Annotated in this window: 377 protein-coding genes, 2 tRNA genes and 9 pseudogenes (2 of these 388 running past the window's edge); 219 read left to right on the forward strand and 169 right to left on the reverse strand. The window is 68.6% G+C overall.

Annotated features, from left to right (window positions below):
- The 5 genes from BTH_RS03035 to BTH_RS03055 form a co-directional block, all read right to left on the reverse strand.
- Positions 1-188, reverse strand: partial view of a thiamine phosphate synthase gene (locus BTH_RS03035; RefSeq protein ID WP_011400953.1) — the 5' portion only. It extends 403 nt beyond the left edge of the window; only the first 188 of its 591 coding nucleotides appear in the window; it begins with the start codon at positions 186-188; its stop codon lies beyond the left edge, outside the window.
- A 35-nt stretch (positions 189-223) separates the two neighbouring features.
- Positions 224-1,564: a hemolysin family protein gene (locus tag BTH_RS03040; protein ID WP_009895675.1), complete on the reverse strand. Its 1,341-nt coding sequence runs from the start codon at positions 1,562-1,564 to the stop codon at positions 224-226.
- An 85-nt stretch (positions 1,565-1,649) separates the two neighbouring features.
- Positions 1,650-2,429: a sensor histidine kinase gene (locus tag BTH_RS03045; protein WP_009895677.1), complete on the reverse strand. Its 780-nt coding sequence runs from the start codon at positions 2,427-2,429 to the stop codon at positions 1,650-1,652.
- Between the two features lie 79 nt (positions 2,430-2,508).
- Positions 2,509-3,432 carry a DMT family transporter gene (locus tag BTH_RS03050; protein WP_009895679.1) on the reverse strand — a complete coding sequence of 308 codons (924 nt, stop codon included), beginning with the start codon at positions 3,430-3,432 and terminating at the stop codon, positions 2,509-2,511.
- Positions 3,433-3,499: 67 nt separating this feature from the next.
- Complete coding sequence (locus BTH_RS03055; RefSeq protein ID WP_009895680.1) at positions 3,500-4,375, reverse strand: LysR family transcriptional regulator; 876 nt, start codon at positions 4,373-4,375, stop codon at positions 3,500-3,502.
- Between the two features lie 97 nt (positions 4,376-4,472).
- Between BTH_RS03055 and BTH_RS03060 the strand changes: the two genes are divergently transcribed.
- From BTH_RS03060 to BTH_RS03070, 3 genes are all read left to right on the forward strand, one after another.
- Complete coding sequence (locus tag BTH_RS03060) at positions 4,473-4,856, forward strand: tautomerase family protein (protein WP_009895682.1); 384 nt, start codon at positions 4,473-4,475, stop codon at positions 4,854-4,856.
- Between the two features lie 206 nt (positions 4,857-5,062).
- Positions 5,063-6,796, forward strand: coding sequence for a CHAD domain-containing protein (locus BTH_RS03065; protein WP_009895683.1), 1,734 nt, complete (start codon positions 5,063-5,065; stop codon positions 6,794-6,796).
- A gap of 34 nt (positions 6,797-6,830) precedes the next feature.
- Positions 6,831-7,679, forward strand: a complete 849-nt coding sequence (locus BTH_RS03070) for a TOBE domain-containing protein (protein WP_009895684.1) — start codon at positions 6,831-6,833, stop codon at positions 7,677-7,679.
- A 333-nt stretch (positions 7,680-8,012) separates the two neighbouring features.
- Here BTH_RS03070 and BTH_RS03075 read toward each other — a convergent pair whose 3' ends face one another.
- From BTH_RS03075 to BTH_RS03090, 4 genes are all read right to left on the reverse strand, one after another.
- Positions 8,013-8,714 (reverse strand): ATP-binding cassette domain-containing protein, encoded by a 702-nt coding sequence (locus BTH_RS03075; RefSeq protein WP_009895685.1) that lies wholly within the window; start codon positions 8,712-8,714, stop codon positions 8,013-8,015.
- 1 nt (position 8,715) lies between these two features.
- Positions 8,716-9,390 (reverse strand): molybdate ABC transporter permease subunit, encoded by a 675-nt coding sequence (gene modB / locus BTH_RS03080; protein WP_009895687.1) that lies wholly within the window; start codon positions 9,388-9,390, stop codon positions 8,716-8,718.
- A gap of 12 nt (positions 9,391-9,402) precedes the next feature.
- Complete coding sequence (gene modA / locus BTH_RS03085; RefSeq protein ID WP_009895689.1) at positions 9,403-10,212, reverse strand: molybdate ABC transporter substrate-binding protein; 810 nt, start codon at positions 10,210-10,212, stop codon at positions 9,403-9,405.
- Between the two features lie 303 nt (positions 10,213-10,515).
- Positions 10,516-11,214: a phosphatase PAP2 family protein gene (locus tag BTH_RS03090; RefSeq protein WP_009895691.1), complete on the reverse strand. Its 699-nt coding sequence runs from the start codon at positions 11,212-11,214 to the stop codon at positions 10,516-10,518.
- Positions 11,215-11,462: 248 nt separating this feature from the next.
- Between BTH_RS03090 and BTH_RS03095 the strand changes: the two genes are divergently transcribed.
- On the forward strand, positions 11,463-12,602 hold the full coding sequence (locus BTH_RS03095) for an extracellular catalytic domain type 1 short-chain-length polyhydroxyalkanoate depolymerase (protein WP_009895692.1): 1,140 nt from the start codon (positions 11,463-11,465) through the stop codon (positions 12,600-12,602).
- 96 nt (positions 12,603-12,698) lie between these two features.
- Entirely contained in the window at positions 12,699-12,857 is a 159-nt protein-coding gene (locus tag BTH_RS03100; protein WP_004190391.1) for a DUF3563 family protein, read from the forward strand.
- Between the two features lie 113 nt (positions 12,858-12,970).
- Here the strand turns inward: BTH_RS03100 and BTH_RS03105 are convergent, their stop codons facing one another.
- From BTH_RS03105 to BTH_RS03125, 6 genes are all read right to left on the reverse strand, one after another.
- A complete protein-coding gene (locus BTH_RS03105) occupies positions 12,971-13,390 on the reverse strand; it encodes an organic hydroperoxide resistance protein (RefSeq protein ID WP_009895704.1) in 420 nt (139 codons plus the stop codon).
- A 138-nt stretch (positions 13,391-13,528) separates the two neighbouring features.
- On the reverse strand, positions 13,529-13,981 hold the full coding sequence (locus BTH_RS03110; protein WP_009895706.1) for a MarR family winged helix-turn-helix transcriptional regulator: 453 nt from the start codon (positions 13,979-13,981) through the stop codon (positions 13,529-13,531).
- A gap of 85 nt (positions 13,982-14,066) precedes the next feature.
- On the reverse strand, positions 14,067-14,213 hold the full coding sequence (locus BTH_RS34245) for a hypothetical protein (protein WP_154660024.1): 147 nt from the start codon (positions 14,211-14,213) through the stop codon (positions 14,067-14,069).
- Between the two features lie 253 nt (positions 14,214-14,466).
- Entirely contained in the window at positions 14,467-15,279 is an 813-nt protein-coding gene (locus BTH_RS03115; protein WP_009895708.1) for a BPSS1780 family membrane protein, read from the reverse strand.
- Positions 15,270-16,265 (reverse strand): homoserine kinase, encoded by a 996-nt coding sequence (locus tag BTH_RS03120; RefSeq protein ID WP_009895710.1) that lies wholly within the window; start codon positions 16,263-16,265, stop codon positions 15,270-15,272. Before BTH_RS03120 ends, BTH_RS03115 begins: the two co-directional genes overlap by 10 nt.
- A gap of 94 nt (positions 16,266-16,359) precedes the next feature.
- Positions 16,360-16,758 (reverse strand): hypothetical protein, encoded by a 399-nt coding sequence (locus BTH_RS03125; protein WP_009895711.1) that lies wholly within the window; start codon positions 16,756-16,758, stop codon positions 16,360-16,362.
- Between the two features lie 155 nt (positions 16,759-16,913).
- Between BTH_RS03125 and BTH_RS03130 the strand changes: the two genes are divergently transcribed.
- Positions 16,914-18,440, forward strand: a complete 1,527-nt coding sequence (locus BTH_RS03130; RefSeq protein ID WP_011400957.1) for an AMP nucleosidase — start codon at positions 16,914-16,916, stop codon at positions 18,438-18,440.
- Between the two features lie 126 nt (positions 18,441-18,566).
- Here BTH_RS03130 and BTH_RS03135 read toward each other — a convergent pair whose 3' ends face one another.
- Positions 18,567-18,821: a hypothetical protein gene (locus BTH_RS03135; protein ID WP_009895716.1), complete on the reverse strand. Its 255-nt coding sequence runs from the start codon at positions 18,819-18,821 to the stop codon at positions 18,567-18,569.
- Here BTH_RS03135 and BTH_RS34250 point away from each other — a divergent pair.
- Positions 18,820-19,248, forward strand: coding sequence for a hypothetical protein (locus BTH_RS34250; RefSeq protein ID WP_154660025.1), 429 nt, complete (start codon positions 18,820-18,822; stop codon positions 19,246-19,248). The genes BTH_RS03135 and BTH_RS34250 overlap by 2 nt on opposite strands.
- Here the strand turns inward: BTH_RS34250 and BTH_RS03140 are convergent.
- Positions 19,239-19,988: a TIGR00730 family Rossman fold protein gene (locus BTH_RS03140; RefSeq protein ID WP_009895718.1), complete on the reverse strand. Its 750-nt coding sequence runs from the start codon at positions 19,986-19,988 to the stop codon at positions 19,239-19,241. The genes BTH_RS34250 and BTH_RS03140 overlap by 10 nt on opposite strands.
- A 1-nt stretch (position 19,989) precedes the next feature.
- Here BTH_RS03140 and polA point away from each other — a divergent pair, with 1 nt between their 5' ends.
- Both polA and BTH_RS03150 read left to right on the forward strand, forming a co-directional pair.
- On the forward strand, positions 19,990-22,770 hold the full coding sequence (polA, locus tag BTH_RS03145) for a DNA polymerase I (protein WP_009895720.1): 2,781 nt from the start codon (positions 19,990-19,992) through the stop codon (positions 22,768-22,770).
- 316 nt (positions 22,771-23,086) lie between these two features.
- Positions 23,087-24,469 (forward strand): NAD(P)/FAD-dependent oxidoreductase, encoded by a 1,383-nt coding sequence (locus BTH_RS03150; RefSeq protein WP_009895722.1) that lies wholly within the window; start codon positions 23,087-23,089, stop codon positions 24,467-24,469.
- A 312-nt stretch (positions 24,470-24,781) separates the two neighbouring features.
- On the opposite strand, the gene BTH_RS03160 is transcribed toward BTH_RS03150, so the two are convergent.
- Positions 24,782-26,578 (reverse strand): TadG family pilus assembly protein, encoded by a 1,797-nt coding sequence (locus tag BTH_RS03160; protein ID WP_009895724.1) that lies wholly within the window; start codon positions 26,576-26,578, stop codon positions 24,782-24,784.
- Positions 26,579-27,342: 764 nt separating this feature from the next.
- Between BTH_RS03160 and BTH_RS03165 the strand changes: the two genes are divergently transcribed.
- Complete coding sequence (locus BTH_RS03165; RefSeq protein ID WP_009895729.1) at positions 27,343-28,215, forward strand: dienelactone hydrolase family protein; 873 nt, start codon at positions 27,343-27,345, stop codon at positions 28,213-28,215.
- Between the two features lie 41 nt (positions 28,216-28,256).
- Here the strand turns inward: BTH_RS03165 and BTH_RS03170 are convergent, their stop codons facing one another.
- A complete protein-coding gene (locus tag BTH_RS03170) occupies positions 28,257-29,126 on the reverse strand; it encodes a sulfurtransferase (RefSeq protein ID WP_009895732.1) in 870 nt (289 codons plus the stop codon).
- Between the two features lie 147 nt (positions 29,127-29,273).
- A complete protein-coding gene (locus BTH_RS03175) occupies positions 29,274-30,380 on the reverse strand; it encodes an aromatic ring-hydroxylating oxygenase subunit alpha (protein WP_009895734.1) in 1,107 nt (368 codons plus the stop codon).
- A 269-nt stretch (positions 30,381-30,649) separates the two neighbouring features.
- On the opposite strand from BTH_RS03175, the gene BTH_RS03180 reads away from it, so the two are divergent.
- The 4 genes from BTH_RS03180 to folE2 all read left to right on the forward strand — a co-directional run bounded on the left by BTH_RS03180 (position 30,650) and on the right by folE2 (position 34,762).
- Positions 30,650-30,943 (forward strand): exodeoxyribonuclease VII small subunit, encoded by a 294-nt coding sequence (locus tag BTH_RS03180; protein ID WP_006027817.1) that lies wholly within the window; start codon positions 30,650-30,652, stop codon positions 30,941-30,943.
- Positions 30,940-31,824: a polyprenyl synthetase family protein gene (locus tag BTH_RS03185; RefSeq protein WP_009895736.1), complete on the forward strand. Its 885-nt coding sequence runs from the start codon at positions 30,940-30,942 to the stop codon at positions 31,822-31,824. Before BTH_RS03180 ends, BTH_RS03185 begins: the two co-directional genes overlap by 4 nt.
- Before the next feature lie 84 nt (positions 31,825-31,908).
- Entirely contained in the window at positions 31,909-33,813 is a 1,905-nt protein-coding gene (dxs, locus tag BTH_RS03190; RefSeq protein ID WP_009895737.1) for a 1-deoxy-D-xylulose-5-phosphate synthase, read from the forward strand.
- 139 nt (positions 33,814-33,952) lie between these two features.
- A complete protein-coding gene (folE2, locus tag BTH_RS03195) occupies positions 33,953-34,762 on the forward strand; it encodes a GTP cyclohydrolase FolE2 (RefSeq protein ID WP_009895738.1) in 810 nt (269 codons plus the stop codon).
- Positions 34,763-35,176: 414 nt separating this feature from the next.
- Here folE2 and tsaD read toward each other — a convergent pair whose 3' ends face one another.
- Positions 35,177-36,217, reverse strand: a complete 1,041-nt coding sequence (gene tsaD / locus BTH_RS03200) for a tRNA (adenosine(37)-N6)-threonylcarbamoyltransferase complex transferase subunit TsaD (protein WP_009895739.1) — start codon at positions 36,215-36,217, stop codon at positions 35,177-35,179.
- 130 nt (positions 36,218-36,347) lie between these two features.
- On the opposite strand from tsaD, the gene BTH_RS03205 reads away from it, so the two are divergent.
- The 4 genes from BTH_RS03205 to dnaG all read left to right on the forward strand — a co-directional run bounded on the left by BTH_RS03205 (position 36,348) and on the right by dnaG (position 40,450).
- The gene (locus BTH_RS03205; RefSeq protein WP_009895740.1) at positions 36,348-37,571 is read left to right on the forward strand and encodes an NAD(P)/FAD-dependent oxidoreductase; all 1,224 of its coding nucleotides are present in this window, start codon (positions 36,348-36,350) and stop codon (positions 37,569-37,571) included.
- 79 nt (positions 37,572-37,650) lie between these two features.
- Positions 37,651-37,863, forward strand: coding sequence for a 30S ribosomal protein S21 (gene rpsU / locus BTH_RS03210; RefSeq protein ID WP_009895742.1), 213 nt, complete (start codon positions 37,651-37,653; stop codon positions 37,861-37,863).
- Positions 37,864-38,029: 166 nt separating this feature from the next.
- Entirely contained in the window at positions 38,030-38,476 is a 447-nt protein-coding gene (locus BTH_RS03215) for a GatB/YqeY domain-containing protein (RefSeq protein ID WP_009895744.1), read from the forward strand.
- Positions 38,477-38,572: 96 nt separating this feature from the next.
- The gene (gene dnaG / locus BTH_RS03220; protein WP_009895746.1) at positions 38,573-40,450 is read left to right on the forward strand and encodes a DNA primase; all 1,878 of its coding nucleotides are present in this window, start codon (positions 38,573-38,575) and stop codon (positions 40,448-40,450) included.
- Between the two features lie 46 nt (positions 40,451-40,496).
- Here the strand turns inward: dnaG and BTH_RS35815 are convergent, their stop codons facing one another.
- Complete coding sequence (locus BTH_RS35815; protein WP_009895748.1) at positions 40,497-40,835, reverse strand: hypothetical protein; 339 nt, start codon at positions 40,833-40,835, stop codon at positions 40,497-40,499.
- Here BTH_RS35815 and rpoD point away from each other — a divergent pair.
- Entirely contained in the window at positions 40,726-42,936 is a 2,211-nt protein-coding gene (gene rpoD / locus BTH_RS03230; RefSeq protein WP_373365257.1) for an RNA polymerase sigma factor RpoD, read from the forward strand. The two genes, BTH_RS35815 and rpoD, sit on opposite strands and share 110 nt — an antisense overlap.
- A 124-nt stretch (positions 42,937-43,060) precedes the next feature.
- Positions 43,061-43,136: transfer RNA gene (locus tag BTH_RS03235), tRNA-Ile, on the forward strand.
- 25 nt (positions 43,137-43,161) lie between these two features.
- Here the strand turns inward: BTH_RS03235 and BTH_RS29645 are convergent.
- Positions 43,162-44,232 carry a tyrosine-type recombinase/integrase gene (locus BTH_RS29645; protein WP_011400962.1) on the reverse strand — a complete coding sequence of 357 codons (1,071 nt, stop codon included), beginning with the start codon at positions 44,230-44,232 and terminating at the stop codon, positions 43,162-43,164.
- A gap of 250 nt (positions 44,233-44,482) precedes the next feature.
- On the opposite strand from BTH_RS29645, the pseudogene istA reads away from it, so the two are divergent.
- Positions 44,483-45,703 (forward strand): annotated as a pseudogene (gene istA, locus BTH_RS29650) (IS21 family transposase); the annotation flags it as partial.
- Positions 45,693-46,343: pseudogene (locus tag BTH_RS33150) on the forward strand (IS256 family transposase); the annotation flags it as partial. The pseudogenes istA and BTH_RS33150, both read left to right, overlap by 11 nt.
- Positions 46,344-46,533: 190 nt before the next feature.
- On the opposite strand, the gene BTH_RS03255 reads toward BTH_RS33150, so the two are convergent.
- Both BTH_RS03255 and BTH_RS03260 read right to left on the reverse strand, forming a co-directional pair.
- Entirely contained in the window at positions 46,534-47,751 is a 1,218-nt protein-coding gene (locus tag BTH_RS03255) for an acyltransferase family protein (RefSeq protein ID WP_011400964.1), read from the reverse strand.
- Between the two features lie 16 nt (positions 47,752-47,767).
- The gene (locus BTH_RS03260; RefSeq protein ID WP_011400965.1) at positions 47,768-48,745 is read right to left on the reverse strand and encodes a class I SAM-dependent methyltransferase; all 978 of its coding nucleotides are present in this window, start codon (positions 48,743-48,745) and stop codon (positions 47,768-47,770) included.
- A gap of 519 nt (positions 48,746-49,264) precedes the next feature.
- On the opposite strand from BTH_RS03260, the gene BTH_RS03265 reads away from it, so the two are divergent.
- The 3 genes from BTH_RS03265 to BTH_RS03275 are packed head-to-tail and all read left to right on the forward strand — an operon-like array spanning position 49,265 to position 52,261.
- Positions 49,265-50,689, forward strand: a complete 1,425-nt coding sequence (locus BTH_RS03265) for a purine-cytosine permease family protein (RefSeq protein ID WP_009895758.1) — start codon at positions 49,265-49,267, stop codon at positions 50,687-50,689.
- A complete protein-coding gene (locus BTH_RS03270; RefSeq protein ID WP_009895760.1) occupies positions 50,686-51,621 on the forward strand; it encodes an NAD-dependent protein deacetylase in 936 nt (311 codons plus the stop codon). The genes BTH_RS03265 and BTH_RS03270 overlap by 4 nt, the downstream gene beginning before the upstream one ends.
- A complete protein-coding gene (locus BTH_RS03275; RefSeq protein ID WP_011400966.1) occupies positions 51,584-52,261 on the forward strand; it encodes a DUF938 domain-containing protein in 678 nt (225 codons plus the stop codon). The genes BTH_RS03270 and BTH_RS03275 overlap by 38 nt, the downstream gene beginning before the upstream one ends.
- A 322-nt stretch (positions 52,262-52,583) precedes the next feature.
- On the opposite strand, the gene BTH_RS29655 is transcribed toward BTH_RS03275, so the two are convergent.
- Positions 52,584-52,727 carry a hypothetical protein gene (locus tag BTH_RS29655; protein WP_009899263.1) on the reverse strand — a complete coding sequence of 48 codons (144 nt, stop codon included), beginning with the start codon at positions 52,725-52,727 and terminating at the stop codon, positions 52,584-52,586.
- Here BTH_RS29655 and gndA point away from each other — a divergent pair.
- From gndA to BTH_RS03300, 4 genes are all read left to right on the forward strand, one after another.
- Positions 52,716-54,131 (forward strand): NADP-dependent phosphogluconate dehydrogenase, encoded by a 1,416-nt coding sequence (gndA, locus tag BTH_RS03285; RefSeq protein ID WP_009895764.1) that lies wholly within the window; start codon positions 52,716-52,718, stop codon positions 54,129-54,131. The genes BTH_RS29655 and gndA overlap by 12 nt on opposite strands.
- Positions 54,132-54,329: 198 nt before the next feature.
- Positions 54,330-54,662, forward strand: coding sequence for a DUF4148 domain-containing protein (locus BTH_RS03290; protein ID WP_009895765.1), 333 nt, complete (start codon positions 54,330-54,332; stop codon positions 54,660-54,662).
- Between the two features lie 393 nt (positions 54,663-55,055).
- On the forward strand, positions 55,056-55,418 hold the full coding sequence (locus BTH_RS03295) for a cupin (protein ID WP_009895767.1): 363 nt from the start codon (positions 55,056-55,058) through the stop codon (positions 55,416-55,418).
- Positions 55,419-55,698: 280 nt separating this feature from the next.
- A complete protein-coding gene (locus BTH_RS03300) occupies positions 55,699-56,448 on the forward strand; it encodes a peptidoglycan DD-metalloendopeptidase family protein (protein ID WP_025370139.1) in 750 nt (249 codons plus the stop codon).
- A 115-nt stretch (positions 56,449-56,563) separates the two neighbouring features.
- Here the strand turns inward: BTH_RS03300 and BTH_RS03305 are convergent, their stop codons facing one another.
- Entirely contained in the window at positions 56,564-57,199 is a 636-nt protein-coding gene (locus BTH_RS03305; RefSeq protein ID WP_009895772.1) for a Pr6Pr family membrane protein, read from the reverse strand.
- Between the two features lie 254 nt (positions 57,200-57,453).
- Here BTH_RS03305 and BTH_RS03310 point away from each other — a divergent pair, with 254 nt between their 5' ends.
- The 5 genes from BTH_RS03310 to BTH_RS03330 all read left to right on the forward strand — a co-directional run bounded on the left by BTH_RS03310 (position 57,454) and on the right by BTH_RS03330 (position 63,353).
- Entirely contained in the window at positions 57,454-57,990 is a 537-nt protein-coding gene (locus tag BTH_RS03310; protein WP_009895774.1) for a cytochrome b, read from the forward strand.
- A gap of 160 nt (positions 57,991-58,150) precedes the next feature.
- A complete protein-coding gene (locus BTH_RS03315) occupies positions 58,151-58,546 on the forward strand; it encodes a DUF2946 domain-containing protein (protein ID WP_011400968.1) in 396 nt (131 codons plus the stop codon).
- 86 nt (positions 58,547-58,632) lie between these two features.
- Positions 58,633-60,894 (forward strand): TonB-dependent copper receptor, encoded by a 2,262-nt coding sequence (locus tag BTH_RS03320; protein ID WP_009895777.1) that lies wholly within the window; start codon positions 58,633-58,635, stop codon positions 60,892-60,894.
- Positions 60,895-61,220: 326 nt separating this feature from the next.
- Entirely contained in the window at positions 61,221-62,315 is a 1,095-nt protein-coding gene (locus tag BTH_RS03325; protein ID WP_011400969.1) for an esterase/lipase family protein, read from the forward strand.
- A gap of 3 nt (positions 62,316-62,318) precedes the next feature.
- Positions 62,319-63,353, forward strand: a complete 1,035-nt coding sequence (locus BTH_RS03330; protein WP_009895779.1) for a lipase secretion chaperone — start codon at positions 62,319-62,321, stop codon at positions 63,351-63,353.
- 81 nt (positions 63,354-63,434) lie between these two features.
- Here BTH_RS03330 and BTH_RS03335 read toward each other — a convergent pair whose 3' ends face one another.
- Positions 63,435-64,964 (reverse strand): PLP-dependent aminotransferase family protein, encoded by a 1,530-nt coding sequence (locus BTH_RS03335; RefSeq protein ID WP_009895781.1) that lies wholly within the window; start codon positions 64,962-64,964, stop codon positions 63,435-63,437.
- A 108-nt stretch (positions 64,965-65,072) separates the two neighbouring features.
- On the opposite strand from BTH_RS03335, the gene BTH_RS03340 reads away from it, so the two are divergent.
- From BTH_RS03340 to BTH_RS03355, 4 genes are all read left to right on the forward strand, one after another.
- On the forward strand, positions 65,073-66,185 hold the full coding sequence (locus tag BTH_RS03340) for an ABC transporter ATP-binding protein (protein ID WP_009895782.1): 1,113 nt from the start codon (positions 65,073-65,075) through the stop codon (positions 66,183-66,185).
- Positions 66,186-66,259: 74 nt separating this feature from the next.
- Positions 66,260-67,306 carry an ABC transporter substrate-binding protein gene (locus BTH_RS03345; RefSeq protein ID WP_009895783.1) on the forward strand — a complete coding sequence of 349 codons (1,047 nt, stop codon included), beginning with the start codon at positions 66,260-66,262 and terminating at the stop codon, positions 67,304-67,306.
- A 100-nt stretch (positions 67,307-67,406) separates the two neighbouring features.
- Entirely contained in the window at positions 67,407-68,666 is a 1,260-nt protein-coding gene (locus BTH_RS03350) for an ABC transporter permease (RefSeq protein WP_009895785.1), read from the forward strand.
- Between the two features lie 31 nt (positions 68,667-68,697).
- Positions 68,698-69,537, forward strand: coding sequence for an ABC transporter permease (locus tag BTH_RS03355; RefSeq protein WP_009895787.1), 840 nt, complete (start codon positions 68,698-68,700; stop codon positions 69,535-69,537).
- Positions 69,538-69,614: 77 nt separating this feature from the next.
- Here BTH_RS03355 and BTH_RS03360 read toward each other — a convergent pair whose 3' ends face one another.
- A complete protein-coding gene (locus BTH_RS03360; RefSeq protein WP_043288951.1) occupies positions 69,615-71,363 on the reverse strand; it encodes a S53 family peptidase in 1,749 nt (582 codons plus the stop codon).
- Between the two features lie 359 nt (positions 71,364-71,722).
- Entirely contained in the window at positions 71,723-71,998 is a 276-nt protein-coding gene (locus BTH_RS34255) for a hypothetical protein (RefSeq protein ID WP_011400972.1), read from the reverse strand.
- 821 nt (positions 71,999-72,819) lie between these two features.
- On the opposite strand from BTH_RS34255, the gene BTH_RS03370 reads away from it, so the two are divergent.
- The 6 genes and pseudogenes from BTH_RS03370 (at position 72,820) to BTH_RS03400 (ending at position 78,969) form a co-directional block, all read left to right on the forward strand.
- Positions 72,820-73,452, forward strand: a complete 633-nt coding sequence (locus BTH_RS03370; RefSeq protein ID WP_011400973.1) for a hypothetical protein — start codon at positions 72,820-72,822, stop codon at positions 73,450-73,452.
- Positions 73,439-73,681, forward strand: coding sequence for a hypothetical protein (locus tag BTH_RS03375; RefSeq protein WP_009895794.1), 243 nt, complete (start codon positions 73,439-73,441; stop codon positions 73,679-73,681). Before BTH_RS03370 ends, BTH_RS03375 begins: the two co-directional genes overlap by 14 nt.
- Before the next feature lie 51 nt (positions 73,682-73,732).
- Entirely contained in the window at positions 73,733-75,340 is a 1,608-nt protein-coding gene (locus BTH_RS03380; RefSeq protein ID WP_011400974.1) for a tyrosinase family protein, read from the forward strand.
- Between the two features lie 115 nt (positions 75,341-75,455).
- Positions 75,456-75,890: a hypothetical protein gene (locus tag BTH_RS03385; protein WP_011400975.1), complete on the forward strand. Its 435-nt coding sequence runs from the start codon at positions 75,456-75,458 to the stop codon at positions 75,888-75,890.
- 183 nt (positions 75,891-76,073) lie between these two features.
- A complete protein-coding gene (locus tag BTH_RS03390) occupies positions 76,074-76,448 on the forward strand; it encodes a DUF2784 domain-containing protein (protein WP_009895800.1) in 375 nt (124 codons plus the stop codon).
- Positions 76,449-76,804: 356 nt separating this feature from the next.
- Positions 76,805-78,969 (forward strand): annotated as a pseudogene (locus BTH_RS03400) (c-type cytochrome).
- 358 nt (positions 78,970-79,327) lie between these two features.
- On the opposite strand, the gene acnA reads toward BTH_RS03400, so the two are convergent.
- The 5 genes from acnA to BTH_RS03425 all read right to left on the reverse strand — a co-directional run bounded on the left by acnA (position 79,328) and on the right by BTH_RS03425 (position 86,489).
- Positions 79,328-82,045 carry an aconitate hydratase AcnA gene (gene acnA / locus BTH_RS03405; RefSeq protein WP_009895807.1) on the reverse strand — a complete coding sequence of 906 codons (2,718 nt, stop codon included), beginning with the start codon at positions 82,043-82,045 and terminating at the stop codon, positions 79,328-79,330.
- Between the two features lie 47 nt (positions 82,046-82,092).
- Positions 82,093-83,544 carry a bifunctional 2-methylcitrate dehydratase/aconitate hydratase gene (locus BTH_RS03410; RefSeq protein ID WP_009895809.1) on the reverse strand — a complete coding sequence of 484 codons (1,452 nt, stop codon included), beginning with the start codon at positions 83,542-83,544 and terminating at the stop codon, positions 82,093-82,095.
- 78 nt (positions 83,545-83,622) lie between these two features.
- Positions 83,623-84,132 carry a hypothetical protein gene (locus BTH_RS03415; protein WP_009895811.1) on the reverse strand — a complete coding sequence of 170 codons (510 nt, stop codon included), beginning with the start codon at positions 84,130-84,132 and terminating at the stop codon, positions 83,623-83,625.
- Between the two features lie 156 nt (positions 84,133-84,288).
- Positions 84,289-85,308, reverse strand: coding sequence for an HpcH/HpaI aldolase/citrate lyase family protein (locus BTH_RS03420; protein ID WP_009895813.1), 1,020 nt, complete (start codon positions 85,306-85,308; stop codon positions 84,289-84,291).
- A 197-nt stretch (positions 85,309-85,505) separates the two neighbouring features.
- Positions 85,506-86,489 (reverse strand): malate dehydrogenase, encoded by a 984-nt coding sequence (locus BTH_RS03425; RefSeq protein ID WP_009895814.1) that lies wholly within the window; start codon positions 86,487-86,489, stop codon positions 85,506-85,508.
- Positions 86,490-86,787: 298 nt separating this feature from the next.
- On the opposite strand from BTH_RS03425, the gene BTH_RS03430 reads away from it, so the two are divergent.
- From BTH_RS03430 to gltA, 7 genes are all read left to right on the forward strand, one after another.
- Positions 86,788-87,588: a GntR family transcriptional regulator gene (locus BTH_RS03430; RefSeq protein WP_009895816.1), complete on the forward strand. Its 801-nt coding sequence runs from the start codon at positions 86,788-86,790 to the stop codon at positions 87,586-87,588.
- Positions 87,589-87,786: 198 nt separating this feature from the next.
- On the forward strand, positions 87,787-88,203 hold the full coding sequence (sdhC, locus tag BTH_RS03435; RefSeq protein WP_009895818.1) for a succinate dehydrogenase, cytochrome b556 subunit: 417 nt from the start codon (positions 87,787-87,789) through the stop codon (positions 88,201-88,203).
- A 4-nt stretch (positions 88,204-88,207) separates the two neighbouring features.
- Positions 88,208-88,576 (forward strand): succinate dehydrogenase, hydrophobic membrane anchor protein, encoded by a 369-nt coding sequence (gene sdhD, locus BTH_RS03440; RefSeq protein ID WP_009895819.1) that lies wholly within the window; start codon positions 88,208-88,210, stop codon positions 88,574-88,576.
- Between the two features lie 3 nt (positions 88,577-88,579).
- A complete protein-coding gene (sdhA, locus tag BTH_RS03445; RefSeq protein WP_009895820.1) occupies positions 88,580-90,355 on the forward strand; it encodes a succinate dehydrogenase flavoprotein subunit in 1,776 nt (591 codons plus the stop codon).
- A 21-nt stretch (positions 90,356-90,376) separates the two neighbouring features.
- Entirely contained in the window at positions 90,377-91,078 is a 702-nt protein-coding gene (locus BTH_RS03450) for a succinate dehydrogenase iron-sulfur subunit (RefSeq protein ID WP_009895822.1), read from the forward strand.
- A gap of 1 nt (position 91,079) precedes the next feature.
- Positions 91,080-91,352: a succinate dehydrogenase assembly factor 2 gene (locus BTH_RS03455; RefSeq protein ID WP_004528990.1), complete on the forward strand. Its 273-nt coding sequence runs from the start codon at positions 91,080-91,082 to the stop codon at positions 91,350-91,352.
- A gap of 52 nt (positions 91,353-91,404) precedes the next feature.
- Positions 91,405-92,706, forward strand: a complete 1,302-nt coding sequence (gene gltA, locus BTH_RS03460; RefSeq protein WP_009895831.1) for a citrate synthase — start codon at positions 91,405-91,407, stop codon at positions 92,704-92,706.
- A gap of 110 nt (positions 92,707-92,816) precedes the next feature.
- On the opposite strand, the gene BTH_RS03465 is transcribed toward gltA, so the two are convergent.
- Positions 92,817-93,785: a helix-turn-helix domain-containing protein gene (locus BTH_RS03465; RefSeq protein WP_011400978.1), complete on the reverse strand. Its 969-nt coding sequence runs from the start codon at positions 93,783-93,785 to the stop codon at positions 92,817-92,819.
- A gap of 75 nt (positions 93,786-93,860) precedes the next feature.
- On the opposite strand from BTH_RS03465, the gene BTH_RS03470 reads away from it, so the two are divergent.
- The gene (locus tag BTH_RS03470) at positions 93,861-94,250 is read left to right on the forward strand and encodes a VOC family protein (RefSeq protein ID WP_009899333.1); all 390 of its coding nucleotides are present in this window, start codon (positions 93,861-93,863) and stop codon (positions 94,248-94,250) included.
- An 814-nt stretch (positions 94,251-95,064) separates the two neighbouring features.
- A complete protein-coding gene (locus BTH_RS03480) occupies positions 95,065-96,309 on the forward strand; it encodes a DUF1479 domain-containing protein (protein ID WP_009907322.1) in 1,245 nt (414 codons plus the stop codon).
- Between the two features lie 603 nt (positions 96,310-96,912).
- On the opposite strand, the gene mdeB is transcribed toward BTH_RS03480, so the two are convergent.
- Entirely contained in the window at positions 96,913-99,663 is a 2,751-nt protein-coding gene (mdeB, locus tag BTH_RS03485; RefSeq protein ID WP_011400980.1) for an alpha-ketoglutarate dehydrogenase, read from the reverse strand.
- 160 nt (positions 99,664-99,823) lie between these two features.
- On the opposite strand from mdeB, the gene BTH_RS03490 reads away from it, so the two are divergent.
- From BTH_RS03490 to BTH_RS03585, 20 genes are all read left to right on the forward strand, one after another.
- Positions 99,824-100,351, forward strand: a complete 528-nt coding sequence (locus tag BTH_RS03490) for an Lrp/AsnC family transcriptional regulator (protein ID WP_009895836.1) — start codon at positions 99,824-99,826, stop codon at positions 100,349-100,351.
- A gap of 193 nt (positions 100,352-100,544) precedes the next feature.
- Positions 100,545-101,954, forward strand: a complete 1,410-nt coding sequence (leuC, locus tag BTH_RS03495) for a 3-isopropylmalate dehydratase large subunit (protein WP_009895837.1) — start codon at positions 100,545-100,547, stop codon at positions 101,952-101,954.
- Positions 101,951-102,100, forward strand: coding sequence for an entericidin A/B family lipoprotein (locus tag BTH_RS03500; protein ID WP_009895839.1), 150 nt, complete (start codon positions 101,951-101,953; stop codon positions 102,098-102,100). Before leuC ends, BTH_RS03500 begins: the two co-directional genes overlap by 4 nt.
- 77 nt (positions 102,101-102,177) lie before the next feature.
- Positions 102,178-102,828, forward strand: a complete 651-nt coding sequence (gene leuD / locus BTH_RS03505) for a 3-isopropylmalate dehydratase small subunit (protein ID WP_009895841.1) — start codon at positions 102,178-102,180, stop codon at positions 102,826-102,828.
- 113 nt (positions 102,829-102,941) lie between these two features.
- On the forward strand, positions 102,942-104,009 hold the full coding sequence (gene leuB, locus BTH_RS03510; protein ID WP_009895843.1) for a 3-isopropylmalate dehydrogenase: 1,068 nt from the start codon (positions 102,942-102,944) through the stop codon (positions 104,007-104,009).
- Between the two features lie 161 nt (positions 104,010-104,170).
- Positions 104,171-104,296 (forward strand): hypothetical protein, encoded by a 126-nt coding sequence (locus tag BTH_RS34760; protein ID WP_009895844.1) that lies wholly within the window; start codon positions 104,171-104,173, stop codon positions 104,294-104,296.
- Positions 104,297-104,380: 84 nt separating this feature from the next.
- Positions 104,381-105,502: an aspartate-semialdehyde dehydrogenase gene (gene asd / locus BTH_RS03520; RefSeq protein ID WP_009895845.1), complete on the forward strand. Its 1,122-nt coding sequence runs from the start codon at positions 104,381-104,383 to the stop codon at positions 105,500-105,502.
- A gap of 135 nt (positions 105,503-105,637) precedes the next feature.
- Positions 105,638-108,172 carry a FimV/HubP family polar landmark protein gene (locus tag BTH_RS03525; RefSeq protein ID WP_011400982.1) on the forward strand — a complete coding sequence of 845 codons (2,535 nt, stop codon included), beginning with the start codon at positions 105,638-105,640 and terminating at the stop codon, positions 108,170-108,172.
- Entirely contained in the window at positions 108,172-108,984 is an 813-nt protein-coding gene (gene truA, locus BTH_RS03530) for a tRNA pseudouridine(38-40) synthase TruA (RefSeq protein WP_009895847.1), read from the forward strand. Before BTH_RS03525 ends, truA begins: the two co-directional genes overlap by 1 nt.
- Positions 108,984-109,724, forward strand: coding sequence for a phosphoribosylanthranilate isomerase (locus tag BTH_RS03535; protein WP_009895848.1), 741 nt, complete (start codon positions 108,984-108,986; stop codon positions 109,722-109,724). Before truA ends, BTH_RS03535 begins: the two co-directional genes overlap by 1 nt.
- 69 nt (positions 109,725-109,793) lie before the next feature.
- Entirely contained in the window at positions 109,794-110,987 is a 1,194-nt protein-coding gene (gene trpB / locus BTH_RS03540) for a tryptophan synthase subunit beta (RefSeq protein WP_009895850.1), read from the forward strand.
- Between the two features lie 10 nt (positions 110,988-110,997).
- Positions 110,998-111,855, forward strand: a complete 858-nt coding sequence (locus tag BTH_RS03545) for a DNA-methyltransferase (RefSeq protein WP_009895852.1) — start codon at positions 110,998-111,000, stop codon at positions 111,853-111,855.
- A gap of 42 nt (positions 111,856-111,897) precedes the next feature.
- Entirely contained in the window at positions 111,898-112,713 is an 816-nt protein-coding gene (trpA, locus tag BTH_RS03550) for a tryptophan synthase subunit alpha (RefSeq protein WP_009895853.1), read from the forward strand.
- Positions 112,714-112,792: 79 nt separating this feature from the next.
- On the forward strand, positions 112,793-113,665 hold the full coding sequence (gene accD / locus BTH_RS03555) for an acetyl-CoA carboxylase, carboxyltransferase subunit beta (protein ID WP_009899364.1): 873 nt from the start codon (positions 112,793-112,795) through the stop codon (positions 113,663-113,665).
- Between the two features lie 112 nt (positions 113,666-113,777).
- Positions 113,778-115,091 (forward strand): bifunctional tetrahydrofolate synthase/dihydrofolate synthase, encoded by a 1,314-nt coding sequence (folC, locus tag BTH_RS03560; protein WP_011400984.1) that lies wholly within the window; start codon positions 113,778-113,780, stop codon positions 115,089-115,091.
- A 119-nt stretch (positions 115,092-115,210) separates the two neighbouring features.
- Positions 115,211-115,936, forward strand: coding sequence for an SPOR domain-containing protein (locus BTH_RS03565; RefSeq protein ID WP_223297095.1), 726 nt, complete (start codon positions 115,211-115,213; stop codon positions 115,934-115,936).
- A 6-nt stretch (positions 115,937-115,942) separates the two neighbouring features.
- Entirely contained in the window at positions 115,943-116,437 is a 495-nt protein-coding gene (locus tag BTH_RS03570) for a CvpA family protein (RefSeq protein ID WP_009895859.1), read from the forward strand.
- A 52-nt stretch (positions 116,438-116,489) separates the two neighbouring features.
- Positions 116,490-118,025 carry an amidophosphoribosyltransferase gene (gene purF / locus BTH_RS03575; protein WP_009895861.1) on the forward strand — a complete coding sequence of 512 codons (1,536 nt, stop codon included), beginning with the start codon at positions 116,490-116,492 and terminating at the stop codon, positions 118,023-118,025.
- A 249-nt stretch (positions 118,026-118,274) separates the two neighbouring features.
- Positions 118,275-119,465 carry an O-succinylhomoserine sulfhydrylase gene (locus tag BTH_RS03580; RefSeq protein ID WP_009895863.1) on the forward strand — a complete coding sequence of 397 codons (1,191 nt, stop codon included), beginning with the start codon at positions 118,275-118,277 and terminating at the stop codon, positions 119,463-119,465.
- Positions 119,466-119,557: 92 nt separating this feature from the next.
- Positions 119,558-119,938: a cupin domain-containing protein gene (locus BTH_RS03585; protein ID WP_009895865.1), complete on the forward strand. Its 381-nt coding sequence runs from the start codon at positions 119,558-119,560 to the stop codon at positions 119,936-119,938.
- On the opposite strand, the gene BTH_RS03590 is transcribed toward BTH_RS03585, so the two are convergent.
- From BTH_RS03590 to BTH_RS34260, 4 genes are read right to left on the reverse strand one after another with little or no spacing between them, the layout of a single operon-like run.
- On the reverse strand, positions 119,923-120,891 hold the full coding sequence (locus BTH_RS03590; RefSeq protein ID WP_009895866.1) for an NAD-dependent epimerase/dehydratase family protein: 969 nt from the start codon (positions 120,889-120,891) through the stop codon (positions 119,923-119,925). The two genes, BTH_RS03585 and BTH_RS03590, sit on opposite strands and share 16 nt — an antisense overlap.
- Positions 120,878-121,921: a GDP-mannose 4,6-dehydratase gene (gmd, locus tag BTH_RS03595; protein ID WP_009895868.1), complete on the reverse strand. Its 1,044-nt coding sequence runs from the start codon at positions 121,919-121,921 to the stop codon at positions 120,878-120,880. The genes BTH_RS03590 and gmd overlap by 14 nt, the downstream gene beginning before the upstream one ends.
- A 35-nt stretch (positions 121,922-121,956) precedes the next feature.
- Positions 121,957-123,015, reverse strand: coding sequence for an acyltransferase family protein (locus tag BTH_RS03600; RefSeq protein WP_009895869.1), 1,059 nt, complete (start codon positions 123,013-123,015; stop codon positions 121,957-121,959).
- Complete coding sequence (locus BTH_RS34260; RefSeq protein ID WP_165981697.1) at positions 123,012-123,365, reverse strand: hypothetical protein; 354 nt, start codon at positions 123,363-123,365, stop codon at positions 123,012-123,014. The genes BTH_RS03600 and BTH_RS34260 overlap by 4 nt, the downstream gene beginning before the upstream one ends.
- Positions 123,366-123,584: 219 nt before the next feature.
- Here BTH_RS34260 and BTH_RS03610 point away from each other — a divergent pair, with 219 nt between their 5' ends.
- Genes BTH_RS03610 through BTH_RS03620 form a run of 3 tightly spaced genes read left to right on the forward strand, consistent with a single transcriptional unit; the run spans position 123,585 to position 129,730 of the window.
- Positions 123,585-125,750, forward strand: a complete 2,166-nt coding sequence (locus tag BTH_RS03610) for a hypothetical protein (protein WP_038708150.1) — start codon at positions 123,585-123,587, stop codon at positions 125,748-125,750.
- A gap of 51 nt (positions 125,751-125,801) precedes the next feature.
- Positions 125,802-127,268: an oligosaccharide flippase family protein gene (locus tag BTH_RS03615; RefSeq protein WP_009910723.1), complete on the forward strand. Its 1,467-nt coding sequence runs from the start codon at positions 125,802-125,804 to the stop codon at positions 127,266-127,268.
- On the forward strand, positions 127,265-129,730 hold the full coding sequence (locus tag BTH_RS03620; protein ID WP_009895880.1) for a glycosyltransferase: 2,466 nt from the start codon (positions 127,265-127,267) through the stop codon (positions 129,728-129,730). Before BTH_RS03615 ends, BTH_RS03620 begins: the two co-directional genes overlap by 4 nt.
- Positions 129,731-130,442: 712 nt before the next feature.
- On the opposite strand, the gene BTH_RS03625 is transcribed toward BTH_RS03620, so the two are convergent.
- A complete protein-coding gene (locus tag BTH_RS03625) occupies positions 130,443-131,615 on the reverse strand; it encodes an acyltransferase family protein (protein WP_009895882.1) in 1,173 nt (390 codons plus the stop codon).
- Positions 131,616-131,832: 217 nt separating this feature from the next.
- On the opposite strand from BTH_RS03625, the gene BTH_RS34265 reads away from it, so the two are divergent.
- Together BTH_RS34265 and galU are read left to right on the forward strand one after the other, a co-directional pair.
- A complete protein-coding gene (locus BTH_RS34265; protein WP_009895883.1) occupies positions 131,833-131,976 on the forward strand; it encodes a hypothetical protein in 144 nt (47 codons plus the stop codon).
- A gap of 274 nt (positions 131,977-132,250) precedes the next feature.
- Positions 132,251-133,138: a UTP--glucose-1-phosphate uridylyltransferase GalU gene (gene galU / locus BTH_RS03635; RefSeq protein WP_009895884.1), complete on the forward strand. Its 888-nt coding sequence runs from the start codon at positions 132,251-132,253 to the stop codon at positions 133,136-133,138.
- A gap of 399 nt (positions 133,139-133,537) precedes the next feature.
- On the opposite strand, the gene BTH_RS03640 is transcribed toward galU, so the two are convergent.
- On the reverse strand, positions 133,538-134,941 hold the full coding sequence (locus BTH_RS03640; RefSeq protein WP_043288954.1) for an acyltransferase family protein: 1,404 nt from the start codon (positions 134,939-134,941) through the stop codon (positions 133,538-133,540).
- Between BTH_RS03640 and BTH_RS03645 the strand changes: the two genes are divergently transcribed.
- Positions 134,940-135,383 (forward strand): HU family DNA-binding protein, encoded by a 444-nt coding sequence (locus BTH_RS03645; protein ID WP_011400993.1) that lies wholly within the window; start codon positions 134,940-134,942, stop codon positions 135,381-135,383. The genes BTH_RS03640 and BTH_RS03645 overlap by 2 nt on opposite strands.
- Positions 135,384-136,511: 1,128 nt before the next feature.
- Here the strand turns inward: BTH_RS03645 and BTH_RS03655 are convergent.
- The 3 genes from BTH_RS03655 to BTH_RS03665 form a co-directional block, all read right to left on the reverse strand.
- A complete protein-coding gene (locus BTH_RS03655; RefSeq protein WP_009895890.1) occupies positions 136,512-137,675 on the reverse strand; it encodes a porin in 1,164 nt (387 codons plus the stop codon).
- A gap of 456 nt (positions 137,676-138,131) precedes the next feature.
- Positions 138,132-139,055: a YihY/virulence factor BrkB family protein gene (locus BTH_RS03660; RefSeq protein WP_009895891.1), complete on the reverse strand. Its 924-nt coding sequence runs from the start codon at positions 139,053-139,055 to the stop codon at positions 138,132-138,134.
- Between the two features lie 242 nt (positions 139,056-139,297).
- Complete coding sequence (locus BTH_RS03665; RefSeq protein WP_009895892.1) at positions 139,298-139,531, reverse strand: DUF7661 family protein; 234 nt, start codon at positions 139,529-139,531, stop codon at positions 139,298-139,300.
- 582 nt (positions 139,532-140,113) lie between these two features.
- On the opposite strand from BTH_RS03665, the pseudogene BTH_RS32780 reads away from it, so the two are divergent.
- The 12 genes and pseudogenes from BTH_RS32780 to BTH_RS03730 form a co-directional block, all read left to right on the forward strand.
- A pseudogene (locus BTH_RS32780) lies at positions 140,114-140,532 on the forward strand (succinylglutamate desuccinylase/aspartoacylase family protein); the annotation flags it as partial.
- 314 nt (positions 140,533-140,846) lie between these two features.
- Positions 140,847-141,614, forward strand: coding sequence for a YdcF family protein (locus BTH_RS03675; RefSeq protein ID WP_009895895.1), 768 nt, complete (start codon positions 140,847-140,849; stop codon positions 141,612-141,614).
- A 100-nt stretch (positions 141,615-141,714) separates the two neighbouring features.
- Positions 141,715-141,951: a hypothetical protein gene (locus BTH_RS03680; protein ID WP_009907335.1), complete on the forward strand. Its 237-nt coding sequence runs from the start codon at positions 141,715-141,717 to the stop codon at positions 141,949-141,951.
- Between the two features lie 439 nt (positions 141,952-142,390).
- On the forward strand, positions 142,391-145,462 hold the full coding sequence (gene fdnG, locus BTH_RS03690) for a formate dehydrogenase-N subunit alpha (protein WP_011400996.1): 3,072 nt from the start codon (positions 142,391-142,393) through the stop codon (positions 145,460-145,462).
- 10 nt (positions 145,463-145,472) lie between these two features.
- Positions 145,473-146,387, forward strand: coding sequence for a formate dehydrogenase subunit beta (gene fdxH, locus BTH_RS03695; RefSeq protein ID WP_009895901.1), 915 nt, complete (start codon positions 145,473-145,475; stop codon positions 146,385-146,387).
- Complete coding sequence (locus BTH_RS03700; protein ID WP_009895902.1) at positions 146,384-147,010, forward strand: formate dehydrogenase subunit gamma; 627 nt, start codon at positions 146,384-146,386, stop codon at positions 147,008-147,010. Before fdxH ends, BTH_RS03700 begins: the two co-directional genes overlap by 4 nt.
- A 186-nt stretch (positions 147,011-147,196) precedes the next feature.
- The gene (gene fdhE, locus BTH_RS03705; protein WP_011400997.1) at positions 147,197-148,159 is read left to right on the forward strand and encodes a formate dehydrogenase accessory protein FdhE; all 963 of its coding nucleotides are present in this window, start codon (positions 147,197-147,199) and stop codon (positions 148,157-148,159) included.
- A complete protein-coding gene (gene selA / locus BTH_RS03710; protein ID WP_009895905.1) occupies positions 148,156-149,598 on the forward strand; it encodes an L-seryl-tRNA(Sec) selenium transferase in 1,443 nt (480 codons plus the stop codon). Before fdhE ends, selA begins: the two co-directional genes overlap by 4 nt.
- Positions 149,595-151,520: a selenocysteine-specific translation elongation factor gene (selB, locus tag BTH_RS03715; protein ID WP_011400999.1), complete on the forward strand. Its 1,926-nt coding sequence runs from the start codon at positions 149,595-149,597 to the stop codon at positions 151,518-151,520. Before selA ends, selB begins: the two co-directional genes overlap by 4 nt.
- A gap of 99 nt (positions 151,521-151,619) precedes the next feature.
- Positions 151,620-151,715 (forward strand) — tRNA-Sec (locus BTH_RS03720).
- 298 nt (positions 151,716-152,013) lie between these two features.
- Positions 152,014-152,130 carry a hypothetical protein gene (locus BTH_RS34925; protein ID WP_009895909.1) on the forward strand — a complete coding sequence of 39 codons (117 nt, stop codon included), beginning with the start codon at positions 152,014-152,016 and terminating at the stop codon, positions 152,128-152,130.
- Between the two features lie 30 nt (positions 152,131-152,160).
- On the forward strand, positions 152,161-152,343 hold the full coding sequence (locus BTH_RS03730) for a phage integrase central domain-containing protein (protein ID WP_009895912.1): 183 nt from the start codon (positions 152,161-152,163) through the stop codon (positions 152,341-152,343).
- Positions 152,344-152,900: 557 nt separating this feature from the next.
- Here BTH_RS03730 and BTH_RS03735 read toward each other — a convergent pair.
- Positions 152,901-154,085, reverse strand: coding sequence for an acyltransferase family protein (locus tag BTH_RS03735; protein WP_009895914.1), 1,185 nt, complete (start codon positions 154,083-154,085; stop codon positions 152,901-152,903).
- Positions 154,086-154,324: 239 nt separating this feature from the next.
- Between BTH_RS03735 and BTH_RS29720 the strand changes: the two are divergent.
- Positions 154,325-155,263, forward strand: a pseudogene (locus BTH_RS29720) (IS3 family transposase); the annotation flags it as partial.
- A 547-nt stretch (positions 155,264-155,810) separates the two neighbouring features.
- Here the strand turns inward: BTH_RS29720 and BTH_RS03745 are convergent.
- From BTH_RS03745 to BTH_RS03775, 8 genes are all read right to left on the reverse strand, one after another.
- The gene (locus BTH_RS03745) at positions 155,811-156,149 is read right to left on the reverse strand and encodes a hypothetical protein (protein WP_011401001.1); all 339 of its coding nucleotides are present in this window, start codon (positions 156,147-156,149) and stop codon (positions 155,811-155,813) included.
- Positions 156,107-156,439 (reverse strand): hypothetical protein, encoded by a 333-nt coding sequence (locus BTH_RS34930; RefSeq protein WP_146034667.1) that lies wholly within the window; start codon positions 156,437-156,439, stop codon positions 156,107-156,109. The genes BTH_RS03745 and BTH_RS34930 overlap by 43 nt, the downstream gene beginning before the upstream one ends.
- A gap of 635 nt (positions 156,440-157,074) precedes the next feature.
- Complete coding sequence (locus tag BTH_RS03750) at positions 157,075-157,542, reverse strand: avidin/streptavidin family protein (protein ID WP_009895923.1); 468 nt, start codon at positions 157,540-157,542, stop codon at positions 157,075-157,077.
- 808 nt (positions 157,543-158,350) lie between these two features.
- Complete coding sequence (locus tag BTH_RS03755; RefSeq protein ID WP_009895924.1) at positions 158,351-159,103, reverse strand: hypothetical protein; 753 nt, start codon at positions 159,101-159,103, stop codon at positions 158,351-158,353.
- Positions 159,104-159,906: 803 nt separating this feature from the next.
- Positions 159,907-161,298, reverse strand: coding sequence for an amidase (locus BTH_RS03760; RefSeq protein WP_025404165.1), 1,392 nt, complete (start codon positions 161,296-161,298; stop codon positions 159,907-159,909).
- 559 nt (positions 161,299-161,857) lie between these two features.
- The gene (locus tag BTH_RS03765) at positions 161,858-162,349 is read right to left on the reverse strand and encodes a hypothetical protein (RefSeq protein ID WP_009895928.1); all 492 of its coding nucleotides are present in this window, start codon (positions 162,347-162,349) and stop codon (positions 161,858-161,860) included.
- A 737-nt stretch (positions 162,350-163,086) separates the two neighbouring features.
- A complete protein-coding gene (locus tag BTH_RS03770) occupies positions 163,087-165,282 on the reverse strand; it encodes a beta-glucosidase family protein (RefSeq protein WP_009895931.1) in 2,196 nt (731 codons plus the stop codon).
- Between the two features lie 477 nt (positions 165,283-165,759).
- Entirely contained in the window at positions 165,760-166,680 is a 921-nt protein-coding gene (locus BTH_RS03775; RefSeq protein ID WP_009895933.1) for an IclR family transcriptional regulator, read from the reverse strand.
- 104 nt (positions 166,681-166,784) lie between these two features.
- On the opposite strand from BTH_RS03775, the gene BTH_RS03780 reads away from it, so the two are divergent.
- The 4 genes from BTH_RS03780 (at position 166,785) to BTH_RS03790 (ending at position 172,076) form a co-directional block, all read left to right on the forward strand.
- Positions 166,785-169,136 carry a cytochrome P450/oxidoreductase gene (locus BTH_RS03780; RefSeq protein ID WP_009907347.1) on the forward strand — a complete coding sequence of 784 codons (2,352 nt, stop codon included), beginning with the start codon at positions 166,785-166,787 and terminating at the stop codon, positions 169,134-169,136.
- Positions 169,137-169,197: 61 nt separating this feature from the next.
- Positions 169,198-170,565 (forward strand): MFS transporter, encoded by a 1,368-nt coding sequence (locus BTH_RS03785; RefSeq protein ID WP_009907348.1) that lies wholly within the window; start codon positions 169,198-169,200, stop codon positions 170,563-170,565.
- A 178-nt stretch (positions 170,566-170,743) separates the two neighbouring features.
- A complete protein-coding gene (locus tag BTH_RS34270; RefSeq protein ID WP_154660026.1) occupies positions 170,744-170,983 on the forward strand; it encodes a hypothetical protein in 240 nt (79 codons plus the stop codon).
- A 91-nt stretch (positions 170,984-171,074) separates the two neighbouring features.
- On the forward strand, positions 171,075-172,076 hold the full coding sequence (locus tag BTH_RS03790) for a patatin-like phospholipase family protein (RefSeq protein ID WP_009895937.1): 1,002 nt from the start codon (positions 171,075-171,077) through the stop codon (positions 172,074-172,076).
- A 73-nt stretch (positions 172,077-172,149) separates the two neighbouring features.
- Here the strand turns inward: BTH_RS03790 and BTH_RS03795 are convergent, their stop codons facing one another.
- The 3 genes from BTH_RS03795 to BTH_RS03805 are packed head-to-tail and all read right to left on the reverse strand — an operon-like array spanning position 172,150 to position 175,677.
- Positions 172,150-172,752, reverse strand: a complete 603-nt coding sequence (locus tag BTH_RS03795; protein ID WP_009907352.1) for an SCO family protein — start codon at positions 172,750-172,752, stop codon at positions 172,150-172,152.
- Positions 172,739-173,254, reverse strand: coding sequence for a hypothetical protein (locus BTH_RS03800; protein ID WP_011401004.1), 516 nt, complete (start codon positions 173,252-173,254; stop codon positions 172,739-172,741). The genes BTH_RS03795 and BTH_RS03800 overlap by 14 nt, the downstream gene beginning before the upstream one ends.
- 2 nt (positions 173,255-173,256) lie before the next feature.
- On the reverse strand, positions 173,257-175,677 hold the full coding sequence (locus BTH_RS03805) for an RICIN domain-containing protein (protein WP_009907354.1): 2,421 nt from the start codon (positions 175,675-175,677) through the stop codon (positions 173,257-173,259).
- Positions 175,678-176,104: 427 nt separating this feature from the next.
- On the opposite strand from BTH_RS03805, the gene BTH_RS03810 reads away from it, so the two are divergent.
- From BTH_RS03810 to BTH_RS03820, 3 genes are all read left to right on the forward strand, one after another.
- Positions 176,105-177,535: an HD domain-containing phosphohydrolase gene (locus BTH_RS03810; RefSeq protein ID WP_011401005.1), complete on the forward strand. Its 1,431-nt coding sequence runs from the start codon at positions 176,105-176,107 to the stop codon at positions 177,533-177,535.
- A gap of 90 nt (positions 177,536-177,625) precedes the next feature.
- A complete protein-coding gene (gene nosP, locus BTH_RS03815) occupies positions 177,626-178,786 on the forward strand; it encodes a nitric oxide-sensing protein NosP (protein ID WP_011401006.1) in 1,161 nt (386 codons plus the stop codon).
- A complete protein-coding gene (locus tag BTH_RS03820; RefSeq protein WP_009895958.1) occupies positions 178,779-179,948 on the forward strand; it encodes a histidine kinase in 1,170 nt (389 codons plus the stop codon). The genes nosP and BTH_RS03820 overlap by 8 nt, the downstream gene beginning before the upstream one ends.
- 152 nt (positions 179,949-180,100) lie before the next feature.
- On the opposite strand, the gene BTH_RS03825 is transcribed toward BTH_RS03820, so the two are convergent.
- Together BTH_RS03825 and BTH_RS03830 are read right to left on the reverse strand one after the other, a co-directional pair.
- Positions 180,101-180,499, reverse strand: coding sequence for a hypothetical protein (locus BTH_RS03825; protein WP_009895959.1), 399 nt, complete (start codon positions 180,497-180,499; stop codon positions 180,101-180,103).
- Entirely contained in the window at positions 180,496-181,893 is a 1,398-nt protein-coding gene (locus tag BTH_RS03830) for an MFS transporter (RefSeq protein WP_009895960.1), read from the reverse strand. The genes BTH_RS03825 and BTH_RS03830 overlap by 4 nt, the downstream gene beginning before the upstream one ends.
- A 108-nt stretch (positions 181,894-182,001) precedes the next feature.
- Here BTH_RS03830 and BTH_RS03835 point away from each other — a divergent pair, with 108 nt between their 5' ends.
- Positions 182,002-182,922, forward strand: coding sequence for a LysR family transcriptional regulator (locus BTH_RS03835; protein ID WP_009895961.1), 921 nt, complete (start codon positions 182,002-182,004; stop codon positions 182,920-182,922).
- A gap of 3 nt (positions 182,923-182,925) precedes the next feature.
- Positions 182,926-183,264 (forward strand): annotated as a pseudogene (locus tag BTH_RS33175) (TauD/TfdA family dioxygenase); the annotation flags it as partial.
- Positions 183,265-183,276: 12 nt separating this feature from the next.
- Here BTH_RS33175 and BTH_RS33180 read toward each other — a convergent pair.
- The 11 genes from BTH_RS33180 to BTH_RS03900 form a co-directional block, all read right to left on the reverse strand.
- Positions 183,277-184,034 (reverse strand): IS5 family transposase gene (locus BTH_RS33180; protein WP_099005207.1). Its coding sequence is split into 2 segments (ribosomal slippage): positions 183,277-183,719 and positions 183,719-184,034, totalling 759 coding nucleotides; the frame shifts between segments, so codons are not numbered across the junction.
- Between the two features lie 130 nt (positions 184,035-184,164).
- Positions 184,165-184,725, reverse strand: a complete 561-nt coding sequence (locus BTH_RS03850) for a hypothetical protein (protein ID WP_009895966.1) — start codon at positions 184,723-184,725, stop codon at positions 184,165-184,167.
- 345 nt (positions 184,726-185,070) lie between these two features.
- The gene (locus BTH_RS03855; protein ID WP_009895970.1) at positions 185,071-187,059 is read right to left on the reverse strand and encodes a hypothetical protein; all 1,989 of its coding nucleotides are present in this window, start codon (positions 187,057-187,059) and stop codon (positions 185,071-185,073) included.
- Between the two features lie 355 nt (positions 187,060-187,414).
- Positions 187,415-188,407, reverse strand: coding sequence for a type III secretion system export apparatus subunit SctT (gene sctT, locus BTH_RS03865; RefSeq protein WP_009895973.1), 993 nt, complete (start codon positions 188,405-188,407; stop codon positions 187,415-187,417).
- The gene (locus BTH_RS03870) at positions 188,404-188,922 is read right to left on the reverse strand and encodes a type III secretion protein HrpB7 (protein WP_009895976.1); all 519 of its coding nucleotides are present in this window, start codon (positions 188,920-188,922) and stop codon (positions 188,404-188,406) included. Before BTH_RS03870 ends, sctT (BTH_RS03865) begins: the two co-directional genes overlap by 4 nt.
- Positions 188,919-190,247, reverse strand: a complete 1,329-nt coding sequence (sctN, locus tag BTH_RS03875; protein ID WP_009895977.1) for a type III secretion system ATPase SctN — start codon at positions 190,245-190,247, stop codon at positions 188,919-188,921. The genes BTH_RS03870 and sctN overlap by 4 nt, the downstream gene beginning before the upstream one ends.
- A complete protein-coding gene (gene sctL / locus BTH_RS03880) occupies positions 190,244-190,960 on the reverse strand; it encodes a type III secretion system stator protein SctL (protein ID WP_009895979.1) in 717 nt (238 codons plus the stop codon). The genes sctN and sctL (BTH_RS03880) overlap by 4 nt, the downstream gene beginning before the upstream one ends.
- A complete protein-coding gene (locus BTH_RS03885; protein ID WP_009895981.1) occupies positions 190,945-191,637 on the reverse strand; it encodes a type III secretion protein HrpB4 in 693 nt (230 codons plus the stop codon). The genes sctL (BTH_RS03880) and BTH_RS03885 overlap by 16 nt, the downstream gene beginning before the upstream one ends.
- Complete coding sequence (gene sctJ / locus BTH_RS03890; protein ID WP_011401011.1) at positions 191,634-192,491, reverse strand: type III secretion system inner membrane ring lipoprotein SctJ; 858 nt, start codon at positions 192,489-192,491, stop codon at positions 191,634-191,636. The genes BTH_RS03885 and sctJ (BTH_RS03890) overlap by 4 nt, the downstream gene beginning before the upstream one ends.
- A gap of 2 nt (positions 192,492-192,493) precedes the next feature.
- Positions 192,494-192,910: a type III secretion protein HrpB2 gene (locus BTH_RS03895; RefSeq protein WP_009895985.1), complete on the reverse strand. Its 417-nt coding sequence runs from the start codon at positions 192,908-192,910 to the stop codon at positions 192,494-192,496.
- A 13-nt stretch (positions 192,911-192,923) separates the two neighbouring features.
- Entirely contained in the window at positions 192,924-193,478 is a 555-nt protein-coding gene (locus tag BTH_RS03900) for an HrpB1 family type III secretion system apparatus protein (RefSeq protein ID WP_009895987.1), read from the reverse strand.
- Positions 193,479-193,713: 235 nt separating this feature from the next.
- Here BTH_RS03900 and sctU point away from each other — a divergent pair, with 235 nt between their 5' ends.
- From sctU to BTH_RS03970, 12 genes are all read left to right on the forward strand, one after another.
- A complete protein-coding gene (gene sctU, locus BTH_RS03910; RefSeq protein WP_009895991.1) occupies positions 193,714-194,796 on the forward strand; it encodes a type III secretion system export apparatus subunit SctU in 1,083 nt (360 codons plus the stop codon).
- Positions 194,793-196,865 carry a type III secretion system export apparatus subunit SctV gene (sctV, locus tag BTH_RS03915; protein WP_009895993.1) on the forward strand — a complete coding sequence of 691 codons (2,073 nt, stop codon included), beginning with the start codon at positions 194,793-194,795 and terminating at the stop codon, positions 196,863-196,865. Before sctU ends, sctV begins: the two co-directional genes overlap by 4 nt.
- Positions 196,862-197,470, forward strand: coding sequence for a type III secretion system protein SctP (gene sctP / locus BTH_RS03920; RefSeq protein ID WP_009895994.1), 609 nt, complete (start codon positions 196,862-196,864; stop codon positions 197,468-197,470). The genes sctV and sctP overlap by 4 nt, the downstream gene beginning before the upstream one ends.
- Positions 197,471-197,504: 34 nt before the next feature.
- Positions 197,505-198,776 carry a type III secretion system cytoplasmic ring protein SctQ gene (sctQ, locus tag BTH_RS03925; RefSeq protein WP_009895996.1) on the forward strand — a complete coding sequence of 424 codons (1,272 nt, stop codon included), beginning with the start codon at positions 197,505-197,507 and terminating at the stop codon, positions 198,774-198,776.
- Positions 198,763-199,413, forward strand: a complete 651-nt coding sequence (gene sctR / locus BTH_RS03930; protein WP_009895997.1) for a type III secretion system export apparatus subunit SctR — start codon at positions 198,763-198,765, stop codon at positions 199,411-199,413. Before sctQ (BTH_RS03925) ends, sctR begins: the two co-directional genes overlap by 14 nt.
- 47 nt (positions 199,414-199,460) lie before the next feature.
- Complete coding sequence (sctS, locus tag BTH_RS03935; protein ID WP_009895999.1) at positions 199,461-199,724, forward strand: type III secretion system export apparatus subunit SctS; 264 nt, start codon at positions 199,461-199,463, stop codon at positions 199,722-199,724.
- Positions 199,721-200,614, forward strand: coding sequence for a hypothetical protein (locus tag BTH_RS03940; RefSeq protein ID WP_009896001.1), 894 nt, complete (start codon positions 199,721-199,723; stop codon positions 200,612-200,614). Before sctS ends, BTH_RS03940 begins: the two co-directional genes overlap by 4 nt.
- A gap of 193 nt (positions 200,615-200,807) precedes the next feature.
- Positions 200,808-201,815 (forward strand): HrpD5 family protein, encoded by a 1,008-nt coding sequence (gene hrpD5, locus BTH_RS03950; protein ID WP_009896003.1) that lies wholly within the window; start codon positions 200,808-200,810, stop codon positions 201,813-201,815.
- 28 nt (positions 201,816-201,843) lie between these two features.
- Complete coding sequence (locus BTH_RS03955) at positions 201,844-202,095, forward strand: hypothetical protein (RefSeq protein WP_009896004.1); 252 nt, start codon at positions 201,844-201,846, stop codon at positions 202,093-202,095.
- Between the two features lie 176 nt (positions 202,096-202,271).
- A complete protein-coding gene (locus tag BTH_RS03960; RefSeq protein WP_009896005.1) occupies positions 202,272-202,463 on the forward strand; it encodes a hypothetical protein in 192 nt (63 codons plus the stop codon).
- Between the two features lie 90 nt (positions 202,464-202,553).
- Positions 202,554-203,009 (forward strand): CesT family type III secretion system chaperone, encoded by a 456-nt coding sequence (locus BTH_RS03965; protein ID WP_009896006.1) that lies wholly within the window; start codon positions 202,554-202,556, stop codon positions 203,007-203,009.
- 303 nt (positions 203,010-203,312) lie between these two features.
- The gene (locus BTH_RS03970) at positions 203,313-204,749 is read left to right on the forward strand and encodes a helix-turn-helix transcriptional regulator (RefSeq protein ID WP_009896010.1); all 1,437 of its coding nucleotides are present in this window, start codon (positions 203,313-203,315) and stop codon (positions 204,747-204,749) included.
- A gap of 357 nt (positions 204,750-205,106) precedes the next feature.
- On the opposite strand, the gene BTH_RS03975 is transcribed toward BTH_RS03970, so the two are convergent.
- Positions 205,107-205,592 (reverse strand): HrpB1 family type III secretion system apparatus protein, encoded by a 486-nt coding sequence (locus BTH_RS03975; RefSeq protein WP_009896011.1) that lies wholly within the window; start codon positions 205,590-205,592, stop codon positions 205,107-205,109.
- Between the two features lie 284 nt (positions 205,593-205,876).
- Between BTH_RS03975 and BTH_RS03980 the strand changes: the two genes are divergently transcribed.
- From BTH_RS03980 to BTH_RS03995, 4 genes are all read left to right on the forward strand, one after another.
- Positions 205,877-206,425 carry a hypothetical protein gene (locus BTH_RS03980; protein ID WP_011401015.1) on the forward strand — a complete coding sequence of 183 codons (549 nt, stop codon included), beginning with the start codon at positions 205,877-205,879 and terminating at the stop codon, positions 206,423-206,425.
- A 128-nt stretch (positions 206,426-206,553) separates the two neighbouring features.
- On the forward strand, positions 206,554-207,648 hold the full coding sequence (locus BTH_RS03985) for a sensor histidine kinase (RefSeq protein WP_025370169.1): 1,095 nt from the start codon (positions 206,554-206,556) through the stop codon (positions 207,646-207,648).
- 42 nt (positions 207,649-207,690) lie between these two features.
- Positions 207,691-208,440: a response regulator transcription factor gene (locus BTH_RS03990; protein WP_011401017.1), complete on the forward strand. Its 750-nt coding sequence runs from the start codon at positions 207,691-207,693 to the stop codon at positions 208,438-208,440.
- The gene (locus BTH_RS03995; protein ID WP_009896019.1) at positions 208,437-210,236 is read left to right on the forward strand and encodes a secretin N-terminal domain-containing protein; all 1,800 of its coding nucleotides are present in this window, start codon (positions 208,437-208,439) and stop codon (positions 210,234-210,236) included. The genes BTH_RS03990 and BTH_RS03995 overlap by 4 nt, the downstream gene beginning before the upstream one ends.
- Positions 210,237-210,418: 182 nt before the next feature.
- Here the strand turns inward: BTH_RS03995 and BTH_RS04000 are convergent, their stop codons facing one another.
- The gene (locus BTH_RS04000) at positions 210,419-211,522 is read right to left on the reverse strand and encodes a type IV pilus twitching motility protein PilT (protein WP_009896020.1); all 1,104 of its coding nucleotides are present in this window, start codon (positions 211,520-211,522) and stop codon (positions 210,419-210,421) included.
- Positions 211,523-211,833: 311 nt separating this feature from the next.
- Between BTH_RS04000 and BTH_RS04005 the strand changes: the two genes are divergently transcribed.
- The 10 genes from BTH_RS04005 to sctC all read left to right on the forward strand — a co-directional run bounded on the left by BTH_RS04005 (position 211,834) and on the right by sctC (position 223,401).
- Positions 211,834-212,412 (forward strand): toxin co-regulated pilus biosynthesis Q family protein, encoded by a 579-nt coding sequence (locus BTH_RS04005; RefSeq protein ID WP_009896021.1) that lies wholly within the window; start codon positions 211,834-211,836, stop codon positions 212,410-212,412.
- Positions 212,412-214,172 (forward strand): PilN family type IVB pilus formation outer membrane protein, encoded by a 1,761-nt coding sequence (locus BTH_RS04010; RefSeq protein WP_009896022.1) that lies wholly within the window; start codon positions 212,412-212,414, stop codon positions 214,170-214,172. The genes BTH_RS04005 and BTH_RS04010 overlap by 1 nt, the downstream gene beginning before the upstream one ends.
- Before the next feature lie 11 nt (positions 214,173-214,183).
- Positions 214,184-215,473, forward strand: coding sequence for a type 4b pilus protein PilO2 (pilO2, locus tag BTH_RS04015; RefSeq protein WP_009896023.1), 1,290 nt, complete (start codon positions 214,184-214,186; stop codon positions 215,471-215,473).
- Between the two features lie 13 nt (positions 215,474-215,486).
- On the forward strand, positions 215,487-215,984 hold the full coding sequence (gene pilP, locus BTH_RS04020) for a type IV pilus biogenesis protein PilP (protein WP_009896026.1): 498 nt from the start codon (positions 215,487-215,489) through the stop codon (positions 215,982-215,984).
- Complete coding sequence (locus BTH_RS04025; protein ID WP_009896028.1) at positions 215,981-217,597, forward strand: GspE/PulE family protein; 1,617 nt, start codon at positions 215,981-215,983, stop codon at positions 217,595-217,597. Before pilP ends, BTH_RS04025 begins: the two co-directional genes overlap by 4 nt.
- Positions 217,587-218,663, forward strand: coding sequence for a type II secretion system F family protein (locus BTH_RS04030; protein WP_009896030.1), 1,077 nt, complete (start codon positions 217,587-217,589; stop codon positions 218,661-218,663). The genes BTH_RS04025 and BTH_RS04030 overlap by 11 nt, the downstream gene beginning before the upstream one ends.
- A 47-nt stretch (positions 218,664-218,710) precedes the next feature.
- Positions 218,711-219,262, forward strand: a complete 552-nt coding sequence (locus tag BTH_RS04035; protein WP_011401021.1) for a type 4 pilus major pilin — start codon at positions 218,711-218,713, stop codon at positions 219,260-219,262.
- Between the two features lie 39 nt (positions 219,263-219,301).
- A complete protein-coding gene (gene pilM / locus BTH_RS04040; protein ID WP_009896034.1) occupies positions 219,302-219,781 on the forward strand; it encodes a type IV pilus biogenesis protein PilM in 480 nt (159 codons plus the stop codon).
- Entirely contained in the window at positions 219,781-221,463 is a 1,683-nt protein-coding gene (gene pilV / locus BTH_RS04045) for a shufflon system plasmid conjugative transfer pilus tip adhesin PilV (RefSeq protein WP_009896036.1), read from the forward strand. The genes pilM and pilV overlap by 1 nt, the downstream gene beginning before the upstream one ends.
- Positions 221,464-221,583: 120 nt before the next feature.
- A complete protein-coding gene (gene sctC / locus BTH_RS04050; protein WP_011401022.1) occupies positions 221,584-223,401 on the forward strand; it encodes a type III secretion system outer membrane ring subunit SctC in 1,818 nt (605 codons plus the stop codon).
- 73 nt (positions 223,402-223,474) lie between these two features.
- Here the strand turns inward: sctC and BTH_RS04055 are convergent, their stop codons facing one another.
- From BTH_RS04055 to BTH_RS04065, 3 genes are all read right to left on the reverse strand, one after another.
- A complete protein-coding gene (locus tag BTH_RS04055) occupies positions 223,475-224,122 on the reverse strand; it encodes a hypothetical protein (protein ID WP_009896038.1) in 648 nt (215 codons plus the stop codon).
- A 365-nt stretch (positions 224,123-224,487) separates the two neighbouring features.
- Entirely contained in the window at positions 224,488-224,718 is a 231-nt protein-coding gene (locus tag BTH_RS04060) for a hypothetical protein (RefSeq protein WP_009896039.1), read from the reverse strand.
- Between the two features lie 278 nt (positions 224,719-224,996).
- Positions 224,997-225,797: a hypothetical protein gene (locus BTH_RS04065; protein WP_009896040.1), complete on the reverse strand. Its 801-nt coding sequence runs from the start codon at positions 225,795-225,797 to the stop codon at positions 224,997-224,999.
- Positions 225,798-225,876: 79 nt separating this feature from the next.
- On the opposite strand from BTH_RS04065, the gene BTH_RS34275 reads away from it, so the two are divergent.
- Complete coding sequence (locus BTH_RS34275; RefSeq protein ID WP_009896041.1) at positions 225,877-226,218, forward strand: hypothetical protein; 342 nt, start codon at positions 225,877-225,879, stop codon at positions 226,216-226,218.
- A 330-nt stretch (positions 226,219-226,548) separates the two neighbouring features.
- On the opposite strand, the gene BTH_RS04075 is transcribed toward BTH_RS34275, so the two are convergent.
- Both BTH_RS04075 and speB read right to left on the reverse strand, forming a co-directional pair.
- Complete coding sequence (locus BTH_RS04075; protein WP_009896042.1) at positions 226,549-227,958, reverse strand: hypothetical protein; 1,410 nt, start codon at positions 227,956-227,958, stop codon at positions 226,549-226,551.
- Between the two features lie 278 nt (positions 227,959-228,236).
- On the reverse strand, positions 228,237-229,190 hold the full coding sequence (gene speB, locus BTH_RS04080; RefSeq protein ID WP_009896044.1) for an agmatinase: 954 nt from the start codon (positions 229,188-229,190) through the stop codon (positions 228,237-228,239).
- Between the two features lie 153 nt (positions 229,191-229,343).
- Here speB and BTH_RS04085 point away from each other — a divergent pair, with 153 nt between their 5' ends.
- From BTH_RS04085 to BTH_RS04100, 4 genes are all read left to right on the forward strand, one after another.
- Positions 229,344-230,258, forward strand: a complete 915-nt coding sequence (locus BTH_RS04085; RefSeq protein ID WP_009896045.1) for a LysR family transcriptional regulator — start codon at positions 229,344-229,346, stop codon at positions 230,256-230,258.
- A gap of 284 nt (positions 230,259-230,542) precedes the next feature.
- Entirely contained in the window at positions 230,543-230,992 is a 450-nt protein-coding gene (locus BTH_RS04090) for a hypothetical protein (RefSeq protein WP_025370174.1), read from the forward strand.
- 208 nt (positions 230,993-231,200) lie between these two features.
- A complete protein-coding gene (locus tag BTH_RS04095; protein WP_009896048.1) occupies positions 231,201-233,663 on the forward strand; it encodes a Lon protease family protein in 2,463 nt (820 codons plus the stop codon).
- The gene (locus tag BTH_RS04100) at positions 233,656-234,192 is read left to right on the forward strand and encodes a hypothetical protein (RefSeq protein WP_009896049.1); all 537 of its coding nucleotides are present in this window, start codon (positions 233,656-233,658) and stop codon (positions 234,190-234,192) included. The genes BTH_RS04095 and BTH_RS04100 overlap by 8 nt, the downstream gene beginning before the upstream one ends.
- Before the next feature lie 97 nt (positions 234,193-234,289).
- Here BTH_RS04100 and BTH_RS04105 read toward each other — a convergent pair whose 3' ends face one another.
- Both BTH_RS04105 and BTH_RS34280 read right to left on the reverse strand, forming a co-directional pair.
- Positions 234,290-234,718, reverse strand: coding sequence for a helix-turn-helix domain-containing protein (locus BTH_RS04105; protein WP_009896050.1), 429 nt, complete (start codon positions 234,716-234,718; stop codon positions 234,290-234,292).
- Between the two features lie 92 nt (positions 234,719-234,810).
- On the reverse strand, positions 234,811-235,449 hold the full coding sequence (locus tag BTH_RS34280; protein ID WP_167316228.1) for a hypothetical protein: 639 nt from the start codon (positions 235,447-235,449) through the stop codon (positions 234,811-234,813).
- A 316-nt stretch (positions 235,450-235,765) separates the two neighbouring features.
- On the opposite strand from BTH_RS34280, the gene bcsB reads away from it, so the two are divergent.
- From bcsB to BTH_RS04155, 9 genes are read left to right on the forward strand one after another with little or no spacing between them, the layout of a single operon-like run.
- Complete coding sequence (gene bcsB / locus BTH_RS04115; protein ID WP_011401028.1) at positions 235,766-238,087, forward strand: cellulose biosynthesis cyclic di-GMP-binding regulatory protein BcsB; 2,322 nt, start codon at positions 235,766-235,768, stop codon at positions 238,085-238,087.
- Positions 238,088-238,091: 4 nt separating this feature from the next.
- Complete coding sequence (bcsZ, locus tag BTH_RS04120) at positions 238,092-239,573, forward strand: cellulose synthase complex periplasmic endoglucanase BcsZ (RefSeq protein ID WP_009896053.1); 1,482 nt, start codon at positions 238,092-238,094, stop codon at positions 239,571-239,573.
- Complete coding sequence (locus tag BTH_RS04125) at positions 239,540-243,955, forward strand: cellulose synthase subunit BcsC-related outer membrane protein (RefSeq protein WP_009896055.1); 4,416 nt, start codon at positions 239,540-239,542, stop codon at positions 243,953-243,955. Before bcsZ ends, BTH_RS04125 begins: the two co-directional genes overlap by 34 nt.
- 10 nt (positions 243,956-243,965) lie before the next feature.
- Positions 243,966-246,215, forward strand: coding sequence for a cellulose biosynthesis protein BcsE (gene bcsE / locus BTH_RS04130; RefSeq protein ID WP_009896057.1), 2,250 nt, complete (start codon positions 243,966-243,968; stop codon positions 246,213-246,215).
- Positions 246,212-246,424 carry a hypothetical protein gene (locus BTH_RS04135; RefSeq protein WP_009896059.1) on the forward strand — a complete coding sequence of 71 codons (213 nt, stop codon included), beginning with the start codon at positions 246,212-246,214 and terminating at the stop codon, positions 246,422-246,424. Before bcsE ends, BTH_RS04135 begins: the two co-directional genes overlap by 4 nt.
- Positions 246,421-247,206, forward strand: coding sequence for a cellulose biosynthesis protein BcsQ (gene bcsQ / locus BTH_RS04140; RefSeq protein WP_009896061.1), 786 nt, complete (start codon positions 246,421-246,423; stop codon positions 247,204-247,206). Before BTH_RS04135 ends, bcsQ begins: the two co-directional genes overlap by 4 nt.
- Positions 247,203-249,740 (forward strand): UDP-forming cellulose synthase catalytic subunit, encoded by a 2,538-nt coding sequence (bcsA, locus tag BTH_RS04145; RefSeq protein WP_011401030.1) that lies wholly within the window; start codon positions 247,203-247,205, stop codon positions 249,738-249,740. Before bcsQ ends, bcsA begins: the two co-directional genes overlap by 4 nt.
- 33 nt (positions 249,741-249,773) lie before the next feature.
- Complete coding sequence (gene bcsG, locus BTH_RS04150) at positions 249,774-251,339, forward strand: cellulose biosynthesis protein BcsG (protein ID WP_009896063.1); 1,566 nt, start codon at positions 249,774-249,776, stop codon at positions 251,337-251,339.
- Positions 251,336-251,539 (forward strand): hypothetical protein, encoded by a 204-nt coding sequence (locus tag BTH_RS04155; RefSeq protein ID WP_009896065.1) that lies wholly within the window; start codon positions 251,336-251,338, stop codon positions 251,537-251,539. The genes bcsG and BTH_RS04155 overlap by 4 nt, the downstream gene beginning before the upstream one ends.
- Positions 251,540-251,641: 102 nt before the next feature.
- Here the strand turns inward: BTH_RS04155 and tauD are convergent, their stop codons facing one another.
- Positions 251,642-252,475 (reverse strand): taurine dioxygenase, encoded by an 834-nt coding sequence (gene tauD, locus BTH_RS04160; RefSeq protein ID WP_011401031.1) that lies wholly within the window; start codon positions 252,473-252,475, stop codon positions 251,642-251,644.
- A gap of 303 nt (positions 252,476-252,778) precedes the next feature.
- Here tauD and tauA point away from each other — a divergent pair, with 303 nt between their 5' ends.
- The 3 genes from tauA to BTH_RS04175 are packed head-to-tail and all read left to right on the forward strand — an operon-like array spanning position 252,779 to position 255,446.
- Complete coding sequence (tauA, locus tag BTH_RS04165; protein WP_009896067.1) at positions 252,779-253,789, forward strand: taurine ABC transporter substrate-binding protein; 1,011 nt, start codon at positions 252,779-252,781, stop codon at positions 253,787-253,789.
- Positions 253,790-253,809: 20 nt separating this feature from the next.
- Positions 253,810-254,592, forward strand: a complete 783-nt coding sequence (locus BTH_RS04170; protein WP_009896069.1) for a taurine ABC transporter ATP-binding protein — start codon at positions 253,810-253,812, stop codon at positions 254,590-254,592.
- Positions 254,593-254,594: 2 nt separating this feature from the next.
- On the forward strand, positions 254,595-255,446 hold the full coding sequence (locus BTH_RS04175) for an ABC transporter permease subunit (protein ID WP_009896071.1): 852 nt from the start codon (positions 254,595-254,597) through the stop codon (positions 255,444-255,446).
- A 75-nt stretch (positions 255,447-255,521) separates the two neighbouring features.
- Here the strand turns inward: BTH_RS04175 and BTH_RS04180 are convergent, their stop codons facing one another.
- The 3 genes from BTH_RS04180 to bpsR3 all read right to left on the reverse strand — a co-directional run bounded on the left by BTH_RS04180 (position 255,522) and on the right by bpsR3 (position 258,814).
- A complete protein-coding gene (locus tag BTH_RS04180) occupies positions 255,522-256,847 on the reverse strand; it encodes an NADH:flavin oxidoreductase/NADH oxidase family protein (protein ID WP_009896072.1) in 1,326 nt (441 codons plus the stop codon).
- A gap of 354 nt (positions 256,848-257,201) precedes the next feature.
- Positions 257,202-257,810 (reverse strand): acyl-homoserine-lactone synthase, encoded by a 609-nt coding sequence (locus BTH_RS04185; protein ID WP_009896074.1) that lies wholly within the window; start codon positions 257,808-257,810, stop codon positions 257,202-257,204.
- A gap of 311 nt (positions 257,811-258,121) precedes the next feature.
- Complete coding sequence (gene bpsR3 / locus BTH_RS04190; protein ID WP_009896076.1) at positions 258,122-258,814, reverse strand: N-acyl-homoserine lactone dependent regulator BpsR3; 693 nt, start codon at positions 258,812-258,814, stop codon at positions 258,122-258,124.
- Between the two features lie 172 nt (positions 258,815-258,986).
- Here bpsR3 and BTH_RS35530 point away from each other — a divergent pair.
- A pseudogene (locus tag BTH_RS35530) lies at positions 258,987-259,257 on the forward strand (hypothetical protein).
- A gap of 211 nt (positions 259,258-259,468) precedes the next feature.
- Here BTH_RS35530 and BTH_RS04195 read toward each other — a convergent pair.
- The 4 genes and pseudogenes from BTH_RS04195 to BTH_RS04210 form a co-directional block, all read right to left on the reverse strand.
- Positions 259,469-260,239: a 2OG-Fe(II) oxygenase gene (locus tag BTH_RS04195; protein ID WP_009896078.1), complete on the reverse strand. Its 771-nt coding sequence runs from the start codon at positions 260,237-260,239 to the stop codon at positions 259,469-259,471.
- Positions 260,240-260,384: 145 nt separating this feature from the next.
- Positions 260,385-261,971 carry an inorganic phosphate transporter gene (locus BTH_RS04200; protein ID WP_009896079.1) on the reverse strand — a complete coding sequence of 529 codons (1,587 nt, stop codon included), beginning with the start codon at positions 261,969-261,971 and terminating at the stop codon, positions 260,385-260,387.
- A 128-nt stretch (positions 261,972-262,099) separates the two neighbouring features.
- A pseudogene (locus BTH_RS35535) lies at positions 262,100-262,535 on the reverse strand (SRPBCC domain-containing protein).
- A gap of 117 nt (positions 262,536-262,652) precedes the next feature.
- Positions 262,653-263,117 (reverse strand): Lrp/AsnC family transcriptional regulator, encoded by a 465-nt coding sequence (locus BTH_RS04210; RefSeq protein WP_009896082.1) that lies wholly within the window; start codon positions 263,115-263,117, stop codon positions 262,653-262,655.
- A gap of 134 nt (positions 263,118-263,251) precedes the next feature.
- On the opposite strand from BTH_RS04210, the gene BTH_RS04215 reads away from it, so the two are divergent.
- The 3 genes from BTH_RS04215 (at position 263,252) to BTH_RS04225 (ending at position 268,023) form a co-directional block, all read left to right on the forward strand.
- Entirely contained in the window at positions 263,252-263,878 is a 627-nt protein-coding gene (locus BTH_RS04215) for a LysE family translocator (protein ID WP_009896084.1), read from the forward strand.
- 384 nt (positions 263,879-264,262) lie between these two features.
- Positions 264,263-265,852, forward strand: a complete 1,590-nt coding sequence (locus tag BTH_RS04220) for a S53 family peptidase (protein WP_009896085.1) — start codon at positions 264,263-264,265, stop codon at positions 265,850-265,852.
- Positions 265,853-266,358: 506 nt separating this feature from the next.
- Positions 266,359-268,023 carry a S10 family peptidase gene (locus BTH_RS04225; RefSeq protein ID WP_011401037.1) on the forward strand — a complete coding sequence of 555 codons (1,665 nt, stop codon included), beginning with the start codon at positions 266,359-266,361 and terminating at the stop codon, positions 268,021-268,023.
- A gap of 119 nt (positions 268,024-268,142) precedes the next feature.
- Here BTH_RS04225 and BTH_RS04230 read toward each other — a convergent pair whose 3' ends face one another.
- Positions 268,143-269,366, reverse strand: coding sequence for an alpha-hydroxy acid oxidase (locus BTH_RS04230; RefSeq protein ID WP_009896087.1), 1,224 nt, complete (start codon positions 269,364-269,366; stop codon positions 268,143-268,145).
- Positions 269,367-269,468: 102 nt separating this feature from the next.
- On the opposite strand from BTH_RS04230, the gene BTH_RS04235 reads away from it, so the two are divergent.
- The gene (locus BTH_RS04235) at positions 269,469-270,356 is read left to right on the forward strand and encodes a LysR family transcriptional regulator (RefSeq protein WP_009896089.1); all 888 of its coding nucleotides are present in this window, start codon (positions 269,469-269,471) and stop codon (positions 270,354-270,356) included.
- Between the two features lie 322 nt (positions 270,357-270,678).
- On the opposite strand, the gene BTH_RS04240 is transcribed toward BTH_RS04235, so the two are convergent.
- The 13 genes from BTH_RS04240 to BTH_RS35540 all read right to left on the reverse strand — a co-directional run bounded on the left by BTH_RS04240 (position 270,679) and on the right by BTH_RS35540 (position 281,965).
- A complete protein-coding gene (locus BTH_RS04240; protein ID WP_009896091.1) occupies positions 270,679-271,998 on the reverse strand; it encodes an MFS transporter in 1,320 nt (439 codons plus the stop codon).
- A 510-nt stretch (positions 271,999-272,508) separates the two neighbouring features.
- The gene (locus tag BTH_RS04250) at positions 272,509-274,206 is read right to left on the reverse strand and encodes a M4 family metallopeptidase (RefSeq protein ID WP_009896094.1); all 1,698 of its coding nucleotides are present in this window, start codon (positions 274,204-274,206) and stop codon (positions 272,509-272,511) included.
- 469 nt (positions 274,207-274,675) lie between these two features.
- Positions 274,676-274,921, reverse strand: a complete 246-nt coding sequence (locus BTH_RS34285) for a hypothetical protein (RefSeq protein ID WP_025370181.1) — start codon at positions 274,919-274,921, stop codon at positions 274,676-274,678.
- A 276-nt stretch (positions 274,922-275,197) separates the two neighbouring features.
- Positions 275,198-275,635 carry a T3SS regulator BprQ gene (gene bprQ, locus BTH_RS04255; RefSeq protein ID WP_009896098.1) on the reverse strand — a complete coding sequence of 146 codons (438 nt, stop codon included), beginning with the start codon at positions 275,633-275,635 and terminating at the stop codon, positions 275,198-275,200.
- A 14-nt stretch (positions 275,636-275,649) separates the two neighbouring features.
- Positions 275,650-276,582 (reverse strand): winged helix-turn-helix domain-containing protein, encoded by a 933-nt coding sequence (locus BTH_RS04260; RefSeq protein WP_011401039.1) that lies wholly within the window; start codon positions 276,580-276,582, stop codon positions 275,650-275,652.
- An 846-nt stretch (positions 276,583-277,428) separates the two neighbouring features.
- Entirely contained in the window at positions 277,429-277,629 is a 201-nt protein-coding gene (locus BTH_RS04265) for a hypothetical protein (RefSeq protein WP_009896101.1), read from the reverse strand.
- Positions 277,592-278,377: a type III secretion system stator protein SctL gene (sctL, locus tag BTH_RS04270; protein ID WP_009896102.1), complete on the reverse strand. Its 786-nt coding sequence runs from the start codon at positions 278,375-278,377 to the stop codon at positions 277,592-277,594. Before sctL (BTH_RS04270) ends, BTH_RS04265 begins: the two co-directional genes overlap by 38 nt.
- The gene (locus tag BTH_RS04275; RefSeq protein ID WP_009907418.1) at positions 278,346-278,933 is read right to left on the reverse strand and encodes a type III secretion apparatus protein OrgA/MxiK; all 588 of its coding nucleotides are present in this window, start codon (positions 278,931-278,933) and stop codon (positions 278,346-278,348) included. The genes sctL (BTH_RS04270) and BTH_RS04275 overlap by 32 nt, the downstream gene beginning before the upstream one ends.
- Entirely contained in the window at positions 278,930-279,877 is a 948-nt protein-coding gene (sctJ, locus tag BTH_RS04280) for a type III secretion system inner membrane ring lipoprotein SctJ (protein WP_009896106.1), read from the reverse strand. The genes BTH_RS04275 and sctJ (BTH_RS04280) overlap by 4 nt, the downstream gene beginning before the upstream one ends.
- Before the next feature lie 4 nt (positions 279,878-279,881).
- On the reverse strand, positions 279,882-280,184 hold the full coding sequence (gene sctI / locus BTH_RS04285; protein ID WP_009896108.1) for a type III secretion system inner rod subunit SctI: 303 nt from the start codon (positions 280,182-280,184) through the stop codon (positions 279,882-279,884).
- A 29-nt stretch (positions 280,185-280,213) separates the two neighbouring features.
- On the reverse strand, positions 280,214-280,483 hold the full coding sequence (gene bsaL, locus BTH_RS04290; RefSeq protein WP_009896110.1) for a type III secretion system needle filament protein BsaL: 270 nt from the start codon (positions 280,481-280,483) through the stop codon (positions 280,214-280,216).
- The gene (locus BTH_RS04295; protein WP_009896111.1) at positions 280,480-281,766 is read right to left on the reverse strand and encodes a PrgH/EprH family type III secretion apparatus protein; all 1,287 of its coding nucleotides are present in this window, start codon (positions 281,764-281,766) and stop codon (positions 280,480-280,482) included. Before BTH_RS04295 ends, bsaL begins: the two co-directional genes overlap by 4 nt.
- Complete coding sequence (locus BTH_RS35540) at positions 281,759-281,965, reverse strand: hypothetical protein (RefSeq protein WP_080511269.1); 207 nt, start codon at positions 281,963-281,965, stop codon at positions 281,759-281,761. The genes BTH_RS04295 and BTH_RS35540 overlap by 8 nt, the downstream gene beginning before the upstream one ends.
- 310 nt (positions 281,966-282,275) lie before the next feature.
- Between BTH_RS35540 and bsaN the strand changes: the two genes are divergently transcribed.
- From bsaN to BTH_RS04400, 21 genes are all read left to right on the forward strand, one after another.
- On the forward strand, positions 282,276-282,917 hold the full coding sequence (gene bsaN / locus BTH_RS04300) for a T3SS3/T6SS1 transcriptional regulator BsaN (RefSeq protein ID WP_190275338.1): 642 nt from the start codon (positions 282,276-282,278) through the stop codon (positions 282,915-282,917).
- Between the two features lie 13 nt (positions 282,918-282,930).
- Positions 282,931-284,790, forward strand: a complete 1,860-nt coding sequence (gene bsaO, locus BTH_RS04305; RefSeq protein ID WP_011401042.1) for a SctC family type III secretion system outer membrane ring subunit BsaO — start codon at positions 282,931-282,933, stop codon at positions 284,788-284,790.
- Entirely contained in the window at positions 284,787-285,932 is a 1,146-nt protein-coding gene (sctW, locus tag BTH_RS04310; RefSeq protein ID WP_009896116.1) for a type III secretion system gatekeeper subunit SctW, read from the forward strand. Before bsaO ends, sctW begins: the two co-directional genes overlap by 4 nt.
- Positions 285,933-285,967: 35 nt before the next feature.
- A complete protein-coding gene (gene bsaQ, locus BTH_RS04315; RefSeq protein WP_009896117.1) occupies positions 285,968-288,040 on the forward strand; it encodes a SctV family type III secretion system export apparatus subunit BsaQ in 2,073 nt (690 codons plus the stop codon).
- Between the two features lie 11 nt (positions 288,041-288,051).
- Positions 288,052-288,459, forward strand: a complete 408-nt coding sequence (bsaR, locus tag BTH_RS04320; protein ID WP_009896118.1) for a type III secretion system protein BsaR — start codon at positions 288,052-288,054, stop codon at positions 288,457-288,459.
- Positions 288,456-289,766, forward strand: coding sequence for a SctN family type III secretion system ATPase BsaS (bsaS, locus tag BTH_RS04325; RefSeq protein ID WP_009896119.1), 1,311 nt, complete (start codon positions 288,456-288,458; stop codon positions 289,764-289,766). Before bsaR ends, bsaS begins: the two co-directional genes overlap by 4 nt.
- Positions 289,763-290,227 (forward strand): surface presentation of antigens protein, encoded by a 465-nt coding sequence (locus BTH_RS04330; protein ID WP_009896120.1) that lies wholly within the window; start codon positions 289,763-289,765, stop codon positions 290,225-290,227. The genes bsaS and BTH_RS04330 overlap by 4 nt, the downstream gene beginning before the upstream one ends.
- Positions 290,205-291,416, forward strand: coding sequence for a hypothetical protein (locus tag BTH_RS04335; RefSeq protein ID WP_011401045.1), 1,212 nt, complete (start codon positions 290,205-290,207; stop codon positions 291,414-291,416). The genes BTH_RS04330 and BTH_RS04335 overlap by 23 nt, the downstream gene beginning before the upstream one ends.
- Positions 291,413-292,375: a type III secretion system cytoplasmic ring protein SctQ gene (gene sctQ / locus BTH_RS04340; protein ID WP_009896123.1), complete on the forward strand. Its 963-nt coding sequence runs from the start codon at positions 291,413-291,415 to the stop codon at positions 292,373-292,375. Before BTH_RS04335 ends, sctQ (BTH_RS04340) begins: the two co-directional genes overlap by 4 nt.
- Positions 292,365-293,057 (forward strand): SctR family type III secretion system export apparatus subunit SpaP, encoded by a 693-nt coding sequence (gene spaP, locus BTH_RS04345; protein ID WP_009896125.1) that lies wholly within the window; start codon positions 292,365-292,367, stop codon positions 293,055-293,057. The genes sctQ (BTH_RS04340) and spaP overlap by 11 nt, the downstream gene beginning before the upstream one ends.
- Before the next feature lie 34 nt (positions 293,058-293,091).
- Positions 293,092-293,346, forward strand: coding sequence for a SctS family type III secretion system export apparatus subunit BsaX (gene bsaX, locus BTH_RS04350; protein WP_004187417.1), 255 nt, complete (start codon positions 293,092-293,094; stop codon positions 293,344-293,346).
- 23 nt (positions 293,347-293,369) lie between these two features.
- On the forward strand, positions 293,370-294,125 hold the full coding sequence (gene sctT, locus BTH_RS04355) for a type III secretion system export apparatus subunit SctT (RefSeq protein ID WP_011401046.1): 756 nt from the start codon (positions 293,370-293,372) through the stop codon (positions 294,123-294,125).
- A gap of 3 nt (positions 294,126-294,128) precedes the next feature.
- Entirely contained in the window at positions 294,129-295,274 is a 1,146-nt protein-coding gene (locus BTH_RS04360; protein WP_009896146.1) for an EscU/YscU/HrcU family type III secretion system export apparatus switch protein, read from the forward strand.
- 125 nt (positions 295,275-295,399) lie between these two features.
- Positions 295,400-295,915: a SycD/LcrH family type III secretion system chaperone BicA gene (gene bicA / locus BTH_RS04365; RefSeq protein ID WP_009896148.1), complete on the forward strand. Its 516-nt coding sequence runs from the start codon at positions 295,400-295,402 to the stop codon at positions 295,913-295,915.
- An 18-nt stretch (positions 295,916-295,933) separates the two neighbouring features.
- Positions 295,934-297,808: a type III secretion system translocon subunit BipB gene (bipB, locus tag BTH_RS04370; RefSeq protein WP_011401047.1), complete on the forward strand. Its 1,875-nt coding sequence runs from the start codon at positions 295,934-295,936 to the stop codon at positions 297,806-297,808.
- Between the two features lie 41 nt (positions 297,809-297,849).
- A complete protein-coding gene (locus BTH_RS04375; RefSeq protein ID WP_009896151.1) occupies positions 297,850-299,079 on the forward strand; it encodes an IpaC/SipC family type III secretion system effector in 1,230 nt (409 codons plus the stop codon).
- A 125-nt stretch (positions 299,080-299,204) separates the two neighbouring features.
- Positions 299,205-299,495, forward strand: a complete 291-nt coding sequence (locus BTH_RS04380; RefSeq protein ID WP_009896152.1) for an H-NS family nucleoid-associated regulatory protein — start codon at positions 299,205-299,207, stop codon at positions 299,493-299,495.
- Positions 299,496-299,555: 60 nt separating this feature from the next.
- Positions 299,556-300,488, forward strand: coding sequence for a type III secretion system needle tip protein SctA (sctA, locus tag BTH_RS04385; protein ID WP_025404166.1), 933 nt, complete (start codon positions 299,556-299,558; stop codon positions 300,486-300,488).
- A 100-nt stretch (positions 300,489-300,588) separates the two neighbouring features.
- On the forward strand, positions 300,589-303,192 hold the full coding sequence (locus BTH_RS04390) for a hypothetical protein (RefSeq protein WP_009896156.1): 2,604 nt from the start codon (positions 300,589-300,591) through the stop codon (positions 303,190-303,192).
- Positions 303,189-303,470, forward strand: coding sequence for a T3SS-associated acyl carrier protein BapB (gene bapB, locus BTH_RS04395; RefSeq protein ID WP_009896157.1), 282 nt, complete (start codon positions 303,189-303,191; stop codon positions 303,468-303,470). Before BTH_RS04390 ends, bapB begins: the two co-directional genes overlap by 4 nt.
- Positions 303,467-304,015 (forward strand): lytic transglycosylase domain-containing protein, encoded by a 549-nt coding sequence (locus tag BTH_RS04400; RefSeq protein WP_009896159.1) that lies wholly within the window; start codon positions 303,467-303,469, stop codon positions 304,013-304,015. Before bapB ends, BTH_RS04400 begins: the two co-directional genes overlap by 4 nt.
- A 496-nt stretch (positions 304,016-304,511) precedes the next feature.
- Here BTH_RS04400 and bopE read toward each other — a convergent pair whose 3' ends face one another.
- Positions 304,512-305,297 carry a type III secretion system effector BopE gene (bopE, locus tag BTH_RS04405; protein WP_009896161.1) on the reverse strand — a complete coding sequence of 262 codons (786 nt, stop codon included), beginning with the start codon at positions 305,295-305,297 and terminating at the stop codon, positions 304,512-304,514.
- Positions 305,298-305,929: 632 nt separating this feature from the next.
- On the opposite strand from bopE, the gene bopA reads away from it, so the two are divergent.
- The 5 genes from bopA to BTH_RS04430 all read left to right on the forward strand — a co-directional run bounded on the left by bopA (position 305,930) and on the right by BTH_RS04430 (position 310,975).
- Positions 305,930-307,468, forward strand: a complete 1,539-nt coding sequence (bopA, locus tag BTH_RS04410) for an autophagy evasion T3SS effector BopA (RefSeq protein WP_011401050.1) — start codon at positions 305,930-305,932, stop codon at positions 307,466-307,468.
- 181 nt (positions 307,469-307,649) lie between these two features.
- Positions 307,650-308,105, forward strand: a complete 456-nt coding sequence (gene sicP, locus BTH_RS04415) for a chaperone SicP (RefSeq protein WP_009896165.1) — start codon at positions 307,650-307,652, stop codon at positions 308,103-308,105.
- 234 nt (positions 308,106-308,339) lie between these two features.
- Positions 308,340-309,011, forward strand: coding sequence for a two-component system response regulator BprB (bprB, locus tag BTH_RS04420; protein WP_011401051.1), 672 nt, complete (start codon positions 308,340-308,342; stop codon positions 309,009-309,011).
- Positions 309,012-309,235: 224 nt separating this feature from the next.
- The gene (locus BTH_RS04425; RefSeq protein ID WP_009896167.1) at positions 309,236-309,679 is read left to right on the forward strand and encodes a hypothetical protein; all 444 of its coding nucleotides are present in this window, start codon (positions 309,236-309,238) and stop codon (positions 309,677-309,679) included.
- Between the two features lie 234 nt (positions 309,680-309,913).
- Positions 309,914-310,975: a helix-turn-helix domain-containing protein gene (locus BTH_RS04430; RefSeq protein ID WP_009896168.1), complete on the forward strand. Its 1,062-nt coding sequence runs from the start codon at positions 309,914-309,916 to the stop codon at positions 310,973-310,975.
- Here BTH_RS04430 and BTH_RS04435 read toward each other — a convergent pair.
- The 17 genes from BTH_RS04435 to tssB all read right to left on the reverse strand — a co-directional run bounded on the left by BTH_RS04435 (position 310,966) and on the right by tssB (position 335,975).
- Positions 310,966-312,285 carry an Ig-like domain-containing protein gene (locus BTH_RS04435; protein WP_009896170.1) on the reverse strand — a complete coding sequence of 440 codons (1,320 nt, stop codon included), beginning with the start codon at positions 312,283-312,285 and terminating at the stop codon, positions 310,966-310,968. The two genes, BTH_RS04430 and BTH_RS04435, sit on opposite strands and share 10 nt — an antisense overlap.
- 89 nt (positions 312,286-312,374) lie before the next feature.
- Entirely contained in the window at positions 312,375-316,265 is a 3,891-nt protein-coding gene (locus BTH_RS04440; RefSeq protein WP_009896173.1) for a type VI secretion protein IcmF/TssM N-terminal domain-containing protein, read from the reverse strand.
- Positions 316,262-316,939, reverse strand: a complete 678-nt coding sequence (locus BTH_RS04445; RefSeq protein WP_025370195.1) for a DotU family type IV/VI secretion system protein — start codon at positions 316,937-316,939, stop codon at positions 316,262-316,264. Before BTH_RS04445 ends, BTH_RS04440 begins: the two co-directional genes overlap by 4 nt.
- On the reverse strand, positions 316,939-318,333 hold the full coding sequence (tssK, locus tag BTH_RS04450; protein WP_009896176.1) for a type VI secretion system baseplate subunit TssK: 1,395 nt from the start codon (positions 318,331-318,333) through the stop codon (positions 316,939-316,941). Before tssK ends, BTH_RS04445 begins: the two co-directional genes overlap by 1 nt.
- A gap of 32 nt (positions 318,334-318,365) precedes the next feature.
- A complete protein-coding gene (gene tssJ, locus BTH_RS04455) occupies positions 318,366-319,172 on the reverse strand; it encodes a type VI secretion system lipoprotein TssJ (RefSeq protein ID WP_011401053.1) in 807 nt (268 codons plus the stop codon).
- A 9-nt stretch (positions 319,173-319,181) separates the two neighbouring features.
- A complete protein-coding gene (locus BTH_RS04460) occupies positions 319,182-319,574 on the reverse strand; it encodes a DUF4150 domain-containing protein (protein ID WP_009896180.1) in 393 nt (130 codons plus the stop codon).
- 28 nt (positions 319,575-319,602) lie between these two features.
- Positions 319,603-320,397 carry a DUF3540 domain-containing protein gene (locus BTH_RS04465; RefSeq protein ID WP_011401055.1) on the reverse strand — a complete coding sequence of 265 codons (795 nt, stop codon included), beginning with the start codon at positions 320,395-320,397 and terminating at the stop codon, positions 319,603-319,605.
- On the reverse strand, positions 320,376-321,440 hold the full coding sequence (tagB-5, locus tag BTH_RS04470) for a type VI secretion system accessory protein TagB-5 (protein WP_009896184.1): 1,065 nt from the start codon (positions 321,438-321,440) through the stop codon (positions 320,376-320,378). Before tagB-5 ends, BTH_RS04465 begins: the two co-directional genes overlap by 22 nt.
- A 17-nt stretch (positions 321,441-321,457) precedes the next feature.
- Positions 321,458-324,076 (reverse strand): type VI secretion system accessory protein TagAB-5, encoded by a 2,619-nt coding sequence (locus BTH_RS04475; RefSeq protein ID WP_009896186.1) that lies wholly within the window; start codon positions 324,074-324,076, stop codon positions 321,458-321,460.
- A 38-nt stretch (positions 324,077-324,114) separates the two neighbouring features.
- Positions 324,115-327,153, reverse strand: a complete 3,039-nt coding sequence (locus tag BTH_RS04480; protein ID WP_009896187.1) for a type VI secretion system Vgr family protein — start codon at positions 327,151-327,153, stop codon at positions 324,115-324,117.
- A gap of 25 nt (positions 327,154-327,178) precedes the next feature.
- Positions 327,179-330,055, reverse strand: coding sequence for a type VI secretion system ATPase TssH (tssH, locus tag BTH_RS04485; RefSeq protein ID WP_009896189.1), 2,877 nt, complete (start codon positions 330,053-330,055; stop codon positions 327,179-327,181).
- Positions 330,042-331,073, reverse strand: a complete 1,032-nt coding sequence (gene tssG / locus BTH_RS04490; RefSeq protein ID WP_009896191.1) for a type VI secretion system baseplate subunit TssG — start codon at positions 331,071-331,073, stop codon at positions 330,042-330,044. Before tssG ends, tssH begins: the two co-directional genes overlap by 14 nt.
- Complete coding sequence (tssF, locus tag BTH_RS04495) at positions 331,061-332,803, reverse strand: type VI secretion system baseplate subunit TssF (protein ID WP_009896193.1); 1,743 nt, start codon at positions 332,801-332,803, stop codon at positions 331,061-331,063. Before tssF ends, tssG begins: the two co-directional genes overlap by 13 nt.
- A gap of 28 nt (positions 332,804-332,831) precedes the next feature.
- Positions 332,832-333,308 (reverse strand): type VI secretion system baseplate subunit TssE, encoded by a 477-nt coding sequence (tssE, locus tag BTH_RS04500; RefSeq protein ID WP_009896194.1) that lies wholly within the window; start codon positions 333,306-333,308, stop codon positions 332,832-332,834.
- Positions 333,287-333,775: an Hcp family type VI secretion system effector gene (locus tag BTH_RS04505; protein ID WP_009896195.1), complete on the reverse strand. Its 489-nt coding sequence runs from the start codon at positions 333,773-333,775 to the stop codon at positions 333,287-333,289. The genes tssE and BTH_RS04505 overlap by 22 nt, the downstream gene beginning before the upstream one ends.
- A gap of 182 nt (positions 333,776-333,957) precedes the next feature.
- Positions 333,958-335,484 carry a type VI secretion system contractile sheath large subunit gene (tssC, locus tag BTH_RS04510; RefSeq protein ID WP_009896197.1) on the reverse strand — a complete coding sequence of 509 codons (1,527 nt, stop codon included), beginning with the start codon at positions 335,482-335,484 and terminating at the stop codon, positions 333,958-333,960.
- Positions 335,481-335,975 carry a type VI secretion system contractile sheath small subunit gene (tssB, locus tag BTH_RS04515; protein WP_009896198.1) on the reverse strand — a complete coding sequence of 165 codons (495 nt, stop codon included), beginning with the start codon at positions 335,973-335,975 and terminating at the stop codon, positions 335,481-335,483. The genes tssC and tssB overlap by 4 nt, the downstream gene beginning before the upstream one ends.
- 259 nt (positions 335,976-336,234) lie before the next feature.
- On the opposite strand from tssB, the gene BTH_RS04520 reads away from it, so the two are divergent.
- Genes BTH_RS04520 through tssA form a run of 3 tightly spaced genes read left to right on the forward strand, consistent with a single transcriptional unit; the run spans position 336,235 to position 340,576 of the window.
- The gene (locus BTH_RS04520) at positions 336,235-338,058 is read left to right on the forward strand and encodes an ATP-binding protein (protein WP_009896199.1); all 1,824 of its coding nucleotides are present in this window, start codon (positions 336,235-336,237) and stop codon (positions 338,056-338,058) included.
- Positions 338,055-338,789, forward strand: a complete 735-nt coding sequence (locus BTH_RS04525) for a response regulator transcription factor (RefSeq protein ID WP_009907461.1) — start codon at positions 338,055-338,057, stop codon at positions 338,787-338,789. The genes BTH_RS04520 and BTH_RS04525 overlap by 4 nt, the downstream gene beginning before the upstream one ends.
- Positions 338,780-340,576: a type VI secretion system protein TssA gene (gene tssA, locus BTH_RS04530; protein ID WP_009896202.1), complete on the forward strand. Its 1,797-nt coding sequence runs from the start codon at positions 338,780-338,782 to the stop codon at positions 340,574-340,576. Before BTH_RS04525 ends, tssA begins: the two co-directional genes overlap by 10 nt.
- A gap of 290 nt (positions 340,577-340,866) precedes the next feature.
- On the opposite strand, the gene bimD is transcribed toward tssA, so the two are convergent.
- Entirely contained in the window at positions 340,867-341,223 is a 357-nt protein-coding gene (bimD, locus tag BTH_RS04535; RefSeq protein ID WP_025370201.1) for a protein BimD, read from the reverse strand.
- Between the two features lie 50 nt (positions 341,224-341,273).
- The gene (locus tag BTH_RS35820) at positions 341,274-341,837 is read right to left on the reverse strand and encodes a YadA family autotransporter adhesin (protein WP_009896205.1); all 564 of its coding nucleotides are present in this window, start codon (positions 341,835-341,837) and stop codon (positions 341,274-341,276) included.
- Positions 341,838-342,102: 265 nt separating this feature from the next.
- On the opposite strand from BTH_RS35820, the gene BTH_RS35825 reads away from it, so the two are divergent.
- On the forward strand, positions 342,103-342,507 hold the full coding sequence (locus BTH_RS35825) for a hypothetical protein (RefSeq protein WP_009896206.1): 405 nt from the start codon (positions 342,103-342,105) through the stop codon (positions 342,505-342,507).
- Between the two features lie 506 nt (positions 342,508-343,013).
- On the opposite strand, the gene BTH_RS04545 is transcribed toward BTH_RS35825, so the two are convergent.
- Together BTH_RS04545 and BTH_RS04550 are read right to left on the reverse strand one after the other, a co-directional pair.
- Positions 343,014-344,339, reverse strand: a complete 1,326-nt coding sequence (locus BTH_RS04545) for an autotransporter strand-loop-strand O-heptosyltransferase (protein ID WP_025370202.1) — start codon at positions 344,337-344,339, stop codon at positions 343,014-343,016.
- Positions 344,340-344,495: 156 nt separating this feature from the next.
- Positions 344,496-345,521, reverse strand: coding sequence for an N-acetylmuramoyl-L-alanine amidase (locus BTH_RS04550; RefSeq protein WP_009896209.1), 1,026 nt, complete (start codon positions 345,519-345,521; stop codon positions 344,496-344,498).
- Here BTH_RS04550 and BTH_RS35830 point away from each other — a divergent pair.
- Positions 345,407-347,167 carry a YadA family autotransporter adhesin gene (locus BTH_RS35830; RefSeq protein ID WP_223297100.1) on the forward strand — a complete coding sequence of 587 codons (1,761 nt, stop codon included), beginning with the start codon at positions 345,407-345,409 and terminating at the stop codon, positions 347,165-347,167. The genes BTH_RS04550 and BTH_RS35830 overlap by 115 nt on opposite strands.
- Before the next feature lie 116 nt (positions 347,168-347,283).
- Here the strand turns inward: BTH_RS35830 and BTH_RS04560 are convergent, their stop codons facing one another.
- The 6 genes from BTH_RS04560 to BTH_RS04585 all read right to left on the reverse strand — a co-directional run bounded on the left by BTH_RS04560 (position 347,284) and on the right by BTH_RS04585 (position 353,278).
- Positions 347,284-347,913, reverse strand: coding sequence for an SCO family protein (locus BTH_RS04560; protein WP_009896211.1), 630 nt, complete (start codon positions 347,911-347,913; stop codon positions 347,284-347,286).
- Positions 347,914-347,915: 2 nt separating this feature from the next.
- Entirely contained in the window at positions 347,916-348,746 is an 831-nt protein-coding gene (locus tag BTH_RS04565; RefSeq protein WP_009896212.1) for a formylglycine-generating enzyme family protein, read from the reverse strand.
- Between the two features lie 24 nt (positions 348,747-348,770).
- Positions 348,771-350,321 carry a copper-containing nitrite reductase gene (gene nirK / locus BTH_RS04570; RefSeq protein WP_009896214.1) on the reverse strand — a complete coding sequence of 517 codons (1,551 nt, stop codon included), beginning with the start codon at positions 350,319-350,321 and terminating at the stop codon, positions 348,771-348,773.
- A 408-nt stretch (positions 350,322-350,729) separates the two neighbouring features.
- Entirely contained in the window at positions 350,730-351,170 is a 441-nt protein-coding gene (locus BTH_RS04575) for an SRPBCC family protein (protein ID WP_009896216.1), read from the reverse strand.
- Positions 351,171-351,215: 45 nt separating this feature from the next.
- Positions 351,216-352,058, reverse strand: a complete 843-nt coding sequence (locus BTH_RS04580; protein WP_011401062.1) for a phosphoenolpyruvate hydrolase family protein — start codon at positions 352,056-352,058, stop codon at positions 351,216-351,218.
- Positions 352,059-352,060: 2 nt separating this feature from the next.
- Positions 352,061-353,278 carry a Tm-1-like ATP-binding domain-containing protein gene (locus BTH_RS04585; RefSeq protein WP_009896220.1) on the reverse strand — a complete coding sequence of 406 codons (1,218 nt, stop codon included), beginning with the start codon at positions 353,276-353,278 and terminating at the stop codon, positions 352,061-352,063.
- 111 nt (positions 353,279-353,389) lie between these two features.
- On the opposite strand from BTH_RS04585, the gene BTH_RS04590 reads away from it, so the two are divergent.
- Complete coding sequence (locus tag BTH_RS04590; RefSeq protein ID WP_048901533.1) at positions 353,390-354,301, forward strand: TetR/AcrR family transcriptional regulator; 912 nt, start codon at positions 353,390-353,392, stop codon at positions 354,299-354,301.
- A 233-nt stretch (positions 354,302-354,534) separates the two neighbouring features.
- Here the strand turns inward: BTH_RS04590 and nadE are convergent, their stop codons facing one another.
- The 3 genes from nadE to BTH_RS04605 all read right to left on the reverse strand — a co-directional run bounded on the left by nadE (position 354,535) and on the right by BTH_RS04605 (position 356,688).
- Positions 354,535-355,389, reverse strand: coding sequence for an ammonia-dependent NAD(+) synthetase (gene nadE, locus BTH_RS04595; protein ID WP_009896223.1), 855 nt, complete (start codon positions 355,387-355,389; stop codon positions 354,535-354,537).
- A gap of 122 nt (positions 355,390-355,511) precedes the next feature.
- Positions 355,512-356,417 carry a DMT family transporter gene (locus BTH_RS04600; protein WP_009896224.1) on the reverse strand — a complete coding sequence of 302 codons (906 nt, stop codon included), beginning with the start codon at positions 356,415-356,417 and terminating at the stop codon, positions 355,512-355,514.
- Positions 356,418-356,502: 85 nt separating this feature from the next.
- Entirely contained in the window at positions 356,503-356,688 is a 186-nt protein-coding gene (locus tag BTH_RS04605; protein ID WP_009896225.1) for a hypothetical protein, read from the reverse strand.
- Positions 356,689-357,080: 392 nt separating this feature from the next.
- Between BTH_RS04605 and BTH_RS04610 the strand changes: the two genes are divergently transcribed.
- Together BTH_RS04610 and BTH_RS04615 are read left to right on the forward strand one after the other, a co-directional pair.
- Positions 357,081-357,839 carry a DeoR/GlpR family DNA-binding transcription regulator gene (locus BTH_RS04610; RefSeq protein WP_009896227.1) on the forward strand — a complete coding sequence of 253 codons (759 nt, stop codon included), beginning with the start codon at positions 357,081-357,083 and terminating at the stop codon, positions 357,837-357,839.
- Positions 357,840-358,392: 553 nt separating this feature from the next.
- Positions 358,393-360,195 carry a phospholipase D-like domain-containing protein gene (locus tag BTH_RS04615; protein ID WP_011401065.1) on the forward strand — a complete coding sequence of 601 codons (1,803 nt, stop codon included), beginning with the start codon at positions 358,393-358,395 and terminating at the stop codon, positions 360,193-360,195.
- Between the two features lie 423 nt (positions 360,196-360,618).
- Here BTH_RS04615 and BTH_RS04620 read toward each other — a convergent pair whose 3' ends face one another.
- The 4 genes from BTH_RS04620 to BTH_RS04635 all read right to left on the reverse strand — a co-directional run bounded on the left by BTH_RS04620 (position 360,619) and on the right by BTH_RS04635 (position 364,238).
- Positions 360,619-361,317, reverse strand: a complete 699-nt coding sequence (locus BTH_RS04620; protein WP_009896229.1) for a TetR/AcrR family transcriptional regulator — start codon at positions 361,315-361,317, stop codon at positions 360,619-360,621.
- A gap of 52 nt (positions 361,318-361,369) precedes the next feature.
- Positions 361,370-362,662, reverse strand: a complete 1,293-nt coding sequence (locus BTH_RS04625) for an NAD(P)/FAD-dependent oxidoreductase (RefSeq protein WP_009896230.1) — start codon at positions 362,660-362,662, stop codon at positions 361,370-361,372.
- A gap of 262 nt (positions 362,663-362,924) precedes the next feature.
- Entirely contained in the window at positions 362,925-363,269 is a 345-nt protein-coding gene (locus BTH_RS04630; protein WP_009896232.1) for a type II toxin-antitoxin system Phd/YefM family antitoxin, read from the reverse strand.
- Between the two features lie 60 nt (positions 363,270-363,329).
- Complete coding sequence (locus tag BTH_RS04635; protein ID WP_009907471.1) at positions 363,330-364,238, reverse strand: LysR substrate-binding domain-containing protein; 909 nt, start codon at positions 364,236-364,238, stop codon at positions 363,330-363,332.
- 176 nt (positions 364,239-364,414) lie between these two features.
- Between BTH_RS04635 and BTH_RS04640 the strand changes: the two genes are divergently transcribed.
- From BTH_RS04640 to BTH_RS04650, 3 genes are all read left to right on the forward strand, one after another.
- Entirely contained in the window at positions 364,415-365,434 is a 1,020-nt protein-coding gene (locus BTH_RS04640; protein WP_009896236.1) for a DUF1338 domain-containing protein, read from the forward strand.
- 55 nt (positions 365,435-365,489) lie between these two features.
- On the forward strand, positions 365,490-366,710 hold the full coding sequence (locus tag BTH_RS04645) for a PLP-dependent aminotransferase family protein (RefSeq protein WP_009896238.1): 1,221 nt from the start codon (positions 365,490-365,492) through the stop codon (positions 366,708-366,710).
- A 137-nt stretch (positions 366,711-366,847) separates the two neighbouring features.
- Positions 366,848-368,359, forward strand: coding sequence for an L-piperidine-6-carboxylate dehydrogenase (locus BTH_RS04650; protein WP_009896240.1), 1,512 nt, complete (start codon positions 366,848-366,850; stop codon positions 368,357-368,359).
- 31 nt (positions 368,360-368,390) lie between these two features.
- On the opposite strand, the gene BTH_RS04655 is transcribed toward BTH_RS04650, so the two are convergent.
- From BTH_RS04655 to BTH_RS04670, 4 genes are all read right to left on the reverse strand, one after another.
- Positions 368,391-369,488, reverse strand: a complete 1,098-nt coding sequence (locus BTH_RS04655) for an FAD:protein FMN transferase (protein ID WP_009896242.1) — start codon at positions 369,486-369,488, stop codon at positions 368,391-368,393.
- Entirely contained in the window at positions 369,469-371,739 is a 2,271-nt protein-coding gene (locus tag BTH_RS04660; RefSeq protein ID WP_009896244.1) for a PepSY domain-containing protein, read from the reverse strand. The genes BTH_RS04655 and BTH_RS04660 overlap by 20 nt, the downstream gene beginning before the upstream one ends.
- Before the next feature lie 21 nt (positions 371,740-371,760).
- Complete coding sequence (locus BTH_RS04665) at positions 371,761-372,228, reverse strand: DUF2271 domain-containing protein (protein WP_009896247.1); 468 nt, start codon at positions 372,226-372,228, stop codon at positions 371,761-371,763.
- A gap of 362 nt (positions 372,229-372,590) precedes the next feature.
- Positions 372,591-373,046 (reverse strand): PepSY domain-containing protein, encoded by a 456-nt coding sequence (locus tag BTH_RS04670; protein ID WP_009896248.1) that lies wholly within the window; start codon positions 373,044-373,046, stop codon positions 372,591-372,593.
- A gap of 144 nt (positions 373,047-373,190) precedes the next feature.
- Here BTH_RS04670 and BTH_RS04675 point away from each other — a divergent pair, with 144 nt between their 5' ends.
- Together BTH_RS04675 and BTH_RS04680 are read left to right on the forward strand one after the other, a co-directional pair.
- A complete protein-coding gene (locus BTH_RS04675) occupies positions 373,191-373,850 on the forward strand; it encodes a response regulator (RefSeq protein WP_009896250.1) in 660 nt (219 codons plus the stop codon).
- Between the two features lie 2 nt (positions 373,851-373,852).
- Entirely contained in the window at positions 373,853-375,217 is a 1,365-nt protein-coding gene (locus tag BTH_RS04680) for a sensor histidine kinase (RefSeq protein WP_009896252.1), read from the forward strand.
- 120 nt (positions 375,218-375,337) lie between these two features.
- Here BTH_RS04680 and BTH_RS04685 read toward each other — a convergent pair whose 3' ends face one another.
- Positions 375,338-376,339, reverse strand: coding sequence for a LacI family DNA-binding transcriptional regulator (locus tag BTH_RS04685; protein WP_009896254.1), 1,002 nt, complete (start codon positions 376,337-376,339; stop codon positions 375,338-375,340).
- A 226-nt stretch (positions 376,340-376,565) separates the two neighbouring features.
- Here BTH_RS04685 and ptsP point away from each other — a divergent pair, with 226 nt between their 5' ends.
- From ptsP to BTH_RS04710, 5 genes are all read left to right on the forward strand, one after another.
- Positions 376,566-379,112 carry a phosphoenolpyruvate--protein phosphotransferase gene (gene ptsP, locus BTH_RS04690; RefSeq protein WP_009896256.1) on the forward strand — a complete coding sequence of 849 codons (2,547 nt, stop codon included), beginning with the start codon at positions 376,566-376,568 and terminating at the stop codon, positions 379,110-379,112.
- Positions 379,109-380,158, forward strand: coding sequence for a 1-phosphofructokinase family hexose kinase (locus BTH_RS04695; RefSeq protein WP_009896257.1), 1,050 nt, complete (start codon positions 379,109-379,111; stop codon positions 380,156-380,158). Before ptsP ends, BTH_RS04695 begins: the two co-directional genes overlap by 4 nt.
- 22 nt (positions 380,159-380,180) lie before the next feature.
- Positions 380,181-381,968, forward strand: a complete 1,788-nt coding sequence (locus tag BTH_RS04700; RefSeq protein ID WP_011401072.1) for a PTS fructose-like transporter subunit IIB — start codon at positions 380,181-380,183, stop codon at positions 381,966-381,968.
- Between the two features lie 331 nt (positions 381,969-382,299).
- Complete coding sequence (locus tag BTH_RS04705; protein ID WP_009896261.1) at positions 382,300-383,034, forward strand: GNAT family N-acetyltransferase; 735 nt, start codon at positions 382,300-382,302, stop codon at positions 383,032-383,034.
- Between the two features lie 499 nt (positions 383,035-383,533).
- Complete coding sequence (locus tag BTH_RS04710; RefSeq protein WP_009896263.1) at positions 383,534-384,952, forward strand: MFS transporter; 1,419 nt, start codon at positions 383,534-383,536, stop codon at positions 384,950-384,952.
- 333 nt (positions 384,953-385,285) lie between these two features.
- Here the strand turns inward: BTH_RS04710 and BTH_RS04715 are convergent, their stop codons facing one another.
- The 3 genes from BTH_RS04715 to BTH_RS04725 form a co-directional block, all read right to left on the reverse strand.
- Complete coding sequence (locus BTH_RS04715) at positions 385,286-386,299, reverse strand: DUF2891 domain-containing protein (RefSeq protein ID WP_009896265.1); 1,014 nt, start codon at positions 386,297-386,299, stop codon at positions 385,286-385,288.
- Between the two features lie 117 nt (positions 386,300-386,416).
- Positions 386,417-387,055, reverse strand: a complete 639-nt coding sequence (locus BTH_RS04720; RefSeq protein WP_009896268.1) for a hypothetical protein — start codon at positions 387,053-387,055, stop codon at positions 386,417-386,419.
- A gap of 338 nt (positions 387,056-387,393) precedes the next feature.
- On the reverse strand, positions 387,394-388,059 hold the full coding sequence (locus BTH_RS04725; protein ID WP_009896270.1) for an O-methyltransferase: 666 nt from the start codon (positions 388,057-388,059) through the stop codon (positions 387,394-387,396).
- Between the two features lie 92 nt (positions 388,060-388,151).
- Between BTH_RS04725 and BTH_RS04730 the strand changes: the two genes are divergently transcribed.
- Complete coding sequence (locus BTH_RS04730; protein WP_009896272.1) at positions 388,152-388,784, forward strand: TetR family transcriptional regulator; 633 nt, start codon at positions 388,152-388,154, stop codon at positions 388,782-388,784.
- A gap of 345 nt (positions 388,785-389,129) precedes the next feature.
- On the opposite strand, the gene groL is transcribed toward BTH_RS04730, so the two are convergent.
- Complete coding sequence (groL, locus tag BTH_RS04735) at positions 389,130-390,764, reverse strand: chaperonin GroEL (protein WP_009896276.1); 1,635 nt, start codon at positions 390,762-390,764, stop codon at positions 389,130-389,132.
- Positions 390,765-391,187: 423 nt separating this feature from the next.
- Here groL and BTH_RS04745 point away from each other — a divergent pair, with 423 nt between their 5' ends.
- Positions 391,188-392,264 carry a hypothetical protein gene (locus BTH_RS04745; protein WP_009896279.1) on the forward strand — a complete coding sequence of 359 codons (1,077 nt, stop codon included), beginning with the start codon at positions 391,188-391,190 and terminating at the stop codon, positions 392,262-392,264.
- Here BTH_RS04745 and BTH_RS04750 read toward each other — a convergent pair.
- Both BTH_RS04750 and BTH_RS04755 read right to left on the reverse strand, forming a co-directional pair.
- A complete protein-coding gene (locus BTH_RS04750; protein ID WP_009896281.1) occupies positions 392,242-393,228 on the reverse strand; it encodes a ribose-phosphate diphosphokinase in 987 nt (328 codons plus the stop codon). The genes BTH_RS04745 and BTH_RS04750 overlap by 23 nt on opposite strands.
- Before the next feature lie 90 nt (positions 393,229-393,318).
- Positions 393,319-395,448 (reverse strand): NAD(+) synthase, encoded by a 2,130-nt coding sequence (locus BTH_RS04755; RefSeq protein ID WP_043037854.1) that lies wholly within the window; start codon positions 395,446-395,448, stop codon positions 393,319-393,321.
- 468 nt (positions 395,449-395,916) lie between these two features.
- On the opposite strand from BTH_RS04755, the gene BTH_RS04765 reads away from it, so the two are divergent.
- The 4 genes from BTH_RS04765 (at position 395,917) to BTH_RS04780 (ending at position 398,547) form a co-directional block, all read left to right on the forward strand.
- A complete protein-coding gene (locus BTH_RS04765) occupies positions 395,917-396,366 on the forward strand; it encodes a CBS domain-containing protein (protein ID WP_009896286.1) in 450 nt (149 codons plus the stop codon).
- 146 nt (positions 396,367-396,512) lie between these two features.
- The gene (locus BTH_RS04770) at positions 396,513-396,812 is read left to right on the forward strand and encodes a hypothetical protein (RefSeq protein ID WP_223297102.1); all 300 of its coding nucleotides are present in this window, start codon (positions 396,513-396,515) and stop codon (positions 396,810-396,812) included.
- The gene (ald, locus tag BTH_RS04775; protein WP_009896289.1) at positions 396,806-397,921 is read left to right on the forward strand and encodes an alanine dehydrogenase; all 1,116 of its coding nucleotides are present in this window, start codon (positions 396,806-396,808) and stop codon (positions 397,919-397,921) included. The genes BTH_RS04770 and ald overlap by 7 nt, the downstream gene beginning before the upstream one ends.
- Before the next feature lie 278 nt (positions 397,922-398,199).
- Positions 398,200-398,547 carry a hypothetical protein gene (locus tag BTH_RS04780; protein WP_009896291.1) on the forward strand — a complete coding sequence of 116 codons (348 nt, stop codon included), beginning with the start codon at positions 398,200-398,202 and terminating at the stop codon, positions 398,545-398,547.
- Positions 398,548-398,885: 338 nt separating this feature from the next.
- Here BTH_RS04780 and BTH_RS04785 read toward each other — a convergent pair whose 3' ends face one another.
- The 3 genes from BTH_RS04785 to BTH_RS04795 form a co-directional block, all read right to left on the reverse strand.
- Positions 398,886-399,428 (reverse strand): Hsp20/alpha crystallin family protein, encoded by a 543-nt coding sequence (locus tag BTH_RS04785; RefSeq protein ID WP_009899773.1) that lies wholly within the window; start codon positions 399,426-399,428, stop codon positions 398,886-398,888.
- A gap of 156 nt (positions 399,429-399,584) precedes the next feature.
- Entirely contained in the window at positions 399,585-401,957 is a 2,373-nt protein-coding gene (locus BTH_RS04790) for a serine hydrolase (protein ID WP_011401077.1), read from the reverse strand.
- The gene (locus BTH_RS04795) at positions 401,912-403,171 is read right to left on the reverse strand and encodes a putative glycoside hydrolase (protein WP_009896297.1); all 1,260 of its coding nucleotides are present in this window, start codon (positions 403,169-403,171) and stop codon (positions 401,912-401,914) included. Before BTH_RS04795 ends, BTH_RS04790 begins: the two co-directional genes overlap by 46 nt.
- A 555-nt stretch (positions 403,172-403,726) precedes the next feature.
- Between BTH_RS04795 and acsA the strand changes: the two genes are divergently transcribed.
- From acsA to BTH_RS04825, 5 genes are read left to right on the forward strand one after another with little or no spacing between them, the layout of a single operon-like run.
- Entirely contained in the window at positions 403,727-405,493 is a 1,767-nt protein-coding gene (acsA, locus tag BTH_RS04805) for an acetate--CoA ligase (protein ID WP_009896300.1), read from the forward strand.
- Complete coding sequence (gene pdhA, locus BTH_RS04810; protein WP_009896301.1) at positions 405,490-406,512, forward strand: pyruvate dehydrogenase (acetyl-transferring) E1 component subunit alpha; 1,023 nt, start codon at positions 405,490-405,492, stop codon at positions 406,510-406,512. Before acsA ends, pdhA begins: the two co-directional genes overlap by 4 nt.
- On the forward strand, positions 406,509-407,483 hold the full coding sequence (locus BTH_RS04815) for an alpha-ketoacid dehydrogenase subunit beta (RefSeq protein ID WP_009896302.1): 975 nt from the start codon (positions 406,509-406,511) through the stop codon (positions 407,481-407,483). The genes pdhA and BTH_RS04815 overlap by 4 nt, the downstream gene beginning before the upstream one ends.
- 28 nt (positions 407,484-407,511) lie before the next feature.
- Positions 407,512-408,651 (forward strand): dihydrolipoamide acetyltransferase family protein, encoded by a 1,140-nt coding sequence (locus tag BTH_RS04820; protein ID WP_009896306.1) that lies wholly within the window; start codon positions 407,512-407,514, stop codon positions 408,649-408,651.
- Complete coding sequence (locus tag BTH_RS04825; protein WP_009896307.1) at positions 408,648-408,896, forward strand: acyl carrier protein; 249 nt, start codon at positions 408,648-408,650, stop codon at positions 408,894-408,896. The genes BTH_RS04820 and BTH_RS04825 overlap by 4 nt, the downstream gene beginning before the upstream one ends.
- Here the strand turns inward: BTH_RS04825 and BTH_RS04830 are convergent.
- A complete protein-coding gene (locus BTH_RS04830; protein ID WP_009896308.1) occupies positions 408,893-409,327 on the reverse strand; it encodes a response regulator transcription factor in 435 nt (144 codons plus the stop codon). The two genes, BTH_RS04825 and BTH_RS04830, sit on opposite strands and share 4 nt — an antisense overlap.
- 595 nt (positions 409,328-409,922) lie before the next feature.
- Here BTH_RS04830 and BTH_RS04835 point away from each other — a divergent pair.
- From BTH_RS04835 to BTH_RS04850, 6 genes and pseudogenes are all read left to right on the forward strand, one after another.
- Positions 409,923-411,513, forward strand: a pseudogene (locus BTH_RS04835) (type VI secretion system Vgr family protein); the annotation flags it as partial.
- Between the two features lie 18 nt (positions 411,514-411,531).
- Positions 411,532-412,488 carry a DUF2345 domain-containing protein gene (locus BTH_RS35835; RefSeq protein WP_237705081.1) on the forward strand — a complete coding sequence of 319 codons (957 nt, stop codon included), beginning with the start codon at positions 411,532-411,534 and terminating at the stop codon, positions 412,486-412,488.
- Complete coding sequence (locus BTH_RS04840; protein WP_009896317.1) at positions 412,488-413,369, forward strand: DUF4123 domain-containing protein; 882 nt, start codon at positions 412,488-412,490, stop codon at positions 413,367-413,369. Before BTH_RS35835 ends, BTH_RS04840 begins: the two co-directional genes overlap by 1 nt.
- Positions 413,370-413,523: 154 nt before the next feature.
- Positions 413,524-414,024: a DUF3304 domain-containing protein gene (locus tag BTH_RS29830; RefSeq protein ID WP_227739554.1), complete on the forward strand. Its 501-nt coding sequence runs from the start codon at positions 413,524-413,526 to the stop codon at positions 414,022-414,024.
- Positions 413,942-414,657 (forward strand): IS5 family transposase gene (locus tag BTH_RS33200; RefSeq protein WP_230959315.1). Its coding sequence is split into 2 segments (ribosomal slippage): positions 413,942-414,215 and positions 414,215-414,657, totalling 717 coding nucleotides; the frame shifts between segments, so codons are not numbered across the junction. The genes BTH_RS29830 and BTH_RS33200 overlap by 83 nt, the downstream gene beginning before the upstream one ends.
- Positions 414,658-414,719: 62 nt before the next feature.
- Positions 414,720-416,312 (forward strand): T6SS phospholipase effector Tle1-like catalytic domain-containing protein, encoded by a 1,593-nt coding sequence (locus BTH_RS04850; protein WP_011401079.1) that lies wholly within the window; start codon positions 414,720-414,722, stop codon positions 416,310-416,312.
- Between the two features lie 192 nt (positions 416,313-416,504).
- On the opposite strand, the gene BTH_RS04855 is transcribed toward BTH_RS04850, so the two are convergent.
- The 3 genes from BTH_RS04855 to glgB form a co-directional block, all read right to left on the reverse strand.
- Positions 416,505-417,032, reverse strand: coding sequence for a hypothetical protein (locus tag BTH_RS04855; protein WP_009896320.1), 528 nt, complete (start codon positions 417,030-417,032; stop codon positions 416,505-416,507).
- Between the two features lie 362 nt (positions 417,033-417,394).
- Positions 417,395-421,423 (reverse strand): glycogen debranching protein GlgX, encoded by a 4,029-nt coding sequence (gene glgX, locus BTH_RS04860; protein ID WP_009896322.1) that lies wholly within the window; start codon positions 421,421-421,423, stop codon positions 417,395-417,397.
- 10 nt (positions 421,424-421,433) lie between these two features.
- Positions 421,434-423,938, reverse strand: a complete 2,505-nt coding sequence (gene glgB, locus BTH_RS04865; RefSeq protein WP_009896323.1) for a 1,4-alpha-glucan branching protein GlgB — start codon at positions 423,936-423,938, stop codon at positions 421,434-421,436.
- Between the two features lie 186 nt (positions 423,939-424,124).
- Between glgB and glgA the strand changes: the two genes are divergently transcribed.
- From glgA to BTH_RS04885, 4 genes are all read left to right on the forward strand, one after another.
- Positions 424,125-425,726 (forward strand): glycogen synthase GlgA, encoded by a 1,602-nt coding sequence (gene glgA, locus BTH_RS04870; protein WP_009896325.1) that lies wholly within the window; start codon positions 424,125-424,127, stop codon positions 425,724-425,726.
- A 39-nt stretch (positions 425,727-425,765) separates the two neighbouring features.
- Complete coding sequence (gene glgP, locus BTH_RS04875; RefSeq protein ID WP_009896327.1) at positions 425,766-428,267, forward strand: alpha-glucan family phosphorylase; 2,502 nt, start codon at positions 425,766-425,768, stop codon at positions 428,265-428,267.
- 343 nt (positions 428,268-428,610) lie between these two features.
- Positions 428,611-428,832 (forward strand): hypothetical protein, encoded by a 222-nt coding sequence (locus tag BTH_RS04880; protein ID WP_009896329.1) that lies wholly within the window; start codon positions 428,611-428,613, stop codon positions 428,830-428,832.
- Between the two features lie 44 nt (positions 428,833-428,876).
- A complete protein-coding gene (locus BTH_RS04885; RefSeq protein WP_009896330.1) occupies positions 428,877-431,984 on the forward strand; it encodes an AMP-binding protein in 3,108 nt (1,035 codons plus the stop codon).
- A 367-nt stretch (positions 431,985-432,351) separates the two neighbouring features.
- Here BTH_RS04885 and BTH_RS04890 read toward each other — a convergent pair whose 3' ends face one another.
- The 3 genes from BTH_RS04890 to BTH_RS04900 form a co-directional block, all read right to left on the reverse strand.
- Positions 432,352-433,815, reverse strand: a complete 1,464-nt coding sequence (locus tag BTH_RS04890) for a multicopper oxidase domain-containing protein (protein ID WP_011401081.1) — start codon at positions 433,813-433,815, stop codon at positions 432,352-432,354.
- Between the two features lie 186 nt (positions 433,816-434,001).
- Positions 434,002-436,323, reverse strand: coding sequence for a nitric-oxide reductase large subunit (locus tag BTH_RS04895; RefSeq protein WP_009896334.1), 2,322 nt, complete (start codon positions 436,321-436,323; stop codon positions 434,002-434,004).
- Between the two features lie 602 nt (positions 436,324-436,925).
- Positions 436,926-437,702 (reverse strand): TetR/AcrR family transcriptional regulator, encoded by a 777-nt coding sequence (locus BTH_RS04900; protein WP_009896336.1) that lies wholly within the window; start codon positions 437,700-437,702, stop codon positions 436,926-436,928.
- 204 nt (positions 437,703-437,906) lie between these two features.
- On the opposite strand from BTH_RS04900, the gene BTH_RS04905 reads away from it, so the two are divergent.
- The 5 genes from BTH_RS04905 (at position 437,907) to BTH_RS04925 (ending at position 444,919) form a co-directional block, all read left to right on the forward strand.
- The gene (locus tag BTH_RS04905; RefSeq protein WP_009896337.1) at positions 437,907-439,088 is read left to right on the forward strand and encodes an isovaleryl-CoA dehydrogenase; all 1,182 of its coding nucleotides are present in this window, start codon (positions 437,907-437,909) and stop codon (positions 439,086-439,088) included.
- Between the two features lie 22 nt (positions 439,089-439,110).
- Positions 439,111-440,718, forward strand: a complete 1,608-nt coding sequence (locus tag BTH_RS04910) for a carboxyl transferase domain-containing protein (RefSeq protein WP_009896339.1) — start codon at positions 439,111-439,113, stop codon at positions 440,716-440,718.
- 20 nt (positions 440,719-440,738) lie between these two features.
- Positions 440,739-441,524 carry an enoyl-CoA hydratase/isomerase family protein gene (locus BTH_RS04915; protein ID WP_009896341.1) on the forward strand — a complete coding sequence of 262 codons (786 nt, stop codon included), beginning with the start codon at positions 440,739-440,741 and terminating at the stop codon, positions 441,522-441,524.
- A gap of 123 nt (positions 441,525-441,647) precedes the next feature.
- Positions 441,648-443,648 carry an acetyl-CoA carboxylase biotin carboxylase subunit gene (locus BTH_RS04920; RefSeq protein WP_009896344.1) on the forward strand — a complete coding sequence of 667 codons (2,001 nt, stop codon included), beginning with the start codon at positions 441,648-441,650 and terminating at the stop codon, positions 443,646-443,648.
- 128 nt (positions 443,649-443,776) lie between these two features.
- A complete protein-coding gene (locus tag BTH_RS04925; protein ID WP_009896345.1) occupies positions 443,777-444,919 on the forward strand; it encodes a DUF2827 domain-containing protein in 1,143 nt (380 codons plus the stop codon).
- Positions 444,920-445,084: 165 nt separating this feature from the next.
- On the opposite strand, the gene BTH_RS04930 is transcribed toward BTH_RS04925, so the two are convergent.
- From BTH_RS04930 to BTH_RS05000, 11 genes are all read right to left on the reverse strand, one after another.
- The gene (locus BTH_RS04930) at positions 445,085-446,233 is read right to left on the reverse strand and encodes a DUF2827 domain-containing protein (protein ID WP_009896347.1); all 1,149 of its coding nucleotides are present in this window, start codon (positions 446,231-446,233) and stop codon (positions 445,085-445,087) included.
- A gap of 20 nt (positions 446,234-446,253) precedes the next feature.
- A complete protein-coding gene (locus BTH_RS04935) occupies positions 446,254-447,408 on the reverse strand; it encodes a DUF2827 domain-containing protein (RefSeq protein ID WP_009896349.1) in 1,155 nt (384 codons plus the stop codon).
- Positions 447,409-447,487: 79 nt separating this feature from the next.
- Positions 447,488-448,129 (reverse strand): hypothetical protein, encoded by a 642-nt coding sequence (locus BTH_RS34290; protein ID WP_009896351.1) that lies wholly within the window; start codon positions 448,127-448,129, stop codon positions 447,488-447,490.
- A 111-nt stretch (positions 448,130-448,240) separates the two neighbouring features.
- Complete coding sequence (locus tag BTH_RS04945) at positions 448,241-450,037, reverse strand: tetratricopeptide repeat protein (RefSeq protein ID WP_009896353.1); 1,797 nt, start codon at positions 450,035-450,037, stop codon at positions 448,241-448,243.
- Positions 450,038-450,474: 437 nt separating this feature from the next.
- A complete protein-coding gene (locus BTH_RS04950) occupies positions 450,475-450,795 on the reverse strand; it encodes a hypothetical protein (protein WP_009896354.1) in 321 nt (106 codons plus the stop codon).
- A gap of 152 nt (positions 450,796-450,947) precedes the next feature.
- Entirely contained in the window at positions 450,948-457,025 is a 6,078-nt protein-coding gene (locus BTH_RS33215; protein WP_011401085.1) for an ESPR-type extended signal peptide-containing protein, read from the reverse strand.
- 1,479 nt (positions 457,026-458,504) lie between these two features.
- The gene (gene arsB / locus BTH_RS04980) at positions 458,505-459,575 is read right to left on the reverse strand and encodes an ACR3 family arsenite efflux transporter (protein WP_009896368.1); all 1,071 of its coding nucleotides are present in this window, start codon (positions 459,573-459,575) and stop codon (positions 458,505-458,507) included.
- 76 nt (positions 459,576-459,651) lie between these two features.
- The gene (locus BTH_RS04985; RefSeq protein ID WP_009896370.1) at positions 459,652-460,146 is read right to left on the reverse strand and encodes an arsenate reductase ArsC; all 495 of its coding nucleotides are present in this window, start codon (positions 460,144-460,146) and stop codon (positions 459,652-459,654) included.
- A 34-nt stretch (positions 460,147-460,180) separates the two neighbouring features.
- Positions 460,181-460,660, reverse strand: coding sequence for an ArsI/CadI family heavy metal resistance metalloenzyme (locus tag BTH_RS04990; protein WP_009896373.1), 480 nt, complete (start codon positions 460,658-460,660; stop codon positions 460,181-460,183).
- Positions 460,657-460,992, reverse strand: a complete 336-nt coding sequence (locus tag BTH_RS04995; RefSeq protein WP_009896374.1) for an ArsR/SmtB family transcription factor — start codon at positions 460,990-460,992, stop codon at positions 460,657-460,659. The genes BTH_RS04990 and BTH_RS04995 overlap by 4 nt, the downstream gene beginning before the upstream one ends.
- A 345-nt stretch (positions 460,993-461,337) precedes the next feature.
- A protein-coding gene (locus BTH_RS05000; RefSeq protein WP_025370228.1) for an aminomethyltransferase crosses the window boundary here: on the reverse strand, positions 461,338-461,373 show its final stretch. Its footprint extends 864 nt past the window's final position; the window shows 36 of its 900 coding nt (coding positions 865-900); its start codon lies beyond the right edge, outside the window; it ends in the stop codon at positions 461,338-461,340.

Raw genomic sequence — 461,373 nt, forward strand, 5'->3', positions numbered from 1 at the left:
AGCGCGTCGGCGGCGAGCGCCGCGTAGGCGGGCGCGTCGAGCGTCTTCACGCGCAGTTGCACGAGCTTGAGCCCCGTTGCGAGCGCGGCCGACAGCCGGTCGAGAAACGCCGCGAGATCCGCGTCGGAACCCGAGTCCGGCTCCGGCGTGATCAGGTAGTGCGGCGGCAGGGCGAGCGCGTCGTTCATGCCGCCGTCCTGGGCGGGCGCCGTCCCGCGCGCGCTCACTCGTCCGCCTCCTTGAACGCCTTCGGATACACGCGCACGAGCACGATCCGCGGCCCGATCATCTTCTTCACGACGACGTCGAAGCGCTCGAACGATACGCGCTGGCCTTCCGTCGGAAGATCGTTGAGCGCCTGAATGACGAGCCCGCCGACCGATTCCGCGCGGCCTTCGTCGATGTCGATCCCGAGCGCCTGCTCGAGCGACACGACTGGCAGGCTGCCCTTGCCGATCAGCGTGCCGTCGTCGAGCCGGCTCCAGTCCGAATCGCCCTGCCGGAATTCGTCGTGGATCTGGCCGACGAGCGCGCCGAGCAGGTTGTCGAGCGTCAGGAAGCCGATCGGCTTTTCGCCCTTCTTGCCGACGAGCGCGAAGTGCGGCGCGCCCTTGCGAAAGCGCCGGAACAGATCGAGCGCGGGCGTGTCCGGCTTCACGTACTGCACCGGACGCACATAGTCGGACAGGTCGGCGAGCGCCGCGCCCGCGTGCCGCGCGAGCAGCAGATCCTTCAGGTGGATGAGGCCGTTCACGGTTTCGCGCGATTTGTCGTCGAACAGCGGATAGCGGCTGAAGCGATGGCGCGCGACCACTTCCATGTTGTCCGCGAGCGGCACGTCGCGGCGCAGGCCGACCATCTCGTGCGCGGGCCGCATCAGGTCCGATACGGTCATCGACGAAAAATCGAGCGAGTGCGCGAGCGTGTTCCATTCGTCGCTGCTGTATGCGTCCTTCGACGTTTTCGCGGCGTCGGCCGCGTTGCGGCGGCTGCGCAGGATCAGCTTCAGCTCGTCGGTTGAATAATGCGCGTCGCCGCCGTGATCGGCGGACAGCCCCGCGAGCCGCAGCACCGCGTTCGCGCTCGTGTTGAGCACCCAGATCGCCGGGTACATCGCCCAGTAGAACGCATAGAGCGGGAGCGCGACCCACAAGCCCGTCTTCTCGGCCTGGCGGATCGCCATCGATTTCGGCGCGAGCTCGCCGACGACGATATGCAGGAACGAGATCATCGAGAACGCGAACACGAGCGAGATCAGGTGCACGAGCTTTTCCGACTCGACACCCGCGAGCGCGAGGACTGGCGACAGCAGCTTGGCGAACGCCGGCTCGCCGATCCAGCCGAGGCCGAGCGACGCGAGCGTGATGCCGAGCTGGCAGGCGGACAGATACGCGTCGAGCCGCGCATGGACGATCCGCAGGATGCGCCCGCGCAGGCCGTGCTGGCGGGCGAGGGTCTTGACGCGCGTCGGGCGCAGTTTGACAAGACCGAACTCGGCGGCGACGAAAAAGCCGTTGAGGGCCACGAGGAGCAACGCGCCGACGAGCGCGAAGATCTGTATCAACGAAGGAACTCCGAAAATGAACGAAGCGACAGTATAAGGTTGGAAAGGAAAACGTAATATTTTGCGGCGCGATGCGTGCGGCCGATCACGCGCGAGCGGCTGGAATCGTCAGCGCGAGCGTGGCATGCGCGCCGTCCGCGAGCGGGCTCGGGGCCTGCGCGAACGCGCCGCCGTGCGCGCGCGCGACGCGCTGCGCGAGTGCGAACACCGATGCCGGGCGTTCGCCGTGGCGCTCGGCCAGCGCGTCGCGCCGCGCGAACGTTTCGAACACGTGCGGCAGCGCCGCGTCGGTCAGCGCCGACGGCTGCGCGCGGAACGTCACGTTCAAGCGCGTCGCGTCCGCCGAGCCGACGCAGCCGAGCGTGACCTCGCCGCCCGGCGCGCTCGCCTCGATCGCGAACGTCAGCATCGACCACAGCGCTTGCGCGACGCGCTCGCGGTCGCAATCGAGCGACGCGGTCCGCGCTTGCGGCGCGACCGTCACCGAGGTGCCGCGCGCGTCGCCGAGCGCGATGCGTGCGAGCGCCGCGCATTCGTCGGCGAGCGCATCGAGCGCGACGCCGGCGCGTGCGATCGGCAGCGTGCGCGTCTCGGCGCGCGGCGCGTCGACAACCGCCTCCAGCAGCTTCGTCTGCTGCTCGATGCCGATGCGAATCCCGTCGAGCGCGCGCGTGACGCTGTCGTCGCTCGCCGCGAGCCGGCGCTCGAGCACGTACGCCCAGCTTTGCATCGCGTTGAGCGGGCTGCGCAGATCGTGCGACGCGGCCGACAGCGCGTGGTCGCGGACGAACAGCGCCACCTCGGCGGCGTAGCGTGCGGCGCGTTCGCGCAGCAACGCGGCGGCCGGATCGGCGGACGGAGTCACAGTGTTTCCCTTGTGCGAAATCGTGATGATGGTCGAATCGACATTATAGGGACCGGACGCGCGCGGCGGCCGTCGCGCGTCATGCGGGAAGCGCGTCGTTGTCGTCCGCGCGCCGCGCGTGGCCGGGCAGCAACTGGCAGACGAGGAGCCCGGCGAGCATCAGCGCGCAGCCCGCGAGCGCGCGCAGCGACAGCGTTTCGCCGAGCGCGGCCCAGCCGGCGATCGCCGCGAACACGCCTTCCATGCTGAAGATCACGGCCGCGTGCGCGGGGGCGGCGTCGCGTTGCGCGACGACTTGCAGCGTGTAGCCGACGCCGACCGACAGCAGTCCGCCGTACAGCAGCGTCGGCAGCGCGCGCACGAGCGTCGAGCGGTCGATGGGCTCGATCGCGAGCCCGAGCGCGAGACACAGTGCGCCGCAGACGACGAACTGCATGAACGACAGCACGAGCGGATCGTGCCGGCGCACGAGATGCCCGACCGCGATCACGTGAGCCGCGATCACGATCGCGCCCGCGAGCTGGAACCAGTCGCCGTACAGCATCGAGAAGTGCTCGTCGACGCTGAGGAAATACAGGCCGATCGCCGCGAGCAGCGCGCCAAGCCATGTGCCGACGCCCGTGCGATGCCGGAAGAACACGCCGATGATCGGCACGAGCACCACGTAGAGCGAACTGATGAAGCCCGCGTTCGCGATCTTCGTGTATTGCAGCCCGATCTGCTGCAGCGAGATCGACACCGCGAGCAGCCCGCCCAGCGCGAGCCCCGGCAGCAGGCGCGCCCGGTCGCGCGCGACCGCCGCGCAATGCGCGCGCGCCGCGCCGTTCAGGCCCAGCAGCGGCGCGAGCACCGCCGCGCCGAGCAGGAAGCGCAGCCCGGTGAACAGGAACGGGCCGATCACGGCGAGGCTCAGCCGCTGCGCGACGAACGCCGATCCCCAGATCGCGGCGGCGGCGAGCATCAGCAGATTGGCGCGGAGATGTTTGCGGGCGTCGTGTTTCATGCGGCGGCGGAAAAGCGGGCGAAAGCCGCACGAAAGGCGGCGAATCGGCAGACGAAAACCCGACAGTTTACTCGCGTCCGGCCGATTGCGCCGGCCCGGCCAGGCTGTCGGCGAAGCGCCGCAGCGTGTCGAGCGAGCGCGCGTCGCGCACCCGCGAATACAGCGCGACTTGCGAATCGGGCAGCGCGGGCAGACCGAGGCGAGCCCCGACGTCGACGAGTGAGCGCGGCGCGACGCGCCGGGCCAGCGGACACACCGCAAGACCCGCGGCGGCGGCCGCCGCGACGGCCGCGACGCCGCCGCCCGTGAAGCGCTCGCGCCACCGCACGCCGGCGCGCTCGAGCGCGCGCAGCGCGGCCGCGCGTACGCCGCACGGGCCCGCCAGCACCGCGAGCGGCAGCGGCTCATCCGCGCGCGGCGCCCAGGCGGGCGCGGCAAGCCACGCAAGCGGCTCGGTGAAGAGCAGCGTCGCGTCGTCGCGCGGCGGGTCTTCGCCCGGCTCGTGGCGCACGAATGCCGCGTCGAGCCGGCGCTCGTCGTACTGCGCGAGCAGCCCGGCCGACATCCCGACGTGCATCTCGAGCACGAGCCCCGGATCGTGCCGGTTCAGTCCGGTGAGGACGGCGGGCAGATCCGGCACCGCGACGTGCTCGCTGACGCCGATCACGAGCCTGCGCTGCCCGGCCGACAGCGCGGCGAGCGCGCGCTCGTGCGCATCGAGCAGCTCGCGTGCGGCGGGCAGGAACGCGGCGCCGACGGCGGCGAGCGTCACGCGCCGCGGCGTGCGTTCGAGGAGCGGCTTGCCGAGCTGCGCTTCGAGCCGCTTGAGCTTCAGGCTGACGGCCGATTGCGTGGTGCCGAGCGCGTCGGCGGCGCGCGTGAAGCTCGCGAGGTCGGCGACGAGCACGAACGCGCGAACGGCGTCGAGATCGAGTGATTTCATTTCAAATGAAAATGAATGAAATATTCATTGATGTCTGTTTATTATAGATGGCGAGCCCTAAGCTGCATGCGTGTCCCAACCGTCAAGGAGAAACACGATGCCGTTCACCCGTATCGCATTGCGCGAAGGCAAGTCCGCCGAATACCGCCGGGCGCTGTCGGAGGGCGTTCATCGCGCGTTGCAGCGCGCGTTCGATGTGCCCGTCGACGATATTTTCATGACCGTGACCGAGCACAGCGCCGATAATTTCTTTTATGGTCGCGACTATCTCGGGATCGCGCGCAGCGACGATCTGGTGATGATCCAGATCACCGCGAACAACACGCGCACGCTCGAGCAGAAGCGCGAGCTGTACCGGCTGATCGCCGAGCATCTCGCCGAACGTCCGGGCGTGCGCCGCGAGGACGTTTTCATCAGCCTCGTCGAGGTGCTCAAGGAGGACTGGTCGTTCGGCAACGGCATCGCGCAGTATGTGAGCTGACACTCGGCGCGCTCGGGCCGCCCGGACGGCTGAAGGCTGACAAGCCGGCATGACGGGTTCAGACGCGGCGCGCGGGCGATTCGCTCGTTCGCGCGCGGCGTTCTGCCTCATTGGCTGTAAAAAGGGCCGTGTACTATGGAGAACGTCGGCGTCCGTCGACGCGCGCGGGGCGCGCGGCGGGCGGCCCGACCTACGCCGGAGCTTCCATGGCGCGCGTTCTGGAAATCGTATTGGACTTTCCGCTGCAGGGCTGGCAAGCCGGTCGCGGAGCGCGGGCGCGGGCGCGCGATCTCGGCGCGGAGCTCGCGCGGGCATGGCGGATCTGTCCGCCGGTGAAGATGCGGCGCGGGCACGAGCGCGTGACGATCGAGCCGTGCCGATTCGTCGAGGCCGAGCCTGACGACGGCGGTCGCTGGCAAACCTGGATCGAAACGACCGCGCAGGCACGGCGCGCGCTCGCGGTGCGTTGCCATCCGTTCGTGCCGGGCGTGATGGTGCGCGAGCGTCTCGACGACTATCGCGGCGACGTGCGCGTCGCGACGCCGGCGGCGGGTGCGTCCGTTGCATCGGACGCTTCCGGCGCAACCGATGCGGGCGGAGACTCACGACCTTCCGCATCCACTGCGGCTTCCGTTTTCGCCGAATCCGCGGCCCAGTCGGCCGATTCTGCCCCGATGCCCGGTTTCGCCGCCGGCCGCGCTGCGTTCCCCGAATCGCGATCCCCCTACGGGCCGGCGTACGGCTTCGTCGCCGATCGGCGGCGCGGACGCTGGCTCGACGCGGACGGCATCGATGTCGAGCTGACGCTCGACGACATCGCATTCGCGCCGGCCGCCGCTTCGTCCGAAGCCGCTCGCGCCGCCTCATCGCGCGTCTGCGAATTGCGTCTCGCGGTGGCCGACCCGGACGATTCCAGCGCGCGCGCCGCCGCGTTGCGCGCGCTCTTCAACGCGGCCCGCGAGCTGAGCGGCGCGTGGCCGGCATCGCTGGCGACGGCGAGCGTTCTCGACCGCGCGTGCATGGGCGACGCGCCGGACGCGGCCGGCTCGCCCGCCAAGGCGCAGCCGGTCGACTTGTCGACGATGCGCACGCAGCGCGCGGCGTTCTTCGCGCTCGGCTGCGGCGTGACCGCGCAGTGGCTCGGCAACGAAGCCGGCGCGCGCGACATGGCGGACCCGGAATTCGTCCATCAGATGCGCGTCGCGCTGCGCCGGCTGCGCACGCTCGTGCGACTTTTCCCGCGCTATGCCGATGAGGCCTGGAAGGACGCGTTCTCCGGCGATATCCGCTGGCTCGCTGGAATGCTCGGCGCGGTGCGCGACTGGGACGTGTGCGTGACGTCGACGCTGCCCGCTCTCGCCGCCGCCGACAGTGACGAGGCCGCGTGGGCGGGCACGCTCGATGCCGCGCGCGCGCAGGGCGACGCGGCGCGCGCCGAGTTGCGGCAGGCGCTCGGCACCGCGCGCTACACGCGGCTCGTGTTCGCGTGGCTCGAATGGCTGAGCCTGTTTTCGCTCGGGGAGGACGACCCGGCGCGCGGCAAGGCGCCGTCGCTCAAGCGGCATGCGGCGAAGCGCGTGAGCCGGCTGTTCGGCCATCTGTACGGCGCGGGGCGCCTGACGACGCTCGACGCGGCCGCGCGTCACCGCGTGCGGATCGACGCGAAGCGGCTGCGTTACGCGCTGGAGTTCTTCTCGTCGCTCGCGTCGCGCCGCACCCGCGAAGACACGGTGCGGCTGCTCGCGCGCTTGCAGAACGCGCTCGGCGACGCGAACGACGCGGCCGTTGCGTTGCGCTGCCTCGAGCGGCTCTCCGCGCCGCCATATCAGCTCGGTTTCGCGCGCGGCTACGGCGCGGCGGCGCAGCGCTACGCGGCGGAGGCGGGCGAGCAGATGCTGCGCGGGATGCGCGTGCCGAAGATCGGCGGCAGAAAGGCGTGACTATAATGGCCTCCCGTCTTGCTTCGCCGCGCCGATGACAGCCGATTCGTCTTCCTCCCGTTCCGATGCATGCGCCGCGCGTGAGCCGCTCGCGCTGCGCGGCGAGCTGTGGCTGCGCGCGGGCGGCGAGACGCTCGGCGGCGCGGCTCGCATCGCGCTGCTTGCCGCGATCGGCGAGACCGGATCGATCACGCGCGCGGCGAAGGCGGTCGGCCTCAGCTACAAGGGCGCGTGGGACGCAATCGACACGATGAACAACCTCGCGGGCGAGCCGCTCGTGCTGCGCTCGACGGGCGGCAAGGGCGGTGGCGGCACGGCGCTCACGCCGCGCGCGACCGCGCTGATCGCGGCGTTTCGCGCGATCGAGCGCGAGCATCGGCGCTTCATCGACGCGGCGAGCGCGGCGGTCGAGGGCTTCGAGGGCAATTGGGAACTTATCGGGAGAATCGGCATGAAGACGAGCGCACGCAACCAGTTGTTCGGCAAGGTTCTGGCGATCAAGCACGGCGCGGTGAACGACGAGGTGCTGCTCGCGCTGCCGGGCGAGCACACGATCACGGCCGTGGTGACGCACGAGAGCACGCAGGAGTTGGGGCTTGCGCCGGGCGTCGACGCATGCGCGCTCGTGAAGGCGTCGTGGGTCGTGCTCGCGGTCGAGGACGGCTCGCTGCTCAGGTTGTCGGCGCGCAATCAGTTGCACGGTGTCGTCGAGACAGTCACGCGCGGCGCCGTGAACAGCGAGGTATTGCTTGCGCTCGACGGCGGCATGACGCTCGCGGCGATCGTCACGAACGACAGCGTCGACGCGCTCGGGCTCGCGAAGGGCGTGAGCGCGGTGGCCGCGTTCAAGGCGTCGAGCGTGATTCTCGCGGTCAACGGATGATGCCTCGGCCGTGCCCGCCGGGCGGCGTTCGGCGCGGGCGCAGCGACGGCGTAGCGGAGCCGGCTCGATGCCGGCTTTTTCATCTTCGATTCGGGCATGGACGGTGCGTCGGCTCGCGTCGGCTTGCGCGCATGATCGGCAAATCGTGACGCGAGGCGCGGGCGGAACGAACGGCGCGGCGAATGGCGGCGGCGCGGCATGCGTGAGTCGGGGCCGTCGCGGCTTGCTGCCCGCCGGGTCGCGGATCATCGGCGGCGGCGCGCCCGCCACACCGGCTTGCCGCCGCCGGCCCCAAGGCCGCGAACCGATTCGACGCGACGAGCGTTGCGATCGTCACCGCACGGTCGTCATCCATTCGGCGACCGGCGTATCGGGCAGCACGCGCCCTTCTTGAAGCCGCACGACCTGATCGCCGAATGCGGCGACGTCGTCCGGATCGTGCGTGATCAACACCATCGGAATATCGAGCCGCATCTGCAAGTCGGTCAGCTCGCGGCGCATCCGCTGGCGCATCGCGACGTCGAGCGCCGAGAACGGCTCGTCGAGCAGCAGGATTCGCGGCTGCGCGATCAGTGCGCGCGCGAGCGCGACGCGCTGCTTCTGTCCGCCCGACAACTGCGCCGGATAGTGCCCCGCCAGCGCTTCGAGTTCGAACGCGCGCAACCAGTACGCGGCGTCGTCGGGCAACTCCTTCTCGCGCGGATTGCGCCAGCCGCGCTTCAGCCCGAATGCGAGGTTCTGCCGGACGTTCAGATGCGGAAACAGCGCGTAGTCCTGGAACAGGTAGGCGACGCGGCGGGCCTGCGTCGGCACGTCGATGCCGCGCGCATCGTCGAACAGCGCGTCGCCGCCGATCGAGATCGTGCCCCGGTCGGGCGTGAGCAGTCCGGCGATCGCCTGCAGCGTGAGGCTCTTGCCCGCGCCGGACGGCCCGAACAGCACGATGCGCTGCGCGTTCGACGCGAACGACACGTCGAGCGTGAAGTGCCGCTCGGGCGTGACGAGCGTCTTGCGGATGTCGACGACGAGGCTCATCTCATCTCGCTCCGACGAGCGCGCGCTGCGGCACGAGCCGCCCCGCGACGAGCAGGATCAGCACGCAGGTCGCGGACGTGACGAGCACGAGGAAGTTCGCGGTTGCGTCGTCGCCCGCCTGCACGGCCGCGTAGACCGCGACCGACAGCGTCTGCGTGCGTCCGGGCAGGTTGCCGGCGATCATCAGCGTCGCGCCGAATTCGCCGAGCGCGCGCGCGAACGCGAGCAGCGCGCCCGCGAGAATGCCGCGCGCGGCGAGCGGCAGCGTCACGCGAAAGAAAATGCCGGCTTCGCTGATGCCGAGCGTGCGCGCCGCGCGCTCGAGCTGCGGATCGACCGCCTCGAACGCGGCGCGCGCGGACTTCAGGATCAGCGGAAACGCGACGACCATCGACGCGATCACCGCGCCTTGCCACGTGAACACGAGCTGGATGCCGAGCTCGTCGAGCCGCGCGCCGAGCACGCCGCGCCGTCCGAGCAGCACGAGCAGGTAATAGCCGAGCACCGTCGGCGGCAGCACGAGCGGCAGCGTCAGCAGCGAATCGATCACGTCGCGCGCGCCCGAGCGCCAGCGCGCGAGCGCGTAGCCCGTCGCGACGCCGAGCACGAGATCGAGCGCCGTCGCCCAGCCGGCGACCTTCAACGACAGCAGCAGCGGAACCCAGGCGTCGTGCATCGCGTATTCCGATCAGTTCGCGGCGCTCGCGCCGTTCGCGGCCGGCCTGAAGCCGTACTTCGCGAGCACCGCCTGGCCGGCAGGCGACAGCACGAACGCGACGAAGCCCTGCGCGGCGGCCGCATGCCGGCTGTCCTTGACGACCGCGATCGGATAGGTGATCGGCGTTTGCGTGGGGACGGTCAGCGCGACCTTCACGCGCTCGGGCATCACGGCCGCGTCGGTGCCGAACACGAAGCCCGCTTCGACTTCGCCGCGCGCGACGTAGTCGAGGCTCTGGCGCACGTTCGCGGCAAGCACGCCCTTGGCGCTGACGTCGTTCCACACGCCGGCCGCCTTCAGCGCGCCCTCGGTGTAGCGGCCGACGGGCACCGACGCCGGATCGCCGAACGCGACGCGCTTCACGGCGGGCGCGCTCAGATCGCGCAGCGAGCCGAACGTCGCGCGGCTGTCGGCGGGCACGATCAGCACGAGCGAGTTCGCGGCGAAGTCACGGCGCGTGCCGTCGGCGATCACGCGTTCGGCGGCCGCGCGGTCCATCGCTTTCTGGTCGGCCGAAGCGAATACGTCGGCCGGCGCGCCTTTCGCGATTTGCTGCATCAGCACGTCGGACGCGCCGAAGTTGAACAGGATCTTCGTGCCCGGATGCTGCTTCTCGTATGCGTCGCCAACCGCCTTGAACGCGTTGGTCAGGCTCGCCGCGGCCGACACGACGAGTTCGTCGGCGGCATGCGCGGCCGGCGCGGCGAAGCCGACGACGAGCGCGGACAGCGTGGCGAGACGCAGGAACAGGCGGCGGGCGGAGCGGACGGGAGCGGGCATGGCGGGAAACAGTGACGTGGACGAAAGCCGTAATCGTAATATACGCGAGGTTATAACGGATCGGGTTTCGGAACTGTGCTGGTGCTGCATGACGCCGCAGCGAGGCGGGGGCGCGGGAGTTGGGCTCGAGAGGAGCGGGCAATGGGTTGGTGATTGGCGGATTGAAGGATCGAAGGATCGGAAAGGCGGAAAGGCGGAAAGGCGGGCCCTTGACTCGCTGAAATACCTAGCCCGCAGGCGTCGTGGAGCGCGCACGTCGGCGGCCCCTAGGGCCGGTGCGCCTCAGCAGGCTATCGGCCGCCCTTACGCGTGCTTGATGGCCGTGGGCAAGCCGAGTGTCTGCTGCTGAGCCGGCCGCGACGCGGGCCGGTAGTTCGGATTCGCCTTCCAGCGCGCCCGCACATACGGCCGTTCGTGACCGGAGAGCTGCAGTGCGACCGCGGTGACCCAGCGATGCGACGGCACGGTGACGCCGTGCAGCGCGATCGTGACGGCCACGAGACTCGTCGCGACGGCGGGCGCCGACCAGCGATGCGGCGTCGCCCGCCAGGAGCCGACTATGAACGACAGCGCGGCGAGCGCGCCGACCACGCAGCCCGTGACCGCCTCGGACGGCGAATGCGCATCGAGAGCGACGCGCGACAGCCCGACGGCCACCCCCGCAGCGAGCCCGACGACGATGCCCGCGATACGCACGGCCGGCTTCGCGCGGGCGAGCGCGAGGAACATCGCGACGGGATAGACCGACGTCGACAGCATCGCGTGGCCGCTGAAGCCTGTGAAATTCCATGCACGCACGCCGATGCCCCAACCGAGGAACGCGATTTTCGTGAGTGCGACGACGCCGATCGCGCCGCCAAGCACGGCGAGCCATGCGGCGGCGCGACGAGGCGAATAGCTGAGCGCGAGCCAGACGGCGATCGTGACGGCAAGCGGCAAGGTCAGGCCGGCACCGCCTAGGGCGGTGATCGAAATCCACAGACGGGGCGGCAAATCGAACATCGGGGCTGCGGGCAGTACGGGGAATGCGGGATACTTGCTTAACGCATGAGCCGGAAATAGCGACTACAACGAAGACAAGCGCGAGCGCCCAGTATACCGGTCGTCGCGTGCCGTGCTCGGATCGGAAGCCGGCGGGGAACTATCGAGTGTCAGGATGAATCCCAGAAACAGTGTTATTGTGCATTGCACAAATCAAGACGATCGCGCCCATCGAGGTGCCCCTAATCTCTGACTGCGAGCCCCGACCGATGACCAAAAGTCTGACGAAATTCTGGCTGGGCGGTGTGAAACGCATGCTGCACATGCCGAACGGGCGGACATCGAAGTCCGCCCTGAAAGCTGGCCAAAAGATGGCGGCCGACTGGCCGTTCGTTGAAACCCTGGCTGCGGCCGCCGCCGCTTCCGTCGCGACGCCGGCCGAGCCGGCTCCGTCCGTCGCGCGTGAATCGCGCGTGAGACCGCGCGCGGCCGCATGGGCGGGCGGCGAATGGATTCGTGCCGACCACCCGCTGCCGCCCGCGTTCGGGCGCTTCGTCAAGCATCTCGAATACGGGCTGTACGTGCCGTCCGGCGCGAAGATGGCCGGTCTGCCGCTCGTCGTGATGCTGCACGGCTGCAAGCAGGACATGGATCAGTTCTCGCAGGGCACGCGGATGAACCTGCTCGCGGACCGCTACGGCTTCGCCGTGCTCTATCCGGAGCAGTCGCTCAGCGCGCACGCGCACGGGTGCTGGCACTGGTACGAGGACACCACGCACGGCGGGCGAGGCGAAGCGCAGGCGGTCGTCGCGCTCGTCGACGCGCTCGTCGCCGAGCGCGGCTTCGACGCGTCGCGCGTCTATGCGGCAGGCCTGTCGGCGGGGGCGGGGCTCGTGTCGCTGCTCGCGCTGCACTTCCCTCAGCGCTTCGCGGCCGTGGCGCTTCATTCGGGGCCGGCATTCGGCGATGCGCATTCCGGGATCACCGCGATGGACGTGATGCGCCGCGGCCTGCACCGCAATCCGGCGGTTGTCGTCGATGCGCTCGTCGAGCCGGGCTCGCATCCGGGGATGCCGGCCCTCATCGTGCACGGCGACGACGATCGCGTCGTCGTGCCGAAGAACGCGGACGAGCTTGCCGTCCAGTTTCTGAGGCTGAACGGTTTCGCCGATGTCGACGGCAATCCCGCAGGCGTCGAGCGCTTCGAGACGCGTACCGCCGATGCGCGCACGATCGACTACCGTTGCGACGGGGAATCGGTCGTGCGCCTCTGCCGGGTGCGCGGCCTTGCGCACGCGTGGGCCGGCGGCGACGACAGTGTGCCGTTCCACTCGGCGTCCGGCCCGGACGCAAGTGAATTGATCTGGTCTTTCTTCGCGTCTCGCGCGCGAGCGACTGTCGCGTCGTAACGACGTCCGCTCGCGAACGGTTGGCATCGACCCAGGGTTTTCCCTATAATGCGGGTAAATACCTAAGAGAAAACCCTTGGATTGGAGTGACCGATCATGTACCTGCTGAGCCGCCTGTTCCTTTTTCTGACGAAGTCGCCCGAGCAACGCGCGAAGGAACGCGCCGATGCGTATCTCGCTGGCGCGTCCGATCTGTACGATCTCGAATTTCGCATGCGCAAGCTCGATCGCGAAGCCGCACTCGATCGTGCGTAATTTCGCGTTAAGCACATACTGAATTTATACGCATAAATTCATCAAATTGAAAAAGGGCGTGCCGACCGGAGTCGGCACGCCCTTTTTGTCATTGCGGCCCTTACGCGCTGCCGTTACGCAACGACGAGGCGCACCGCGACGTTGTTGCGTGTCGCATTCGAGTACGGGCACACCTGATGCGCGCGATCGACGAGCGCCTTTGCAGCCGTCGTGTCGAGCCCGGGAAGCGCAACGCGCAGTTCGACGTCGAGCGCAAATCCCCCTTCCTCGTTCGGGCCGATGCCCACTTCAGCGGTGACCGTCGTGTCCGCGGGCAGCGTCTGCTTGTTCTGGCCCGCGACGAACTTCATCGCACTCAGGAAGCACGCCGAATAGCCGGCGGCGAAGAGCTGCTCGGGGTTCGTGCCTTCGGTGCCCGCGCCGCCCAGTTCACGCGGCGCGGAGAGCTTCACGTCGAGCTTCTGATCGTGGGATGTCGCGCGGCCATCGCGGCCGCCGGTGCTCGTTGCCGCCGTCTTGTACAGAATGTTCATGCTGGACTCCTGTTATGTGAGAGGAATGGGCCTCGACGAATCACAATGCCCGGCCACGGTGGAAATATAGCGTGCCAATAATTAGTGTGCAAATTAATTTTCGCGGGCGCGATTCTTCGAATGAAGGACGAAGGTCGGTCAGGCGTGGTCGGCGTCGGTCAACGCTTGCCGTAACCGAGTCAGATCCTCGCGCAGCCGGATCAGGAAATCCGGCGTCTGACGCATCGCGCAAAACAGCTCGGCGGGCACGGACCGGGCTTTGTGCTTGAGCGCCGCGCCCTCGGCGGTGAGCCGGGCATGGACGACTCGCTCGTCGTTCGTGTCGCGCACACGCTCGATGTAGCCAAGCGCTTCCAGGCGTTTTAGAAGCGGCGTGACTGTCGCGGGATCGAGGCTGAGCCGCGCGGCGATGTCCTTGACGGCCATGTCGTCGGATTCCCACAGCACGAGCATCGCGAGGTACTGCGGATAGGTGAGCGCGAGCTTGTCGAGCAGCGGCTTGTACGCCTTCGTCATCGCGAGCGACGTCGAATAGAGCGCGAAGCAGAGTTGATCGTCGAGCGTGAGCGGGAAGGCCGGCGAGTCGTTCATGGCGAGATTTTCGGTAAGGCGCAAAAGATTCGTGTGCGAATGATTTTGCGCCTTGGCGAGTCGATTGGCGAGAGGCGGCGGACGATCAAGAAAGGGAGATCGACGAACCGGGGTGATCCGCCGCGGCGGCAGCGGTTTCGAGCCTGATCGCGGCGAGACCGGCGGCGCCGGTCCCGATGGACGACGCATGGCCGGGTGCGAATGCGCCGCAGCGGGCGGCGACGGAGCGCATGTCCGATCCGGGAGCGTGCGGAAACGATGGGAGACGACCCTGCGAAGATGCCACTTCATGCGGCGGAGTGCGTCCGTTGCAATGCGGGGACGCTGTCGGCGATTCGCCGATTTCCTCATTTGAGCGCCGCATTCGCGGCGCTTTCCTCGCTAACGCGTCCGTCGCAGCCTGCCGGCGATTCGGAGCCGCGCGATGACCTATGCGGGACGTCCTTGCTCTTGCGCGCCCGCCGCTGCGCTTCCCGCCGGTGCGCTCATCGATCGGAGGTGTTCGGCAGCTTCGGCGCTCCCGGCTCCTGCACGCCGAAACAGCCGCGATAGGTTGCGTAGAACGAGCAGTAAAGCATCGCGGTGATGACGATCGATGCCGGCATCATCACCATGAGCGCATACGCGCTGGCGCCGAGCGCCTGCATCAGCGCGGCGAGCCCGAACGACACGCCGAGCGCGAGCGCGAACCACAGCAGCCCGTAGACGGTGAACGCGCCCTTGTTGCGCCAGCAGCTCACGACGCTGAAGAATAGCGCTTTCACGGGCGGAACGTCGTGCCATGCGGTCAACACCGGCGCGAACCAGAACATCATCGCGACCGGCGCGTACAGCGCAGCCGCGATCAGCGCCGCGATCTTGAAGCCCGGCGATTCGAGCGCGTCCGGTCCGAGGTTCTCGGCGCCGAGGCCGAACATGATCTTCAGCAGCGTGCCGCCGTCGCCGAGCGCCGAGCACGCGAACACGGCCGCCATCGACACGATGTAGAGCCCGCCGAGCGTGAGCAACCGCTGCGTGACGATCGGGCCGTACGAGCGGAAGCCGTCGATCAGGATCGTCGGCAGCACCTGCTTGCCGGCGATCGTGTCGCGGCACGCCGCCATGAAGCCGACCGCGATGCCGGGAATGAGCAAGAGCGGCAGCGCCGCGCCGATCACGGGCACGAGCGACACCAGCATCATCGCGAGCAGGTACGTGAAGAACAGCGTGACGAACGCGAGCGGATTGCGCCGGAACAGCCAGATGCCCTGGCGGAACCACACGTAGCCGGTCTTGGCGGAGACTTCGATCAGTTGCATGCGTGGGTCTCGGGGAGCGCGCCCGCGTGCGCGATGCGTTCGCGCAGGATGCGTTCGAAATGGCCCGGGTCGTGCGGCTTGAGCATCTGCGCGGCGCGGGGGAGGTGGAAATCATACAGGCGCGATACCCAGAAACGGTACGCGCCCGCGCGCAGCATGTCGCCCCAGTGGCGGCGCTCGCCCGTGGTGAACGGGCGCACCGTCTGGTACGCGCGCAGCAGCGCGTCGGCGCGCCCGGCGTCGAGCGCGCCCGTCGACAGATCGACGCACCAGTCGTTGACCGTCACCGCGACGTCGAACAGCCATTTGTCGCAGCCGGCAAAGTAGAAATCGAAGAAGCCACCGAGCCGCACCGAGTGGCCGGTGTCCGGCGCCGCATGCGCGAAGAGCGCGTTGTCGCGGAACAGGTCGCAATGGCACGGGCCTTCCGGCAGCGCCGCGTAATCGTCCGATGCGAAGAACGCGGCCTGGTGCGCGAGCTCGCCTTCCAGCAGCGCGCGCTGCTCGCCCGTGATGAACGGCACGATCGCGGGCACCGCGTCGCGCCACCACGGCAGGCTGCGCAGGTTCGGCTGATGCTGCGGATAGTCGCGGCCCGCGAGGTGCATGCGCGCGAGCATCTGGCCGACTTCGACGCAGTGCTCGATGCCCGGCGCGAGCTCCGCCGCGCCTTCGAGCTTCGTGACGATTGCGGCCGGCTTGCCGTGCAGTTCGCCGAACAGCGTGCCGTCGTCGCGCGCGACGGGCGCGGGCACGGGCACGCCGTGCTTCGCGAGATGGCTCATCAGATCGATGTAGAACGGCAGTTGCCCGGCCGTCAGGTTCTCGAAGATCGTGAGCACGTATTCGCCGTGCGTCGTCGTCAGGAAGAAGTTGCTGTTCTCGATGCCGGACGGGATGCCGCGGAACGCGACAACGTCGCCGAGATCGTAGTGGCGCATCCAGAGTGCGAGGTCAGCGTCGGAAACTGCGGTGAAAACGGCCATGCAGGAAACGTCGGTTCAGGTTGGCGGGCCGGCGGCGCGCCGGTGTCGCAAAAAGGGCGGAAGGCTGCCGGCGCCGCGAGGCGCCGGCGGTGCGTCAATAGCGCAGGTTGACCGACGGAAGGCGGGTGACCGGCACGCCGGCGTCGTGTGGACGCGGCGACGTGTCGGGCGACGCGCTCATCTGATAGCGGGTGCCGAAGTTCGACTTCACGTTGATCTCGACCGGCTTGCCGCGATCCCGGAATTCGGTGACTTCGGTGCCGTTCTTGCTCTTTGCGTGAAAGCTCGGCGTGCGCTGCACGTCGTTGAATTCGACCTTCGACGTCACTTCTGCGCCGGGGCGGTTGATCTTCGTGAGATCGGGCAGCCCGGCTGCCTCGTTGGCCGCGGCCTGGGCCTTCGCGTCGGCGGCCGCCTGGGCGGCGTCGGCGGCGCGGGCGGTGCCGACGAGAGCGAATGCCGTCAGGGCGGCGGCGAAAAGGAGCGGCTTCATCGTGTTTCTCCCATTGAACCGTTCGATTTTAGCAAATACCGGCGTCATGCCGATGCCGTTCGGCGATGCGAGGGCGGCCTCGCCGCCGCGATGGGCATCGGCCGCGCGAGCGGGTTCCGTGATAATGTCGAAGCGATCAGAAGAGGCACAGCTCCATGAAGAACGATCCCAACCGCCGTTCCCGGATGCATACGCCGGGCAGTCCGTCCGTCGAAGCGTTCGACGACCCGATCGCCGCCGTCGAGCGGCTCTCCGAGATCTACGAGACGAACGCCGCGTTCCTGCGCGACGCGTTCGCGCGCTATCGACGCGACAATTCGTTCGACGAGCGCGTGCGCGCGTGCTATCCGTTCGTGCGCATCCGCACCGACGTCAACACGCACATCGATTCGCGCCGCTCATACGGCTTCGTCGCCGGCCCGGGCGTGTTCGAGACGACCGTCACGCGTCCGGACCTGTTCGCGAACTACTACCGCGAGCAATTGCGCCTGCTCGCGAAGAACCATCACGTGCGGATCGAAGTCGGCGTGTCGGCGCAGCCGATTCCGGTTCACTTCGCGTTCTCCGAAGGGATTCACCTCGAAGGCGACCTCGACCGCGACCGTCTCGTCGCGATGCGCGACGTGTTCGACACGCCGGATCTCGCATACCTCGACGACCGGATCGTCAACGGCACATACGAGCCCGCGCCGGGCGAGCCGCATCCGCTCGCGCTCTTCACGGCGGCGCGCGTCGATTTCTCGCTGCATCGGCTGCGCCACTACACGGCGACGCTGCCGACGCATTTCCAGAATTACGTGCTCTACACGAACTATCAGTTCTACATCGACGAATTCGTGAAGCTCGGCCGCACGATGATGTCGGCGAGCGCCGATCCCGAGGTGCGCGCGTACCGCAGCGAATACACGGCGTTCGTCGAGCCGGGCGACGTGATCACGTACAACGCGAACCTCGGCGACGAGGCGAGCGAGGGCACGCCGCCGCCGCGCGCGCCGCAGATGCCCGCGTATCACCTGAAGCGCGCGGACGGCAGCGGGATCACGATGGTCAACATCGGCGTCGGGCCGTCGAACGCGAAGACGATCACCGATCACATCGCGGTGCTGCGTCCGCATGCGTGGGTGATGCTCGGCCATTGCGCCGGGCTGCGCAACACGCAGCGCCTTGGCGACTACGTGCTCGCGCACGGCTATGTCCGCGAGGATCACGTGCTCGACGCGGATCTGCCGCTGTGGGTGCCGATTCCGGCGCTCGCCGAAGTGCAGGTCGCCCTCGAGCGCGCAGTCGCGCAGGTGACGCAGCTCGAGGGCGTCGAGCTCAAGCGCGTGATGCGCACGGGCACTGTCGCGAGCGTCGACAACCGCAACTGGGAACTGCGCGACCATCGCGAGCCGGTGCAGCGGCTGTCGCAGAGCCGCGCGATCGCGCTCGACATGGAAAGCGCGACGATCGCCGCAAACGGCTTTCGCTTCCGCGTGCCTTACGGCACGCTGCTGTGCGTATCGGACAAGCCGCTGCACGGCGAGCTGAAGCTGCCCGGGATGGCCGATCAGTTCTATCGTGGGCAAGTCGATCAGCATTTGCAGATCGGCGTGAAGGCGATGGAGATCCTCCGCACGAACGGTCTCGATCGGCTTCATAGCCGCAAGCTGCGCAGCTTTGCGGAAGTGGCGTTTCAATAGCGCTGCGCCGCTGCGCCGCTGCGCCGCTGCGCCGCTGCGGCGATCGAGCGAAGCGCGGAAAGCGGAAAGGCCGTCCATGATCCGATCATGGACGGCCTTTCTGTTTTACGATTCACTCGCGGCGCATCAGCACATCTTGCCCTTCTTCGCATGTCCCGGCGGGCAGGCGTTGCGGGAGCGATTGCGTTCGTCCCACTCACGGCGCTGCCAGTAGCGCTTGCCGTCCCAGTAGCGGTCGCCGTGCCATCCGACGACGGGAGCGGCCGCCGGTGCGGCGACGACAGGCGCGGGTCTGCCGATGTTGACGGTCACTGCGTGCGCCGCGCCCGACAGCGCGACACCGATACCGGTCAATGCAAAGGCGATCAACGAGCGTTTCATGTTCTTTTCCTCACGAGTTGAAATGTGCGCCCATTCCGACGTGCGCGGGGGCCGAGCCCCCGAACCCGCCGCGTCCGTTTCGACGGGCGCACTGCAGGACGAAGTGTGGCGGTGCGGCGGATTAATTGGCGTGTGGTTTTGTAACGGCGCGTTCGTGCGCGGTGGGCGAGAACGGGTGAGGGGAGCGCTTCGTTTGACAATCCGGTCGGCGCATGCGCCGCTTCGCGACGCGTCGCGCGCCGAATTTGACATTCGCGTCGCGACGGGTGAAATGAACGGTAATGCTCAGCGAGCGCCGCCGTGTCTCAACGTGGTTTTCGGCCATCGCGGCGCACGAGAAAAAACGGGCGGACGCCTCGTCGGCTCCGCCCGTGCGGTGATGTGCGGCGCGCCGCTGCGGCCGCCGCGCGCGTGCCGTTACAGATAGAACATCCGGTCCTCTTCGGGGCGCGGCGGATGCGATTCCTCGGTTTCCTCGCCGCGATCCTCGTAGAACGCGAGCACCGCTTCGAGCACCTGGTCCGGATCGTCGATCACCTTCATCAGGTTCATGTCGTCCGGATTGATGAGGCCCATCGGGATCATCTGGTCGCGGAACCACTGCAGCAGGCCGCTCCAGAACTCGCTGCCGACGAGCACGATCGGCACGAGGCGCGACTTCTTCGTCTGGATCAGCGTGAGCACTTCGGACAACTCGTCGAGCGTGCCGAAGCCGCCCGGCATCACGATCACCGCGTCCGAATTCTTCACGAACGTGACCTTGCGCGTGAAGAAATGGCGGAAGCGCAGCGAGATGTCCTGGAAGTGGTTGCCGGCCTGCTCGTGCGGCAGCTCGATGTTCAGGCCGACGGACGGCGCCTTGCCGGCGTGCGCGCCCTTGTTCGCCGCTTCCATGATGCCCGGGCCGCCGCCCGAGATCACGGCGAAGCCCGCGTCGGACAGCTTGCGCGCGATTTGCACGGCGAGCTTGTAGTGCGGCGAATCCGGCTTCAGGCGCGCGGAACCGTAGATGCTGACGGCAGGGCGGATCTCGGACAGGTACTCGGTCGCCTCGATAAACTCTGCCATAATCGTGAACATCTGCCACGAAGCGCGGGCCTTCTTCGCCGTCGCGCGTTCTTGATCTGCGAGCGAACGCAGACTCGGAATCACTTTTCTCTTATTCATAATGCCTGAAGAACGAAATCTGGAAGGTAAGACCCTGCTATTGGTTGACGGTTCAAGCTATCTGTATCGGGCTTACCATGCGATGCCTGATTTGCGCGGCCCTGGCGGGGAGCCGACCGGAGCGCTCTACGGAATCATCAATATGCTGCGCCGCATGCGCAAGGATGTCAGTGCAGAGTATAGCGCGTGCGTGTTCGACGCCAAGGGCAAAACTTTCCGCGATGATCTGTACGCCGATTACAAGGCGCACCGCCCGCCGATGCCGCCCGATCTCGCGCTGCAGATCGAGCCGATCCACTCGGCCGTGCGCGCGCTCGGCTGGCCGCTCCTGATGATCGAGGGCGTCGAGGCCGACGACGTGATCGGCACGCTCGCGAAGCGGGCCGAACAGCACGGCATGAACGTGATCGTATCGACGGGCGACAAGGACCTCGCGCAACTCGTCACCGATCGCGTCACGCTCATCAACACGATGACGAACGAGGCGCTCGATCGCGACGGCGTGCTTGCGAAGTTCGGCGTGCCGCCGGAGCGGATCGTCGATTACCTGTCGCTCATCGGCGACACCGTCGACAATGTGCCGGGCGTCGAGAAGTGCGGGCCGAAGACGGCCGTCAAGTGGCTGACGCAGTACGGCTCCCTCGACGGCGTCGTCGAGCATGCCGGCGAGATCAAGGGCGTCGTCGGCGACAACCTGCGCCGCGCGCTCGATTTCCTGCCGCTCGCTCGCAAGCTCGTAACGGTCGAGACGGCGTGCGAGCTCGCGCCGCACGTCGAATCGTTCGACGCGTCGCTCGCGACGGACGGCGAGGGCCGCGACGCGCTGCGCGAGATCTTCTCGACGTACGGCTTCAAGACGTGGCTGCGCGAGCTCGACAGCGAGCCCGCCGCGAACGGCGCGGCCGCCGCGGCCGCTATGGCCGGCGCGGCGCAAGACCCGGCGGGCGGCGCGCCGGCCGAGCTGCCGCTTGCGATGGCGCGCGATTACATGACCGTGCAGACGTGGGAGCAGTTCGACGCGTGGCTCGCGAAGATTTCCGCGGCCGAGCTGACCGCGTTCGATACCGAGACGACGTCGCTCGATCCGATGCTCGCGCAAATCGTCGGCCTGTCGTTCTCGGTGGAGCCGGGCCACGCCGCGTACGTGCCGGTCGCGCATCGCGGCCCCGACATGCCCGCGCAACTGCCGCGCGACGAGGTGCTCGCGAAGCTCACGCCGTGGCTCGAGGATGCGAGCAAGAAGAAGCTCGGCCAGCATCTGAAATACGATGCGCAGGTGCTCGCGAACTACGGGATCGCGCTGAACGGCATCGAGCACGACACGCTGCTCGAGTCGTACGTGCTCGAATCGCACCGCACGCACGACATGGACAGTCTCGCGCTGCGCCATCTCGGCGTGAGGACGATCAAGTACGAGGATGTCGCGGGCAAGGGCGCGCAGCAGATCGGCTTCGACGAGGTGCCGCTCGAGCAGGCGTCCGAATATGCGGCCGAGGACGCGGACATCACGCTGCAGCTGCATCACGCGCTGTATCCGCAGATCGCGCGCGAGCCGGGTCTCTCGCGCGTGTATCGCGACATCGAGATGCCGGTGTCGCTCGTGCTGCGCAAGATGGAGCGCACCGGCGTGCTGATCGACAGCGACCGGCTGGGCCGTCAGAGCAGCGAGATCGCGACGCGGCTCATCGAGCTCGAGCAGCAGGCGTACGGGCTTGCGGGCGGCGAATTCAATCTCGGCTCGCCGAAGCAGATCGGCCAGATCTTCTTCGAGCGGCTGCAACTGCCCGTCGTCAAGAAGACGCCGAGCGGCGCGCCGTCGACCGACGAAGAGGTGCTGCAAAAGCTAGCCGAGGACTATCCGCTGCCCAAGCTGCTGCTCGAGCATCGCGGCTTGTCGAAGCTGAAGTCGACCTACACCGACAAGCTGCCGCGAATGGTCAACCCGAACACGGGCCGCGTGCACACGAACTATGCGCAGGCGGTGGCGGTCACGGGGCGGCTCGCTTCGAATGATCCGAACCTGCAGAACATTCCGGTGCGCACGGCGGAAGGGCGGCGCATCCGCGAGGCGTTCATCGCGCCGCCGGGCAGCAAGATCGTGTCGGCCGACTATTCGCAGATCGAACTGCGCATCATGGCGCACATTTCCGAGGACGAGTCGCTGCTGCGCGCGTTCGCGCACGGCGAGGACATTCACCGCGCGACCGCGGCCGAGGTGTTCGGCGTGACGCCGCTCGAAGTGACGTCCGATCAGCGGCGCATCGCGAAGGTGATCAACTTCGGCCTGATCTATGGAATGAGCTCGTTCGGCCTCGCGTCTAATCTCGGCATCACGCGGGATGCGGCGAAGCTCTACATCGACCGCTACTTCCTTCGCTATCCGGGCGTTGCCCGCTACATGGAGGAAACGCGCGCGCGCGCGAAGGAGAAGGGCTACGTCGAGACGGTGTTCGGCCGCCGCCTGTGGCTGCCCGAGATCAACGGCGGCAACGGGCCGCGCCGGCAGGCCGCCGAGCGCGCGGCGATCAACGCGCCGATGCAGGGCACGGCCGCCGATCTGATCAAGCTGTCGATGATCGCGGTCGACGACTGGCTCGAACGCGGCGGCTTGCGCGCGCGGATGATCATGCAGGTGCACGACGAACTCGTGCTCGAGGTGCCGGAAAGCGAACTGTCGATCGTGCGCGAGAAGCTGCCCGAGATGATGTGCGGCGTCGCGAAACTGAAGGTGCCGCTCGTCGCCGAGGTCGGCGCGGGCGAGAACTGGGAAGAGGCGCACTGACGGGCCGCCCGCGCGGCTTTTGCGCCGCGGGTATGCGCCGTGGATCGTGCACGGTGCGTACCGTTTCCATCGTATCGCGCTTCGTCGCCGCTTCGCCGCTTTCTCGGTCGATCGAATATGAGCGCTTGCGGTCGTCACACAAACTCCGGGACAATGCAAAGACAGGCGTTGCCGTATCCGTCGAGTACGGATGCGTTCGGCGCCAAGGCGCTCGCGTGCCTAAAATGTCCGAACTAGTTAGGATGTCGATTGGCGGCGAACGCTGGCGCGCTCGCCGCCGTGACCGCAGGCAGTCTCGAATCGTAAGGGGAATCGGATGCATCGTTTCATCATCGTCGGCGGCGGAGCGGGCGGGCTCGAACTGGCGACCCGTCTCGGTGACCGCTATGGGGCGCGCGGCAATCGTCCCGCGCGCGCGCTCGTGACGCTCGTCGACCGTTACCCGACCCATATCTGGAAGCCCCTGCTGCACGAAGTGGCGGCGGGCAGCATGGACCCGTTCACGCAGGAGCTCGAATACGCGGCGCAGGCGCGCTGGCATGGTTTCGAATTCCACCAGGGCGAATTGATCTCGCTCGACCGCGCGTCGCGGCGCGTGACGCTCGCGCCCGTCGCGGACAACGACGGCGCCGAGTTGCTGCCGCAGCGCGAGCTCGAATACGACACGCTCGTCATCGCGATCGGCAGCACGACGCATTATTTCGGCGTGCAGGGCGCGCAGGAGCATTCGATCGCGCTCGACACGGTGGCGGAGGCGGAGCGGTTCCGCAAGCGCCTGATTGCCGCGTGCATGCGCGCCGAGCATCAGCCCGTGGAGCCCGCCGTGCAGCCCGCCGTTGCAGCCGGGCCGGCGGATGCGGCGGCGCCGTCGGCCTCGCCGGCCTTGGCCGGGCCACGCATTCAGGTCGCGATCGTCGGCGGAGGTGCGACGGGCGTCGAGCTGTCCGCCGAGCTGCGCAACACCGCGCAGGTGCTGTCGGCGTACGGGCTGCACAAGCTCGATCCGCGGCACGACGTCGGCATCGTGCTGATCGAGTCGGGGCCGCGTATCCTGCCGGCGTTGCAGGAGCGTGTGTCGACGGCGACCGCCGAGCTGCTCGAGAAGCTCGGCGTGCGCCTGATGCTCGGCGAGCGCGTGACCGAGGTCGCGCCGGGCGTCGTGCGCACGGCGAGCGGCAAGAGCGTGCGGGCCGACCTGACGGTGTGGGCGGCGGGCATCAAGGCCCCCTCGGTGCTCGCGAGGCTCGACGGCCTCGAAGTGAACAAGCTCGGTCAGTTGATCGTGCGCCGCACGCTGCAGACCGAAACCGACCCGAACGTATTCGCGCTCGGCGATTGCGCGGGCTGCGAGTGGCCGGGCCACGAGCGTAACGTGCCGCCGCGCGCGCAAGCCGCGCATCAGCAGGCGAGCTTCATGCTGCGCGCGCTCGCAAGCCGGCTCGAAGGCCGGCCGCTGCCCGAATTCACCTATCGCGATTTCGGCTCGCTGGTGTCGCTCGGGCACTTCAGCGCGGTCGGCAATCTGATGGGCGGGCTGATCGGCGGCAACATGCTGATCGAGGGGCTTTTCGCGCGCTTCATGTACATGTCGCTGTATCGGCTGCACGTCGCGGCGCTGCATGGTTATCCGCGGATGGTGCTCGACACGGTCGCGCATTGGCTGCGGCGTTCGACGCTGCCGCGCGTGAAGTTGCACTAGCGTCGGCGTGGCGCGGCCATGCCGACGTTCGACGTTCGACGTTCGACGTTCGACGTTCGACGTTCGACGTTCGACGTTCGACGTTCGACGTTCGACGTTCGACGTTCGACGTTCGACGTTCGACGTTCGACGTTCGACGTTCGACGTTCGACGCGACACACGATCCGTGTGCTTGGTTCGACGACTTCGTGCCGCACGGCCGGATCGATCGCGGACGCGCCCGCCGTCGCCATGCCTCGATGATCGGCGCGGAGTCGGCCCGAGTTCGCCGCTTCTCCGTCGCCAAGCGCTGCATCGCCCGTCGGCGCGGCGTCAATAGACGAGCTGCGACACCCCGCAGGTTAGCGACATGTCATGAATCGTGCTTTCGCCGATCTGCACGCCGAGCAACTGCAGCAGCGGCACGACCGCGGCGTCGAGTCCGGACAGCATCGGCGGCAGCACGGCGCCCAGGAACGAATCGAGCGCGGCCTGGATCGGGTCGAGCGGCAGGCTGATGCCGATCAGCGATATCTGAGTCTGTTGCAGCGATGTGCCGAGCCCCGACAGCGCGTTGCCAAGCACGCTGCCGACGCCGTTCGAGTTCGTGCTCTGATAGCCGCCCGTCGTGCCGTAGAACGTGAGCGTGGGCGTCTCGCTCGCAGGCACGTCGGCCGGGAGCGACGCAAGCGACTGGATCGTCACGAGGTTCGCGACGTTGACGAGCGTCGCGGGCGTCGAGCAGGTGAACGGCAGCGACGCGGACAGGTTGGCCGGCGTGTCGCCGACGCACAGATTCGCGATGCCCGTCTGCACGCCGATCGCCGACGCGCAAGTCGACGGCGACGCCGTGCAGTTCGCCGACTGCAGCCACGCTTGGCCCGGCGCGATCTGCATCGACAGCGGCAGGTTCACCTGCACCGGCACGAGCGCGCCGAGCAGGCCGAGCGGCAGGTTCGCCGTGCCGAGCCCGATGTTCAGATAGAGCCGCACCTGCGCGGTGCGCGCGATCGTGCGCCACGTTTTCGTGGCGGGATCGATGCCTGCTTCGCCGATGCCGAGCACGGGCGGCTGGATGATCTGCACTTGCAGGCTCGCGTTCAGCCCGCCGACGTTCAGCCCGTTCGCGAGCGAGAACGCCGTTTGCCCGGTTGCGATCTCGGCCGCGACGAGAAGCGCGTCGAACGGGCTGAACGTGGCGTCGAGCGCGGCTTGCGGGTCGGACAGGCCGACCGAGAAGATACCCGTCGAATTCGCGGTGCTGCCGATCGTGAAGGTTTGGCCGCCGGGGACGTTCGCGCTGACGATCGTCTGCAGCGCGCCGATGCTCGTCTGCAAGTCGGCGTTCGCGACCGACGTCTGCGACAGCGCCGTCAGCATCCAGTTCGCGAGCTGCGGGACGGTCGTCTGCGTGTTCAGCAGCGCGTTCACGGTGCCGACGTTCGCGGCGGCCATCAGGTCCTTGATCCGGATTCGCGCATTCGCGAGGCCCTGATACGACAGCACCGACAGGTTCAGATTCGCGCCGAGCAGCCCGTTGAGGAGCGCGTTCACGACGCCGCCTTGCAGTTGCGCGAGCGTCGTGCCGATCGAATAGGCGCCGACGTTGGTCGCCTGCGCGGTGCTGGTCGCCGAGACCGTGCGCTGCGCACCGAGGAAGTAGTACGGCACGACACGCGTGAGCGTCACCTGGACCGCATTGAGCTGTGCATCGCTGCCGGCCGCGGTGCCCGACGCCGAGCCTGCGAAGAAGCTGGGGCCTGCGTTGTCCTTCACGTCCCATCTGCCGCAGACGACCGTCATCGATTGTCCCGACGCGGCGCTGTCGAAGCCGTTGCCGAGCGCGGCCGATTGCGCGGTGGCGGCGGGCTGCGTGCAGCCGTCGTCCATCGTCTGCGCGGCCGCGAGCGCGGCCAGGTCGGCGACGCTTTGCAGCGCGCGGCGCTGATAGAACAGATTGCCGAGATCGACCGCGCCGAGCGCGGCGATCACGACACCGATCGCGATCGCCGCGATGACGGCGAGCGAGCCGCGCTGTCGCGCGGGCGAGCGGCGCGCGCGCCGCCGCCGATTCGGCTCGCGACGGTCGGAAAGATCACCGGTGGTCGGGCGGCGTGTCGGCTTGTTCATTCCAACCTCGTTGTGCTTCGTCGGCGTTGCATGTCGTTGTCGGCGCGATGCGCGGTCGAGTGGCGTCATCGAGCACGCTTCGGCGGCGGCGTTGCCTCCGCCGCGCGGACATCGCGCGATGCCGCGCGTCTTCTTGTCGCGGCGATTGCCGTATCGGCGGGAAGCCCGCCGGGTCGCGCGCGTTGCGCCAGCCAGTGCATCATGAGGTCAATCGCGGTTATTTTGCAATCCAATGTTTTCCCGGAATACGCGTATCGGAGAAGACTTATCTCGATATGCGAAGGGAAATGAAAAAACGGCGCGCGCAATTCGTAGGACTGTCAATGAGGCGGGTGCGCGCGATCCTGTTTCGGAACCGTCTGAAATCGGCATGCGAACCGCGTGCGAAGGGCGCGCGCCGTGACGGTCGCTTGTTTGAAGCGCATGCGCTCATGCGATGCGCGGCGCGGGCCGCCGAATGTGTCTCGCGAGCGGCGCGTGCGCATATCTTCGCTCGGCGTCATGCGGCGTTGCCGATGCGCCGGCGCAGCTGAGCGCATTGCGATGCGCCATGCGAAAAAGTCGGTCCGGCATCGCCGCCGCTTTTACTTCTGACGAAAGGTTGACGCATCCTTGCGTTTTTGGGCATCGTGTGCGGGTTCCGCTTCGGCGGGGCGGGCGGCGACCCGCGACGCGACTGCATCGCGCCGGCCGCCGCGGATCGAATTCATGTCGCCGTCGCGTGTGCCGCGCGTGCGCGACAAAGAGAGCAGAGGAGCGCATCCATGTTGAAACCCGAAGTCGACAGCCTAGTTCCGCACGTTCCGTTCAGCCGCCGCAAGTTCGTCAAGGCGGCGCTTGGCGGCACGTTCGCCGCGGCGGTGCTGCCCGTGTCCGCGCAGACGATCACGACCGATGCCGCGGGCCTCGATGTCGACACCGTCGAGATCCGCTCGGGCGACGCGAGCGTGCCGGCCTATCGCGCACAGCCGGACGGCAAGAGCAACCTGCCGGTGATCGTCGTGATCCACGAGGTGTTCGGCGTGCATGCGCACATCGCCGACATCTGCCGGCGCTTCGCGAAGCTCGGCTATCTGGCGATCGCGCCGGACCTGTATGCGCGCCAGGGCGATCCGTCGAAGTATCGGTCGATCCAGGAACTGATCGACCAGGTGGTCAGCAAGGTGCCTGATCGTCAGGTGATCGAGGATCTCGACGCGACGGTCCGGTGGGCGGGGAAGAACGGCGGCGACCTGTCGCGGCTTGGCGTGACGGGCTTCTGCTGGGGTGGCCGGCAGACGTGGCTTTTCGCCGAGCACAATCCGGACGTGCGTGCCGCAGTCGCGTGGTACGGCAAGGTGATCGGGGAGACGAACGAGATGATGCCGTTCAATCCCGTCGATCATGCGGCGCAGTTGAAAGCGCCGACGCTCGGCCTTTACGGCGGAAAGGACGACAGCATCCCGCAGAGCTCGCTCGCGCAGATGCGCGAGCGTCTCGCCGCCGGCGCGAAGGCGGCGCGCGATTCGGAGATCCTCGTGTACCCGGACGCGGGCCACGCGTTCTTTGCCGACTACCGCCCGAGCTACGTGAAGGCGGATGCCGAAGACGGCTGGAAGCGCGCCGTCGCGTGGTTCCGGCATCACGGCGTGATGTGATGACGCCGCGCGGGGCCGTGCGCGCGGCCCCGCTTGCGCGCTTACGGATTCGCGCCCGTCGCGACCGGGCGGGACGGGTCCGAGCTCCATTCGCTCCATGAGCCCGCGTACAGCGCCGGGTCGTGCAGGCCGGCGATCTCCATCGCGAGCGCATTGTGGCACGCGGTGACGCCGGAGCCGCATTGCAGGATCACCTTGTTCGGCGGCGTCGCGCCGAGCAGCGGATTGAACGCCTCGCGCAGTTCGTGACCGCTCTTGAAGCGCCCGTCGGTGGTCAGGTTGTCCTTGAAGAAACGATTGAGCGCGCCGGGGATATGCCCGCCGACGCGATCGATCGTCTCGTTCTCGCCGCGATAGCGGTCGGCGGCGCGCGCATCGATCACGAGCTGGCTTTTCGTCGTGAGATTCGCGAGCACCGCCTGCGTGTCGACGACCGTCGCAAGCGGCGCGCCCGCGCGGAAGTCGCCGGCCGACTTCGGCGGCGTGTCCTGCGACACCGCGTGCCCTGCCGATTGCCACGCCTGCAGGCCGCCGTCGAGCACCGCGACGGAATCGTGTCCGAGCCAGCGCAGCAGCCACCACAGGCGCGCGGCGTACATGCCGCCTTGCGCGTCGTACGCGACGACCTGCTGATTCTGCTTGAGTCCGTGGGCCTTCAGCGTGTCGGCGAGCGCATCGCGAGCGGGCAGCGGGTGACGACCGTTCGTGCCGGTTTTCGCGCCCGACAGGTCGCGGTCGAGATGCAGGTAATGCGCGCCCGGAATGTGCCCGGCCGCGTAAGTCTGCTCGCCGAGGGCGGTATCGGCGAGATCGAAGCGGCAATCGAACACGAGCACGCTGCCCGGCGCGGCCGCGAGACGTTCGGCGAGATTGTCCGCCGAGATGAGCGTGGTGTAGTGAGTGTGTGGCATGACGCCTCCGTTGGAGATACGGGCCAGATGCTCTAAGTCTAAACAAAAAAAGACGGGCCGCAGCCCGTCTTTTCCGTGCATGCCCGGCGCGAGCCCGGATCGAACAAGTTTTCGGCGAATGCCGCGCGAAGCGCGCCGAAGCTGAGCTCAGAGCGCGCCGAGCTGCCGGCGCAGGAACTCGTGGAAGTGTTGCATGCCGTCTTCCATCGGGCTCTGATAGGGGCCGACCTGCGATTCGCCGCGCTCCATCAGCGCGCGGCGGCCTGCGTCCATGCGCAGCGCGATCTCGTCGTCCTCGATCGCGGTTTCCATGTACGCGGCGCGTTCCGCCTCGACGAACTCGCGCTCGAACAGCGCGATTTCCTCGGGGTAGTAGAACTCGACGATGTTCGTCGTCTTCTGCGGGCCGCGCGGAATCAGCCACGACACGACGAGCACGTGCGGATACCACTCGATCATGAGGCCCGGGTAATAGACCATCCAGATCGCGCCGAACTCGGGCGGCACGCCGTTGCGATAGCGCAGGACCTGATCGTGCCACTTCTGGTACGTCGGGCTGCCCGGCTTCGCGAGCGCGTTGTGCACGCCGACCGTCTGCACGCTGTACCAGTCGCCGAACTCCCACTTCAGGTCGTCGCACGACACGAAACTGCCGAGGCCCGGATGGAACGGCACCACGTGGTAATCCTCGAGATAGACCTCGATGAAGGTCTTCCAGTTGTAGTCGCACTCGTGGATCTCGACGTGATCGAACAGGTAGTCCGAAAAGTCGAAGTGATGCTTCGTGCCGAGCGTCGCGAGATCGTGCGCGACGTCGCGGCCCTCGGCTTCGAACAACAGTCCCTGCCAGTTCTGCAGCGGCGTCGCGTGCAGGTTCAGGCAGGGCTTGTCCGGAAAATGCGGCGCGCCGAGCAACTGGCCTTCGAGATCGTAGGTCCAGCGATGCAGCGGGCAGACGATATTCTGCGCGTGCCCGCGACCGTTCAGCATGATCGCCTGGCGGTGGCGGCACACGTTCGAGAGCAGTTCGATCTGCGAAGCCTGGTTGCGCACCAGCACGCGGCCTTCGTTTTCGGAAGGCAGCGCAAAATAGTCTCCTGCTTCGGGCACCATCAATTCGTGCCCGATGTAGCGAGGTCCTTTCTTGAAAAGGGTTTCGATTTCGCGCGCGAGGAGCGCCTCATCGAAATATGCGGTGACGGGAAGCTGGCTATGTGCCGACTTCAATTGCAGAGCGTCGCTCAGATTGGACATTCCCACTCCCGGTGAAAGCGTGAAAGCAGTGAACAACCCAACCATCGAAAATTCGATTTAGGGGAACCGGAGATTATACCCGGATCGACTTCCTTGGGGTGGGATAAGTGACTGATTTGTGTCAAATTTTTCCATGAATATGGACGCGTTTCGTGCGGATTGCACACGCTGCACGCCGCGTGCAGGCGCCGCGAAGCCAAGTCGGCAGGTCGGAAAATTCTCTTTTGCCGTAGAATGTCCGACTTGTTTTGAATTTTGACATCCCGTCCATGGCGAAAACCGCAACCCCAGGCGCGTCCGCGTCCGACCCCGGTTCCGGGCCGCTGCCGGAAAACTACGAGATGGCGCTCGCGGAACTGGAGGCGCTCGTCGCCCGAATGGAGGGCGGGACGCTGAGCCTCGAGGATTCGCTTGCGGCCTATCGCCGCGGCGCGGCGCTCGTTGCATTTTGCCAACAACAATTGGAAAAAGCGGAGCAGCAGGTGCGCGTGCTCGACGGCGCCGCGCTCAAGCCGCTTTCCGCTGGAACGGCCGCTGCGGACGGCGAAGACGACGATCTATGACATTCGACCAATGGATGCGCTCGGTGCTCGAGCGTGTCGAGACGGCCCTCGGCCATTATTTGCCGGCTGAGACTGTGGCGCCCGCGCAACTGCACGAGGCGATGCGTTATGCGGTGCTCGGGGGCGGCAAACGGGTGCGTCCGCTGCTGTGCCATGCGGCGGGCGAGCTCACGGGCGCGTCGGAGGCGGCGCTGAACGCCGCGTCGTCGGCGCTCGAGATGATTCACGTATATTCGCTCGTGCACGACGACATGCCGTGCATGGACGACGATGCGCTGCGTCGCGGCAAGCCGACCGTCCACGTCAAGTACGACGAGCCGACCGCGCTCCTCGTCGGCGACGCGCTGCAGTCACAGGCCTTCGTCGCGCTGACCGACGCCGCCGCGCTGCCGGCCGACCGGCAGGCCGCGCTCGTGCGCGAGCTGGCGCTCGCGAGCGGCTCGATCGGCATGGCGGGCGGTCAGGCGATCGATCTCGCGAGCGTCGGCGTCGCGCTCACGCGCGACGCGCTGGAGACGATGCACCGGATGAAGACGGGCGCGCTGTTGCGCGCGTCCGTGCGCATGGGCGCGCTTGCGGGCGAGACGCCGTCCGACGACGCGATGCGCGCGCTCGACGCCTATGCGGCGGCTGTCGGCCTCGCGTTCCAGGTGGTGGACGACATTCTCGACGTCACCACCGATTCCGCGACGCTCGGCAAGACGGCCGGCAAGGACGCGGCGAACGACAAGCCGACCTACGTGTCGATCATCGGTCTCGACGCGTCGCGCGCGCTTGCCGCGCGACTGCGCGCCGACGCGCACGCCGCGCTCCAGCCGTTCGGCGCGCGCGCGCAGCGCCTGGCCGAACTGGCGGACCTGGTGGTGAACCGGGTCAGCTGACGCGAAAGCCCGCCGCCGCGCCCACGCTACGGGTGGTGCGCGCAAGAAGTGCGGGCGCGTTTGTTTTCCTACAATGGAACGACGATGTACGACTTGCTGAAAACCATCGACGACCCGGCGGACCTGCGCCGTCTCGATCGTCGCCAACTGCAGCCGCTCGCCGACGAGCTGCGCGCGTTCGTTCTCGACAGCGTGTCGAAGACGGGCGGCCATTTGTCGTCCAATCTCGGCACGGTCGAGCTGACGATCGCGCTGCATTACGTGTTCAACACGCCGGACGACCGGATCGTGTGGGACGTCGGTCACCAGACCTATCCGCACAAGATCCTGACGGGCCGCCGCGACGGGATGAAGACGCTGCGCCAGTTCGACGGCATCTCGGGCTTTCCGCGCCGCTCGGAATCCGAATACGACACGTTCGGCACCGCGCACTCGAGCACGTCGATCTCGGCTGCGCTCGGGATGGCGATCGGCAGCAAGCTGAACGGCGACGACCGCTTCTCGATCGCGGTGATCGGCGACGGCGCGATGACGGCCGGCATGGCGTTCGAGGCGATGAACAACGCGGGCGTGTCCGAGGACGCGAAGCTCCTCGTGATCCTGAACGACAACGACATGTCGATCTCGCCGCCCGTCGGCGCGCTGAACCGCCATCTCGCGCGCCTGATGTCGGGCCGCTTCTACGCGGCCGCGCGCGCGGGCGTCGAACGCGTGCTGAGCGTCGCGCCGCCCGTGCTCGAGCTCGCGCGCAAGCTCGAGGAGCATGCGAAGGGCATGGTGGTGCCCGCGACGCTCTTCGAGGAATTCGGCTTCAACTACATCGGGCCGATCGACGGCCACGATCTCGATTCGCTGATCCCGACGCTGCAGAACATCAAGGAACTGCGCGGCCCGCAGTTCCTGCACGTCGTGACGAAGAAGGGACAGGGCTACAAGCTCGCTGAGGCCGATCCGGTGCTCTATCACGGGCCCGGCAAGTTCAACCCGGCGGAAGGCATCAAGCCGTCCGCGACGCCGGCGAAGAAGACCTACACGCAGGTATTCGGCGAATGGCTGTGCGACGCGGCGGAGCTCGATGCGCGCGTGGTCGGCATCACGCCCGCGATGCGCGAAGGCTCGGGCATGGTCGAGTTCGAGAAGCGCTTCCCGGAGCGCTACTACGACGTCGGCATTGCCGAGCAGCACGCGGTGACGTTCGCGGGCGGCCTCGCGACGGAAGGGCTCAAGCCCGTCGTCGCGATCTACTCGACTTTCCTGCAGCGCGCCTATGATCAGCTGATTCACGACGTCGCGCTGCAGAACCTGCCCGTCGTGTTCGCGATCGATCGCGCGGGCCTCGTCGGCGCGGACGGCGCGACGCATGCGGGCGCATACGATCTCGCATTCCTGCGCTGCATCCCGAACATGACGGTGATGGCCGCGTCGGACGAGAACGAGTGTCGCCAGATGCTGCACACCGCGCTGCAGCAGCCGAACCCGACCGCGGTCCGTTATCCGCGCGGCGCAGGCACGGGCGTTGCGACCGTCAAGGCGTTCACCGAGATTCCGCTCGGCAAGGGCGAAGTGCGCCGTCGCACGTCGCAGCCGGACGGCAAGCGCGTCGCGATTCTCGCGTTCGGCACGATGGTCGCGCCGTCGCTTGCGGCCGCCGACGCGCTCGACGCGACCGTGGCGAACATGCGTTTCGTGAAGCCGATCGACGCCGAGCTCGTTCGAGAGCTCGCGCAGACGCACGACTACCTCGTCACCGTCGAGGAAGGCTGCGTGATGGGCGGCGCGGGCTCCGCGTGCGTCGAGGCGATGATGGAAGGCGGCGCGGTCCGTCCGGTGCTGCAGCTCGGCCTGCCGGACCGCTTCGTCGATCACGGCGATCCGGCGAAGCTGCTTGCGATGTGCGGTCTCGACGGCGATGGCATCGCGAAATCGATTCGCGAGCGCTTCCTGAACCACGCGGCGAACGTCGCGAGTCCGGCGAAGCGCGTCGCATAACGTCGCGTCGCTTCGCATCAGGCCGCCGCGCGGCGGCTTTCCCTCGAATGCATGGGCCTGCGGGCCCATGTTGCATTTCCGGCAGGTCATGCGGTATGGCGCGATGTCGCGCCGCATGCCCCTACAAGGATCGAACAAGATGAACCTGATGAATCCCGAATTCGTGATGCCCGACGTGCAGAGCACGGTCGACACCCGGCAGATGCCGATTCAGCGCGTCGGCGTGCGCGCGGTCCGGCATCCGCTGACGGTGCGCACCGCCGAAGGCGAGACGCAGGCCACCGTCGGCACCTGGAATCTGGATGTGCATCTGCCGGCCGATCAGAAGGGCACGCACATGTCGCGCTTCGTCGCGCTGCTCGAGGAGAGCGGCGGCCCGCTGACGGCCGACGCGTTTCGCGCGATGCTCGCGACGATGCTCGAGAAGCTCGAAGCGCAGGCGGGGCGCATCGAGGTGTCGTTTCCGTACTTCGTGAACAAGACGGCGCCCGTGTCGGGCGTGCGCAGCCTGCTCGATTACGAGGTCACGCTGACGGGCGACGTGCGCGACGGGCTCACGCGCGTGTTCGCGAAGGTGCTCGTGCCCGTGACAAGCCTTTGCCCGTGCTCGAAGAAGATTTCGCAGTACGGCGCGCACAACCAGCGCTCGCACGTGACGATCGATGCTGAGCTCGCGGCCGACGTGCCGGTCGAGGATCTGATCCGGATCGCGGAGGAAGAGGCGTCGTGCGAGCTGTGGGGCCTTCTCAAGCGTCCCGACGAGAAGTTCGTCACCGAGCGCGCGTACGAGAATCCGAAGTTCGTCGAGGACTTGGTGCGCGACGTCGCGCGGCGGCTCGATGCCGACGAGCGGATCGTCGCGTACGTGCTCGAGGCGGAGAACTTCGAGTCGATTCACAATCACAGCGCGTATGCACTGATCGAGCGCGACAAGCGGCGACGCGCGTAAGCGTCGACGCCGCGCGGCGACGCTCGCCGCATTCGAGGAAGGGGCCGTTCGAATCGAACGGCCTTTTTCGTTTGGGCGTGGCGGCGGTGCGTGTGGGCTCGGCTCGGCGCGGCCGGTTCGGCGGCCAGGCTGCGGTTCCCGTGCGACGGGCCGCGGCCTGCGCTGCCGGCGACCGCGTTCGGCGATGATCGTCGCCGATTCGCGTGTCGGGCGAGCGTGATGTCTGGCGGCAAGTGTCGAACGGATCAGGCGGTCGCGCGGCGCGCTCGCTGGCGTCGTTTGCGCGCTTTCGTCTTCGTGCCCGGCATCTTGCGCGGGCACGAGCGCGTTACGGCTACGGCATCGCGTTCCGCCGCGAGCCGCGTCGGCGATGTCGCGCCGAAACCGTATTGCGGGCTCGTCGTGCTTCGCGCGCTATCGCGCGAGCGACGCGAGGTCCCAGCGCGGTTTCACCGTGAATGCGTAGTCGCGGCTCGCCTGCGACGGCCAGCGCGCGAGCCGCAGCGCGCCCGCGAGCGCGATCATCGCGCCGTTGTCGGTGCAGAGCGCGAGGTCGGGATAATGGACGTCGAAGCCGCGCTTCCCGGCGGCGGCCGACAGCGCCGCGCGCAACTGCCGGTTCGCGCCGACGCCGCCCGCGACGACGAGCCGCTTGAGCCGCGTCTTCTTCAGCGCGGCGAGCGACTTCGCGACGAGCACGTCGACGGCCGCGTCGACGAAGCCGCGCGCGAGATCGGCCTTCGCGCGATCGAGCTCGGCGCCGCTCGCGTGCGCGGCTTCGAGCTTCTTCATTTGCGTGAGCACGGCGGTCTTCAGCCCGCTGAAGCTGAAGTCGAGATCCCCCGAATGGAGCATCGGCCGCGGCAGCACGACCGCGCCCGGCGTGCCGGCTTCGGCGAGCTTCGACACTTCCGGTCCGCCGGGATAGCCAAGGCCGAGCAGCTTCGCGGTCTTGTCGAACGCTTCGCCGGCGGCGTCGTCGAGCGTTTCGCCGAGCGTCTCGTAGACGCCGACGTCGGTCACGCGCATCAACTGCGTGTGGCCGCCCGACACGAGCAGCGCGACGAACGGAAACGGCGGCGGCTCGGCAACGAGGAGCGGCGACAGCAGATGCCCTTCGAGGTGATGGATGCCGATGGTCGGCTTGTCCCACGCGAACGCGAGCGCGTTCGCGATGCTCGCGCCGACGAGCAGCGCGCCCGCGAGGCCGGGCCCTTGCGTGAACGCGATCGCGTCGATGTCCTCGCGGCGTGCGCCGCCAGCGGCGAGCACTTCCTCGAGCAGCGGCAGCGCGCGGCGAATGTGGTCGCGCGACGCGAGCTCGGGGACGACGCCGCCGTATTCGCGGTGCATCGCAATCTGCGAGTGAAGCGCGTGCGCGAGCAGGCCGCGCCCGGTGTCGTAGAGCGCGAGGCCGGTTTCGTCGCAGGAGCTTTCGATGCCGAGAACGAGCATGGTGGTGTGCGGCGGCCGCATCGATGCGCGCGCGGCCGGAAATCAACGTAACAAAAAAGTATAACAGCGCGGCAGCCTTGCCCGCCGGGGCGTGGGCGACGCGGCGCGCGACGCGGGTACAATCCGCGCCATGGAAAAATTCGATATCGCCGTGATCGGCGCGGGCGCGGCCGGCATGATGACGGCCGCGGTGGCGGGGCAGCTCGGGCGGCGCGTCGTGCTGCTCGATCACTCGCCGCGGCTCGCGGAGAAGATCCGCATCTCGGGCGGCGGGCGCTGCAATTTCACGAATCTGTACGCGGGGCCGGACAACTATCTGTCCGCGAATCCGCATTTCTGCCGCTCGGCGCTCGCGCGCTACACGCCGCGCGATTTCCTCGGGCTCCTGAAGAACTATCGCGTCACGTGGCACGAGAAGCACAAGGGCCAGCTCTTTTGCGACCACTCGAGCGATGCGATCATCGATGTGCTGAAAAGCGAGTGCGACGCGGGCGGCGTCGCGTGGCGGCGGCCGGTGACGGTCGACGCGGTGCGGCACGCGCAGGCGGACGGCTTCGCGCTCGACACGAGCGCGGGCGCGATCGGCGCGCGGGCGCTTGTTGTCGCCACGGGCGGGCTGTCGATCCCGAAGATCGGCGCGACCGATTTCGCTTACCGGATCGCGAAACAGTTCGGCCACAAACTCGTCGACACGCGGCCGGCGCTCGTTCCGCTGACCTTTTCGGCCGATGCGTGGGCGCCGTTCGCGGCGCTGTCGGGCGTGTCGCTCGAGGCAAGGGTGTTCACCGGCTCGAGGCAGGGCGGCGGTGAGTTCGTCGAGGACATCCTGCTCACCCATCGCGGACTGTCCGGGCCGGGCATCCTGCAGATTTCGAGCTACTGGCGCTCGGGCGAGCCGATTCACGTCGATCTCGTGCCGCAGCTCGACGCGGCGAACGAGCTGATCCGCGCGAAGGCCGGCTCGCGGCGCCAGATCGGCACGCTGCTCGCCGAATGGGTGCCCGCGCGGCTCGCGCACGCATGGCTCGAGGCCGAGCGGGTGCGCGCGGACGCGCGGCTTGCCGATTTGCCCGACAAGACGCTGCGCCGGATCGGCGAGACGCTGTCGCGCTGGACGCTCACGCCGAGCGGCACCGAGGGCTACCGGAAGGCCGAGGTGACGAAGGGCGGCGTCGACACTCGCGAGCTGTCGTCGGCGACGATGATGAGCGAGCGCGTGCCGGGCCTGTTTTTCGTCGGCGAGGCGGTCGACGTGACGGGCTGGCTCGGCGGCTACAACTTCCAGTGGGCGTGGGCGTCGGGCGTCGCGGCCGGGCGCGCGGCCGCCGACAGCGCGCGGCGCTTGACGAGTTAGTGCGTTTGTGCAGCGCGTCTGCTATACTCGAAAACCTTTCTCCGCAATACCTTTACTTTCTCTTTTTACGTGACGGGTCATGACGATCATCCGCGTTAAGGAAAATGAGCCTTTCGAAGTTGCGATGCGCCGCTTCAAGCGCACGATCGAAAAGAACGGTCTGCTGACGGAGTTGCGCGCGCGCGAGTTCTACGAGAAGCCGACCGCGGAGCGCAAGCGCAAGAAGGCCGCTGCGGTGAAGCGCCACTACAAGCGCATCCGCGGCCAGATGCTGCCGAAGAAGCTCTACTGAGCATTGCCCGCGCCGCGTGGTTCGCTAGGCGGCGCACCGGCGGGCTCCGCGAGCGAGGCCGTCGATGCCGAATTCGAGCAAACCCGCTTGAGAAACCGTCTCAAGCGGGTTTTTGTGTTGACGCCGCCAGGCGGCGTCGCATGGAATTTTTGATACCGGAAATACGATGAGTCTGAGAGACCAGATCAGTGAGGACATGAAGGCCGCAATGCGCGCGAAGGAAAGCGAGCGGCTCGCGACGATCCGCCTGCTGCTTGCCGCGATCAAGCAGCGCGAGGTCGACGAGCGCGTGACGCTCGACGACGCGGGCGTCACCGCGGTGGTCGACAAGATGATCAAGCAGCGCAGGGATTCGATCAGCCAGTTCGAGGCTGCCGGCCGCGCCGATCTCGTCGAGAAGGAGCAGGCGGAAGTGGCGGTGCTGACCGCGTACATGCCGGCACAGCTGTCGGAGGCCGAGATCGCGGCCGAAGTGCAGGCGGCGGTCGCGCAGACGGGTGCGGCGGGGCCGCAGGACATGGGCAAGGTGATGGGCGTGCTGAAGGGCAAGCTCGCCGGCCGCGCCGACATGACGGCCGTGTCCGCGCTCGTCAAGGCGGCGCTCTCGAAGTAACTCCCGGCCGGCGCGACGCGCGCCCGTCTCGTTCAAGCGGCCCGCGCCGGCCGCTGTGGCGCGTGTCGGCCGGCACGTCTTCCGATCGATCCAACGGTGATTCCGCATTCGTTCCTGCAGGATTTGCTGAACCGCGTCGACATCGTCGACGTGGTGGGCCGGTACGTGCAGCTCAAGAAGGGCGGCGCCAATTTCATGGGGCTGTGCCCGTTTCACAACGAGAAGAGCCCGTCGTTTACGGTCAGTCCGACCAAGCAGTTCTATCATTGCTTCGGCTGCGGTGCGCACGGCACCGCGATCGGCTTCCTGATGGAGCACGCGGGGCTCACGTTTCCCGAGGCGGTGCAGGAGCTCGCGCAGTCGGTCGGGCTCACGGTGCCGCATGAACCGTCGCCGATGCGAGGCGCGGGCGGCGGCTCGGGCGAGGGCTACGCGCCGCCCGCCGCGTCGAAATCGGTCACGACCGCGCTGTCCGACGTGATGCAGACCGCCTGCGACTATTACCGCAAGCAGCTGCGCGGTGCGCCGAACGCGATCCAGTATCTGAAGCGGCGCGGCCTGACGGGCGAGATCGCGCTGCGCTTCGGGCTCGGCTACGCGCCGGACGGCTGGCAGAACCTCGAGGCGGCGTTCGACGATTATCGTCACGATTCGCTCGTCGACGCCGGCCTCGTGATCGTCAGCGATAAGACCGACGCGAACGGCGCCGCGCGCCGCTACGACCGGTTCCGCGAGCGGATCATGTTCCCGATCCGCAACGTGAAGGGGCAGGTCATCGGCTTTGGCGGCCGGGTGCTGGACGGCGGCGAGCCCAAGTATCTGAATTCGCCCGAGACGCCGCTGTTCAACAAGGGCAGCGAGTTGTACGGCCTGTTCGAGGCGAGGCTCGCGATTCGCGAGCACAAGTACGCGCTCGTCGTCGAAGGGTACATGGACGTCGTCGCGCTCGCGCAGCTCGGCTTCCCGAATGCGGTGGCGACCCTCGGCACCGCGTGCACGCCGGTCCACGTGCAGAAGCTGCTGCGGCAGACGGACACGGTCGTCTTCAGCTTCGACGGCGATGCGGCCGGCCGGCGCGCCGCGCGGCGCGCGCTCGAGGCGTGCCTGCCGCACGCGGCGGACAACCGGACGATCCGCTTCCTCTTCCTGCCCCCGGAGCACGATCCGGACAGCTACGTGCGGGAATTCGGGACGGATGCGTTTTCGGAGCAGGTGAAGCGGGCGATGCCGCTGTCGCAGTTCCTGCTGAACGAAGCGACGGCGGGTAAGGAGCTCGACCAGCCGGAAGGGCGCGCGAAGGCGCTGTTCGATGCGAAGCCGCTGCTGCAGGCGCTGCCCGCGAACGCGTTGCGCGCGCAGATCATGCATATGTTCGCGGACCGGCTGCGGATTCCGTTCGACGAAGTCGCCGCGCTCGCCGAGGTGGACGCGCGGATCGCCGCGCCGGCCCGCCAGGCGCCCGCCCGCAGCGAGCGGCGGCGCGTGACGGACAGCGAGAAGCGCGCGTTGCGCAACCTGGTGATGCATCCCCGTATCGCGGCGGTGCTCGACGACGAGAGTGCTGCGACGCTGCGGGCGCTGCCGAGAATCGGGGAACTGTTCGACGAGGTAATCGGCCACGCGCTCGCGCTCGGAGAAGGGGCGGAATTCAGGCTTTTGTCCGACGTGCTACGCAATTCGGCCAACGCGCCCACCTACGACGAAATTTTCCGGGAAATTCTGGTCTATGATGAAAATGTCCGCGACTTGATGCAGCAGAATCCGGAAAGCGACGCGGCGCAGGAAGGATTGCGCGAGCGAGAACGGATCGCAGGTGAGGAGCTTCAGGCAGCGGTGCTCAAGATGCGCTATGACGCGTGCTGCGACAGGCTCAACAGCCTGTCGAAGCGCTCGGCGCCCTCTTCCGAGGAATTGGCGGAAATCAAGGACTTGCATCAGAACCTGGCAGACATGAAACGGAGGCTCGGGCTGTGAACCGGCCGGGGAGGGGTCTGCCTCAACGTGCTATAATATAAGGTTTTCAGCGGTTTGTTTTCCTAGCAGAGGCGAGAATCGCGATGGCAAAGACTACCGGCGGAAAAAAAGCGGCGGGCAAGGCGACTGAATCGACCATGAAGGTCGCGCCGGCCCGATCCGCGGCTTCCGCAAAGACGTCTTCGGCCCGCGCGGCGCATCCTGCGAGGAAGAGAGCCGCGGCCGGCACCGCCAAGGCTGCGCCGGCGCCGACGGCCAGCGCATCACGGGTCGTCGTGAGGTCCGAGGCGAAGACGGCGAAGCCGGCTTTGAAGCGGGCGAGTGCGAAAAGCGCAAGGGGAGCGGCTGCCGCGCCGGACGAAACGGCAGCTACTCGAGCATCCACGGTTCAACCGGCTGTAGTCCAGCAGCCGCGAGTCGATTTAGCCGGTACGGCGAACTCCATGACGAAAAAGCTGAACGAAGTATCCGTCGATGACGACGCAAACCAGAGCGACGAACAGCCTACCGCTGCGTCGGGCAAAGGCGAAAAGGCCAAGGCGCGCGATCGCCGCGCCAAGGAAAAGGCGCTGCTGAAGGAAGCGTTCGCGACGAGCACGCCCGGCACGGCCGAGGAGCTCGAAGAGCGCCGTACGAAGCTGCGCGCGCTGATCAAGCTCGGCAAGGAGCGTGGCTTCCTCACGTACGCCGAAATCAACGACCATCTGCCGGACAACTTCACGGAAACGGAAGCGCTCGAAGGCATCATCGGCACGTTCAACGACATGGGCGTCGCGGTGTACGAGCAGGCGCCCGACGCCGAGACGCTGCTGTTGAACGACAACGCGCCCGCCGCGTCGTCCGACGATGAAGTCGAAGAGGAAGCGGAAGTCGCGCTGTCGACCGTCGATTCCGAATTCGGCCGCACGACCGATCCGGTCCGGATGTACATGCGCGAGATGGGCACGGTCGAGCTGCTCACGCGCGAGGGCGAAATCGAGATCGCGAAGCGGATCGAGGACGGCCTGCGCCACATGGTGATGGCGATTTCCGCGTGCCCGACGACGATCGCCGACATCCTCGCGATGGCCGAGCGCGTCGCGAACGAGGAGATTCGCGTCGACGAGCTCGTCGACGGCCTGATCGATCCGAACGCCGCCGATACCGACGGCTTCTCGGAGAAGGACGCCGAGGAAATCGAGAACGAGGACGAGGAAGCCGAAGAGGACGACGAAGAGGAAGAAGAGGACGACGACGGCGCCGCGCAAGCGACCGCCAATGCGGCTCAGCTCGAAGCGCTGAAGCGCGCGTCGCTCGAGAAGTTCGCGCTGATCAGCGAATGGTTCGACAAGATGCGCCGCGCGTTCGAGAAGGAAGGCTACAAGTCGAAGTCGTACCTGAAGGCGCAGGAAACGATCCAGAACGAGCTGATGTCGATCCGCTTCACCGCGCGCACCGTCGAGCGTCTGTGCGACACGTTGCGCGCGCAGGTCGACGAAGTGCGTCAGGTCGAGCGTCAGATTCTGCACATCGTCGTCGACAAGTGCGGGATGCCGCGCTCGGAATTCATCGCGCGCTTCCCGGGCAGCGAGACCGATCTCGACTGGGCAGAGAAGGTCGCGGCCGAAGGCCATTCGTACGGCGCGATCCTGTCGCGCAACATCCCGGCGATCCGCGAGCAGCAGCAGCGTCTGCTCGACTTGCAGGCGCGCGTCGTGCTGCCGCTGAAGGACCTGAAGGAAACCAACCGCCAGATGGCGGCGGGCGAACTGAAGGCGCGCCAGGCGAAGCGCGAGATGACCGAGGCGAACCTGCGTCTCGTGATCTCGATCGCGAAGAAGTACACGAACCGCGGCCTGCAGTTCCTCGATCTGATCCAGGAAGGCAACATCGGCCTGATGAAGGCCGTGGACAAGTTCGAATACCGTCGTGGCTACAAATTCTCGACCTACGCGACGTGGTGGATCCGCCAGGCCATCACGCGCTCGATCGCGGACCAGGCGCGCACGATCCGTATTCCGGTTCACATGATCGAGACGATCAACAAGATGAACCGCATCTCGCGGCAGATCCTGCAGGAAACCGGCCTCGAGCCGGACCCGGCTACGCTTGCCGAGAAGATGGAGATGCCGGAAGACAAGATCCGCAAGATCATGAAGATCGCGAAGGAGCCGATCTCGATGGAAACGCCGATCGGCGACGACGACGATTCCCATCTCGGCGACTTCATCGAGGACACCAACACGGTCGCGCCGGCGGATGCCGCGCTGCATGCGAGCATGCGCGACGTCGTGAAGGACGTGCTCGATTCGCTGACGCCGCGCGAGGCGAAGGTGCTGCGGATGCGCTTTGGTATCGAAATGAGCACCGATCACACGCTCGAGGAAGTCGGCAAGCAGTTCGACGTCACCCGCGAGCGGATTCGTCAGATCGAGGCGAAGGCGCTGCGCAAGCTGCGTCATCCTAGCCGTTCGGACAAGCTGAAGTCGTTCCTCGAGGGGAACTGATCGTCAGACTCTGATTGATCGCCGCCGGGGCGCAAAGAATCCGGCGGCGGTTTCCTTACTTAGTTGTTACAATGCCGACCCGGCTAGCATTACCGGGTCTTTTTTTGCGTCGCATTCGTTTTTAGGGCCTGTAGCTCAGGGGTTAGAGCAGTCGACTCATAATCGATTGGTCGCGGGTTCGAAACCCGCCGGGCCCACCACTCTTTTCTATTGAAAATCAGCGTGTTACGTTGATTTTTCCTTCGCCTGGGGAGGTTCTGGGGAGGAAATAGCCCTTTCCAGTCTCGCCATCTCCAAGTCGTTCTGATCCCCGTCGATCCACTTTGAGTAGGTCGTCAGGAACATCTCCACGCTGTGGCCGAGCTGCTTTGCGCAGAATGCCGGCGTCATCCCAGCCATGAGCATCGCCGTCGCGTAGCTATGCCTCATGTTGTATGGGCGTCGATAGCGAATCCCTAGGCGCTTGAGCATTGGTTCCCAATACGTCCGTCTGAAGGCGTCCTCGTCGGCCCATCCTTCGTTATATCGTGGGTCATGAAAGACGCGGCCATTCGCCATTTGGGTAAATGCGCGTTGACGCTGCAGTGCTGCAAGCGCGCGGCTATTCAAAATCACCAGCCGAGCCACCTTGGTTTTCGTCCGGTCCATCTGTTCGCCACGGACGAATGCTTTTGCTATCAGAAGCGTCCCGCTTGCGAAATCGACGTGCGGCCATTCCAGTCCGTAGATTTCGGAAGTGCGTAGGCCGGTCCAGAACCAAAATTCGGTCACGTTGTGGACCTGTCCCGGATACGAGCGCTCGGCGCAGGCAATTATCGAATTCGATTCCTCCGCCGAAAATGGATCTGGGGGCTGTTTCTGATGTTTGGCTGGTGGTACAGCGTCGGCTGGACTCTCGACAATGAGCTTATCCTTTACTGCGAGCGACAGTGCGCTGCGCAGGACGGAAAGATAGTTATTGATCGTTTTCCCAGTGAGGTCCGGCCGGTTTGCGACGGCAGTCTGGATATCGATCGTCTTTAGCGATTTAATCGAGACGCCACCCAAGGGACGTGTTTGACCAAGATCGCGGGGTGTTTCCTTCCAGAATTTGATTGCGGTTGTGTAGCCATCTTTCGTAGATTTCTCGATACGCTGTGCAGCGAGCCATCGGTCGAGCCAGTCGCCGAGTAGCAGCGAAGTGGTGGTGCCATCCTCCGGGAAGTACTCGACCATGCTGAACGTGCCGTGACGAATCCGGCTGCGAATTTCTATTGCAAGCCGACGTGCGTATTTGACATTCGCTGGCGTGGGCAAAATCGGTTTGCCGTCAATTTTGAGCCTATCCGAATGTTTGTGTGTGAGGTGTCATCTTCCGCCATATAGGAGCCACCGGGCTTCCGGCATAAAGGAGCCGGGGCGTTTTCGGCATAAAGGAGCCACTTCGTTTCCGGCATATAGGAGCCAGGGAAGGAATCGAGCATCTCGATCGTGATGCTCATTGCAGGCTTAACTTGTGGGGCGTGATCCCCCAAGGGAGGCTGCGATGGGCCGACGGAGAATCGAGATGCATCAATATCGACAGGTTCTCGTGCGCATGCGCCACGGGGATTCCGAGCGCGAACTGGCGCGCTGCCGCTACATGGGCCGACGCAAGCTCGCCGCACTGCGAGAGTTGGCCGAACGATGCGGCTGGCTGAGGCCCGATGCGCCATTACCGGATGACGCCGAGATCGCCGCGGCGCTAGGCCCGCCGCACAAGGCCAGGTCGACGGTCTCAGGGCTCGAGGTCCACCGCGCTCTGATCGCCTCATGGCTCGAGCAGAACGTGCCCGGCACCGCGATTCTGGCCGCATTACGGCGCGAGCACGGCTACACCGGCAGCTATTCGTCGGTTTATCGCATGATCGTTTCGATCAACGCCGATCGGCCGCCCGACGCCACCGTGCCGCTGAGCTTTGCACCAGGGGAAGCCGCACAGGTGGATTTCGGCGCCGGCCCGATGCTGCCCGACGCCGACGGTGTGTTCAAGCGCACGTGGGCGTTCGTGATGACGCTTGCCTTCTCGCGACACCAGTACGTCGAGTTCGTCTGGGACCAGACGGTCGCGACTTGGCTCGGATGCCATCGCCGCGCGTTCGAATGGTTCGGCGGTGTCCCCACGCGCGTGATCATCGATAACCCCAAATGCGCAATCACGCGTGCCTGTACATACGATCCCGTCGTGCAACGCGCCTATGCGGAATGTGCCGAAGGGTACGGCTTCCGCATCGATCCTTGCCCACCGGCCGATCCGCCCAAGAAGGGCATCGTGGAAGCCGGCGTCAAATACGTAAAGGGCAACTTCTTGCCGCTGCGCCAGTTCCGCGACTTCACGGACCTGAACGCGCAGGCGCGTCATTGGGTCATGCACGAAGCGGGGCGCCGCATCCACGGCACTACGCGCAAAGTACCGCTCGAGTTGTTCGAACTCGAACGGCCCCTCATGCGAGAACTGCCCACCGTCGCGCCCGATCTGGGCACCTGGCACAAGGTCTCGGTCCACCGGGACTGCCATGTCGCGCATCAGCGCATGCTGTATTCCGTGCCATTCTCGTTGGTCGGCAAGCGGTTGTGGCTGCGTGCGACCGATGCTTCGATCTGCATCTACGACGATTACCGACTGGTGGCTTCGCATGTGCGTGGCCGTCGCCCCGGCGACCGGCTCACCGTGCGCGACCACCTGCCGCCCGAGGCCCGCGCGTTTCTCGCTCACGATCGCCAGTGGTGTCTCGAACATCCGCGCCGACGGCCGCAAGGAAGTACTGGGTTTGTGGATCGAGCAAACCGAAGGCGCCAAGTTCTGGCTGAAGGTCTTCAACGAGCTGAAGAACCGCGGCTTGCACGACATCCTGATCGCGGTGGTCGATGGGTTGCGCGGCTTCCCCGAAGCGATCGAGGCGGTCTATCCGGCCGCCCAAATCCAGACCTGCATCGTGCATCTGATCCGCAATTCGCTGAATCTGGCGAGCTGGAAGGATCGCAAGCCGCTGGCTGCCGCGATCAAGCCGATCTACCAGGCCGCCACGGCCGAGGCGGCGGCAGCGGCGCTCGACGCCTTTGCGCAGAGCGAGTGGGGCCGCAAATTCCCTACCGTCGCGGCCATGTGGCAGCGCCAATGGGAACAGGTGATTCCCTTCTTTGCCTATCCGCCGGAGGTGCGTCGAATCGTATATACGACAAACGCTATCGAGAGCATGCACATGCAGTTGCGCAAGATCGTCAAGAACCGCGGCCACTTCCCGAGCGACGAAGCCGCCAGCAAACTGCTGTATCTGGCCTTGCGCAACATCGAAAAGGATTGGAAGATGCCGCCTATCACTTGGCGGCAAGCAGTTAATCAGTTCGCCATTCTGTTCGGCGAGCGATTCACCTCCGCCATCAACTGAGACCTTTAACCGGCCTCAGCACACGAAATTCCTGACACGTCCGCCGCATTCAGCGAGCAACGCGACGATCCGCCTCGATCCGCATCGATCCTCATCGATGAGGGCAGGTCACAATTCTGTTGCAGTGCGTGCAAGGTTGTATTTTGCGGGTTTGTCGCGGAGGAGAGGGGGGGGGATATTGCGCGGGAGATCAATGCCATGGTGCGATCGACTGACCTTGCAATTTTTCCACGCTCGCCGCCCTATTCGCCATACGGTTGGCTAAACGAATTGATGGCGCGTCGATCCATCGTTCGAAAAGGATGGCACCCCCGATGACTGCCATTACGTATGCTACAAATGCCAACGCTACGCTCTGTTCATACCTCAGTCCGGAGATTTGCGCAGCCGCCGCTACACGCAGCCCAACGGACGCAAGGACTGGCACGTGAATCACGTAGATCGAAAATGAGATCTTTCCAAGGAATACCGGAATGCGCGAGCCTATGATTGCTGAGAGGCGCCGCGAGCCGATTACGCCTGCGACTAACAGAATCGATCCTACTGTGTGCCACAGCAAATCGGGATTGTCGTTGAAATTCGGGCCGAGAGGCTTCAAGTTCGGCAATGGGATCATTCGTAGTATGTCGAACATGGGTTGCTGGTTATAGGAAACGCCGAATATTCCGAGCGAGACTGTGACGAGCGACGCCACTTGGTTACGAATCAACCAAGGTCGAACGATATTGAGAATTGCGCCAGCCAAGAACGAGAGATAAAAGAGAACGTTCGGTGATTGAAGGCCAAATATGTTCGCAAAGAACAGAAACCAGAGAACCAAGAGGATTGGCCTTTTGCCGAACAAGGCAATGATGGCGAACAGGACGATTGAGCCGATCAGTTCGACCTGGATCGTCCAGAGGGCTGGATTGAGTGCGGTACGGGAAAATAGTGGAGCGCCGGCGAGGCCGTCGGTGAACACGTCGGAGAACGTGAATGGCCCTGCATACCAACTCGACACCCATCCGGCGACGCCGATTTCACTTGCGTGCGCCGTGTAGATTGCGCCGGAGCGCCATAGTATCCACGCCAGGAATATCGATGCGAAGCTTGGCAAGCCAAGACGTATGTACCGCTTCGCAGCAGCCGATTGAAGGGCGGGGAGTTCTTCTGTCGTGAAAAACTTAGTCGTTAGTACGTAACCACTGATGACAAAAAATACGCAGACGGCTGCGTCGGCACTATAAGCAAGCGTTAGCGGTGGAATTGAAATCCAGCGTTCAAGTGCGGACGGTTGAATGAGAAATGGTACGGGGCGAAATAAAGATGCGAGATAAGGGGAGAAAATATAAGAAAAGTGGCCAATCATGACCGCCATGCAGGCGAGTCCGCGCAACCCCTCTAGTCCTAGATTTTTATTCTGTTTCATTTTGGATTTTTATTTATTAAATTTTTAGGCGGCGAAGAATAGATGCGGTTCTTCGTGCATATCGATAAAGAAGAGTGCTTTGATCTCTTCCTGAGCGGAGGGCTCGTTGTCGAAAGGCATCATTTTTTCTGGCGATGATGTGCGCAAAGTATGTCGGTAAGATTCCGGCGTCCGTTAACGCTTTATCCATTCCGAGAATGAATCGAGTTAGTTCCGTTCCTTCGGGAGTTTCGTACAGCGCATCGTGGTTCAATCCCCAAAACACCATGAAAGCGAATGCCCCATATAACGGCATGATCTCCAGAGCTGGAAACATGTTACGCATCGTGGGTTCGATCTTCGATGAACAGGGCGCTTCAGTTGGATCTACCTCCGCAACTTCCTGTGGGGTCGGAAACTGAAGCTCTCGATGCCAGTGGTTACGTAAGCCGGGTGGAATTTGCTGAAAGAAGGATTTTGCAATCGCAGCATGTGCAGCCGGATAGTTGAATCGATCTGGCCCGATATATTCGTTGGCGCACCAGATGATTCCGCGTTGGGTTAGCGCTCGATTGGCGCGTTCCAGGGTTTCGGCGAGCGGTTCCATATGGTGGAGCGACGCGACGAACGTGATCAGGTCGTAAGTGTTTTCGTTCAGGTCGGCGCAGCTGATTGGTCCCACGTGACATGTGACTTTATGACCGAACCCTTTTTCTTCTGCTCTCGATTTTGCATATTCTATTCCGACTGAACTGACATCAAAGAGATCAAAATGCTCGACTGCACCCAGTTCGAGAAGGGCGATTTCCGTTTCGGCTCTTCCTGCTCCTAGACTGGCGGCTCGCTGAACGCGTTCTCCGTTGAGGTAACGCAAAAAAAACCACTCCTCGCGCATGAGATTGCCCTGCAGTTCATACTGACGCTGGATGGTAAGGGGGTGTGCTTGCCATTCTCGGCGGTTGAATTTTTCCGAGAAATAACTCTGCCCCCAATGTTCCGCTGTTTGTTCGAGCATGTTTTTTCCTGTTGAGTCGGTTGCGGGAATTCTAAATTAGCTGGAAGAAAGATTGAGCGGGCGGGAAGGTAGGGTGCCTAAATTTTCCATATGGATGGAGTGTTTTTATTGATCGGTTGGTGATTTTGTTTACTGTTTCATCGGTATTTTTATGGTTTTTGTGATCTATTGATTGATTTGTTTGTAATTGATGTGATTGATCGAGGTTGTGGTGAGGTGTCGCTTTCGATTGCTCGTGGCTCGTGATGCATTTAAATCGAAATGTGAGGCAGGTGATGCTGAAATTAATATTTTCCATTTTATGGTTGTTTTGTAATCATGATTTGTAATCATTAAAGTTATTTATTTTTAAATCAATATTCTTCCCGATCCGATTGCTTCATTGACGGGCAGATTTGCCAGGCCACTTGTCGCTAATTGGATGTCAGTACAAACCCGAATCCCGCAAACAGTTGTCTATACAATTTTGAGCGGCTAGGGTGAGCGCTCCGAACCTCAGACTTTTCCGGATCCGCCGCCATGCCGAACGTCACCGCCGCCCAACGCCGCGCGCTGCGCGAACGCCGAACGATCGACTACATCCCCGACCACGAACGCCACGGCAAGCTGTCGAGCCAGTTCACGCTATGGCTCGGCGCGAACCTGCAGGTGACGGCGATCGTCACCGGCGCGCTCGCGGTCGTGCTGGGCGGCGACGTGTTCTGGTCGCTCGTCGGCCTCGCGTTCGGTCAACTGCTGGGCGGAGCCGTGATGGCGCTGCACGGCGCGCAGGGGCCGCAACTCGGCTTGCCGCAGATGATCTCGAGCCGCGTGCAGTTCGGCATCTACGGCGCGGTGATTCCGCTCGTACTGGTCTGCCTGATGTACGTCGGTTTCTCCGCGAGCGGCACCGTGCTCGCCGGGCAGGCGCTCGCGCAATTGTTCGGCGTCGCCGATCCGGTCGGCATCTTCGCGTTCATCTCGGTCGTCGTCGTGCTCGCGGTGTTCGGCTATCGGACGATTCACGCGCTCGGCCGCGTGTCGAGCATTGTCGGGCTCGTCGCGTTCGTCTACATGTTCGCGCGGCTCCTCGCCGGCCACGACGTGGGTGCGCTGCTCGCGATCCGGCATTTCTCGCTGCCGAGCTTCCTGCTCGCGATCTCGCTGTCCGCGTCGTGGCAGATCGCATACGGGCCGTACGTTGCCGACTATTCACGCTATCTGCCGCGCTCGACGTCCGCGCGCCGCACGTTCTGGGCAATCGGTCTCGGCTCGGTGCTCGGCGCGCAGGCGTCGATGGTGTTCGGCGTGTTCGCGGCGGCGCTCGCGGGCAAGCAGTTCGCCGGGCACGAAGTGCAGTTCATCGTGAGCCTCGGCGCGAGCGGCGCGACGGCCGCGCTGCTCTATTTCGCGATCGCGTTCGGCAAGCTGACGATCACGACGCTCAACGCCTACGGCAGCGTGATGTCGGTCGCGACGATCGTCACCGGCTTCTCGGGCCGCGCGCAGATCACGCAGCGCGCGCGAATGGCCTACGTGCTCGCGATGGTCGCCGCGGTCGCGTGGCTCGCGCTCGTCGGCCGTCATGCATTCCTGAAGGATTTCTCCGCGTTCATCCTGTTCCTGCTCGCCTTCTTCACGCCGTGGAGCGCGATCAATCTGGTCGATTTCTACTGGGTGACGAGGGAGCGCTACGACGTGCCCGCGCTCTACGATCCCGACGGCCGCTACGGCCGCTGGAACGTCGCGGGCGTATCGATCTACGCGATCGGCGTGCTCGTGCAGATGCCGTTCATCGCGACCGAGTTCTATACCGGGCCGCTCGTCGCGAAGTTGGGCGGCACCGACATCTCGTGGATCATCGGCCTCGTCGTGCCCGGCATTCTGTATTATGTGACGGCACGCAGGCAGACCGCGCACGTCCCCGAGCGGCTGATCCTGCCGGACGAGCCCTCATTGCCATGACCGATTCCGCCGTTGTTTCGCCGCAGCCGCAGCCGCAGCCGCCGTCGTCGCCGGACGCCGCGCCGTTCGGCGATTCGCCCGCGCTCGACGCGCTGCAAGCGTTCGTCGAGCGGCATCCGCGCCTGTTCGTGCTCACGGGCGCGGGCATCAGCACCGATTCCGGCATTCCCGGCTATCGCGACCGCAACGGCGCATGGATGCGCTCGCCGCCGATCCAGTATCGCGAGTTTCTCGATTCCGATCACGCGCGCCGCCGCTACTGGGCGCGCAGCATGCTCGGTTGGCCCGTGGTCGGGCGCGCGCGGCCGAACGCGTCGCATCACGCGCTCGCGCGGCTCGGCGCGGCGACGCGCATCGGGCGGCTCGTCACGCAGAACGTCGACGGGCTGCATCAGCGCGCGGGCAGCACTGACGTCATCGAACTGCACGGCGGCATCGGCGGCGTCACGTGTCTCGATTGCGGCGCGCATCACGCGCGTGCGGCGATCCAGCGCATTCTCGAGGTGGACAATCCCGAGTTGCTCGGGGCCGAGGCGGAACCCGCCGCCGACGGCGACGCGCATCTCGAATGGCGCGCGCTCGACACGTTTCGCGTGCCCGTGTGCCCCGCGTGCGGCGGGCTGCTGAAGCCGGCCGTCGTGTTCTTCGGCGAGAACGTGCCGCGCGAGCGCGTCGCGGCCGCCGCGCGCTCGCTCGAGGATGCCGATGGGATGCTCGTCGTCGGCTCGTCGCTGATGGTGTATTCCGGCTACCGGTTCTGCGTGTGGGCGAACGACCAGCGCAAGCCGATCGTCGCGATCAATCTCGGGCACACGCGCGCCGATTCGCTGCTGACGCTGAAGGTCGAGGCATCGTGCGGGCAGACGCTCGCCGCGCTCGCCGCGCGTCTCGGGCTTGCGCCGCGCGACGCGCACGGCTCGCTTCACGTCTGATTCGATTTTCCCGGTTCATTTCGTCATGCCGATCGATTCCGCCTCGCGTCAACGGGCGCCCGCCGCCGAACGCAACCGCGAGCCGATTCTCGCTGTGCTGAAGCGCGTGTTGCCCGCGCGTGGCACCGTCCTCGAGATCGCGAGCGGCACCGGCCAGCATGCGGTTCACTTCGCGGCCGCGCTGCCCGATCTCATCTGGCAGCCGACCGACGCCGACGCCGCCGCGCGCGCGTCGAGCGCCGCGTGGGCGGCCGACGCCGCACTGCCGAACCTGCGCGCGCCGCTCGCGCTCGACGTCTGCGTCGAGCCGTGGCCGCTCGCCGCCGCCGATGCGATCGTCTGCGTCAACATGATCCACATCGCGCCTTGGGCGGCCGCGCGCGCGCTCTTCGGCGGCGCGGCGCGCGCGTTGCCCGACGGCGGTGTGCTGTACCTGTACGGGCCGTATCGCCGAAGCGGCGCGCACACCGCCGAATCGAACGCGCAGTTCGACGCGCAGTTGCGCAGCCGCAATCCGGCATGGGGTGTGCGCGATCTGGAAGCGGTGGTCGAGCTCGGCGGGGCGTCGGGCCTCGTGCTCGACGAGGTCGTCGAGATGCCGGCGAACAATCTGAGCGTCGTGTTTCGAAAGCGCGGGTAGGCGGGCGCGCTGGACGGACGGGGCATGCACGGCGTTCGCGCGGGCGTTGAATTTGCGTTCGACGCACGCGACGAACGAGATGCAAGCGACGCACCCGCGATCGCAAAACGTGCGACACGCACAAATCGCGATGCCCGCGATCGTCGCGCAGGCGGCGCGATTCGTTCGACGGCACCGCTTGCGCAGCATCCCGAATCAACGCCGGAACGCCGCCGAATCGGCGTTTTTCCGCTGGCCGCCTAAACCCGCGCCGAACCCGTGCGCCATCGACGCCGGATACCGTCTATCCGTCGCCGAATCCACATCGACCGGCCGTCGAGCGTCAAGCCGGACCGCCGTCCGATCGCCTTCGAACGTCTTTCATTCGCGGCGCATTCGCGCGGTTTCCCTTATCCTTGCGCCTATGCGCGCGACCCCGGTGGGTCGCACCCTGTTTTTTCCGGAGAATTGAACAATGGGTAAACAAGCAATCGGTGTGGTCGGTCTCGCGGTGATGGGGCGCAATCTGGCCTTGAATATCGAAAGCCGTGGCTACGCGGTGTCGGTCTACAACCGCAGCCGCGAGAAGACCGACGAACTGATCGCCGAATTTCCCGATCGCAAGCTCGTGCCGGCCTATACGCTCGAGGAATTCGTCGCGTCGCTCGAAACGCCGCGGCGCATCCTCCTGATGGTGAAGGCGGGCGAAGCGACCGATGCGACGATCACGGCGCTCAAGCCGTTGCTCGACAAAGGCGACGTGCTGATCGACGGCGGCAACACGCACTTCACCGACACGATCCGCCGCAACCAGGAGCTCGCGCAGGCGGGGCTGCACTTCATCGGCACGGGCGTGTCGGGCGGCGAGGAGGGGGCGTTGCGCGGCCCGTCGATCATGCCGGGCGGTCAGCGCGACGCGTACGATCTCGTCGAGCCGATCCTCAAGCAGATCGCCGCGAAGGCGCCGGCGGACGGCGAGCCGTGCGTCGCGTACATGGGGCCGGACGGCGCGGGCCACTACGTGAAGATGGTCCACAACGGGATCGAGTACGGCGACATGCAACTGATCGCGGAGAGCTACGCGGTGCTCAAGCAGGTCGCGGGCCTGACGAACGACGAGCTCGGCGCGGTCTATGCCGAATGGAACCAGGGCGAGCTCGACAGCTACCTGATCGAGATCACCGCGAAGATCTTCGGCAAGAAGGACGACGAAACGGGCGAGCATCTCGTCGACGTGATCCTCGATCGCGCCGCGCAGAAGGGCACCGGCAAGTGGACGAGCCAGAACGCGCTCGACCTCGGCGTGCCGCTGCCGCTCATCACCGAATCGGTGTTCGCGCGGGTGCTGTCGTCGCTGAAGGATCAGCGCGTCGCGGCGAGCAAGGTGCTGGCCGGGCCGGCGCCCGCGCCGCTCGAAGGCGATCGCGCCGCGTTCGTCGAGTCGGTGCGCCGCGCGCTGTACTTGTCGAAGGTGATCTCGTACGCGCAGGGCTTCGCGCAGCTCGATACGGCATCGAAGGAATACGGCTGGAAGCTCGACCTCGGCGCGATCGCGAAGATCTTCCGCGCGGGCTGCATCATCCGGGCGCGCTTCCTGCAGAAGATCACGGATGCGTATGCGAAGAACGCCGCACTCGCGAATCTGCTGCTCGATCCGTATTTCCAGGATATCGCGGCGAACTACCAGTCCGCGTTGCGCGATGTCGTGATCGCCGCGGTGAAAGCGGGCGTGCCCGTGCCGGCATTTGCGTCGGCGGTCGCGTATTTCGACAGCTACCGGTCGGCGCGCCTGCCCGCGAACCTCGTGCAGGCGCAGCGCGATTTCTTCGGCGCGCATACGTTCGAGCGCACGGACAAGCCGGGCAGCTTCCACGCGAGCTGGGCCGAATGACCGGCGAGATCGGTAATTGTTGCGCTCATCTACGTTATTAGTAGGGTTTTTCTAGGAGTCGAACGGCGATTGTTATCGGTCGCGAAACAGTGTTTTCGTTGATACATGGTTTTCCCTAGGTGCCTCCGTGACTAGACTGTGATCAATCGCTGCTCGCATGGTGCTTGCGGCGAAGCAAAAAATCACGGAGGTTTGATCATGAAATCGCTTATCGCTACCGTCGCAGTCGCCGCCGCTCTCGCCGTTCCGGCCGTTTCGTTCGCCCAGCAATCGAACGGTCCGGTGACCCGCGCCCAGGTCAAGGCCGAGCTGATCCAGCTCGAGCAAGCGGGCTACAACCCGGGTACTGCCCGAGTGAACTACCCCGAGGAAATCCAGGCCGCCGAAGCCAGGGTCCACGGCCAGCAAAACGTCGCCGCGCAAGCCGACACGAGCGGCTACGGCGCGCAGCCGGCGGCCGCGGTCGAATCGGGCGCGCCGAACAAGGTGAAGCGCATCGCCGACGGCGCACCGGTCTACAAGGGGCGTTGAGCGGCACGGCCGCCCGTCGCGCGTCGCGGCTGAACGCGCGCGCGGCGGGTTTCGGCCCGTGCATCGCAGTCCATTCAGCCCGCGCGTTCCATTTGATGGAACGCGCGGGCTGAGTCTTTTGGGGCCACGATTGAGGCCCCGAAGCGGGGCGGTGGCGCCTGTGCCGCCGTCAGCTTCGATTCGGGCGCGGTCGATCGGCGTGCGAAGGTCGCCGGTTTCCGGTTACCGCCGGACGATCGGGCACGGCGGCGCGGCGCCGGGATTCAACGCCCCATCTCGACGTCGCACCGCCGCTCGCAGCGCGCGGACGCGCTCGTCGCGCCGGCTTTCGCCAATCGGCCGATCCCCGACAACTTACTCCGGCAATGCCGGGCGAGTTACTATCCGTCCGGCATGGTGCCGCGCGATCGTCGCGCCGGACGCCGCGACGCCACGGGAATGTCCATGAAAATCGTACGCAGCAGGAGCTTCACCGCGCCGCGCGCGTGGGGCGCCGTCGACATCGCCAACATGCGCGGCATCACGACCCGCCTGCATTGGACGGATCAGCCGTACAAGTGGCACGTCAACGACGGCGAAGAGGTGTTCGTCGTGCTCGACGGCCGGGTCGAGATGCGCTATCGCGATGCCGGCGTCGAGCACGCGGCCGTCCTCGACGCGGGGGACATCTTTTTCGCATCGGTGGGGACCGAACATGTCGCGTTCCCGCTCGGCGAGGCCCGGATTCTCGTCGTCGAAACCGAAGGCAGCGTTTGAGGTCCGATCGGAAGGGCCGCGGTTCGCGACCCGCTGGCCGCTCGGATGCGGTTCGCCGGGCGCAACCTGGCTCGACGGGGGCCGGCTTCGCGAGGCGCTGCCTGGCGGTGGATCTGGCCAGTGACGTGGCTCGGGGCAGACGCATCCCGTCCCGGCAGGCTTCGGCCCGACGCGGCTCGATTCGATGCGACGCGGCCGCACATCGATCCGGCCGATTGCGCGCGAAGTGGCTGCGGCGGCGCGCGTGCCGCCGCAGCGAAGTGAAATGATGGAGGTACGCTTGAGAAGCATTCTGTTTGTCCAACGGTCCGGCATCGGCTGGACGGTGCGCGCGGCGCTCGTCGCGGCAGGTGCCGCGCTTGTCGGCGGCTGCACGCTGACGCCGTGGACCGACTCCTGGCAGCCGACGCACGTGCAGCCGCAGCCGGTGCAGCACACGTCATCGGGCGTGCCGGCCGGCTATTACCGCGTGAATTCGGGCGATACGCTCGCGAGCATCGCGTCTGCGTTCGGGCAGCGCCCGCTCGACGTCGCGAGCTGGAACCACATGGCACTGACCGACATGGTGATGCCGGGTCAAGTGCTGCGCGTCGCGCCGCCGCCGAGCGCGACGACGCCTGCGCCGCCGCCCGCCGCCGCGCAGCCGGAAGCGGCCGCGCCGGCACTCGCGTGGCCCGCGCACGGCACCGTGACGACGCCGTTCGGCGCCGGCAGGAATCACGGGATCGTGATCACCTCCACCGACGGCGACCGCACGGTGCGCGCCGCTGCGCCCGGCCGCGTCGTGTACGCGGGAACGGGCGTCGCCGCATATGGCCCGCTCGTGATCCTGAAGCACGAGAACGGCCTCATTACCGCATACGGTCACAACGAGAGGCTGCTCGTCAACGAAGGCGATGCGGTCAGCGCGGGCCAGCCGGTCGCGGAGATGGCGACCGACGCGAGCGGCCGCTCGACGTTCGAATTCGAAGTGCGGCGCAACGGCAAGGCCGTCGATCCGCTCGGCCTGCTGCCGCGCAACGGCTACTGACCGATTTCCCGCGCCGTCCCGCCGCGCGCGATGCGCGGCCGCGCGGCGTGATCGTGTCGCCGCCGGGCCCGACTATCCGGCGTGCGAGCGTTCGCGCGTCCGTGCCGCGCCGCCGTCAAACGTGCTCCGTCTGCGGCGCGGGCGCGCCGGCGCGATTGCCGATCAGCACGATCAGCGCGGCGAATCCGATGCTGCCGGCCGCGATCGCGCCGCTGTATGCGGCGACCGCCAGATAACCATGCGCGCGCGGATCGACGAACGGGTACGGGTACCAGTCGATCAGCGCTCCGCGCACGAGCGTATAGCCGAGATACGCGACCGGAAACGCGAGCCATCGCGCGAGTTGCGACCAGTCGATCCGCACGCGCGGCGCGACGTACAGCCAGTCGAGAAACACCGCGATCGGTATGATCCGATGCAATATCCAGTTCGTATAATAAGGCGTTGCGTGATGCGCCACGTCCAGATGCGCGAGCAGCAGCTCGTAGACGATGCCCGTGATCGCCATGTACAGCACGACCGCGCCGCGCGCGGACTCGTATCGTCGCGACGGCGGCTTCGTCGCGAGCCATAACCCCGCAAGCAGCACGATGGCCGCGTACAGGCTGCTGAGCTGTGTGAAGTAGCTAAGGAAATTGTCGAGCCGGAAGGTCGGCGCGTTCCATCGGCGTGCGACGCTGTGGCACGTCGCGGAAAGGATCAGCCCGCAGCCGACCAGTCTGTAGGCTGCGACAAAAGCGGCTTTCTGCATGATGGGGCCTTGCGTGTTGCTGTGAAGCGGGCGTCGTGGCGGATGCGTGCCCGACTGCTCGAATATGGATTCGAGAATAGTTCAAGCATCGCTGAGCCGACATGCGGCTCTACCCGAGCCTGCGCGATCCGCGATCGTACGGAAACTTGACCGAGCCGCTGGGTTCGCTCGTCGCGCATCATTACAATCCGATAACGTCGCGTGCGACGCCGCGCGCGATTCGCTGGTTCCCTTCAATACGAACGAGACTGATCATGAATCGTATCCTCGCTGGGCAGGAGCGCTACAACCGTCCCGCCGTCTTCTTCCATTGGGCGATCTTCCTGCTCGTCGCGCTCGCGTATCTCGCGATCGAAGTGCGCGGCCCGAAAGGGACCGACAGCCGGGTGTTCTGGTCGAATGTCCACTACCTCGCAGGCACGCTCGTGATCGCGCTGGCCGTGCTGCGCATCGTCTGGCGCTTCGCAAGCGGCGCGCCGCGCGAGTTGCCGCAGCCGGCGTGGCTCGCGCTGTTCGCGAAGCTCGCGCATCTCGCGCTGTATGTGTTCATCGTCGCGCAGCCGCTCCTCGGAGTCATGACGCTGAACTTTGGCGGCAAGCCGGTGACGCTCCCGGGAATCGACTGGTCGTTCACGCTGTTCGGTCCGAACGCGGCGTTGCGACCGACGATCAAGGAAGCGCACGAATTGATCGGCAACGTGTTCTATTACGTGATCGGTCTGCACGCGCTCGCCGCGCTCTGGCATCACTTCGTGAAGCGCGATACGACGCTGCGCCGGATGACGTTCTGACACGCCTCGCAGCTGGGGCGAGCATCGTTGCGGATGCAACGATGCGCCTGCGCTGACCGCGCGAGCGCAACTGGCCCCGCGACCGTTTCACGCTATCCAAGCCAGCCAACATTCTGTAACATTCGCCCGGCATTACATTCCCTTTACGCCATCCCGCACCATGTCCAACCGATTCCGCAAACTCACTGCCTGGCTGGGCATGCTTGCGATCTGGTTGGCGATCGTCGCGCCGCTCGTCTCGCAGGCGAACGCGCGGCCTGCCGCGCCGCGTTCCAACGCGGTGATCTGCGGCGACGAGCACGGCGCGCGGCCGGCCGCAGCGGGCGGCGCGCAGGCCGGCACCGCGCACGACGGCGTCGCACATCACGCGCTGCATCTCGACGCATGCGGATACTGCGCGTTCTTCGCGCACAGCCCGGCGATCGGCGCGGCCGCGCCGTCGCTCTCGTCCATTCACGTGGCGGCCGTCGCGCCGTCCGCTTTCTCCGGGGCCGTCGCGCCCTCGCTCGAGCGCTACACGCGCGCCTATCCGCGCGCGCCGCCGACGGACGCCTGAACGCCTGACTTCATTTCCGTTCATGCAGCCTCCGCATCCGTTCGATCCGACGATCGCGCGGAGGGGCGTCTTTCGAGTTTCGATTCATGACAATCAAATTCCTGCGTCACGCGCACCCCGCGCGTGTCGACCGTGCGCGCCGTCGGCGGCGCGCGATCACGCTCACCGTTCCCGCGCTCGCGGCGGGCGCCTTTCATCTCGCGCCGGCCGTCGCGCAGACGGACGATGCCGTGCACCGTCACGGCGCACTCGGCGCGACGAGCGGCGTCGCGAACGACGCGGCACGCGGCGCATCGAGCGCCAAATCGAACGCTAGGGCAAACGAAGCGACCGCCGTGACGCGCAGCGCGACGAACCGCGCGACAGCCGGCGCCGCGCCGGAAGCAGCGATGCTGCCGACGATCGAGATCGTCGCGGCGCCCGAATCGACGCCGCTCGTCGTCGTCACCGATCCGAAAACGCCGCGCCAGCCGTTGCCCGCGAGCGACGGCGCCGATTATCTGAAGACGATTCCCGGCTTCGCGTCGATCCGCAGCGGCGGCACGAACGGCGACCCGGTGCTGCGCGGGATGTTCGGCTCGCGGCTGAACATCCTCGCGAACGGCATGCCGACGCTCGGTGCGTGTCCCGGCCGGATGGACGCGCCGACGTCGTACATCGCGCCCGAGAGCTACGACAAGGTGACGGTCGTCAAGGGCCCGCAGACCGTGCTGTACGGGCCGGGCGCATCGGCGGGCACGGTGCTGTTCGAACGCGTGACGCCGCGCTTCAAGACGCCGGGCATGCGCTTCGACGGCAGTGTCGTCGGCGGCTCGTTCGGGCGCAACGATCAGAACGTCGACGTGACGGCAGGCACGCCCGACTTCTACGGGCGCGTGATCGCGAACCATGCGCATTCGCAGGATTACGAAGACGGCAACGGTCGCACGGTGCCGTCGCAATGGGACAAGTGGAACGCGGACGCGGCGCTCGGCTGGACCCCCGACGACAACACGCGGCTCGAGTTGACGGCGGGCACGGGCGACGGCTACGCGCGCTACGCGGGCCGCGGGATGGACGGTGCACATTTCCGGCGCGAGACGTTCGGCCTGACGTTCGACAAGAAGCACATCGGCGACGTGCTCGATCGCATCGAGGCGCAGGTCTTCTACAACGAAGCCGATCACGTGATGGACAACTACACGTTGCGGATGCCCGATCCGACGAGCAGCATGCCGATGCGCATGGCCTCCGAAGTGCGCCGCCGCACGCTCGGCGCGCGCGTCGCGGCGACGCTGCGCTTCACCGACGCGTTCAAGCTCGTGACGGGCGTCGACGCGCAGTCGAACCGTCTCGATTCGCGCTCCGCGATGGGGATGCAGAACTACGGTGACAAGCCGTGGAATCCGCAGGCGAACATGTGGAACGCGGGCGCGTTCGGCGAGCTGACCTGGTATGCGAGCGATGCGTCGCGCGTGATCGGCGGCGCGCGGATCGACTATGCGGCCGCGCGCGACAAGCGCGCGACGACGGGCGGCATGAAGATGAGCATGCGCAATCCGACGTTCGACGATCTCCGCTCGCGCGTGCTGCCGAGCGGCTTCGTGCGCTACGAGCGCGATCTCGCTTCGCTGCCCGTCACGTGGTATGCGGGCATCGGACACGCGCAACGCTTTCCCGATTATTGGGAACTGTTCTCGGCGAAGCGCGGCCCGAACGGCGCCGTCAACGCGTTCTCGGCGATCAAGCCCGAGAAGACGACGCAGCTCGACATCGGCGCGCAGTACAAGAGCGACAAGCTCGACGCGTGGGTGTCCGCGTACGCGGGCTACGTGCAGGACTTCATCCTGTTCGACTACGCGACGGGCTCGATGGGACAGACGACGCAGGCGACGAACGTCAATGCGCAGATCATGGGCGGCGAGCTCGGCGCGTCGTGGCGTCCGCTCGCGCCGTGGCGTTTCGATGCGTCGCTCGCGTATGCGTGGGGGCGCAACGTGCAAAGCGGCGCGCCGCTGCCGCAGATGCCGCCGCTCGAAGCGCGTTTCGGCGTCGAGTACACACGCGGGCCGTGGTCGGCGGGCGGGCTGTGGCGAATCGTTGCGCCGCAGCATCGCTATGCGCTGAACGAGGGCAACGTCGTCGGCAAGGACTTCGGTCCGAGCGCCGGTTTCGGCGTGCTGTCGCTGCACGCGCAGTACAACGTGAGCAAAGCGGTGCAGATCTCGGTCGGCATCGACAACGTGCTCGACAAGGCTTATGCGGAGCACCTGAACCTCGCCGGCAACGCCGGTTTCGGCTATCCGGCGAACATGCCCGTCACGGAACCCGGCCGCACAGCGTGGGTTCGTTTGAGCACCAAGCTCTGATCTCTTCCCGCGTCCTTCCTCCCCCGCATCGCAGTGCAGCATCCGCGATGCGGGCGGCCTACCCGCTTGACTTCCCCGCTTGCGTCAATCGATTAGAGAGCCGTGTCTAACCGACGAAAAACGTTCGTTAGGCATGCTTCACTCCGTTAGCCGATGCAGGGGGCTTGCGTTTCAATCGTTAAAGATCGTCATCGCGCTCTATTCAGCGTCGTTGGAGCGTGCAACTGTGTCGGCGTGCAGGCCGCGTATTCGCCACGCGCGAAACGTAGTCATGCGAACAGAAGCGGAATTTTCATCCGATACGATTCAAACAATAGGAGACGTAAATGGCCAGAACGATGCGATCCAGGGCAGTGGCGGCGGCGGTTGCGTTCGCGATGAGCGCGGCGCCGGCCGCGAGCATCGGGACTTTCCTCTCGCTTGCAGGCGCGCAATCCGCCGTGGCGGCGACGACCGCCGTCGACAACTACGCGGCGACCAAGTATCCGATCATCCTCGTGCACGGCCTGACCGGCACCGACAAATACGCGAACGTTGTCGAGTACTGGTACGGCATCCAGGAGGACCTGCAGGCGCACGGCGCGACCGTCTATGTCGCGAATCTGTCGGGATTCCAGAGCGACGACGGGCCGAACGGCCGCGGCGAACAACTGCTCGCATACGTGCAGCAGGTGCTCGCCGCGACGGGCGCATCGAAGGTGAACCTGATCGGCCACAGCCAGGGCGGGCTGACGTCGCGCTATGTCGCGGCCGTCGCGCCGCAGCTCGTCGCTTCGGTGACGACGATCGGCACGCCGCACCGCGGCTCCGAGTTCGCGGACTTCGTGCAAACCGTGACGGCTTACGATCCGACTGGCCTGTCGTCGACGGTGATCGCCGCGTTCGCCAATGTGTTCGGCATCCTGACGAGCAGCAACCACAACACGAACCAGGACGCGCTCGCCGCACTGAAGACGCTGACGACGTCGCAGGCCGCGACGTACAACCAGAACTACCCGAGCGCCGGCCTCGGCGCGCCGGGCTCGTGCCAGACGGGCGCGCCGACGGAGACGGTCGGCGGCAACAAGCACCTGCTGTATTCGTGGGCCGGCACTGCGATCCAGCCGACGCTGTCGATTCTCGGCGTGACGGGCGCGACCGACACGAGCACGATTCCGGTCATCGATCCGTCGAATGTGCTCGACCCGTCGACGCTTGCGATGCTCGGCACGGGCACCGTGATGATCAATCGCGGCTCCGGTGCGAACGACGGCCTCGTGTCGCGCTGCAGCTCGCTGTACGGCCAGGTGCTCAGCACGAGCTACAAGTGGAACCACCTCGACGAGATCAACCAGTTGCTCGGCGTGCGCGGTGCGTATGCGGAGGACCCGGTCGCGGTGATCCGCACGCATGCGAACCGGCTGAAGACCCAGGGTGTGTGATCGATGAAGGGTGAAGGCGGCATCGCGCGACGCGTCGCGCTGTATGGGGCGGCCGGCGTCGTCGCGGCCGGCGCGGTCTGGTATGTCGTCGGCGCGCCGGCGAAGCGCGATGCCGGCGTGGCGGGCGCGGCGCCGGCCGCCGCCGCATCGACGCCCGCCGCCGCGGCGGCGAGCGCCGATGCGGGCTCCGGCGCAAGCGCGCTGCCGACGTCGCTGGCGGGCTCGTCGGCGCCGCACCTGCCGCTCGACGCGCACGGTCATCTCGCGAAGACGCGTGCCGTGCGCGATTTCCTCGACTATTGCCTGAGCGCGCAGCACGAACTGAGCGCGCAGGCGCTCGATGCGCTCGTTACGCGGGAGATCGCCGCGCAGCTCGACGGCACGGTCGCGCAGGGCGAGGCGCTCGACGTCTGGAAACGCTATCGCGCGTATTTTGCCGAGCTCGCGAAGCTGCCGGATGGCGGCGTGCCCGGCAACAAGTTCGATCTTGCGGTGCTGCAGCTCGCGCTCGATCAGCGCGCGTCGATCGCGAGCCGTACGCTCGGCGACTGGGCCGAGCCGTTCTTCGGCGCCGAGCAGCAGCGGCAGCGCTACGATCTCGAGCGGCTGAAGATCGTGCGCGACGCATCGCTGACGGATGCGCAGAAGGCCGCGCGCCTCGCGGCGCTCGAGCAGCAGTTGCCGCTCGACCAGCGTGCGGAACAGGCGCGCGAAAAGCAGCAGAACGATGCGATCTCGCGGATCGCGCAATTGCAGAAGTCCGGCGCGTCTGCCGACGAAATGCGCGCGCAGCTCGCGCAATCGCTCGGACCGGAAGCCGCGGAACGCGTCGCGAAGATGCAGCAGGCGAACGACGCGTGGCGCGCGAAGTACGACGAATATGCGGCGCAGCGCGCGCAGATCGATGCGCAGCAACTGTCGCCGCAGGATCGCGACGCGCAGATCGCGCAACTGCGGCAACGCTATTTCACGCAGCCGGGCGAGGCGTTGCGCGCGGCGTCGCTCGATCGAGGCGGCGCGGCGGCGCAGACGCAATAGCGCGGCGCGCATGCAACGCGCGCGGCATGCGCCCGTGCGCGGCCATGCCGTGCGTGCCGCCCGCGTCGCAGATCGCACGCGTCACGCGACGCGCTGCTTCGCACTCCGATTCAGATGCATCTCGATGGTTTGCGCGAGCGTGTCGAACGCGGGCGCGATCCGCTCGTTCGGCACGCATGCGTAGCCGAGCAGCAATCCATCGCGCGCGGTGTCCGCTTGGTTGTAGTACGTCGTGAGCGGCCTCACGATCACGCCCGCATCGAACGCGGTCTGCGTGATCGCGCGATCGTCGCAGCCGTTCGGCAGTCCGATCACGAGGTGCAGGCCGGCCTCGTCGCCCATTACCGGCAGCGCATCGCCGAAGCGGGCATGGATCGCGTCGATCAGCAACTGGCGGCGCTCGCCGTACAGCGCACGCATCCGGCGCACGTGCGACGTCAGATAGCCGTCCATGATGAATTCGGCGAGCACGGCCTGCTGCATCAGCTGTCCTTCGCGATACAGCTCGGACAGCCCGGTCCTGAACATCTCGACGAGATGCTCGGGCACGACCATGTAGCCGAGGCGCAGGCTCGGGAACAGCATCTTGCCGAGGCTGCCGACGTAGATCACGCGGCCCGCGTCGTCGAGCCCCTGCAGCGACGCGAGCGGCCGGCTGCCGTAGCGGAACTCGCTGTCATAGTCGTCCTCGATGATCCAGCACTGATGCTGCCGCGCATACTCGAGCAGCATCCGCCGCCGCGCGAGGCTCATCACCATGCCGAGCGGATATTGATGCGACGGCGTGACGAGCGCGAGCCGCGGCGGGTGCTTGAGGTCCTGCGCGCGCGGCGCGAGCCCTTCGTGATCGACGGGCACGGGCGCGAGCACGAGCCCCGCCGCGTGCAGCACGCTGCGTACGCCCCAATAGCACGGCTCCTCGACCCACGCGCGATCGCCGACATCGGCGAGCAGGCGCACCGACAGGTCGATCGACTGATGAATGCCCGTCGTGATGATGATCTGGTCGGGCGAGCATTTGACCGAGCGCGCGACGCGCAGGTAGTCGGACAGCGCGCGCCGCAGCGGCCGGTATCCGCCGCCCGGCGCATAGGTCAGCAACTCCGGATTCGCTTCCTTCCACAGCCGGGCCTGCAGGCGGCTCCACGTGCGCGCCGGAAACTCGGACACGTCCGGCACCCCCGGCATGAACGCGCCCCACTGGCGGCGCGACACGCCCGCGTGCCGGATCAGCTGCGCGCCGCGCGTCGACAGCGCGCCGTGCGCGCGCTGCTGCGCGTCGCGCGATTCGTCTGACGGATGCGCGAGCGTGCCGGCTTGCGCGCGCATCGCCGCGGCGTCGGGGCGCGTGTCGGCGACGTAGGTGCCGCTGCCCGTCGTCGTCAGCACGTAGCCTTCCGTCGTCAATTGGTCGTACACGTGCAGCACCGTGTTGCGCGCGATCGCGAGATCGGTGGCGAGCGTGCGCGAACTCGGCAGCTTCGTGCCGGGCGTCAGTTCCCCCGACAGGATCGCCTGCTGCATCAGGCGCAGCAGTTGCCGGTACATCGGCTCGGCCGAGTGCCGCTCGAGTCGCGCGGCGAGCCAGTCGGAGAGGATCACGGTATCCAAAGTGGTTCTACCGAAAATATTGAAATGGTTCCCTATTGTAGAACCGTGCGCGCCGTATAGTGAATCGCATCTCGAAATGTCGGGCCAAGACCAAAAGGGGACGGGACGATGAAGACCGATGATGTGATCGTCAGCTTTCGCGGCGTGCGCAAGACTTACGACGGCGAAACGCTCGTCGTCAAATCGCTCGATCTGGACATCCGGCGCGGCGAATTCCTGACGCTGCTCGGGCCGTCCGGCTCGGGCAAGACCACCTGCCTGATGATGCTCGCCGGCTTCGAATTCCCGACGGGCGGCGAGATTCGCCTCGACGGCGAGCTGCTGAACAACGTGCCGCCGCACAAGCGCAACATCGGCATGGTGTTCCAGAACTACGCGCTCTTTCCGCATCTGAGCGTCGAGCGGAATGTCGACTATCCGCTGAACGTGCGCCGCATGCCCGCCGCCGAGCGCAAGGAGCGCGTGGCAGCCGCGCTCGCGATGGTGCAGATGGAGCGCTTCGCGAAGCGGTATCCGGCGCAACTGTCGGGCGGCCAGCAGCAGCGGATCGCGCTCGCGCGCGCGCTCGTGTTCGAGCCGAAGCTCGTGCTGATGGACGAGCCGCTCGGCGCGCTCGACAAGCAACTGCGCGAACACATGCAGTACGAGCTGAAAGCGCTGCACGAGAAGCTCGGCCTGACCTTCGTCTACGTGACGCACGATCAGGGCGAGGCGCTGACGATGTCCGATCGCGTCGCGGTGTTCGACAAGGGCATCGTGCAGCAGCTCGACACCGTTGACCGGCTCTATGAATCCCCATGCAACGAGTTCGTCGCGAACTTCATCGGCGACAGCAACCGGCTGCGCGGCACCGTCGCGAGCGTGAACGGCCAGTTCTGCGAATTCCGGCTCGGCGACGGCACGCGTCTTGTCGGCCTGAACGCGGGCAACGCGCAAGTGGGCGCGTCGGGCGTCGCGTGCATTCGTCCCGAGCGGATGAACGTCGCGCCGGGCAGCGGCCTCGCGGCCAACGGCGCGGCGGGCGGTGCGGCGAATGCGCTGTCCGGCGAGGCGCGCAGCCTCATCTACTTCGGCGATCACGTCCGGATGCGCTGCGCGCTGCCGGGGCAGGACGAGTGTTTCGTCAAGGTGCCGCTCGGCACCGGCACGCTCGACGCATTCGCCCCCGGCTCGCCGATCTCGCTCGAGTTCCAGCCGGAGCATTTGCGGGTCTTCGCATGAACGCGCGGGCGCACGCCATGCATCGCGCTTCGTATAACCACCACGCTTCACCATCCGTCACGAGAGGAAACATCATGAACCACACGTTCAACACGCCGCGCCGCGCGGTTGCGTTGCTGTCGCTCGCCGCGTTCTGCGCGACGGCCGGCGCGGCCGAGCTGACCGTCGTCAACTTCGGCGGTGCAAACGGCGACGCGCAGAAGGTCGCGTTCAACCAGCCGTTCGAGAAGTCGACCGGCAACAAGGTCACGGCCGTCGAATACAACGGCGAGCAGGCGAAAGTGAAGGCGATGGTCGAGGCGAAGCACGTGAACTGGGACGTCGTCGAAGTCGAGTCGGGCGATCTGAATCGCGGCTGCGACGAAGGCCTGTACGAGAAGCTCGACTGGGCGAAGATCGCGAAGAAGTCCGATCTGATTCCTGAATCGCCGCAAACCTGCGGCGTCGGCTTCTTCGTGTGGTCGACGGCGCTCGCATACAACGCGGACAAGCTGAAGAGCGCGCCCGCCAACTGGGCCGATTTCTGGGACGTGAAGAAATTCCCGGGCAAGCGCGGGATGCGCAAGGGCGCGCGCTACAACCTCGAGTTCGCGCTGATGGCCGACGGCGTCGCGCCAAAGGACGTCTACAAGGTGCTCGCGACGAAGGCGGGCCAGGATCGCGCGTTCAAGAAGCTTGACGAACTGAAGCCGAACATCCAGTGGTGGGAGGCGGGCGCGCAGCCGCCGCAGTTCCTCGTCGCCGGCGACGTCGTGATGTCCACCGCGTATAACGGCCGCATCAGCGCCGCGCAGAAGGAAGGCAAGAACCTGAAGGTGGTCTGGAACGGCAGCATCTACGACCTGGACTTCTGGGCGATTCCGAAGGGCTCGCCGAACAAGGCGCTCGCCGAGCAATACATCGCGTACACGCTAACGTCGAAGCCGCAGCAGGACTATGCGCACAACATCGCGTACGGCCCGGCGAACGTCGCAGCGATCAAGGCGCTCGACGCGAAGACGCTCGCGAACCTGCCGAACTCGCCCGCGAACGGCAAGAACGCGGTGCTGCAGAACATCACGTTCTGGACCGATCACGGCGACGAACTCGAGCAGCGCTTCGCCGCGTGGGCGTCGAAGTGACGGCCGCGTGAGCCGATGAAGCAAACGGCCGCGCGCGCCACGGCGGCGCGCGCGGCGTTCCTCCGAACGGCGTTTCGGCCGGAGACAACCGTTGAATACGATGACGATCGCTACGCAGTCGGCGCCGCCGACTCAATCGCTCAAGCGTGAACTGAAGGCGGCCGAGGCCAGGAAGCGGGCGATGGCGCTGCTGCTTGTCGCGCCGCTCGCGATATTCCTGCTGCTTGTGTTCGTGGTGCCGATCGGCGCGCTGCTCACGCGCGCCGTGCAGAATCCCGAGATCGCGACCGCGCTGCCGCGCACCGTCGCCGCGTTGTCGAACTGGGACCGCAAGGCGCCGCCCGCCGATGCCGCGTACGCGGCGCTCGCCGCTGATCTGACGCAGGTCGCCGACGGCGAGGCGATGGGCGCGCTCGCGCGACGCCTGAACACCGAGATTCCCGGCTATCGGTCGCTCGTCGCCAAGACCGCGCGTGCGATGCCGTTGACGGGCGACGCGAACGCGCCGCTCGCGCCGGCGCAGACGCGCGCGAAGCTGATCGAGCTCGACGAGCGCTGGGGCGACACCGCGTACTGGCAGGCGATCGCGAAGAACGGCAGCCGCTATTCGCCGTTCTATCTGCTCGCGGCGCTCGATCACAAGCAGGACGGCTTCGGCAGCATCGTGCCCGCCGATCCCGATCAATCGATCTATCTCGCGGTGTTCGGCCGCACGCTGCTGATCGGCTTCGCTGTCACGCTGTTCGCGCTCGCGCTCGGCTATCCGCTCGCATACTGGATCTCGACGCTGCCCGAGCGCCGCGCGAATCTCGCGATGATTCTCGTGCTGATTCCGTTCTGGACGTCGGTGCTGGTGCGTGTCGCCGCGTGGATCGTGCTGCTGCAAAGCGAAGGGCTCGTCAATCGCGCGCTGATCGACGTCGGCCTGATAGCTCAGCCGCTCGAGCTGCTGTTCAATCGCGTCGGCGTTTACATCTCGATGACGCACATCCTGCTGCCGTTCATGATCCTGCCGCTCTACAGCGTGATGAAGTCGATTCCGCCGAGCTATCAGCGCGCGGCGGTGTCGCTCGGCAGCCATCCATTCGCGGCGTTCTGGCGCGTATACGTGCCGCAGACCTATCCCGGCGTCGGCGCGGGCGCGCTGCTCGTGTTCATTCTGGCGATCGGCTACTACATCACGCCGGCGTTGCTCGGCGGTCCGAACGATCAGATGGTCAGCTACTACGTCGCGTATTTCACGAACGTGACGATCAACTGGGGTATGGCGTGCGCGCTCGGCGGCCTGCTGCTCGCCGCGACGCTCGTGCTGTACGCGCTCTACGGCCGCTTCACGCGCTCGCAACTGAGCCTCGGCTGAGCGGGGACGAGACGAACAGGGGGAAACGAACATGAAATTGCTGGCGAAGCCGCTCTTCGCGCCGCACATGTCGGGGATCGAGCGCGCATGGTACTTCGCGCTGCGCGGCCTCGTCGTGCTGACGCTGCTGTATTTGATCCTGCCCGTGCTCGCGATCGTGCCGCTGTCATTCTCGTCGAGCACGTTCCTCGTCTACCCGATTCCGGGCTTCTCGATGCGCTGGTACGAGAACCTGCTCATGTCCGACGAGTGGCGAATGGCCGCGAAGAACAGCTTCATCGTCGCGCCGGCCGCGACGCTCGTCGCGACCGTGCTCGGCACGCTCGCCGCGATCGGTCTCACGAAGACCGATTTTCGCGGCAAGGGGCTGCTGATGGCGGTGCTGCTGTCGCCGATGATCGTGCCCGTCGTGGTCGTGGGCGTCGGCATGTATCTGTTCTTCGCGCCGCTCGGCCTCGCGAACACGTACACGGGGCTCATCTGCGCGCACGCGGCGCTCGGCGTGCCGTTCGTCGTGACGACCGTCGCCGCGACGCTGCAGGGTTTCGACCAGAATCTCGTGCGCGCGAGCCAGTCCCTCGGCGCGAATCCGGTGACGACGTTCTTTCGCGTGACGCTGCCCGTGATCGCCCCGGGCGTGATGTCGGGCGGGCTGTTCGCGTTCGCGACGTCGTTCGACGAAGTGGTCGTCACGCTGTTTCTCGCGGGTGCCGATCAGACGACGCTGCCGCGCCAGATGTTTACCGGCATTCGCGAGAACATCAGCCCGACGATTGCAGCGCTCGCGACGATTCTGATCGTGTTCTCGACGTGTCTGCTGCTCGCGCTCGAATGGCTGCGCGGGCGCAACGCGAAGCGCGCGGTGAGCTGACGTTCCGGCGGCGCGCGGGCGCGGCCTCCCGCCGCGCCGCGCGCACCGCCGGCCGCCGGCGCGCTACGCGCGCCTGCTCAATTGAAGCCGCCCGACTGGATCAACTGATTCAGGTTCGAGATGTTGATGCTGCCCCAGCCGGTCGGGTAGTCCCAGCCCTTCGACGCGGTGAAGCCGTAACCCTGATAGCCGTTGTTGCCGGACGTGACGTCATAGCGCACGAGCGACGCATGCGTCGGAATCGAATGGTAAAAGCGCGCGGCCGGGAAGCCGAGGCTCGCGCCGTTCGCCGACAGGAGCCGGGCCCAGAAGCCGGTGAAGATCGGCGCCGACAGGCTCGTGCCGCCAATCTGCTGCAACTGGCCGTAGTTGTAGATATACGCGCCCGTGCTTTGCGCGGCGTCGAACGACACGTCGGGCAGCTTGCGGTTGCTGCCCGATTGCCATGACGGATTCGGCAGAATCGTGCTGACGCCGCCGCCCGTCGCCCACAGCTTGCCGTTGCCGTCGAGCCCTTCGTTCCATACCGTTTCGTTCGAGAATGCGCCCGACGACGACGTGTAGAGCGTCGTGCCGCCGATCGCGAGCACATGCGGCGAAGACGCCGGCCACGATACCGAGTAGTTCGAACCATCGGGATAGCCGCGGTTGTTGCACTCATAGACTCCCTCGTCGCCCGACGACACCGCGAACGTCTGGCCTTGCGCGACCGCCTGCGTGAAGATCTGCTCTTCGGCCGAAAGCGTGCCGTCCGCGTTCGCGTCGGTTTCGCACCAGCCGAGCGACACGTTGATCACTTTCGCGGTGTTGTCCGATACGGCCTGGTTGAACGCCTGCGTGAGGCCGGTGTTGCCCGACGCGCTGAGGTCGGCCATGTAGAAGATCAGTTGTCCGACCTGGCCGCCCGCGGCGCCGACGATCGACTGGCTGTCGAGATCCCATTCGCCCTGGCCTTCCTGATCGTCGCTGTAGTCGCCGCCGGAACCGTTGGTCTGCACGGTCTGCGTCGACACGTCCGGATAGCCGTTCGCGCTCGTGAACTGCTGCAGATCCGACAGCGCCTGCGACACGCCGCCGATCGTCATGATGCCGACCGTCGTGTTCGCCGCGTTCGGCACGCCCGTCGCGTTATAGAGCGCCGGAAACTCGGACGGATAGTGACCCGTCGCCGTGCCGGACGCGAGCGAGAGGGGTTTCGCGATCGCGCCGATCTTCGTGAGCGGCCGTGCGCGCGCGACGTTCTGCAGGCCGAGCACCGAGCCGACGATGTCGCCGAGCGCGCGCGGCACTTGCGCCGTCGACGCGTTGGCGAAGCCCGCGCGGCCCGCGTATTCGAAGTGGACGAGAGACGTGTTGAAGGCCTGCTTGACCGTGCCCGCGCTCCCGCGCGCGGAGACGAGCATGCGGTTCGGCGCGACGCGGATGTCGACGAAGCCGTTCTTGCGCAGATAGTCGACAACCTGCTTCACCTGCGCTTTGGTCGGCGCGTAGTTCGACAGGAACTGCGCGCTCGTGATGTATTGCCGGTACTGAGAGCTATGCGGATCGCTGACGTTGCGCGCGACGGCTTTCAACTGCTCGGCGTTGCGCAGCTTCAGGCTGACCACGACGTGCGTGGCTTCGCCGGAGGCGAGCTCGAGCGACGCGGTGTTCGCGCTGCGGGCGAGCGTCTCGATCTGCGCATGATTCAGGAAAGCTTTGGTGTGCGTATCGACCCAGTCCGTCGCGCCGTGTGCGACGCCTGCGGCGAGCGCGAGCGGCCACACGCAGGCGAGTCGCCTGCACAGCGGGGAGAGGGAGAGTGCAAAATCGGCGGTCCTGTTCATCGTGTGTGTCCTTTTGAGAAAGTGCGACGTTGTCAAGCTCTGACCCTTGTGGGGACGAGAGCGCGCTAAGCGTATGCGAGCACCGTTCTCTCGGGTAACTGCCAGTTTCGTTAGCTGTCACTGTTGACAGAGAAAAAATGGCACACCCGTTCACTATCTGAGTCGTGAACTGAAAATGAAAGGAAAAAGGACGATGAATGAAATGATTTGGGATGCTGAACGAAAGAATATGATGCGCGTGCGCGACATCCGCCCTATTTGATGGATTCTTCTAGCGCTCGCGTCACGGCGGCGAACCCGTGCCGCCGAGGTGCGCGAACGCGGATCGCGGCGTGTCTCGGCGGTCTTGCGGATGCGTCTTATGGACGCAGCAGATCGAAACCGGCGAACGCGATGACTCCGCTCATCGCGATCATCGGCACCGAGTGCCGTCCCAGGTAAAGCATCGCGGCGGCCGACCAGGTTGCGATGAAAAACGCTCCGATTCGCTTCATGATGAATTCGCGGCGACGGCCGCGTCGAAATGTGACGCGGATCCGGCCTCCGCGCGTGGCATGTCGGTTGGGCGCGGGCGAACCAATGGCGCACGCCGAAGCCGACATTATAGGGTTTTCCCTTGGGATGGCGCCCGACATGACGCCGCAGCCGAAAAGCCGCGTCGCGCGCGATCGGGCGGCTGCCCCTGCCAGGCTTCGTTCGTCGAGCGGCGGTGAAGACGTGGCGGGCGGCGCGGCCGATGCGAATCCTCGCGCGGGCAGTGGCGCACGACGATCTCGGCGAACTCGACCATCGTGTGTTTTTTAACGGAGCGCATCGTTACGAACACGCCCGAGTGCGGCGTTGATGCGGCGTCGCGCGGACGTTTTCGAACGATGGGCCGCGGCGCACGCTTGCCACGGAACGCATTGCGCGATGCGGCGCTGCGATCCGGCCGGCAAACTGCGCGCGCCTACCCGTTCTGGTAGTTGGGCAATCGCCTGGCTGCCGCCTAGATTGGTCTGTAATTCGTCGGGCCGCGATGCTTCGGTATTCGAACGATGGGAGAGGGCCATCACCGAAGCCGCGTCGATGCGAGGTCATGCGGATCTCGTGACATGTCGAGCGGGGGCACGACGTCGTCGGCGGGACGAAGCCGCGCCGGATACAGAAGGAGAATGCGAAGGCCCGGAACGCCCGCGAAAGAGCGCGCGTGCGCGTAGGGCGTGCGTGAGCGACATTCGCATCGAACGCACGCTCGCGTCAGATGCCGCCGCGCGCACATCGGATTTCATTGCTGCGACGCGGAAGAACGCGACGCGAACGCGAGGTCGGCGAAGGCGGGGGCGCGTCGCGTCGGCGGCGGGCGCATCGGTACGTCGTCTATCCAGATCGAATTCGCCGAGCGCTTGGAAGCGGTAACGAGATCGCGCGAAGGCGGCCGTAACGCGCGACACAAGAACATGAGGGGGACCATCAGATGTCGCATGCATCCAGCATTGGTGTCGTTCGTGCGCGACCGGCTCGCGCCGCGCTGCATGCAGCGGTTGGCTGGCTGACATGTCTGTTGCCCGTCGCGGTTGCGCACGCGCCGACGTTCTGGGCATGGAGCGCGCTGGCGGCGGCCGCATGCGCGACTGTCGGAGCGATGCAGGCGGGCCCTCCGATGCGCACGGGCATATCGCCGATCGTGGGTGTTGCCGCGTTGAGCGTCGCGCTGCTCGCGGATTTCGTGCCGACGTATCCGGAAGCGGTGCTCGCGCTGTGCAGCAGCGCGTCGTTCGTCGACGACTGGGTTCTGCACGTTCGCCTGTTTCCGTTCACGGCGGCGGCGATGGTCGGCCTGAGCATCGCCGGCGTGCGCGGCGAGCGCTGGCGGCAAACCCGATGGCCGAAGCGCGTTGCCGATGTCGCGGTCGCGCTCGGCGCGATGATGTTCGCAATGAACCTGTCCGCGATGCTGCTGCGGGCATGGGCCGGTGTGGTCGGCTGGCCGTGGGGAGCGAACGCGCTTGTCTGCTCGATGCTGGTCGGCATGATGCTCGACCACGCGGCGAAGCAGGCGATGGCCGATGCGATCGCGGCGGCGAGGGCGAGCCATGCGATCGACTGACGCCGAGCGGGCCGGCATCGCCGTCCGCGACGGCGCGGACCTGCCCGGCAGCTTGGCCCGCGAGGCCCGGCTCGCCATTCAGTACAACCCATCTTCCCCATTTATCGATGGCGATCCGTCAGTCGCCCGTTTGCCCGCGCTCGCGCCGGGCGGCGGCAGCGCGGGTGCGCCGCCCGGCATGGCCAAGACCATCGCCCGGATGCTCGCATCGCGACGCAGTCATCGGTGAATCCCGCGGCATGCCGAGGGCCCGCAACGCCACACGATAAAAGGAGTGAACATGTCCAACGTCAATGCACCCAGAGTGCGCCGGTCGGTGCGCGATCTTCAGAAGCGGTACGACAACGGAGAGAAGAAGCCGCTCGAGGATCTCGTGCGCGCGTGGGTTGGCATCCAGGCATTGCCGCCGTCGGATCCGAAATCGTTCTTCGCGCTCGGCGGTTATCACGGCGAGCCGTTTCAGTATCGCAAGCCGGTCGACGCGCTGCCGCAGGACGACATCTATCCGTACTGGGGCGGTTACTGCAACCACGGCAACGTGCTGTTCCCGACCTGGCACCGGATGTACGTCTACAAGCTCGAGGAAGCGCTGCAGAGCATCGTGCCGGGCGTATCGATGCCGTTCTGGGACGAAACCGACGAGTACACGCTCAAGCACGGCATTCCGTCGATCCTGACTCAGGAGAAGTTCGAGCTGGACGGCAAGCAGATCGACAATCCGCTGCGCTCGTTCGTGCTGCCCGTTGCGCTGTCGGATCGCCTGCCGGGCGACGGCAACATCTACGAGAAGCCGAAGGGGTACGTCACGGTGCGCTATCCGCTGTCGGGCCTCGTCGGAACGCCGGAAGCGCTCGAGCAGACGAAGATACACAACGCGAAGTTTCCGCTGCCGGAGAAGAACACCGAACTGCTGAACAGCAACGTGAGGGCATGGCTGAAGGGCGATTCGCCGACGCCGGGCGATCCCGATCCGACCCGCAACGGCGTCTACGCGAAATACGTCCGCTGCCTGTCCGCGCCGAACTACACGGTGTTTTCCAACACGACATCCGCATCGGTGTGGAACAGCTCGAACCCGGGGCTCGTCACGCCCGTCGAATCGCCTCACAACGATATCCACCTGGCCGTCGGCGGCTTCGATTACGGCGGCGACGAGATCGGGCAGATCGCCGGCGCGAACGGCGACATGGGCGAGAACAACACGGCCGGCATGGACCCGATCTTCTTCTTCCATCATTGCAACGTCGATCGCATGTTCTGGGTCTGGCAGAAGCAGACGGGCCACACCGATCGTCTCGACATCATCCGCAACTATCCGGGCACGAACGCGAGCGATTCGCAGGGCCCGACACCCGGTTTCGCGCCGGGCGAATCGCTCAATCTGACGACGCCGCTCAATCCGTTCAAGAAGGCGAGCGGCGAAGCGTACACGTCCGAGGACTGCATCAATATCGAGCGGCAGCTCGGATTCACGTATGGCCCGGGCTCGCTCGACGACGCCACGCCCGAACTGAAGTCGCTGCTCGCCGTGCCGAGCGGAAACAGCACGAAGAAGCTGACGGTGACGGGCATCGATCGGGCGCAGATCCAGGGGTCGTTCATCATGAAGGCGTACGCGAGCGTGACGGATGCGAACGGCAAGACGCGCGAGTATTACCTCGGGCACAAGTCGATCCTGAGCCGCTGGAACGTCGTGCAGTGCGCGAATTGCCTCACGCACCTGGATATCGTCGCGCATTTCCCGCTGAGCGCGATGCCGGCCGACGACGTGCCGAAGGCGAAATTCCGGGTGGAGTTCATCCATCGCGGCGGCGGCGTGCCGAGCGCGGCGAAGGCGGCCATCGACAAGGTGTCCGCGCTGCAACCGAAGTTCGAGGTGAGCGACTGAACGCAATCGAGGCGCGGCGAGGGCGCGGTCCGCACCCTCGCCGGCGCCTTTTTCTTCGATGCATGCGCGCCGGCTCGGCGCAGCGAACCACGCCGGCGCAACCCAGGAGGGCGACATGAGCTACGATCCGGAAATCGGCAGCCTGGCGGGCATCTGGACGTACCGCAGCTTCATCAACGATCCCGATTTGTCGACGGATTTCGACAAGCTGGAATTCGGCCGCGCGAACATTCAGATCGACAAGGCGCCGATGGGCGTCTTCAAGGGGCGCATTTACGGCGACGGCTGGGAGCTGACGCTGAGCGGCTATATCGACTACGGCTCGCCCAACACGGCGAGGTTTCAGGGGCGCGGCAAGGTGGGCGGCGAGGAGTGGATTTACGATTACGTCGGCTATCTGAGTCCGGCCTGGCCGAACGGCATCAAGCAGCGGCCCGCGCTCGCCGGATCGATCGTGCGCACCGCGCCGCATTCGGACGGAGCGGGCGGGGTCGCGCCGGCGGGCGTCGTCTGCTCGTGGTGTGCGGTGCTCGACAAGCCGGCGCACTGACGGCCGATACAGGCGATCCTCGGCGATCCGGACAGCCGCCCGCCCGGCGGCCGGGCCGCTGCCGTTCCTCTACCGTCGCCGCTGCTGCGGCGGCGCGCGTTCCGCGCACGTCGACATCGATACAATGATCCCGACGGGCGCACGCGGCCCGCGCGGCATGTCGCCGCTCGTGCATGGAACCTCATGACCTGGCTCGCCGATATCGTACTCGTCGCGCACGCGCTGATCGTGCTGTTCATCGTCGGCGGGCTCGCCGCGATCTGGGCGGGCGCCGCGCTCGGCTGGCGCTGGGTGCGCGACCGGACGTTCAGGCTCGCGCATCTGCTCGCGATCGGCGTCGTCGCCACGTTGGCGGTGTTCGGCGTCGATTGCCCGCTGACCGCGCTCGAAGACTGGCTGCGCACCGGCGCGCCGGGCACGCAGGGCTTCGTGCAGCGCTGGGTGGGCAGGCTGCTGTACTACGATTTGCCGGCATGGGTGTTTACGGTCGCGTATGTGCTGTTCGCGCTGATCGTGTGGCTGACATGGCGGCAGATTCCCGCTCGAGGGAAGCGCTAGTTCGTTCGCCGGCGACGCCGCATCGAATCGTCGCACGCGCTGTCGATCGACGATCGCGGGGCGCGCCCCGGAATTCGGAACATGACGCGCGCCGAGCGGATTGCGGCGCCGCAGGCTTGCCGGCGCCGGGCCGGGTTCGGTGCGCCGGCGGCACCGCCTTCCGGCGTGGCGCGCGGCTGATCCCGCTTGACGGGAATCAAGCGGGCGGCGCAAGGATGACCCCATACTGATTTCGTACTGAAGACCCACAAGGGCATCGCGATACGCCGGGCTCACGCCGACGCGCGGTGCGAGCGCCGCGCTCTTCTCGCGCGCATGCCGCCGATCAAAATAAAGCACGCCTTCCGGGGACGACTATGAAGTCATGGGGTAACACGCTTGCTCGATGCGCGATCGCCGGGCTTTTCGCTGCAGCCGCGTTCGCGCAGATTCCGCCTGCGAGGCCCGCATCCGTTTCGTCCACTCACGCCGACGCGCCACGGATCATCGACGATCTGCCGGCACGCTACTCCGCCGACCTTGACGCTGCGACGCGCGCGCAGGTGGAGCGCGGACGTTACATCGCGCGACTGGGAGACTGCGTCGCGTGCCATACCGGCGACAAGTCGAAGCCGCTGGCGGGCGGCCTGGCGTTGCAGACGCCGTTCGGCGAGCTGCACTCGACCAACATCACGCCCGAGCCGCAGACCGGCATCGGACGCTATACGTTCGAGCAATTCGATCGCGCGATGCGCAGCGGCGTCGCTGCCGACGGTCATCATCTCTATCCGGCGATGCCCTATCCGTCGTATGCGAAGGTGTCGCCGGAGGATATGCGGGCGTTGTACGCGTACTTGATGAAGGGCGTCGCGCCGGTTCGGCAGGCCAACCGCGCGCTTGCGTTGCGCTTTCCGTTCAATCAGCGCTGGGGCCTCGCGCTGTGGAACTGGGCCTTCCTCGACGATACGCCGTTCCAGCCCGACGCGACCCGCAGCGCCGAATGGAACCGGGGCGCCTATATCGTGCAGGGGCTCGGCCATTGCGGCGCCTGCCATACGCCGCGCGGATTCGGCTTCCAGGAGAAGGCGATGTCGGGGGCGGGCTCCGCCGGCCCGTACTTCCTCGCCGGCGAGACCGTCGAAGGCTGGCGCGCGCTGAGCCTGCGCGCGTTGTGGACGCCGCAGGACACGGCCGAGATGCTCAAGACCGGACGCAACCGCTACGGCACGGTGTCGGGCAACATGGTGGACGTGGTCCAGCACAGCACGCAGTACATGAGCGACGGCGATCTGCTGGCGGTGGGCGCGTACCTCGAGTCGCTGCCCGCTGCCGGGCACGACAAGCCGATGCTGGTGCCGCAAGGCCCGGCGCGGGCGATCGCGCCCGCGGGCTCGCCGGCCGCCGGTTCGGCGGCACGGGTGCCGGCCGATCTCTACACGTCGCGGGGCGGCTTGGGCTATCTGCAGTTCTGCAACGACTGCCACCGTTCGGACGGAGCAGGCGTGCGGGATGTCTTTCCGCCGTTGGCGGGCAACGCCGCGCTGCTGTCGAAAGACCCGTCCACGCTGGTTCACATCATGCTGACCGGCTGGCGCTCCGCGCAGACGGCACGTCACGCGCGGGCGCTGACGATGCCTGCATTCGCGCAACTGAGCGATCAGGAAATCGCGGAGATCCTGAATTTCGCACGCAAGAGCTGGGGGCGCGCGGACGCCCGCGCGATCAGCGCGGGCACGGTCGGCCGCATGCGCAAGCAGTTGCGCGCGGGCACCGGAAACGACACGCGATTCCAGACGCCGCGCCTCGCCGACATGCTCGCCGAATCCAACGCGGGCCAACTCACGCTGGGGGCGCGCCTGAACATCGACACGCGCCGGATGCTGCCGAAGCACGTCGGCAATGACTGAACTGCGCGAGTTGCCACCTCAACGCGGGTACGGTCGCCGACGGCTCGCCGTACGTCGGCGTATCCGCGTTCTTTCCCGGCTATGCGCCGCGCGCCGGCCGGGTGATCACGCTCGCGGAACGCATCAACGGCTGTTTCCTGCGATCGATGAACGGCAAGCCGCTGCCGCCGGACTCGGAGCAGATGAAGGCGATGGTCGCCTACTTCGGCTGGATGCGCCGCGAAACCAGGCCGGGAGACAAGGTGGAGGGCCGTGGCGTGGGCAAGATCGACCATCGGATCGTGCCCGACGCCGGCAACGGCAAGAAGATTTATGCGGCGCAGTGCGCGTTGTGCCACGGTTCGAACGGCGAGGGCGTCAGGAATGACGCGGGCCGGTGGGTGTATCCGCCGCTTTGGGGCGCCGATTCGTTCAACATCGGCGCGGGCATGGCACGCACGTATACGGCCGCCGGCTTCGTCAAGCGCAACATGCCGATCGCGTTCCAAGATCGTTTCCCGCTTGGACAAGGCGGCCTGACCGATCAGGAATCCGTGGATGTCGCCGAATATTTCACGCACCAGCCGCGGCCGGACTTCGCGGGCAAGATCAAGGATTGGCCGAGGGACAAGAAACCGGACGACGCGCGCTATTGATCGAGCAAACGCCGAGGGCGGCGGGCTTGCGCGGTGCCGCGCCGCGCAGTCGATCGACGCGGCAAGCCCGTGCGGCTCGGCTTGCATGCCCGTGCGCCGCATCGCGGCCGGGCTCGCGCATCGAAGCATGCGATGTCGAGGTGGATGCGCTTGGCTGACCGTGCGCTCGCGTCGAGCTTCGTTCGGCTTGCTACGAATCCGGGGCGCGCTGAAGTCGGGCAGGCTTCGGCGCAGGGCGCCGCTGCGAAAAGTTCTCTTCGATCATTTGCGATGAACAAAAAAAGCCCGGCTGAGCCGGGCTTCAAATCGACCGCGCATGCATCGCTGCATCGCGCGGTCCCTGCAAAAAACCGCGCGCTTACGCCGCGAGCAGCGAGCGCAGCACGAACGGCAGGATACCGCCGTGCTTGTAGTAATCGACTTCGATCGGCGTATCGATGCGCAGCAGCACCTGCACGCGCTTCGTTTCGCCGTTCTTGCGATGGATCACGAGCGTGACGTCCTGCTGCGGCTTGAAGTCGTCGCCGAGGCCTTCGATGTCGTACGTCTCGTCGCCGGTGATGCCGAGCGACTGGATGCTGTCCGAGCCCTTGAACTGCAGCGGCAGCACGCCCATGCCGACCAGGTTCGAACGGTGGATGCGCTCGAAGCTGCGTGCGATCACGGCCTTCACGCCGAGCAGTTGCGTGCCCTTCGCGGCCCAGTCGCGCGACGAGCCCGTGCCGTACTCTTCGCCCGCGAACACGACGGTCGGCGTGTCGGCGGCGATGTACTTCATCGCCGCATCATAGATCGACAGCTGTTCGCCGCTCGGCTGGTGGATCGTCAGGCCGCCTTCGACGCGCGTGCCGTCTGCCTTCGCCGGGATCATCAGGTTCTTGATCCGCACGTTCGCGAACGTGCCGCGCATCATCACGTCATGGTTGCCGCGGCGCGAGCCGTAGCTGTTGAAGTCGGCCTTCTGCACGCCGTTCTCCTTCAGCCACTTGCCTGCCGGCGAATCTTCCTTGATCGAGCCTGCCGGGCTGATGTGGTCGGTCGTGACCGAATCGCCGAAGATGCCGAGCGCGCGCGCGCCCTTGACCGTGACGATCTCGTCGGCCGGTTCCATCGAGAAGTCCTTGCCGAAGAACGGCGGCTCCGCGATGTACGTCGACTTCGGCCAGTCGTAGACCTGGCCCGATTCGCCCTCGATCTTGCTCCAGAGGTCGCCCTTCTTGGTCAGGTGCGAGTAGTTCTTCTCGAACTTCTCCGGGTCCAGCGCGAACTTGAGCAGCGACTGGACTTCTTCGCTCGACGGCCAGATGTCGCCGAGGTAGATGTCGCGGCCGCCCTTGCCCTGGCCGACCGGCTCGGTCATCAGATCCTTCGTGATGTTGCCGGCGATCGCGTACGCGACGACGAGCGGCGGCGAAGCGAGGAAGTTCGCGCGGATGTTCGGGTGGATGCGCGCCTCGAAGTTACGGTTGCCCGACAGCACGGCCGCCGCGACGATGTCGTTCTTCGTGATCGCTTCGTTCAGCTCGGGCGTGAGATCGCCCGCGTTGCCGATACAGGTCGTGCAGCCGTAGGCCGCGACTTCGAAGCCGAGCTTCGCGAGATAGGGCAGCAGGCCCGTCTTCGTCAGGTATTCGGTGACGATGCGCGATCCCGGCGCAAGCGACGTCTTGATGTGCGGCGCGACGGTGAGGCCCGCTTCGACGGCCTTCTTCGCGAGCAGGCCGGCAGCGAGCAGCACGCTCGGGTTCGACGTGTTCGTGCACGACGTGATCGCGGCGATCAGCACGTCGCCGTTCTTCACGGCAACGCCGTTGCTCGTCTTGTACTCGGCCGAGAGATCGTCGGCCTTCTTCGCGAAGCCGTTTTCCGCGACGGGCTTCGAGAACAGCTCGGTGAACGTCGACTTCACGTTGCCGATCTCGATGCGGTCCTGCGGACGCTTCGGGCCCGCGAGCGACGGCGCGACCGTCGCGAGATCCAGCGTCAGCGTCTTCGTGTAGTCGATTTCGCCTGCCTTCGGGATGCCGAACAGTTCCTGCGCCTTGAAGTAGTTCTCGAACGCGGCGATTTCCGCCTTCGTGCGGCCCGTGCCCTTGAAGTAGTCGATCGTCTTTTCGTCGACCGGGAAGAAGCCCATCGTCGCGCCGTATTCCGGCGCCATGTTCGCGATCGTCGCGCGGTCCGGCAGCGCGAGCGTCTTCGTGCCTTCGCCGAAGAACTCGACGAACTTGCCGACGACCTTTTCCTTGCGCAGCATTTCGGTGATGGTCAGCACGAGATCGGTGGCCGTCACGCCTTCGCGCAGCTTGCCCTTCAACTCGACGCCGACGACGTCGGGCGTGAGGAAGTACACCGGCTGGCCGAGCATGCCGGCTTCCGCCTCGATGCCGCCCACGCCCCAGCCCACCACGCCGATGCCGTTGATCATCGTCGTGTGGCTGTCGGTGCCGACGAGCGTGTCGGGGTAGTAGACGGTGTCGCCGTCGTCCTTCTTCTTGTGGACGCCGCGCGCGAGGTACTCGAGGTTCACCTGGTGGACGATGCCGACGCCCGGCGGCACGACCTTGAACGTGTCGAACGCCTGCATGCCCCACTTCATGAACTGGTAGCGCTCGTTGTTGCGCTGGAACTCCAGCTTCATGTTCAGGTCGAGCGCGTCCTTCTGGCGGAAGTAGTCGATCTGCACCGAGTGGTCGACGACGAGATCGACCGGCACGAGCGGCTCGATCTTCTTCGGGTTCTTGCCCGCGCGCTTCGCGACGCCGCGCATGGCCGCGATGTCGGCGAGCAGCGGCACGCCCGTGAAGTCCTGCAGCACGACGCGCGACACGACGAACGGGATTTCGTCGACGCGCTTCGCGTTCGGCTTCCAGTTCGCGAGCTGCTCGATGTGCTCTTCGGTGATCTTCTTGCCGTCGTAATTGCGCAGCACGGACTCGAGCACGATGCGGATCGACACGGGCAGCCGCTCGATCTTCGTCTTCAGTTCCTTGCCGAGCTTCGGCAGCGAGTAGAACTTGCCTTTGCCGGAACCGCTGTCGAATTCCTTGAGTGTTTTGTGGAGATTGTGGGCCATGGTGATTTCCTGGGTTTAAGGCTAGGAAAGAACTCTGTATTTGACGGCTAGATCACATACAGATCGACGTACTCATCGACCGGCATCGCTTCGAGCTTTGCCTGGTCCAGCGACACGTCGAGAATCGCTTGTTGCTGCTTCGCCGGAAAACGGCGCGCGAGATTCGTCCTGAACTTGTCGATCAGGAGCGGAATCCCTTCGGCGCGCCGCCGCATGTGGCCGATCGGATACTCGACCGCCACCTCGGCGAGCGTCGATCCGTCGTCGAACTCGATCGCGAGCGCGTTCGCGATCGAGCGCTTCGACGGATCGTGATAATCCTTCGTGAACTGCGGGTCCTCGACGCACGCGATCTTCGCGCGCAACGCGTCGATCCGCGGATCGGCCGCCACCGCGTCCTCGTAGTCGGCGGCCGCGAGGCGGCCGAACAGGAGCGGCACGGCGATCATGTACTGGAGGCAGTGATCGCGGTCGGCCGGGTTCGCGAGCGGGCCTTGCTTGTCGATGATGCGGATCGCCGCCGCGTGCGTGCGCACCGTGACGCGGCGGATCTCGTCCGCCGAGCGGCCGGCGGCCGCGAGCTGCGCGTGCAGCGCCATCGCGGCCTCGACGGCCGTCTGCGCATGGAACTCGGCCGGATACGAGATCTTGAACAGCACGTTCTCCATCACGTACGTGCCGTACGGGCGCTGGAAACGGAACGGCCTGCCGCCGAACGACACGTCGTAGAAGCCCCAGGTCTTCGCGCTCAGCGCGGACGGATAGCCCATCTCGCCCGTCTTCGCGATCAGCGCGAGGCGCACCGCGCGCGAGGTCGCGTCGCCCGCCGCCCACGACTTGCGCGAGCCCGTGTTCGGCGCGTGCCGATAGGTGCGCAGCGCCTGGCCGTCGACGAACGCGAGCGACAGCGCGTTGATCAACTCGTCGCGCGTGAGGCCGAGCAGGCGGCCGACGGCCGCGGTCGACGCGACCTTCACGAGCAGCACGTGGTCGAGGCCGACGGCATTGAACGAATTCTCGAGCGCGAGGCAGCCCTGGATCTCGTGCGCCTGGATCATCGCGACGAGCACGTCTTTCATCGCGAGCGGCCGCTTGCCGGACGCGACGGCGGTGCGCGACAGCCAGTCGGCCGTCGCGAGGATGCCGCCCAGGTTGTCGGACGGATGGCCCCATTCGGCCGCGAGCCAGGTGTCGTTGAAGTCGAGCCAGCGGATCGCCGCGCCGATGTCGAACGCGGCCTGCACCGGATCGAGCTGGAACGACGTGCCCGGCACCTTCGCGCCGTGCGGCACGATCGTGCCCGGCACGATCGGTCCGAGCAGCTTCGTGCAGGCGGGATACGACAGCGCCTCGAGCCCGCACCCGAGCGTATCGATCAGGCAGTGGCGCGCGGTTTCGAGCGCGCGCGCACTGTCGATGCGATGGTTCAGCACGTAGTCGGCGATATCGACCAGCACTGAATCCGGCTCAGGCCGGACGTTCGGGATCGGGGCGGACATCGAGGCTCCTGTGGACCGGATCGGGCGCCTCGGCGCCGATTCCGGTCCCATGCAAGATGGTTGCTGTCGGGGGCGATCTCAGTTCGACGGCTTCAGCTCGTTCGACTGGGTCGGCGCGACCGCTTGGCCGGCCGCCATTTCAGGCGTCTGGCACTCGTCGGCGAGGCGGCTGTCGTCCTTGTCGCTGAAGAGCATGCCCTTCGTCGGAATCACGACGAGCTTCAGGCCGCTTGCCGGGTCATAGAACACGTCGGCGCCCGTCGTCGTCTGCTGGCGGGGCAGCTTGTAGTTCTTGTTGGCCCAGTGGACCGTGACGATCTGGTCGCGCTTCATGTCGCCCGCCAGATCGTACGACAGGCCGTCCTTGCACGCCCACTTGACCGCGCCTTCCGGTACCGGATCGGTCTTCGCGGCGGCGCGCGCCTGCGCCTTCTTGCTGCGCGGGATCAGGTGACGCTTCGGCGCGGGGCGCTTCGGCGTGGCCTTCTTCGCGGTGGCCGAAGCGTTCTGCGCGAACGCGCTCGGCGCCGCGGCCAGCATCGTGGCGGACAGAGCGCCGATGACAGTGGCGATCAGCAGTTTCTTCATGGAATCAGAACCTTACGTTTAATCGGTTAACAAGGGCGGACGCACAGCTCGTCCACCGGGTGGGGTTGGAACTGCACGCGCCCCGGAAGCGCGCAGCGGCCGCTATTTTCACCTATTTGGCGTGTCGAATTCAGTTTTTGCGCCCCCGTGCACCCTTCATGTCTCGCGTCGCTGCGCCGCATGCTCTCCGGCGCCGCCGAAGAGCGGCGCCGACTCGGCCGGCAGCGGCTGGCCGGTCGAGCGCGCGCGGCGCAGCACCGACCAGTAATAGCGGTAGCTCGCGCGGTCGTGCAGCGCGTCGTCGTGCCGAGTCGGGCCCCAGTCGGCCGCCTGCGCGGCGAGCAGGATGCGGCTCGCGCGCGCGATGTCGTCCGCGCGCGGCGCGAACGCGGCGACGATCCCGCGGATCTGCGCGGGATGGATGCTCCACATCCGCGTGTAGCCGAACTCCTCGCGGGCGCGGCGCGCGTCGTTCGCGACGACGCTCATGTCGCGCACCTCGGTCGTGACGTTGTGCGACGGCGTCTTGCCGTGCGCGTGGCACGCGGCGGCGATCTCGAGCTTCGCGCGGCGCACGAGCGGGTGATCGAACTGCCCGGGGGCGCGCATCGCGTCGTCCGGAATCGCGCCGTGATGCGCGGACACGAAGTCCATCAGGCCGAAGCTCAGCGTCGCGACGGTCGGCAGCGCGGCGATCCGCGCGGCGTCGGCGAGCGCGCCGTGCGTCTCGATCAGCACGTCGACGGGGATCGGCTGCGCGATGCCGAGCTCAATGCGGGACGCCTCGATGAACGCGCACATCTCGGCCGCGTCGGCCGCGCCGCCGACCTTCGGCAGCGTCAGGTACGCGGGCGGGCGTGCCGCGCGCAGGATGATGCGCACGTCGTCGCGCCAGTGAGGGTGGGAGATATCGTGGAGGCGGGCGCCGACGCGCCCGAAGCGGTTCGCGTCGCCGCCGACGAGCGCGGCGACGAGCGCCGCGTGCTCGGCCTCGCGGCCGACGGCCGCGCCGTCCTCGCAGTCGAGCGTGACGTCGAAGACGGGCCCGAGCTCGGCCTGCAGCGCGAGCGATTTGAGCATCAGCTTCTCGCTGCCCGCGTAATGATCGCAGCACGGCAGGATCGCGGGCGGCGCAGCGCCTTCGTACAGCACTTCTGCGGGTGTGAGCGCGGACATCTGTTCTTTTGCGTCAGGTCAGGGTCTGGGCCAGCGTGAAAATCGGATTCGGGCGGGCTCTGTCCGGGCGCTCGAGGGGCGGCGCTTGCGGCAAAGCCCGTGCGAATCGGATATCGGACGATTCGGGCGGCCGGCGGCCGGACGCGATGTCCGGCCGCCAACTCGGCCGGGCCGCCGCGGCGGCCCGGCCAAATGCATTACTTCAGCAGGTGGGCGACGCCGTCGCGCTCTTCGAGCAGCTCGGCGAGCGTGCCGTCCATCTTCTCGCGCGAGAACGCGTCGATTTCCAGGCCTTCGACACGCTTGTACTCGCCGTTCTCGCAGGTGACGGGCACGCCGTAGATGATGTCCTCGGGGATGCCGTACGAGCCGTCCGACGGGATGCCCATCGTGACCCACTTGCCGTTCGTGCCGAGCACCCAGTCACGCACGTGGTCGATCGCCGCGTTCGCCGCCGATGCCGCCGACGACAGGCCGCGCGCCTCGATGATCGCCGCGCCGCGCTTGCCGACGGTCGGGATGAACGTGTCGCGGTTCCACGCGTCGTCGTTGATCAGCTTCAGCAGCGATTCGCCCTCGGCGGTCGCGAAGCGGAAGTCGGGGTACATCGTCGGCGAGTGGTTGCCCCACACGGCGAGCTTCTCGATCGACGCGACCGGCTTGCCCGACTTGGCCGCGAGCTGCGACAGCGCGCGGTTGTGGTCGAGGCGCAGCATCGCCGTGAAGTTCTTCTTCGGCAGATCCGGCGCCGACTTCATCGCGATGTACGCGTTCGTGTTCGCCGGGTTGCCGACGACCAGCACCTTCACGTCGCGGCTCGCGACTTCGTTCAGCGCGGCGCCCTGGACCGTGAAGATCTCGGCGTTCGCCGACAGCAGGTCCTTGCGCTCCATGCCCTTCGAGCGCGGACGCGCGCCCACCAGCAGCGCGACGTCGGCATCCTTGAACGCGACCTTCGGGTCGTCCGTGATCACGACGCCCGCGAGCAGCGGGAACGCGCAATCGTCCAGTTCCATCACGACGCCTTTGACGGCGGCTTGGGCTTGCGGGAGGTCGAGCAGTTGCAGGATGACCGGCTGATCCTTGCCGAGCAGGTCGCCGTTCGCGATGCGGAACAGCAGGGAGTAAGCGATCTGACCTGCGGCGCCGGTGACGGCAACGCGCTTTGCGGGCTTAGCCATTGAAAATCTCCAGGACATTGAGCGTGGGACGCTAGGGAAAACGCCATTCTATGCGCGTTACGCGAAGCGTTGCTTTAAAGCAGGGCGGAGGACTCGCGGCATGCATGCGCGACGACGCCTGAAGATAGGCAGAGGCACGTGGCCCGGGACGCGCTGCAGCCCCGCGAACCCTTGCTCGCCCCGGAGTTTAGGAGCCGGGGCGGGTAAAGTCAAACGGTATCTTATGTCTTATATAAGACAGATGTTTTCGAGGGAAAAATCTGGACGGAAAAGCGCGATTCGTGATGAAATGCGCGCCATGACTTCCAATCAGGCGAGCGCACCCCATCAGAACGGCCAGGCCGGCTCCACGCAGCCCGGCGGCGAGGCCGCGGCCGCGCCTTCGCCGACTTTCAGCCCGCTCTACCAGCAGATCAAGGCGCTCATCACGCAGAGCCTTGAAGCGGGCGAGTGGAAGCCCGGCGAGATCATTCCGAGCGAAGTCGAGCTCGCCGGCCGCTACAAGGTGAGTCAGGGCACGGTGCGCAAGGCGATCGACGAACTGGCGGCCGACAACCTGCTCGTGCGCCGCCAGGGCAAGGGTACGTTCGTCGCGACCCACAGCGAGGAGCGCGCGCAATTCCGGTTCTTGCGCCTGCTCGCCGACGACGGCGCCGAGCATCCGCACGTGAGCCGCCTGCTCGAGTGCCGGCGGATGCGCGCGCCCGCCGAGATCGCGCGCCAGCTCGACCTGAAGCCGGCCGACCCCGTCGTCCAGGTTCGCCGCGTGCTCGAGTTCGACGGCGTCGACACGGTGCTCGACGAGATCTGGCTGCCGGGCGCGATGTTCCGCGGGCTCACGTTCGAGCGCCTGAGCGAATACAAGGGGCCGCTCTACGCGATGTTCGAGAGCGAATTCGGCACGCGGATGATTCGCGCAAGCGAGAAGATCCGTGCGATCGCGGCCGAGCCCGCCGTCGCGGACGTGCTGCACGTGCCCCCCGGCTTTCCGCTCTTGTCGGTCGAGCGCGTGTCGTACACGTATGGCGATCGTCCCGTCGAAGTGCGGCGCGGATGGTATGTCACAACCGGGTACTACTATCAGAACGATTTGAGCTGAAATTCGGTTCAAGGTAAGGCGTAGCCTGAATCAAGGTAAGGCGAAACGACAGGTAATTGCGCGCCCCACGCGCATAGCACGTTTCGCGGCGCGGTTATACCGTGAATTGCAACGCTCCAGAGCAGAGCTTTCGCTGCAGCGCGAAATAAAAAAGCGCTAAAATCACGGATTAGTGTGACAACATAGTAGGGGTCTAGCATGTCTGAAACAGTAAGAAAGCCGAGGCCGGAGTACCGGAACATCGGGTTCGGCGACATCACGCTCAAGTACCGGATGCCGCTCGCGGCTCGGGTTTCGATTCTGCACCGGGTCAGCGGCGCTCTGCTGTTCCTGTTCCTTCCTTTCCTGCTGTATCTCTTCGACCAGAGCCTCACCTCCGAGCTCAGCTTCGAAGTCTTCAAGGCCTTTCTCTCCAACGTCATCGTCAAGCTGATCGTCCTCGCGCTGTCGTGGGCGTTCCTGTTCCACTTCTGTGCCGGGATCCGCCATCTGATGATGGACATGAACCACGACGCGGTGTCGAAGGAACGCGGCAAGAAGACGTCGGTCGTCGTGTTCGTGGTGTCGACCCTTCTCACGATCGCCGTCGCGCTCAAACTGTTCGGAGCATTCTAAGAAAATGGCAGCGAATAACCGTATCGGCTCGAAGCGCCTCGTCGTCGGCGCTCACTATGGCCTGCGCGACTGGCTCGCGCAGCGTGTCACCGCCAGCGTGATGGCGATCTACACCGTCATCCTGCTCGTCTGGTTCTTCACCGCGCGCGATTTCTCGTACGAGGGCTGGGCGTCGATCTTCGCGACGCAATGGATGAAGCTCGCGACCTTCGTCACGCTGCTTTCGCTCTTCTACCACGCATGGGTCGGCGTGCGCGACATCTGGATGGACTACGTCAAGCCCGTCGGCGTGCGCCTGCTGCTGCAATCGCTGACGATCGTCTGGCTGCTCGCGTGCGCGGGCTACGCTGCGCAGATTCTCTGGAGAGTTTAAAGAATGGCTGCAATCAAAACTTCCCTGCCGCGTCGCAAGTTCGACGTGGTGATCGTCGGCGCGGGCGGCTCGGGGATGCGCGCGTCGCTGCAACTGTCGCGCGCGGGCCTCTCCGTATGCGTGCTGTCGAAGGTGTTCCCGACCCGTTCGCACACGGTCGCCGCGCAAGGCGGGATCGGCGCGTCGCTCGGCAACATGAGCGAAGACAACTGGCACTACCACTTCTACGACACGATCAAGGGCTCCGACTGGCTCGGCGACCAGGACGCGATCGAGTTCATGTGCCGCGAAGCGCCGAACGTCGTGTACGAGCTCGAGCACTTCGGCATGCCGTTCGACCGTAACGCGGACGGCACGATCTACCAGCGTCCGTTCGGCGGCCACACGGCCAACTACGGCGAGAAGCCGGTTCAGCGCGCGTGCGCGGCGGCCGACCGCACCGGCCACGCGCTGCTGCACACGCTGTACCAGCAGAACGTCGCGGCGAAGACGCAGTTCTTCGTCGAATGGATGGCGCTCGACCTGATCCGCGACGCGGACGGCGACGTGCTCGGCGTGACGGCCCTCGAAATGGAAACGGGCGACGTCTACATCCTCGAAGGCAAGACCACGCTGTTCGCCACGGGCGGCGCGGGCCGGATCTTCGCGGCGTCGACCAACGCGTTCATCAACACCGGCGACGGCCTCGGCATGGCGGCCCGCTCGGGCATCGCGCTGCAGGACATGGAGTTCTGGCAATTCCACCCGACGGGCGTCGCGGGCGCGGGCGTGCTGATCACCGAAGGCGTGCGCGGCGAAGGCGGCATTCTGCGCAACGCGAACGGCGAGCGCTTCATGGAGCGCTACGCGCCGACGCTGAAGGATCTGGCGCCGCGCGATTTCGTGTCGCGCTCGATGGACCAGGAAATCAAGGAAGGCCGCGGCGTGGGCCCGAACAAGGATCACGTGCTGCTCGACCTGTCGCACATCGGCGCGGAGACGATCATGAAGCGTCTGCCGTCGATCCGCGAAATCGCGCTGAAGTTCGCGAACGTCGACTGCATCAAGGAACCGATTCCCGTCGTGCCGACGATCCACTACCAGATGGGCGGCATCCCGACCAACATCCACGGCCAGGTGGTGGGCACGTCGCGCGATCACAAGGAGCCGATCAACGGCTTCTACGCGGTGGGCGAATGCTCGTGCGTGTCCGTGCACGGCGCGAACCGTCTCGGCACGAACTCGCTGCTCGACCTCGTCGTGTTCGGCCGCGCGGCCGGCAACCACATCGTCGAGCACGTGAAGAACCAGAAGGAGCACAAGCCGCTGCCGGCCGACGCCGCCGAATTCTCGCTGTCGCGCCTCGCGAAGCTCGAGAAGTCGACGTCGGGCGAGTACACGCAGGACATCGCGAACGACATCCGCGCGACGATGCAGAAGCACGCCGGCGTGTTCCGCACGTCCGCGTTGCTCAAGGAAGGCGTCGAGCAGATGGCGGGCCTGAAGGAGCGCGCTGCCAGCGTCCACCTGAAGGACAAGTCGAAGGTGTTCAACACCGCGCGCGTCGAAGCGCTCGAACTGGCGAACCTGATCGAGGTCGCGCGCGCGACGATGGTGTCGGCGGAAGCGCGCAAGGAAAGCCGCGGCGCGCACGCGCACAGCGATTACGAGCACCGCGACGACGAGAACTGGCTGCGTCACACGCTGTGGTACAGCGAAGGCGATCGCCTCGACTACAAGCCCGTCCAAATGAAGCCGCTGACGGTCGAGTCCGTGCCGCCGAAGGCGCGTACGTTCTAAGCCAGCGCAAAGGAATCTGAAATGGCCAAACGCATTTTTGAAATCTACCGCTACGATCCGGACAAGGACGCCGCGCCGCGCATGCAGACGTACGAGCTGGAGATCCAGCACGAGCGGATGCTGCTCGATGCGCTCGTCAAGCTGAAGTCGGTCGACGAGACGCTGTCGTTCCGCCGCTCGTGCCGCGAAGGCGTGTGCGGCTCGGACGCGATGAACATCAACGGCAAGAACGGCCTCGCGTGCCTGACGAACCTGAACGACCTGCCGCAGAAGATCGTGCTGCGTCCGCTGCCGGGCCTGCCCGTCGTGCGCGACCTGATCTGCGATTTCACGCAGTTCTTCAACCAGTACCACTCGATCCGTCCGTACCTGATCAACGACGAGCCGCCGCCCGAGAAGGAGCGCCTGCAGTCGCCGGAAGAGCGCGATGAGCTCGACGGCCTGTACGAGTGCATTCTGTGCGCGAGCTGCTCGACGTCGTGCCCGAGCTTCTGGTGGAATCCGGACAAGTTCGTCGGCCCGGCGGGCCTGCTGCAGGCGTATCGCTTCATCGCGGACAGCCGCGATCGCGCGACGGGCGAGCGCCTCGACAACCTCGACGATCCGTACCGTCTGTTCCGCTGCCACACGATCATGAACTGCGTCGACGTGTGCCCGAAGGGCCTGAACCCGACGAAGGCGATCGGCAAGATCAAGGAATTGATGGTTCGCCGCACGGTCTGACATGAGCGAATCGTCGCATCAATCCGACCCGCATCGCCGCGCGCGGCTTCGCTGGCGCGCGCGGCGCGGTCTGCTGGAGAACGATCTGATTTTCGAGCGTTTCTTCGCCAGACACGAGCACGACCTCAGCGACGCAGACGTGAGCGCACTGTCGCGCCTGCTGGATCTAAGCGACAACGACCTGATGGACTTGCTGCTCGCGCGCAAGGAACCAGAGGGCGACCTTGCCGGCCCGGACATGTCCAGGCTGCTGGAGATGCTGCGCAGCGTTTGAGAGCGTTGTGCCCGTTATCGAATCCGTTTCTATTTTCGATTGAGGATGTGTCATGACCCCGTCTGATGTTAAAGCCACGCTATCGTTCAGCGACAATTCGCCGAGCGTCGAACTGCCGATCTACAAGGGTACGATGGGCCCCGACGTGATCGATATCCGCAAGCTGTACGGCCAGACCGGCAAGTTCACGTATGACCCGGGCTTCATGTCGACGGCGTCGTGCAACTCGGCGATCACGTACATCGACGGCGACAAGGGCGAACTGCTGTACCGCGGCTACCCGATCGACAATCTCGCGCAAAACGCGGACTTCCTCGAATCCTGCTATCTGCTGCTCAAGGGCGAGCTGCCGAACGCCGCGCAGAAGAAGGAGTTCGTCGCCACCGTCACGAAGCACACGATGGTGCACGAGCAGATGCAGTTCTTCTTTCGCGGTTTCCGCCGCGACGCGCACCCGATGGCGATTCTCGTCGCCGCGGTCGGCGCGCTGTCCGCGTTCTACCACGACTCGCTCGACATCAACGATCCGCGTCACCGCGAAGTGTCGGCGATCCGCATGATCGCGAAGCTGCCGACGCTCGTCGCGATGGCGTACAAGTACAGCATCGGCCAGCCGTTCGTCTATCCGCGCAACGATCTGTCGTACAGCGCGAACTTCATGCGCATGATGTTCGCGAACCCGTGCGAAGAGTACAAGGTCAACGACGTGCTCGTCCGCGCGCTCGACCGCATCCTGATCCTGCACGCCGACCACGAGCAGAACGCGTCGACGTCGACGGTCCGTCTCGCGGGCTCGTCGGGCGCGAATCCGTTCGCGTGCATCGCGGCCGGCATCGCGTGTCTGTGGGGCCCGGCGCACGGCGGCGCGAACGAAGCGGCGCTGAACATGCTCGAGCAGATCGGCACGCCGGACAACATTCCCGAGTTCATCAAGCAGGTGAAGGACAAGAACTCGGGCGTGAAGCTGATGGGCTTCGGCCACCGCGTGTACAAGAACTACGATCCGCGCGCGAAGCTGATGCGCGAAACGTGCTACGAAGTGCTCAACGAGCTCGGCCTGCACGACGATCCGCTGTTCAAGCTCGCGATGCAGCTCGAGAAGATCGCGCTCGAAGACGAGTACTTCGTGTCGCGCAAGCTGTACCCGAACGTCGACTTCTACTCGGGCATCGTCCAGCGCGCGCTCGGCATCCCGACGTCGATGTTCACCTGCATCTTCGCGATGGCGCGCACGGTCGGCTGGATCGCGCAGTGGAACGAGATGATCGCCGATCCCGAGCAGAAGATCGGCCGTCCGCGGCAGCTCTTCATCGGCGAAACGCCGCGCGCGGCGAAGCCGATCGATCAGCGCTGATCGGCGGCGCGCGGTGCGTGCGGGCGGTTCGCCGCGCGCGGTGCGCGTAACGTGCAATGAAACACCCCGACGGGTTCGCCCGCCGGGGTGTTTCGCTTTCGGCGGCCGATTCAGCGGCCGATTTTGATTTTCCCCGCGCGCGGCGGGCGGTGGTCGAGCGATCGCGGGCGCACGTCGATGCCTGCCTCGTGCGCCCGCGCGTCGTCGGGCGCGCGGCCGTGCGCGGCGAGGAATTGCCGGTACGCGCGCGGTGTCATCCGGCGCGCGGCGAGGAACTGCCGGTTGAAATTCGCGAGGTTCGCGTAGCCGGAGCGCACCGCGACGAGCGACACGGGCCAGTCGGTCGAAGCGAGCAGCCGCGCGGCGTGCGCGAGCCGCAGCCGCTGCAGGTAGCGTGCGATGCTCTCGCCGACATGCTGCGCGAAGCGCCGCTGCAGCGAGCGCTCGGACAGATGCGCGAGCGCCGCGAGTTCGGCGATGCGCAGCGGCTCGTGAAAGCGGCGGTCGAGCAGATCGAGCACGCGATCGAGCCGCTCGGCCTCGGGTGCGGCGCAGTCGGCCGCGCGGTAGGCGGCGGCCGTCGCGAGCGGCGTCGCGGGCGCGTCGGCGAGGCGAGCGAGCACGTCGAGCGCGGCCGCGAGCCGCGTGCGCGGTGCGCGATCGACGAGCGCGGGCAGCCGGGCGCGCATGTCGGCGGCGGCGTCGGGCGCGAACGCGAGCCCGGGCGCAGCCCGGCGCAGCAGCGTGCGCAGGCCGGCAAGCTCCGGGCAGCAGTCGGCGACGCGTTGCGCCCAGTCGCCGTCGAACCACAGGACGAGCGCGACGAGCGGCTCGTGCGGATCGAGGCGCTCGTCCGATGTCCATGTATGCGGCAGGTTCGGCGGCACGAGCACGAGATCGTCGCCCGCGTAATCGGCGGCGTGATCGCCGACGAAGCGCTTGCCGCGGCTGTTCAGCGTGAGCGTCAGCTCGTACTCCGGATGGTGGTGCCATTCGAATGGAATTCGCGCGAGCCGGCGCCGATAGACGCGCACCGAGCAGCCGTCGGGAATCGCGACGCGTTCGTAGCGCGGCTTCATGTCGGCCTCGGTCCGCTTGCGCGTTTCGCGCGCGTGGCATCATCGTCGGGTTTCGACAACACTGGAGGCGCGCAAATGTTCTCACATGTCTGCATGGGCGTAACCGATGTCGAACGCGCGTTTGCGTTCTATGCGCCGTTGATGGAAGCGTTGCGGCTCGACCTCAAGTTTCGCGATCCGCACGGCTGGACGGGCTGGAAGCCGGCCGATGCGGCGCGGCCGCTGTTCCTGATCGGCCGCCCGTTCGACGGTGCGCCGCATGCGCCCGGCAACGGCCAGATGAGCGCGTTCCTCGCGCCGAACCGCGCAACCGTCGATCGCGTGTACGCGCTCGCGCTGCAGGCGGGCGGCACGAGCGAAGGCGCGCCGGGGCTGCGGCGCCATTACCATCCGAACTATTACGGCGCGTATTTTCGCGATCCTGACGGCAACAAGCTGTGCGTATGCTGCCACGAGCCGGAGTAGCTGTGTGCGCCGCCGCGCCGGTGCCCGTGCGCCGGCCGGTGTTCGGGGCTTCGGCGATCGCGCCCGTGCGCGCCGGTGGCCGGGCCTGGGGCTTGGGGCCTGGGCGGCGTGGGCAAGCGGCGTCCCACGCCGGCGTCTGGAATGAGCGCATGACATTCGACATTGCTTTCGCGGCGTGGAGCGTAGGCATGCGAGATGGCTTGTCGTTGCGCCGGTCTGTTCACTGACGATCGAGGGGGCGATTGCCGACGTCGCCGAGGGCAATGTGCGGCGGGCCTTGCGTCCCGCGCGCGAGCAGCCGTCGGCGGTCGAGTGCCGGCAATGGGCGCGGCCCGTCACTCTCGGCGCGACGGACGGCGCGTCGTTCGGCTGGACGCGCGCTCGTGGCGATGGCCGCCTATGATGCCGCGGCGGCCTCGAGCACGCGGCGCTCGCGCGAGACGGCTCGATCGCTATGCGACGCGCATCGCGCAGAGACGTTCTCGAGCGGGCATTGCATGTTCGCGCCGCCCGTGATGGCGCGCTGATCGCACCGCGCGGTCCGGCCGGACATGCGCGCGGCCGCGCCTCTGTCTTGCGGCGAGCATGCGCCGCGAAGCGGCCGTCGCGCCGGCGCGCATTCTTGGTCGATTGGCCGCCGCGCCGGGGCGAGCGGCCGGGCATTCGATTCTCGTCGAGCAGGTATCCGGACGGTTGGCGTCATCGTATCGATAGTTGGCGGGATTGCATCGCTCCGGATGGTTCGGACGATCTACGCTGAATGGGCGCGTTGCATTGCGCCGCGCCCATTCAGATCAGATCCAGGAGACATCCGATGCCGTTTCATATCGAAGACCTGCCGGCGGCGATCCGCACGACGAAAACGATGCTGCGCGCCGCATTGCCGAACCGCGCGCAGGTGTTTCGCGAGCTGGAAGGCGAGATCGCGCGGCAGGCCGACGCGATCCTCGCCGATCGCGCGCAAGGCCGCGACACGATCCCCGTGCTGCGGTTCGCCGACATCGCCGCGAACCGCGTCGATCCTGCGGCGCTCGCCGCGCTCAGGACGCGCGGCGCATGTGTGATCCGCGGCGTGTTCGACGTGCGGCGGGCGAGCGACTGGAACGACGAGATCGCCGCGTACGTCGAGTCGAACCGGCTCGACGACAAGCTCGCGCATCGCGCCGAGGACCGCTATTTCGGCACGCTCGCGTCGAGCAAGCCGCAGATCTACGGCGTCTACTGGTCGAGGCCGCAGATCGCCGCGCGCCAGTCGCCCGAGCTCACGCAGGCGCGCGTGTTCCTGAACCGCCTGTGGCGCGCGCAAAGCGAAGGGCGGGTGCATTTCGATCCGGCGCGCGTGCCGGCGTATGCCGACCGCATCCGCCGGCGGCCGCCGGGCTCGTCGTCGCTCGGCCTGTCGCCGCACGTCGACGGCGGGTCCGTCGAGCGCTGGCTCGGACCGAACTTCCGGCGCGTGTACCGCCACGTGCTCGCGGGCGACTGGCGCGCATACGACCCGTTCGACGCGGCGTTCCGGCCGGACGTCGAGGAGATTCCGTCGCCCGCCGTCTGCTCGATGTTCCGCACGTTCCAGGGCTGGACCGCGCTGACGCCGCAAGGGCCGGGCGACGGCACGCTGCAACTGATTCCGGTCGCGAACGCGATGGCCTATGTCGTGCTGCGCGCGCTGCAGGACGACGTGCCCGACGACGACCTGTGCGGCGCGCGGCCGGGGCGCGCGCTGTCGGTGCTGCCGGCGTGGCATGCGCCGCTGCTCGCGGCGCTCGTGCCGATTCCGCCGATGGAGCCGGGCGACGCGGTGTTCTGGCACGGCGACGTCGTGCATGCGGTCGAGGATGCGCATCGCGGAACCGGTTACAGCAACGTGATGTACATCGCGTCGGCGCCGGGCTGCGCGAAGAACGATGCCTATCTGAAGCGGCAACTGCCGCGCTTCCTGCGAGGCGAGAGCCCGCCGGATTTTCCGGCCGATCACTTCGAGTCGGATTTCGCCGGGCGTGCGCTGGCGGACGATCTGACCGAACTGGGGCGGGAGCAGATGGGGTTGGGCTCGTGAAAGGCGGGCGGCGAACGAAAGCCCTCGCCGAGGCGGCAAGGGCGCGCTTGCGATCGCGTCGGCGAGCGCAGGAGCGGGAAACGCCCGGCGGCGAATTCGGTTCGAGACCGTCCTGCGCGCGGGCGGTTCCCATGCGCCGCAGCGCGCCCCGACCCGCATCATGGCTGAATCATCGGCCCCGGCACGTTGCGCGGATCGTCGGACCAGCGCCGTGCTACCAGCCGGATTCGTCGTGCCCGTCGGCGAGGCGTTCGATATCGCTCGCGCGTGATCGTGCGATTTGCGATCGCGTGATTGCGCATGCCGGCATCCGTTCATGCTCGGACGGTGCGTGTAGATGTCCGGGGGCCCGAATCGAGCGCAGCCTGACGCACGATTTGCACCGCGTCGCGCGGGCCGGTGCGACCGCCGGATGCACCGGCGAGCGTTGCGCGACGGCACGCACTTGGCCGCACACGCGCGCGCACACGCATCCGCATCCGTGCCCGTGCCCGTGCCCGCGCGCCGTTGCGTGCGTGAAATTCCCGGCGTTGTCCGAAACGTTCGCCCAGCTCGACCGCCGAAGCGGATCGAGCTGCCGCCGCACGCGTCAAGCTCGCGTCGTCAGCGTTCCCAAGGCGGCGCGCGGGACGCATCCTGCTTGCCGTAGCGCACGATCGCATCACGCACGACCGCGCGCGCGACGACCCCGTCATCGGCGAGCGCTTGCAGCGCCGCGATCGCGATCGACGCGCGATCGACCTCGAAGAATGCGCGCAGCGCCTGGCGCGTGTCGCTGCGGCCGAAGCCGTCGGTGCCGAGCGTCACGTAGCGGCGCGGCACGAACGCGCGGATCAGCTCCGGCAGCGCGCGCGCATAGTCGGTCGCGGCGATCACGGGCCCTTGCGTTGCGGCGAGCGCCGACGCGACGTACGGCGCCGGCGCTCGCTCGTTCGCATCCGCGGCATCGTCGGCATCCGCGGCATCGTCGGCGCCGAACAGGCGCCGCGCGCGTTCGGCCGCGATGCCGTCGCGCTGCAGCTCGGTGAAGCTCGTCACGCTCCAGACGGCCGCGTCGATCCGCCAGTCGTCGCGCAACAGGTGCGCGGCCGCCTGCACTTCGCCGAGAATCGCGCCCGAGCCGAGCAACTGCACGCGCGCGGCGGGCAGCGCCGCCGCGTCGAGCGGATACATGCCCTTCAGAATGCCGTCGCGCACGGCGTCGAGCCGGTCCGCGGGCAGCGGCGGCTGTGCGTAGTTCTCGTTCGTGACGGTCAGGTAGTAGAACGTGTCGCGCTGCCGCTCGACCATCTCGCGCATTCCTTCGTCGACGATCACCGCGACCTCGTACGCGAACGCCGGGTCCCACGCGCGGCAGTTCGGCACCGTCGACGCCGCGACATGGCTCGTGCCGTCCTGGTGCTGGAGCCCTTCGCCGCCGAGCGTCGTCTTGCCCGACGTCGCGCCGATCAGGAAGCCGCGCGCGCGCTGGTCGGCCGCGGCCCAGATCAGATCGCCGATGCGCTGGAAGCCGAACATCGAGTAGTAGATGTAGAACGGCAGCATCGGCAGGTCGTGCACGCTGTACGACGTCGCCGCCGCGATCCACGACGACATCGCGCCCGCCTCCGAGATCCCTTCCTCGAGGATCTGTCCGCGCGTGTCCTCGCGGTAGTAGAGCATCGAGCCCAGGTCCTCGGGCTCGTAGCGCTGGCCGAGCGGCGAGTAGATGCCGACCTGCCGGAACAGGTTCGCCATCCCGAACGTGCGCGCCTCGTCGGCGACGACGGGCACGATGCGCGGCCCGAGCGTCGCGTCCTTCAGCAGGCCGCCGAGCATGCGCACGATCGCCGTCGTCGTCGACATCTCGCGGCCGCCGTCGAGCGCGAATTGCCCCCAGGAGGGCAACGACGGCACGGTCAATGCCGTCGTCGCCGCTGTCCGCCTTCTGGGCAGACAGCCTCCCAGGGCAGCCCGGCGCGCATGCAGGTATCGCATCTCCGGGCTGTCTTCCGCGGGTTTGTGGAAACGCAGTTGCGCGACGTCGTCGTCGGTGAGCGGCAGCCGGAAACGGTCGCGGAACGCGAGCAGGTGCTCGACGTCGAGCTTCTTCTGCTGATGGGTCGTCATCCGGCCCTGGCCGATCGCGCCCATGCCGAAGCCCTTCATCGTCTTCGCGAGAATCACCGTCGGCCGGCCCTCGTGCCGGACCGCGCGGTCATACGCGGCGTACAGCTTGCGCGCGTCGTGGCCGCCGCGGCGCAGCCGGTCGATGTCCTCGTCGCGCAGATGCGCGACGAGCGCCGCGAGCGCGTCGTCCTGGCCGAAGAAGCGCGCGCGGTTGTACGCGCCGTCGTTCGCCGAGAACGTCTGGAACTGGCCGTCGACCGTCTGCGCGAACGCGCGCGCGAGCGCGCCCGTCGCGTCGCGCGCGAACAGCGCGTCCCAGTCGGAGCCCCAGAGCACCTTGATCACGTTCCAGCCCGCGCCCGCGAACTGCGACTCGAGCTCGTCGACGATGCGGCCGTTGCCGCGCACCGGGCCGTCGAGGCGCTGCAGGTTGCAGTTGATCACGAACACGAGATTGTCGAGCCCCTCGCGCGCCGCGAGCGACAGCGCGCCGATCGATTCCGGCTCGTCCATCTCGCCGTCGCCGAAGAAGCCCCATACCTTGCGGCCGTCGGTGCGCAACAGGCCTCGGTTCTGCAGGTAGCGCATGAAGCGCGCCTGGTAGATCGCGTTGATCGGGCCGATGCCCATCGAGCCCGTCGGAAATTGCCAGAAGTCGGGCATCAGCCACGGATGCGGGTACGAGCACAGGCCCGGCCCGGCGATCTCGCGCCGGTAGTGATCGAGCTGCGCGTCGCTCAGGAAGCCTTCGAGAAACGCGCGCGCATAGACGCCCGGCGACGAATGAGGCTGGAAATAGACGAGATCGCCGCCCGACGCGTCGCCCGCCGCGCGGAAGAAATGGTTGAATCCGACCTCGAACAGATCGGCCGCCGACGCGTAGCTCGCGATGTGGCCGCCGAGCTCGCCGTAGGCGCGGTTCGCGCGGACCACCATCGCGAGCGCGTTCCAGCGCAGCACCGCCGCGAGGCGTTCCTCGAGCTGCGGGTCGCCCGGGTAAGGCAGCTCCTCGTCGACGGGGATCGTGTTCACGTACGGCGTCGCGCCCGCGGGCGGCGGCGCGAGCCGGCGGCGCGCCGCGTGCTCGGCGAGCTGCGCGAGCAGGTACTGCGCGCGTTCGGCGCCCGCGTGCGCGACGACGCCGTCGAGCGCGTCCAGCCATTCGGCGGTCTCCTGCGGATCGGTGTCGTCGTGGCGGCGCGCGGTCGCGAGGACCGGGCGGATTCCGTTCGATAAGTCGTTCATGCGCGGCTCCGGGCGGGCGGGTTCGAAGAGGCGGCTGCGGGGGCAACAGCCATCAAGGTTATCCATCGAGCCGCAGAATGTGCATCTCTTTTGGTTGGAGTTTTGGTTTCGGGTAACGTATAAATTCCTGAAAAATCGCCGCTTTCGGAATATTTGCACTATGAGCGCACCTTCTCGCCGGCTGGACCGGATCGACATCGCCATCCTGAACCAACTGCAGCAGAACGCGCGGATCACGAACGCCGAGCTCGCGCGCGCGGTGAACCTGTCGCCGACGCCGTGCTTCAACCGCGTGCGCGCGCTCGAGAAGCTGGGCCTCATCAAGCAGCAGGTGACCTTGCTGAACCCGGAGCCGCTCGGGCTGCGGATCAACGTATTCATTCAGGTGAGCCTCGAGAAGCAGGTCGAGGATGCGCTGCGCCGCTTCGAGGAGGCGATCGACAAGCGCCCCGAGGTGATGGAGTGCTATCTGATGTCGGGCGACGCCGATTACCTGCTGCGCGTCGTCGTGCCGAGCATGAAGAGCCTCGAGCGCTTCATCCTCGATCAACTGACGACAATACCGGGCGTGTCGAACATCCGGTCGAGCTTCGCGCTGAAGCAGGTCCGCTACCGGACCGCGCTGCCGCTGCCCGCGCACGGGCTCACGCTCGCCGACGGCGACGACGAGCCGCAGGAATGGGTGTGAGCGCACGGCGCGCTCGCCAGGGCCGCACGGGCGCGGAGTTTGCCGGGTAATCTTGATACCCGTATCGGCTATACCACCCAACTTACTGTTTTTTATGGGTTTTTTCGTTTGCCTGGTACAAAAGTGCGTGCTTGGCGTGGCATAATCGACTGCACCCGAACGCAAGTTCGCAGTCAAACGACCCCGCATACCCATGGCACAGACGCTCTACGACAAATTGTGGAATTCGCACGTCGTCCACACCGAAGAGGACGGCACCGCATTGCTCTATATCGATCGCCAGCTGCTGCACGAGGTCACGAGCCCGCAGGCGTTCGAAGGCCTGAAGCTCGCGCAGCGTCCGGTGTGGCGGATCAGCGCGAACCTCGCGGTGTCCGACCACAACGTGCCGACCACCGACCGCAGCCACGGCATCGCCGATCCGGTGTCGAAGCTGCAGGTCGACACGCTCGACGCGAACTGCGACGCGTACGGCATCACGCAATTCAAGATGAATGACGTGCGCCAGGGCATCGTCCACATCATCGGCCCCGAGCAGGGCGCGACGCTGCCCGGCATGACGATCGTCTGCGGCGATTCGCACACGTCGACGCACGGCGCGTTCGGCGCGCTCGCGCACGGCATCGGCACGTCGGAGGTCGAGCACGTGCTCGCGACGCAGACGCTCTTGCAGAAGAAGAGCAAGAACATGCTCGTGAAGGTCGAGGGCCAACTGCCGCGCGGCTGCACCGCGAAGGACATCGTGCTCGCGATCATCGGCAAGATCGGCACCGCGGGCGGCACCGGCTACGCGATCGAGTTCGGCGGCTCGACGATCCGCGCGCTCACGATGGAAGGCCGGATGACGGTCTGCAACATGGCGATCGAGGCGGGCGCGCGCGCCGGCATGGTCGCCGTCGACGACACGACGGTCGAATACCTGAAGGGCCGCCCGTTCGTGCCGACGGGCGCGCAATGGGATCAGGCGGTCGAATACTGGAAGACGTTCAAGTCCGACGAAGGCGCGCAGTTCGACCGCGTCGTCGAGCTGAACGCAGCCGAGATCGTCCCGCAGGTCACGTGGGGCACGTCGCCCGAGATGGTCACGTCGATCGACGGCCGCGTGCCCGACCCCGAGCGCGAGAAGGACCCGGTCAAGCGCGACGCGATGGAGCGCGCGCTCGCGTACATGGCGCTCACGCCGAACACGCCGATCGAGGCGATCAAGGTCGACAAGATCTTCATCGGCTCGTGCACGAACGCGCGCATCGAGGACATCCGCGCGGCCGCGTACGTCGTGAAGAAGCTCAATCGCCGCGTCGCGCCGAACGTGCGGCTCGCGATGGTCGTGCCGGGCTCGGGCCTCGTGAAGGCGCAGGCCGAGCGAGAAGGGCTCGACAAGGTGTTCACCGAGGCGGGCTTCGAATGGCGCGAGCCGGGCTGCTCGATGTGCCTCGCGATGAACGCCGACCGGCTCGAGCCGGGCGAGCGCTGCGCGTCGACGTCGAACCGCAACTTCGAGGGGCGTCAGGGCCAGGGCGGCCGCACGCATCTCGTCAGCCCGGCGATGGCCGCTGCGGCGGCGATCGAAGGCCATTTCGTCGACATTCGCCGGCTGGGGTGAGCGTGAACGCATCGGTTTTCCGGCGCATCGCCGCCATGTTCGCGCTGGCGGGTTTCGTGCTCGGCCTCGCCGGCTGCAACACGGTTGCCGGCGTGGGCGAGGACATCAACGCCGCCGGCCGCGCGATCAAGCGCGCGGCCGACTGACGGCGCGCGCGAGCGCGCCGATTCGAGATTCGATTTCGCCGGCCCGTGCGGCCGGCCTCCAATCTGGTTGACGGATCATGGAAAAATTCAACGTGCATACCGGCGTCGTGGCGCCGCTCGATCGCGAGAACGTCGACACCGACGCGATCATTCCGAAGCAGTTCCTGAAGTCGATCAAGCGCACGGGCTTCGGCCCGAACGCGTTCGACGAGTGGCGCTATCTCGATCACGGCGAGCCCGGCCAGGACAATTCGAAGCGGCCGCTGAATCCGGACTTCGTGCTGAACCAGCCGCGCTACCAGCGCGCGTCGGTGCTGCTCGCGCGCAAGAACTTCGGCTGCGGCAGCTCGCGCGAGCACGCGCCGTGGGCGCTGCAGCAGTACGGCTTCCGCGCGATCATCGCGCCGAGCTTCGCCGACATCTTCTTCAACAACTGCTACAAGAACGGTCTGCTGCCGATCGTGCTGACCGAGCAGCAGGTCGATCATCTGTTCAACGAGACGTACGCGTTCAACGGCTATCAACTGACGATCGATCTGGACGCGCAGGTCGTGCGCGCGCCGGATGGCCGCGAGTATCCGTTCGAGATCACGGCGTTCCGCAAGTATTGCCTGCTGAACGGCTTCGACGACATCGGGCTCACGCTGCGCCATGCGGAGAAAATCCGCCAGTTCGAGGCCGAGCGGCTCGCGAAGCAGCCGTGGCTGAACAACAAGCTGGTCGGCTGACGCCGCCCTTCGGGCGGGCGCGCCGCGCGCGCCCGCCGGCGGGGCGTGTTCGCAAGCCTGCCGTTGGCAGGAACAGGCCCGGCATCCACAACCTACCCAGTCAGGAATAACGCATGAAGATTGCAGTGCTGCCCGGCGACGGCATCGGTCCGGAAATCGTCAACGAAGCGGTGAAGGTGCTGAACGCGCTTGACGAGAAGTTCGAACTCGAACACGCACCGGTCGGCGGCGCGGGCTACGAGGCAAGCGGTCACCCGCTGCCGGACGCGACGCTCGCGCTCGCGAAGGAAGCGGACGCGATCCTGTTCGGCGCGGTCGGCGACTGGAAATACGACTCGCTCGAGCGCGCGCTGCGCCCGGAGCAGGCGATCCTCGGCCTGCGCAAGCACCTCGAGCTGTTCGCGAACTTTCGCCCGGCGATCTGCTATCCGCAACTCGTCGATGCGTCGCCGCTGAAACCGGAACTGGTCGCGGGCCTCGACATCCTGATCGTGCGCGAACTGAACGGCGACATCTACTTCGGCCAGCCGCGCGGCGTGCGCGCAGCGCCCGACGGCCCGTTCGCGGGCGAGCGCGAAGGTTTCGACACGATGCGCTATTCGGAGCCGGAAGTGCGCCGCATCGCGCACGTCGCGTTCCAGGCCGCGCAAAAGCGCGCGAAGAAGCTGTTGTCGGTCGACAAGTCGAACGTGCTCGAGACGTCGCAGTTCTGGCGCGACGTGATGATCGACGTATCGAAGGAATATGCGGACGTCGAGCTGTCGCACATGTACGTCGACAACGCGGCGATGCAGCTCGCGAAGGCGCCGAAGCAGTTCGACGTGATCGTCACGGGCAACATGTTCGGCGACATCCTGTCGGATGAGGCATCGATGCTGACGGGTTCGATCGGCATGCTGCCGTCGGCGTCGCTCGACAAGAACAACAAGGGCCTGTACGAGCCGTCGCACGGTTCGGCGCCGGACATCGCGGGCAAGGGCATCGCGAATCCGCTCGCGACGATCCTGTCGGCCGCGATGCTGCTGCGTTACTCGCTGAATCGCGCGGAGCAGGCCGATCGCATCGAGCGCGCGGTCAAAACGGTGCTCGAGCAGGGCTACCGCACGGGCGACATCGCGACGCCGGGCTGCCGGCAGGTCGGCACGGCGGCGATGGGCGACGCGGTGGTCGCGGCGCTGTAAGCGCCGCGAGCCGGCAACGCGGGCCGTGCGCCCGGCGCGGCTCGTCGTGGCAAGACGAGCCGAAGGCGATGTGAAAGAAAGCGGCGTGACGGCCCGGAAACGGGGTCCGTCCGGCTTTCCCGGCCGTTGTGCGGCCACTTGGGTTTGTGTAGACTCGAACGATGGCGACTTCCCTGATCTCCCCGGTCTCGAAACTCCACGGCAATCCGGCCCGTGCGGGTGCGCGCGCCATCGTCGTCGGCAAAATCATCACCATCATCATCACGAAAACGATCACGAAAATCTGATCGTCGTCCGTCGTGCCCGCCTGTTTCCCCGCGCGGTCGCGCCGGGGGCGGAAAAGGCGGGGAAGCTCCAGCAAAGGGTTAGTCATGAACGTAGGTCTCGTAGGTTGGCGCGGCATGGTCGGCAGCGTGCTGATGCAGCGCATGCAGGAAGAAGGCGATTTCGATCTGATCGAGCCGGTGTTTTTCAGCACCAGCAACGCGGGCGGCAAGGCGCCGTCGTTCGCGAAAAACGAGACCACGCTCAAGGATGCGACGAGCATCGACGACCTGAAGAAGTGCGACGTGATCATCACGTGCCAGGGCGGCGACTACACGAACGACGTGTTCCCGAAGCTGCGCGCGGCCGGCTGGAACGGCTACTGGATCGACGCGGCGTCGTCGCTGCGGATGAAGGACGATGCGGTGATCATCCTCGATCCCGTGAACCTGAACGTGATCAAGGACGCGCTCGTCAACGGCACGAAGAACTTCATCGGCGGCAACTGCACCGTCAGCCTGATGCTGATGGCGCTGGGCGGCCTGTTCCGCGAGAATCTCGTCGACTGGATGACGGCGATGACCTACCAGGCCGCATCGGGCGCGGGCGCGCAGAACATGCGCGAGCTGCTCGCGCAGATGGGTACGCTGAACGGCGCGGTGGCGGCGCAGCTCGCCGATCCGGCGTCGGCGATCCTCGACATCGACCGCCGCGTGCTCGCCGCGATGAACGGCGACGCGATGCCGACGAGCCAGTTCGGCGTGCCGCTCGCAGGCTCGCTGATTCCGTGGATCGACAAGGATCTCGGCAACGGGATGTCGAGGGAAGAATGGAAGGGCGGCGCGGAAACCAACAAGATCCTCGGCAAGCCGGCGATGGGCGAGCCGGGCTCGGTTCCGGTCGACGGCCTGTGCGTGCGGATCGGCGCGATGCGGTGCCACTCGCAGGCGCTCACGATCAAGCTGAAGAAGGACGTGCCGCTCGACGAGATCAACGGCATCCTCGCGTCGGCGAACGACTGGGTGAAGGTCGTGCCGAACGAGCGCGAGGCGTCGATGCGCGATCTGTCGCCAGCGAAGGTGACGGGCACGCTGTCGGTGCCGGTCGGCCGCCTGCGCAAGCTCGCGATGGGTGGCGAATACCTGTCGGCATTTACCGTCGGCGATCAATTGCTGTGGGGCGCGGCCGAGCCGCTGCGCCGGATGCTGCGCATTCTGCTCGACAAGTAAAGTAAACTACGCGATTACGACGCGTACACAACCCGAAAGCGTCGCGTTTCACGCGACGCTTTTTTTATTTGCGGTCCGATTTTGTCTCAATCCAAACGCGAACCCAGGCCGCGTCATGCCGCGGCGACCAAGCCGATGACGCTTCGATTCCTTTCTTCGACGATGATCTCCGATGGCCTGCCGTCCGCGCGGCGTGCCGTCGCGGCCGCCGTTCTCGCGCTTGCCGGCGCGAGCGCCGCGTACGCGGCCCCGGATGCGGCGGGCGCCGCGCCCACCGACCAGGCCGCGCCGCTGACGATCACCGTGCGACCGGGCCAGTCGCTCAACGACATTGCCGTGGCCGTCACGCAGTCGCACGATCCCGGTGTGCTGGCCCGCGCGGGCCGCGCGCTCTTCGACGCGAATCCGCAGGCGTTCATGAAGCGCGATCCGAGCCGCCTGAAGATCGGCGCGCAATTGACCGTGCCGCCGCTCGACGCGACGGGCGCGGCGGCTGGCGCGCCTGCGAACGGCGCATCGGCGGCGGTTGCTGCTGCGGCGGCTTCGGGCGCGGCGTCGCACGCGTCCGTGTCGGCAGCGTCGGCGCCTTCGCATCCCGCGGCGGCGTCGGCGGCGTCGCACGCGGCGGCAAGCGGTGCGGTGGGATTCTCGGCCTCCGGCGCGGCTTTGGGCGCGAACGGCGCATCGGCGCCCGGCGCGGCGGTTGCGCATGCTTCTTCCGCGGCCGCGCAGGTGGCGACCGCCGCTTCGTCCGGCGTCGGCAACGCGCACGTGTGGAGCGGCTCCATTCAGCAAGCGCCGGCAGGCGCGAACGGCGCGTCGGCGGCCGGCGCGGAGGCGTTGCTCGCACCCGGGGCCGCGAATCACGTGCAGTCGGGCTCGGCCGCGCAGCCGGCGATGGGCGCCTCGCAGGCGCGACCGTCGAGCCTGCAGCAATTGCTCGCGCTGAAAAATCGTGTGCTGATGGAATTGCAGAAACACGGAATCGGCAAGCCTGCGACGAACCTCGCGCCGACGCCTGCACGACCGGCGCCAGCAGCGGGTAGCGAGCAGAAACCGCAGGCGAGCGCTGCGGCCGGCTCGACGACGGCGGGTGCCGAAGCCGCCGCATCCGAGGCCGTGGCCGGATCGGCGACGAACGCCGCGTCCGCATCCGCCGCGACGCCGCCCGTGAGCGCGTCACCGCGCGCGGTCGCGCCGTGGGTGCCGCTCAACACAGGGGCGGCGGTTGCGGTCGGTGCCGCGGCCGTCGCGCTGATTGCGGGTTTTGCGTTGCGCCGCCGCAAGAAGGGCGCGCCCTCCGACGCGATCGAGCCGGGCGCGTTCACGCCCGCGCCCGCGCTCGATCCGGACGCGGCCGCCGCGATCGCCGGCGCGCCGGGTGAGACGGAAGAAGCGCGGCGCGACGGGGGAGAGCAAGGCGCGGCGGCTGTCGCGCAGCACGCATCGCCGGGCGCGCTGCCCGTCGATGCGAGGCGCACGCCCGTGCAGCGCGGATCGGAGGCGTCACCGCCGGCCGACGGCGAGGCCGCGCCGGCTCGCGACCCGCAAACGCCGGCCGCGACGCCGCTGACGCTGGAGATCCCGCGGCCGGACGAGCAAGGCGGTGCGCCACGCGCGCCCGAATCGACAGGCGATGAGCCGTCCGGCGTTCCGCGAACGGGCGCGAAGCCGGCGCCGTACGCATGGCGGCAGGCGTTTCCGAGCGACGCGATCGCGGCGCTCGACAGCCTCGACATGCCGTTGCCGCCGCGCGAGCCGACGGCGGCCGATGCCGACCGGACGGCGCAATCGCAGCAGGCCGAGCCGACCGCTTCGCACAGCGCACAAGATGCAACTAACCGTCCAGCCGCCGCCCACCCGCCGATGGGCGCGCTCGACGCGGATAATCCGCATGGAGCGGAAACGTGTGGTCAAGCAGGATCGTCGGATTTTGGCGGGGTCAAATCATTTGACGGCGGTGCCCGCGTAACGCCGCAGCAGACGGACAACGAGCAGCGTCACGCGACGGCGCTCGGCGGGATCGGGCACGGCGAAGCGGCGGCGCGAGTGGCCGCATCTCCGGCGACTGATTCGACGCCCGAAGAGCGACACACGCAGGACGCGCCGGTAGTCCGGCTTGAACAACCGTTCGCGGCGGGCGCGGATGCGGACGCGGCGCCTGCTGTGCCGACGCCTCACGCGACAGCCGCTGCCGAAGCCACCGCGCCGCACGCAGCGACGCCGGCTGAAGCGGCTTCGCACGACGAGCCGGCGCGAGCCGCGCCGCAGGGAGGCGTGCCGAGCGTGCCGCCCGCGCACGGCGACCCGCCGGCCGCGGCCTCGCAGCCGGTGGGCGCAGCGTCCGCCGCGCCGGCGCCGGCCTTGCCGAACCACGAGCCGGGCGCGCCGTCCGCAAGCCCGCCGCCGCTCGGCGTCGCGCAATTCGGCGCGCTGAACCTCGATTTCGACCTCGAGTTGCCGTCCGGCCCGAGCGCGTCGCTGCCGGCGTTCACGCCCGAGGCGCTCGCGAAGATCGCGCGCAACAAGCTGGAACTCGCGTCCGAATACGTCGAGCTCGGCGATCTCGCCGGCGCGCGCACGCTGCTGCACGAAGTGATCGAAGCCGATCACGCCGACACGCGTGACGAAGCGCGCGTGATGCTCGCCAAGCTCGCCGACCTGTCGTGATGAGAATCGCACTCGGCATTCAGTACGACGGCGCGGCGTTCTGCGGCTGGCAGTCGCAGCCGCACGGCAAGACCGTCCAGGACGCGCTCGAGCGGGCGCTCGCGGAATTCGCGCAGACGTCGCTGCACACGACGGTCGCGGGCCGCACCGACACCGGCGTGCATGGCCTCGGCCAGGTCGTCCATTTCGATACCGACCTCGATCGCGCGGATTTCTCGTGGGTGCGCGGCACGAACGCGTTCCTGCCTTCGACGGTCGCCGTGCAGTGGGCGAAGCCGATGCCGGACACGTTCCACGCCCGCTTTGCCGCATTCGAGCGCACCTATTACTACGCGCTGTACGTGCATCCGGTGCGCTCGCCGATGCTCGCGGCGCGCGCGGGCTGGGTTCATACGCCGCTCGATGTCGACGCGATGCGCGAGGCCGCCGAGCACCTCGTCGGCGAGCACGATTTCTCGGCGTTCCGCTCGTCCGAGTGTCAGGCGAAGTCGCCCGTCAAGCATCTGTACCAGATCGGCATCCGCCCCGACGGCGATTTCATCCACTTCCGCTTCCGCGCGAACGCGTTCCTGCACCACATGGTGCGCAACCTGATGGGCTGCCTCGTCGCGGTGGGGCGCGGCCGCTATCCGGCGTCGTGGCTCGCGGAAGTGCTCGAAAGCCGGGACCGCGGCTGCGCGGCGCCGACTTTCATGCCCGAAGGGCTCTATCTCGCGCACGTCGGCTATCCGGCCGAATTCGCGGTGCCGCCCGCGCAGCTCGGCAGCGTGCCATGGAGCAGCGTATGGGCCGATCTGGACGGACGACCATGATGACCGATACGACCAATGCAATCGATGCGGCGACGAACGATGCGCTCGCCGCCGGCGCGCGCGGCGCCACGGACGGCGGCGCGCCGCCGTCGCGCACGCGCATCAAGCTCTGCGGGCTGTCGAAGGCGGGCGACGTCGACTGGGCGGCCGAACTCGGCGCCGATGCGATCGGCCTCGTGTTCTACCCGAAGAGTCCGCGCGCGGTGACGGTCGAGCACGCCGCCGCGCTTGCCGCGCGCGTGCCGCCGTTCGTGTCGGTGGTCGGCCTGTTCGTCAATCCGACCGAGGACGAGGTCGCGCGCGTCGCGAACGAAGTGCCGCTCGCGTTGCTGCAGTTCCATGGCGACGAGACGCCCGAACAGTGCGCGTCGCTCGCGGCGGCGGCGCGGCTGCCGTGGCTGCGCGCGCTGCGCGTGGGCGTGGCGACGCAGCCGGCCGATTTGGTAGAATCGGCTCTTCACTATTCGGCAGCCCGCGGCCTGTTGTTCGACACCCTCGTCGAGCACTACGGCGGCAGCGGCAAGGTCTTCGATTGGTCACTTATCCCAGCAGAGCTCGCGCGTCGGGCCGTTTTGAGTGGTGGGTTGAACGCGCAAAACGTCGGTGACGCGATCCGTCAGGTGCGTCCGTTCGCGGTCGATGTCTCGAGCGGCATCGAAGCGCCGGGCGCGAAGGGCGTGAAGGATCGCGCCCGCATGGCGGCGTTCGTGCGCGCAGTGCGCGAAGCGGACGCCGGGTGATGCCAGCCCGCGCGGCGCGCCGGAAATAGAGAATCCGGCGCGCCGCGCGGTCGAACCGAGAGTGACGTCATGTACAACCTTCCCGATGATCGCGGCCATTTCGGCCCATATGGCGGCGTGTTCGTCGCCGAAACGCTGATTCACGCGCTCGACGAGCTGCGCGCCGCGTACGAGAAATTCAAGCACGACCCCGACTTCGTCGCCGAGTACGACCGCGAGCTGAAGCACTTCGTCGGCCGTCCGTCGCCGATTTACCACGCGCAGCGCTGGAGCGAGACGCTCGGCGGCGCGCAGATCTACCTGAAGCGCGAAGACCTGAACCACACCGGCGCGCACAAGATCAACAACGTGATCGGTCAGGCGCTGCTCGCGAAGCGGATGGGCAAGAAGCGCGTGATCGCCGAGACGGGCGCGGGCCAGCACGGCGTCGCGACCGCGACGATCTGCGCGCGCTTCGGGATGGAGTGCGTCGTCTACATGGGCGCCGAGGACGTGCGCCGGCAGGCCGCGAACGTCTACCGGATGAAGCTGCTCGGCGCGACCGTCGTGCCCGTCGAATCGGGCTCGCGCACGCTGAAGGACGCGCTGAACGAGGCGATGCGCGACTGGGTCACGAACATCGAGAACACGTTCTACATCATCGGCACGGTGGCGGGCCCGCACCCGTATCCGATGATGGTGCGCGACTTCCAGCGCGTGATCGGCGACGAATGCAAGGTGCAGATGCCTGAGCTCGCCGGCCGGCAGCCGGACGCGGTGATCGCTTGCGTCGGCGGCGGCTCGAACGCGATGGGCATCTTCTATCCGTACATCGACGACGCATCGGTGCAACTGATCGGCGTAGAGGCGGCGGGCGACGGGCTCGACACCGGCCATCACGCGGCGTCGCTGATCGCCGGCAGCCCGGGCGTGCTGCACGGCAATCGCACGTACCTGCTGCAGGACGAGAACGGCCAGATCATCGAGACGCATTCGGTGTCGGCGGGCCTCGACTATCCGGGCGTGGGCCCCGAGCATGCGTGGTTGAAGGACAGCGGCCGCGCGCAGTACGTCGGCATTACCGACGAAGAGGCGCTGAAGGCGTTTCACGACTGCTGCCGGATCGAGGGGATCATCCCGGCGCTCGAATCGAGCCACGCGATCGCGTACGGCGTGAAGCTCGCGCCGACGCTGCCGAAGGACAAGATCCTGCTCGTCAACCTGTCGGGGCGCGGCGACAAGGACATGCACACGGTCGCCGAGCGATCGGGCATCGCGCTCTGAGCCCCGACCGATGCGTGACCTGATCGAAGAGCCGGCGGGCGGCGCGGCGAGCGAAGCGCAAGCGGTTCCGGCCGCTGGCGCCTCGCGCGTGCTGCCCGCCGGCATCGAATTGCATAACCGCGATTTCCTGCACGAGGCCGCGAGCCTGCCTGACGCGTCGATCGACCTGATCGTCGCCGATCCGCCGTACGGACTCGGCAAGGACTACGGCAACGACTCGGACAAGCGCTCGGGCGACGAGCACCTCGCGTGGACGCGCGAGTGGCTCGAGCTCGCGATTCCGAAGCTCAAGTCCACCGGCTCGATGTACGTGTTCTGCACGTGGCAGTACGCGCCCGAGATATTCAGCTTCCTGAAGACGAGGCTCACGATGATCAACGAGATCATCTGGGACCGGCGCGTGCCGAGCATGGGCGGCACGACGCGCCGCTTCACGTCGGTGCACGACAACATCGGCTTTTTCGCGGTTTCGAAGGGGTATTACTTCGATCTCGATCCGGTCCGCATTCCGTACGACGCCGATACGAAGAAAGCGCGCTCCCGCAAGCTGTTCGAAGGCAGCAAGTGGCTCGAGCTCGGCTATAACCCGAAGGACGTCTGGTCCGTGTCGCGCCTGCACCGCCAACATGCGGAGCGGGTCGACCATCCGACCCAGAAGCCGCTGGAGATCATCGAGCGGATGGTGCTCGCGAGCTGCCCGCCGGGCGGCCGCGTGCTCGATCCGTTCATGGGCAGCGGCACGACCGCGGTGGCCTGCGCGCGGCAGCGGCGCGACTTCGTCGGCTACGAGATCAACGAAAGCTATTGTGCGATCGCGCGCGAGCGCGTCGCGTCGCTTGCGGCCGTTCCGGCGCCGGCCGACGCGTAAGCGGTGCTGTCCGCGCAATAGCGAAACGATTTGGAACCAGTCATGTCCCGTATTCAGAACACTTTTGCCGCACTCGCCGCCCAGGGCCGCAAGGGGCTGATCCCGTTCATCACCGCGGGGGACCCGGACCCGTCGAGGACGGTCGAGCTGATGCACGCGCTTGCCGAAGGCGGCGCCGACGTGATCGAGCTTGGCGTGCCGTTCTCCGATCCGATGGCCGACGGCCCCGTGATCCAGCGCTCGTCGGAGCGCGCGCTCGCGAAAGGCGTGACGCTTCGCCGCGTGCTCGACGACGTGAGGCGCTTTCGCGAGCGCGACCGGCAGACGCCCGTCGTGCTGATGGGCTACGCGAATCCGATCGAGCGGATGGGCGAGGACGCGTTTGCGGCGGCCGCGCGCGACGCGGGCGTCGACGGCGTGCTCGTCGTCGACTATCCGCCCGAGGAGTCGCACGATTTCGCCGCGAAGATGCGCGCGGCGGGCATCGATCCGATCTTCCTGCTCGCGCCGACGTCGACCGACGACCGGATCGCCGCCGTCGGCGAGGTGGCGAGCGGTTACGTCTACTATGTGTCGCTCAAGGGCGTGACGGGCGCCGCAAATCTGGATGTTTCCACCATTGAGGGTAAAATCCCGGCCATCAAGTCGCGCGTGCCGCTTCCCGTCGGGGTGGGTTTCGGCATCCGCGACGCCGCGACGGCGCGCGCGGTGGCCGAGGTGGCGGATGCCGTCGTGATCGGCAGCCGCCTCGTCCAGTTGCTGGAGCAGGCCGCGCCGGAGAACGCCGCCGCCGAGCTCAAGGAGTTCGTCGCCGGGTTGCGCGCCGCGATCGACGGCGCGGCGAAGCCGGCGGCGTGAGCCGCGCGACACGTCAACACAAGCTGACCGCGGGCCGGGTGCAGAACGCCCGGCCCGCCACCGAACAGGAAACCATACGATGAGCTGGCTCGACAAACTGTTGCCGCCGAAGATCAAGCAGACCGATCCGAAAAGCCGCAAGGGGATTCCCGAGGGCCTGTGGATCAAGTGCCCGTCGTGCGAGGCGGTGCTGTACCGCAACGACGTCGACGCGAATCAGCACGTGTGCCCGAAGTGCGATCACCACATGCGCATCGGCGCGCGCGAGCGCCTCGACGCGCTGCTCGATCCGGAGGGCCGCTACGAGATCGGCCAGGAGATCGTCCCGGTCGATACGCTGAAGTTCAAGGACAGCCGCAAGTATCCGGATCGTCTGAAGGAAGCGATGGACGAAACGGGCGAGACCGACGCGATGGTCGTGATGGGCGGCGCGATCCACACGCTGCCCGTCGTCGCCGCGTGCTTCGAGTTCTCGTTCATGGGCGGCTCGATGGGCTCGGTCGTCGGCGAGCGCTTCGCGCGCGGCGCGCAGAATGCGCTCGAGCAGCAGGTGCCGTTCATCTGCTTCGCCGCGTCCGGCGGCGCGCGGATGCAGGAAAGCCTGCTGTCGCTGATGCAGATGGCGAAAACCACCGCGATGCTCACGAAGCTGTCCGACGCGAAGCTGCCGTTCATCTCGGTGCTGACCGATCCGACGATGGGCGGTGTGTCGGCGAGCTTCGCGTTCCTCGGCGACGTCGTGATCGCCGAGCCGAAGGCGCTGATCGGCTTCGCCGGCCCGCGCGTGATCGAGCAGACGGTGCGCGAGAAGCTGCCGGAGGGCTTCCAGCGCGCGGAATTCCTGCTGCAGAAGGGCGCGATCGACATGATCGTCGATCGCCGCAAGATGCGCGACGAAATCGCGCAGCTGATCGCGCTGCTGCAGCGCCAGCCGGCCGACGCGCTGGCTTGACGGCCGCGCGCGTGATCGCACGACCGCGCGCCGCTCGGCTTGCGCCGAGCGGCGCGTTTGTTTTTTCGGCGCGTTCGCTTTGACTCGCCGCCTTGATTCGAAGTTGGATTCGATGAGCACCTTTTCCTCTCTCGACGCGTGGCTTTCGCACCTCGAAAGCGCGCATCCCGTCGGCATCGACATGGGCCTTACCCGCATCGGCCAGGTCAAGGACGCGCTGAAGCTCGAATTCGCGTGCCCGGTGATCACGGTCGGCGGCACGAACGGCAAGGGCTCGACCTGCGCGTTCATCGAGACGATCCTCGTGCGCGCGGGCTACAAGGTCGGTTGCCACACGTCGCCGCATCTGCTGCGCTTCAACGAACGCGCGCGCATCGACGGCCGGATCGTCGACGACGACGAACTGCTGCCGCATTTCGAGGCGGTCGAGGCGGCGCGCACGCGCCTGGCGGAGCCGGTGTCGCTCACGTACTTCGAGTTCACGACGCTCGCGATCATGCATCTGTTCGCGTCGCGCGGGCTCGACGCGGTGATCCTCGAAGTGGGGCTCGGCGGCCGGCTTGACGCGGTCAACGTGATCGACGCCGATTGCGCGATCGTGACGAGCATCGACGTCGACCACATCGAATATCTCGGCGACACGCGCGAGAAGATCGCATTCGAGAAGGCGGGCATCTTCCGTCCGGGCAAGCCCGCGATCTGCGGCGACCCGGCGCCGCCGCAGACGCTTGTCGACCATGCGGCCGCGATCGGCGCGGATCTGTGGCTCGTCGGGCGCGACTTCCGCTTCTCGACGCAGCCGGGCAGCGAGCGCCAGCAATGGACGTACGCCGGCCGCGACAAGCGCTACCCGGCGCTCGCGTATCCGGCGCTGCGGGGCGCGAACCAGTTGCTCAATGCGTCGGCGGCGCTCGCCGCGCTCGAGGCGCTGCGCGAGCGGCTGCCCGTATCCGCGCAGGACATCCGGCTCGGGCTCGCGAACGTCGAACTGCCAGGGCGCTTCCAGGTGCTGCCCGGCAAGCCGCTCGTGCTGCTCGACGTCGCGCACAATCCGCACGCGGCCGCGGTGCTCGCGCAGAATCTCGATTCGATGGGCTACTACCCGTACACGCATGCGGTGTTCGGCGCGATGGCCGACAAGGATCTCGCGGGAATCGTCGCGCGGCTGAAGGGCGCGATCGATCACTGGCATCTGACCGATCTGCCGCTGCCGCGCGCGGCTTCGGCCGACGTGCTCGAGCGCGTGCTGCGCGGCGCGGGCGTCGAGAACGGCGCGCAACACAGCGTCACGCGCCACGCCAGTCCGGCCGATGCGTTCCTCGATGCACTAAAAAGCGCATCCGACAATGATAGAATCGTGGTTTTCGGTAGCTTCTACACGGTAGCGGGCGTGATGCCCGTCGTGGACCGCCGCCATGACCACTGACTGACGAGTAGCTTCGGGTTCAGCCATACATGGGTATTTTCTCGTTCGGCAAGAAGGAGGACGACGCGCCGCCCAGGCGCGGGTCGCGGTCCGGCACCCGGGCCGTGCGCACCGAACGCGTGGAACGCCGTTCGCGCCGCACCGAGCGGCCCGACACCGACGCACTGCTGCTCGATCCGACCCTTCCTGAAAAACAACGCGCGCGCCGGCGTCTCGTCGGCGCGATCGCACTCGTCGTCGCCGCGGTGATCGTGCTGCCGATGGTGCTCGATTCGCATCCGAAACCCGTCACCGACGACGTCCAGATCGACATTCCGAACCGTCCGTCGCACCAGGCGGCCGCCGCGAACGACGAAGACGCGTCGGACGTCCAGGCGGGCGTCGCGCATGACGAGCCTCCCGCGTCCGAGGCGGCCGCGACGGCGAACGTCGCGCCCGCCGCGCCGGCGCCGGCACCCGCCGTGACCGCGAAGACGGACGCGAAGAACCTGCAGGACGCCAAGAAGGCCCAGACCGCCGCCGCGCAGAAGCCGGCCGCTCAGCCGTCGCAGGATGCGGCGCCGGCGCGCCGGCCGGCCGCGAACGCGGCGGCCGACGGCGACGCGTCGTCGCCCGCGTCGCCGCCTGGCGCGCGCTTCGCGCTGCAGCTCGGTTCGTTTCGCGACGACGCGACCGCCCGCAACTGGGCGACGAAGCTGAAGGCGGCGGGCGTGCCCGCGTACGTCGAGCACCGCAAGCAGGCTGACGGCAGTACGGCTACACTGTTGCGCGCAGGGCCGTTCGCCGATCGCGCGGCCGCTTCCGCCGCGATCGCGAAGGTGCGCGAAGCGGGCCTCACGCAGTAACGGGCGATGCTGACCGCTTTCGATTACGCCGTGCTGCTGGTGATCGGTTTGTCGGCGCTGCGCGGCGCGTGGCGAGGATTCGTCGGCGAGATCTTCGGCCTGATCGGCTGGATCGCCGCATTCTTGATCGCGTGCCGTTTCGTCGGCGTCGTGCTGCCCTATATTCCGGCGAGGTGGCCGGGCGGCGCGTTGACCCAGTGGGTTGTCGCGTTCGCGTTGATCGTCATCGGCGTCGTGCTCGTCGCGAGCGTCGCGAACGCGCTGCTGTCGCGGATCGCGCAGGCCACGGGCCTGGGCGGCGTCGACCGGTCGCTCGGCATGATGTTCGGCCTCGTGCGCGGCGTGCTGCTCGTGTTGCTGCTCGTCGCGGCGGCGGGGCTTACCGAGCTGCCGAAACAGGATTTCTGGCGCGACGCGTTGCTGCGTCCGTTCGCCGAACAGGGCGTGCGCGAGCTCAAGCCGCTCTTGCCCGACGGGCTCGCCGCGTACATTCACGTCTGACTCGCGCGAGCGCACCGACCGAACCGTTTTTTGTATCGTTGAAGGACATGCCATGTGCGGCATCGTAGGCGTTATCTCCCAGTCCCCGGTCAACCAGCTCGTCTATGACAGCCTGCTGCTGCTGCAGCATCGCGGTCAGGACGCGGCGGGCATCGCGACGGCGGACGGCAGCAATTTCCATATGTACAAGGCGAACGGCATGGTGCGCGACGTGTTCCGCACGCGCAACATGCGCAGCCTGCCCGGCACGGCCGGGATCGGTCAGGTCCGTTACCCGACGGCGGGCTCCGCGTCGAGCGAAGCCGAAGCGCAACCGTTCTATGTGAACGCGCCGTTCGGCATCATCCTCGCGCACAACGGCAACCTGACGAACTGGCAGCAGTTGAAGGACGAGATGTTCCGCATCGACCGCCGCCACATCAACACGAACTCCGACAGCGAAGTGCTGCTGAACGTGCTCGCGCACGAGCTGCAGCTTTCCACGACGGGCCTCGAGCTCGATCCGGATTCGCTGTTCAAGGCGGTCGCGGGCGTGCACCGCCGCGCGCACGGCTCGTATGCGATCGTGTCGCTGATCGCCGGCTACGGCCTGCTCGCGTTCCGCGATCCGTTCGGCATCCGCCCGCTTTGCATCGGCAAGCTCGAAACCGAGCAGGGCACCGAGTGGATGGTCGCGTCGGAGTCGGTCGCGGTCGAGGGCATCGGCTTCGAGTTCGTCCGCGACGTGCAGCCGGGCGAGGCGGTCTTCATCGACGTGAACGGCAGGTTCCACAGCCGCCAGTGCGCGGACAAGCCGAGCCTGAATCCGTGCATGTTCGAGTACGTGTACCTCGCGCGTCCGGACTCGTGCCTCGACGGCGTGCCCGTCTACAACGTGCGCCTGCGCATGGGCGACTACCTTGCCGAGAAGATCCGGCGCGAGCTGCCGGACGTGCCGATCGACGTCGTGATGCCGATTCCCGATTCGTCGCGGCCGGCCGCGATGCAGGTGGCGGCGAAGCTCGGCGTCGAGTATCGCGAGGGCTTCTTCAAGAACCGCTACGTCGGCCGCACGTTCATCATGCCGGGCCAGGCGGTGCGCAAGAAGTCGGTGCGCCAGAAGCTCAACGCGATGAGCATCGAGTTCAAGGACAAGCACGTGCTGATCGTCGACGATTCGATCGTGCGCGGCACCACGTCGCACGAGATCGTGCAGATGGCGCGCGATGCGGGCGCGAAGTCGGTGATCTTCGCGTCGGCGGCGCCGCCCGTGAAATTTCCGAACGTCTACGGGATCGACATGCCGACGCGCGGCGAACTCGTCGCGCACGGCCGCACCGACGAGGAAGTCGCGAAGATCATCGGCGCCGATTATCTGATCTACCAGGACGTCGACGATCTGCGCCGCGCGGTGCGCGACATCAACCCGTCGCTCGAGCGCTTCGAGGCATCGTGCTTCGACGGCGACTACATCACCGGCGACGTCACGCCCGAGTATCTGGACGCGATCGAGCGCGCGCGCCTCGCGCCCGCGTCGCAGGCGGATCGCGATCCGAACGGCGAAGGCGCCGAGCGCTCGCAGATGAACCTGCAGCTGTCGGTCGAGTGAGCGCCGCGCGCGCGACCGAAAAGGCGTGATACGATGGGGCCTTGCGTCGATTTGATTTCAGCTTGCGGACGCGGGGCAACCCGAAACAGCTAAAGCGAAGGCCGGCGAGCAGCGCCATGCCGGCCCGAGTCGATAGCTGCTCCGCACACCAAGCCCGCTGATGCCGACGCATGAGCGGGCTTTTTGTTGGTCTGCGCATTCGCCGCGCGGCGCACGGCGGCGATGCGCTTGAAAACGGATGAACGGAACATGGACGACTCTCTCAACTTCGACACGCTCGCCGTCCGCTCGGGCACGCTGCGCAGCGAATTCAACGAGCATTCGGAAGCGCTCTTCCTGACGTCGAGCTTCTGCTATGCGAGCGCGGCCGAGGCGGCCGAGCGCTTCAAGCATTCGGAAGACTATTACACGTACTCGCGCTTCACGAACCCGACCGTCACGATGTTCCAGGATCGCCTCGCGGCGCTCGAGGGCGGCGAGGCGTGCATCGCGACCGCATCCGGGATGGCGGCGATCACGTCGGTCGTGATGGCCGCGTTGCAGGCGGGCGATCACCTCGTCAGCTCGCGCAGCCTGTTCGGCTCGACGCTCGGGCTGTTCGGGCAGATCTTCGCGAAGTTCGGGATCGAGACGACGTTCGTCGATCCGGCCGATCTCGATGCATGGCGCGCCGCCGTGCGCCCCGAGACGAAGATGTTCTTCCTCGAGACGCCGTCGAACCCGATGACGGAGCTCGCCGACATCGAGGCGATCGGCAAGATCGCGAAGGCGGCGAATGCGCTGTTCGTCGTCGACAACTGTTTCTGCAGCCCGGTGCTGCAGCAGCCGCTCAAGCTCGGCGCGGACGTCGTGATGCACTCGGCGACCAAGTTCCTCGACGGCCAGGGCCGCGTGCTCGGCGGCGCGCTCGTCGGCTCGAAGGCGTTCATCATGGAGAAGGTGTTTCCGTTCGTGCGCACCGCGGGGCCGACGCTGTCCGCATTCAATGCATGGGTGCTGCTCAAGGGCATGGAGACGCTGTCGCTGCGTGTGAACCGGCAATCGGAGAACGCGCTCGAGATCGCCCGCTGGCTCGAGGCGCATCCGGCCGTGAAGCGCGTGTTCTATCCCGGGCTCGAATCGCATCCGCAATACGCGCTCGCGCGGCGTCAGCAAAAGTCGGGCGGCTCGGTCGTATCGTTCGAGCTGAAGGGCGACACGCCCGAGCAGCAGCGCGCGAACGCGTGGCGCGTGATCGACGGCACGAAGATCGTGTCGATCACTGCGAACCTCGGCGACACGCGCACGACGATCACGCATCCGGCGACGACGACGCATAGCCGGATCACGCCGGAAGCGCGCGAGGCGGCGGGAATCACCGAAGGGCTGATCCGGCTCGCGGTCGGGCTCGAGGCTCCGGCGGACATCCGCGACGATCTCGCGCGCGGGCTCGCGGGCTGACGCCGGGCGGGCCGTGACAAACGCACGGCCGGCGCGTTCACGCGCTTGCTGCTAAGCTGCCCGCTCGAATGCATCGAACCAGGAGCGTCCCCATGTTTCAGGCAGGCATCGGCATCAATTTCGAAGCGGCGTTGCGCGACGTGACCGAGTACTGGTCGCCGCGCGTCGTCGGGCGCGTGAACGACCAGTACGTGAAGGTCGCGAAGCTGAAGGGCGAGTTCACGTGGCACAAGCACGCCGGCGAGGACGAGATGTTCTACGTCGTCTACGGCAGCCTGCGCATTCAATTCGAGGGGCGCGCCGACGTCGTGCTGAACGCGGGCGACTTCTGCATCGTGCCGAAGAACACGATGCACAACCCGGTCGCCGAAGCGGAGTGCGGGATCGCGCTGATCGAGACCGTCACGACGCTGCACACGGGCGACACGCCGTCGCCGCTCGCGAAGCGCATCGACGCTCAGCTCGCCGGCTGACCCGCGCGTGCGGCGAGCGCCGCGCGCATGTCGTCGTGCATCCAGCGCAGCGTCTCGTCGAGCGGCGTGCGGCGCGTTTCGCCGATCGCGCCGCGCAGCTTCCGGCACGAGCCGACCAGCTTCTTCACCTCGTTCGCACGCACGAAGCGCGGATCGACGCTGACGTCGATCACGTAGCCCGCGATCCGCGCGAGCATCGCCAGCACTTCCTTCAACGCATAGCCGCGTTCCGCGCACACGTTGAACGTCTCGCCCGCGGGCGCGGCGTCGACGAGCCGCGCGTAGGCGTCGACGACGTCGCGCACGTCGGAGAAATCGCGGCTCACGTCGAGATTGCCGAGCGAGATCCGCGGCTCGCCGCGCGCGTAATGCGCGACGAGCTTCGGCAGCAAATACGCGTCGCTCTGGCCGACGCCCGTGTAGTTGAACGGCCGCGCGATCGTGATCGGCAAGCGGTCGAGCCAGAGCTTCGCCATGTATTCCATCGCGAGCTTGCTGACCGCGTAGTCGTTCGCGGGCAGCGGCGGCGCGGATTCGTCGAGCACTTCGATCGGCGCGTTGCCGTACACGTTCGCGCTGCTCGCGAGCAGCACCGCGTGCGGACGCGCGTCGAGGCCCGCGAGCGACGCGAGCAGGTTGCGCGTGCCGACCACGTTCACGAGGTACGTGTCCCGCGGATTGCCGTGCGCGACGTGCGCGCGCGCGGCCAGATGCACGACCGCGTGCGGCCGCGCGTCGGCGACCGCCGCGTGCAGCGAGTCGACGTCGAGCAGGTCCGCCTTCACGCAGCGCCAGCGCCGCAGCGGCGGGCCGCCGAGCAGGTCGGCGTCGGGCGCGACCGTGCCCCACACTTCGTAGCCGTCCGCCTCGAGGCGCGCGGCGAGGTGGCGGCCGGTGAAGCCCGCGATGCCGGTGATGAGCGCGCGCCGCGCGCCGGGCTCAGAAGGTTTCATGGTGGCGGTTGCGCGTGATGTCGGCTTCGACCATCATCCGGCACAGTGTTTCGAGCGTCGTCCTCGGAGCCCAGCCGAGCTTGTCCCTCGCCTTGTCCGCGCAGCCGATCAGCAGATCCACTTCGGCCGGGCGGTAGAACTTCGGATTCACCGACACGAGCACGTTGCCCGTCGCCGTGTCGATGCCGCGTTCGTCCTCGGCCTTGCCGCTCCATTCGAGCTGGTAGCCGGCCGCCGCGAACGCCATCCGCACGAAATCGCGGACCGTCTCGGTGCGGTTCGTCGCGAGCACGTAGGTGTCGGGCTCGTCCACTTGCAGCATGCGCCACATTCCCTCGACGTACTCGAGCGCGAAGCCCCAGTCGCGCTTCGCGCCCATGTTGCCGAGCTCGAGCCGGCTCGCCTTGCCGAGCTTGATCTTCGCGACGGTATCGGTGATCTTGCGCGTGACGAACTCGCGGCCGCGCAGCGGCGATTCGTGATTGAACAGGATTCCGCTCGAGCCGAAGATGCCGTACGACTCGCGATAGTTGACCGTCGTCCAGTGCGCGAACAGCTTCGCGACGCCGTACGGGCTGCGCGGATAGAACGGCGTGCTCTCGGTTTGCGGAATCGCCTGCACCTTGCCGAACATCTCCGAGGTCGACGCCTGGTAATAGCGGATCTTCGGGTTCACGACGCGGATCGCCTCGAGCAGGTTCAGCGCGCCGATGCCCGTGACTTCGGCCGTCGTCGCCGGCTGGTCGAACGACACGCCGACGAAGCTTTGCGCGGCGAGGTTGTAAACCTCGTTCGGCTGCGCGCGTTCGATGAGGCGCAGGCTCGAGCCGAGATCGGTCAGGTCATGCTCGACGAGCGTCAAGTTCGGGTGCTTGTCGACGCCCAGTTCGGCGATGCGCCAGAAGTTCACCGAGCTCGTGCGGCGGTACGTGCCGACGACCTCGTAGCCCTTGTCGAGCAGAAGCTTCGTCAGATAAGCGCCGTCCTGGCCCGTTATCCCGGTGATGATCGCCTTGCGTGCTTGGGTCATTGCGGTTTCCTAATCGAACGATGGAGTGAATCGGGTCATGCGGACGCGCGCGCGGCGCCCGCGATCGCACGCCGCGGCGCGCCGCGCGTCAGGCGCCGCTCGAAGCCGTACCAGCTCGCGCTCGCGTACGCGAGCGTGACGCCGAACGCGAGCGCGGCCGTCAGGTAGCGGTTCAGATGCAGCGGCCAGAGCGCGTACAGCACGCTCAGGTGGATCAGATAGATCGTGTAGCTGACGGTGCCGACATAGACGAGCGCGGGATGGGTCAGCACGCGCTGCACGAGGCCGCGCCCGCGCAGCGCGATCACGACGATCGACGTGCACAGCACGAGCGACACGCTGTAGAGCGTCGCGTTGGACAGCGGCGTGTTCGCCGCGCGAAAGCGCGGGAACGACAGGTGCAGCCACGCGAGCACCGCGAGCGCCGCGCAGGCGGCCGCGATCGCCGCACCGTAGTACGGCTCGAGCGCGCGCCGGTCGCGGCGCAGCACGACGGCGAGAAGCGCGCCGGCGGCGAGCAGATCCATCCGGAACGGCGTCAGGTAGTAGATCGGCCAGAACGAGTCGAACCAGGGCGTCGCGATCGCGCGCAGGAGCGGCGCCGCGACGATCAGCGCGGCCGCGACCCACGCGAGCGCGCGCTCCGGGAAGAGCAGCACGACGAACGGCCAGAAGATGTAGAACTGCTCTTCGACGGCGAGCGACCACAGCACGTTCAGGCTGTCATGCCCGATGCCGCCGAGCGAGAGCCCGATGTTCGTCGAGAAGAACGCGTACCACGGCCAGTGCCTTGCCCATTCGACGCCGAACAGGATCGACGACACGACGAGCAGCAGCAGGTACGGCGGCAGGATGCGGCGTGCGCGGCGTGCGTAGAAGTAGCCGAAGTACGACTCGCCGCGCGCCTTGCGCTCGAGCAGGATGCCGGTGATGAGCAGGCCGCTCAGCACGAAGAAGAGATCGACGCCGATCCACAGCGGGGCCTTCAGCGCATGCTGGAGGAACACCGCGAGCACGGCGAACGCACGCAGGCCGTCGAGCTGGACGATGCGGCCGGCGTGGGCGGGCGGGGCAACGAGCGTATCGCGAGTCATCGGGCATGGATGCGGACGACGACGATCCGGCGCCGGACGCGCATCGCGCTGGCCGCACTTTTGCTCCGAATCGTCGTGCATCCGCTGAAATAAATGAAAGATCGAGTTGAAATCGATTCTAGGGAAAAGAAATCGGCAAAAAAACGCGCGGCGATTCGTTCGACTTTTTCCGCATGCGGCGCGGCGGCGGCATTCCCGAGGCGCGGCGCGCGAGCCGCGCGGCATTCGACCCCGACCCCGATCGCGTCGGCCGCCCGTGCTGCTGCGCGGTATTTTCTACGCGCCGGCGCGCGCCGCCGCCGGTCGTTCCTGCCGGCGCACGGCCGCGCGAAAGGATTCGAACGGATCATTCGATTCGCGATTGCGCGTCGAAATATCCGCAAATATTTCCAAATTTCTTGTGAATATTTTTGCTTGTAACCTGCTTCGCATCGTTTGAAACCTATTTTGCGATGCGTGCATGCGTCGCAAACGCACGAGCGTTTCGCATGTCGGGCTTGCCTTGTGGCCGGGCGCGCCGGCGGCTCGTCACGGTCGATGGGAGAGGCGGTTTGCGACGTTTGATGCGAATGGGAGTGGCGGTGTTTGCGGCGGCGGCGACGCTCGCGGGCGCCGCGCGAGCCGAGAACGTGCTGCCCGCGACGACGTCGTGGATCGGCAATACCTTCGGCTATGGCGACGGCATGTGGACGCAGATCGACATTCGCGCGATCGCGGTCGCGCCCGACGGCAAGGTGTATACGAACGCGCCGTGGGACGAGAGCGGCGCGGAGGCGAGCGTCTATCAGGACGGCAAGATGCTCGGCTTCGCGGGCGGCACGCACGGCTGGGGCAACGCGGGCGGCAGCGCGATCGCGGTGAACAGCCGCTATGCGTACGTCGCGATCGCGGTCGGCAACGAGAAGGGCCGGCTCGTCGCGCCGGGCATCTGGCCGGACAAGGGCCGCCAGTGGTACGGCATCTCGCGCCGCGAGATCGGCGACGTGAAGCAGGCCGCGCCGTTTCGCAGCGCGAAGGCGGGCGACGCGCGCGCGAAGCTCGCGGCGAGCTTCCTGACGGTCAATGACGTGCCGACCGACACGCGCGCGGAAGTCGCGGGGCTCGCCGCGAGCGACAGCGTGCTGTACGCGACCGATCCGCTGCACGACGCCGTCGACGTGTACGACGCGCAGACGATGCAGAAGAAGGGCGCGTGGAGCGCGCACGAGCCGGGCCGGATCGCGCTCGCGGCCGACGGCACGCTGTGGCTGTTGACCGGCACGCTGAACGGCCCCGCGAAGCTCGCGCATGTGCGGCCCGACGGCCGCAAGATCGACGACGCGCCCGAGCTGCCGCCGGGGGCCGATGCCGTCGATGTGGCGACCGACGCGAAGGGGCGCGTGCTGGTTGCCGACAACGGAGCGCGCCAGCAGGTCCTGATCTTCTCGAAATCGGCCGAAGGCGGCTACGCGATGAGCGGCGCGCTCGGCGAGCGCGGCGGCATCTTCTCGGGCGTCGCGGGCCGGCCGGGACCGCTGCGCTTCAACGGGCTCACGGGCGTCGGCGTCGATCGCGCGGGCAACGTGTACGTCGCGACCAACGGCATCGGCCCGCGCCACGGCACGATCGGCGCGGGGCTCGGCAGCACGCTCGAGAGCTATGCGCCCGACGGCCGGCTGCGCTGGCAGGTGCAGGGCCTGCTGTTCGTCGACGGCGCGTGGATCGATCCGGGCCGGCCGAACAGCGTCTACACCGGCAACAAGCGCTTCGAGCTCGATCTGTCGAAGCCGGCCGGCAAGGAATGGAAATATGCGGGATTCCTGTCGAACCGCTTCAAGTATCCGGACGATCCGGTGTTCAACACCGATCAATGGCCGGGGATGCCGTTCGCGCGCAAGGTCGCGGGCCGCACGTTCCTCTACCTGACCGACATGTACGCCGATCATCTGAAGATCTATCGCTTCGATCCGAAGCGCGACGGCGAGACCGCGATTCCGTCGGGGCTGCTCGCGGGGCGCGCGCGGCCCGTCGACAAGGTGCCGAACCGGCCGCCGGGCGGCGACTGGATCTGGCGCGACGCGAACGGCAACGGCCGCATCGACGAGAGCGAATTCGAGCTGAACACGACCGGCAAGGGCATGGCGGGCGGCTGGGGCTGGTGGGTCGACACGAACGGCGACATCTGGCGCACGAGCGACACGCGCGGCATCCGGCGCTTTCGCTTCGGCGGGCTCGACAAGGCGGGCAACCCGATCTACTCGTACGACACGCTGACGACGTACCCGACGCCCGCGCCGTTCACCGAGCTGCGCCGCGCGCTGTACGACGCGTCCACGGACACGCTGTACGTGACGGGCTACACGGCGGACGCGCCGCGCGTGGGCGGCCTGTCGAAGGAAGTGGGGCGCGTGCTCGTGCGCTTCGACAAGTGGTCGAGCGGCTCGCCGGTTGTGCGCTATCAGGTTTCGCTGCCGTGGCAGCTCGACGCGAAGCCGATCTTCACGCTGATCGGGCTGACGCTCGAGGGGCGCTATCTGTTCGGCGTCGAGCCGGTCGGCACGGTGCACGTGTACGACAGGGAAAACGGCCGCGAGCTCGGCGTGATCAAGCCGGGGCCGGAGGTGGGGCGTGCGTCGGGTTGGGTGGACGTGCCGTTCGGGATCAGCGCGTACCGGCGCGAGAACGGCGAGTACCTGATCTTCGTCGAGGAGGACGCGCGCGGCAAGGTGATGATGTATCGGTGGAGGCCACGATGACGGGTGCGGGAATGACGGCGGCGGCCGCGAACGCAGCGGGGCGGCGCGATCATGGATAAAGGCATGCTGAAGAACGTCGCGATCAATTTCTTCGGATTGATCCTGCCGACCTTCGTGTCGCTCGTGACGGTGCCCGCGTACATCAAGGCGCTCGGCGTCGAGCGCTACGGCGTCGTGAGCCTCGTGTGGACGCTGATCGGCTATTTCGGGATTCTCGATCTCGGGATGAGCATGGCCGCTCAGAACCACATCTCGAAGGCGCTCGCGAGCGGCGACGCGAAGGAGAGCGCGCGCGTGTTCTGGAGCGCGTTCTGGCTGAACCTGGCCACGGGCGTCGCGGGCGGGCTGCTGATCTACTTCGGCGCATTCATGTACACCGCGTACTTTACGAAGGTGTCGGCCGCGCTGCAGCACGAGGTGTATCTCGCGCTGCCGTGGCTCGCGCTCGCGATTCCGCTCGCGAACGTGTCGTGGGTGTTCGCGGGCGCGATCAACGGCGCCGAGCGTTTCGGCGTGTTCAACACGAACCAGACGATCGGCACGTTCCTGTTCCAGCTGATGCCGCTTTTCGCCGCGTGGCTCGTCGCGCCGACGCTGCAGGTCGTGCTCGCGGCGGCCGTCGGCGCGCGCTTGATCGCCGCGGTGATGCTCGGCGCGGCCAGCATGAAGGTGCTCGGCATCCGCAGGATCGAGCCGCCGCAACTCGGCACCGCGAAGGGGCTCTTCAATTTCGGCGGCTGGATGCTGATCGCGAGCACGACGAGCATGATCGCCGACACGCTCGACCGCGTGATGCTCGGCGCCGGGCTCGGCGCGAAGTACGTCACGTACTACACGGTGCCGCAGAACCTCGTCACGCGCCTGAACATGCTGCCGAACGCGCTCGTGCGCACGCTGTTTCCGCGGCTGTCGGCCGTCGGCCGCGATCACGCGGACACGCTCGTGAAGCAGTCGCTCGAATTCCTGAACGGCGTGTTCACGCCGGTCGCGATCGCCGCGATCTTCGCGCTCGGGCCGTTTCTCGCGCTGTGGGTCGGCAAGGATCTCGCCGAGCTGTCCGCGCCCGTCGGGCGCGTGCTCGTGATCAGCGTGTGGCTCGTCGGCCAGGCGAGCGTCACGCGCATTCTCATTCAGTCGCAGGTGAATCCGGCGCGCGCGGCGGCCGCGGGCCTCGTGCAGATGCCGTTCTTCGTCGGCGCGCTGTGGTTCGGCATCCATCATTTCGGGCTGATCGGCGCGGCGGTGGTCGTCGCGGCGCGCGCGCTCGTCGATTACGGCGTGCTGCTGTATCTGTCCGCAATCCGGATGCGCGCCATCGCGCTCGACATGTGCGCGCACCTCGCGTTCCTGCTCGCGAGCCTGTACGTCGCGCATGCGCTGCCGGGTCTTGGCGCGGCGATCGCCGCGTGCGCGGTCGCGGTCGCGTTGAACGTCGGCTGGTCGATCACGATGACGCCCGGCATGCGCGCGCTCGCGCGCAGCGCGCTCGTGCGTCTGAACCCGAGGAAGAGCGTATGAACCGCGAACTTGCAGAACATCCGTTGCAGCGCGCCGCGTCGCTTCAGGATGTCGAGCGCGCCGCGCGCGACGCGCGCATCGCCGATGCGCCGCCGCCCGCGCACCGCGCGCGCGATGCGGCGCGGCCGCTGCGCGTCGCGATCGTCCATGACTGGCTCGTCACCTACGCGGGCGCCGAGCGCGTGCTCGAGCAGATCGTCGCGTGTTTTCCGGACGCGGACCTGTTCGGCCTCGTCGATTTCCTCGATGACCGCACGTTCCTGCGCGGCAAGCCGGTCACGACGTCGTTCATCCAGAAGCTGCCGTACGCGCGCACGAAGTACCGCAGCTATCTGCCGCTGATGCCGCTCGCGATCGAGCAGCTCGACGTGTCCGCGTACGATCTCGTGATCTCGAGCAGCCATGCGGTCGCGAAGGGCATCCTCACCGGGCCGGACCAGGTGCACGTGAGCTACGTGCATTCGCCGATCCGCTACGCGTGGGATCTCCAGCATCAGTACCTCGAACAATCGCAGTTGACGCGCGGCGTCAAATCGGCGCTCGCGCGGCTGATCCTGCATTACATCCGCAACTGGGACGTGCGCACGTCGAATTCGGTCGACCGCTTCGTCGCGAACTCGGCGTTCATCGCGCGGCGCATCCACAAGGTCTATCAGCGCGACGCGGCGGTCGTGTTTCCGCCCGTCGACGTCGACGCGTTCACGCTGTCGACGCACAAGGAAGACTTCTATCTGACCGCGTCGCGGATGGTGCCGTACAAGAAGATCGACCTGATCGTCGACGCGTTCGCGCAGATGCCGGAGCGCCGGCTCGTCGTGATCGGCGACGGGCCGGACATGCGCAAGATCCGCGCGAAGGCCGCGCCGAACGTCGAGATCATGGGCTATCAGCCGTTCCCGGTGCTGCAGGACCGGATGCGCCGCGCGAAGGCGTTCGTGTTCGCGGCCGAGGAGGACTTCGGAATCTCGGTTGTCGAGGCGCAGGCGTGCGGCACGCCCGTCATCGCGTTCGGCAAGGGCGGCGCGCTCGAGACGGTGCGCGACGCGACGTCGCACGAGCGGCCGACCGGCGTGTTCTTCGACGAGCAGAGCGCGCGCGCGATCGTCGCCGCAGTCGACGATTTCGAGCGCGCGCCGGCGCGCTTCAAGCCGGAGGATTGCCGCGCGAACGCCGAGCGGTTCTCCACCGCGCATTTCCGGCGGCGCTTCGTCGCGCAGATCGACGCGCTGCTGCCGAACGCGCAGGCGCGCGCGAGGCTTGCGGGCGCGGCGGCGCGGCCGGGCGGGCGCGCGTCGCTCGCGGCGAGCGGCCTGAAGGTGCTCGTGCTCGACCAAAGCGGCGTGCTGGGCGGCGCCGAGCTGTCGCTGCTCGAGATCATGAAGCATCTGCACGAGTCGGCCGACGTCGTGCTGTTCGACGACGGGCCGTTTCGCGCGGCGCTCGACGAGGCCGGCGTGCGCGTGGACGTCGTCGGCCAGCGCGCGCTCGCGGGCGTGCACAAGCAGGGCGGCGTGTCGCTGCGCGCGGCGGGCAGCCTGCTCGCGCTCGTGCGCGAGGTCGCGCGGCGCGCGCGCGAGGCGGACGTGATCTATGCGAACACGCAGCGCGCGATGGTGGTCGGCGCGCTCGCCGGGCGGCTCGCGCGCAAGCCGGTGGTCTGGCATTTGCGCGATATCGTGAGCGATGCGCACTTCGGCCCGAAGCAGCGGCTCGCGATCAAGCAGTGCGCGCGGCTCGGCGTGACGCGCGTGATCGCCAACTCGGATGCGTCCGCGCAAGCGTTTCTCGAATTGACGGGCTTCGACCGGCGTGCGGTGCAGGTCGTCTTCAACGGCATCTCGGCCGAGCCGTTCGTCGCGCTGGAGCCGGTCCGCCAGGCCGCGCTGCGCGTGCGCTTCGGGCTGCCCGCCGGTGCGTGGATCGTCGGCTCGTTCAGCCGGCTCGCGCGCTGGAAGGGGCAGCACGTGCTGCTCGAGGCGGCGCGGCTCTATCCGGACATGCACGTCGCGCTTGTCGGCGCGCCGCTCTTCGGCGAGGACGAGTACGCGGCCGAGCTGCGCGGCTTCGTCGCGCTGCACGGGCTTGGCGAGCGCGTGCATTTCCTCGGGTTTCAGCGCGACGTCGCCGCCTGCATGAAGGCGGTCGACGTCGTCGCGCACACGTCGATCACGCCGGAGCCGTTCGGCCGCGTGATCGTCGAGGGGATGCTCGCGAAGCGGCCCGTCGTCGCCGCACGGGCGGGCGGCGTCGTCGAGATCATCGACGACGATGTGAACGGCCTGCTCCGCGAGCCCGGCGACGCGCACGCGCTCGCCGACGCGCTCGCCGCGCTGCGTACCGATGCGGTGCTTTGCGAGCGGCTGGTCGCGAACGGCTACGACACCGCCGTGACTCGGTTCGGCACGCAGACCTATGTCGAGCAGGTCGAGCGCATTCTCGTCGAGACTGCGCGGCGGCGGTGAAACCGGTTTTGTCGCGAACGGGCATGCGGCGACCGGCTGGGGCGTAGCGCGCGGGGCCGGGCTCTTGCGTGACTCGCTTGTCGCGCCGCGCCGAAATTGCGCGTCGCCGAGCACGGCCGCTCACGTTCCGCTGCCGCGCGACGGGCGTGATCGGCGGCGAGGTGGATGCGGCATGACCTTGAAGGGCGATCGTCGCGCCTAAATGGGCCGGCCGCGCCGGCGCCTGCCGGCGTGTGCGCGCCGGCCGCGTCGCCGGCGCCTGCCGGCCGACCACGCCGCGCCGTCGCGCCGTTGCGCGCATCGGCGGCGTGCGCGGGAATTGCTTCGCGGCCCGTGACATCGGCGTCCGGATGCCCGGATTGTTGCGCGTTCGTTCGCGTTGGGGGACGCGGTGTCCGACGCACGCATGCCGCCGCTCAATTCCGGTTATTTCGTCGACGTGCGGACAAGGCGCGATGTGCGCCGATATCCGAATCCGCTTGACGGATCGGCGGTGGATCGGCGGTGGGTTGGCAGTGCGCTGGCGGCGCCGACGGCGACGCATGAAAATCGCCCGTCGTGACGATGTCGTGTGAACGCGGGGGCCGACGGACGATAGTCCCGGGGGCGCGACCCGGGCACACACGGGGCGAATGCGCGCAGCCGAAGCGCAGTCAGCCAGCGCGCCGAAAAGCGCGCCGAAAAGCGCGCCGAGAGCCGCGCGCATCGCCCGTCACACGGGCATTTGCCGCTGCGCGGCCGCCGCGACGGTCCGTTTCGGCTTGAGGCTCGCCGACCAGCGCATCGCCGGCAACTCGAACATCCGGTGGAACAGGTAGGCGACGGGGACGACGGCCGCGACGAACGCGAACGACGGCCAGATCGACAACTGTAACTCCGAGCGGTACAGCACCGACGCCAGGCACACGAAGAACGGCAGGTGGATCAGGTACAGCGAATAGCTGAAGTCGCCGAACCACGAGAGCACCCGCATCGGCATGGACGCGGACACGGGCCGCGCGAGCGCCGCGTGCAGATAGCACGCGAAGCCGGCCGCCCACAACTGGAACGCGCCGTACTGTCCGAAATGGAACGCGACGCAGCCGAGCGCCACGCCGATCGCCGCGCCCGCGTACCAGCACCGCGACGGCGCAGGCGCGGCGCGCGCGTCGCGGCGCGCGCGAATGTCGGCGATCCACGCGCCGACCGTCCACGACAGCCAGTATGACGTGAAGAATTGCAGGTCGTGCCGTTCGAGCAGCCAGGCCGACGCAACGTTGACGAGCGCGATCGCGACGACGGCGGGCAGCATCCCGAAACGGCGTCGCGCCGCGAAGAGCAGCGGGTAGATCGCGTAGAACTGCACTTCGAGCGACAGCGTCCAGAGCGCGCCGTTCGAGCCGTACGTGTGGCCCGCGACGCCCTGCAGCGACAGCAGGTTGACGACGAACGACGTGAGTCCGATGTCCCGGATCTTGTGGCTGACGGGCTCGATCTGCAGGCTGATCGAATCGAACACGAGCGTCGCGACGAGCGCGGCGAGCAGCACCGGATAGATGCGCGCGAAGCGGCGCGCCCAGAAGTTCGGCGCGTCGAGCCGGTACGACGGATCGCCGGCGAGCTTGAGCGCCGCGTTGCGATGGATGCAATAGCCGCTGATCACGAAGAAGATCGGCACGCCGGCCGAGCCCCACGCGAACGGAAACGTCAGGTAGCCGACGATCACGCTCGGATCGAGCGAATGGCCATACGTCCGATGGAAGTGCTGCAGGCCGACCCATACGACCTGCCGGCAATGGAAGTACGCGACAAGCAGCGCGGCGAAGCCGCGCAGCGCGTCGATCAGGTGTTCCTTGTGGTCGGTGGCGCGCGGCGGCGCTCCCGACGGGATGCTCGAAGCATTCATGCGATCCGGTTCCTTGCGATGGGAAAGGCACAAAAGGCGCCATTCGATCGTAATCCGCAAGAAATCCGGATGGGAGAATAAAAAATCGCCTAACGAATAAATGTAATTAAACGTATCCGTTCGTAACGGTTTCCGCACGGCGGCATGGCGGAAAATTATTTATCGATTTTTTTCTGATAGCTTGAGATCCCATGTCGATTGAAGGAAGGAGCGCACGATGGACATGCATTGGATTGCAAGCGGCGCCGTATTGCTCGTGATGGCCGTTCTGTCGGCCTATCGGGACGCATTGAAGAACGAACCGATCAACCGTTTCGGCTTCGGCCGCGGCGGCGTGCCTTATTCGGAGGAATTCGAATAATCGAGCGTGCCGGATCGAGTCGGTAAATTGTCGCGAAGCAACCGGCGGGTCGGAAAGATCGACCGAATCCGCGACGATTATCCGAATATGCTTATATCCGGACAGCGTTTTCATATTAACGAAAGCGGAATCGGATCGAGCGGATGTTATTCAGATTGACGGGTTGCCGGCGCGCCGGATGCCGATGCGCGCTGTCCGTCGAGCGCGGTGGCGCCCGGCGTGCGCGCCCGGCATCTGACGCCCGGCCAATCGTCAACACTTTCGGGATGCGATCATGTTGAAAGTCACCAAAGCCGTGTTCCCCGTTGCCGGTCTCGGCACACGGTTTTTGCCCGCCACCAAGGCGAGTCCGAAGGAAATGCTGCCCGTCGTCGACAAGCCGCTGATCCAGTATGCGGTCGAAGAGGCGATCAATGCGGGCATCACCGAGATGATCTTCGTGACGGGCCGCAGCAAGCGCGCGATCGAAGATCACTTCGACAAATCGTTCGAGATCGAATCCGAGCTCGAGGCGCGCGGCAAGGAAAAGCTGCTCGAGCTCGTGCGCGGCATCAAGCCGAGCCACGTCGACTGCTTCTACGTGCGCCAGCCGGCCGCGCTCGGCCTGGGCCACGCGGTGCTCTGCGCGGAGAAGCTCGTGCACGGCGAGCCGTTCGCGGTGATCCTCGCCGACGACTTGCTGCACGGCGACCAGCCGGTGCTCAAGCAGCTCGTCGACGTCTTCAATCACTATCACAGCTCGGTGATCGGCGTCGAGACGATCGAGCGCGATGACAGCCGCTCGTACGGCGTCGTCGAGGGCCGCGAGTGGGAAGAGGACATCATCAAGCTGTCGGGCATCATCGAGAAGCCGGCGCCCGAGCATGCGCCTTCGAATCTCGGCGTCGTCGGCCGCTACGTGCTGATGCCGAGCATCTTCGAGCATCTGCGCAAGATCAAGCCGGGCGCGGGCGGCGAGCTGCAACTGACGGACGCGGTGCAGTCGCTGCTGACCGAGGAGCAGGTGCTCGCATACCGATACTACGGCACCCGCTTCGATTGCGGCAGCAAGCTCGGCTATCTGAAGGCGACGATCGAGCTCGCGCTGCAGCATCCGGAAGTCGGCCGCGAATTCGAGGCATACCTGCGCAACTGCCTGCCGGCGCTCGCCGCGGTCGCTTAGCATCCCTGTCTTCTGACGTCCAAGGTGTGTGGTGGTTGTTCCGTTGGCCCCGGTTCTCGCGAGCCGGGGCATTTTTGTGTCCGGACGGGATCGGGCATGGCGGGCGCACGCCGCGTAGAGACCCGGCGGCGCCGTTGCCGGCGCGCCGCCCACGCGCTGGTTGGCGCTTGGCGCACGCCGGACCGGCGAACGCGCCGCGCTGCCGCTCGCTCGCTTCGCGCGAATCATCCGGGGCGCACAACGCCGTCCCGAAGGGCGCTCGACGCCGCGGATGTCCGCACTCCCGAATGGCGCCGCTAATCGCGCGGCCGCTCGCTTGACGCGTTCGCGCTACGCGGCGTCGAACGACCGAACCGCGGCTGGCGTCACGGCCGCGTCCTGCCTGCCGTCGCGCGCCGGTCAACGCATGGCCGGCCGCTCGCTCGGCGCGAAGCGGCGGCGCAGCGCGGCGTCGAGCGGCTTCTTGTAGTCAAGCAGGCGCTTTTCGAGGTACTGCCACGACAGATGCGCGAGCAGCACGGCAAGCAGGAATTGCAGGATTTCGGGCAGCAGTTCCTGCAGTGCGGGTGGCACGCGCAGCCGTTCGTAGACGCCCGGCATTGCGCCGATGTGCTCGGGAATCAGGTTGTGGAACAGATAGAACCCATAGCTGATCGTGCCGAGGTACGCGAGCGGCGCGCGCTCGAGCAGCGAGACGGCCGGATGTTCGGGACGGCTCACGATCCAGAACAGCAGGATGCCGATCGACGCGCCGAGGCCGATGTCGGCGAGGCCGCCCGCCGTCGCGGAAAGGGGCGCGGCCCATAGCGTGCGCGTCGCGCAGAACGCGGTGCCCGCCGCGCCGATCCACGGCATCAGCGCGCCCGCGATGCCTTCGGGCGCGGCGACGCCGCCGTTGCACAGGATTCCGCCGATGCCGCCGAGCGCGATCAACGCGAAATTCCACGGCGAAAACGCGTAAATGAGCACGGGCGACGCGTGTTGCCAACAGAGCAGCAGATGCGCGGCGGCGGCGAGCGCGACGGCGGCCGCGCAAATCGCGAGATGGCGCGATGCGCGGGCGGTGAGCAGCACGATCGGCGCTATCAGGTAGAACTGCTGCTCGACGGCGAGGCTCCAGAAGTGCGACGTGCTGCCCGGCCAGCCTTGCTTGACGACGCCGATCCAATAGTCCGACAGGAACGCCGCGTGCCAGCGCAGCCCGAGATCGACGCCGCGCTGATAGAGCTGGCGATGCGCGATCGCGAGCGCGGCGAGCAGCAGGTAGTAGACGGGCAGGATGCGCAGCGCGCGCTTGCCCGCGAACAGCCAGAACGCGTAGCGGCGGCACGATGTGCCGCGCTCGATCGCGAGCCGGCCGCGGTGCAACTCGCCGACGATCAGGAAGCCGCTGATGACGAAGAATGTCCACACGCCGATCTGGCCGACGTCGAGCGCGCCGAAGTGCGCGCGGTGCGACAGGAAGACGAGCGTGACGGCGACGGCGCGCAAACCGTCGAGCCCTCTAACGTGTTTGACTGCGCGCATTCCAAGTCCCAAGCGATGCGATGCCGGCGGACAGTATAGGAATGCAAATGTCGAACATAATTCGCTCGGGCAATTCGATACGCGACGCAAAAACCGCTGCGCACAAGGGCTGAAACGATATCCGTAGTCAGCGGCGCGCAACAAAACCTGCGGGAAACCCGCGGAAAACGCACAAAAGTGCTGCACGAAGCGGCGCGGCGCTTGTAGAATCCGGCGTTGAAGCTCGCATGTCGCGCGCTTCGTGTATCCAACGACCACACCTGGTAGGAGAAACATGGCGACTTCCGCAAAAAAGGTGGCTAAGAAGGCTGCCGCACCGGCCAAGAAAGTGGCTGCCAAGAAAGCAGCGCCCGCGAAGAAAGTAGTGGCCAAGAAGGCTGTCGCGAAGGCGCCCGCCGCTCCGACGCCGCTGAAGGACAAGTTCACGAAGGCTTCGCTCGCGACGCACATCGCCGAGCGTGCGGCCATCGAAGTGAAGGCTGTCAAGGCAGTGCTCGCGGCGCTCGAGAACGTCGTGCTGGGCTCGATCCACAAGAAGGGCGCAGGCGAGTTCACGCTGCCGGGTCTGCTGAAGATCACGGCGCAAGCGGTGCCGGCGAAGAAGAAGCGCTTCGGCAAGGACCCGTTCACGGGCGAAGAGCGCTGGTTCCCGGCGAAGCCGGCCAGCGTGCGCGTGAAGGCTCGCGCGCTGAAGAAGCTGAAGGACGCGGCAGCGTAAGGACGGCGTGCGGTTTGCCGGAATCGTCCGGTAGCTGCGACAGTCCGAAAAAATCCCCGCGTGCGCGAGCGCGCGGGGATTTTTTTGTCCGTGCGGGGGCGGTGCCGGCGCAGGCGGGCAGGCGCGATGCGGCGCGCGGCAAGACGTTCGGCGGCCGCGCGGGGCTGGTCGCGCACAGAGCACGGCGGCGCGCGGTTGCGAGTGGAAGGCGGTTGGCGTAATCGCGGGCGTCGATCGGGAATGCATCGCGGCATCGCGGCAACGTGGCAACGTGGCAACGTGGCAACGTGGCAACGCGGCGAGACGTACGTCTTTGGTCTGTCGGCGAACGATGGATCGATGCGGTTGAGGTGCGGCGACATGTTGCCGCGCGGCGCTCGATGCGCGGCTCGCGCGACTTCGCGATCTACGTTCGCCGAGGCGTGGCGGCCATGACCGGCGAAAGGCCGCCGCGCGATCGAGGCACGGGGCGCTGACGCTCTACCGGACGGGCGCGGCCGCCGTACGACGATCGGCGACGTGCGTGCGTGGCATAGCGACGTCGACCAATCGCAGCATGACGATGCGGGTTCATCTTGAGATCGCGCACGGACCGATGCGGCGCAACAGGCATCCGCATCCGCTGCGGCGACGGCGTCGTGCTGGGGGATCGAGGGGCCGGTGCGGCGCGTCGACGATGACTCGCGCATGACCCGGAGCGATTGGCGTGTCGACGGCGACATTCGTCTTTGTCGAGCGTCGGATGCGTCGAGCAGCAGGCGAGGATGGTTTGCCCAGATAGCGAGCCGTCGGCTGAGCGATCGATCGATGTCGCGCACGTCGGTCTCTCTCGGCGCGCATGGTGCGTGGCTCGATGAAGCGTCGGCGCGGGGCTGCGGCAGCCGGCGGGGCTTGCGCGGCGGGGGGCCGGCGAGCGGCGTGGTGGGCGTCGATGCGAGCAATGTGCGGTGCGTGACGTGCGGTGCGCGGTGGGCGCGTGGCACGTTGTCGCCGCCGCCCGGCGATGCGCGCTTCATGCACGGCGCCGCATAACGAAAAAGCCAGCCGCGCGCGTATGCGTCGGGCTGGCTTTGCGGTCGCGGCCCGCGACGCCCGAAGGCGAACACGGACCGCGCGTCGGGGCTGCGCTTAGAACTTGTGGCGCAGGCCCAGGGCAACCATCTCTTGCGACTTCGTACCGCCGATGCCGTACGAGCCGATCGACGCCTGTGCGTCGCCGCCGCCCGCTTGCGTGCCGCTTGCGTGCTGGTACGCGCCAGCCAGATAGACGTCAGTCCGCTTCGACAGCGAGTAGTCTGCGCCCAGCGAAACCTGGTGGTACTTCGCGTTCGAATCGCCGCTCGACTTCGTGTAGATATAACCGAGGCCCAGCAGCAGCGCCGACGTCGCCTGGTACGTGACGAAGCCGCGGCCCGTGTTGTACTTCTCGGTCGAGCCAAATGCCGATGCGCTGTCCGACTTGTATTGCGCGTTGCTGTAGCCGAGGCCGAACGTGAACGGGCCAAACACATATTGAGCGCCGACTTGAGCGATGCCGATCGACTTGGCCGTCGCGTAGCCGTTGTTCATGAACAGCGAGTTGTCCGGGCCATCGAAGATCGCGTCGGAGGAGCCGCCCCAGCCCGTGCGAACGCCTGCTGCGCTAAGCGGAGCCGAGTTCGATGCGTGGAAGTAGCCGGCCCCGATGCCGACCGGGCCGTTGTTGTACGCCGCGGCGGCCGCCCACGTCTGTCCGGTACCCGGCGAGCCTGCGATGCCGCTGAAGCCGTACAACGCCTCGAACTGGAAGCCGGCAAACACGGGCGACGTGTACTTGACCGTATTGTTCACGCGCAGGCTGTTGTCGTTGTTGTCGACGTCACCCGGGGTGGCGAACAGGCTGCCGAAGTAGTTGTCTGCAGTGACGGGCTGAACCAGGTCGACGAGCGGATCGTATTGACGGCCGAGCGTCAGCGTGCCGTACGTATCGCTTTGCACGCCGACGAACGCCTGACGGCCGAACATGCGGCTGCCTTGGCCGAGCGCGCCGTTAGCCGAATTGAAGCCGTTCTCGAGCTGGAAAATGGCTTTCAGGCCGCCGCCGAGATCCTCGGTGCCCTTCAGGCCCCAGCGGGCACCTTGCAGGTTGCCGCTGCCCATTTGCCATGCGTTGTTGGCCTTGCCGTCGTTACCATGGACATAAGTGATCGACGTATCAATCACGCCATACAGCGTGACGCTGCTTTGAGCCTGAGCTGCACCGGCCGCGCCCAGCAGCGCGAGCGAGAGGGTAGACAGAGCGAGTTTCTTCATTGAGCTATTTCTCCACGCGAGTGAGTCGTTATTTGTTGCGGATTGGAGAATAGCGCACTGCATCAAATGCAAGAAATCCAAAAAAATAAAGTGTCTCAAAAAGGTGACAGCGATGAAAAGTCTTTTTATATCAATCACATAAACGACCATTTCGATTCCGGGAACACTGGCCGATGGTTGCGTTGCGATTGTTGCGGAAGCAAGCATATTGCTTGTGTGTGGGGCCGTTTTCGGGCTGTTTTCGCAGCAAAGTCGGTGCATGCAAACGTTTGCGGGCGTGGCGGTGGCTGCGATGGCGACAGGCGCGCGCTCGAACGCCGCACTCTGCTCCGACACGACGCCGGCATCTTTCCGCGCCAGGTGCGCGGTAGATCGAGCAGGACGTTTGCTCGGGCGCAATACGCGCAAAGGCCGGCGTAAGGTGCGGGGGGCTTCCTGATGCGCTTGGCGGGCGTGTCAGTCGAGCGGGCCCCCGCGCGCCGGCGCGGCATCCGCTTGCGATGCGGCGTCGATCGACGCGTGCGCCGCGCCGCGCGCCGCCGCGAATTCCGCGCCGAGCAGCAGCACCGCGGCCGAGAAGTACAGCCACATCAGCAGCACTGCGAACGATCCCGCGGCGCCGAACGCACTTGCGGTGCCCGCGTGCGCGAGATACAGCGCGAAGAGCTTCTTGCCCGCCGAGAACAGCACGGCGGAGACGATGCCGCCCGTCATCGCATCGCGGTTCGACACGCGCGCGTCCGGCAGGAATTTCATCAGCGTGCCGAATGCGAACGCGAGCACCGCGATGCCGATCGAGAACTGCAACAGGTTGCCGATCGCGACGTACGGCGACGCGCCCCACAGCCAGCGGCCGATGAACGTGATCGCGGTGTCGAGCACGAGCGAGACGATCAGCAGGAACGCGACGCCGAGCACGAGCCCGAACGAGATCAGCCGCACCCGCACGAGGCCGAGCACCGACGATGCGCGCGTTTCGGTCGCGGGCCAGATCACGCTGAGCGCGGTGTTCAGCGATGCGAACGTCGCCGACGCGCCGATCGCGAGCATCGCGAACGAGATCAGCGCCGCCGTGCCGCCGCGGCTGCCGCTGCGATGCGCGTTCTCGACGATCGTCTGCACGCCGGCCGCCGCCTCGTTGCCGATCAGCTCGTGCACGTGGCTGAACACCTCGCCGCGTGCGGCATCGGCGCCGAAGAACCAGCCGGCGACCGCGATCACCATCACGAGCGTCGGGGCGAGCGAGAACGCCGAGTAGAACGCGATGCTCGCCGCCATCGAGGAGCAGCGGTCGGCGGAGAAACGCCTGAACGCGTCGAGTGCCCAGTTGACGTTGTGACGGACGAGCTTTTGCGGTTGTTGCGGAATCAGGGATTTCATGGGGTGAGCGTACGGGCGCGCATCGCGCGCCGGGGTCGTTTGCCGTTTTTGCATCGGACGCCGCCCGATCGGAAAAGTTTATTCAAATCGGCGAAGCAGGACGAAGCAGGGCGACGGAGCGCGGCGTCGGGGCCGGGCCGCGCGTCGCGCCGCGGCGGGGGCGCGTCGGCGCGCGCGGCTGCCGCGCTTCGCATGTCGCATACGTCTGCGGCTGCGTCTGCGGCCGACGCGCGCGGTGCCGTTCAGTCGGGCTCGGGCAGATCGAGGCGCTTGACATCGCCGTTATCGGGCGTAGCGCTCTCGAGGAACAGATCGCCGAGATACTGGCCAAGCTCGTCGGCTTCGAGAAAATCCGGAATGACGAAATGCGCGGGGCGGCGCTTGCCGTCCGTGCCGGGGTAGAACGGCACCCAGCGGTCCTGCTTGCGCTCGACCAGGATCTGCCTGCCGAACACGTCGAAACGGTGTGTGGTCATGCGGGGCTCCTGATGGATCGGGGCTTCGGCGGTGTGCGTTCCGCGACGGTCAGCACGGCACGCGCGCCGCGCGAACGGCCCTGTGTCGCGCGACTCGTGCCGGCGCTGCGCGAACGCGGCCGTAAGGCGACGTTAGCAGAAAACCACGTCGCAAGGCGGTCGACGCGCCCGGCGGCGTCAATGCCGCAAGCGCCGCAACGGCGCGATGCAAAGCACCGAGCCGCGCATGACGATCGGACGAATTCATCGTTCCAGCCGATGCGGCGGCGCGTTACGATTCCGACGGTTGCAGCGTTTGCAAAGCGCGTCGACACCCGCAGTGCCGATTCGTTTCCGGGCGATGCGCTGCCGCTGCCGATACCGACGCCGGTCCACGACGGCCGCATCGCGATCGGCCCGAACGCCGCCTTGCGACGGCATCGCGGCGTCGGTGCATCGCAACGGCCTCACGGCCGCAACTGCGCGGCATCACGGCATCACGGCTTCGCGCATCGTGCGCGCCCCGAGCGCCTACCTGCGATTGCCGGTAGGCTTCTTTTCACCGCTTCGTCATGCTCCGGCTGTCGCTGGCCGATGCCGACCATCACCGAAACGCCCCCTTCCGAAATCCGATCCGCAGCGAAGTCGATCTCGACGCGAACGGCAAGCACGCCGGCAATCTGCGCGTGCCGCACTCGGCCCATCGTTCGGCATACGGATGGGTTCCGGTGCCGATCGTGTCGATCCGCAACGGCTGCGGCCCCGTCGTGTGCGTGATGGCGGGCAACCACGGCGACGAGTACGAAGGGCAGATCGTCGTGTCGCGAGTCGTGCGGGAGATTGACGCGGCGCAGATCGCCGGGCAACTGATTGTCCTGCCGATGGCGAATTTTCCGGCGGCGGACGCGGGCTTGCGCGTGTCGCCGATCGACGGCGGCAACCTGAGCCGCTGCGTTCCCGGCGATCCCGCCGGCGCGCCGACCGCCGTGATTGCCGACGACATCGACCACGTGCTGCTGCCGGAGACGCTCGAGCGGTCGGAGACGAATCCGGCGGGGCGGCCGTCGTTCCGAGCGTCGCCGGCGCGGGACGGACGCCGCCCCGATGCCACCCCGGCATCACCCCGGCATCGTCCGTTCGATGTCTTCACCGTTCCCGCTGCACATAAATGCACTGGCCGCGATGCCGCTGGCGGCCGCATAATCTCTCCCCCCTATCATCGCCCGATCACCCCGATGCCTCGATCCTCTCGCTCGTCGGCGCGCGCCGCCATCCGGACCGCCGCGCCGCGCCGCGCGCGTTCGCGCGCCATCGCTTTCGCGTCGGCGGCCGTCGCATGACGCTCGCGCTGCTGACCGCCATCGTCTTCGTCGCCGCGTTGCTGCGGCTCGCGAAGCGCCGCCGCGCGAGCCTGGCGCTGTTCGTCGCGTCCGCCGCCGCGTTTTTCGCGATCGGCTGCGGCCCCGTGCCCGCGTGGCTGCTGCGCGAGCTGCAGGCGCCGTACGCGGCGCGGCCCGCGATCGCGTGGGGCGAGCGCAACGCAATCGTGATGCTCGGCCTCGCCACCGAGAAAATCGCCGCGACAGGCGCGGTCGAGCCCGGCACGTTTTCTTATTCGCGGGTCGTCGAGGCGGCGAGCCTGTACCGCGACTGCCGTCGCGCGCGCGCGAACGCCGGCTGCAAGATCCTCGTGAGCGGCGGCGACGCGCGTCGCAACGGCGCGCCGGAAGCGAGCATCTATCGCGACGCGCTGATCGGCCTCGGCGTCGACGCGGCCGACGTGCTCTCCGAGCCGCGCAGCATGAACACGTGGCAGAACGCGCAATTCACGCGCGCCGTGCTGGACGGCTATCGCGCGGACCGCGTGCTGCTCGTCACGTCGGGCGTCCACTTGCGGCGCAGCGCGCTGTATTTCGCGCATTTCGGCGTCGCCGCGATCCCCGTGCGCGCCGAGTATCTGCAGGCGGTGACGTTCCCGCTTCCGCTCGCATACAACTTCTCGGTCGCCGATCTCGCGCTGCACGAATGTCTCGGCATCGCGCGCTACCGGCTGTACGACGCGCTCGGCTGGAACCCGGCGCGGACGCAGCCCGGCGACGCGTGAGCGCGGCGCGCCGTCCGTGCGCCGTCGGGGCCCGTTTTGCCTGGGTTGCCTCGGTCGAGTCGGTCGCCTCGGTCGCGCCGAACGGGCCGAACGGGCCGGCGTGAACGTCGGCTCGTTCGAGCCGACGGCCTCCATGCGCATTGCTGCGCCGATCGCCGAAGTCGCGCCGTGCGAGCCTATCGTCCACATGCGTCGCGTTCCGGCCGCCGCCGGGCTTGACGACGAACGCCGCGCCCGGCGCTGGTCGTCGCCCGGTCCGCATTCGTGTGCATCGCGATATCCGTCCGCGGCGACCGCCGCGCGTCGTTTCCTCAATATTTCGTACCGGATGCCGTAAACGCGCCGGAGCGCCGTGCGGCAAGGGCGGCCGTCGCGCCGGTGCGGCGTCGCGCGGGGTATCCCGACGAGGTCCGGACGCGGCGATTTCCCCGGCGCGCGTGCGCGCTGCCTGATGGGCAGGCTGCCGCCCGGCGCGGCAACCGGCGATGCTGTGCCGATGCGCGCGATCCTCGCGTGACATGCCGCGTTTTCGTGCGATCTGATAACCTTGCGTGCTGTAAGAAATGGTTTTCCCTTATTGGTGACGGTTCCGCTATCCGATTCTCTCGTGTTGTCATATAAAGGAAAGACGATAGGCAGCGCGGTTCGTCGCCGCCGCGCCGCGCGCCCGCCGGGCGCCGCGTCCGGGGCGCTCGCGCAATCCGCAACCATGCATTCGTAACCCAGCCACGCAACATTAAATCCTTCCCCTTCAATACAACCCGCCCGAGACCACCATGCTCCAATTGTCCCGGCGCCAGTTCCTGAAGCTGTCCGCGACGACGCTCGCCGGATCGAGCCTAGCCCTGTTGGGCTTCTCGCCGGCCGAAGCGCTCGCCGAGGTCCGCCAATACAAGCTGGCGCGCACTGTCGAAACCCGCAACACGTGTCCTTACTGCTCGGTCGGTTGCGGGATACTGATGTACGGCCTCGGCGACGGCGCGAAGAACGCCACGTCGAGCATCATCCACATCGAGGGCGACCCCGACCACCCGGTCAACCGCGGCACGCTGTGCCCGAAGGGCGCGAGCCTCATCGATTTCATCCATAGCCCGAGCCGCCTCACGCAGCCCGAGTACCGCGCGGCCGGCTCCGACAAGTGGCAGCCGATCTCGTGGAGCGACGCGCTCGACCGGATCGCGAAGCTGATGAAGGCGGACCGCGACGCGAACTTCGTCGAGACGACGGACGACGGCAAGAAGGTCAACCGCTGGCTCACGACGGGCATGCTGGCCGCATCGGCGGGCAGCAACGAAGTCGGCTATCTGACGCACAAGACCGTGCGCAGCATGGGGATGCTCGCGTTCGACAACCAGGCTCGTGTCTGACATGGCCCGACGGTGGCAGGTCTTGCCCCGACGTTTGGCCGTGGCGCGATGACGAACCATTGGGTCGACATCAAGAACGCGGACGTTATTCTCGTGATGGGCGGCAACGCCGCCGAAGCGCACCCGTGCGGCTTCAAATGGGTCACCGAAGCGAAGGCGCATCGCAATGCGCGCCTCGTCGTCGTCGATCCGCGCTTCACGCGCACCGCATCGGTCGCCGACTATTACGCGCCGATTCGCACCGGCACGGACATCGCGTTCCTCGGCGGGGTGATCAACTACCTGCTGACGAACGACAAGATCCAGCACGAGTACGTCAAGAACTACACGGATTTCCCGTTCATCGTTCGCGAGGATTTCGCGTTCAACGACGGCATCTATTCCGGCTACGACGCGGACAAGCACGCGTACCCGGACAAGTCGACGTGGGAGTACGAGCGCGGCGACGACGGCTTCGTGAAGGTCGACGACACGCTCGCGCACCCGCGCTGCGTGTACAACCTGCTCAAGCAGCACTACTCGCGCTATACGCCGGAGATGGTCGAGAAGATCTGCGGCACGCCTAAGGACAAGTTCCTGAAGGTGTGCGAGATGCTCGCGACGACGGCCGTGCCAGGCCGCGCCGGCACGGTGCTGTACGCGCTCGGCTGGACGCACCACTCGGTCGGCGCGCAGATGATCCGCACGGGCGCGATGGTGCAACTGCTGCTCGGCAACATCGGCATCGCGGGCGGCGGGATGAACGCGCTGCGCGGGCACTCGAACATCCAGGGGTTGACCGACCTCGGGCTGATGTCGAACCTGCTGCCGGGCTACATGACGCTGCCGATGCAGGCCGAGCAGGATTTCGACGCCTACATCCAGAAGCGCGCGCAGCAGCCGCTGCGGCCCAACCAGCTGAGCTACTGGAAGAACTATCGCGCGTTCCACGTGAGCTTCATGAAGGCGTGGTGGGGCGATGCCGTCAGCGCCGAGAACAACTGGGGCTACGACTACCTGCCGAAGCTCGACAAGCCGTACGACCTCCTGCAGACGATCGAGCTGATGCACGCGGGCAAGATGAACGGCTATATCTGCCAGGGCTTCAACCCGCTCGCGGCGGCACCGTCCAAGCGCAAGACGTCCGAGGCGCTCGCGAAGCTGAAGTGGCTCGTGATCATGGACCCGCTCGCGACCGAGACGTCCGAGTTCTGGAAGAATCACGGCGAGCACAACGACGTCGATTCGTCGAAGATCCAGACGGAGGTGTTCCGGCTGCCGACGTCGTGCTTCGCGGAGGAGCGCGGCTCGCTCGTCAACTCCGGCCGCGTGCTGCAGTGGCACTGGCAGGGCGCGGAGCCGCCCGGCCAGGCGAAGAGCGACCTCGAGATCATGTCGGGGATCTTCCTGCGGATGCGCGACATGTACAGGAAGGACGGCGGCAAGTATCCCGACCCGATCGTCAACCTGAGCTGGCCGTACGCGAACCCGGAAAGCCCGACGCCCGAGGAGCTCGCGATGGAGTTCAACGGCCGCGCGCTCGCCGATCTGCCTGACCCGAAGGACCCGACGAAGACGCTCGTGAAGAAGGGCGAGCAGCTCGCCGGCTTCGCGCAACTGAAGGACGACGGCACGACCGCGAGCGGCTGCTGGATCTTCTGCGGCGCGTGGACGCAAGCGGGCAACCAGATGGCGCGGCGCGACAACTCGGACCCGACCGGCATCGGCCAGACGCTCAATTGGGCGTGGGCGTGGCCCGCGAACCGGCGCATCCTGTACAACCGCGCGTCGTGCGACGTCGCCGGCAAGCCGTTCGACCCGACGCGCAAGCTGATCGGCTGGAACGGCAAGACGTGGACGGGCGCGGACGTTCCCGACTACAAGATCGACGAGCCGCCCGAGACCGGCATGGGCCCGTTCATCATGAACCCGGAAGGCGTCGCGCGCTTCTTCGCGCGCGCCGCGATGAACGAAGGCCCGTTCCCCGAGCACTACGAGCCGTTCGAGACACCGCTCGCCGCGAATCCGCTGCATCCGAACAACCCGCAGGCGCTGAACAACCCGGCTGCCCGCGTGTTCCCGGACGATCGCGCGGCGTTCGGCAAGGTCGACCAGTTCCCGCACGTCGCGACGACCTATCGTCTGACCGAGCACTTCCACTACTGGACGAAGCATGCGCGGCTGAACGCGATCATCCAGCCCGAGCAGTTCGTCGAGATCGGCGAGGAGCTCGCGAAGGAGGTCGGCGTCGCGCACGGCGATCGCGTGAAGGTGTCGTCGAACCGCGGGCACATCGTCGCGGTCGCGCTCGTCACGAAGCGGATCAAGCCGCTCACGGTCGACGGCCGCAAGGTGCAGACGGTCGGCATTCCGTTGCATTGGGGCTTCAAGGGGTTGACGAAGCCCGGCTATCTCGCGAACACCCTGACTCCGTCCGTCGGCGACGGCAACTCGCAGACACCGGAATTCAAGTCGTTCCTGGTGAAAGTGGAAAAGGCGTAAGGGGAAAGAGATGGCATTGCAATCGCTCGATATCAAGCGCGTCTCGGCCACCACGACGCCTCCGCCCACCGCGCGAGAGCCGGTGACGGGCAGCGTCGCGAAGCTGATCGACGTATCGAAGTGCATCGGCTGCAAGGCGTGTCAGACGGCCTGCATGGAGTGGAACGACCTGCGCGACGAAGTCGGCACGAACGTCGGCGTCTACGACAACCCGGCCGACCTGACCGAGCACTCGTGGACGGTGATGCGTTTCGCCGAGTACGAGAACCCGGCGGGCGACCTCGAGTGGCTGATCCGCAAGGACGGCTGCATGCACTGCGAGGACCCGGGCTGCCTGAAGGCGTGCCCGTCGCCGGGCGCGATCGTTCAGTACAACAACGGCATCGTCGATTTCCACGAGGAGCACTGCATCGGCTGCGGCTACTGCGTGACCGGCTGCCCGTTCAACATCCCGCGGATCTCGAAGCAGGACAATCGCGCGTACAAGTGCACGCTGTGCTCGGACCGCGTCGCGGTCGGCCAGGAGCCCGCATGCGTGAAGACCTGCCCGACGGGCGCGATCGTGTTCGGCACGAAGGAGGACATGAAGCAGCACGCGGCCGAGCGCATCGCCGATCTGAAGGGCCGCGGCTTCGAGCAGGCGGGGCTGTACGATCCGCAGGGCGTCGGCGGCACGCATGTGATGTACGTGCTGCATCACGCGGACAAGCCGTCGCTGTATCACGGCCTGCCCGACAATCCGTCGATCAGCCCGATGGTGAAGCTGTGGAAGGGGATCGCGAAGCCGCTCGCGGTCGCGGGCATCGCGCTGTCCGCGCTCGTCGGCTTCTTCCACTACACGCGCGTCGGCCCGAACGAAGTGACGGACGACGAGGAAGCCGCCGCCCGCGACGAAGCGCGCCGCATCAAGGAGGACGCGAAATGAAGCATGACGACCCCAACCTGATCGTCCGCTACACGGCGAACGAGCGCTCGAACCACTGGATCACCGCGATCTCGTTCGTGCTGCTCGCGCTGTCCGGGCTCGCGCTGTTCCATCCGTCGATGTTCTGGATGACGGCGCTGTTCGGCGGCGGGCAATGGACGCGAATCCTGCATCCGTTCGTGGGCCTCGTGATGTTCGTGTCGTTCGCGGTGATGGTCGTGCGCTACTGGCGCCACAATCTGCTCGACGCGAGCGACCGCCGGTGGCTGCGGCAGATGGACGACGTGCTCGCGAACCGTGAGGACAAGCTGCCGGAAGCCGGCCGCTATAACGCGGGGCAGAAGCTGCTATTCTTCGTGATGGTGGCGTCTCTGCTATTGCTGCTCGTCTCCGGGATCGTGATCTGGCGGCGCTATTTCTCGCTCTACTTCCCGATCGGCGCGATTCGCGCGGCGGCCGTCGTGCATGCGGCGGCGGCGTTCGCGCTGATCGTCGGCATCGTCGTGCACGTGTACGCGGCGCTGTGGGTGAAGGGCTCGATCGGCGCGATGGTGCGCGGCACCGTGACCGTCGGCTGGGCCAGAAAGCACCATCCGAAGTGGTTTCGCGAGAGCGTGAAGTAACGTCGCATCGCACGAAGCCGGCGCGGCGCGCGGACTCGGTCGGTCCGCACGCCGCACGCCGCGCGTCGCTCGTCGCTCGTCGCTCGTCGCTCGTCCGCCGGGACGCCCATGCGGGCGCCGGGCGAGCGGACGGCGACGAAATCCAAAGCGCCGACGATTCGGCGCTTGTTTTTTTAGGGCACTCACGTGACTGACCCAACCCAACGCATTCTCGATCCGAGCGAAATCGCATCGCTCGACCATTCGGCCATTCCGCGCGTGCGGATGCCCGAGCGCGGCGCGGTGTTTGCCGCGCGCGCCGCGCGGCTGCGCAAGCTCGCGGACCTGAACCCGATCGCGGGCTACCTGCGGCTGATGGCGGCCGTAGCCGCCGCGCAGCATGAATTGCTGCAGACGTTCGAGCCGAACGCGCCCGCGAAGGCGGCGATCGAGCAGGCGCAGCGCCATTCGATGCCGCTCGTGCCGGCGCTCGGCGGCGAGCGCGATCCGCGCTGGCGCGACGTGCTGCAAAGCCTGCTCGATCGCGTCGAACGCGCGGGCCTCGTGAATCCGCCGCTCGCGAAGCTGATCGACGGAATGCGGCTGCGCGAGCCGGCCGCGCTCGACGCGCAGGCCGACGCGCTCGTCGCGCAGCGCTTCGCCGAGATCGAGCCGGCGTCCGCGCCGTTCCTGATGGCCGCGCTGCAGGTGGTGTGGACCGCGCTCGCGAGCCACATCGCGCCCGCCGACGTCCCGTATCTCGAACAGCCGGGCCTTTGCCCGGTGTGCGGCGCGCAGCCGGTCGCGAGCATCGTGCGCGTCGGCGGCCAGTATCAGGGCTACCGCTTCCTCCAGTGCGGGCTGTGCTCGACCGAGTGGCACATGGTCCGCACGAAGTGCTCGCACTGCGATTCGACGAAAGGCATCGCGTATCACGGGATCGAGGGCGGCAGCGAAGCGATCAAGGCCGAATCGTGCGACGAGTGCCACACGTACCGGAAGATCGGCTATCAGGAGAAGGACTACGACGTCGAGCCGCTCGCGGACGATCTCGCGAGCCTCACGCTCGATCTGCTGATGGGCGAGGCGGGCTACCGGCGCGCGTCGTCGAACCCGCTGCTGTGGCCGGATCTGCCGGCCGAACCCGCCGCGGAGGAAGCGCGGACGTGAGCGGGCCCGGCGCGAATGAACTGAACGCGCTGCTCGCGCGCGTGCCGTCGGTCGAGCGCGTGCTGTCGTCGGACGAAATGAAGCCGCTCGTCGACGAATACGGGCGCACGCGCGCGCTCGCCGCGGTGCGCGCGACGCTCGACGCGTGGCGCGACGCCGCGCGCCGCGATCCGGCCGCGGCCGGGACGCTCGACGACGCGCGCGTCGCCGCCGACGTGCGCGCGCGGCTCGCCGCCGATGCGGCGGGCGCGATGCGCGCGGTGTTCAATCTGACGGGCACCGTGCTGCACACGAATCTCGGCCGCGCGCTGTTGCCGGACGAAGCGGTGCGCGCGGTCGTGCGGGCGCTCACACAGCCGATGAATCTCGAATTCGATCTCGCGACGGGCCGCCGCGGCGACCGCGACGACCTGATCAACGCGCTCGTCTGCGAGCTGACGGGCGCCGAGGCGGCCACCGTCGTCAACAACAACGCGGCCGCCGTGCTGCTCGCGCTGTCCGCGCTTGCGCCGAAGAAGGAAGTGATCGTGTCGCGCGGCGAGCTCGTCGAGATCGGCGGCGCGTTCCGGATTCCCGACATCATGAGCCGCGCGGGCGCGAAGCTGCGCGAGGTCGGCACGACGAACCGCACGCATCTGAAGGACTATGCGGAAGCGATCGGGCCGCGCACCGCGCTGCTGATGAAAGTGCATTGCAGCAATTACGCGATCAGCGGCTTCACGACGGAAGTGACGCTGCAGGAACTCGCGCCGCTCGCGCGGGAGCATGGGGTGCCCGTCGCCGTCGATCTCGGCAGCGGCACGCTCGTCGACCTGACACGCTGGGGCCTGCCGAAGGAGACGACGGTGCGCGAGACCGTCGAAGCGGGCGCGGATCTCGTCACGTTCAGCGGCGACAAGCTGCTCGGCGGCCCGCAGGCGGGCCTCGTCGTCGGGCGGCGCGACCTGATCGCGAAGATCAAGAAGCATCCGCTCAAGCGCGCGCTGCGCGTCGGCAAGCTGACGCTCGCCGCGCTCGAGCCGGTGTTGCGCCTGTACCAGGCGCCCGAATTCCTGCGCGAGCGGCTGACGACGCTGCGGCTGCTCACGCGCGCGCAGGCGGACATCGCGGCGACGGCCGAGCGCGTGCGGCCGGCGCTGCAACGCGCGATCGGCGCGGCGTTCGCGGTCGACGTCGAGCCGATGTTCAGCCAGATCGGCAGCGGCGCGTTGCCCGTCGATCAACTGCCGAGCTGCGGCCTCGTCGTGCGCGCGAGCGACGGCAAGCGCAGCGGCCGCGCGCTCGCGCAGCTCGAGAAACGCCTGCGCGGCTGGCCGCGCCCGGTGCTCGGCCGCGTCGCCGACGACGCGCTGCGGCTCGATCTGCGCTGCCTCGAAGCGGACGACGAAGCGGCATTCGTCGCGCAATGCGCGCAAGCGTCGACGGATACGCGCGCATGATCGTCGGAACCGCGGGGCACATCGATCACGGCAAGACGACGCTCGTGCGCGCGCTGACGGGCGTCGACACCGATCGGCTGAAGGAAGAGAAGGCGCGCGGGATCTCGATCGAGCTCGGCTACGCGTACACGCCGCTGCCCAATGGCGACGTGCTCGGCTTCATCGACGTGCCGGGCCACGAGAAGCTCGTCCATACGATGGCGGCGGGCGCGTGCGGGATCGACTTCGCGCTCGTCGTGATCGCCGCCGACGACGGCGTGATGCCGCAGACGCGCGAGCATTTCGCGATTCTGCAACTGCTCGGCGTGACGCGTGGCGCGATCGCGCTCACGAAATGCGATCGAGTCGACGCGGCGCGCATCGCGCAGGTGCGCGACGAGATCCGTGCGTGGCTCGCGACGTCGCCGCTCGCCGGCGCGCCGATCTTCGAGACGCGCGCGACCGAGCCGGGCGATGCGGGTGTCGCCGCATTGAACGCGCACCTGCGCGACACGGCGCTCGCATGGCGCGCGCGACGCGACGACGGCTTGTTCCGGCTGGCGGTCGATCGCGTGTTCACGCTTGCGGGGCAGGGCACCGTCGTGACGGGCACCGCGTTCGCGGGACATGTGCGCACGGGCGATACGCTCGCCGTCGCGCGCACGGGTGAAGCGGTGCGCGTGCGAAGCATCCATGCGCAGAACCGCGCGACCGACGTCGGCCATGCGGGCGAGCGCTGCGCGCTGAATCTCGCGGGTATCGACAAGGCGGCGCTCGCGCGCGGCGACGCGATCGTCGATCCGCGGCTCGTCGCGCTTTCGCTGCGCATCGACGTCGAATTGACGTTGACGGCGGACGCCGACGTGACGATCGCGCACTGGACGCCGCTGCACGTGCATCTCGGCACACTGCATCGGGTCGCGCACGTCGCGCTGCTCGAAGGCGATACGCTTGGGCCGGGGCGGTGCGCGCGCGCGCAATTGAATTTCGCGGAGCCGGTGTTCGCGGTGCCGGGCGAGCGTTTCATCGTGCGCAACGCGCAGGCGACGCGAACGGTGGGCGGCGGGCGCGTGCTCGATCCGTTCGGCCCCGCGCGCAAGCGGCGCACGAGCGCGCGGCGCGCGTGGCTCGACGCGCTCGCGTCGTGGCTCGACGAAGGGCGTCTCGACGCGCTGCTCGACGAGGCGCCGCTCGGCATCACGCGAGCGACGCTGATGCACCTGACCGGCTTGTCGGCGGATGCATGGGCGTTGCCCGCCGATGCGGTGAACGTCGCCGGGCCGGGCAGGCATGCGGACGAAGCGCGCGTCCTCGCGCGCGGGCATTGGGATGCGTTGCGCGCACGCGTGCTCGACGCGCTCGCGACGTTTCATCAGCGTTCGCCCGACGAGCAGGGGCCGGATGTCGCGCGGCTGCGCCGGATCGCGGTGCCGCTCGCGGACGACGCGTTGTGGCGCGCGCTGACCGATGCGTTGATCGCCGAAGGCGCGATCGTGCGCAGCGGCCCGTGGCTGCATCTGCCGTCGCACACGGTGAGCTTCGATGCGGCCGAGGAGGCGTTGGCCGGGCGTTTGCTGCCGCTCGTCGCGGCGGGCCGCTACGATCCGCCGTGGGTGCGCGATCATGCGGCGACGGCGGGCGTCGCGGAGGACGCGGTGCGCGCGTTGCTGCGCAAGCTCGCGCGGCGCGGCGACGTGCATCAGGTCGTGCGGGATCTGTTCTATCACGGCGACGTGATCTTGGAGCTTGCGCAATTGATCGCGCGACTCGCGAGCGAGCACGGCGGCGCGCTCGATGCGGCGACGTTTCGCGACGCGACGGGCCTCGGCCGCAAGCGCGCGATTCAAATTCTCGAGTTCTTCGATCGCGTTGGGTATACTCGCTTCCACCGCGATCTTCACTGGTTGCGAGCCGATAGCCGGTTGCTGATCGGTTCGCAGTAGCCCGGTTTCGGGCTCGTGCGGTTCGCGACGGATCTCTACGGTTCTGGACGGGACGGCGTGCTGTTCATGCCGGTTCCCGCTCCCGCTTCCGTTCTCGCAGGAAGGCATTCGTATCCGGTGGTGCGGCTGGGCTTCAAACCCAGTTGGTGCGGTCAGCCCGCGCTAGGTCGGTTCGACTCCGGCTGCCTTCCGCCACAAGGCTCCATTGCCGTTTACTCCCGCAAACATCCCGAAACGCCTTATGTGGTGGGCGTTGGGGGGCGTGCTGGTCCTGCGCGCTCCCGGACCATACCCCGGAATCTCACTATCAATTGTGGGTAGGGTTGGGGTAGTGATGGCGTCATGGCACATGAATCGGTTGACCGCGCTGGGTATTGGGAAGCTCGTTGACCCGGGATATCACGCGGACGGCGGTGGGCGGTACCTGTAGATCAGCGCCAGCGGCTCGCGGTCGTGGATCTATCGGTTCTCGATCGCGGGTCGCGCGCGGGAAATGGGCCTCGGCTCGTTGTCAGTGTTGCCGGTCGCTGCGGCGCGAAAGGTGGCGCCCGGCGGCCGGGCGAGCGCGAAGCTGGGCATCGATCTGATCGCCGCGCGGCGGCGCGCCTAAGCTCAGAGGTCGGCCGAAGATGTATCGGGCTTGACGTTCAAGCAGGCTGCCGAGGCGTGCATTGCCGACCGTACTTCGACGTGGCGTAACACCAAGCGCGCAACGCAGTGGACAACCAGGCTCGAGACGTACGCCTACCCGGTGATCGGCGACGTCGACGTGCGCGATGTCGATATCGAAATGATCGTGCGCGTCCTTCAGCCATCTGGATGAAGAAGGGCGAGACTGCGAGGCGCGTACGCGGCTGCGTAAAGGCGATCCTCGATGCCGTTGGTTCTTGAGTACCGCGCGGGCGGCAACCCTGCTCGCTAGATCACCTCGGCCGCGTGCTGCCATCTGGCGGCGAGTGACATTTCGGTCAACCTGATTGAAAGTGGGCTCGGCGCGACGGGAATTTCGAATGGTTCCAGTGTCGCGCGCTACAACATCACGGCATCCTCACCCAGCAATACTTCCGATAGCGTTTCCGTCGTTGCGTTGCTGTCTGGGGCGATCTTTCGAACGCGGGCGGCATGGACACCGGTGCGACTCCGGCGAATAGCTATGTCGCGCTCTACGCGATCTGCAATCCGATGACGGGCGCATTGGCGTTGCTTGCAACCAGTGCGACAAGTGCTATAGCGAGTAGCAGTCTACGGCTGCGCGAACATGCTGTCCGGCTACACGGCGTCGGTGCTCGTGAGCGTCTGGCCGACGAATGGGCGCGGGCGGTTCATCGCCGGCGTTCGTCCAAGACATGCTGCTCCGGCCGACATCGTAAGCATCTCTCCCTACTGTGCGCTCGTGACTGATCCTCTGCTTTCCACGTTGCGCGAGCGCGACCACCGCTCAGCCACGCGAGTGCCGTGCAATCTGAGCGGCGTCTCGACAAATCGGTAATTCAGTTCTGCTAGCAGCAATACGATCGGGATGGCGGTAAAAGCAAAACGCAGAGTGAATGAGCCGTCAATTGCGCTCGGAGTGGTTGCAACTCGCTCCCAGATTTCTCGAGTCAGGCGATAGACGGGAACGTGGATCAGATAGATCGCGTATGACCGGGAACCGAAGTAAACGAGAACGCGTTTCACGGCGCCATCCGGCATCGTATAGCTTTTCCCGTAGCTCGCGATCCAAACCATGATGCACGACACGAGCGCGATTAGGCCGGTGTGAAACGGAATGCTGGCGAGGCGTCCCGGCAATGCCGCCAGAATGAGGCACATTCCTGCAAGAGCAATTGCGGAGAGCAAACCTCGCGCGAGAGTTCTCGGCTCAACTTTCGCGTACCACTCACGGTGTTGAAGGAGCGCGAGTAGCGCACCGAGGGCAAGAGCATCCGTCCTGACGAACCAGAGAAACGAGAGGATCGGGCGCGGGAGAAACACCTGAATCAGGACTACGACGCAGAGGATCGGCATGATCGTGCGTCGGCTTGCAGAGTACAGAAGGACGGGGAGCAGGATGTAGCACTGCTCTTCGAGCGATAGACTCCAGTAAACTTGATCGATACCGCACGTTTTCGCCGGGAATGCATAGCACGACCAAAAATGGAAGTTGGCAACCTGTGCCACGGCCGACAGAGAGTCGATCATGTTCCCCGTCGGTGTTCCGAGATAGCCGGTGCGGTTTGCCACGACGCTCAGAATCAAGGGTATGGCCAACCAAAGCCAAGCGGAAGGAAGAATGCGCCAGGCACGTCGAATCCAGAACGGAATCGCGAACGCTCCGAACCCGCATTGTCGTCCGGAAGGAAGGGTACGCAGCAAGTTCCCCGTGATGACGTAGCCTGAAATGCAGAAGAACAGATCGACCCCGCCCCAAAAGAAGAACGTCCGTTGGAACGCGTCGATCCGACTGCTTCCCCAAAAAAACAGGATGTCGAGGTGCGAGGCCATCGTTCCTAGAATTGCGATGGCTCGCAGTACCTCGACATCAAGATTTTTGCTATGTGAGCTTGATGCTGTCTGTGTTTGCATACGTGGCGAAATCCTTGGCAGGACGGATTTTGCCACATCGCTGAGTGCGCAATTCCGAAACGGATCAGCGCGTCAAGTAGCAGTTCACGGTGCTGTCCAAAGCCGCAACGGCGATCTGCGCCATGCGGCCCGTCAGTATTTTCGTGTTCGAGGCACATGATGCTCTCAGGGAGAACGTATGTGGAGCGGCCCCGCGTATCTGAGGACACAAGAACTCTCTTAAAATAAGGGATAGTCTTGTGCCTATCAGTAAGCCTAGTCATTACGTGGAAAGCATCGAAATTCTGAGCGAGCCGGAGCGCCGTCGTCGGCGCACGGCGCAGGAAAAAATCGCCATCGTGCAGGAAACACTGGAGCCGGGAGCATCGGTGTCGGCTGTGGCACGTCGGCACGGCGTCAACGCCAACCAGGTGTTCGGCTGACGCAAGCAATACCAGGAAGGCAGTCTGGCGGCGGTGAAGGCAGGTGAAACCGTCGTGCCCGTATCTGAGCTGGCCGCCGCCATCAAGGAAATCAAGGAACTGCAACGACTACTCGGGAAGAAGACGCTGGAGGTCGAAATCCTGAAAGAAGCCGTGGAGTGGGGCCGTTCAAAAAACCTGATTGCGCGCTCGCCCTTGCTGCCGGGGGACGACCGATGAAGACGGTCTGCGAAGTTCTCGGCGTGGCGCGCTCTGCGGTGGTGGTGAAGCGGATTCGCTCGTCTGACTGGCGCGATGGTCGCCGCGCCCGCGCGATTGACGATACCGGGTTGGTCGAGGAAAATCTGGGCGCTGCTGCGCCGTAGTCGAGAACAGAACGGTGCGCCGTGCATCAACCCCAAGCGCGTGTATCGGGTGATGCGTGAGCACCAGTTGCTGCAGCGCCGCCCCGGCGTGCGGCGAGACAAGCGGCGGCATGACGGTCGCGTTGCCGTGGACCGCAGCAATACCCGCTGGTGCTCCGATGGCTATGAGTTCCGATGCGACGATGGCACGCCGCTGCGCGTCACGTTCGCGCTGGACTGCTGCGACCGGGAGGCGATCAGCTGGGCGGCGACGACCGGCGGACATGGCGGTGATGTGGTGCGCGACGTGATGCTGGCCGCCGTCGAGCAGCGCTTCGGCACCCCGCAGGCCGCGCAGCCCATCGAATGGCTGTCGGACAACGGCTCGGCCTACATCGACCACCGCACGCGCAAGCTCGGCGAAAATGATCGCTTCGACTTCGACTACATGAGCGGCGAGCGTCCTGACGATGCGGGATCTTGGGAGTTTCACGTCTTTGGCATGCGCGGCTGGGAAGAGAAGATGGGATCGCGCGGTGTCGAGCGGGCTTTCGTACCCGTCGTGAGCGTCCTTTCCATTGCACAGAAGCGTTATCCATTGATTGCGCGCCCGATCGCGCCGATCGACCTTCCGGTCGGAAGCGTATACCCGCGTTGATCAGTCCTGACGCAGCACTATGCCGTAGATCATGAAACCCGACTTCGGCGTGTCCCGCTTTCGTGCGAGCCTTTATCCATGCGTCTTTCAATTTCGATGCTGGAATTGTGAAGGTCATTTGACGCGACTAGTGCCGATATTGCATAGCTGCGCAGGCAGCACCAGTGGGGGCAGGTCAAGAGCTACCAAACACCGTCTGCCTCAATCCGGACGAACCAGCATAAAAGCATTAGAGCGTTCACAATAGTTACAGTCGCCTTATGAACGCTCGTCTGCTTTTTTACGCTATGCGGCGGTCTTTCTACTCCGTCCAGCCATAAATGAGTACGTCGACCGACGAGGATCCGGACCCGCCAGCGAGCGCATCGGCAAAAATACTGAGCTTGGTACCCGGCACCTCGTAGACTCGCGTGATTTGTGCGTGTGGCTGCAGCGTCAGCGTGTCGAGTTGCGCGACGAGTTCGTTGCCTTCGGTTATCGTGAGGCGGATGATCACCGGGCCGGCAGATCCCACGCGTTCATCGGCGACCAACCTGATGCGCTCATAGGATTTGACGTCGACCTCTCCTAGTTTTTGCGATTTTCCAGCAGGAATACTCACCGCGCCAGGATGCGTGCGAAATGCAAGAGTTGTTGCCATGGCTGCCTCCATTGCAATGTGTGTAAATAAATAATTGTCCCGATTTTAAAAATCGGTTCAGCTGGGACGCTGTGTTGTCCAAAATTTAACTTGGCCATACTTTTTTCGAAGAGTGGCCGATAAAGCTGGCGATGAAGTATTTGTGCGAGGAGGAATTTACCAGTCGAACTGAAAATTGCCAACCGGTCGGCGATAGTTGGCTGGCCTCTTGGTGCGTTGGTTTTATCGTTGAATTGGTAACGTTGGGGGCGCATTTTTTTGGAGTCTAGTAATTTGACTGGTGGATTCAATAAGTGATTTCCCTGTATGTGATGCAATCCATGAAATTTATGTGAATTTGTTTCTCGCCTGGCAAATAGAATGGGATTAATTGTTTCAATAAATAATATTGAGGATTTGGGGTTTTATTGTTTTTGGAAATGGAATTAAAAGGCGGCCGTGAAAAACCGCACAATTCAGTGAAATGTTGGGGCTCGAACCGGCGACAATGTCAACAAAGCAACCGGGGAAATGACCAAGAGAACGAGACGAACGTAAGGTGGCCGGCTCATGGCGAACGCATGCGCCGAGGCGGTGTTGATCTGAGGCATCCGGCTGTCGACGGGCGGCAAAGGAGGCGGTGCGGCAACGTGTGCTTCGAGCGAGTGTGGCGTGGCATCGAGTACGAGGCGGTCGTGTGCTAGCTCTGCGTGAGCCAGGGCTTAAAAGGTACTGCCAAAATGAGTTGCAGGAGGCTGTTAACCTGCCGCAAGCTTCGTTAGGTCGTACTGTCAAGCGCCAATTGCCGCGGCCGGTGTCGATGCGCTCATTCCGGAGCATCGCCGAGCCCAGGTCGTGCCAAGCGACATCCGCTGCGTTGCGCCCGAGTGTGGCGAATCCCGCCGATCCGCTCGGCAGGGTTCGCCTCGCGCGAGAAATGGCGTTCCTATTGCGGGCCGGTTGGCTGGAAAACGTCTTGGCCAGCGTTGGTGTGCTTCCAGGAATATTGGCCGAATGCGTTGGTGTAGTACCAGAGCGCTTGGATCGTCGGTGAGCCGTTTGTCGTCCGGCAAGTTCCCGACCACGTGGTGATGCTGTTGTATTGCGCCTGAGGGGTGTTCCAGTTGACGGAAAATGTGAAAAGCGTGACCTGGTCCAACCCGGGGGATGCCGATGAGGGCGCGTAGAACCAGCCGGAAAGAGGAAAGGTTTGCCCCGATGTTCCGGATGGTGATTTGTACGCTCCAGAAATTGCACCGCTGCTCGAAGAATAGGTGCTAATTGTCATGGTCGAGCCCAACTCATTGAGCCATGTTCCAAGCGGATTCTGGCAATTGGCCGCGTAGGCGGAATCAGCCAGCAGAGAAGATGCAAGGAGCCCCGGGATGGCGAGAGAAACGAACGCGTTTTTCATTTGCGTTACCTTCTTCGTACATGTGCCGACCTCTCGTATCGATCAGGCTGTACAACGCCGGACCTCACACCCAATCGCGCACTTATTGTGAGAGCTCATCCGATGGCGCCCGCAGGGGAAGCACTTTCCGCTCCGGCCGACAAATCGAGTGGGTGAAGGAATTACACAATATTCGCATCTCGCTATTTTTGTATTTGATTGTTGTTTGATTAATTTGTGTATTGATTTTTCTTTCGATCGATTCAGGATAGGCTGATCGGGGATAAACTTCAAGATATCGTGTGGATTTCGAACGGGAGGGTGAAATTCAAATTCCATGTTGATGGAACCGGTCTGATTCCGCATTTTGATGCAATTATGGGTGGAGAATGCGCGGGATTGGCACGGGCAATGTGGCTCGCGCTTGTACGAGCGGGCGCTCGACGACCGATACCGCTTGAGTGCAGGACCTTTCCCGGTGGGGCGCGGCGCGCCGATAGAAAGTCACGCCCGCTAGGTGAAAGCCTTGCCGGCATTTGCGTCGATGAGAGTCATCCCCATGAGCTTCACGTTTGCGCGACGTGACAAAGTGGCGGTCTGCATCGGCGCAGAGCGTGGCGAGGCGGTCGGCGGCGCCGAATGCGTCAATGCGCGACCGCTGCTTCGTTCGGTGCAAAACGGCCGATGGGCAGACAATCGAGTCGTGGCGGGAGCGCGCACGGCGCAGGCGCAGAGGTTGCATGACGCGCATCGAGCCTGCGCCTTGCCTCGGCGTCTTGAGGCAAGGCGGGAGCGGATCATCGCGATCCGTTCACCGTATTGCGATTCTTCACCGCACCACGGTCACGATTCCACGCTTATCGTCCTGGCAGCCCACTTGCGGCGCACATGCCCTCGCTGTAACGGGAAATGTTCCCAAGACGAATGGCTTGAAGGTGAAGGTCGGTTGAAAAGTGTTCACGCCGGCGTATCCGTATTGTCTGATGGAAAGAAAGCCGGTTGCGCCGGACGAGATCGAAATATCCACGTTGCCTGCGACCGGCGTGGACGTCCAGACGTGCATCGGCAGATACGATTGCTGAGCGAATTTCGCCTGCACGGCGGGAACGATGATCGTAATGCCGTAGTCCGGCAGCTTCGCGGCCGACGCATTCTTGTTCGAGACGGGCTGCTGTCCCACGGTCCTGCAGAGCGAGAAATTCAGGATTTGATCGTTGATCGTGATCTCGCCATCGTTGGTGGCGTCGACTCCGCCCATCTTCTGGCAGATTTTTTGCCTGTAGAGCGTCGCATCGGCGGGCTGTTCGCCCCGCACGAAGGTCAATTTATCCGGCCCCGTCCGTGTCAACACCTGATCGATCGTGACGGTTCTCCGCGGATCGTCGGGATCGGTGGTGAGAATGGTGCGGCGGACTCTGTCCGGGCCCGACGGCATCTTGAATTCCTGATAATTGACCAAGCTGTCCGTCGGGCCGGCGGCGGCGGACGAGGCGCCGGGTTGCGGTTCGGCACAAACCAGGGGGATTACCGGGGGAGCAACCAAAGCGGCAAGCAACGTGACGGTCAACAGATTTCTTTTCATGTAATCGCTCTCACGATGGTGGATTGGTGCGCCCGTATCGAGGCGGCAACGCCAGGAAGCTTGCGGCGTCTTATTGGGCGGATATTAACTAATTGATCGAGTAAGAGATATTTCGTTAATTCCGAAATGTGCCGCGAGAAATTGGCATTCCGCAGCCTCATTGGGCATGTGGAGTGTAGGGGTAATGATATATTTCGACAAGGAATTTGTATAGTCGCGTCATTTGGTTTGGGAAACCAAATCGATAAATCAATCGGGTTCGAAATCCGAGCCGTGTTGCATTTCATCGCCTGGGCAATTCTGCAATCGATGCTCGATTTGAGCGGGGGCGGGGCAAGCCGCGAGTGCGCGCCTTGCATCGTTGCTCGGAGGCGAGATGGTAAAGGAACGAGCGCAGTACGAACGGCATGTTTCGATTCTTGAATTCGCCACATTTATGAGGCTGCTTTTATTCGTTTTACGGGGCGCTTGCGTGCGATCATGCGGTTTACGTGACGAAGAATTTTCGGATGATAAAAAGGTGTAAAGGCGGGGTGTAAAAATTTCATTTTGCAATGGGTTTTTATGTGGTGCAAGCATTGTCAATTAATCTGGATGTCATCCTTGTTTTGAGGGTGTGGCGGTTAATGGCGGTGGGTGCCGGAAATGAACAAGATTAACCGATGTGTAATTGTGGTAATTGAATTGCCCGGCACGATCGTGCGATGCATGGAGCGGCCGATGTTCCGATTGCCGACGCCCGCGAATCGCCGGGCACGACGGAATCAGCCGCGTGAGTTTTTCTGTCCGCTCGCGCGTGCCCTCTACATCTCGGGGTGTCGCAAGTGCCATTCCGTCGACGCTTGATACGCATCCGCCACGCACGCGAGCAGGGCTTCGGAAAAGTGCGTGCCGATCATCTGAAACACGAGCGGCAATCCGTTCGCGGACATGCCGCACGGCAGAACGATCGATGGAATGCCCGCCATGTTGAACGGGCATGTAAACCGATGGAGATCCGCAATCAAATCGTCGTCGACCTTCGACATCCGCTCGATCGTCGGCACGCCGTCGGCGAGCACCGGCAAGGCCACGATGTCGACGACGTCGAACACGGCCGCGAGCTTGCCCCGAAAAACCTGACGTCGCAGAAGCAACCGCTGAAGCTCCGTTCCGGACAGTGCGCGCCCCTGCTCGATCAGCGCGGCGAGGCTCGCACCGTATTCGTTCTTGCGTGACGGATACGTGGCCTCGTGCGCAAGCGCCGTTTGCACGGCGCAGACCGGAAACCAATCCCAGATCATGTCGCTCACGTCCGGCAATGTCACGGCGACGATTTCCGCGCCGAGTTCGCGAAGCACCGCGATGGCGGTCGATATCGCGCGCTCGGCCGCGTCGCCGAGGCGAGCGCCGAGCCACGAATCGTCCACGCCGAGCCGGACGCCTTTCAGCTCGCGAGTCAGCGCGCTCGGGAAATCGGGAACGGGCAGTCGGGATGTCGTCGGATCGGCAGGGTCCGCGCCCGCGATCGCTTCGAGGACTGCCGTCGCGTCGGCGGCGGAGCGTGCAATGACGCCGACATGGTCGAGCGTCGCGGCGAGTTCGAACGTCCGGTGGCGGGAGACGCGGCCCCACGTGGGCTTGATGCCGGTGACGCCGTTGGCTGCCGCCGGCAGCCGAATCGATCCACCGGTTTCCGACGCGAGCGCGGCGTAACAGAGTCCCGCGCAGATGGCGACGGCGCTGCCGCTGGACGACGCGCCGGGCCAGTACGCGTCATGCCACGGATTGCGCGGAGCCGCGAACGGTGTGCGGTGCTCGGCATACGCGCCCTCGGTCATCGACAGCTTGCCGAGCATCACCGCGCCGGCGCTGCGCAAGCGCCGGACGACCGTGGCGTCTTCATCGGCGACGGCGTTCGCGCGAATGCCCATGCCGGCCGTGGTCGGGATGCCCTTGATGTCGAAAATGTCTTTGACGGCGACGGGTACGCCGTGCAGCGGCCCCCGATCGGTTCCGCGCGCGATTTCCTGCTCGGCGCGTCGAGCGTCGGCGAGCGCGGATTCCGCCGTGATACGGATGTACGCGTTCAGATGCGGATCGAGTCGCGCGATGCGTGCGAGTATCGCTTGCGTCAACTCCACCGGTGACAGGCGTCGTTGCCGCAATTGCGACGATACATCCAGCAGGCTGAGATACTCGAAATTCTCACGCATGGTCGGGCGCGCTCGATCGCGCAAAAAAAGACGAGGCCAGGAACGGCAACCGGTTGCCGCCGACGCGGCGCGTATCCGTCGGCCCGGGACGCCGAACGGCCGGGACGGTTTGCCGCATGCAATGCCATCATCTCTCGATTCGACGGTCGAACGGCACGACGACGGGACCGCGACGGCACGACGTCGAGATTCGATCGATGGCGATTGCAACAATCGTCGCTATTGGATGATCTGCAACGCGTCGCCGCCGCATCGTCGCCGGCAACGATGCGGCGGCGCCTTCGGCTCGCGGCGAGGTGGGGGCGCCTGATTCGCGGCGAACGGCGCGCCGCCGTGGAAACCGTCGCGGGTTGCCGCATCGCAACTGGAAAGCCGGGACGGCACGGACGCTGTCGCGGCGAACGTCCTTCGATTCCGGCGGGTCCTACTTGCGAAAAACGATCGGCGCCGGCGAATTCGCTTCGCCGGCGCGCGAATCTTCGGCGCTCATCGCATCCGGAACGGCTGCATGCGCTGAACTGCCGAATGCCGCCCGGATGCGGACGATCCGCCTGCGCGATCAGAGCAGCAGTTGGCGAATCGTCGCGTCGGTCACGGAGACGTTGCCTTCCGGGTCGTTCGGGACGCCGTAGCTGTACGCCGAGTATCCCGACTGGGAGCCCACGGGAATCACCGCGTTCAGATGGAAGATGATCGGAAGTTGCGGGCCGATCCCCCAGTGCGGATTCCAGTGCAGGTTCGGATAGCCGACCAGGTTGACCTGCAGGGTCTTGACCGGGAAATTCGGGTCGCGTTGCTTCTTGGCCGGCGGGAAATAGCCGAAGTCGCCGTGGATGATGAGATCGACGAATTCCGACGTGACCTTGGGAGGCTTGTTCTTGCCCCAGGCGATGCGGCCGAAGCCGGTGATGCGATGGTTTTGATCGTCGAAATGCACCTTGAGCTCGACGGTCGGCGCCGAGACCGACGACGGGGTCACCTCTCCGCCCGTCACGCTGTAGACGTTGTGAAGGACGTGCAGCAGGACGTCTTCTTCGGTGGTGGTAGCCATGATGCGAACTCCTATCTTGAGGGGGATGACGACTGTCGTGCCGGTTCAGCGGCTTCAGTCGCGCCGGGTGTCGGCCCGTTGCGCACGGGCCATGCTCGAGTTCGTGAAACGGGAATCGCCGTGATGAGACGAATGTCGATCGACATCGCGTTTTGCAATTTGATTTTCTGTTTCAGCGGTTGGGTCTCGTGTTTACGAGAGACGCGCATCTGCTGCCGGCTTTATGCTTGCGGGAACCATCGTAGGTGGGAAAGGGGCGGGGGAAAACTACAAGTTCTGGTAGCCCGATGCGAAAGGACCGGGACGCAGTCGGAAGCGCCTCCTAAATAAGGCGCACGAAGAGAAACGTGCCTGACGGCCGATTCATGACGGCCGGCGCCTGGCGCATCGCTGACGGCCGCGTCGGATTGCCGAGCGAATGGCGGCGGGGCTCAAAGCCACGAGCCGTATCGGACCGAGCGCAACGGCCATGGCGATCGTGCGTTCGGTTCGGCGCGGCGCTCTCGTCTCGAGAGATCATGCGCGGCGTTGCCGATGAAGCGGCGCTGCTTCCTGCATCGGTGACGTACGAAGCCGCCCACGGACTTACGGCGCATCGCATCGCATCGTTCGAGCGGTAACGGGCAACGAATCGGCGGCGGCCATGCGTCGTGAACGGCATTTCGTTACCGCTCGCCCCGGCTGCATTTCGCCAGGCCATCCGCAACGGCGGCGCCGCGAGGCGCCGCCGTCATCCTTCACGGCTGCTGAAGCCGAATATCGCGCGAAGACGCTCCCACGTAAATGCGTCCGCCTTTCGCGAGCGTCCATCCATTCCGATGCGTATCCCACACGCGCCGCATCTCGGCGGGAATCACGATGCGCACGCGTCGCGCTTCGCCTGCGCGCAGGCCCACCTTGTCCCATCCGACGAGGCGCTTCGGCGGCTCCTGCGGGTCGTCGAGATCGCCGAGATAGACTTGCGGCACTTCGGCTCCGGCGACCGGGCCGTCGTTGGTCAGCGTGAACGATACCGTCGTCGTCGCATCCGCGCGCTGCTTCACTTCCAGCCTGGAGTACGAGAAGTGCGTGTACGACAGGCCGTGGCCGAACGGGAACATCGGCGCGATGCGATTCGCGTCGTACCAGCGATAGCCGATCTTCAGTTTTTCCGAATAGACGGGGTTCGGCGAGAGCGTGCCGTCGGCGCCCCAGGTCGGCGTATCCTCGTCTCGCGCCGGGAACGTGACGGGCAGTTTGCCTGAAGGATTGACCTTGCCGAACAGCACGTTGGCGATCGCGTTTCCGCCGCCTTCGCCGGGGAACCAGGCCTGAACGATCGCGCTTACCTGGTCGCGCCACGGCATGAGCACCGGATTGCCGCTCTCGACAACGACGATCACGCGCGGATTGGCCTGCGCAACCGCCTGGACGAGCGCGTCCTGGTTCGTCGGATTCGCGAGCGCGAGGCTGCGCAACTCGCCGAAATCCTCGCCCGCCGCCTGCGTGACGAAGACGATCGCCACGTCCGAGCGTCGCGCCAGATCGACGGCCGCATCGATTTGCTGCTGCGTATACGCGGCGAACGGCGACTGCTGGTCGCTGTTCCCGGCAAAAGCGACCGCAGCGCCCGGCGCGAGATTGCGGATCGCCTGGACGATAGGCACGTCGAGTTTCAGCCACGGATTCGGCCACCAGTTGCAGCCCGTCGTTGTCGGGAACGTCAGGCCGCCGCATCCGGCGAACGCGCCGGTGACGGGATGCCGGGTATTGCCCGATCCGCCGCCCGTCAGCACGGCCGCGTCGGCATGGCCGCCGATCACCGCGATTCGCCTCAGGCTCGCCGAGTCCAGTGGAAGTTGGCGATCCTGATTCTTCAGGAGCACGATCGATTGTTCCGCCGCATACTGGGCGAATCGATTGGCCGCGGCGAAATCGATCGTGCCGCCGCCGCGCGGCGGATCGTCCATGACGCCCGTGCGGATCATCGCGTAGAGCTTGCGCCGGGCCATGTCGTCGAGACGCGCCGGCGTGATCTCGCGATTCGCGAGCGCCTGCTTGACGAGATCGGGCGTGAGGAACACGGTCGGCCCGACGTCTTCCTCTTCGTCGAGCCCCGCGTTGATCGCCTTCGCGGTGCTGTGCGCGGCGCCCCAGTCCGACTGCACCTGCCCCTGAAAACGCCATTCGTTCTTGAGCACGTCGGTGAGCACGTGCGTGTTCTCGCATGCGTAGTCGCCATTGACGCGGTTGTAACTGCACATCACGTTGCCGGGCCGCGCGGTCTGCATCGCGATCTCGAACGGCAGCAGATAGAGCTCGCGCAGCGTGCGCTCGTCGATCTGGTCGTTGCCGCCCATCCGGTTCGTTTCCTGCTCGTTGCCGACGTAGTGCTTGATCGTCGCGATCACCTTGCGGTCCTGCGTGCCGCGCGTGCGCGCCGCGAGCATCTCGCCGGCGAGAACGGGATCTTCGCCGAGATATTCGAACAGACGCCCGCCGCGCGGCTCGCGCGCGAGGTTGGTGCCGCCGCCCAGGCCCATCGCGAATCCTTGCGCGCGCAACTGATCGGCGATCACCGCGCCGAATGCGTACGAAAGGCGTTTGTCCCAACTCGCCGCAAGCCCGATCGTCGCGGGAAACGTCGTGCTCGGCTGCGACGTGCTGCCCGAGCCCGTCGCCGAATCCACCATGTTCAGATCGGGGATGCGAAGCCGCGGAATACCCTGGATGAAGCCCGCGCCGCCGCCCGGCACATCGCTCATTTGGTACTTCGAATGAATCAGCTGCAGCTTTTCGTCGAGCGTCATCTGGCGAACCAGCATGTCTGCGCGGCGAAGCGCGGAATCGTCCTGGAAGGCGAAGTCCTTCGACGGCGCGCCGTTTTCGGCCGCATGCGAGAACACGCACAGCGAGGCGGAGAGAAGGGCGGCGGAAAGGCGTTTTGCGTGCATGGGTCTGTCTCCGTGAATGCTTGTTTCGTTTTGGCGCTTGATGCGGCGCGAAGCACGGCACGAGCGCGGGCCCGCGACAGAGGTCGCGTCGTCAAGCGTGTGACGGATGAAACTCGATCATGCGTCGCGAACCTGCCGGGCACGGCCTGCGATGAATCCGGCGTGAATGGCGGTCGCGTGGAGATGTAGCAAAACTTCAGGGTTAGTGATAGCGCATAAGTAGACTGGCTACAAGTAAACTTTTGAACGATTTGGTTATCGATCGATGCCGTTTTCGATTCGTGGAGACTGGCCCGCGTGCGCGTAATCGATCGGAGGCCGGCCGCGCGGCTTCATGACGGGCGGTACGTTGCCGGATGATGTTTTGGTCGCCGAATCAATCGGCGAACGATCGATGCGATGTGCGGCCGATGGAATGGCGGCGACGATCGTTCGCCGCGTTTTCAGTGCATTGCCCGAGCGGCAATGCGGCGAACGCTACGCCTGCCGCTGATAACCGAGCGTCGCGCTCGTTGCGTCGGCTTCCCGGCGCAGCGCGGTCGCGACGTCTCCTTCGAGCGATGCGTCGAACGAGCCGGTCGCGCCGAGCACCGTCAACGCCGCGCACACATGTCCGGTGTAGTCGCGCAGCGGCGCCGACACCGCGCTGATGCCCTTCAGATTCGTATCGCGCACCGTTGCGCAGCCGGCCGCGCGCACTGCGCGGCGCAGCGCGCCGATCGGATCGCGCGCGTCGAGCTGCGCGCGCAACTCGGCCGGCGCGGCCGCGAGTTCCGCCTGAGCCATAGCATCGATCGTCGAGCCGTCGAGCAGGCCGAGAAACAGCCGCCCCGTCGCGGACCCGAGCAGCGACAGCACCGAGCCCGCGCGCACGTTGACGATCACGGGCAGCCCCGGTTCCTCGATGCGCAGGATCGTCGGCCCGCGATTGCCCATCACCGCGACGAAGCACGTCAGCGCGAGCGCCTCGCGCAGCCGGGCGAGCGCGGGCTCCGCTGCGCGGATCGGCTCGGCCTGGCGCATTGCGGCGACGCCGATCAGCAGCGCCTCGGTGCCGAGGTAGTACTGCTGCGTGCCGCGGTCCTGCGATACAAAGCCTTCCTCGATCAGGCTCGCCAGATAGCGATGCACTTTCGCGGGACTTTCTTCGACGTGCGCGGCGAGCGCCGTCAGCGTCGCCCGCCCGCCGAGCCGGGCCAGCCCCTTGAGCACCGCCATGCCGGTCGCGGCCGCCTGCACGCGCTGCCGGCGTTCGCGCGACGCGGACGGATCGGCGGCGGACGCGGTCGCATCGCGCGTGCGGGTGGCTCTCGCGGGTTTCAGGGTAGGGGCCTTTTTCGTCATCCGGGGATTGTAGTGCGAAGTGCGCGACGTCGTCGGCAGGCGCATCGCGCCCATCGCGTGACTACGATAGAAATGCGATGCAGGTTAACCCCGATCATTGATTTACGCAATGCGTACTAGAGTTACGCAAAACGTAATTCGACCACTGGAGGACTGCCATGACGCATTCCGCGTCCACGCCGCCGGCCTCGCCCGCCGCACAGTGTCCGTTGCATCCCGTTTCAGACGATGCCGCCGCGCATCCGGCCGGTTGTCCGGCGAGCGCCGGGGCGGCGGCGTTCGATCCGTTCGACGACGCCTATCAGCAGGACCCGCCCGAGTACGTACGCTGGGCGCGCGAGCAGGAACCCGTGTTCTACAGCCCGAAGCTCGGCTATTGGATCGTCACGCGCTACGACGACATCAAGGCGATCTTTCGCGATAACCGGACGTTCAGCCCGTCGATCGCGCTCGAGAAGATCACGCCGACGGGGCCCGACGCGAACGCGGTGCTCGCGTCGTACGGCTATGCGATGAACCGCACGCTCGTCAACGAGGACGAGCCCGCGCACATGGCGCGGCGGCGTCTGCTGATCGAGCCGTTCACGCCCGATGCGTTGCGCGCGCATGAGCCGATGGTGCGGCGGCTCGCGCGCGAATACGTCGACCGCTTCGTCGACGACGGACGCGCGGACCTCGTCGACCAGATGCTGTGGGAAGTGCCACTTACGGTCGCGCTGCATTTCCTCGGCGTACCCGAAGAGGACATGGACACGCTGCGCAAGTACTCGATCGCGCACACCGTCAATACGTGGGGACGGCCGCGGCCGGACGAGCAGGTGGCGGTCGCGCACGCGGTCGGGCAGTTCTGGAGGTACGCGGGCAAGGTGCTCGAGAAGATGCGCGAGGACCCGTCGGGGCCTGGCTGGATGCAGTTCGGCATCCGCATGCAGCGCGAGCATCCGGATATCGTCACCGATTCATATCTGCATTCGATGATGATGGCGGGCATCGTCGCCGCGCACGAGACCACCGCGAACGCGACCGCGAATGCGCTCAAGCTGTTGCTCCAGCATCCGCGCGCGTGGCGAGAGCTGTGCGACGACCCTTCGCTGATCCCGAACGCGGTCGACGAGTGCCTGCGCCACAACGGGTCGATCGCCGCATGGCGGCGGATCGCGACGTGCGACGCGACGGTCGGCGGCGTTGCGATTCCCGCCGGCGCGAAGCTGCTGATCGTCACGTCGTCGGCGAATCGCGACGAGCGCCGCTTCGCCGATGCGGACCTGTTCGACATCCACCGCGACGATTGCGCCGAGCACCTGACGTTCGGTTACGGCGCGCATCAATGCATGGGCAAGCATCTCGCGCGGATGGAGATGCAGATCTTCATCGACGAGCTGACGCGCCGCCTGCCGCACATGCGGCTCGCCGAGCAGCGCTTCACGTACGTGCCGAACACGTCGTTTCGCGGTCCGGAGCATCTGTGGGTCGAGTGGGACCCGGCCGCGAATCCCGAGCGGCGTCGCGCGGATGCGCGGCGGCCGGCGCTCGCCGTGCGGATCGGCGAATCGAACGCGCGCGGCGCGGGGCGCGCATTGCGCGTCGACAGCATGACGCCCGTGGCCGAGCGCGTGCTGCGCGTGCGCCTCGTCGCGCCGGGCGGCGAACCGCTGCCGCGCTGGAGCGCGGGCGCGCACATCGACATCGAATGCGGCGACACGGGCCTTTCCCGGCAGTATTCGCTGTGCGGCGACCCGGCCGAGCGCGGCGCGTACGAGATCGCGGTGCTGCGCGAGCCGGCGAGCCGCGGCGGTTCCGCGTGGATGCACGAGCGGCTGCGGCCCGGCATGCGCGTGAAGATTCGCGGGCCGCGCAATCATTTTCGGCTCGACGCACACGCGAGCCGCGCGATCCTGATCGCGGGCGGCATCGGCATCACGCCGATCGGCGCGATCGCACGGCAAGCGCGCGCGGGCGGCATCGACTACACGCTGCATTACTGCGGCCGCAGTCGCCGGACGATGGCGTTCGTCGACGAACTCGCCGCGCTTCACGGCGAGCGGCTTCGCCTGCACGTGTCGGATGAAGGCACGCGCGCCGATTTCTCGGCGCTCGACGTCGCGCCCGGCACGCAGGTCTACGCGTGCGGACCCGCGCGCATGCTCGACGCGCTCGCCGCGCGCGCCGCGCATTGGCCGGCGCACGCGCTGCGCGTCGAGCATTTCGCGGCCGCCGCGCCGCGCGTCGATCCGGCCGCCGAGCAACCGTTCGAAGTCGAACTGAAGGATTCGGGGCTCACGCTGACTGTGCCCGCGAACCGGACGCTGCTGGCGACGCTGCGCGCCGCGAACGTCGACTTGCAGAGCGATTGCGAGGAAGGGCTCTGCGGCTCGTGCGAGGTGCGCGTGCTCGCGGGCGAGATCGATCACCGCGACAGCGTGCTGAGCGCGGGCGAGCGCGCGGCGAATACGCGCATGATGGCATGCTGCTCGCGCGCGAAGCGCGGGCGGATCGTGCTCGAGCTGTAGCGCAGGTTCCATGCCCCGACGCAGGGCGAACGACGATGGCGACATGACAAGGAGACGACGAATGACGACGCGAGTGGACGTGCGCGAGATGCTCGACAACAGCCGCTTCGGCGCGCATCAATGGGCGATCGTCGCGCTATGCGCGGCGTGCCTCGTGATGGACGGATTCGACGTGCAGGCGATGGGCTACGTCGCGCCCGTCGTGATCCGCGAATGGGGGACCGCGAAGGAGACGCTGTCGCCCGTGTTCGGCGCCGGATTGTTCGGCATGCTGATCGGCTCGCTCGTGTTCAGCGCGCTCGCCGACAGGATCGGCCGGCGTCCGGTGCTGATCGGCGCGACGCTGTTCTTCTCCGTCTGCATGATCGCGACGGGCTTCGCTCAATCGATCCCGCAACTGATCGGCTGGCGCTTCGCGGCGGGGCTCGGGCTCGGCTGCATCATGCCGAACGCGATGGCGCTCGCCGGCGAATACAGCCCGCGGCGCATCCGCGTGTCGTTGATGATGATCGTGTCGTGCGGCTTCACGGTCGGCGGCGTGGCCGGCGGGCTCATCACCGCGGCGCTGATTCCGCACGCAGGCTGGCGAGCCGTGTTCTTCGTCGGCGGCGCGATTCCGCTCGCGATCGGCGTGCTGATGTGTGTCGCGCTGCCGGAATCGATCCAGTTCCTGCTGTCGCGCGACGGGGATTCGGCGCGCGTGCGCGGGCAACTCGCGCGGATCGTGCCGGCAGCGTCGTTGCCGCGCGGCGCGACGCTCGTCGGCGCCGAACCGAAGGGCGCGGGCGCGCCGTTCGTCGCGCTGTTCCAGGACGGGCGCGCGCGCGTCACGCTGCTGCTGTGGCTCGTCAATTTCGCGAACCTGCTCGACATGTATTTTCTGTCGAACTGGCTGCCGACGGTGATGCGCGACGCCGGTTATCCGATGTCGACCGCCGTGCTCGCCGGCACCGCGCTGTGGGCGGGCGGCGTGGCCGGCACGCTCGCGCTCGGCCGCATCATCGACCGGATCGGGTTCGCGACCGTGCTCGCGACGACGTTCCTGCTCGCGATCATCGCGATCGCCGCGATCGGGCATCCACTCGTGCTCGCGTCGCTCGCCGCCGTGTTCGCGGCGATTTTCATGACCGGTTTCTCGATCATCGGCGGACAGCCCGCGCTCAATGCGCTCGCTGCGGTCTACTATCCGACGCCGCTGCGCTCGACGGGCATCGGCTGGAGTCTCGGCTTCGGCCGGATCGGTTCCGTCATCGGGCCGGTGCTCGGCGGCGCGCTGATGCACCTGCAATGGTCGTCGTCATCGCTGTTTCTCGCGGCGGCGGTGCCGGCGTGCGTGTCGATGGCGGGGATCGTCGCGATCGCGCGTTCGGGTTTCGCCGGCGCGGGCGATGCGATCGGCGCGCGCCGCGCCGCCGCCGCGGGCGAGTGATGCTGGCGGCCCACGCGGACGGTCGGCTCGGAGCCGGCGGCGCGCGGCGCTTGCAACGTGCGCCGCGCATCGAATCACTGCGTCGCGGCCTGGCCAAAGCGGCTCGCACATCCTAAGTTAAGAATACGCATCGACGCACGATACGCGGTCCGCGTTCACTCGCGCGAGACGAGCAAGCGTGTCGGACATCGGCAACCCGTTCCGGCGCGATCGGCGACGGCCCGCCTTGCTTTGCTTTGCTTCGTTTCGTTTCGCTGCGCGTCGTTTCGGCCGGCTGGTTTTCCGTTCGCACGTCAACGGAGCCGGCCATTCACGCGGCGCTGTCTGCGACGAAGCGATCGCAGGCGGTCGTTCCGGATGCAATGCCGAGCCGGATTGGCGCGGCGATGTGCACGCGCATGCGCGATCGGATGCGTGACGCACGACGTGCGGCGGCGATGAGTCTGTTCGGAAGCGCGTCACATGCATTTCACGACATTCACGAATTTCACGAGTCGAGGAGAACAGCGATGGCCTTCAAGATTCTCAGTTGCGACGGCGGGGGCATCAGGGGATTGATCACAGCCTTGCTCATCCAGGATCTCGATCGGCACAGCGGGATCATCGCGAAGGCGGACGGCTTCGCCGGCACGTCGACGGGCGGCCTGCTCGCGCTCGCATTGGCGCGCGGCGTGCCGATTTCGGAAGTCGTCGACGTGTACCGGAACCGCGGTGCGGAGATCTTCCAGGAAAACGGCCTGTGGCTCGATCAGAAGGCGGCGATCGCGACGGGCGCCGAGAGCTTCGCCGCACTGGCCGGGCCTGGGTACGTGGCCTGCCAGTACGTGAACACGGGGCTCAAGCGCATCGCGCAGGAACTGCTGCGCGGCGGCGACCTGACCGAGTTGGGCCGGCTGATCGTCATCAATTCGTCGCGGATGTGGGACCCGGCGATGCGCAGTTGGTCGGCGTGCACGTTCTCGAACGCGAGCGGCAATGCATATCGTCATGTCGCGCTTGTCGACGCGGCACTCGCGACATCGGCCGCGCCTTCGTATTTCCCGCCGTATGAAGTGCCGCGCCTCGGCTACTTCGCGGACGGCGGGTTGTTCGCGAACAATCCGTCGATGACCGCTGTCGCCGAGGCGCTCGCGAGCCGTCTCGGCGGCGCGCTCGGCAATTTGCGGGTGCTGTCGCTCGGCACCGGCATCAGTCAGGACGGCATACAAACGAGCGCGGTCGGCGATCCGCTCCGATGGGGCGTGACGACATGGTTTTGGCCATGGGAGAGCCACGGCGTGCCGGCATCGGCGCTGCTCGGGATGACGCTCGATACGACCGCGATGCTCGCGACGCAGCAGGCGACCCAGTTGCTCGGCGGATACTACCGGCGCGCGAATTTCGTGCTCGGCGAGACGGTCGGGATCGACGACTGGCGCAAGGCGTCGTTGCTGGAGAGCGAGACGGTTGCATACATGAACACGCCGGAGTGGGAGGGCGTGCGCCAATGGGTCGACGCGAATTGGCGTTGACGCCGCACGCGGCATGCGCGGAACGCGGGGCGCGCCGCGCGCGGGAGGCGAGCCGGGCGGCGCGGCGTCGCCGTCAGGCGCGGCCGAGCAGCGCGGCGAGCGTTTCCGGCGACGGCAATTCGTAAGTCCTCCAGACGAGCTCGCCGCGCCGGTCAATCATCTGCACCTGCGTGCTGTGATTGTCGAGCCCGGTGCGGCCGCCGCCGAAGAATGCCTGCAAGGCGTCGACATCCTTCAGCTCGGGCGCGGCGGCGATCCAGCCGGGGCGCGCGCCGAAGCGGGCAAGCCATGCGCGCATCCGCTGCGGCGTGTCCTCCAGCGGGCTGATGCTGAGCGACAGCAACTGGATGTCCGGCTTCGGGTGCGGCCCAAGCAGCGTTTGCACGCGCCGAAAAACGACGCCCTGGATCGGACATGTCGACGAGCAGCCCGTGTAGAACAACTGCAGCGCGGTGGCGCGGCCCGCGAGCAGCGTGCGCAGGCGGGTCGCGCGGCCGTCCGCGGTGTGTAGCGGCATGTCGGGCACTGGCACGGGCGGCGTGATCAGGCCGCCGTGATAGCCGCTCTGGCCGGCCGGCGGCTGCGCGCGCGCGGACGTCGCGAGTGCGGGCAGCGCCGCGCCGAGCGCGGCGGCGAGCAGCGCGCGCCGCCGCATGCCAGCCTTACCGGCGAACATGCGGCACCTCGTTCAGAAAGGCCCAAAGTGCTGCGCAGTCGCGCTCGCTCACGCGATAGCGCGGCATCTCGACATTGATCATCACGTAGGTCGGATCGAGCCCGGTGCGCAACAGCGCGCAGAACGCGTCGCGATCGTAGCGGCTCGGCGGGCCGCCGCGCCGGCTCTGCAGATCGGCGAGCCATGTGCGCGTCAGACGCGGCGCGATCGAATTCGCCGCCGCGGCGCTCGCGCCCGCCGCGTGACAATTCGCGCAACGCACGACCGTTGCGGGCAGGTCGCGGGGATGCATCGACAAACGTCCTTGCATCGGCGCGGCGCCTGCGAACAACGCACGGCCGTGCGCCGCGAGGTCGTCCGCCTGAGCCGCCTGAGCCGCCTGAACGGCTTGAGCGGCTTGAGCGGCTTGAGCGGCGCGGCCGGGCCACACGAGCGCGAGCATCAGCGCGAGCCCTGCGATCCCCGGGCGCCGCGCGCGGCGCATCCCGCATTCGCGCCGCATCGTCACGAGATCCGGATTGACGTCGACACGCTCGGCACGCCCTGCGCGTTCAGCGCGAACAGCATGTAATAGCCGGGCAAGACGACGCCGGGGTCGGCCGGAATCGCGAGCCGGTAGCTCGTTGCGCCGGACGACGTGATTGCGAGCGGGATGCGCCGCTGATCGTTGTTCGTCGTGTGCGTGACGGACGACAGGCGCATCAGCACAAACGACGTCACCGGGCCTTGCGTCGATACTGTGATCGACGTCCCGAGCTGCGCCGACGCAGGCGCATTCGTGATTGCCGGGCGCTGCGCCGGCGTGCCGTCCGTGTTGAGCAGGTACGGCGGCGTCAGAATTTCCGCGTTCAGGTGGTTCATCGCGCAGCCTGCGCCGCACTGGCCGCCGCCGCCTGCGAACACGCGGCCGTCCGGCAGCAGGATCGCCGTGCTGTGATAGGTGCGCGGCGTCTGCATCGGCTTGAGCAGGTTGAAGCGTTGCGTTGCCGGGTCCCAGATTTCGGGGACCATGATTGCGGACGTGTCGGTGAACGGCATCGGCACGCTCTGGCCGCCGATCATCACGATGCTGCCGTTCGGCAGGATCACGCTGTTCGCGAACGCGCGTTGATAAGTCATGCCGTTCAGGCGCTGTACCGCAGCCGGCTGATTCGGCCCGCGCGTGATGTCGATCTGGTAGACCGAATTCGACGCGTAGGTCGTGACGCCGCCGTTCTGCTGATACGATTTCGCGCCGCCCGCCTTCAGGATCTTGCCGACGTCGTACAGCGACGCGGTGCCGTTGATGCTGAACGGATCGACCCCGCGCATGCCCGCCGACCGGATCGCGCCGCCGCCTTCGGTCGAGATCCAGTTCATCTGCGAGCTCGGCCCCGCATGGAACACGGTGCCGCCGGCCTGCGCGAACAGCCACAGATGGTTGTCGCCGCGATAGATTCCTTGCGGATCGGGGCCGACGATGTTCGTCTCGGGCACGCCGGGCAGCACCGTCCACGCGCCGCCGTTCATCCACACCTCGGCGTTCTTGCCGCCCTGGCCGCCGCTCCACGAGCCGCCTAGCGTCAGCACCGAGCCGTTCGACAGCAGCGTGTCGCCCTGATAGCCGCGCGCAATGTTCATTGCCGCCGCCGCGCTCCACGTGTTGGTCGCCCAGTCGTACAGCGTCGTCTTCGGGCTGCTGTCGCCGCCGTTCACGAGCAGCTTGCCGTCCGGCAGCATCGCTGTGCCGGTGCAGAACATGTCCGAGCCCGCGGACGTTTCGATATGTGGCGTCGCCGTGTTCGTCGCCGGATCGAACACCGCGGTCTGCGTCTGCGTTGCCTTGCCGCCGACGTCGTTCTGGAAGCTGAACTGCTGATCCGCGGACCACATCACGAGCTTGCCGTTCGGCGTGTTCGCGATGCCGATTGGATTGACGGGCAGAGGAATCACCGGGCTCCATGCGGACGGCAGCGTGACCGGGAACGACTGCGGCAGGCCGAGCGAGAACTGGTCGTTGAGCGCGTTCGCGTCCTGGCACGGATACTGGATCAACGGCGCGCCCGGCGATAGCGAGCCGCCGCTCACGTTCAGGCACATGCCGCTCGACACCGAAATCAGCCGGTACTTCGATCCGACGGGCGCGACCGTCCATTGATCGTTGGTCTGCGCGTCGCCCTGGCACGGATACTGGATGACGGGCGCTGCGCTCGTCTTGTATCCGCCATACACGTTCAGGCACTGTCCGGTGGCTTGCGACACGACGTGATAGCCGCTGCCGGCGGGCAGCAGCGACCAGTTCGTGCCGCCCTGATTCGAGCACGTCCCCTGGACGATCGATGCGCCGGCGGCCGTCGAGCCGCCATTGACGCTCAAGCAGAGATTGCTGTTCGCCGCCGCGACGTTGGTGAACGCAACGACAGGCAGGTACAGGTTGAACTGATCGTTGAGCGCGCTCGCGCTCTGGCACGGATACTGGATCAGCGCCGCGCCGCTCGCGCGCGATCCGCCGCTCACGTTCACGCACATGCCGCTCGACGCGGACACGATCCGGTAGCTCGACCCGAGCGCGACGATCGTCCATTGATCGTTGGTCAGGCTGCTGTCCTGGCACGCATACTGGATCAGTTGCGTGCCGCTGTTCGGCGAGCCGCCGGGCACGTTCAAGCACAGGCCGCTGCCCTGCAGCACGATGTGATAGCGGTTGCCGACGGGAACGAACGACCATGTCGTGTTGCTCAGGCCCGCGCACGACATCAGCACGATACCCGCGCCCGATGCGCTCGAGTTGCCGGCCGTCGACACGCACAGCCCGCTGTCCGAGCCCACGATGTCCGAATAGGATGCCGTGACGGCCGCCGCCGCGCCTTGCGGCAGCAACATGCCGGCGATCAACAGGCAAAACCCATATTGCGCGTGCCGCCACGCGAATCGAAAGAAATGCATCTGCGCCTCGTCGTCCGTATTTCCCGCGCCGTATTAAAAGCGGCCGATTTCAATTCGACTGTTCGGCGCATCACCGAATCACGAACGGAATGGCGTGAGATGTGCGACGCGCGTCGATCGCGATGCGAGCATGCGGTCAGCGTCGGAGGGGCGCGGCCCCGGCGCGCGAATCGATCATGAATGGCTGACGGCAAGGACTGTTCCGGTCTTCAATGAAAAGCTGAATGCCGAAACGGACGCGTTAAATAGCCGTTTAATGAACCGAATGAAACCGGGACCAAACATGCCGAATATTCCGGATGCCTGAAAATGGGCAATCCGCACGCGGCGTTTCTGCGTTTCTCGTGTTTGCCGCGTTTTCCCTAGTGCGCCGAATCGCTCGCGCTGCCGACATCCAAGAAAAAAGAGAGATCGGAATGAGGGCACCATGAGCGAACGAGCGAGAGCGAGCAGTCCTTCGATATCGGCACGCAGCAACGAGTTCGCCGGGGATGACGACGCACGGCCGGCGCGCGCGGCGGGCGACGCGTCCGGCGACGTGCCGGTCGTGCTGCTCGTCGACGATGAGCCGGACGTGCTGTCGTCGCTCAAGCGCACGTTTCGTCCGAAGCGTTACCGGATGCTATGCGCCAATAGCGGCGAGGCCGCGCTCGACCTGCTGGCCGCGAGCGAAGTCGACCTGATCGTGTCCGATCTGCGGATGCCGCAAATGAGCGGCGCCGAATTTCTCGCGCGCGCGAGCGAGCGGCATCCCGACGCGATGCGCATTCTGCTGACCGGCTATTCGGAAATCGATTCGGCCGCACGCGCGATCAACGAAGCCGGCATCTATCGCTATCTGACCAAGCCCTGGGACGATCACGATCTGCTGCTGACCGTCGAGCAGGCGCTTGAGCAGCAGCGCCTGCGTCGCGAGGCCGCGAGGCTCCACGCGCTCACGCGCGCGCAGAACGAAACGCTGCGCGCGTTCAACGCGGGGCTCGAGGTTCAGGTGCGGGCGCGCGTCGAGGAAATCCGCCAGACGATGCTGCTTCTCGAGGACGCGCAGCGCGACCTGACGCACGATTTCGCCGCGATGGTTCAGGTGTGCGCGAACATGATCGAGCTGCGCTGCGGCGCGCCCGGCGGCGAATCGCAGCGCGTCGGCGAGGCGGCGCGCAATCTGGCGCTCGCGCTCGGCATGAGCGGCTGGCAGGCGCAGGAACTGTTCCTCGCGGGGCTGCTGCACGGCATCGGCAAGCTGTCGCTGCCGGACGAACTGTTGCACAAGCCTATCGACCGCATGACGCCGGACGAAAGCCGGCTCTATTTCCAGCATCCGCTGCGCGCGCAGATGGTGCTCACGCCGGTTCAGCGGCTCAGTCGCGTCGCGCACGTGATCCATCATCAATACGAGCGGTTCGACGGGCGCGGCACGCCCGACGGACTCGCCGCCAACGCGATTGCACTCGGCTCGCGCATTCTCGCCGTCGCGCGCGACTTCGACGCGCTATGCAGCGGCAGCATGTTCAAGCGGCCGTACACCGTGCAGCAGGCGACGGCGGTGCTCGTCTCGCAGGCGGGCCGGCGCTACGACCCGCGCGTCGTCGACCGGTTCGTCGCTACGTCGAAGGAATCGGCGGCGCTCGACCGGCGCGCGAGCGTATCGCGCATCAACGCTTCGCAACTCGCGCAAGGCATGCGGCTGGCCCACGATCTGCGCAACAGCTGCGGCATCCTGCTGATGACGAAAGGCAGCGTCGTGTCGTCGCATCAGGCCGCGCAGGTGCGCCGCTTCGAGGCGAACGAAGCCGCGCCGTTCGTCATTTTCGTCGATGCGGCGGGCGGCGAGCCGCCACCGTGCCACAGACTCGATTGACGCACCACGGCCCGCGGCGGCGATCGGCGTCGCGCACGGCCGCGAAGACATCGGCTCGTTCGAAGCCGTCTGACGAAGGGGAGATCTGTCGTGAACTCGTTGTCCTCTGCGATTCCCGCCGTGCACTCGACGTGCGCGGACGCACGCGCCGCCGTGCGGGAAGTTCATGTGGCGCTCGCGGGCTGCGACGCCGAGCTGGTGCTGTTCTTCTGTTCGAGCCGCTTCGATCTCGATGCGCTCGCGGACGAGATGCGCGAGCGGTTTCGCGGCACGCGCGTGATCGGCTGCACGACGGCGGGCGAGATCGGTCCGGCCGGCTACCGCAACGGCAGTCTCGTCGCTGTCGCGCTGCCGCGCGCGCTGTTCACCATCGAAACCGCGCTGCTCGAGGGGCTTCAGACGTTCACGATCGCGAGCGGGCACGCGTGCACGCTCGACGCGCTGCACGATCTGGAGCGGCGCGCGCCGCGCGCGAGCGGCGCGAATCCGTTCGCGCTGTTGTTGATCGACGGATTGTCGGTGCGCGAGGAGCCTGTCACGCGCACGTTGCAGGGCGCGCTCGGCGACATTCCGCTCGTCGGCGGCTCGGCGGCCGACGATCTGCGTTTCGAGCGCACCGCGATCTTCTACGACGGACGGTTTCGCGACGACTGCGCGGCGCTGATCGTCGCGTCGACCGCGCTGCCGTTCCGCACCTTCAAGACTCAGCATTTCCGCTGCGGCGCCGAGCGGCTCGTCGTCACGCAGGCGGATGCGGAGCGCCGCACCGTCAGCGAGATCAACGGGCTGCCCGCCGCCGAGGAATACGCGCGCCTCATCGGCGCGCGCGTCGAGGATCTGAGCCCGGGGCACTTCGCGGCGGCGCCCGTCGTCGTGCTGATCGACGGCACCGATTACGTGCGCTCGATCCAGAAGCTCAATCCGGACGGCAGCCTCACGTTCTACTGCGCGATCGAGGAGGGCCTCGTGCTGCGCGTTGCGCGCGCGCTCGACCTCGTCGACAACCTTCAGGCGACCTTCGGCGATTTGCGCGATTCGTTCGGCGAGCCGCAACTCGTGCTCGCGTGGGACTGCATCCTGCGCCATCTCGAAATGATGCAGCGGGGTACGCGCGACACGGCGGCGGAACTGCTGAAGGCGAATCGCGCGGTCGGCTTCAGCACTTACGGCGAACAGTACGGCGGCGTTCACGTGAACCAGACGCTGACCGGCATCGTGTTCAGTCACGCGCCGAGGCCCGAACGTGCCTGAATCGCGTCTCGTCGACGACGCGTCGGCCGACATCCCGACCCTGAAGAAGGAGATCGTGCGGCTGAACAAGATCGTGCGGTCGCTGATGGATCGCGCGGAGCGCAGCACGATCGTCTGCGGATCGGATTTCAGTCTGTTCCAGATGGCGGTCACGCTGGAGGACCAGGTGCGGCACCGCACGCGCGAGCTGGAGGCGGCGCTGCACGAGAACCAGAAGATCATGCACGCGCTGCAGCGCACGCAGGCGCTGATGGCGCAGGAGATCGAGGAGCGCAAGCGGACGCAGGCGGAACTCGAAACCGAGCGCGAGGCGCAGCGCCACCTGATCGAGCAGCTCGCGCAGGCGCACGGGCAACTGCTGCAATCCGAGAAGCTCGCGTCGATCGGCCAGCTCGCGGCGGGCGTCGCGCACGAGATCAACAATCCGATCGGCTTCGTCGATTCGAATCTGCGCATGCTGAAGACGTGGGTGCGGCAACTGCTCGACGTGATGGCGCTGGAGGACGCGATGATCGCCGATGCCGGCGGCGATGCGCGAGCCCGTCTGCGCGCCGCGCACGAGGAAGTCGATCTCGATTATCTGCGCGGCGACATCGGAACGCTGATCGACGAATCGATCGAAGGCGCGTCGCGTGTGCGGCGGATCGTGCAGGACCTGCGCGACTTCTCGCGGGCGGGCAGCGAGGAATGGAACTTCACCGACATCCACGAGGGCCTGGAGGCGACGCTGAACGTCGTGCGCAACGAGCTGAAGTACAAGGCGGAGGTCGTCAAGGATTACGGCGAGCTGCCGGCCGTCGAATGCATGCCGTCGCAGTTGAACCAGGTCATGATGAACCTGCTGATGAACGCCGTGCAGGCGATCGTCGAGCGCGGCACCATCACGATCCGCACGCGCCGCGAAGGCGACGGCGTGACGATCGCGATCGAGGATACGGGCGTCGGCATTCCGGCGGACCGGATCGCGAAGATCTTCGATCCGTTCTATACGACGAAGCCGGTCGGCAAGGGCACCGGGCTCGGCCTGTCGGTTTCGTACGGGATCGTCGAAAAACACGGCGGCCGGATCGAGGTCGACAGCGAGCCGGGCAACGGATCGCGCTTCACGATCTGGCTGCCGATCGTTCGGCGGCGCTTGCTTCAGGACGCGTCGGCCGGATAGCTTGCGCGTTCGTTCCGGGGCCGCCGCTTCGGCCGGCGTGCGTCGATGCGTGCAGGATGCGCCGAATGCGGCGCTCGCGCCGATGTGACGTGCGCCTTCGATGCGCACGTTCGAGCCGATTGGACGTTGCTCGACCGTCGCTCGACCGCGGCTCACGCCGCGAGCGGCGTTTCATGCAGATGCCGCCAGACGATGCGCGACGCCGCGCCGCGTTCGAACACGACCGTCGAACGTCGCGTGTTCGTGCGGCCCTGACCGTCGGTTTGCGTTTCCCGGTAGCCGATCACCGCGCCGCCGCGCCACGCGCCGATCTGCTGCAGTTCGTCGATCGCGATGCGCAGCCCCGGACGTTGGCCGTGCCCCCGGCGGAACAGTTCGTCGAGGCCGGCGTGGTCGAGCGGCGCGCCGCGCGTGGCGATCATCGAGAAATGCGGCGAAAAGCGGCCGAGCAATGCGGGCAGGCGGTCGAATTCGGCGTGACCGGACAACCAGCGTTCGATGTCGACGTGCGCATCGATGACTTCCTGAAAATACGGGTTCGTTTCGTTCATGATCGGTTCGATTGGGTATCCGAGGAAACAGTGGGTGAGACGCGCGCGCGGCGCGAGCCGAGCCGGGCGACGAGCGGCAGCGGCAGCAGCGTGAGCAGCGCGCCGAGCGCGAAGCACTGGCGGTATGCAAGCGGCGCGGCGCCGCCATCGAGCGCCAGCAGGAAATTGAGTGCGCTGCCGAGCACGGCGCTGCCCAGACAGAAGCTCAACTGACGGTTGATGTTCCATAGCGCGCTCGCTTCGCCCATTCGGTCGGCCGGCACGTCTAGAAACGCGGCGCTTTGCGACGTGCTCGTGCAGAGGCTCGCGCCGAATCCCATCGCGGCGTAGGCCAGCATGCGGCCTGCCTCGTGCGCCGCGAGCGGCGTCGCGAGCAGCGCGACGCCGATGCACGCGATCACGATGCCGCAGGCGAGCAGCGGCCTCGGGCCGTGCAACGGGAAGGCGCGTCGCGTCGTCGCGATCGCGGCGAACGACGCGGCGGACCACGGCACCATCAGCGCGCCGACCTGCGTCGCGCTGAGCCCGAGCGCGTTTTGCAGAAAGAGCGATGCGATCAGATTCACGCCCGTGAAGACGCCGGGCACGCACAGATAGATGACGACGCCAACGCGCAGGAGCGGCTGCGACAGCAGCGCGAGATCGAGCAGCGGCGCGCTCGAGCGGCGCGCGTGCCGGACGTACGCGAGGCCGGCGACGCACGCGATCGCGAGCGCGGCGATCGCCGGCATTGGCGCGCCGCGCCGGCTCGCGAACGTGAAGCCGAGCAGCAGCGCGATGAGCCCGGCCGCGCTGAGGCCGAGGCCGGCCGCATCGAGCGGGCGAGGCGCGTCGTTCGAGACGTCGGCGGGTAGCCACGCGAGCGCGAGCACGCACGCCAACGCGGCGAGCGCGAGCATCCCCGCGAACACCGCGCGCCACGATGCGTGGTCGACGATCACGCCGCCGAGCGCCGGCGACGTCGCGGGAACGAGCAGCGCGACCATCATCACGATCGACGTCAGGCGTGCGCGCGTTTCGCGCGGATAGGCGCGATAGGTCATCGCCTGGCCGACGGGAATCAGCAGGCCGCCGCCGAGCCCCTGCACGAGCCGCGACGCGAGCAGCGCGCCGATCGATTGCGCGCTCGCCGCGCCGGCGCTGCCGAGCGCGAACACGAGCAGCGACGCGGCGAGCAGCCGGCGCTCGCCGAACCGGTGCGCGAGCCAAGCGCCGAGCGGAATCACGACGGTCAGCCCGAGCATGTAGATGTTGCCGATCCACGCGAGCTGCGTGACCGATGCGTGCAGCTCGCGCTGCAGCGCCGGATACGCGGCGTTGATCGCGAACATGTTCGCGAGATCGATCGAGAATCCGAGCAGATAGACGGCGGCGATGCGTGAGCGAGCGGACATGGAGGCGGGCGGTGACATCAGGCGACGTAGTGTAAAGTCCGCGATCCGTGGCCGTCAGTCCGATTGCCCGGATAGACTGATCAAAAAAATTTGACAATCGAGGGCGCGATGGTGAGCTTGGATCGTTTCGACGTGTTTCGCGCGGTCGTGGAAGCCGGGTCGTTCACGGGCGCCGCGAACGTGCTGAACCAGGCGCGCGCGGCCGTGAGCTTCAATGTCAAGCAGCTCGAGGCCGAGCTGGGCGTGACGCTGCTCACGCGCACGACGCGGCGCGTCGAGTTGACCGAGGCGGGCGAGCGCTTCTACGCGCGCTGCCTGCGCGTGCTCGCCGAAGCCGAGGAGGCGATCGACGACGCGCGCGGCGAGCACGGCGGGATGCAGGGCAGCTTGCGGGTGACGTCGACGGTCGAGTACGCGCTCGCGGTCGTCGCGCCGGCGCTGCGGGAATTCATGAGCATGCATCCGGCGTTGCGCGTGCGGCTCGAGACGCACACGTCGCAGGCGGATCTGGTGCGCGATCGCTTCGACGTCGCGATCCGGCTCGGCCGCTTCGAGCAGTTCCAGGACTTACCGTTCCGGGGCGTGTGCATCGACACGTACGACGTGCGGCCGGTGGCGTCGCCCGCATTGCTGGCCGCGCACGGCGTCGCGCGTATCGAGTCGCCGGATGCGCTCGCGCGCCTGCCGCAGCTCGGGCACAGTCGCCTGTCGCAGGTTGCATCGTGGTTGCTGCACGATCGCGACGGCCGCGAGCACGTGTATCGGCCGGCGGCGAAACCGCATCTGATCGCGGACAACGCATCGGTGCTGCGCGCGTTCGCGCGGCAGGGCAGCGGCGTCGCGCTGCTGCCGGAGTGGCTCGTGCGCGACGATCTGGACAATGGCACGTTGGTCGACGCGCTGCCGGATTACCGGTTTGCGCAGCAGGGCGTCTACGCGCTGTATCCGTCGACGCGGCACGTGCCGCAGAAGATTCGCGCGTGGGTCGATTTCATCAAGCGTTACGTTCGGCGGCGCGCGCAGGGCTGACCGACGCTGTGCGACGCGATCGTCTCGCACCCGCGGACGGGCTGCGCGCTCGGGTTCAATCAGGCCGAGCCGTGGCATCCGTCGGCGCTCGCGCCGCGGCTGCGCGGCACGTTCGAGAAACTGGCCGGCAACGGCGATCCGCCGCACGAGTGCGAATACGGGAACGGCGAGCCGCTCGGCGCGGATGCGCTCGCCGGGGGCCGGCGGGCATTGCGGGCGAACAGGCTGATGTTCGACTGGCGGCGCGGCGGTTCGCCGATGATCGACAACCTCACGATGATGCGCGGGCGCGAGGCGTTCGGTGGCGAGCGCAAGACGCCGGCTTATCTGTCGAGCGCCTAGGGCGTGTTCACACTATCGAAGGGCTTCGATAATCAGGGCGAAGTTGATAAAGGCAATGAACATCAAGTCGAGTTTGTCGAAGCGCGAGAAGATGCGACGAAAACCCTTCAATCGACGGAACAGCCGCTCGACTTCGTTACGACGCTTGTACATTTCCCGGTCGTATTCCCAAGGCTCGACGCGCGTACTCAACGGAGGGACGACCGGGATGAAGCCGAGATCGAGCGCGAGTTGTCGGGTTTCGTTACCTTCGTACGCCTTGTCCATCAGCAGGTGCAGCGGCCGATTCGGCGGCCCCAGGCGTTCGAGCAGTGCACGTCCCTGCGGCGCATCGCCGGCTTGACCGGGCGACAGTGCGAACGTTATGGCTGTTCGAGCATCCGCGGCAACCATATGAATCTTGGTTGTCCATCCTCCGCGAGACTTGCCGATGGCTTGAGGTCCATTTTTTTTAACGCACCGGTGCCGTCAGGATGAACCTTCACGATCGTGCTATCCAGCGATACCGCTTCAATCCGAACGCGAATGATCTGCGCGCGCTGCAACTCCGTGAACACTCGGTCCAGTACACCGTTGCGAGACCAACGGTTCATGCGCGTGTAGATCGTGTGCCAGCGGCCGAAACGTGGTGGCAGGCCGCGCCATTTACATCCGTGCTCGGCCACATAAAGGATCGCGTTGAGCACTTGCAGGTTCGACAGGCTCACATTGCCACGCTGTCGCGGCAGGCAATGTTCGATCTGCTTGAATTGGGCTTCGGAGATTTCCATCTCCGAAGCATAACCTCAAACTAATGTAGTGTGAACACGCCCTAGCCGGGGTAGGCTCGCGCGAGGCGCGCGGCGGCCGCTTCCGCGTGGACGGAAAGCGGCCGCCGCGCCGCGTGACGTTCCGAATGCGTCACTTGCTGTGGGTCGGGGAAGGCAGCGTCTCGAAGTCCTGATGCAGGCTCGCCGCCGCGCGTGCGGCGATTTGCGGGTCCGGGTGCCGGCGGGCCGTCTCGAAATCGCGCGCCGGCCCGACGGTCATCGAGGCCGCGGCGTTGACCGCCGAGCCGAACGCGGTGACCGCGCTGTCGAGGTATTCGCGGCGCTGAAAGTGATTGACCGCGTCGTTGCCGAACGACCGGCTTTCGGTCATGTGCGCGCCCGTGTGCGTCTGCGTGCCCTGTTCGATGCCCTGGAGATTGCGCAGCACGCTGTCGTGCGAGCGCTGCGTGATGCCGAGCCCGTTGTTCTGCAGCGTGGAGCTGACCTGATGGACGGCCGCCGAATAGTACGTCGCGTTCGGTTGCGTCATGTGGTCGGCCGCGCTGGCCGTCACGTGCTCGCGGCGCGAATGCGGCGTCGACTGACTGAGGTCGTGCAGGCCGCTCAGCGACGAGCCGCCCGTCGGGCGGCTGCTCGAACGCCGGGTGGGCTGCGAGCTCTCGTTCGACGTCGGCGTGGCATGGCTGTCCACGTGCGATGTGCTTGTGCCGTTGATTTTGGGCATGGTGGTACCTTTGATCGGAGGAGGAAAGGGCGTCGGGCGCCGTGGCGCCCGACGGCGAGATCGGCGGCACGCCTGCCCGCCGAAACCGGATCGCGGCGACGGCCGGTCGATGGGCCGATGATGCGCGCCGCGGCGGGGAGCGGCGGCCGCAGCCGCGAAGCGGGCGACGCGAATGCGAACCGTCGAGCATGCGAACGGGCATCCACCGTGGACGCGCGGACGGTACGCGCGCGCTGCGCGCCGTGCGCCGCGGTCGCCGCGCGGACGCAATTGCGCATGAGCGCATGATCGCGTCGCACGCCGAGCGCCGGCTCATCGCCGCTGCAGCACCGTGCGCATCGCGGCGACATCGTCGGGCGCGCGCTCGCCCGAGCTCGCCTGCTCCGCGTACTTCCTGCCGGCGTCCGTCGCGCGGGCGCGGGACGTTGCCGCGTCGTTCGCGAGCCCGATCTCGATGCGCCGCGCGATCAGGCTGTCGATCGCGACGCGCGCCTCGCCGCCGCGCATGCCGAGATCGCGCATCAGGTTGTACGCGTCGACGAGGTCCGCGTCGCCGTCGATCGCATCGCGCAGCGCGCGCTTTTGCTGCGGCGTCGACGCGTTCCTCGCATGAACGCGCGCATAGAACGCGTGGAGCTTCGCATCGCCTTCTCCGGCGAAGCGATCGATGCTGCGATCGATGATCGTCATCGCATGCTTGGCCGTCAGGTCGGCCATGTCGTTCTTGTTCGAAGTCGATTTTTTCTCGTTGATCCAGCGTCCCGGAAAGACCTTGCCGAAGCGCCTGCGGTCGGCCTCGATCCGGCCGTTGTCCTTCAGCACCGCGTGGATGCCCTTGATCGCTTCGTCGGGCGTCTCGCTGTCGATGTCGCGCGTATCGAGCGCGATGCGGCTGCGCAGCGCGCTGCGGTCGATGTCGCGCGCCTTGTCGTTGCGCATCCGCTGCTTCAGGCCGCGCACGCCCTTGCCGATGTCGAGCGCATTCAGCAGCGCGAGCGCGAAGCCCGCCTGTTTTGCCGCGACTGCGCCCGCGCTCGCCGGCGCGGCCGCGAGCCCCTGCGTGCCGGCGATCAGCGCCGCACCCGACGCGATGCCGAGCGCGTTGCGTCCGAGCTCGTAGGCGGCGCGGCTCATCCGCTTGCCGGCGACTTCGTCGCGGATGTACAGCGTGAGCAGCACGTCCCTCGCATGCGCGCTTTGCGTCGCGAGTGGCGGATCGTCGTTCGCCGCGAGCTTCATCACCTTGTCGAGATCGTAGTCGAGCTTGCCGTCGCGGCCGCGCGTGAGGATCAGCCGGTCGAGCCGACGCGCGTCGCTGCCGACGGCGGCGCCGCTGAATGCGGCGACGTCGCGATCGCGCATCGCCGACAGCTGCCGGTCGTAGCGCCGGCGCTTGTGCCACGACGCGAACAGCGCATGGCCGTTCATGCCGGCGCCGGCCGTCTCGTGCGCGAGGCCCGATGCGAGCCCGCCGATCGCGAGGCCGGCCGCGACTTCGCCGTGATGACCGGCGGCGGTCGCGTTGAACAGCGGCGCGAGCGGGCGGATGCCGTTCGTCTCGACAAGCGTGAAGCCCGGCTTGCCGCGGTCGTAGGCCTGGCCGGGCTGGCGCTCCGGATGCGGCGCGCGAAAGTCGTCCGCGGCCGGCCGCGTGGGCGCGGCGGCCGGGGGCGCCGCGGTTGATGCCGGAGGCGGCGGAGGAGGTGGGGCGGGCCGCTCGATGGCGTCCGTCGCGACGCGCGAGTCGCTGTCTGTCGAAGACGACGTGCCGCCGAGCGGAGGCGGCGTCGCGCCGCGCGCGGCGGAGCCGGCGGCGTCGTGCGACGAGTGGCGCGCGTCGCGCATCGGGACAGGGGCGCGCTCGGGAGCGTCGACGTGCGGCGGCGATGCGGGCGGCAACGCGGACGGCGGAAGCCGCGCTGACCGCTGCGCCGCGTGATTGCCGGCCGGCGGCGGGTTGCCCGCGGTATTGCTGGGCGTACTGCCGGCCGTATTGCCCGCCGTATTGTCGGCCGTATTGTCGCGCGGGCCGGATGTTCGTGCGCCCGGCGGCGTATGCGGCGGCCGGCCGGCGATGTGGTCGAGCGGCAGCGGCTCGCCGAACGAGAGCGGCGGCAACCGGGGCGCTTCGTCGTTGCGCGTCTGATTCGACATTTCGCGCGCGCTGCGCAACGTGCCGTGCGAGAACGGGCCGAGCGAGCGCCTCGGCCGGCCCGGCTGGTTCGGCGACGGGGCCGGCGCGCTCCGATCAGGCGCGGCGGCGGCCGGCGGCTGCGTTGACTGCTGAACGGACTTCAACATGGCGACGTGCCTCCTGAACGGATGGGTGCCGGCGGAACGACATTGGCGGCGAAGCGTGCATCGCGCGCGGCCCCGGCTTGCCCGGCGGTCATGCGCCTTGCGGGTTTCCGCAGCCGGTCGGCGCGAATTCGCGGCGGCGTTGCGAGTGTCGATGCGCGATCCGCTTGCCGATCGGATGATCCGGATGCCGATCGATATCGCAGGAGCAGCGTATGGTGCGCGAAGGCGGCGGTCGGCTGGGCTCGCGAAGCCGTCGAACGCGGTGCGAAGCGCATCGAGGCGTTCTGCGCGCCGGCTCGGCCTTTCGTTTCGCGGGGCCGGCATGGCGGCGCGCGAGACGGCATGATTCGCCGGGTCAGCGGATGGATGTGACACTGGTCGCGCCCGAAACGCCCGAAACGCCCGAAACGCCCGAAACGCCCGAAACGCCCGAAACGCCCGAAACGCCCGAAACGCCCGAAACGCCCGAAACGCCCGAAACGCCCGAAACGCCTGAAGCCCCCGAAGCCCCGCCGCCGCCATCCGTCTTCCCATCGCGTCCCGGCCGCTCCGCAAGCCGTCTGACCTGCTGCGCCAGTTCCGCGAGCGAAATCTGCCCGCGCATCTCGTTCACGAAATTGCCCGCCAGCACCGCGACGATCAGCACCGCGATCGCGCCCTTGAGCGGCTGGCTGACCGACATCAGATCGAGCTTCTGCGCCGATCGCGCGACGAACGCGAGGCCCAGGTCGACGAGCACCAGCATCGTCATCATCGGCGTCGCGATCCGCGCGACCATGTTCATCAGCATGTCGAGCCGCGCCTGCGCGAACATCTCGAGGAGCGGCGCGGGAACCGGATCGAACGAGCCGAGCGGCCACCATGCGTACGATTCGTACAGCGCGCCGAGCAGGAACGTCATGCCGCCCAGCAGCCAGAACGACGCAATCGTCAGTTGCCCGAACAGCGTCGCCATCAGCGACGTCTGCGTGCCCGAACTCGGATTCTGCATCTGCAGGTTGTTGAAGCCGGCGACGTCGTCGACATACGTGCCGATCGCCTCGGCGGCCCAGAACACCGTCGACGCCGCAATGCCGATCACAAGCCCGATCACGGCCTCCTTCAAGCATGCGATCACGAGAAACGCGCCGTGAAGCTGCGGAATCAGCGCCTGCTGCCCGCACGCGACGAACAGGCACCAGAGCGCCGCCGCGCCGCTGCGCATCGGGCCTTTCAGCACGGTGTCGGCGGTCGCGGGCAGGATCGACATGATCACGAGCAGCCGCTCGCTCGACAGCGCGAGCAGCACGATGAAGCCGATGAATTCGTCGCCCAGGTGCTGAAGCGCAAAGATGTCGTAGGTGTTCATCCGAATGTCTCGTTCGATGCCCGCGCGGCCGCGAGCCGGCGCGCGAGCACGCCTTCCTCGATGTCCTCGTCCTGCATGTCCTCGGCGGCCGCCTCCGCCGCGCGCGCGAGCCGCCGGACCCGCTCGCGCACGACGTCGATCTGCGCGTCGTTGCGCGCGATCCGGCGCGCGGTCGCGGCGAGCTGGTCGACCACCGCGCGCAGCGCCGCGCGCAGCCGCTCGCACTGCGCGCTCGCGAGCGCGTGCTCGTCGAGGAGCGCGTCGCGATAGCGGCGGCACGCCGCGTAATCGCCGATCGCGAACGGCGCGTGGCCCGCCGCCATCGCGTCGACGCGCGCCGCGTAGCGATTGGCCGCATCGAGCTTCGCGTGCGCGTGCGCTTCGCCCTGCGCGAGCTCGGCTGCCGCCGCGTCGCGTTGCGCGCGCTGCGCGCCCTGCTCCGCGCGCAGCTTCGCGCCGCGCTGCTCGCGCCGCGCGAGCAGCGTCTCGAACGCGCGCTGTTTGCGGCTGCTCATCGGACGAGTTCGTGAAGCGCGGCAAGCGTCGCGTCGGGCGGCGAGTACTCGTCGGTGCGCTGGTTCAGGAACGCGCGAATCCGGTCGATCTTCGCGACCGCCTCGTCGGCGGCCGGATCGCTGCCCGCCTGGTATTCGCCGAGCTGCAACAGCGTCTCGATCTCGCGGTGCTTCGCGAGCAACTGGCGCAGCCGGCCCGCCGCGCCGACGTGCTCGCGCGCGGCGATCTGCGGCATGATCCGCGACAGGCTGCCGAGCACGTCGATCGCCGGATACTGGTTGCGCGCGGCGATCTCGCGCGACAGGATGATGTGGCCGTCGAGAATGCCGCGCACTTCCTCGGCGATCGGGTCGCTGCCGGAATCGTCTTCGGCGAGCACCGTGTAGAGCGCGGTGATCGAGCCGCGCTCGCCCATTCCGGTGCGCTCGAGCAGGCGCGGCAACTCGGCGAACACGGAAGGCGGGAAGCCGCGCCGCGCGGGCGGCTCGCCGGCCGCGAGGCCGATCTCGCGGCCGGCGCGCGCGAAGCGCGTGAGCGAATCCATCATCAGCAGCACGCGCTTGCCCTGGTCGCGGAAATACTCGGCGATCGCGGTGGCCGCGTACGCGGCCTTCGCTCGCTCGATCGACGAGCGATCGGACGTCGCGCACACGACGACCGAGCGCGCCATCCCGTCCTCGCCCATGATCAACTCGACGAACTCGCGCACTTCGCGGCCGCGCTCGCCGATCAGCGCGATCACGTTGATGTCGCACGACGCGCCGCGCGCGAACATGCCGAGCAGCGTGCTCTTGCCGACGCCGGCGGGCGCGAAGATGCCCATTCGCTGGCCTTCGCCGAGCGTGATCAGGCCGTCGACGATGCGCACGCCGGTCGCGAGCGACGCATCGACCATGCGCCGCGACATCGGGTTCGGCGGCGGCGCGATCACGGGGCGCAGCGCGTCGTAGTCGAGTTCGCCGCGCCCGTCGATCGGCTCGCCGAAACTGTCGATCACGCGCCCGAGAATGCCGTTGCCGACCTTCACGGAAAGCGGCCGCCGCAAGCCGATCACGCGCGTGCCGCGATTGATCTCGCCGAGCGTGCCGAACGGCGAAAGCAGCGCGACGTTGCGCGTGAAGCCGACGACTTCCGCATGCTGGATCAGCGCGCCCGACGCGCTGCGCAGCTCGCACAGCTCGCCGAGCGTCGCTTCGAGGCCGACCACGCGCACGAGCGTGCCGATCACCTCGAGCACCTTGCCCGTCATGCCGACGGCGGGCTCGATCGCGAGCCGCGCGGCCATCGCGTCGGCGACGCGGGACAGATCGGTCAGCGCGTTCATGAGCGGCCCGCGTCGTCGAGCGCGCGGGCGAGCGCCGCGCGGATCGCGTTCAGTTGCGTGTCGAGGCTCGCGTCGACGGTGCCGAAATCGGATTCGCACACGCAGGTGCCGCGCGCGACGCGCGGCTCGACGACGACGTCGACAGGCACGTTGCGTCCCTGCCGCCGCCACGCGTCGGCCAGCCGCCCGAACTGCTCGCGCGCGGCGTCGTAATCGGCGTCGCACACACGCACCGTCAGGTAGCTCGCGCCGGCGACGACGCGCTCGACCGTTTCCGCCGCGCGCGCGAACAGCCCGCGCGCATCCTCCGCGCGCACCATCTGCTGGACGGCGGCGGCGACGAGCTCCGCGAGCCGCTCGCGCATCCGGTCGCGCACGCGCCGCTCCTGCTCGAACGAATCGGCCGCCCGCGCATGCCAGTCGGCGATCGCCTGTGCGCGGCCCGCGTCGTAGCCGCGCGCGTACGCGCTGTCGTGCTCGCGCCGCGCGGCTTCGACGAGCGCGTCAGCCTGCGCGCGCGCGTCGGCGGCGATCTGTCCGGCGGCGTCGCGCGCGGCGCGCAGCACCGCGTCGCGTTCCGCCGCGAGCGCGTCGAGCACGGCGTCGAGCGCCTGAACCGTCTCGAACGCGTCGCGGCGAAGCACGCCGTGCGGCGCATCGATGCAGAGATCGTCGGCGAGCGGAATCTGCCGGTTCTTCAGCCAAAAAGCCATGACCACTCCGGAAAGAGCGACGGCAGGCGCGCGAGCAGCGTCGCGCCGTCCGAGCTTGCCGCCGCGCGTTCGATCCACGGCGCGCGCGCGGACTCGCGCGGCAGCGCGAGGCGCACGATGCGCATCGGCCCCGCCGGCGACCACGCCCGTTCGCGCTCGAACAGGCACCAGCCTTCCCATGCGAGGTCGTCATCGGACAGCCGCGCGAGCGGCGCGACCGGCTCGCGCCGATCGAGATCGCGCGCGCGCGGCGTGTCGGGCTGCGCGCAGAGCGCGGCGAGCGCGCGGCAGCCGTCGGCGCCGACCCAGCCGGCGAGCCGCTCGCGGCTCGCGCGGCCGATCCAGTGGCGCAATTCGGTGCGGCGCATCAGCAGCGCGCGCACGCGCATGAGCCGCAGCACGTCGGCGACGGGCAGCGCGGCGAGCCGGTCCGCGGGCGAATCGAATCCGTCGAGCGTCGGCGATGGCCCCCCGAGCGTGCGCAACAGCAGCAGCGAGCACGCGGCGCGCTGCGCGGGCGCGCGCTCGTGCATCGCGGCGACGAGCGGCGCGAGCGCGCCGTGCCAGCTCGCGTGAATCCAGTCCGCCGCGCGCCGCGCGTTCGCGTCGTAGCCGGCGAGCCAGGCGGCCCGTGTCTCGACGCTCGCGCCGCTCGCGGCCGCCGCGCCGCCCGTCATCGCACGCCGGCCTGACGGGGCGCGGCCGCGGCCTTCGCGCCGCCGCCGCGCAGCCGCGCGGCGAGCCCGCCCGCGCCCGGGCCTGCGCCGCCGCTCTTGCGCGCGCGCCACCACAGCGCGCCGCCCGCGGCCGCGAGCGCGATGCACGCGATGACGGCGGCCAGCACGCCGACGAGCATCGCGCCGCCGGATTTCCGCGCGGGGGGCTGCGCGGCCGACACCAGATCGACCGGGTCGGCCGCGACCGACGTGACGCTCACTTCGTCGTACGTCAGCCCTTCGACGCTATGGACGACGAGGTTCTTGATCTGCGGCGTGAGCGTCGCGAGATTCGCGCTCGGCCGGTACTTGATGAACACCGACGCCGACGAAGGCTTCGCGACCTGCGCGAGCGGATCGTTGTTCGGCAGCACGATGTGCACGCGCGCGACGACGACGCCGTCGATCTTCGACAGCGTGTCCGACAGCTCCTGCGACACGCCGTAGATGAAGCGCACGCGTTCCTCGGTCGGCGTCGACACGAGGCCGTCCTTCTTGAAGAGCGCGCCGAGATCGTCGTAGCGCGTGGCGGGCAGCCCGCGCGCGCGCAGCACTTCCATTGCCTTGACGATCTGCTTGTCGTCGACGGCGAGCGTCCATGTCTTGCCGCCGTCGGGCGTCTTCTTTTGCGCATCGACGCCGTTTTGCAGCAGCGCGGCCATCATCTCGTTGCAGTCGCGCTCGGCGAGGCCGCCGTACAGCTCCTGCTGGCACCCGGCGACGAGCGCCGCGCATGCGGCGAGCGCGGCGAGCCGGGCCGGCAGCCGGGCCAGGCTGCGGCCGGCGGCGCGGTTCGGGAGACGGAATGGTTTCATGATCACTGGTTCTTCATCAGCGAGCCGATCGCGTCCTTCGTCGACGTGACGACGCTCATCTTCGCCTGCATGTCGATCTGCAGGGCGGTCGCCTCGGCCGACGCCCGCAGCGATGCCGCCAACATCTCGTTGGTCGACATCTCGTGCGCGTGCCGGCTCAGAAAGGCGGCATTGTCGAGCACCTGCTTGATCGCGGCGTCCGACGTCTCGACGAGTTTCGCCACCGCGCTCGTTTCGTGCGCGTGCGCCGCGGGCGGCACCGGCGTCGCGTTCGACATCAGCGCCTGGAAGCGGCCGGCGACCTCGGCGCCGACCTCCGGCGGGACGTTGGGCATCGACGCGGCCGGCGCGGCGGCCGCGTCCTGAAACGCGGCGTCGAGCGCGCGGGTCAGGTCGATCGGGGAAAGCGGGGCGTTCATGCGGGCCTCCTCGTCAAAGACGCAGATATTGCTGATGCGCGAACGCGGCCTGCGCGTCGAAGCCGCCCGACGGATTCGCGGGCGCCGCGTCGTCGGGGGCGGCCGATCCGGGCAATTCCCACACGCCCGTGCGTTGCGCATGCTCCTTCGCGAGCATCACGTCATGCTGCCGCTCGAGCGCGCGCACGAGCGCGATCGCCTGCGCGGGGCCGCCCGCCGCCAGCACGTCGTCGGCGGCGCTTCGCCACTGCGGATCGCGCTTCAGTTGCAGCGCGAACGCGAGCAGCGCCTTGCCGTAGATCGCGTTCGTCGGGCCGTTCGACACCTCCGCGAACACGCGCACCGCGTCGTCGAAGTTGCCGAGCGCGACGTGCAGCATGCCGTCGAACATGTCGGCGGCGGGCAGTTGCGGCGCGAGCACGCGCAGCGCGTCGATCAGCAGGCCGATATCGTAGGGATCGGCAGCCGGGCCGCCGAGCGCGCCGCCGAGCGCGAGGCTCGCCGCGTCGATCAGTACGTTCAGCGCCGCTTGGCTGCATCGCAGATAGGTCGGCCGGGATTCGTCCATGGTGTGCGCTCCGTGTCGCCGCGCGAGCGGCGCATGTCGTTGAGGAAAAGGCGTATGGGGCGCAAGGTAGCAGCGCGCGGCGGCCGCCCGGCCGCCGATGCGAAGCCGCGCCGCGCGCAGCGAAGCGTCGCGCGCGCTTCGCTGCGCGCGGCGCGGCTTCGGGTGGGCGCGTGCGCGCGGCGCGGCGCGCCGCTAACGTACGCGTCGTGTCCGACTCTCGACAGGAACGCCGGCGATGGCCGAAGAGAAAACCGAAGAGCCCACCGAGCGGAAGCTGAAGAAGGCCCGGGAGAAGGGCCAGGTCGCGAAGAGCAAGGACGTCGCGGACGCGGCGACGCTGGCGGCCGCGATCGGCGTGCTGACGGCGGGCGAGGCGATGCTGACGGGCGGCCTGTCGCGCGCGATCCGCACCGCGCTCGATTTCGTGCACGGCGAGCGCACGCCGCAGGCGACGCTCGCCGCGTTGCACGATCTCGCCGCGAGCGCCGGGCTGACGATGCTGCCGTTCGTCGCCGCCGCGATCGTCGCGGGCGTTGCATCGCAAGCGCCGCAGGCGGGTTTCATGATCACGCTCGAACCCGTGATGCCGAAGTTCGACGCGATCAGCCCGATGGCGGGGATCAAGCGGATCTTCTCGACGAAATCGCTGCTCGAGCTCGTGAAGATGATCGTCAAGGCGATCGTGCTCACGTGCGTGATCTGGAAGATGATGACATCGCTGTTTCCGCTCGTCGTCGCGAGCGTGTACGAGGCGACGCCGCAGCTTTCGCGCGTGCTGTGGACCGTGCTGATGAAACTGTTCGGCGTCGTCGCGCTCGTCGTCGCGGTGTTCGCCGCGGCCGATTACAAGATCTCGCGCGCGATGTTCATCCGCGACAACCGGATGACGAAGGAGGAGACCAAGCGCGAGCACAAGGAGAGCGAGGGCGATCCGCACACGAAGGGCGAGCGCCGCCGGCTCGCGCGCGAGATCGCGACGAGCGCGCCGCCGCGGCAGAAGGTCGGCCAGGCGAACGTGCTCGTCGTCAACCCGACGCACTACGCGGTCGCGATCCGCTACGCGCCCGACGAGCATCCGTTGCCGCGGGTGATCGAGAAAGCCGTCGACGACGGCGCGCTCGCGCTGCGCCGCCACGCGCACGCGCTCGGCGTGCCGATCGTCGGCAACCCGAGCGTCGCGCGCGCGCTGTACCGCGTCGAGCGCGACGCGGCGATTCCCGAAGAACTGTTCGAAACGGTGGCCGCGATCCTGCGCTGGGTCGAGTCCATCTCGGGCGTGCGCGCCGACGCCGCCGTTCCCTGCGCGAGGTCGTCATGACGCTGAAATCCCTCAAACTTCCCGCCGGCGGCGAGGTCGGCATCACGGTGCTCGTCGTCGCGATCGTGTCGCTGATGATCCTGCCGCTGCCGCCCGAGGTGATCGACGTGCTGCTCGGCGTGAACATCGCGATCAGCGTCACGCTGCTGATGGTGACGATGTACGTCGGCAGCATCGTGTCACTGTCGGTGTTTCCGTCGGTGCTGCTGTTCACGACGCTGTACCGGCTGTCGCTGAACATCGCGTCGACGAAGTCGATCCTGCTGCACGCGAACGCGGGCGACATCATCGAGAGCTTCGGCGAGCTCGTCGTCGGCGGCAATCTCGTCGTCGGCCTCGTCGTGTTCCTGATCATCACGACCGTGCAGTTCATCGTGATCGCGAAGGGCTCGGAGCGCGTCGCCGAAGTCGGCGCGCGCTTCACGCTCGACGCGATGCCCGGCAAGCAGATGAGCATCGACGCGGACCTGCGCGCGAACATCCTCACGCCCGACGAGGCGCGCCGCAAGCGCGCGACGCTCGCGAAGGAGAGCCAGCTGCACGGCGGGATGGACGGCGCGATGAAGTTCGTCAAGGGCGACGCGATCGCGGGGCTCATCATCACGCTCGTGAACATCGTCGCGGGCATCGCGATCGGCGTGATGTACCACGGGATGACGGCGGGGGAAGCGGCGAACCGCTTCTCGATCCTGTCGGTCGGCGACGCGATGGTGTCGCAGATCCCGTCGCTCCTGATCTCGGTCGCGGCGGGCGTGATGATCACGCGCGTCGCCGACGATCATGACGAAGGCGAGGGCGCGTCGCTCGGCTCCGAGATCGCGAGGCAACTGGGCGGCAGCCATCGCGCGCTGTATTTCGCGGCGGTGCTGCTGCTCGGCTTCGCCGCGGTGCCGGGCTTTCCGGCGGCGCTCTTCGCGCTGCTGTCGGCGACGCTCGCGTTCGCCGGCTACCGGCTGCACAAGGGCGCGCGCCGCACGACCGCGCGCGGCGAGCCGGTGATCGCGCTGCAGCGCGCGGGCGCGAAGAGCGGCACGCCGTCGATCCTGCCGCGCGCGCCGCTCTTCACGTGCGCGATCGGCGTGCGCGTCGCGCCCGATCTCGTCGCGCGGCTCGCGCCCGCCGCGCTCGACCGCGCGTTCGACGAGGAGCGCGCGAAGCTGCAGGAGGAGCAGGGGCTGCCGTTTCCCGGCATCACGCTGTGGACGAGCGACGCGCTGCCCGAATCGACGTGCGAGATCCTGATGCGCGACGTGCCGCAGACGCGGCTCGAATTGCCGGCCGACCAGACGATGCTGCCCGATGCGGCGTCCGATCCCGCGCTCGCCGGCCGCTGCACGAAACGCGGGCCGGCGGGCGGCCTCGCGCAGAGCTACTGGATCGACGACAAGGCGGCGCCGGCCGGCGTGCGCGCATGGCGCGCCGAGCAGGTGATCGCGCACGAGACGATCGCGCTGCTTAGGCGCAACGCCTATCTGTTCCTCGGCATTCAGGAAACCCAGTGGATTCTCGATCAGCTCGGCCTCGACTATCCGGGGCTCGTCGCCGAGGTGCAGAAGGCGCTGCCGACGCAACGGATCGCCGACGTGCTGCGCCGCCTGCTCGAAGAGCACATCCCGATCCGCAACGCGCGCGACATCATGGAGAGCCTCGTCGCGTGGGGGCCGAAGGAGAAGGACATGCTGATGCTCGCCGAATACGTGCGCGGCGACCTGTCGCGCTATCTCGCGTATCGGGCGGCGCGCGGCGCGCGGCAATTGCCGGCGGTGCTGCTCGACATGGCGGTCGAGCAGCACATCCGGCAATCGATCAAGCAGACGCCCGCCGGCAACTTCCTCGCGCTGCCGCCCGAGCAGGTGCGCTACCTGGTCGACAGCGTGGCGTCGTTCGTCGGCGATGCGCCGCGCGACGACGTCGCGCTCGTCACGTCGATGGACGTGCGCCGCTACACGCGGCGGATGATCGAGGCGCGGCTCGGCTGGCTGCCCGTCTATTCGTATCAGGAGCTGGGCGACCAGGTTCAATTGCAGCCGCTCGGCCGCGTGACGATGCCGCAGGCGGCCCACGCATGAGCGCCGCCGATCTGAGGCCCGTGCGGATCATCGCGGGCGAGCCCGCGCCCGAGCCGGACGGCGCGCCGGCGCCGCGCGCGGCGCGCCGCGGCTTCGACTACGCGCAGTTGATGCGGCGCTCGCGCGTTGCGCCCGCCGGCGAGCGCGCCGCGGCCGGCGACGAGCGGCGGCGCGACGCGCTGATGCCGTGGCGCGACGGCGCCGCGCCGCGGTTCGAGCGCGATCCGGCCGCGCTGCCGGATGCGCTCGGGCGCGAGGCGATGGCGCGCGCGCGCGCGGGCTCCGACGCGTTCGTCAATCAGGTGTTCGCGCAGCGCGAGCGGATGGTGTGCGTCGCCGAAGCGCTCGCGCCCGAGATCGCCGCGCTGTGCGGCAGCGACGCGTCGAACCGTTGGGAGATCAGCCTGCCGCTCGACGCGGCGCTGCTGCCGGACACGGTGCTGCATCTCGTTCTTTCGCGTTTCGACTTGCGGCTTCGGTTCCAGACGCCCGACGCGGCGACGCGGCACTTACTCTGCACGCATGGCGCGACGCTGCACGCGCGACTCGACACGCTGCTTGCGCATCACGGCGCGCCGCGCGCGATCGAGATCGACGTCGACTGAGCGAGCACGCCACCAAACCCGACCGCCTGCGACGATGAACACCGAGCCGATCGAACTGGAATCCGATATCGCCGAGCCGTCCGGCATCGACGCCGCGCTGCCGCTGCCCGCGTGCAGCGCGTTCGACGCGGCGCTCGCGCGCCTGCTGGCCGACGCGCGGCTCGCCGCGTGGCTCGCGCGCTTTCCGGCGTTGTCCGGCTGGCGCGCGGTGACCGGCGAGCGGCCGCGCTTCGAGCGCCCGGGCGTGCTCGAGCTGCGGCGCGGCGGCGCGAGCGCGCGCGTCGCGATCGACCTCGCGGCGTTTCCGGCGCTCGACGTCGTCGCCGCGCGCGCGCTCGACGCGCAAGGCGATGCGAGTTTCTCGCTGCGCACGGCGCTCGCGTCGACGCTGCTCGCGCCGCTCGTCGCCGCGTTCGCGGCGGCGGGGCTCGACGGCGTGACGATCGGCGCGCTGCACGCCGCGCATCCGGCGGCGCTCGACGCGACGCGCTGCGTGCTGTCGTTCGCGCTCGACGGCGCGCCGATGCGCTGCGCGCTGCTCGATGCGCAAACGCCGTGGCTCGATGCGCTCGCGACGCGGCTGCGAAGCGAGCGGCCGCGCGATGCGGCGACGCGCTTCGCGCGCGTGCGCCTGGCCGGCCGCGTGCGGCTCGGCACGCGCAGCCTGCCGCTCGCGGTGCTGCGCAGCCTGCGCCCGGGCGACGTGCTGCTGGACATCGCGCCCGCCGCGCTCGGCGCCGCGCGGGTGGGCCCGCTGCATGCCTGGTGGGGCGCGCGTCGCGCGACGCAATGGCATGCAACCGTTCTGATCGAGGGAAACACGATGACGATGACCGATATGCCGGACACGGCGGACGATCTCGACGAGCCGATCGTCGCGGGCGACCCGCCGGGCCGTCCGCCCGCGGGTTCACCCGGCGATTCACCAGCCGATTCACGGGGTGATTCGCCTGCCGATCCGCTTGCCGACTCGCTTGCAGATTCGCCTGCCGGCTCGCCTGCCGATCCGCAGGCGGATTCGTCACTCGATTCGTCGAGCGATGCGCCGTGCTGCGCGCCCGAGCCCGCGGACCTCGGCGACGTCGAGCTGCCCGTGCACGTCGAGCTCGACACGCTGTCGCTGTCGATCGCCGAGCTCGCCGCGCTGCGGCCGGGCTACGTGCTCGAGCTGCCGCTCGCCGCGCGCGACGCGCCGGTGCGGCTCGTCGCGTATGGCCAGACGATAGGCGGCGGCCGGCTCGTCGCGGTGGGCGCGCATCTCGGCGTGCGGATCGACCGGATGGCGGGCGACGATGGTTCAGTTTAACGACGTCACCGGCCTCTTGATCGCCGTGCTCGTGATGAGCATGGTGCCGTTCATCGCGATGGTGGTCACGTCGTACGCGAAGATCGTCGTCGTGCTCGGCCTGCTGCGCAACGCGCTCGGCGTGCAGCAGGTGCCGCCGAACATGGTGCTCAACGGCATCGCGATCCTCGTGTCGCTGTACATCATGGCGCCGATCGGCTTCGCCGCGCAGCAGCAACTGCAGGGGCAGGCGCTGTCGCCGCAGCCGACGCAGGCGATGCTGCAGGCGTTCGGCGCGGCGAAGGAGCCGTTCCGCCAGTTCCTCGCCGCGCACTCGCGCGAGCGCGAGAAGCGCTTTTTCCTGCGCTCCGCGTCGGTGGTCTGGCCGAAGGCGGCGGCCGCGCAACTGCGCGAGGACGACCTGATCGTGCTCGCGCCCGCGTTCACGCTCGCGCAGATGACCGACGCGTTCCGCATCGGCTTCATCCTCTACATCGCGTTCGTCATCGTCGATCTCGTGATCGCGAACGTGCTGATGTCGATGGGGATGAACCAGGTGCAGCCGACCAACGTCGCGATCCCGTTCAAGCTGATGCTGTTCGTCGTGATGGACGGCTGGTCGACACTCGTGCACGGCCTCGTGCTGACCTATTCCTGATGCTCGCTGACCGATTTCCGATTTTCGATTCCGAGGAGGCTCGCCCGATGGAAACCGACGACCTGATCCGGCTCACGTCGCAAGGCATGATGCTGTGTCTCTACATCTCGCTGCCCGTCGTGCTCGTCGCGGCCGCGTCCGGCCTCGCGATCTCGTTCCTGCAGGCGATCACGTCGTTGCAGGAGCAGAGCATCTCGTACGGCGTGAAGCTGGTCGCGGTGACGGTGACGGTGGCCATCACCGGGCCGTGGGCGGCCGCCGAGATCCTGCACTTCGCGCAGCAGCTGCTCACTGCGGCGGTGCCGTCATGAGCCGCGTCACGCGCGCGATCGCGCACACAGTCCACGCGGCGAAGCACGATCCGCGGCGGCGCCGGCCGGTGCGCGCGCGCGTCGCGACGACCTACGGCAAGTACGGCACGCGCTTTGCATATTCGAACGGCTACCAGGCGAGCGCGATGGCCGCGCGCAACCAGATGCTCGCGAAGCTCAAGCCGCGGCCGAAGATGGCCGCGGCGGGCGCGCGCCGGCGCCGCCGCGCGGATAGCCAGGGAGAAGCGTTCGACGTCGGCGACGAAGCGCTAGCGCCGCACGCGCACGTCGCGCCGCGCGACGAACATGGCGGGCATGGCGGGCATGCGGGCGGGCACGGCGGCGGCAGGCAGCAGCGCGATCAGGACGAGCGCGACGGCGAGCCGGCGAACGTGTTCGAGCTGTCGCGCGTGCGCGCCGCGCGCGCGCGTCCGGCATTCGCGCCCGCCGCCGCGCCGCGCGCGCTGCGCGACATCGCGCGCACGCTGGCGCACGGGGCGCAGCGCGAGCAGGCGCTGCGGCACCTGTGGGCCGACACGCTGCTCCAGCTCGGCCGGCACGCCGATGCGCAGCCCGATGCGCGGATCACGGCCGCGCTGCTCGATCACAGCGCGGATCTGCTCGCGGCCCGCTTGCGCACGGGGCCATGGACGCCGATCGGCTGGAGCGGCGTGAAGCAGTTGCTGCTCGATGCGACGCAGGGCGCGGGCGGCGCGGCGCGCGACATGTCGGCCGCGCATGGCGAGCGCGCGCGCACGCACTTCCTGCTGCTGCCGCTCCTGGTGTTCAACGCGGAACGGCCGTCGACGAACGCGCAGCTCGCGCGCGCGCGCGCGAGCGTCGAGACGCTGCGCGGCGGCATCGCGCTCGCGCAGCGGCCGCGATCGTGAATGCGAGCGCGCGCGGCATGCGCGCCGCTTCGCAAACGCGGCGGCGAATTCGCGCGGCGGGCGAACCGCGATGCCGCATCGAACTATTCTGGCTGCATGGATGAACGATGCGGCGCGATCGAAACGGCGCACCGTTCGCGATCGATCCGATCGATGCCGATGAACCACACGACGCAAGGATGAGGAACGACCGATGAAGCTGCTGCGAATCCTGACCGGCCTGCACGCCGGCGCGGAAATCGCGCTCGACGCCGGCGAGCACCGGATCGGCGCGGGCGACGACGCAGAGGTTCGCATCACCGACTGGCGCGACGGCGATCTGCTGCTGTCGATCGACGCGCAAGGCACGACGCGCGCGCGGCGCGCGGCGAGCGTGCCGCCCGAAACGGCGGCCGACCCGTTCGATGCGGATGGCTCGCCGCTCCTGATGCTCGATTTCGTGCCGGTGCCGTTCGGCGAGACCGCGCTGTGCGTCGGGCCTGCGGACGGCGCGTGGCCGAGCGATCTCGAGTTGCTCGCGACGCTGTGGGCGCCGCCGCCCGGCGCCGATGCGGCCAGGCGCGGCGCGCAGCGCAAGCTCGCGGCGTGCGCGGCGGCGGGCGGCGCGCTCGTCGCCGGGTTGCTCGCGATGGGCGCGATGCTCGCGAGCGCGCATCCGAGCGCGCCGCCGGCCGTCGAGACCGTCGATGCGCTCGCGAACCGCGTCGGCGGGGAGCTGAAGCGCGCGGGCTACGCGGAGCTGCGGGCGGCGCCGCGCGGCGCGATGGTCGCCGTCACCGGGATGGTGGCGACGCCCGCCGACGATCTCGCCGCGCGCAAGCTGCTCGAGCGTCTCGCCGGGCGCCGCATCGAGCGGCAGTACGACGTCGCGCAGGACGATGCGCAGAGCATCGGCGAATCGCTCGGCGCATCGGGCACATCGGGCGCGACGGTCGCGTACGCGGGGCAGGGGCGCTTTCGGGTGTCGGGCGTCGTGCCGGATCTCGCGCGGCTGCGCGCGGCGGTCGAGCGGGTGCGCGCGGACGTCGGGCCGAATGTGCGCGCGATCGACGTCGACGCGCGCCAGTCCGGCGACGCCCCGGTGCCTGTCGCTTACTCGGGGATGCTCGAGATCGGCGACGTGCGCTACATCGAGACGCCGGACGGCGTGAAGCACGTGTTTGCGGGCGCGCCGGCCGACGGCGCGCCGGAGCTGAACTGACGGACCTTCAACTGACGGGAGAAGCGGCATGTACGAAGCATTGGAACAGGCGGCGGACGCATTCGGACCGCTCGAGCAGGCGCTCGCGGCGCCCGACGCGGCCGCGCGGATCGGCGCGATCCGCCGCGCGCTCGGCGAGACGGCCGAGCGCGTGAGCGCGGCCACCGCGCATGCGGCGAGCGATTACGACCGAGATGCGATGCAGAAGATCTATCGCGGGTTGCTCGCCGCGCAGCGAATCGTCGCGACGCTGCACGAGGCGAACGCGACGGCCGCCTGACGGCCACGGTTTCGCCGCGCGGCGTGCGGCGGCGGACGGAGCGGCGCGAGCCGTTCCCGACGACGCCGTGCGCTGCGCGGCAAAAAAGCGGCGGGCCGCGCGAAATGCAACGAGCGGCGGTTGCGCCGGATCTTTGTCGATGCGTGTACGCACGCACTATCTATGGAGTGTTGACTATGAGCATGATCAATACGGCGCTGCATGCCGGCAAAGCCCTGTTCAGCGCGGGCAGCAGTACCGACGCGGGCATCGCGGCGATGAACAAGATGGCCGAGAATCAAATGAAGATGACGATCGCGCAGGCGGAGATGGAAGTGAAGAAGGCCGCCGTCGGCCTGATTCAAAAAGGCGCGGAGAAGATCCAGTAAGTTCGCCGCCGCTCGACGAATGTCGGACAGCCGGCGCTTCGTGCGCCGGCTGTTTTTTTGCGGCACGCCGGATTCCAGAACGGAGCAGCCATGAGCCACGAACACTACGAGAAAGTCATCGCCGAAGTGTGCGCGATCGTCGGTTTGCCGGACGTCGACCATGTGCTCGAAACGCGCTCGATCGATGTCGAGGGTTTCGACGTGCGGCTCGAACACTTCGAAGACGATCCGGATTCGATGTACGTGAACTTCCATTACGGAATCGTCAACGCGGGCCGCACGCTCGCGGTGTACCGGCTGCTGCTCGAGGCGAACCTGCTGATCTACGCGCAGGACCAGGCGCAGCTCGGCATCGACGCGGACACGGGCAGCATCGTGCTGCTGATGCGGCTGCCGCTCACGCCGGACGTGACGGGCGCGACGCTCGCCGATCTGTTCGCGCACTACGCGGAGCACGGCCGCTACTGGCGGCAGAACATCATCGAATCGGGAGACGAGATGTTCAGCGGGATCGCTTCCGGCGAGTATTTCTGGCTGCGGGTGTAGCGGCGCGCGGCGCGCGGCGGACGGCGGACGGCGCGCGGCGGACGGCGGACGGCGCGCGGCGGACGGCGGAAAGCGGGAAGCGGGAAGCGGGAAGCGGGAAGCGGGAAGCGGGAAGCGGGAAGCGGGCGACGAGCGACGCCCGAACCAATCGTAACGGAACGTCACAAACTGCTGCGCCGATCGGGCGCGGACGAGACGATAGCGGCACGCATCCACGCGCTGCGCCCCGCGACGAGCGGCGGCGAGGCGCGCGGATCGAGCCCGAACCCATCGTATTCGAACCGCTTGCCGAGAGGAGCCGCCATGTTTTCGACACTCTATTTCGCCGCCGCCGCCGCGCTCGCCAATCCGTCGTCGAACGACGCCTACGCCGCGCGCGTGCTCGACGGCCGCTTCGCCGAAGCGGCCGCGCTCGTCGCCGCGCGCTGCGACGCCGAGCCGGGCGACGCGGCCGCCGACGTGCGCGACATCCACGCGTATGCCGACATCCAGCTCGTGCTCGGCCGCTTCGAGGAAGCCGAGGAAACGTTCCGCCGCGCGCAGAAGCTGCTGCGCGAATCGCGCGACCAGACGCGCGTGATGACCTGCCGCAACGCGAGCTGGCAGGCGTTCTTCCAGAACCGTTTCGGCATCGCGCAGGCCGGCTTCCGGCGGATCGCCGACGATCGCGCGGCGAGCGTCGCGCAGAAGCTCGAAAGCCTCGTCGGCGCATGCGTCGTCATGCACCATCTCGGCCGCGCCGAGGATGCGATGGCGGCGCTCGACGTGCTGGACGAGGCCGCCCGCGGCGCCGATCCGCGCTGGCCGCAGCTCGCGCTCGCGCTGCGCACGGACTTGCTGCTGCAATACCAGATCGGTCGCGCCGATGCGCTCGGCGACCACGTCTACTGGCGCTCGGCGCTCGCCGACCTGCCGTTGTCGGCGTTCGCGGAAACGGGCGCGCCCGCGGCCGGCGCGGATGCGCCGCCGCTCTTGCGGATGCGCGTCGACTACATGCGGCAGGCGCGCGCGCTCGCGGCCGGCGACCACGCGGCGCTCGCGCGCATCGATGCGCACGTGAGCTGGTGCGCGAGGACGGGCCTCGCCGACTATCAGCGCAGCGTGCGCCTCGAAGTGGCGCTCGCGGCGCTCGCGGGCTGCGCGCCGAACGTCGCCGACACGATGATCGCGCCGTATCGCGACGCGGCCGGGCGCTGCGGCTCGCATGTGCGCTGGACGCTCGACTATCTGTATTGCGCGGCGAAGGTGCGCGAGCAGCAGGGGCGGATTCGCGAGTCGTCGTCGCTGTATGCGCGCTATGCGCTCGCGTCGGTGCGGCACGTGCGCTTGGACGGCGCGGCGCTCGCGCCCGCGCTCGCGATCGCGCGCTGCGGCACGCACGCGGGCGCGCCGAGCGACGACGTCAGCGCGCGGCTGCCGGGCAAGTACCGGCGCGCGTATCGCTACCTGATGGAGCGGCTCGACCAGCGCGACCTGTCGGTGCGCGAGATCGCCGCGCACATCGACGTGACCGAGCGCGCGTTGCAGGCGGCGTTCAAGACGTATCTCGGGCTGTCGCCGAGCGAGCTGATCCGGCGGCAGCGGATGGAGCGGATTCGCGGCGAGCTGCTGTCCGACGCGCCGCGCGCGGCGAGCGTGCTCGAGATCGCGAGCCGCTGGGGCATCCAGCATCGGTCGACGCTCGTCAACGGCTATCGGCGGATGTTCGACGAGGCGCCTTCGCAGACGGCCGACCGGTGACGTCGCGGTGCGACGCGCGGCGTATCGCGTCGCGCGTCGTCCGGCGGCCGCCGGCTGCGAGCCGGGCGGCCGCCGGGGCGGGCAGACGGTGGAACGTCGCATGTGCGGGGCGCGATGCATCGGGCGCCGACGCAACTCACGAGCCGGGAGCCGAAAGCGAGCGCCGATGAGCGCGGGACGACGAGAGCGGAAGTCGGCGAACGGCCGGCTTCGAACGACAAATCACGAACGAGGAACCGAGAACCTCGACCGTCAAACCGCGAACCGCGCACCGCGCACCGTGCACCGCGAACTGCGAACCGCGAACCGCGAACCGCGAACCGCGCGGACCCAAAGAGCGCCGAATCCGCGCCGCCCTTACTCCATCCCGCTCGCGTGCACATGCAGTGCCCACTGATACCGATTGAGCCGCAGCAGTTGCGAGATGCTCGCGGCGACGTCGTCGTCGTGCGCGCCGGAGCCGCTCGCGCGCTCGTTCACCTTGAGAAACCGGCCGACGAGCACCGTCGACGCCCGATCGCCCGACAGCAGCACGGTCTGTGCATAGCGCCGCCAGTCGTCGTCCTGCAGCGCGTACAGGCACCAGCTCTGCAGCGCCGCGCACAGCGGCGTGCCGCGCTCCTGTTCCTCGAGGGTGCGCAGGATGTGCAGCGCGCCGATCCAGTCGCGCCGGCTGATCCGCAGCCGCACGTCGCACAGGTCGACTGCGGCGTTGCGCGGCTGCAGCACGCGCAGCGCGAGCAGCAGTTCGTCGAGATCGGCGTGCGCGCCCGCGCGCAGCCCGGCCGAAAAGACCGAGAGCAGCGCGCGCAGGGCGGCCTTGTTGCACGGTTTGAGCGCCATGTCGGTGCGATGGGTCGAAAAGAGAGGGTCCGTCGACGATGATCGCCGTCGCGCGTGAGCGGGCGATCGCCGCGCGCGAAGCGGCATCGCGCGCGGCGAAGCGCTGCGCGCGGCGCGGCGGCGGCGGGCGGCCCACCGCCGGTCGTTTCGGGCGTCGCGACGTCGCTTCGCGCGTTTCGCGGCGCGCATGGGCGCGCTGCCTAAGCTTGTCGTCGAACCGCGGGCGCATGAGGGCCGCGCGCGTTCCTTTCCCTCAATCGATGCACATTCATAGCGAGACGGTCATGAGCGTTAACGGCATTACGAATCAGACTATCAATCCGCAGCACTATCATTCCTCGTCGACCTCGTCGACCTCGTCGAGCGGCCGCGATCAGAAGATCGAGGAACTGCTCCACGAAATCGAGGAACTGCTGATGCAGGACGATTCGGGCAGCGACGACACGGACATCGGCGACGATTCGTCCGGCAACCCGCCGACCGGCCACAGCGGCCCGACGAACCACGTGACGTCGCCGGCGGGCGGCAAGCCCGGCGAGGACTTGCGCGACGTGAAGCTGAACACGAAGGCGGGCGGCGAGGCGCTGCACCTGCAGATGGACTCGCAGGGCAACCTGTACAACGGCAGCGGCAATTCGGTCGGCGTCGTCGACAAGGACGGCAACGTGAAGCTGAATGCCGGCGCGACGAAGGAGCTGGAGCGTCTCGAGTCGGGCGGCAATCCGTTCGTGAACGTGAACGTCGGCAAGCGCGGCGCGGGCGGCAACATGGAGTTCACGCCGGACGAAGTGACGGTGAGCGCGGGCGATCTCAAGCAGAAGGCCGACTTCTGATCGCCCGGGCGGCGCGGCGGCACTGGACAAGCGCTTTCGAATCGGGTCACACTGCGCGCTCGCGCCGCCGCGTCGCGGCCCGTCCAATCATTCGCGGATGCCGAGCTCCGCCGGAGTCGAACTTGAGCGTGTCGCAACGGGCCGATGCCCGAATCTTCGAGGTGATGCAGTCCCGGCAGCCGTGGGGCATGCTCGCGCTCGACGGCGGCGGCGCGATCGTCGCGGCCACCGAGCGCGCGCACGCGCTCCTCGGCCGCACGCTGTCCGCCGGGCTGCCGCTTGCCGCTGTGCTCGGCGACGCGGCGCTCGCGGATGCCGCCGCGCTGTTCGACGCGCTCGAGCAAGGCTTCGAATTCGAAACCGACGAAGCGATCCTGTGGCTCGCGCTGCAGCCGGTCGAGCACGATGCGGCGATCGCGGCGACGGTCTCGGTCGCCGACGTCACGCCGCTGCGCCGCGCGCTGGACGAGCGCGTCGCGTCGCTGCGCTTTCTGGCGCACGATCTGCGTTCGCCACAGAATTCGATCCTCGCGCTGACCCAGCTGCACGACGCCGATCCCGATGCGTTCACCGCGTGCGGCGGGCTCGAGCGCATCGCGCAACTCGCACGGCACGCGCTGCTGCTCGGCCAGGATTACCTTGTCGCGTCGGCGGCGGACGATTTGCGGCAGCGCCATTTCGTGCGTTTCGACCTGCGCGCGATGCTGCGCGAACTCGTGCCGAAGCTCGAGGTGAGCGCCGTCTATCGCGGCGTCGCGTTGCAGCTGTGGCTCGACGACGCCGCGCCGCTGTGGCTGCGCGGCGCGCGCGTGTTCGTCGCCCGCGCGCTGCAGAACCTGATCGACAATGCGGTGCACGCGTCGCGGCAGGGCGCGCGCGTCGAGATCCGGCTGCACGTGCGCGATGCGCACGCGGAAGTGACGATCCGCGATTGGGCGGGCGGCCTGCCGGGCCTCGCGACGGATGGGCGGATGACCGATTTCGCGCCGCTCGCCAAGCGCGGATCGAGCGGCTCGATGGGCTTCGGCCTCGGGCTGCAGCTCGCCGCGCAGGTTGTGGCCGCGCACGCGGGCACGCTGTACGCCGAATCGAATCGCGGCGTCGGCACGACGTTCGTGATGCGCATGCCGATGCTCACGCCCGCGCCCGCGCCCGGCGCCGCGCCGCCGGCCGTACCGGAAGGCATCGCGCGCTGGCGCGCGAGCGTCGCGCCGGACGGCTGAGTACGCCCCCTTTTCCTTTTCGCTTGACGTGCTATTTTCGCGATGTCCGAACCAAACATGCTGCGCACCGTGCAGCAGCCCAAGCAGATCGTCGTCGTCGAGGACGATCCGGTGCAGCGCACGCTGCTCGTCACTTGGCTGAAGGCCGAGGGCTACCGCGTCGAGGCATTCGACGACGGGCTCGACGCGCGGCGCTTTCTCGGCGACAGCTGGGCCGATCTGCTGCTGCTCGACTGGGATCTGCCCGGGATGACGGGCGAGCGGCTGCTCGCGTGGGTGCGCGGCCGCGCGCGCTCGATCGTCCCGGTGATCTTCCAGACCGTGCATTCGGATGAAGAGGACATCGTGAAGATACTCGACGCCGGCGCGGACGATTTCCTCATCAAGCCGCTCGAAAAGCAGATGCTGCTCGCGCGCGTGCGCGCGCTGCTGCGGCGCTTCGCGGCGCTGTCCGCCGACAGCGCTCGCATGCAGCTCGGCGGCTACCAGTTGTCGCGCGCGACGCTCACCGTGTCCGACGGCGCCGCATCGCATGCGTTCAGCGCGAAGGAATTCGACATCCTCTGGCATCTGGCCGAGCATCCGGGCGCCGTCGTGCAGCGGCAGGATCTGCTGCGGCTCGTCTGGGGCGCGGATGCGTCCGCGCAGACGCGCACGGTCGACATGTACGTGAGCCGGCTGCGCAGCCGGCTGAAGGCGGCGGGCATCGGCTGGACCGTGCATGCGGCGTACGCGACCGGCTATCGCCTGAACCTGGGCGCGGACGCGGAACCGGCGGATCGCGCATCGTGACGCGGCGCGCGGCCGCGTCGGCTGCCGCCGTGGCGCTCGCGCTCGCGAGCCATGCGCCGGCGCTCCACGCGGTGCCGCTCGCATGGCCGCTCGCGCGCTTCGACTATCGCGTCGGCCCGGTGAGCGCCGTCGGCGCGTTGAGCGAGCTGAGCCGCCGCTCCGGCGTTGCAATCGACATCGACGCGCATGCGCCGTGCCGGCTCGACGTGCGCGACGCCCTTGCGCCGCAGCGCTTCGTCGACTGGGTCGCACGCACGTGCGGGCTCGCGTCGTATTACGACGGCGCGGTGTTGCAGCTCGTCGCGCCCGACGCGTTCGAGCGCGCGGCGGTGCGGCTCAATTACGCGACGCCCGCCGAGCTGCGCGCGACGCTCGCGCGGCAGCGGATCGTCGACGCGCGCTGGCGGCCCGGCTACGACGATGCGGCGCGAATCGTGCGCGTCGCCGGCCCGCCGCGCTATGTCGCGCTCGTGCTCGCCGCCGCGCGCGCGCTCGACGAGGCCGCGCAGGCGCGCGTGCGCACCGCCACGCGCGCGTTCCGGCTGCGCGCGCGCGCGGCGGCCGACCGCACGGTGAGCGGCGATGCGGGCGACGCAGCGCTGCCGGGGCTCGCGACGCGGCTGCGCCGCCGGCTCGAACAGGACGGCGCCGTGCCGCCCGCGGCGCCGGGCGTGCGCGAATTCACCGCGCCGCTGCCGATCGTCGACGCGGACGCACGCTCGAACACCGTGCTGATTCGCGACGTGCCCGCGCGGCTCGCGCGCGATGCACGGCTCGTCGCGCAACTCGACACGCTGCCCGCGTCGATACGGATCGACGCGTTCGGCGCGACGCTCTCGCCCGCGCAGCTCGACGCGCTCGGGCTGCGGTGGCCCGACGACGCGCACGCTTTGGCGGCGTCGCGCGCGGCGGGCGATGCGCGCGACGCGTCGCGCTCGTCGGCGCGAATCCGGCCGGCGGGCGCATCCCGCCTATCCGGCGCCCCGCGTGCGGCGGATTCGCGTCGCGCGTCCGCTGCGCCCGATGCATCCGCCAATTCCGGCGCATCCCGCGCATCGGGCGCATCCGGAATACCGGGCGCATTCGGCGCGCCCAACGCCGTCGGCGCGTCGGAGCCGCCCGAATCCGCGGGCGCTTTGCGCATCGCGATCGCTTCCGCGCCGGACGGCTGCACGGCGACGCGCGCGCGCATCGCCGAGCTCGCCGCGCACGGCGACGCATCGATCGACGCCGACGGCTCGACGCTGACGCTGCCCGACGGCAGCGCGGACTTCGGCCGTCTGCGGCAGGCGTTCGTCGCGTCGGGGGACGGCGGCGCGCGCTCGCTCGATGCGCGGCGCAACGGTTTCGCGATGCGGATCACGCCGCATGAGACCGCGCAGCCGGAGCGCTACGCGCTCGACATGCGGATCGTCGAGCGCTGGACCGACGGCGGCCGCACGCCCGGCGGGCCGTCGCGCGAAACCGTGTCCGGCGTGACGCTCGCGGCGGGGGAATGCGGGGCGCTCGCGCTGCCGCTTGCCGCCGGGCGCGGCGAGCAGCGGCTCGTGCTGGTGACGCTGCGCGTGATGCCGGCCGATCCGGCGCGTGTGCCGCCGCCGGCGTCGCCGAGCGCGCCGGCGCGGCGCACGCCGGCCGCGGCCGGCGCGACCGCAACGGCTCGCGCGCCCGACGCCGAGAAGCCCGCGGTGCGCTCGCATGCGGCGTCACGCGCGCATCCGCCGGCGCCGCCGCCCCTTGCACCGCCGTCCGACGGCCTCGGCTTCAGGACGCAGACCCGCCTGCTCGGCAATTGACGGGAATCCCGCCCATTATTAAACGTCGATCAAACGACGATCGCGCACGATTTAGGCGCGCGACGGCGATCGCCTTTTGAAATTAATGTGACCAGTCGATTAATGCACGAATTCGGCTTGTTTATATGATTTTTTTTCGATTTTAGATCGGCGCGTAAAAATGCCGGATCGGGTCCGCCCGGTTAGCGATCAACAATGGACTGCATCATTTCATGCAGCTCGAGCCGATTGTAAGTCGCCCGTAACGCGTCCTTCGTCGTGATCCGGTTGCGGGCCGCGAGCGCGGCGAGATCGTCGTTCAGCGAGCGCGACATGTTGTCCTCCCGGCGCCGCAGGAACTCGTTGACGAGATGCAGCTTCGTCGGGTCCGCGATCAGCTTCGCGACCTGGTTGTTGTTGTTGAACAGCAGCTCGCTCGCGAGCACGAGGCTTTCGCCGTCCGCGCTCGGCACGAGGCTCTGGCAGACGATGCCGATCAGCGATTCGGCGAGCGCGACCGCGTGCCGGTCGCGCTCGCCGGCCGGAAAGAACGACAGCAGCTTGTTGAGCGCGCTGACCGCGCTGCCCGTGTGCATCGTCGCGAGCACGAGGTGCCCGGATTCGCCCGCCTGCAGCAGCGTGTCGGCCGTCTGCGCGTCGCGCACCTCGCCCACCATCACGACGTCCGGCTTCTGCCGCAGTGCCTCGCGCAGCCCGTGCGGGAAATTCGGCGTGTCGGTCGGCACTTCGCGCTGCGAGATGATCGACTGGCGGCGCTCCAGATAGTATTCGATCGGCTCCTCGATCGTGACGATATGCGTGTTGCGCGTCGCGTTGACGTGCTCGAGCAGCGACGCGATCGTCGTCGTCTTGCCCGAGCCCGTGGGGCCGGTGACGAGGATGATGCCCTTCGTGTTGTCGAGCATCGAGCGCACGTAGGCGGGCAGGCCGAGTTCCTCGAGCGGCAGCGGCTGAAGCGGCAGCCGGCGCATCGAGATCACGATCTTGCGGCCGCCGCCCGCGCGATACACGTGGCAGCGCAGCCGGCAGCGCGTGAGAACGAACGGGCGGTCGAGCGTGCCCTGACTCAGCGCGCGCTCCCAGTGCTCGTCGATCGCGTCGAGCAGCGGGCGCATGTCGTCGAGGAGCACGGGCTCGTCGCTCGTTTCGACCCAGCCGCGTGGCGTCTTGATCGTGACGGGGCGGTCCTGTTCGATGTGGATGTCGGTGAACATCTGCTTCAGATCGATCAGGCCGAGCACTTCTCCCGCGAGATCGCGCAGCGGGGCGGCGGCATGCTGGTTCATCTTGGCGATTCGAATGAATGGAATGGGCGGCGCATTGCGCGCGGCGAGTGGGAAATTGAATGGCCTATTGAATTTTGCACGTCAACTAGCTTTTGTCAAACTGTTCGGGGTATATTTGCCGCGCAATAATCAATTCAATAATGCGACTGCGTGCGCAGACCTATTATGTAAAGCCGAGGTAATCCCGGGTTCGGAAAGTCATTTCCGGCCGCGAAGGCAGCCCGATGCGTCGGGCGCGGCATCCGGGATCGCCGGGCGGCAAAGCGCGGGGGCCAGCGGCGCACGGCAGCAGTCGAGTAACGAGGAAAATCATGATGCACGGCGCCACGGTCGCCGCGGCCGCGTTCATCGCGATCGCGCTTTTCGCAACCGAATGCGCGGCGAGCGGTCCGCCCGCCGGCACCGATCCGGCATCGGGCGGCTCATTCGCCGAGCGCTTCGATCACGCGCCGCTCACGGCATCGCGCGTCGACGTGTTTCGCGCGCCATCGCCGGCGGCGTCGGCCGGGGCCGCCCGGGCCGCGGACACGATGCCCGCGGCGGCGATGCCGGCCGACGCCGACGCGACGGCCGCGCGATCCGCGCCGCAGCCGGTTGCGGACATGCCCGTGCGGGACGTGCCCGTGCGGGACATGCCCACGTGGGACGTGCGCGCGTCCGACGGCACGATTCGCGGCGTTTTGTCGCGATGGGCGAATACGGCGGGCTGGCAGCTCGTCTGGGATGCGCCCGTCGATTTCAGCATCGATGCGCAGGCGACGCTGCGCGGCTCGTTCGAGGATGCGCTGCAGGCGCTCGTCGCGAGCCTCGGCCGCACGTCCGCGCCGATCCAGGCGATTCTCTATCGAGGCAATCACGTGTTGCGCGTTGTCGCGCAAGGAGCGGGCTGATGCGCGTATTGTTCGCTATTTCATTGCTGGCCGTCGCATGGCTTGCCGGCTGCACCGGGCTTCGCGGCGGCATCGAGCGCGACGCGCGACGCGAGTCGAACGAATCCGCGGCGCTCTTCAAGCGCGCGTCCGACGGCGACAACAGCGTGCACGCGCTTGCGCCCGTCGTCGTCGACGATGGGCTGTGGGTGTCGGCGGGCGCCGTCAAGCTGCGCAGCGGCGAGCAGTTGCCGCCGCTGTTCGACGAGCCGGCGTCGTTCGATCGCGCGGTCTCTTCGTTGTCCGAATTTGCCGAGCAGATCACGCGGTTGACCCAGGTGCCGACGCAGGTCGCCGCGAGCGCGCAGCAGGCGGCCGCGCGTTCGCAGCAAGGCGGCGGCGCGGACGGCGCGGCGCGCAGCGCGCCCGTGTTTCTCGACGCGGCGGGCGCTCGCTCGACGCCGCCGCTGCCGCCCGGCATGCCGGGCGGCGCGTCGGCCGGCGGCGGCAAGGCGGGCGGCAGCGGCGCGGGCCCGGACGGCGGCGCCGGCACGTCGTTCGCGCCGGTGCGCATCGTGTACGCGGGCGGCACGCTGCGCGGCCTGCTCGACGCGGCGTGCGCGCGCTTCGGCGTCTTCTGGAAATACGAGCAGGGGACGATCCGCTTCTTCTTCACCGATACCCGCACGTTTCAGGTCAACGCGATTCCGGGCGATTCGTCGCTGAACGCGTCGGTCGTGAGCGGCGCGACGAGCGACGGCACCTCGGGTGGCTCGCAGTCGGGCGGCTCGGGCGGTGGCATCAACGGCGCGAGCGGCGGCACGACGGGCCTCACCGCGAACAACACGGCGAACACCGCGGTGAACTCTCAACTGTCGGTGTTCAACGGCCTGCAGAGCGCGATCCAGTCAATGCTGTCGCGCTACGGCAGCTCGGTCTCGTCGCCCGCTACCGGCTCGATCTCGGTGACCGACACGCCCGACGTGCTCGAGCGCGTCGCCGCGTTCATGACGCAGCAGAACCGCTCGCTGTCGCGGCAGGTGCTGCTCAACGTGACCGTGCTCAGCGTGTCGCTGAAGGCGGGCGACGCGTACGGGATCGACTGGAGCCTCGTCTACAAGACGATGTCGGCGGGATTCAACATCACCAATCCGTTCAATCCGGTGTCGCTGACGAAGCCGGCCGATCTGTCCGCGACCGTGCTCAGCCCGACGAGCCGCTTCAACGGCACGAAGCTGCTGATTCGCGCGCTGTCGCAGCAGGGGACGGTGCGGCGCAAGACGTCGGCGTCGGTGACGACGCTCAACAACCAGCCGGTGCCCGTGCAGGTCGCGACGCAGACGGGCTACCTCGCGTCGGTGTCGACGACGAACACCGCGAACGTCGGCTCGTCGACGGCGCTCACGCCGGGCGTCGTGACGACGGGCTTCAACATGACGCTGCTGCCGCACGTGCTCGACGACGGCACCGTGATGCTGCAGTTCTCGACGAACATCTCGTCGCTGCTCCAGTTGAAGGAGGTGTCGAGCAGCACGGGAGGGCGCAGCGCGGCGCGTATCCAGACGCCCGACGTCGACATGCGCAACTTCCTGCAGCGCGTTGCGATGAAATCGGGCGAGACGCTCGTGATCAGCGGCTACGAAGGCGCGAACGATTCGCTCGACGAGCGCGGCGTGGGCACGCCGAAGATGATCGCGCTCGGCGGCGGCTACGAGGCGCAGCGTGCGCGCGAGGTGATCGTGATCCTGATCACGCCCGTCACGCAGCGCGGCGGCGCGTAACGGAGCCGGCGATGAGCGCGCAGGTGATTCAAATCGGCCGCCAGCGCTTCGTCGGCGGCCTGTTCTGGCAATCGCTGTCGAGACGCAACGAGCTGCGCGCCGAAGCGGTCGAGCTCGCGAAGAAGCTGAAGTTCGACCTGATGGTGCTGCGGATCGATCGCGGCGTCGCGGCGGCGGGCTACGCGAACACGCGCGACGGCTTCGCGCCGGGGCATCTTTCGTTGGGCGCGATGGTGTCGCGCGCGATCGCGCTCGAAGGCGCGTTCTACAACGGGCGGCGCCAGCCCGCGCCGAACTGGCTGGGCGCGTTCGCGCTGCCCGACGGGCGCTGGGCGTACTTCGCGGTGCGCGACCATGCGTTCATGCCGAACGGCGACTGGGTCGGCAGCCGCGAGGAAGCGCTCGAGCGCCTGCATACCGATTACGCGTGGGGCGGCTGGAACGTCGTGATCGGCGAGCCGGAGCTCGAGAAGCAGGGTTTCCAGAATTTCCAGCCGAAGCGGCTCGACGAACTGCTGCCGCGCCGCGGCGGCCGGCCGCGCACCGAGCGCTGGTGGGCGCTCAAGCCCGTCGAGCGGCGGCTGTCGCCGCGCGCCGCGCTGATCGCCGCGACGGTGGCGTGCGTCGCGTTCGGCGGCGCGCTCGCGTATTGGCACCATCGCGCGAAGCTCGAAGCGCAGGAGCGCGAGGCGGCGCTCGAACGGGTGCGCGCGGAGCTCGCCGCGCGGCAGGCGAGAGGCGGCCCCGTTGCGCCGCCGTGGGCGAAGCTGCCCGACGCGGTCGCGTTCGCGCGCGCGTGCGCGACCCGCTTCGGGCGGCTTTCGCCCGGCGGGTGGCGGCTCGAGCGCTACGAGTGCACGCCGGGCACGGCGCACTACGCGTGGGCGCGCAACGGCTCGAACGTGCGCTACCTGCTCGCGATGGAGCCCGCCGCGACGGTCGACACCGACGGCGAGCGCGCGACGCTCGACGTGCCGCTCACCGCGCCGACGGCGGACGACACGCCGCTCGTCGACGATTCGGTTGTCAGGACGCAACTTCTGTCGCGTCTCCAATGGCTCGACGCGGCCGCTAAACTGGACCGGCTGCTTCCCGATCAGGCCTCGCGCGCGCCGCTCGCGGATCTCGCGCAGCAGGCGGCCGCGGCGCCCGCGTGGCGCGCGTACCGGCTGAACGCGCGCCTCGGCGGCGTCGCGCCGCCGGAGTTCGTGCGCGCGATCGACGTGCCGGGGCTGCGCGTCGAGCGCATCGCCTACCAGAACAATCAGTGGACTCTCGAAGGAGTGCTCTATGCGAAATAGTCGCGTTCGATCGATGTGCGCGCTCGGCGCGGCGTTGCTCGCCGGCGCCGCGCGCGCGGCGGGGCCCGCGCCGTCCGACGACGGCGGCGCGACCGCCGCACGGCTCACGCAACTGCAAAGCGAGACCGTGCTGCTGCAGGCGCAACTGAAGAAACTCGAAACCCAGCAGCAGGTCATCGAGCGCGCCGCGCAGCTCGCGCGCGTGCTCGGCGGCGGCGCGCCGGCCGGGCAGTTCGCGGTGACGGCGATCGAAGGCGTCGGCAAGCGCGCGTTCGCGACGCTGCGGATGAACGGCGGCGCGGACTTCGAGGTGCAGCGCGGCGACGCGCTGCCGGACGGCGGACGCGTCGTCGCGATCGAGCCGCGCGCGGTCGTCGTGTCGAATCGCGGGCGCACCTACCGGTTGTCGACGGCGTCGCCGTCGTCCTCCTATGCGGGCAATCCGCCGCTGCCGGCCGACGCGGCCGCGCCGTTGCCGACGCTGCCCTCGATGCCGGCGAGCGGATCATGAGCCAGGGCGCGCAACGAACCGACACGGCGGCCGCGCGCGCGACGCCGCCCGCCGCCGACGCGGCTGCGGCCGCGCCGCCGCGCGGCCCGCGCGCCGTCAGCGAAGCGGGCGACTTCGCCGCGAGCGTCGAGGAGCGCAAGTTCGTCTGCCTGTTCGACGACGGGCGGCTGCTGATCGCCGAAGGCCACGAGATGAATCCGTTCGTGCTGTCGTATCGCGCGCGGCTCGACCGGATGGGCCGGCCGTACCGGCCGACGCCGGCCACGCTGATGCAGGTGCGCGAGGCGTACCGGCAGCACGTCGCGGGCGGCGGCGAGCGGCTCGATCACACGGTGATGCAGGTGCTCGCGAAGGAGCTGATCGGCCGCGCGTGCCGCGAGCGCGCATCCGACATCCACATTCGCGTGCGCCGTTTCAGCACCGAGGTCTACTTCCGGATTCACAACGATCTCGTGCGCGTGAACGAGCACACGCGCGAGCACGGCGAGCGGCTGCTCGCGACGCTGTACGGCGCGATGACGACCGTGTCGGACAACAGCTACCGCCCGAGCGAGCGGCAGGACGCGAGCATCGGCGATCGCGACAAGTTGCCGGACGACCTGTACGGTGTGCGGATCGCGACGACGCCGACGAGCGAAGGCAGCCTGATGGTGCTGCGGCTGCTGTACAACGACGCGGGCGACGCGACCGATCTCGCGGCGCTCGGCTTCGCGCCCGAGCACGTCGCCGCGTTTCGCGCGCTGCGCGCGCAGCCGCACGGCATGAACATCATCAGCGGCCCGACGGGCTCCGGCAAGTCGACGACATTGCAGCGCATGCTCGCCGCGCAGATCGACGAATCGCACGGCAGCCTGCATGTGATCACCGTCGAGGACCCGATCGAATATCCGATCGACGGCGCGGTGCAGACGCCGGTGGCGAACGCGCCGACCGAGGACGCGCGCGCGCTCGCGTTCGCGGCGGCGATCACGAACGCGATGCGCCTCGACCCGGACACGATCATGATCGGCGAGATCCGCGATCGCGCGTCCGGGCAGACCGCGCTGCGCGCGTCGATGACGGGCCATCAGGTATGGACGACCGTGCACGCGAACAGCGCGCTCGCGATCGCCGACCGCCTCATCGATCTCGGCCTGCACGCGCGGATGGTCACCGATCACACGGTGATCTCCGGGCTCATCAGCCAGCGTCTCGTGAAGCTGCTGTGCCCGCATTGCAAGCTGCGTCTCGTCGATCGTCCGGAGCGGATCGAGCCGGGCCTCTTCGCGCGGTTGCGGCTCGCGCTCGACACGCGGATGCAAGACGTGTGCATCGAGGGCGACGGCTGTGCGCAGTGCGCCGAGGCCGGCACGATCGGCCGCACGGTGGTTGCCGAAGTGATCCTGCCCGATGCGCGGCTCTTCGAGTTCCTGCGCGACGGCGACAAGATCGGCGCGCTCGAGTACTGGACCCGCACGCTCGGCGGGATGACGCTCGCCGAGCACGCGCTGCGCAAGGTCGCGGCGGGGCTCGTCGACCCGCGCGGCGTCGAGCGCGTCGTCGGCACGCTCGCGCCGGTGGCGGGCGAGGCGCGGCAGCAACTGTCGCTCGTCGGATTCAGCTATGGCACTTGAGCTGAATCGCCGCTGGGCGAAGCTCAGCCTGAACGCCGACGAGCGGCTGCGCGTGTACCGGAAGATCGCGAAGATGCTCGGCAACGGGCTGCCGCTCCTCAAGGTGCTCGAGGAACTCGAATGGCGCGCGTCGCGCGAGGGCCGCAAGCCGCACGAGCCGCTCGCGATCGTGCTGTCCGACTGGCGCCTCGCCGTGCAGAACGGCGGGATGCTGTCCGAGGCGATGGGCGCCTGGGTGCCGGCGACCGAGCAGATGATCGTCGCGGCGGGCGAGCAGGCGGGGCGCATCGAGAATGCGCTCGCGTCGGTGGCCGACATCGTGCAGTCGGGCCGCAAGATCCGCCGCGCGGTGACGGGCGGCGTCGCGTATCCGGCCGGGCTCGTCGTGATGGTGATCGGCTATCTGTACCTGTTCGGCACGCACGTGATCCCCAAATTCGCGCTGATCGCCGATCCGTCGCGCTGGCACGGCGCCGCGCGCTCGCTGTATCTGATGTCGCTGTTCGTGCAGGGCTGGATGCTCGTCGTCGTCGCGGTGCTCGTCGCCGCGCTCGTCGGGCTCGCGTGGTCGCTGCCGCGCTGGCGCGGGCCGCTGCGCATCTATGCGGACCGCGTGCCGCCTTATTCGATCTACCGGCTCGTCGCGGGCAGCGGCTTTCTGATCGCGTTCTCGGCGCTGCAGGCGTCGGGCGTCACGGTCGAGAAGGCGCTGCTGAAGATCGGCGCGGTCGCGGGACCCTGGCTGCGCGAGCGGATCGACGACACGCTGGTCGGCGTGAAGTCGGGCCTGAACGCCGGCGAGGCGCTGCTCAACACCGGCTACCAGTTCCCGTCGCGCGAGATCGTCGAGGATCTGTGCATCTACGCGGAGTACGGCGGCTTCGACGCGGCGCTCAAGATGCTCGCCGACGAATGGCTCGAAGAAGGCGTCGCGCGCATCGCCGCGCAGATGCGCGTGCTCAACGGCGTCGCGATCGTCGTGCTCGCGCTGCTGATCGGCTGGCTCGTGACGGGCTTCTTCGGCATCCAGCAGGAAATCGCCGCGATGACGCGCGCGATGCATTGACGTCGCGCTTTTTCAAGCCGCGCATTTTCAATTCAGGAGAAACCAACATGAAACCACTCGCAGCCCATCCCGCCTATCGGCACGAGCCGGCGTTCTGCCGGCGTCACCGCAACGAGCGCGGCGCGTCGCTGCTCGAGAGCATCGCATATCTCGGCGTCGCGGCGATCGTGATCGTCGGCGCGATCGCGCTGCTCGGCTCGGCGTTTTCCAGTGCGAACACGAACCGGCTCGCCGAGGAGCTGAACGCGATTCAGACGGGGACGAAGAAGCTTTATATGGGGCAGGTGAATACCTACGGGACTGCGTCGCTGAACGCGAACCTCATCGCGGCGAAGGTGTTTCCGAACACGCTGCCAACCGGCACCAACGATGCAGTCTCGAATACGTGGGGCGGTACGGTAACCGTGAAGGGAGCGGGACAGACTTTTACGGTCGAGTACACGAACGTCCCGCGCGATGTCTGCATCAATACGCTGACTGCCGGCGGCAACTGGGTTTCGGCCAAAGTGGGCGAGAAATCCGTGAACTATCCGGTTGCGCCGACCAACGCGACGGGTGCTTGCGCCGACAACGCCACGATCGTCTGGACGTCGAACTGACGCCGCCCGAGTCGTTTTCCAACATTCACGCCGCCGCTCATGTACGCGTTAGCCGCCGCACTGGCCCTCGCATCGCTTGCCGCCGTCTACGCGACGCTGCATGGCCCGTCCGTCGTTCCCGCACTGCAACCGGCGCGCACCGCGCAAGTGCTCGCCGACGACCTCGCCGTCTATCGCCAGGCGGCGCTCGACTACGCGCGCGCGCATCCGGGCACGCGCGGCGCGGTGCCGAACGCGCAGCTCGCGTTTCCAGCGTGGTATCCGGGCGCGAACCCGCTATGGCGCAACTACGTCGAGAACGGCACTGTCGTCGCGTATGCGGCGTCGATGCCGCCCGTGAACATCGCGGGCGAGATCGCGACGCGCGCCGACGGCTCGCTGCTCGCGGGCGTTGCATACCGTGGCGCGGTCGTGCGCCCCGCCTACGCGTATCCGGGCGCGCCCGCGAACGGCGTGCCGCTGCCTGCGGGGCTTTCGATCGCAAACGGTCTTCCGGTCTGGATGGGGCAGGCGTACTGATGCATTTCAAGTCTTCCCGCCGCCGCGCGCGCGGCTTCGCGCTGATCGAGATGCTCGGCGCGCTCGCGATCGCCGCGCTGATGCTGGCCGGCATCGCGGCGATGATGGACGCGTCGCTCGACGACGTGCGCGCGCAGCAGGCCGCGCAGTATCAGGCGCAGGTGACGGCCGCGGCGACGCGCGCGTTGAAGCGCGACTACGATGCGTGGCTGCAGCGCGCGAACACGCAAACGCCCGTCGTGATGACGCTGGCCGATCTGCAGGCGGCGAACGATCTGCCCGCCGCGCTGCGCCCGGCGAACGCGTACGGCCAGCACACCTGCGTGCTCGTCAAGCGGAGCGCGAGCGGCGCCGGGCTCGACGCGCTCGTCGTGACGACAGGCGGCGAGACGATCGGCGACAAGGACCTCGGGCTCGTCGCCGCGAGCTCGGGGCCGGGCGGCGGCTCGATCAGCACGCGCTTTTCGACGGAGGCGCGCGGCGCGTTCGACGCTTGGCGCATGCCGCTTGGCGCATACCTCGGCGGCAGCTCGCCGAAATGCGATCCGGCCGACGCCTCGCCGCCGAACGCCGGCCACCTCGCGAACGAGATCTTCTTCAACGGCCCGGGCCAGCAGATCAACAGCGACTACCTGTACCGCGTCGGCGTGGGCGGGCATCCGGAGGCGAACGCGATGCAGGTGCCGATCTGGCTCACGCATACGTTCGTCGACGGCAGCGTGGACGCGGCGAACTGCGGCGCGGCCGGCGGCTACACGAACGGCAAGCTCGGCGCCGACGCGGACGGCAGGCTGCTCAGCTGCAGGAACGGCGTGTGGCGCGGCGCGGGCGGCTACTGGAAGGACCCCGTTGAGACGGCCAACGATCTGCCCACCGATGCATCGAATGAAAAAGGCGACGTGCGCCTCACGCTCGACACGTTCCGCGCTTATGCGTGGACGGGCGGCGCCTGGCAGGCGCTCGCGATCGATCAGAACGACAACCTGATCGTGCCCGGCGTCGTCTCCGCGAACCGGTACGAAATCACCGGGCGCGTCGTCGTCAACACGCCGTGCGCGGCGGATTCCACCCGGCCCACTGCGGGGCTCATATCGATGGGCCAGGACGGGCAGGTGCTGTCGTGCCAGAACGGCAAGTGGCTGCCGCAGTCGGGGATCAAGATCGGCAGCACCGACATGGATTGCCAGATCCTGATGGCGACACCCGGCGCGAAGGATTTCCCGCAATGCTCGCACACCTACACAGGCGGCTATCCGAACGGATCGTTCATCACGTACGCGGACGACGGCACCTACACGTACCGGATCGAGCGCCCGGTCACGCTCGACAACAACGGGCTCATTTCGGTGAGCGCGTACATGCACATGAGCTACGCGGTCTGCAATTCGAAAGGCTGGGAAGGGCAGATGCGGCTCGTCGTCGAGATCGTCGATATTCAGGACAACAAGGTGATCGCGCATGGCGATGCGCAATCGCCGAAGCTCATCGACGATGCGGCGACGATCAACGTCACGCTGAACCAGGCCGCCGAGCCGCGGCGGGGCTACAAGGTCGTGCTGTACAGCAACTGGGCGACCTACTCCGGCCCCGGGACGCCGTGGACGTCGGACTACTGCAACAGCAAGCGGACATTCCTCCAGACGCCGCTCGCGACCGGCTGGACGATCAATTCGTTCTATTGAACGGGCCTTCGCCGCGCGCGGCCGCCGCCGCGCGCCGCTGCGGTTAACTGCAGGGGTCTCCCATTCGCGGCGCGCGATCCGTCCGACACGGCGGTGCGCGCGCCCCCACCGGACGGACCCATGAAGGCCAAGATCCCCGTTTTGCTGACCCTGCTGTCCCTGCTGTGCTCGCTCGCGAGCCTTTCCGCCGATGCCGCGCCGATCCGCTGGCGCAGCACCGAAATCCAGTACGCGGCGGAAGGCAAGGACGTGAAGGACGTGCTGCGCGATCTCGCCGCGAGTCAGAACATCGCGGCGAATGTCGCGCCCGGCGTGAGCGGCGCCGTCAGCGGCAAGATGAAGATGTCGCCGCAGCGCTTTCTGGACACGCTCGCCGCATCGTTCGGCTTCGTCTGGTATTACGACGGCACGGTGCTGTACGTGACGCCCGCGAGCGACATGAAGAGCACGCTCGTCAAGCTCGATCACGCGAACACGGGCGACCTGCGCGATCTGCTCGAACAGATGAAGGTGGCCGACCCGCGCTATCCGATGACCTACAACGCGCAGCAGCGTACGGCGCTCGTCGCGGGGCCGCCGCGCTATGTCGAGCTCGTGACGAGCGTCGCCGAGCGGCTCGACGAGAATTCCGCGCGCACGGGCGGCACGCAGATCCGCGTGTTCTCGCTGAAGCACGCGTGGGCCGCCGACCGCGACGTGAACGTCGACGGCACGACGGTGTCGATGCCGGGCGTCGCGTCGCTGCTGAACCGGATGTATCACCCGGGCGACGGCAAGCGCGCGTCACAGACGACGGTCGGCAAGCCGATCAGCCGCGCCGCGCCGATGACGGATCTCGGCGGCGGACGCGGCGGCGTGCCGCCGTTGCCGCCGCTGCCGCCATACCTGCAGGCCGCGCAGCCGGGCGACGGCGCGGGCATGCCGGCGGGCAGCCCCGGCGGACAGGGCGGCGATCCGCGTGCGGGCGGCATGTTCGCCGCGGCGATCGCGAATCCGGGCGCGGGGCGCGCGCCCGGCGGCGGCATGCCCGACGCGAACGGCGTGCCCGGCGGCGCGGGCGACGCGGCCGATCTGCCGGTGATCCAGGCCGATCCGCGCACGAACTCGATCCTCGTGCGCGACGTGCCCGAGCACATGGCGCAGTATCCGGACCTCATCGCGCTCCTCGACGTGAAGCCGCGCCTGATCGAGATCGAGGCGCGCATCATCGAGATCGACGAAGGCGCGCTCAAGCAGCTCGGCGTCGACTGGCGCGCGCACAACAGCCATGTCGACCTGCAGACGGGCACGGGGCTCACGTCGCAGAATTCGTATGCGAACGGCACGCTGAATCCGACGTTCGGCTCGATCTCGCTTGCCGGCAACGATTCGGTCGGCGTGCCGGCGAGCCCGCTCGGCCTGTCGCTGACGGCCGTGCTCGGCGACGCCGGCCGCTATCTGCTTGCGCGGATCGACGCGCTCGAATCGTCGAACCAGGCGCGCACCGACGCGAGCCCGAAAGTCACGACGCTAGACAACGTCGAGGCGGTGATGGACAACAAGAAGCAGTTCTTCGTGCGCGTCGCGGGCTACACGTCGGCCGACCTGTACAGCATCTCGACGGGCGTGTCGCTGCGCGTGCTGCCGATGGTCGTCGAGGAAGGCGGGCGCACGCAGATCAAGCTCGACGTGCGGATCGTCGACGGCGAGCTGTCGCAGCAGAGGGTCGACAACATTCCGGTGATCGTGTCGAACGAGATCAACACGCAGGCGTTCATCGAGCAGGGGCAGGCGCTCCTGATCGCGGGCTACAAGGTGGACGCTCGCTCGAGCACGCAATCGGGGGTGCCGGTGCTGTCGAAGCTGCCGCTGCTGGGCGCGCTGTTCCGTTCGACCGACAAGCAGGACAGCCACAGCGAGCGGCTCTTTCTCGTGACGCCGAGGGTGATCGAGCCTTGAGCGGGCGGCAAGCGGCCGCTTCGCGCGGGCGGAAACCGCATGCGCGCCGGCCCGAAGTGCGCGCGCATCGCGGTCATCGTCCGAGATAGAGATAGAGCGACGCGAACGCCGCCGCCACGATCGTCGCGGCGAGCGGCAGGCGGAACTGCGGCGCGCACTGGGCGATCTTGAGCATGAAGCCGGTGTGCATGCGTTTCGGCGACGCGAGAAAAGCGACATACCAGGCGGCGAGATTCAGGCCGAACGCGATCGAGAACAGCGCGCCGATTCCCGCCGTGCGCATCGACGCATGCAGGAGGCCGGATGCCGGCGGCGCGCCGATGCAGATCCACTGCCCGAGCAGAAGGCCCAGCCCCAGCGCGCCGAACGAATAGGTGTTGAGCATCACCTGATACGCGGCGAGCGCGAGCCACTTCTGCCGCGGCGCGGCGACGAGCAGGCCGAAGAGAATCATGCCGAGCGCGCCGAACACGTTCCAGATGTGTGGGCCGATGCCTTCCTGGATCGCTGTCTGAAGGTACGTGACCGGCTGGCGGCTGTGCAGCCAGTCGGTCACGACGACGCCCGCGATCGCGGGCAGCGCCCATGCGGCGAAGGCCACGAACGCGTCGAGGAACGCGCGGCCGGGCCAGAAGTCCGAGCGCACGAAACCGCGCGTGTGATGGCGAAGCCAGTGAAGGATTCGAAGCAGCAGCGTATGCAGGACGGGAGCGGCGATCATGTTCAAGCGTGGGCCATGCGCGCCGGACGCACGCGCGACGCGTGTCGCGGGGCGGCGGGTGACGGCGCGCGGAGACGGCGGATGATTCGAGGTTGACGGCGGCGTGCGGCGAAACTGGGCATGGGCAGCCGGTTTGCTTGCGCACGCTTCGAATCATCGCCGAAAACGTTCGGCGCCGGGGGCGGCCGCGATGCCGACGGTGCGGAGCTATCGTGATCGCAGCCGGCATGCGCCGGTTTGCGCATGCTGCCCGGCGCGGTTGACGTGCAGACGGGGCAGGGCGATCGCCGCGGCTCGACGCGCGCCGGCGCGGCTCGGCATCGCGCATCGTCGACGCGGGCACGGCGCGGCGAAAACGCGCCGCTTCAGTTGCGCTTGCGCGAGCGCATCCGCACCGCCGAATCGAACAGCGCCTGCGCCCGGGCGAGCTCGTCGAGCGCGTGATCGAGCCGCGATACAGCGGACGCGTATTCGACGCTCGACGTCGTCTCGCCGGCGTCGCCGCGAACGGCGCGAAATGCGCGGTCGACGTTGCGCGTCGCCTCGAAAAAACGTTGTGCGGCCTCGGCTTCCCGGGAATGCGGGATCGACGACATGGGCGTTGCTCCTCTGTTGCCGGATATGCCAAGCCGATCGCAAGCGCTCGCATCGCGCGATGCGCATCGGCATGAACCGCTGAATGCAACCGCATCGGCCGCCGCGCTTGGCGCCGCGAGCCGATGCTCGCTCCGTTCCGATCGAGCGGCCCGCCTTGGCGGGACGGCAACGGATGACTGGCGCGCCGGACGATGCGCAGACCGATGCGCAGACGATGCAACGCCGCGCGTGTCGCCGCGCATCGCGCGTGAGGCCGTGCGCTCAGGCGGGCGGCGCGTCACCACGCATGGTTCGCATGCACGGGCGCCGCGTTGCCGAACGGCGCGACGGATTCGACGGGCGACAGATCGAACAGATCCCGCGTGAACCCGCGCGCCTGCTCGGCGGCGGGCCGGCGGCGCAGGCGCGCGACTTGCTCGACGAACGTATCGAAATCGCCGTCGCGCGTCGCCTTCGTGATTTCCGCGAGATCGCGCGCCTTCAGCACGCTCGGTTGCGTGAGCCGCACGAAGTACGGCGCCTCGAGCTCGACCGACAGCGCGAGCGGATAGCTCTTGCCCGTCTGTTCCGCCTCGCGGCCGACGCAATCGACGACCGCCGCGCTTTGCGCGGCGCCGAGCGCCTTGCCCGTGCTCACGCTGCGCAGGTGATCGGGATACACGCGCAGGCGCGTGCCGATGCTGAGCTCGGTCGGCGATGCGCACACGAGCGCGTGGTAATGCTCGCGACGCCGGCCCGACGGCAGCGTCGCGCGGCTCGTGATGAAAGTATGAAGCGGCAACTGGCGCACCTGGCCGCCCGCATCGATCCACGCATTCCACAACAGCACGTCTTCCGCCTTTCTTTCCAGCTGCCTCGCCTTGCTCGACGCCGGCGAGAACAGCGCGATCAGCGAGCCCGTGCGGTGCGCGGCGATCTGCGCGCTGTTGCCGAGCGGCTGGCCGATGCCCCACAGAAACCGCCCGCCTCCGAGCCGGCGCTCCCATTCCTTTCTCAGCACGATCGTCGGGAGTGCTTCGCCGGATTCGTGACCGATCTTGGTCCAGCAAAACGTCGGGGGGAGGTGTTTCAGTGTCATCAACTTTCTCGGAATGCGGCCGACCGCCAGCTTCGACGATCAATTCATTAGGCGTTAATGTATATGTATAATGCATACTATGGAAGCCCCTAAGAGACATTTTTCTGTTCAGGACCTGTTGAGCCGACTATTGGCCGATACCCGCTCATCCAGCGAGATTGCCAGGCTTTCGGGCGTCAGTCAGCCAACCGTCTCGCGACTCAGGTCGTCGAGCGGGCGCCGGCTGCGCAAGAGCGCGTCATTCAATAAGCTATGCAGTTTCTACGGCGTGGAGACGCGGCAATCGGGCCGGCTGTCGGCGCCGTACAACGATCTGCTGCGCGAGGCGATCGTCGAGGCATGGGACGGCTCCGAAGAGCACGGCCGCGCGCTGCTCGGCGTGATCAAGGGATTGAAGGAGCTGAGCAGCAAGCCGGGATGACGGCCGGCGCGATGCGTGCGTTCGATCGCGTGCGGATTCGCGGCGCGCCGTGCGCGATCGCGGTCGCGCGGATGCGTCGCTAACGCCGCGTGCGGCGATGAGAACCGGAATCGCACGCGACCGAACGACATCCGCTGCGTGGATCGCGAATCGGCGTGACGAAAGGGGGAGGCATTTCAGGTGTCGCCCGCGATGACGCGACGCGGCGCGATGGAACCGCGCCGGCATGCATCGTGACGATGTGCGCGGCCGGCGCGCGGCGCGCCGGCCGGTCTTGCCCGCGTTGCGATGCGGGCCGCCGAATGCGGGCCGCACGTTTCGCGGCTGCTTTTACTTGCGGCCGAGATACTGTTCGGTGCAGATGTGCGTGAAGTGGATGATCGACGTCCGCTCCCGGATTTGCGCGTTGTCGAGATACGCGACTGCGAACGCATACGGGTTGTAGGTGATCCGCCAACGATCCGAGGGCACCGACATCGTATTGAAGTCGCCCGTTACCGTTCCGCCGCCCTGGCATACGCCGACGTTCAGATTGACGAGCAGGTTGCCGCTCGCGTCGGTGTAGCCCGACGTTTCGGTCAGCAGCGTGTTGGGGCCGTTCGGGCCCGCGCTGTCGTATGCGCGCAGCCAGACGCGCTCGCCGGGCGGCAGGCGGACGTTGCCCGTCGAGTCCCACGCGATGGCGCCCGCCGACACAACCCGCGCGACGTTCTCGTTGCCGCGCACGAGATGCGTGATGTTCTCGTTGTCGAGGAAGCGATAGAAGCCCGCGGTGCCCGCGCCGTCCGACACGCGCAGCGTATACGGCTGCGCGGCGGGCGCGGTCGTGCCCTTGTCGTAGACGCGGAACATCAGCGTCGCGCCCGCGGGCGACGTGATGTTGTACGACGTGCCCGACGCGAGCGTCGCCCACGTGTTCGGCGCGGTCTCGAGCTCGGCCGTCTGCGTGCCCGCGCCCTTGAACGTCACGTAGTTCGCCGTTTGCGTCGACGGCACTTGCACCGCGTAGTAGTCGAAATCCGCGACCGTATCGAGGTTCGCGCTGATCTGCTGGTTGCCCGTCAGCTTCGTCGGATGCAGGATCGAATCGTTCGGTTCGTAGCTGTCATAGCCCGTCGTGCCGAACACCTGGAACTGGAACGGCGCGTTGCCCGCGCCTTGCTGCGCGCTCACGAGCAGCAGCAGGCGCACCGGGCCGTTCGGCACCGCCTCGACGATCTTGTTCGGCGACAGGTCGGCCTGGCTGTCGAGCACTGTCCACGAACCGTCTTCGTTGACCTGCACGAGATGCGCGTCGTGCTGTTCGTTCGCGGGCAGGTTCACGACGTACGCGACGATCTTCGTCGCGCTCGGCGCGACGAACTGGAAGCAGTCGGCTTGGCCGGCGGGCGCGGTGACCGCGTTGTACGCGGCGCCGACCGTCACGTCGGTGCAGTTCGCGACGGGCGGCGCGACGGTCGCGGCGGTCGTGGCGGCCGATGCGGCGAGCGTCGCCTGACGCTTCGCGAGCGGCGCGCGCATGCCGGCTTGCCGGATCGCGCTGGCGGACAGCGTCGGCAGCGGCCGCGGCAGGTTGGGCAGCGACGCACGGCGCGCGGCGAGCTGTTCGCCGATTTTCGTCGGCTCGGCCCGGCTCACGCCGTCCACGTGCGATTGCGCGGCGATGATCGGCGCTTGCGCCCAGGACGGGCTCATTGCCGCCGCGGTCAGCAGCGCTGCCGCGTACTTCAGTTTTTTCATAGGGTCTCCGTATGTGGATGCGCTCGATGCGCGGAAATCATCATACGTTTGCCGGAGAAAAAAGGGGCGGGAAAGTTTCGGATTTGTTTTGGGGCGGATGAATCGGCGCCGCGCGGCGGGGGCGCGGTCAGCCGGTTTCGTCGCGGGCGGCATCGCGACGGTCGACGGGCGGGCGGCGCGGTTCGGGGTGGCGCGACGCGAAAGATGCCGCCCGTCGCCTTTCTTCGCCGGCGCGCGCGGCCCGCCATGGCGCCGGTTCGCGCGCGACTTGGGGGCGCTTACGCGCGCCGCCTCACGCCGGGCAGCACGCAGAGCATCTCGTAAGCGAGATTCGCGCCGACGAGCGCGGTGGTGCCGAACGGATCGTACGGCGGCGCGACCTCGACGAGATCGGCGCCGACGATGTCGAGCCCCCACGCGCCGCGCACGATCTCGAGGCCCTGCGGCACCGTGAGGCCGGCGATCTCCGGCGTGCCCGTGCCCGGTGCGTACGCGGGATCGATGCCGTCGATGTCGAAGCTCAGGTAGACGGGGCCGCCTTGCACGCGCGCGCGCACTTCGTCCATCAGCGGCGCGAGCGAACGGTTCCAGCACGCCTCGGCCTGGACGACGCGAAAACCCTGGTCGCGGCACCAGTCGAAATCCTCGGCCGCGTAGCCGGTGCCGCGCAGCCCGATCTGCACGACGCGGGAGCAGTCGAGCAGGCCTTCCTCTACCGCGCGGCGAAACGGCGTGCCGTGCGCGATCTTCTCGCCGAACATCGTGTCGTTCACGTCCGCGTGCGCGTCGACGTGGATGAGTCCGACGCGCCCGTGCCTGCGATGCATCGCGCGCAGGATCGGCAGTGTGATCGTGTGGTCGCCGCCGAGCGTGACCGGGCGGCAGCCGTGCGCGAGGATTTCGTCGTACGCGGTTTCGATCCGCGCGATCGAATCGGCGAGGTTGTACGGGTTCGTCGCGATATCGCCGACATCGGCGACGCGCAGCGAATCGAACGGCGCCGCGCGCGTCGCCATGTTGTACGGGCGCAGCAGCACCGATTCGCTGCGGATCTGGCGCGGGCCGAAGCGCGCGCCCGTCCGGTTCGACGTGCCGAGATCGAACGGCACGCCGACGAAGCACGCGTCGAGCGCCGCGGCGCTCGACGCGTGCGGCAGCCGCATCATCGTCGCGATGCCCGCGAAGCGGGGCATCGCGTTGCCGCTTTGCGGCTGGAAGAACTGGTCCGACATCGTTTTCCCCCTCTTCATATCGAGTGCGCCGTATCATGCCGGGACGGCGACAGATTGGGTTGTATGCCGCCAGAATGGCGGCTTGAATCATGAAGATCGAACGTTCACATTGATGAACATCGATGCATCGGCGGCGCTCGCCGTGGAGAGGACATGCTCGGCACCCTGACAGATCTGGACCTTCGGCTGATCCGCGTGTTCGTCGCGGTGGCCGACGCGGGCGGCGTGAGCGCCGCGCAATCGACGCTGAACGTCAGCCAGCCGACGATCAGCACGCAACTGTCGACGCTCGAGACGCGCGTCGGCTTCCGGCTGTGCGAGCGCGGGCGCAGCGGCTTTCGGCTGACGGCGAAGGGCGAGCGCTTCTACGCGCTCGCGAGGAAGCTGTACGCGGCCGTCGACGAATTCGCGAGCGAAGCGCGACACATGGACAAGACGCTCGTCGGCACGCTCGCGATCGGCCTGATCGGCCACACGCCGATCAGCGAGAACGCGCGCGTGAGCGATGCGATCGCGCGCTTCCGGCGGCGCGACGAGGCGGTGCGCTTCGTGATCTCGGTGCGCCCGCCGGGCGATCTCGAGGAGCGGCTGCTGGGCGGGGACGTGCAGATCGCGATCGGCTATTTCTGGCATCGCGTGCCGGCGCTCGAGTACGCGCCGCTTTTCGTCGAGCGTCAGGTCGCGTACTGCGGGCGCGGTCATCCGCTGTTCCGGCGGGCCGGGCGGCTCGCCGCGGCGAGCGTCGCGGATTTCGAATGGGCGTGGCGAACCTACCCGTCGCCGGAAGTGACGCTCTCGACGACGCCCGCGAAAGTCACCGCGCATGCCGACAACATGGAAGCCGTCGCGCTGCTGATCCTGTCCGGCCATCATCTCGGCTATCTGCCGCAGCATTTCGCGGCCCCCTACGTGAAGCGGGGGCTGCTCAAGGCGCTGAATCCCGGCGCGCTGCGCTACGACGTGACCTTCGACGTGGTCACGCGGCGCGGCGGGCGTCGCGATCCGATCGTGCAGGCGTTCCTCGACGATCTGACTCAAGCGCACGGGGGCGACGCGGCGCACGCGTGAGCGGCGTCCGCGCGCGGCGGCATGCGTCGGACATCCGACGAGAATCGCGCGAACCTCGTACGAAATCCGCTTGATTTCCCGCATGATTCCGCGCGGTTCGGCGGCGCGCGCGCATCGATGCCGCCGGGCGGTGCGCGATTCGTTTTTTTTTGCGGCGCCGCGCGCGGGTGGACCCGTTCCATTTGAGCCAGGTCAAGCCGAGCGGCTGCGACCGCACGCAGCATCCATTAGGGCGAATGGAGTTCCGCAGGCGCGCGTCGGCGGGCTCGCAACGGAGCAATGCGATGGAACACGGGTACGGGCGTCGTCGGCGGCGAAGGCTGGGCAAGTGGATGCAGGTGCTCGGGCTGAGCGCGCTGTTCGCAATCGGCATCACGTGGATCGGCGCGGCCGCCGATCATCCGGTCGAGCAGGCGATCGTCGACGGGATGGCCGCGCCGGAATGCGCGGCCGTGCGCGCGATGCCGGCCGGATCGCTGCTGTCGGCGCGGCAGCCGGACAGCGCGGTCTGCCGGTCGTTCTTTCTGTACCGCGCCGCGTATGTCGACGCGGCGAGCAGCGCGCAAGGCTATTCGGCCGCCGTGATGCGCGCGCGCGTCGACGAGTTCTGGCAGCTCGTCGGCTATGTGCTCGCGCTGTGGTTCGTGTTCGTCTGCGTCGTCGTCGGCATCGTCCTCGTCGTGCGGCGGCTGTTCGAGCAACACACCGGACACCACAAGTCGACGCCCACTTGAATCGCGCGGGCGGGCGCGGCTGCGGGGCGAGCGGCGGGCTCGTCCCCAGGCGGGCGCGCCGGCCGAATCGCGGCGCGCGGCGAGCGTGTCGCGCAGTTCGGGGAACGGCGGGGGCCCGCGGCCGAAACCCGCGCCGTTGATTACGATCAATTGCCGCCCTCCGAACCGTAGCAGCATGAGTGTCAAGCCATACGAATACTCGTGCGCCATGTCCGATTCCCTGTCCCTGCGTCTGCCCCCCGAAGCGCTGCGTCGCGTGTGCGATCCCGCGCAGCTCGACTTCGCCACGACCGCCGAGTTGCCGGACCCCGACGGCATCGTCGGGCAGCAGCGAGCCGTCGATGCGATCCGCTTCGGCATCGAGATCGCGCACGACGGCTATAACCTGTTCGTGCTGGGGTCCGTCGGCGCGGGCAAGCATACGGTGCTCGATCAGTTCCTGAGCGCGCGCGCGAAGGCGGAGCCGGCCCCCGACGGCTGGTGCTACGTGCACGACTTCGCGCATCCGCACAAGCCGCACGCGCTGCGCCTGCCGCCCGGCCGCGCGTGCCGGCTGCAGCGCGACATGGAGCAACTCGTCGACGAACTGCGCGCGGTGATTCCCGCGACGTTCGAGAGCGACGAGTATCGCGCGCGCGTCGAGCAGATCGACGGCGAGTTCGCCGCGATGCAAGAGAAGGCGTTCACCGAGCTCGGCGACGACGCGGCCGCGCAGAACGTCGCGCTGATTCGCACGCCGCTCGGCTTTTCGCTCGCGCCGATGCGCGACGGCGAGGCGCTCAGCGAGCAGGAATACGAGAAGCTGCCGGACGACCGGCGCGCGGCGATCGACGACAGCATCGGCGCGCTGCAGGGGCGGCTCGAGAAGCTGCTGCGCCAGGTGCCCGTCTGGCACAAGGAGCGGCGCGAGCGCGTGCGCGCGCTCAATCGCGAGGTGGCGATGTCGGCGGTCGCGCATCTGATGGACGAGCTGCGCCGCGCGTATGCGGATCTGCCGGATGTCGCCGCGTACCTGGAGGCCGTGCAACTGGACGTGCTCGACAGCGTCGACGAATTTCGCAAGGGCGCCGACGGCGAGACGCCGCCGGGGACGATCTCGTTCGCGCGCTATCAGGTCAACGTGCTGCTCGACCATGACGCATCGGCGGGCGCGCCTGTCGTGTTCCAGGATTTTCCGTCGTACCAGAACCTCGTCGGACGCATTGAGCATCGTGCGCTGCTCGGCACGCTCGTCACCGATTTCACGCTGATCAAGCCGGGCGACCTGCATCGCGCGAACGGCGGCTATCTGCTGCTCGAAGTCGACAAGGTGCTGCGCCAGCCGTTCGCGTGGGAAGGGCTCAAGCGCGCGCTCCTCAAGCGCGAGATCCGCATCGAATCGCTCGCCGAGATGTATAGCCTGGCGAGCACCGTGTCGCTCGAGCCGCAGCCTGTGCCGCTCGACGTCAAGGTGATCCTGTTCGGCGATCGCTGGCTGTACTACCTGCTGTACGAACTCGACCCGGATTTCTGCGAGCTCTTCAAGGTGTCGGCGGATTTCGAGGAGGACCTGCTGCGCGATCGCGACGGCCAGGCGCTGTACGCGCGCCTGATCGCCGCGGCGGCGCGCCGGCACGAGCTGCTGCCGCTCGATCGCGGCGCGGTCGCGCGCGTGATCGAGCAGCAGGCGCGCAACGCGGGCGACGCGCAGAAGCTGTCGCTGCACATGCGCACGCTCGTCGATCTGCTGCGCGAATCGGATTTCCGCGCGCGCGAGCGCGGCGTCGACGTCGTGTCGCGCGACGACGTGCAGCGCGCGGTCGACACGCAGATCGAGCGCGGCGACCGCGTGCGCCGCCGGCTGCAGGAAGAGATGCTGCGCGGCACGCTGCTGATCGACAGCGGCGGCGCGAAGGCGGGGCAGGTCAACGGCCTGTGGGTGATGCGGCTCGGCAACTTCTCGTTCGGCCAGCCGGCGAGGATCACCGCGCGCACGCATCTCGGCGAGGGCGGCGTCGTCGACATCCAGCGCGAGGCGAAGCTCGGGGGCGCGGTCCATTCGAAGGCGGTGATGATCCTGTCGTCGTTCCTGAACGCGCGCTATGGCGGCAACCTGCCGCTGTCGCTCGGCGCGAGCCTCACGTTCGAGCAGACCTACGGGCAGGTGGAAGGCGACAGCGCGTCGGTCGCCGAGCTGTGCGCGCTGCTGTCGTCGCTCGCGGACGCGCCCGTGCGGCAGTCGCTCGCGGTGACGGGCTCGATCGATCAGCACGGCGACGTGCAGGCGATCGGCGGCGTCAACGAAAAGATCGAGGGCTTCTTCGATCTGTGCCGCGCGCGCGGGCTGACGGGCGAGCAGGGCGTCGTGATTCCGCGCGCGAACGTCGAGCATCTGATGCTGCGCGAGGACATCGTCGGCGCCGCGGCGGCCGGGCGTTTCCACGTGTACGCGGTCGATTCGGTCGACGAGGCGCTGACGCTGCTCACGGGCGTCGACGCGGGCGCCGCCGATGCGTGTGGCGAATTCCCGCCAGACAGCGTCAACGGGCGCGTCTGCGCGAAGCTCGCGTCGTTCGCCGACGTGCGGCGCACGTTCGCGCAGTCGCATTGGGTAGGCGGGCGGCACCGATGGCGGCCGGCGGTCGACGGCCACGTGCGCGTCGTCGCGACGAAGGGGAGGCGCAATGAATGAACCGGCGAATTATCTGGCGTTCCTGCCGACGGGCAAGGGGCTGATGTGCGCGACGACGATGATCGTCGTCGACGAGGACGTCTACGGCTGGTACACGGGGCCGGGCGCGCGCGGCGTCGTCGCGGCGTTCTTCATGCTCGAGCATTACTACTCGACGCACGAGACGGCGTTCTATCACAGCGTTGACGACGACGCGCGCGGGCCGTGGGTGCTCGCGTGGCCGCCCGTCGAGATCGACGCGGGGCGGCTGCCGCCCGTGTCCGACGCGATGTGCGTCGAGCTGGAGCGCATGCAGGACGCGTTCGCCGCCGAATGGCTGTTCTATTGCGACGATCCGGCGGCGGCGGCCGACGCCGCGTGGTATCGGAAGCAAGGGCTGCCGCTCGAAGGCGTGGGCATCCGGCATGCGCGGCTCAATCGGCTCGACCGCGGCGGGATGCTGTGGACGTATGCGTCGCCGTCGCTCGACTTGAACATCGTGGACTTCCTGCGGCAGCGCTGGCCGCTCGATTACGCGCTCGCGCCGTGACGGCGAGGCGCTCGCCGTCGCGTGCTTCCGGTGGCCGGCGGGCAGGCCGCTCATCCGCGAATGAGCGGCGCGTCGGGCGCGCGCGAACGGCGCGCGCTCATCGGCCATCCCGCTTTTTCGGGGCGGCGCGCTTGCGCGCGGGGCGCGGCGCAAGCGCGGCGGGCGCCGGTTGGCGCGCGGGCCGCGCCGAATGCCCGGCGGCGGCGCGCGCGCCCGCGGAAGACTTCGCGACTTTGCCGTTGCGCGCGGGCGCGGCGATTTCCTGCTGCGCGGCGGGCTGGGCGGACGCCGCGCGGACATGGGTCAGCGTGAGCGCGAGTTCGATGTCGAGCGCGCGCAACACGTTGAACAGCCGCTCGACGCTCGCCGATGCCGGGTTTCCCTCGAACTGCGCATAGGTCTGCTGCGTGACGCCGAGACGGCGCGCGAGCATCGCCTGCGTCAATCCGGCCGACTTGCGCAGGCCGCGCAGGATCGGCCGCAATTGGTCGAGCGTCCTGATCTCGTGTTCGATGATGATGGTCATGCGCGCATCCGGTTGAAATGCCAGGTTTTGCCCGTACACCGGAAAACAGCCTATATGCTGTCAATCGAATTTACAAGATATAGCCTGTATTTTCATGAAACAGTCGATAGCCTGTTTTCCGGAGACGGCCTCTTTTCCGGATGCGCCGGCGTGCCGCGCGCCGGTGACGGCGAGTCGATTTGTCGCGGCGCGCGGCGCGTGCCGATGCGCGAATCGATACGGCAACGTTTGCGTATGACGAATGATTCGTTTGCGTGCCGGGGATTCATGCATCGACCCTGTTTTGAAGCGGTTTCGGCCGCGTCGGCGGCGTCGTTTTTCCGCAAAAAATTGCGCTGCTCCATGCGCTTTCCGGCGGCAACGTCCCGTATAATCCGCAGCCTTTTCACAATCTGACGATCAGCTCCATTCGGGCTTCGCGTCGGCGCCGGATACGGCAGGCGACGATCGCGCGAATCGAGCGATGTCGATCGGTGTCGAGCGGCGGCGCAACGCGGCCCGCCGCATCGGCACGCGAATCGAGCGCCGGCCATGTGCCATTGTCCGGCGCGATGCGCGATCGAAATCGTCAGACCGAAAAGCGGCAAGCCGGCGATGCCGTTGCGGCGCGTCCCGCGAGATCGCATTGCCTGCGTTCGCGCTGCACGCTCCGCAGGAATGCCCGGCAGGGCGGCGCGCGAGCGGGGCGATTTCCGCGCGCCGGCCGCCGTGCGCGAACGATCGACTCGCATCGTTCGCCGTGTGCGAAGCGGCGCCGGCCTGGCCGGCGCCGAGTGACATGACGGGGGCGCTGCCGTCGGGACGGGATGACGGCGCGCGGTCACGCACGCGCAATCGACACACGGGCCATGAGCGGCCTGTCGGGCGGCAGGCGGCTCGCGCCTGCGCGGACGATTGCGCGCGACTCGATTTCGAGACAGTCAGCAGGCCAATCAAATGTTCGCCGATAACAGGCCAGGTTTTTTGCGGGGAAGGTACGGACATCAACCGGCGGCGGCGCCGGCCGTGCGGCATCAAAGCCGGTTTCGCATCGGCGCGGCGGTGCCGGTGAAGCCGATTGCAACGTTCGCTTGCGCATTCGCGATCGCCTCCGCGCTCGCTCATCCGACGGCATCGCGCGCCGCGCCCCAGCCGCAGCGCGCGCAGCCGCAGCGGGAGCAGCCGCTGAGCCCGCCGCCGGCATCGCTCGCCGCCTCCGCGCCGCTCGTCATGCCGCTCGCCGCGCCGAAGCCGCCCGGCATCGCCGGCGCCGCGATCCGCGTGCCGTTCGCGACGCTCGGCGCATACGAGCCGCTGCGCCTGCGCGGCAGCGACACCGCGCGAACCGTCAACGTCGGCGTGCGGCTCGACCGCGTGGTCACGGCCGCGCGGCTGCGGCTCACGTATACGTATTCGCCGTCGCTCGTGTTTCCGGTGTCGCATCTGAAGGTGTCGATCAACGGCGAGGCGGTCGCGACGCTGCCGTTCGACGGCGGGCACGCCGGCCGCGCGATCACGCAGGAGATTGCGCTCGATCCGCGCTACTTCTCCGATTTCAACCAGATCGAGCTGCGCCTCATTGCGCACTACACGCTCGACCATTGCGAGGACCCGGAAAATTCGGCGCTTTGGGCCGACGTGAGCCCGACGAGCGAATTGATCTTCGATGAGGCTTCGGTGCGGCTGCCGAACGATCTCGCGCTGTTGCCCGCGCCGTTCTTCGATCGTCGCGACAACAGCCGGCTGAGGCTGCCGTTCGTGCTGCCCGCGACGCCGGACGACGCGACGCTGCGCAGCGCGGGCGTGCTCGCGTCCTGGTTCGGTGCGCTCGCCGATTACCGGCAGGCGCGCTTTCCGGTGTCGTCGGCGCTGCCCGCGAACGATCACGCGGTGGTTGTCGGCACGGCGGCGCAATTGCCGGCGTCGCTCGCGCTGCCGCCGATCGACGGGCCGATGCTCGTCGTCGCAGACAATCCGGCCGCGCCCGACAAGAAGCTGCTCGTCGTCACGGGCCGCAGCGCGGCCGACGTCGATGCGGCGACGAACGCGCTCGTGCTCGGCAACGCCGCGCTGTCCGGCCCGTGGGCGCGCGTGTCGCGCATCGACATCGGCGCGCCGCGCGAGCCCTACGACGCGCCGCGCTGGGTGCCGGTGAACCGGCCGGTGACGTTGCGCGAGCTCGTAGACGACCCGGCCGACCTGCAAGTGCGCGGCAGCGCGCCCGATCCGATCCGCCTGAACCTGCGCGTGCCCGCCGATCTGCATTCGTGGGGCGGCGCGGGCGTGCCGCTCGCGCTGCACTATCGCTACACCGCGCCGACCGTGCGCAGCGATTCGATGCTCGCCGTCGAGATCAACGACCAGCTCGTGCAGTCGTACCGGCTCTCGCCGCGCAGCCAGGACGCGCTCGGCCGCGTGCAGTTGCCGCTCTTGTCCGGCTCGGACAGCCGCGCGACGAACGACGTCGACATCCCGGCGTTTCGCGTCGGCAGCGCGAACCAGCTGCAGTTGCGCTTCACGCTCGATTCGGAGAAGACGGGGCTTTGCACGGGCGTCGCGAGCGAACCGCAGCGCGCGGCGATCGATCCCGATTCGACGATCGACTTCTCGCGCTTCATCCACTACGCGATGCTGCCGAATCTCGCGTATTTCGCGAACAGCGGCTTTCCGTTCACGCGCTACGCGGATCTTTCGCAGACCGCGATCGTGCTGCCGCAGCGGCCGTCGCCGGCCGAGCAGGAAGCGTATCTGACGATGCTCGGCCACATGGGGCAATGGACCGGCTTCCCGGCGCTGCGCGTGCAGGTCGCGCGGGCCGCCGACGCGCCGCGCATCGCGCACAAGGATCTGCTCGTGATCGACGGCGCGCCGCCGTATGCGCAACTGGCGCACTGGCGCGACGCGCTGCCCGTCGCGATCGGCGAGGGCGCGGGCGAGAGCGGCGGCGGTTTCTCGCGCGCGGCGTTCTCGGTGAAGGAGCGCTGGCCCGGCGACGCGCGCTCGCCGGCGGGCGGGGCGCGCTTCGAGCAGAGCGGCGCCCTCGCCGCGCTGTTCGGATTCGAGCGGCCGGGCAGCGACGGGCGCAGCGTCGTCGCGCTGACGGCGACCGACGCGCGGCATCTCGGCGATCTGCTCGACGTATTCGAAAAGCCCGGCCTCGTCGCGCAACTGCAGGGCGACGTCGCGCTCGTGCGCTCGGGCGCGGTCGAGAGCCTGCGCGTCGGCGAGCCGTATCTCGTCGGCTACGTGCCGTGGTATGCGCGCGTATGGACGGCGGTCGCGAAGCATCCGGCGCTGCTCGGCCTGCTCGGCGCGGCGGCCGGGCTGCTGCTCGCGCTCGGCGCGTTCGGCGCGTTGCAGCGGATCGCCGCGCGGCGGCGGGGGATCTGACGCGATGGCGCGACGGGCGGGGCGCGACGCGGGTGAGAGGCGCGAGATGCACGAAATGCACGAGATGCACGAGATGCACGAGATGCACGAGATGCGCGGCGCGGAGGATGCGCGGGAGAGGCGGCAGGCGCGGGCATGCGCGCCCGCGCGCCGATCGTCGTGCGGGCGGCGGATGCGTTGGCGCGTGATCGCGCGCGCCGTGGCGGCGAGCGTCGCGGTTGCCGCGTTCGCGGCGGCGTCGGCAGGCCTCGCCTGCGCGACGGAGCGCACACGAGGCGACGGCGCGCGGCGCGACGCCGGATTGCGCGACGCGGCGGCGGGGGTGGGCGAGACATCGGCGCCGTTGTCGGAATCGATGTCGACATCGCCGGCGCAGGCGGTCCCCCGCGCATCCGCCGACATCGCCGCCTGCTCGCCATCGTGGCCGCGCTGGGAGCGCTTCAAGCGCGATTTCGTGTCGGCCGACGGCCGCGTGATCGACGTCGGCTCGCCCGATGAGCGGACCGTGTCGGAGGGGCAGGCGTACGGCCTGTTCTTCGCGCTCGTCGCGAACGACCGGCCGGCGTTCGACGCGCTGCTGCGCTGGACCGAGGACAACCTCGCGCAGGGCGACCTGGCCGCGCGTCTGCCGGCGTGGCTGTGGGGGCGCGCGGCCGACGGCGCTTGGCGCGTGCTCGACGCGAACGCCGCGTCCGACGCGGATCTGTGGCTCGCGTACGCGCTGCTCGAAGCCGGCCGGCTGTGGGGCGAGCGCAGCTACACCGCGCGCGGCGCGCTGCTCGCAAAGCGCGTGCTCGACGACGAAACCGCGACGCTGCCGGGGCTCGGCCTCGTGCTGCTGCCGGGCCCGACGGGCTTCCGGCCGGCGCGCGACGCGTGGCGGCTGAACCCGAGCTATTCGCCGCCGCAGGCGATTCGCGGGATCGGCGCGCATCTGCCCGACGACGCGCGCTGGGCGCGGCTCGCGGCGAGCGCCGGCCGCGTGCTGATCGACAGCGCGCCGCGCGGCTTCGCGCCGGACTGGGTGCTGTACCGCGCGAACGACGGCTTCCGGCCGGACGCCGACACGCGCGCGGCGAGCGCGTACAACGCGATTCGCGTCTATTTGTGGGCGGGGATGCTCGATGCGCGCGATCCGCTCGCGATACCGTTGACGGCGCGTTTCGCACCGTTCGCCGACTACGTCGCCGCACACGGCGCACCGCCGGAAACGGTCGACACGATGACGGGCGCGGCCGGTTCTCGCGACGGCAACGCCGGGTTTTCCGCGGCGGCGGTGCCGTTTCTCGAGGCGCGCGGCGAGCGCGCGCTCGCCGACGCGCAGGTCGCGCGCATCGCGCGGCTCGAACGCGAGACGCCGAGCGGCTACTACGCGAACGTGCTGACGCTGTTCGGGCTCGGATGGCGCGACGGGCGTTACCGGTTCGCGGCCGACGGCACGCTGCGGGTCCGATGGAGCGAGCCGTGCTCGATGCCCGCGCGTTGACGACGGCGCCGAAGGCGAAGCGGCGCGCGGCGCCGCGTGCGCGGCTCGCCGGGATCGTGGCCACCGCGGCAATGATGGGCGTGGCCACGATTGCCGCGAGCGCCGCGCCTCGCATCGCGTTCGGCGAGACCGGCGCGACCGGCGATTTCGCCGCGACGCCGGCGGCGTCGGTGCAATCGTTCGTTTCCGTTTCCGATTCCGCTTCAGCCGGAGCGGAGCCGCGCGCATCCGAACGGGCCGCGTCAATGGAGGAGGCGCCGCCGCAGTTCCCGCCAGATCCGCGCGCGTCGCCGGGCACGGTATCGGCGCATGTCGAATCGATGCGGCCGCTAGGCACGCCGGCGCAGGCGTCGTCGGTGCGGCTCGCGTCGATTCCGCGAACGCCGGCGGGCGCGCCGTCGGCACGGGCCGGCTCGATTCCGCCGGATGCGCCGCATCGGCACGCGTCGCTCGTCGCGATGCGCGCGCGCGCGGCCGTGCCGTCGTCGCCGTTCGCTCTGCCAGGCTCCACATCGGACGCGTTTCGACCGATCGCGCCGCCGTATCCGACGTCGGCGACGCAGGCGACGGCGATTCGCTTCGTGCCGACGCTGCCGCGCGGCGCGCCGGCGACGCCGCAGCCCGTCGCGACGCCGCACGCGCCCGACGCCGACGCCGCGCGCGAGCTGTACGCGACCGCGCGCATGTGGGCGAACAAGCGCCGCGACGACCTCGCGCGCGACGCGCTGCGCAAGGCGTTGCTGATCGCGCCGCGCGACCCGGTGCTGCTCGCCGAGCAGACGCGCACCCTGCTGCGCGTCGGCGACGCGAAGGGCGCGCGCGCATCGCTCGAGCGCCTGAAGCGGGCAGCGCCCGCCGCGATCGCGACACGCCAGGTCGACGACGAATACCGCGTCGCGACGAGCGGCCGCGAGGAGATGGCGCAGATTCGGCTGCTCGCGCGCAGCGGTCGCGGCGGCGAGGCGGCCCGGCGCATCGTCGCGCTGTTTCCGCACGGCGCCCCGGCGGGCTCGCTCGGCGCCGAGTATTACCAGATCGTCGCGAGTGCGCCTGACGGCCGCGCGCGCGCGATCGACGCGCTGCGCCGGGCCGTCGCCGCCGATCCGGCGGACGTCGACGCGATGACGGTGCTCGCGAAGCTGCTGAACCAGCGCGGCGAAACGCGCGCGCAAGCGAACCGGCTTGCGTGGTCGCTCGTCGCGCGGCCGGACACGGACCGGCGCGCGTCGCTGTCGCTGTGGCGCAGCGTGCTGCAGTCGGCGGGGCGCGATCCCGCGTATCTCGACGCATTCCGCGCGTATCTGACGTTCGTGCCCGACGACGACGAGTTCCGCGGCGACGCCGCCGCGCTCGAGCAGCAGCGCGACGCGCAGCTTCGCCTCGAACGCGATCCGGATTACATCGCGCGGCAGCGCGGCTTGCAGGCGCTCGCGCGCGGCGAGCTCGCGGCCGCCGAGCCGCTTCTCGCGCGCGCCGCCGCCGCGCGCGCGAACGATCCGGACGCGCTCGGCGGCCTCGGGCTGCTGCGCCTGAGGCAGGGCCGCCACGACGAAGCGCGCGCGCTGTTCGTGCGCGCCGCCGCGCTCGCGCCGGACAATCGCGCGAAATGGACGAGCCTCGCGGCCACCGCGCGCTTCTGGGGCACGCTCGCGCAGGGCCGCGCAGCCGCCGCGCAAGGGCGAACGGACGACGCGCAGCGCGCCGCGCGCGCGGCGCTCGCGCTCGATCCGGATAGCGCCGACGCGAAGCTGCTACTCGCCGATTCGCTGCTCGCGCGACGCGACTGGCGCGAGGCGGAGCCGCTGCTGCGCGCGCTGCTCGCCGCGCGCGCGCCCAGCGTGTCGGCCATGCGCGGCATGCGCACGCTGTACGAGGAAACCGGTCGCGCCGATGCGTTCGGGCCGCTCATCGACGCGCTGCAAAGCCGTTTCACCGCGCCCGACGATCGCGCGGCGCTCTCGCGGATGCGCGCCGAGCTGCTCGCGCAGCAGGCGCAAGCGCTCGCGGCGGCGGGCAAGCGCGGGCCGGCCGCGCAGCGCTACGAGGCGTCGCTGCGCATCGCGCCCGATGCGGCATGGGCCCGCTTCGCGCTCGCACGCCTGTATCGCGACATGGGCTTGCCGCAGCTCGGCCGCGCGGTGATGGACGACGGGCTCGCGGCGTCGAGCTCGGCCGACATGCGCTATGCGGCCGCGCTCTATCGCAACTCGCTTGGCGACGTCGCGCTCGCACAGGCCGTGTTCGCGACGATTCCGGACGCGAGCCGCACCGACGGGATGCGCGCGTTCGCGCGCAAGCTCGATGCCGAGGCGGCGCTCGCCGATGCGCGGGGCGCGCTCGCGCGCGACGATCGCGCCGCGGCCGACGCCGCGCTCGATCGCGCGCAACGCGCCGCGCCCGACGATCCGGACATGCTCGCGGCCATCGGCGCGCAGTGGATCGATCTCGGCGAAGTCGAGCGCGGCCTCGCGCCGCTGCGCGACTGGATCGCCTCGCATCCGCAGCGGGCCGACGCGGGCGTGCGGCTGCGCTACGGGGATCTGCTCGGCGGCGCGCGGCGCAACGAAGCGCTCGCCGCATGGCTCGGCGCGCTGCGCGACGGCGGCGAGCCGCTCGACGCCGCGCAAACCGCGCGCCTCGAGGATCAGTCGCTGCGGCTCGTGCTGCGCGAAACCGACGAAGCGCTCGATCGCAACGACTACGAGGCCGCCGAGCGCCTGCTCGATCGCGCGAGCCCGGCGGGCAAGGCCGATCGCCGCTACGCGTTGGAGGTGGCGGAGCTGGCGCGCGCGCGGGGCCGCTACGACGCCGCGCGCGCGGCGCTCGCGCCGCTGCTCGCGCGCGCGCCCGACGATGCCGACGCGCAGCTCGCGCTCGCGCGCATTCTCGACGACGACGGCGAGCACGCCCGCGCGCTCGCGCTCGTGCGCGACGTGCTCGCGCGCACGCCGCCCGACGACGTCGACACGCAACTGTCGGCGATGCGCCGGCTGACCGCGCTGCGCCGCGCGCAGGACGCGGCCGCGCTGGCCGACGCGCTGCGCGCCGCGTATCCGGCGCGCGCGGACGTGACGGTCGCGGCCGGGCGGGCCGCGCAGGCGCTCGGCCGCTACGACGAAGCGGCGTCGCTGTACCGGCTGTCGCTCGCGCAGGAGCGCGCGGCGGGCGTCGCGCCGCGACGCGACGGCGCGACGCCCGCGCAGGCCGCGTGGGCCGACCTGCAGCAGCGCCGCGATCCGGAGATCGAAGCGGGCTGGCTGCCCGCGTACAAGTCCGGCGACGAGGGGATTTCCGCGTATCGCGCGTATCAGGCGCCCGTCTATCTGCAGATTCCGTATCGCTACGACGGCCACGCGTTCGTTCATCTCGACGCGGTGCGGCTCGACGCGGGCTCGCTCGACACGAGCGAGCCGAATGCGTACGCGTTCGATACGTTCGCGACGCATCCGGCCCTCGCCGCCGCCGCCGCGCCCGGCGGCTCGCTTCGCCAGCTCGCGGCGGGCGTCGGCGGCGGCGTCGGCTACCGCGACGACGCGTGGCGCGTCGACGTCGGCACGACGCCGCTCGGCTTTCCCGTGCATTACGTCGTCGGCGGCGTGCGCTACCGGTTCGACGCGGGCCCGGCGGGCTTTTCCGTCAGCGCGTCGCGGCGGCCGGAGACGGGCAGCGTGCTGTCGTACGCGGGGCTGCGCGATCCGTGGACGGGCGCGATCTGGGGCGGCGTGCGGCGCGACAGCGTCGGCGTGCATGCGTCCGTCGACATCGGCCGCGCGAACCTGTTCGCCGATCTCGCCGCCGCGCGGCTGACGGGGCGCAACGTCGCGGAGAACGCGGCCGTCACGCTGCGCGCCGGATTCATGACGCCCGTCTATCGGCGCGCGGACATGCGCGTGAGCGCGGGGCTCGTCGGCAACGCGTGGCATTACGCGCGGAACCTGCGTTACTACACGTACGGGCAGGGCGGCTACTACAGCCCGCAGCGCTACCTGTCGATCGGGATGCCGCTCGAATGGGCGGGGCGGCGCGGCGCGTTCGCATGGAACGTGACCGCGACGGCCGGCGTGTCGAATTCGTACGAGCGCGATTCGCCGTATTTCCCGAACGGGCTGCCGGATTCGGCGCTCGTCCGGTCCGCGCCGGCGCTCGGCAACCCGGTGTTTGCGCACGGCTCGACGCGCGGCGCGTCGTTCTGGTACGGGTTCGCGGGCGTCGCCGAGTATCGCGTGAACGGGCGGCTCGCCGTCGGCGCGCGATTCGACGTCGACCACGCGCACGATTACGCGCCGAGCGCCGGCATGCTGTACGTGCGCTACGCGTTCGACGCGCGCAAGGACCGCGGCGGCTTCTCGCCGTCGCCGGTGCGACTCTATTCGAGCTACTGAGGGATGCGACATGAACGACTCACGCTTGAAATCCGCGAATCCGGTTTCCGTGCGGCCCGCAAGCGGCGCAGCCGATGGGGGCGCGCTCGGGCGTCTGCGCGCGCTGTGGCGCGCGTGGTCGCGCGCGGCGATGCCGCGCGAGCGTGCGAGCGCGATGAACCGGCTCGCGATCGACGCGCTGCCCGACGAGTGGACCGAGCTCGCGCCGGGCGGGCTGTACGCGGTGTACGCGGCGGCGCGCACGAGCGCGTGCGATGCGTTGATCTGGGAGAGCGTGCGGCATGCGCGCACGCGGGACGTGACGGTCGTGCTCGCGCGCGAGCGCGCGGACGCGGCGGCGCGGTTGCGCGAGATCGGTTTCGTCGAAGGCGTGCACGCGCGGGGCTGGCCGCGGCGCTTGAACGTGCTGGCGATGCCGGCGGGCGATATCGAGGCGCCGAGCGCGGCGAGGGCGGGCACGGCCGATGCCGCGATGGGGGCGGGCCTCGGCGCGCCCGCGCCCGCGTTCGCGCGCCTTGTGGGCGGCCTGCGCGCGTTGAAGCGCTACCGCTTCCGCACGGAAGCGCTGTATTTCGTCGAAGGCGCCGAGCGCTGGTTCAGCTGGCACGATCCCGTCGCGCTGACGCACGAAGGGCGCGCGCTCGCCGGCTGGTGCCGCTCGCACCGGATCGCGCTCGTGCTGCTGATCGATCCGCAGGCGGCGCAAGCGGATGCGAGCCGCGCCGACGCGCCGCGCATCGCGCCCGCGCACGCCGTGTCCGCCGCGCATGACGATACGCGTGGCGACGATCGCGCGGCGGATCGTGCGGGAGATCGCACCGGCGGCCACGCCGCGCTGTTCGCCGACGACGGCACGCGCGCCGCGCGCGGCGGCTTTCACGGCGCGTGCGCGGGCGTCGCGCAATTGCAGCGCACGCACGGCGAGCTGCGCTGGCGAGTCGACTTCTGGCGCTCGCGCGGCGGGGTCGCCGCAGGCGAGGTGCGCGCGCTGCGCTTCACAGGGGACGCACGGCTCGCGGCCGTGCCGGCGGCCGGCGCGCACGCGGCGCGAGGCGACGCGCGGCTCGCGTTCGACGAGACGCGCGTCGTCGTCAGCCGTCGCGCGATCGAGCGCGAATCGTGGGTGCCGGGCGACTGGAACATCGTCGACGACAACGACGCCGTGCTCGCCGCCTGCGACGGCGCGCACGCGGCGACCGCGGTGCTCGCGTTCACCGGCCGCGCGCAACTCGAAGCGCTGTGCGCGACGATCCATGCGCTGCGCCTGCGGTGCGGCGGCGCGCTGAAGATCGTCGTCGTCGAGCGTGGCGAGGCGATGCGCCATCAATTCGAGCGGCTCGCGCTGAACCTCGGCGCGAACCAGGTCGTCGCGCGCGACCTGCCGTTCTCGCGGGTGCTCGCGGTGCTGCGCTCGCTGCAGGGCCAGTTGCACGCGCGCCCGGTCGCGGCGGACTATCGAGCGGCGCTCGCCGCGTCGCTCGGCGACGCGGTGCTCGGCTATCTGCCCGTCGGCGCGTTCTGCTCGCATGCGCGCGCGGTGCTCGAGCGCGGCGCGGTGCTCGCGCTGTCGCACACGCTCGTGAAGCTGACGCTGCTGCCCGGCGTCGCGCACGCGCACGCGTTGCGCGTCTGCAAGCCGCGCCGCGCGGGCGACGTGCTGACCGCCGACGCGCAACACCTGTATCTGTTCCTGTTCGCCTGCGAGCTCGCCGATGCGAACGACGTGCTCGGCCATCTCTTCGACGTGCCGGTCGAGCGGATCTCGGACCGCGTCGTGCATCTCGCGCAAGAGAGCATCGAGCGCGAGTTGAACGCGCTCGACGCGGCGAACCGGCGCGCGCCGATCGCCGATTACAGCGATCTCTTTTCGGCGGCGGCAGCGGCGGCGGGCGGGCCCGGCGTGCGCGGGGCGGCCGACGAGCCGGCGACGGAGCGCGACGATGATCCGTCGGCCGAACGCGCGCCGCGCGAATCGACGCCGACGGGGGCACGCGCGGCGGCGCACGCGCCGCCGGCGAGATCGGCTTTCCCCGCATCGCATGCATCGCATGCATCACATGCATCGCCCGAGGCGGCGCGGATCGTCGTGCCGCCGACGTCGCCGATTGCGCCGATTGGGCCGATTGGGCCGACTACGCCGACCGTTGCGCCGCACGCGCCGCGATCGCGCCGGCCGCACGCCGCCGGCGCGATCGCTCGCACGCGCACCCGCACCGCCACGCGCGACGCGATGCCGTTGCGCATCAGGGAGGCCGAATGATCTCGGTGATGGTCGCCGGCTTCGTCGCCGGCATCGTGATCGCCGTCGCGATCCGGTTCGCCGTGTCTCGCGGCGGCGCCGGCAAGGGCTTGTCGTTGCCGCGCGACTTCGATCGCCGCGGCGCGGTTCGCTGCACGATCGAACCGGTCGCGCTGCGCGCGCGATTGCTGCCGTCGGCCACGCAGCGCGAACGGCGGGGCGGGCAATGAAAACGATCGCGATCGTTTCGACGACGGGCGGCGCGGGCCGCACGATGCTGACGGCGGCGCTCGCGGTGCTGCTCGCGCGCGGCGGCCGGCCTGTCGTCGCGCTCGATTTCGATGGGCAGAACCTGCTCGGCGTGCAGCTCGGGCTCGACGCGTTCGCGCCGGCGGGCATTTCGCGCGCGCTCGCGGGTGCCGACGCCGCCTGGCACGCGTACACATGGCGCAACGCGGATGGCGTGCTGTTCGTGCCGTACGGGCATGTCGATCCCGCGCAGGCGCTTGCGTGCGACGCGCGGCTCGCCGCCGATTCCGGTTGGCTCGCGCGCGTGCTCGCGGACGTCGCGTTGCCGGCCGCCGGCGTGACGCTGATCGACACGGCGCGCTTTCCGTCGCAGCAGGCGGCGCATGCGCTGCGCTGCGCGGATCTCGCGCTATGCGTCGTGCCGCCCGATCCCGCCGCATGCGCGACGGCCGCCGCGCGGCTGCCGGAGCTGCGCGCGGCGAGCGCGGGCGCGCTGCGCATCGTCGTGAACCGGCTGAACCCGGCGCGCGACATGCAGCGCGACGTGCTCGCGATGCTGCGTGCGGCGGCGGGGCCGGGCGTCGTGCTCGAGCAGCGCGTGCATCTCGATGCGGCGTTGCCCGAGGCGCTCGCCCGCGGCACGTGGTTCTTCGACGACGCGCCGCATTCGCAGGCGTCGCACGATCTGCACGGCGTCGCGGGCTGGGTCGACGCATGGCTCGACACGCAGGCCGCGCGCGACGCGGCGGGGGCGCGCGCATGACGGCGGCGCGCGCGGCATTGCGACGATTGACGGGCGACGCGGCCGCGCGCGCGCGCGGCTGGATCGCGCGCGGCCTCGGCGTGCCCGACGAGGGTTCGACGTTCGACTGGCTCGTGCGCGCGTTCTTTCATGCGCCCGCGCCGGGCGCGCGCGACGTCGCGCGCGACTGGCTGCGCGCGGCGATTCTATGGGCCGCCGCGCAATGGGGCGTGGCGCGACCGCGCCGCGCGCGCGACTGGCTCTGGCGCGCGTTCGTGCGCGCGCCGCATGAAAGGCGCGCGCGCGATCCGTTCGCGTGGATCGACGCGACGCTCGTGCCGGCGTTCGCGCTTGCGCGGCGCGCGCAGCGGCGAGTCGACGAAGGGCTCGCCCGCTTGCCGTGGCATCGCTGGGGCGAGCGCATCGAGCGCGGCGCGCGGCGCGCCGGCGCGCATCGCCGGCTGCTGCCGGCGAGCGGCGCGGCGGGGCTCGCGTTGTGGCTCGCGGCCGGCACGTCGCCGCTCGCGCCGGCGGGCCAGTTCGCGTTCTTCGCGACGGTCGCCGCGCTCGCGCTCGCGCTGCGCCGCGTGCCGGGCCGCCTGCCCACGCTCGCGCTCGCGACGTTCGCGCTGCTCGCGATGGCGCGCTACATCTGGTGGCGCAGCACCGAAACGCTCGACTTCCGCACGCCGGTCGAAGCGTGCGTCGGCTATCTGCTGTACGCGGCCGAGGCGTACACGTGGCTCATCCTCGTGCTCGGCTTCGTGCAGACCGCGTGGCCGCTCGAGCGTCCGGTCGCGCGCCTGCCGGACGATTCCGCGTGCTGGCCGAGCGTCGACGTCTACATTCCGACGTACAACGAGCCGCTCGCCGTCGTGAAGCCGACGATCTTCGCCGCGCAAAGCCTCGACTGGCCCGCCGGCAAGCTCAACGTGTACCTGCTCGACGACGGCCGACGCCCGGAGTTCGAGGCGTTCGCGCGCGACGCGGGCATCGGCTATCTGACACGCGAGGACAATCGCCACGCGAAGGCGGGCAACATCAACAGCGCGCTCGCGCGCACGCACGGCGAATACGTCGCGATCTTCGACTGCGATCACGTGCCGACGCGCTCGTTCCTGCAGACGACGATGGGCGCGTTCCTTCGCGATCCGAACTGCGCGCTCGTGCAGACGCCGCATCACTTCTTTTCGCCGGACCCGTTCGAGCGCAACCTCGGCACGTTCCGCCGTGTGCCGAACGAGGGCAGCCTGTTCTACGGGCTCGTGCAGGCGGGCAACGACTTGTGGAACGCCGCGTTCTTCTGCGGCTCGTGCGCGGTGCTCAAGCGCGGCCCGCTCGAAGAGGTGGGCGGCGTCGCGACCGAAACCGTCACCGAGGATGCGCATACCGCGCTCAAGCTGCATCGCCGCGGCTACAAGAGCGCCTATCTGCCGACCGTGCAGGCCGCGGGCCTCGCGACCGAAAGCCTCGCGGGCCACATCCGGCAGCGCGCGCGCTGGGCGCGCGGGATGGCGCAGATCTTCCGGATCGACAATCCGTTCGTCGGCCGCGGGCTCGGCTTCTTCCAGCGCCTCTGCTACGGCAACGCGATGCTGCACTTCTTCTACGGCATTCCGCGGCTCGTGTTCCTGACGATGCCGATCGCGTACCTGTTCTTTCATTTGTATTTCATCAACGCGTCGGCGCTCGCGCTCGCGAGTTACGTGCTGCCGTACATGGCGCTCGCGCATGTCGCGAACGCGCGGATGCAGGGGCGCTTCCGGCATTCGTTCTGGGCCGAGGTGTACGAATCGGTGCTCGCGTGGTACATCGCGCTGCCGACGACGATCGCGTTCCTGAGCCCGAAGCACGGCAGGTTCAACGTGACCGCGAAGGGCGGACGGATCGACGAAGGCTACGTCGACTGGGCGACGTCGAAGCCCTATCTCGCGCTCTTCGTGCTGAACGTCGCGGCGATCTTCGCGGGCGGCGTGCGCCTTGCCGCGGGCGGCGTCGACGAGGCGTCGACGATCCTGATGAACATCACGTGGGCGCTGTACAACCTCGCGATGCTCGGCGCGGCGCTCGCGGTCGCGCGCGAGGCGAAGCAGGTGCGCGTCACGCACCGGATCGCGATGCGGGTGCCGGCGACGCTGCTTCTTCCCGACGGCACGACGCTCGCGTGCCGCACGAAAGACTATTCGGCGGGCGGCCTCGGGCTCGACGCGGTGCCGCTCGCGCGCATCGCGCTCGGCGACACGCTCGACGTCTGCGTGAGCCGCGGCGACCGGCCGTTCCATTTCCCGGTGCGCGTGACCCGCGTCGACGCGACGCATCTCGGCGTGCAGTTCGAGCGGCTGACGCTCGAGCAGGAGCGCCAGCTCGTGGAGTGCACGTTCGGCCGCGCGGACGCGTGGCTCGGCTGGCGCGACGCGAGCGCCGAGCCCGACGACGCGCCGCTGCGCGGGCTGAAGGAGGTGCTGTCGATGGGATTCGAAGGCTACGCGCGGATGCTGCGGGCCGCGACGAGCGCGGTGCGGGCAAGACGCACGGCCGACCGGACGCGTCACTGACGCGCCGATTCAACTGACGACGGAGTCACGTCGATGACGTTCTGGAATCTGTATTTCATTCTGAAGCTCTATCTGTTCGCGGCGGGTCATCTGAAGCCGCTGTGGATCGCGAACCTCGGTTTCGCGCTGGCGCTTGCGCTGAGCTCGCCGGTGAGGCGGCGCGGCCTGCGGCTGCTGCGCCTCGCGCTCGCGCTCGCGATCGGCGTGCCGCTGATGTACCGCGAAGCGGACGTGCCGCCGTTCGCGCGGCTCGTCGAGACGCTCGGCAGCCTGCGCTCGTTCAGCGCCGGCTACTGGATGGAGCTCGTGCCGCGCTTCGTGCCGCCGACGCTCGCTTGGATCGCGCTCGGCGTCGTGATCGGCTATCTGATCGTCAATCGCTGGCTGCGCGTCTCGACGTTCGTGCTGCTCGCGCTGATCGCGCTGCCCGTGTGGCAGGCGGGCAGCGCGGCGCTCGCGCGCCTCGACGCGGCGGCCGTGGCCGGCGTGGCCGTGCCCGGGCCGCTCGGAACGGGGCCCGCCGCGCAGCCGCAAGACCACAACGCGGCGCTCGCCGCGTTCCGCTCGCAGGAATCGCAGCGGCAGGTGACGTTCGGCCGCCCGAGCGCCGATCCGGCGACGCAGTTCGACGTGATCGTGCTGCATGTGTGCTCGCTGTCGTGGGACGACCTCGATGTCGCGAAGCTGCGCAATCATCCGCTGCTCGGCCATTTCGACTATCTGTTCACGAACTTCAGCACGGCGGCGAGCTATAGCGGCCCGGCCGCGATCCGCGTGCTGCGCGCGAGCTGCGGGCAGGAGGCGCATGCGGACCTGTACAGGCCCGCGCCCGCGCAGTGTCATCTGTTCGGGCAGCTCGCGGCCGCCGGTTTCGCGCCGCAGACGCTGCTCAATCACGACGGCCACTTCGACAACTTCGTCCAGTTGATCCGCGACAACATCGGCGTGCCGAACGCGCCGATGATCTCGAATGCGGACGCGTCGGTCGCGATGCATGCGTTCGACGGCTCGGCGATCAAGGACGACTACGCGACGCTCGCGAACTGGTACGCGAAGCGCGGCGCGTCGGCGGGCCCGGTTGCGCTGTACTACAACACGATCAGCCTGCACGACGGCAACCAGTTGCCGAGCGGCCGGATGTCGAGCCTCGATTCGTATCCGCTGCGCGCGCGCAAGCTGATGGACGACTTCGACCGCTTCGCCGACCTGATCGCGTCGTCGGGACGGCGGGCGGTGATCGTGTTCGTGCCCGAGCACGGTGCGGCGCTGCGCGGCGACGCGAAGCAGATCGCGGGGCTGCGCGAGATCCCGACGCCGCGGATCGTGCACGGGCCGGTCGGCGTGCGGCTCGTGGGCTTCAAGGGCGACCACGGCGCGACGACCGTGATCGACGCGCCGACGAGCTTCCTCGCGCTCGCGCAGTTGCTGTCGAATCTCGTGTCGAACAGCCCATTCAAGCCGGGCGTGACGCTGTCGCAATACGCGGCCGATCTGCCGCAGACGCGGATGATCGGCGAGAACGAAGGCACGGTGACGATGACGACGCCGACGGGTTACGCGGTAAAGACGCCGGACGGCGTATGGATCGACGAAAAATGACGAACGGAAAGCCGGACATGGCGGCCTCGACGATCGCGCGCGGCGACGAGTCGCCGCCGTCGAACGACATCGTGGGGCTCGCGTGCCACGTGCGCGAGATCGATCCGCCGCGCTATCTCGACGCGCAGGCGCGGCTTGCATACCGGGACGCGCTCGACCGGTGGCCGGTGCTCGCGAAGCTGATGGGGCTCGCGGATTGACGTGAGCGTGCTTCGTCGCGCGGCGCACGGTGCACGGGCGAACCGACGGCGACTGCCCGCGCCGGCGAAGGGCGAAGAGCGAAGAAGCGCCGCGCGGCCCGCTCAATAGGGCTTGTCGCCGACGATCGTCGCGCGGTGCATCACCCGATGCGCGTTTCCATAGTCGTTCACCGCATAGTGAATCGTCGAGCGGTTGTCCCAGAACGCGACGTCGCCCGGCTGCCAGCGCCAGCGCAGCGTGAACTCGGGCCGCGACTGATGCGCGAACAGGAAGCGCAGCAGCGCCGCGCCTTCTTCTTCGGGCAGTTCGTTGATCTCGGTCGTGAAGCCTTCGTTGACGAACAGCGCCCGACGGCCGGTTTCCGGATGCGTGCGCACGACAGGATGCGTGACGGGCGGATGCTTGATGCGCGTGTCTTCCCAGCGCGCGCGATCGTCGGCGGTGAGCCCGAAGCGCTTCAGCGGAAACGACTTCGTGAAGTCGTGCTGCGCGGTGAGGCCGTCGAGCTGCGCCTTCACGCGATCGGACAGCGCGTCGTACGCGGCGAAGCCGCTGCCCCACAGCGTGTCGCCGCCCGTCTCGGGCAGCGTGCGCGCGGCGAGGATCGACGCGCGCGGCGGCGTCTCGGCGAACGTCACGTCCGTATGCCAGATCGCGTTGTCCTTCAGATCGAACACGGCGTTGTCGAGCACCATGATCTCGCGCGCGTCCGGATGCGACGGGTAGATCGGATGAACGTGCAGATCGCCGAATCCGGCCGCGAAGTCGCGATGCCGAACCGCGCTCAGGCGCTGGTCGCGGAAGAACAGCACCTGATGGCGCGCGAGCGCGGCGCGGATGCCGTCGCGCAGGTCGCCGGTCGCGTTCGAGAGGTCCACGTTGTCGACGATCGCGCCGATCGCGGGCGTCAGTCGGGTCAGTTTCAGTCGAGTCATCGTCGATCCGGAATCGAGGGCGGCGTCGAGGCGGCGCGGCTTGCGTGCGCAGCCGGCGCTCGTGCGCCGCGCGTGGCGGAAAGCGGGAAAGTCTCGCAAAACGCCTGCGTCCGGTGAACCAACGAAATTTGCATTGCTTATCGTTTCGTCGGGATTGCCGCCGGCCCGGCGCAATCCCCGACCGGCATCCCCGAATGCGCCGCCTCATATCCTTCGCAGATTTCGTTGTTTAACGGACGGCGCGCATCCCGGTAATCTCGACGGTCATCCAAATTCAACGCATCCGGAAGAACGGAAGGCCTCATGATTCTCAAGCGCATCCTCGTCGCGGCGGCTTTCGCCGTTGCCGCTTTCTCCGCCGTTCAATCGCCCGCCGCATGGGCGGAGACGGTGAACGTCGCCTATCAGTACGGCGCCGATCCGGCGAAGCTCGCGCAGGCGGGCGCCGCGTACGAGAAGGCCACCGGCTGGAAGATCAACTGGCGCCGCTTCGATTCGGGCGCGGACGTCGTCGCCGCGCTCGCGTCCGGCGACGTCCAGATCGGCGACGTCGGGCAAAGTCCGTTTACCGCCGCGGTGTCGCGCGGCGTGCCGATTCAGGCGGTCGTGCTGAACGCGATCACCGGCGTGTCCGAGGCGCTCGTCGTGCGCGGCGGCGCGCATATCGACAAGCCGGCCGATCTCGTCGGCAAGACGATCGCGACGCCTTACGCGTCGAACTGCCACTATGCGCTGCTCGCCGCGCTCAAGCACTGGGGCATCGATGCGCGGCGCGTGAAGATCGTGAATCTCGGGCCGACCGAGATCGTCGCCGCCTGGGAGCGCGGCGTGATCGACGCGGCATACACGTGGGACCCGGCGCTCGGCCGCGCGAAGGCGAGCGGCGGCAAGGTGCTCGTCGATTCGGCCGAAGTCGGCAAGTGGGGCGCGCCGACGTTCGATCTGTGGGCGGTGCGCCGCGATTTCGCGCAGGCGCATCCGGATTTCGTGTCGAAGTTCGTGAACGTGACGACGCGGGCGATCGCCGATTATCGCGCGAACGGCAACGCGTGGACGAGCGCGTCGCCGCAGGTCGCCGCGATCTCGCGGCTGAGCGGCGCGACGACCGGCGACATCCCGCAACTGCTCGCCGGCAATCTCTATCCGAGCGCCGCCGAGCAGGCGTCGCCCGAGCTGCTCGGCGGCGGGACGGCCGCCGCGATCGCGGCGACCGCGCGCTTCCTGAAGGCGCAGCGCAAGATCGACCGCGTGCTGCCCGACTATCGGCCGACGGTGACGGACCGGTTCGTCCGTGCGGCCGCCGCCGCGCGCTGATGCGACGGAGCGGCATCGGCATGGCGAAGCTCTGCGCGCATCAGGTGTCCGTCGTCTACGCGTCGCGCCGCGGCGCGCTGACGGCGCTCGAGAACGTATCGATGTCGGTCGGCGGCAACGAGATCGTCGTCGCGCTCGGCGCGTCCGGCTGCGGCAAGAGCACGCTGCTGTCGCTGCTCGCCGGGTTCCAGCCGCCGACGTCGGGCCGCGTGAGCGTCGACGGCGCGCCCGTCACGGGGCCTGGCGCGGATCGCGGCGTCGTGTTCCAGGACGACGCGCTGATGCCGTGGTTGAACGTGATCGACAATGTCGCGTTCGGGCTGCGCATGCAGGGCGTCGGCCGCGACGCACGGAACGCGCGTGCGCGCGACGTGCTGCGGCTCGTGAAGCTCGCGGGCTTCGAGCAGCACCGGATCGACGAGATTTCGGGCGGCATGCGTCAGCGCGTCGGGCTCGCGCGCGCGCTCGCCGCGGACCCGTCGTTCCTGCTGATGGACGAGCCGCTCGGCGCGCTCGACGCGCTCACGCGCGAGCACATGCAGACGCTGCTGCTCGACGTGTGGCGCGAAACCGGCAAGGGCGTCTTTCTGATCACGCACAGCGTCGAGGAGGCGGTGTTGCTCGCGACCGAACTGCTGATTCTGTCGCCTCGGCCGGGGCGGATCGTCGCACGTCATTCGCTCGACTTCGCGCGGCGCTACGCGGCGGGCGAATCGATGCGCTCGATCAAGAGCGATCCGCGCTTCACCGAAATCCATCTCGCGCTCGTCGAGCAGTTGATGCGTGAAACCGAGGAGGTCTGACGTTGGCCGCGCCCGAACCGAATTTCAATCCCGCCCTGCCGCTGTCGGCCACGCACGCGAGTGCGGCGCCGCGCGAGCGCCGCAGGCCGCGCGTGCATGCGGGCCACGCGGCCGCGCTCGCGACGTGGAGCGCGCTCGTCGCCGGCTGGTGGCTCGCCGCGCGCTTCGAATGGGTGTCGGCCGCGCTGCTGCCGGGCCCCGAGGCCGTGCTGCGCAAGCTCGTCGTGCTGAGCACCGAAGGCTTCGACGACGCGACGCTCGGCCAGCATCTGCTCGCGAGCCTCGCGCGAATCACCACGGCGTTCGCGCTCGCGCTCGTCACCGCGATTCCGGCCGGCGTGCTGATCGCGACGAACCGGATCGTGCGCGGCGCCGTCGATCCGATCGTCGAGTTCTACCGGCCGATTCCGCCGCTCGCGTATTTGCCGCTGATGGTCGTCTGGTTCGGCATCGGCGATGCGTCGAAAGTCCTGCTGATCTATCTGACGATGTTCGCGCCGCTCGCGATCGCGACCGCCGCGGGCGCGAGCGGCGTATCGGAAAGCCGCCTGCGCGCGGCCGCGTCGCTCGGCGCGACGCGCTTGAAGCTGCTGTGCCACGTGGTGCTGCCGAGCGCGCTGCCCGACATCCTGACCGGCGTGCGCATCGCGCTCGGCGCGGGGTGGTCGACGCTCGTCGCGGCGGAGCTGATCGCGGCCACGCGCGGGCTCGGCTTCATGGTGTATTCGGCGTCGCGGTTCCTCGTGACGGATGTCGTGATCGCGGGGATTCTCGTGATCGGCGCGATCGCGATCGCGCTGGAAATCGGCTTGCGCGCGCTGCAGCGGCGGCTGACGCCGTGGCGGGCGGATTAGCGCGTCGCATTCGCCGCGCGGCGCATCGCCTTCATCCGGCCAGGCGGCGGCGATGCGCGGCGTCGGCCGTCCCGATCAATGCGCGTCGTGCCGCTGCCCGCCGGCGATCGAACGCGCCGAGCCATGTGCGGCCGACGCTTCGGATGACGAAGCACGCAGGCGCCGCGCCTTGAAGATCGCGCAGCCCTTGGACGACAAATCGAGCAGGAACGACTTCAGCGCGTTCTCGTTGGGGACCGGATTGCGGCCCTTGCCGATTCGATGGAGCTGGCGCGTATACCACGTGACCTCGAGCGAACCGAGACTGTCGAGGTATTTGACGCCCGTGCTGAGCGGCTTCACGCGATGCCGCGTTTCCTCGCCGCGCAGCAGGCGGGCGGGCGCGTCGGGCTCGATCGCGAGAATGCGCCCGAGGCCGATCAGGTCGAGCGCGCCGTCGCGCAGCGGCGCTTGCATGCCGGCGAGGCTGCGAAAGCCGCCCGTGACCATCAGCGGCACCTTCACTTCGGCGCGCACCTTCTCGGCGAATGCGAGGAAGTACGCCTCGCGCGCGACAGTCGACGCCTTGCGGTCGCCGAGCTGCATCACGGGCGTTTCGTAGGTGCCGCCGGAAATCTCGATCAGATCGATGCCCGCTTCGGCGAGCGCGCGGATCACGTCGAGCGATTCTTCCTCGGTGAAGCCGCCGCGCTGGAAGTCGGCCGAATTGAGCTTGATGCCGATCGGAAAATCAGGGCCCACCCGGCGCCGCACTTGCGCGTACACCTCGAGCACGAAGCGCCGGCGGTTCTCCGCGCTGCCGCCCCATTCGTCGGTGCGCTGATTGTGCTGCGGCGACAGGAACTGGTTGATCAGATAGCCGTGCGCGCCGTGCAGTTGCACGCCGGTGAAGCCCGCCTGCTGCGCGACGGCGGCCGTCGTTCCGTAGCGCCGGATCAGCTCGCCGATCTCGTCGCCCGTCAGCGCGCGCGGCACCGCGAAATACGGCGACAGCTTCGGCCCGAAGCCGATCGCCGACGGCGCGACGGTCTCCGCGTTCAGGCCGCGCATCGCCTGCTTGCCCGGGTGATTGATCTGCATCCAGATCTCGCTGCCGTGCGATTTCGCGGCCTCGGCCCATTCGCGCAGACGCGGCAGGTCACGCTCGTCCTCGATCACGACGTTGCCGGGCTCGCCGAGCGCCTTGCCGTCGATCATCACGTTGCCGGTGACGAGCAGCCCCGCGCCGGAATTCGACCAGCGCCGGTACAGCGCGATCAGCTGCGGCGTCACGCGGCCGTCGTGACCGCACAGCGCTTCGCTCAGCGCCGATTTCGCGATGCGGTTCTTCAGCACGGTGCCGTTCGGCAGCGTGAGCGGCTGCGCGAGCAACGCGGCCGCGGCGGGATTCGAATCGGACATGGCGTGACGCTCCGGTTGGGTCGACGGTCGGGTATCCATCGAGGAATGTTACATCGACGAATGTATTGGTTGGGATGGTAGGTTCAAAATCGGAACCGAGTCAAGACGGAGCGACTCGAATGCCGATTGGCTTTCCGGACGGGCAGGACGGGGCGGGCCGCGCCCGTGGCGGCGCGCCATCCGGCATGGCCGGCGCGGCGCGCCGAACACGCGGTTAGAGGGCATCGCCCAATTCGGCGACGCGTGGCGTCGCGACGCGCCGGGCGACGTCGATCGGCGAACGCGGCGGTATCGGCAAACGCCATCGGCAAAAATGACAAGACGCGCGTCTCGCCGACGCGCATGCGCTGGCGCTCAATGCATCGACAGACACGATGCGCACTGCTTGCGGCCCAACGGCGCGAACGCGAGGCACGGCAGCTCGACCGAGCACGCGGACAGGCTGCCGCCCGCGGACGGCATCGCGCTGCCGAGGCGATGCAGCGCGATGCCCGAGCGGCGGTACAGGCGCTCGATCGACAGCGTCATCACGCCGACCACGCGCGTCGCGCCGAGCGACGCGGCCACCGTGAGCACCGACGGAAAGAAATCCATCCCGAGCGGCTCGCGCTCGGTCGCGCGGCGGCGCCGGCGCGACGCGGCGAAGCGCGACATTTCCCAGACGGCCGGCGACTGCGGCGCGGGCGACGAGCCGAGCAGATGCGGAAACACGTCGCGCAGCAGATACGGGCCCGTCGTCGGCAGCAATCGCGCGTAGCCGCAGACCTCGCGCGCGTCGTCGAGCGCGACGACGTGAATCGTCGATGGCCCGTCGAACTCGTCCCATTCCGCATGACCGTCGTGCGCGCGGCCCGCGATCGTCCAGCCGAGCCGGCGGACGAACACGTCGTAGCGATACGCGCCGAGATCGGTCTGGACATGCGGCGGCAGTTCGTTCAATCGGCCTGCGATGATGTATGACATGGCGCTTGGTTCTCCGATGGATCGATCGTTGGCGTGCGCGGCTGCGCGCGTCCGATCGCGTAGGGGCGGCGAGCGTTGGCAGCTCGCGTGTGCGGTTTCGAAGGCTGTGCGGCAGCACGAGAATGCGGCGGTACCGCACCGCACTGCGCGCGCACCCGGCGCGGCGCAGCCAGGCGACGACGGCGGCGGCGTTCGCAACGGCGGCTCACGCCGCATCGATCGGCAATCCGATGCAAGCCGCCGATCGCAAGCGGCGGCGCGCGGCGGCAAATGAGACGGAAGGCGTTAAAGGACCTGGGCGCGCCGCACGCTCATGGAAAGATGAGCCCCTGTCGCGTCGCCTTCACGGCGGCGAACGTGCGGCTGCGCGTGTTGAGCTTCTCCATCGCGTTCTCGATGTGGAAGTCGACCGTGTATTTGGAGATGTCGAGCATGTTCGCGATGACCCACGACGACTTGCCGCGCGCGACCCACGTGAGGCACATCTGCTCGCGGTCCGTCAGATGGACGGACGGCGGAATCGGGCGGCACGTGCGCATGCTCTGAAGCTGCAGATTGAACTGCATGCCGAGCAGGTATGCGTTGCGCCATTTCGCGTCGGCGTCGTGCGTCGGCGCGGTGCCCGACAGGCTGACCAGCAGCACGCGCCCGAGCGGCTGATGCAGCGGGATGCTGATGCCGTTGTCGAGGCCCGCGTCCTCGGCTTCCATCAGCAAATGCCGTTCGCGCAGATTCGACGTCGCGATGTCGTTCCACGGGAACGGCGTGCTGTACCGGAATGCCGCTCGGTGGACGGGATCGATGGTGAAGTAGTCGTTGCGGGTGTAATGCTCGACCCACTCCGACGGATAGTGCAGCGAGACGACGTCGATCGATGCCGGATGCGACGTACCCGACAGTTCGACGATCGCATGGTGCTGATAGCCGATCTGCAGCGCCGCCTGCCTGAAAGTCTCGATCAGCGTGCGGACGTCGCGCGATTCCGGCAAGGTGGCGCAGAGCATCGGTGTCGAAGCGCTTTCGCCGGACGACGAGCCCGCCCCGTCGTCTCCACCCGTTCGATATTCGCGTTGAAGCAGCCTGCTCAATTTGCATGCCCCCGTTATTGAAAATCAGGACTTTCGAAGTGCCGTGTACCGGTTGGGGACGCGTCGCCAATGAAAATCGGATAACGCAATGACGTTGAAATTGTCTGCAAATAATATCAAATGCAATAACGATTGCAAGAGCGGCGTTCGGATAATCGGAGATTCATTTCCGGATGGCGTTCGATATTTTTATCCCGATACGCCGGGTATTTTTCGCTGCCTGAAACGATCCGCTCGGCAAGGCGTCAGGGCGAGAGAAGATCGATACGGCAATCGGTATTTTAAGCTGATGCTGCGATGCAATAGGTAAGTTCATTTCATTTTCGAGTGGGCCTTTATTTTATGCGGGGCGCGAGTAAGTGCCGAATCGTCGCGGGAAATCGATGTCAGCGGGGAGTGGCGTCGAATCATTATCCGCGCGGATTGGGTCTGATTAGATGTGCGGTAAATTCTTGTTTTCCGCGGAAAATGGCGCGCGAATACACTCGTGGCGCCGCGCGAGCGGGCGCGGGGAAATGGCGGAATCCGTCGTCGTCGCGGCGCGCGAGCTCGCCGGATCAGACGGCAGTCTCACGACGCATCGTGAAAGATGATCCCGAGCGTGTAGCGCTGACCGGAGCGCAAGCGGCTCACGCCATGCCGAAGATTCACCCGGTATGCGCCGCGCGCGCCTTGCACCGGACGATGATGGACCGCGAAGACGACTGCGTCGCCTTGCTCGAGCGGCACGACGTCGACGCGCGATTGCATGCGCGGCCGCTGCTCGGTGATCACGAATTCGCCGCCCGTGAAATCGGCGCCCGGCTTCGACAGCAGGATCGCCGCCTGCAGCGGGAATACGTGTTCGCCGTACAGATCCTGGTGCAGGCAGTTGTAGTCGTTTTCGCGATAGCGCAGCAGCAGCGGTGTCGGACGCAGTTGTCCGGCCGCGTGACAGCGTTCGATGAATCGTTCGTGCTCGGCGGGGAAGCGCGCATCGATGCGCATCCGCTCATGCCAGCGATTCGCGATCGGCGCGAGGTGCGGATAGAGCGCCGTGCGCAGCGCGTGGACCGCACGCGGCAGCGGGTAGCCGAAATACTGGTATTCGCCGCGGCCGAACCCGTGGCGCGCCATCGTCACGCGGCTGCGGAACAGCGCGTCGCGCGCGTACAGCGCGGCGAGCGCTTCGCACGTGCGCGGCGCGAGCAGCCCGCGGACGATCGCATGGCCGTCACGGTCGAGATCCCGTTCGATCGACGCCCACGGCAGCGCGTCGATGCGCTGCGCGAGCGCCGCTTCGCGCGCCGTCTTGTCGTGCGCAGGGGCCGCCGCCGCAATGGGTCCGCACATCGTGTTCATCGGCGCTTCCTCGCTGCATCGTGGGGGGATCGATGCGGCCAGTCTAGCGGCGCGGGCGATTCCACGCACACCGGATCTTGCGCTGCCATTCGATCGCGCTCACGCATCGCATGCCGCGCGCGGCGCACGCATTGCGCCGCGCATGTCAGAGCAGCGCGTGGAAGGCCCAATAGAGCGCGCCCGCGAGCACGATCGACGCGGGCAGCGTCAGCACCCACGCGAGCGCGAGGCTGCGCACGGTGTTCCATTGCAGCCCCGAGCCGTTCGCGGCCATCGCGCCCGCGACGCCGGACGACAGCACGTGCGTCGTCGACACCGGCAGCCCGTATGCATCGGCCGCGCCGATCGTCAGCATCGCGACGACTTCCGCCGACGCACCTTGCCCGTACGTCAGGTGCTGCTTGCCGATCTTCTCGCCGACGGTCACGACGATGCGCCGCCAGCCGACCATCGTGCCGAGACCGAGCGCGATCGCGACCGCGACCTTGACCCAGGTCGGGATGAACTTCGTCGCGTGATCGAGCTGCTTGCGATAGTCGTCGAGCGCGAGGCAGTCCGCCGCCGTGAAGGCCGGCTGGCCGGTTTTCTCCATCAGGCGCAGCGCTTCGGACACCAGGTACATCGTATTGCGCATGTTGTCCGCCTGGCCCTCGGGCACTTTCGCGATCGAGCCCGTCATGACGACTTCGGCCGCGAGCGCGCTCGACAGCTGACGGACCGCGGGCAGCGTCGCGTCGCTCAGGCGGCGCGACTGCACGTACGTCTCGACATCGGCGCGCGGGTTCGGCGACGGCGGCGCGGCGCCCGCGTAGCGCGCGAGCGTCTCGGACGCGCGATGCGCGACGGCGATGAACGTCTGCGTCTCGCCGGGCGTGACCGCCTTGTTGAGCGCGTACGCGGTCGGCACGGTGCCGATCAGGATCAGCATGATGAGCCCCATGCCTTTCTGCCCGTCGTTCGAGCCGTGCGCGAACGACACGCCGGTGCAGGTGAGGATCAGCAGGCCGCGGACCCAGAACGGCGGCGGCTCGTTCATCTGCGGCTCGCGATACAGCGCGGGCACGCGCACGAGCGCCTTCAACACGGCGAGCAGCAGGCCCGCGCACAGGAAGCCGACGATCGGCGAGAACAGCAGCGATTTGCCGACGCCCGCCGCCTGCGCCCAGTCGACGCCGCTCGTGCCGGATGGCCCGTGCATCAGCTGATTCGCGAGCCCGACGCCGATGATCGAGCCGATCAGCGTGTGCGAGCTCGACGAAGGCAGGCCGAAGTACCAGGTCGCGAGATTCCACGCGATCGCGGCGATCAGCAGCGCGAACACCATCGCGAAGCCCGCGCCGTGGCCGACCTGCAGGATCAGCTCGACGGGCAGCAATTGCAGGATGCCGAACGCGACCGCGCCCGTGGACGCCATCACGCCGAGAAAATTCCAGATGCCCGACCAGATGACGGCGACGTTCGGCGTGAGCGAATGCGTGTAGATGACGGTCGCGACGGCGTTCGCGGTGTCGTGAAAGCCGTTGACGAACTCGAAGCCGAGCGCGATCGCGAGCGCGGTGCCGAGCAGCAGATACGGAAACACCGAACGCGCGCCGACGGGCGGGAGATCCGCGAACAGGTGAGCGAACACGTACGCGACGCCGGCCGCGAGTAGGGCGACGAGAAGCGCGACGCCCAGATGCCGGGTGCGACCGAGCGCTTCGCTCGCCGCGGCGGACAGAGGGTGGTTCATGACGGCCCCTGTTGGGAACGGACCAGTCGATCCTAGCCCTCGCGATCAGGCAGTTTGATGACAGCGCGCAAAGGGTGCGCGATTCGTGGGCGACTCGTTGGCGCGGCGCTCGGACGCGGGCGGCGCGCTCAGCCGTCGATCGCCGGCTCGATGCGCGCGAGCACCGACGGCCGGCCGCGCTTCATGCCCTCGTACTCGATGTCGATGCGCGCCCGCGGCGCATCGGCATCGAAGCCCGCATGCTCGAGGAACACGCGCGTGCCGCCGGCTGCCGGTTCGAGCCGCCACGCGATCGTCGTGTCGAGCGTGCCCTGCGCGAACGCGATCGCGAACCGGCGTTCGGGCTCGACCGCGATCACTTCGCGCGGGCGCCGGCCCCACGGCACCATGTCGAGCATGAAACGGTGGCCGGGAACGGGGCTCGCGTCGCCCGCCGCCCACCGCCCACCAGCGCGCGAGCGCCGCGGGTTCGGTGAGCGCCGCCCAGACCCGCGCGGGCGTGCGGGCGACGAACTGCTCGAGGCGGATCGGTTCGGCTTCGGTCGTCGCGTCGGGTTCGAACAATGCATGCGGGGAATGCCCACGATAGCGGATGCTGCGCCCGGGGGCGGGGCGGCCGCGCTAGCGACACGCGGCTGCGCCGCATGGCCCGCGCCGCCGGCGGCCGCACGCCGCACGCGGTCACGGAATTGGCAGCTCGGCCTCGCGCTTCACCTCGCGCAGCGACAGCGCCGACTCGATCGACGTGACGCCGGGCAGCACGCGCAGCGTCTCGCGCAGGAACGTGCCGTAGTCGTCGAGATCGTGCGCGACGACTTGCAGCAGATAGTCGGCAGACCCCGATACGTTATGGCACGACAGGATGCGCGGAATGCCGAGCACCTCGCGCTCGAAGCGGTTCGCGACGCTGCGGTCGTGAACCGCGCAGCGCAGCAGCACGAACGCGACGACGCCGAAGCCGAGCGCGTTGCGTGAGATCTGCGCGCGGTAGCGCTCGATGTAGCCGTCGCTTTCGAGACGCTTGAGCCGGCGCGCGCACGGCGTTTCGCTCAGGCCCACCGAATCGGCGAGGCGGGCGACCGGAATGCGGCCGTCGAGCTGCACTGCGGCGAGAATGGCGCGGTCGGTTTTGTCGAGATCGATCATGATGTGGGAAAGCTCTAAAAAATCGGTTTCTAGTAGTGTATTCCAATAATTTTCGTACATCAGCCGGCCAAATTGGCCAAAAAAACCTCGCCGAGCAGGTGCAACATGGAGCCCTTTTTCATCCGGGTTCGATCATGCTTTCCGCTCACCTGCTGCTCGTCTATGTTGCCGCCGTCATCGCCGTCTACGCCGTGCCCGGCCCCGACATGGCGTTCGTGCTGCAGACGGGCATCGGCCGCGGCGCACGGCACGGCGCGGCCGCCGCCGCCGGGCTCGGACTCGCGCGCGCCGCGCACGTGACGCTGTCCGCGTGCGGCGTCGCCGCGCTCTTGAAGAGCGCGCCGTGGCTTTACGAGACCGTGCGCTACGGCGGCGCGTTCTACCTCGCGTACGTCGCGGTGCAGATCTTCCGCTCGCCGGCGTTCGCGCTGTCCGACGACAGCGCGTGCGCGCCCGCCGCCCGGCTGCGCCATACCTTCGCCAAGGGCCTCCTCACCAATCTGCTCAACCCGAAGGCGCTGCTGTTCTGCTCGGTGCTGCTGCCGCAGTTCGTCCAGCAGGGCGGCGCGCCGGTGATCGCGCAGATGGCGGTGCTCGGCGCGGTGCTCGTGCTCGCGGGTCTGTGCTTCGATCTCGCGTGCGTCGCCGGCGCGACGCGCATCGCCGGATGGTTGCGCGCGCATCCGTTTGCGCAGATAGCGCAGCGCTGGACGTTTTCCGCCGTGCTGCTCGGCTTCGCGCTGCGGCTGTCGATCGACTGACTCGATTGGCCGATGCGACGCGCGTGAGCGCCGGCATCGACGCACGTAGCATTCGGCGCGTGCGAGGCAACTCACCCACCGCGAATCGCCCGACAGCGCCCGAATTTGCGTGAATCGTCGCGTCTCACGCGCCTTGCGCGCTGCGCGCGCCACCCGTGCGCATGCGCGTCTCGCGCGGCGCGCCGAACGTCGCGAACGGCCGCCGCGAGCGCTGGAGACGCCGACGCAGGATCGCCGCGCGTGCTTTACACTTGCTTTGCCGTACTGTCGCACGGTCCCCGTGGCGGCGTGTGTGCGCCGTCCGACATACCGCCCGGAACTGCGATCGCGCGACCGTGTCCGAATCCCGGCAACCCGTCATCACGGCTTCTGGAGGATCCGAATATGGCAAGGCATCTTCACGCCGGCAATGAATCGCGTATCGTCGCCGAATCCACGTGCATCGGTCCGTGCGATCCGGCCGAGACGATTCGCGTGATGGTGATGTTGCGGCGACAGGAAGAGCAGCACCTCGATTCGCTGTTGCAAGGCCTCGCGAGCGGCGATCCGAACGCGAAGCCGGTCTCGCGCGAGGCGTTCGCGCGGCGTTTCTGCGCGCATCCCGACGACGTCAGGAAAGTCGAGGCGTTCGCGCAGCAGCGCGGCCTCGCGGTCGCGCGCGTCGATCCGGTCGAAAGCCTCGTCGTGCTGACGGGCACGATCGCGCAGTTCGAGGCGGCGTTCGGCGTGAAGCTCGAGCGCTTCGAGCACCGGACGGTCGGCCGGTATCGCGGCCGCACGGGCGACATCACGCTGCCGGACGAGTTGCGCGACGTGGTCACCGCGGTGCTCGGGCTCGACGATCGCCCGCAGGCGCGGCCGCACTTCCGGCTGCGGCCGACCTTCCAGCCCGCGCGCGGCGCGGCCGTCACCTACACGCCGCCGCAGCTCGCGGCGCTCTACGATTTTCCGCCCGGCGACGGCGCGGGCCAGTGCATCGCGATCGTCGAGCTCGGCGGCGGCTACCGGCCGGCCGAGATCCAGCGGTATTTCAGCGGCCTCGGGCTCGCGCAGCAGCCGAAGCTCGTCGACGTGAACGTCGGCGCCGGCCGCAACGCGCCGACGGGCGATCCGAGCGGGCCGGACGGTGAAGTCGCGCTCGATATCGAGATCGCGGGCGCGATCGCGCCCGGCGCGACGCTCGCCGTCTATTTCGCGCAGAACAGCGACGCCGGCTTCATCCAGGCGGTCAACCAGGCCGTGCACGACACGACGAACCGGCCGTCGGTCGTGTCGATCAGCTGGGGCGCGGCGGAGGCGAGCTGGACGTCGCAATCGATTCAGGCGTTCAACCGCGTGCTGCAATCGGCCGCGGCGCTCGGCGTGACGGTGTGCGTGGCGTCCGGCGACGACGGCTCGAACGACGGCCTGCAGGACGGCGCGAACCACGTCGATTTCCCGGCGTCGAGCCCGTATGCGCTCGCGTGCGGCGGCACGCGGCTCGACGCGCTGCCGGGGCAGGGCATCCGCAGCGAGGTCGTGTGGAACGACGAAGCGGCGGGCGGCGGCGCGACGGGCGGCGGCGTCAGCACCGTGTTCGATGCGCCGCAGTGGCAGAGCGGCCTGAGCGCGACGCTCGCGCGGGGCGGCGGCGCGGCGCCGCTCGCGAAGCGCGGCGTGCCGGACGTCGCGGGGGACGCGTCGCCCGCGACGGGCTACGAGGTGCTCGTCGCGGGCACGTCGACGGTGATGGGCGGCACGAGCGCCGTCGCGCCGCTGTGGGCCGCGCTCGTCGCGCGGATCAACGCGGCGGCGGGCAGCCCGGCGGGCTGGATCAATCCGAAGCTGTACCGGAACGCGGGAGCGTTGCACGACGTCTCGGTGGGCGAGAACGGCGCATATGCGGCGACGCCGGGCTGGGACGCGTGCACGGGGCTCGGCAGCCCGGACGGCGCGAAGGTCGCGGCGGCGCTGAAGAGCGGCGCGGCGGCCTGACGGACGGTGCGCGAGACGGTGCGCGGCGCCGACGCGCCGGGCGCCGCGTTGCGCAGGCTACGGCGTTGCGGCGCTTGACGCCGCGGGCGGGCTGCCGGAGATTCTGGCGGCGCGCGACGGCGGGAGCCGGTTCCCGCCGCGGCGGTTCGGCTGCGCCGGCGCACGGTGTGCGCGGTGTACGGCGCTCGGTGCACGACGCCGCCGGCGGCGATGGTGGCGGTGGCGGCGATGGCGACGTGATGCGCAACGCCGCCGCGCAGCCCGCGCGGCGGTAACGGTTTCGAATTCCCGGCTCGCCGTTGCGACGGAGCCGGGGCCGCAACGGCGCGTCGCTGCCGCTGCGGCGAAGCAGCGACGGCGGCGGCAGCGCATTGCGCGAGGCCGTTCCGAAGCCGGCCCGGCGCGATTCGCCGCTTGCGGCGCACGCGGCCGGTGCCGGCGGCAAACGGCTTGGCACGATTGACGATTCGTTCATGCACCCTCAATCGAACAGAAGGAGCAGCACGATGAGCATCGATTCGACTTCTTCCGGCGGCGCGCAGCCGCTGCATCACGGCGCTTCGGCCTCGGTTCACGCGCCGCCCCCTATCGTCGTCACGCCGAAGGGCGACGGCGATCAGCCGTTCTTCGATCCGCTCGCCTACGGCAACGGCCCTGACGATTCGGTGACGGATACGACCGAGGCCGCGGCGATCACGCACCACACGATCCGGATCGACGGCCGCACGATCGCGTACACGGCAGCCGCGGGCCACCTCGTGACCGTCGACGAGAGCAGCTCGCAGCCGGCCGCGAAGATCTTCTACGTCGCGTTCACGCAGGACGGCCAGCAGGAGGAAGCGCGCCCCGTCACGTTCTTCTACAACGGCGGGCCGGGCTCGTCGTCGGTGTTCGTGCTGCTCGGCTCGTTCGCGCCGCGGCGCATCCGCACGTCGATGCCGAGCTTCACGCCGCCCGCGCCGTACCAGATGGAAGACAATCCGGACAGCCTGATCGACAAGAGCGACCTCGTGTTCATCAACCCGGTGGGCACCGGCTACTCGACGGCGATCGCGCCGCGCAGGAACCGCGATTTCTGGGGCGTCGATCAGGACGCGAACTCGATCAAGCAGTTCATCAAGCGCTATCTGACGAAGCACAACCGGTGGAATTCGCCGAAGTACCTGTTCGGCGAATCGTACGGCACCGCGCGCAGCTGCGTGCTCGCGTACAAGCTGCACGAGGACGGCGTCGATCTGAACGGGATCACGCTGCAGTCGTCGATCCTCGATTACCGGCAGGCGGGCAACCCGGTGGGCGCGCTGCCGACCGCGGCGGCCGACGCGTGGTATCACAAGCGGCTCGGCGTCGCGCCGACGCCGACCGATCTCGGCGCGTTCGTCGAGGAGGTCGCGCAGTTCGCGCGCACCGACTATCTCGACGCGCTGCGCAAGTTTCCGCAGTCCGACGCGGCCGTCGTCAAGAAGCTGTCCGACTACACGGGCATCGACACGACGACGCTGCTGTCGTGGAGCCTCGACATCGCGGGCTACGACGCGCGCGGCAACGCGCTGTTCCTCACGACGCTGCTCAAGGCGCGCGACCTCGCGCTCGGCGCGTACGACGGCCGCGTGACCGGAATCGAATCGGGGATCGCGGGCAAGATCGATCCGAACTCGGGCGGCAACGATCCGACGATGACGGCGGTGTCGGGCGTCTACACGGCGATGTGGAACTCGTATCTGAACGAGCAGTTGAAGTACACGTCGAACTCGTCGTTCACCGACCTGAACGATCAGGCGTTCAAGTACTGGGACTTCGGCCACATCGATCCGACGGGCGCGCAGCAGGGCGTCGATGCGAAGGGCAACGTGATTCTGTACACGGCGGGCGATCTCGCCGCGACGATGGCGTTGAACGTCGACCTGAAGGTGTTGTCGGCGAACGGCCTCTACGATTTCGTCACGCCGTTCTACCAGACGGTGCTCGATCTGCAGCAGATGCCGCTCGAGGCGCCGACGGTGCGGCAGAATCTGTCCGCGCGGTTTTATCCGTCGGGGCACATGGTGTATCTCGACGGCGGCTCGCGCACCGCGCTCAAGCGCGATCTCGCGCAGATGTACGAATCGACGGTGCGCGACACCGCGGCGGTGATGCGGATTCGCGCGCTGCAGGAGAAAAAGCGCGCGTAGCGCAGCGCGATTCGCCGGCGGCGGCGAGCGCCCGGAACGCCATGGCAGCAAGGCGCCGCCGGGCGCTCGCGAGCGCTTGGAGGCGCCGGCGGCACTTGGCGACGAAAGGCCCGCCGCCGTCAACGCTTGCGAATCAGCACATCGGGCGACAACTGCTCGCAGCTGTTGACGCCGAGCATCGCCAGATTCCGGTCCACTTCCTCGCGCAGCAGGGCAATCGCATGCGCGACGCCGGCCTCGCCCGCCACCGCCGCCGCATAGTTGAAAGGCCGTCCGACGAACACCATCCGCGCGCCCAGCGCCACGGCCTTCAGCACGTCCGAGCCGCGACGAAAGCCGCTGTCGATCATCACCGGATACCCGTCGCCGACTGCCTGCACGACGTCGCGCAGGATTCGCATCGGCGATACGGCGCCGTCCAACTGGCGGCCGCCGTGGTTGGACAGGATGATGCCGTCGGCGCCCGCTTCGCGCGCGATCAGCGCATCGTCGACGCTGAGCACGCCCTTGATCACCAGCTCGCCCGTCCATTGCTCGCGGATTCGCCGCACGTGCGCCCAGCTCAGGTGGTCGCGCGCGGAGAAATCGCGCAGCACGTTGGCGGAGAGAATCGGCGCGCCGCGCGTCGCAAACGAATTCTCGAAGTGCGGCATGCCGTGCGCGAGCAACGTGCGCGCGAACGTGCGCAGCAGCCAGCGCGGCCGCGTCAGCCCGTCCCAGAAGAGGCGCGGGCTCGGGCGCAGCGGCGTCGAGAAGCCGCTGCGCACGTTGTTTTCGCGGTTTGCGGACACCGGAATGTCGACGGTGACCACGAGCGTCCGGTAGCCGGCGCGCGCGACGCGCTCGACGAGCGCGCGGATGCGGCCGGCGTCGCCCGGGAGGTACGCCTGGAACCACGTGCCGGGCGCGGCGGCGGCCACGTCTTCGAGCGGAATCAGCGACGAGCCGCTCATGATCGACGCGATCCCCGCGCGCTGCGCCGCACGCGCGAGCACGACGTCGCCGCGATACGTCGACAACGCGTGGATGCCCATCGGCGCGATGCCGAACGGCGACGCGTAGCGGCGGCCGAACAATTCGACGCCCTGCCGCCGCTGCGAAACGTCGCGCAGCACGCGCGTCACGAAGCCGTACTCGTCGAATACCGCGCGGTTGTCGTCGCGGGTGCGGTTGTCTTCGGCCGCGCCGCTGACGTAGCCGAAGATCGGGCGCGGCAGCGCGCGGCGCGCCTTCGCCTCGAAGTCGTGCAGGCTCAGGACGTCCCGCAGGACGCGCGGCGGCCTCGCGGCGGCGCCTGCCGCAGGCGGGCTCTGTTCGACGATGGGAGAGGTAACGGTGCTCATTGACGGGCGCTTTCCTGACGTGACGCAGGCATTCTAGGCAGCCGCCGTATCGAAAAAAAGCGATAATCTTCAAACGAAATCGTTCGATAAAAGCGAAGAATCATGGCAACTCCGACGCTCAAGCAACTGGACGCCTTCTACTGGGCGGCGACTTGCGCGAATTTCTCGACCGCGGCGCAGCGGCTTCATCTGTCGATCTCGTCGTTATCGAAGCGGATCAACGAGCTGGAGCAGGTGGTCGGGCGCACGCTGTTCGATCGCAGCGGGCATCGCGCGGTGCTGACCGAGGACGGCGCCGCGCTGCTGCCGGCCGCCGTTCGCGTGCTGGAATCGGTGGCCGCGCTGCAGGACGCGTTCGCGGGCGACAAGGGATTGAGCGGGCGGCTGCGCTTCGGCGTCGGCGAACTCTCGGCGTTGACATGGCTGCCGCGTTTCGTCGCCGCCGTGCAGGCGTTGCATCCGCAGTTGAGCCTCGAGCCGTACGTCGACGTGGGCGCGGCGCTCGAAGAGAAGGTGGACGCGGGCGAGCTCGATTTCGCGGTGATCGCGGGCCGTTCGTCACGCGGCAGCGTCCTGTCGCAGCCGGTGGCCGACGCCCGGTTCGCATGGATGGCCGCGGAGAAGCTGGCGGGCGGCGAGCGCGCGTTGACGCCGGCGTTGCTCGCGCGCCATGCGCTCGTCATTCTGCCTGCGGGCTCGGGCGTCACGCGCATCCTCGACGAATGGCTGCTCGCGTGCGGGATCAATCATCCGCGGCGCATCGCGTGCAACAACTGGAGCGCGGTGGCCGGCATGCTGCGCGAAGGCGTCGGCATCGGCTTCCTGCCCGCCGACTGGGCCGATGCGCGAACGGGCGGCGGCCTCGTGCAACTGACGAGCGAGCCGCCGCTCTCGCCGCTCCACTATGCGTTCCAGTGGCGGCGCGGGGACATGCGCGGGCTGATTCCGTCGATGCTGGCGCTCGTGCGGCGGCACGCGGATTTTCGCTGAGCCGGGGTTCGGCTCGCGTCGGGATGTCGGGATCGTTGGCGTCTTGTCGCCTGGCGGCGACACGGGCGCGGGAGGCGGCGTGGGGCGCGGCGTCAACGGCGGGCGCGGCGAGAGCATGCCGGCGCGTGCCGGGCTTGCCCGCCCGATCGCCCGATCGCCCGAGCGCCCGGACGGCGCGGCGACGCGGCCGGCTCGGCGAAGCGGAAAAGCAGTGAGGCAGTGAGACGGCGAAACGACGAAACGTCAGGCGGGATGACCGGCGGGATGACCGGCGGCCGCGCAGCCGTTCGTCCCGCTCGCATCGGTGTCCGGCGCGCCGGATTCAATCCTGGTCGATGCAGGACACTTCCTTCGGATCGGGCATCCACAGGTAGCACAGCAGCGACATCAGCACGCACGCGGACACATACCAGAAGAACCAGGTCTCGTGACCGATGCTCTTCGTCCACAGCGCGATGTATTCGGCCGTGCCGCCGAACAGCGACACCGTGATCGCGTAAGGCAGACCGACGCCCAGCGCGCGGATCTCGACCGGAAACAGCTCGGCCTTCGCGACCGCGCTGACGGACGAATAGAGGCTCACGATCAGCAGCGCCGCCGAGATCAGCGCGAGTGCGCCGCCCATCGTCCTGGCCGTCGTCAGCGCGCTGAAGATGGGCACCGTGCACAGCGTGCCGAGCACGCCGAACGCGATCAGCAGCGGACGGCGGCCGATGCGGTCGGACAGGCTGCCGAACACCGGCTGCATCAGCACGAACGCGATCAGGCTGATCACGGACACCATCGATGCGTCCGCCTTGCTCATCCCCGCGCTGTTGACGAGGAACTTCTGCATGTACGTCGTGTACGCGTAGAACGCCACCGTGCCGCCGAGCGTCAGGCCCGCGACGATCAGGCAGGCGCGCTTGTGCCGAAGCAGTCCGGCGGCCGACGCGCGGCTGCGCCGGCTTTGCCGGTGCTGCTCGAACGATTCCGTTTCCTCCATGTTCCGGCGCAGGAAGATCGCGACGCCCGCCGCGAGCGAGCCGATCAGGAACGGAATGCGCCAGCCCCAGCTTTCGAGTTGCGCGGCGCTCAGGAAGAACTGCTGCAGCGCGACCAGCACCGCCATCGCGAGCAGTTGGCCGAGCGACAGCGTCGCGAACAGGAAGCTCGAATAGAACCCGCGGTTCGTCTTGTCGGCCATCTCGCTCAGATAGGTGGCCGAGCTCGCGTATTCGCCGCCGAGGCTAAGGCCCTGCAGCAGCCGCGCGAGAACGAGCAGCACGGGCGCCGCGATGCCGATGGTGCCGTAGCCGGGCGTGAGGCCGATGATCAGCGAGCCCGCGCACATCGCGAGCACCGAGATCAGCAGCGCGGCCTTGCGTCCCTTGCGATCCGCGTACAGGCCCACCAGCCAGCCGCCGATGGGCCGCATCACGAAACCGACGGCGAAGATCGCCGCGGTGTTGAGCAACTGCCCGGTCTGGCTGCCGGACGGAAAGAAGACCTTCGCGAAATACAGCGAAAACGCCGAGTACACGTACCAGTCGTAGTACTCGATCAGATTGCCGACCGATCCGCTGAAGATCGAGCGAAGGCGGGCGAGGGTCCCCGCCGGCGGGGAATAGGGGGGAGTGGCAAGAGGGCTGGCTTGCGACACGTGATGTCTCCGGTTTCGATTGTCTTCATGGCCCGTGCGATTGCCGACGCCGGACGGCGGCGCGCGGTCGGGTGCAGCAAGGGTAAGAGGAGGACGTAATCGGCGGAAAGCGAAATAATCGGAACAAGTTTGTTCGCTTTTATGGAAGCTTCCGCGAAGAGACGAACTGGTGGCGCGGCGGGGCCACGTGTCGCGCCGAAAGCCGGACGCGCCGCGCGACGGTTGCCGCGCGGCGCGTCACGGCTCCGGATATTCCCGCATGCTCCCGCGCGCGGGCATCCCGCTTCATGTCGGCCGCTTGCGCGGGCGGCGGCGTCGTCATCCGGAACGCCGGCGCGATCGCGCGGCACTCATTCGGGCTGTGCAGCCGATCGATCCGGCGCATCGGCGCATCCGCGCCGGACCGATCGGCTTGCTTTCGACGGAGCGAACGTGCCGGCGCGCGATCGTTGCGTGATTGTTGCGTGATCGTCGCGGCCGGCGGGCCCGCGAAGCGCAGGCTCGGTGCCGTCAGTTCACGCCGACGGCGCTCCACGCACGCGCGACCGTTGCGCTCTCAGCCGACTTCGCGCCGTACAGGTCGTTCGCCGCCTGGATCGACGCGCGACGCGCGCTCGGATAGCTGGAGTTGGTGGTCAGGTACACGGTCAGCGTCCGATACCAGATCTTGCCCGCCTTGTCGCGCCCCAGCCCGCTGAAGCTGGTGTCGCCGTTGCAGACCAGTTGGCTCTTCGACAGCCCGGTATCGGTCGACGGCGCGACCGGGCCTTCCGCCAGCAGATAGAAGAACCGGTTGCCGACGCCCGACGTGTAGTGCGGATCGTGACGCGGATTCGCCCACGAGAAGCCGCCCGACGGATAGCAACTGTACGACCGGCCGTCGAGATCCTGCTTGTACATCTTGCGCAGGCCGCCGCTCGTGATGCGCGCGCCGATCACGTAGTTGCCCGGATCGTTCGGGTTGTTCGCGTAGTACTTGACGAGCGTGCCGAAGATGTCGGAAGTCGATTCGTTCAGGCCGCCCGCATCGCCCGAGTAATTCAGGTTCGCGGTGGCCTCGGTCACGCCGTGGCTCATCTCGTGCCCGGCCACGTCGACCGACACGACGGGCTTCGGCAGACGCGTGCCCGGCTCGCCGTCGCCGTACACCATCACGCGCGACGACAGCCACGCCGCGTTCGCGCCCGTCGTGCCGCTGCCGGTGTCGAACACGACGTGCGCGTAGCTCCTCACGCCGCGGCCGTCGTTGAAGATGCCGTTGCGGTTGTGCGTGGCCTTGTAGTAGTCCCACGTCAGCGCGAGACCGTAGTCGATGTCGGCGGCGACGGTCTGCCGGTCGCTCGTCGTGTTGTTGCCCCACACGTTCGTGCTGCTCGTGAAGATCGGCAGATCGTTGGACTGCTCGACTTCGTCCGAGCTCAGTCCGCGGCCGTCGTACACCGAGCCGCCGCCGCGGGTCGGATCGAGCAGGCGGTACGCGTTCGTGCCGGTCTGGTCGGTCGTCAGCGACAGGTTGCCGTAGTACAGCGAGCGGCCGGTGCCGGTCGCGGAGGCGGTCTTGATCAGGTCCTGCGCGTCGAGCACGTCGCCCGTGCGCGCGTCGACGTAGTAGATCACGGCTTCGCCGTGCGCGTCGGTCGCCTTGCCGTACACGCGCACAGCGTAGGCGAGCGTCGGCGCGGCGTCGCGCGCGAACACGACGAGATCCGCGCCGTCGACGCGGCGCAGGTCCGCGCCGAAACGCCGGGCCGCGACGCGCCGCGCCGCGTCCGCGCCCACGTCGGGCGCGTTGCGCACCACGAAGCGCTCGCCGACCTTGCCGATCTTGCCCGCGAGGTTGATCGGCGCGGGCTGCGTGAGGCTTGCCTGTTTCAGTTGCCCCTGGTTCGAATGGACGACGACGTCGCCGCCGATCACGGGCAGCCCCGCGTAAAAACGGTCGAAGCGCACGTGCTCGGTGCCGTCGGCGTCGACGATCACATCGCGCACCTGGAACTGGTCGCCATCCGCGGGCGCTTTCGCCTGCGCGCCGGCGAACTTCAGCGTGCGCGCGGCGCTGCCGGCGGCGAGGTTGAAGGTGGACGGGTTTTGCCGGATCAGTTGCAGCGCGCGGTCGGCCGCGGCCTGCGGATCGTCGGCTTGCGCAAACGCGCTGAAACACGCGAGCGAAATCGCGGTGACGGACAGCAGGCAAGACAGTTTCTTCATGGAATCCCCCAGATAATGAATGATTGCGTGATTATTCGAAATGCATTAACTGCAAGCATTAAACATGAGAGGTACCTTCGAACTGCAGAGGCATGCTAGGAGGTCAATTTAATATTTACAAGATATTTACCAAAAAATTAATGCTTCATTGTTTCGGTGTGAATCGGGTCAGGTGTTGGTGAGGAATTTGAAATGATCCTGTGCGACGCATCGGACGCGCTGCGGACGTCTGGCCACGGACGCGAGACGGGCGCGAATTGGGCAAAAATCAGGCGAAAATCGGGCATTTCTGCGGGCGGGGCGGCGCTGCGCACGGTGCGGCCCGATGGAGTGCGCGGCGCGCATGACGGCCGATAGCGGCGGCTATGTTTGATTTTTACGGATATTCATCAGGATTGTTGAGCGTGTTTTTTTGTGAATATTCGGTTGATTCGCGGGGGTATGGTTGTTAACCCGGATTGCCTGAATTTTAAATTTGGAAGCGAAAATCGGCGGAACGGGCGGCGCGCCGAATGGCGGAATTTGTCCCGATGGATGAAATGGCGTGGCGCTCGACGATGCGGAAAAACGACGCGACGGCCGCCGGCATCGTGGATAGCGGCGCGATACCCGCTTGATGCGGGCGAGGTATCGCCGTGCGCATCGGGTGGTCGTGACGGGCCGGCTCGATGAGCGATTGGCCGCGCCCGGCCGGCGTGAGGGCCGATCCGGTCATGCGCGCGCTCGCAGCGCTTCGGCCGCTCCGCGGCGAAGCCGCGAGGCGCGCGCATGGCCGCGCGCGGAGGCGTCCGGAACGGGACAAGGGCAGGAGCTTGACGAAGCGGCGGCAACCGCGTGCGACGTGCCGGCTGCGTCGGCTGACGCGGCTCGTCGCCGCGTTGCGTATCGGAGCGTCATGTACGCGCGGTGCGTGTTGCGCCGAGGCGGCGGCAAACATCCCGGCGCGCGCCGCGCGAAGGCCGATCGCGGCGACGCGGCGCGATGCGGCCGGTCAGGGCTCCGCTATGCACATGCCGACACGGTCGTCGCCTGTCTCGACGATCCACGCGTTCGATGCGAGCTTGCGAAAGCGCAGGTCGATCTCGTCGCCGACGTCAGGCAGCGCGGACGGCAGCGGATACGACGCCGCGCTGTCGCGCGCGGTGTAGGCGACGTGGTTGACGCGGCAGAGCAGCGAGCCGTCGCCTCTGAAGAGCGTTTGCAACGAGCCGCTGCGATCGATGGACAGGTCCACTTTCTCGTGCTCGAAGCAGCCCGACACGTGAACGCGGTGCACGTCGAGCCAGAACGACGTCGACAACACCGCCTGACGCGTCACGCCGTCCTTGTTGAGCACGAAGCGCGGCTGACGGATCACGCATTTGCTGCGCGGCAGATCGCGATACGCGCCGACCGTGACGTACCACGCCGTCCATCCGCTCAGCGCCACCACGCACAGCGCGATCAGTTGCTCTTTTCGATGAAATAGGCTTGGCACAGTTCAGGTGTTTCGTAGATGGATTCCGGGCATACCGCGAGCCAGTCGTTCGATCCCAGTTCGATCTCGTAGACGAAGCTGCCCTTGAGCGGTTTCACGTCGATGGCTTTCAGCAGGTCGGGCTGGTTCATGCGGCCGTCGGAGAAGTAGTGGATGCCGTCGATGGTTCGCGTGAAGCGGAACCGGAAGGTGTTGTCGCGATGCCGGAACGTCTGCCATGTGAGCACGCTTGCCCACGCCGCGAGCGTCACGTAGATCGCGAGATGCGCGGCTCGGCGCCGGGGCGATCGCGCATGCGCCGTGCGCGTGACGGGGCGCGCCGCGCCCGCCTCGCCGGATGGCGGCCCGGACGGCGGCGGGGAGGCGGAGGCGATCGGCGCAGGCGATGCATCCGGCGCACTCGATGCGGCGGGCGGCGCTTGCATGTCGGCCGGCGCGGCGGCGGGCGCGGGTTCGGACGCAATAGGCGAAGCCGACGAAGCCGACGAAGCGGACGCGGCGTGTGCGTCCGGCGAAGGCGGCGCTTCGTCGAGCGGCTCGGCGAACCCGAGAAAGCGAAGGCCGAGCCGCGGCAGCGTCTTCACTTGCGTGGGCGGGATGCCCTGCTCGTCGAGCTTCACACGCAGCGCGCGCACGAGCTGGTGATAACTGCCTTCCGTGACGAAGAGCCCCTTGCTCTCCCAGATTTGCTCGATCACGGCCTGCTTGCTGGCCGTGCCCTGCATCAAGATGCAAAGCAGCTCGGTTTCGTTGGCGGTAAGCGTGGTGACGATGTCGCCGCGAGAAAGCGTCATCGCTTGACTATCGAATACGACACTGCCGTCGATCTGGTACTTGCTCAAAATATGGCGTTTCTCACTGTTTGAAAAGTCATTCGAAGGCGACGTGAATCGCCACATATGGGCCGACTCGAGCGAGTGCGCATCGAATTGCGCATTGCGCGTATTTCTTTTCGAGTACTGACCAATGGCGGCGCGTGTGGAAGCCGCGCTGCCGCGCCGTTGGGCGGCGTCTGCGTCAATCTGTCGCGGAGGTCCGGATAAGGCGAGCGGCGTGTGGCGCTCCGATAGTGGATGGTCCTGAGGCGATTCGTGTGACCTCGGCAGCAGACAGACGCTGCATTATCTTTTACGAAATTGTCGTAAGCAATTATTTAATAAATATGTTCAATTGTGCGCCTCGATAATTCAACTCGAACGACGCCGAAATTCGTTGTGCGAATTGCACGATTTCAATGGGAAGTCGCGCTTGAAAAGCGCTTGGCGAGAAACAGGGCGGTGCCGCCCGAATCGGTGAGGGAAGGCCCGCCGCCGCATGCGGTGAAGGCGTTTCGCGGTCGACGCGTTGCCGTCGATATATAGTCCCCGAAGAGGCGAGGACGATGTGTCGCGACGTTCTTTTCGCGCGACGCGTGTGACGCGGGGGGATGCGTTGCGATGTCGCGGGCGGCATCGCGAATCATGCGGTGCGAATGGGCGCGGCGGGTGAGGTTTGCGCGACGGTCGCATCGCATCGTGTCGCGCGTGCATGCCGAGCGGCATACGCTACGTGCGTCGCGTCGCGTCGCGTCGCGTCGCGTCGCGTCGCGTCACGTCACGTCACGTCACGTCACGTCACGTCACGCGCGATGCGTGGGCCGCTGCTTCGTGGAAATCCTTGGTTCTCCACACGAACGCCGGGCGCTTGGCGCGTCGCGCTTGCGCGTTCGCCGATGCGCCGCCGCCGAGCACGGGCGGCGCGTGCGCTCACCAACTGCCGTTGCCGTCGAACGTCGGGCAGGCGCTCGGATCGTCGGGGTCGGGAAACATCACTTTCTGCTTGAAGTCGTCGATCAGCCATCGCCTCATGATTTCGTCGAGCGAGGTGGACGGCTTCGGTGCGTCGCGCTCCGCCGAACGATGGGCGGCGTCAGTCTGCGTGTGCGTCGTGGCTTGCAAGGGCGTCATGGCATGGCTCCTGTTCGGTTGAAGTGTCGGCGCGCGTGGGCGGCCGATCGCCGTCGATCGCCGTCGCGTCGCGCGCGGCGCTTCGTTCGGGGCCGCGGCGCGCGTCGATCGTCGCGCGCCGCGCGAACTTGTCGTCGGCTGCGGTGCCGACAGCCGCGCGGCACGCGGCGAGCGCCGCATCGCCGAGTTCGCGTGCGATGTCGCGCGGGTCGAATTCGAGAATCGCCTCGTCCGATTCGACGACGAACGTCCGCGTGTCGGCGACGACGACCTGCGCCAACGGATACGCGTCGTTCAGGCGCTCGCGTATCGCGGGCGCGATCCGCTTCGCGTGCGTCGGCACCGACACGCGCAGCGGGCGATCGGCCGCACACGCGCGACGGCTCGCGAGCGCGTCGACGATGCGCAGCAGCAGATCCGGATCGTCGAGCAGGCGTTCGAGCGAGCGCCGAACGTCGTCGACGACGCGCTCGAGCAGCGTCGCCCGCTGCGCGTCGATCCGCTCGACGCCGGCGGCGAGTTCCGCGATCGCGCGCGCGAATCCGGCCTCGTAGCCGGCCGTCGCCGCATGCGCGCGGCAGGCGTCGGCCTCGCGTTCGGCGTCGCGCACGAGCCGTTGCGCGCGGCGCCTCGCTTGGTCGAGCAAGCGCTCGGCGCGCGCCGCCTGCGACAGCGGCGCGCGCTTGAGCAGCACGCCGCCGAGCGGCGCGAGCGTGTCAGGAAACTGGCGCAGGTTCGAGGAGCACATGATTCACCGCGAAGGAGAAGAGCGAGGAAGACCAGGCCGTGCGCGCATCGTCGTGCGCGCCGTCGAGCCCGGCGGCGAGCCGCGCCGCATGCGCGCGCGGGAACAGCAGCGGCAGGCGCTGGCGCAGCGCGCGCGGCGCGTCGCGCAGCGCGGCCGTGATGCATGCGGCGCCGGCCGCGACGATCGCGTCGTCGTCGGGCGCGCCGGTGCACGCGGCCTTCGGCACGGCCGCGAGCGGCACGCACAGAAAGCGCTGGCTCGACGCGTCCAGCCGCACGTATCGGCCATGCTCGACGAGCGCCGCACGCAGCCGCTGCACGCCGATCAGGAACGCGATGCGCGGCAGACGCGCCCAATGGTCGACGCACGGCGCCGCGCGCGGCGCGCCGCGCCAATCGAAATCGATCGCGGTGTCGAGGCGATGATGGTCGATCAGCCATTGGTTCGCGACGTCGGCGGGCATGCGCGCGAGATCGACGCCGGCGATCGCACGATGATCCGGATGCGCGTAGCCGAGCGGGCCGTACATCACTTGCATCAACGCGTGCGGATTCATCGGCGCGGCTCCCACGGCGCGCCGCGCGAGGCGTCCGGCGCGTCGGCCGCAGCGGAGTTCGCGGCTGCGCTGCGCGAGGTGGGCGCGCCGGATGCATCGAATGCGTCCGATGCATCGGATATGTCGAATGCGTCGCGCGGCGTCGACACCTCGGTCGTCTCGCGCGCGTCGGGGGCGGCCGGCGCCGCGGGTTCGACGCGCGCGGCCGCGTGAGCCGGCGCATCGGGGCCGGCCGCGCGCCGGCGGCGCAGGTAGGCGAGCCCGCCGGCGGCCGCCGCCGCGAGTGCGACCGGAATCGCGGCGAGCCAGTAGAGCCATGCGCCGCCCGCATGTGACGCGGGCATCGTCGGCGCGCCGCGGAACAGCGATGGCGCGCGATACAGGATCACCGAGATGTCGTCGTAATCGATGTTCGTGAAGCTGTTCTTCACGAACCGCTTCACTTCGCTCACGAGGATGTCCGCGTTCACGTCGTTGCGGTACGTGAGGAGGGCGGCCACGTGCATCCGCGCGTCGGGCTTGCCGCTGTCGGACGGCTTGAGCGGATAGCTGACCTGCACGCGCGCGCTCACGACGTTCTGCAGCGCGGCGAGATTCTGCTCGAGGCGCTGCTCGACGGCCGACAGCAGCCGCGCCTGCTCGGCCTGCGGCGACGCGACGAGCGAGTCGGCCGGAAACGCCTGCGCGATCTGCACGCGCGCCTGCGACGGCAGGTTGTATTGCCGCAGCAGATCGACGGCGGTCGGAAAATCGGCCTGCTCGACGCTCACCGCATAGCCGGTCTTGCCGAGGTCCTCCTTGCGCACGGCGAGATCGTGCGCCTGGAGCACCGCGACGACGTCGTTCGCCTGCTGCTCGGTCAGGTTCTTCAGCAGTTCCTGCTGGTTGCATGCGGCGAGCAGCAGCAGCGCCGGCAGCAGCGAGAAAGAAACGAATCGTCTCATCGCTTCATTGCGCCTTGACGAGCGTCTCCACCGCCGAGACGGCCTTGCGCGCGAGCGTGCTCGCAAGCGAGACGTAGATGTTGTAGTCGGACAGCTCCGTTTGCAGCGCGATCAGCTTCTCCGGATGCGCGAAGTCGACCGGATCGGCGAGCCGCGATTCGATGCTCGCCTTCGCGACATTCGACTTGTCGTTCGCATCGGCGAGCGTTTGCTTCAGGATCGCGTCGAGCGTCGCCGGCCGCTCGGACGATTCGATTTCGCTGAGCGACGGCTGCGCGGACACGGCATGCGGATTCGTGATGTTCATGATCGTTCGGCCCGGCGCGGTAGAGAGGGTTAGCGGAAGTTCGAGACGATCGACGAATCGATGTCCTTCATCGATTTGACCGCGCTGCTCTGCGCGTTCCGGTACAGGTTGTATTCCGACATGATCATCTGATAGTTCGCGAGCGCCGTCGGATCGCTCGGGTTCTTCGTGAGATTCGCCTGCGCGTCCTGCAGTTGCTGGTTCAGATCCTTCACGCCGGTGTCGAACGCGCGGCCGATGCCGGTCAGGTAGCCTGACCACTCGTAGTCGGTCAGCAATGGAGTCGGGGGATTGCTCATCGGGAATGTGCTCCTTCCAGGGGTTGCGGGAAATACCAGGACGCGTGATCGAGCAGCACGTAGCCATCGCCGCCTTCCCGATAGGATTTGCCCTTCAGCCAGTCGGTGCGCAGCGCGATCTTGAAGTCGACGCGGCGCGTGCCCCACTTGTGGCTGAACGAGCGCATGAGGTTCTGCAAGGCGGCGAGTTCCTCGTCGCCGAACGAGGTCGCCACCTCGAACGTCGCGCCGCCGCGCCGCGCGAGCAGCCGATAGCGCGCGCCCGCCTTGTCGAGCGCGTTGCGCGCCTCCTGCTCGATCGCGCCGAGGCTCGCGTCGATCACGCGCACGTCCCGCACGTATGGGGCCGCGCGCCGCAGCTCGCCGATCGCGCGCGCGCGATCGGCGACGGGCGCGGCGCCGGTGAGGATCAGCTCCGGGCGCTCGGGCGTGTCGAGGCGCACGGTCACGAAATCGACGCCGGCTTCGTCGAGCCGGCGCTCGATGCGTTGGCGCTCCGCGCCGATCACGGCGACTTCGATCTTCTCCGGCAGCGCCGCCTTCAGCAGCGCCTCGCGGTCCCATTCGGCGCCGTCCTGCGACGCGCTCAGCACGTAAATCCGGCCGTCGTCGCCGGGCAGGATCGCGTTGGGCGCGGGCGCGCCCGCCAGCACGCCGTTCACGCTCGCGAGCTTTTGCGCGCCGACATAGCGCTGCACCTGCCAGTACGCGAGCGCCGCGAGCGCGACCCCCACGACGAGCAGCGCGCCCAGCTTCAGCGCGAAGCGCGATGCGCGCTCGCCGGAATCGCCGGGCTCACCGGGCGTGCCCTGCTCGGCGGTGTCCGGCGAACGCGAGGGCGCGTGTGGCGCATAGCGCGCGACCGCCTCGCTCCATGGCTCGCCCTGACGCCTGAGCGCGAACGCGATATCGCCGAAGCGGCAGACGGTGTTGAATGCCGCGCATTGCGTGACGCAACCGTCCGCTGACAGAAAATCGACTTCGAAATCGCCGCGCGCGGCTTCACCGGTTTCCGGGATTCGCGCCGCTTGCGTCGGCACGCCTGGAAAACGCAGGCGGAAATTCGGCGCGCCGGCCCGATGGGGGATATAAAGCGTATCGACCGCGCGCTCCAGTAAATGACCGGCGTGATTTTCCGGGTGCTCCGCCGGACGATCGTCGATCACTTGCTCGCCGACGCAGAAAAATATTTCCCCGGGCGGAATCGCGATATCCGAGCCGAATAGCGGGCCGAACAGGATTCGGAGTTGCATAATTTCAAGTCCGGAATCTGGTTTATTCATCTCGGTGATTTCCAGGGTGACCTGGGCGATAAATGGCCTGATTATGTATATATCGTTTTCCCGATCGCCTTCGCTGCCGTCGATCGTGAACCGGATAATCGGGTTCGGGCCGGGAAGGCGCATCGGTCAGCATTTTCGTCGACGCGCCGGAATCCGGCTCGATGGACGGAATGTACCGCCTGGCGGCGCTCACCGCCATGAGCGCGCCTGAATAGTTATGAATTCGAATATGAAAGAAGATTATCGAATTGTTAATTTGCATGATTTTATTGAGATTTTATCAATTGCCGAATTTTTCCTTGATCGGAATGTGATGCCTGATTAATCTGCGTTCCCGGAAGGTCGCGAAAATATCGTTCGAGCATTTTGCGGCCGTTATCGAGGAGTGCGCGATGGCGAATCGATTCAATAAGTTCGATTGCGTGGTGGTTTCACCCGGAAAATCCAGATCGTTTGCAGGTCCGGCAATCAGGCTGATCAGGCCGGTGACGGAAATCGCGAAACTGGATGTGTCGTTCGGCGCGGCGTCTCATGCCGTTTCGATCGACAAGAATAAATCGGCGCTGGTTGTCGGCGCCGGTCAATTCAAAATCGCGTCGCGTGAAGGCGCATGGCGTTTTCATGACGTGCCGTTATTCGAGGCGGCGAAATTGCTCGCTTTTCTGGAAAGCTGCGCGACGCCGGACGGCGCCGGCCGCGAATATCGCGCGGGGGCGCCGGACGGCGCGGTGATCGACGCGCCCGGCGATCTGAGCATCTGGAAATTCGACCGGTGGTTGATCGCCCGCGTGATGGGCGCGCCGCACGGCGCCGATCCGCTGTTCGCGTTCCTGCGCGCGCAGGAGAGCTACGGGCTCGTGCGCTTCCTGCTGCGCGAGCGTGCGAACCCGCAGCCGATCGCCGCGCTTGCCGCGCGCTACGGCGTGTCGGAGCCGCACTTTCGCCGGCTGTGCCGGCAGGCGCTCGGCCGCGGCCTGAAGCGCGAGCTTCGGCAATGGCGCGCCGCGCAGGCGGTGCTCGAGGTCGTCGAGAGCCGCGACAGCATGACCGAAGTCGCGATGAGCAACGGCTTCGCGTCGTCGTCCCACTTCTCGCGGGAAATCAAGGACTTGTTCGGCATTTCGCCGTGCCGGTTCCGTCGCCGGACATGAGGAGCCCAAACCGATGATGTATGCCGACAGGGCCAGACGATACGCAGCCGCGCTTGCCGCGTCGCTGCTGATGACGGGCGCGGCGTTCGCCGCGCCGACCGACGCGGCGCCGAGCGCCGACGCGCCCGCGGCGGCGAGCGCGACGCTCGACACGCAGGACGGCGACGCGCCGCCGGCGCGCGCGCCGCAGGACGACGAGCGCCACTTCGTCGCGAACGATGCGAGCATCGGCGTGCTGCTCAATGCGCTGTCGGGCCGGCTGCACAAGCCGGTCGTCGCGAGCGAGAAGGTGCGCCGCAAGCACGTGACGGGCGAATTCGACCTCTCGCAGCCGCGCGCGCTGCTCGCGCGGCTCGGCGAATCGATGGCGCTGCTCTGGTACGACGACGGCGCGTCGATCTATATCTACGACAACTCCGAGATCAAGAACGCGGTGGTCTCGATGCGCCACGCGACGGTGCGCAACCTGCGCGATTTCATCCGGCAGACGCGGCTCTACGATCCGCGCTTTCCGGTGCGCGGCGACGACCTGAGCAACACGTTCTACGTGACGGGCGCGCCCGTCTACGTGAATCTCGTCGCCGCCGCCGCGCGCTATCTCGACGAGGTGCGCTCGAACGAGGCGAGCGACAGGCAGGTCGTGCGCGTCGTGCAGCTTCACAACAGCTTCGTCGTCGACCGCCAGTACACGCTGCGCGACAAGGAGGTCGACATTCCGGGCATGGCGACCGTGCTCGGCCGCATCTTCGGCCCGGCGCGGCAGGGCACGCCCGCCGCGGCGGCCGACGCCACGGCGCGCGGCGGCGCGGGCGGCGCCGCCGGCAAGCCGGCATTCTCGCTCGCCGACGCGTTGCCCGCGCCGCTTGACGCAGGCAACGCGCCGGGCGGCGCAGGCTCGGCGAATTCGACAAACCCGGCGAACCCGACGAACGCCGCGAGCCCGATGGGCGGCGCGGCGGGCGGCGTCGCGCTGCCCGCGTCGGACGGCGTGCGCGCGGTTGCGTATCCGGACACGAACAGCGTGATCCTCGTCGGCCGGCTCGACAAGGTGCAGGACATGGAGGCGCTGATCCGCTCGCTCGACGTCGAGAAGCGGCAGATCGAGCTGTCGCTGTGGATCATCGACATCAGGAAGAGCCGGCTCGATCAGCTCGGCATCGACTGGCAGGGCGCGCTCAATGCGCCGGGCATCGGCGTCGGCTTCAACAATCGCGGCGGCAACGTGACGACGCTCGACGGCACCAAATTCCTCGCATCGGTCGCGGCGCTCAGCCAGACGGGCGACGCCACCGTGATCTCACGGCCGATCGTGCTCACGCAGGAGAACGTACCGGCGACGTTCGACAGCAACCAGACGTTCTACGCGAAGCTGATCGGCGAGCGCACGGTGCAGCTCGATCATGTGACCTACGGCACGCTCGTCAACGTGCTGCCGCGGCTCACGCGCGATGCGTCACAGGTCGAGATGATCGTCGACATCGAGGACGGCAACACCGACGGCGCGACGAGCGACGGCCAGATCGTCATCGACAACAACACGATGCCGCTCGTGAACCGCACCGAGATCAACACGGTCGCGCGCGTGCCGCACGAGATGAGCCTGCTCATCGGCGGCAACACGCGCGACGACGTCACGCGCCGCACGTTCCGGATTCCCGGGCTGGCCAGCCTTCCGCTGATCGGCGGGCTGTTTCGCGGGCATTCGGATCGGCACGAGCAGGTGGTGCGCGTGTTCCTGATCCAGCCGAAGCTGCTGCGCGCGGGCGCGGCCTGGCCCGACGGCCAGCCGTGGGAATCGGGAGGGCCGGCGGACAACGCGACGCTGCGCGCGACCGTGCAGATGCTCAAACCCTACATGGACGACCAGTCATGAGCTCGATCATCGGCGGCGCGTCGGCCGCGCGGCGCGGCTTTTCGATCGACGGCACGGGGAGCGCGGCGAACCGGCTCGACGCGGAGCCGTCGCTCGACGACGCGCCGCAGACGGGCGCGGCGGGCGCGGCGGGCGCGGCGGGCGCGGCCGACGTGCAGGCGCAACTCGCCGGCGTCGACGAGGAGGCGGCGAACGCCGCCGCGCAATTCGGCCGGTTCCGCGCGTCGGAGCGCAAGGGGCGCCGCAGCGACGACCTCGAACGGATTCTCGACACGGACGCCGACGAGAAGCTCGACGAGCTCGCCGCGCTGCTCGGCGGCCGCGCGCCGCGCGGCCGCGTGGACCTCGCGACGCTGCTGCGCGACGCGCGCGAGCGCTTTCGCGACGAGAGCGATCTGCTGCTCGCGCTGCGCGAGTTGCGCCGGCGGCGCCGGCTCGACGGCGAATCCGTCGACGTCGTCGAGCGCGCGATCGACGAACTGCTCGCGGGCGACGGCAACAAGCGGATCAAGGCGGGCATCAACGCGGCGCTCAAAGCGAAGGTGTTCGGCGCGCGGATGCAGCTCGATCCCCGCCGGCTGCGCGAGCTGTACCGGCAGTTCCTCGAGTTCGACGGCTCGCATCTCGTCGTCTACGAAGACTGGATCGAGCAGTTCGGCGCGAGCCGCCGCAAGCGGATTCTCGACTACGTGAGCGCCGCGCTGTCGTACGACATGCAGTCGCACGACCCGAGCTGCGGCTGCGCGGCCGAGTTCGGGCCGCTCCTCGGCACGCTGCATCGCGCGCGGATGCTCGCGTCGGCCGACGAGCAGTTCGTCGGCCGGCTGCTCGACGACGCGCTCGCGCGCGATTGCGGGCTCACCGAGGAGCGCGCGCTCGCGACGATGCTGGGCGGCCTGCAGCGGCCGTTCTCGGTCGCCGACGTGCTGCTGCGCGCGCTCGGCGATCTGCTCGAGCCGCTTTCGGCCGCTCGCCGCTCGCAACTGCTGCAACTCGCGCTGCGCGCGTTCGCGGGCGTGCCGATCGCGCTCTACGGCGATGCCGACGCGCGCCGCGCGGCGCTCGGCGCGATCGAGGCGTTGATCGGCGCGACATACGCGCGCGAGCGGCGGCTGGCGCGCCCGCACGCGGACGCCGGCTGATGCGCGGCGCTCCTCATTCGAACCGGTCGATAGACATGCTGAAGAATCTCCTGATCAAGGCACAAGCGCGCCCCGAACTGATCGTCCTGTGCCTGATGGTGCTCGTGATCGCGATGCTGATCGTGCCGCTGCCGCCGTACGTGCTCGATTTCCTGATCGGCCTGAACATCGTGACGGCGCTGCTCGTGTTCATGGGCTCGTTCTACATCGTCAACATCCTCGAATTCTCGACGTTTCCGTCGATCCTGCTGATCACGACGCTGTTTCGCCTCGCGCTGTCGATCAGCACGAGCCGGATGATCCTGCTCACGGCCGAGGGCGGCAAGATCATCACGACGTTCGGGCAGTTCGTGATCGGCGATAACCTCGTCGTCGGCTTCGTCGTGTTCGTGATCGTGACGATCGTGCAGTTCATCGTGATCACGAAGGGCTCGGAGCGCGTCGCCGAGGTCGCGGCGCGCTTCTCGCTCGACGCGATGCCCGGCAAGCAGATGAGCATCGACGCGGACCTGCGCGCCGGCATCATCGACAACGAAGGCGTGAAGGCCCGCCGCTCGGCGCTCGAGCGCGAGAGCCAGCTGTACGGCTCGTTCGACGGCGCGATGAAGTTCATCAAGGGCGACGCGATCGCCGGCATCGTCGTCATCTTCGTGAACCTGATCGGCGGCGTCTCGGTCGGCGTGATGCAGCACGGCATGTCGGTGTCCGACGCGCTCACGACCTACACGATCCTGTCGATCGGCGACGGCCTCGTCGCGCAGATCCCGGCGCTCTTGATCGCGATCGGCGCGGGCTTCGTCGTCACCCGCGTGAGCGGCTCGGGCAACAACCTCGGCGCGAACATCGTCGGCGAGCTGTTCTCGAACCCGTTCGTGCTCGTCGTCACGGCCGTGCTCGCGCTCGCGATCGGCCTGCTGCCCGGTTTTCCGCTCGCCGTCTTCCTGCTGATCGCGCTCGCGCTGGGCGCGCTGTACGTGCGCCGCGAATGGCGCAAGCCGGGCGAGCCGCCGCGCGAGGGCGGGCTCGCCGGCAAGGTCGCGGGCGCGCTCTCGGGCGGCGGCGCGGCGAAACCGGCCGACGCCGACGCCGGTGACGTCGACATCGACAAGCTGATTCCGGAGACGGTGCCGCTGATGCTGATGGTGCCCGAGGCGGCGCAGCCGATGTTCGAGCGGGAAGGCGTGATCGCCGCGTTCAGGCGGCGCGCGTTCGTCGACATGGGGCTGCGGCTGCCGGACATCCGCGTCGTGTATTCGCCGCAGGTGCATCCGCGCGAGGCGATCGTGCTGATCAACGAGATCCGCGCGGCGACGTTCGCGATCTGCTTCGACCGGCATCGCGTGATCGGCTCGACGCTTGCGCTCGAAGGGCTGCCCGTCGACGTCGTGACGCTGCCGGACGGCGCGGGCGGCGACGCATGGTGGGTGCCGGGCGCGCAGACCGACGCGCTGGCGAAGATCGACGTGCTCACGCGCTCGGCGATCGACGACCTGTACGGACAGTTCCTCGCGGTGATGCTCGGCAACGTATCGGAGTTCTTCGGCGTGCAGGAAGCCAAGCGCCTGCTCGACGACATGGACCGCAAGTATCCGGAACTCATCAAGGAGAGCTATCGGCACATTTCGGTGCAGCGCATCGCCGAGGTGTTCCAGCGCCTGCTCGCCGAGAAGATCTCGATCCGCAACATGAAGCTGATTCTCGAATCGCTCGCGCAGTGGGGGCCGAAGGAGAAGGATTCGATCCTGCTCGTCGAGCACGTGCGCGCGGCGCTCGCGCGCTACATCTCGAACCGCTTCGCGGCGGGCGGCAAGCTGCGCGCGCTCGTGCTGTCCGCCGAGTTCGAGGATGCGGTGGGCAAGGGCGTGCGGCAGACCTCGGGCGGCGCGTACCTGAACCTGGAGCCCGCGACGAGCGAGCAACTGCTCGACCGGCTCGCGCTCGAGCTCGCGCACGCGGGCTTCTCGCAGCGCGACATGGTGCTGCTCGCGTCGATGGAAGTCAGGCGTTTCGTCAAGCGGCTGATCGAGAGCCGCTTTCCGGAACTGGAGGTGCTGTCGTTCGGCGAAGTGGCCGACAGCGTCGCAATCGATGTGTTGAAGACGATCTAAGGAGAGAAACGATGAACGTCGATGTCGTCATGCTCGTGAAGGAAAGCATGGAGAAGATGGACTGCGGCAACGCGATCGCGGGCGAGCTGGATGCGCACGCGCCGATCTGCATTGCGTTTCATTCGATGCCCGAAATGTTCGTCGAGCGCGACGGCGAGCACGTGACGATCTGGAGCCGGCTCGATTGCGCGGGCGAAAGCCAGCTCGCGCGCTGCGCGTTCGATCTGCTCGCGTACCAGCTGCCGCGCGGCTCGGACGCGTTCGCGTCGCGCCGGCCGCTGCTGTCGTTCGTCGACGACGCGCTCGTGCTGCACGGCCGCGTCGAGCCGCGCTGCCTCGCCGACGCCGACGGCTTCACCGAGGCGCTCGAGACGTTCTACGCGGACCTGTGCGCGGTCCACGAGATTCTCGCGCGATGAAGGCCGCGGGCGATCCGCTGCGGCTCCTCGCGCGGCGCGCGCATCCGCGCCGCATCCAGGGGCCGATCATCGAGGCGCCGCTGCCGGACGTCGCGATCGGCGAGCTGTGCGCGATTCGCGCAGCGGCGGGCAGCGATACGACGATCGGACGCGCGCAGGTGGTCGGCTTCGGGCGCGACACCGCGATCCTGAGCGCGCTCGGCAGCACGGCCGGGTTGTCGCGGCAGGTCGCGCTCGTGCCGACGGGCGAGCGGATGACGATCGATGTGTCGCCGGCGCTGCTCGGCGCGGTCGTCGACGCGGCGGGCGGCGTCGTCGAGACGCTTGGCACGGCGGGGGCGTTGCGCGGCGCCGCGCCGCGCCGCAGCGCGATCGACGCCGCGCCGCCCGATTACGCGGCGCGGCGGCCGATCGAGCGCCGGCTCGCGACGGGCGTGCGCGCGATCGATGGGCTGCTCACGTGCGGCGTCGGCCAGCGCTTCGGCATCTTCGCGGCGGCGGGCTGCGGCAAGACTTCGCTGATGAACATGATGATCGAGCACGCGGCGGCCGACGTGTACGTGGTCGCGCTGATCGGCGAGCGCGGCCGCGAGGTGTCCGAGTTCGTCGAGCGGATGCGGCGCTCGGGCAGCCGGGACCGCACGGTCGTCGTGTACGCGACGTCGGACCGCGCGTCGGTGGACCGCTGCAACGCGGCGCTCGTCGCGACGACGATCGCCGAGTATTTCCGCGATCTGGGCTGCGACGTGATGCTGTTTCTCGATTCGATGACCCGCTACGCGCGCGCGCTGCGCGACCTCGCGCTCGCGACGGGCGAAGCGCCCGCGCGGCGCGGCTATCCGGCCTCGGTGTTCGAGCAGTTGCCGCGGCTGCTCGAGCGGCCCGGGCGCACGCATGCGGGGAGCATCACCGCGTTCTACACGGTGCTGCTCGAAAACGAAGAGGAGCCCGATCCGATCGGCGACGAGATCCGCTCGATCGTTGACGGTCATGTGTATTTGAGCCGGCAGCTCGGCGCGAAGGGGCATTTCCCTGCGATCGACGTGTTGAAAAGCGCGAGCCGCCTGTTCGACGAGATCGCCGACGCGCCGCATCGTTCGCTCGCGAAGCGGTTCCGGCAGCACCTCGCGCGCATCGACGAGATGCAGGTGTTTCTCGATCTCGGCGAATACCGGCGCGGCGAGAACCCGGAGAACGACGACGCGCTCGACAGGCGGCCGGCGCTCGACGCGTTCCTGAAGCAGGAAATCGACGAGGCGTCGGCGTTCGGCGACACCCTCGAACGGATGCGCGAGGCCGCGTCGTGAAGCGGCTCGACGGCGCGCGGCGGCTGCTCGCGGTGCTCGAGCGGCGCGGCGACGCGCTGCGCCGGCAGACGGCGCGAGAGCGCGACGCGCTCGCGGCGCTCGACGTGCAGATCGCCGAGCGGCGCGCGGCGATCGCGCGCCTGCGCGAGCGGCTCGCGGCGAGCGCGCCGCCGAAGCGGTACGCGCGCAGCGAGCTGATGCGCGTGCGCGGCAGGCAGGCGGCGATGCGTCATGAGATCGCGTGCAGGCAGATCGAGGCCGACGATCTGCTCGAGCGCCGGCAGGCTGCCGAGCAGGCGCTGCGCGACAGCCTGGCCGCCGCGCTCGCGCTCGAGCGGCGGCGCGACGCGCACCGCGACTGGCTCGCGCGGCGCAGGATCGAAAACGAGCGGCTGCGCGAATCGGCGGCCGAAGCGGATTTCACGGAAGGAGCAGGTCATGGGTTCAATCATCAGCACTAGCGCGCCGATCGCGGCGGGCGCGGCGGGCGTCGAACCCGCGCCGCGCGCGGAGCCGCCGGGCGCGGGGCAGGCGTCCGAGTTGCAGCGCGCGTATCGCGAGCAATGCCGCGAGGTGCTCGACAAGCGCGACGACGGGCGCGACGGCGGGCAGGATCGCGACGACGCCGAAACGGGGCGCGTTCACGCGAGGAAAAAGACGAAGCGCAAGAGCGAGCTGTCCGCAGCGGCGGGCTGGATGCACGCGTGGCATCCGGCGCGGGATCGGGCGATCGCGCTGCGGTTCGGCGAAGCGTCGCTCAGCGATGCGCGGCGCGGCGCGAGCGTGCGCGACGCCGGCATCGAGGCGGGCGCGGATGCCGGCACGCAAGCGTGCGCGGCGGCGCGTGGCGCGGTTCGCGCGACAGGCGAGCGAGCGCCCGGCGCTTCGATGACCGGCGCGCGCGCGCCGCACGCGGCGGCCGAGATCGCGCCGCCGTCCGTGCCGACCCCGGCGGCGCGCGCGGCGCAACGCACGTCGGACGGCATCGCGCGCGACATGGCGGCCGCAGCCGCGCAGACTTCCGCGATGGCGGCGGCCCCGGCGGCGGGCGTCGTCGCGTCGCGCTCGCCGGCGCTGCCCGCCGCGCGTGTGCCGGCCCCGACGATCGCCGCCGCGTCGGACACGTCGGTTACGTCGGCTGCGTCGGCCTCATCGTCGCCACGACGCCCGGCGGCGGCCGCTTCGCCGGGCGCCGCGCGCGAACGCGTCGACGGCGACGATTCGGACCGTGCGGGCGATGCATCGCTCGCCGGCTTCCCGCACGGCGTTCAACCTCAGGCGTCGCTGCGCGCCGCCGAGCCTCCCGCGCGCACGCACGACCCGTCGCGCACCGCGCGCCAACGCGCGCAGGCGGGCGCGGCGCAAGCGGACGCGCGCGATGTCCGCGAAACGCAAGGCACCCAGGTGCGCTACCGCTTCAACTCATGGGACGGGCGGCCTGCGGTCGAGCTGCGCTTCGATCCCGACGCCGCGCCGCGCGTCGTCAACGCGCAGCCGAGCCACGAGCGCGTGCAGCGCGCGATGGAGCACGGCGTCGAGCGACTGACGCCCGGATGGACCGTCGAATTCGATCGGCAGCGCGCGGATGACGACGGCGGCCGTTCGCCGTGGCGCAGCCCGCGGCAGGAGCCGGAGGAGGACGAACGATGAACGCGCGCTACACGCTGTTCAGGCGCGTCGCGCCCGCGGAATTGCCGCTGTACCGGAGCGCGCGGGCGCTGCGCGCGGCGGGCGGGCACGCCGCGCTGCGCACGATCGCGCCGCCGCGCGGCTATGCGGCGTTGCGCGCGACTTGGCGGGGCGTCGAGCACGACGGCTGGGTCGACCTCGACGATCTGATGCGCCGCCGCTACCCGGCGCTCGGCGCGCTCGCGTGGCGCGCGCTCGACAGGCGCTATGCGCTCGATCTGCTGAGCGGGCAGGACGCAGCGGCCGAACTGCCCGCGCCGCCGGGCGGCTGGGCGCACGTGCGGCTCGTCGATCTCGTCGAGCGCGAGCTGCGCGCCGAGCCGCTGCTGTGCTTCGACGCGCCGGGACGCGTGCGCGCGCTGTTCCGCGCGTTTCCCCACGAAGCGCCCGCGTCGCGCGCCGCAGCCGACGTCGGCGCGGTGCCGCTCGCGATGCGCTTCGCGATCGGCACCGCGCGCCTGCCGCTCGCGCTGTTGCCCGCCGTCGCGCCGGGCGACGTGCTGCTCGTGCGCGCGCCGCGCAACGTGGTCAGGATCGGCGCGCGCGCGCTGTGTGAATTTTGCTGCGAAGGAGAAAACATCATGCTGAAAGAGCCACTGGCCGAACACGCGATCGACGATTCGCATGACTCACCCGCGACGGCGGACGCGCCGCCGGACGCATCGCCGCCGGCTTTCGACATCGACGCGCTGCCCGTCACGCTGGAGTTCGTGCTGCAGGACGAGCGCGTGACGGTCGCGCAGCTTGCGGGCTGCCATCCGGGCCTGGTGCTGCCGCTGCGCGGCGTGCCGGGCGAAGTGACGATTCGCGCGAACGGCCAGCCGTTCGGCATCGGCGAGCTGATCCAGGTCGGCGATCAGCTCGCGGTCGAGGTGAAGGCGCTCTGGCGCGCGAAGCCGGCGGCGTGCGATGGCGAATAACGAAATCGCGCTGATCGTCCTGCTGACGGCGGCGACGCTCGTGCCGTTCGTCGTCGCGGCGGGCTCGTGCTTCATCAAGTTCTCGATCGTGCTCGTGCTCGTGCGCAACGCGCTCGGCATCCAGCAGGTGCCGTCGAATCTCGCGCTCAACAGCATCGCGCTCATCATGTCGCTGTTCGTGATGATGCCCGTCGCGCAGAGTGCGTACCGGTATCTGCAGCACCATCCGCTCGACGTGATGAACGGCAGTTCGGTCAACGATTTCATCGACGGCGGCCTCGGCGATTACAAGCGCTATCTGACGCGTTACTCCGATCCGGAGCTCGTGCGCTTCTTCGAGCGCGCGCAAGCCGCGCGCCTGAAGCGCGACGACGCCGACGCGGCCGACGCCGACGCGGACGCCGGCGACGAGCCGGACGGCCTCGACAACTCGCTGTTCTCGCTGCTGCCCGCGTACGCGCTCACCGAGATCAAGAGCGCGTTCAAGATCGGCTTCTACCTGTATCTGCCGTTTCTCGTCGTCGACATGGTGGTGTCGAGCGTGCTGCTCGCGCTCGGGATGATGATGATGAGCCCGGTGACGATCTCGGTGCCGATCAAGCTGATCCTGTTCGTCGCGATGGACGGCTGGACGCTGATCTGCAAGGGCTTGATCGAGCAGTACCTGAATCTGATGAAATAGCCGCGCCGCGGCGCGTTTTTTAGGAAGACAAACGATGGCTGAACTCACCTACGCAGGCGACAAGGCGATTCTGCTCGTGATCCTGCTGTGCGCGGCGCCCGTCGCGGTCGCGACCGTCGTGGGCCTCGCGATCGGCCTGTTCCAGACGGTCACGCAATTGCAGGAGCAGACGCTGCCGTTCGGCTTGAAGATGCTCGCGGTGTTCGGCTGCCTGATGATGCTCTCCGGATGGTTCGGCGGCAAGCTGCTCGCGTTCGCGACCGAGATGCTGTCGATCGGGCTGCGGTGAGCCGCCTCACGCGGAGCGACACGATGGATGTCTCGATGGAAGCGTTCTACCGGCAGGCCGGCGCGATCGCGATCGCCTATGCGCGCATCGCGCCGGTGTTCTATCTGCTGCCGTTCCTGAACGACCGGACGATCGTCAACGGGCTCGTGAAGAACACGATCGTGTTCGCGGTCATCGTCGGGCTGTGGCCGAGCTTCGCGCATCCGCCTCTGCGAGGCGGCGCGCTCGCCGGCATCGCGCTGACGGAGGCGGCGGCGGGGCTCGTGCTCGGCGTCGCGCTGTCGCTGCCGTTCTGGGTCGCGACCGCGATCGGCGAACTGATCGACAACCAGCGCGGCGCGACGATCAGCGATTCGATCGATCCGGCCACGGGCGTCGAGGCGTCCGCGCTCGCGCCGTTCGTGAGCCTGTTCTACGCGGCGGCGTTCCTGCAGCAGGGCGGCATGCTGACGATCGTCGGCGCGCTCGAATCGAGCTATGCGACGGTGCCGGCGGGCGCGCCGTTTTCGGCCGACCTGCCGCGCGTCGGCGCGCTGCTGACCGATCTCGTCGCGCACGGGCTCGCGCTCGCCGCGCCGGTGCTGATCGTGATGTTCGTCACCGATGCGCTGCTCGGGCTTTTCTCGCGCTTCTGCCCGCAGGTCAATGCGTTCTCGCTGTCGCTGACAGTCAAGAGCATTGTCGCGTTCGCCGTGTTCCACCTGTATTTCGTGTATGCGGCGCCGCACGAGCTGACCGCGCTGCTGCACGCGCATCCGTTCGGCAGCCTGGTGAAGTGAGCGATGGCGGAGAAAACCGAAAAGCCGACCGCGAAGAAGCTGCGCGACGCCGCGAAGAAGGGGCAGACGTTCAAGGCGAGGGACATCGTCGCGCTCGTCGTGATCGCCACGGGCGCGTTGTCCGCGCCCGCGCTCGTCGATCTGACGCGCGTCGCGGCCGAATTCACGAGGATCGCGTCGACGGGCGCGCAGCCGAATCCCGGCGCGTATGCGCTTGCGTGGGCGAAGCTGTTCCTGCGGATCGCCGCGCCGTTCGTGCTGCTCTGCGCGGCCGTGGGCGCGCTGCCTTCGCTCGTGCAAAGCCGCTTCACGCTCGCGGTCGAATCGATCCGCTTTGATCTCACGGCGCTCGATCCGGTGAAGGGGATGAAGCGGCTCTTCAGCTGGCGCTCGGTGAAGGACGCGGTGAAGGCGCTGCTCTACGTCGGCGTGTTCGCGATCACGGTGCGCGTGTTCGCCGATCTCTACCACCACGACGTGTTCGGGCTGTTCCGCGCGCGCCCGGCGCTGCTCGGCCACATGTGGATCGTGCTCACGGTGCGCCTCGTGCTGCTGTTCCTGCTGTGCGCGCTGCCGGTGCTGATCGTCGACGCGGCCGTCGAGTATTTCCTGTACCACCGCGAACTGAAGATGGACAAGCACGAGGTGAAGCAGGAATACAAGGAGAGCGAGGGCAATCACGAGATCAAGAGCAAGCGGCGCGAGATCCATCAGGAGCTGCTGTCGGAGGAGATCAAGGCGAACGTCGAGCAGTCCGATTTCATCGTCGCGAACCCCACCCATATCGCGATCGGCATCTACGTGAATCCCGACATCGTGCCGATTCCGTTCGTGTCGGTGCGCGAGACCAACGCTCGCGCGCTCGCGGTCATCCGGCATGCCGAGGCGTGCGGCGTGCCCGTCGTGCGCAACGTCGCGCTCGCGCGCTCGATCTATCGCAACTCGCCGCGCCGCTACAGCTTCGTGAACCAGGACGACATCGACGGCGTGATGCGCGTGCTGATCTGGCTCAAGGAAGTCGAGGCCGCGAATCGCGGCGGGCCGCCGCGCGAGATGCCGCCGGAGGCCACGCACGCGCCGGATGCGCACGGCGGCGACGCCGCGTCGGGCGGCGCCACGTCCGCTCAGGCGGGCGAGCGAAACGCTTGACAACCCGAAAAGACTGCTTTGTGAAATTTTCCCGAGCGAACGGCGCGTAACGTGGCGACTGTCAATCGACGGCACCGCAACGCGCCGACATCCATGTGACTGAAAGAACCGAACGAGGTGACGGCATGACGCAACGCGACGTGAACATAGACGACATCGAAGCCGACGAGATGGCGGCGGCGCTGCTGGACGCGGTCCAGAACGGCGCGACGCTAAAGGATCTGCATCAGGTGCCGCAGGACCTGATGGACGGCATCTATGCGTTCGCTTACCGCTTCTACCAGCAGGGGCGGCTCGACGACGCGGCAGTGTTCTTCCGCTTTCTGTGCATCTACGACTTCTACAACGCCGAATACGCGATGGGGCTCGCGGCGGTGTGTCAGTTGAAGAAGGAATACGCGCGGGCGATCGATCTGTATGCGCTCGCGTATTCGCTGTCGAAGGACGACTACCGGCCGATGTTCCACACCGGCCAATGCCATCTGCTGATGGGCAAGGCGGCGCTCGCGCGCCGCTGCTTCGGCATCGTCGCCGAGCGCTCGCGCGACGAGCGCCTCGCGCGCAAGGCGCAATCCTATCTCGACGGGCTCGACGAAGTGGGCGCCGAAGCGGCGTGCGCATCCGTCGAGAACGACCACTAGCCAACAGGAGCTGATCGTATGTCATCGGGAGTGCAGGGCGGATCGGCCGCCAACGCAAACGCTTACCAGACCCATCCGCTGCGCGATGCGGCGAGCGCGCTCGGCACGCTGTCGCCGCAGGCGTACGTCGACGTGGTGTCGGCCGCGCAGCGCAATTTCCTCGAGCGCATGTCGCGCCTTGCGTCCGAGCAGTGCGACGCGCAGCCGGTGACGGACGACGCGCGGCTAGACAGGCTCGACGATAAGCCGGCGCTGCGTGCGCCGCGATCCGATGCGGCGCACGCGGCGGACGGCAACGCACGGGGCAACGGCGGCGCGAGCGGCGCGGCGAAGCTCACCGAGCTGCTCGGCGTGCTGATGAGCGTCATCAGCGCGAGCAGCCTCGACGAGCTCAGGCAACGCTCGGACATCTGGAACCAGATGTCGAAGGCCGCGCAGGACAATCTGACTTCGCTGTCCGACAAGTTCCAGTGCGCGACCGACGACGCGAAGGCGGCGACCGACGCGGCCGAGCGTGCCGCCGCCGCCGCGAAGCAGGCGGCCGCCGACGCGAAGGCCGCGGACGCGGCGGCCGACGCCGCGCAGAAGCGGTACGACGATGCGATGAAGCAGGGCTTGCCCGACGATCAACTGAAGACGCTGCAGGCGGCGCTCGAGCAGGCGAAGCAGCAGGCGGGCGACGCGCACGCCCGCGCGGACGCGTTGCAGGCCGACGCGGCGGGGAAGCTCGATGCGGCGACCGCGCTCGCGACGCAGGCGCGCGAATGGGAGCAGCAGATCGACGACGCGGTGAATCAGGCCTCGCGGCAATACGGCGCGAGCGCTTCGCTGCGCACGCCGCCGTCGCCGAAGCTGAGCGGCGCGGCCGAGCTCACGGCCGTGCTCGGCAAGCTGCAGGAGCTGATTTCGTCGGGCAACGTGAAGGAGCTCGAATCGAAGCAGAAGCTCTTCACCGAGATGCAGGCGAAGCGCGAGGCCGAGCTGCAGAAGAAGTCCGATGAATACCAGGAGCAGGTGAAGAAGGCCGAAGAGATGCAGAAGACGATGGGCTGCATCGGCAAGATCGTCGGCTGGGTGATCACCGCGGTCAGCTTCGCGGCGGCCGCGTTCACGGGCGGCGCGAGCCTCGCGCTCGCGGCCGTGGGGCTCGCGCTCGCGGTGGGCGACGAGATCAGCCGCGCGACGACGGGCGTGTCGTTCATGGACAAGCTGATGCAGCCCGTGATGGACGCGATCCTCAAGCCGCTGATGGAGGTGATCTCGTCGCTCATCACGAAGGCGCTCGTCGCGTGCGGCGTCGATCAGCAGAAGGCCGAACTCGCCGGCGCGATCCTCGGCGCGGTCGTGACGGGCGTCGCGCTCGTCGCCGCCGCGTTCGTCGGCGCATCGGCCGTGAAGGCGGTCGCCTCGAAGGTGATCGACGCGGTCGCGGGCCAGTTGACGAAGCTGATGGATTCGGCGATCGGCAAGATGCTCGTGCAACTGATCGAGAAGTTCTCCGAAAAATCGGGGCTGCAGGCGCTCGGCTCGCGCACCGCGACCGCGATGACGCGCATGCGCCGCGCGATCGGCGTCGAGGCGAAGGAGGACGGGATGCTGCTCGCGAACCGGTTCGAGAAGGCGGGCACCGTGATGAACGTCGGCAACCAGGTGTCGCAGGCGGCGGGCGGCATCGTCGTCGGCGTCGAGCGCGCGAAGGCGATGGGCCTGCTCGCCGACGTCAAGGAGGCGATGTACGACATCAAGCTGCTCGGGGATCTGCTCAAGCAGGCCGTCGAATCGTTCGCCGAGCACAACCGCGCGCTCGCGCAACTGATGCAGCAGATGTCGGATGCGGGCGAGATGCAGACCGCGACGGGCAAGCTGATCCTGCGTAACGCCCGCGCAGTGTAATACGGGCGATCACGTTTGTTTTCGAACTCGAAGAGGTGTGTATGTCAATCGGTGTGCAAAGCAGCGGCATCAACATCAGCAACGCGGAGCTGTCCCGGCTCGTCGATGCGGGCATGTCGGAGCTGGGCGGCAAGGCGGTTCGCGACGACGGCCGCGCGCTCGCGCGCGCGGAAGCGGCGCTCGCGGCCGTCGTAGGCGAGCGCGTGTCGCCGCGGCGCGACGCGGGCGCGGGCGCGCAGCGCGTCGAACTCGCGCAGCCGAAGCCGGCCGCGCAGACGCGCGCGACGGACCGGCGAACGGTCTCGGGAATGGAGCGCGAGCACAGGCGGCTCGCCGCGAGCCAGATGCCGGCCGTCACGGGCATGCACGAGGCGCTCGTGCAGCGCCACGTGTCGCCCGGCGGCGCGAAGACGCCCGGCGAAGGGGGCGCGACGCGCGTGGGCGGCGATGCGCCGCGCTTCTCGTTCGCCGAGGACAAGGCGTTCGACGCGATGATCGCGCTCGGCATCGCGATGCAAAAGAACGTGCAGTCCGATCTCGTGATGCAGGGCAAGCTCACGACGCTCGCGCACGACGCGATGATGAGCGCGGCCGCGCAGGATCGCAGCATCGGCGCCGCGCAGATGACGGCGGCGATCGCGGGCGGCGCGCTGCAGGCGGCGACCTCGCTCGGCGGCGCCGTGCAGCAGATGAAGGGCTTGGGCACGAAATCGATGTCGATCGAAAAGGAGCTGAAGCCGCAGGCGGAGCTCAAGCAGTTCCATGCGGAGCAGGCGCTCGAGTTGCGCGGTATCAACAAGCCGGTGCTCTCGAACGACGAGGTGTCGCACGTGAAGGTCAAGCGCGAGACGGGCGAGAGCGTGCGCCACGAGATCGACCCCGGCGGCGAGCGGATGAGCGACGAGCACGCGAGCGTGCTCGCGCAGGAGGCGCCCGCCCGGCAGCACCGGATCGACATGCACGGCATGCGTCACGAGCAGAACCTCGTGAAGGCGGGCCGCCAGCAGATGAAGGGCGATCTGATCCAGTCCGGCGGCCAGGTCGGCAAGAACCAGATCGACGGCGCGTCGGCGCAGCAGCAGGGCGCGGAGCGCGCCGAGCAGAAAGAGGACGAGAGCGCGCAGCAGACCGCGATGGCGGCGGCGAGCGCGCGCGACGAAGCCGCGCACCGTGGGCGCGACGCTGCGCAGAAGGCGATCGACGCGGCGAAGAGCCAGGTGGCGAACGACAACGCGGTGGCCGCGCAGGTGGCCGGCAATTTGCGGACCTGACGGTTTGCGTCGCGGCGGGCGTCGCCTGCCGCGCGCGGCCGCGTTTCGCGGGACGGGCGATGGCGTTTTCGTGAAAGCCGGCGCCGGCGTCCGTCTCTAGGATCGGAATTCCGACGATTGAGCGCATGGCGACATACAAGGAACTGAAGGCCCGGGCCGAGGCGTTGAGCGCGCAGGCCGAAGCGGCGCGGCAGGCCGAATTGCAGGCCGCGATCGATGAGGTGCGCGCGAAGGTGCGCGAGTATGGTCTCACGGCATACGAAGTGTTCGGATACCGAAAGAAGGCAGACGAGCGAAAGCGCGGGGCGGTCAGGCCGAAGTACCGCGATCCGGCGACGGGCGCGACCTGGAGCGGGCGCGGCATCGAGCCGAAATGGATTCGCGGGCGCAACCGGGACGAATTCCTGATCGAGTGAAGGCGGGCGCCGCGCGTCGCGCGCGCCCTCGAAGAATCCGATAGCACGAGGTGAAACACGATGAATGTCCAAGTCGACATGGGGCGCGCGCTGGCCGCGCGCGATTGGCGGGCGGTCGCGGCGCTCGCGGTAGCGATGCCGGCGCACGCCGGCGCGGGAACGATCACCGACGACGATCTGCGCGCGGCGGGCGTCGATCGCCGCGTGCCGGAGCAGAAGCTCGGCGCGACGATCGACGAATTCGCGTCGGTCAGGCTGCCCGAGCAGATCGACGGCGAATTCGTCGAGGGCCGCCGCGCGAACCTCGCGGTGTTCGACGACGCGCGCGTCGCGGTGCGCAGCCACGCGCTCGCGCAGCGCAACTTGCTCGAGCGATGGGAAACCGAGCACCTGGGCGGCACGCTCGACGCGGCGGGCAGCGGCGGCGGCATCCAGCCGGACCCGATCCTGCAGCAGCTCGTCGACGTGATCGCGCAGGGCAAGTCGGACGTCGACGCGTACGCGACGATCGTCGAGGGGCTGACGAAGTATTTCCAGAGCGTCGCCGACGTGATGAGCAAGCTGCAGGACTACATCTCGGCGAAAGACGACAAGAACATGAAGATCGACGGCGGCAAGATCAAGGCGTTGATCCAGCAGGTCATCGACAATCTTCCGAAGATGCAGCTGCCGAAGGGGGCGGACATCGCGCGCTGGCGCAAGGAGCTCGGCGACGCCGTCTCGATCAGCGATTCGGGCGTCGTGACGATCAATCCGGACAAGCTGATCAAGATGCGCGATTCGCTGCCCCCTGACGGCACGGTGTGGGACACCGCGCGCTACCAGGCCTGGAACACCGCGTTCTCCGGCCAGAAGGACAACATCCAGAACGACGTGCAGACGCTCGTCGAAAAATACTCGCACCAGAACTCGAACTTCGACAATCTGGTCAAGGTGCTGAGCGGCGCGATCTCGACGCTGACGGACACCGCCAAGAGCTATCTGCAGATCTGAACGAGGCCGCGCGTCCACGCCGCCGCGTTCGCCGCGGCGATGCGCGCGGGCGCGGCCCTTGCCCCGATCCGAAGCAACCGACAAGAGGAAAAAATTCGCCATGCCGCCGTCCATTCACCGATCTTCGTCCATCAACAGCACGCCGGCCGCGTGCGGCGCACGGCGCTCGTCCGGGCCCGGCGGCGGTCTGTCGGCCGACGTCGCGCGCGTGGCGAGCGCGCGCCGGCACACGATGCCGGAGATCGGCGCGCGGCGCGGCGCCGACGGCGATCGCGCCGCGCCCGCGCTGCGCGAATCGTTCCGGCTGCGGCTCGATACCGTATCGTCGCGCGCGGCGACACCGCCCGAGGCGGACCCGCGCGCGACGGCGGCAACGGATGGGACAGGCGCAACGGGCACGGCGGGCGGCCCATCGCACGGCGCGACGTCGCTCGATGCGGCGCGCGCGTGTCTGGCCGAGCTCGCCGGCGACCGTCGCGGCGCGCTGACGACGCTCGTCGCGCAACTGAACGGCCATGATCGCCGCGCGCTCGACCATCTCGCGCTGACGGTGCATGCGCTGCACCTGACGGTCGACGACGCGAGCCACGCGAAGGCGTTCGCCGGGATCGGCGATGCGCTCGCGTCGTTTCTCGCGGCCGCCGCGCGATCGAACGCGAAACCCGGCTCGACGCCGCGCGATCTGTGCGTCGAGGGCAATAAGGACTACCGGACGCTCTGCGAACGCGTCGGCGGGTTGCTGAGGACCGACGGCATCGCCGACGCGATGTTCGGCCGCGCGCGCGAGCGCGGCGACGCGGCGGCGGACGCGCTCGTGTCCGAGCGGCTCGGCGGCCGGATGGACGGGCACGTGCGCACGAACGGGATGGTGAACCGGCACGGCGGCGACGCGCAGCTCCGGATGGCGGACGCCGCGCAGCGCTTCGCGCTCGGCGCGCGCCACGCGACGAATCTCGTCGACATGGTGGGCACCGCGCTCGAACTGCTCGGGCGCACCGATCAGTTGCTGAATGACGTCTCGCTGAAGCGGCCGGCCGCCGACCCGGGCGGCCCGCGCGCGCCGGGCGGCGAGCCGGCCGGGCCCGCCGGGCCCGCGTCGGGCGCGGCGCAGCAGCCGGCCGCGCCGGTCGTCGTCAACAATCATAACGAGAACAACGTGAACGTGAATCTCGACGGGCTGGAGAAGCTCGTCGGCGATCTCGGCAAGATGATGGGCGCGCTGCTCGAGCGCATGGGCGCACACGATCCGTCGCACGCGCAGCCGGCGGCGCGCGACGCGAACGGCCGCGTGCACGTGCGCACGGGCGGGCACGCGACCGTCGTGAAATCGCCGGTGTCGGTCGCGCGGACGTCGAACGGCGGCGCGCCGGGCTCGCCGGCGGCGGACGGCACGCGCGGCGATGCGCCGATGCCGCCAATGCCGCCGGCATCGCCAGCAGGCGGACCGTCGGTGGATGGGCGCACGCCGGCGACCAACACGGTCGAGCGGAGCGCCGGAAACGGCGGCGCGTCGCCGACGGGCGCGTGGCGGCGCGCCGACGACGGCGGATGGCGGATGGCGCGTGGCAATCCGGTCGTCAGGACCACCGAAGGTGCGACGCGGATCGATCCGTTCAGCCGCGTCGGCGCACGCCCGGCATCCGGCGCGGGCGCGACGGGGGCAAGGCGTGATGCGGCGGGTGCCGCCACGCAGCGAAGCGCCGTCAGCGAAACGGGCGGCGGCGCGGCCGATGCAACCGCGCTGCGCGGCGGCGGCGGCGCTGTGCCGGGCGGCGTGGCCGGTCGCGTGGAACGGCGTATTCCGGACGTGCGCGCGGGCGGCCCGGAACGCGACGCGCCCGGTGAGCGAGCCGCGGGGCCGAACGGCTCGAATGGGCGTTCGGTCGGGCAGCCGATGGCGGGGCACGCGCCGGCGGGCGGCTCGGATGCCGTCGATTCCGCAGATGCGTCCGGCGGCGGAACGGGCGAGCGCGCGACGGGCATGCCGCCCGCCACGGGCTCGTGGTCCCGCGATCCGGCGAGCGGCGGATGGGTTCGCGCGGGCGGCGCCGCGCCGCTGCGGTCGACGGAAGGCTTCGGCCGGCTCGACCCGTTTGCCGGCGCGCAACGTCATGCGTTCGCACCGGGCGCCTCGGCCGTGTCTTCGCCTTCGATTGCGCGGGCTTCGATGTCGGCCGGCTCGACGAGCGCGTCGCCTGCGGTGTCGTCCGTTGCGTCGCCCAATACGTCGGGGATCGCACCGCCAGTCGCATCGGGCGGTGCGTTGAACGTCGCATCAGGCGTTACATCGAACGTCACATCGGGCGTCGCGCCCGACAGCGCCGCCTGGCCGCGTCCGTCCGCGCTCGCGCCGCGCAACATCGATCCGCGCCGGATGAACCGTGCGCAGTTGGAGCGAGCGGGCCTTTATCCGCTCGTCGATGACGATGCTTCGTCGCCGTCGCCGTCGCCGTCGCCGTCGTCGCCGTCGTCGCAGTCCGCGCCGGCCGATGCCGTCGATGCCGCCGATGCCGCCGACGCGGGTGATGCCGTCGACGCGGGTGATGCGGCCGCCCGGCGCGCATCGTGGCCCGACGCCGGTGCGCCGAAGCCGGGCGCGGCGAAGACGTTCCCGAGCGTCGCGCCGGCCGCCAGAATCGTGACGACCGAAGGCGCGACGCGCGTCGGCTGGAACGATTCGATCGCCAAAGGCACGAAGCGATGACGGCCGGCCCGCAACTAAGCGACGCCGCCGCGCTCGCGGCGGCGAAGACGCTGCTGGCCGGCATGCTCGGCGTGCCGGAAGCGCACATCGCACCGCAGCAGCGGCTGCTCGATGACCTGGCGATGGATTCGCTCGAGCTGATCGAACTCGCGATGGAACTCGACGAGCGCTGGAACATCCGTCTCGATCGCACGCGGCTTGCCGAAGTCGCAACGGTGGCGGATGTCGCCGCGCTGCTCGGCGCGGCCGCGCGCCCGGACGATTCGGGAGGCGCATGAGCGCGCGGCGCGCCGTGGCGGCACGTGTGCGCGGGCGCGGTGCGCGCATCGCGCGCGTTGCCGCGGCGTTCGCGATCGGCATCGCATCGGCGGGCGGCGTCGCGCATGCGGACTGCATCGACGACGCCGCGCGGCGCTATGGCGTCAATGCCGATCTGTTGCGTTCGATCGCGTATTACGAGTCGCGGCTGAATCCGCGCGCGCTGCATCGCAATGGCGACGGCTCGATCGATATCGGCCTGATGCAGATCAATTCGGTGCATTGGCCCGCGCTGCGCGAGCAGGGGATCGACCGTCTCCGGCTGTACGACGCGTCGGTCAACGCGCGCGTCGGCGCGGCGCTGCTGCGCCGGCAGATCGATCAATACGGCGACACGTGGCGCGCGGTCGGCGCGTACCACTCCCGCACGCCGGGCTTGAGCGAGCGCTATGCGCGCGCGGTTCACGACGTCTATGTCGCGCGGCCCTGGGCGGGAAAAGCGGCCGCACGGCGCGATGCGGCGCGCGCGCCGGGGCTCGTGATCGAGGAAGCGGCGGTGCAGTGAGCGGGTGACGACGGAGGGCGCGCGCCGACTTGGGCGGGGCACGCCGACGGCTTCGCCTGCGGGCGGCGGGCGGGCCGATGCGGATTGCGCCGATGCGTGCCGTTTCGGCATGCGATGCGTTTGAAGATGCCGCGCGCCGAGCAATACGCGATACGCGGCGATGTTCTGCGAACGGGACGCGATCGAAAGCACGCCGAAATGCGGCGCCGGCTCCGGGAATCCGGACGTGAATCGAGTGGGGGGCGGTGAGTCGGTTGGATTCGTCGGATACGTCGAACCTTGCGAAGCCGGCGACTCTGAGAACTCCACGAACTCCACGAACTCCACGAACTCCACGAACTCGCCGAACTCGCCGAACTCGCCGAACTCGCCGAACTCGCCGAACTCGCCGAACTCGCCGAACTCGCCGAATTCACCGACCCCGCCAATCCCCACGAATTCAGCGATCCGAACCATCCGGGCGGATGCGCCGGACGGTTCGGATCGCGCTACTTCGTCATGCGCCGTCCGCCGCGTTCGCCGCGCCCTTCTCGTCGCGCGATGCGTCTTGCGCCGCGCGGCGGTACGTGGCTTCGAGCGTCTGCACCGTCTGCCGGAACTCGGCGAGCGTGTTCGAACGCTCGCCCGGCAACGCGTTCGCGACGAGGTCGATCGCCTGCTGCCGCGCATACGACTGAAGCTCGCGATACTCTGGGCGGGCGGCCAGCTCGGCGCCCATCAGCGTATCGGCGCGCAGCCGGATCTCGGTGTAGAGCGGATTCGTGCCGGCGCCGCTCGGCGTGAACACGCCTTGCTTGTCGGCGCCGGGCAGCCCGGTGGCGCGCGCCGCGTCGCCGAGCGCCGCGATGAACGCCGGCCGCACGTTGCCCGCGCGCGTGGCCGGGTCCATGCAGAACCGGTCCTTCGCTTCGCTGAAGATCGCGCAGAGCGTCGCTTCGTAGACTTGCCGGCCGAATTCCGCATCCTGCCGGATCTCCGGGGTACGCGCGTGGGCGACCTGCTTGACCGCCTCGTCGACGAAATGCCGGATCGCCTGCCTCGCGTCGCCCGTGGGCCGATAGCTGCCGACGTAGCGCACGCCCTGCAGTTTGACCCGGCCGGGCGCGCCGTCCGGCGCGCGGTGGCGGAACAGTTGCCCGAGCGTTTCGCCGATCTTGCTGAAGATGCGCTTGATCTGTTGTGCGAACGACGTGCGCGGCCGCGCTTCGCTGCGCTTGACGTGAACGTCGAACGACGCCTGCTTGACGTGCGTGAATCCGCCGATTCTCGGGTTGTAAGTCATGTCTTGCTCTCGGTTGAAGGGAAGGGAGTCCGGCGCGCCGGCCGCGTCGCGTGTCGTGCGACGCGGTGGCGGGCGCGGCTGTCCGGACCGTTCTCATTCTATGAAGCGAACCGTAAGGTCCGATTCCATAAATTGCTCATGCGCGGTGGGCGGGCCAGGTACGCGCCGCGTGCGCCCGCCCGCGAGCGCATGCGCGGATAGGTGGCCGAAGGCGGCCGCGCGCCGCGTCGGCGTGAATCGTCAAGGGCGACGCGACGCTCCGCGAACGGCCGCGCAAGCAGGCGCGGCCGTTCGCGGAGCCAGCCCGATGCCGCGCGGCGCGCACGTGCCGGCAATGGCGTGCGGTGCGCGATATGCGATGCGCGATATGCGATGCGCGATGCGCGCGCCCCCATCCGCGACGCCGCGCCGCTTGCCGGCTCCGCCGGGATGTGCATCGAGGTCTGAGCGGAATCTGAAAGCGACGCCGGGCGAATGTCTTCAGCATCGATGTCGATGTCGAGCGGGGAAGGCGCGATCCGCCGGACGCGACGGCCTGCCCGGCGAGCGGCGTTCCGCTCGACAGCCACGCGCGGCCGCCAGCGCGGTTGCCGCGCCGTATCGGAATGTCTTGTAGTCGATAGGAGGAGATGATGATCAGTGTCGGTGCATTCGCCGCGTGCGCGCGGCAGGGCGAGCGTGTCGTCGTCGGCGACGGCGCGCGCGGCCCGGCGGTGTCGGTCGCGAGGCTGGGCATGAAGGAGCGGTTGTTCGCGTTTCTCTCGCATGTCCCGCTGCTCAAGCACTGCGACGCGGTGCGGCGCTATGCGGAGCAGGTCCGCACGGAAAACCGCCGCACGCTCGAGGTGTTCGTGCTCGCGCTATCGAAGCGATATGGCCCGGAAGGCGCGAAGGCGGCGTTCGACTACGGCGCGCGGCGCGACGGCGCGCCGCTCGATCAGCGGCGCGTGCGCAACATGGTGTCGATCGCCGAGCACTTCCACGGCACGGGCGACGCGAAGCCGATGGCCCGGCAAATCGTATTTCGGTCGTGGGAATGCCAGGGCCTCGATCATCCGGGGCACGCGTCGCTGACGATCAAGAATCAGGCGGATGCCGATGCCGGCCGGCACGTGTACGAGCACGTCAGCTGGTGGCCGGATCGAAAACTGGGTGGCAAGGAGAATGTCAATCGCGTCGAGCCGAAGATGCAGGACGGATATCGGATCGACAAGCGCTCGGAGATTTCGACTACGACGGAACAGAGACTTCGTGAGGGCGACGCGGCGAGGAGAAAGATCCTCGCGGACGGCTTCAAATATGCGAATGAGGACGAGCGTCACGACGCGCGGTTTTTCCCGAGAGCCGGCCAGAAGTTGGACAAGGATGCCCAATGGGGGCTGAGCGCCCGCAAGGTCTATTTTCCGGCGATCGGATTCAACCACGACAAGCGCGATACGGATGGCCCGCGCGCGTTCGTGCTGTTCGGGCTGAACGAGGCGGCGATGCTGCGCGATGCACGCACCGTGAAGGAAGGCGCGAAGACGGGCGAGCTCAAGTTTCAGATGATCAGCAAAAAGGAAAACTGCGCGTCGATGGCGCTGCGCGTGCTGCGCGCCGGCGGCGCCGAGCACTTCGTGCCGTTTACGGCCGCATGGATCTCCGAGGATCCGAATCGCGCGCACGCCTATGCGCTGGCCGTGCAGGCGAGGATCGACGCGCTGAACCAGCAGCGCGCCGACGTCGAGCGCCACTGCGCTCGGTTGCGCGGCAGCGCGTCGGTGCGGCAGGCGTGGCGCGCGTTCTCCGAGGCCGGCAATGCGTCGGGAAGCCCGCTCGCGGACCAGGCCGGCCGCGGGCGAGCGTCGGCGCACACGCGGCAAGCGCGGCTCGACGAGCATGCGCGCGAGGTCGAGCGAATCGGCGCGTCCTTCGCCGAGCTGTCCGCCGGGCGATCCGGCAAGCATCGCGATCGGGCGGACGCGGACCTGGCCGATGCGATGAAGCGTTGCGCGCCTTCAGCGCGCGACGACGTCGCGGCGCTGACGCGCAAGGCGAGCGTGCTCGTCGAGACGCTCGGCCGGCATCTCGACGCGCCGCCGCCGAGCGATTCGTCCGCGCTGAGGATGCTGGCCGCGCACGCGATGATCGGCCGGATCGAGGCGTTCATGGCGGACGCGATCGCCGCCTGAGGATCGCACAAAGATCGCAAAAGGGCCGCAAGGCCGCAAGACCGCATGAAGATCGCATGAAGGCCCCGCGAGGCTCGCGCAGCCGTGCGTTGCGCCGCTGCGCGCGGCCGATTCGATGCCGATTCGATGCCCGGATTTCGATGCCCATGATATCGATGCCTGAGATGGAGAACCCCGAACGATGAATACGCACACCGAATGGTTGAACGCACTGAGCGAGGCGGCGGGCGTGCCGCTCGACTTCGACGCGCACGGCCAGTGCTTCGTGCTGCTCGATACGCAACTGATGATCTCGATTCGCGACCGGCCCGACGCGCTCGTGCTGTACGGAATGGTCGGCGAGTTTGCCGAGCATGCGCCGGCGCAGTGCTGGAAGCGCATGCTCGCCGTCAATCTCGACTTGTCGGAAGCGGGCCATGGCGGTCTCGGCCTCGATGACGAAACGGGCGCCGTGATGCTGATCGAGCGCGTCGCGACGGCGAATCTCGGCGCGCGCGAATTCGTCGACGTATTCGGCGCGTTCGCGTTGCGCGTCGAAAGCCTGATCGGCGCATTCGAGCAGGCGGGCGCGTACGACGCCGACGCGCGGGGTCTCCCGGCGGATTCCAGCGCTGCGGCCCGCGTGTTGCGCGGCTAAAGCGGCGAGGCGGCGGCCGTGCCTGATTGCGGCGCACGATGCCCGCCGGCACGCGGTCGCGCGCGTCGCTCGATGCGCGCATGAACCGGCGAAACAGATCTGAAATTTTCCGGTGATGTGCGCGCGCTACGTTCAAGGACATGCGCCGGCGCGAAGGGCGCGCGCTCCGTTCGGGCGACGCGTCGCACGGGCGGGCGCGCCGGACAGGATGCATCGGAGCAACAAGAATCGATTATGGTCGTAGAGAGAAAGTGTGAAAGGGTGCTTGTCGTCGACAGCCATCCGATCGTGCGCGACGGCATCGAGGTCGTGCTCGGCAAGGCGTATGCGGGAATCGACGTGGGCGGCGCGGCCGACATGGCCGAGGCGAGCGATCTGTGCGGTCGCGATCGCCCGGATCTCGTGCTGATGGACGTGATGCTGCCGGGCGACGATCCGCTGCCGGCGATGGGCGAGATCCTGCGCGCGCATCCGGGCCTGCGGTTCGTCGTGTTCACCGCGCTCGGCTCGGAGGCGCGCGCGGCGGAGGCGATCCGCTTCGGCGCGTCCGGCTACCTGCTGAAGTGGTGCAGCCCGGACGGCATCGTGCAGGCGATCCGGCGCGTGATGGCGGGGCGCGTGCACATCGACCCGTCGCTCGACGAGGCGAGGGTGGCGTCGGCGGCCGGCGGCCGCGCGCTCGCCTCGCCCGTCGACGAGCTCACGCGGCGCGAAAAGCAGGTGCTCAAGCTGATCGCCGACGGGATGCGCAATCGCGAGATCGCGTCGCTGCTGAACATCAGTCCGAAGACGGTCGATTGCCATCGGCAGCGGCTGATGCAGAAGCTCGGCGCGCGCAACGTCGCGAACGTGATCCACTGGGCGTATCGATACGGATATGCGAGCGCGTGCGTGCCGGCGATGTAGCGCGGGGCGGGGGCGGACGCGGCCGCCGCGCGGTGCGGCATGTCGCGAGGGCGGCCGTCGCTCCGGTTCATGCCGCGCGGCGCACGACACGTGATACGCGACGCGACGCGCGGCGGCGCCTGCACCGCACGTCGCGCGAGGCCCGGGGAGCGGTTCGTGAAAGTGCCGCTTCGGCGCGCGCCGGACAATGAACGCTCGCTCATGTTCACGACAGGAAGGACATCATGAAGCTCAATGGAATGACCGCCGCGCAATCGCAACACCGTCATCGCGCGATCGAACGGCAAACGCCGGGCAAGGACGACGGCCGGCGCGCGGCCGGCGTCGCGGACGAACGCGAAGGCCGGACGATGAAAGGCGAGATCAAGGCGATCCGGATGGACGTGCTCAAGGAGATCCGCTTCAACAGCGCGGTCAGCACGCCGGTGCTGCTCGCCAAGCGCAACCGGATCGCCGCGAACATTCGCGAGGTCAGCGAGAAGATCGACCGGAAGGGGCTGTTCGGCAAGATGTTCGAGGCGCTCAAATGCGTCGCGCAACGCGGCCTGTATCACGACCGGCGCGCGCTGAGAAAGCTCGACGCGTTCGTCGTCCGGCATATCGGCGATCGCCCTGAGGACCGCAGGTTCAAGGTCTTGCCTGCGCAGCTTCGGCGCCCTGCGCCGTGATCGCGACGCGCCCGAGCCGCGCCGCCGCGCGGCCGGCCTGCGTCTGACGGACGCAAGCGGGCGGGGCGGCGCGGGACCTCCCGCGCACGCCGCGCGTGCCGCCTGCCGATGCGTTGCCTGAGCGGGCGGCCGCGCCTGCGTCGCGCGTTACGCAACGCTCGCCTGCGCGACAGGCGGCCCGCACGGACGCTTCGCAAACGCGCTTCCAAGTCGCACCTTTCACGGGCCTTCAACATGGCGAAGACGCACGCGCCCGGCAGCGGCACGCTGCTGCGGTTCTTTTCGACCGACGACATGCCGCTCGCGCGCGCAGCGGCGTTCTGGAGCGCGCACGTGTTCCACTGCGAGGATGTGCGCGCGGAGCAGGCGCGCGCGTTTCACGGGCACGGCTTTCTCTGCCGGTGCGAGCGCGGCCGGTTCGTTCGTTTCCGCGGCGCGTCGCTCGATGCGCGGATCAGCGACGCGTGGCTGAGCGCCGCGACGGCCGACGCGCACGTGACGATCTGCGCGCTGCACGCGGGCGAGTGCACGGTCGAGGCGCCCGGCTTGCCGGATGCGCGCTTTCGCGCGAACGATCTGTTCCTGCTCGACGGCGGCCGGCCGATGCGCGTGCGCTGGGACGAGCCGTGCTTCAGCGCGCTCAGACTGCCGCGCGCGTCGGTGGCGCGCACGCTCGGGCAGGCGGCGATGGATGCGTCGCCGAGCTCGGCTTCGTTGCAGGCGGCGCGGCTCGCGCCGTTTCTCGCGGCCGAGCTCGCGCTCATCGGCGGCCGCGGCCCGGCGCTGTCGTCCGACGAGCTCGATTACGTGCTCGCGCGCGCGGCGGACCTCGGCCGCGCGCTGCTTCAGGCGGCGCTGTCGGCGCGCGTGCGGCGCGGCGCGCCCGCGCGCGCCGACCGGCTGCAGGCCGCGTATCGCTACATCGAACAGCATCTCCATCTGCCCACGCTCACGCCCGAGCGGATCGCCGATGCGATCCATTGCTCGCGCACGCAGCTCTATCGCCTGTTTCGCCACGAATCGCAGACGGTGAAGGCCGCGTTGCGCGACGCGCGGCTGAACCGCAGCCTCGGCTACCTCGAGCGGCCCGAGCTCGCGCTTAGCATCGGCGAGATCGCGCACGCGTGCGGTTTTCCCGATCAGTCGACGTTCGGCAAGCTGTTTCGCCGGCGCTTCGGAAGGACGCCGGGCGAGGTGCGGCGCGCCGCGCGGGGGCGCCGCGATGAAGCCGAGCCGCCCGACACCGCGCAAGGCGGCGACGCGGCGCAAGCACAGGCGCAGACGCTTCAACGATAGATCGCGATTTCGATCGCCATGCTGCCCAGATTGGGGTTGAACGCCGGCAGGGCGAGCAACTGCTGCTCGGTGACCGGTGTCACCTGCGCGTCGTCGATGCAATACCAGATTCCATCCCGTTTCACATAGGCGACATAGTGACCGCCCGCGTTGTAGTCGAACGCGACGAGCCGCTCGTGGTTCGGCAGCGCCGCGTAGTCGAACGGCCAGCCGTGCAGCCGGAACGCCCTTGCGTCGGGCGGTGCGTAACGGATTGCATCGGCGTCGCCTGCCGGATGCAGCGGCAGGCGCAACGCCGTCAGCACGTCCAGCGTATGCCCCGGTCCGCTGTCCGGAATCGCCGCCGTCGCGCGCAGCGCGGCAACCGCGGCGTGCAGCCGCGCGTCGAGCTCGGCGGCCGGAGCGGCATCGTAGCGATCGAGCAGCGTGCGCACGGCGGGATCGACGGCCGCGTTCGACACGATGTCGTCGAGCGCAGCCGAATGCACGGCCAGTTGCAGCGCCGTGTTGATGAAGCAGGTTGCGCCGAGGTTGGGCAGCCCTCGCGGCGGCGTGGTGGGCGCGGTGTCGAATTGGGCCGTCAGCGGGGACGCCGACCGCTCGCCCGCCGCGCTCTCGATGCCGGCGGGCACCGCGATCTCGTAGCGGCTGTTCGACTGGAGCGGCGTGAGCGGCGCGAACGCGAGCCGGCGATCGCTCAGCCACGACCATGCGCCGATGGCGACGCTCGCGCGATTGGGGTCGTACAGCGTCACGCCCGCGACCGAGTGCGGCGCGATCGCGCGATCGAACTCGAGCACGATCGTCGGTCGTCGCAACGCCGCGTGCGTCGGCGCGACGCCGGCGGATACGACGGCGGGCGGCGCGGCGGGCAGGGTGGCCGGCGTCGAGCCCGATGGCACGTGTCCGGCGGGCGGATGTGCGATTGCGGCGTTCGGTTGCGCGGCCGCCGGCTGCGCCGGATACGCGAGCTGCACGGTCGGCGGCGCGAACGCGTGCGCGGCGGACGCGCCCGATTCGTCGCCGCCGCCGCCGCATCCGGTGAGCGACGCGACGCTCAGCGCGAGCGCCGCGCCGAAGCGGCGGGTCGACGGCAGGCCGCGCGCGGGTGCGGACGGCGCGCGGGTCGAACCGCAGGCGGCGCACCGACCTGGCGGCGCCGCATCGGCGCGGGCCGCCAGTCGAGCCGCGGGCGAAGTTCCGGCGGCGGCCGCGCGCCGTGTCGGGGCGGATTCATCGGAGCGAACCGCGCGGCGAGCCGAGGACGGCGCGCCGCAATGGGCGGAGTGTTTCGAGGGGCGTTTCATCATGGCAAGGCGGAAAAAGGCTGAAGGGGAACGTCATCGGAGCCGGCGCCCCGGCGGCCGCGCACGCGCCGCCGGGGCGAAAGTCCGGTAAATCAAGGGCGCATGCCGCCGTCGCGCGCGGGATCGCCCCAGCACGCGCCGATGCGGCGGGGCAATCCGGCATCCGGCGTGCCCGATGGGGCCGATGCGCCCGGCGCGGGCGATGGCGACGATCGGGACGATGCGGACGGTGCGCGCGCGGTGTTCGCCGGGTTCGCCGGGTTCGCGGCGAAGCCGCCCGCACGCGCGATCGCGGCCGCGCCGCTGTCGCTTGCGCCGTCGTCCTGCCGGCTCGCGATGCGCCGCTGCCGCGCGATGTCGTCGCGGCGGGCGCGTTCGAGCGCGTCGATCCGCTCGACGTGCGCGAGCAGCGCGTCGTGCCCCGAGAAGTCGTAGCGCACGTCGACGTGGCGCACGCCGAGACGTTCGAGTTGCGCTTTCGCATCCGGGAAATCGCCGGGCGTGAAGCGGCGCACGCCGTAGCGGAAGTCCTGGACGAAGCGCGCGATGCCGAGCGGTCCCGCGTAGCGGCGCGTGAGCGTGACGCCGCCGAGCGCGATGCGCAGCGTCGCGTCGCCGCATTGATCGGGTTGCCAGTCGATCCGCTCGGACACGCGCAGGTTGTAGTTCGCGAGCGTGCGCGCCTGCGGCGCGCATTGCAGTGTCAGCACGGTCTCGAACGGCCGCGCTCGCGCTTCCGGGTTCACGTCGGTCGGCTGCGCGACGATTTCGATGCGCACCGTCTGCGCGCGGATCGCGTCGATCTGCTTGCCGAGCGAAGCGATCCGCTCGTCGAGCTCGGCCGCCGCCTGCTGTCGCGCGCGCTGCTCGTCGGCGCGCCGCGCCTGCGCGACGCGCCGGGCGGCCGCGTCGTCGACGAGCGGCAGGAACGCGTCGGTGAACGGCAGCCGGTAGCCGAGCGTGTCGACCGCCGACGCGCGCGCCGCGCCGACGCGCACGAACGGTTTCGCCGGGCCGTCGACGAACGCCCAGAACGCGCCTTGCGGGCCGTACAGCCGGTCGTCGGCGTCCTCGCGCGTCGCCGCGCGCCTGAGCGGCCACAGCACGTCGCGTTCCCAGTCCTCTTGCAGCGCGCACGACGCCTGCCGCTCGACATACGCGATCACCGCGTGCAGCGGACCGCCGACGAGGCTCCAGACGACGTCGCCGCCGACATCGCGCTCGCCCGCGAGCCGCTTGACGTCGCGCAGCGCATCGTCGGCCGCGCGCATCGCGGATGCCTCGACGGACGGATCGACGCCGAAGCCGTGGAAGTCGGCCGCGAGCCGGTACGCGGCGCCGGGACCCGCGAGCGCGTCGGCGGCGAGCGCGGCGACGCGCCGCTCGTAGTCGACGAGCGCGTCGCGCAGCGCGGCGTCGCGCTCGAGCGTGCGCCGGCCTTGCTCGGGCGCGCCGCCGAGCGCCTCGCGCAGCGCGCGGCCGCCGCTGCGCGAGATCGAGCCGAGCGCCGCGCCGAGGCCGCCGCTCGCCGCGGGCACGCGCGCGGGCGCGAGCATGCGCGACGCCGTCCGGACGAACCGCAGCCACGGCGGCAGCGCGTCGTCGCGAACTGATTCGAACTCGCGATCGACGCGCGCGAGCAATGCCGCGAACGGATCGCGGCGATCGGCAATCGTGTCGATCACCGCGCGCCATTGCGCTTGCGTCGCGAGCCCTTGCTCGCCCTGCGGAAAACGCGCGACGAAGTCGCGCCACGCGTCGATGCGCCGCGCGCGATACCACGTGTCGAACGCGTCGCGATGGAACGCGAACTTCGGCCGGTTCGCGACCGCTTGCGCCATCTCGTCGAGAAACGCGTCGATCGCCGGACGATGCGCGGCCGTCAGCGCGGCGGGAACGCGCGCGTCGCGCGGCTCGGGGGGCGGCGTGCGCGGCGCGGCGGCCGGCCAGAAGTCGGCGAGCGTCACGTCGCGCGGCGCCGATGCGTCGGGCAGCGCGAGCAGCCATGCGCCGTCCGGGTCGCGGTACGCGAGCCGTTCGAGCTGCGCCTGCGCGGCCGCGATCCGCGCGGCGAGCGTGGCGTCGTCGGGCGCGCTCCACGCGATCCGGTCTACGGCGAGCGCGCCGATAAGCGCGGACAGCCTGCCGGTGCGATCGCTCGTGTCGCCCGAGTCGCCGGTGTCGCTCATGCCGCCGGCGCTCCGCGCGCCGTCCGCGCGGCTTGCGCCGCCGCCATCCCGCGCGCGCGCGAGCGCCGGCGCGGGCATGCGCGCGAGCGTCTCGCGATCCGCGCCGCGCCGGCGCGCCTGCATCAGGTTCACGTAGCGGACCAGATTGCGGATGCGCACGGCGATGTCGCCGTCGTCCGCCGCGCGCGCGCCGCTCGCGCCGTCCGGCTCGCCGAAGAGCAGCCGGTCGGCGGCCGGCTCGATCGCGCGTCGATAATGCGCGATGTAGCGGCGCTTGAGCTGCGCTTCGAGCCGGCCGACAGGCGTCGCGTCGGCGATCGGGCGCGCGAGCCGCCGCACGAGCCGCCGCTCGTCGCACCGCTCGACGTCGGCGATCACGCGAGCGATCCGCGCGAGCGTCGCCGCATCGTGCGCGAGCTCGCCCGTGAAGCGCGGATGCGCGGGATAGTCGCGGCGGATCAGCTCGACCGTTCGGATGTCGCCGACGAACGACGCGCTCATCAGCAGCCCGGCCGCGACGCACGCGAAGAGCCACGCGGCCAGTGCGAGACGCCGCGGCGTCAGCCGCGAGCGGCTCGGCCGCTCGACGGGCCGCGACGCGTCGCGCTCGCCCGGCAGCACGCGCGCGAACACGTCGTGCAGGAACAGGCCCGCGTCGCCGGGCGTGCGCGCCGGCGCGGCGTCGAGCCAGTCGGGCAGCGTCAGCGACGGCGCGCCGCCCGCCTGCCGGCCGCTCGAGAACAGCAGCCCGCGCAGATACGGCGTTTCCTGATAGACGTTCGGGCCGAACGCCGCGCGCGCGAGCGCTTCGAGCGCGGGCCGCAAGCGCGCGAGTTCGTGCGGCAGCATCAGCGCGCGCGGCGACGGCGGCTCGCCGCGCGCTGCCAGCGCGATGCGCAGCGCGGCGAGCCGCGCGTCGACATGCTCGAGCGCGTGCGCGACGAACGCATCCGCATCGTGATCGCCGAGATAGCCGAATGCGCGCTCGCGTTGCTCCGGCGCGAGCTGCGCGGCCCATTCGTCGAAGCCGTAGAGCCGGTCGCATTGCGTGACGAGCACATAGACCGGAAAGCGCCGGTCGAACAGGCGAATCAGTTGCTCCAGCCGCTCGCGAACCGCGCAGCCGTCGATCGTCAACGCGTCGCGATCTGCGGTGACGAGGCGCGGCGCATCGATCGCGACGACGACGCCGTTGATGCCCCGGCGCGCGCGCGCGCGGCCGAGCTGTTCGAGCAGCGCGCCCCATGCGCGGCGGTCGTCGTCGGTCGCGTCGGGCTCGGCGAAGCGGCCCGCGAGGTCGAGCACGACCGCATCGTCGAAGCACCACCAGTCGCAATCCTCGGTAGGGGCGAGGCTCGCGTCGTGGCGCGCGCGCCGCAGCGGCGACGCGATGCGCGCGCGCGCGAGCGCCGTCGTCTTGCCCGCGCCCGCGCGGCCGATCACGAGATACCAGGGCAGCGCGTCGCGCGGCCGGCCGCGCAGGCCCGGCGCGGGCGCGGCGCGTTCGAGCGCATCGAGCGCCGCGCGCCAGCGCGCGACGACGCGCCGCAGCGGCGCGTCGCGATCGGCGGGCAGGCGCTTGGCTCCGTCGAGCCTCGCGAGCTGCGCGCGCGCGCGAACGGCGCGCAGCGCGCGTCGCGCGACGCCAAACAGCGGCCAAACGGCGAGCGCCGCGCAGAACACGGCGGGCGCGCCCCACCACGGCCAGTCGAAATAGAGCGCGGTCGCCCAACTGAGCGCGGCGAGCGCGATCAGCGCGGCGATCCGCGCGAGCATCGAGCAAAGCGTCTTCATTGCAGCCTCGGGAATACCGAGTCGACCATCCGCACGATGACGGCGTGATAGATCAGATAAAGCGACAGCAGGATCGCGAGCGGCAGCCCGAAGTTCCGTCCGGCGAGCGCGATGCGGCGGCGCGCGCGCGCCTTCGCCGCGATGGCGTGCGCGCCGGGCTGGGTCTCGGCGTGCGGATACGCGGCGGGAAACGGCAGCGCGTGCGCGGCGCACGGCGGCGCGTGCGCCGACAGCGCGTCGAGCGCGCGCTGCCGGATCGCGTCGAGCGGCCCGCTGCCGCCGTCGTAGCCGTAGCGGCCGCGAAAGCCGAGCTGCAGGCACAGCAGATAGACGTCGAGCACGTCCGCGCGCGCGCCGTCGAGCGCGTCGAGGCGCTCGAAGAACACGACGCCCGCGTGCGATGTATCGAAGTAACGCTTTTGCAGCAGCCTCAGCGTCCAGCGCTCGGCGTCGTTCCAGCCGCTGTTCAGCAGCGCCTCGTCGATCCACGCGCACACCGCGAACAGCGCGTCGTCGACGTCGGCTTCGGGCGCGCCGGCGCACGCCGCCTGGTCGCGCGCGCGCTCGATCAGGATGTCGAGCCGCAGCGCGACTTCGGCGGCGTCGCCGCGCGGCGATTGCGCGAGCTGCCGCGCATAGGCGACGAGCGGCATCATCGAATCGGACAGCTTCATCATGCGTGCCTCACTGCGACGAGTTCCGCGTGCAGATCGTCCGGCGCGTCGGCCCAGCGCAGCGAGACGCGGCCGTCGCGCCGGATCGCGTCCCACGGGCGGCCGGTCTGCTCGATCCGGAAATACCGTGCATCGCCCCGGCGCGGCAGCCGCGGCGGCGCGCCGGGCAGGCGGGTCAGCTCGACGCCCGGCAGCGCGAGCGCGGCGAGCTGCGGCATCTCGTCGGTCGCGGCGATCCGGCCGCCGAGCAGGAAGCGTTGCGCGAGCGTGTCCGGATCGTGCGCGCTGCGGATCGCGAGATAGATCAGGTGGCGATCCGCGAACACGTCGGGCGGCAGTTGCGCGGATCGCTGCGCGGGCTGCCGCTCGCCGTCGGGCTCGAACGTCGCGACGCAGTCCGGGCCCACCGAGATTTCATCGAGCAGGTGGCCGATCAGCGCGTGCGCGCGCGAGAAGCAGCCGCCGAGATCGAGGTGGTCATACGGCGGCAGGCCGCCGCGCGCATCGGGCGTCTCGCCGAGCATGTCGAAGCGCTCGGAGAACGCGCTCAGCTCGCCGACGAGTTGCCGCAGCACGCCGTAGACCGTCCACGGATGCAGCCGGTCGCATTCGGCGAGATGGAACAGCAGCGGGCCGAAGCGGTTCAGCGAGCGCAGCGCGAGCAGGAACGCCGCGTAGCTGGCGTCGAACTCGGCGCGCTGCATCTCGCGCGGATTCTTGTACTGCTGCAGCTGCCGCGCGCGGCCCGCAAGCTCGTCGCGAATGCAGCGAACCCGGTCGAGCAACGCGCGCGAGCCCGAGACCGCGTAGCACGGCGGCGCGAAATCGTCGTCGAGCCGCAGACGTTCGCCGTCGCGCACGATCCGCGCGATCGGGATCGTCTCGTGCCCGGCGAGCGCGTCGAGCTCGTGCCCGAACACGATCTTCAGCACGTGCTTGAGCGTGCGCACAGGCGCGCCCGGATGGTCGGAGTAGAGGTCGCCGATCTCGTCGGCGCACGGCAGCGTCGCGTAGCGCGTCGGGGCGTCGGGCAGCGCGTCGGGCGAGGCCGCAACCGTCACGTTGTTCGCGCCGCGCGCGAGCCGCTTGAGCGCGACGTGCGCGACGAGCGCGCGGCCGTCGTCGAGCCACGCGGGATCGAACGCGCGCGCGGCGACGACCGCGTTGCCCGGATATTCGACGTAGCTTCGCTCGGAAAAGAGCAACTGCGCCGAGCGTATCTCGACCACGCGCCGATCGATCGCGGCCTGCGCGATCGACAGCGCGCCCACGCCCCAGAAATGCGGGGGGGCGGATGCGAGCCACGGCTCGATGCGAAACTGCTGGTGCAGTTCGGCCAACTGAAAATGTTGCGGTTGCAGCAGCATCCCCTGATGCCAATAGACGTTGTCCATGTCGTTCGTTCCGGTTCGTGATGCGTGTCGCGTCATCGCTTGCGCGGCGCGTGGGCGGAGGCGTCGTTTTCGTCGCCGCCGCCGCCGTTTTCGCTTCCGTTCGCGTCGCCGGCCGGCAGCGTCAGCGTTTTCGCGCCGCCGTCGAGCGTCGTCCACGCGCGCGCGCCCGGCGGCGGCAGGTTCAGCGGGGCTTCGCGCGCGTCGGTGATGCTCTGCGCGCCGAGCCGCAGCTTCAGCCCGAGCGTTCGCGGCGCGGCGCGGTAGGTGGACGAGAACCAGCCGCGCTTGTCGATTCGCAGCGGCACGTCGAAGAGGCGCGCGGCGCGCGGGCTGTCGGCGTCGTAGTAGCCGGCGACGATGCCGACGTAGCGCGCCTGCTGCGCACGATCGATCGACAGCGCGACGCGCGCGCCCGGCTCGACCACGTAGCGCGTCGTCTGGATGAAGTCCGTCGCGGGGCCGCCCGCCGCGAGCGTCATGCGCAGCCGGTCCGGATCGTCGGCGAGCTGGCGGAACGTCCGCGCGTCCGCGCTTTGGAACACCGCGAGCAGCAACGTGTGCGGCGCGTTCAGGTATTCGTTGAGCCGTGGCGACGCGTCGATGTCGATGCGCAGCGCGTCGGGCGCGTAGTCCCATCGCACGTCGGCGCGCGCCTGCTCCTCGGTGACGCCGGCCGCGCAGCCGGCCAGCGCGGCCAGCGCGGCGAGCGTGGCCGCGCACGCGCGCGCCGCGCATGCGCGGCGTGGCCGCAACTGCCGTGATGATCGGCAAGCTTGCGCCGGTTGCGTCGGCCGGCGCGCTTGCGCTGCCGCCGGCATGAAAATCCGTCGATCGCTCATGCCCGCGCCTTAACTCATCACCATCACTTTCTGCTGGCTCGGCTGCAGCACGGCGCCCGTCGCGTTGCCGTCGTTGTGCTTCGTCGGCGTCGTCAGTCGCACGGCCGGGCTGCCTTCGAGCTTCACCTTCGCGCTGCCTGCCGCGAATTCGACCTTGCCCATGATCTTTCCGGACACCGCGCCGCCGGCGGTGCCCGGCTGATCGCCGTTCGTCATCGGGATCGTCGATTTCTTCGTGAGCGCGGGCATGCCGCAGACGAGCACTTTCGTCGTGATCGACGCGGCCATCATCGGCAGGCCGGTGTTCGGATACGGGATGGGCACGGGGCCGCCCGGCGTCGGTGTCTTGCAGACGTCGGCGGGACTCATGCACAGGCCGGAGGCGGTGGTGACGACAAACATGTTGGAACTCCGAATCGAAAGAGGAAAATCAGCCGAGATCGATGCGCTCGCCGTCGATGCCGACGTGGCGGTCCGCGAGCAGTGCGACGTCGCGCGCGTGAAGGTGCGCGCGCTCGTCGATCCGCCAGCGCGCGCGCGCGGCGCGCAAATCGTCGACGCCGCACACGCGGCGAAAGCAATCGCCGAGCGTGTGGAGCGCGCGGCCGATCGTCGACGTGAAGCGGCGCGCGACAAGGCGTACGTCGTGCGCGCGGCCGTCGATGGACTGCGCGCGTGCGTCGAGATGCGCGGCGTGCACGCGCGCGCGATGCGCGCTGACGTCGAAGCGCGGCGCGCACGCATCGATCCGCTCGCGCGCCGCGAGCGCGATGCGCGGCGCGTCGATGCGCAGCCCGTCGGCGCCGGCTTCGAGCGCGACGCCGCCCGGCAGCGCGAGCGCGGCCCGTGGCGCGCCGGCGCGCGCCAGCACGGCGAGCACGTACGCGTGCGGCGCGCCGCTCGCGTCGCCGCCGGGGTGCGAGCGAGCGTGGGCCGGCGCCCAGATCAGCACGTGGTCGCCGAGGTCGGGCACGAGCAGGCAGCCGTCGGCGCGGCGCGCGCGGCCGGCCGGATCGTCGAGCGACAGCCAGTCGCCGGCGCGGCCCGTCACGCGGCACGCGCGCAGCGACGCATCGGCGTGGGGCGCGGATGGGGCGTCGGCGGGGGGCCGCGGCGCGGCCGCGCCAGCGCAAGAGGATGCGGATGCGCACGAGCAGGAGTAGAAGGAAGGCATGGTCGTCATCGAAGCGCGAGAGTCGTGAGTCATCGTTCGGGCGCGGTCCATCGTTCGGCCAGCGCGAGTGTGGGATCGGTCGCGCAAGCGCCTGTCTTGCACGCGCCGTCCCAGCGGGCGGCGCGATCGTCGATGCCGTGCAGGTTCGCGTGCGAGAAATCGGCGTCGGTGCAGTCGGCGCGCGACAGCGTCGCGTGCGAGAAGTCGCAGTAGACGAAGTGGCCGCCCGCGAGCGTCGCGCCCGCGCAATCGGCGTGCGAGAACAGCGACATCCGCGCGCGCAGCCCGCGCGCGTTCGCCGACGACAATCGCGCGCGCGCGAAATCGCATTCGTCGAACACGGCCTCGGCGAGGCGCGCGCCGACAAGCGTCGCGTCCGCGAAGCGCACATGGCGACCGCGCGCGCCGGCGAGCGTCGCGCCTTCGAGATCGGCTGCGAAGAACATCGTCTGCACGAGCGATGTGCCGCTGAAATCGCTGCCGGCGAGCGTCGCGCCGTTCAAATGCGTCATCGTCAGATCGCAGCGCGCGAAGCGTTGGCCGCGCAGATCCGCTTCGCACAAGAGCGCATTCGTCAGGCGAGTGGCGTCGAAGCGCGCGCTCGACAGGTCGGCGCGCATTGCCGAGAAACGCTCGAGCTCCGCGCTCGAGAAATCGGTGCGCTCGAAGCGGCAATCGGCGGCCTCGCAGCGCAGCAGCTTCGCGCGCGCGCACTGCGCGGCGGAGAAATCGACGCGCTCGAACGTCGCGCGCGCCCACAGCGCGTCGGTGAGCGTCGCGCCGCCGAGGTCGGCGTCCGTCATCGCGAACGCGTCGCCCGTCGTCGCGCGCAGGCTCGCGCCGCGCAGCGCGACCGCATGCCAGCTCGATTCGCCGAGCGTCGCGCCGTCGACGCGCGCGCCCGTCAGGTCGCAATGCAGCCAGCGCGTCGCGTCGAGCTGCGCGGCCGACAGGTTCGCGCCGCGCAGGATCACGCGGTGGAGCGTGCAGCCGGACAGGTCGAGGCCGGAAAGATCGGCATCCGAAAGATCGACGCCGGATAGCGTGCGGGTGTCGGTGAGGGCGGCGAGCGCCGCGTGAACTGTGTCGGACATGGGTCGAGTCGAATGAATCAGCGGGATGACGCGAGTTCGGGGCGGCCCGGCACGACGAAGAGCGTTCGCTCGACGTTCGCGCCGGCGAGCTGCGATCGGCCGAGCGCGGTGCCGTAGCAGTCGGCGCCGTACAGGTTGCTCGATTGCAGTTGCGTGCCGTCGAGCCGCGCGCGGCGCAGCGACGCGCCTTGCAGGTTCGAAAAGCGCGCGTCCGCGTGCGTGAGGTCGGCCTTCGTCAGATCCGCGCGCCGCGCGAGAGAAAGCGTCAGTTGCGCGCCGCTCGCGATCGCGCGCGCGAGGCTCGCGCGATCGAGCGTCGCCTTGTGCAGATTCGCGTAGCGCAGGTCGACGCCGTCCCAGTTCGCGTCGTCGAGCGCCGCGCCGCTCAGGACGGCTTGCCGGAACGATGTCGACGCGTCCGCGCGCGAGCCGCGCAGCGACGCCGAGCGAAGCTGCGCGCCGGACGCTTGCGCGCCGTACCATTCGGCGCCGTCGCACTGCGCGAACGCGAACGTGGCGGCCGTGAGCGTCGCGTGCTGGAAGTTCGCGCGCGGCATGCGCGCCGACGTGAAGTCGGCGGCATCGAGCGCGCAGCCCGCGAAGCTCGCATGCGCGCCGTCGAGCCGCGCGGCGGCGAGCTGCGTCATCGCGCTCTCGTCGAATCGCGCGTGCGCGCAATGGCCGTCGGCGAGCGACGCGCGCGTGAAGTCTGCGCCGGTGAAGTCGGCGTGCGCCAGGCGCGCGCGATCGAGCGCGGCGCCGCGAAACGATGCGCCGGGCGCGGACGCGTCGACGAAGGTCGCCTCGCGCAGGTCCGCGTTCGAGAAATCGGCGCGCGACAGCAGCGCGCGCTCGAACGACGCGCCGCGGAGCCGGCATCCGGCGAAGCAGGTGCGTTCGATGCGGGCGTCGCGCAAGTCCGCGCGTTCGAGCGCGGCCGACGACAGATCGAGGCCGCTCAGGTCGAGGCCGGCGAAGCCGAGCCCGCGCGCGTGGCGCTCGATCACCTGCTCGCGCGTGAGCGGCTCCGCGGGCGGCGCGTCGCCGGCCGACGGCGCGGCGGCGTGCATCGACGCGGGCGCGCCGTCGGCGGGCCGGTCCGCGCCCGCTGGCCGGTCCGGCCCGGCCGGCGCATCCGGTTCGACGATCGCTTCGTCGCCCGCGGGCGCGGCAAGGCCCGCCGTCAGCGCATCGATGTCGAGCGGCGCATCGAGCGCATCGAGCGCGTCGGCGAGCGCGGCAAGCTCAGGCCGGTCCCGCGCGGCCGCCTCCATCTGCGCGCGCGACAAGCCGTGCTGATCGACGAGCGCGCGGATCTGCGCATCGGCTTGCCGAAGCAGGTCGGCGAGCGATGCGTCGTGCGCTGCCGCCGAATTCGGCGAAGCGGGCGATGAAGCCTCGTCTCGTTCGGCTGCGGCCGCGTCGTACTGCGCTTGCCATTGCGCGGTTCGTGCGTCGAGTTCCGCCGCGAGCGCGGTGAGTTCGTCCAGGGTCATGTCGGCGGGCGCATCGCGCGGCGGCAGCAGGCGCGCGACGTCGGCTTCGGTCAGGCCGGCCGCGGCGAGCAGCGCGTCGGTTTGCGCGGCAAGCGCGGCCGCATCCCGTTCGAGCGCGGACAGATCCGGCGCGGGCGGTTCCGCGGACGATTCCGGGGCCGCCGGCGAATGCGCGTGCGCGGCCGATGCCGGCGCGCCCGGCGCGCGGTCGGCGGCGTCGCCGGCATCGGCGCGCGCATCGTCGTCGGCAATCGCTGCGGGCGCCGCGGCGGGGGCGAGCGCTGGGCGAGATCCTTCGTCTTCGGGCGCGGGCCGGCCGATATACGCTTCGTCGGGCAATGGCGGCGCGTCGGCGTGTTCCCAGCCGGCGATCACGCGCACGACGTCGTCGCCGTCTTCATCGTCGATCGCGACGAGCGCGCGATACAGGACGATGCCGCACGCCGCGCCGGGGAACAGCCAGACGGTTTCCGCGCGCATCGGGCACGCGTCGATGCGCGCGACGCCGCCCACCCATCGCTCGACGAAGCAGCGCGCCCGCACGCGCGGCAGCGCGCCGGCGATGGCCGGCCGGTCCGCATGCAGGTTGACGAGTTCGATGTCTTCGTCGCCGCGCCAGAATCCGGCGATACGCTGGTCGCGCGGCGCGGTGTGGAAATGCTCGGCGCGCGTGCCGGCGGGCAGGTGAGGCCAGCGCGCGGCCAGCCAGCGTTCGTCGAACGGCCCGAGATCGCGCGAGCGCTCGGGATGCGACGGCGGCAGCGCGCGAAATTCGGCGAGCGCGCGGCCGGCGGCGTCGCGCGCGTCGACGAGCCGTTCCTTGCATGCCGCGCCGATGCGCGCGCGCACCGCGAACGGCGCGCGCGCGGCGCGGTCACGGCCCGGCGGCGCGCATGCATCGCCGTAGACGAGAAATTCGCCCGACGGCTTCGGCAAGCCGTCGTCGAGCGGCGCGTGTTCGCCGAGCCACTGCCGCGCGACCTGCCAGAGCGAGGCTTCGGGCGCGAGATCGCCGGGGCCGGCGGGCGCGTCGGCACGCAGCGCAAAGCAGGCGAGCGCGCCGATCGACAGCCGGTCGATTCCTTCGAAGCGCAGCGTCCGGCACAGCAGGGCGAGCGACTCGGGTTTGACGATTTTCATGATGGAATCCGAACGAATGAGCGGGCCGAATGAGCAGGTCAGCCTAGCTGGATCAACTGTCCGTCGAGCTTCAGCGACGCGCTGCCGTTCAGCTTGACGTTAGTCGCGCGCACGTCGATCGCGCCGTCGCTGCCCAGCTTCAGCGAGGCGCCGCCGCAGCCGGCCGCGAGCTTGCTCTCGTCGAGCTCGAGGCTCGATTTGCCTGCCTCGACGCCGATCTTCGCCTCGCGCACGTCGAGCTTCGCCTTGCCCTGCGCATGCGCGAGCGTGACGCCTTCGGCCGTCGCGACGAGCCGGTTGCCCTTGAAGCCGACTTCCGCGTCCGACGCGCTCATCCGCGCGGCGCTCAGGTTCTTCGCGTGCTTCGCGAGCTTCTGCTGGAGGTTGTCGATCTTCGTCGCGACGAGCTTGCGTTTGGCGTTCAGCTCGACGAGCTTCGCTTCCTTCGCCTTGATCGCGACCGCCGCGACCGCATTGGCGGGCGACGGCGGCGTGGGCACGAGCGCGCCGACGCCGAACGTGTTCTGATCGGTCGAAAGCACTTCGTTTTCCGAAATGTCGGCTTCGAGATCGGCGATACCCTTCACGCATTCGTCGAGATCGCGGCGCAGCCCGATCAGCTCCTTGAGGTCGAACTTGCTCGTTGGGTCGGCCGGCACGGCGAACAGCAGCGTGTCATTCGCGTGGACATGCGCGTGCTCCGCCGCTTCGACGCCCCAGCGGCCCTTGCCGACGCTCATCGCGGCGCCTGCCGCGCCCGGCCCCTTCGCGTGCGTCGACCACGAGACGCCGTCGACGGTGAGCGACATCCGCGTCGCGTGCGTGAGGTTCTTCGCCGCGAGCGCGATGCCTTGCTTGTCGAGCGATAGATCGGCGACGAGCGGCAACGCCTCCTGGAGCTTCGCGATTTTCGAGAGCAGCGTGCGCGAGGTCGCCATCAGCGCCGTGCTGAAGCCGGTCGCGCCGGCGAACTGCGCGGCGGACACGCCGAAGCCCGCCCACGGCAGATCGGCGAGCGCGCCGCCGCCCTTGATGAGCCCCGCAGCGGTGGCCGCGGCTCCGGCGTTCGCGAGGCCCGACACGATCATGAACTTGCGCACCGTGCCCTTGAGCTTGTCGAGCTGCTTTTGCAGCAGCGCGGACGCGTCCTGCCCGGCGGACAGCCGGATCGCGCCCGTCGCGGACTGCTTGTGCAGCGTCTGCAGCAGCGTGGACGCGCTGTCGTTGATCTCGAAGCTTCGGCTGCCGGGCAGCATCCAGCGCAGGTTGCCCTGCAGCGTCGTCAGGAAGTTCGCGCTGACGTCGAGGCTGTTGCGCACGCCGACGTAGATGTCGGTGTTGCCGCCCATCGACACCGAGCACTTGAGCCCGCCCGAGAAGCTGTACGCGTTGCCGAGCGAGAAATCGAACTTGTTGCCGGACGTGAGGAGCGCGAGGCCGTCGCCCGGCCCGACCGCGCCGATGCCGATGTGGTTGTTCGGCGCGTGCAGCCACGTCGCCGCGCCGCTGCCGTCCTTCATGTAGAGCTGGTTGTGCTCGGTGAGGATCCGGTGCGCGTCGGGGTTGCTGCGCGTGACGACGCTGCGGTGCGACGAGTTGGGCACCGCGCCGACGATCACGGGGCGGTCCGGATCGCCGCCGTCGAATGCGATCTTCACTTCGGTGCGCTTCAGAAGCGGCAGATGCATGCCGCGGTCGTCGCCCGCATAGGGCGTCGCCATCCGGATGCGCGCGGAGGCCTTGTTCGTCGGATGCGCGGTGTGCGCGAACGGAAAGCGCACTTTGTACTGGCCGTGTTCGTCGAGTTCGGCGCGCTTGCCGCTGCCCTCGCCGTCGACGATCGCGCTGACGACGCCCGCCGCGCGCGGCTTCGGCGTCGTGCGCGGCGGCCGGTACTGGAGGTTGGCGGCGATCGCCTCGAACTCGGCGCGGTAGACGGGCTCGCCCGGCGTCGCGCCGAACGGCGCGTCGAGATCGGGAAACAGCAGGTGCGCCTGCGAGCCGCGATGCGTGACCGCCGTCACCAGATAGCGGCCGTCGAAGTCCTTGCGGTAGTGGCCCGAGAGCGCGAAGAAGCGGCCCGCGCGCAGCCCGGCCGCGGTCGATTCGCCGGCGAAACGGCGGCCTTCGCAAACGAGCGCCTCGGCGCGCAGCTTCGCGTAGCGCCGCCCTTCGTCCTTCGTGTGGAAATGCTCGTCGCTCGATACCCGCTCGCCGACGCCGTCGTGCGCCACGTGCTCGCGGACTTCGAGCGACAGCTCCGCCTTGCGGTGGTTGAAATCGCGCAGCACGACCTCGCGCGGCAGCGGCGTCGCGCGGCATGCGAACGCCTGCACGCGGTCCGATTCGATGCCCGCGTCGAGACAGGTGGCGGGTAGGTAGCGCAGCGCGAGATCGTCGGCGGGGCCGGGCTGGTCGCGGCGGTCGTCAACGATCTCGAGCTTTTCGCGTCGGCCGTCATGCTCGAAGTAGTAGTAGAGGCCTTCCTTCTCCATCCAGCGCGACACGAAATCGAGATGGCTCTCGTCGTACTGGCAGACGAAGCTGCGCTTGCGGTAGACGCCGCGGTGCCGCATGCGGAAATTGCGCTTGCCGAACGACGCGGCGCGCAGCACGCGCTTGACGATATCGGGAATCGTCTGCTCGTTCAGGTAGACGTCCGACGCCTTGTACAGCGAGAGGCGCCAGAGGCGCGGCACGAGCGCCGCGCGATAGACGGTGAAGTCGCGAAAGCGTTCCTTCTGCTCGAATTCGGCGAGCACGCCGGCATAGCGGGTCGTGCCGGCCTCACCGAACGGCGGCAGGATCGCGAGCGTCGCCTCGCAACTCAGCATCTTCGCGAAGTCGATCCGCACACTCCTGCTCACGAGCGTGATCTCGAACCGGTACGGCTGCGAGATCGCGTCGCGGCCGTCGATGTCGACGACGTCGAACGTGGCAGCGTCGTACGCGGTGCTCGCGAACGTGAAGCGTCGCGCGTTCGCGAGCGGCGCGGCGTCGGCGCGCGACGCGGCATCCGTGAGCGCCGCGACATCCGCGAGCGCCGTGTCGGCGTAGTGTCGATGGGACGAAGACATCGGGAACTCCTGGGCAGCGGGGGCGTCAGCGCGCGTTGGGCGCGTTGGGCGCGTTGGGCGCGTTGGGCGCGTTGGGCGCGTTGGGCGCGTTGGGCGCGTTGGGCGCGTTGGGCGTATCGGATGCGTCGGGCCCGTCGAGCGCATCGGCCGCGTTCCGCCCGCCGGAGCAGGCCGGCTCGTCGGTCGAGACGACGAAGCGGCCGTTGGCGTCGATTGCGATCCGGATCGCGGCCATCGGCGTCGCATCGCCCGCGCACACGAGCACGTGCTGCGCGAGCGCGGGCAGCACGTGCCGTTGCAGGATGAAGTCGACGCTGCGCGCGCCCGATTCGACCTCGGTGCAGCGCGCGGCGACATGCGCGACGACGGCTTCGTCGTAGACGACGCGCGTCGCGTGCTGCGCGGCGACGCGCGCCGCGATGCGCTCGAGCTTGCGCCGCGCGATGTCGGCGAGCGTGTCGGGCGCGAGCGTCGCATACGGAATCTCGGTCATTCGCGCGAGCAGCGCCGGCTTGAAATGGCGCGACAGCGCCGGCCGGATCGCCGCGCGCATCGCGTCCGGATCGGGGCGGCCGCCGCGCGCCGCGAGATCGGCGATGACGTCCGCGCCGAGATTCGACGTGAGGAAGATCACCGTGTTCGCGAAGTCGACTTCCTTGCCTTCGCCGTCGCACAGCGAGCCCTTGTCGAACACCTGATAGAACAGGTTCAGCACGTCCGGGTGGGCTTTCTCGACTTCGTCGAGCAGCACGACCGAATAGGGCCGCTGGCGCACCGCCTCGGTCAGCATCCCGCCTTCGCCGTAGCCGACGTAGCCGGGCGGCGAGCCGATCAGCCGGCTCACGTCGTGCCGCTCCTGGAATTCGCTCATGTTGACGACGACGATCGAGCGCTCGTCGCCGAACAGCGCGTCGGCGACGGCGAGCGCGGTCTCGGTCTTGCCGGTGCCCGACGGCCCCGCGAGCAGGAACACGCCGAGCGGGCGGCGCGGATCGTGGACGCCGGCCGCGCCCGCCTTCACGGCTTCCGAGATCTGCTCGATCGCGTGATCCTGGCCGCGGATGCGGCCTTTGAGCGTATCGGCGAGCCGCAGCATCACGTTCGCGCGATCGCGGCGCAGCTTGCCGGCCGCGATGCCGGTCCAGTCGGCCACGACGTCGGCGATCGCTTCCGGATCGACATCGATTCGCACGAGCGGCGCGTCGCGCCGCGCATGCTCGAAACGATGGGTCGCGTCGGCGAGCGCGCGCGCGGCGCGCTCGCGTGCGTCGGCGCTGGCCTCGGCACCAGGGGCGACATCCGCTGCGGCGGCCACACCGGCCACACCGGCAACACCGCTCGCGCTGGCCGTCTCGGCCGCCTCGGCGGCATCCGCGATCGCCCGGCACGCGCGGCGCGCTTCGACGAGCGCTTGCGCCGCGTCGCGCTGCGCCGCCCACGCTTCGCTCAGCGCGTCGGCGCGCGCGGACAGCGCGGCGAGCTCGCGATCGATGTCGGCGACGCGCGGCGTGTCCGGCGCGCATCGCTCGGCCAGATCCCGCCGCAGCGCGCGCCGCTCGCGCTCGAGCGCCTGGATCGCGCGCTCGGCGTCCTCCAGCGCGGCGGGCTTCGTCTGCTGGCGCACCTTCACGCGCGCGCAGGCCGTGTCGAGCAGGTCGATCGCCTTGTCCGGCAACTGGCGGCCGGTGATGTAGCGCTCCGACAGCTCGGCCGCGGCGACGAGCGCGTCGTCGCGGATCGTCACGCCGTGCGCGTCCTGATAGCGCTCCTTCAGGCCGCGCAGGATCATTACCGACGTCGCGACGTCCGGGCTGTCGAGCTTCACCGGCTGAAAGCGCCGCGCGAGCGCCGCGTCCTTCTCGAAGTACTTCTTGTATTCGCTCCACGTGGTGGCCGCGATCGTGCGCAGCTCGCCGCGCGCGAGCGCGGGCTTCAGCAGGTTCGCCGCGTCGGACGCGCCCGCCGGGCCGCCCGCGCCGATCAGCGTGTGCGCCTCGTCGACGAACAGCACGACGGGCGCTTGCGACGCATGGATTTCGGCGATCACGCGCTTGAGCCGCTGCTCGAATTCGCCCTTGACGCTCGCGCCCGCCTGCAGCAGCCCGAGATCGAGGCCGAGCAGCGTCGCGTGGCGCAGCGCAGCCGGCACGTCGCCTTCGGCGATCCGCAGCGCGAGCCCCTCGACGACGGCCGTCTTGCCGACGCCCGGCTCGCCCACGCACACCGGATTGTTCTTGCGCCGCCGCGCGAGGATGTCGACGATCTGGCGGATCTGCGCATCGCGGCCGAACACCGGATCGATCCGGCCCGCGCGCGCTTTCGCGGTGAAGTCCTCGCAATAGCGGGCGATCGCGCTCGAGGCGTCGTGTGCGCCGGGCGTATCGTTCGCGTCGCCCGGCGCGGCGTCGCGCGCGCCCGGCCCGCGCGATTCGATTGATTGCGCGCAGGCGTGCGCAAAGCGCGCGACGAGTGCGTCCCTGCGCAGCGACTGCAGCATGTCGTCGCCGCCGCGCGACGGCTGCCGCGCGGCGCGCGCGACCGCGGCGGCCAGCACGGCCGCCGAGCGGATCTGCGTCTCGCCGAGCTCGAGCGACGCGATCAGCCACGCGTCCTGCAGCAGCGCGAGCAGCGACGGCGCGAACGCGGGACGGCCGCCGCCGCCCGCCGGCCGCGCGTCGAGCGCCGCGTCGGCCTGCCGGCGCAGGCGCGCGGCATCGGCGCCGCTCGCGCGCAGCAGCAGCGCGACATCGGCCGACGGCTCGTCGCACAGCCGCGCGAGCAGATGCTCGACGGCGACGTCGTCGTGCCGGCGCGCGACGCAGGCGCCGACGGCGTTTTCGAGCGCCGTCCGGCAATAGGGGTTGAGCCGTTCGATCAAAGGCTTCAGGTCAACCAGCAGCATGATGGGGTCTCGCTTGATCAAAGAGGGAGGTCGGAAGACGGAATTGGGGCGCTGCCGCGCGTTCGGCGGGCGGCCCGCCCAGCCACGCGTCGAGCCCGACGCGAGACCACGCGCCGCCGCCGCAGCGCGCGGGGAGCGCGTCGCGCGCGCGCACGCGGATGGCGACGTCGACCGTGAACGGCTGCGTCAGATAGAGGCGCACGAGAAACCGCAGCCGTCGGAACGCGTCGCCGCCCGGCATCAGCGCGCGAAACAGCGGGCCGGGCACGTCGCGCAGCACGATCCGCAGCCGGGCGCCGTCGTCGCGCATGCGTGCGCCGACGCGCGCGTCGACGCCGAGCCGATGCGCGCGCGCGCCGACGCGGGTGCGCTGATCGTCGGGAATCGGCAGCCACTGCGGCACGCACGGCTCGATGTCGACCGCCGCGGGCGCGAACGCGTCGGCGAGCAGCGCGCGCAATCCGGACGCCGAGCGCGGCCGCTGGCTCAGCAGCCCGACATGGCGCAGCAGCGCGTGCTCGGGCAGGCCCGCGTCGCGCGCGATGCGCGCATCGACGCCCGCGAGCGCGTAGAGCGGGCGCAGCGCGTGCGCGTCGCGCTCCTCGACGATGCGCAGCGACAGCCGATGCTTGAGCCACGCGTCGAACAGCAGCGGATAGAGCGCGCGATGCAGCACGTCGAGAAAGCCGCGCGCCGCGTGACGGCCTTTGAACGCTTCGTCGATCAGGTCTTCGGTATAGAACGTCGGCAGCGGCGACGACACGCCGTACAGCCCGAAGAAGTTCGCGACGACGCGGTAGCCGCCGTCGTCCGCCTTATCGATGCGCTCGACGTCGGTGTCCGGGAACGACAGCGCGAGATTCGGCCGCGTGTGGATCGGCATCGGCGCGGCGGGCGCGCTCGCCGCGCCTGCGTGATGCTCGCGCCGTTCGCGGACAATGCGCCGCAGCAGCCTGATCGCCTGAAAATACGCGAAGTGCTTGGCCTCGCCGAGCAGCACCGGTTCTAGAGCAGGCATTGCGCCCCCATCCGCGGCGGCCATGCGAAGCGCCCGTCATCAGGCGACGCGTCGATCTCGACTCGCGTGTACGTGTTGAGCGCCGCGTATTCGGCCAGGAAGCGCTCGAGCACGCAGCCGAACAGATACAGCTCGCCCGCGCCGCCGAACGCGTGAGCGCGGCAGCGCAGCGCGACGTGCTGGCCGCTCAGCATCCGCTCGCCGACGATCCGCGTCTCGGCGCGCACGTCGACCGCTTCGATGCCGTCGATGCGGCGGCGGTCGGCTTGCGCGCGCGCAGCGTCGCCGCGCTCGCCGAACGCATGCAGCGCGAGCATCTGCTTCAGGTTGTCGACGTTGCCGAGCGACAGGAAATTCAGCGCGAGATGGCCGATGGTTCGCCACAGCAGCGGCTCGCCGAGCGGCGGGTCGAGCGGCGGGCTCACGGGCGCGATGTTCGCGAACGCGAAGCGCTCGGGCGAGCTGTCGGTCGGGCGGCACACGTCGCCGATCCTCAGGCGCGCGGGCAACGTGCCGTTCGTGCACGACAGGCCGATCGACAGCGTTTCCGCCGCGAGCGCCTCGCCGGGCGGATACGCGAGCGCCAGATGGACGTCGTGCCCGCGTCCGTCGAGCGCCGCGCGGCGAATCAGCCGGTAGCTCGCGGTGAGCGCGCCGTCGCCCGCCGCGCCGAACGCGACGTAATGCCGATCGACCGGATGGCCGGGGCGATAGCCGACCACGCGATCGACCGAGTAGATCCGGCAGTGGCCGTGCGCGTCGCCTTCGGGTTGCAGCCGGTAGTCGGTCGCGCGGTGCTCGTGCTGGATCGGCACCGCCTCGTGCGCGAACAGGTTCAGCGCGGCGACGACGTTCAGCCGGAAGCTGTCGCGCTCGATGCCGGGCAGCCAGTCGGGCGCGCAATCGAGCGCGAGCCGCACGCTGAACTGCGAGCCCGAGCGCGCGGTGCGCCAGCGCTCGATGCCGCTCAGCTCGACGAACAGGAATTTCTCGGCGTATGCGAAATATTCGTGCAGCAGCCTGAAGCCGGGGAACGCGCGCTCGGGGCAGGGCAGCAGCGCGTCGTCGAAGCCCGCCGCGCGCAGCGCGCGGCCGCCGAGCGTGCAGCGGGGGCCGGGCAGCTCCGGCGGGCCGCTCGCGATGTCGACCGATACGACGTGCTGCATCAGGAACGCGAACAGCCGGCTCGCGTGCAGCCGCTCGCCGCCGACGAACAGGCGGATGCGCGTCGCATCCCATTCGCTCGCGTCGATGCCGAGCATCTCGAAGTCGAGCCGCAGCGCGGGCCCGCCGTCCGCCGGCGGCACGAAACGGCAGCCGGCGAGCGCGATCGGCTCGACGTCGAGGTCGCCGCACGTGCGGAACCGGCAGGCCGTGCCGTCGACAGGCATCGATTCGATCTCGGTGCCGGCCGCCACCACCGCGCGCTCGCGCAACGCGCCGCGCGGCTCGAACGCGATCAGCGTCGCCGCCGGAACCGGGCACAGCGAGTGCGGAAACAGTAGGTTCGCGAGGGCCTGCACGAGTTCCGGCAGGCCGTCGTCGAGCTTCTGCCGCGCGAGCCCCGTCAGGAACGCGACGCCTTCGAGCAGCCGCTCGACGTCCGGGTCGCCCGACGGCGCGCCGAGCATGGGCGCGAGCAGCGGGTGCGCGCGGCCGAACTCGGCGGCGAGCTCGCGCAGGCGGACGAGTTCGTCCTCGTAATAGCGATTCAGCGTGGTGGTGGCCATGATGGACGCGCGGCGAAATCGCGCGCGCTCAGGAAATGGTTCGGATATCGATCTTTCCGTTGCCGCTGACAGTCGTCAGGAAGCGCGCCGGAACTTCGCGCGCGTCGAGCACGAGCCGCGCGTCGAGACTGAAGTGCAGCGTCGCCGCGTCGAGCGCCCGCTCGGCGAGCGTGACGCGCGGCGATTTCAGCCGCGGCTCGTAGCACGCGATCACGCGCTCGATCTGCGCCTCGATCTCGCGGGCGGAGCCTTGCGCGAAGCCGCCCGCGAGATTCGTGAAGTCCGGCACGCCGAAGGCCGGATCGATCGGCACGTGGCCTTGCCGCGTGTTCAGGATGCGGCGAAGATGATCGATGATCGAGCGCGCGAGCGCGTCGGCGGACGGCGAGCGCTCGCCGCCCGCTTCACGGTCCGCGATCCGCTCGAGCAGCCGGCGCTCGCCCGACGGCGCGCGGGCGGGCGCGCGCGCCGGCAGGCGGGCGCTCACACCTTCGGCGCGCGCCATGAGTCCTCGGCCTCGATGCCGTCCGGCACGTAGGTCCACGTGATCTTCTCGTACGTGAACGATACGTCTTCCATGTGGCCGAGCTGCTTGTTGTCGAGCACGAGGCAGTTCGGCGTCCAGGAGCGGATGCTCGTGAGGATCGCGTTCTCGAGCTTGACCGTGTAGTAGTGCTCTTCCTTGCCTTCCTTCAGAATCCGGTAGAACTCGAGCACGACCGACTTCATCTGCTCGCCGGACGCGAGCGCCTGAGACAGCTTCGGCGACGACTTGTCGATCTCCTTGGTCAGCGTCATCGGCCCGTGGAGCCGCTTGCTGGTCGGCAGGCCCGTTTGCGGGCTCTTCGGGATCTCGATCGTGTGCTCGACGGCCTGGACGAGAATCTTGCCCTCGTGGCCCTGGATGTCGCAGGAACCCTCGATGCTGCCCTGGGTTTGCCCTTCGAGCGTGAGATAGCACGGCATCGGCATGGCGAATTCCTCCTGGTGTGGCGGCGCGCCGCGCGGCGCACCGGATTGATGAGCGTCGCGGCCCGATGCAGGGCCGCCGACGTGAAACGATTTTGGGCGGCGCGGATTGGATTTTCGTTTCGGCGCGCCGCCCGAGCGTCACGGATGAAACATTCGGCGCGGGCCGGGACGGGTGCGCGCCGTCAGCGCTTCTCGAGCTTGCCGACGAGCGACAGCGTGAACGACGCGCCCATGTACTTGAAATGCGGCCGAACCTTCATGTCGACGCGGTACCAGCCCGGCTCGCCCTCGACGTCCGACACGAAGATCTCCGCCTGGCGCAGCGGCCGGCGGCTGCGCACGCCCTCGGTCGGGTTGTCCATGTCCGCGACGTACTGGCGGATCCACTGGTTGAGTTCCTGCTCGAGATCGCCGCGCTCCTTCCACGTGCCGATGTTCTCGCGCTGGATCACCTTGATGTAATGCGCGAGCCGGTTGACGACGAAGATGTACGGCAGCTGGGTGCCGAGCCGGTAATTCAGTTCGGCATCCTTGCCTTCCTTGCTGATGCCGAAGAACTTCGGCTTTTGCGTCGAATTGGCGGAGAAGAACGCGGCGTTGTCGCTGTGCTTGCGCATCGTGAGCGCGATGAACCCCTGCTCGGCGAGCTCGAATTCGCGGCGCTCGGAAATCAGCACGTCGGTCGGGATCTTGTTCTGGATCTCGCCCATCGCCTCGTACGCATAGAGCGGCAGATCGGCGACCGTGCCGCCGCCCTTCGGGCCGATCACGTTCGCGCACCAGCGATAGTCGGCGAAGCTCGCGGTGAGCCGCGTCGCGAACGCGAACGCGGCGTTGCCCCAGAGAAAATCCGCGTCGCCGCCGTCGACGCGCTCGTCGTAATTGAAGCGCTTGACGGGCGTCGTGTTCGCGCCGTACGGCAGCCGCAGCAGGAAGCGCGGCAGCGTGAGGCCGACGTAGCGCGCGTCCTCGCTTTCGCGAAACGCGTTCCACTTCGCGAACTGCGGCCCCTCGAACAGCGAAGCCAGATCCTTCACGTTCGGCAGCTTGCCGAACGAATCGATGCCGAAGAACGCGGGGCCCGCCGCCGCGATGAACGGCGTGTGCGCCATCGCCGACGTGCTCGCGACGTATTGCAGCAGCTTCACATCCTGCGCGCCGGGCCCGAACGTATAGTTCGCGACGATCGCGCCGATCGGCTGGCCGCCGAACTGGCCGTACTCGGCCGCATAGACCTTCTGGTACAGGCCGGATTTCGTGATGTCGGGCGAATCGTCGAAATCGTCGAGGAGCGCCGCCTTGCCGACGTCGAGAAACTGGATCTTGATGTTCTCGCGGAAATCCGTGCGCTCGACGAGGAACTTCAGCGAGCGCCACGTCGATTCGAGCTGCTGGAAATCCGGGTGGTGGAGGATCGCGTCGACCTGCCGGCACAGCTTGCGGTCGATCTCGGCGATCATGTCGTCGATCGTCGCCTGGCTCACGGTCTCGATCGGGCGCTTCGGCCGCGCCAGATGCGCGACGAATGCCTCGATGCCGTGGCGCGTGATCGGATACGCTTCCTCGTCGCGCTTCACGCGCGCGGCCTCGATCAGCTCGTCGAGCAGCGATGCGGGTGAATCGGGCGCCGGCGCGGGCGGCGCGTCGTCGTTTTTCGGGGAGTACAGGTGTTCGCCTTCCATGGTCGTCCGTTCCGTGTCGCGGTTCATTGTTCGTCGAGGCCCAGTTCGTCGAGCAGTTGCTTGCGCGCGCCCTTGTCCGCGACGATTTCCTGGATGCGCTTGCGAAAGCCCGGGATGTTGCCGAGCGGGCCCTTGAGCGCCTTCAGCGCGTCGCGCAGCGCGACGAGCTGCTTCAGCTCGGGCACCGTCTCGACGATCGCGTCGGGCGAGAAGTCGGCGATCGATTCGAATCCGAGCGCGACGCTCAGGCGATCGTCCTCGCCCGCCTGATCGTCGAGCAGGTTCGGCACGCTGAGCGCGAGCGTCAGGCGCTGCGCCTTCATCACGTCGTTGAAATCGTCCTTGTCGACGTTCACGGGGGCGAGCTCCTCGATCGGCGGCTTGTCGTCGGCCGTCGAGAATTCGCCGAGCACGAGCACCTTCAGCGGCAGCTCGACTTCCGCTTTCGCGTCGCCCGTGGCCGGGCGATAGACGATGTTGACCCGCTCTTTCGGCGCGACGGATCCGTTCGTGGTCATGTTGGGTTCTCCTCTTCGTTGTCGCTCGCGGGCGACGGTCGTGTCCGGATGCGCGCCGCGTTTTGCATGAAACGCTCAAAAGCCGCATCGGCGGGGCAAGTATCGAAGGAAAGGCGGAACCGGCGTTAGCCGCCGGGTTCCAATTTTTGGTCGTCGCGTGCCGCCTTCGTTGCGGATGAAAAGAACCGCGCGGCGCATCGCTAAGATCGATTGATGTCCGAAACAAAGACGGTTTAGTATTCGCCGACCTCTGAGACCTATGCACGGAAATTCCATCGATGCCGGCCCGCTTGCGCGCGCCCGGCCCGCACGCATCGCGCAGGCCGCGCGCCGCGACGATCGCGCATTCGCGCCGGGCGGCGTACTGAACGCGGCGGGGCTGTTGCTGCTGCTGTTCTACGCGAATCATCTGCTGTCGCGGCCCGGCGCGTGCACGTCGCTCAATCACACGCTGTCGGCCGTCGTGTGGCCCGCGCCGGTGCTCGGCATCGCGTTGCTGCTGCACTGCCGGCGGCCGCTCGCTTGGGGGCTCGGCGCGGCCTCGCTGTTCGTCACGCTGCTCGCCGCGGGCTCGCTCGACTGGGTGCCGTGGCACGTCGACGCGCTGTTCGCGGCCGTCAACGCGGTCGAGGCGATCGCGGGCGCGTGGCTCGCGCGGCGCTACGTGACGCCGGGCGGCGGCGTGGACACGTTGCGCGGCTTCGCGATGTTCGTGCTGTTGTTGCCGCTCGGCATGGCGGCGATGCACGCGACGCTCGCGGCGGCGATCCTGTCCGTGTGGATGAACGATCGCGGATGGCTGAACGAATGGTCGCGCGCGTATGCGGCGAACGCGCTCGCGCTGCTCGCGCTGCTTCCGGCGCTTCTCACGTGGAACGCGCGCGCTTGCCGCGCGGCGTGGCTGCGCGCCCGCAATCAGCTGCCCGCGCTCGCGACGTTCGGCTCGCTGTGCTTCGCGTCGATATGGGGCGGCCAGGCCGAGGTCGCGCGCGCGTTGCTCGCGCTGTCGCTGTGCTGGGCCGCGCTCGAGGGCGGCCTCGTGCTCGCGTCGCAGCTCAACGCGCTCGCGGCGGTCGGCCTGATCGCGATGACGCTCGGCGGCCGCGGCCCGTATGCGTTTCATTACGACGGGCACGGCGTTTGGGCGCTGCAGGTCGATCTGATCGGCGTCGCGATCCTGTCGATGTGCATCGCGATCGCGACGGGGGAGAGACGGCGGCTCGCGTGGCTGGTCGAGCGATCGCGCCGCTTCGAGTCGCTCGGCTTTTTCGCGGGCGGGATCGTTCACGATTTCAGCAACGTGCTGACGACGATCGATTGCCACGCCGAATATGCATCCGAGCGCCTCGCGCGCGGCGCGCGCGCGGACGAATCGATCGACGAAATCCATCGCGCGGTCGAGCGAGGGCGCGATCTCGCGACGCAGATCCTGCTCGCCGCGCGCCGCGGCGAACCCGTGCTGACGCGGGTGAGCGTCGACGAGGTCGTCGACGACGCGCTCGCCGCGATGCGCGCAGCCGCGCTGCGGGGCATCGAGATCGTTCGGTGCGGCGATGAGCCGTGCGGCGACGGGCGGCGCGGCGGCGCTCGTCACATCGTATTCGCCGATCGCAGCCAGCTCTCACGCGCGGTGATGAATCTCGTCGGCAACGCGATGCGCGCGGCGCGCGCGACGGTCGTCGTGCGTGTCGGCGCGAACGATGGCGAGAACGACGACGCGAACGGCGGCGCGAGCGACGGCGGCGCGCCGGCCGGCGGGCCGTTCGACGTCGCGATCGGCGAGCCGTCGTTGCCGCACGGCGTGTGGATCGAGGTGAGCGACGACGGCGACGGCATCGAAGTCGAGCCGCTCGACCGCATCTTCGAGCCGTTTTATTCGAACCGGTCAGGCGCGCCGGGCACGGGGCTGGGCCTTGCGATCGTCGCGGGCGCGGCGATCGCGCATCGCGGGCGGATCGCCGTCGCGACGGCGCGCGGCGCGGGCAGCCGCTTCAGGCTCACGTTGCCGGCGGCACGAGGGGCGGGCGCGCCGGACGAAACGGACGCCGGCGCGCGCGGCCCAGTACAGGAGAGGAAACGATGAATGCGACAAGATCGCCGGCGGTGCTCGTGGTCGAGGACGACGAGCCGTTGCGGCGCGTGCTCTGCAATTACTTGACGGGCCACGGCATGGCCGTGGACGGCGTGGGGACGGCGGCCGCGGCTGCCGAATCGGTCGGGCGGCGCGAATACGAAATGGTGCTGCTCGATCTCGGCCTGCCGGATGGAGACGGCATCGACGTGCTGTTGCGCTGGCGCGATTCGCAGCGTTTTCCGCTTATCTGCGTGACGGCCCGAGGCGAGGAGGCCGATCGCATCATGGGCCTCGAATTCGGCGCGGACGATTACGTCGTGAAGCCGTATTCGCTGCGCGAGGTGCTTGCGCGGATGCGCGCGCTGTGGCGGCGCGCCGAGCCGTCCGCCGCGCCGGTGCGGCGCGGCAGGCATCCGCGCGCGTACCGTTTCGACGGCTGGACGCTGAACATGAACACGCGTCGGCTGTCGACGAGCGACGCGCGGGACATTCCGCTCACGGTCGGCGAATTCAATCTGCTGGCGTTCTTTCTCGGCTCGCCGTCGCGCGTCGTCACGCGCGCGCAGTTGCTCGAATGCACACGCGCGTTCGACGACGTGTTCGACCGCGCGGTCGACGTGCAGATCTGGCGATTGCGCAAGAAGATCGAGAAGAATCCGAAGCACCCCGAACTGATTCGAACCGAGCGCGGCGTCGGCTATTACTTCGCCGCGAAGGACGTGGAGACGCTATGGGAATGAACGAACGGCGTCAGCCCGGCGGCGCGGCCTCGGGTGCGCTTCTTCCCGAGGATTTCGACGCGCTCGGGGCGCTGGGGCGCGCGGACATCGATCCGGCCGCGCCCGCGGGCGCCGACGTGCGCGCCGATGCGCGGTTCGATGCGCTGCACGCGGAACTCGCGAAGCTCGCGTCGCCGGGCGCGAGCGGGCACGTCGACTGGCGCGCGGCGATGAGCCTCGCCGCCGGGTTGCTCCGCGATCGCGGCAAGGATCTGCTCGTCGGCTGCTATCTGGCGGGCGCGCTGCTGCAGATCGGCGGCGCGGCGGGATTGCGCTGCGGGCTCGAAGTCGTCGGCGATCTCGTCGAACGTCATTGGGCGGCGATGTCGCCGCCGGTGTCGCGGATGCGGGCGCGGCGCGGCGCGCTGCAATGGCTGCTCGATCGCGTCGACGCGACGCGCGACGCCGGCGCCGCCGCGTGCGGTGCCGCCTGTTCGGTCGAACTGGTCGAGCAATTGCGCGCGGCCGCGCGGCGCATCGACGCGCTGCTGGCGGAGCGCGACGACGAGGCGCCGACGATGCGCGCGGTGACCGCGTTCGCGGCCCGGCTGCCGGTCGAGTCGGGCGAGTCGGGCGAGCCGGGCGAGCCGGGCGAGCCGGGTGAGCCGGGTGAGCCGGGTGAGCCGGGTGAGTCGAATTCGACGCACGCCCACGGCTCGGTGGGCGCGCCTGCCGAGCGCGCCGCGCTTTCCTTCGCCGAGCATGCATCGATCGAGCCGGCCGGCCGCGCGGCGCCGCGCGCGAACGCCGACGCCGCCCGGCACCCGGCGTCGCTCGACGACGCGGCCGGCCGCGAGCGCGCGCTCGCCGATGCGCTCGCGCAACTGCATCGCATCGCGACGGCGTTCGCGCAAGCGGACTGGGCCGACACGCGCGGCTTCCGGCTGCGCCGCATCGCGTGCTGGTCGAGCGTGCACGCGATGCCGGATACCGAAGCGGACAGCGGACGGACGCGGATCGCCGCGCCGAATGCGCAGGTTGTAGACGTCGCAAAGGGTATCGATGCGCAGGGCGACCCCGCGGCTGCCGTCCGCTTCGCGGAGGAGCACGCGCAGGCGTTCCCGCTCTGGCTGGATTTGCAGCGGATCGCCGCGCGCGCGCTCGCACGCGCGGGCGGCGATTGCACCGGGGCGCAACGCGAAGTGGAGACGGCGGTGCGTGCGCTGCTCATGCGCTTGCCGGGCCTCGACGCACTGAAATTCGCGGACGGCACGCCGTTCGCCGACGCCGCGACGCGCGCGTGGCTCGCGGAGCTATGCACGCCGATCGGTGCGGCAAATGCCGCGTTGACATCGCCGCCGCCGCCTTCGCCGCCGGCGCCGTCCTTGCCGATGACGGGCGAGTCGGATCGTGCGCGGGGCGATGCGCGCGACGCGAATGCGGACGACGCGCACGCCCGTGCGCGCGCGCTTGCCGCAAGCGGTCGGCTCGATCTCGCGCTGGGTGCGATTCAGCAGGCGATCGATCGCGCGCCGAGCGCCGAACGCCGGTTGAGGGCGCGCATCCGGCTGTGCGAGTTCGCTCGCGATCACTGGGAACACGAGATTCCCGACGCGTTCGCGCGCGGCGTGATCGAGCCGATCCGGCGGCACGACTTGCTCGCATGGGAGCCCGAACTGGCGCTTGACGGCTTGTCGGCCGCCTATGCGCTGCTGATTCGGCGTGATGGTGATTCGGCGCACGCACGGGCTGTGCTTAACGAGATCGCGGGCGTCGACGCGGCGCGGGCGATGCGTTTGTCGACGTGACGCGAAATGCGCGGGACGACGCGCGACGGCGCGCTCGCCCTCGGATGCGCCGAGCGAGGCGGCGCGAAGCCTTCCAGGCCGCTCGCGTGACGTGTGTGCGCGAAAGCGGCGCGGCGGCCGTTGCCGCGCGTGCGTGAAGCATCAAGCGAAGAGCGAAGAGCGAAGAGCGAAGAGCGAAGAGCGAAGAGCGAAGAGCGAAGAGCGAAGAGCGAAGAGCGAAGAGCGAAGAGCGAAGAGCGCGCCGCGCCGGCCCTTCCGCGAGCGGCCGGGCACGTCGCGGCGCGACCGGATCAGGACATCCGTGAATCCGTGGCGGCCGGAACGGACCGATGCGCCTGCTCTGGCGCGCCGCTCGCGCCAGTCGGCGCGGCGCATGCCGACGCGGCCGGCTCGGCGGACGGCGTCGCCTTGATCGTGTTGAAGACACCCCAGCCGCGATTGATGTGCACGCCGGATTCGTGTTCGCCGCTCATCGAGCGGATGCTCTCGTTGAACTCTTCCATGTAGGCGGGCCAGCCCGTCGAGGCCGACGCGCCGGCCTCGATATGCGCGACGGGCCCGGATTCGGCGTCGCGAGTGCAGCCGCCCAGGCTCGCGAGCGATAACGCGAGCATCGGGATGGCGTGGTGAAGGATCGGAAGTTTCATCGTATCGTGTGCCTCCTTGACGATGTGTGCGGTGAGCGCTTGCGGCGCGCTCACCATTGCCAGCTCATGCCTACGCCGACCGTATTGCCGCCCGCGCTCATCGCGACGCCCGCGCGCACCTTGAGGTTTTCGCCGATGCGCGCGGTGCCGCCGAGCGCGACGGCGCGATGGCCCTTGTAGACCGCGCCGCCTACGCCGATCGACAACATCTTGTCGCGGTCGACATCGGGAATCATCGTGAGCGCGGTCGCCGCGGCGACGCCGGAATACGCGTCGCGCGCGGTTTCGGTGATGCTTTGCTGAAGGTCGCCGATGCGCTGGTTCGTGTACGCGTTCGAGTTCGATATTGCGAGATTCAACTGATCGACGTTCACCGCATCGGTGCCTTGGGCGCCGGGGGCGACATGCACGATCTGGCGTTCGCTGCCGCGCTGACCGACAGATACGGTGTTGTCGCGGTCCGCTATCGATCCTGCGCCGAGCGCGACGGCGTCGCGGCCGGATGCGATTGCGCGTGCGCCGGTCGCGACCGCGCGATGGCCGTCTGCTTGCGCACGCCAGCCGGTCGCGAGCGATTCCTGACCTTGCGCTCGCGCGTCGGCTCCAATCGCCACTGCGTTGACGCCTGCCGCGAACGCGTCGCTCGCCCCGGAGTTGACCGCAACGTATTTCGCGGCCCCGGAAGCCGGCGTGGTGAACTGCCCCCCCCCAGGCCGAGCGGGTGCGTGCGAATCGGGCAGGGTTGCGGAGGGAGCCTTCTTTCGCCACGAGGGTACCTGCGGCGGCTTTTGCAGCAGAAACGGCCTTCGCTGCGCGTGCTCCGCGGGCGTGACGTGAGGCGATGCGACCGGCGTTCGTTCCGGGTCCTCCTGCAGCGGAGTGGGCGGTTCGTACCGCGGCGTGGAGAGGTTCGAAGGCGGCTGCGTCGAGCCGCGCGAATGCGCGGACCGCGGCGACGCAACGCGCGGCGATGCGACCGGCGTTCGTTCCGGGTCCTCCTGCAGCGGAGTGGGCGGTTCGTACCGCGGCGTGGAGAGGTTCGAAGGCGGCTGCGTCGAGCCGCGCGAATGCGCGGACCGCGGCGACGCGACGCGCGGCGATGCGGCCGGCGAGCGTTCCGGGCGCTCGCGCAGCGGCGATGGCGGCTGCGTCCTCGGCGTCGACGTGCGCGACGGAGACGGGAACGAAAACGTAGGCGAAGGCGTTCGCGAAGGCGACGCATCGGGCGATCGCGGCGAGGGCGACTCGGCGGAAGCTGGCGGCGAATGCGGAGGAGACGAATGACGCGGGGAGCGCGCCGCAGACTCCGGGCGCGATGCCGGTCGGGTTGCGATCGGCGTCGGCGGAGGGGATTCGTCGTCCGACCATGACGGCGAGGGCGATGCGGGAGTCGCCGGAGGCGAATCGAACGCCGTGCGCCGTGAGTCGATTACCCGCCTCATCGCGTCCGCGAGGGTCGAGCCGCCCGCGCCTCGCGTGTTTCGTTCGGATGCCGGAACATGTCTGAGCGGCACGCCTCTTCTGATCTCATCGAGCAGATTTCCGTGAGCGTCGTTCGGCGCGCCTCGATTGAATGGAGAAGCCATCGTCTCGTCAGCGGCGAATGCATCCGCGGAAAATCCGAGCGCGAGCGGTGCGATGGATGAACACAATAGGCGTGCGAAGCGCCGAGATCGGGCGTTCGACGCGGCTTGCCCGCTGTCTTGCCGAGCATGGGCGAGAGAAAGTCGGCGATATTTCATACGGCGAGGATGGATTGAATGGACGAGGCGGATTGTCGGTTGCCGGAATCAGCAGGCGATACCAGGAATCGATCGAATCGTGCGCTTGATCTGCTCGACGCTCACGAGCCGCGCACATTCGAACTGCCGCAACGTGCCCGCGTGGCGCGGGCACGACGATGCGTCGGCGTCGTCGAAGTTCGCGCTCGCGTCGTTCCAGCAACTGTTGCACGCATGGGAATTGATCACGCGATACGGCGTGTCGAACTCGCTGACCGGATGCGTGAATCCGCTGATCAGCACGACCGGCGCGCCGACCGCCCACGCGAGCCATGACAGATCGCCGGGCACGCCGATCAGGCACGCGGCGTGCCGCAGCCACCGCGCCCGCTCGGTCCACGGCGTGTCGGGCGCGAGGCTGTATGCGACGTCCGCGAGCGCGCTGCTTTCGTCGGCGACGTCCGGCGAAGGCGAATCGACACAGACGATCCGATAGCCGGCCGCCGTCAGAAACCGCTGCAATTCCCGCCAGCCGCCGGGCCGCTCCCAGCGCGCGCAGCGCAGCGCGCTTTGCGCGGCGATGCAGACGTAGGGGCCCGCGAGCGGCCGGCTGTCGTCGGTCAGCTCGATGCGCGGCGGCGCTTCGCGCGGATCGACGCCGAGCATGTAGGCGGCGCTGCGGTGCGCGCCGACGAGCTGCGGCGCGCTCGGCTGGTACGCGTGCGCTTCGTCGCCGGCGAAGCGCCCGAGCCGGTATGTCGCGTAGTAGCACTCGGGCTTGACGAGCTCGGGCGTCACGAACTCGATGTCCGGATAGCCGGGCCTCAGCAGCGCGATCAGCGGCGCGGGCATCGAGCACGTCAGCTTGCAGCGATGTTGCCGCTGGAATTTCACCGCATAGCCGAACCAGCCGAGCGCTTCGCCGAGCCGCTGCGCTTCGAACTGAATCAGCACGGGCTTGCCGTGCGCGTCGAACAGGTGCTTGAAGACGCGCCTGCCGCCTGCGTCGATCTCGATCAGGAACGGCACGAAGTGCTTTCTCGTGCTCGTGACGACGCCCGCGCCGATCTGCGCGTCGAACAGCGGCGTATCGGTATGCATGTCGCGCAGGCGCACCGTCCAGTCGCCATCCGGCAGCAGCACGCGGCAACCGTCGTTGAAGTCGAAACGCACGCCTTCGGTGCCGGACCACGTCGGCATGTCGGCGGGCGGCGAGAAGCCGCGCGCGTGCGTTCCGTTCGACGCAGCTGGCGGCGGCGACGCGGGCTGACGAGGGTCGAGCGCCGGCGGCGCGTGCACGCCGAGCGTCGGCGCCGAACCGGAGAAGGTGACCTTCGGCATGTCGTACGCGCTTCGTCTGGCGTTCGCATCGGAATACGAAAGAGAGAGGTGCATGATGGCAATCGTTGTCCTGTGGCGCGACGCGGGCGCAAAGGCTGCGCGCGTCCTTGTGCGTGTCCTCGTGTGTGGCCGTGCGCGCGGCGGGCGGTGCGTTACGCGGCGGCGCTCTGCCGCTTGCCGCGCGACGCGCGGGGCATTCGTTACGGTCGACTAAACGAGCGGCTTCGCGCCGGCGGCCTCCGGTGCCGGCGTTCGATCGTTCCTTTCACGCGTGGCGGCTTCCTCGCCGCGCGCCGGCCGCTTGTCGCGCTCGATGTACTTGTCCAGCAGCGCATCGAGTATCGCGACGGTTTCGACGTCGGGCACGCCGTCGTATCGCGCGGGGCGGAAATGCATCTGGAACGCCGCGATCACGTTTGTCGTTCGAGTGTCGAGCACGCCGGTTTGCGGCGTGTCGTAGCCGTACGCGAGGAGCTTCGCCTGCAGTTCGGCGATATCTCCGCGAAACGGCCGGTACGCACGGTAGTACTCGACCGCGATCGCGTCCGGCCACGCGCCGACGCCGTATTGCTCGTACAGCGTGCGCCACGGAAAGAGCGGGCCCGGATCGAGCTTGCGGCCGGGCGCGATGTCCGAATGCCCGACGACCTTTTGCGGCGGGATCGCGTGACGCGCGACGATGTCGGCGGCAAGCCGGCCGACGACCGCCATTTGCGCATCCGGGAACGGCGACCATCGACGCCGCATCAGCGGCGCGTCTTCATCCGCGTCGGGAAAGCCGCTGTTGACGATCTCGACGCCGATCGAGCTCGCGTTGAGCAGACGCTCGCCTTGCCAGTAGCTGACGCCCGCATGCCATGCACGATTCGATTCCGGCACGAGCGCGAACACACGGAAGCGCTTGCCTTCGTCGGCGGCGTCGGGCACGAGATAGTGCGCGCTGACGGGGCGCATCGGATCGGTCAGCAGTGCGACGGAGCGCGCGAGCGTTTGCGCGGTGTAGTGGAGCACGAGCGTGCGCACGCGCGAGTCCTGGTTCGGCGACGCAATCGTCGTGTCGACCACGACGTCATGCGCCGCGCGCGCGCCGCTCGCGGCGCGTGGATCGCCGTCGGCCGCGTATGCGGCATATGGAGAAGCGAGCAGGCACGCTGTGCATAGCGAGGCGCGCGCAACGAAGCGGCGGCGTTTCGCGTTCGCGACGCCGCCGCGTCGCGTTTGACTTGATTGGCTCATTCGACAGTTCCTCTTGGGCGAGCGTCCGGCGCGATCCCGGTGACGGGACGATCGCGATTCGCATCGCGATGCGTGCGCCGACAGAACGGCTTCGGCAGCGGTGGCGCCGATCGTTCGGTCGATCATTCAGGAGCGCGATTATTTCAAGCAGCCGGCATTCGGGCGTCGGGGAAACAACCGATATCGGGCGATTCGAGTGCATCGATTTGATCGAGGTCGGACTGCGCGCGAGCGCGGGGAACCCGAGCAAGCAGGATCGTGCCGGAGACTGCGCTCGCGGTGTTCGCGGCGATGGCGAACGATGGCGGGCAGGGGCGTGCGACGCGTGCGAAGCGGCGGCCGCCCGCGCCGAGGCATCGGGCATCCTCCCGATTCAGTCGCGGCCGTTCGGGGAAAGAATAGACGGCGCGCGCGTCATGCGCAGACGCGCCGATCGTTCGGCGGCCGGCGGGCGTGAGCGCGAGGCGGTCGCGCGGCAGTCAATTTTTTTCGAGGTGATTGGAATGAAAGTAATGGGACGGCGCCGGAAGCCTGTCGGGCGGCTCGCGGTGTTTGGCTTGCGGCATGATCGCACCGGCGCCTGCTCGCCGACGATGCGCTCAGCCGACGTCGCGCGCATGGCTGGAATGCCGCGCGGCGTTCGGTCGCTGGTCGCTGGTGTCGTCGTGAGCGTGTTGGCCGGTCTCTCGCATGCGACGTCGGTCACGGGCGATCTGTCGGCCAACGCGGGCGAGAATACGTTCGATGGTCGAGGCGCTCCGTTCGCGGGCTCGTTATCGAACTCGACGGATCATTCGGATATCGAATCGATCTGGAATTGGGAAAACTATTGGACGCCGTTCACGTTCGGGACGCCGTCCGAGCGCTCGCGCGCCGCATCGATCGCCGAATGGCTCGATCGTTCCGATGGCGGGACGAGCGGCGAATGGGACAGCCGATCGTCAATCCCGGAGAGCGAATCCGATGCGCTCGAATGGTTCCACTATTGGCCACGTCATGAAGACGCATCGTCGCTCGTCGGGGCAAGCCGGTCGGGCGTCGCGGCCGGAACCGGCGGCGGCGTGCAGGCTTCGTCGGATTCGGCTCGCTTCGCACGTCCCCCGTGCGCGGCGGGCGACGGCGCAACGGCGCTGGGGCGCAACGCGCGCGCGACAGGCGCGCGCGCGATCGCGCTGGGCACGGATGCGGCGGCCACGGGTGTCGATTCGGTCGCGCTGGGCGCGGGCTCGGTCGCGGCGCGGGACAACGTGGTGTCGGTCGGTCAGGCCGGTCGCGAGCGCCGGATCGTGCACGTCGCGCCCGGCACCGAAGGCACGGATGCGGTAAACAGGAATCAGCTCGACTCGGCACTGAAGGCGGCGACGTTGCATGCGGATCACCGCTTCGCCAATCTGCAACGGCAGATCGACGCAACCGCGCGAAGCGCATATTCGGGCATCGCGGCCGTGACCGCGTTGTCGATGATTCCGGACGTCGACAGCGGCAGGACGCTGGCGATCGGCATCGGTTTGGGGTCCTACAAGGGCTGCCACGCGATGGCGCTCGGCGGCACCGCATGGCTTGCCCGCAACCTGAAAGTGCGCACGGGAATCGGGATGGGCGCGGAGGGCAAGACGATCGGCGTCGGCGCAAGTTGGCAGCACTGACGATGCAAACGGGCCGTGTCGCGTATCGGCGCGCTTGCCGGCGCGGCGCGACCGGCGATGACGGAGCGCCGCGCCGCGGCGGTCGCGGCGTCGCCGTTGCGGACGTCGCGGCGTTCTTACTGGATGGCGAGCTGCTTGCGCATCGCGTCGACGAACGCCGGGTCCGTCTCGCCGAGCGTGTTCGTATGCGCAACGATGCGGCCATCCGCATCGAGCAGCACGATCGTGCTCGAATGGTTGAATTCGCCGCTCGCGAGCTTGCGGTACTGAACGCCGAGCAGCGCGGCGACGGCCCGGGTGTCGGCGCGGTCGGTGCGCGCGAGCCGCCAGCGCGCGTCGAGGCCGTGCGCGTTCGCGGTCTTGCGCAGCACCGCGACCGAATCGCGATCGGGATCGATCGTCACCGCGACGACCTTGATCCGCTTGCGCGCGGGCTCGCCGCCCGCGTCGAGCGTGAGGCCGATCGTCTCGAACAGCATCGGGCACACCATCTTGCAGGACGTATAGAACATGCTGACGAGCGTCGGCGTGCCGCGCAGATCGGCGAGGTGGAATGTTTTGCCATCCTGATCGATCAGCGGCGCGTTCGCCCGATACAGCGAATCGGTTGCCGGCGCGCTCGCCGTTGCGGCGGGCGCCGAGGCGGTTGCGGCGGCGGGAAGGTCCGCGCCGTGAGCCGCCGTCGCGACGCACGCGGCGGCGATCAGCGCGAGCGCGCCGCGCGGCGCGAGATGCTCAAGCTTCATGGTCAATCTCCTGAAATCGAACGGGCGCAGCGAAAGCCGAGGCTTCCGGTCGAATCCGCGCCGGTGAGGGAAGACAGCAGCGCGACGCGCATCAGCACCGCGTAGCTGTCGCGGCGCACGATGCTGATCGCGCCTGCGCCGCAAAAGCGCTGCTGGTCCGGGTCCCCCTGCGTGCGGCTGTCGCCGCTGATGAAAAGGGCGTTGAAGTCGTCGACCCATTCCCAGATCAGCCCGTGCAGGTCGCGCACGCCGTAGACGTTCGGCGCGCCGCCGACGCTCGGCAGCACGCGCGCCGCCGGCTGCTCGTACCACGACAGGATCTGCTGGCGCCACAGCGGGTCGTTGCGCGCGTCGGTGCGCGTCGCGTCCGCCGCCGCCGCGTATTCCCATTCGAGCCATGTCGGCAGCCGCGCGCCTTCGCTCGCGCAATACGCGCGCGCGGCGAACCAGCTGACGCCCGTGACGGGCGCATCGGGCGGCGTGGCCGGAGCCGGATGCAGCGGGTCGGCCCAGTCGGCGAGATACGCAGGGCCGGCGAACACGCGCGCGACGCGCTCGCGCCGCCATTCGGGATGCGCGCGCAGGAACGCGGCGAACGCGCGAACCGTCACCGGCGTGTCCTGCAGCTCGAACGCGTCGATGTGCACGGGCGTCGAGCGGCCCGGCACGTCCTGCGGCAGCGCGCTCTCGAAGTCGCCGCCGGGCAGCCGCACGAAGCGCGCGGCATGGGCGGCCGTCGCGGTGAACGCGAGCGTCAGCGCGACGATCGCGAAACCGGCGAGCCGGAAGGCGCTCGCCGCACGGAACGTATGGCGTGATGTCGGCGCGCGCATGGCGATTCTCCCGGATGCCTGCGCTCAGTGCGCCGCTTCGGTGACGGCCGGCGCCTTCGCGCGCGCCTTCGAGACTTCGTCCGCGCTGATCCGGCCGCCCGGATTGTTCCAGCTGTTGAGCACGTAGGTCAGCACGTTCGCGACTTCGTCGTCGGTCAGTTGCGCCATCGGCGGCATCGACGAATCGTAGTCGCGGCCGTTGACCGTCACCTTGCCGTTCAGGCCGTGCAGCAGGATGCCGATCGCGCGCTTCGGATTCGCGGCGAGGAAGTCGGAGCCGGCGAGCGGCGGGAACACGCCCGGCAAGCCGGTGCCGGCGCTCTGGTGGCACACGGCGCAGGTGCTCGCGAACACCGTGCCGCCCGCTTTCACTTGCGCGGGCAGCGACAGCGGCGCGGCGCTCGCGGCGGCGCTCGTCTTGACGAGCGACGCGCCGCCCTTCGCGCCGGCCGCGGCGGCGGGCGATCCGGTCGGGCCCGATCCCGCGGCGGCGGTCACGCCGTCGCCGTTATACAGCGTGTCGAGCTCCTTGCCCGAATAGATCGCCTTGTTGTCCGGGCCGTCCACTTTCAGGATCGCGAGCGCGCCCTTGTTGAACGCACGGAAGATCGAGTGATCGACGAGCGTGTAGTTGCCCGGCACGCGCGTGTGGAATTCGATCGTCGCCGCGCCGCCCGCCGGAATCAGCGTCGTCTGCACGTCGTTCTGCGTGACGCTCGAGCCGTCCGCGCGCACCTTGTCGAACACCGCGCCGATCACGTGGAAGCTCGATACGAGATTCGGGCCGCCGTTGCCGACGAACAGGCGCACCGTCTCGCCGGTGCGCGCGCGCATCGCCTTGTCGCCGGTCAGCGCGCCTTCGGCGCCGTTGAAGACGACGTAGGTCGGGCGCTCGTCGATCGCCTTGTCCATGTCGAACGATTGCAGCCCCTTCTCGCGGTACTTGCCGTTCGTGTAGAAGTCGCCCTGCATCACGTAGTACTCGCGGTCGACCTTCGGGAGTCCTTCCGGCGGCTCGACGAGAATCAGGCCGTACATCCCGTTCGCGACGTGCATGCCGACGGGCGCAGTCGCGCAGTGATAGACGAAGAGCCCCTCGTTCAGCGCCTTGAACGTGAAGCGCGATTCGTGGCCCGGAGCGGTGAAGCTCGACGTCGCGCCGCCGCCCGGGCCCGTCACCGCGTGCAGATCGATGTTGTGCGGCATTTTGCTGTCCGGACGATTCTTGAGATGGAACTCGACCGTGTCGCCTTGCCGCACGCGGATGAAGTTGCCGGGCACCGCGCCGCCGAAGGTCCAGAACGTGTAGTTCACGCCGTCGGCGATCGGCATCACTTTCTCGACCACTTCCAGATCGACGATGACCTTCGCCGGATAGCGGCGCGTGATGGGCGGCGGCACGTTCGGCGGGCTCACGAGCGTCGCGTGAATCGGCTCGCCCTGCGGCGGGCCGAAATCGCCGGGCGCCTTGCCGGGCGTCGTTGCCGCCTGCGCGCTCGCCGCGACCACCGCGCCGAGCAGGACGGACAGGAACGTGGCGCGCAGTTGGCCACGGATCGATTGCAGGTCTTTCATGATTAGCCCCTCGCTGGCTTCGTTTCCTCCAAGCTATCGATCGCGAGGCAGTCGAGTATTGATGCACAGCAAATGCATCTTTATGGATGCGCTCAGGTCGGGAAATTACTTAATCCAGATGAATTCGGGGCGATGGGACTGCGGCGGCTTGCCGCAAGTCGTGAGGGATGCGAACGGTTCGTGCGTCAGGCCCGAACCGCTCGCATCCCGCGTGGGAAAGCGCCGTCATGCGCGGCGCGATTTCGGATAGAAAGCGGCCGACCGGTTACGGTCGGCCAAAAAGGTTCCGGCTTTATCCGAGGGCCATTGCCAGAACCCGAGAAACGGCCGGCGGCGCGAACCGCCGGCAAGCCGCGCGCGACGCCCCCAACGGGCGCGGGCGCGACGAAACATCGCGGCCGCGGCGCGTCAGCGCGCGCGCAGCTTGTCCGCGAGCGAGCGAAAGCCCGCCGCGAAAACATGCTCGCTGATCGATGCGGCAACCGGCTGCAGCTCGACGCCTTGCGTCGTGAAGTTCGCCCACCACTGCGCGAACGTCTTGCCCGAATCGGTGACGGGGAAGAGCTGCACGCCTGCGACATAGTCGCGCACCGGCATCGTCGATTCGATGATCGAGTATTCGAGCGCATGATTCGGCTCGTCGAGCTTCAGCAGCTTCTCGCGAACGTAGCCGTCGGCAAGCGTCAGATAGCGGATCGCGCCGACCGTGCAGGCATCCGGGCCCGGCTCGAGCCGGCTCTCGACGATCGCCGGATGAAACGCGGCGAGGCCGTTGAAATCGCGCAAGAATGCCCAGACGCGCTCGATCGGCGCGTCGATGACACTGCTGGCGAAGGAGGTGTAGTTCATCGTCGTTCGGGTCCTCGGGCTAGGCGCGCGCGTCGCGCGCGGGTGTCATGACGCGGCGCGCCTGTCGATCTCCTTGAAGCGGCGCGTCATGTCGGTCAATGCGGTTTCGGCCGGCAGCCGCTCCATCGAGCTCGCGCCGTAGAAACCGTGGCACTGCGGACACGCGCGCAGGATGTACGCGGCGTCCTCGGGCGACGCGATCGGTCCGCCGTGGCAGAGCACGATCACGTCGTCGCGCACCGATTTTGCCGCATCCGCCCAACTGCGCACGAGCGGCACGCAATCGGCGAGCGTGCGCGCGGTGTTCGCGCCGATCGTGCCGCCCGTCGTGAGGCCCAGATGCGCGACGACGATGTCCGCGCCCGCCTCGGTCATCGCGATCGCATCGGCTTCGCTGAACACATACGGCGTCGTGAGCAGGCCCTTGCGGTGCGCGAGGCGGATCATGTCGACTTCGAGCGCGTAGCCCATCCCGGTTTCCTCGAGATTCGCGCGGAAGTTGCCGTCGATGAGCCCGACGGTCGGAAAGTTCTGCACGCCCGAGAACCCGAGCCGGATCAGCTCGTCGAGGAACGCGTCGAAGTTGCAGAACGGATCGGTGCCGTTCACGCCGGCGAGCACGGGCGTCGACTTGACGACGGGCAGCACCTCGCGCGCCATGTCGACGACGATCTCGTTCGCGTTGCCGTACGCGAGCAGCCCGGCGAGCGAGCCGCGTCCGGCCATCCGGTAGCGGCCCGAGTTGTAGATCACGATGAGATCGATGCCGCCCGCTTCCTCGCATTTCGCGGACAAGCCCGTCCCCGCGCCGCCGCCGACGATCGGCTCGCCGCGCGCGATGGTCGCGCGCAGTCTTTCGAGGATTTCGGCGCGTGAGAGTCTCTTCATCTTCAATTCCGGTGTGCCGCGTGAAGCGATAAGAAGTGTTCGACGGCGATGTCGGCGAACAGGGGATCGTTGATATGCGCGCTCACGCGCACGAGGCGGCGGTTCTCGGTCTGGACCACCGTCGCCTCGAGCGCGTCGAAGAGCGCGGCGTCGGCTTCCGGGTTCCAGAACGCCTGGCCCGGCGCGTCGAGCGCCGAGACGCCGCCTTCGGGAATCAGAAAGCGCACGGGGCCGTCGCATGCATTGAGCTTCGCGCCGATCCATTCGCCGATCCGGCGGTTTTCGTCGGGCGTCGTGCGCATCAGCGTCACCTGCGGGTTGTGCTTGTACAGCAGCCGCTGCGCGTAGCGGGGCGGCACCGTGTCGATGTGGCCGAAGTTCACCATGTCGAGCGCGCCGCACGAGCCGACGTACGGCACCTTGCTGCGCGCGATCGCGTCGAAGCGATCGTCGCCGCACGCGAGCACGCCGCCCATCAGCAGATCGCACACTTCGGTGGTGGTGAGATCGAGCACGCCGTCGAGCAGGCCGCTGTCGGCGAGCTTTTCCATCGCGTGGCCGCCGTGGCCCGTCGCATGGAACACGATGCAGTCGAAGCGCGCGTCGAGCCGCGACGTCACCGCCTGGATGCACGGCGTCGTCACGCCGAACATCGTGAGGCCGAGCGCGGGCTTCAGGTCGGCGGGCAGCGGCTGCATGTCGCGCACCGCGCCCGCGATCATGTACGCGCCGTTGGCGAGCACCTGGCGCGAGATCCGGTTCAGGCCGGCGATGTCCGCCACCGAATAGAGCATCGCGATGTCCGACGAGCCGATGTACGCGGACACGTCGCCCGACGCCATCGTCGAGATCATCAGCTTCGGCACGCCGACCGGCAGCGCCTGCATCGCCGGCGTGACGAGCGCCGTGCCGCCCGAGCCGCCGATGCCGATCAGCGCGGCGACGTCGTCGCGGCTCCTGATGTAGTGCTCGAATGCAACCGCCATCGCGGCGATCGCGCGGCCGCGGTCGCCGCAAAACACGGCGGCCGCGCCGTCCGGATGATGCGCGGCGACGGCGGCCGCGCCGATGTCGGCCGCGAGCCCCGGCGCGCGGGTCGACAGGTCGACCACGACCGCCGCGAGCCCCGCGTCGGCGATCCGGTCCTTGACGAAATGCGCTTCCGCGCCCTTTGTATCGACGGTTGCCGCAACGTAGATCTGTTTACGGTGGGGTACCATTTGGTCTCCTTCGCCAATCGTTCGTTTGTCGCACGATGCACCGCGATTCGATTCCGCGATAACTTTAACACAGATGAGACGGCCGTCTCAGCGGCTGTCCTCACACAACACATGCCAACTACCGTATCCGCACCGGAAACGCTGTCCGAAACGCGCACGCAGACCCGCGAGCTGTTGCTGCAGACCGCGCTGTCGATGCTCGAGCAAGGCTGGTTTCCGTCGATCACCGAGCTCGCGAACGCATCCGGCGTGTCGCGCGCCACCGCTTACCGCTATTTCCCGTCGCAGGCGGCGCTCGTGAGCACCGTCGTCGACGAGAGCCTCGGGCCGGTGCTGCAGTGGCAGCCGACGTCGACGTCGGTCGAGGCGCGTGTGAACGAGTTGCTCGACTTCGCGTATCCGCGCATGGAGCAGCACGAGGGCGCGTTGCGCGCCGCGCTGCAGGTCGCGCTGCACCAATGGGCGAACGAGCGCGCGCGGCGCGCGCAGGACGAGCCGAAGTACCGGCGCGGCAACCGCCGCCGGCTGCTCATGCTCGCCGTCGAGCCGATGGTGCAGGCGGGGGTCGATCCCGCGGTGGCCGCGCGGCTCGCGCAGTCGCTGTCGTTGCTTTACGGCACCGAGGCGATGGTCGTGCTGAAGGACATTTGGGGGCTCGACTTCCGTGAGTTCATGAGCGTCATCAAATGGATGAGTTCGGCGCTCGCGGAAGCGGGCGGTGCGGCGGGGGCGGGGTCGGATGCGGCGGCGAGCGGCCACGGCGCGGCGCAAGGCGCGAGCAGCGCGGAGGGCGTGGCGGGGGCGGATCGCCTGGAGGGCTCGGAGCGCGAGCGGAGCGCACAGGCGGCGCACGATGCCGGGGCGGCGGCGGACGCCGCGCCGGACGGCGGCCGTGCCGCTATTGTGCAGGGCGGAGGCGGCGGCGCTGGCAGCGCGGATCAGGCCTCCGGCGCAGCCGGCGAGCGCGCGGCGGATCGCCCGCCCGCGGCGCTCGCTTCCGACGGCGACGAGCGCGACGCCTGAATAGCGGGCGCGGCCGGTTCGGCGGGGCGTGCGCAATGCGCGCGGGCCGCGGGTAGCGCGGGCGCTTCGCTTCGCGCGGCGTCGAGCGATGCGCGACCGCGTCGAGCGCGGCCGGCTCGACAGGCGGCGCATGCGCCGCGCGCCGCGCCATGACGGTGCGCGGCGCGTGTTCGATCGCTCTCCGAAGCCAAGCGACGGAGCCGGGCCGACGCCGATTCCGACGCCGCTCGCGCTCACGCCGGGCGACCCGGCCAGTCGAACATCGTATAAGGCAGCGCGCGCTTGTGGCGCGTCGCGTCGTAGAACCGCAGCACCGTCTCGGCGACCGCGTCGTCGACCGGCTTGCCTTCGAGGAAATCGTCGATCTGCTCGTACGTGATGCCGTACGCCTGCTCGTCGGGCAGTTGCGGACGCAACGTTTCCAGATCGGCGGTCGGCGTCTTCATCACGAGCAGTTCGTCGGCGCCCAGCATGCGCGCGAGTTCGCGCACGCGGCGCTTCGTCAGGCCCGCGAGCGGCAGCACGTCCGCGCCGCCGTCGCCGAATTTCGTGAAGAAGCCCATCACCGATTCCGCCGCATGATCCGTGCCGATCACGACGCCGCGCCGCGCGCCCGCAACCGCGTATTGCGCGATCATCCGCTCGCGCGCCTTGATGTTGCCGAGCACGAAGTCCTGATGCGCGTGGTCGAGATAGGCGAGGCCGCCTGTCGCGAGCGCGGCGAGCATCGCGTCGGCGGCGGGTTTCACGTCGACGGTGAGCGTCTCGTCCGCGCGCACGAACGCGAGCGCGCGCTGTGCGTCGGCTTCGTCGTGCTGCGCGCCATACGGCAGCCGCATCGCGACGAAGCGCGCGTCGTAGCCCGACGCGCGCAGCCGCTCGACGGCCAGTTGCGCGAGCCGGCCGGCCGTCGACGAATCGATGTCGCCGCTGATGCCGAGCACGCAGGTCCGCAATCCTGCCGCGCGCAGGTAATCGGCGACGAACGCGATGCGACGCGCGGCTTCGTCGCCCGCGTCGAACGACGGCGACACCTGCAACTCGGCGGCGATCGCCCGCTGGCGGGCGGCTTGATCGGGACGGGACATCTCGTGCTCCTTCGCGGCGGAATCGAAGGCTCGATCATAGGCGGATTCGTGCGCGCATGCCGGCTGCCGGTTCGGCTTTCCCTTCGATTGGGCCGCCGCTCGCGCCAGGTTCGCTGTGGCCGTCAGTTGCGGCGCGCGAGCGTGACGCCGGCGAGCGCGAGCGCGAAGCCGGCGATCTGCAGCGGCACGAGCGTCTCGCCGAAGAGCGCATAGCCCTGCAGCGCGGCGAGGGGCGGCGCGAGGAACAGCAGCGACGTCGCGCGCGCCGCGTCACCCCGGCGCAGCATCGCCATCAGCAGCATCACGGCGACGCCCGACAGCATCCCGATCCCCCACGCGAGCGAGAACCACAGCGCGGGCGCGCCGTGCCAGCGGGTTTCGCCGAGCGCGATGGCCGCCGCGCCGGCGACCATCGCCGCGCCGAGATTCTGCAGCGCGACCGCGGTGCGCAAGTCCGCTTGCGCGAGCGAGGTCTTCTGATAGAGCGAGCCGGCCGTGATCGACCCGACTGCGGCGATCGCGATCGCGACGACGGCCCACGCGGGCGCGCCGCCCGCCGCAGCCGGCGCGGCGCCGAGCTTCGGCGCGAGCACGAGCGCGACGCCCGCGACGCCGAGCGCCATGCCGAGCCAGCCGCGCGCCGGCAGCCGCTCGCCGAAGAGCGGCGCGGCGAGCGCGGCGGTCGCGAGCGGCTGCAGCGCGCCGAGAAGCGCCATCGCGCCGGCGTTGAGCCCTTGCGCGACGGCCCAGTAGCTCGCGCTCAGATAGGCGCCTTGCAGTAGCGCGCCCGCGAGCAGATGGCGGCTCCATTCGCGCCGCGCGGGCCACGGCGCGCGCGTGGCGAGCGCGATGCACGCATACAGGAGCGCAGTGCCCGAGAAGCGCGCGAGCAGATACAGGTTCGGATCGGCGTACGGCTTGATCGCGCGCGCGACGATGAAGCCCGTCGACCATAGCGCGACGAACGCGACGGCGGCGACGGCGGAAGCGGAAACAGGCATGCGAAACGGGCCGGGCGACACCGGCATGGAGGCGAAGCGGCCGAGTATCGCGCGCCGGCGCGCCGTCGTCTTGTCGAAATCTGCACCGCGCCCGGCTTGGGCCGGTGGCGGGTCAGTCGAGCGAGAACGTGTCGAGCGGCTGGTTCGCGCTCGCCTCGGCCGCGAAGCGCGCGCTCAGTTGCCGATGCAGCCGGCGCGCCTCTTCGAGCGTGAGATCGATCCAGTACGGGTCGCCCGCCGCGTCGTTGAGCCGCTCCGGCGGAAACTGGATTTCGAGGACAGCGCCTTTGCGATACATCGATTCACCTCTGTCGTTTGGCTTGGTCGAGCGGCGAGTTTAGCAATGCGCGGCGAAATCGATTGCCGCGCCGGGCGAAATACTGAATTGCCCGCAGGTTGCCGGTGCAGGCGACACGCCGCGCGGGCCGGGCCGATATCGCCCCGCGCGCCGCGCGTTTGCAGTCCGGCGACGCGGCGAGGGGCGGGGCGGAGCGTCGCGAATCATCGCGTCGCGCGGTAACCGATCGATTTCGCATCGCGCGACCGAACGGCCGCGCGCCGTTGCCGGACGCACGCGGGACACGCGAACCACGGTGGCCGGCGGCCGGCGCGGGCGCGCTCTCGCCGTACTACAATAGCCCGCCATTCGCCCTCCACGCTCCAACCCGCGGCCCGGCCGCGCCGCGCGCCATGCTTGCAGAACAACGTCATCGCTACATCCTGTCCGAGCTCGGCCGTGCGGGCGCGCTGTCGGTCGCGCAGCTCGTGAACGCGCTCAACGTGTCGCGCGAGACGATCCGTCGCGATCTGAACGCGCTCGCCGCCCGCGGCCTGGTGATCACGACGCATGGCGGCGCGCTCGCGGCCGGCCGGCACGAGCCGAGCGTGTCCGAGCGCGATGCGTCGCACGCGGGCGCGAAACGCGCGATCGGCCGGCGCGCGGCGGAGTTCGTGCCGGACGGCGCGTCCGTGCTGCTCGACTCGGGCAGCACGGTCCACGCGGTCGCGCTCGCGCTCGCCGAGCGCCATCGATTGACTGTCTATACGAACGACTGGCGGATCGCCGGCGTGCTCGGCCGCCGCAACGGCAACCGCGTGACGCTGCTCGGCGGCGAGCTGTCCGACGACGAGGACGCGACGTTCGGCCTCGACACGATCCAGCAGCTCTCGCAATACCACGTCGATTTCGCGTTCGTCGGCGCGGGCGGGATCACGCCGGACGGCACGCTGACCGACTACTCGCGCGTCGTCGCCGAGGTGCGCGGGCGGATGCTCGCGGCGGCGGCCGCGCCGATCGTCGTCGCCGACCACTCGAAGTTCGGCCGCGTGACGCCGGTGCGGATCAACGGCTCGGACGCCGCGCGCTTTCTCGTGACCGAGCGCGCGCCCGACAAGACGATGCGGCGTGCGCTGACGGCGCGGGGGATCGAACTGGTCGTCTGCGGATGAGCGCCCGTTTGCCGCGCGAGTATCGAGTGCGCGAGGCGCGCTCGCGATGATGCTGCGTGCGGCGCGCCGGGTGCTTTCAGGTCCGCTGGGGGCCACGCTGCGCGATGCGGCGTGAGCCGGCATCGCGGCGGCCCGGTTTCGTCGTTTGCGGATGAGCGCCGGTTTGTCGGAGAAGCGCCGCGCGTGCGTGATGTTCCGGCGTGCCGGGCATCGCAATTTCCCGCGACCGGCGGGGCCGGGCGAGGCGGCGTGGCGGGCTTCGCCGAAGGCCTGTTCGTCGCTCGCGGGCGGGCGACGGTTCGTCCGGCGAGCGCCCCGGCCGTGCCGCGCATATCGGGCTTCGTACGTCGCGCGCCGCGCTGTGCCGCCTCATGCCGATCATTCGTTTTCGCCTGGCGGTCGGTCACCGCACATTGCGCGCGGCACGCGTGCCGTTCGCCGCGCCGAAGCCCGCGCGACACGGAAACTTCATCAGAACGTCACACGCGCGGCAAGCGCGCGTTGAACACTCGTCGCTACGACTTTGGAAGGCGATGAGCCGAGGAGGGCGGCGATGTCCGTCAGCGTGCGCAGCTATCTTTCCCCGACGTTGGTCCTGCTGGCCTTCGATTGGCCCGACGCGCAGCGGCGCGACGACTTTCTCGGCTTCGCGATCAAGCGCACGCCCGGCTTCTGGTCGGCGGACGGCAAGACCCGCGCCGCGACGAGCTGGCTGCCGAATCGGCTGACCTTCGACGGCCCGGCGGCCCACACGCAAGGCGATGCGCCGACCGATCAGGCGCCGATCCAGAAATTCATGTGGTGGGACGCGCGGATCGATCCGCCCGATCGAGGGCGGGCGTTTCGCTACGACGTCTATCCGGTGGTCGGCACGCCCGCGTCGCTGCGGGTGCTCGAAGCCGACGCGGGCGGATGCACGGTCACGCTGCCCGCGCACGTCGAGGGCGGCGTCGGCACGTGGTTCAACCGCGCGGTGGTGAGCTCGCAGGCGTTCGCGAAGCAGGTCCGCGCGCTGCGTCTCGCCGATGGCGCCGCGCCGTCACCCGACGCGGCGCGGCGTTTGCGCACGTGGCTCGCGAACGATCTGGAGGAGACTTTCGGGCTGATGCTCGGCGCCGACGCGCGGCGCGCGGTGTCGGCCGTCTATCACCTGACCGATCCGCTATGGGCGATTCCCGCGTTCGACGCGTTCGGCCGCGCGCACGGCGCGGATGCGCTCGCGATCGTCTACGACGCGCACGAGACGAAGCGCGGCTCGGGCGAGCCGCCGCTGCCGTCGCCGAACCAGGCGGCCGTCGAGCAGTTGACGGGCGTCGCGACGCTCGCGCCGCGCGACAAGACGCGGATCATGCACGACAAGTTCATCGTCGCGGGCGACGAGGCCGGGCCCGCGCGCGTGCTGACCGGCTCGGCGAACTTCACGACGGAGGGCATCACCGAGCAGGCGAACGTGCTGCACACGTTCGAATCGGCGGCGCTCGCCGGGCTGTACAACGCCTGTGCGCGCGCGCTCGCGTCGAACCCGTGCGTCGCCGAGACCGCGCGTCTCGCGCCCGGCTGGTCGGAGCCGGTCGAGGTCGGCACGGCGCGCGTGCGCGTGTCGTTCTCGCCGGAGCCGCGCGGCGCGCGCACGCAGATCGATACGATCGTCGACGCGATTCGCGGCGCGCGGCACTCGGTCGTGTTCTGCCTGTTCATGCCGACCGACGCGGCGTTGCGCGACGCATGCTTCGCGGCGGGCGACCGCGGGCTGATGATGTTCGGGCTCGTCAACGCGATCAGCGCACGCGGCGCGCAGCAGGCGGATGCGGACCGGCGCGACGGCAAGACGCTCGACGCCGCGCGTCTCGCGAACCTCGAGCTGTATCATCGCAGCCGATCGAACCGGGACGTGATCGACGCCGCCTATTTTTCGCCCGCGACGGTGCCCGCCGGCTTCGAGGCGGAGCTGCGGCTCTTTCCGGGCGAGGCGCCGCCGCCGTATCCGCCCGTCGTCGTTCACCACAAGTTCATCGTGATCGACGCGGAAGGCGCGAATCCGATCGTCTACAGCGGCTCGGCGAACATGAGCGCGAACTCCGAGCACTACAACGACGAGAACCTGCTCGAGATTCGTGATGCGCGCGTAGCGGGGATCTATCTCGCGGAATTCCTGCGGCTTTACGAGCACTATCGTGCGCGCGCGCTCGCGATCGCTTCGCGTCGCGGCAACGGTTCGGGCGCGGGGGGCGCGGCGGGCCCGCACGGCGGCCTCGCGCTGCAGCCCGATTCGCGGTGGGCGAAAAAATATTTCGTCGATGCCAGCCCGGAGGAGAAGGCGCGGATCGCGCTCGCGGCGCCGGTGGCGGCGCGTTGACGAGCCGGGGCGCTTGCGTTGGTTCGCGCATGTGCATCGGCGTCGCGCGCGGTGCGTTTCAATGCTTTTCAACGCGTTTCAATGCGGTTCACGTGCGAGCGCGCTGCGTCGGCGTTGGTCGTCGCGCTTTGGCGTGGGCCAAGCGGCGCCGGACGCGGACCGTTCGCCCGTTCGTCGCGTACCGATTCCATGGGTTCCGCGATGTGCGGCCGCGGGCGGCCGTGCGATTTCGGTCGGGAGTGGGCCGCGCCGGACGCGTCCGACGAGGCGATACCGGTAGGCGGCCCGATTCGCGGCTGCGACCGATTCGCGGCTGCGGTCGGTGAACGGCCGCGTGACGATCGCCTTGCTCGGCGACGCGCGGGAGAAAGCAGGCGATCAGCGGGGGATCAGCAGGCGACCAGCGGGCCGACCAGCAGGCGATCAGCGCGCGACGTAGCGCAGCACGGCATCGGCGATCATCGCGCGATGCCGCGCACGCAGCCGCGGCGACGACGGATCGCGGCCGAACGCGGTGCCGAACGTATAGCGGTTCGCGACGCGATGAAAGCAGAACGAACTGATGAGCAGATGCAGATCGAACGGGTCGACGTCGTCGCGGAACACGCCGCTTTCGACGCCGCGCGCGAGCAGTTCTTCGAGCGTCTTGATGATGCTGACGTTGCGGTTCTTGAACGACTTGAGTTGCTCGATGTATTTCGCGCCGTGGATGTTCTCGATCGTCACGAGCCGCACGAAATCGCGATGCTTGTCGTGATAGTCGAATGTGAATTCGACGAGCCGGCGCAGCCCTTCGCGCGGCTCCAGCTCGCCGACGTGCAACTCGAGCTCGAGCGCGCGGATGTCGCCGTAGACCTTCTCCAGCACCGCTTCGTACAGCCCTTCCTTGCTGTCGAAGTAGTAATAGAGCATCCGCTTCGTCGTATTCGTGCGTTCGGCGATCGCGTCGACGCGCGCGCCCGACAGCCCCATCGCGGAGAACTCCTGCGTGGCGACGTCGAGGATGTTGCGCTTCGTCTGCTCGGGGTCGTATTTGCGGCGCGCCTCGTCTTGTTTCACTTCGGCGTCGGGCGCTGCGGCCTTGCTTCCTTGTTTCATTTTGGCGTGATCGGACGGCGGCATGGTCGGCGCATTCTAGCACGCACCCCAAGCGGCTTTCGCCCGATTCCACGCTCTAAAAGACGGGCTTGCCGGGGCGTGCGCGGCGCCGCGCGGCGAGCGCGTCGCGCGCCTCGTACGCGCTGTACGTAAGCTGCGCGGCGGCGAGCCCCGCGAGGCCGAAGGTGCGCACGAGGCCGAACCTGGCGAACTCGTCGGGCACGGGGCGCCCCTCGGCGAGCGCCGCCGCGAGCGCTTCGCCTGCCACCGTCGTCGGCGCCATGCCGTGGCCGCCGAAGCCGACCGCGTGCCAGACGCCGTCCGCGTCCCGGCCGATCAGCGGCATCTTGTGGCGCGCGTAGCTCATGAGCCCGCCCCACGCGAACTGCACGGCGACGTCGCGCAATTGCGGATAGACGCGCAGCAGATCGCGTCTGAGCAGCCGCGCGATCGCGTCCGGCCCGCGTTCGAGCACCGAGATGCGGCCGCCCCACAGAATCCGGGTGTCGGCGAGCGGCCGGTAATAGTCGAACGCGAAGCGGGTGTCATAGGCGGCCGATTCGCATGCGATCGCATCGGTGAGCCGCGCGCCGAGCGGCTCGGTTGCGATCACGTAGGTCGCGATCGGCAGCACCGCGCGCTCGATGCGCGGATACACGCCGCGCGCATAGCCGCCGCCCGCGAACACGACGCGGCGCGCGCGCACCGAGCCGCCGTCGGTCGCGACGACGAAGCCCGCGCCGTCGCGGCGAATCGCGCGCGCGGCCGAATGCTCGTGGATTCGCGCGCCGCTTCGCGCGACCGCGGCCGCGACGCCGAGCGCGTACTTCAGCGGATGGAAGTGGAACGCGTTGCGCTCGAAGAGGCCGCCGTGATAGCGGTCGGTCTTTAGCCGCGTGCGCAACTCGCGTTCGTCGAGCGGCTCCCAGTCGACGCCGAACGCTTCCTTCATCAGCTTGCGCGGCTCGCGAAGGCGAGCCGGGTCGTCGAACCAGTTCGCGAGGATCACGCCGCCGTCGACGAGATCGCAATCGATGCCGTAGCGCGCGGCGCGCACGCGAATCAGGTCCACCGCGTCGATCGTCAAGCGATAGAGCGCGCGGGCGGACGTGGGGCCGAGCGTGCGCAGCAGGTCCGCGTTGTCGAGGCTGTAGCCGCCGAACACGAAGCCGCCGTTGCGGCCCGACGCGCCGAAGCCGACCGTTTGCGCATCGAGCAGCGCAATGTCGCGCACGCCGCGCTCGACGAGCCCGAGCGCCGTCGACAGGCCCGCCAGGCCGCCGCCGACGATGCACACGTCGACGTCGATGCGTTCTGCGAGCGCGGGGTAGGGCGTGCGCGTTACCGTGGCTTCGTAATAGTTCTGCATGCGGTTGTCGTTCGGGCCGTTCGTGGCCGGTCGAGGGCGAATGTACTGACTATCGTATCGGTTGTCGTGCGCGTGATGAAGCAGCGTCTGCACGGATGGACGGGGGACGGAGCGTGTCGTGCAGGCTCCGGCGGAGCGCCGGATTCCGCTCCGCCGTCCGCGACGCGCGGGTCGCGCGCGGCGCGCCCATCAGGCGCCTTCCTTCATCGAAGCGCATGTCGTCGGCATATCGTTCGCGTGTCGGCCCTGTTTCGATCGACACTCAATCGATATCGGCGCGCGTTTCGGCGGGCGACGCATCGAAGCCGCGGGCATCGGCTGCGGCGCCGTCTCCCGTCGGATGCTCCCCCGCAACCGCGGCGCCGCGGCCGATGCCGCCGATTCCGGCGCCGCCGCCACCGGGCAGCGGCGCCGCGCCGTTGCGCTCCGAGCGCTCGCGTTCGAGCCGGTGGTAATGATCGAGCCGCCTCGCGTCGATCAGCGCGACGTACGCCGCGCCGTTCTTCGTGATGATTTTCTCGCCGCCGTCCCGCGCGTCGTCCGCCAGCTCGGAAAAGCGGGCGCGCGCGATGGAAAGCGGCACGATGTCGCCGATGCGAATGGTCATGGTCGGTCTCGCATGGCCGGCCTGCCGCCGGCCGATGAACGGATGAACTGGATGGTCGCGTCAGCTTATCGGCCGCGCGGGCGCGATGGAACCCAGCCATTCGGCCAACGCGACGAACGGTTCGCTGTCGGCGGCGGCGTCCGGCGCGACGAGGTAGTAGCCGGCGTCGCTTCGCAGCCGCAAATCGAGCGGCGCGCAAAGGCGCCCCGACGCCAGTTCGTCGGCGACGAGCAGCGCCGGCATTAGCGCGACGCCCATGCCCGCGTGCGCGGCCGCCGTCAGCATCGTGAACAGTTCGTAGCGCGGCCCGCGCACCGCGCGCAGATCGTTGTCGAGGCCGTGCGCGCGAAACCAGTCGCGCCACGCGTCCGCGCGCGTCGACAGGTGCAGCAGCGGCAAATCGAGCAGCGCGTCGCGCGTGATCCGCCGCCCGTTCGTGCCAAGCAGCGCCGGACTGCAGACGGGCAGCATGTCGCCTTCGAGGAACAGCAGCCGGCCTTGCGTGCCGGGCCACAGCGCGTGGCCGAAGTAGATCGCGGCGTCGAACGTCGAATCGCTGAACAGGAACGGCTCGGTGCGCACCGACAGGTTCACCGTGATGTCGGGCCGCAGCGCGCGGAATTGGGGCAGGCGCGGAATCAGCCATTGGCTCGCGAACGTCGGCACGACCGCGAGCTCGAGCGTCGCGCCGATTCCGCGCTGCGCCATCAGCTCGAGCGTGTCGCGCTCGATGCGCTCGAGGTTGCGCCGCACGAGCGCCGCGTAGTGGCGGCCGTGCGGCGTCAGCACGACCCGCTTCCTGATTCGCAGGAACAAGGCGACGCCGAGCCGCTCCTCGAGCGACGTGATCTGGCGGCTGACCGCGCTTTGCGTGAGCGCGAGCTCGTCGGCCGCGCGGGTGAAGCTCTCGTGGCGGGCCGCCGCTTCGAACACCTGCAGCGCCGCGAGGTTCGGAATGCCTTTTCGCATCGATGGTCGAGCGATCGGAAAATCGCGAGTTGGTGAGTTTTTGGAATGAACTGGTGAGTTTATATCAATTGCCGGATGAATTTCGCCCATCGAAAATCCATTCCGATCCCGTCTGCGCGCGCTCCGATGCGCGGCGCGCGCGCCGCCGGAACGACGAAAACCCACGGAAGAACCCGATGAACCCGAATCTCGCCGCCTTGCTCGCCACCGTTTCCGATCAGCCGACCATCGACGAGTTGATGCGGCTCATGCATGTTCCGGCATGCTTCGAGCGCTGCGAGCCGGGCGTCGTCACGCGCGCCGAGCTTGCGCAGGCGCTAAATATGGCGCTGTTCGCGGATCTGCTCGAACGGGTGCCGACGGGCCGCGCGTACACGCGCGACGTCGCGCGCGACGGCGGGCGCGTGACGTTCGATCACGGCGCGCTGCGCACCGTGCGCTGGCCGTCGTGCGGCGCGCTGCCGCCCGGCGAGGCGGCGTTCACACGCATCCTTCGGCCGCTCGGCTATCGGCTGAACGGCACCTATCCGCTCGAACGCCTCAGGATGACGGGCCGCTCGTACGCGCATCTCGACGCGCCGGACCAGATCGCGCAGTTCTTCGTGAGCGAGCTTCATCCGGAGCGCTTCAGCGCCGCGTTCCAGGCGGCCGTGACGAACGTGCTCGGCACGTCGGCCGATCCGTTGACGCCGCAGGCCGCCGCGACGCTCGCCGAACTCGAGCGCGACGCGTCGTTGCCGCTTGCGGACGCGCGCGCGCTGATGCCCGTGCTCGTGCGTTGCTTCGATCGACAACACGCGAGCCCGGCGCTCGCCGACTACGAAACGCTGCTGGCCGAATCGGCGGAGATGGCGTGGATCGCGACCGAGGGCAACGCGTTCAACCACGCGACCGACCGCGTGCCCGACGTCGACGCGCTCGCCGCCGCGCAACGCGCGCTCGGGCGGCCGATCAAGCCGGCCGTCGAGGTGTCGCGCTCGGGCCGCGTGCGGCAGACCGCATTCCGCGCGGACCCGGTCGTGCGCGCGTTCGTCGACGCGTCGGGCGCGCTCGTCGAGCGCGAGGTGCCGGGTTCGTTCTACGAATTCATCACGCGCGACGCGGTGGCCGACGCCGAAACCGGCCGCCGCGCGCTCGACCTGAGCTTCGACGCGGGCAACGCAACCGGCATCTTCAAGATGACGGCCGCTGCCTGATCGGCCCGGCGTTCGACCCTCCCTTTCGCCCGACTTCTTCCGCACCGGAGCCGCCATGACGCTCGCCGCCGCCGCTGTCGACTATCCGTTCGCCGCGCCGTTCGCCGATCCGCAGGGCTCGCCGATCCGCGAGCTGTTCAAGCACGTCGGCAAGCCGGGGATGATCTCGTTCGCGGGCGGCTATCCGTGCGCCGAGCTGTTCGACCGCGAAGGCATCGCGGCGGCGTTCGCCGACGCGGCCCGCGACGATCCGGCGGCCTGCCTGCAATACGGCGACACCGCGGGCCAGCCCGGCCTGCGCGCCGCGCTCGCCGACTGGATGGCGCGCACGCGCGGCGTCGCGTGCGACGCTTCGCACGTGCTCGTCACGACGGGCTCGCAGCAGGGCTTCGATCTGCTCGTGCGCGCGCTGATCGAGCCGGGCGACGTCGCGCTCGTCGAGGCGCCCGCGTATCCGGCCGCGCTGCAGGCGCTGCGGCTCGCGGGCGCGAAGCTCGTGCCGGTGCGCACGGACGCCGAAGGCGTCGATCCGGACGCGCTCGCCGCGCAACTCGCCGCGTGGCCCGCGGCCGAGCGCCGCCCGAAGCTGCTGTACACGGTGCCGACGTTCGCGAACCCGACGGGCGCGACGCTGCCGCCCGCGAGCCGCGCGCGGCTCGCGGCGATCGCGGCTGATGCGCGGTTCGTGCTCGTCGAGGACGATCCATACGCGGACCTGCGTTTTTCCGGCGAGCCGGTGCGGCCCGTGCTCGCGCACGACGGCGCATCGGACTGGACCGTCTATCTCGGCAGCCTGTCGAAGATCGTCGCGCCGGGCCTGCGGATCGGCTGGGCGGTCGCGCCCGCCGCGATCCTGCGCCGGATGACGGTCGCGAAGCAGACGAGCGATTTGTGCACCGCACCGATCGCGCAGGAAGCGATCCGCCGCTATCTGGAGAGCGGCCGGCTTGCCGCGCATCTGCGCACGATCGCGCAGACTTACGGCAGCCGCTGCCGCGCGCTCGTGAGCGCGCTTGCGCAATTCGTGCCGGACGAAGTCGAGTGGCGCGAGCCGTCGGGCGGCATGTTCGTGTGGGCGCGCCTGAGCGGCGGCCGCGACGCGTCGGAGGTGCTCAAGCGCGCGCTCGAGCACAACGTGATGTACGTGCCGGGCGCGGCGTTCTACGCGCGCGACGCGGACGCGAGCCGCCTGCGGCTGTCGTTCGCCGCGCCGGGCGAGGCGGAGATTTTCGAGGGCGTGCGCCGGCTGCGCGCGGCGCTCGCGGCACGCCGTTAGGGCTCGATGCCGGCGCGAGCGGGCGCTAGGCCGAATGGCCGGCGCGCTTGCATGCGGCGCGCGAACGCGGTCCAATCGATTCATTCGCGGCGGGGACGCCGCACCGATCAACCTGAATCTGTTCTGAAGAGGAAGCGATGCAATTCAACGACATTCTCGCCGCGCTCGACGTCGATCTGGCCCGCTGGCAAGGCAGTGCGCTGACCGCCCGGTCGCCCGTGGACGGCGCGACGCTCGCGACGCTCGCCGCCGACAGCCCGGCCGACACCGAACGCAAGATCGACGCCGCGCATCAGGCGTTCCTCAAGTGGCGCACGGTGCCCGCGCCCGTGCGCGGCGAGCTCGTGCGCGTGTTCGGCAACGTGCTGCGCGAGCACAAGGCGGCGCTCGGCCGGCTCGTCACGCTCGAGGCGGGCAAGATCGCATCCGAAGGCCTGGGCGAAGTGCAGGAGATGATCGACATTTGCGATTTCGCGGTCGGCCTGTCGCGGCAGCTCTATGGCCTGACGATCGCGTCCGAGCGTCCCGGCCACCGGATGATGGAGACCTGGCATCCGCTCGGCGTGTGCGGCGTGATCTCCGCGTTCAACTTTCCGGTCGCGGTGTGGTCGTGGAACGCGGCGCTCGCGTTCGTGTGCGGCGATCCGGTCGTCTGGAAGCCGTCCGAGAAGACTCCGCTCACCGCGATCGCATGCCACGCGCTGTTCGCGAAGGCGGTGCGCGAGTTCGACAAGACCCATCCGGGCGTCGTGCCCAACGGGCTGCATCAACTCGTGCTCGGCGGCCGCGACGTCGGCGAGGCGCTTTGCGCTTCGCCGAAGGTGCCGCTCGTGTCCGCGACGGGCAGCGTGCGGATGGGCGTCGAGGTCGCGCAGGTGCTGAGCCGGCGGCTCGCGCGCAGCATTCTCGAGCTCGGCGGCAACAACGGGATGATCGTCGCGCCGAGCGCGGATCTCGATCTCGTCGTGCGCGCCGTGACGTTCGCCGCGGTCGGCACCGCGGGCCAGCGCTGCACGACGCTGCGCCGGCTGATCGTGCATCGCAGCGTCGCCGATCGACTGCTGCCGCGCCTCGAGAAGGCGTTCGCATCGGTGAAGGTCGGCGATCCGCTTGAAGCGGGCACGCTCGTCGGCCCGCTGATCGATCGCGCGTCGTTCGACGCGATGCAAAAGGCGCTCGGCGATGCGCGCGAGCAGGGCGGCGAGGTGAAGGGCGGCGAGCGCGTCGAGCTCGGCCATGCGGATGCGTACTACGTGCGTCCGGCGCTCGTGCGGATGCCGAGGCAGACGGCCGTCGTCACGCGCGAGACGTTCGCGCCGATTCTGTACGTGCTCGTCTACGACGACTTCGACGACGCGCTCGCGATCCACAACGGCGTGCCGCAAGGGCTGTCGTCGGCGATCTTCACGAACGACATGCGCGAGGCCGAGCAATTCATGTCGGCGGCGGGCAGCGATTGCGGGATCGTCAACGTGAACATCGGCACGAGCGGCGCGGAGATCGGCGGCGCGTTCGGCGGCGAGAAGGAAACGGGCGGCGGCCGCGAGTCCGGTTCCGACGCGTGGAAGAGCTACATGCGCCGCGCGACGAACACGATCAACTACAGCCGCGAATTGCCGCTCGCGCAGGGTGTGAAGTTCGACGTGTAGGCGGCGCGCGCCGATCGCGGCGCGCGCACGGTCAGCCGGCGGGCCGCGCGTTCGCGAAAAAGCCGCAGCCGATCGTGCGCATCGCATCGCCGTCGCGCACGACGAACAGCGCGTCGAGCCCGAGGCGCTCGGCGTGCGCGCGTCCCGCCTGCTCGCCGAGCACCATCAGCGCGGTTGCGTACGCGTCCGCGTCGGTGCAGTCTTGCGCGACGACCGTGACCGAGGCGATGCCGCCGTGCAGCGGCGCGCCGGCGCGCGGATCGATCGTGTGCGAGATGCGCTTGCCGCCGATGTCGGCCCAATGCCGGTAATCGCCGGACGTCGCCACGGCCGCGTCGACGAGATCGATCGCGCCCATCGCGCCGCGCCGGTCGTAGTCGGGCGCTTCGAGCGCGATCGCCCAAGGCGAGCCGTCCGGTTTGCATCCGCGTGCGCGCAGCTCGCCGTCGATGCCGACGAGCCACGCCGTGATGCCGTGGCGATCGAGCACGCGCGCGAGCTCGTCTACGCCGAAGCCTTTCGCGATTCCGCACAGGTCGAATGCGACGTCCGCAAACCGTCGTGCGCGGCCGCGCGCGACGTCGACTTCGAGCAGTTCGTCGATCGGGCGGCACGGCGACGGCAAAGCGCCGCGCATGTTCGATGCGCGGCCTACGTCGGTCGTGCGCCCGGTCGTGCGCCCGATCATGCTCGGCATGCGCGTGGCGTCGGCCGGGCGCGCTGCGTGTCGATTCTCTGCGCATCCGCTCGCCGCTCGTTCGTTCGCCGCCGCTCCCGGCCCGAATCCCCACGCGTCGACGAGCGCGCCGACGCCGATGTTGAACGCGTTGCCCGTCTCGCGACCGATTTCCAGCGCGCGCACGAGCACTGCCGCGAGGTTGGCCGAGGTCGGCGTCCAGCTTCCGGGCGTCGCGCGATTGAGCCGCGACAGATCGGAGTCGGCCTTCCAGTTCGACATCTGCGCGTCGACCGCGCGCACCGCCGCGTCGAGCTCTGCCGCGATCGCCTTCGCGTCGGCCGTCGGCGGCGCGTAGAACTGCACGCCGTACCGCGTGCCCATCGTCGCGCCGCTTGCGCGGCAGCGATTCAGCCGCGCGCCGGGCGACCATTCAATAGACGTCTTCGACATAACGCCCCTGCGTTTTCAATTGCGCGACCGACAAGCCGGAGTCCGCGAGGATGCGCTCCCACGCGCGCGTGACGCCGTCGGCCATCGCGCGGCCGCCGCACACCATGATCTGCGCGCCGTGCGCGACGAGATCGCGCAGGTTGCGCGCGTCGGCGACGAGCCGGTCCTGCACGTACGCCCGGCGTTCCGCGCGCGAGAACGCCGTGGTCAGCGCGCGCAGCCGGCGGTCGCGGACGAGGCCGTCGAGCTCGTCGCGATACGGGAAGCCGTCGTTCGGGTTGCGCGCGCCGAAGTACAGATGCATCGGGCGGCGCGCGGCGTTGTGCCGGATGAAGCCGATCAGCGGACCGATGCCGGTGCCCGCGCCGATCAGGATCACGGGTGCGTCGCCCGCGTGCGGGCGGAAGCGTGCATGGGAGCGAATGAACGCTTCGATCGTGTCGCCCGGGCGCAGGCCGGTCAGATAGCTCGAGCACGCGCCGTTCGGATGGCGGCGCACGCAGATCTCGACGACGCCGTCCGACGAGGCGCTCGCGAGCGAGTAGTGGCGCGGCGACGTTTCGCCCGGAGGCGCGACGCCGAGCAGATCGCCCGTCTCGAACGGCGGCAGCCGCCGCCGGGAGAACGCGGCCCATCGCGCAAGCAGGCGGGCGGCATGCCCCGCTCGTCCGGCGCGTGCGTGCCGCTCGGCGGGCGCGAAGCGCAACACCGACATCACGGTTTGCGGGTCGGCGCCGTGGTCTTCGCGTTCGACGAGCGTGAGCGGGATCGTGCGCGGCAGCGCCGGCGTGTAGCGGATGTCGAGCGCGAGCCCGAGCGCTTCGCCGAGCCGTGCGCACCATGCGCGGAATTCGTGCTCCGACTGCCTGTCGACGGTGCCGAGATCAAGCAACGGCGTGAGGCCCTTCGCGACGAGCGCATCGTGGACGCTACGTGCGTAGCCGCAGAACCGCGGAAACTGACGGTCGCCGAAACCGAGCACGGCGAAGGACGTGTGTTGCGCCGCCGACAGCCTCGCGAGCCTCGGCAGGAATTGCTGCGCGTTGCCCGGCGCGTCGCCGTCGCCGTAAGTCGCGGTCAGCACGAGCACCCGCCGCGCCGCGCGGTAGCTGCGCGCGGCGTCGTTCATGGGCGCGACGTGCACGCGTGCGCCCGCCCGCGCGAGCGCCGCTTGCAGGGCCAGCGCGAAGCCCCACGTGCTGTTGCCTTCGCTGCCGACGAGCAGCACGGTGTCCGCGTCGCGCGCCGGCGCGTTGCCGGTGAGCTTCGGCTGCGCGCGCCGCCGGCGCGCCCACAGCATCACGCCCGTCACCGCGAGCAGCGGTGTCGCGAGCGACGACGCGCCCAGCACGAGCCCGAGCCACCACAACCCTTCGCCCGTGTGCAGCATCTTCACGAGCGCGTGCAGGCGCTGCCAGCCGTCGGCGGGCTGGTAGGCGAGCGACGCGCCCGTCGACGGATCGACGTAGCCGGTGCCGTCGGTCGTCTTCAATTCGATGACGCCGCGAGGCTCGTCCGGCGTGGGGAACGTCAGTTGGCGCAGCGTCGACAGATCGGTTGCACGCAGCGCCGCCATTTGCGCGACGGGCATCGTCGTCTTCGCGGGGCCGGCGGCGATGTCCGAGCCCGCGTCGAACGCGCTCGCCGACGCGGCGCCGCGCTCGGGAATCACGCCGAACGTCGACAGCGACAGCACGAGCCCCGTGAGCGCCGACAGCACGAGCCCCGCGAGTGCGACGCGCGCGGTCTCGTTGTGCAGCCGCTGCAATCCGTCGCCGCGAATCCGGCCGGCCAGGCGTCGCCAGCCGCCCATCCGGCGCGCGAGCAGCGCGAGCCCGGACAGCGCGATGAACAGCATCGCGGCGGCGGTCGCGCCCGTGGCGATCCGTCCCGTGTCGCCGAGAAAGAGCTTGCGATGCAGATTCATCAGCCAGCGCACGACGGGCGACGGCCGATAATCGGCGCCCGGCGCGCCCGTCGACGGATCGACGATCGACGCGCGCTGCCCGTCGGCGGTCGCGTAGTACGCGACGATCTCGCCGGACGGCCGGCGCACGAGCTTTTCGACGCCGGGCACGTGCGCGCTGACGCGGCCGGCGAGCGTCGCGACGTCGAGCGGCGCGCGCGGCATGCCGGCGACGGCCGCGCGCTCGAGCGCGGGCTGGATCGACAGCGCCGCGCCTGTCAGCGTGACGACGATCAGCAGGGCGGCGGCGATCAGGCCGGGAATCGAATGAAGCTTGCGCAGCATGGGGGGCCTCTCGTCTTCGTGCTACAGCGAATAGCGGAACGACTTCACGTAGCCGCGACCCTTGACCGCCTTGCCGGCGCCCGCCGCGTTGAGCGGCACGGCGACTTCCGACGGGTTCTCGTTCATGTCCTCGACCGCGGTGTCGATGTGGATCTCGTAGCCGGCGTCGAGCAGCGAGTCGGCGACGTCGAGCGTCGCGCGCAGCGTCCTGCCCGCGCCGACGCTCGCGCCCGTGATGCCGTCGAGCCGCGCCGATCCGCCCGTTGCGCGATACCAGTCGCGCAGGTGCCGGTAGTACTTCGTCTGGCGGCCGGCCATCCACAGCGTGCCCTGGTAGTGGCCCGCGCGATCGGTGACGTACAGGACGACGTATGCGCCGTCGCCGCCGTAATTGGCGAGTTGCGTCTCGAACGTGACCTGGCGCGCGGAAGCGAGCGACGGCGCGGCGAGCGCGCCTGCCAGCGCCGCGATCGGCAATGCGTGTTTCATCTGGGTTCTCCTGGTTTCGGTGAGGAGGGCGGCGCGGGCGGCGATGAGGCGGGGCGCACGCGCCGTCCGGGCGACCGGTTTCCGGCCGGCGCCGCAGGGCGACGCCGGTCTGGCGATAGTTGCGATGGCGTGGGGCGGCAGCGGGCGCCGTGCCCGAGCGTGCCGGCCGCACGCCTCGCATGGTTCGTTGCGGGTTGACGCAGACGGGCCGCCGTTCGCGACCGCCTGCGGCCGTGCCGGGGCCGGCTCCATCGACGCCTTCGATGGGTGATCGATGAGCGATCGATGGGGCGATCGACCGAACCGCCGGCGCGACGCGGCGGCATGCCGCGCGGCGCCGCGGAACCGCTGCGCGCCGCGGCTCAGCGAATCTGCACGTCCGGCTTCGAGCCCGGCTTCAGCACGCCGCCAGGCGGCGCGCCTGCCGGCGGGCCGCCGGCGGCGGCGCGCGCATCCGGCGCGCGGCCGTGATCGTCGCTGTCGCCGTCGTCGTGGCCGTGTTCTCGCTCGCGGTCGCCCTCGCGCTTCATTCGCAAGACGTCGAGCGTCACGGGATCGAGCTTCGCCTTGAAGCGCTTACCGCCGGCGTCGTGGCCCTTGATCTCGTAGCAGCCGTCGTCGGCCTTCAGCTTGTCGATGCGCCAGCCTTTTTGCTGCGCCAGCGCGTGCACCGCATCGCGCGGCTTCCAGTCGGCGAGCGGCGCGCGGCAGTCGTCGCCGCTGTCCGCCACCGCCGCGCGGATGCCGAGCGTGCCGACCAGCACGAGCGAGGCGAGTGAGGCGAGCGCCGCGCTCTTGATCAGTCGCGAGGTTTTCATTGCGGGATATCTCCTGTTCGGATCGTTGGGCTCTACAATGCGCTCGGTACCTGAAGCGAAGCTTGCGGATGCGCCGCTTTTTCTTCATGTTCGCTTCAGGTTCGGGTGGCAGAGTCGCGCCACGCCATTCATCAGGACACGCGCATGAGAGTGCTTCTCGTCGAAGACGATCCGTGGCTCGGGGAAGCCGTCCGCGACCAGATCGAGAAAGACGGGCATCCGACCGACTTCGTCGGCAACCTCGCCGACGCGCGCCGGCACGTCGCGGTCGCAACCTACGATCTGATCCTGCTCGACCTGCTGCTGCCCGACGGCCGCGGCCTCGATTTCCTGCGCGAGCTGCGCGCGGGCGGCTCGACGGTGCCCGTCATCATCCTGACCGCGCTCGATCAGGTCGCGAGCCGGATCGCCGGGCTGAACGCCGGCGCGGACGATTATCTGGTGAAGCCGTTCGACCTGTCCGAGCTGTCCGCGCGCGTGAGCGCGGTCGCGCGCCGCTATTCGGGCAATCCGAATCCGCTGGTGAAGCTCGGCGAGCTCTCGGTCGACACCGCCGCGCGCAGCGTGATGCGCGGCGGCGCGCGGATCGACCTGACCGCGAGCGAATGGGCGTTGCTCGAAACGCTGATCCAGCATCCGGGGATGCTCCTGTCGAAATCGCAGCTCGAAGAGCGGCTGTATTCGTTCAGCGACGAAGTCGGGAGCAACACGATCGAGGTTCACGTGAGCCGCCTGCGCAAGAAGCTCGGCGCCGACCTGATCGAGACCGTGCGTGGCCTCGGCTACCGCTTGAGGCGGGACTAGCGATGCCGCGCAGCCTGCAGGGACGGCTCGCGGCGGCGCTCGTGGCGGGCTTCGTCGTGTTTTCGCTCGCGACCGGGACGGCCGCGTTCTACGTGTTGCGCGCCGAGGTCGAGCGGATGTCCGACAGCGCGCTGCAGGAAACCGCGCAGCGGCTGCTGCCGCTCGCCGTGATGGACATCGTCGGGCGCGATTCGGACGGCGACGACGGCGACGGTGACGGCGGCGCCCGCATCGCGGAGGTCCGTGCGCACGACGAGTTGCTGACGTACGTCGTGCGCGACGAGACCGGCAAGTTGCTGCTGCGCTCGCACGACGCGGACGCGTCGATCTTTCCGAAGAATCTGAAAGCGGGCTTCGCCAGCACCGCGACGCATCGGGTGTATGCGGAGACGGTGCTGCAGGGCACGGTCACGCTGCTGATCGCGGAGCCGCTCGCGACGCGCCGGCGCGCGGAAGTGCGGGCGGCGTTCGCGGTCGTGAGGCCGCTCGCGCTGTTCCTGCCGGCCGGCCTGTTCGGGATCTGGCTGATCGTGCGCTCCGGCTTGACGCCGATCCGGCGCTTCTGCGACGCGATCGCCGCGCGCGGCCGCAACGATCTGACGCCGCTCGACAAGAGCGGGCTGCCGACCGAGATCGCGCCCGTCGCGGATGCCGTCACCGAGCTGATGGCGCGCCTCGATCGCGCGCTCGCCGCCGAGCGCAGCTTCACCGCGAACAGCGCGCACGAGCTGCGCACGCCGATCGCCGCGGCGCTCGCGCAGACGCAGCGGCTGATCGCCGAGGCGCCGTCCGACCCGCTGCGCGAGCGCGCGCAGCGGGTCGAGGGGGCGCTGCACACGCTGTCGCGGGTCAGCGAGCAGTTGATGCAGCTCGCGAAGGCCGAGGACGGGCGTGTGCTCGCGGATACGCCGCAGGATCTGCGGCCGGTGCTGGCGCTCGTCGTCGACGATTTCCGGCGCGTCGCGCGCGACCGCGCGATCGCGCTCGATCTGCCCGGCGCGGCCGTGACGTCGCGGATCGATCCGGACGCGTTCGCGATCGTCGTGCGCAATCTGGTCGAGAACGCGCTCAAGCACGGGGCGACGACGGAGCCGGTGCAGGTCGTGCTGTCGGCGGCGGGCGCGCTCAGCGTGACGAACCGCGGGCCGGTGCTGGCGGCCGCCGAGCTCGAGCGTTTGACGAAGCCGTTCGAGCGCGGCGCGACGGCGGCGAAGGGCAGCGGCCTCGGGCTCGCGATCGTCGACGCGATCGCGAAGGGCGCGGGCGCGTCGTTTGCGCTGCGCTCGCCCGCGCCGGGCGCGGCGGATGGGGTTCAGGCGGTGGTCGACGGGCTCGCGCTCGGCGGCGATCGGGGCGCGCACGCGTGAGACGGCGAGCGGCGCGGCGTCGATTCGAGCGACAACGCGTTCCTCGCGTGAGGCGCGCGATTCGAGGAAGTCGTCGACGGCGGGGCGGTCGACCGATCGACCGGCTGAACGCCGCGCCGGTCAGCCCGCCGCCCGCGCCGCCGTCGACCCCCGCACGATCAGCTCGCCCGGCAGCACCAGCGTGCGCGCCGACATCGCCGGATCGGCGAGCCGCTGCGTGAGCAACTGCATCGCGTTCTTGCCGATCTCGTAGACGGGCTGCGCGATCACCGTCACGCCCGGCGTGACGAGTTCCGTCCACGCGTCGTTGTCGAAGCCCGCGAGCGCGACGTCGTCCGGCACGCGCGCGCCGTGCTCGCGCAGCGCGCGATATGCGCCGAGCAGCAGCAGGCCGTTGCTCGCGACGATCGCGTCGGGGCGCGCGGCCGCGTCGCCGGCAAGCCAAGCGTGCACGCGCGCGTGCGCCGCCTGCGGATGCGGATCGACGAATTCCGCGTCGGCGGGCAGCGCGTGGCGGCGCAGCGCGTCGACGAACGCCGCGTGCCGTTCGCGGCCCGTCGTGCTCGCGTTGCCGAACAGCCCCGCGACGCGCCGGTAGCCGTGCTCGACCAGATGCTCGACGAGCCGCGTCGCCGCGTCGCGATTGTCGAGCGTGACCGCGTCGGCCGCGCCCGCCGGGCCCGCGCGGTCGATCATCACGACCGGAAACGCGTGCGCGCGCGCGTCGAACCGCCGCGCGGCGTCGTACGTCGGCGAATAGATGACGCCCGTCACGCGCTCGCTTTCCATCAGCCGCAGGTACATCGCTTCCTTTTCCGGGCTCTCGTCGGTGTTGCAGAGAATCACGCGCATGCCTTGCGCGTACGCGGCGTCCTCGACCGCGCGGCTCACCTCGGTGAAGAACGGGTTGCGCACGTCGGACACGATGAGGCCGATCGTCGCGGTATCGCCCGAGCGCAGCCGGCGCGCGGCCGCGTTCGGCCGATAGTCGAGCCGCTCGATCACCTCGAGCACGCGGCGGCGCACGGTGTCGCGCACCGGGCCGCTGTTCGACAGCACGCGCGAGACCGTCGCGACCGACACGCCCGCCGCTTCCGCGACATCCTTGATTCGTAACGCCATGACGACTGAAATCGATTTCTCTTCGGGGTCGGTATTTACCCTGAATCGCGGCGGCGGAAGCGAACCCCGGCGTATGCGCCGTCACCGCCCGCGGACAGGCCGTTCGCCTATTCTATCGGCGCTTGCCGCACATTTCACGCGCTTTCCCAAAATCGGGGAACGCTTGACGGTCAAAGTGGTATCGATTTCAATACGCACATTCCAACGACTCATCCCAGGAGACGCGATGCCGCCGTTGCTCACCGCGGAACTCGTCCGGCTCGGCGCGAAGGCCGATTCGAAACACGATGCGATCGGCCAGGCCGGCGCGCTGCTCGTCGCGGCGGGCGTCATCGAGCCCGGCTACGTCGACAGCCTGCTCGGCCGCGAGCGGGTGTCGAACACGTATCTCGGCAGCGGCGTCGCGATCCCGCATGGATTGCAGGAGGACCGCCACCTGATCCGCCGCACGGGCGTCGCGGTGCTGCAATTGCCGGACGGCGTCGAATGGCAGGGCGGCGAGCGCGCGCGGCTCGTCGTCGCGATCGCCGCGCAGTCCGACGAGCACATCGTGCTGCTGCAGCGCCTGACCCGGCTGATCGGCGATCCGGCGCAGCTCGAGCGGCTGCTCGCCGCGCGCGATTCGCGCGCGATCGTCGACGCGCTGAACGGCGCGCGGCCGGCAAACGCGGCCGGCGGCGCGCCCACCGCCGCCGCCGCCGTCGCGGCGACGCCCGCCGACTACGCGCACAAGCTCGATCTGATCCTCGACTATCCGCACGGCCTGCACGCGCGGCCCGCGAGCGCGTGGGTCGCCACCGCGAAGCGCTACCAGGCGGCGCTGCGCGTGCGCTGCGGCGAGCTCGCCGCCGATCCGAAGAACCTCGTCAGTCTGTTGCAGCTCGGCGCGACCGCGCAGGCGCGGCTCGTCGTGTCGGCGCAAGGCGTCGACGCGGCCGATGCGCTCGCCGCGCTCGCACGCACGATCGGCTCGCTCGCCGCCGAGGAGCACGCGCGCGCGGCGGCGGCGCAGGCGCGCCGGCAGAGCGCGCAGCCCGCGCTGTGGACGCCCGAGGACCCGGCGGCCGCGATCGAAGGCGTCGGCGCGGGGCCGGGCCTCGTGACGGGGCCGGTGCGCGTGCTGCGCGCGACGCGCGTCGATGTCGAGGACCGGCCGGGCGACGCGCTCGACGCGTCGCACCGGCTCGAGCGCGCGCTTGCCGACACCGCGGCCGAGCTCGATGCGCTTGCACGGGAGACGGCGTCGCGGCTCGGCGCGGCCGAGGGCGAGATCTTCGTCGCGCAGCGCGAGCTGCTGAACGACGCCGCGCTGCTCGGCGAGGTCGCGCGGCTGACCGTCGACGGGCACGGGCTCGCGTGGGCGTGGCATCGCGCGACCGACGCGCAGGCCGAGCGGCTCGCCGCGCTGCCCGATCCGCTCCTCGCCGCGCGCGCCGCCGATTTGCGCGACGTCGCGCGGCGCGTGCTGCGGCATCTCGGCGAGACGGGCGGCCCCGCGCGCGACGCGGCGGGCGGCGCCGGCGCGCGCGCGCCGGCGATCCTGATCGCCGAAGACCTGACGCCGTCCGACACCGCGCAGCTCGACCCGGCCGTGACGCTCGGCTTCTGCACGGTCGCGGGCGGCCCGACGTCGCACACGGCGATCCTCGCGCGCACGCTCGGCGTGCCGGCGGCGGTCGCGTGCGGCGCGACGCTGATGGACGTGGCCGACGGCGCGTGCGCGGTGCTCGACGGCAATGCCGGGCGGCTTTACGTCGGCGTGTCGGCGCGCGACGCCGAGCGCGCGCGGCAGGTCGAGCAGCGCCTCGCCGACGAGCGGCGGCGCGCGAGCGCGAACCGCGCGCTGCCCGCGGCGACGCTCGACGGCCACGTGATCGAGATCGGCGCGAACATCACGCGGCCCGCGCAGGTTGCCGACGCGCTCGCGCAGGGCGCGGACGGCGTCGGCCTGATGCGCACCGAGTTCCTGTTCCTCGAGCGGCGCGACGCGCCCGACGAGGACGAGCAATACGCGTGCTACCGGCAGATGGTCGACGCGAGCGGCGGCCGGCGGCTCATCATCCGCACGCTCGACATCGGCGGCGACAAGCAGGTGCCGTATCTGAACCTGCCGCACGAATCGAATCCGTTCCTCGGCGTGCGCGGGCTGCGCCTGTGCCTGCGGCGGCCGGACCTGTTCGTGCCGCAGTTGCGCGCGCTGTATCGCGCGGCGAAGGCGGGGCCGCTCTGGATCATGTTCCCGATGGTGTCGACGCTCGATGAGGCGCGCGAGGCGCTCGCGCTCGCCGAGACCGTGCGCGCCGAGCTCGATGCGCCGAAGGTGCCGCTCGGCATCATGGTCGAGACGCCGTCGGCCGCGGCGCTCGCCGATCACTTCGCGCAGCTCGTCGATTTCTTCTCGATCGGCACCAACGATCTGACGCAATACGTGCTCGCGATCGACCGCGAGCACCCGGAGCTCGCGCGGCTCGCCGAAAGCCTGCATCCGGCCGTGCTGAGGATGATCCGGCAGACAGTCGACGGCGCGCGCCGCCATCGCAAGTGGGTCGGCGTGTGCGGCGGGCTCGCGGGCGATCCGCTCGGCGCGTCGATTCTCGCGGGCTTGGGCGTCGACGAATTGTCGATGAGCGCGCGCGACGTCGCCGCGGTGAAGGCGCGGCTGCGCGGCGCGCGGCTCGACGCGCTCACGGCGCTCGCCGCGCGCGCGCTCGACTGCGCGGACGTCGACGCGGTGCGCGCGCTCGATTCGGCCGAGATCCGGGTGGCCGCATGACGACCGTCGTGACCGTGACGCCGAATCCGGCGCTCGACCAGACCGTGCGCGTGCGCAATTTGACGCTCGGCGACGTGAACCGCGCGGAATCGCTCGAGTTCAACGCGGGCGGCAAGGGCGTGAACGTCGCCGGGTGCCTCGCCGACTACGGGATCGCGACGATCGCGACCGGGCTGCTCGGCGCGGACGACGGCGCGGCGTTCGACGCGATGTTCGCCGACAAGCAGATCGCGGACCGCTTCGTGCGGATCGCGGGGCGCACGCGGATCAACGTGAAGCTTGTCGACGACGCGCGCGGCGAGACGACCGACATCAATCTCGCGACGTCGCGGCCGGCGGCGGCCGACGTCGCCGCGCTCGAGCGCCGGATCGCCGAGCTCGCCGCGCCCGGCCGCTGGTTCGTGCTCGCGGGCAGCCTGCCGCCGGGCGTCGACGCGTCGTTCTACCGGCGCGCGACGCGCGCGCTGCACGATGCGGGCGCGCGCGTCGCGCTCGACACGAGCGGCGCGCCGCTCGCCGACGCGCTCGCGGCCGCCGATCCGCGCGAGCTGCCGGACCTCGCGAAGCCGAATCTCGCGGAACTCGAGGCGGCGCTCGGCCGCGCGCTCGCCGGCGACGACGCGATCGTGCGCGCCGCGTGCGAACTGGCCGCGCGGGGGATCGCGCGCGTCGTCGTGTCGCTCGGCGCGCAGGGCGCGCTCGGCGTGGCGGCGGATTTCGGCGCGGATTTCGGCGCGGATGTCGGCGCAAATGCCGTCGCGCCGCGGCCGATCGCCTACCGGGTCTTTCGCGCGACGCCGCCCCGCGTGCCCGTCGCGAGCACGGTCGGCGCGGGCGACGCCTTCGTCGCCGGGCTCGTCGCGAGCCTGACGGAAGCGCGCGCATGGGGCGACACGGGCCGCCGTGCGACCGCGTTCGCGGCCGCGAAGCTCGCGCGCGTCGGCCCGCATCTGCCGGATCGTGCGACGCTCGCGGCGCTCGCCGCGCAGGTCGAGGTCGACACTTTCACGCTGGCCGCCGAGGCGGACGGCGCCGTTCATTCATAAGCCGGTCAGGCCGGAGACAGTCATGGAAAAATTGATCGGACTCGTGGCGGCGCCGGCGCGGACCGCCGCGCCGACCTTCGCCGCGCACGCGCTCGGCCGCGCCGCGCAAGCGCGCGGCATCGCGCTCGCGCTCGAGACGCGCAGCGCGCTGGGCGTGCAGACGCCGTTGTCCGCCGACCAGATCGGCGAGGCGAGCGCCGTGCTGATCGCGGCGGACGATCCGGCGTCGATCGACGAAGCGCCGTTCGCCGGCAAGACGATTCATCGCGTGTCGATCGACGAGGCGATTCGCGACGCGGATGCCGTGCTCGCGCACGCGTCGGGGCGCGCTTCGGCGCAGGCCGCCGCCGCTTCGGTCGCGGGGGCGGCCGCCTCGCGATCGGCCGCCGCGCGCCCGCTGAAGATCGTCGCGATCACGTCGTGCCCGACCGGCATCGCGCACACGTTCATGGCGGCCGAAGGGCTCGCGCAGGGCGCGCAGGCGCTCGGCCATGCGATCCACGTCGAGACGCAGGGCTCGGTCGGCGCGCAGAACCGGCTGACCGACGCGCAGATCGCCGAAGCGGACCTCGTCGTGATCGCCGCCGATACGCAGGTCGACAAAAGCCGCTTCAACGGCAAGCGGCTCTACGAGACGGGCACGAAGAGCGCGATCGGCAAGGGCGCGGCGCTGATCGAGAAGGCGATCCTGGAGGCGCGCGTCGAAGGCGGGGCCGCGGCGGGCGCGGCGGCGCTCGCCGATCAGGTCGCCGCCGCGAAGCAGGCGCGCGCCGCGAAGGCGGGCGGCCCGTACCGGCACCTGATGACGGGCGTGTCGTACATGCTGCCGTTCGTCGTCGCGGGCGGGCTGTTGATTGCGCTGTCGTTCGCGCTCGGCGGCATCTATGCGTTCGACGACGCGCACAAGGGCACGCTCGCGTGGTCGCTGTTCCAGATCGGCGCGAAATCGGCGTTCGCGCTGATCGTGCCGGTGCTGTCCGGCTACATCGCGTATTCGATCGCGGACCGGCCGGGCATCACGCCGGGGATGGTCGGCGGGATGCTCGCCGCGAGCCTGAACGCGGGCTTTCTCGGCGGCATCGTGTCGGGCTTCCTCGCGGGCTACGCGGCGCTTCTCATCAACCGCCACCTGAAGCTGCACCGCAACCTCGAAGGGCTGAAGCCGGTGCTCATCATTCCGCTCGTGTCGACGCTCGTCGTCGGGCTCTTGATGCTGTACGTCGTCGGGTCGCCCGTCGCGGCCGCGCTGCACGCGCTCGAAGGCTGGCTGCGCTCGATGCAGGCGGGCAGCGCGGTGGTGCTCGGGCTGATTCTCGGCGGGATGATGGCGCTCGACATGGGCGGCCCGGTGAACAAGGCGGCTTATGCGTTCAGCGCGGGGCTGATCGCGAGTCACGTGTACACGCCGATGGCGGCGACGATGGCGGCCGGGATGACGCCGCCTCTCGGCATCGCGCTCGCGACGTGGCTGTTCCGGCAGCGCTTCGGGGCCGAGGAGCGTGAGGCGGGCAAGGCGGCGGCCGTGCTCGGGATCGCGTTCATCACCGAGGGCGCGATTCCGTTCGCCGCGCGCGATCCGATGCGCGTGATTCCCGCGTGCATCGCCGGCTCGGCGCTGACGGGCGCGATCTCGATGGCGGCGGGCGCCGAGCTGAAGGTGCCGCACGGCGGGATCTTCGTGCTGCCGATTCCGAACGCGGTCACGCACCTCGGCGTGTATGCGCTTGCGATCGCCGCCGGCACGCTCGTGACGGCGCTCGCGGTCGGCATGCTGAAGCGCGGGGCGCGGCCGGCGGTGGCGGGAGGCTGACGGCGGGGCGGCTTGCCGATTTGCCGAACGCCGAGCATCGAACGCCGAACGCAGAGCGCCGAACGCCGAACGCCGAACGCCGAACGCCGAACGCCGAACGCCGAGCATCGATCACCGATCACCGATCACCGATCCTCGATCCTCGATCCTCGATCCTCGATCCTCGATCGCCGCGCCCCCGTTCCCGACCGCCGAAGCGGCGCATCCCGCCGGCGTCTCTTACAATCGAATGCGCCGCCGCGTTGCCGGACGCCCCCATCCGGCATCGCCGCGCGGACTTCGTCGCCGACCGGCGCTTCATTCATCGTTTATCGTTTCGGGATTCCTTTTCGTGAGCGACCACGCACATACCAACGAATTCGGCCAGCCGATCGGCGCGCCGGTGCCCGGCTGGCAGCCGCGTTCGGCGCCGCCGCGCACGCCGGCGCAGGGCCGGTTCTGCCGCATCGAACCTGTCGATCCGGGCCGGCACGCGGACGATCTGCATGCGGCGTATGCGACGGCCGCCGACGGCCGCGACTGGACGTACATGAGCGCCGGCCCGTTCGCCGATGCCGCAAGCTATCGCGCACATCTGGAGACGGCGGCCGCGAGCGACGATCCGTTGCATCATGCGATCGTCGATCTGGCGACCGGCAAGGCGGTCGGCACCTTCGCGCTGATGCGCGCCGATCGTGCGAACGGCGTGATCGAGGTCGGATTCGTCGCGTATTCGCCGCTGCTGCAAAAGACATGCGCGGGCACCGAAGCGCTGTTCCTGCTGATGCGGCGCGTGTTCGACGAGCTCGGTTATCGCCGCTTCGAATGGAAATGCGACAGCCTGAACGCGCCGTCGCGCGCGGCGGCGCTTCGCTACGGCTTCACGTACGAGGGGCTGTTCCGGCAGGCCGTGGTCTACAAGGGGCGCTCGCGCGACACCGCGTGGTATTCGATCGTCGACGGAGAATGGCCGGCGCTGCGCTCGGCGTTCGAGCAGTGGCTCGCGGCCGGAAATTTCGACGAGCAGGGGCGGCAGCGGGAGTCGCTGTCCACGTTGATCGCGGCGGCGCGCGGCGGCGACGTGTGACGCACGCGCGGCGAGCGCGGGCGGCCGGCGCCGCGCCCGGCGTTCGGGCGACCGCCCGCGGCGCGCGGCATTTTGGCGTGCTCGACCGGGCACTCGCGGAGCGCGCCCGTTCCTCGGCGGCGAGCGGCGCGGGCTCGCGGGCGTGTGCGTCGGCGCATCGCTGCGCCGCCCCTGCGAATTCGATACCGGGCGTCCGCCGCCGCGCGCCGTGTGCAGGCATGCGCGGCCCGCGTGCCGGCGCAACGTGATGCCGCCCGTCGATCATCCGAAACGGCGTCTGGGCTTCCGGTCTCCGTGGCGCTCACGAACTTGCGGCGCCGTTGCGGCGCGGAGGCGGCGGCCCGGCGCGCGCGGCGGACGTGTCGACGGGCGCGCGCGCTTCGCGCGGCGCGCGGGGCGCAGCCCTTCCCACCGGCCGCGCGGCCGGTAAAATGCCCGAACCCCGGCGGCCGCGAGCGGCCGCCGTCAGACGACAACGACATTCGGAGACACCCCCGCCATGGCTTCAACGGAAAGCGCGTCGCGCGCATCGGCGCAGGCGACGGCGATCGACGCTGGCGTCATCTCGGCACGCCTCGATCGCCTGCCGCCTACGCGCAGCGTCTGGAAACTCGTTGCGCTGCTGAGTCTCGGCTTCTTCTTCGAGCTCTACGATCTGCTGTACAGCGGCTACGTCGCGCCCGGCCTCGTGAAGAGCGGCATCCTGAGCGCGACGACGCGCGGGCTGTTCGGCACGACGGGCGTGGCGAGCTTCATCGCCGCGCTGTTCGCGGGCCTGTTCATCGGCACGATCGCGTGCGGCTTTCTCGCCGACCGCTTCGGCCGCCGCGCGGTGTTCACGTGGTCGCTCCTGTGGTACACGGCCGCGAACGTCGCGATGGCGTTCCAGGACACCGCCGCGGGCCTCAATTTCTGGCGCTTCGTCGTCGGGCTGGGGCTCGGCGTCGAGATGGTGACGATCGGCACGTACATCTCGGAGCTGGTTCCGAAACAGATTCGCGGCCGCGCGTTCGCGTGCGAGCAGGCGGTCGGCTTCGCCGCGGTGCCCGTCGTCGCGCTGCTCGCGTATCTGCTCGTGCCGCGCGCGCCGTTCGGCGTCGACGGCTGGCGCTGGGTCGTGCTGATCGGCGCGCACGGCGCGATCTTCGTCTGGTGGATTCGCCGCCAGTTGCCGGAAAGCCCGCGCTGGCTCGCGCAGCAGGGCCGGCTCGACGAAGCCGAACGCGTGCTCGCCGCGCTCGAGGCGAAGGTCGAGGCGGAGTACGGCCGGCCGCTGCCGCCGCCCGCGCCGGCCGAGCCCATCGCGCCGCGCGGCCGGTTCGCCGACATGTGGGTGCCGCCTTACCGCAAGCGCACGGTGATGATGACGATCTTCAACGTGTTCCAGACGGTGGGCTTCTACGGCTTCGCGAACTGGGTGCCGACGCTGCTCATCAAGCAGGGAATCACCGTCACGACGAGCCTCATGTATTCGAGCGTGATCGCGCTCGCCGCGCCGGTCGGGCCGCTGATCGGCCTCGCGATCGCCGACCGTTTCGAGCGCAAGACGGTGATCGTCGCGATGGCGGGCGCGGCGATGATCGCGGGGCTGTTGTTCAGTCAGGCGTCGGCCGCGTGGCTGCTCGTCGCGCTCGGCGTGTGCCTCACGCTCGCGAACAACATCATGTCGTACAGCTTCCATGCGTATCAGGCCGAGCTGTTCCCGACCGCGATCCGTGCGCGCGCGGTGGGCTTTGTCTACTCGTGGAGCCGCTTCTCGGCGATCTTCACGTCGTTCGCGATCGCGGCCGTGCTCAAGGGGTTCGGCACGCCGGGCGTGTTCGCGTTCATCGCGGGCGCGATGGCGATCGTGATGGCGACGATCGGGCTGATGGGGCCGCGCACGAAAGGCGTCGCGCTCGAAGCGATATCGCATTGACGTGAGCCGGGCGGACGGCGCGCGCGTTCGTTGCGTGCGCGCTCCGCCTGGCGGCGAAGGGGAGGCCGGCGGCGGGCATGCGTGCGGCGTGCCGGCCGTGCGCCGCGATGCCGTATTCAACCGAGCGGCATTCAGCCGGGCCGCTTAACCGAGCCGCATCAACCGAACTGCATCAACCGAACTGCATCAGCGAAGCCGCGTTAGGCGGCCCGCTCCGCGCACGTGGCGAGGCGATGCGGCATGCTCGAACGTCGGCGCGACCCGACGCGTACTACATGCATTCGTGCGACGCGGCGACGCCGGACGCAACCGGCGTCGCTTCCGTCGGTCGGCTCAGGCCTCCAGCGCGAGCACCGCAAACGACGCGAGCCAGTGCTCGCCCATGTAGTCGCCCGCGACGTGCTCGAGCGCGCTCGCGAGATGCGCGTCGGCCGCGTCGTCGAGCGCCGCCCGGCGCGGATCGCCTTGCGGCAACGCACGCGCGAGCGAGCGCTGGCACCACGCGCGGCTCAGGTTCAGGCCGTCGAGGTGCGCGATCTTGCCGTCGGTGCGGTCGGTGACGGTGGCGGGCGTGAAGAGGGTTGCCGGCTCGCGCGCGGCGAGCGACGGCAGGAACGCGTCGAACCACGCGAGAAACTCCGCCGCCGGCAGCACGCGGCGCATCAGCTCCGCTTCCATCAGCGCCGGCGACAGGAACTCGTCGCCGCTCGGCTCCCATGCCTGACAGTTCGCGTCGCGCAGATGCCAGCGCCGCGCGGTGTCGACGATCAGCGCTTCAAGCTCCGCACGCCCCGTCCGCCGTGCGAAATCGAACGCGAGCGACAGCGCGAACGCGGTGTTGAAGTGCGTGCCGACGCGCAGCGGGTAGGTCGCCTTCGGCAGGAATTCGGTGAAGCGCTCGACGAAGATGTCGGTCAGCGGCGCGAGCGTCGCCGACCAGCGGCGGCCCGCATCCGACGTCATCGACGCGAGCTGCGCGGACAGCGCGAGCAGCCATCCCCAGCCGTAAGGCCGCTCGAAGCCGCGATTGTGCGGCAGGTTCAGGTACGCCGCTTCGCCCGCCACGTTCTCGGCGGTGAAGTGCGCGTCGACGGTCGCGACGATGCGCTGCGCCTGCGGCAGATCGGCAAACCGGTCGAGCAGCCGCGTGACGAGCCAGTAGCCGTGCACGCACGAATGCCAGTCGTAGCTGCCGTAGAAGATCGGATGCAGCGCGCGGGGGCCGCGCACGTCTTGCGGGCCGGCGAGCGAATGCGTGAGCTTGTTCGGATATTCGCGCGTCAGGTGGCCGAGCGCGAGGTTCGCGAATTGCGAGGCGAGAGCGGGCGTCAGTTGTCGGGCGGTCATGGCGAGGGCGTCGAAATATGAACGGCGCGCATCGCGCGCCGCGCTCGACGTCATGTTACCCGCCGATGCCCGCGCGTGCGCGAACGGCGAAGACGCCCGCCGAGTGCGCCGCGCGGCCTAGGAGCCGCAGTGCAACCGGCGGTAGCGCGTTTCGAGCTCGATCTGCTGCTCGCTGCGCTCGCGCTGTTCCTTGGCTTCCCGCTCGGTGGCCGGATATGGCTTGCGCGCCCACGGGCGGCTCCGGTAGTCGGACGCCTGCGGCGCGAAACTTGACGGCGCATGGCCGTTCGCGGAAGGCAGCGGCCGCGACGGCGGCGGCTCGTAGACGGGCGGCGCGGGAACTTTCCACGGCGTCGAGTGGTTGATCGTGCTCGGTGCGAGCAGCGCAGGCGGGGCCGAGCGCACGGCGGCTTCCGTGTGGCGCGCCAGATTGTCGATCTTCGCGGCGAGCGCGTCGCATTCCTCCTGCCGGCCTTGATCCTGCGCGAACGCGAAGTTGCGCTGCAACGGGGCCGCGTACTGCGGCTTCGCGTCGGGCGGCGCGTGTTTCGACAGCGTTTGGGGGGCGAGGCTGCCGGACGGCAGCGAACCGGCGCGGGCGGTGGCGGGCGGCGTCTGCGGGTGCGCTGGCGACGGCGCGGCTCGGGACGCCGGCGTCGCGCCGGACGCGGAGCCGGCGAGCGGCTGCGCTTGCGCGCTCGCGCCCACCGCGAGCAGGAGCGCGGCGAGTGCGGCGCGCGACATCGGGACATTCATGCGGCGAAGTAGCGGCGAAAATCTAACGAGCCACGGATCGTCTCATGGCAGGCCTTGCCGCGTCGACCGGATTCGTGTGGAGATTTGTCTCGGCGCGAGCGAGCGTTTGCTCGCGATGCGCGGCCATGCCGCGCCGAGAGAATATGTCCGGATCGTCAGGATCATCCGGATCGGTGGCGCCGGCCGGCCGAGCGCGCCACGCGGCCAAGCCGTGGCGCCGGGCGAGCGCATCCGCATGGACGCCGGCCGGATCGCCGCTGCGGCCGCGCACGTCACGTCGACGATGCAGGCAGGCCGACGCGGCGGTATCCGGCAGCCGCGCGCCATCGCCGCCGGCTTCAGCCGATTCGCATCGACAGCTCGACATCCTCGCCGAACGGCGTCGACAGGTATCCGTTCGCGGGCGATCGCACGCGCGCCAGATAATCGGGGCTGTCATCGGCATTGTCGGCGACGATGAAGGCGCCGGGTCTGAGGCGGCTTTCCACGAGATTCAGGATGTCGGGATAGAGCGCCTTGGCGCCGTCGAGCAGCAGCAGGTCGATGGTGTCGGGCAAATCGACGCTCAACGTTTGCAGCGCGTCTCCTTCGCGAATCTCCACGAGATCGGCGAGTCCGCCGGCTGTCAGATTCTCGCGGGCCCGCGCGGCCTTGGACGGCTCGAACTCGGTCGTGACGAGGCGGCCGCCGCCGTTGTCCCGAAGCGCGGCGGCGAGATGCAAGGTCGAAATGCCGAACGAAGTCCCGAATTCGACGATCGTGCGTGCGCTGCAACCGCGCGCCAGCATGTATAGCAGCGACGCGGTTTCGCGCGAGACGGCAAGCGGAAAATCCTTCAGGCATGCGTATAAATCGCGATAGCCGGTTTTGCTTCGCATCAGCCGCGCGCGCTCGTCGTCGGAGAGCGCGGCGAGCGTGGGGTTCGTCATCGGAGAGCGCGCTTCGGCCTGCTCGAACAGGCTGTCCAGCAACGGGGCGAGCGGGGCGGCGGTCAGGGTCGTCATCGAGGTGTCCGGTCTGAGATTGAGCGCGACGTTGCGCCGATCTAGAATGCGATTAATTCGTCAGGTTTTACTATTCGCATTGCGGCACGCTCATGGCCAATCGTTCGAACACACAGATTTCCGCGCGAAAACAGCCCAAGCAGGCGCGGTCGGCGCGTCTCGTCGACGATGTGCTTCAGGCCGCCATTCAGGTTTTGGCGAAGGAGGGGGCCCCGCGCTTCACGATGGCGCGCGTGGCCGAGAAGGCGGGCGTCAGCGTCGGATCGCTGTATCAGTATTTTCCGAACAAGGCGGCGGTGCTGTTTCGCCTTCAGAGCGACGAATGGCGGCAGACGACCGAGTTGCTGCGCGGCATCCTCGAGGATGGCGAGAAGCCGCCGCTCGAACGGCTGCGCATCCTGGTGCACGCGTTCGTCCGCTCGGAATGCGACGAGGCTGAGATGCGCGTGGCGCTCAACGACGCCGCGCCGCTCTATCGCGATGCGCCGCAGGCGCGGCAGGTGCGCGAAGCGGGCAATCGCATTGTCCGGCGTTTCATGCGGGACGCGCTGCCCGATGCATCCGACGCGACGCGCGCGCAGGCGGGCGACCTGATCGCGGCGACGCTCGGCGCGCTCGGCAAGCGATTCTCGGAAACGCGTCGAAGCGCCGCCGAGATCGACGCCTACGCCGATGCGATGGCCGACATGTTTTGCGCGTATCTCGAGCGTCTTCAGATGGACTGACGCGGGCGGAACGTCGCCCGCGCGGGCGTCGGGTGTCGGGAAATCGGCGCCGATCGCGAGGGTTTTCGCGACGATCGGCAACCGCCTCGTGCGCGGCCAGCTTGTGCCCGGCGCGGCGGCGGCGGATCTGCATGGACGAGCCGACGATGAGACTGTCGCCGCTCCATGCCGACGGGGGCGGTCGATCGATGCAATGAACCGGCGGGGCTCACGGCGTTTGGGCGTGAGCAGCGCGCGAGTCTCGCGCTGGAGATCGCGCGCGATGAGGGCCTGCTGCGGTAGGCTCGTCGGATTCGGCTATCGGCGCGCGCGCCGCAGTCGGCATGTGGCGCGCGCGGCACCGAGTCATCCGAGATCGCGGTCCCACGCTTCTTCGCTTGCCGCGTGCATTGCCGGGCCGGCGGGCGAACGGCGCGCGATCATGCAATCGGTCGTGAGCAACAAGGAAGCGACCGAGATCGCATTCTGCAATGCCGATCGCGCGACCTTGACGGGATCGACGATGCCGGCCGCGATCATGTCGCCATACGCGGCACGGGCGGCGTCATAGCCGAAGGCGCCGGACGCGGCGTCCACCGCATGCACGACAGCCTGCGCGTCGGCGCCGGCGTTTTCGGCGATCTGGCGCAGCGGCGACGCCAGGGCATCGTGAACGATGCGCGCGCCCGTGCGCTGCGCGTCCGTCAAGCCCGCGCCGTCCTGCTCGAGCGCGCGGCGCGCGCGCAGCAGCGCGACGCCGCCGCCGGGCACGATGCCTTCCTCCATCGCGGCGCGTGTCGCGTGCAGCGCGTCCTCGAAGCGGTTCTTGCGCTCGCGCAGCGCGGTTTCCGTCGCCGCGCCAACGCGAATCACCGCGACGCCGCCCGCGAGCTTGGTCAGGCGGCGGGCGAGCGCGTCGCGTTCGTAGCCGGGCGGCGTCGCGTCGAGCCGCGTACGCAGCGCGCGAATCCGCTCGTCGATGCGTTTGCGTTCGCCTCGCCCCGCGATGATCGTCGTCGTGTCGCGGGAGATTTCGACGCGGCGCGCGGCACCCAGCTCGGCGAGCGTCGCGCGCTCGAGCGCGCGCCCCGTCTGCGGGGAAATCACCGTCGCGCCCGTGAGCGCCGCGAGGTCGGCCAACTGCTCGGTGCGCGCCTCGCCGAATCCGGGGGAGCGGATCGCGCACGATTTCAGCGTGCCGCGCAGGTGGTTGACGACGAGGGTGGCGAGCGCTTCGCCCTCCACTTCGTTCGCGACGACGAGGAGCGGCTTGCCGGTGCTGCTGAGCGCTTCGAGCACCGGCAGCAGCTGTGCGATCGCGCCGACGTTCATGTCGCACAGCAGGATGCGCGGCTCTTCGAGCACGACGGTGTGACGGTCCGCCTCGACGAACAGCGGCGACAGATAGCCGCGCTCGACCAGCGAGCCGTCCACGGTTTCGAGTTCGTCGTCGAGTTTCGTGCCGTCCTCGATGCTGATCGCGCCCTCCTTGCCGACGCGCTCCACCGCCTGCGCGACCAGGGCGCCGATCGAGACGTCGCCGCTCGCGGAAATCGTCGCGATCTGGCGCATTTCGTCGGCGCTCGCGCATGGCCGGGCGATGCGGTGCAATTCGGCGACGACGTCCTTGCCGGCCGTTTCGATGGCGCGCTTGAGCGCCATCGGATCGTGGCCGGCCGTCACGCATTTGATGCCCTCGACGACGATCGCCTGGGCAAGCGTCGTGGCGGTGGTCGTCCCATCGCCCGCGACTTCGCTCGTGCGGGTCGCGACTTCGCGCAGCAGGCGCGCGCCCATTTCCTCGAATGGATCGGGCAGATCGACCGAGCCGGCGACGACGACGCCCGAGTTGGCGACGAGCGGCGCCGCGTCGGGCTGCTCGACGATCACGTTGCGTCCGCCGGGCCCGAGCGTGACCTTGACCGCTTCTGCCATCGCGTTGACGCCCCTGAGCAGCCGTTGACGCGCATCCTGATGAAAGACCAGCGATTTGGCGGGCACGATACGCCTCCGTTCGACGATGCGGGATAGGGCGCGCCGGAATCCCGATCGCGTCGGTGCGCGAGCGGGACGATGACCGGCGGCGGATGCGGATATTTGATCGGGCGGCCGCTCGGGCGGCTTGACCTGGGTCAATGGGCGCGAAGCGCATCGGACGATTGATCTCGCGCAACGTCGCGGCCGCGCCGAAATCTATGCTGGTCGTGTCGATGGCCGCGCATCGGGCGCGGCGCGCCGCGCCGCGCGGCGAATGGGTGCTCGATCATAGGGGCGAGGTACGCTTTCGCGCGCCGCGATTCGCGGCGGCCCATCCACCGAAAGCCGCGCGCCGTATCCGTCGGGCGACGGCTGGGGGCGCGCGCCGGCCGTGCCCGCGGCACGGATCGAAGAAGTCCGAATCGCATACTCGGGGCAGAGGCTTGCATGATCAAGGCGGATCGGGAACGGTTGTCCGTCGTTTCGCTGATTGAGAAGGTCGCCCGGTTGCGGGAGCCCGCTGCCTGGCCGGACGGCACGCAATCGGTGAAGGCGATCGAAACGCACATGTCGTGGGTGTTCCTCACCGATCGCCATGCGTGGAAACTCAAGAAGCCGGTGCGGGCGCCGCAGCTCGACTTTCGCTCGCTTGCCGCGCGCGAGCGCTTCTGCCATGAGGAGGTGCGCCTGAACCGCCGGCTGGCGGAGGGCGTCTATCTCGGCGCCGTGCCGGTCACGATGGATTCGGACGGCCGCTTGCGGCCGGGCGGCGCGGGCGAGGTCGTCGACTGGCTCGTCGAGATGAAGCGCTTGCCCGCGGAGCGGATGCTCGACCGGGCGCTGCTGCACGGGAGCGCGACGCGCGCGGATGCGCGTCGCATCGCGCAGCGATTGAGCGCGTTCTACCGGTCGCTCGCGCCCGTGCGAGGCGACCCGGCGTTGTACCGCGACGACTTGCGCCGAACGATCGACTGCAACGAGCGCGCGTTGTGCCGGCCCATGTTCGATCAGCCCGTCGCTGCCGTGCGCGCGGTCTGCGCGTTGCAGCGCGCGCTGCTGGACGCCGAGGCCGGCCGCTTCGACGCGCGCGTCCGGCAGGGGCGGATCGTCGAGGGGCACGGCGATCTGCGGCCCGAGCACATTTGCATCGACGCGCGGATCGCGATCATCGATTGCCTCGAATTCTCGAAGCGGCTGCGCACGCAGGACGCGGCCGACGAGATCGGCTTTCTGGCGCTCGAATGCGAACGGCTCGGCGCGCCCGAATTCGCGCGCGCGTTGTTGGGCGAGTATCGCGCGGCGAGCGGCGACGACGTCGACGACGCGCTCGTGCATTTCCATCAGAGCTGCCGCGCGATGACGCGCGCGCGGCTTGCCGCATGGCATCTGCGGGAGAAGGCATTCCGGGCGACGCCCGCATGGCGCGATCGCGCACGCGCATACGTCGCGCTCGCGCAGCGGCACATCGGCTGTTGCGAGCAACTGTGGACGGCGGCGCGCGTCAGCGCCGCAGCAGGTCCGTGAGCGAGCCGCCGCGATGGATGCGCGCGATCGCCTCCGCGAACAGCGGCGCGCTGTCGAGCACCGTGAGCTTGTCCTGCAGCGCGCCCGGCGGCACCCGCCACGGCGGCACCGAATCGGTGACGGCGAGCGCGGTGAGCGCGTCGCCGCCGAGCAACTCGGCCGCGCGGCCGAAGAACATGCCGTGGGTCGCGACCGCATAGACGGACTGCGCGCCGAGCGCGCGGCAGTCGGCGGCCGTGTGGGCGAGCGTCGTGCCGGAGCCGATCAGATCGTCGACGATGATCGCGCAACGGCCCGCGACGTCGCCGACGAGCGGCTTGGCGGTCACGACGCCGCTGCTGCGCAGCTTGCCCGCGAAGGCCGCGTCGACGGGGCGGCCGAGCCGCGCCGTGAGCCTCGCGCGAAAATCCTCCGCGCGATGCACGCCGCCGGCATCCGGCGATACGACCACGATCGGCAGTGCGCCCGCCCGCTCGGCGAACCAGTCGACCAGCAGCCCGTTGGCCTCGAGGTGTTCGGTCGGGCACCGAAACGCGTTCTGGTAGGCGGCGACGTTGTGCACGTCGATCGTGACGACGCGATCGACGCCAACCGCTTCGAGCATCGCCGCCACGTAGCGTGTGGAAACCGGATCGCGCGGCTGGGATCGCCGGTCCTTGCGCGAGTAGCACAGGTACGGCACGACCGCGCATACGCTGGCGGCGGATGCGTCCTTCAGCGCGCCGATGAACAGGAGCAGCCGGCACAGCTTGTCGTTGACCGAGCTTCCCGGTTCGCCGTGCAGCGATTGCACGACATAGACGTCGTGCCCGCGCACGCTGGCGAGCGGGCGCGTCTTGTGTTCGCCGTCCTCGAACGCCCGCTCTTCGTGCGCGGCGAGCGCGACGCCGAGCCGGGCCGCGATCCGCTCGCCGAACGGCCGGCTCGTCGCGAAGGCAAAGAGGCTGATGGGGGTGTTTGTCATGATGGAGGTTCCTCGGTTCGGGAGCGAGCGCCGGGGTGACGAGAGACGGGACGCGTCGGCGCGATCGGCGCGGGTGCGCCGGCATCCGCTTCAGTGCGGCGTCGGGGCGCGGTCGTCATCGAAAGTCTCCGGCACGGTTGCGAGATCGGCGAGCCAGGCGCGCGCGCTCGCGTCGCTCGGCGCGCGGTAGTCGCCGCGCGGCGACAGCGAGCCGCCGGAGCCGACCTTCGGGCCGTTCGGCAGGCAACTGCGCTTGAATTGCATGTCTTCGAAGAAGCGCGTCACGAAGATCTCGAGCCAGTGCTTGATTTCGCCGATCGAATAGGCGCGCCGCCGGCCGTCGGGCATGTCGGGCCACGGGCCGTGCGTCGCGTCGTGCCACGCATGCCATGCGAGATACGCGACTTTCGACGGCCGGTAGCCCAGGCGCAGCAGGTAGTAGAGGTTGAAGTCCTGCAGCTCGAACGGGCCGACGGCGGTTTCGGATTGCTGCGCCGGCTCGGTGTCGGCGTCGCCCGGAATCAGCTCGGGGCTGATCGTCGTCGCGAGCACGTCGTGCAGCACCGGGCTCGCGGCGCCGGCGAACGGGCCCTGTTCGGCGGCCCAGCGCACGAGGTAGCGAACGAGCGTCTTCGGAATGCTCGCGTTGACGGCGTAGTGGGACATCTGGTCGCCGACGCCGTACGTGCACCAGCCGAGCGCGAGCTCGCTCAGGTCGCCCGTGCCGACGACGAGCGCGCCATGCCGGTTCGCGAGGCGGAACAGGTAATCGGTGCGCATGCCGGCCTGCACGTTTTCGAAGGTCGCGTCATAGCGCGCCTGCGCGCGCGCGAACGGGTGGTCGAGATCGCGAAGCATCCGCATGCACGCGGGCCGGATGTCGATATCGATGTGCCGGCAGCCGAGCGCGTTGATCAGGCGGGCGGCCTGGCCCGCCGTGCGCGCGCTCGTCGCGAAACCCGGCAGCGTGCACGCGAGCACGTGATCGCGCGGCAGGCGAAGCGCGTCCGTCGCGCGCGCGCAGACGAGCAGCGCAAGCGTCGAATCGAGCCCGCCCGATACGCCGAGCACCAGGCGATCGACGCCGGCCGCGTTCATGCGCGTGACGAGCCCCTGCACCTGAATCTCGCTTATTTCCTCGCAGCGTCCGTGGCGCACGGCGGGATCGGACGGGACGTACGGAAAACGCTCGCAGGCTCTCGCGAGCGGCAACATGCGGCCGTCATCGATGTCGGCGTCGAGCGGAATCGTCCGGAATGCCGCGCACGCGTTCCGGTGCCGCAGCGCGGCGTGCGCGAAGCTCGTCTGCCGCATCCGCTCGCTGGCAAGCCGCTCGACGTCGACATCGGCGATCACGAGCTGCGGCGTCGGCGCGAAGCGGCGCGCCTCCGCCAGCAGCACGCCGTTCTCGAACAGCATGCCGTGGCCGTCCCACGCGAGATCGGTCGTCGATTCGCCCGCGCCCGCGCCGCTGTACGCATACGCGGCCAGGCAACGGGCCGATTGGTTGCCGACGAGCGCGCGCCGATACTCGGCTTTCGCGACGGTCGCATTCGAGGCGGACAGATTGAACAGCACCGTGGCGCCGGCGAGGGCGGCGTACGACGACGGCGGAACCGGCACCCACAAATCCTCGCAGATCTCGACATGAAACGTGAAGAGCGGCCGCGCGCGGACCTGGAACAGCAGACTGCTCCCGCACGGAATGCCGGATTGCATCGGCAGATCGACCGTGTCCCGCGCGAGCGCGTCGCCGGACGCGAATTGCCGGGCCTCGTAGAACTCGCGGTAGTTCGCGAGATAGGTCTTCGGCACGATCGCGCAGATCCGGCCCCGATGAACGACCGCCGCGCAGTTATAGAGCGTCGAGCCGAATTGCAACGGCACGCCGACGATGGCGATCGTCGCGAGATCGCGCGACGCGGCCACCACGTCGCCCAGCGCCGCGATGCCGGCGTCGAGCAGCGCCTGTTGCTGGAAGAGATCGTCGCAGGTATAGGCGCTCAGGCCGAGCTCCGGGCATACGAGCGCGAGTGCGTGCGCGCGCGCCGCGTCGCGCATGGCGTCGATCGTGCGCGACGCGTTGAAGGCCGGATCCGCGACGCGCACGGGCGGTATCGCGACGGCGATTCGAACGAAGCCGTGCCGGTACGGATTGAGGAAGCATTGCGCAGGTGCATCGCCGGTTGCAGGGCGGCGAGGGCTGGCTGGGGTCGTCATTGCTTGCTCCGGATGGCGCGCGCCGCGAGCCGGCATAGGCGCCGGGGCGGCATGCTCGCCGGGCGGACCGCGCACGACGGGGAGGCGGGCCGCGGCGGGCCCGCTTTCGCCGTTCCGTCGCTCGATGGGGCGCGGCCCTTGTGGATTCGAATCTACGAACAAAGTCGCGCGGGCGAATTGACGGACATCAAGTCCGCGCGCAAGCGCGGATGCCGCCGGAGGCGGCGGCCCGCTTGCCGCGTGTTGCGTCGCGCCGCGCCGATCGTGCCGATCGCGCATGCGTTCGCCGCGCCGCCGCCGCGGCCGGCCGCGCGAAAAGGCGGGAGGGCCGCGTCGCCGGCGCGGGATTCGCCGCGCGCGATGCGTTGACGTACGTCAATCGCCGCCCCGCGCCGGCCCCTAACCTGATCGCACGATAGGCCGCGCGGCGCGCTTCGCCGTTCGCGGTCATCGGCACAGGAGGCGGATATGTACATCGGAAGAATCAGCACTCAGCCCGTCGAATTCTGCACGGCCGATTGCAACGCGCTCGAGCTGGCCGAACGCATGCGACACGCTCACGTGGGCGATATCGTCGTGATCGAATACCGCGACGGCGATGCGGTGCCGATCGGCCTTGTCACTGACCGGGATCTCGTCGTCGAAGTGATGGCGCGCGGCGAAGCGCCGGACCAGGTCACCGCCGGACAGGTCATGTCGCGGGGCCTGATCGTCGTATCGGAAACCGACGAGATCGCGATGGCGCTCGAGGAAATGCGTCGCTCGGGCATTCGCAGGCTGCCGGTCGTCGACGACATGGGCCGGCTCACCGGGATCGTCACGCTCGACGACATCGTCGAGTATCTGGCGGCGCTGTTCGGCGGGATTGCGGAGATCAGCAAGCTGCAACAGGTCGAGGAGCAGCGCTTTCGCGCGTAGCCGGCGATGCGCGTCGCGCATCGAAGCCGATCGCGGCGCGTAGCCGGCTCGCTCGAATCGGGCGAGCAGCGCACCGACGGGCGACGCGGACGCCGGAACCAAGCGATGCCGGCAAGCGCGACGTGCTCGAGCGAATGGCGTCGAGCGTGCGCGAAGTCGTCCGATCCGTATCGGAAGGCGCGTCGTGCGTCGACCGGAGCGACGGCGGGAAAAAATGGGGCGTGCAGGACGGAATGGCCTTGCGCGCCTTCGGGAAACGCGATTCGCCGGGCGGGAAACGGCCGCTGTCCCGGCTGCACGCCGCGGCCGTCGGAGCGGCCGAAGCGGCAAGTACGCCGCGCGTCGGAAATCCGTTCGACGGCCGGCGGCGCGTGACGGTTGCCGCGGGCATGCGGCTCGACGGGATCGACGCGGGCCTCGAACCGGGGGGAGACAAATCATGCTGATTGGCGTGCCGAAGGAGATCAAGGTCTACGAGTATCGCGTCGGCCTGACGCCGGCGGGCGCGCGCGAGCTCGCGCTGCACGGCCATCCGGTGCTGGTGCAGCGCGGCGCGGGCGCGGCGATCGGCTTGCGGGACGAGGATTACGCGGCGGCCGGCGCGATGCTGGCCGATGACCCGGCCGAGGTGTACGCGCGCGCCGACATGATCGTCAAGGTCAAGGAGCCGCAGCCGGCCGAGTGCGCGATGCTGCGGCGCGGCCAGATCCTGTTCGCCTACCTGCATCTCGCGCCCGATCCCGGGCAGGCGGCGGCGCTCGTCAGGTCGCGCGCGGTGTGCATCGCGTACGAAACGGTCCGCGCGCCCGGAGGCGGCCTGCCGCTGCTCGCGCCGATGAGCGAAGTCGCCGGCCGCATGTCGATTCAGGTTGCCGCCGCGCATCTCGAAAGTCCCGGCGGCGGAATGGGCCTGCTGATGGCGGGCGTGCCCGGCGTGCCGGCCGCGCACGTCGTCGTGCTCGGCGCGGGCGTCGTCGGCACCTGCGCGCTGCAGATGGCGGCGGGCCTCGGCGCGCGCGTGACCGTGCTCGACACCAACGTCGATCGCCTGCGCGAGCTCGACCTCGTCTTCGGCAACCGAATCGCGACCCTCTACTCGAACGCGCATGCGATCGACGATGCGGTGCGCGGTGCGGACGTCGTGATCGGCGCGGTGCTGGTGCCCGGCGCGTCCGCGCCGCGGCTCGTCACGCGCGAGATGATCTCGACGATGCGCGCCGGCGCGGTCGTCGTCGATGTCGCGATCGATCAGGGCGGCTGCATCGAGACGTCCCGTCCGACGACGCACGCGCAGCCGACCTACGTCGTCGACGGCGTCGTTCACTACTGCGTCGCCAACATGCCCGGCGCGGTCGCGCGCACGTCGACGTTCGCGCTCGGCAACGCGACGCTGCGTCATGCGATCGCGCTCGCGAACAAAGGCTGGAAGCGCGCGCTCGCGGATGACCCGTACCTGCGCGCGGGGCTGAACGTGTGCGACGGCCATGTCACGCACGAAGCGGTGGCGCGCGCGCTCGGCCTCGCTTACGTGCACGCGGACGAGATGCTCGACTGAATCGTCTGGCGTGGCGTCCGGGGCGCCCGGGCGTGCGGGCGTGAAGAGTCGCGACGGTTGCCGCGTCGCATTCGGCGCGCCGCCTCCGTGCGGCGCGCCCGTCGCGGCGATCCGAGCGCGGCGATCCCTTCTCCGAAGCCGCCGGGCGGCGTCGGCGCGCGCCGCCCGGCCGCGGCGGCGATTGACGCACGTCAATCGCCGCGCGCGCGGAATGAATACGCTGAAATCGTGAGCGGCATCGCATGCGATGTGCGCGCATCCACGGATCGGAGGCCATCATGCGGACCGGACATCACTTCTTTCCCGAGCTCCGGCACGCGACGGTGCCGACCTATTTCATCTCCTATCTGTTCCCGCTGCTGCTCGCGGGCTACGAGGCCTACCGCGTTGGATACTGGGTCAGCCAGCACGGCTGGCATTTCGACGAGCTGTCCCAGGCGGGCTACGAATTCACGCTGATGCTGATCGTGTTCGCGCTGCAAGTCGTCCTCGACGGGCTGTTCTTCATCACCGCATGGGCCGGCCGGCACCCGGACGTCGAGCATCGGCTCTCGAATCTCACGTTCGGCATCATCTGCTCGGCGCTCGTGCTCGCCTTCGACGTCATGCTGCAGGTTGCGTTCTGAACCGGCGTCGGATGGCGGCAGGCGCGGCTGCGCGCGCCTCGTCGCCGGCTGCCGCGCGCCCGTCGCCCAGCCCGCTGCGGCGCTTCGCGGCGCGGTTGCGACGCGCATCGTGCGGCGTTCACCGCGCGCCCGTCGCCGCGACGGCGCGCCCGCGATCTCGATGGCGTCGCGAAGCCTCGGAGTTTGGAGTCGAGCGGTCCGGCCTCGTCCGGGAATAACGGTCTGCATTCCGAAAGAACGTCCGGCGACCTCGAACGCTTTCGGCGTCGCCGGACGTGCGCCCGCGTACGCGGCATGGCCGCCGCGCGCGCCGGGGGGCGCGAGGGGCGGGCGAGGCATCAGCCCGCCTTGACTTCGATCTTTTTCTCGGCCTTGGACGCTTCCGGCGTCTTCGGCAGCGTCACCTTCAGCACGCCCTTGTCGAACGACGCCTCGATCTTGTCGCGGTCGACGCCGTCCGGCATCCGGAAGCTTCGCTCGAAAGCGCCGAACCGGCGCTCGTGAACGTAGTAGTCCTTGTGCTTTTCCTCCTTCTCTTCATGTTTCTCGCCGCGGATCGACAGGCCGCCGTTCGCGAGCTTGACCTCGACATCCTTTTCGCTCAGCCCCGGCAATTCCGCGGTGATTTCGTAGGACTTGTCGGTTTCGGTGAAATCGACCGCGGGCTCGGCCGTCCATTCACGTTCGCGGCGCCAGAACGGCTCGATGTCGAAGATCGACCGGCGCATCGACGACAAGCGCACGCCGTGATCGAAATCGTCGAGCAGGCGATCGATCTCGCGCCGCAGCGTCTCGATTGGGTGCCAGAACGGCGCGGTCGACGAAGGCTCCGCGCCGGCCTGCGGTTTCTTGACCGGCAGCTTGGTGGTTGGCTCGCTCATGTCGCACTCCTTCTCGTCAATGGAGCGTTCATTCTCGGCCGGCACCGGGTGCATTCGTTGACGGAGGTCAACGGCAAAACGGGGACGCGAAATGCGGGCGCGCGGCGGCCCGCCCGCCTCGGGCGGCGCGCGGCCCGGCCGGCGAGGGCGCGCGCGTCAGTACAGCAGATACGCGGCCCGCTCGCGCGAGAACGCCGCGTTTTGCGTGTCGACGACCTGTTCGATCTCGTCGAGCGGACGCCCGTCGGCCAACATGTCCGCCACCGCGCGCGAGCCGACCGACGCGCGGATCGCGTCGATCCGGAAGCGGTCCGGATAGCGCCGATGCAGCGCGAGCGCAACCGCCAGCCCGATGCGGCCCGGCCGCACCGGGCCCGGCAGCCGCTCGATCCGCACGCCCTCGCACAGCGCGCCGCGGTACGGCCCCTCCGTCGGCACGAACCGGGCCGGCGTGAACGTCGCGCTCAGATGCATCGCGCGGAGATCGTCCGCGAGCGCCCGGCCGTCGATCCAAGGCGCGCCGAGCACCCCGAACGGCGTCGCGGTTCCCCTGCCGACGCTCACGTCCGCGCCTTCGACGAGGCCGATATCCGGATACAGCGAGAGCGCGGCGGCATCGCGCAGATTCGGCGACGGCGGCAACCCGCCGAGCCCCGTGTCGCCGTAGCGCATCCAGCGGCGATAGTTTTCCATCGGCACCACGACGAGATCGGCGCCGATTCGAAGCCGATCGTCGAACAGCTTCGCGAGCTCGCCGATCGTCATGCCGGGCGCGAGCGGCAACGGGTAATAGTTCGTGAAGGAGCCGATGTCGGCGTCCGATACCGGCCCCCCGACGACGTCGCCGCCCAGCGGATTCGGCCGGTCGAGCACGACCACCGGGACGTGCGCGGCGGCCGCCGCCTCGAGCACGTAGCCCAGCGTCGCGAGATACGTGAAGAAGCGCACGCCGGCATCCTGGATGTCGAATACGAGCACGTCGACGTTCGACAACGCCTCGGGCGCGATCCGGCGGCGGCTCCCGTAGAGGCTGTGGACGACGACGTTCGTATCCGCGTCGATCGCATCGCCGAACGGTGCGTCGACGTCGGTCCCGAGCCCGTGCTCCGGCGCGAAGATCGCGACGAGCCGGGCGCCGGGCGCGTGCGCGAGCAGATCGATCGTGCGCCGGCCGAGCCGGTCGACTCCGCTGCGGTTCGTCACGAGCGCGATGCGCTTGCCGGCCACGGCCGCGAAGCCGCTCGACTCGAGCGCGTCGATGCCGGCCAGCACGGGGCCCGCCGACTCCGGCGCGCGCGCCGCGCGCGCGATGGCCGCGGCCATCGTCGGCGCGCGTTCGGCGATCTGGTCGGCGGACACGGGCGGCGAGCGGCTTGCGACGAGGCCGAGCACCTGCTCGCGCAGCGGCGCGGCGTCGCCGCGTTCGTCCGGGTAGAGGCGGCTCGTCAGGACGATGACGAAGCGATGCGTGACGAGATCGATCCAGAGGCCGGTGCCCGTATAGCCGAGATGTTGCAGCAGGCCGGCCGGAGGCAGCCGGTAGCGGTTCGCGACGAGGGGCGGCTGCAGGTCCCAGCCGGCCGTGCGCGCGTCGCCCTTGGCGTCGAGCGTGGCCGGCGTCTCGAGCGCGGCCACGCTCGCGCGGCTCAGCACGCGCGACGCGCCGAGCCTGCCGTCGTTCAGCAGCATCTGCGCGAAGCGGGCGAGATCGCCGGCGCTGGCGAACAGGCCTGCATTGCCGGCGACGCCGCCCATCGCCGCGGCGATCGGATCGTGCACGCGCCCGCGCAGCAGACGCCCATCGCGGACGACCGTCGGCGCGATGCGCGAGAGCGTCGCCGCGCGCGGGCGAAACGTCGCGTTCGCCATGTGAAGCGGCGTGAAGACATGCTTGGCGCACCACGCATCGAGCGGCCGACCGGTCACGCGCTCGACGATCACGCCGAGCGCCACGTAGTTGATGTCGCTGTAGATCACGCGCGTTCCCGGCGGCGCCACGGGCGGCATGCGCGCGACATCGGCGAGTACCGCCGCGCGGCCGCGCAACGCCCGCGCCGACGACACGCCGGGCGGCAAGCCGGACGTGTGCGCGAGCAACTGCCGAATCGTCACGCCGGCCTTGCCCCGCGCGGCGAAGGCCGGCCAATAGCGTGCGGCCGGCGCGTCCAGCGCGAGCCGGCCTCGCTCGGCCAGTTGCATGACGGCGGTGGCGGTCGCGACGGCTTTCGTCAGCGAGGCGAGATCGAATACGGTATCGGCCGTCATCGGCTCGGCGGCGGGGCCTGTCACGCGCGCGCCGCGCGCCACGCGCTCGCGCACGCCGCCGGCATCGCCCGTCACGACCACCGCGCCCGCAATGTGGCCGTCGGCGATCTCCGCATCGATGGCGGCGCCGATCGCGACGGCCGCCGATGGCGGGGCGAGGGGGCGGCCGGCGCCGGCATGCGCGCCTGCCGACGCCAGGATGAACGTCAGCGCGCCGCTCAATGCGGCAACGCGGCGTAATCGTAGCGATTGTGCGGATTCCATAGCATCCACCCGTCCGTGCCCGCCGCCTCGGCGGCGGCGATCTGCTCGCGGATCTCGTCGGCGCCGAACGTGCGGCGATCGAACGCGTAGTCGCGAAAGGCCTGTAGCCACGGCCGAAAGCGCACGCCGGGGAGCCCGGTGCGGCGCTGCGCTTGCGCGAGCGAGCGGCCGACGATCGCGCCGGGCTGCTCGGTCGGCTTCCTGATGCCCGGCAATCCCCATGTGAAGCCGGACGGATACAGCATCGGCGAAATGTAATCGACCAATCGCCCGAGCGTCTCGATCCGCTGGCCGATGTGCGTATCGTTTGAATTCCAGCAGACGTAGCCGAAGATGTCGACGGACAGATAAACGTTGTACGGCCGCAGCCTCGCGCGCGCGCCCGCCAGAAAGCCGGTGATCGCCGCGACGCGGTTCGCTTCGGTGTTGGGCTCGCCGAACCGCAGGCCGTTCGCGTCCGGGAAGCGCAAGTAGTCGAACTGGATTTCGTCGAAGCCCATTCGGGCCGCTTCTTCCGCGAGATCGAACGGGTGCGCCCAGGCCGCGCGCACGGTCGGGTCGATCCAGCGCTGGCGCTCGCGATCGCGCCAGACCGCGCCGGCGGCGTCGCGCACCGCCCAATCCGGATGCGCGGCCGCGAGCGGATCGTCCTTGAACACGACGATCCGCGCGATCAGATAAAGGCCGCGTGCATGGAGCGCGCGCACGAGCGCCGGCAGATCGATCGCGTGCGCCGCGGCGCGCCGCTCGGCGGCCGCGCCGACCGATCGGCGCGCCGCACTGCGGTACGGCGTCGCGCCGTCGTCTCCTTTCACGTCGATCACGATCGCATTGATCGCGGTCTTGCCGGGCAGCGCGAGGGCGGCGTCGCGCAGCGCCCGGTTCGCGACGCCGGACGCGGACAGATAAATCGCCTTCGGACGCACCGGCGTCATGCGCACGATGCGCGCGGCGTCGGCCTCGTGCAACGCGACCTCCGCACGCGCATAGCCGGGCGCCGTCACGCTCATCGCCGTGGCGGTGTCGCCGGCCGCGGCCGGAATGGCGAACGTGCCGTCCGCGGCGCTGGTTCGGGCGATGCCCGATGCATAGGCGGTCGCGCCCGCGAGCGGGCGGCCGTTCGACGCATCGACGACAGTGATCGCGACCGTCGCCGCGCGCGCCGGCAGCCAGACAAGCAGGCACAGGATCGCGACGGCCGAGCGGCTAGCCATGAGCGCCCCCCGCGATGCACGATCGAACCCGGAGCGCGTCGGCATGCGCCGTCGCCGAGCCCGCTTGCGCCGCTGCGAATGGGCGGCGGGCGGGAATCGGCATGTCGCGCTTCGCCGGCCGGACGCCGTTCCCGGGCGCCGCTTGCGGCGCGCGCGGCGAGAGCGGCGGATAGGGAAGACAGGCGCTCACGGGAGCCTCGCCCGACGTGTTTTAGCCAGTTTCGCCGTCGGTCGCTCGGGCATGCTGAGGCAGATCAATCATTCGACGCGTCCCGATCGCGACGCCGGCGTGATCGGCGCGCTCCCGCGTGCGCCCGTCGCCCGCCAACGCGCGGATGCGGCGGCGCGAGACGCGCATGTCCGATGAGACGGGCGCGGGATCTCCGGTTGTGCCGCGTCGCTCGCGCTCGTTTCGCGCCGATCGAGCCGACGGGCTGACGCAGTGCGGCAACGCGCGCCGTCGCCCCCCGCCGAATCGCCCTTGACGCACGTCAACTGTGCGCCGGCATTCGCTATCTACAGTGAACAACGTGAGGTCGACTGGATCATGCCTGAATGAACGCGCCCGCGGTAATCGCCAAAACATCCGTCGACCTGCGGGTCACGCCGAATCTTCTCGATTACGACGACGAACGGCGCCGGTTCTCGTGGACGGCCGTCGCGCGGGAACTCGCCGTCGAGCCGGGCGGCGGGCTGAATATCGCATGGCAAGCCGTCGATCGCCATTGCGCGGGCCCCGGCCGGGACAAGACCGCATTGCGCTTTCTCGCGCGCGGCGCGGCGCCCCGCGCCATCGGCTACGGCGAGCTCGCCGCGCTGAGCAACCGCTTCTGCAACGTGCTGCGCGGCCTGGGGGTCGGCAAGGGCGACCGGCTCTTCATCGTCGCCGGACGCATCCCCGAGCTGTACGTCGCGCTGCTCGGCAGCCTGAAGAACGGCACGGTCGTCTCGCCGCTGTTCTCCGCGTTCGGGCCGGAGCCGATCGCCACGCGCGTCAATCTGGGCGGGGCAACCGTGCTGGTCACGACGGATGCGCTCTTCGAGCGCAAGATCGCGCCATGGCGCGAACGCATGCCCGGGTTGAAGCACGTGCTGCTCGTTGCCGAGGAGTCCGGCGCGACCTCGATCCCCGGCACCCTGGATTTCGCGGGATTGATGGCGAGCGCGTCGGACTCGTGCCGCTACGAGGCCACTTCCGCGGAGGACATGGCGCTGCTGCACTTCACGAGCGGCACCACGGGCACGCCGAAGGGCGCCGTGCACGTGCACGGCGCGGCGCTCACGCATTGGGCCACCGGCCGATACGCGCTCGATCTGCACGCGGACGACGTCTACTGGTGCACCGCCGATCCCGGATGGGTCACGGGCACCTCGTACGGGATCATCGCGCCGCTGCTGCATGGCGTGACGTCCGTCGTCGATCGGGAGGAATTCGATGCCGAGCGGTGGTACGGCATTCTGGCCGACGAACGCGTGTCCGTCTGGTACACCGCGCCGACCGCCGTGCGCATGCTCATGCGGGCCGGCGCCGAGGTCGCGAAGCGCCATGCGTTTGCGTGCCTGCGCTTCATCGCGAGCGTCGGCGAGCCGTTGAATCCGGAAGCCGTCTGGTGGGGAAAGGAAGTGCTGGGGCTGCCGATCCACGACAACTGGTGGCAGACGGAGACGGGCGGGATCATGATCGCGAACACGCCCGCCTTCGACATCAAGCCCGGCTCGATGGGCAGACCGCTTCCCGGCGTCGACGCCGCGATCGTGCGGCGCGATGCGGCGGGCGGCGTGCAGTTCGTCGACGAGCCCGGCGTCGACGGCGAGCTGGCGCTCAGGCGAGGGTGGCCGTCGATGTTTCGCGGCTACCTGAACGACGACGCGCGCTACCGCAGGTGCTTCGCGGGCGACTGGTATCTGACGGGCGATCTGGCGCGGCGCGACGCGGACGGCTATTACTGGTTCGTCGGTCGCGCCGACGACGTCATCAAGTCGGCGGGGCACCTGATCGGCCCGTTCGAAGTGGAAAGCGCGCTGATGACGCATCCGGCCGTCGCCGAAGCCGCGGTGATCGGCAAGCCGGACCCGGTGGTCGGCGAGACGGTCAAGGCGTTCGTCTCGCTGAACGCGGGCTCGCGGCCCGACGAGGCGCTGCGCATGGAGCTGCTCGCTCATGCGAGGAGGCGTTTGGGGGCGGCGGTCGCGCCGAAGGAGATCGCGTTCGTCGAGCAACTGCCGCATACGCGCAGCGGCAAGATCATGCGCCGCCTGCTGAAGGCCCGCGAGCTGGGGCTGGCCGAGGGCGACACGTCGACGCTGGAGGCGGGCGCATGACGGCTGTCGACCATCCCGCGCCGCCGCCGCCGTCGGGCCCGGTGCGCTACGGCAAGGATTTCGCGCTCGTCCTGTTGCGCGACATGCTGCGCGTGCGCCGGCTCGAAGAGACGTGCGCGCAACTGTACGGCGCGGGCAAGATACGGGGCTTCCTCCATCTGTACATCGGCGAGGAGGCCGCCGGCATCGGCGCGTTGCACGCGCTCGAGCCCGACGACAACGTCGTCGCCACCTACCGCGAACACGCGCACGCGCTGGTGCGGGGCATGGACATGGGCGTCCTGATGGCGGAAATGTTCGGCAAGCGCGAGGGGTGCGCGCGCGGCCGAGGCGGCTCGATGCACCTGTTCGACCGGCAGACCCGGCTGTTCGGCGGGAACGCGATCGTGGGCGGCGGCCTGCCGCTCGCGGCCGGGCTCGCGCTCGCCGAGAAGATGCAGGCGGGCAAGCGCGTGACCGCGTGCTTTTTCGGCGATGGCGCGGTGGCCGAGGGCGTGTTCCACGAATCGATGAATCTCGCGGCGCTGTGGCGGCTGCCGGTGCTGTTCTGCTGCGAAAACAACCTGTACGCGATGGGCACGGCGCTCGAGCGCAGCGAATCGCAGACCGACCTTTGCGCGAAGGCCGCGTCGTATGGCATGCGGGTGTCGTCGGCCGACGGCATGGACGTCGTCGCGGTGCACGACGCGGCGAAGGACGCAGTCGAATACGTGAGGGGCGGCGCGGGGCCGATGTTCGTGGAACTGCGCACCTACCGCTTCCGCGCGCATTCGATGTACGACGCCGAGCTCTATCGTCAGAAGGCGGAGGTCGACGAATGGAAGGCGCGCGGGCCGATCCACACGTTCACGGCCCGGCTCAAGGCCGAGGGCAAGCTGACGGAGGACGAATTCGCCGCGCTCGACGCCGACGCGAACGCCGAAGTGGCGCGCGCCGTCGCGTTCGCCGAGGCCGGCGAGTGGGAGCGCGTCGAAGATCTCGCGAAAGACGTGTACACGGCGGCGGGAGGCCCATCGTGATCAGGCGGCTCACCTACCGCGAGGCGCTGCGCGACGCGTTGCGCGACGCGCTGTCGAACGATCCGCGCGTGTTCCTGATGGGCGAGGACGTGGGGCGCTACGGCGGCAGCTACGCGGTGTCGGCGGGCTTGCTGGAAGCGTTCGGTCCCGAGCGCGTGCGCGACACGCCGCTGTCGGAGCTTGCGTTCACAGGCATGGGAATCGGCGCGGCGCTGGGCGGCATGCGGCCGATCGTCGAGATCATGACGGTCAACTTCAGCCTGCTCGCGCTCGACCAGATCGTCAACACCGCCGCGCTCTACCATCACATGTCCGGCGGGCAATTCTCGGTGCCGCTCGTGATCCGCATGGCCACGGGCGCGGGCCGCCAGGTCGCGGCGCAGCACTCGCACAGCTTCGAGGGCTGGTATGCCGGCATTCCGGGCATCAAGGTGCTCGCGCCCGCGACCGTCGAAGACGCGCGCCACATGCTGGCGCCGGCGCTCGCCGATCCCGATCCGGTGCTGATCTTCGAGCATGCGGGCCTCTACAACATGGAAGGCGACTTGTCCGCGATGACGAGCGTCGACATCCGGTCGGCGAAGGTGAGGCGCGACGGCGGGGACGTCGCGATTCTCGCGTACGGCGGCTCGTTGCCGAAGGCGCTCGAGGCGGCCGATGCGCTTGCGGGCGAAGGCATCTCGGCCGAGGTCGTCGATCTGCGCGTGCTGCGCCCGCTCGACGACGCGACGATCATGGCTTCGGTGATCAAGTGCCGGCGTGCGGTGATCGTCGACGAATGCTGGCGCAGCGCGAGCGTCGCGTCGGAAATCGTCGCGCGCATCGTCGAACAGGCATTCTACGAACTCGATGCGCCGCTCGCGCGCGTGTGCGCCGAGGACGTGCCGATTCCGTATGCCCGGCACATGGAAGAAGCGGCGTTGCCCCAGGTCGACAAGATCGTCGCCGCGGTGAAGCAATTGCTTTCGTGAATGCTCGCGGATTCCGCGAGGAGGAAGCATGATCGAATTCACGTTGCCTTCGATGGGCGCCGACATGGACGAGGGGACGCTCCTCGAATGGAAGGTCAAGCCCGGGGACGCCGTGAAGAAGGGCCAGGTGGTGGCCGTCGTCGATACGAGCAAGGCCGCCGTCGATATCGAAAGCTGGCAGGAGGGCACGGTCGACGAACTGATCGTCGAGCCGGGCGAGAAGATTCCGGTGGGCACGCCGATCGCGACGCTGCTCGAACCCGGCGAAACGCCGCCCGCCGTCAGGCCCGTGCGCCGGCGGGCGAGGCCGGCCGCGGCCGTCGGCGCGGGCGCGCGGCGCAAGATTTCGCCGGCCGCCCGGCAGCGGGCGATGCGAGGCGGCGTCGATCTCGACGCGGTGTCGGGCACCGGCCCCGGCGGCTCGGTGACGTTGGCGGATGTCGAGCGGACATCGGCCGCCGCCGCGGCTCCGAGCGAGGCTGCCGCGACGGGCGACCGCGCGCGCGAAATGAGGCGCGTGATCGCCGCCGCGATGGCGCGCTCGAAGCACGAGATCCCGCACTACTACGTGTCCGAACCGATTCCGCTGGGCAAGGCGCTCGCATGGCTTGCGGCGGAGAACGCAAAGCGTTCCGTCGTCGACCGGCTGCTGCCGGCCGCGCTGTTGCTCAAGGCCGTGGCCGTGACGCTGACCCGGTTTCCGGAGCTCAACGGCTTCTATCGTCAAGGGGCCTTTCAGCCTGCCGGCCAGGTGCACCTCGGCGTGGCGATCTCGCTGCGCCAGGGCGGCCTGATCGCGCCCGCGCTGCTCGATGCGGGCACGAAGCCGCTGACCCAATTGATGCGCGAACTCGCGGACCTGACGCAACGTAGCCGCGCCGGCTCGTTGCGCAGCGCCGAGCTGTCGCAATCGACGATCACCGTGACGAATCTCGGCGATCGCGGCGCCGCGGAGGTGTTCGGCATCATCTATCCGCCGCAGGTCGCGCTCGTGGGGTTCGGGCGAATCGTCGAGCGGCCGTGGGCCGAAGGCGGGGCGCTCGGGGTCATGCCGGTCGTGACCGCCAGCGTTAGCGCCGACCATCGCGTCTCCGACGGCCATCGCGGCGCGTTGTTCCTCGTCGAGCTGAGCGAAGCGTTGCAGAACCCGGAGGCATTGAGCAGATGAACGACGCCGACATACTTGCCGCCGTATTGGCGACGCTGAAAGCGATCGCGCCGGAAGTCGACCTGGCTGCGCTGCGTGCCGACCGCCCGCTGCGCGGCCAGGTCGACCTCGACTCGATGGATTGGCTCAATTTCCTGACGGGGCTCCACGCGAGGCTCGGGGTCGATATTCCGGAGGCCCATTACGGTCGGCTGCGCACGCTCGACGATGTCGTCAAGTATGTGGCCAATGTGAGCAAGCTCTAGTGTCCTTCGTGCGTCGGATCGCCTCGCCGATCCGACGTGGCCGCCTCGGTCAGGCTGACGTATTTTCCGCCGTCGGCGACGATCCTCAGCGCCTCGATGAAATCCGATCTCCGGCCGAACCGGCCGACGAATCCGGAAACGCCGGCGGCAAATGCATGGGCCGCGTTTTCCTCGCTGGCGACGGCGCTGACGACCAGAATGCGCAGATCGGGGCGCCGCTGCCTGACTAGACCGACGAGTCGAACGTGCAAGCTGCTGAATCCGCTCGTGCCGATGACGAGCACTTGCGAATCACCGGCGTCCGGGCGGGAGAGCATTGCCGCTTCGTTGTCCGATTCCCATGCGATTTCAATATCGCTGTCGCCTTCGAGCTGATGGCGAACGTGGGCGAGACCGTCGGGAGCGGCGTCGAGAATGGCAACCCTGATCACGATCGGATCCAGTCAGAGCCGTTAGAGAATCAGCATACCACCGGGCCGCCGATAGTTGAATTGGACGCGGAGCGCGCGAAGGTCGCAGGCGGATACATGCCGGCTCGAAGGTGCTTCGAAGTGGCCACGCTTGCGGCATCCGACGCGTGGGCGGGCTTCGCGTCAACGCGCGATGCGCGGGGTCGGAAGCGGGCGAAGAAGGGTGCGGCGTCAGTGCGGCTATGGCGAGGGCCGTTCCGCGTTCTGACGAGATTCGCCGGGCTTGCTCGGGATCGAGGCAAACGATTTTGGCATCGCTCGTCCCGGCGCGAACAAGAGCGGATTATCCACATGGCATTTATCAATGTCGATTGAATGACCGCCGGCATGGCGGGCCGGAAGCCATGCCGATTTGAGGAATTGCTCAGCGGATTTGGCATCCTTATTCGGCAAAGAAGAAGGCGGTTCGCCGGTTCCGATACCGCGCGAGATTGCCCGAGAACAAGGGGCGCGACATGCCCCAATCCGGCGAACCTGAGAGAAAAAAAGGATTGGAACAATGACATTGGGGCCACGCGAGCCGCAGGGGACGGCGTTTGCGCCGATCTTCGAGGCGATGCATCGTGGGCTGTTGCAGCGCGAGCGGCTGCTGAAGCTCGACACGCCGCTCGGCGCGAACACGCTGATTCCGTTACGTGCGCTCGGCTGCGCCCAGCTCGGCCGCGATTACACATGGACGATCGACGCCGCGACCACGCGCGACGACCTGAATCCCGACGCGCTGATCGCCCAGCCGGTGACGCTGTGGATGCAGCCGCCGCGCGGCGTGCTCGACCTGAATGCCGACTACCGGCCGATCCACGGCTACGTGCATACCGTGCGCCGACGGCGGCCTGACGTCGTGGCAAATCGGCTTTTCGTCCGCGCTGCATTTTCTCCGGCATCGCCGCGACGAGCATTTCTGGCTCGACCGCGATGCGCAGGAAATCCTGTCCGAGGTGTTCAATCGCTATCCGCCGCTTCAGGGCGCATTCCGGTTCGAATTGAGCGGGGCGCTCGCGAAGCGTTCGTATTGCCGGCAGAGCGAAACCGACTGGCACTTCGTCAACCGGATCATGGAAGACGAAGGGCTCTACGGCTATTGGATTCACGACGAACGCGAGCAGAAGACGACGCTCAGGATCGTCGATCGCGTCGAGGCGCTGCCGGCAGCCAAGCCGATCGACTTCTATCGAGGCAATGCCGGCGACGAGATCGGCGGATTCACGCAATGGGCAACGCTGCGCCAGTTGAACAGCGTGCACGTTGCCTCGCGTTCCGGCGACTACAAGCGGCCGTCGACGCCGTTCGAGGTTCGGCAGTCCGTGCAAACGACGCGCTACGTCGAGCAGACGAACTGGCGCACGCAGGAACAGAAGGCGATTCCGTATCCGCCGCTCGAAGACTACAGCGCGGGCGCGTACCGGTATCCGGACTCGGACCGGGGCGCGGCGTGGGCACGCATTCGAGCGGAGGAATACGAGTCGCGCTCGAGGCGATACGCGGGAGTGGGCGGCTCGCGCTGGATCGACGCGGGCGGCCGCTTCGTGCTGAACGATCATCCGGCGCATGCGGAATCCGATCCGAAGGCGCGGGAATTCGTCGCCATGGCGGCCCGCTGGACGATCGAGAACAACGTGTCGATCGCCCGTTCGAGCCGGCATTTCCCGTACAGCCTGCAAGCGGACATCGAGCGGGCGCGTTCGGGCTTCGGTTCGGCGTTCGCGGTCGCGCCGCATCCGCAGGACGGCGCGACGGGCCTGTACGTCATCGAGGTGGAGGCGCAGCGCACCGATATCGAATACCGTAGCCCGTTCGAGCATCGCAAGCCGGCGATGTCGGTCGAGATGGCGACGATCGTCACGCCGAACGGCGAGGATGTCTGGACGGACCCGCTGAATCGCGTGCGCGCGCGCTTCCATTGGGATCGGCAGAGTCCGCCCGACGCGTTCGAGACGTCGCCGCCGCTGCTGGTCGCGCAATCGGATACCGGGCCGCAGTACGGCGGCGTGCACGTGCCGCGACGCGGCGAGACCGTCTATGTGGATTTCGTCGGCGGCGACTGCGACCGCCCGTACATCGTATCGCGCGCGCCGGGCGGGGCGACGCCGCCGATGTGGCATTCGGACGGGCTGCTGTCGGGCTTCCAGTCGCGCGAATACGGTGGCGGCGGCGGTTACAGCGAGATGCAGCTCGACGACGCGACCGGGCAGGTGCGCGCCCGTGTGCTGAGCAAGACGCGGGGCGACTACAGCCATCTGACGCTCGGCTACGGGATCGTACAGCAGGGCAACACGCGCGGCCGCTATCTCGGCTCGGGCTTCACGCTGCATGCGGACCAATACGGCGCGGTTCGCGCCAATCGCGGCCTGTACATCGGCACGCACGCGACTCGCCACGACGCCGAGCAACTGGACGTGGACGCGGCGCGCGATCAACTGAAGGCCGCGGCGGACGTGCTCGCGCGGCAGTCGTCGCTGAGCGAGCAGCATCGGGCGGAGAGTCTGAAGGCGGGGCACGACGCGCTGACGGAACTGACCGACGCGACGCGGCAGCCGGTCGAGCCGGGCGCGAGCGGGGGGCGCACGTCGGGCGGCGGGACGGGCAGCGCGAACGGCTTCAAGGTGCCGGCGATGCTGCTCGGCAGCGCGGGCGGCATGGGGCTGACGACGTTTCAGTCGCTGCACGCGTCGGCGGATCGGCACGTGAACGTCGTGGCGGGTCAAAGCGCGTTCGTCGCGACGGGGAAGTCGTTCGTGGCGAGCGCGGGCGAGAAGGTCAGCGTGTTCGCGCAGAGCGGGATCAAGCTGTTCTCGAAGGACGCGGTTCAGATCGAGTCGCATCGCGAGACGATCGACCTGATCGGCCAGAAGACGGTGCGGATCGTGTCGGCGACGGAGCGCATCGAGATCGCGGCGGACAAGGAGATACTGATCACGTCGGGGCAGGCGTACATCCGCCTGAAGGGCGGCGACATTCAGATCCATGCGCCGGGCAAGATCGACATCAAGGGGAGCCTGCACAACTTCTCGGGCCCGGCCAGCATGCCGTATCCGATGCCGACGCAGCCGGATGCGGTGTGCGTGCCGTGCATGATGAAGCAGGCGGCCGGGCGCGGCGCGTTCGTGGCGATGGGGGCGTGATGACCGAGCGGAATAGCCAAGACATCGGCATCCAAGCCAGGTTCGCCGAAGCCGAAGCGTTGGGCGCGCATGTATACGTACTCGCGGCGCCGTTGCACAACGGCAGCTTGCCGGGGGCGTTGTCGGTTCGTCGCGACCATGTTGCATGCATGCTGGACGGCGGGGCGGACGTGCAGGCGGTATCGCCACACCTGATCTACATTCCGCCGAGTCACTTTGAGTCGGCGCGTGGGTGGCTGGAGCGACATGGACCGGCATCGCCGTGCGCGACGATTCTGGCATCGCCGTTGCCGCTTGCGGCGCTCGCGGAGCATCTGAAGTCGTTTCTGCGCGTGTGCTTGCCGGATGGCGAGCCGATCGTGCTCGCGTATTGGGATCCGGCGATTCTCGCGACGCTGGTTGGTTCGGCGGAAGACGAGACGCTGTTCGTGAAAGGGCCGGTGCTGTCCGGTGAACAGCGTCAGGCGTTTCTCGCGCCGATCCTGAGGTGGACATATTGGGACCGCAAAGGCGCGCTGCGTCAGATCGACTGGCGTCAGGATCGGATGCCGGCTTCCGCCGCGACGCTCAAGCCGCCGCTCAAGCTCGATCAGGGGCAGGTGGATGCATTGACCGAGGCGAGCGTGCCGGACGGCTTGCTGCAACATTTTAGCGAGCATGCCCCAGAATTGTTGGCCGACGTGCCGGAACGCGACCGCTATGGTTTTGTGTGCCGTCAGATTGCGCGTGCGCGGCAGCACGGCATCGAGGGACCCGGCGCATGGATGGATTACTGTGCGCTCGCGATGCGACATGGGGAAGCGTTCGACTCGCACCCCGATGGCGTGGCGCTGTTGCGAACCATATTGCCGACGGCGAGTGATCGATTTTCGGCATCGTAGAGACATCTTCTGATCAGGATAGACGCGTATGACCTTGACCCAACTCCGACGAGCCGTGCTCGCGACGTGTTTTGCCGCATTCACTCTGACGGCCTGCGCTGGTTCCGGCAGCCTGCCGAACGATCCGCTTGCTAATAACGGACCCTCGCTTGCAATGGTGCCCGTCAATCATACTGATCGCTACGCAGTGAATATTTTTGTTGAGAAGTACTGGGCGGGGGACGCGAGCAGGCGTGGGGGAGGTGGGGGAGCGGCTTGTTGCTTCCCGGGAATGAGGGATTGGAGCAAGCCCGTCACCGTGACATGGGAATGGGGATACGAGGAGGATCCGAAGACCAAAGCGGTTATGATGCCTGACGAGAAGCACAGCGTCCAAGTGAATTTCCCTTCGGGCGGCCCGCATCAGGATCCGGACTGGCACAAGACGGATGCCTATTTGTGTGTCATTTTGCGTGATCTGAATACTGCGGCATTGGCGTTCTCGCCTAGGGCGTGTTCACACTACATTAGTTTGAGGTTATGCTTCGGAGATGGAAATCTCCGAAGCCCAATTCAAGCAGATCGAACATTGCCTGCCGCGACAGCGTGGCAATGTGAGCCTGTCGAACCTGCAAGTGCTCAACGCGATCCTTTATGTGGCCGAGCACGGATGTAAATGGCGCGGCCTGCCACCACGTTTCGGCCGCTGGCACACGATCTACACGCGCATGAACCGTTGGTCTCGCAACGGTGTACTGGACCGAGTGTTCACGGAGTTGCAGCGCGCGCAGATCATTCGCGTTCGGATTGAAGCGGTATCGCTGGATAGCACGATCGTGAAGGTTCATCCTGACGGCACCGGTGCGTTAAAAAAAATGGACCTCAAGCCATCGGCAAGTCTCGCGGAGGATGGACAACCAAGATTCATATGGTTGCCGCGGATGCTCGAACAGCCATAACGTTCGCACTGTCGCCCGGTCAAGCCGGCGATGCGCCGCAGGGACGTGCACTGCTCGAACGCCTGGGGCCGCCGAATCGGCCGCTGCACCTGCTGATGGACAAGGCGTACGAAGGTAACGAAACCCGACAACTCGCGCTCGATCTCGGCTTCATCCCGGTCGTCCCTCCGTTGAGTACGCGCGTCGAGCCTTGGGAATACGACCGGGAAATGTACAAGCGTCGTAACGAAGTCGAGCGGCTGTTCCGTCGATTGAAGGGTTTTCGTCGCATCTTCTCGCGCTTCGACAAACTCGACTTGATGTTCATTGCCTTTATCAACTTCGCCCTGATTATCGAAGCCCTTCGATAGTGTGAACACGCCCTAGCCGATCGGGTTGCGTAGCCAAATAACACTTTCCGACGAGAACGACAATGACGGTTCGACAGGCTGGCACCCCCATTACTGATGATGACCTGAAGCAATCGGCAATTGATAGCGGTTTGATGGTGGCGCGCAGACAATGTCCCGCAGAAAAGGCGGATATGGTTGCCTGTCGGCTTTTTCCGAGTCTGCCGTTCTTCTTCGATGGTACAAACAACAACATGGATCGGGATGTGCCGCTTAACAAGCATTCGAACGTCGCTAAGCTATTCCGGATCACTAAAGATTCGATTCAATCGGATGTGCGGCGCACATATATTCCGGGCGTCGGGACGCCATTTAAGTTCGAAAAGGTGGCTGGCTATACCGATCGTCTGAACGACGATGGAGGTGGGGTGCTCGGGCTTGGGCTCGGCACTGGTGGCGATTTGCGCATCAAGTTCGCCCTCGCGGAGTTCTCTCGATTGCTGGAAGTTGAATGGGGGCCGGGCTCATGGAAGCACATGCGCGAAGTTACTGTCGCGATCTTTGGCTTTTCTCGGGGTGCGACGCAAGCGCGCGCATTCGCTCGTCGATTCATTGAACAAAAATGCGGGAAGGATGGGGGCAGGCTGTATTGGGCGGCCCCGAGCGGTATGCGCGTGCCGTTACGTATTACCTTCATGGGCATTTTTGACACGGTCGCCTCGGTCGGCGGTCCCGCTCTGCATCTCGATTGGGCGTCGGAATTGGCGATACCGGCCGAAGTGGAGCGATGCGTGCATTACGTTTCGGCACACGAAGTTCGACGCGCATTTCCGCTCGATTCGGTGCGTGTCGATAAGTCCTACCAGGGTAGCTGTGAGGAAGTCGTGTATCCCGGCGTGCATTCCGATGTCGGCGGTGGTTACGGGCCTGAGGAGCAGGGGCGTGTTCACGATCTTTCGTTGATTCCGTTGAGGCACATGTTTGCGGAGGCGTTAAGGGCCCACGTGCCGATTATCCCTCTCGATCAGATGCCAAGGAACATCAGGAAGGATTTCGATCTGTCCGATGATGCCCGGATTGTGGGGCTGTACACCGAGTATATGGCTACCCTGCCGTCAGCCTCCGGCGACACGCTCGAAGCGCTCATCCAACCGCATCGTTACCTGAATTTCCGGTGGCGCAGCGTTCTCGCTCGGCACCATGCTGACGAGCGGGTGTTGGGGCGTTTATATGCAAAGGTTGGTGAGTCATTTTGCCGAACCGTACCAGTCGGGACCGACGCCGACCATTCGGCCTGCCGTCCGAACGAATGGGTGTATGACGTGCCGAAAGATCCGCAAGAGCAGGCGACGCAGCTCCTGCGCGAGCAGCGGCTGCTTGCGCGGCACATCGAGTTCCTGCGCTACCCGATCGAACGCCGCCCAGGCCCGCAAAGCTACCCGCCGACACCGCGTGAGTTGACCCCATACGAGAAAATGATCCTGTCGGCGTGGGACGAGCAGGCGCCGCCTTCGCTGGTCGTCGACCAGTTGCTGGCAGAATACGTTCACGATTCGGTTGCGGCATTCACGTCGTGGCCCTGCGCGCTATGGGATCAGCGGGGGATCTGGTGTGACCAGAGGCGCTATCTCGCGGAGAATGACCCGATGCATGCGGGTGATTTGGCCGTGGCGTAGGCTCTTGCCAACATCAGAGCCTTACGGCTCGGGCGGGCTTCCTTCCAGAAGAGAACGTGTCGACTTCAGCGTGGTCTCGATGCACACACCAAGGCGCGATGCGTCCAGCTTGCTGCCAGCAGCAAACGTCCGCCGGCGGGCTGCAGTCGATCGGAACGGGGCAGTCCTCGACATCCCGTTCGAATGAGCGGCCTATTTCCGCGCCGAAGAATCTGATGTGGGGGGAGGCATCATGCCCGGCTCGTGCCCGGCCATCGCGTCGTGCCCATGATCGGACAACTGGGCATCGAACCATTCGTGCAGGGCTTCGACCAGACGGGGATCGCTCGCGTGGTATGCGATTTCCCCGCCGTTGGGCAGGTCGCGATAGCGGATCTGCAGTTCGCCGGGCCGTGCGGCTCGCAACGAAGCAAGGCCCGGCATGGCATCCCCGTGGATCTGCTCCGGCGCCTCGAAATCGCCTGCGGAAAACTGGCGAGCGATCACGCTCAGATGCTCGCGGATGAGCGCGGTCTGCTTCGGGTCGTGATATCGGGTGACGACCTGCTGGATTCCGCCGTCGGACGTCTTCGTAAAGAAATGGGTGGTGGCCGACAGGGAGAAGGGCATGACCTCTGCGCCGCGTTGCGCCACCTCCTTGCGGCGCGCCAGGACATCCGCCGTCGCCGATGACGGAAGAACACCAGTGCCGAGCAGGACGGCAGCCGTTATGGCGGTCAAAGCCGTTGAAGGTGGCCTCAAGGATGTCTCCAATCGAACGTGAATTCGCCGCTCCCGGTGCGCAAGGGCGGTGCGCGCTATGGCTCGTATCATACGCTGCGGCGCACGGCTCGGCGGAGCGCAGGATGACACGCACTCGTATGAGCAACGGCCGGCGCATGGCCGGATGGGCGGCGCGCAGCTCTGGAAGCTCGGCGGATCGGTATCCGGGCGAGCGGCACAAGCGGGGCCGGAGCCGCCGATCCTGAACAGTGCAGCGCGCAGGCGTTGACGCGGCTTGCCGGGCGATGCTCTGCCGGAGTGGGCGGAACGACCTCTGCATCCACGGCGGCGCTCGATTCGAGCGGCGATCGACGCACGGCCTATTCGGTGCGGCTCGATCCGTTCGACGGCGCGCGTTTCTCGAATATCCATGCGAGATCGCGCAGGCCCCCATGATTTGCAAGCGCGTCGATCGCGACGGGAATGCGTTGCCGCCAGTTCGGCGGCGCATCGCCGAGGGGCGGCAGATTGGCCTGACGTTCGACGCCGAGCGCATCGTCGAGCTGCACGATGACGAGCCTGCTCGCGCAGTCGGCGAGAAAGCGATGCAATGCGCGCGCGAACGCCGCCGCGTTCGTCGTGTCGCCATACGGCGCGAGCCGTGCGCGCAGCGTCGCCAGGGCGACTCGTCGCTCTTCGCGCGCAAGCGCGGCGAGCGACGGCGATGCGCGTAATCCGCGCGCGTCGAGCTCGTCGTTGTCGGCGCCCGAGTAGAAGCCCGCGATCGTCGGCAAATCGTGCGTCGATGCCATCGCGGCCGTCAGCGGCGGATAGCGATCGCCGGCGACGAACGCATGGTCCGGCGTCCTTTCGAAATAGACAACCCGGCAACCGAGGATGTGCGCTTGCGCGAGACGTTCGCGCAGGCCGGGCGGCACGTTGCCGAGATCTTCGCCGATCACGGCGCAGCGATGCGCGGCGCTCGCGCGCGTGATGCGGGCGAGCAACGCGTCGAACGGATACGAGACGTATGCGCCGCGCGCCGCGTCGCCGCCGCGCGGGACCCAGAACTGGCGCATCAACCCGGCCGCATGATCGATCCGCAGCGCGCCGGCGTCGCGCATGGCCGCGTCGAGCACCGCGGCGAACGGCGCGAAATCGGCGTCGGCCAGCCGTTGCACACGCCAGGGCGCGAGCCCCCAGCGCTGTCCGCGCGCGGCGAACGCATCGGGCGGCGCGCCCAGTTCCGCATCGAGCGCAGCGAGCCCCGGCCAGCGCCACGCTTCGACGCTGTCCGCGCCGGCTCCGAGCGCGAGGTCGGCGACGAGCCCGAGCGCCATCCGCGCATCACGGCCGCGCGCGGCCGCGCGATGCCATTGACGCCTCGCTTGCCACTGCAGGTACATGAAAAAATCGATGCGCTCGCGATGCGCGTCGGCGAAATCGGCGACGGGTGTCGAGCGCGGATCGCGATAGGCCGATGGCCATTGCATCCAGCCGACATATCGACCCTGCTGCGCGGCTTGCCATTCGCCCAGCGCCTCGAACGTCGCGTATTCGCGCAGCGCGACGCCTTCGCCGTGACAAAACGCGCGATAGGCCGTGCGTTCCGCATCCGGGCCGTCGCGGACGAACGCCGCGTGCAGCAGCGCGAGCGCCTGCCGCTTGAGCGAGGCGACGGCCGGGTAATCGATCGTCGCCGCGCGTTCGATGCGCGACAACTCGGCGCGCACGCGCGGTTGCTCGACAAAGCGCAGATAGTCGGGCGGCGGCGCATCGCCCGCCGCGAGCGGCGCCGATATCAGCAGCGGATTGAGCATCAGGCGATCGCACGGCGCATAGGGCGATGCGCGTTGCGGCTGCGACAGCGAAAGCGCGTGCACGGGGCTCGATTGCACCCCTGCGGCGCCCAGGCGCGCCGCGACGTCGATCATGTGCGCGAGATCGTCGAAGTCGCCGATGCCCCAGCTTCGCGCCGAGCGCAGCCCATACGTCTGGACCGACAGCGCCCAGCATCCGGGACGCTGCCGCAGCGCGAGCGGCAGCCAGCAGCGCGCGGGCGCTTGCGTCGCCGGGCGTCGCGCGCTCGACGGCCGTGCCGCGTCGGCGCCGGCGCGTGTCGTGCCGTCTGGGCCCTCGGCCGCGTCGGCGCGTTCGCCGAGCGCGGCGACAAGCCGCTCGAGCGCTTCCGCCGGCACCTGCCGGCGCAGGCCGTCCGCGCCGACGTAGTCGATTGCGATGCCGGCGCGCCGCGCGCGCGCGGCGAGCGGGCCGGCGACGCCGACGCCCGCCGTGTCGGCCGGCACGAGCGCGACGAAGCCGCCGCCCTCGACCGTGATCCAGCTTCCGCCCGGATACAGCGCGCCGGCGGCTGCGCATTCGGTCGCGTCGCTGTCGAGCGCGACGAGCCAGTCGGGCGTCCGCTCGCCGGCGCTTTCCGGCAGACGAAAGGCGCATCGCGTGTCTCGCGCGTTCATCGCGACATAGATGCGCGAGGGCGAGGCGTCGCCGCCGCGACGAGGATCGGCGAGCAGCGCGGCGAAGCCGCGTGTCTCGTTCGCGCGCCAGTCGTCCTCGGTCAGCTCGCGGCCTTCCGGGAGCAGCCACGCGATATCCTTGTCCGCACCTTGCGCGGCGATCGGGCGACCATCGAAGAAGCGCGTCTGCCGCAGCATGTCGAGCGCGCGTCGCACGCTCAATGCGCGCGTCACGAAGGTGCGCAGGTCCCGATCGGGATCGCCGCGCGCGGACCAGTCGATCCAGCTCGCGGGCGAATCCACGCAGTACGCGTTGTTGTCGCCGTGCAGCGTGCGCGAGAACTCGTCGCCCGCGACGATCATCGGCGTGCCGTGCGACATCGCCAGCGCGCCGAGCATCGATGCGCGCAGCCGCCGGCGTCGCAGCCGCACGCTCGCGTCGTCCGCCGCGCTCTCGTCGGCGCCGCACACGGTGATTTCGTCACGTCGGCCGGACGACGCCCCCGGGCCGCCGCCGCGCGGCGCGGCATACGACGTCAGGTCGGCGAGCGTGAAGCCGTCGTGCGCGGTGACGAAGTTCACGCTGGCCGATGGCGCGCGGCCGGCGCGCGCGAACACGTCGCTCGATCCCGCGAAGCGCGTCGCGCATTCGCCCGCCGCGCCGCGATCGCCGCGCCAGAAGCGGCGCATGCCGTCGCGATAGCGATCGTTCCACTCGGCGAACGGCGGCGCAAATCCGCCCAGCCGATAGCCGGAAAGCGTCGCGTCCCACGGCTCCGCGATCAGCTTCAGCGACGCCAGTTCGGCGTCGGCGAGGATCGCGGCGACGAGCGGCGCCTCGTTGCCGACGCGGCCGTCGGCGTCGCGCAGCATCGTCGTCGCGAGATCGAAGCGAAAGCCGTCGACGCCGATGTCGCACGCCCAATGGCGCAGCGTCGCGAGCGCGAGCGCGATCGCGGCCGGCCGCGACAGATCGAGCGTGTTTCCGCAGCCGGTGTAGTCGACATAGCGGGCCGGGCGCTCGGGGTCCAGCCGGTAATAGCTCGCGTTGTCGAGCCCGCGCAAGCAGAGGGTGGGCCCCCGCGCATCGCGTTCCGCGGTGTGGTTCAGCACGACGTCGACGATCACTTCGATGCCGGCCTCGTGAAGCCGGTCGACGGTGCAGGCGAACTCGTCGTCGCCATCGTGCGCGAGATAGCGGGGATGCGGCGCGCACGGCGCGAGCGGATTGTAGCCCCAGTAATTGCGTCGGCCGCGCCGGGCCAGTTCGGCCTCGTCGATGAACGCGGCCGTCGGCAGCAACTCGATCGCGCTCACGCCGAGCTCGCGCAAATGGGCGATCGCGGCGCGCGTGCCGAGCCCCGCGACCGTGCCGCGCAGCGGCGCGGGGACGTCCGGGTGCCGCCGCGTGAAGCCGCGTACGTGGAGCTCGTAGATGACCGTGTCGCGCCACGGCGTGCCCGGCTTCGGCGGGCGCGCGCCGCGCACCGCGGGCGCGACGACCCGCGACTTCGGGACATACGGCGCGCTGTCGCGCGGATCGCGCGCGTGCGGGTCGTCCGCGCCGCGATCGCGCCGGTATCCGTACACTGCGTCGTGCCAGACGAAATCGCCCGTCAGCGCGCACGCGCACGGGTCGAGCAGCAGCTTGTGCGGATTGAAGCGTTCGCCGCGATGCGGCGCGTAGCAGCCGTGCACGCGGTATCCATAGACGGTTCCGGGCGCGGCGCCCGGCAAATAGCCGTGCCATACGTCGCCCGTGCGCGCGGGCAGCGTCAGGCGCGCGCGCTCTTGCCGGCCGGATGCGTCGAACAGGCAGAGCTCGACGCGCGCCGCATGCCGCGAGTAGACCGCGAAATTGACGCCGCCGCCGTCCCACCGCGAGCCGAGCGGCGCGGGCGCGCCCGCGTCGAGTGCAAGGGCGTGCGGCACGCGCGTCTCCTCAGTGGCCCGGGGCGGCGAAGACGAGCGCCGCGAGCGGGGGCAGCAGCAACGACAGCGAATGCGGCTCGCCGTGCATCGGCACGGGCTCGCTCGACACGCCGCCCAGGTTGCCGAGACCGCTGCCGCCGTAGTCGGCCGCGTCGCTGTTGAGCAGCTCGCGATAGAATCCGGCCGCCGGCACGCCGATCCGGTAGCCGGTTCGCGGCTGCGGCGTGAAATTGCAGACGACCACGACGAAATCGTCCGGCGCATCGCCGATGCGCCGCCATGCGATCACGGTCTGGTGGCTGTCGGCGCAATCGATCCAGCGAAAGCCGCGGCTGTCGGCATCGCGGCGATGCAGGCAGCCGCGCCGCCGGTACAGCCGGTTCAGATCGCCGACGAGCCGCCGCACGCCCGCCGACGCCGGATCGGCGAGCCGCGCCCAGTCGAGCTCGCGATCGTGATTCCACTCGCGTTCCTGCCCGAATTCGCTGCCCATGAACAGCAGCTTCTTGCCCGGATGCGCGTACTGAAAGGCGAGATAGAGGCGCAGGTTCGCGTGGCGTTGCCAGGCGTCGCCCGGCATCTTCGCCAGCAGCGATCCTTTTGCGTGCACGACTTCGTCGTGCGACAGCGCGAGCACGAACTGCTCGCTCCACGCGTAGAGCAGCCCGAACGTCAGCCGGTCCAGATGAAAGCGCCGGTGGATCGGATCGACGCGCATGAACGACAGCGTGTCGTTCATCCAGCCCATGTTCCATTTGAAGTCGAAGCCGAGACCGCCGGCCGCGACCGGCGCACTCACCATCGGCCATGCGGTCGATTCTTCCGCGATCGTGATCGCGCCTTGCGGCGCGTCGGCATGAACGGTCTCGTTCAGGCGACGCAGAAACGCGACCGCTTCGAGATTCTCGCGGCCGCCGTGTACATTCGGCAGCCATTGGCCATCGTCGCGGTCGTAGTCGAGATAGAGCATCGACGCGACCGCGTCGACGCGCAAGCCGTCGAAGTGGAATTCGCGCAGCCAGTACAGCGCGTTCGCGATCAGAAAGTTCGCGACTTCGTGCCGGCCGAGGTTGTAGACGAGCGTGTTCCATCCGCGATGCAGCCCGACGCGCCGGTCCTCGTGCTCGTACAGGTGCGTGCCGTCGAAACGCGCGAGCCCGTGCGCGTCCTGCGGAAAATGCGCGGGCACCCAGTCGAGCAGCACGCCGAGCCCCGCGAGATGGCAGCGCTCGACGAAGCGGCGCAGCGCGTCGGGCTCGCCCCAGCGCGCGGACGGCGCGAACAGCGATACCGGCTGATAGCCCCACGAGCCGGCGAACGGATATTCGGCGATCGGCAACAGCTCGACGTGCGTGAAGCCGAGCGCGGCGACGTATGGAATCAGCGCGTCGGCGAGTTCGTCATAGGAGTACGCGCGCCCGTCGGGATGGCGGCGCCACGAATCGAGATGCACTTCGTAGATCGCGATCGGCGCGTGCGCCGATTGCGCCGCCGCGCGTTCGCGCATCCAGGCGTCGTCGCGCCAGCCGAACGCCGACGGCGCGCAGATGCGCGACGCCGTGCGGGGCGGCGCCTCGGTGCGCCGCGCATATGGGTCGGCCTTCAGAAGCCGGTCGCCGTCGCGCGTGCGCAGCGCGAACTTGTAGAGCGCGCCGCAGCCGACGCCCGGCACGAACAGCTCCCACACGCCGCATTCGATTCGCTTGCGCATCGCGTGCACGCGAGCGTCCCAGCCGTTGAACGAGCCGACCACGCTGACGCACGACGCATTCGGCGCCCACAGCGCGAATGCAGTGCCTTCGAGTCCGTCATGCACGCAGGGGTGCGCGCCGAGCCGGCGATAGGCGTCGCGATGCTCGCCTCGCGCGAGCAGATGGCAATCGAGCGAGCCGAGCCACGGCGTGCATGCATACGGATCGTCGAGGTCGCGAACCGTGTCCGCGTAGTGCGCGCGCAATCGGTAGCGCAGCGGGCCGGGCGCCGGCAGGCGGATCGCATGCAGTTCGCCGGACCCGACCGGAGACAGCGTGGCGAGCGTGCGTGCCGAGGCGGCGTCGATCAGTTCGACTCGGGCGGCGCCCGGCAGCAGGCAGCGGACGACGACGTCGCGCGCGGACGATTCGGCATGGATGCCGAGCACCGCGAACGGATCGTCGTGCTCGCCGCGCAGCAGACGAGCGAGATCGTCCGGCGCGATCAACGCGGCGTCGTCCGGCGAGGCGGGCCGGTCGACGACGACGGGTGGCGCGGGCAGCGGCTCGGTGGGCAAGGGTATCCCCGATGCGATGTGGATGACGGCGGGAAACGGGCGGTGCGCGCGGCGTGCGGCTGGCGCGACGTTTCGCCAGGCGACGCGCGACACGCGATACGCGATACGCGATACGCGATACGCGATACGCGATACGCGACACGCGACACGCGACACGCGATACGCGATACGCGATACGCGGCGCGCGTTTCGCGGACGCCGTCCCACGGCGTTCCGCCATGCCGTGCGAGCGCCGATTCCCGTCATCGCGATGGTGTCGCCCGCACGATCCGCAAGTTTTGATGAGGATCAAATCAAGCTTCGCGCCGGCGCGTGACATTGATCGCTCGGGCAGGCGTGCCACCTGCCGGGAGGAGACAGACAATGAACGACGGGGTAACGGGCCGGGCGCGCGGGGCGTCCGCCGGGCGAGGCCGTGCGGGGCCGCGGGTGATGTTCGTCGCATCGGAAGCGTTTCCGCTCGCGAAGACGGGCGGACTCGCCGACGTTTGCGCATCGCTGCCGAAGGCGCTGCGCGCGCTCGGCTGCGATGTGCGCGTGCTGATGCCGGGCTACGCGCAAGCGCTCGATCGCGTATTGCGGCCGCGCGTCGTCGCCGAGCTGGGCGAAGTGCTGCCGGGCGCGGCGGTGCGCATCATCGCGGGGTCGATGCCCGATTCCGGCGTGCCGGTGTGGCTGCTCGACTGCCCGTCGTTGTATCGTCGCGCGGGCTCGCTGTATTGCGGCCCGGACGACGCGGACTGGGCGGACAACGCGTACCGCTTCGGCCTGCTTTGCCAGGTGGCCGCGCGCGTTGCGCTCGGCGCCGCGGGGCTGAGGTGGCGTCCGGACGTCGTGCACGCGCACGACTGGCACGGCGGGCTCGTTGCGCTTCTGACGCGCGGCGCGGGCGACGCGCGCCCGAAGACCGTGTTCACGATCCACAACGCCGCGTTCCAGGGCAATTTCGCGCTCGACGACGCGGCGCGCATCGGCTTGCCGGCCGATGCGCTGTCGGTCGATGGCGTCGAATTCTACGGGCAGTTGTCGTTCCTGAAAGCGGGCGCGCGCTACGCGGACCGACTCACCACGGTCAGTCCCACCTATGCGGGCGAGATCCAGACGGCCGAATTCGGCTGCGGCCTCGAGGGTTTGTACGCGGCGCGGCGCGACCAGCTCAGCGGGATCATGAACGGCATCGACACCGAGCTGTGGAATCCGGCGACGGACCGCTGGCTGCCGCAACCGTATTCGATCGACGACATGGGCGGAAAGGCGGGCTGCAAGGCTGCGCTGCAGCAGGAACTCGGCCTTTGCGCCGACGCAAGGGCCCCGCTCGTCGCATCGGTGTGCCGGCTGACCTCGCAAAAGATGTCGGACATCGTGCTCGAACGCCTGCCTGAGCAGCTCGCGCAGCATCCGCGCATGCAGTTCGCACTGCATGGACGCGGCGATCGCGCGCTCGAACAGGGGTTCGATGCGTTGGCCGCGCAGTATCCGCGCCGCGTGGCGGTGCGGATCGGCTATGACGAAACGCTCGCGCACCGGATTCATGCCGGCGCGGACATCCTGCTGCACGGCGCCCGGTTCGAGCCGTGCGGGCTCACGCAGCTGTACGCGATGCGCTACGGAACGATTCCGATCGTACGGCGGGTTGGCGGACTCGCCGACAGCGTCGTCGATCTCGACACGCTCGCGCCGCACTCCGAGGACGCGACGGGCTTCGTGTTCGACGCGCCGACAGGCGATGCGATGAGCGAAGCGCTGCGCCGCTGCGTGAATCTGCACGATGCGCGGCCCGGCGTGTGGTCCGCGTTGTGCCGGCTCGCGATGGCGCGCGATTCGAGCTGGTCGCGTTCGGCGCGCGCGTATCTGGACCTGTACGCGGCGCTGACGCCGCGGCGGCGCGTCGAGGCGTCCGACGAGGCGCGGGGCGCGGCGGCCGCGCTTGCGCGAGCGGACGCCGCGAGCGGGCGCCGGCGTCGCGCGCCCGAGCAGTCCGAACGGCTGCGTCAGGAGCGGCTCGCGCGGCAGGTGGCGCTCGCGTCGAAGTGAGCGCCGCCGGCGCCGACAGCCACGAACGAGGGAGAGCCGATGTTCGCATTCCTGCCGCGTGCGTTGCCCGCGTCATTGTCGGCGTTGACCGAGCTCGCGCTCGATCTGCGCTGGACATGGAGCCATGCGCTCGACGCGCTCTGGCAGGCCATCGACCCCGAGCTCTGGGGGCGGACCGGCAACCCGTGGATCATTCTGCAGAACGTATCGCAACATCGGCTCGACGAGCTGTGCGGCGATCGCGATTTCTCGTCGAAGCTCGCCGCCGCGATCGACGACCATCGCCGCTATCACGGCGACCGCGGCTGGTGGCAGGCGCAAAGCGAAGGCGCCGCGGACGCGCCGGGCACGATCGCATACTTCAGCATGGAGTTCGGTCTCGGCGAAGCGTTCGCGCTGTACGCGGGCGGACTCGGCGTGCTCGCTGGCGATTACCTGAAGACGGCGAGCGATCTGGGCGTTCCGGTGATCGGCGTCGGCCTGCTGTTTCAGGAAGGCTATTTCCGTCAGAGCATCGATGCGAGCGGCCGGCAGCGCGAGGCCTATCCGTACAACGATCCGACGAGCCTGCCGATCCAGCCCGTGATCGGCGCCGACGGCGCGTGGCTGAAGGTCGGGCTCGATCTGCCCGGCCGCACGCTGTACTTGCGCGTATGGCTCGCGATCGTCGGCCGCACCCGTCTGTATCTGCTCGACAGCAACGACCTGCGCAACAGCGTCGGCGATCGCGGCATCACCGCGAAACTGTATGCGGGCGGCGCCGAGACGCGCCTGCTGCAGGAAATGGTGCTCGGCGTCGGGGGATGCGCGATGCTGGACGCGCTCGGCCTCGAAGTGGACGTGTGCCACATGAACGAGGGGCATGCGGCGCTCCTCGTGCTCGAGCGCGCGCGCCTTTTCATGCAGAAGCACGGCACGTCCTTTCGCGACGCGTGGTGGGCGACGCGCGGCGGCAACGTGTTTACGACGCACACGCCGGTCATGGCGGGATTCGACACATTCGCGCAGCCGCTCGTCCTCGAGTATCTGCGTGGGTACGAACGGGCATTCGACATTTCGTCGCGTGACCTGCTGGCGCTCGGTCGCGCCGATCCGCTGAACGACGACGAGCCGTTCGGCATGGCGTACCTCGCGTTGCGCGGCTCCGCTCAGGCGAACGGCGTGAGCCTGCTGCACGGCGAGGTCAGCCGCCGGAAGTTCAGCAGCCTCTATCCGCGCTGGCCCGTCGACGAGGTGCCGGTCAGCCACGTGACGAACGGCGTGCACGTGCCGAGCTGGGATTCGGCATGGGCGGACGACCTGTGGACGTGCGCTTGCGGCAAGGGGCGCTGGCTCGGTTCGGTGGACGGCCACACCGCGGCCGTCGCGGCTTGCGACGACGAGCAGTTATGGGCGCTCGCGGCGCAGCAGCGCCGCGATCTCGTGCGCTATGCGCGACGGCGGCTCGGCTGGCAGCTCGCGCAGCGCGGCGAGCCGCAGCGGCAGGTCGTGCAGGCGGCGCAGGTGCTCGATCCGAACATCCTCACGCTGGGCTTCGCGCACCGCTTCACCGATTACAAGCGGCCGAACCTGCTGCTGCACGACGCCGGGCGTCTTGCACGGCTGCTCACGGACGAAAGGCAGCCGGTTCAACTGATCGTCGCCGGCAAGGCGCATCCCGACGACGAGCGGGGCAAGCAGCTCATTCATGCGTGGGTCGAGTTCAGCCACCAGCCCGCGCTGCGGCGGCGCGTCGTGTTTCTCGAGGACTACGACATGGCGCTCGCGCAGCAGCTCGTGCAGGGCGTCGACGTCTGGATCAACACGCCGCGCAGGCCGTGGGAGGCGTGCGGAACGAGCGGAATGAAGGTGCTCGCGAACGGCGGCCTGAATCTGTCCGAGCTCGACGGCTGGTGGGCGGAGGCGTATCGGCCTGCGTACGGATGGGCGTTTGGATGCGGAGACGATGATGCGGACGACGCGCAGGCCGTGTACCGGATACTCGAGAACGATATCGTGCCGGCGTTCTACCGGCGCGACGCTCGCGGCGTGCCGCGCGAATGGGTGCAGCGGATGCGCGCGAGCATGTCCGAGCTCGCGCCGCGTTTCAGCAGCAACCGGATGCTGACCGACTATCTCGTGCGCTTTTATCGGCCGGCGGCGGCCGCGTATCGCAACCGCAGCCGCGATCAAGCGAATCTCGCGAAGGCGCTGAACGCGTGGGAAACGGCGCTCGATGCCGATTGGCACGAGGTGCACTTCGGGCCGGTCGAGGTGCGGCGCGAACAGGACATGTGGCGCTTCACGCTGCCCGTCTACCTTGGCGAGATCCTGCCGCAATGGGTGCGGGTGGAACTGTACGCGGAGGCGGACGGCGCGCGCCCGGCCGAATGCCGGCCGATGACGGCGACCGGAACGATTCCGGGCTCGATCCAGGGATACCTCTTCGGCGCGAGCGTGCCGGCGACGCGGTCGGCCGACCATTACACGCCGCGCGTGCGGGCCTGGCACGACGATGCGTTCCTGCCGGCCGAGCTCAACCTGATCGCCTGGCACCACTGACGCGCGACGCGATGCGGCGCGCGGCGGCCTGCGGGTGCGGCTTGCGCGCACGGGCGGCGGCGGGTCGGAACGGGAAAATATTTGCCGGAACGGGCGCGTTTCGCGTCGCCCGCTTGCGTCATGCAGCGGATCGCCATGCCATCGGCGCGCCCGCCGCGATCGAATCCGCAGCGGAATCAGCGTATTCCTACAAGGCGGTGCGCGGCGTCCATGCGCTTATCTCGCATTTGCCGATTTTCTTTCGGCCGCCTGAATTGCACAGTGCGATGCAGCGTGTTTTCCGTCGCAAACGAACCGGGCTGCCGGCCCAGGCCGATGCCGCTGGATACAGGGGACATGAATGATGTTGACGCCGCATGAACTCTCGACCTTGCTGTGCGTTGCCCGCTCGCCCGAGGGCGTGGACGTGGCGAATCCGGAATTCGCGTCTCTGGTCGAAATGGGGCTCGCGATGACGGTGGACCGAGGGCAACCCAGCGTGCCGGGTTCGCTGCTGACGTCGCGCGGCCGCGCATTGCTCGAGCGGATCGCGTGCGCGAGAGCGTCGGGCGCGCGCAGGCATTGAGCGAGGCCAGGCGATTCCGGCGCGCGCGATCGAGGCATGGCCGGATGACGGTTGCCGCGCGCGAGCGCATTGCCGCGCGATCGACGAGCGGTGTTTCCGCCCACGTCGCCTCGCGCGGCGGCTCGGCCTCGCGCGCGAGGCGACGCGGCGCGCTCGCGTTTGCGCCGCTCGTTGACGCAACTCAAGCCGTTCGTCGCGGGACGGCGCACGCTGACGATCGGCGTCGCGCGATTCGTCGCGCGGCGAAGCGAGCGGATACGGCGGATGCGCGCCGCCGCTGCGCGCGGTCTCCGATCATTGAACGGGCGACAAGCATGGAACACACGCAGCGCCTATCCGACAACGCGACGCGTCTGCTCGCGCTGATCGACGCATTGCTCGCCGAGTTGTACGGCGAGCGAAACGGTCATGGCCGCGCGACGCTCGATGCGCGGTTCGAGCGCGATCTCGGCTTCGACAGCCTGACGCGCGCGGAGCTGTTCGACCGGATCGAGCGCGCGTTCGGCGTGCGCTTGCCGGTCGACGTGTTCGCGTCCGCCGCGACGCCCGCCGACGTCGTGCGCGCGCTCGCCGCAGCGCACGCGCAGCCGCAGGCCGCGCCGGAAGGCGAAGCGGGGCCGGCGCCGCCCGCCGATGCCGCCGCATGGCCCGTCGAGGCCGACACGCTGATCGACGTGTTGAACTGGCATGCCGAGCGGCATCCGGATCGCGTTCATCTGCGGCTTCTCGAAGACGGCCTCGTCGCGACGCCGCTCGCTTACGGCGAACTGCATCGGCGCGCGTCGGATCTGGCGGGCGGCTTGCGCGAACGCGGCATCGATCCGGGCGACACGGTCGCGCTGATGCTGCCGACGGGGCTCGACTATTTCGTCTCGTTCACCGCCGTCCTGTTTTGCGGCGCGATCCCGGTGCCGATCTATCCGCCCGCGAATCCCGCGCAGCTCGAAGAGCATGTCGAGCGCCACACGCCGATTCTCGAGAACGCCCGGATCAAGGCGCTGATCGCGTTTCGCCAGGCCGTCTCGGTCGCGCAGTTGCTGAAGCTTCGCGTGAGCACGCTGCAGCACGTGTTCACGCCCGAGCAGCTCGTCGGCCGCGAGCGGCTGCCGCCGTTTCGCGCGGCCGCGAGCGACATCGCGCTGCTCCAGTACACGTCGGGCAGCACCGGCACGCCGAAGGGCGTGGTGCTCAGCCATGCGAACCTGCTCGCGAACATCCGCGCGATGGGCGACCGGATGCATGTCTACGCGACCGACGTGCTCGTGAGCTGGTTGCCGCTGTATCACGACATGGGATTGATCGGCGCATGGCTCGCGCCGCTTTATTTCGGCATTCCGGCGGTCGTGATGTCGCCCGTCGCGTTCCTCGCGCGTCCGGCGCTGTGGCTGCGCGCGATCTCGCGATACCACGGCACGATCACCGCCGCGCCGAACTTCGCGTACGAACGGTGCGCGCGCCATCTCGCCGCGCTCGAGCCGACCGAATTCGATCTGTCGTCGCTGCGTTTCGCATTCTGCGGCGCCGAGCCCGTCAACGCCGACACGCTGCGCGCGTTCGCGGCGCGCTTCGCCGCGTGCGGTTTCGACGCGCGCGCGCTGACGCCCGTCTACGGTCTCGCGGAAAACACGCTCGGCCTGACGTTTCCGCCGCCCGCGCGCGGGCTGCATGTCGATCGGATCGCCCGCGCGCCGCTCAACGCGAGCGGCCAGGCGGTGCCCGCGCCCGGCGACGCGAACGCGCTCGACGTGCCGGGCTGCGGCTATCCGATCGACGGCACCGAGCTGCGGATCGTCGGCGACGACGAGCGCGAGCTTGCCGAGCGGCGGGTGGGGCGCATCGAGTTTCGCGGCACGTCGGCGACGCGCGGCTACTACCGCAATCCGGCGCAGACCGCGCGCCTGTTCCATGACGCATGGCGCGACACCGGCGACCTCGGCTATGTCGCGGACGGCGAGCTGTACATCACCGGGCGCGCGAAGGACATGATCATCCGCGGCGGCCAGCATTTCTTTCCGTACGAGCTCGAGGAGGCGATCGGACGGCTGCCGGGCGTCGCGGCGGGCGGCGTTGCGGTGTGCGGCGCCGCCGACCCCGCCAGCGGCACCGAGCGCGTCGTGATCTTCGTCGAGAGCGAGGCCGCCGACGGCGCCGCGTGCGAGCGGCTGCGGGCGAACGTCAACGACGTGACGGCCGCGCGCTGGGGCATGCCCGCCGAACAGGTGAGCATCGTCGCGCCGCACAGCATCCTGAAGACGCCGAGCGGCAAGATCCGCCACGCGGCGACGCTCGCGCAGTTCGAGCGCTGCGCCGGACGGTTGCCGCAAGCGAGCGCGCCGTGGCGGCAATTCGCCGATCTGGCGGTGCGCAGCGTCGCGCCGTTCTGCTCGCGCGTTTCGCGGCGCGCGGCGCAGGCGCTGCGCGGGCTGTGCTGCTGGGCGCTCGTCGCGCTGCTCGCGCCCGTGCTGTGGGTGCGCGTCGCGTATCGGAACGATACTCGGGACAACTGGCGGCTCGCGGCGCAAGCGTGCCGCGCGTTCCTGCGTTTCGCCGACGTGCGCGCGAGCCTGATCGCCGATCCCGACGCGCTCGCGGCCGGGCCGTCGATCGTCGTCGCGAACCATACCAGCTACCTGGACGTCGTCGCGCTGCTGGCGTTGCTGCCGAGTCCCGTGCACTTCGTCGCGAAGCGCGAGCTCGCGACGCGCCCGTTCGTCGGCCGCTTCCTGCGCGCGCTCGGCACGCGCTTCGTCGAGCGGCGCGATTACGGGCGCAGCGTCGAGGACGAAGCGCGGCTCGTCGCGCAGGCGGCCGCCGACGAGACGCTGCTGTTTTTTCCGGAAGGCACGTTCACGCGCGCGGCGGGGCTCGCCGCGTTCCGCCTCGGCGCGTTTCGCGCGGCGTGCATCGCGCGGCGGCCGGTGGTGCCCGTCGTCGTGAGCGGCGCGCGCGCCGTGTTGCGCGACGGCGAATGGGCGCCGCGCCGCGGGGAGATCGCGGTGACGATGCTCGCGCCGATCTTCCCGGACGGCACGGACTTCGGCGCGATGGCGCGGCTTCGCGATCGCGCGCGCGATGCGATTCTGTCGCGCTGCGGCGAGCCCGACTTGCGGGCCGATCGCGCTCCGCGCGCGGCGTTCGCGTCGGTCGCGTAATGCATGGGGCGCTTCGCCGCGCGCCGTTGCGCCCGCGCGCGGCGCGCTCGCCGATCGGCGCCGCCCGCCCGGACTTCCGCCGATGATTGGAGGCGCGTCAAGCCGGCTCCAGCCGCCCGGTCGGGTGCGGCGGCAACCGGTCGATGCGGCTTCGCCCGCGGCGTCTTTCGTGGCGGCAATGCGATCAGCTGCTCGGCGACATCGATGCGCCCCGCATCGCGTTCGCGCGGCTCGATCTGCGCCGGCTTGTCCGCCGGCCGGCGGACTGCGTTCTCCCGAGCGCCGGCCGCGCGGCCGGGCTGCAGGCGCGACCGCGCCCGTTGCCTCGCGTTCCGTCGGCCGTCTCTTCGTCGCGGCTTCTTTCCGGTCACGGCATGGCCGGCGCCTGCGGCTTCGACGCTTCGTCCGCCCAATGGAAGTACCGGATGTACTGGCGGATCTCGGCATCGCTCAGATTCTGGTCCGGCATGGTAATCGGATAGTGCGCGCGCAGCGCCTTGGCATCGGCATCCGCCGCCACCATCGCTTCGGGCGATGCGAGCCACCTTCGCAGCCATTCGTCGCTTCGCAGCTTCGTGACGCCTAGAAGATCCGGACCGAGCTTCGCGCCGTTTCCGAGCGTGTGGCAGGCGAGGCACTTGCTCTCGAAACTCAGCTTGCCTTGCACCGCTTCCGGGTCGGTCGGCGTGGCGGATGCGGGGATGTTGTGATGCTCGATGGCCGATTCTTCATGAGCGCCGGCATCGATCACGCCGACCGCGCCCTGCGACGCGTTCGCAAACTGATGATCGACCATGACGTAGCTTCCCGCCTCCGGCACGATGAATTCCACGATCGCGCTGCTGCTGGACCCGAGCAGCACCGTCTGCATGCCGCGCAACTGATTGTCGGGATTCCCGTCGAGCCAGACGCGATCGAAGATCGCGCCCACGACGTGGAAGCTCGACGTGTCGCTCGGGCCGGCGTTGAGCACGTATAGCCGCACCCGCTCGCCGGGCTTCGCGATCAACGGTTGCGCGACCATGCCGTTGTATCGGCCGTTGAACACCGTGTAGGTCGGGGCTTTGCGGCGCAACCGGTCACCGTCGAGCACGTAAAGCGGAACCGCGCCCGTGCTGCGGTGTTGCGGATCGGGCTTCGTGTAGAACTCGCTCTGAACGATCACGTATTCCCGATCGGCCTTGGTCGGATAGCCGTCGCGCGGCTCCACGACGACGACGCCGTACATCCCCGACGCGATATGCTCGAGCACCATCGGCGTGCCGCAGTGGTACATGAAGACGCCCGGATAGTTCGGCGTGAACTCGAAGCTCATGGTCTGCCCCGGCGCGATCGACCGATACTTGTCCGTGGGCGAGACCATCGCCGCATGGAAATCCATCGAATGCATCATCGGCGCGGACAATTGCAACGTGCCCGGAGCCGGTTCGTCGCTGCGGTTCGTCATCGAGAAGTGCACGCGATCTCCCACCCTGACGTGCACCGTCGGCCCCGGCACCTGATTGGCGAACGTCCACGCGGCGAACGCGACACCCGGGGCGATTCGGATGACGGTGTGCGTGGTGTCGAGGCGGATCGTCTTGTTCCGTGACCTGGCCAGCGGCTTTAGCGCGGCATCGAAGCTCAACGCCGAGCCGGATGCGAATGGGCCCGTGTGGCGCTCCTGCGTAACGTGCGCCGGCCCCGGGTTGAAGTTCATGCGCGATATCTCGTACCGTTCAGCGGGCGAGCGGCTTTGGCACGCGCTCAGAACCAGCGCGCCCGAGAGCGACGCCAGCAGAAGCGCTTTGGCGCGGCGAGCAAGCGGGCTCGGATCGACGGCATCGGTCATGTCGAGATCTCCCAGGCTTGTTTTTTTCGTCGCGTCGGCCGGGCGCTTCATCGGCCGCGCGAACGCATCAACGCTTGCACGCCCGACGATGCCGCGCCCGGCGGCCGAAATCGGCCGGCCCGCACGCGGCTTGCCGCCGCCCGCTCGCTTCGATGGCCTTCTCGCCGGACGCCGGCGATCGGGGCGTCATATGGAGCGCTTCTCGCCGCGCTGCCGCGCCGCCCGATCCGCCACGGCGGGGAACATGGGCGCAAGCTTGAGGATGAAGTCGAACGCCATCAGCAGCGCCGCGAGGGCGAACGGCACGTCGCCGACGAAACGCAGCCATTGCCACAAGACGGTCGTATCGTAGAACTCGAGGCTGCGCGCATAGGCGAGGCCGTGGTCGTAGACCGCGTTGAGTTGCTGCCAGCCGACCGGAAAGAAGTTGAGGGCGATCCAGAGAACGAGCCCCGCGTTGTATAGCCAAAAGGCCCAGAGGCCGAGCTTCTCGTTGAATCTCGACTGCTCCGCTGCGGCGTATCGCAGGCAGAAATAGATCAATCCGATCGCGAGCAGGCCGAACGCGCCGAACAGCGACGTGTGAGCGTGATTCAACGTGAGGAAGGTGCCGTGCTCATAGTAGTTGACGAGCGGCGCGTTGAGCGTGCCTCCGCCGAATACGCCCGCTCCCACGAAGTTCCAGAACGCGGAGCCCAGCACGTACGTGTATGCGAGACCGTAGCGGAATTGATGCTGTTTCCGAATCAGGCTGTGATGCTCCATCGCGTCGAGAATGAGCAGCACCAGCGGCAGCACCTCGATGAAGGAGAACATGCTGCCGACGGGAACCCACATGCCCGGGCCGCCGACCCAGTAGATATGGTGGCCGGTGCCGAGCACCCCGCCGAGGAAGATCAGGATGAGTTCGAGATACACGGATCGCTCCGCGAGTTGCCGCGACACGAGCCCGAGTCCCATCAGCAGATAGGCGCTGATGGCGGCGGCGAAGAACTCGAAAGACTGCTCGACCCAAAGATGCACGACCCACCAGCGCCAGAAGTCGGTGATCGTGAAGGAGGGGTGCACGCCGAAAAGCGGGATCATGCCGAAGGCGTACAGAAGCGCGATATTGGTCGTGGATGCCCAGATGAGGTGCTCCAATCGGATGCGTCCCGTCCAGAACTGCCGCGCGGCTTGCCTGATCGCGTCGAGGCCGGGCCACAATCCGCGAAGGATCAGCACGCTCCAGAATACAAGGCCCGCGAAAAAGCCGATCTGCCAGAAACGTCCGAGCTCGAGATACGAAAGCCCCTGATTGCCGAACCAGAACCATCCGTCTTCGATCACGCCCATGATGCCGAGATAGTCGCCGATGAGCGCGCCGGCGACGATGATGACGGTGGCCCAGAACAGCAAGTCGACAAGCGGCCCCTGGCCGCGTGCTTCCTTGCCGCTGATCGCGGGCGCGAGAAACAGCCCGGCGCCGATCCACGATAATCCGATCCACACAATGGGCGCTTGAATATGGATGCTGCGCAAGAAATTGAACGGCAGCGCGTCGTCGAAGCGAATGCCGTAAAAGCTCGTGCGATCCGTGTAATAGTGCCCGAGGATCGCGCCGGCCGCGATCTGAAGGAGCAGCACCGCCGCGACGACCAGAAAGTACTTGCCGACCTTCCGCTGGCTGTGCGTCAGCGCGCGGAACTGCACGAGGGTAGGGTCCAGGGTGCCGAGATCGTCCACCCGGATGTAGCGGTGGTACACGAACAGGACGATCCCGAAGCAGAGAAAGGTGAAGCAATAGCTCGCCCACGTCCATCCGAACGTGCTCGTGGTCGGCGCGTTGCCGACGAGCGGCTCATAAGGCCAGTTCTGCGTCCAGGAGACCTCGCTGTCCGGCCGGCGGGCGACTGTCGTCAGCGCCGAATAGAGAATGAAATCGGCGGTCTTGGCCGCATTGCCTTCGTCGAGGCTGTAGGCCTGCGTCCATCCCTTGATGAAATCGTGATGAGTGAGTTGTTGTGAAATCTCCGCCCGGAGTGTGCGGATCGCGCGAGCGACTTCGGCGGAAACGGGAGCGTTCGTCAGGGACAGGTCGATGCCTTTGAGTTGTTGGCGCATCGCTGCTTGAACCGAGTTCCGGCTATCCGGATCGAGCGCTGCAAGTGGTTTGCCGAAGCGGGATAATGCGATGTTGTCACTCGTGAGCCGGCCGAGATGCAATAGATACGCCGCCGTGTAATCCTCGCCGAAGTAAGAGCCCATGCCGTAAATGCTGCCGTAGTCCATCAGATCGGCACGTTGAAACGCTGATTTCCCATCCGTGATGTCGCGCGCCGTCATGACGACGCTGCCGTCGGGCGCGATCAGCCGCTCCGGCTGCGGCGGCGCGGTCCGATAGGTGACGACGGTGGCCCACGCCAGCAAAGCGAACGTCAGGATGGCAATGATGAGAAGCGTCCATTTGAGGACGTCGCTCACACGATCGACTTCCCTGCGCTGAAGGACCGTTTCGCTCGTATTCATCTGCTTCTCCTTGCGTTGACCGTTCGCGGGCTGGCGCCGTGTCGCGCGAGGCAAATGGCAATGGGGCGCTGGAGTGACGCCGGACGCATCGTCGGTCCGGTGGATACGTGTGCAAATCGGCTTCCTGGCACTATGGGTTTTTCTTTCGGCCGAGAGCCATTCGTTCAAAGCGTAGTACATCCGACGCAAGCACAACAAGCTCGCGCCAAGCTCGCGCGGGACAGTAAAGCGCTTGTGCGATCGGCCGCTCCGCCCGCATATGGCGGGGCATTAAACGCTCGAGAACCGCTTGCGGGCGCGGCGGCGCCGGCGCGCGAAGCATCGCGGTCGAATGGCTGCCGAACCGGATTGCTGAATGGTCGCGATCGGAATTTCGAGTGGGGCTTTCCGGAGGAGAGCGACTCCCGCATGTTCGATGCGAAAGCCGTTCAACCCGGTGAGATCAAGCGCCGCCGCGCGATGCGGCTTGGGGAAAGCGCGATTAGTCGGCCGCGTCGCGTACCGGTTTCGGCGGGCGGCGTCCGGCGCGCGCAACGCCGGAGTTCGCGGCGAGCCGGCATGCCGTACCCCGGGACGCGCGGCCCGCCGTCGGCGCGTTGCCGCTACGCCGGCTTGCCCGCGTTGCGGTTCGCCGCGGACTCGGACGGCGCGTGCGCGCACGCTTCGTCGAGCCGCCGCATCGCGTCCGCGACGTCGCTGCGAAAGCGCACGAGCGCCGCGTTTTCCGGCGCGGGCGGCTGCAGCCCCGTCCACAATAGATCGATCAGTTGCTCGGCCGTCGTCTCGGTGTCCAGCTTCCTATGGCCGAGGATCGCGTCCCACAGCACGTGCTCGATCGGCCCGAACACCATCGAGCGCAGCAGGCTGAGCGGCACGTCGGCGCGCACCTGTCCCGTCGCCTGTCCGTGCGCGAGCACGTCCATCAGCGGCGCCGTGTAGCGGCGCTGCAATGCCGTCAGCTCGTCGGCGAGCGCGTGCTGCTTCGCGCGCCCCTCGGAGAGCACGAGCGCGCAAAGGCCCGTGCCGTTCACGAGCATCAGCCGCAGGTGCGTGCGCACGATGAACGCGAATTGCTGCCGCACCGAGGCGTCGCGCGGCATGCCGGTCTCGAACGCGTCGACGATTTCGTCGTACCAATCGGCGATCACGCGCGCGCACAGCTCCCGCTTGCCGCGAAAGTAGCTGAACACCGTCGCCTCCGATACGCCGACGCGTTGCGCGATTTCCGCCGCGGTCGCGTGCTCGTAGCCTTTTTCCGCGAAGACCTCGCGCCCCGCGCGCAGGATGTCCTGCACGCGCTGCTGCGACTTGCGGCCGGCGGGCGCGCGCGATGCATCCGCGCGGTCGGCTTTCTGGCCGGCTTTCTGAGTGGCGGTCATAGGGGCTGCCCTGCGGCGTCGGGCGTCGTTGCGATGTGTCCGATCATAACTGAGTGTCGCTCAAAAAACTATTGACGCTCGTGCGTATCAAGCGCGAAACTAGCGGGAATTTCCGCAGCATACGGCAATGAATCGGCGGATGTGCAGATTTGAGCGCGACTCAATAATCGGCGCTTCCACGGACTTCCTGGAGACGGAGGAGACATGAGCAACCTGCCCGGCGTGAACTTCATGCTCGGTGAAGACATCGAGATGCTGCGCGATTCGATCGCGCATTTCGCCGCGAAGGAAATCGCGCCGCGCGCGGCCGAGGTCGATCGCACCGACCAGTTCCCGATGGACCTGTGGCGCAAGTTCGGCGAGCTGGGCGTGCTCGGGATGACGGTCGCCGAGGAGTACGGCGGCGCGAATCTCGGCTACACCGCGCACATGGTCGCGATGGAGGAGATCTCGCGCGCGTCGGCGTCGGTTGGGCTGTCGTATGGCGCGCATTCGAATCTGTGCGTGAACCAGATCCATCGCAACGGCACCGATGCTCAAAAGCGCAAGTATCTGCCGAAGCTGATCTCCGGCGAGCACATCGGCGCGCTCGCGATGAGCGAGCCGAACGCGGGCTCCGACGTCGTCAGCATGAAGCTGCGCGCGGACCGGCGGGGGAGCCGCTTCGTGCTGAACGGCACGAAGATGTGGATCACGAACGGTCCGGACTGCGACACGCTCGTCGTCTATGCGAAGACCGAGCCCGAGGCCGGCGCGCGTGGCATCACCGCGTTCATCGTCGAAAAGGGGATGAAGGGTTTCTCGGTCGCGCAGAAGCTCGACAAGCTCGGCATGCGCGGCTCGCACACGGGCGAGCTCGTGTTCGAGGACGTCGAGGTGCCCGAAGAGAACATCCTCGGCGAGCTGAACGGCGGCGTGAAGGTGCTGATGAGCGGCCTCGACTACGAGCGCGCGGTGCTCGCGGGCGGCCCGACGGGCATCATGGCCGCGTGTCTCGACGCGGTTGTGCCGTACGTCCACGACCGCAAGCAGTTCGGCCAGCCGATCGGCGAATTCCAGCTGATCCAGGGCAAGATCGCCGACATGTATACGACGTTCCAGGCGTGCCGCGCGTACCTGTACGCGGTCGGCCGGCATCTCGATTCGGCGGGCAGCGCTCACGTGCGCCACGCGCGAAAGGACTGCGCGGGCGTGATCCTCCACACCGCGGAGAAGGCGACGTGGATGGCGGGCGAGGCGATCCAGATTCTCGGCGGCAACGGCTACATCAACGAATATCCGGTCGGACGCCTGTGGCGCGACGCGAAGCTCTACGAGATCGGCGCCGGCACGAGCGAGATCCGCCGGATGCTGATCGGCCGCGAGCTGTTCGCGGAAACGGCCTGACCCTGCGCGCGGAGCCCACGCGATGCCGATCATCGAATCCAAGCTGAACCCGCGTTCCGACGAATTCCGCGCGAACGCCGCGGCGCTCGAGGCGCTCGTCGCCGACCTGCGCGAGAAAATCGACCGGCTCGCGCTCGGCGGCGGACAGGCCGCGCGCGACAAGCATCTGTCGCGCGGCAAGCTGCTGCCGCGCGAGCGGATCGCGCAACTGCTCGATCCGGGCACGCCGTTCCTCGAGCTGTCGCAGCTCGCCGCGTACGGGATGTACAACGACGACGCGCCGGGCGCGGGCATCGTCACGGGCATCGGCAGGATCGCCGGCCGCGAGTGCGTGATCGTCTGCAACGACGCGACGGTCAAGGGCGGCACCTATTATCCGATCACCGTGAAAAAGCACGTGCGCGCGCAGGAGATCGCGGCCGAGAACCGGCTGCCGTGCGTGTACCTCGTCGATTCGGGCGGCGCGAACCTGCCGAATCAGGACGACGTGTTTCCGGACCGCGACCACTTCGGCCGGATCTTCTTCAATCAGGCGAACCTGTCGGCCGCGGGCATCGCGCAGATCGCGGTCGTGATGGGTTCGTGCACCGCGGGCGGCGCGTACGTGCCCGCGATGAGCGACGAGTCGATCATCGTCAGGAATCAAGGCACGATCTTTCTCGGCGGCCCGCCGCTCGTGAAGGCCGCGACAGGCGAGGAAGTGAGCGCCGAGGATCTCGGCGGCGGCGACGTGCACACGCGCCTGTCTGGCGTCGCCGATCATCTCGCGCAGAACGACGCGCACGCGCTCGCGATCGCGCGCACGATCGTCGGCAACCTGGGCGCGCGCAGCGGCGCGTCGCTCGCGATGCGCGAGCCGCTGCCGCCGCGCTACGACGCGAAGAGCCTGTACGGCGTGATTCCCTTCGATACGAGAAAGCCGTTCGACGTGCGCGAGGTGATCGCGCGCATCGTCGACGATTCGGCGTTCGACGAATTCAAGGCGCGCTACGGCACGACGCTCGTCACGGGCTTCGCGCACATCTGGGGGCACCCGGTCGGCATCGTCGCGAACAACGGCATCCTGTTCTCCGAGTCGGCGACGAAGGGCGCGCACTTCATCGAGCTGTGCTGCCAGCGCAAGATTCCGCTCGTGTTCCTGCAGAACATCACGGGCTTCATGGTCGGGCGCAAGTACGAGAACGAGGGCATCGCGCGCCACGGCGCGAAGATGGTGACGGCCGTGTCCACCGCGAAGGTGCCGAAGTTCACGGTGATCATCGGCGGCTCGTTCGGCGCGGGCAACTACGGAATGTGCGGCCGCGCGTTCGGCCCGCGCTTCCTGTGGATGTGGCCGAACGCGCGGATTTCGGTGATGGGCGGGGAGCAGGCGGCGTCCGTGCTCGCGACCGTGCGCCGCGACGGGATCGAGGCGAAGGGCGGCGAATGGTCGGCGCAGGACGAGGAGGCGTTCAAGCAGCCGATTCGCGACCAGTACGAGCGCCAGGGCCATCCGTATTACGCGAGCGCGCGCTTGTGGGACGACGGCGTGATCGACCCCGCGCAGACGCGCGACGTGCTGGGCCTCGCGCTTGCCGCCGCGATGAACGCGCCGATCGAGGACACGCGCTTCGGCGTGTTCCGGATGTGACGCACGCCAAGGAGGCGACGATGCGCTACGAAACGATCGAAGTGACCGACGACGGCCGCGTCGCGACCGTCACGCTCGCACGCCCCGACGTGCGCAACGCGTTCAACGAGACGATGATCGCCGAGCTGACGACCGCGTTCGACCGCATCGACGCGCATCCGTCGCTGCGCGCGGTCGTGCTCGCCGCGCAGGGCCCCGCGTTTTGCGCGGGCGCGGACCTGAACTGGATGAAGAGGATGGCGGGCTTCTCCGACGACGAGAACCGCGCCGACGCGCGCCGGCTCGCGCGCATGCTCGAGGCGATCTACCGTTGCGCGAAGCCCGTGATCGCGCGCGTGCACGGCGATGCGTACGCGGGCGGCGTCGGGCTCGTCGCCGCGTGCGACATCGCGCTGGCCGCCGAGGACGTGAAGTTTTGCCTGTCCGAGGCGCGTCTCGGGCTGATTCCGGCCACGATCGCGCCGTACGTCGTGCGCGCGATGGGCGAGCGCGCCGCGCGCCGCTATTTCGCGACGGCCGAGGCGTTCGACTGCGCGAAGGCCGCGCAGCTCGGCTTCGTGCACGAGCGCGTGCCGGCCGGCGCGCTCGACGCGAGCGTCGCGAAGCTCGCCGATGCGCTGTGCGCGAACGGCCCGCAGGCGGTGCGCGCGTGCAAGGCGCTCGTGCGCGACGTCGCGGGCCGCGCGCTCGAGCCCGCGCTGATCGAGCAGACCGCCGACTGGATCGCGAAGGCGCGCGCGGGCGCGGAGGCGCGCGAAGGCATCGCGTCGTTTCTCGAGAAGCGCACGCCGTCGTGGCGCGCGTGATTTCGTCGCGCCGGCCGGCCGCCGCGCTTCGTCGCGGCGCGTCGCGACGGCCATGACGAAGCGCGCCGCGCGGCCCGCGCGCCGAACCGAATCCGTTATCGACTTCCCGTTTCCTGACCCATCATGTTCGACAAGATCCTGATCGCCAATCGCGGCGAAATCGCCTGCCGGGTCGCCGCGACCTGCCGACGCCTCGGCATCGCGAGCGTCGCGGTCTATTCGGACGCCGACGCGCACGCGAAGCACGTTGCCGCATGCGGCGAGGCCGTGCACATCGGCGGCGCGGCGGCCGCCGACAGCTACCTGCGGATCGCGCGCATCATCGACGCCGCGCGCGCGACCGGCGCGCAGGCGATTCACCCGGGCTACGGATTCCTGTCCGAGAACGAAGACTTCGCGCGCGCGTGCGAGGACGCGGGGATCGTGTTCGTCGGCCCGCCCGTCGAGGCGATCGCCGCGATGGGCTCGAAGGCCGCCGCGAAGGCGCTGATGCACGCGGCTGCGGTGCCGCTCGTGCCCGGTTATCACGGCGACGATCAAAGCCCCGAATTGCTGCGGCGCGAGGCGGACCGCATCGGTTATCCGGTGCTGCTGAAGGCGAGCGCGGGCGGCGGCGGCAAGGGAATGCGGGTGGTCGAGCACGCGGCCGACTTCGCGGCGGCGCTCGCGTCGTGCCAGCGCGAGGCGGCGGCGAGCTTCGGCAACGATCGCGTGCTGATCGAGAAATACCTGCAGCGGCCGCGCCACGTCGAAGTGCAGGTGTTCGGCGACACGTACGGCAATGCGGTCTATCTGTTCGACCGCGATTGCTCGGTGCAGCGCCGCCACCAGAAGGTGCTCGAGGAAGCGCCCGCGCCGGGCCTCGCCGACGAGCTTCGGCAGGCGATGGGCGAGGCGGCCGTCGCGGCCGCGCGCGCGGTCGGCTACGTCGGCGCGGGCACCGTCGAATTCATCATGACGGGCGACGCGTTCTACTTCATGGAGATGAACACCCGCCTGCAGGTCGAGCATCCGGTGACGGAGATGGTGACGGGGCTCGACCTCGTCGAATGGCAACTGCGCGTCGCGGCGGGCGAGCCGCTGCCGCTCACGCAGCCGGAGCTGCACGTGCGCGGGCACGCGATCGAGGCGCGCCTGTACGCGGAGAATCCGGCGCGCGGCTTCCTGCCCTCGACGGGGCGCCTCAAGCACCTGCGTTTTCCGGCCGGCGTCGAGTTCGATACCGGCGCGGCCGTGCGAATCGACAGCGGCGTGCGCGAGGGCGACGCGATCACGCCGTTCTACGATCCGATGATCGCGAAGCTGATCGTTCACGGCGACACGCGTGCGCAGGCGCTCGCGACGCTCGGCCGCGCGCTGCGCGAATGCGAGGTGGTCGGCCTGCATACGAATGCGGAGTTCCTGCAGCGGATCGTCGCGAGCCGGCCGTTCGCCGACGCGGATCTCGATACCGGGCTGATCGAGCGCCACCGCGATGCGCTGTTCGCGCCGCAGCCGGCGCCCGCGGCGACGCTCGGCCTCGCGTGCGCGGCGCTGCTCGCGCGCGAGCAGGCAAGCGCGGGCGCGGGCGGCGCGGCGTCGCCGTGGGCCGCGCTGCCGAACTGGCGGCTGAACGCCGGCTACCGGCGCACGATCGCCTGGCGCGCGCTCGAAGACGACGCGACGCTCGAGGTCCGCTACCTGGACCGTGGCGGCGCGCAGTCGCTCGAAGCGGGCGGCGTCGCGAAGCCGTTCGTGTGGTCGCGCGGCGCGGGGCCGCTCGATTTCGACGTGACGCTGGGCGGCGTGCGCGCGAGCGGGCGCGTGCATGTGGACGGCGACATGTTCCACGTGTTCTGCCAAGGCGTCGCGCGCGCGTTCGAGTGGCGCAACCTGCTCGCGCACGCGGCCGATTCGACGGAAGGCGAGGGCCGGCTCACCGCGCCGATGCCGGGCAAGGTGATCGCGGTGCTCGTCGAGCCGGGGCAGAAGGTCGAGCAGGGCGATCCGCTCATCGTGATGGAGGCGATGAAGATGGAGCACACGATCGGCGCGCCCGCGGCGGGCGTCGTCGGCGAGGTGCTGTACGCGGTCGGCGATCAGGTTGCGGACGGCGCGCAATTGCTCGTGATGACGCAGGCTTGAGCGGCGCGCTCGCACGTTAACGATATCTGACAGTCCGGTGACGGGATGTCCGCTAGACTCGGATCATGGTGCGAGCGGCGGCGCCGCACGTGCGCTACACTGCGTAATCCCCTTCCCTCCGGCATGCAATGACATCCCCTGTCGATTTGAACGGCCTGCGCATCGGTATCACGATCGGTCTGCGCGAGCCGAACGAGAGCCTTTGGATCAACGGCATCAAGCAGAACGCGTTGTTTCTCGCGAAGCTGCTGATGAAATCGTCGCGCGGCTATCGGGTGACGATCGTCAACACGACCGACGTGCCGATCACCGACGCGCTGCCGTGGGACCGCCGGATCTTCGATACCCGGTCGTTCATCGACGTCAAGGATTCGCTCGACGTGCTGATCGAGCTCGGCGGCCAGATCGACGGCGAGCAGACCGCTTACCTGAAGGCGCGCGGCGTGAAGCTCGTCAGCTACTGCTGCGGCTTCGAGTACATCCACGCGACGCAGTCGATCCTGTTCGGCCGCCGGATGTGGGATACGCTCTTCATCAACCGCGGCTACGACGAGATCTGGGCGATTCCGCAGATCGCGCCGTCGTCGCTGCCGTTCCTGCAATCGCTGCGGCGCAGCCCGGGGCGCGTCGTGCCGTTCGTCTGGGACCCGATGTTTCTGACCGAGCGCACGCGCCTGCTGCGCGAGCGCGGCGAGTACCGGCCGAGCGGCAAGCGCGCGAAGCGGCTCACGGTGATGGAGCCGAATCACGACGTCGTCAAGTTCTGCGTGTATCCGATGCTGATCATCGACGAAGCGTACCGGCGCGATCCGGACGCGATCGGGTTCGCGCACGTGACGAACGCCGAGCGGCTCGCGCACGAGAGCCCCGAATTCGTGATGCTGATGAACTATCTGGAGATCGTGCGCGCGAGCAAGGCGAGCTTCGTCGGCCGTTTCGATACGCCGACGTTCCTCGCCGAGCATACGGACGTCGTCGTGTCGCATCAGTGGGAAAACCCGCTCAACTACTTCTATTTCGACGTTTGCTGGCAGGGCTATCCGCTTGTCCACAACGCGCATCTCGTGCCGGACATCGGCTACTACTATCCGGACAACGACGTGCAGGCGGGCACGGACGTGCTGATGCGCGTGCTGCGCGAGCACGACGACGACTGGGAAGGTTACGCGGCGCGGCAGCGCAGCCTGCTGCGCCGCTATACGTCGAAGAATCCGACGCTCGTCGCCGAATACGACACGCTGCTCGCGAATCTCGTCAACGACGGGCGCTGAGGTGTCGCGCGCGCCGGCCGGCGTCGCGCGCCTTGGTCTGCCTTGTTGCCCTGTTGCCTGGCGAGGGCGGGCGTCACGCCTTGCTGCTGCCGCGGCGCATCGAGTGACGAACTTGTTCAGGCGACCTCCCGGGCGAGGTAGGGGCACGCGACGTGCGCGGCCGGCTTACCGGTACAGCGCGGCGATCGCCTCCGTATAGGCGGTGACGTTCTCCGGGTTGTAGATGCTGACCGAATCCAGAACGTGCCGCGACTGCTCGCGATACGCGTCGAGGTTCGCGTCGTGCTCGCGGAACGCCTTCAGCAACTGGCGGCCGCCTTCCTGGCAGTCGAAATCCGGGTAGAAATAGCCGGCTCGGCCGAGATACGGCGAGTTGTGGACGAGCGGATAGTCGCCGTACAGCAGCTCGTAGTACAGATAGTTCTGCGCGTTTTCCCACGTGTGCGACACGACCGCGTCTCCGTAAGCGGCCATGAACTCGTAGACCGCGAAGCGTCCCTCGAACGTCGTGAGCCCGTGGTCGACGATGTCGAGGCTGCGCGCGAAGTGGACGAACGTCGTGTGCTCCTTCATGTGCAGCGTGTTGCACACGCGCACGAATTCGACGAAATCCGGCTGCGCGCGATACGCCTCCTCGGCGACGAGCATCGGAATGATGCTCGTCTTCACCATGCAGATGTTCGGCTCGAACATCGTCACGCGCCAGCGCGGCTTGCCCGGCTTGTAGCCGAATTCGAGTCCCGGGCCGAGCGTCGCGCGGGCCTTGTCGAACAGCAGCGGGTGCCAGATGTGCGGCACGATCGTCACCGGGCTGCGCAGCCCCGATTCGAGATAGTGCCCGCACGAGTGCTCGAATTCGGGAATCGTCCACACGCCGTCGTAGCGCGCGCCCGAGAACAGGAAGCCGGACGGCTTGTCGAAGATCGCGCGCTCGATGTCGATCACGTAGTCGTTGCCGACGCGCATCGTCACGACCTTGCCGCCGCGCCGCTGATACTCGGCGATCCAGCCGGCGTTGAACTGCGCGCTCATCTCGATCAGCACGTCGCAGCGCGTCATCGCCTCGTCCATCGAGATGAGCGGCACGTTCCATTCGCCGAGCATCAGCTGCGGATCGGCGTCGCTCGTGCCGCCGTTGACCATCACCGCTTCGGCGACGAGCGGCGACTGGCGCAGCAGCAGCACGAGCAGCAGGCAGTTCTGGAAGATGCCGTTCTCCCACAGCGACTGGCCGGCGCCGCGCACGAACAGCGACACGCCGACGACGACGCGCTTGCCGCCGTTCGGCACGTCACGGGCGGTGGTTTCGGACATGCGTATTTCTCCGGAAAAGCTCAGGCGGACAGACGCGCGACGTACGCGTCGAGGTTGTTGCGATTGTCGATCGAGACTTCGCGCAGCAGCGCGTCGGCGCGGCGGCGATAGTCGTCGAGATGCGCGTCGTGATGGCGCCACGCGTGCAGCAGCGCGCGGCCGCCCGCCGCGGAATCGAACTCCGGGTAGTAGTAGCCGGCGTCGCCGAGCAGCGGCGAATTGTGCACGAGCGGGTAGCCGCCGTACAGCACGTCGTAGTACAGGTAGTTCTGCGGGTTTTCCCACTGATGCGAGATCACCGCGTCGCCGTGCCGCGCGAGGAACGACGGCAGATCGATGCGCGGCTCGAAGGTCGCCTTGTGCTCGCGCACGAGATCGAGACTGTTCGCGAAGTGGACGAACGTCGCGTGCTCCTTCATGTGCAGCGAGTTCACGACGAACAGGTGCTCGACCGCGTCGGGTTGCGCGCGGTAGAACTCGTCGGCGGCGAGCATCGGATAATGGCTCGTCTTCACGACCGAGATGTTCGGCTCGAGGATCGACAGCCGCCACTTCGCGCGGCCCGGCGCATAGCCGAAGCGCAGGCCCTCGGCCTCGAGCTGGCGCACGCGGCGCTCGATGAAGTACGGCGACCAGATGTGCGGCACGACGTGCACCGGCGCGCGCGCGAGCGTGCGCAGCAGCGGCGCGTCGATCTTCTCCGATTTCGGCAGGACCCACACTTCGTCGAACGGCCCGCCGTTGAAGATGTGCCCCGACGGCCGGTTGAACATCGGCGTCTCGCAAAGCCCGCTGTACGTGTGGCCGACGAAGCAGGCGACGAGCTTCTTGCCGAGCGCCTTCATGTACTTGAGCCAGTCGACGGGCAGTTGCGCGCCCATCTCGATCACGACGTCGAGCGCGTGCGACACGTCGCGCGGCTGCACGAGCGGCACGTCGAGACCGCCGAGATCGAGGCCGGCGGGCAACGCCTTCGCGTCGCCGCCGTTCAGGAAGTAGACCGGACCGATCCGGTCCGACTGCTTGAGCATCATCGCGAGGAACGCAATGTTCTGATGAATGCCGTTTTCCCAGATCGCCTGGCCGTCGCGGGCGAAGAGCGAGATGCCGACGGCGAGGCGCCTGCCGGGCGCGTCACGCGGCCCGGCTGACGAAGAGCGGATTGAATCGATCACCAGCTATATCCATATCCTGCATCGAGGGTCTTGTTCTGCTTCGACACGCCGATGCCCAGTTTGAGAATGCCGTTGGTTGTCACGTGCGCGCTCGGCCGAACGCCATCCACGACTGACCTGCGAAGCAGGCGACGCCGACGGCGACGTTGATCGTCTTGCCTGGCTCGACCTGCGTCAGGATCGTCAGTGCGGTGGCGGCGGCGATGCCCTGACGGGCCATCGAATCGGTCCGCTGCAACGCTGGCTGAGTCTGGGGCAACGGCGAGCCCAGACTGTTGATCCGGGTCTGCTGGCCCGTCAGCGATTGTGACATAGAAGTGGGCAGTGCATTCAACGGGTTGACGTTGACCGCGCCGGTGCCTTCGGTGTCGGCGGCGACGTTCGTGCTCGCCGGCAGCGAGTGGATCACGTTGTTCGCGCTGTTGGCGATCGTCGTCGACAGCCCGGTGGACAGCGAATTGACGCCGCTTTGCGCGGTGCTGATGCTCGACGAAGCGACGGTCGAAAGCGAGGTGAGCGAGTTGTTCGCGCTGCTGAGGCCGCTGGACAGGTTGCAGTTCGCGCACATCACCGAGTTCGATTGCGCGAACGCGGCGGGCGGCGCGAGCCGGCCCAGGCGGAACGTCGCCGGCGCGGCGAGCGAGAGGCTGCGCAGCCGCGCCCGGATCGGACGTTCGGAAGCCGTCGCGGCGGCCGAGCGCGCCGCGGACGTCGCGTGCAAGCGGCGGCGCCGCGAAGCCTGGCGCGCGGGCGAAGGCGGCGCGCATCGAGCGGGCGGCATCTCTTCGCGGCGCGACCGGCCCGGGCGGCGCGGCGCGCCTTTGCCGCGCCGCTACGGGCGCGCGGCCGCGAGCGCGGCCAACTCGTCGCGCACGCTGTCGAGCACCGGCGTCCAGTCGCGATACCGGGTTTGCCGGCGGAGCCGGATCGAGTCGTACCACGGGCTGTCCTCGCGATCGATCATCCAGACCCAGTGCGGATTGACGTCGAGCAGCAGCCGCGTCGGCCGGCCGAGCGCGCCCGCGAGGTGCGCGACCGACGTGCAGACGGTGACGACGAGGTCGAGGTTCGACAGATACGCGGCCGTGTCGTCGAAGCTCGACAACTCGGCCGTATGGTCGATCACCTCGAGGCCCGCCGCGCGCATCGTCGCGACGTCGGTCGCGCCGTCGATCTGCAGGCTGTGGAATGTGACGCCCGCCATGTCGCGCCATGCGTGCGCGCAGGCCGCCGGGTCCAGCGCGCGCAGCGGGTTGCGCTGGTGCGTGCGGCTGCCGCTCCAGACGAGCCCGACGCGCAGCGGGCCGCCGGCGGGCAACCGCGCCGCCCATTGCGCGGCGCGCGCCGGGTCCGCGCGCAGATAGCCGCTCGCGGACGGGATCGTGTCCGGCCGCACGCCGAGCATCAGCGGCGCGCTGCCGACGGGCAGGTGATGGTCGTACGCGGGCAGTTGCGGCGCGTCGTGCCGTACGATGCGCATCGGCGTGCCGGCGAAGCTGCGCGCGAAGAGCGGCTCGAGGCCCGCGAAGCACGCGAAGACGACTTGCGCGCCGGCGCACGTCGCCTGCTCGGCGACGATCGGTGCGAAGCGCGCGAACTGCAGTGCGTCGCCGAAGCCCTGTTCGCCCCACAGCATCAGTGTCTTGCCGGCGAGCGGCTCGCCGCGCCACTGCTGCTGCGGCGACGGACGCGGGCGATCGCCCAGCTCGCGCGAGCCATTCCACCGCGCCTCGTGGTTCGCCCAGCCGTGCTCGTAATCGCCGTGCAGCAATTGCAGCATCGCGAGCGACCACTGCATGACGGGATCGTCCGGTGCGCTGCGGTGCGCGTGCGCCGCAGCCGCGAGCGCGTCCGGCCAGCGCCGCAGCTCTTTCAGCGCGTTCGCGCGCGCGAGTTGCGCAATCGCGTAGTTCGGCCCGAGCGCGCATGCTCGCTCGCCCGCGATCAGCGCGCGCGCCGGCTCGCGCAGCGCGAGCCACGCATTCGAGCAGTTGCACCATGCCATCTGGCTGTCCGGCTCCGCGCGGATCGCCGCTTCGGCGTCCGCGAGCGCGTTCCGGTGCATTCCCATCTGATAGTGAAGCGCGGCGAGATTGTTGCGCAACATCGGATAGGCGGGATCGAGCGCGTCCGCGCGCCGGTACGCGTCGGCCGCCGCCGCGTATTCGCCCGCGTAGTGGTGCGTGAGGCCGAGCAGGAACCACGATTGCGCCTCGTTCGGCGCGCGCTCGCACAGCGCCTGCGCAACCGGGCGGGCGAGCGCGTGGCGATGAGTCTGGTGCAGCAGCTCGATCCACTCCGCGAGCCAGCCCGTCGCGGCAGGATCGGCGCGATGCGCGGCGTCGAATGCGGCATGCGCGCGCTCGGCCTGTCCGGCGAGCCGGTCGAGACGCGCGCGCTCGACCCACGCGCATGCGCGCGGGGGCGTCGCGGCGAGCGCCGGCTCCAGCGCGGCCGCCGCTTCGTCGAAGCGGCCGAGCAGGCGCAGCCAGTGCGCGCGGCAGGCGAGCGCGTCGGCGGAGGCGGGCTCGGCCGCGCGCCATGCGTCGATCGCGGCGGCGGCGGCGATCAGTTCGCCGCGCGAGAGTTGCGTCTGGATATCGGCGAAACGATCGGGATGGGCGGACATGTCGTGCGTTCTGGGAATCGGTGAGGAACGGCCGGCCGCCGACTCGGGAGACGGTCGAGGCCGGGCGTTTCGAGATTCGAACGATATCGCAATTTCCCGCAGGATCGAAGCGCGAGCGGAGCCGGCGGAACGAGGCTCGGCGAGAGGGGGCGGGGCCGGGGCGAGGAGGGAGCGGCGGCGCATCGAAGTTCGATCGAACCGGGATCGGAATGGAGGTCCGGTTGGAATCGGCGCCGGCGCGGAATCGAACGCGGACACGGAATCGAACGCGGATGGCCGGGCGACTCGCGGCCGGTCGGGCGCTGGCCGCGGCGACTGCATCAACGGCGGCCCGTCGCCCGGCGTCAGGGCGATTGCGCGCGTCGATCGACGCGCGCGGCACCGGTTGCGGCCCGCGCGCGGCGTTGCGCCGCGCCTGCCGCGCGGACTGCCCCGGCTTACTGATCCGACGGCGCGACGTTTTGCGTCGCCGCGCAGTCGAACGTGAGGCTCGACGGCTCGCTGCGCCGGCCGTCGCCGCGATAGTCGGCGGCGCGCTCGAGCGTCTCGACGGCGCGATCGCCGCACACGCGCGCGGCAATCTTCGTGCACGTGTCGTACTTCCCGAAAACGCCGCCGCATGCGACGCGATAGGCGTTCGGATGATCGGGCAGGCTCGTTTGCGTCACCGTGTACGTCGGCCCGCTCGACGCGCTGCATCCTGCGAGTGCGGCGAACGCGGCGAGCGTCGTCAATCCCATTGCTGCGATGTGCTTCATCGTGTTTCTCCAAGCTGGTGTGGAAACGACGCACGCGAATCGGGCGCGTTCGCCGTTCCGGGCGGCCCGCGCCGGCCACGGCGGCGCGGCGCGGGCGGCGCGGGCCGGCTGCGCCGCGGAACGTTCCCCGTCGCCGCGCCGGCCCGTCGTCGTTACTTCCACTGATAGAGCATGCCTGCGCCGATCACCTTCTGATTGCCGGAGAAGCCGCCGTTGATCGACGCCTTCAGGTTCTCGGTGATGCGCGCCTGCATGCCGACCGCGATCGCCTTCTGGCCGAGGAATGACGACGTGCCGACGCCCATCGCGAAGTTCGAGTCGCGGTCCATGTGCGGAATCGACGCCATCGCCGCGACCGCCGCGATCCCCTGGCGGGCCATCGTGTCGGTCTGCTGCAGTTGCTGCTGCGTCTGGTTCAGCTGCGAGCCGAGATTGTTGATCTGCGTTTGCTGGTTCGACAGCGATTGCGTCATCGAAGTCGACACGGCATTGAGCTGATTGACGTTGACCGCGTCGGTGCCTTCGGTGCCGGCCGCGACGTTCGTGATCTGGCGTTGCTGCGTGTCGCTGCCGACCGACACGACGTTCGAGCGGCCGCCGTCGGTCGAGCCCGAGCCGATCGCGACCGAGTTCGAGCCGGCCGTGACCGACGGCGTGGCCGCCTTCGGCGCGCTCATGTCGGCGGCGACGCCGGTGCTCGCGGGCAGCGACTGGATCACGTTGTTCGTGATCGACGTCGACAGCGACGTGATCTGCGTGTTGATGTTGGTCACGCTCGTCGACAGCGACGCGACGGTGCTGTTGGTCGAGGACAGGCCGGTGGACAGCGAGCCGATGCCGGTTGAGGTGGACGTGGACAGCGACGCGACGGTGCTGTTGGTCGAGGACAGGCCGGTGGACAGCGAGCCGATGCTGGTCGAGGTCGACGTGGACAGCGACGCGAGATTGCTGTTGGTCGAGGACAGGCCGGTGGACAGCGAACCGATGGCGGTCGAAGTCGACGTGGACAGCGACGCGAGATTGCTGTTCGTCGTGTTCAGGCCGGTCGACAGCGACGCGACGTTGCTGTTGGTCGCATAGAGCTGGCTGCCGTTGACGGCGTCGGTGCTGGTCGCGGAGATGCGGCCGGCGGCGACGTTCGTGACCTGGCGTTCCGCGCCCGGCGCGCCGACGCTGAACACGCCGACGGGCGCGCTGCCCGCGAAGCCGCCGAACGTGAGGCCGCCGACGGTCGCCGACGCGACGGGCACGGCCGCCGACGTCGTCGCGCCGTTGCCGATCGCGACCGAGTTGTCGATGTTCGCGACCGCGTTCGGGCCGATCGCGACGCTGTTCGCGCCGGTCGCGACGCTGTCCGGATCGGTCGAGTTCGCGTGGAAGTACTTGATCCCGTTCGCGTTGATGCTGTCGATCGCGGAGCCGACGCTGGTGTTGGCGGTGGTCGTGCCGTTCGCGTTGTAAGTCGTGTACGACGGCGCGGAGATCGTGCCGGTGGCCGGATCGTACGTCGCGCCGCCGCCGAGCGCCGCGGCGGTGCTGTTGCCGAGGTTCGTCGTGTTCGTCGTGATCGAGCTGATGCTGGTGGACAGCGAGCCGATGCCGGTCGAAGTCGACGTGGACAGCGACGCGACGGTGCTGTTGGTCGAGGACAGGCCGGTGGACAGCGAGCCGATGCCGGTCGAGGTGGAAGTCGACAGCGAAGCGAGATTGCTGTTGGTCGAGGACAGGCCGGTGGACAGCGAGCCGATGCCGGTCGAGGTGGACGTGGACAGCGACGCGACGGTGCTGTTGGTCGAGGACAGGCCGGTGGACAGCGAGCCGATGCCGGTCGAGGTGGAAGTCGACAGCGAAGCGATCGAGCTATTCGCCGAGCTCAGGCCGGTCGAGGTGGACGTGGACAGCGACGCAACGGTGCTGTTGGTCGTGGACAGGCCGGTCGAGAGCGAGCCGATACCGGTCGACGTGGAAGTCGAGAGCGAAGCGATCGAGCTATTCGCCGAGCTCAGACCGGTCGAGGTCGACGTGGACAGCGACGCAACGGTGCTGTTGGTCGTGGACAGGCCGGTCGAGAGCGAGCCGATACCGGTCGACGTGGAAGTCGACAGCGAGGCGATCGAGCTATTCGCCGAGCTCAGGCCAGTTGAGGTCGACGTGGAGAGCGACGCGACAGTGCTATCGGTCGTGGAGAGCCCCGTCGAGAGCGAGCCGATACCGGTCGACGTGGAAGTCGAGAGCGAGGCAATCGAGCTGTTGGCCGAGCTCAGGCCGGTCGAGGTCGACGTGGAGAGCGACGCGACAGTGCTATCGGTCGTGGAGAGACCCGTCGACAACGAGCCGATGCCGGTCGAGGTGGAAGTCGACAGCGAAGCGATCGAGCTATTCGCCGAGCTCAGGCCTGTCGAGGTGGACGTGGACAGCGACGCAACGGTGCTGTTGGTCGTGGACAGGCCGGTCGAGAGCGAGCCGATACCGGTCGACGTGGAAGTCGAGAGCGAGGCAATCGAGCTGTTGGCCGAGCTCAGGCCGGTCGAGGTCGACGTGGAGAGCGACGCGACAGTGCTATCGGTCGTGGAGAGACCCGTCGACAACGAGCCGATGCCGGTCGAGGTGGAAGTCGACAGCGAAGCGATCGAGCTATTCGCCGAGCTCAGGCCGGTCGAGGTCGACGTGGAGAGCGACGCGACAGTGCTATCGGTCGTGGAGAGCCCCGTCGAGAGCGAGCCGATACCGGTCGACGTGGAAGTCGACAGCGAGGCGATCGAGCTATTCGCCGAGCTCAGGCCAGTTGAGGTCGACGTGGAGAGCGACGCGACGGTGCTGTCGGTCGTGGACAGGCCGGTCGAGAGCGAGCCGATGCCGGTCGAGGTGGAAGTCGACAGCGAAGCGATCGAGCTATTCGCCGAGCTCAGGCCAGTCGAGGTCGACGTGGACAGCGACGCGACGGTGCTATCGGTCGTGGACAGGCCCGTCGAGAGCGAGCCGATGCCGGTCGACGTGGAAGTCGACAGCGAAGCGATCGAGCTATTCGCCGAGCTCAGGCCAGTTGAGGTCGACGTGGAGAGCGACGCGACAGTGCTATCGGTCGTGGAGAGCCCCGTCGAGAGCGAGCCGATACCGGTCGAGGTGGAAGTCGACAGCGAAGCGATCGAGCTATTCGCCGAGCTCAGACCGGTCGAGGTCGACGTGGACAGCGACGCAACGGTGCTGTCGGTCGTGGAGAGCCCGGTCGAGAGCGAGCCGATACCGGTCGAGGTGGAAGTCGACAGCGAGGCGATCGAGCTATTCGCCGAGCTCAGGCCGGTCGAGGTCGACGTGGAGAGCGACGCGACAGTGCTATCGGTCGTGGAGAGCCCGGTCGAGAGCGAGCCGATACCGGTCGAGGTGGAAGTCGACAGCGAGGCGATCGAGCTATTCGCCGAGCTCAGGCCAGTTGAGGTCGACGTGGAGAGCGACGCGACGGTGCTGTCGGTCGTGGACAGGCCGGTCGAGAGCGAGCCGATGCCGGTCGACGTGGAAGTCGACAGCGAAGTGATCGAGCTGTTGGCCGACGACAATCCGGTCGACAGCGACGAAATCGAGCTCGAGGCCGAGTCGAGCTTCGAAGCCACGGCGTAGAGCTGGCTGCCGTTGATCGCATCGGTGCTGTTTGCGGTGACCTGGCCCGCGGCGACGTTGGTGATCTGGCGTTCCGCGCCCGGCGCGCCGACGCTTACGACACCCGCGGGCGCGCTGCCCGCGAACGTGCCGAGCGTGGTCGAGCCGACCGTCGCGCTGCTGGTGGGAACGGCGGCGGCCGTCACCGAGTTCGCGCCGAGCGCGACCGAGTTCGCCGTGGCGGCCGTCGCGCCCGTGCCGATCGCGACGGCGTCCGTGCCCGTCGCGACGCTGTCCGGGCCCGTCGAGTTCGCGTGGAAGTACTTGATCCCGTTCGCGTTGATGCTGTCGATCGCGGAGCCGACGCTGGTGTTGGCGGTGGTCGTGCCGTTCGCGTTGTAAGTCGTGTACGACGGCGCGGAGATCGTGCCGGTGGCCGGATCGTACGTCGCGCCGCCGCCGAGCGCCGCGGCGGTGCTGTTGCCGAGATTGTTGGTCGTCGTCGCGACGGTCGACAGGCCGGTCGAGAGCGAGCCGATGCCGGTCGACGTGGAAGTCGACAGCGAAGCGATCGAGCTGTTGGCCGAGCTCAGGCCGGTCGAGGCGGACGTCGAAAGCGAAGCGACGGAGCTGTTGGTGGTCGACAGGCCGGTGGACAGCGAATTGATGCCGCTTTGCGCGGTGCTGATGCCCGACGAGGCGGAGGTCGACAGCGAGGTGAGCGAGCTGTTCGTGCTGCTGAGACCGCTGGACAGCGACGTGACGTTGCTGTTGGTGGTCGACAGGCCGGTCGAGAGCGAGCCGATGCCGGTCGACGTGGAAGTCGAAAGCGAAGCGATCGAGCTGTTGGCCGAGCTCAGGCCGGTCGAGGCGGACGTCGACAGCGAAGCGACGGAGCTGTTGGTGGTCGACAGGCCGGTGGACAGCGAATTGACGCTGCTTTGCGCGGTGCTGATGCCCGACGAGGCGGAGGTCGACAGCGAGGTGAGCGAGCTGTTCGTGCTGCTGAGACCGCTGGACAGCGACGTGACGTTGCTGTTGGTGGTCGACAGGCCGGTCGAGAGCGAGCCGATGCTGGTCGATGTGGAAGTCGACAGCGAAGCGATCGAGCTGTTGGCCGAGCTCAGGCCGGTCGAGGCGGACGTCGACAGCGAAGCGACGGAGCTGTTGGTGGTCGACAGGCCGGTGGACAGCGAATTGACGCCGCTTTGCGCGGTGCTGATGCCCGACGAAGCGGAGGTCGACAGCGAGGTGAGCGAGCTGTTCGTGCTGCTGAGACCGCTGGACAGCGATGTGACGTTGCTGTTGGTGGTCGACAAGCCGGTCGAGAGCGAGCCGATGCCGGTCGATGTGGAAGTCGACAGCGAAGCGATCGAGCTGTTGGCCGAGCTCAGGCCGGTCGATGTGGAAGTCGACAGCGAAGCGATCGAGCTGTTGGCCGAGCTCAGGCCGGTCGAGGCGGACGTCGAAAGCGAAGCGACGGAGCTGTTGGTGGTCGACAGGCCGGTCGACAGCGAACTGATACCCGTCGACGCCGACGTCGACAGGCTCGCGATGCTGCTTGCCGTCGTGCTCATGCCGGTGCTCAGTTGCGAGACCGTCACCGCGTCCTGCGGCGCCGAGCCGTCGGCGACGTTCGTGATGCGGCGCAGGGCGGTCGCGCTGCCGACCGACACTTCGGACAGCGGCGCCGCCGTGCCCGTCAGATAGCCGGTGCCGGTGGGCGCGCTCGCGCCCGTCTTGCTGCCTTGGCCGATCGCGACGCTGTTCGCGTATGCGGCGGTGCTCGATGCGCCGATGGCGGTCGTGTTCGAGGCGGCGGCGCTGGCCTGGTAGCCGATCGCGAGCGCGTTCGTGCTGTTTGCCGCAACCGTTGCGCTGTCGCCGAGCGCGATGCCGTTCGTGCTGCTCGTGCCGACCGTCGCCGCGCGGCCGATCGCGACGCCCGACTGCGCCGCCGAGCTCGATTGGCCGCCGAGCGCGATCGAGTCCTGCGCGGTCGCCTGCGCCCCCTTCGTTGCGTTGCTGCCGATTGCGATCGCGCCTGCGCCGGATGCGATCGTCGAGTTCGCGTACGAGAGCGGCGTCGTGCCGTTGCCGCCCGCGCCGCCAATGGCAACGGAGTTCAGCGCGCTGGCGGTGCTGCCGAAGCCGAGCGCGGTCGCGGCGGTGCCGCTCGCGGTCGTTTCGAGGCCGGCCGCCGTGCCCCACAGCGCAGCCGAGCTGAGAAAGCCCATCGCGGTGCCGCCGGTGTTGGTGACTTGCGCGAACGCGCCGTAGACCGTCGCCGCGAGCTGATTGTTGCCGCTCGAGTTACAGCCGGAGACGGTCGAGTAGGTGCCCGATCCATCGACGGGGTAGGCGTTCGTATTGCCCGTCGTCGTGCGGCCGGCGGTTGCGTTGCCGCTGCTCGACGTGCAGGACTGCACCGTGAACTGGCCGAACGCGTTGACGCTGCCGGGGATCATGGTATTGGCGCTCGCGAGCGACGGGACGCCGATGACCAGCGCGGCGGCGACGGCGACAGCGGCGGCCACGACCGATTTGTTCGGCTTGCCGCGAGCCGAGTCGAGTTCCGAAGCGGCGACCCACGCGCCAAGTGCTTCATTCCAGATAGAGCGGTACGAGCGATTCATACGAAAACGGCCTCCGAGGGCTGCGCAACACGGTCGTGTTATTTGTCTGGCCTGATGGCCCGTGATCGCGCTGATTAATTTGGTATGCGGAGTCTATTTGATTGGTCTTTATTGGACTTAAAAGAATTGCAAAATTAATTGTTGAAAATGGTTAAAAATATTTTGAGACAGGAATATCGAAGTTGGTTAATTTTTGTTAATTTAATAGATATTACGATTGATCTGAGGGGGCGCCCGGTCTGTCATCGGTCCGTGTAGCAAGGGGTGTGGCGAAGTGGTGGGCCGCTGGGTGTGGTAGGTGATTGATGGATGAGACTGCGGTATCACGTAAAACGTTTGCGCCGCCCACTTTTCTTTCTGTTTGTAATGTTGTTGGTTTTGATGTCGGGCGGATCGCTCTTGATGATTTGTTAATGAATTAATTGACGTATTTAATCGGTGGCTATTTTATTTTTGTGGGGATTTTCGGCGTAAGGGTGCGATGGGATTTGTTTCTTCGTCGGCGGGCCGGTTCGCGCGCTGCCGCGCGGGGCGGGCGTCTGCGGTGCGTTCCGCGAGATCCGATCATTCGCTCATCCCGCGAGGGAAATGTTCATAAAATAGAGATGCCTTCCAAACGTCTTTCGCTCATTTACGTGTCGCCGTTATATTGTCGGTAATCATTTCCAAGCAGATGTGCTTTGTCACAATGCTTTCGTATTGCTGTCGTAGCGGAGCGGGCGGGCACAATAGCAACCGATGTAGCCAGACCTGCATGACGACGCGCGCAAGCGCATATTGCCCCGCCCAGCCGCGCGCAAACATGCCGAGCCGCACGGACGCAAAAGGACGGCAGTTCTTACCGATTCCGATGCGAGGAACGCCTCTTTTTTAACAAAACGTCAGGTCGTCGTAACGTGACTTTGCTGCGGCGGGTGCGTCGATCGGTCGCGGTGGCGTGAGCGCGACATCGTTCGATCGGGCGTCAACGTGCGCGTGGAGGCATGTCTGACGCATCCGGGCAGTCGGCGCGGACGGGTGCCGCGCGATGATCGCGGCTTCGCCGTCGGTCAGGCGATCGGCCTGGTCAGCGGAGCGGCGGCGGGTGTCGAGGGCCGGCCCGGGCGAACGGCAACGGGGCAGGCAGTGTGACGGCGATCGGAATCGGATGCGCGCGATCGGATGGCGAGCATGAAGCCGCTCGAATCCGAGGCGCGCCATTTCGGATCGACAAGATCCAGTTCGGCGTGGGGTGGCGCTCGCGGTGTGGAGCGTCGCGAACGGAAACGCTCGTCGCGGCAACCCGGTCGCCACGCCTCCGGCGGCCTGGCGGCGCGGAGCTTGGCGGCACATCGGCACATCGGCACAGCGGGGCGGCGTGCAGCGTGCGGCTCGACGCCCGAGCGGCGAATCGTCGCGAGCGTATCGCGCGATGTCCCGCGATTCGGGGCGTGACGAATCGGCTCGCGATGTCCGTTACGGGTCGATTGCCGCGTTGGCTCAAGCGCGCTCGTACCAGCGTTTGGTCTGGTTGACGATGCGCACCACCAGCAGCATGACGGGCACCTCGATCAGCACGCCGACGACCGTCGCGAGCGCGGCGCCCGAATTGAAGCCGAACAGGCTGATCGCGGCCGCGACCGCCAGCTCGAAGAAGTTGGATGCGCCGATGAGCGCCGACGGGCAGGCGATATTGTGCTTCTCGCCGACCGCGCGGTTCAGCCAGTACGCGAGCGCCGAATTGAAGAACACCTGGATCAGGATCGGAACGGCGAGCAGCGCGATCACGAGCGGTTGCTTCAGGATCGCTTCGCCCTGGAACGCGAACAGCAGCACCAGCGTGGCGAGCAGCGCAACGATGGACCAGGGGCCGATCTTCTCCAGCGCGGCGTCGAGGGCCGCCCGTCCGTTCGCGAGCAGCAGCTTGCGACAGATCTGCGCGAGGATCACCGGAATGACGATGTAAAGCGCCACCGACGTGAGCAGCGTCGCCCACGGCACCGCAATCGCGGACATGCCGAGCAGCAGGCCCACCAGCGGCGCGAACGCGATCACCATGATGCTGTCGTTCAGCGCCACCTGCGAGAGCGTGAACAGCGGATCGCCGCCCGTCAGCCGGCTCCAGACGAACACCATCGCCGTGCACGGCGCGGCGGCGAGCAGGATCAGGCCGGCGATGTAGCTGTCGAGCTGCGCCGCCGGCAGCATCGGCGCAAAGAGCTGCTTGACGAACAGCCAGCCGAGAAAGGCCATCGAGAACGGCTTGACGAGCCAGTTCACGACGAGCGTGACGCCGATCCCCCTGATGTGCCGGCGCACCTCGTGCAGCGCGCCGAAGTCGACCTTGATGAGCATTGGGATGATCATCACCCAGATCAGCAGCCCCACGGGGAGGTTGACCTGCGCGTATTCCATTCGCCCGATGCGTTGGAACAGATCGGGGAACGCTTGGCCGAGGGCGACGCCGATGACGATGCACAGTGCGACCCAGACGGTCAGATAGCGTTCGAAGAAGTTGATGGCGGGCTTTGCGCCGGTTTTTCCCGGCGGAGCGACGTTGGCGGAGTTCATTGGGCGGCTCGATGGACGGGTATCGGTTCCGGCGATGCGGGCGGCACGCGGATTCGGCGGGCCGCCATCGGAATGGTCAGTTTTGCGAGATGTCGGTCAGGGCCGTCTGGAGATCGGCATCGCTCATGCGATCGAGAGGCAGCATCAGCAACTGCAGCATGCGGTAGCCGATCGCCTGGCGCGTGAGCTCGAAGGCGAGCCGCTTGCCCGCGTCGCCGCCCAATGCATCCGACGGATCGGCGTAGCCCCAATGCACTTTCACGGGACTGCCGGGCCAGTACGGGCAGGTCTCCGACGCAGCACTGTCGCATACCGTGATGACGATGCGCATGACGGGTGCGCCGTCGCCGGCGAATTCATCCCAGCTCTTGCTGCGGTAGCCGGCGGCCTCGACGCCCGCGCGCGTCAGCGCGTCCAGCGCGAACGGATTGAGCCGCCCGCTCGGCGCGCTGCCGGCGCTGTACGCGCGCACGTCCTTGCCGAGCTTCGCGGCCCAATGGTTGAGCATGCCTTCGGCGAGTACGCTGCGCGCCGAATTGTGCGTGCAGAGGATCAGTATGTTCGTGGTCATCGACGCAGTCCGCTTGTCGTTCGCTGGCCGACGCTCAGCAGCAGGAGGATTTCGCCGGCGCGCTGGCCGGCTGGCCGCACGACGAGACGCGGCGCGCGCGAGTGCCGCCGTTTGCCTCGGGGGCCTGCACCGCGCGCGATTCGCCGAAGGTCGGGACTTCGCCGAGCGTCCGGTACGCTTCCCATGCGATGCCTTGCGGATCGACGGTCCAGTATTTGTCGGAGCGCGCATAGCAGCATGCCGTTCCGATCTGCTCGTCGATGGGCAGGGCCGCGTGGTCGAGGCGTGCGCGCATTTCCGCAAGTTCGGCATCGTCTTCCGCCTGCATGCCGAGATGATCGAGCCCCGGCGCTGCGCCGCGCTGCGAGATCGCGAAATTGATGCGTGGATCGTCGAGCATCCATTTCGCGTAGTCGTCCTTGACGACGGTCGGCTCGACGGCGAACAACGCCGAATAGAAGCGGATGCTGTCTGCGAGATTCGCGACGCTGACGTGAACGTGGAAGCGTTTCATGATTGATGCTCTCTGGTTGGTGAACACACCGCCGCCGGCGAGCAGGGATTGCCGCCGCAGCAGTTCTCCGTGAGGTATGCGAGCAGGCCGTTCATCGTCGCGAAGTTCGCGCAATAGAAGACGAAACGGCCTTCCTGGCGGCTGGTGACGAGCCGCGCATGCGCGAGTTCCTTCAGGTGGAACGAGAGCGATGACGGGGGCACGTCCAGCAGCGCGGCAATCCGGCCGGCAGGCAGGCCCTGCGGTCCCGCTTGCACCAGCGCGCGGAAGACGGCGAGCCGGGACTCATGCGCGAGTGCCGCGAGCGCGGCGACGGTCTGATCGGTTTCCATGTTTCAATAATAGTCGAAATATCGAATTTTGAGCAAGCTTTCGATGTGCGCCGATGAGGGAGGGGCCGCCCCGGCAGGCGGTCGCGTCCGGCGTTCGAGACAAGGCGCAACGTGTCGGCGCGCGATTCGACACGTTGAATACAGGCAAGGACTTCGTGGCGCTCACGCTTCGCGCGGCGGCCATTGTTCGCGCCGGACGGCCTCGTCGATGCGAGCGCCGGGCGCGCGGGGCGAGGGAACGAAAGGGTGCCCGTCGCGCACCGGGGAGTGATGCGCCGCGCGCGGACGGCGTCGCGCTCGCGCGCGGGCGCGGTAACGCGTGGCGACGCGCACGATCTCGCGCGGCTATCTCCTGATGAAGCGCAGCGCGAACCGCGCGAG

This window comes from Burkholderia thailandensis E264 (assembly GCF_000012365.1).
In the GTDB taxonomy this organism is placed as follows: Bacteria; Pseudomonadota; Gammaproteobacteria; order Burkholderiales; family Burkholderiaceae; genus Burkholderia; species Burkholderia thailandensis.

Excerpts from the sequence above, each read along its gene's own strand:
- BTH_RS33215 (WP_011401085.1), bottom strand. The coding sequence starts at position 457,025 with ATGAATCGCTCGTACCGCTCTATCTGGAATGAAGCACTTGGCGCGTGG.
- pilO2 (WP_009896023.1), top strand. The coding sequence starts at position 214,184 with ATGAGCGCGCAGGTGATTCAAATCGGCCGCCAGCGCTTCGTCGGCGGC.
- BTH_RS03370 (WP_011400973.1), top strand. The coding sequence starts at position 72,820 with ATGTCGCATGCATCCAGCATTGGTGTCGTTCGTGCGCGACCGGCTCGC.
- gmd (WP_009895868.1), bottom strand. The coding sequence starts at position 121,921 with ATGACCCAAGCACGCAAGGCGATCATCACCGGGATAACGGGCCAGGAC.
- BTH_RS03580 (WP_009895863.1), top strand. The coding sequence starts at position 118,275 with ATGGACGACTCTCTCAACTTCGACACGCTCGCCGTCCGCTCGGGCACG.
- BTH_RS03640 (WP_043288954.1), bottom strand. The coding sequence starts at position 134,941 with ATGTTTCTCCTACCAGGTGTGGTCGTTGGATACACGAAGCGCGCGACA.
- BTH_RS03795 (WP_009907352.1), bottom strand. The coding sequence starts at position 172,752 with ATGTTCGCCGGTAAGGCTGGCATGCGGCGGCGCGCGCTGCTCGCCGCC.
- BTH_RS04025 (WP_009896028.1), top strand. The coding sequence starts at position 215,981 with ATGAGCCAGGGCGCGCAACGAACCGACACGGCGGCCGCGCGCGCGACG.
- BTH_RS04550 (WP_009896209.1), bottom strand. The coding sequence starts at position 345,521 with ATGAGCCAATCAAGTCAAACGCGACGCGGCGGCGTCGCGAACGCGAAA.
- bcsA (WP_011401030.1), top strand. The coding sequence starts at position 247,203 with ATGACGGCGGCGCGCGCGGCATTGCGACGATTGACGGGCGACGCGGCC.
- BTH_RS03410 (WP_009895809.1), bottom strand. The coding sequence starts at position 83,544 with ATGTCCGCCCCGATCCCGAACGTCCGGCCTGAGCCGGATTCAGTGCTG.
- BTH_RS04430 (WP_009896168.1), top strand. The coding sequence starts at position 309,914 with ATGGCGAAGACGCACGCGCCCGGCAGCGGCACGCTGCTGCGGTTCTTT.
- sctR (WP_009895997.1), top strand. The coding sequence starts at position 198,763 with ATGGTTCAGTTTAACGACGTCACCGGCCTCTTGATCGCCGTGCTCGTG.
- tssF (WP_009896193.1), bottom strand. The coding sequence starts at position 332,803 with ATGGCCACCACCACGCTGAATCGCTATTACGAGGACGAACTCGTCCGC.
- trpB (WP_009895850.1), top strand. The coding sequence starts at position 109,794 with ATGTACAACCTTCCCGATGATCGCGGCCATTTCGGCCCATATGGCGGC.
- bsaL (WP_009896110.1), bottom strand. The coding sequence starts at position 280,483 with ATGAGCAATCCCCCGACTCCATTGCTGACCGACTACGAGTGGTCAGGC.
- BTH_RS03165 (WP_009895729.1), top strand. The coding sequence starts at position 27,343 with ATGTTGAAACCCGAAGTCGACAGCCTAGTTCCGCACGTTCCGTTCAGC.
- BTH_RS04560 (WP_009896211.1), bottom strand. The coding sequence starts at position 347,913 with ATGAAGCTTGAGCATCTCGCGCCGCGCGGCGCGCTCGCGCTGATCGCC.
- BTH_RS03360 (WP_043288951.1), bottom strand. The coding sequence starts at position 71,363 with ATGAACAGGACCGCCGATTTTGCACTCTCCCTCTCCCCGCTGTGCAGG.
- BTH_RS04520 (WP_009896199.1), top strand. The coding sequence starts at position 336,235 with ATGCACGGAAATTCCATCGATGCCGGCCCGCTTGCGCGCGCCCGGCCC.
- BTH_RS03425 (WP_009895814.1), bottom strand. The coding sequence starts at position 86,489 with ATGGCTAAGCCCGCAAAGCGCGTTGCCGTCACCGGCGCCGCAGGTCAG.
- BTH_RS03655 (WP_009895890.1), bottom strand. The coding sequence starts at position 137,675 with ATGAAGAAACTCGCTCTGTCTACCCTCTCGCTCGCGCTGCTGGGCGCG.
- BTH_RS03610 (WP_038708150.1), top strand. The coding sequence starts at position 123,585 with ATGGGAGTGGCGGTGTTTGCGGCGGCGGCGACGCTCGCGGGCGCCGCG.
- BTH_RS03490 (WP_009895836.1), top strand. The coding sequence starts at position 99,824 with ATGAGCGCACCTTCTCGCCGGCTGGACCGGATCGACATCGCCATCCTG.
- BTH_RS03075 (WP_009895685.1), bottom strand. The coding sequence starts at position 8,714 with ATGAGCCTCGTCGTCGACATCCGCAAGACGCTCGTCACGCCCGAGCGG.
- BTH_RS04695 (WP_009896257.1), top strand. The coding sequence starts at position 379,109 with ATGACGACCGTCGTGACCGTGACGCCGAATCCGGCGCTCGACCAGACC.
- BTH_RS04900 (WP_009896336.1), bottom strand. The coding sequence starts at position 437,702 with ATGACCGCCACTCAGAAAGCCGGCCAGAAAGCCGACCGCGCGGATGCA.
- BTH_RS04075 (WP_009896042.1), bottom strand. The coding sequence starts at position 227,958 with ATGAAAAAACTGAAGTACGCGGCAGCGCTGCTGACCGCGGCGGCAATG.
- BTH_RS03215 (WP_009895744.1), top strand. The coding sequence starts at position 38,030 with ATGAGTCTGAGAGACCAGATCAGTGAGGACATGAAGGCCGCAATGCGC.
- BTH_RS04170 (WP_009896069.1), top strand. The coding sequence starts at position 253,810 with ATGGCGAAGCTCTGCGCGCATCAGGTGTCCGTCGTCTACGCGTCGCGC.
- BTH_RS04780 (WP_009896291.1), top strand. The coding sequence starts at position 398,200 with ATGCGGACCGGACATCACTTCTTTCCCGAGCTCCGGCACGCGACGGTG.
- BTH_RS03115 (WP_009895708.1), bottom strand. The coding sequence starts at position 15,279 with ATGCAACTGATCGAAGTCTCCGCCAAGACCGGCTACGTGTGGTTCCGC.
- acsA (WP_009896300.1), top strand. The coding sequence starts at position 403,727 with ATGAACGCGCCCGCGGTAATCGCCAAAACATCCGTCGACCTGCGGGTC.
- BTH_RS04820 (WP_009896306.1), top strand. The coding sequence starts at position 407,512 with ATGATCGAATTCACGTTGCCTTCGATGGGCGCCGACATGGACGAGGGG.
- BTH_RS03050 (WP_009895679.1), bottom strand. The coding sequence starts at position 3,432 with ATGAAACACGACGCCCGCAAACATCTCCGCGCCAATCTGCTGATGCTC.
- BTH_RS03775 (WP_009895933.1), bottom strand. The coding sequence starts at position 166,680 with ATGGGCGCGATGCGCCTGCCGACGACGTCGCGCACTTCGCACTACAAT.
- BTH_RS04640 (WP_009896236.1), top strand. The coding sequence starts at position 364,415 with ATGAACCCGAATCTCGCCGCCTTGCTCGCCACCGTTTCCGATCAGCCG.
- BTH_RS04090 (WP_025370174.1), top strand. The coding sequence starts at position 230,543 with ATGGAACACGGGTACGGGCGTCGTCGGCGGCGAAGGCTGGGCAAGTGG.
- BTH_RS03295 (WP_009895767.1), top strand. The coding sequence starts at position 55,056 with ATGGTGCCGCGCGATCGTCGCGCCGGACGCCGCGACGCCACGGGAATG.
- BTH_RS03805 (WP_009907354.1), bottom strand. The coding sequence starts at position 175,677 with ATGCATTTCTTTCGATTCGCGTGGCGGCACGCGCAATATGGGTTTTGC.
- BTH_RS04010 (WP_009896022.1), top strand. The coding sequence starts at position 212,412 with ATGCGCGTATTGTTCGCTATTTCATTGCTGGCCGTCGCATGGCTTGCC.
- glgA (WP_009896325.1), top strand. The coding sequence starts at position 424,125 with ATGTTCGTCGCATCGGAAGCGTTTCCGCTCGCGAAGACGGGCGGACTC.
- BTH_RS03535 (WP_009895848.1), top strand. The coding sequence starts at position 108,984 with ATGACCGATACGACCAATGCAATCGATGCGGCGACGAACGATGCGCTC.
- sctT (WP_009895973.1), bottom strand. The coding sequence starts at position 188,407 with ATGAACACCTACGACATCTTTGCGCTTCAGCACCTGGGCGACGAATTC.
- BTH_RS04225 (WP_011401037.1), top strand. The coding sequence starts at position 266,359 with ATGAGCATCGATTCGACTTCTTCCGGCGGCGCGCAGCCGCTGCATCAC.
- BTH_RS04630 (WP_009896232.1), bottom strand. The coding sequence starts at position 363,269 with ATGACCATTCGCATCGGCGACATCGTGCCGCTTTCCATCGCGCGCGCC.
- BTH_RS04200 (WP_009896079.1), bottom strand. The coding sequence starts at position 261,971 with ATGAACCACCCTCTGTCCGCCGCGGCGAGCGAAGCGCTCGGTCGCACC.
- BTH_RS04480 (WP_009896187.1), bottom strand. The coding sequence starts at position 327,153 with ATGTCTTCGTCCCATCGACACTACGCCGACACGGCGCTCGCGGATGTC.
- BTH_RS04195 (WP_009896078.1), bottom strand. The coding sequence starts at position 260,239 with ATGAACACGATGTGCGGACCCATTGCGGCGGCGGCCCCTGCGCACGAC.
- BTH_RS04055 (WP_009896038.1), bottom strand. The coding sequence starts at position 224,122 with ATGATCGCCGCTCCCGTCCTGCATACGCTGCTGCTTCGAATCCTTCAC.
- BTH_RS04085 (WP_009896045.1), top strand. The coding sequence starts at position 229,344 with ATGCTCGGCACCCTGACAGATCTGGACCTTCGGCTGATCCGCGTGTTC.
- BTH_RS34285 (WP_025370181.1), bottom strand. The coding sequence starts at position 274,921 with ATGACCGGATCGGCCCTCACGCCGGCCGGGCGCGGCCAATCGCTCATC.
- BTH_RS03170 (WP_009895732.1), bottom strand. The coding sequence starts at position 29,126 with ATGCCACACACTCACTACACCACGCTCATCTCGGCGGACAATCTCGCC.
- BTH_RS03760 (WP_025404165.1), bottom strand. The coding sequence starts at position 161,298 with ATGCGTGAGAATTTCGAGTATCTCAGCCTGCTGGATGTATCGTCGCAA.
- BTH_RS04580 (WP_011401062.1), bottom strand. The coding sequence starts at position 352,058 with ATGAAGAGACTCTCACGCGCCGAAATCCTCGAAAGACTGCGCGCGACC.
- BTH_RS03175 (WP_009895734.1), bottom strand. The coding sequence starts at position 30,380 with ATGTCCAATCTGAGCGACGCTCTGCAATTGAAGTCGGCACATAGCCAG.
- BTH_RS04750 (WP_009896281.1), bottom strand. The coding sequence starts at position 393,228 with ATGACAAACACCCCCATCAGCCTCTTTGCCTTCGCGACGAGCCGGCCG.
- BTH_RS03545 (WP_009895852.1), top strand. The coding sequence starts at position 110,998 with ATGCGTGACCTGATCGAAGAGCCGGCGGGCGGCGCGGCGAGCGAAGCG.
- BTH_RS34925 (WP_009895909.1), top strand. The coding sequence starts at position 152,014 with ATGGGCCTCGGCTCGTTGTCAGTGTTGCCGGTCGCTGCGGCGCGAAAG.
- BTH_RS04985 (WP_009896370.1), bottom strand. The coding sequence starts at position 460,146 with ATGACCACGAACATACTGATCCTCTGCACGCACAATTCGGCGCGCAGC.
- BTH_RS04375 (WP_009896151.1), top strand. The coding sequence starts at position 297,850 with ATGTCAATCGGTGTGCAAAGCAGCGGCATCAACATCAGCAACGCGGAG.
- BTH_RS03270 (WP_009895760.1), top strand. The coding sequence starts at position 50,686 with ATGACCGATTCCGCCGTTGTTTCGCCGCAGCCGCAGCCGCAGCCGCCG.
- BTH_RS03135 (WP_009895716.1), bottom strand. The coding sequence starts at position 18,821 with ATGAAACGCTCGTTGATCGCCTTTGCATTGACCGGTATCGGTGTCGCG.
- BTH_RS04885 (WP_009896330.1), top strand. The coding sequence starts at position 428,877 with ATGACGGTTGCCGCGCGCGAGCGCATTGCCGCGCGATCGACGAGCGGT.
- BTH_RS04755 (WP_043037854.1), bottom strand. The coding sequence starts at position 395,448 with ATGACGACCCCAGCCAGCCCTCGCCGCCCTGCAACCGGCGATGCACCT.
- sctI (WP_009896108.1), bottom strand. The coding sequence starts at position 280,184 with ATGAACATCACGAATCCGCATGCCGTGTCCGCGCAGCCGTCGCTCAGC.
- tagB-5 (WP_009896184.1), bottom strand. The coding sequence starts at position 321,440 with ATGTCCGACACAGTTCACGCGGCGCTCGCCGCCCTCACCGACACCCGC.
- BTH_RS04180 (WP_009896072.1), bottom strand. The coding sequence starts at position 256,847 with ATGTCCGATTCGAATCCCGCCGCGGCCGCGTTGCTCGCGCAGCCGCTC.
- BTH_RS04675 (WP_009896250.1), top strand. The coding sequence starts at position 373,191 with ATGAGAGTGCTTCTCGTCGAAGACGATCCGTGGCTCGGGGAAGCCGTC.
- BTH_RS03325 (WP_011400969.1), top strand. The coding sequence starts at position 61,221 with ATGGCCAGAACGATGCGATCCAGGGCAGTGGCGGCGGCGGTTGCGTTC.
- BTH_RS04505 (WP_009896195.1), bottom strand. The coding sequence starts at position 333,775 with ATGCCGATGCCGTGCTATCTCACGCTCGAAGGGCAAACCCAGGGCAGC.
- BTH_RS04635 (WP_009907471.1), bottom strand. The coding sequence starts at position 364,238 with ATGCGAAAAGGCATTCCGAACCTCGCGGCGCTGCAGGTGTTCGAAGCG.
- BTH_RS03700 (WP_009895902.1), top strand. The coding sequence starts at position 146,384 with ATGAAGCATGACGACCCCAACCTGATCGTCCGCTACACGGCGAACGAG.
- BTH_RS03090 (WP_009895691.1), bottom strand. The coding sequence starts at position 11,214 with ATGTTCGATTTGCCGCCCCGTCTGTGGATTTCGATCACCGCCCTAGGC.
- BTH_RS34265 (WP_009895883.1), top strand. The coding sequence starts at position 131,833 with ATGGACATGCATTGGATTGCAAGCGGCGCCGTATTGCTCGTGATGGCC.
- BTH_RS04125 (WP_009896055.1), top strand. The coding sequence starts at position 239,540 with ATGGAGCGAGCCGTGCTCGATGCCCGCGCGTTGACGACGGCGCCGAAG.
- BTH_RS04475 (WP_009896186.1), bottom strand. The coding sequence starts at position 324,076 with ATGAAAATCGTCAAACCCGAGTCGCTCGCCCTGCTGTGCCGGACGCTG.
- BTH_RS04625 (WP_009896230.1), bottom strand. The coding sequence starts at position 362,662 with ATGCAGAACTATTACGAAGCCACGGTAACGCGCACGCCCTACCCCGCG.
- BTH_RS04105 (WP_009896050.1), bottom strand. The coding sequence starts at position 234,718 with ATGACCATCATCATCGAACACGAGATCAGGACGCTCGACCAATTGCGG.
- BTH_RS03070 (WP_009895684.1), top strand. The coding sequence starts at position 6,831 with ATGACAGCCGATTCGTCTTCCTCCCGTTCCGATGCATGCGCCGCGCGT.
- BTH_RS04155 (WP_009896065.1), top strand. The coding sequence starts at position 251,336 with ATGACGAACGGAAAGCCGGACATGGCGGCCTCGACGATCGCGCGCGGC.
- BTH_RS04930 (WP_009896347.1), bottom strand. The coding sequence starts at position 446,233 with ATGTCCGAAACCACCGCCCGTGACGTGCCGAACGGCGGCAAGCGCGTC.
- BTH_RS03065 (WP_009895683.1), top strand. The coding sequence starts at position 5,063 with ATGGCGCGCGTTCTGGAAATCGTATTGGACTTTCCGCTGCAGGGCTGG.
- bipB (WP_011401047.1), top strand. The coding sequence starts at position 295,934 with ATGTCATCGGGAGTGCAGGGCGGATCGGCCGCCAACGCAAACGCTTAC.
- BTH_RS03745 (WP_011401001.1), bottom strand. The coding sequence starts at position 156,149 with ATGGCAACAACTCTTGCATTTCGCACGCATCCTGGCGCGGTGAGTATT.
- BTH_RS03885 (WP_009895981.1), bottom strand. The coding sequence starts at position 191,637 with ATGACGGGCGGCGCGGCGGCCGCGAGCGGCGCGAGCGTCGAGACACGG.
- BTH_RS03800 (WP_011401004.1), bottom strand. The coding sequence starts at position 173,254 with ATGCGGCGCGAATGCGGGATGCGCCGCGCGCGGCGCCCGGGGATCGCA.
- BTH_RS04700 (WP_011401072.1), top strand. The coding sequence starts at position 380,181 with ATGGAAAAATTGATCGGACTCGTGGCGGCGCCGGCGCGGACCGCCGCG.
- BTH_RS03480 (WP_009907322.1), top strand. The coding sequence starts at position 95,065 with ATGCCGTTTCATATCGAAGACCTGCCGGCGGCGATCCGCACGACGAAA.
- BTH_RS03140 (WP_009895718.1), bottom strand. The coding sequence starts at position 19,988 with ATGAATAAGAGAAAAGTGATTCCGAGTCTGCGTTCGCTCGCAGATCAA.
- BTH_RS04850 (WP_011401079.1), top strand. The coding sequence starts at position 414,720 with ATGACGGTTCGACAGGCTGGCACCCCCATTACTGATGATGACCTGAAG.
- BTH_RS03290 (WP_009895765.1), top strand. The coding sequence starts at position 54,330 with ATGAAATCGCTTATCGCTACCGTCGCAGTCGCCGCCGCTCTCGCCGTT.
- BTH_RS03470 (WP_009899333.1), top strand. The coding sequence starts at position 93,861 with ATGTTCTCACATGTCTGCATGGGCGTAACCGATGTCGAACGCGCGTTT.
- BTH_RS03265 (WP_009895758.1), top strand. The coding sequence starts at position 49,265 with ATGCCGAACGTCACCGCCGCCCAACGCCGCGCGCTGCGCGAACGCCGA.
- BTH_RS04460 (WP_009896180.1), bottom strand. The coding sequence starts at position 319,574 with ATGTTTGTCGTCACCACCGCCTCCGGCCTGTGCATGAGTCCCGCCGAC.
- BTH_RS03570 (WP_009895859.1), top strand. The coding sequence starts at position 115,943 with ATGCTGACCGCTTTCGATTACGCCGTGCTGCTGGTGATCGGTTTGTCG.
- rpsU (WP_009895742.1), top strand. The coding sequence starts at position 37,651 with ATGACGATCATCCGCGTTAAGGAAAATGAGCCTTTCGAAGTTGCGATG.
- nirK (WP_009896214.1), bottom strand. The coding sequence starts at position 350,321 with ATGAAAGACCTGCAATCGATCCGTGGCCAACTGCGCGCCACGTTCCTG.
- BTH_RS04795 (WP_009896297.1), bottom strand. The coding sequence starts at position 403,171 with ATGGCTAGCCGCTCGGCCGTCGCGATCCTGTGCCTGCTTGTCTGGCTG.
- BTH_RS35830 (WP_223297100.1), top strand. The coding sequence starts at position 345,407 with ATGCGGCATATGGAGAAGCGAGCAGGCACGCTGTGCATAGCGAGGCGC.
- BTH_RS04295 (WP_009896111.1), bottom strand. The coding sequence starts at position 281,766 with ATGAATAAACCAGATTCCGGACTTGAAATTATGCAACTCCGAATCCTG.
- BTH_RS34260 (WP_165981697.1), bottom strand. The coding sequence starts at position 123,365 with ATGATCCGTTCGAATCCTTTCGCGCGGCCGTGCGCCGGCAGGAACGAC.
- BTH_RS03830 (WP_009895960.1), bottom strand. The coding sequence starts at position 181,893 with ATGTCCGCTCGCTCACGCATCGCCGCCGTCTATCTGCTCGGATTCTCG.
- acnA (WP_009895807.1), bottom strand. The coding sequence starts at position 82,045 with ATGGCCCACAATCTCCACAAAACACTCAAGGAATTCGACAGCGGTTCC.
- BTH_RS03870 (WP_009895976.1), bottom strand. The coding sequence starts at position 188,922 with ATGAGCAGCCGCAAACAGCGCGCGTTCGAGACGCTGCTCGCGCGGCGC.
- arsB (WP_009896368.1), bottom strand. The coding sequence starts at position 459,575 with ATGAACTCCGCCAACGTCGCTCCGCCGGGAAAAACCGGCGCAAAGCCC.
- BTH_RS04030 (WP_009896030.1), top strand. The coding sequence starts at position 217,587 with ATGGCACTTGAGCTGAATCGCCGCTGGGCGAAGCTCAGCCTGAACGCC.
- BTH_RS04890 (WP_011401081.1), bottom strand. The coding sequence starts at position 433,815 with ATGACCGATGCCGTCGATCCGAGCCCGCTTGCTCGCCGCGCCAAAGCG.
- sctU (WP_009895991.1), top strand. The coding sequence starts at position 193,714 with ATGGCCGAAGAGAAAACCGAAGAGCCCACCGAGCGGAAGCTGAAGAAG.
- BTH_RS03180 (WP_006027817.1), top strand. The coding sequence starts at position 30,650 with ATGGCGAAAACCGCAACCCCAGGCGCGTCCGCGTCCGACCCCGGTTCC.
- BTH_RS03620 (WP_009895880.1), top strand. The coding sequence starts at position 127,265 with ATGAACCGCGAACTTGCAGAACATCCGTTGCAGCGCGCCGCGTCGCTT.
- BTH_RS03940 (WP_009896001.1), top strand. The coding sequence starts at position 199,721 with ATGAGCCGCGTCACGCGCGCGATCGCGCACACAGTCCACGCGGCGAAG.
- bopA (WP_011401050.1), top strand. The coding sequence starts at position 305,930 with ATGATCAGTGTCGGTGCATTCGCCGCGTGCGCGCGGCAGGGCGAGCGT.
- tssE (WP_009896194.1), bottom strand. The coding sequence starts at position 333,308 with ATGGCGCGCGCCGAAGGTGTGAGCGCCCGCCTGCCGGCGCGCGCGCCC.
- pdhA (WP_009896301.1), top strand. The coding sequence starts at position 405,490 with ATGACGGCTGTCGACCATCCCGCGCCGCCGCCGCCGTCGGGCCCGGTG.
- nadE (WP_009896223.1), bottom strand. The coding sequence starts at position 355,389 with ATGTCCCGTCCCGATCAAGCCGCCCGCCAGCGGGCGATCGCCGCCGAG.
- BTH_RS03970 (WP_009896010.1), top strand. The coding sequence starts at position 203,313 with ATGTTTTCGACACTCTATTTCGCCGCCGCCGCCGCGCTCGCCAATCCG.
- sicP (WP_009896165.1), top strand. The coding sequence starts at position 307,650 with ATGAATACGCACACCGAATGGTTGAACGCACTGAGCGAGGCGGCGGGC.
- BTH_RS03790 (WP_009895937.1), top strand. The coding sequence starts at position 171,075 with ATGGCCTTCAAGATTCTCAGTTGCGACGGCGGGGGCATCAGGGGATTG.
- BTH_RS04785 (WP_009899773.1), bottom strand. The coding sequence starts at position 399,428 with ATGAGCGAGCCAACCACCAAGCTGCCGGTCAAGAAACCGCAGGCCGGC.
- BTH_RS04525 (WP_009907461.1), top strand. The coding sequence starts at position 338,055 with ATGAATGCGACAAGATCGCCGGCGGTGCTCGTGGTCGAGGACGACGAG.
- BTH_RS04790 (WP_011401077.1), bottom strand. The coding sequence starts at position 401,957 with ATGGAATCCGCACAATCGCTACGATTACGCCGCGTTGCCGCATTGAGC.
- sctT (WP_011401046.1), top strand. The coding sequence starts at position 293,370 with ATGGATGTCTCGATGGAAGCGTTCTACCGGCAGGCCGGCGCGATCGCG.
- selB (WP_011400999.1), top strand. The coding sequence starts at position 149,595 with ATGATCGTCGGAACCGCGGGGCACATCGATCACGGCAAGACGACGCTC.
- BTH_RS03750 (WP_009895923.1), bottom strand. The coding sequence starts at position 157,542 with ATGAAAAACGCGTTCGTTTCTCTCGCCATCCCGGGGCTCCTTGCATCT.
- BTH_RS03055 (WP_009895680.1), bottom strand. The coding sequence starts at position 4,375 with ATGAAATCACTCGATCTCGACGCCGTTCGCGCGTTCGTGCTCGTCGCC.
- bprB (WP_011401051.1), top strand. The coding sequence starts at position 308,340 with ATGGTCGTAGAGAGAAAGTGTGAAAGGGTGCTTGTCGTCGACAGCCAT.
- BTH_RS04610 (WP_009896227.1), top strand. The coding sequence starts at position 357,081 with ATGCTTGCAGAACAACGTCATCGCTACATCCTGTCCGAGCTCGGCCGT.
- BTH_RS04915 (WP_009896341.1), top strand. The coding sequence starts at position 440,739 with ATGCGCTACGAAACGATCGAAGTGACCGACGACGGCCGCGTCGCGACC.
- sctC (WP_011401022.1), top strand. The coding sequence starts at position 221,584 with ATGAAGGCCAAGATCCCCGTTTTGCTGACCCTGCTGTCCCTGCTGTGC.
- BTH_RS04335 (WP_011401045.1), top strand. The coding sequence starts at position 290,205 with ATGGGTTCAATCATCAGCACTAGCGCGCCGATCGCGGCGGGCGCGGCG.
- BTH_RS04665 (WP_009896247.1), bottom strand. The coding sequence starts at position 372,228 with ATGAAACACGCATTGCCGATCGCGGCGCTGGCAGGCGCGCTCGCCGCG.
- BTH_RS35835 (WP_237705081.1), top strand. The coding sequence starts at position 411,532 with ATGCAGCTCGACGACGCGACCGGGCAGGTGCGCGCCCGTGTGCTGAGC.
- bimD (WP_025370201.1), bottom strand. The coding sequence starts at position 341,223 with ATGAAACTTCCGATCCTTCACCACGCCATCCCGATGCTCGCGTTATCG.
- BTH_RS04000 (WP_009896020.1), bottom strand. The coding sequence starts at position 211,522 with ATGAACCAGCATGCCGCCGCCCCGCTGCGCGATCTCGCGGGAGAAGTG.
- modB (WP_009895687.1), bottom strand. The coding sequence starts at position 9,390 with ATGCACGACGCCTGGGTTCCGCTGCTGCTGTCGTTGAAGGTCGCCGGC.
- BTH_RS03355 (WP_009895787.1), top strand. The coding sequence starts at position 68,698 with ATGAAATTGCTGGCGAAGCCGCTCTTCGCGCCGCACATGTCGGGGATC.
- BTH_RS03895 (WP_009895985.1), bottom strand. The coding sequence starts at position 192,910 with ATGAACGCCCCGCTTTCCCCGATCGACCTGACCCGCGCGCTCGACGCC.
- BTH_RS29830 (WP_227739554.1), top strand. The coding sequence starts at position 413,524 with ATGGTGCCCGTCAATCATACTGATCGCTACGCAGTGAATATTTTTGTT.
- folC (WP_011400984.1), top strand. The coding sequence starts at position 113,778 with ATGAGCACCTTTTCCTCTCTCGACGCGTGGCTTTCGCACCTCGAAAGC.
- sdhA (WP_009895820.1), top strand. The coding sequence starts at position 88,580 with ATGGCTGCAATCAAAACTTCCCTGCCGCGTCGCAAGTTCGACGTGGTG.
- BTH_RS03465 (WP_011400978.1), bottom strand. The coding sequence starts at position 93,785 with ATGAAGCCGCGCTACGAACGCGTCGCGATTCCCGACGGCTGCTCGGTG.
- bicA (WP_009896148.1), top strand. The coding sequence starts at position 295,400 with ATGACGCAACGCGACGTGAACATAGACGACATCGAAGCCGACGAGATG.
- BTH_RS04435 (WP_009896170.1), bottom strand. The coding sequence starts at position 312,285 with ATGATGAAACGCCCCTCGAAACACTCCGCCCATTGCGGCGCGCCGTCC.
- BTH_RS03450 (WP_009895822.1), top strand. The coding sequence starts at position 90,377 with ATGGCCAAACGCATTTTTGAAATCTACCGCTACGATCCGGACAAGGAC.
- sctL (WP_009896102.1), bottom strand. The coding sequence starts at position 278,377 with ATGTGCTCCTCGAACCTGCGCCAGTTTCCTGACACGCTCGCGCCGCTC.
- BTH_RS34760 (WP_009895844.1), top strand. The coding sequence starts at position 104,171 with ATGGCGACTTCCCTGATCTCCCCGGTCTCGAAACTCCACGGCAATCCG.
- BTH_RS04210 (WP_009896082.1), bottom strand. The coding sequence starts at position 263,117 with ATGATCGATCTCGACAAAACCGACCGCGCCATTCTCGCCGCAGTGCAG.
- accD (WP_009899364.1), top strand. The coding sequence starts at position 112,793 with ATGAGCTGGCTCGACAAACTGTTGCCGCCGAAGATCAAGCAGACCGAT.
- BTH_RS03305 (WP_009895772.1), bottom strand. The coding sequence starts at position 57,199 with ATGCAGAAAGCCGCTTTTGTCGCAGCCTACAGACTGGTCGGCTGCGGG.
- BTH_RS03430 (WP_009895816.1), top strand. The coding sequence starts at position 86,788 with ATGACTTCCAATCAGGCGAGCGCACCCCATCAGAACGGCCAGGCCGGC.
- BTH_RS03600 (WP_009895869.1), bottom strand. The coding sequence starts at position 123,015 with ATGACTCGCGATACGCTCGTTGCCCCGCCCGCCCACGCCGGCCGCATC.
- glgB (WP_009896323.1), bottom strand. The coding sequence starts at position 423,938 with ATGACGGGAATCGGCGCTCGCACGGCATGGCGGAACGCCGTGGGACGG.
- BTH_RS03960 (WP_009896005.1), top strand. The coding sequence starts at position 202,272 with ATGAGCATGATCAATACGGCGCTGCATGCCGGCAAAGCCCTGTTCAGC.
- BTH_RS04185 (WP_009896074.1), bottom strand. The coding sequence starts at position 257,810 with ATGTCATACATCATCGCAGGCCGATTGAACGAACTGCCGCCGCATGTC.
- BTH_RS03980 (WP_011401015.1), top strand. The coding sequence starts at position 205,877 with ATGAGCGTTAACGGCATTACGAATCAGACTATCAATCCGCAGCACTAT.
- BTH_RS04685 (WP_009896254.1), bottom strand. The coding sequence starts at position 376,339 with ATGGCGTTACGAATCAAGGATGTCGCGGAAGCGGCGGGCGTGTCGGTC.
- gltA (WP_009895831.1), top strand. The coding sequence starts at position 91,405 with ATGACCCCGTCTGATGTTAAAGCCACGCTATCGTTCAGCGACAATTCG.
- BTH_RS04465 (WP_011401055.1), bottom strand. The coding sequence starts at position 320,397 with ATGGACCGCGCCCGAACGATGACTCACGACTCTCGCGCTTCGATGACG.
- BTH_RS03835 (WP_009895961.1), top strand. The coding sequence starts at position 182,002 with ATGGTGAGCTTGGATCGTTTCGACGTGTTTCGCGCGGTCGTGGAAGCC.
- BTH_RS03345 (WP_009895783.1), top strand. The coding sequence starts at position 66,260 with ATGAACCACACGTTCAACACGCCGCGCCGCGCGGTTGCGTTGCTGTCG.
- BTH_RS03205 (WP_009895740.1), top strand. The coding sequence starts at position 36,348 with ATGGAAAAATTCGATATCGCCGTGATCGGCGCGGGCGCGGCCGGCATG.
- BTH_RS04275 (WP_009907418.1), bottom strand. The coding sequence starts at position 278,933 with ATGAATCCGCACGCGTTGATGCAAGTGATGTACGGCCCGCTCGGCTAC.
- BTH_RS04060 (WP_009896039.1), bottom strand. The coding sequence starts at position 224,718 with ATGTCGTCGATCCCGCATTCCCGGGAAGCCGAGGCCGCACAACGTTTT.
- BTH_RS35540 (WP_080511269.1), bottom strand. The coding sequence starts at position 281,965 with ATGGCGGTGAGCGCCGCCAGGCGGTACATTCCGTCCATCGAGCCGGAT.
- BTH_RS03590 (WP_009895866.1), bottom strand. The coding sequence starts at position 120,891 with ATGAAACCTTCTGAGCCCGGCGCGCGGCGCGCGCTCATCACCGGCATC.
- BTH_RS03105 (WP_009895704.1), bottom strand. The coding sequence starts at position 13,390 with ATGAACATTCTGTACAAGACGGCGGCAACGAGCACCGGCGGCCGCGAT.
- dxs (WP_009895737.1), top strand. The coding sequence starts at position 31,909 with ATGTACGACTTGCTGAAAACCATCGACGACCCGGCGGACCTGCGCCGT.
- BTH_RS04650 (WP_009896240.1), top strand. The coding sequence starts at position 366,848 with ATGCAATTCAACGACATTCTCGCCGCGCTCGACGTCGATCTGGCCCGC.
- BTH_RS34275 (WP_009896041.1), top strand. The coding sequence starts at position 225,877 with ATGGAAGCCCCTAAGAGACATTTTTCTGTTCAGGACCTGTTGAGCCGA.
- sctJ (WP_009896106.1), bottom strand. The coding sequence starts at position 279,877 with ATGAGACGATTCGTTTCTTTCTCGCTGCTGCCGGCGCTGCTGCTGCTC.
- sctJ (WP_011401011.1), bottom strand. The coding sequence starts at position 192,491 with ATGAAACCATTCCGTCTCCCGAACCGCGCCGCCGGCCGCAGCCTGGCC.
- BTH_RS03160 (WP_009895724.1), bottom strand. The coding sequence starts at position 26,578 with ATGAACAAGCCGACACGCCGCCCGACCACCGGTGATCTTTCCGACCGT.
- pilV (WP_009896036.1), top strand. The coding sequence starts at position 219,781 with ATGCATTTCAAGTCTTCCCGCCGCCGCGCGCGCGGCTTCGCGCTGATC.
- bsaS (WP_009896119.1), top strand. The coding sequence starts at position 288,456 with ATGAAGGCCGCGGGCGATCCGCTGCGGCTCCTCGCGCGGCGCGCGCAT.
- BTH_RS04545 (WP_025370202.1), bottom strand. The coding sequence starts at position 344,339 with ATGCACCTCTCTCTTTCGTATTCCGATGCGAACGCCAGACGAAGCGCG.
- bcsQ (WP_009896061.1), top strand. The coding sequence starts at position 246,421 with ATGAAAACGATCGCGATCGTTTCGACGACGGGCGGCGCGGGCCGCACG.
- BTH_RS04250 (WP_009896094.1), bottom strand. The coding sequence starts at position 274,206 with ATGAAGAAACTGTCTTGCCTGCTGTCCGTCACCGCGATTTCGCTCGCG.
- BTH_RS04680 (WP_009896252.1), top strand. The coding sequence starts at position 373,853 with ATGCCGCGCAGCCTGCAGGGACGGCTCGCGGCGGCGCTCGTGGCGGGC.
- bsaR (WP_009896118.1), top strand. The coding sequence starts at position 288,052 with ATGAACGTCGATGTCGTCATGCTCGTGAAGGAAAGCATGGAGAAGATG.
- BTH_RS03990 (WP_011401017.1), top strand. The coding sequence starts at position 207,691 with ATGTCCGAACCAAACATGCTGCGCACCGTGCAGCAGCCCAAGCAGATC.
- BTH_RS04840 (WP_009896317.1), top strand. The coding sequence starts at position 412,488 with ATGACCGAGCGGAATAGCCAAGACATCGGCATCCAAGCCAGGTTCGCC.
- BTH_RS04745 (WP_009896279.1), top strand. The coding sequence starts at position 391,188 with ATGATCAAGGCGGATCGGGAACGGTTGTCCGTCGTTTCGCTGATTGAG.
- polA (WP_009895720.1), top strand. The coding sequence starts at position 19,990 with ATGCCTGAAGAACGAAATCTGGAAGGTAAGACCCTGCTATTGGTTGAC.
- truA (WP_009895847.1), top strand. The coding sequence starts at position 108,172 with ATGAGAATCGCACTCGGCATTCAGTACGACGGCGCGGCGTTCTGCGGC.
- bopE (WP_009896161.1), bottom strand. The coding sequence starts at position 305,297 with ATGACTTACAACCCGAGAATCGGCGGATTCACGCACGTCAAGCAGGCG.
- BTH_RS03120 (WP_009895710.1), bottom strand. The coding sequence starts at position 16,265 with ATGGCCGTTTTCACCGCAGTTTCCGACGCTGACCTCGCACTCTGGATG.
- leuD (WP_009895841.1), top strand. The coding sequence starts at position 102,178 with ATGGAAAAATTCAACGTGCATACCGGCGTCGTGGCGCCGCTCGATCGC.
- BTH_RS04620 (WP_009896229.1), bottom strand. The coding sequence starts at position 361,317 with ATGCCGCCGTCCGATCACGCCAAAATGAAACAAGGAAGCAAGGCCGCA.
- BTH_RS03150 (WP_009895722.1), top strand. The coding sequence starts at position 23,087 with ATGCATCGTTTCATCATCGTCGGCGGCGGAGCGGGCGGGCTCGAACTG.
- BTH_RS04895 (WP_009896334.1), bottom strand. The coding sequence starts at position 436,323 with ATGAATACGAGCGAAACGGTCCTTCAGCGCAGGGAAGTCGATCGTGTG.
- BTH_RS04995 (WP_009896374.1), bottom strand. The coding sequence starts at position 460,992 with ATGGAAACCGATCAGACCGTCGCCGCGCTCGCGGCACTCGCGCATGAG.
- bpsR3 (WP_009896076.1), bottom strand. The coding sequence starts at position 258,814 with ATGCTCTGCGCCACCTTGCCGGAATCGCGCGACGTCCGCACGCTGATC.
- BTH_RS04585 (WP_009896220.1), bottom strand. The coding sequence starts at position 353,278 with ATGGTACCCCACCGTAAACAGATCTACGTTGCGGCAACCGTCGATACA.
- bapB (WP_009896157.1), top strand. The coding sequence starts at position 303,189 with ATGACGGCCGGCCCGCAACTAAGCGACGCCGCCGCGCTCGCGGCGGCG.
- BTH_RS03825 (WP_009895959.1), bottom strand. The coding sequence starts at position 180,499 with ATGAACGAAACGAACCCGTATTTTCAGGAAGTCATCGATGCGCACGTC.
- BTH_RS04645 (WP_009896238.1), top strand. The coding sequence starts at position 365,490 with ATGACGCTCGCCGCCGCCGCTGTCGACTATCCGTTCGCCGCGCCGTTC.
- tauA (WP_009896067.1), top strand. The coding sequence starts at position 252,779 with ATGATTCTCAAGCGCATCCTCGTCGCGGCGGCTTTCGCCGTTGCCGCT.
- BTH_RS03060 (WP_009895682.1), top strand. The coding sequence starts at position 4,473 with ATGCCGTTCACCCGTATCGCATTGCGCGAAGGCAAGTCCGCCGAATAC.
- BTH_RS03755 (WP_009895924.1), bottom strand. The coding sequence starts at position 159,103 with ATGAAAAGAAATCTGTTGACCGTCACGTTGCTTGCCGCTTTGGTTGCT.
- leuB (WP_009895843.1), top strand. The coding sequence starts at position 102,942 with ATGAAGATTGCAGTGCTGCCCGGCGACGGCATCGGTCCGGAAATCGTC.
- BTH_RS03125 (WP_009895711.1), bottom strand. The coding sequence starts at position 16,758 with ATGAAGCCGCTCCTTTTCGCCGCCGCCCTGACGGCATTCGCTCTCGTC.
- BTH_RS03585 (WP_009895865.1), top strand. The coding sequence starts at position 119,558 with ATGTTTCAGGCAGGCATCGGCATCAATTTCGAAGCGGCGTTGCGCGAC.
- BTH_RS04220 (WP_009896085.1), top strand. The coding sequence starts at position 264,263 with ATGGCAAGGCATCTTCACGCCGGCAATGAATCGCGTATCGTCGCCGAA.
- BTH_RS03645 (WP_011400993.1), top strand. The coding sequence starts at position 134,940 with ATGGCGACTTCCGCAAAAAAGGTGGCTAAGAAGGCTGCCGCACCGGCC.
- bcsZ (WP_009896053.1), top strand. The coding sequence starts at position 238,092 with ATGGCGCGACGGGCGGGGCGCGACGCGGGTGAGAGGCGCGAGATGCAC.
- BTH_RS03855 (WP_009895970.1), bottom strand. The coding sequence starts at position 187,059 with ATGTTGAAGTCCGTTCAGCAGTCAACGCAGCCGCCGGCCGCCGCCGCG.
- BTH_RS04660 (WP_009896244.1), bottom strand. The coding sequence starts at position 371,739 with ATGCTGCGCAAGCTTCATTCGATTCCCGGCCTGATCGCCGCCGCCCTG.
- BTH_RS04720 (WP_009896268.1), bottom strand. The coding sequence starts at position 387,055 with ATGAATGTCCCGATGTCGCGCGCCGCACTCGCCGCGCTCCTGCTCGCG.
- asd (WP_009895845.1), top strand. The coding sequence starts at position 104,381 with ATGAACGTAGGTCTCGTAGGTTGGCGCGGCATGGTCGGCAGCGTGCTG.
- BTH_RS03375 (WP_009895794.1), top strand. The coding sequence starts at position 73,439 with ATGCGATCGACTGACGCCGAGCGGGCCGGCATCGCCGTCCGCGACGGC.
- mdeB (WP_011400980.1), bottom strand. The coding sequence starts at position 99,663 with ATGAACGACTTATCGAACGGAATCCGCCCGGTCCTCGCGACCGCGCGC.
- BTH_RS04905 (WP_009896337.1), top strand. The coding sequence starts at position 437,907 with ATGAGCAACCTGCCCGGCGTGAACTTCATGCTCGGTGAAGACATCGAG.
- BTH_RS04945 (WP_009896353.1), bottom strand. The coding sequence starts at position 450,037 with ATGTCCGCCCATCCCGATCGTTTCGCCGATATCCAGACGCAACTCTCG.
- tssK (WP_009896176.1), bottom strand. The coding sequence starts at position 318,333 with ATGGACAACGTCTATTGGCATCAGGGGATGCTGCTGCAACCGCAACAT.
- sctQ (WP_009895996.1), top strand. The coding sequence starts at position 197,505 with ATGAACACCGAGCCGATCGAACTGGAATCCGATATCGCCGAGCCGTCC.
- pilM (WP_009896034.1), top strand. The coding sequence starts at position 219,302 with ATGTACGCGTTAGCCGCCGCACTGGCCCTCGCATCGCTTGCCGCCGTC.
- BTH_RS03785 (WP_009907348.1), top strand. The coding sequence starts at position 169,198 with ATGACGACGCGAGTGGACGTGCGCGAGATGCTCGACAACAGCCGCTTC.
- BTH_RS04445 (WP_025370195.1), bottom strand. The coding sequence starts at position 316,939 with ATGAAGCTGTCCGATTCGATGATGCCGCTCGTCGCCTATGCGCGGCAG.
- BTH_RS03955 (WP_009896004.1), top strand. The coding sequence starts at position 201,844 with ATGTACGAAGCATTGGAACAGGCGGCGGACGCATTCGGACCGCTCGAG.
- BTH_RS03350 (WP_009895785.1), top strand. The coding sequence starts at position 67,407 with ATGACGATCGCTACGCAGTCGGCGCCGCCGACTCAATCGCTCAAGCGT.
- BTH_RS03765 (WP_009895928.1), bottom strand. The coding sequence starts at position 162,349 with ATGGCTACCACCACCGAAGAAGACGTCCTGCTGCACGTCCTTCACAAC.
- BTH_RS04095 (WP_009896048.1), top strand. The coding sequence starts at position 231,201 with ATGTCCGATTCCCTGTCCCTGCGTCTGCCCCCCGAAGCGCTGCGTCGC.
- BTH_RS03185 (WP_009895736.1), top strand. The coding sequence starts at position 30,940 with ATGACATTCGACCAATGGATGCGCTCGGTGCTCGAGCGTGTCGAGACG.
- BTH_RS04230 (WP_009896087.1), bottom strand. The coding sequence starts at position 269,366 with ATGAGCACCGTTACCTCTCCCATCGTCGAACAGAGCCCGCCTGCGGCA.
- sdhD (WP_009895819.1), top strand. The coding sequence starts at position 88,208 with ATGGCAGCGAATAACCGTATCGGCTCGAAGCGCCTCGTCGTCGGCGCT.
- bcsE (WP_009896057.1), top strand. The coding sequence starts at position 243,966 with ATGAACGACTCACGCTTGAAATCCGCGAATCCGGTTTCCGTGCGGCCC.
- BTH_RS04065 (WP_009896040.1), bottom strand. The coding sequence starts at position 225,797 with ATGACACTGAAACACCTCCCCCCGACGTTTTGCTGGACCAAGATCGGT.
- BTH_RS03900 (WP_009895987.1), bottom strand. The coding sequence starts at position 193,478 with ATGGACGAATCCCGGCCGACCTATCTGCGATGCAGCCAAGCGGCGCTG.
- BTH_RS04590 (WP_048901533.1), top strand. The coding sequence starts at position 353,390 with ATGCCAACTACCGTATCCGCACCGGAAACGCTGTCCGAAACGCGCACG.
- pilP (WP_009896026.1), top strand. The coding sequence starts at position 215,487 with ATGTGCGCGCTCGGCGCGGCGTTGCTCGCCGGCGCCGCGCGCGCGGCG.
- ptsP (WP_009896256.1), top strand. The coding sequence starts at position 376,566 with ATGCCGCCGTTGCTCACCGCGGAACTCGTCCGGCTCGGCGCGAAGGCC.
- BTH_RS04910 (WP_009896339.1), top strand. The coding sequence starts at position 439,111 with ATGCCGATCATCGAATCCAAGCTGAACCCGCGTTCCGACGAATTCCGC.
- BTH_RS04380 (WP_009896152.1), top strand. The coding sequence starts at position 299,205 with ATGGCGACATACAAGGAACTGAAGGCCCGGGCCGAGGCGTTGAGCGCG.
- speB (WP_009896044.1), bottom strand. The coding sequence starts at position 229,190 with ATGTCGGACCAGTTCTTCCAGCCGCAAAGCGGCAACGCGATGCCCCGC.
- sctL (WP_009895979.1), bottom strand. The coding sequence starts at position 190,960 with ATGGCTTTTTGGCTGAAGAACCGGCAGATTCCGCTCGCCGACGATCTC.
- BTH_RS03625 (WP_009895882.1), bottom strand. The coding sequence starts at position 131,615 with ATGAATGCTTCGAGCATCCCGTCGGGAGCGCCGCCGCGCGCCACCGAC.
- BTH_RS04605 (WP_009896225.1), bottom strand. The coding sequence starts at position 356,688 with ATGTATCGCAAAGGCGCTGTCCTCGAAATCCAGTTTCCGCCGGAGCGG.
- BTH_RS04215 (WP_009896084.1), top strand. The coding sequence starts at position 263,252 with ATGCTTTCCGCTCACCTGCTGCTCGTCTATGTTGCCGCCGTCATCGCC.
- sctN (WP_009895977.1), bottom strand. The coding sequence starts at position 190,247 with ATGAACGCGCTGACCGATCTGTCCCGCGTCGCCGACGCGATGGCCGCG.
- tssB (WP_009896198.1), bottom strand. The coding sequence starts at position 335,975 with ATGACCACGAACGGATCCGTCGCGCCGAAAGAGCGGGTCAACATCGTC.
- BTH_RS04425 (WP_009896167.1), top strand. The coding sequence starts at position 309,236 with ATGAAGCTCAATGGAATGACCGCCGCGCAATCGCAACACCGTCATCGC.
- tssC (WP_009896197.1), bottom strand. The coding sequence starts at position 335,484 with ATGAACCGCGACACGGAACGGACGACCATGGAAGGCGAACACCTGTAC.
- BTH_RS34250 (WP_154660025.1), top strand. The coding sequence starts at position 18,820 with ATGTTCTTTTCCTCACGAGTTGAAATGTGCGCCCATTCCGACGTGCGC.
- sctW (WP_009896116.1), top strand. The coding sequence starts at position 284,787 with ATGAGCTCGATCATCGGCGGCGCGTCGGCCGCGCGGCGCGGCTTTTCG.
- BTH_RS04575 (WP_009896216.1), bottom strand. The coding sequence starts at position 351,170 with ATGAACTACACCTCCTTCGCCAGCAGTGTCATCGACGCGCCGATCGAG.
- glgP (WP_009896327.1), top strand. The coding sequence starts at position 425,766 with ATGTTCGCATTCCTGCCGCGTGCGTTGCCCGCGTCATTGTCGGCGTTG.
- BTH_RS03675 (WP_009895895.1), top strand. The coding sequence starts at position 140,847 with ATGACGCTCGCGCTGCTGACCGCCATCGTCTTCGTCGCCGCGTTGCTG.
- bsaX (WP_004187417.1), top strand. The coding sequence starts at position 293,092 with ATGGCTGAACTCACCTACGCAGGCGACAAGGCGATTCTGCTCGTGATC.
- modA (WP_009895689.1), bottom strand. The coding sequence starts at position 10,212 with ATGCCCGCTCCCGTCCGCTCCGCCCGCCGCCTGTTCCTGCGTCTCGCC.
- tssJ (WP_011401053.1), bottom strand. The coding sequence starts at position 319,172 with ATGAGCGATCGACGGATTTTCATGCCGGCGGCAGCGCAAGCGCGCCGG.
- BTH_RS03340 (WP_009895782.1), top strand. The coding sequence starts at position 65,073 with ATGAAGACCGATGATGTGATCGTCAGCTTTCGCGGCGTGCGCAAGACT.
- BTH_RS04715 (WP_009896265.1), bottom strand. The coding sequence starts at position 386,299 with ATGACCGCCCGACAACTGACGCCCGCTCTCGCCTCGCAATTCGCGAAC.
- tssH (WP_009896189.1), bottom strand. The coding sequence starts at position 330,055 with ATGCTGCTGGTTGACCTGAAGCCTTTGATCGAACGGCTCAACCCCTAT.
- BTH_RS03415 (WP_009895811.1), bottom strand. The coding sequence starts at position 84,132 with ATGAAGAAACTGCTGATCGCCACTGTCATCGGCGCTCTGTCCGCCACG.
- BTH_RS03660 (WP_009895891.1), bottom strand. The coding sequence starts at position 139,055 with ATGAAATCCCTGATTCCGCAACAACCGCAAAAGCTCGTCCGTCACAAC.
- hrpD5 (WP_009896003.1), top strand. The coding sequence starts at position 200,808 with ATGAAGCTGCTGCGAATCCTGACCGGCCTGCACGCCGGCGCGGAAATC.
- BTH_RS04730 (WP_009896272.1), top strand. The coding sequence starts at position 388,152 with ATGGCCAATCGTTCGAACACACAGATTTCCGCGCGAAAACAGCCCAAG.
- BTH_RS03770 (WP_009895931.1), bottom strand. The coding sequence starts at position 165,282 with ATGCACGCAAAACGCCTTTCCGCCGCCCTTCTCTCCGCCTCGCTGTGC.
- BTH_RS04725 (WP_009896270.1), bottom strand. The coding sequence starts at position 388,059 with ATGACGACCCTGACCGCCGCCCCGCTCGCCCCGTTGCTGGACAGCCTG.
- sctQ (WP_009896123.1), top strand. The coding sequence starts at position 291,413 with ATGAACGCGCGCTACACGCTGTTCAGGCGCGTCGCGCCCGCGGAATTG.
- BTH_RS03130 (WP_011400957.1), top strand. The coding sequence starts at position 16,914 with ATGAAGAACGATCCCAACCGCCGTTCCCGGATGCATACGCCGGGCAGT.
- BTH_RS03525 (WP_011400982.1), top strand. The coding sequence starts at position 105,638 with ATGACGCTTCGATTCCTTTCTTCGACGATGATCTCCGATGGCCTGCCG.
- BTH_RS03260 (WP_011400965.1), bottom strand. The coding sequence starts at position 48,745 with ATGCTCGAACAAACAGCGGAACATTGGGGGCAGAGTTATTTCTCGGAA.
- purF (WP_009895861.1), top strand. The coding sequence starts at position 116,490 with ATGTGCGGCATCGTAGGCGTTATCTCCCAGTCCCCGGTCAACCAGCTC.
- BTH_RS04360 (WP_009896146.1), top strand. The coding sequence starts at position 294,129 with ATGGCGGAGAAAACCGAAAAGCCGACCGCGAAGAAGCTGCGCGACGCC.
- BTH_RS04440 (WP_009896173.1), bottom strand. The coding sequence starts at position 316,265 with ATGAAGACGCTTTGCTCGATGCTCGCGCGGATCGCCGCGCTGATCGCG.
- tsaD (WP_009895739.1), bottom strand. The coding sequence starts at position 36,217 with ATGCTCGTTCTCGGCATCGAAAGCTCCTGCGACGAAACCGGCCTCGCG.
- BTH_RS03255 (WP_011400964.1), bottom strand. The coding sequence starts at position 47,751 with ATGAAACAGAATAAAAATCTAGGACTAGAGGGGTTGCGCGGACTCGCC.
- BTH_RS03095 (WP_009895692.1), top strand. The coding sequence starts at position 11,463 with ATGACCAAAAGTCTGACGAAATTCTGGCTGGGCGGTGTGAAACGCATG.
- BTH_RS04135 (WP_009896059.1), top strand. The coding sequence starts at position 246,212 with ATGATCTCGGTGATGGTCGCCGGCTTCGTCGCCGGCATCGTGATCGCC.
- BTH_RS04235 (WP_009896089.1), top strand. The coding sequence starts at position 269,469 with ATGGCAACTCCGACGCTCAAGCAACTGGACGCCTTCTACTGGGCGGCG.
- BTH_RS04765 (WP_009896286.1), top strand. The coding sequence starts at position 395,917 with ATGTACATCGGAAGAATCAGCACTCAGCCCGTCGAATTCTGCACGGCC.
- folE2 (WP_009895738.1), top strand. The coding sequence starts at position 33,953 with ATGAACCTGATGAATCCCGAATTCGTGATGCCCGACGTGCAGAGCACG.
- BTH_RS04600 (WP_009896224.1), bottom strand. The coding sequence starts at position 356,417 with ATGCCGGTGTCGCCCGGCCCGTTTCGCATGCCTGTTTCCGCTTCCGCC.
- BTH_RS34245 (WP_154660024.1), bottom strand. The coding sequence starts at position 14,213 with ATGCGCTCCGTCGCCGCCCGCTGCGGCGCATTCGCACCCGGCCATGCG.
- gndA (WP_009895764.1), top strand. The coding sequence starts at position 52,716 with ATGGGTAAACAAGCAATCGGTGTGGTCGGTCTCGCGGTGATGGGGCGC.
- BTH_RS04880 (WP_009896329.1), top strand. The coding sequence starts at position 428,611 with ATGTTGACGCCGCATGAACTCTCGACCTTGCTGTGCGTTGCCCGCTCG.
- sctS (WP_009895999.1), top strand. The coding sequence starts at position 199,461 with ATGGAAACCGACGACCTGATCCGGCTCACGTCGCAAGGCATGATGCTG.
- BTH_RS03310 (WP_009895774.1), top strand. The coding sequence starts at position 57,454 with ATGAATCGTATCCTCGCTGGGCAGGAGCGCTACAACCGTCCCGCCGTC.
- BTH_RS34255 (WP_011400972.1), bottom strand. The coding sequence starts at position 71,998 with ATGTCGGGCGCCATCCCAAGGGAAAACCCTATAATGTCGGCTTCGGCG.
- BTH_RS04265 (WP_009896101.1), bottom strand. The coding sequence starts at position 277,629 with ATGACGCCCTTGCAAGCCACGACGCACACGCAGACTGACGCCGCCCAT.
- BTH_RS03665 (WP_009895892.1), bottom strand. The coding sequence starts at position 139,531 with ATGACCACACACCGTTTCGACGTGTTCGGCAGGCAGATCCTGGTCGAG.
- BTH_RS04825 (WP_009896307.1), top strand. The coding sequence starts at position 408,648 with ATGAACGACGCCGACATACTTGCCGCCGTATTGGCGACGCTGAAAGCG.
- trpA (WP_009895853.1), top strand. The coding sequence starts at position 111,898 with ATGTCCCGTATTCAGAACACTTTTGCCGCACTCGCCGCCCAGGGCCGC.
- fdxH (WP_009895901.1), top strand. The coding sequence starts at position 145,473 with ATGGCATTGCAATCGCTCGATATCAAGCGCGTCTCGGCCACCACGACG.
- BTH_RS04655 (WP_009896242.1), bottom strand. The coding sequence starts at position 369,488 with ATGTCGAAGACGTCTATTGAATGGTCGCCCGGCGCGCGGCTGAATCGC.
- BTH_RS03810 (WP_011401005.1), top strand. The coding sequence starts at position 176,105 with ATGAGCGAACGAGCGAGAGCGAGCAGTCCTTCGATATCGGCACGCAGC.
- BTH_RS03390 (WP_009895800.1), top strand. The coding sequence starts at position 76,074 with ATGACCTGGCTCGCCGATATCGTACTCGTCGCGCACGCGCTGATCGTG.
- BTH_RS03615 (WP_009910723.1), top strand. The coding sequence starts at position 125,802 with ATGGATAAAGGCATGCTGAAGAACGTCGCGATCAATTTCTTCGGATTG.
- BTH_RS03975 (WP_009896011.1), bottom strand. The coding sequence starts at position 205,592 with ATGGCGCTCAAACCGTGCAACAAGGCCGCCCTGCGCGCGCTGCTCTCG.
- BTH_RS04710 (WP_009896263.1), top strand. The coding sequence starts at position 383,534 with ATGGCTTCAACGGAAAGCGCGTCGCGCGCATCGGCGCAGGCGACGGCG.
- tauD (WP_011401031.1), bottom strand. The coding sequence starts at position 252,475 with ATGACTCGACTGAAACTGACCCGACTGACGCCCGCGATCGGCGCGATC.
- BTH_RS03320 (WP_009895777.1), top strand. The coding sequence starts at position 58,633 with ATGACAATCAAATTCCTGCGTCACGCGCACCCCGCGCGTGTCGACCGT.
- BTH_RS03100 (WP_004190391.1), top strand. The coding sequence starts at position 12,699 with ATGTACCTGCTGAGCCGCCTGTTCCTTTTTCTGACGAAGTCGCCCGAG.
- bcsG (WP_009896063.1), top strand. The coding sequence starts at position 249,774 with ATGACGTTCTGGAATCTGTATTTCATTCTGAAGCTCTATCTGTTCGCG.
- leuC (WP_009895837.1), top strand. The coding sequence starts at position 100,545 with ATGGCACAGACGCTCTACGACAAATTGTGGAATTCGCACGTCGTCCAC.
- BTH_RS04005 (WP_009896021.1), top strand. The coding sequence starts at position 211,834 with ATGATGCACGGCGCCACGGTCGCCGCGGCCGCGTTCATCGCGATCGCG.
- BTH_RS04615 (WP_011401065.1), top strand. The coding sequence starts at position 358,393 with ATGTCCGTCAGCGTGCGCAGCTATCTTTCCCCGACGTTGGTCCTGCTG.
- BTH_RS03110 (WP_009895706.1), bottom strand. The coding sequence starts at position 13,981 with ATGAACGACTCGCCGGCCTTCCCGCTCACGCTCGACGATCAACTCTGC.
- BTH_RS03420 (WP_009895813.1), bottom strand. The coding sequence starts at position 85,308 with ATGTCCGCGCTCACACCCGCAGAAGTGCTGTACGAAGGCGCTGCGCCG.
- BTH_RS04950 (WP_009896354.1), bottom strand. The coding sequence starts at position 450,795 with ATGAAGCACATCGCAGCAATGGGATTGACGACGCTCGCCGCGTTCGCC.
- BTH_RS03965 (WP_009896006.1), top strand. The coding sequence starts at position 202,554 with ATGAGCCACGAACACTACGAGAAAGTCATCGCCGAAGTGTGCGCGATC.
- tssA (WP_009896202.1), top strand. The coding sequence starts at position 338,780 with ATGGGAATGAACGAACGGCGTCAGCCCGGCGGCGCGGCCTCGGGTGCG.
- BTH_RS03315 (WP_011400968.1), top strand. The coding sequence starts at position 58,151 with ATGTCCAACCGATTCCGCAAACTCACTGCCTGGCTGGGCATGCTTGCG.
- BTH_RS03330 (WP_009895779.1), top strand. The coding sequence starts at position 62,319 with ATGAAGGGTGAAGGCGGCATCGCGCGACGCGTCGCGCTGTATGGGGCG.
- BTH_RS34280 (WP_167316228.1), bottom strand. The coding sequence starts at position 235,449 with ATGCGAGTCGATCGTTCGCGCACGGCGGCCGGCGCGCGGAAATCGCCC.
- sctV (WP_009895993.1), top strand. The coding sequence starts at position 194,793 with ATGACGCTGAAATCCCTCAAACTTCCCGCCGGCGGCGAGGTCGGCATC.
- BTH_RS04400 (WP_009896159.1), top strand. The coding sequence starts at position 303,467 with ATGAGCGCGCGGCGCGCCGTGGCGGCACGTGTGCGCGGGCGCGGTGCG.
- BTH_RS03380 (WP_011400974.1), top strand. The coding sequence starts at position 73,733 with ATGTCCAACGTCAATGCACCCAGAGTGCGCCGGTCGGTGCGCGATCTT.
- sctA (WP_025404166.1), top strand. The coding sequence starts at position 299,556 with ATGAATGTCCAAGTCGACATGGGGCGCGCGCTGGCCGCGCGCGATTGG.
- tssG (WP_009896191.1), bottom strand. The coding sequence starts at position 331,073 with ATGCCTGCTCTAGAACCGGTGCTGCTCGGCGAGGCCAAGCACTTCGCG.
- BTH_RS04990 (WP_009896373.1), bottom strand. The coding sequence starts at position 460,660 with ATGAAACGCTTCCACGTTCACGTCAGCGTCGCGAATCTCGCAGACAGC.
- BTH_RS03385 (WP_011400975.1), top strand. The coding sequence starts at position 75,456 with ATGAGCTACGATCCGGAAATCGGCAGCCTGGCGGGCATCTGGACGTAC.
- bsaO (WP_011401042.1), top strand. The coding sequence starts at position 282,931 with ATGATGTATGCCGACAGGGCCAGACGATACGCAGCCGCGCTTGCCGCG.
- ald (WP_009896289.1), top strand. The coding sequence starts at position 396,806 with ATGCTGATTGGCGTGCCGAAGGAGATCAAGGTCTACGAGTATCGCGTC.
- BTH_RS04670 (WP_009896248.1), bottom strand. The coding sequence starts at position 373,046 with ATGAAAACCTCGCGACTGATCAAGAGCGCGGCGCTCGCCTCACTCGCC.
- BTH_RS04035 (WP_011401021.1), top strand. The coding sequence starts at position 218,711 with ATGAAACCACTCGCAGCCCATCCCGCCTATCGGCACGAGCCGGCGTTC.
- sctP (WP_009895994.1), top strand. The coding sequence starts at position 196,862 with ATGAGCGCCGCCGATCTGAGGCCCGTGCGGATCATCGCGGGCGAGCCC.
- BTH_RS04920 (WP_009896344.1), top strand. The coding sequence starts at position 441,648 with ATGTTCGACAAGATCCTGATCGCCAATCGCGGCGAAATCGCCTGCCGG.
- bsaQ (WP_009896117.1), top strand. The coding sequence starts at position 285,968 with ATGCTGAAGAATCTCCTGATCAAGGCACAAGCGCGCCCCGAACTGATC.
- galU (WP_009895884.1), top strand. The coding sequence starts at position 132,251 with ATGTTGAAAGTCACCAAAGCCGTGTTCCCCGTTGCCGGTCTCGGCACA.
- spaP (WP_009896125.1), top strand. The coding sequence starts at position 292,365 with ATGGCGAATAACGAAATCGCGCTGATCGTCCTGCTGACGGCGGCGACG.
- BTH_RS03735 (WP_009895914.1), bottom strand. The coding sequence starts at position 154,085 with ATGCAAACACAGACAGCATCAAGCTCACATAGCAAAAATCTTGATGTC.
- BTH_RS03455 (WP_004528990.1), top strand. The coding sequence starts at position 91,080 with ATGAGCGAATCGTCGCATCAATCCGACCCGCATCGCCGCGCGCGGCTT.
- BTH_RS04260 (WP_011401039.1), bottom strand. The coding sequence starts at position 276,582 with ATGTGGCGATTCACGTCGCCTTCGAATGACTTTTCAAACAGTGAGAAA.
- BTH_RS03780 (WP_009907347.1), top strand. The coding sequence starts at position 166,785 with ATGACGCATTCCGCGTCCACGCCGCCGGCCTCGCCCGCCGCACAGTGT.
- BTH_RS04390 (WP_009896156.1), top strand. The coding sequence starts at position 300,589 with ATGCCGCCGTCCATTCACCGATCTTCGTCCATCAACAGCACGCCGGCC.
- BTH_RS04100 (WP_009896049.1), top strand. The coding sequence starts at position 233,656 with ATGAATGAACCGGCGAATTATCTGGCGTTCCTGCCGACGGGCAAGGGG.
- sdhC (WP_009895818.1), top strand. The coding sequence starts at position 87,787 with ATGTCTGAAACAGTAAGAAAGCCGAGGCCGGAGTACCGGAACATCGGG.
- BTH_RS04925 (WP_009896345.1), top strand. The coding sequence starts at position 443,777 with ATGACATCCCCTGTCGATTTGAACGGCCTGCGCATCGGTATCACGATC.
- BTH_RS04565 (WP_009896212.1), bottom strand. The coding sequence starts at position 348,746 with ATGCGCGCGCCGACATCACGCCATACGTTCCGTGCGGCGAGCGCCTTC.